The 354,092-nt window shown below is 73.2% G+C and carries 311 protein-coding genes, 2 rRNA genes, 5 pseudogenes and 2 riboswitches; of the genes and pseudogenes, 162 read left to right on the top strand and 156 right to left on the bottom strand.

The features are described from left to right. The 12 genes from AQJ58_RS31425 to AQJ58_RS31370 all read left to right on the top strand — a co-directional run. Positions 1-117, top strand: a 23S ribosomal RNA gene (locus tag AQJ58_RS31425); the annotation flags it as partial. Between the two features lie 86 nt (positions 118-203). Beyond that, positions 204-320: ribosomal RNA gene (rrf, locus tag AQJ58_RS31420) — 5S ribosomal RNA — on the top strand. A 110-nt stretch (positions 321-430) separates the two neighbouring features. Beyond that, on the top strand, positions 431-1,039 hold the full coding sequence (locus AQJ58_RS31415) for a cardiolipin synthase ClsA (RefSeq protein WP_067256261.1): 609 nt from the start codon (positions 431-433) through the stop codon (positions 1,037-1,039). 115 nt (positions 1,040-1,154) lie between these two features. Beyond that, a complete protein-coding gene (locus tag AQJ58_RS31410) occupies positions 1,155-3,650 on the top strand; it encodes a mannose-1-phosphate guanyltransferase (RefSeq protein WP_067256259.1) in 2,496 nt (831 codons plus the stop codon). 98 nt (positions 3,651-3,748) lie between these two features. After that, positions 3,749-4,654, top strand: a complete 906-nt coding sequence (locus AQJ58_RS31405; protein ID WP_107122202.1) for a DUF881 domain-containing protein — start codon at positions 3,749-3,751, stop codon at positions 4,652-4,654. Beyond that, positions 4,651-4,983 (top strand): small basic family protein, encoded by a 333-nt coding sequence (locus AQJ58_RS31400; RefSeq protein WP_003988855.1) that lies wholly within the window; start codon positions 4,651-4,653, stop codon positions 4,981-4,983. The genes AQJ58_RS31405 and AQJ58_RS31400 overlap by 4 nt, the downstream gene beginning before the upstream one ends. A 5-nt stretch (positions 4,984-4,988) precedes the next feature. Then, positions 4,989-5,822, top strand: coding sequence for a DUF881 domain-containing protein (locus tag AQJ58_RS31395; RefSeq protein WP_067256256.1), 834 nt, complete (start codon positions 4,989-4,991; stop codon positions 5,820-5,822). Positions 5,823-5,904: 82 nt separating this feature from the next. Continuing rightward, positions 5,905-6,789, top strand: coding sequence for an FHA domain-containing protein (locus AQJ58_RS41755; protein ID WP_079079347.1), 885 nt, complete (start codon positions 5,905-5,907; stop codon positions 6,787-6,789). 42 nt (positions 6,790-6,831) lie between these two features. Beyond that, on the top strand, positions 6,832-7,569 hold the full coding sequence (locus AQJ58_RS31385; RefSeq protein WP_067256253.1) for a transcriptional regulator FtsR: 738 nt from the start codon (positions 6,832-6,834) through the stop codon (positions 7,567-7,569). Positions 7,570-7,653: 84 nt separating this feature from the next. After that, positions 7,654-8,127, top strand: coding sequence for a bifunctional nuclease family protein (locus tag AQJ58_RS31380; RefSeq protein ID WP_067256251.1), 474 nt, complete (start codon positions 7,654-7,656; stop codon positions 8,125-8,127). A gap of 244 nt (positions 8,128-8,371) precedes the next feature. Then, on the top strand, positions 8,372-9,058 hold the full coding sequence (locus tag AQJ58_RS31375) for a MerR family transcriptional regulator (protein ID WP_079079346.1): 687 nt from the start codon (positions 8,372-8,374) through the stop codon (positions 9,056-9,058). Positions 9,059-9,114: 56 nt separating this feature from the next. Continuing rightward, on the top strand, positions 9,115-10,521 hold the full coding sequence (locus AQJ58_RS31370) for a DNA polymerase IV (protein WP_067256248.1): 1,407 nt from the start codon (positions 9,115-9,117) through the stop codon (positions 10,519-10,521). A 1,169-nt stretch (positions 10,522-11,690) separates the two neighbouring features. Here the strand turns inward: AQJ58_RS31370 and AQJ58_RS31365 are convergent. Next, positions 11,691-12,062, bottom strand: coding sequence for a PRC-barrel domain-containing protein (locus AQJ58_RS31365; RefSeq protein ID WP_067256247.1), 372 nt, complete (start codon positions 12,060-12,062; stop codon positions 11,691-11,693). Between the two features lie 112 nt (positions 12,063-12,174). Then, a riboswitch (glycine riboswitch) is annotated at positions 12,175-12,270 on the top strand. 185 nt (positions 12,271-12,455) lie between these two features. On the opposite strand from AQJ58_RS31365, the gene gcvP reads away from it, so the two are divergent. After that, a complete protein-coding gene (gene gcvP, locus AQJ58_RS31360; RefSeq protein ID WP_067256245.1) occupies positions 12,456-15,341 on the top strand; it encodes an aminomethyl-transferring glycine dehydrogenase in 2,886 nt (961 codons plus the stop codon). 52 nt (positions 15,342-15,393) lie between these two features. Here the strand turns inward: gcvP and AQJ58_RS31355 are convergent, their stop codons facing one another. The 6 genes from AQJ58_RS31355 to AQJ58_RS31330 all read right to left on the bottom strand — a co-directional run bounded on the left by AQJ58_RS31355 (position 15,394) and on the right by AQJ58_RS31330 (position 21,774). Next, positions 15,394-15,822 carry a TOBE domain-containing protein gene (locus tag AQJ58_RS31355; RefSeq protein ID WP_067256244.1) on the bottom strand — a complete coding sequence of 143 codons (429 nt, stop codon included), beginning with the start codon at positions 15,820-15,822 and terminating at the stop codon, positions 15,394-15,396. A gap of 28 nt (positions 15,823-15,850) precedes the next feature. Next, positions 15,851-16,936 carry an ABC transporter ATP-binding protein gene (locus AQJ58_RS31350; RefSeq protein WP_067256242.1) on the bottom strand — a complete coding sequence of 362 codons (1,086 nt, stop codon included), beginning with the start codon at positions 16,934-16,936 and terminating at the stop codon, positions 15,851-15,853. Continuing rightward, a complete protein-coding gene (locus AQJ58_RS31345) occupies positions 16,933-17,778 on the bottom strand; it encodes an ABC transporter permease (protein WP_067256240.1) in 846 nt (281 codons plus the stop codon). The genes AQJ58_RS31350 and AQJ58_RS31345 overlap by 4 nt, the downstream gene beginning before the upstream one ends. Continuing rightward, on the bottom strand, positions 17,775-18,605 hold the full coding sequence (gene modA / locus AQJ58_RS31340) for a molybdate ABC transporter substrate-binding protein (protein WP_067256238.1): 831 nt from the start codon (positions 18,603-18,605) through the stop codon (positions 17,775-17,777). The genes AQJ58_RS31345 and modA overlap by 4 nt, the downstream gene beginning before the upstream one ends. A gap of 180 nt (positions 18,606-18,785) precedes the next feature. Further along, a complete protein-coding gene (locus AQJ58_RS31335) occupies positions 18,786-19,181 on the bottom strand; it encodes a TOBE domain-containing protein (RefSeq protein WP_067256237.1) in 396 nt (131 codons plus the stop codon). Positions 19,182-19,821: 640 nt separating this feature from the next. Then, complete coding sequence (locus tag AQJ58_RS31330) at positions 19,822-21,774, bottom strand: APC family permease (protein WP_067256235.1); 1,953 nt, start codon at positions 21,772-21,774, stop codon at positions 19,822-19,824. 325 nt (positions 21,775-22,099) lie between these two features. Here AQJ58_RS31330 and AQJ58_RS31325 point away from each other — a divergent pair, with 325 nt between their 5' ends. Genes AQJ58_RS31325 through AQJ58_RS31310 form a run of 4 tightly spaced genes read left to right on the top strand, consistent with a single transcriptional unit; the run spans position 22,100 to position 26,332 of the window. Beyond that, positions 22,100-23,392 (top strand): extracellular solute-binding protein, encoded by a 1,293-nt coding sequence (locus AQJ58_RS31325; RefSeq protein WP_067256234.1) that lies wholly within the window; start codon positions 22,100-22,102, stop codon positions 23,390-23,392. 4 nt (positions 23,393-23,396) lie between these two features. Further along, complete coding sequence (locus tag AQJ58_RS31320) at positions 23,397-24,392, top strand: carbohydrate ABC transporter permease (RefSeq protein WP_067256232.1); 996 nt, start codon at positions 23,397-23,399, stop codon at positions 24,390-24,392. Next, a complete protein-coding gene (locus AQJ58_RS31315) occupies positions 24,389-25,219 on the top strand; it encodes a carbohydrate ABC transporter permease (protein WP_067256230.1) in 831 nt (276 codons plus the stop codon). The genes AQJ58_RS31320 and AQJ58_RS31315 overlap by 4 nt, the downstream gene beginning before the upstream one ends. Before the next feature lie 42 nt (positions 25,220-25,261). Next, positions 25,262-26,332: an endo-1,4-beta-xylanase gene (locus AQJ58_RS31310; protein WP_067256229.1), complete on the top strand. Its 1,071-nt coding sequence runs from the start codon at positions 25,262-25,264 to the stop codon at positions 26,330-26,332. Positions 26,333-26,351: 19 nt separating this feature from the next. Here AQJ58_RS31310 and AQJ58_RS31305 read toward each other — a convergent pair whose 3' ends face one another. The 3 genes from AQJ58_RS31305 to AQJ58_RS31295 all read right to left on the bottom strand — a co-directional run bounded on the left by AQJ58_RS31305 (position 26,352) and on the right by AQJ58_RS31295 (position 28,796). Next, the gene (locus AQJ58_RS31305) at positions 26,352-27,404 is read right to left on the bottom strand and encodes a LacI family DNA-binding transcriptional regulator (protein ID WP_067256227.1); all 1,053 of its coding nucleotides are present in this window, start codon (positions 27,402-27,404) and stop codon (positions 26,352-26,354) included. A 200-nt stretch (positions 27,405-27,604) separates the two neighbouring features. After that, positions 27,605-27,793 carry a DUF5999 family protein gene (locus AQJ58_RS31300; RefSeq protein ID WP_067256225.1) on the bottom strand — a complete coding sequence of 63 codons (189 nt, stop codon included), beginning with the start codon at positions 27,791-27,793 and terminating at the stop codon, positions 27,605-27,607. Between the two features lie 409 nt (positions 27,794-28,202). Beyond that, complete coding sequence (locus tag AQJ58_RS31295; RefSeq protein WP_067256224.1) at positions 28,203-28,796, bottom strand: hypothetical protein; 594 nt, start codon at positions 28,794-28,796, stop codon at positions 28,203-28,205. Between the two features lie 579 nt (positions 28,797-29,375). Here AQJ58_RS31295 and AQJ58_RS31290 point away from each other — a divergent pair. Beyond that, a complete protein-coding gene (locus AQJ58_RS31290) occupies positions 29,376-30,893 on the top strand; it encodes a glutamate-cysteine ligase family protein (RefSeq protein WP_067256222.1) in 1,518 nt (505 codons plus the stop codon). Positions 30,894-31,065: 172 nt separating this feature from the next. Then, complete coding sequence (locus tag AQJ58_RS31285) at positions 31,066-31,851, top strand: CPBP family intramembrane glutamic endopeptidase (RefSeq protein ID WP_067256221.1); 786 nt, start codon at positions 31,066-31,068, stop codon at positions 31,849-31,851. Positions 31,852-31,863: 12 nt separating this feature from the next. Here the strand turns inward: AQJ58_RS31285 and AQJ58_RS31280 are convergent, their stop codons facing one another. Then, complete coding sequence (locus tag AQJ58_RS31280) at positions 31,864-32,676, bottom strand: PhzF family phenazine biosynthesis protein (protein ID WP_067256220.1); 813 nt, start codon at positions 32,674-32,676, stop codon at positions 31,864-31,866. A gap of 225 nt (positions 32,677-32,901) precedes the next feature. On the opposite strand from AQJ58_RS31280, the gene AQJ58_RS31275 reads away from it, so the two are divergent. The 27 genes from AQJ58_RS31275 (at position 32,902) to AQJ58_RS31145 (ending at position 69,303) form a co-directional block, all read left to right on the top strand. Then, positions 32,902-35,961: a winged helix-turn-helix domain-containing protein gene (locus AQJ58_RS31275; protein ID WP_079079344.1), complete on the top strand. Its 3,060-nt coding sequence runs from the start codon at positions 32,902-32,904 to the stop codon at positions 35,959-35,961. Positions 35,962-36,245: 284 nt separating this feature from the next. Next, positions 36,246-38,048 (top strand): phage tail sheath subtilisin-like domain-containing protein, encoded by a 1,803-nt coding sequence (locus AQJ58_RS31270; RefSeq protein ID WP_067256218.1) that lies wholly within the window; start codon positions 36,246-36,248, stop codon positions 38,046-38,048. A gap of 10 nt (positions 38,049-38,058) precedes the next feature. Next, a complete protein-coding gene (locus tag AQJ58_RS31265) occupies positions 38,059-38,580 on the top strand; it encodes a phage tail protein (RefSeq protein ID WP_067256216.1) in 522 nt (173 codons plus the stop codon). 9 nt (positions 38,581-38,589) lie between these two features. Beyond that, positions 38,590-39,318 carry a hypothetical protein gene (locus AQJ58_RS31260; RefSeq protein WP_067256214.1) on the top strand — a complete coding sequence of 243 codons (729 nt, stop codon included), beginning with the start codon at positions 38,590-38,592 and terminating at the stop codon, positions 39,316-39,318. Next, positions 39,311-40,045: a hypothetical protein gene (locus tag AQJ58_RS43550; protein WP_067256213.1), complete on the top strand. Its 735-nt coding sequence runs from the start codon at positions 39,311-39,313 to the stop codon at positions 40,043-40,045. Before AQJ58_RS31260 ends, AQJ58_RS43550 begins: the two co-directional genes overlap by 8 nt. Then, a complete protein-coding gene (locus tag AQJ58_RS45515; RefSeq protein WP_067256211.1) occupies positions 40,042-41,229 on the top strand; it encodes a Pvc16 family protein in 1,188 nt (395 codons plus the stop codon). The genes AQJ58_RS43550 and AQJ58_RS45515 overlap by 4 nt, the downstream gene beginning before the upstream one ends. Beyond that, the gene (locus tag AQJ58_RS31245; protein ID WP_067256210.1) at positions 41,229-43,187 is read left to right on the top strand and encodes an ATP-binding protein; all 1,959 of its coding nucleotides are present in this window, start codon (positions 41,229-41,231) and stop codon (positions 43,185-43,187) included. The genes AQJ58_RS45515 and AQJ58_RS31245 overlap by 1 nt, the downstream gene beginning before the upstream one ends. Beyond that, positions 43,184-43,426, top strand: coding sequence for a hypothetical protein (locus tag AQJ58_RS31240; RefSeq protein WP_420712194.1), 243 nt, complete (start codon positions 43,184-43,186; stop codon positions 43,424-43,426). Before AQJ58_RS31245 ends, AQJ58_RS31240 begins: the two co-directional genes overlap by 4 nt. Next, complete coding sequence (locus tag AQJ58_RS31235) at positions 43,423-49,641, top strand: eCIS core domain-containing protein (RefSeq protein ID WP_107122199.1); 6,219 nt, start codon at positions 43,423-43,425, stop codon at positions 49,639-49,641. The genes AQJ58_RS31240 and AQJ58_RS31235 overlap by 4 nt, the downstream gene beginning before the upstream one ends. 1 nt (position 49,642) lies before the next feature. Continuing rightward, positions 49,643-50,263: a hypothetical protein gene (locus AQJ58_RS31230; RefSeq protein ID WP_067256204.1), complete on the top strand. Its 621-nt coding sequence runs from the start codon at positions 49,643-49,645 to the stop codon at positions 50,261-50,263. After that, a complete protein-coding gene (locus AQJ58_RS31225; protein WP_067256202.1) occupies positions 50,260-50,901 on the top strand; it encodes a hypothetical protein in 642 nt (213 codons plus the stop codon). Before AQJ58_RS31230 ends, AQJ58_RS31225 begins: the two co-directional genes overlap by 4 nt. A 62-nt stretch (positions 50,902-50,963) precedes the next feature. Beyond that, positions 50,964-51,296, top strand: coding sequence for a LysM peptidoglycan-binding domain-containing protein (locus AQJ58_RS31220; RefSeq protein ID WP_067256200.1), 333 nt, complete (start codon positions 50,964-50,966; stop codon positions 51,294-51,296). A gap of 61 nt (positions 51,297-51,357) precedes the next feature. Then, on the top strand, positions 51,358-52,485 hold the full coding sequence (locus tag AQJ58_RS31215) for a hypothetical protein (RefSeq protein ID WP_067256198.1): 1,128 nt from the start codon (positions 51,358-51,360) through the stop codon (positions 52,483-52,485). 9 nt (positions 52,486-52,494) lie between these two features. Next, the gene (locus AQJ58_RS31210; RefSeq protein ID WP_067256196.1) at positions 52,495-53,007 is read left to right on the top strand and encodes a phage baseplate assembly protein V; all 513 of its coding nucleotides are present in this window, start codon (positions 52,495-52,497) and stop codon (positions 53,005-53,007) included. 2 nt (positions 53,008-53,009) lie between these two features. Further along, positions 53,010-53,339, top strand: coding sequence for a hypothetical protein (locus AQJ58_RS31205; protein WP_067256194.1), 330 nt, complete (start codon positions 53,010-53,012; stop codon positions 53,337-53,339). Positions 53,340-53,343: 4 nt separating this feature from the next. Next, positions 53,344-53,715 carry a GPW/gp25 family protein gene (locus tag AQJ58_RS31200; protein ID WP_067256192.1) on the top strand — a complete coding sequence of 124 codons (372 nt, stop codon included), beginning with the start codon at positions 53,344-53,346 and terminating at the stop codon, positions 53,713-53,715. Then, the gene (locus AQJ58_RS31195; RefSeq protein WP_067256190.1) at positions 53,712-56,732 is read left to right on the top strand and encodes a putative baseplate assembly protein; all 3,021 of its coding nucleotides are present in this window, start codon (positions 53,712-53,714) and stop codon (positions 56,730-56,732) included. Before AQJ58_RS31200 ends, AQJ58_RS31195 begins: the two co-directional genes overlap by 4 nt. A gap of 74 nt (positions 56,733-56,806) precedes the next feature. After that, a complete protein-coding gene (locus AQJ58_RS31190; protein ID WP_107122198.1) occupies positions 56,807-60,520 on the top strand; it encodes a putative baseplate assembly protein in 3,714 nt (1,237 codons plus the stop codon). After that, the gene (locus AQJ58_RS31185; protein WP_067256186.1) at positions 60,517-62,721 is read left to right on the top strand and encodes a hypothetical protein; all 2,205 of its coding nucleotides are present in this window, start codon (positions 60,517-60,519) and stop codon (positions 62,719-62,721) included. The genes AQJ58_RS31190 and AQJ58_RS31185 overlap by 4 nt, the downstream gene beginning before the upstream one ends. A gap of 36 nt (positions 62,722-62,757) precedes the next feature. After that, positions 62,758-64,179 (top strand): DUF6519 domain-containing protein, encoded by a 1,422-nt coding sequence (locus AQJ58_RS31180; protein WP_067256184.1) that lies wholly within the window; start codon positions 62,758-62,760, stop codon positions 64,177-64,179. A 163-nt stretch (positions 64,180-64,342) separates the two neighbouring features. Beyond that, positions 64,343-65,950 carry an MFS transporter gene (locus AQJ58_RS31175; protein WP_067256307.1) on the top strand — a complete coding sequence of 536 codons (1,608 nt, stop codon included), beginning with the start codon at positions 64,343-64,345 and terminating at the stop codon, positions 65,948-65,950. Between the two features lie 19 nt (positions 65,951-65,969). Then, a complete protein-coding gene (locus AQJ58_RS31170; RefSeq protein WP_067256182.1) occupies positions 65,970-66,488 on the top strand; it encodes a hypothetical protein in 519 nt (172 codons plus the stop codon). 126 nt (positions 66,489-66,614) lie between these two features. After that, positions 66,615-66,812 carry a hypothetical protein gene (locus AQJ58_RS31165; protein WP_067256180.1) on the top strand — a complete coding sequence of 66 codons (198 nt, stop codon included), beginning with the start codon at positions 66,615-66,617 and terminating at the stop codon, positions 66,810-66,812. A 16-nt stretch (positions 66,813-66,828) separates the two neighbouring features. After that, the gene (locus tag AQJ58_RS31160; RefSeq protein ID WP_079079343.1) at positions 66,829-67,422 is read left to right on the top strand and encodes an HdeD family acid-resistance protein; all 594 of its coding nucleotides are present in this window, start codon (positions 66,829-66,831) and stop codon (positions 67,420-67,422) included. A gap of 100 nt (positions 67,423-67,522) precedes the next feature. Beyond that, positions 67,523-67,966, top strand: a complete 444-nt coding sequence (locus tag AQJ58_RS31155) for an SHOCT domain-containing protein (protein WP_067256176.1) — start codon at positions 67,523-67,525, stop codon at positions 67,964-67,966. Positions 67,967-68,006: 40 nt separating this feature from the next. Continuing rightward, the gene (locus tag AQJ58_RS31150) at positions 68,007-68,420 is read left to right on the top strand and encodes a DUF7144 family membrane protein (protein WP_067256174.1); all 414 of its coding nucleotides are present in this window, start codon (positions 68,007-68,009) and stop codon (positions 68,418-68,420) included. Between the two features lie 43 nt (positions 68,421-68,463). Beyond that, positions 68,464-69,303: a class II glutamine amidotransferase gene (locus AQJ58_RS31145; RefSeq protein WP_067256173.1), complete on the top strand. Its 840-nt coding sequence runs from the start codon at positions 68,464-68,466 to the stop codon at positions 69,301-69,303. 41 nt (positions 69,304-69,344) lie between these two features. On the opposite strand, the gene AQJ58_RS31140 is transcribed toward AQJ58_RS31145, so the two are convergent. After that, positions 69,345-70,136 (bottom strand): SDR family NAD(P)-dependent oxidoreductase, encoded by a 792-nt coding sequence (locus AQJ58_RS31140; RefSeq protein WP_067256171.1) that lies wholly within the window; start codon positions 70,134-70,136, stop codon positions 69,345-69,347. Positions 70,137-70,231: 95 nt separating this feature from the next. Here AQJ58_RS31140 and AQJ58_RS41750 point away from each other — a divergent pair, with 95 nt between their 5' ends. Then, on the top strand, positions 70,232-70,876 hold the full coding sequence (locus tag AQJ58_RS41750) for a PadR family transcriptional regulator (RefSeq protein ID WP_079079342.1): 645 nt from the start codon (positions 70,232-70,234) through the stop codon (positions 70,874-70,876). A gap of 111 nt (positions 70,877-70,987) precedes the next feature. Here AQJ58_RS41750 and AQJ58_RS31130 read toward each other — a convergent pair whose 3' ends face one another. Next, on the bottom strand, positions 70,988-71,416 hold the full coding sequence (locus tag AQJ58_RS31130) for a type II toxin-antitoxin system Rv0910 family toxin (RefSeq protein WP_067256167.1): 429 nt from the start codon (positions 71,414-71,416) through the stop codon (positions 70,988-70,990). Between the two features lie 236 nt (positions 71,417-71,652). On the opposite strand from AQJ58_RS31130, the gene AQJ58_RS31125 reads away from it, so the two are divergent. After that, positions 71,653-72,234, top strand: a complete 582-nt coding sequence (locus tag AQJ58_RS31125; protein WP_067256165.1) for a Clp protease N-terminal domain-containing protein — start codon at positions 71,653-71,655, stop codon at positions 72,232-72,234. A gap of 25 nt (positions 72,235-72,259) precedes the next feature. Continuing rightward, on the top strand, positions 72,260-73,276 hold the full coding sequence (locus AQJ58_RS31120; protein ID WP_067256164.1) for an EamA family transporter: 1,017 nt from the start codon (positions 72,260-72,262) through the stop codon (positions 73,274-73,276). A 34-nt stretch (positions 73,277-73,310) separates the two neighbouring features. Here the strand turns inward: AQJ58_RS31120 and AQJ58_RS31115 are convergent, their stop codons facing one another. Next, on the bottom strand, positions 73,311-73,994 hold the full coding sequence (locus AQJ58_RS31115; protein ID WP_067256162.1) for a pyridoxamine 5'-phosphate oxidase family protein: 684 nt from the start codon (positions 73,992-73,994) through the stop codon (positions 73,311-73,313). A 36-nt stretch (positions 73,995-74,030) separates the two neighbouring features. Between AQJ58_RS31115 and AQJ58_RS31110 the strand changes: the two genes are divergently transcribed. Then, a complete protein-coding gene (locus AQJ58_RS31110; RefSeq protein WP_067256161.1) occupies positions 74,031-75,362 on the top strand; it encodes an aminotransferase class I/II-fold pyridoxal phosphate-dependent enzyme in 1,332 nt (443 codons plus the stop codon). Positions 75,363-75,410: 48 nt separating this feature from the next. Here AQJ58_RS31110 and AQJ58_RS31105 read toward each other — a convergent pair whose 3' ends face one another. Next, a complete protein-coding gene (locus AQJ58_RS31105; protein ID WP_199844729.1) occupies positions 75,411-76,364 on the bottom strand; it encodes a DMT family transporter in 954 nt (317 codons plus the stop codon). Between the two features lie 74 nt (positions 76,365-76,438). On the opposite strand from AQJ58_RS31105, the gene AQJ58_RS31100 reads away from it, so the two are divergent. Continuing rightward, positions 76,439-77,341 carry a LysR family transcriptional regulator gene (locus AQJ58_RS31100; RefSeq protein ID WP_067256157.1) on the top strand — a complete coding sequence of 301 codons (903 nt, stop codon included), beginning with the start codon at positions 76,439-76,441 and terminating at the stop codon, positions 77,339-77,341. Between the two features lie 13 nt (positions 77,342-77,354). On the opposite strand, the gene AQJ58_RS31095 is transcribed toward AQJ58_RS31100, so the two are convergent. Beyond that, a complete protein-coding gene (locus AQJ58_RS31095; protein WP_067256156.1) occupies positions 77,355-77,822 on the bottom strand; it encodes a pyridoxamine 5'-phosphate oxidase family protein in 468 nt (155 codons plus the stop codon). Positions 77,823-77,931: 109 nt separating this feature from the next. On the opposite strand from AQJ58_RS31095, the gene AQJ58_RS31090 reads away from it, so the two are divergent. Next, positions 77,932-78,579, top strand: a complete 648-nt coding sequence (locus AQJ58_RS31090) for a cysteine hydrolase family protein (RefSeq protein WP_067256154.1) — start codon at positions 77,932-77,934, stop codon at positions 78,577-78,579. Here AQJ58_RS31090 and AQJ58_RS31085 read toward each other — a convergent pair. Continuing rightward, a complete protein-coding gene (locus AQJ58_RS31085; protein ID WP_067256153.1) occupies positions 78,566-79,075 on the bottom strand; it encodes a Rieske (2Fe-2S) protein in 510 nt (169 codons plus the stop codon). The two genes, AQJ58_RS31090 and AQJ58_RS31085, sit on opposite strands and share 14 nt — an antisense overlap. A 194-nt stretch (positions 79,076-79,269) precedes the next feature. Here AQJ58_RS31085 and AQJ58_RS31080 point away from each other — a divergent pair, with 194 nt between their 5' ends. The 7 genes from AQJ58_RS31080 to AQJ58_RS31050 all read left to right on the top strand — a co-directional run bounded on the left by AQJ58_RS31080 (position 79,270) and on the right by AQJ58_RS31050 (position 85,302). Further along, positions 79,270-80,034 (top strand): HipA family kinase, encoded by a 765-nt coding sequence (locus tag AQJ58_RS31080; RefSeq protein ID WP_067256151.1) that lies wholly within the window; start codon positions 79,270-79,272, stop codon positions 80,032-80,034. Beyond that, positions 80,031-80,480 (top strand): DUF3037 domain-containing protein, encoded by a 450-nt coding sequence (locus AQJ58_RS31075; protein ID WP_067256149.1) that lies wholly within the window; start codon positions 80,031-80,033, stop codon positions 80,478-80,480. The genes AQJ58_RS31080 and AQJ58_RS31075 overlap by 4 nt, the downstream gene beginning before the upstream one ends. Positions 80,481-80,606: 126 nt before the next feature. Further along, the gene (gene fabG, locus AQJ58_RS31070; protein WP_067256148.1) at positions 80,607-81,368 is read left to right on the top strand and encodes a 3-oxoacyl-ACP reductase FabG; all 762 of its coding nucleotides are present in this window, start codon (positions 80,607-80,609) and stop codon (positions 81,366-81,368) included. Positions 81,369-81,380: 12 nt separating this feature from the next. Beyond that, positions 81,381-82,136, top strand: a complete 756-nt coding sequence (locus AQJ58_RS31065) for an SDR family oxidoreductase (protein ID WP_067256146.1) — start codon at positions 81,381-81,383, stop codon at positions 82,134-82,136. 200 nt (positions 82,137-82,336) lie between these two features. Further along, entirely contained in the window at positions 82,337-83,917 is a 1,581-nt protein-coding gene (locus tag AQJ58_RS31060; protein WP_067256145.1) for an ABC transporter substrate-binding protein, read from the top strand. A gap of 90 nt (positions 83,918-84,007) precedes the next feature. After that, the gene (ung, locus tag AQJ58_RS31055; protein ID WP_067256143.1) at positions 84,008-84,694 is read left to right on the top strand and encodes a uracil-DNA glycosylase; all 687 of its coding nucleotides are present in this window, start codon (positions 84,008-84,010) and stop codon (positions 84,692-84,694) included. Positions 84,695-84,837: 143 nt separating this feature from the next. After that, entirely contained in the window at positions 84,838-85,302 is a 465-nt protein-coding gene (locus AQJ58_RS31050; protein WP_067256141.1) for a hypothetical protein, read from the top strand. 71 nt (positions 85,303-85,373) lie between these two features. Here the strand turns inward: AQJ58_RS31050 and AQJ58_RS31045 are convergent, their stop codons facing one another. Next, on the bottom strand, positions 85,374-85,859 hold the full coding sequence (locus AQJ58_RS31045; protein WP_234360349.1) for a hypothetical protein: 486 nt from the start codon (positions 85,857-85,859) through the stop codon (positions 85,374-85,376). 386 nt (positions 85,860-86,245) lie between these two features. Here AQJ58_RS31045 and AQJ58_RS31040 point away from each other — a divergent pair, with 386 nt between their 5' ends. Then, complete coding sequence (locus AQJ58_RS31040) at positions 86,246-87,157, top strand: Gfo/Idh/MocA family protein (RefSeq protein ID WP_067256137.1); 912 nt, start codon at positions 86,246-86,248, stop codon at positions 87,155-87,157. Here AQJ58_RS31040 and lnt read toward each other — a convergent pair. From lnt to AQJ58_RS31025, 3 genes are all read right to left on the bottom strand, one after another. Then, positions 87,075-88,727, bottom strand: a complete 1,653-nt coding sequence (lnt, locus tag AQJ58_RS31035) for an apolipoprotein N-acyltransferase (RefSeq protein WP_079079341.1) — start codon at positions 88,725-88,727, stop codon at positions 87,075-87,077. The two genes, AQJ58_RS31040 and lnt, sit on opposite strands and share 83 nt — an antisense overlap. Positions 88,728-88,809: 82 nt before the next feature. Continuing rightward, positions 88,810-89,280: a nuclear transport factor 2 family protein gene (locus AQJ58_RS31030; RefSeq protein ID WP_067256136.1), complete on the bottom strand. Its 471-nt coding sequence runs from the start codon at positions 89,278-89,280 to the stop codon at positions 88,810-88,812. Positions 89,281-89,297: 17 nt separating this feature from the next. Next, entirely contained in the window at positions 89,298-89,855 is a 558-nt protein-coding gene (locus tag AQJ58_RS31025; protein ID WP_067256134.1) for an AAA family ATPase, read from the bottom strand. 152 nt (positions 89,856-90,007) lie between these two features. Between AQJ58_RS31025 and AQJ58_RS31020 the strand changes: the two genes are divergently transcribed. Continuing rightward, entirely contained in the window at positions 90,008-91,165 is a 1,158-nt protein-coding gene (locus tag AQJ58_RS31020; protein WP_067256133.1) for an AI-2E family transporter, read from the top strand. A 34-nt stretch (positions 91,166-91,199) separates the two neighbouring features. Here AQJ58_RS31020 and AQJ58_RS31015 read toward each other — a convergent pair whose 3' ends face one another. Both AQJ58_RS31015 and AQJ58_RS31010 read right to left on the bottom strand, forming a co-directional pair. Then, positions 91,200-91,379 (bottom strand): hypothetical protein, encoded by a 180-nt coding sequence (locus AQJ58_RS31015; RefSeq protein ID WP_067256131.1) that lies wholly within the window; start codon positions 91,377-91,379, stop codon positions 91,200-91,202. 124 nt (positions 91,380-91,503) lie between these two features. Then, positions 91,504-92,379, bottom strand: a complete 876-nt coding sequence (locus AQJ58_RS31010) for an undecaprenyl-diphosphate phosphatase (RefSeq protein ID WP_067256130.1) — start codon at positions 92,377-92,379, stop codon at positions 91,504-91,506. 432 nt (positions 92,380-92,811) lie between these two features. Between AQJ58_RS31010 and AQJ58_RS31005 the strand changes: the two genes are divergently transcribed. From AQJ58_RS31005 to AQJ58_RS30995, 3 genes are read left to right on the top strand one after another with little or no spacing between them, the layout of a single operon-like run. Then, complete coding sequence (locus AQJ58_RS31005) at positions 92,812-93,966, top strand: Gfo/Idh/MocA family protein (RefSeq protein WP_079079356.1); 1,155 nt, start codon at positions 92,812-92,814, stop codon at positions 93,964-93,966. Beyond that, positions 93,963-94,892, top strand: coding sequence for a DUF6807 domain-containing protein (locus AQJ58_RS31000; protein WP_067256126.1), 930 nt, complete (start codon positions 93,963-93,965; stop codon positions 94,890-94,892). Before AQJ58_RS31005 ends, AQJ58_RS31000 begins: the two co-directional genes overlap by 4 nt. Continuing rightward, positions 94,886-95,593 (top strand): cupin domain-containing protein, encoded by a 708-nt coding sequence (locus AQJ58_RS30995; RefSeq protein ID WP_067256124.1) that lies wholly within the window; start codon positions 94,886-94,888, stop codon positions 95,591-95,593. Before AQJ58_RS31000 ends, AQJ58_RS30995 begins: the two co-directional genes overlap by 7 nt. A gap of 301 nt (positions 95,594-95,894) precedes the next feature. On the opposite strand, the gene AQJ58_RS30990 is transcribed toward AQJ58_RS30995, so the two are convergent. Beyond that, positions 95,895-96,683 (bottom strand): TVP38/TMEM64 family protein, encoded by a 789-nt coding sequence (locus tag AQJ58_RS30990; RefSeq protein WP_067256304.1) that lies wholly within the window; start codon positions 96,681-96,683, stop codon positions 95,895-95,897. 49 nt (positions 96,684-96,732) lie between these two features. Between AQJ58_RS30990 and AQJ58_RS30985 the strand changes: the two genes are divergently transcribed. From AQJ58_RS30985 to AQJ58_RS30975, 3 genes are all read left to right on the top strand, one after another. Then, complete coding sequence (locus tag AQJ58_RS30985) at positions 96,733-97,461, top strand: DNA alkylation repair protein (RefSeq protein WP_067256303.1); 729 nt, start codon at positions 96,733-96,735, stop codon at positions 97,459-97,461. A gap of 268 nt (positions 97,462-97,729) precedes the next feature. Then, a complete protein-coding gene (tuf, locus tag AQJ58_RS30980) occupies positions 97,730-98,899 on the top strand; it encodes an elongation factor Tu (RefSeq protein WP_067256122.1) in 1,170 nt (389 codons plus the stop codon). A 108-nt stretch (positions 98,900-99,007) separates the two neighbouring features. Beyond that, on the top strand, positions 99,008-99,799 hold the full coding sequence (locus AQJ58_RS30975; RefSeq protein ID WP_067256301.1) for a spermidine synthase: 792 nt from the start codon (positions 99,008-99,010) through the stop codon (positions 99,797-99,799). Positions 99,800-99,810: 11 nt separating this feature from the next. On the opposite strand, the gene AQJ58_RS30970 is transcribed toward AQJ58_RS30975, so the two are convergent. Together AQJ58_RS30970 and AQJ58_RS30965 are read right to left on the bottom strand one after the other, a co-directional pair. Further along, entirely contained in the window at positions 99,811-101,115 is a 1,305-nt protein-coding gene (locus AQJ58_RS30970) for an MFS transporter (protein WP_067256120.1), read from the bottom strand. An 84-nt stretch (positions 101,116-101,199) separates the two neighbouring features. Beyond that, positions 101,200-102,285 carry a DUF8017 domain-containing protein gene (locus AQJ58_RS30965; protein WP_067256118.1) on the bottom strand — a complete coding sequence of 362 codons (1,086 nt, stop codon included), beginning with the start codon at positions 102,283-102,285 and terminating at the stop codon, positions 101,200-101,202. A 122-nt stretch (positions 102,286-102,407) separates the two neighbouring features. On the opposite strand from AQJ58_RS30965, the gene AQJ58_RS30960 reads away from it, so the two are divergent. Both AQJ58_RS30960 and AQJ58_RS30955 read left to right on the top strand, forming a co-directional pair. Next, positions 102,408-102,845, top strand: a complete 438-nt coding sequence (locus AQJ58_RS30960) for a DUF4442 domain-containing protein (RefSeq protein WP_067256117.1) — start codon at positions 102,408-102,410, stop codon at positions 102,843-102,845. A 461-nt stretch (positions 102,846-103,306) separates the two neighbouring features. Further along, on the top strand, positions 103,307-103,948 hold the full coding sequence (locus AQJ58_RS30955; protein ID WP_067256115.1) for a DedA family protein: 642 nt from the start codon (positions 103,307-103,309) through the stop codon (positions 103,946-103,948). A 60-nt stretch (positions 103,949-104,008) separates the two neighbouring features. On the opposite strand, the gene AQJ58_RS30950 is transcribed toward AQJ58_RS30955, so the two are convergent. Beyond that, the gene (locus tag AQJ58_RS30950; RefSeq protein ID WP_067256113.1) at positions 104,009-104,539 is read right to left on the bottom strand and encodes a gamma carbonic anhydrase family protein; all 531 of its coding nucleotides are present in this window, start codon (positions 104,537-104,539) and stop codon (positions 104,009-104,011) included. Between the two features lie 183 nt (positions 104,540-104,722). Between AQJ58_RS30950 and AQJ58_RS30945 the strand changes: the two genes are divergently transcribed. Then, entirely contained in the window at positions 104,723-105,487 is a 765-nt protein-coding gene (locus AQJ58_RS30945; protein WP_067256111.1) for an acyltransferase, read from the top strand. Position 105,488: 1 nt separating this feature from the next. Here the strand turns inward: AQJ58_RS30945 and AQJ58_RS30940 are convergent, their stop codons facing one another. Beyond that, on the bottom strand, positions 105,489-106,346 hold the full coding sequence (locus AQJ58_RS30940) for an EamA family transporter (RefSeq protein ID WP_067256109.1): 858 nt from the start codon (positions 106,344-106,346) through the stop codon (positions 105,489-105,491). Positions 106,347-106,403: 57 nt separating this feature from the next. Here AQJ58_RS30940 and AQJ58_RS30935 point away from each other — a divergent pair, with 57 nt between their 5' ends. Both AQJ58_RS30935 and AQJ58_RS30930 read left to right on the top strand, forming a co-directional pair. After that, positions 106,404-107,009, top strand: a complete 606-nt coding sequence (locus tag AQJ58_RS30935; RefSeq protein ID WP_079079340.1) for a helix-turn-helix domain-containing protein — start codon at positions 106,404-106,406, stop codon at positions 107,007-107,009. Between the two features lie 43 nt (positions 107,010-107,052). Continuing rightward, on the top strand, positions 107,053-107,607 hold the full coding sequence (locus tag AQJ58_RS30930; RefSeq protein ID WP_067256106.1) for a YbaK/EbsC family protein: 555 nt from the start codon (positions 107,053-107,055) through the stop codon (positions 107,605-107,607). 162 nt (positions 107,608-107,769) lie between these two features. Here AQJ58_RS30930 and AQJ58_RS30925 read toward each other — a convergent pair whose 3' ends face one another. Further along, entirely contained in the window at positions 107,770-108,909 is a 1,140-nt protein-coding gene (locus AQJ58_RS30925) for a cation diffusion facilitator family transporter (protein ID WP_067256104.1), read from the bottom strand. A gap of 62 nt (positions 108,910-108,971) precedes the next feature. On the opposite strand from AQJ58_RS30925, the gene AQJ58_RS30920 reads away from it, so the two are divergent. Beyond that, positions 108,972-109,331: an ArsR/SmtB family transcription factor gene (locus AQJ58_RS30920; protein ID WP_067256102.1), complete on the top strand. Its 360-nt coding sequence runs from the start codon at positions 108,972-108,974 to the stop codon at positions 109,329-109,331. Positions 109,332-109,354: 23 nt separating this feature from the next. Here AQJ58_RS30920 and AQJ58_RS30915 read toward each other — a convergent pair whose 3' ends face one another. Beyond that, positions 109,355-110,566: a 4-hydroxybenzoate 3-monooxygenase gene (locus AQJ58_RS30915; RefSeq protein WP_067256100.1), complete on the bottom strand. Its 1,212-nt coding sequence runs from the start codon at positions 110,564-110,566 to the stop codon at positions 109,355-109,357. 228 nt (positions 110,567-110,794) lie between these two features. Next, complete coding sequence (locus tag AQJ58_RS30910) at positions 110,795-111,202, bottom strand: CoA-binding protein (RefSeq protein ID WP_067256098.1); 408 nt, start codon at positions 111,200-111,202, stop codon at positions 110,795-110,797. A 116-nt stretch (positions 111,203-111,318) separates the two neighbouring features. On the opposite strand from AQJ58_RS30910, the gene AQJ58_RS30905 reads away from it, so the two are divergent. Genes AQJ58_RS30905 through AQJ58_RS30895 form a run of 3 tightly spaced genes read left to right on the top strand, consistent with a single transcriptional unit; the run spans position 111,319 to position 113,230 of the window. Further along, positions 111,319-112,032, top strand: a complete 714-nt coding sequence (locus tag AQJ58_RS30905) for a hypothetical protein (protein ID WP_067256096.1) — start codon at positions 111,319-111,321, stop codon at positions 112,030-112,032. Then, positions 112,029-112,571 carry a SixA phosphatase family protein gene (locus tag AQJ58_RS30900; protein WP_067256094.1) on the top strand — a complete coding sequence of 181 codons (543 nt, stop codon included), beginning with the start codon at positions 112,029-112,031 and terminating at the stop codon, positions 112,569-112,571. The genes AQJ58_RS30905 and AQJ58_RS30900 overlap by 4 nt, the downstream gene beginning before the upstream one ends. Before the next feature lie 32 nt (positions 112,572-112,603). Further along, the gene (locus AQJ58_RS30895; RefSeq protein WP_067256092.1) at positions 112,604-113,230 is read left to right on the top strand and encodes a YigZ family protein; all 627 of its coding nucleotides are present in this window, start codon (positions 112,604-112,606) and stop codon (positions 113,228-113,230) included. A gap of 9 nt (positions 113,231-113,239) precedes the next feature. Here AQJ58_RS30895 and AQJ58_RS30890 read toward each other — a convergent pair whose 3' ends face one another. Further along, positions 113,240-113,980, bottom strand: a complete 741-nt coding sequence (locus AQJ58_RS30890) for a class I SAM-dependent methyltransferase (RefSeq protein ID WP_067256090.1) — start codon at positions 113,978-113,980, stop codon at positions 113,240-113,242. Between the two features lie 198 nt (positions 113,981-114,178). On the opposite strand from AQJ58_RS30890, the gene AQJ58_RS30885 reads away from it, so the two are divergent. The 3 genes from AQJ58_RS30885 to AQJ58_RS30875 all read left to right on the top strand — a co-directional run bounded on the left by AQJ58_RS30885 (position 114,179) and on the right by AQJ58_RS30875 (position 119,009). Next, positions 114,179-115,342: an exonuclease SbcCD subunit D gene (locus AQJ58_RS30885; RefSeq protein WP_067256088.1), complete on the top strand. Its 1,164-nt coding sequence runs from the start codon at positions 114,179-114,181 to the stop codon at positions 115,340-115,342. After that, positions 115,339-118,377 carry an AAA family ATPase gene (locus AQJ58_RS30880; protein ID WP_067256087.1) on the top strand — a complete coding sequence of 1,013 codons (3,039 nt, stop codon included), beginning with the start codon at positions 115,339-115,341 and terminating at the stop codon, positions 118,375-118,377. Before AQJ58_RS30885 ends, AQJ58_RS30880 begins: the two co-directional genes overlap by 4 nt. A 149-nt stretch (positions 118,378-118,526) precedes the next feature. Continuing rightward, complete coding sequence (locus tag AQJ58_RS30875; protein WP_067256085.1) at positions 118,527-119,009, top strand: rhodanese-like domain-containing protein; 483 nt, start codon at positions 118,527-118,529, stop codon at positions 119,007-119,009. A 96-nt stretch (positions 119,010-119,105) separates the two neighbouring features. On the opposite strand, the gene AQJ58_RS30870 is transcribed toward AQJ58_RS30875, so the two are convergent. Next, the gene (locus AQJ58_RS30870; RefSeq protein WP_067256083.1) at positions 119,106-120,809 is read right to left on the bottom strand and encodes a DUF885 domain-containing protein; all 1,704 of its coding nucleotides are present in this window, start codon (positions 120,807-120,809) and stop codon (positions 119,106-119,108) included. Between the two features lie 98 nt (positions 120,810-120,907). After that, on the bottom strand, positions 120,908-121,381 hold the full coding sequence (locus AQJ58_RS30865) for an Lrp/AsnC family transcriptional regulator (RefSeq protein WP_067256081.1): 474 nt from the start codon (positions 121,379-121,381) through the stop codon (positions 120,908-120,910). Positions 121,382-121,441: 60 nt separating this feature from the next. On the opposite strand from AQJ58_RS30865, the gene AQJ58_RS30860 reads away from it, so the two are divergent. Further along, positions 121,442-122,662 (top strand): trans-sulfuration enzyme family protein, encoded by a 1,221-nt coding sequence (locus AQJ58_RS30860; protein ID WP_067256079.1) that lies wholly within the window; start codon positions 121,442-121,444, stop codon positions 122,660-122,662. A gap of 132 nt (positions 122,663-122,794) precedes the next feature. Here AQJ58_RS30860 and AQJ58_RS30855 read toward each other — a convergent pair whose 3' ends face one another. The 4 genes from AQJ58_RS30855 to AQJ58_RS30840 all read right to left on the bottom strand — a co-directional run bounded on the left by AQJ58_RS30855 (position 122,795) and on the right by AQJ58_RS30840 (position 127,811). Beyond that, a complete protein-coding gene (locus tag AQJ58_RS30855) occupies positions 122,795-124,063 on the bottom strand; it encodes a GNAT family N-acetyltransferase (protein ID WP_067256077.1) in 1,269 nt (422 codons plus the stop codon). A gap of 121 nt (positions 124,064-124,184) precedes the next feature. Then, the gene (locus AQJ58_RS30850; protein WP_067256076.1) at positions 124,185-125,771 is read right to left on the bottom strand and encodes an alkaline phosphatase D family protein; all 1,587 of its coding nucleotides are present in this window, start codon (positions 125,769-125,771) and stop codon (positions 124,185-124,187) included. A gap of 466 nt (positions 125,772-126,237) precedes the next feature. Further along, positions 126,238-127,068 carry an alpha/beta fold hydrolase gene (locus tag AQJ58_RS30845; RefSeq protein ID WP_067256074.1) on the bottom strand — a complete coding sequence of 277 codons (831 nt, stop codon included), beginning with the start codon at positions 127,066-127,068 and terminating at the stop codon, positions 126,238-126,240. A 95-nt stretch (positions 127,069-127,163) separates the two neighbouring features. Further along, positions 127,164-127,811 carry an NADPH-dependent F420 reductase gene (locus tag AQJ58_RS30840; protein WP_067256299.1) on the bottom strand — a complete coding sequence of 216 codons (648 nt, stop codon included), beginning with the start codon at positions 127,809-127,811 and terminating at the stop codon, positions 127,164-127,166. A gap of 185 nt (positions 127,812-127,996) precedes the next feature. Between AQJ58_RS30840 and AQJ58_RS30835 the strand changes: the two genes are divergently transcribed. Beyond that, a complete protein-coding gene (locus AQJ58_RS30835) occupies positions 127,997-128,764 on the top strand; it encodes a GntR family transcriptional regulator (protein WP_067256072.1) in 768 nt (255 codons plus the stop codon). Between the two features lie 221 nt (positions 128,765-128,985). Here the strand turns inward: AQJ58_RS30835 and AQJ58_RS30830 are convergent, their stop codons facing one another. From AQJ58_RS30830 to AQJ58_RS30820, 3 genes are all read right to left on the bottom strand, one after another. Then, positions 128,986-130,143: an ROK family transcriptional regulator gene (locus AQJ58_RS30830; protein WP_067256070.1), complete on the bottom strand. Its 1,158-nt coding sequence runs from the start codon at positions 130,141-130,143 to the stop codon at positions 128,986-128,988. A 98-nt stretch (positions 130,144-130,241) separates the two neighbouring features. Next, positions 130,242-130,904, bottom strand: a complete 663-nt coding sequence (locus AQJ58_RS30825) for a response regulator transcription factor (protein WP_067256068.1) — start codon at positions 130,902-130,904, stop codon at positions 130,242-130,244. Between the two features lie 14 nt (positions 130,905-130,918). Then, positions 130,919-132,073 (bottom strand): sensor histidine kinase, encoded by a 1,155-nt coding sequence (locus AQJ58_RS30820; RefSeq protein WP_067256066.1) that lies wholly within the window; start codon positions 132,071-132,073, stop codon positions 130,919-130,921. Positions 132,074-132,182: 109 nt separating this feature from the next. Here AQJ58_RS30820 and AQJ58_RS30815 point away from each other — a divergent pair, with 109 nt between their 5' ends. The 3 genes from AQJ58_RS30815 to AQJ58_RS30805 are packed head-to-tail and all read left to right on the top strand — an operon-like array spanning position 132,183 to position 134,281. Beyond that, positions 132,183-133,115, top strand: a complete 933-nt coding sequence (locus AQJ58_RS30815) for an ATP-binding cassette domain-containing protein (protein ID WP_067256297.1) — start codon at positions 132,183-132,185, stop codon at positions 133,113-133,115. 2 nt (positions 133,116-133,117) lie between these two features. Next, positions 133,118-133,849, top strand: a complete 732-nt coding sequence (locus AQJ58_RS30810) for an ABC transporter permease (RefSeq protein ID WP_067256064.1) — start codon at positions 133,118-133,120, stop codon at positions 133,847-133,849. 57 nt (positions 133,850-133,906) lie between these two features. Next, a complete protein-coding gene (locus AQJ58_RS30805; protein ID WP_067256062.1) occupies positions 133,907-134,281 on the top strand; it encodes a hypothetical protein in 375 nt (124 codons plus the stop codon). Between the two features lie 26 nt (positions 134,282-134,307). Here the strand turns inward: AQJ58_RS30805 and mug are convergent, their stop codons facing one another. The 8 genes from mug to AQJ58_RS30765 form a co-directional block, all read right to left on the bottom strand. Then, on the bottom strand, positions 134,308-134,829 hold the full coding sequence (mug, locus tag AQJ58_RS30800) for a G/U mismatch-specific DNA glycosylase (protein ID WP_234360348.1): 522 nt from the start codon (positions 134,827-134,829) through the stop codon (positions 134,308-134,310). Positions 134,830-134,858: 29 nt separating this feature from the next. Beyond that, on the bottom strand, positions 134,859-136,301 hold the full coding sequence (gene purB, locus AQJ58_RS30795; RefSeq protein ID WP_067256058.1) for an adenylosuccinate lyase: 1,443 nt from the start codon (positions 136,299-136,301) through the stop codon (positions 134,859-134,861). A gap of 73 nt (positions 136,302-136,374) precedes the next feature. After that, positions 136,375-137,202 carry an SGNH/GDSL hydrolase family protein gene (locus tag AQJ58_RS30790; RefSeq protein ID WP_067256056.1) on the bottom strand — a complete coding sequence of 276 codons (828 nt, stop codon included), beginning with the start codon at positions 137,200-137,202 and terminating at the stop codon, positions 136,375-136,377. 81 nt (positions 137,203-137,283) lie between these two features. Next, entirely contained in the window at positions 137,284-138,297 is a 1,014-nt protein-coding gene (locus tag AQJ58_RS30785) for a hemolysin family protein (protein WP_067256055.1), read from the bottom strand. After that, positions 138,294-139,628, bottom strand: a complete 1,335-nt coding sequence (locus AQJ58_RS30780) for a hemolysin family protein (RefSeq protein ID WP_067256053.1) — start codon at positions 139,626-139,628, stop codon at positions 138,294-138,296. Before AQJ58_RS30780 ends, AQJ58_RS30785 begins: the two co-directional genes overlap by 4 nt. Positions 139,629-139,811: 183 nt before the next feature. Further along, positions 139,812-140,249 (bottom strand): GNAT family N-acetyltransferase, encoded by a 438-nt coding sequence (locus AQJ58_RS30775; RefSeq protein ID WP_067256051.1) that lies wholly within the window; start codon positions 140,247-140,249, stop codon positions 139,812-139,814. 434 nt (positions 140,250-140,683) lie between these two features. Then, positions 140,684-143,251, bottom strand: coding sequence for an ABC transporter permease (locus tag AQJ58_RS30770; protein ID WP_067256049.1), 2,568 nt, complete (start codon positions 143,249-143,251; stop codon positions 140,684-140,686). A 4-nt stretch (positions 143,252-143,255) separates the two neighbouring features. Continuing rightward, positions 143,256-144,047, bottom strand: a complete 792-nt coding sequence (locus AQJ58_RS30765; protein WP_067256047.1) for an ABC transporter ATP-binding protein — start codon at positions 144,045-144,047, stop codon at positions 143,256-143,258. A gap of 121 nt (positions 144,048-144,168) precedes the next feature. On the opposite strand from AQJ58_RS30765, the gene AQJ58_RS30760 reads away from it, so the two are divergent. Next, positions 144,169-144,411: a toxin-antitoxin system, antitoxin component gene (locus AQJ58_RS30760; protein WP_067256046.1), complete on the top strand. Its 243-nt coding sequence runs from the start codon at positions 144,169-144,171 to the stop codon at positions 144,409-144,411. A 4-nt stretch (positions 144,412-144,415) separates the two neighbouring features. After that, the gene (locus tag AQJ58_RS30755) at positions 144,416-144,790 is read left to right on the top strand and encodes a fic family toxin-antitoxin system, toxin component (RefSeq protein ID WP_067256044.1); all 375 of its coding nucleotides are present in this window, start codon (positions 144,416-144,418) and stop codon (positions 144,788-144,790) included. A gap of 45 nt (positions 144,791-144,835) precedes the next feature. On the opposite strand, the gene AQJ58_RS30750 is transcribed toward AQJ58_RS30755, so the two are convergent. Then, positions 144,836-145,516, bottom strand: coding sequence for a class I SAM-dependent methyltransferase (locus AQJ58_RS30750; protein ID WP_067256043.1), 681 nt, complete (start codon positions 145,514-145,516; stop codon positions 144,836-144,838). A 111-nt stretch (positions 145,517-145,627) separates the two neighbouring features. After that, a complete protein-coding gene (locus tag AQJ58_RS30745) occupies positions 145,628-146,314 on the bottom strand; it encodes an esterase/lipase family protein (protein ID WP_067256042.1) in 687 nt (228 codons plus the stop codon). Positions 146,315-146,429: 115 nt separating this feature from the next. On the opposite strand from AQJ58_RS30745, the gene AQJ58_RS30740 reads away from it, so the two are divergent. After that, a complete protein-coding gene (locus tag AQJ58_RS30740) occupies positions 146,430-148,604 on the top strand; it encodes a helix-turn-helix transcriptional regulator (RefSeq protein ID WP_079079339.1) in 2,175 nt (724 codons plus the stop codon). Positions 148,605-148,672: 68 nt separating this feature from the next. Here the strand turns inward: AQJ58_RS30740 and bioD are convergent, their stop codons facing one another. The 3 genes from bioD to bioB are packed head-to-tail and all read right to left on the bottom strand — an operon-like array spanning position 148,673 to position 151,891. Then, positions 148,673-149,398, bottom strand: coding sequence for a dethiobiotin synthase (gene bioD / locus AQJ58_RS30735; RefSeq protein ID WP_067256040.1), 726 nt, complete (start codon positions 149,396-149,398; stop codon positions 148,673-148,675). A 2-nt stretch (positions 149,399-149,400) separates the two neighbouring features. Beyond that, a complete protein-coding gene (locus tag AQJ58_RS30730; RefSeq protein WP_067256039.1) occupies positions 149,401-150,690 on the bottom strand; it encodes an adenosylmethionine--8-amino-7-oxononanoate transaminase in 1,290 nt (429 codons plus the stop codon). Beyond that, a complete protein-coding gene (gene bioB, locus AQJ58_RS30725; protein ID WP_067256037.1) occupies positions 150,683-151,891 on the bottom strand; it encodes a biotin synthase BioB in 1,209 nt (402 codons plus the stop codon). The genes AQJ58_RS30730 and bioB overlap by 8 nt, the downstream gene beginning before the upstream one ends. Positions 151,892-152,039: 148 nt before the next feature. Here bioB and AQJ58_RS30720 point away from each other — a divergent pair, with 148 nt between their 5' ends. After that, positions 152,040-153,167 carry an 8-amino-7-oxononanoate synthase gene (locus tag AQJ58_RS30720; RefSeq protein WP_067256035.1) on the top strand — a complete coding sequence of 376 codons (1,128 nt, stop codon included), beginning with the start codon at positions 152,040-152,042 and terminating at the stop codon, positions 153,165-153,167. 48 nt (positions 153,168-153,215) lie between these two features. Here AQJ58_RS30720 and AQJ58_RS30715 read toward each other — a convergent pair whose 3' ends face one another. Together AQJ58_RS30715 and AQJ58_RS30710 are read right to left on the bottom strand one after the other, a co-directional pair. Continuing rightward, positions 153,216-153,461 carry a DUF397 domain-containing protein gene (locus AQJ58_RS30715; protein WP_067256034.1) on the bottom strand — a complete coding sequence of 82 codons (246 nt, stop codon included), beginning with the start codon at positions 153,459-153,461 and terminating at the stop codon, positions 153,216-153,218. 9 nt (positions 153,462-153,470) lie between these two features. After that, positions 153,471-154,331 carry a helix-turn-helix domain-containing protein gene (locus AQJ58_RS30710; RefSeq protein WP_067256032.1) on the bottom strand — a complete coding sequence of 287 codons (861 nt, stop codon included), beginning with the start codon at positions 154,329-154,331 and terminating at the stop codon, positions 153,471-153,473. 212 nt (positions 154,332-154,543) lie between these two features. On the opposite strand from AQJ58_RS30710, the gene AQJ58_RS30705 reads away from it, so the two are divergent. Continuing rightward, positions 154,544-155,026, top strand: coding sequence for an ATP-binding protein (locus tag AQJ58_RS30705; protein WP_067256030.1), 483 nt, complete (start codon positions 154,544-154,546; stop codon positions 155,024-155,026). Between the two features lie 52 nt (positions 155,027-155,078). Here AQJ58_RS30705 and AQJ58_RS30700 read toward each other — a convergent pair whose 3' ends face one another. From AQJ58_RS30700 to AQJ58_RS30690, 3 genes are all read right to left on the bottom strand, one after another. Beyond that, positions 155,079-155,552 carry a C40 family peptidase gene (locus tag AQJ58_RS30700; protein ID WP_067256029.1) on the bottom strand — a complete coding sequence of 158 codons (474 nt, stop codon included), beginning with the start codon at positions 155,550-155,552 and terminating at the stop codon, positions 155,079-155,081. A gap of 3 nt (positions 155,553-155,555) precedes the next feature. Beyond that, a riboswitch (cyclic di-AMP (ydaO/yuaA leader) is annotated at positions 155,556-155,758 on the bottom strand. A 349-nt stretch (positions 155,759-156,107) separates the two neighbouring features. Next, on the bottom strand, positions 156,108-156,413 hold the full coding sequence (locus AQJ58_RS30695) for a hypothetical protein (protein ID WP_067256027.1): 306 nt from the start codon (positions 156,411-156,413) through the stop codon (positions 156,108-156,110). 6 nt (positions 156,414-156,419) lie between these two features. Next, positions 156,420-157,046, bottom strand: coding sequence for an ATP-dependent Clp protease proteolytic subunit (locus AQJ58_RS30690; protein ID WP_067256025.1), 627 nt, complete (start codon positions 157,044-157,046; stop codon positions 156,420-156,422). Positions 157,047-157,118: 72 nt separating this feature from the next. Between AQJ58_RS30690 and AQJ58_RS30685 the strand changes: the two genes are divergently transcribed. Further along, the gene (locus tag AQJ58_RS30685; RefSeq protein WP_067256023.1) at positions 157,119-157,421 is read left to right on the top strand and encodes a type II toxin-antitoxin system Phd/YefM family antitoxin; all 303 of its coding nucleotides are present in this window, start codon (positions 157,119-157,121) and stop codon (positions 157,419-157,421) included. 62 nt (positions 157,422-157,483) lie between these two features. Here AQJ58_RS30685 and AQJ58_RS30680 read toward each other — a convergent pair whose 3' ends face one another. Beyond that, positions 157,484-158,473: a hypothetical protein gene (locus AQJ58_RS30680; RefSeq protein WP_067256022.1), complete on the bottom strand. Its 990-nt coding sequence runs from the start codon at positions 158,471-158,473 to the stop codon at positions 157,484-157,486. 107 nt (positions 158,474-158,580) lie between these two features. Here AQJ58_RS30680 and AQJ58_RS30675 point away from each other — a divergent pair, with 107 nt between their 5' ends. The 8 genes from AQJ58_RS30675 (at position 158,581) to AQJ58_RS30640 (ending at position 165,603) form a co-directional block, all read left to right on the top strand. Beyond that, a complete protein-coding gene (locus AQJ58_RS30675) occupies positions 158,581-159,210 on the top strand; it encodes a TetR/AcrR family transcriptional regulator (protein ID WP_067256020.1) in 630 nt (209 codons plus the stop codon). 131 nt (positions 159,211-159,341) lie between these two features. Then, a complete protein-coding gene (locus AQJ58_RS30670; protein WP_067256018.1) occupies positions 159,342-159,644 on the top strand; it encodes an urease subunit gamma in 303 nt (100 codons plus the stop codon). A gap of 14 nt (positions 159,645-159,658) precedes the next feature. Continuing rightward, the gene (locus AQJ58_RS30665; RefSeq protein ID WP_067256017.1) at positions 159,659-159,970 is read left to right on the top strand and encodes an urease subunit beta; all 312 of its coding nucleotides are present in this window, start codon (positions 159,659-159,661) and stop codon (positions 159,968-159,970) included. After that, a complete protein-coding gene (locus AQJ58_RS30660) occupies positions 159,963-161,684 on the top strand; it encodes an urease subunit alpha (protein WP_067256015.1) in 1,722 nt (573 codons plus the stop codon). Before AQJ58_RS30665 ends, AQJ58_RS30660 begins: the two co-directional genes overlap by 8 nt. Positions 161,685-161,697: 13 nt before the next feature. Continuing rightward, positions 161,698-162,372: an urease accessory protein UreF gene (locus AQJ58_RS30655; RefSeq protein ID WP_067256013.1), complete on the top strand. Its 675-nt coding sequence runs from the start codon at positions 161,698-161,700 to the stop codon at positions 162,370-162,372. A gap of 60 nt (positions 162,373-162,432) precedes the next feature. Continuing rightward, entirely contained in the window at positions 162,433-163,110 is a 678-nt protein-coding gene (gene ureG, locus AQJ58_RS30650) for an urease accessory protein UreG (protein WP_067256011.1), read from the top strand. 1 nt (position 163,111) lies between these two features. Next, positions 163,112-163,870: an urease accessory protein UreD gene (locus tag AQJ58_RS30645; protein WP_067256009.1), complete on the top strand. Its 759-nt coding sequence runs from the start codon at positions 163,112-163,114 to the stop codon at positions 163,868-163,870. A gap of 134 nt (positions 163,871-164,004) precedes the next feature. After that, entirely contained in the window at positions 164,005-165,603 is a 1,599-nt protein-coding gene (locus AQJ58_RS30640; RefSeq protein WP_067256008.1) for an alpha/beta hydrolase, read from the top strand. A gap of 66 nt (positions 165,604-165,669) precedes the next feature. On the opposite strand, the gene AQJ58_RS30635 is transcribed toward AQJ58_RS30640, so the two are convergent. The 6 genes from AQJ58_RS30635 to AQJ58_RS30610 all read right to left on the bottom strand — a co-directional run bounded on the left by AQJ58_RS30635 (position 165,670) and on the right by AQJ58_RS30610 (position 173,119). Then, on the bottom strand, positions 165,670-166,392 hold the full coding sequence (locus tag AQJ58_RS30635; RefSeq protein ID WP_067256006.1) for a lysophospholipid acyltransferase family protein: 723 nt from the start codon (positions 166,390-166,392) through the stop codon (positions 165,670-165,672). Positions 166,393-166,498: 106 nt separating this feature from the next. After that, positions 166,499-167,740: a PP2C family protein-serine/threonine phosphatase gene (locus AQJ58_RS30630; RefSeq protein ID WP_067256296.1), complete on the bottom strand. Its 1,242-nt coding sequence runs from the start codon at positions 167,738-167,740 to the stop codon at positions 166,499-166,501. Positions 167,741-167,854: 114 nt separating this feature from the next. Continuing rightward, positions 167,855-170,335, bottom strand: coding sequence for a SpoIIE family protein phosphatase (locus AQJ58_RS30625; RefSeq protein WP_067256004.1), 2,481 nt, complete (start codon positions 170,333-170,335; stop codon positions 167,855-167,857). Between the two features lie 97 nt (positions 170,336-170,432). Next, a complete protein-coding gene (rocD, locus tag AQJ58_RS30620; protein ID WP_067256003.1) occupies positions 170,433-171,710 on the bottom strand; it encodes an ornithine--oxo-acid transaminase in 1,278 nt (425 codons plus the stop codon). Beyond that, positions 171,707-172,531, bottom strand: a complete 825-nt coding sequence (ddaH, locus tag AQJ58_RS30615; protein ID WP_107122196.1) for a dimethylargininase — start codon at positions 172,529-172,531, stop codon at positions 171,707-171,709. Before ddaH ends, rocD begins: the two co-directional genes overlap by 4 nt. 75 nt (positions 172,532-172,606) lie before the next feature. After that, positions 172,607-173,119: an Lrp/AsnC family transcriptional regulator gene (locus tag AQJ58_RS30610; protein ID WP_067256001.1), complete on the bottom strand. Its 513-nt coding sequence runs from the start codon at positions 173,117-173,119 to the stop codon at positions 172,607-172,609. 78 nt (positions 173,120-173,197) lie between these two features. Between AQJ58_RS30610 and AQJ58_RS30605 the strand changes: the two genes are divergently transcribed. The 4 genes and pseudogenes from AQJ58_RS30605 to AQJ58_RS30590 all read left to right on the top strand — a co-directional run bounded on the left by AQJ58_RS30605 (position 173,198) and on the right by AQJ58_RS30590 (position 177,982). Next, positions 173,198-173,947: a LytR/AlgR family response regulator transcription factor gene (locus tag AQJ58_RS30605; RefSeq protein WP_067255999.1), complete on the top strand. Its 750-nt coding sequence runs from the start codon at positions 173,198-173,200 to the stop codon at positions 173,945-173,947. A gap of 2 nt (positions 173,948-173,949) precedes the next feature. Further along, complete coding sequence (locus tag AQJ58_RS30600; RefSeq protein WP_067255997.1) at positions 173,950-174,309, top strand: hypothetical protein; 360 nt, start codon at positions 173,950-173,952, stop codon at positions 174,307-174,309. An 11-nt stretch (positions 174,310-174,320) separates the two neighbouring features. Beyond that, positions 174,321-176,021 (top strand): annotated as a pseudogene (locus tag AQJ58_RS30595) (cation acetate symporter); the annotation flags it as partial. A gap of 755 nt (positions 176,022-176,776) precedes the next feature. Then, the gene (locus AQJ58_RS30590) at positions 176,777-177,982 is read left to right on the top strand and encodes a sensor histidine kinase (protein ID WP_067255995.1); all 1,206 of its coding nucleotides are present in this window, start codon (positions 176,777-176,779) and stop codon (positions 177,980-177,982) included. On the opposite strand, the gene AQJ58_RS42910 is transcribed toward AQJ58_RS30590, so the two are convergent. The 5 genes from AQJ58_RS42910 to AQJ58_RS30570 form a co-directional block, all read right to left on the bottom strand. After that, complete coding sequence (locus AQJ58_RS42910; protein WP_107122195.1) at positions 177,983-178,153, bottom strand: hypothetical protein; 171 nt, start codon at positions 178,151-178,153, stop codon at positions 177,983-177,985. A gap of 81 nt (positions 178,154-178,234) precedes the next feature. Continuing rightward, the gene (locus AQJ58_RS30585) at positions 178,235-179,185 is read right to left on the bottom strand and encodes a cytochrome c oxidase assembly protein (RefSeq protein ID WP_067255993.1); all 951 of its coding nucleotides are present in this window, start codon (positions 179,183-179,185) and stop codon (positions 178,235-178,237) included. Positions 179,186-179,279: 94 nt separating this feature from the next. Beyond that, a complete protein-coding gene (locus AQJ58_RS30580) occupies positions 179,280-180,305 on the bottom strand; it encodes a 6-phosphofructokinase (protein WP_067255992.1) in 1,026 nt (341 codons plus the stop codon). 189 nt (positions 180,306-180,494) lie between these two features. After that, complete coding sequence (locus AQJ58_RS30575; protein ID WP_067255990.1) at positions 180,495-181,223, bottom strand: type 1 glutamine amidotransferase; 729 nt, start codon at positions 181,221-181,223, stop codon at positions 180,495-180,497. A gap of 20 nt (positions 181,224-181,243) precedes the next feature. Then, complete coding sequence (locus AQJ58_RS30570) at positions 181,244-182,482, bottom strand: MurT ligase domain-containing protein (protein WP_067255988.1); 1,239 nt, start codon at positions 182,480-182,482, stop codon at positions 181,244-181,246. A gap of 155 nt (positions 182,483-182,637) precedes the next feature. Here AQJ58_RS30570 and def point away from each other — a divergent pair, with 155 nt between their 5' ends. Beyond that, entirely contained in the window at positions 182,638-183,174 is a 537-nt protein-coding gene (gene def / locus AQJ58_RS30565; protein ID WP_067255986.1) for a peptide deformylase, read from the top strand. A gap of 52 nt (positions 183,175-183,226) precedes the next feature. Here def and AQJ58_RS30560 read toward each other — a convergent pair whose 3' ends face one another. Then, complete coding sequence (locus AQJ58_RS30560; RefSeq protein ID WP_067255984.1) at positions 183,227-183,871, bottom strand: TetR/AcrR family transcriptional regulator; 645 nt, start codon at positions 183,869-183,871, stop codon at positions 183,227-183,229. Between the two features lie 178 nt (positions 183,872-184,049). On the opposite strand from AQJ58_RS30560, the gene AQJ58_RS30555 reads away from it, so the two are divergent. Further along, entirely contained in the window at positions 184,050-185,276 is a 1,227-nt protein-coding gene (locus AQJ58_RS30555; RefSeq protein ID WP_067255983.1) for an acyl-CoA dehydrogenase family protein, read from the top strand. A gap of 68 nt (positions 185,277-185,344) precedes the next feature. On the opposite strand, the gene AQJ58_RS30550 is transcribed toward AQJ58_RS30555, so the two are convergent. The 4 genes from AQJ58_RS30550 to AQJ58_RS30535 form a co-directional block, all read right to left on the bottom strand. After that, positions 185,345-185,581 (bottom strand): DUF6213 family protein, encoded by a 237-nt coding sequence (locus AQJ58_RS30550; RefSeq protein WP_067255981.1) that lies wholly within the window; start codon positions 185,579-185,581, stop codon positions 185,345-185,347. Between the two features lie 25 nt (positions 185,582-185,606). Further along, entirely contained in the window at positions 185,607-186,992 is a 1,386-nt protein-coding gene (locus AQJ58_RS30545; RefSeq protein ID WP_067255980.1) for an NADP-dependent succinic semialdehyde dehydrogenase, read from the bottom strand. Between the two features lie 69 nt (positions 186,993-187,061). Beyond that, entirely contained in the window at positions 187,062-187,526 is a 465-nt protein-coding gene (locus AQJ58_RS30540) for an NUDIX hydrolase (RefSeq protein ID WP_067255978.1), read from the bottom strand. Beyond that, a complete protein-coding gene (locus AQJ58_RS30535; RefSeq protein WP_067255977.1) occupies positions 187,523-189,061 on the bottom strand; it encodes an ATP-dependent DNA ligase in 1,539 nt (512 codons plus the stop codon). Before AQJ58_RS30535 ends, AQJ58_RS30540 begins: the two co-directional genes overlap by 4 nt. A gap of 276 nt (positions 189,062-189,337) precedes the next feature. On the opposite strand from AQJ58_RS30535, the gene AQJ58_RS30530 reads away from it, so the two are divergent. The 6 genes from AQJ58_RS30530 (at position 189,338) to AQJ58_RS30505 (ending at position 194,632) form a co-directional block, all read left to right on the top strand. Next, a complete protein-coding gene (locus tag AQJ58_RS30530) occupies positions 189,338-189,913 on the top strand; it encodes a helix-turn-helix domain-containing protein (RefSeq protein WP_067255975.1) in 576 nt (191 codons plus the stop codon). 126 nt (positions 189,914-190,039) lie between these two features. Next, a complete protein-coding gene (locus AQJ58_RS30525) occupies positions 190,040-191,017 on the top strand; it encodes an NADPH:quinone oxidoreductase family protein (protein WP_067255973.1) in 978 nt (325 codons plus the stop codon). Then, positions 191,014-192,198: an acyl-CoA dehydrogenase family protein gene (locus AQJ58_RS30520; protein WP_067255972.1), complete on the top strand. Its 1,185-nt coding sequence runs from the start codon at positions 191,014-191,016 to the stop codon at positions 192,196-192,198. The genes AQJ58_RS30525 and AQJ58_RS30520 overlap by 4 nt, the downstream gene beginning before the upstream one ends. Beyond that, on the top strand, positions 192,195-193,286 hold the full coding sequence (locus tag AQJ58_RS30515; RefSeq protein ID WP_067255970.1) for an acyl-CoA dehydrogenase family protein: 1,092 nt from the start codon (positions 192,195-192,197) through the stop codon (positions 193,284-193,286). Before AQJ58_RS30520 ends, AQJ58_RS30515 begins: the two co-directional genes overlap by 4 nt. Positions 193,287-193,466: 180 nt before the next feature. After that, positions 193,467-194,321, top strand: coding sequence for a phosphatidylinositol-specific phospholipase C/glycerophosphodiester phosphodiesterase family protein (locus tag AQJ58_RS30510; RefSeq protein WP_067255968.1), 855 nt, complete (start codon positions 193,467-193,469; stop codon positions 194,319-194,321). Positions 194,322-194,437: 116 nt separating this feature from the next. Continuing rightward, a complete protein-coding gene (locus tag AQJ58_RS30505) occupies positions 194,438-194,632 on the top strand; it encodes a hypothetical protein (RefSeq protein ID WP_055632977.1) in 195 nt (64 codons plus the stop codon). Positions 194,633-194,662: 30 nt separating this feature from the next. Here AQJ58_RS30505 and AQJ58_RS30500 read toward each other — a convergent pair whose 3' ends face one another. After that, complete coding sequence (locus tag AQJ58_RS30500) at positions 194,663-195,892, bottom strand: phosphodiester glycosidase family protein (protein ID WP_079079338.1); 1,230 nt, start codon at positions 195,890-195,892, stop codon at positions 194,663-194,665. Positions 195,893-196,079: 187 nt separating this feature from the next. Continuing rightward, positions 196,080-197,282, bottom strand: a complete 1,203-nt coding sequence (locus AQJ58_RS30495; RefSeq protein ID WP_067255966.1) for a bifunctional class I SAM-dependent methyltransferase/NUDIX hydrolase — start codon at positions 197,280-197,282, stop codon at positions 196,080-196,082. Positions 197,283-197,522: 240 nt separating this feature from the next. Here AQJ58_RS30495 and AQJ58_RS30490 point away from each other — a divergent pair, with 240 nt between their 5' ends. Then, complete coding sequence (locus tag AQJ58_RS30490; RefSeq protein WP_067255964.1) at positions 197,523-198,878, top strand: dihydrolipoyl dehydrogenase family protein; 1,356 nt, start codon at positions 197,523-197,525, stop codon at positions 198,876-198,878. A 10-nt stretch (positions 198,879-198,888) separates the two neighbouring features. Here the strand turns inward: AQJ58_RS30490 and AQJ58_RS30485 are convergent, their stop codons facing one another. Further along, on the bottom strand, positions 198,889-199,338 hold the full coding sequence (locus tag AQJ58_RS30485; RefSeq protein ID WP_079079337.1) for a carboxymuconolactone decarboxylase family protein: 450 nt from the start codon (positions 199,336-199,338) through the stop codon (positions 198,889-198,891). A 37-nt stretch (positions 199,339-199,375) separates the two neighbouring features. Between AQJ58_RS30485 and AQJ58_RS30480 the strand changes: the two genes are divergently transcribed. Next, positions 199,376-200,305 carry a pirin family protein gene (locus AQJ58_RS30480; protein ID WP_067255961.1) on the top strand — a complete coding sequence of 310 codons (930 nt, stop codon included), beginning with the start codon at positions 199,376-199,378 and terminating at the stop codon, positions 200,303-200,305. A 368-nt stretch (positions 200,306-200,673) separates the two neighbouring features. On the opposite strand, the gene AQJ58_RS30475 is transcribed toward AQJ58_RS30480, so the two are convergent. The 7 genes from AQJ58_RS30475 to AQJ58_RS30445 are packed head-to-tail and all read right to left on the bottom strand — an operon-like array spanning position 200,674 to position 207,539. Then, positions 200,674-201,537, bottom strand: a complete 864-nt coding sequence (locus AQJ58_RS30475; protein ID WP_067255959.1) for a bifunctional methylenetetrahydrofolate dehydrogenase/methenyltetrahydrofolate cyclohydrolase — start codon at positions 201,535-201,537, stop codon at positions 200,674-200,676. A 17-nt stretch (positions 201,538-201,554) separates the two neighbouring features. Then, on the bottom strand, positions 201,555-202,409 hold the full coding sequence (purU, locus tag AQJ58_RS30470; protein WP_067256290.1) for a formyltetrahydrofolate deformylase: 855 nt from the start codon (positions 202,407-202,409) through the stop codon (positions 201,555-201,557). A gap of 38 nt (positions 202,410-202,447) precedes the next feature. Next, positions 202,448-203,041 (bottom strand): sarcosine oxidase subunit gamma, encoded by a 594-nt coding sequence (locus AQJ58_RS30465; RefSeq protein ID WP_067255957.1) that lies wholly within the window; start codon positions 203,039-203,041, stop codon positions 202,448-202,450. After that, positions 203,031-205,841 carry a 2Fe-2S iron-sulfur cluster-binding protein gene (locus AQJ58_RS30460; RefSeq protein WP_067255956.1) on the bottom strand — a complete coding sequence of 937 codons (2,811 nt, stop codon included), beginning with the start codon at positions 205,839-205,841 and terminating at the stop codon, positions 203,031-203,033. The genes AQJ58_RS30465 and AQJ58_RS30460 overlap by 11 nt, the downstream gene beginning before the upstream one ends. Continuing rightward, a complete protein-coding gene (locus tag AQJ58_RS30455) occupies positions 205,838-206,119 on the bottom strand; it encodes a sarcosine oxidase subunit delta (protein WP_067255954.1) in 282 nt (93 codons plus the stop codon). The genes AQJ58_RS30460 and AQJ58_RS30455 overlap by 4 nt, the downstream gene beginning before the upstream one ends. Positions 206,120-206,139: 20 nt before the next feature. Further along, entirely contained in the window at positions 206,140-207,360 is a 1,221-nt protein-coding gene (locus tag AQJ58_RS30450; protein WP_067255952.1) for a sarcosine oxidase subunit beta family protein, read from the bottom strand. Beyond that, positions 207,357-207,539: a hypothetical protein gene (locus AQJ58_RS30445; RefSeq protein WP_067255951.1), complete on the bottom strand. Its 183-nt coding sequence runs from the start codon at positions 207,537-207,539 to the stop codon at positions 207,357-207,359. Before AQJ58_RS30445 ends, AQJ58_RS30450 begins: the two co-directional genes overlap by 4 nt. A gap of 130 nt (positions 207,540-207,669) precedes the next feature. On the opposite strand from AQJ58_RS30445, the gene AQJ58_RS30440 reads away from it, so the two are divergent. Next, the gene (locus tag AQJ58_RS30440) at positions 207,670-208,320 is read left to right on the top strand and encodes a GntR family transcriptional regulator (protein WP_067255949.1); all 651 of its coding nucleotides are present in this window, start codon (positions 207,670-207,672) and stop codon (positions 208,318-208,320) included. A gap of 599 nt (positions 208,321-208,919) precedes the next feature. On the opposite strand, the gene AQJ58_RS30435 is transcribed toward AQJ58_RS30440, so the two are convergent. The 13 genes from AQJ58_RS30435 to AQJ58_RS30375 form a co-directional block, all read right to left on the bottom strand. After that, complete coding sequence (locus AQJ58_RS30435; RefSeq protein WP_067255947.1) at positions 208,920-209,564, bottom strand: recombinase family protein; 645 nt, start codon at positions 209,562-209,564, stop codon at positions 208,920-208,922. 146 nt (positions 209,565-209,710) lie between these two features. Continuing rightward, a complete protein-coding gene (locus tag AQJ58_RS30430) occupies positions 209,711-211,264 on the bottom strand; it encodes a hypothetical protein (RefSeq protein WP_067255946.1) in 1,554 nt (517 codons plus the stop codon). A 243-nt stretch (positions 211,265-211,507) separates the two neighbouring features. Further along, the gene (locus AQJ58_RS30425; RefSeq protein WP_067255944.1) at positions 211,508-212,200 is read right to left on the bottom strand and encodes a DinB family protein; all 693 of its coding nucleotides are present in this window, start codon (positions 212,198-212,200) and stop codon (positions 211,508-211,510) included. Between the two features lie 114 nt (positions 212,201-212,314). Beyond that, positions 212,315-212,572, bottom strand: coding sequence for an EF-hand domain-containing protein (locus AQJ58_RS30420; RefSeq protein ID WP_067255942.1), 258 nt, complete (start codon positions 212,570-212,572; stop codon positions 212,315-212,317). 136 nt (positions 212,573-212,708) lie between these two features. Then, entirely contained in the window at positions 212,709-213,734 is a 1,026-nt protein-coding gene (locus AQJ58_RS30415) for a TolB family protein (protein WP_067256288.1), read from the bottom strand. A gap of 68 nt (positions 213,735-213,802) precedes the next feature. After that, positions 213,803-215,089, bottom strand: coding sequence for an MFS transporter (locus tag AQJ58_RS30410; RefSeq protein WP_067255941.1), 1,287 nt, complete (start codon positions 215,087-215,089; stop codon positions 213,803-213,805). 5 nt (positions 215,090-215,094) lie between these two features. Next, positions 215,095-215,985 carry an alkaline phosphatase family protein gene (locus AQJ58_RS30405; protein WP_067255939.1) on the bottom strand — a complete coding sequence of 297 codons (891 nt, stop codon included), beginning with the start codon at positions 215,983-215,985 and terminating at the stop codon, positions 215,095-215,097. Between the two features lie 299 nt (positions 215,986-216,284). Continuing rightward, the gene (locus AQJ58_RS30400; RefSeq protein ID WP_067255937.1) at positions 216,285-216,608 is read right to left on the bottom strand and encodes an antibiotic biosynthesis monooxygenase family protein; all 324 of its coding nucleotides are present in this window, start codon (positions 216,606-216,608) and stop codon (positions 216,285-216,287) included. 45 nt (positions 216,609-216,653) lie between these two features. Beyond that, the gene (locus AQJ58_RS30395; protein ID WP_067255935.1) at positions 216,654-217,559 is read right to left on the bottom strand and encodes a hypothetical protein; all 906 of its coding nucleotides are present in this window, start codon (positions 217,557-217,559) and stop codon (positions 216,654-216,656) included. A gap of 75 nt (positions 217,560-217,634) precedes the next feature. Then, complete coding sequence (locus AQJ58_RS30390; protein ID WP_067255934.1) at positions 217,635-218,288, bottom strand: DUF6629 family protein; 654 nt, start codon at positions 218,286-218,288, stop codon at positions 217,635-217,637. 231 nt (positions 218,289-218,519) lie between these two features. Further along, positions 218,520-219,131 carry a hypothetical protein gene (locus tag AQJ58_RS30385; protein ID WP_067255932.1) on the bottom strand — a complete coding sequence of 204 codons (612 nt, stop codon included), beginning with the start codon at positions 219,129-219,131 and terminating at the stop codon, positions 218,520-218,522. Then, a complete protein-coding gene (locus tag AQJ58_RS30380; RefSeq protein ID WP_067255931.1) occupies positions 219,128-220,591 on the bottom strand; it encodes a sensor histidine kinase in 1,464 nt (487 codons plus the stop codon). The genes AQJ58_RS30385 and AQJ58_RS30380 overlap by 4 nt, the downstream gene beginning before the upstream one ends. A gap of 221 nt (positions 220,592-220,812) precedes the next feature. Then, positions 220,813-221,508, bottom strand: coding sequence for a response regulator transcription factor (locus AQJ58_RS30375; protein ID WP_067255929.1), 696 nt, complete (start codon positions 221,506-221,508; stop codon positions 220,813-220,815). 137 nt (positions 221,509-221,645) lie between these two features. Between AQJ58_RS30375 and AQJ58_RS30370 the strand changes: the two genes are divergently transcribed. Continuing rightward, positions 221,646-222,686 (top strand): DUF3152 domain-containing protein, encoded by a 1,041-nt coding sequence (locus AQJ58_RS30370; protein ID WP_079079333.1) that lies wholly within the window; start codon positions 221,646-221,648, stop codon positions 222,684-222,686. A gap of 157 nt (positions 222,687-222,843) precedes the next feature. Then, complete coding sequence (locus tag AQJ58_RS43545) at positions 222,844-223,005, top strand: hypothetical protein (protein WP_159056352.1); 162 nt, start codon at positions 222,844-222,846, stop codon at positions 223,003-223,005. A 58-nt stretch (positions 223,006-223,063) separates the two neighbouring features. Here the strand turns inward: AQJ58_RS43545 and AQJ58_RS30365 are convergent, their stop codons facing one another. Further along, complete coding sequence (locus tag AQJ58_RS30365) at positions 223,064-224,002, bottom strand: LysR family transcriptional regulator (RefSeq protein WP_067255928.1); 939 nt, start codon at positions 224,000-224,002, stop codon at positions 223,064-223,066. 81 nt (positions 224,003-224,083) lie between these two features. On the opposite strand from AQJ58_RS30365, the gene AQJ58_RS30360 reads away from it, so the two are divergent. Continuing rightward, positions 224,084-225,040 (top strand): DMT family transporter, encoded by a 957-nt coding sequence (locus AQJ58_RS30360; RefSeq protein ID WP_067255926.1) that lies wholly within the window; start codon positions 224,084-224,086, stop codon positions 225,038-225,040. Here the strand turns inward: AQJ58_RS30360 and AQJ58_RS44935 are convergent. The 10 genes from AQJ58_RS44935 to AQJ58_RS30315 all read right to left on the bottom strand — a co-directional run bounded on the left by AQJ58_RS44935 (position 225,027) and on the right by AQJ58_RS30315 (position 234,717). Next, positions 225,027-225,134 carry an RICIN domain-containing protein gene (locus tag AQJ58_RS44935; RefSeq protein ID WP_234360347.1) on the bottom strand — a complete coding sequence of 36 codons (108 nt, stop codon included), beginning with the start codon at positions 225,132-225,134 and terminating at the stop codon, positions 225,027-225,029. The two genes, AQJ58_RS30360 and AQJ58_RS44935, sit on opposite strands and share 14 nt — an antisense overlap. Further along, entirely contained in the window at positions 225,131-226,147 is a 1,017-nt protein-coding gene (locus AQJ58_RS30355) for an aldo/keto reductase (protein WP_067255925.1), read from the bottom strand. Before AQJ58_RS30355 ends, AQJ58_RS44935 begins: the two co-directional genes overlap by 4 nt. 98 nt (positions 226,148-226,245) lie before the next feature. Continuing rightward, positions 226,246-227,007: an SDR family oxidoreductase gene (locus tag AQJ58_RS30350; protein ID WP_067255923.1), complete on the bottom strand. Its 762-nt coding sequence runs from the start codon at positions 227,005-227,007 to the stop codon at positions 226,246-226,248. Continuing rightward, positions 227,004-228,056: a zinc-dependent alcohol dehydrogenase gene (locus AQJ58_RS30345; protein ID WP_067256285.1), complete on the bottom strand. Its 1,053-nt coding sequence runs from the start codon at positions 228,054-228,056 to the stop codon at positions 227,004-227,006. Before AQJ58_RS30345 ends, AQJ58_RS30350 begins: the two co-directional genes overlap by 4 nt. 113 nt (positions 228,057-228,169) lie before the next feature. Then, a complete protein-coding gene (locus tag AQJ58_RS30340; RefSeq protein WP_067255921.1) occupies positions 228,170-229,075 on the bottom strand; it encodes an amidohydrolase family protein in 906 nt (301 codons plus the stop codon). 38 nt (positions 229,076-229,113) lie between these two features. Then, positions 229,114-229,461, bottom strand: a complete 348-nt coding sequence (locus AQJ58_RS30335; protein ID WP_067255919.1) for an L-rhamnose mutarotase — start codon at positions 229,459-229,461, stop codon at positions 229,114-229,116. After that, the gene (locus AQJ58_RS30330) at positions 229,458-231,476 is read right to left on the bottom strand and encodes a DUF8034 domain-containing protein (protein ID WP_067255917.1); all 2,019 of its coding nucleotides are present in this window, start codon (positions 231,474-231,476) and stop codon (positions 229,458-229,460) included. Before AQJ58_RS30330 ends, AQJ58_RS30335 begins: the two co-directional genes overlap by 4 nt. 7 nt (positions 231,477-231,483) lie before the next feature. Further along, positions 231,484-232,338, bottom strand: coding sequence for a carbohydrate ABC transporter permease (locus AQJ58_RS30325; protein ID WP_067256283.1), 855 nt, complete (start codon positions 232,336-232,338; stop codon positions 231,484-231,486). A gap of 103 nt (positions 232,339-232,441) precedes the next feature. Next, the gene (locus tag AQJ58_RS30320; protein ID WP_067255914.1) at positions 232,442-233,356 is read right to left on the bottom strand and encodes a carbohydrate ABC transporter permease; all 915 of its coding nucleotides are present in this window, start codon (positions 233,354-233,356) and stop codon (positions 232,442-232,444) included. After that, entirely contained in the window at positions 233,353-234,717 is a 1,365-nt protein-coding gene (locus AQJ58_RS30315; RefSeq protein WP_067255912.1) for an ABC transporter substrate-binding protein, read from the bottom strand. The genes AQJ58_RS30320 and AQJ58_RS30315 overlap by 4 nt, the downstream gene beginning before the upstream one ends. 304 nt (positions 234,718-235,021) lie before the next feature. Here AQJ58_RS30315 and AQJ58_RS30310 point away from each other — a divergent pair, with 304 nt between their 5' ends. Next, positions 235,022-235,783 carry a FadR/GntR family transcriptional regulator gene (locus AQJ58_RS30310; RefSeq protein ID WP_067255910.1) on the top strand — a complete coding sequence of 254 codons (762 nt, stop codon included), beginning with the start codon at positions 235,022-235,024 and terminating at the stop codon, positions 235,781-235,783. A gap of 84 nt (positions 235,784-235,867) precedes the next feature. Here AQJ58_RS30310 and AQJ58_RS30305 read toward each other — a convergent pair. The 8 genes and pseudogenes from AQJ58_RS30305 to AQJ58_RS30270 form a co-directional block, all read right to left on the bottom strand. Beyond that, a pseudogene (locus AQJ58_RS30305) lies at positions 235,868-236,932 on the bottom strand (arabinofuranosidase catalytic domain-containing protein); the annotation flags it as partial. Between the two features lie 55 nt (positions 236,933-236,987). Beyond that, positions 236,988-237,908, bottom strand: coding sequence for a CE1 family esterase (locus tag AQJ58_RS30300; RefSeq protein WP_067255909.1), 921 nt, complete (start codon positions 237,906-237,908; stop codon positions 236,988-236,990). A gap of 85 nt (positions 237,909-237,993) precedes the next feature. Next, positions 237,994-238,953 (bottom strand): annotated as a pseudogene (locus tag AQJ58_RS30295) (arabinofuranosidase catalytic domain-containing protein); the annotation flags it as partial. 425 nt (positions 238,954-239,378) lie between these two features. Further along, on the bottom strand, positions 239,379-240,431 hold the full coding sequence (locus AQJ58_RS30290; RefSeq protein ID WP_067255907.1) for a phosphotransferase family protein: 1,053 nt from the start codon (positions 240,429-240,431) through the stop codon (positions 239,379-239,381). 82 nt (positions 240,432-240,513) lie between these two features. After that, positions 240,514-241,191, bottom strand: a pseudogene (locus AQJ58_RS30285) (FAD-dependent monooxygenase); the annotation flags it as partial. 64 nt (positions 241,192-241,255) lie between these two features. Beyond that, positions 241,256-242,254, bottom strand: a complete 999-nt coding sequence (meaB, locus tag AQJ58_RS30280; RefSeq protein ID WP_067255905.1) for a methylmalonyl Co-A mutase-associated GTPase MeaB — start codon at positions 242,252-242,254, stop codon at positions 241,256-241,258. Continuing rightward, a complete protein-coding gene (gene scpA / locus AQJ58_RS30275) occupies positions 242,251-244,452 on the bottom strand; it encodes a methylmalonyl-CoA mutase (protein ID WP_067255904.1) in 2,202 nt (733 codons plus the stop codon). Before scpA ends, meaB begins: the two co-directional genes overlap by 4 nt. Further along, on the bottom strand, positions 244,452-246,260 hold the full coding sequence (locus AQJ58_RS30270) for a methylmalonyl-CoA mutase subunit beta (protein ID WP_067255902.1): 1,809 nt from the start codon (positions 246,258-246,260) through the stop codon (positions 244,452-244,454). The genes scpA and AQJ58_RS30270 overlap by 1 nt, the downstream gene beginning before the upstream one ends. 270 nt (positions 246,261-246,530) lie before the next feature. Between AQJ58_RS30270 and AQJ58_RS30265 the strand changes: the two genes are divergently transcribed. Beyond that, positions 246,531-248,006: a hypothetical protein gene (locus AQJ58_RS30265; RefSeq protein WP_067255901.1), complete on the top strand. Its 1,476-nt coding sequence runs from the start codon at positions 246,531-246,533 to the stop codon at positions 248,004-248,006. Between the two features lie 8 nt (positions 248,007-248,014). On the opposite strand, the gene AQJ58_RS30260 is transcribed toward AQJ58_RS30265, so the two are convergent. Then, the gene (locus AQJ58_RS30260) at positions 248,015-248,788 is read right to left on the bottom strand and encodes a polysaccharide deacetylase family protein (protein WP_067255899.1); all 774 of its coding nucleotides are present in this window, start codon (positions 248,786-248,788) and stop codon (positions 248,015-248,017) included. Between the two features lie 365 nt (positions 248,789-249,153). On the opposite strand from AQJ58_RS30260, the gene AQJ58_RS30255 reads away from it, so the two are divergent. Then, the gene (locus AQJ58_RS30255; protein ID WP_079079332.1) at positions 249,154-250,701 is read left to right on the top strand and encodes a multicopper oxidase family protein; all 1,548 of its coding nucleotides are present in this window, start codon (positions 249,154-249,156) and stop codon (positions 250,699-250,701) included. Between the two features lie 79 nt (positions 250,702-250,780). Here AQJ58_RS30255 and glpK read toward each other — a convergent pair whose 3' ends face one another. Further along, positions 250,781-252,298 carry a glycerol kinase GlpK gene (gene glpK / locus AQJ58_RS30250; RefSeq protein ID WP_067255896.1) on the bottom strand — a complete coding sequence of 506 codons (1,518 nt, stop codon included), beginning with the start codon at positions 252,296-252,298 and terminating at the stop codon, positions 250,781-250,783. 28 nt (positions 252,299-252,326) lie between these two features. Further along, on the bottom strand, positions 252,327-253,172 hold the full coding sequence (locus AQJ58_RS30245; protein WP_067255894.1) for an MIP/aquaporin family protein: 846 nt from the start codon (positions 253,170-253,172) through the stop codon (positions 252,327-252,329). A gap of 203 nt (positions 253,173-253,375) precedes the next feature. On the opposite strand from AQJ58_RS30245, the gene AQJ58_RS30240 reads away from it, so the two are divergent. Beyond that, positions 253,376-254,278, top strand: coding sequence for a peptidoglycan-binding domain-containing protein (locus AQJ58_RS30240; RefSeq protein WP_067255892.1), 903 nt, complete (start codon positions 253,376-253,378; stop codon positions 254,276-254,278). Positions 254,279-254,599: 321 nt separating this feature from the next. Here the strand turns inward: AQJ58_RS30240 and AQJ58_RS30235 are convergent, their stop codons facing one another. The 3 genes from AQJ58_RS30235 to dacB all read right to left on the bottom strand — a co-directional run bounded on the left by AQJ58_RS30235 (position 254,600) and on the right by dacB (position 259,293). Further along, the gene (locus AQJ58_RS30235) at positions 254,600-255,901 is read right to left on the bottom strand and encodes a PP2C family protein-serine/threonine phosphatase (RefSeq protein WP_107122194.1); all 1,302 of its coding nucleotides are present in this window, start codon (positions 255,899-255,901) and stop codon (positions 254,600-254,602) included. 206 nt (positions 255,902-256,107) lie between these two features. Further along, on the bottom strand, positions 256,108-257,817 hold the full coding sequence (locus AQJ58_RS30230; protein ID WP_067255889.1) for a SulP family inorganic anion transporter: 1,710 nt from the start codon (positions 257,815-257,817) through the stop codon (positions 256,108-256,110). A 123-nt stretch (positions 257,818-257,940) separates the two neighbouring features. After that, positions 257,941-259,293, bottom strand: a complete 1,353-nt coding sequence (dacB, locus tag AQJ58_RS30225) for a D-alanyl-D-alanine carboxypeptidase/D-alanyl-D-alanine endopeptidase (RefSeq protein WP_420712193.1) — start codon at positions 259,291-259,293, stop codon at positions 257,941-257,943. Positions 259,294-259,493: 200 nt separating this feature from the next. On the opposite strand from dacB, the gene AQJ58_RS30220 reads away from it, so the two are divergent. Further along, positions 259,494-260,153, top strand: a complete 660-nt coding sequence (locus tag AQJ58_RS30220) for a TetR/AcrR family transcriptional regulator (RefSeq protein WP_067256282.1) — start codon at positions 259,494-259,496, stop codon at positions 260,151-260,153. An 8-nt stretch (positions 260,154-260,161) separates the two neighbouring features. Continuing rightward, positions 260,162-261,205, top strand: coding sequence for a threonine aldolase family protein (locus AQJ58_RS30215; protein WP_067255885.1), 1,044 nt, complete (start codon positions 260,162-260,164; stop codon positions 261,203-261,205). A gap of 6 nt (positions 261,206-261,211) precedes the next feature. On the opposite strand, the gene AQJ58_RS30210 is transcribed toward AQJ58_RS30215, so the two are convergent. The 5 genes and pseudogenes from AQJ58_RS30210 to AQJ58_RS30195 form a co-directional block, all read right to left on the bottom strand. Further along, entirely contained in the window at positions 261,212-263,644 is a 2,433-nt protein-coding gene (locus AQJ58_RS30210) for a cellulosome protein (RefSeq protein WP_234360353.1), read from the bottom strand. Between the two features lie 3 nt (positions 263,645-263,647). Then, a pseudogene (locus AQJ58_RS44930) lies at positions 263,648-264,688 on the bottom strand (LacI family DNA-binding transcriptional regulator); the annotation flags it as partial. A gap of 52 nt (positions 264,689-264,740) precedes the next feature. After that, entirely contained in the window at positions 264,741-265,316 is a 576-nt protein-coding gene (locus tag AQJ58_RS30205; RefSeq protein ID WP_067255883.1) for an AMIN-like domain-containing (lipo)protein, read from the bottom strand. Positions 265,317-265,436: 120 nt separating this feature from the next. Next, positions 265,437-267,002, bottom strand: coding sequence for a tetratricopeptide repeat protein (locus AQJ58_RS30200; RefSeq protein ID WP_199844726.1), 1,566 nt, complete (start codon positions 267,000-267,002; stop codon positions 265,437-265,439). Between the two features lie 140 nt (positions 267,003-267,142). Continuing rightward, complete coding sequence (locus tag AQJ58_RS30195) at positions 267,143-269,272, bottom strand: GH92 family glycosyl hydrolase (protein ID WP_234360346.1); 2,130 nt, start codon at positions 269,270-269,272, stop codon at positions 267,143-267,145. 464 nt (positions 269,273-269,736) lie between these two features. On the opposite strand from AQJ58_RS30195, the gene AQJ58_RS30190 reads away from it, so the two are divergent. From AQJ58_RS30190 to AQJ58_RS30175, 4 genes are all read left to right on the top strand, one after another. Further along, positions 269,737-272,562, top strand: a complete 2,826-nt coding sequence (locus tag AQJ58_RS30190; protein WP_067255879.1) for an AfsR/SARP family transcriptional regulator — start codon at positions 269,737-269,739, stop codon at positions 272,560-272,562. Continuing rightward, positions 272,552-274,348, top strand: coding sequence for an AfsR/SARP family transcriptional regulator (locus tag AQJ58_RS30185; RefSeq protein ID WP_234360345.1), 1,797 nt, complete (start codon positions 272,552-272,554; stop codon positions 274,346-274,348). The genes AQJ58_RS30190 and AQJ58_RS30185 overlap by 11 nt, the downstream gene beginning before the upstream one ends. An 82-nt stretch (positions 274,349-274,430) precedes the next feature. After that, positions 274,431-275,312 (top strand): helix-turn-helix domain-containing protein, encoded by an 882-nt coding sequence (locus AQJ58_RS30180; RefSeq protein WP_067255877.1) that lies wholly within the window; start codon positions 274,431-274,433, stop codon positions 275,310-275,312. 97 nt (positions 275,313-275,409) lie between these two features. Continuing rightward, a complete protein-coding gene (locus AQJ58_RS30175; RefSeq protein WP_067255875.1) occupies positions 275,410-276,378 on the top strand; it encodes an alpha/beta hydrolase in 969 nt (322 codons plus the stop codon). A 177-nt stretch (positions 276,379-276,555) separates the two neighbouring features. Here AQJ58_RS30175 and AQJ58_RS30170 read toward each other — a convergent pair whose 3' ends face one another. After that, entirely contained in the window at positions 276,556-277,509 is a 954-nt protein-coding gene (locus AQJ58_RS30170) for a DUF1731 domain-containing protein (protein ID WP_067255873.1), read from the bottom strand. Positions 277,510-277,787: 278 nt separating this feature from the next. Here AQJ58_RS30170 and AQJ58_RS30165 point away from each other — a divergent pair, with 278 nt between their 5' ends. Continuing rightward, positions 277,788-279,842 carry a galactose-binding domain-containing protein gene (locus tag AQJ58_RS30165; RefSeq protein ID WP_067256275.1) on the top strand — a complete coding sequence of 685 codons (2,055 nt, stop codon included), beginning with the start codon at positions 277,788-277,790 and terminating at the stop codon, positions 279,840-279,842. A 22-nt stretch (positions 279,843-279,864) separates the two neighbouring features. Further along, positions 279,865-280,467 (top strand): TetR/AcrR family transcriptional regulator, encoded by a 603-nt coding sequence (locus tag AQJ58_RS30160; RefSeq protein WP_067255871.1) that lies wholly within the window; start codon positions 279,865-279,867, stop codon positions 280,465-280,467. On the opposite strand, the gene AQJ58_RS30155 is transcribed toward AQJ58_RS30160, so the two are convergent. After that, the gene (locus AQJ58_RS30155) at positions 280,454-281,368 is read right to left on the bottom strand and encodes a pyridoxamine 5'-phosphate oxidase family protein (RefSeq protein WP_067255869.1); all 915 of its coding nucleotides are present in this window, start codon (positions 281,366-281,368) and stop codon (positions 280,454-280,456) included. The genes AQJ58_RS30160 and AQJ58_RS30155 overlap by 14 nt on opposite strands. Positions 281,369-281,372: 4 nt before the next feature. After that, positions 281,373-282,065 carry a hemerythrin domain-containing protein gene (locus AQJ58_RS30150; protein WP_234360344.1) on the bottom strand — a complete coding sequence of 231 codons (693 nt, stop codon included), beginning with the start codon at positions 282,063-282,065 and terminating at the stop codon, positions 281,373-281,375. A 148-nt stretch (positions 282,066-282,213) separates the two neighbouring features. On the opposite strand from AQJ58_RS30150, the gene AQJ58_RS30145 reads away from it, so the two are divergent. From AQJ58_RS30145 to AQJ58_RS30125, 5 genes are all read left to right on the top strand, one after another. After that, a complete protein-coding gene (locus AQJ58_RS30145; protein ID WP_067255866.1) occupies positions 282,214-285,654 on the top strand; it encodes an ATP-binding protein in 3,441 nt (1,146 codons plus the stop codon). Between the two features lie 53 nt (positions 285,655-285,707). Next, entirely contained in the window at positions 285,708-286,466 is a 759-nt protein-coding gene (locus AQJ58_RS30140) for an IclR family transcriptional regulator (RefSeq protein ID WP_067255864.1), read from the top strand. A gap of 132 nt (positions 286,467-286,598) precedes the next feature. Further along, the gene (locus AQJ58_RS30135) at positions 286,599-287,747 is read left to right on the top strand and encodes a PP2C family protein-serine/threonine phosphatase (protein ID WP_199844725.1); all 1,149 of its coding nucleotides are present in this window, start codon (positions 286,599-286,601) and stop codon (positions 287,745-287,747) included. A gap of 54 nt (positions 287,748-287,801) precedes the next feature. Further along, positions 287,802-288,581 (top strand): hypothetical protein, encoded by a 780-nt coding sequence (locus tag AQJ58_RS30130; RefSeq protein ID WP_067255862.1) that lies wholly within the window; start codon positions 287,802-287,804, stop codon positions 288,579-288,581. A gap of 223 nt (positions 288,582-288,804) precedes the next feature. After that, positions 288,805-289,989, top strand: a complete 1,185-nt coding sequence (locus AQJ58_RS30125) for a CaiB/BaiF CoA transferase family protein (RefSeq protein WP_067255860.1) — start codon at positions 288,805-288,807, stop codon at positions 289,987-289,989. A gap of 20 nt (positions 289,990-290,009) precedes the next feature. Here the strand turns inward: AQJ58_RS30125 and AQJ58_RS30120 are convergent, their stop codons facing one another. From AQJ58_RS30120 to AQJ58_RS30105, 4 genes are all read right to left on the bottom strand, one after another. After that, entirely contained in the window at positions 290,010-290,729 is a 720-nt protein-coding gene (locus AQJ58_RS30120; protein ID WP_067255858.1) for a gamma-glutamyl-gamma-aminobutyrate hydrolase family protein, read from the bottom strand. After that, positions 290,726-292,216, bottom strand: a complete 1,491-nt coding sequence (locus AQJ58_RS30115; protein ID WP_067255857.1) for an aldehyde dehydrogenase — start codon at positions 292,214-292,216, stop codon at positions 290,726-290,728. The genes AQJ58_RS30120 and AQJ58_RS30115 overlap by 4 nt, the downstream gene beginning before the upstream one ends. Next, complete coding sequence (locus AQJ58_RS30110) at positions 292,216-293,766, bottom strand: APC family permease (RefSeq protein WP_079079330.1); 1,551 nt, start codon at positions 293,764-293,766, stop codon at positions 292,216-292,218. Before AQJ58_RS30110 ends, AQJ58_RS30115 begins: the two co-directional genes overlap by 1 nt. Positions 293,767-293,946: 180 nt before the next feature. Continuing rightward, positions 293,947-294,573, bottom strand: a complete 627-nt coding sequence (locus tag AQJ58_RS30105) for a TetR/AcrR family transcriptional regulator (RefSeq protein ID WP_067255855.1) — start codon at positions 294,571-294,573, stop codon at positions 293,947-293,949. Positions 294,574-294,904: 331 nt separating this feature from the next. Here AQJ58_RS30105 and AQJ58_RS30100 point away from each other — a divergent pair, with 331 nt between their 5' ends. Together AQJ58_RS30100 and AQJ58_RS30095 are read left to right on the top strand one after the other, a co-directional pair. After that, positions 294,905-297,424 carry a protein kinase domain-containing protein gene (locus tag AQJ58_RS30100; RefSeq protein WP_079079329.1) on the top strand — a complete coding sequence of 840 codons (2,520 nt, stop codon included), beginning with the start codon at positions 294,905-294,907 and terminating at the stop codon, positions 297,422-297,424. Between the two features lie 277 nt (positions 297,425-297,701). After that, a complete protein-coding gene (locus AQJ58_RS30095; protein WP_067255852.1) occupies positions 297,702-298,172 on the top strand; it encodes an Lrp/AsnC family transcriptional regulator in 471 nt (156 codons plus the stop codon). Positions 298,173-298,272: 100 nt separating this feature from the next. On the opposite strand, the gene hisC is transcribed toward AQJ58_RS30095, so the two are convergent. Further along, positions 298,273-299,319 (bottom strand): histidinol-phosphate transaminase, encoded by a 1,047-nt coding sequence (gene hisC, locus AQJ58_RS30090; protein ID WP_067255850.1) that lies wholly within the window; start codon positions 299,317-299,319, stop codon positions 298,273-298,275. Between the two features lie 211 nt (positions 299,320-299,530). After that, positions 299,531-300,439: an endonuclease/exonuclease/phosphatase family protein gene (locus AQJ58_RS30085; RefSeq protein ID WP_067255848.1), complete on the bottom strand. Its 909-nt coding sequence runs from the start codon at positions 300,437-300,439 to the stop codon at positions 299,531-299,533. A gap of 153 nt (positions 300,440-300,592) precedes the next feature. On the opposite strand from AQJ58_RS30085, the gene AQJ58_RS30080 reads away from it, so the two are divergent. Together AQJ58_RS30080 and AQJ58_RS30075 are read left to right on the top strand one after the other, a co-directional pair. Then, positions 300,593-303,508 carry an ATP-binding protein gene (locus AQJ58_RS30080; RefSeq protein WP_067255846.1) on the top strand — a complete coding sequence of 972 codons (2,916 nt, stop codon included), beginning with the start codon at positions 300,593-300,595 and terminating at the stop codon, positions 303,506-303,508. Positions 303,509-303,533: 25 nt separating this feature from the next. After that, positions 303,534-304,223: a M24 family metallopeptidase gene (locus tag AQJ58_RS30075; protein ID WP_067255845.1), complete on the top strand. Its 690-nt coding sequence runs from the start codon at positions 303,534-303,536 to the stop codon at positions 304,221-304,223. Here the strand turns inward: AQJ58_RS30075 and AQJ58_RS30070 are convergent. From AQJ58_RS30070 to AQJ58_RS30060, 3 genes are read right to left on the bottom strand one after another with little or no spacing between them, the layout of a single operon-like run. Next, complete coding sequence (locus AQJ58_RS30070; protein WP_067255842.1) at positions 304,213-305,070, bottom strand: PaaX family transcriptional regulator; 858 nt, start codon at positions 305,068-305,070, stop codon at positions 304,213-304,215. The genes AQJ58_RS30075 and AQJ58_RS30070 overlap by 11 nt on opposite strands. Positions 305,071-305,080: 10 nt before the next feature. Continuing rightward, positions 305,081-305,962, bottom strand: coding sequence for a fumarylacetoacetate hydrolase family protein (locus tag AQJ58_RS30065; protein WP_067255840.1), 882 nt, complete (start codon positions 305,960-305,962; stop codon positions 305,081-305,083). After that, a complete protein-coding gene (locus AQJ58_RS30060; RefSeq protein ID WP_067255838.1) occupies positions 305,959-306,411 on the bottom strand; it encodes a RidA family protein in 453 nt (150 codons plus the stop codon). The genes AQJ58_RS30065 and AQJ58_RS30060 overlap by 4 nt, the downstream gene beginning before the upstream one ends. A gap of 139 nt (positions 306,412-306,550) precedes the next feature. On the opposite strand from AQJ58_RS30060, the gene AQJ58_RS30055 reads away from it, so the two are divergent. Genes AQJ58_RS30055 through AQJ58_RS30040 form a run of 4 tightly spaced genes read left to right on the top strand, consistent with a single transcriptional unit; the run spans position 306,551 to position 312,054 of the window. Then, the gene (locus AQJ58_RS30055) at positions 306,551-307,033 is read left to right on the top strand and encodes a cupin domain-containing protein (protein WP_067255836.1); all 483 of its coding nucleotides are present in this window, start codon (positions 306,551-306,553) and stop codon (positions 307,031-307,033) included. Then, entirely contained in the window at positions 307,030-307,938 is a 909-nt protein-coding gene (locus tag AQJ58_RS30050) for an acyl-CoA thioesterase (protein WP_067255834.1), read from the top strand. Before AQJ58_RS30055 ends, AQJ58_RS30050 begins: the two co-directional genes overlap by 4 nt. Positions 307,939-307,984: 46 nt before the next feature. Then, a complete protein-coding gene (locus tag AQJ58_RS30045) occupies positions 307,985-309,661 on the top strand; it encodes an AMP-binding protein (RefSeq protein ID WP_234360343.1) in 1,677 nt (558 codons plus the stop codon). 11 nt (positions 309,662-309,672) lie between these two features. Next, a complete protein-coding gene (locus AQJ58_RS30040; RefSeq protein ID WP_067255832.1) occupies positions 309,673-312,054 on the top strand; it encodes a bifunctional salicylyl-CoA 5-hydroxylase/oxidoreductase in 2,382 nt (793 codons plus the stop codon). Positions 312,055-312,401: 347 nt separating this feature from the next. Here AQJ58_RS30040 and AQJ58_RS30035 read toward each other — a convergent pair whose 3' ends face one another. Beyond that, positions 312,402-313,058, bottom strand: coding sequence for a CBS domain-containing protein (locus AQJ58_RS30035; protein WP_067255831.1), 657 nt, complete (start codon positions 313,056-313,058; stop codon positions 312,402-312,404). 318 nt (positions 313,059-313,376) lie between these two features. Here AQJ58_RS30035 and AQJ58_RS30030 point away from each other — a divergent pair, with 318 nt between their 5' ends. After that, the gene (locus AQJ58_RS30030) at positions 313,377-314,273 is read left to right on the top strand and encodes an amino acid kinase family protein (protein WP_067255828.1); all 897 of its coding nucleotides are present in this window, start codon (positions 313,377-313,379) and stop codon (positions 314,271-314,273) included. 334 nt (positions 314,274-314,607) lie between these two features. On the opposite strand, the gene AQJ58_RS30025 is transcribed toward AQJ58_RS30030, so the two are convergent. After that, positions 314,608-315,258 carry a CBS domain-containing protein gene (locus tag AQJ58_RS30025; RefSeq protein ID WP_067255826.1) on the bottom strand — a complete coding sequence of 217 codons (651 nt, stop codon included), beginning with the start codon at positions 315,256-315,258 and terminating at the stop codon, positions 314,608-314,610. Between the two features lie 174 nt (positions 315,259-315,432). On the opposite strand from AQJ58_RS30025, the gene AQJ58_RS30020 reads away from it, so the two are divergent. Continuing rightward, the gene (locus tag AQJ58_RS30020; RefSeq protein WP_067255824.1) at positions 315,433-317,838 is read left to right on the top strand and encodes a glycoside hydrolase family 65 protein; all 2,406 of its coding nucleotides are present in this window, start codon (positions 315,433-315,435) and stop codon (positions 317,836-317,838) included. Positions 317,839-317,865: 27 nt separating this feature from the next. On the opposite strand, the gene AQJ58_RS30015 is transcribed toward AQJ58_RS30020, so the two are convergent. Continuing rightward, positions 317,866-318,501, bottom strand: a complete 636-nt coding sequence (locus AQJ58_RS30015) for a CBS domain-containing protein (RefSeq protein ID WP_067255821.1) — start codon at positions 318,499-318,501, stop codon at positions 317,866-317,868. 202 nt (positions 318,502-318,703) lie between these two features. On the opposite strand from AQJ58_RS30015, the gene AQJ58_RS30010 reads away from it, so the two are divergent. Further along, positions 318,704-319,219 carry a DUF2231 domain-containing protein gene (locus AQJ58_RS30010; RefSeq protein ID WP_067255819.1) on the top strand — a complete coding sequence of 172 codons (516 nt, stop codon included), beginning with the start codon at positions 318,704-318,706 and terminating at the stop codon, positions 319,217-319,219. 139 nt (positions 319,220-319,358) lie between these two features. Here the strand turns inward: AQJ58_RS30010 and AQJ58_RS30005 are convergent, their stop codons facing one another. Then, on the bottom strand, positions 319,359-320,978 hold the full coding sequence (locus AQJ58_RS30005; protein ID WP_234360342.1) for a bifunctional aminoglycoside phosphotransferase/ATP-binding protein: 1,620 nt from the start codon (positions 320,976-320,978) through the stop codon (positions 319,359-319,361). Beyond that, a complete protein-coding gene (locus AQJ58_RS30000) occupies positions 320,971-321,840 on the bottom strand; it encodes a universal stress protein (protein ID WP_067255817.1) in 870 nt (289 codons plus the stop codon). Before AQJ58_RS30000 ends, AQJ58_RS30005 begins: the two co-directional genes overlap by 8 nt. Before the next feature lie 315 nt (positions 321,841-322,155). Between AQJ58_RS30000 and AQJ58_RS29995 the strand changes: the two genes are divergently transcribed. The 4 genes from AQJ58_RS29995 to AQJ58_RS29980 all read left to right on the top strand — a co-directional run bounded on the left by AQJ58_RS29995 (position 322,156) and on the right by AQJ58_RS29980 (position 325,524). Beyond that, positions 322,156-322,443, top strand: a complete 288-nt coding sequence (locus tag AQJ58_RS29995) for a DUF1876 domain-containing protein (RefSeq protein WP_067255815.1) — start codon at positions 322,156-322,158, stop codon at positions 322,441-322,443. 48 nt (positions 322,444-322,491) lie between these two features. Beyond that, positions 322,492-323,418 carry a pyridoxamine 5'-phosphate oxidase family protein gene (locus AQJ58_RS29990; RefSeq protein WP_067256268.1) on the top strand — a complete coding sequence of 309 codons (927 nt, stop codon included), beginning with the start codon at positions 322,492-322,494 and terminating at the stop codon, positions 323,416-323,418. Positions 323,419-323,441: 23 nt separating this feature from the next. Then, positions 323,442-324,434, top strand: a complete 993-nt coding sequence (locus AQJ58_RS29985; protein ID WP_067255813.1) for an Acg family FMN-binding oxidoreductase — start codon at positions 323,442-323,444, stop codon at positions 324,432-324,434. 64 nt (positions 324,435-324,498) lie between these two features. Beyond that, entirely contained in the window at positions 324,499-325,524 is a 1,026-nt protein-coding gene (locus AQJ58_RS29980; RefSeq protein ID WP_067255811.1) for a 6-phosphofructokinase, read from the top strand. Between the two features lie 206 nt (positions 325,525-325,730). Here the strand turns inward: AQJ58_RS29980 and AQJ58_RS29975 are convergent, their stop codons facing one another. Continuing rightward, positions 325,731-326,951, bottom strand: a complete 1,221-nt coding sequence (locus tag AQJ58_RS29975; protein ID WP_067256266.1) for a metallophosphoesterase — start codon at positions 326,949-326,951, stop codon at positions 325,731-325,733. Positions 326,952-327,192: 241 nt separating this feature from the next. Between AQJ58_RS29975 and AQJ58_RS29970 the strand changes: the two genes are divergently transcribed. The 8 genes from AQJ58_RS29970 to AQJ58_RS29935 all read left to right on the top strand — a co-directional run bounded on the left by AQJ58_RS29970 (position 327,193) and on the right by AQJ58_RS29935 (position 338,472). Beyond that, a complete protein-coding gene (locus tag AQJ58_RS29970) occupies positions 327,193-328,374 on the top strand; it encodes an ROK family protein (RefSeq protein ID WP_067255809.1) in 1,182 nt (393 codons plus the stop codon). Positions 328,375-328,744: 370 nt separating this feature from the next. Next, positions 328,745-330,268: a sugar ABC transporter ATP-binding protein gene (locus tag AQJ58_RS29965; RefSeq protein ID WP_067255807.1), complete on the top strand. Its 1,524-nt coding sequence runs from the start codon at positions 328,745-328,747 to the stop codon at positions 330,266-330,268. Further along, positions 330,265-331,293, top strand: a complete 1,029-nt coding sequence (locus AQJ58_RS29960; RefSeq protein WP_067255806.1) for an ABC transporter permease — start codon at positions 330,265-330,267, stop codon at positions 331,291-331,293. The genes AQJ58_RS29965 and AQJ58_RS29960 overlap by 4 nt, the downstream gene beginning before the upstream one ends. A 66-nt stretch (positions 331,294-331,359) precedes the next feature. Then, positions 331,360-332,406 (top strand): substrate-binding domain-containing protein, encoded by a 1,047-nt coding sequence (locus tag AQJ58_RS29955; RefSeq protein WP_067255804.1) that lies wholly within the window; start codon positions 331,360-331,362, stop codon positions 332,404-332,406. A 94-nt stretch (positions 332,407-332,500) separates the two neighbouring features. Beyond that, complete coding sequence (locus AQJ58_RS29950; RefSeq protein WP_067255802.1) at positions 332,501-333,748, top strand: Gfo/Idh/MocA family protein; 1,248 nt, start codon at positions 332,501-332,503, stop codon at positions 333,746-333,748. Between the two features lie 31 nt (positions 333,749-333,779). Further along, entirely contained in the window at positions 333,780-334,787 is a 1,008-nt protein-coding gene (locus AQJ58_RS29945; RefSeq protein WP_067255801.1) for a sugar phosphate isomerase/epimerase family protein, read from the top strand. 346 nt (positions 334,788-335,133) lie between these two features. Continuing rightward, positions 335,134-336,297 carry a sugar phosphate isomerase/epimerase family protein gene (locus AQJ58_RS29940; protein WP_067255799.1) on the top strand — a complete coding sequence of 388 codons (1,164 nt, stop codon included), beginning with the start codon at positions 335,134-335,136 and terminating at the stop codon, positions 336,295-336,297. A 54-nt stretch (positions 336,298-336,351) separates the two neighbouring features. Next, a complete protein-coding gene (locus tag AQJ58_RS29935) occupies positions 336,352-338,472 on the top strand; it encodes a PQQ-dependent sugar dehydrogenase (protein ID WP_067255797.1) in 2,121 nt (706 codons plus the stop codon). 421 nt (positions 338,473-338,893) lie between these two features. On the opposite strand, the gene AQJ58_RS29930 is transcribed toward AQJ58_RS29935, so the two are convergent. Both AQJ58_RS29930 and AQJ58_RS29925 read right to left on the bottom strand, forming a co-directional pair. Further along, entirely contained in the window at positions 338,894-339,238 is a 345-nt protein-coding gene (locus AQJ58_RS29930; protein WP_067255796.1) for a hypothetical protein, read from the bottom strand. Positions 339,239-339,291: 53 nt separating this feature from the next. Further along, positions 339,292-339,519 carry a DUF6480 family protein gene (locus tag AQJ58_RS29925; RefSeq protein ID WP_067255794.1) on the bottom strand — a complete coding sequence of 76 codons (228 nt, stop codon included), beginning with the start codon at positions 339,517-339,519 and terminating at the stop codon, positions 339,292-339,294. Positions 339,520-339,700: 181 nt separating this feature from the next. On the opposite strand from AQJ58_RS29925, the gene AQJ58_RS29920 reads away from it, so the two are divergent. Further along, positions 339,701-340,888 (top strand): amidohydrolase, encoded by a 1,188-nt coding sequence (locus AQJ58_RS29920; protein ID WP_067255792.1) that lies wholly within the window; start codon positions 339,701-339,703, stop codon positions 340,886-340,888. A gap of 538 nt (positions 340,889-341,426) precedes the next feature. Here the strand turns inward: AQJ58_RS29920 and AQJ58_RS29915 are convergent. Continuing rightward, positions 341,427-342,005, bottom strand: coding sequence for a TetR/AcrR family transcriptional regulator (locus AQJ58_RS29915; RefSeq protein ID WP_067255790.1), 579 nt, complete (start codon positions 342,003-342,005; stop codon positions 341,427-341,429). A gap of 94 nt (positions 342,006-342,099) precedes the next feature. Between AQJ58_RS29915 and AQJ58_RS29910 the strand changes: the two genes are divergently transcribed. Further along, complete coding sequence (locus AQJ58_RS29910; protein WP_067255788.1) at positions 342,100-342,546, top strand: anthrone oxygenase family protein; 447 nt, start codon at positions 342,100-342,102, stop codon at positions 342,544-342,546. A 39-nt stretch (positions 342,547-342,585) separates the two neighbouring features. On the opposite strand, the gene AQJ58_RS29905 is transcribed toward AQJ58_RS29910, so the two are convergent. Beyond that, a complete protein-coding gene (locus tag AQJ58_RS29905; RefSeq protein WP_067255786.1) occupies positions 342,586-343,665 on the bottom strand; it encodes a YihY/virulence factor BrkB family protein in 1,080 nt (359 codons plus the stop codon). A 212-nt stretch (positions 343,666-343,877) separates the two neighbouring features. Here AQJ58_RS29905 and AQJ58_RS29900 point away from each other — a divergent pair, with 212 nt between their 5' ends. Next, positions 343,878-345,389: a cytochrome bc1 complex cytochrome b subunit gene (locus AQJ58_RS29900; RefSeq protein WP_107122192.1), complete on the top strand. Its 1,512-nt coding sequence runs from the start codon at positions 343,878-343,880 to the stop codon at positions 345,387-345,389. Here the strand turns inward: AQJ58_RS29900 and AQJ58_RS29895 are convergent. After that, positions 345,310-345,711: an aa3-type cytochrome oxidase subunit IV gene (locus tag AQJ58_RS29895; RefSeq protein ID WP_067255784.1), complete on the bottom strand. Its 402-nt coding sequence runs from the start codon at positions 345,709-345,711 to the stop codon at positions 345,310-345,312. The genes AQJ58_RS29900 and AQJ58_RS29895 overlap by 80 nt on opposite strands. After that, positions 345,708-347,249, bottom strand: coding sequence for an aa3-type cytochrome oxidase subunit I (locus tag AQJ58_RS29890; protein ID WP_234360352.1), 1,542 nt, complete (start codon positions 347,247-347,249; stop codon positions 345,708-345,710). Before AQJ58_RS29890 ends, AQJ58_RS29895 begins: the two co-directional genes overlap by 4 nt. Positions 347,250-347,468: 219 nt before the next feature. Here AQJ58_RS29890 and AQJ58_RS29885 point away from each other — a divergent pair, with 219 nt between their 5' ends. Further along, positions 347,469-347,864 (top strand): DUF6479 family protein, encoded by a 396-nt coding sequence (locus AQJ58_RS29885; protein ID WP_067255782.1) that lies wholly within the window; start codon positions 347,469-347,471, stop codon positions 347,862-347,864. Between the two features lie 4 nt (positions 347,865-347,868). Here the strand turns inward: AQJ58_RS29885 and AQJ58_RS29880 are convergent, their stop codons facing one another. Next, positions 347,869-348,729 carry a hypothetical protein gene (locus AQJ58_RS29880; protein WP_067255780.1) on the bottom strand — a complete coding sequence of 287 codons (861 nt, stop codon included), beginning with the start codon at positions 348,727-348,729 and terminating at the stop codon, positions 347,869-347,871. A gap of 309 nt (positions 348,730-349,038) precedes the next feature. Beyond that, positions 349,039-349,956: a hypothetical protein gene (locus tag AQJ58_RS29875; protein WP_067256263.1), complete on the bottom strand. Its 918-nt coding sequence runs from the start codon at positions 349,954-349,956 to the stop codon at positions 349,039-349,041. A gap of 1,381 nt (positions 349,957-351,337) precedes the next feature. Here AQJ58_RS29875 and AQJ58_RS29870 point away from each other — a divergent pair. Beyond that, on the top strand, positions 351,338-351,916 hold the full coding sequence (locus tag AQJ58_RS29870; protein ID WP_067255778.1) for a helix-turn-helix transcriptional regulator: 579 nt from the start codon (positions 351,338-351,340) through the stop codon (positions 351,914-351,916). 79 nt (positions 351,917-351,995) lie between these two features. Here the strand turns inward: AQJ58_RS29870 and AQJ58_RS29865 are convergent, their stop codons facing one another. Then, complete coding sequence (locus tag AQJ58_RS29865) at positions 351,996-352,283, bottom strand: hypothetical protein (protein WP_067255776.1); 288 nt, start codon at positions 352,281-352,283, stop codon at positions 351,996-351,998. A gap of 395 nt (positions 352,284-352,678) precedes the next feature. Here AQJ58_RS29865 and AQJ58_RS29860 point away from each other — a divergent pair. Beyond that, positions 352,679-354,092, top strand: a 1,414-nt coding sequence (locus AQJ58_RS29860; protein WP_199844724.1) for a beta-ketoacyl [acyl carrier protein] synthase domain-containing protein, incomplete at its 3' end; no start/stop codon positions are given.

Raw genomic sequence — 354,092 nt, 5'->3', positions numbered from 1 at the left:
GCTCCCACCCACTTGATGGGGTAAGGCTCCCAGTAGACGACTGGGTTGATAGGCCGGATCTGGAAGCACAGTAATGTGTGGAGGTGACCGGTACTAATAGGCCGAGGGCTTGTCCTCAGTTGCTCGCGTCCACTGTGTTGGTTCTGAAACCACGAACAGCCCCACGTTGCCACAACGTGGTGCGGCTGACAGTTTCATAGTGTTTCGGTGGTCATAGCGTGAGGGAAACGCCCGGTTACATTCCGAACCCGGAAGCTAAGCCTCACAGCGCCGATGGTACTGCAGGGGGGACCCTGTGGGAGAGTAGGACACCGCCGAACTCCTTTTAGAGCTCTGGCTCTTGGGCACACGTGGCCCAAGAGCCAGAGCTTTTTTGCGTTGAGGTAGGGTCAGGGGGCATCGTTGGCACGTTTTCTATGGAGGCCCCCGGGTGGAGGTCCAGGAGACCCGCGTCCAGACAGACCGGGTCCTCACCATCCCGAACATCCTGAGCATGGCGCGTCTTCTGGGCGTGCCCCTCTTCCTGTGGCTGATCCTCAGGCCTGAGTTCGGGGGGCCCCAGAGCGACGGCTGGGCGCTCCTGGTGCTGGCTCTCAGCGGCATCAGCGACTACCTGGACGGGAAGCTCGCCCGGCGCTGGAACCAGGTCAGCAGCCTCGGCCGGCTGCTCGATCCCGCCGCGGACCGGCTCTACATTCTCTCGACCCTGGTCGGCCTCACCTGGCGGGAGATTCTGCCCGTCTGGTTGACGGCTGTACTTCTTGCGAGGGAACTGGTCCTGCTGGTGATGGTGGGCATCCTCAGGCGCCACGGTTATCCGCCGCCGCAGGTGAACTACCTGGGCAAGGCCGCCACCTTCAACCTGATGTACGCCTTCCCGTTGCTCCTGCTCAGTGACGGAAGCGGGTGGCTCGCGTCACTCGCTGCTATTTTCGGATGGGCGTTCGCAGGGTGGGGTACAACGCTCTATTGGTGGGCAGGAGTCCTCTACGTGGTGCAGGTCCGCCGCCTCGTTCGTGCGGACGCCATGGCCGGCTGAGCCCGTCGTCGGGCGGGGGCAGTAGTGGCTCGATGGCCCGCTTCGGAAAAGTGCGGGACAATCTTGATGGGTGAAGTCGGCTAGACCGTCGTCTCTTTAGGAGGACGCTTCCGACATGAAGGCCGTCGTGATGGCCGGAGGCGAAGGCACACGCCTTCGCCCGATGACCTCGAGCATGCCCAAGCCGCTCCTGCCGGTGGCCAACCGGCCGATCATGGAGCACGTCCTGAGGCTGCTCAAAAGGCATGGGCTCAACGAGACCGTCGTCACCGTGCAGTTCCTGGCCTCATTGGTCAAGAACTACTTCGGTGACGGAGAAGAGCTCGGAATGGAGCTCAGCTATGCCAATGAGGAGAAGCCACTCGGAACCGCCGGAAGCGTCAAGAACGCAGAGGAGGCGTTGAAGGACGACGCCTTCCTCGTCATCTCCGGCGATGCTCTCACCGACTTCGACCTCACCGAGCTGATCAACTTCCACAAGGAAAAGGGCGCACTGGTCACCGTCTGTCTGACGCGTGTGCCCAATCCGCTGGAATTCGGCATCACCATCGTCGACGAAGAGGGCAAGGTCGAGCGTTTCCTCGAGAAACCGACCTGGGGCCAGGTCTTCTCGGACACGGTGAACACCGGTATCTACGTCATGGAGCCCGAGGTCTTCGACTACGTCGAGGCCGACGTGCCCGTCGACTGGTCCGGTGACGTCTTCCCGCAGCTCATGAAGGAGGGGAAGCCGATCTACGGCTTCATCGCCGAGGGCTACTGGGAGGACGTGGGCACCCATGAGAGCTATGTGAAGGCTCAGGCCGACGTGCTGGAGGGCAAGGTCGACGTCGAACTCGACGGCTTCGAGATCTCCCCCGGAGTGTGGGTGGCGGAAGGTGCCGAAGTGCACCCCGACGCCGAACTGCGCGGTCCGCTGTACATCGGCGACTACGCCAAGGTCGAGGCCGGCGCGGAAATCCGTGAGCACACCGTCGTCGGCTCGAACGTGGTGGTCAAGAGCGGCGCGTTCCTGCACAAGGCCGTCGTGCACGACAACGTGTACGTCGGGCAGCACAGCAATCTGCGCGGCTGTGTCGTCGGAAAGAACACCGACATCATGCGGGCCGCCCGCATCGAGGACGGCGCCGTCATCGGCGACGAATGCCTGATCGGTGAAGAATCGATCGTGCAGGGCAATGTCCGGGTGTATCCGTTCAAGACCATCGAGGCCGGCGCGTTCGTCAACACGTCGGTGATCTGGGAGTCCCGGGGCCAGGCGCATCTCTTCGGCGCCCGCGGGGTGTCGGGCATCCTGAACGTCGAGATCACCCCGGAGCTGGCGGTGCGGCTGGCCGGCGCCTACGCCACGACCTTGAAGAAGGGCTCCACCGTCACCACGGCCCGCGACCACTCCCGGGGCGCCCGGGCGCTGAAGCGGGCGGTGATCTCCGCGTTGCAGGCCAGCGCCATCGACGTACGGGACCTGGAGAACGTACCGCTGCCCGTGGCGCGGCAGCAGACCGCGCGGGGATCGGCCGGCGGGATCATGATCCGGACCTCGCCCGGGGTGCCGGACTCCGTGGACATCATGTTCTTCGACGGGCAGGGTGCCGATCTGTCGCAGGGCAGTCAGCGCAAGCTGGACCGGGTGTTCGCCCGACAGGAGTACCGGCGGGCGTTCCCGGGCGAGATCGGGGACCTGCACTTCCCGGCGAGTGTGTTCGACTCGTACACCGGGTCGCTGCTGCGGAACGTGGACACGACCGGGATCTCGGAGTCCGGGCTGAAGGTCGTGGTCGACGCGTCGAACGGCAGCGCGGGTCTGGTGCTGCCGAGTCTGCTCGGGAAGCTGGGCGTGGACTCGCTGACCATCAATCCCGGTCTGAACGAGGCCAGGCCGACGGAGACCGGCGATCAGCGGCGCTCGGGGCTCGTGCGGCTCGGCGAGATAGTGGCCTCCTCACGTGCGGCGTTCGGGGTGCGGTTCGACCCGGTGGGCGAGCGGCTGTCGCTCGTCGACGAGAAGGGCCGGATCATCGAGGACGACCGGGCCCTGCTGGTGCTGCTCGACCTGGTGGCCGCGGAGCGGCGCAGCGGGCGGGTGGCGCTGCCGGTGACCACGACACGGATCGCCGAGCAGGTCGCGGCGTACCACGGGACGCAGGTCGAGTGGACGACGACGTCGCCCGACGACCTGACCCGGGTCGGCCGGGACGAGACGACGATCTTCGGCGGGGACGGCAAGGGCGGTTTCATCGTCCCCGAGTTCAGCAGTGTCTTCGACGGTACGGCGGCCTTCGTGCGGCTGATCGGGCTGGTGGCGCGGACACAGCTCACCCTCAGCCAGATCGACGCGCGGATTCCGCGGGCGCACGTCCTGAAGCGGGATCTGGCGACCCCGTGGGCCGTCAAGGGGCTGGTGATGCGGCGGGTCGTCGAGGCGGCCGGAGACCGCTTCGTGGACACCACGGACGGCGTGCGGGTGGTCGAGACGGACGGGCGCTGGGTGATGGTCCTGCCCGATCCGGCCGAGGCCGTCACCCATCTGTGGGCGGAGGGGCCCGACGACGCCTCCGCGCAAGCCCTGCTCGACGAGTGGTCGTCGGTCGTGGACAGCGCCGGACGCTGATCCGCGCGGCACACGCGCGTGCCGGACAGGCCTCCGTGAAGGGGCCTGTCCGGTTCGGCGGTGGGGCCATTCGGAGGTAGTGGTCGCGACGTGCGACGATGTGCGGCATGCCGCAGCCGCCCCCCGTTCGGAGCACAACCGCGCGCGTGTCGCGCCCGGACGCCTCCATGTCGCTGCTCACCAACGTCATGGACCACAGCCTCGACGACGGGTATGCCGAAGCCGCCGCCCGCAAGGAGTCCGAGGGCGCCGGTGGTCTGCCGAAGACGCTGCGGGCGAAGCTCGGACTCGCGGGCGGGCTGGTGCTCGCGGCCCTCGTGGTGACCGTCGGGGCGGCCCAGGCGCGGATCTCGGCCCCGGTCGTCGCCAAGGAGCGTGAGGAACTGGTCGACCGCGTCGACGCCGAGACCAAGGCGGCCGACGAGCTGGAGCGGACCGTCGACCGGCTGCGCGACGACGTGAGCGCCCGGCAGCGCGAGGCGCTCAGGCACAGCGGTGGCGGCGGCCAGGCGGATCTGGTGAGCGTGCTGTCGGGGGCCGTGCAGGTGCACGGGCCCGGGATCAAGCTCGTCGTCAACGACGCCAAGGAAGCCAGCACGGGGGGTGACGGTGACCCGCGGGAGACCTCCGGGTTCTCCGACACCGGGCGCGTCCGTGACCGTGACATGCAGAAGGTGGTCAACGGACTGTGGGCGTCGGGAGCCGAGGCCGTCTCGATCAACGGACAGCGGCTGACGGCGCTGTCGGCGATCAGGGCCGCGGGTGACGCGATACTGGTCGACAACAAGCCGCTGGTGCCGCCGTACACGGTGCTCGCGGTGGGGGACGGGAAAAACCTCAGCACCAGGTTCCAGAACAGCGCGGACGGCGTCTATCTGAGCGTGTTGCAGGAGAACTACGGCATCAGGACGGCCCTTTCCGTGCAGGACGACGTCCGGCTGCCCGCCGCACCGAGTGTGATCGTACGTACAGCTGAGCCGAGAACTGAGAAGGGCACATCGTGATCGCCGTACTGGGCCTCGTCGTGGGAGTCGTGGCCGGCCTGTTGGTCCGGCCCGAGGTTCCGGCGGTTGTCGAGCCTTATCTGCCGATCGCCGTCGTGGCGGCGCTGGACGCCGTCTTCGGCGGACTGCGGGCCATGCTCGACGGGATCTTCGACGACAAGGTCTTCGTGGTGTCGTTCCTGTCGAACGTGGTGGTGGCCGCGCTGATCGTCTTCCTGGGGGACAAGTTGGGCGTGGGCGCCCAGCTGTCGACCGGTGTCGTGGTCGTCCTCGGTATCCGGATCTTCTCCAACGCCGCGGCGATCCGCCGGCACGTCTTCCGGGCGTGACGCCGATGAGCAACCAGGACGAGGTGGCCGAGAATCGGCTGCGCAAGGAACTGCCGGAGGAGGTCCCGGCGCCCCCCGCGGCGGTCGAGGAGGAGCGGGAGGTCGCCGAGCCGGTGCTGACCGGCCGGCAGCGGCTGGCGAAGGGGCTGTGGCCGCCGCGTGTCACCCGGGCCCAACTCATCGTCGCCCTGCTGCTGTTCGGGCTCGGCTTCGGTCTGGCCGTCCAGGTCGCCTCCAACAGCGACAGCGGGAACGCCCTGCGCGGCGCGCGCCAGGAGGATCTTGTGCGCATCCTTGATGAACTGGATGACCGCAGTCAGCGTCTTGAGGACGAGAAGCAGGGACTCGAGAAGCAGCAGGCGGAGCTGGAGAACAGCTCCGACCAGGCGGAGGAGGCCCGTAAGCAGACGGTGGAGAAGGAGAAGCAACTCGGCATCCTGGCGGGCACGGTGGCCGCGCAGGGGCCGGGCATCACGATGACGATCGAGGACACGAAGGGGACGGTCGAGGCGGACATGCTGCTCGACGCGATCCAGGAGCTGCGCGCCGCGGGCGCCGAGGCGATCCAGGTCAACGACGTGCGGGTGGTCGCCGGCACCTACCTGACGGATTCGGACGACAGCGTCAGCGTCGACGGGAACAAGATCAACGCGCCGTTTCGTTTCAAGGTCATCGGCAACCCGCAGGACCTGGAGCCGGCGCTGAACATCCCTGGAGGCGTGGTGCAGACTCTTGAGAAGGAGCAGGCCACGGTGACCGTCGAGCGGTCGGACAAGATCGTCGTGGACGCCTTGCGAGCGGCGAAGCAGCCTGACTACGCTCGGTCGTCGACCCGGTGAACCGGGGGTGCATGGGGGCCGTCCGGCAGGGGCATGAGGTTGCGGGGGGTCGACGCACCGATCGGGTGGTGCGTGGTGGAAACTGTCTGGTGGATACGGACGTTGTGAAGGTGTCCGGGTCGGCCGGTGTATTCATTCAGGGTTCGTCCTGCCCCACGGGCGGGTCTGTTTCGGTCAAGGGGAATCGCCCGTGAAGTTGTTTGCGAAGTTGTTCGGCAAGAGCGCGCGAGAGGGCAGCGACAACGCGACTGCCCGTCATCGCGCACAGCCCGACGCAGAGGGCCAGCGGCCGCTGTTCCGGGACCAGGTGTCCGGTCCGGGGGGTGACATTTCCGGAGGCCAGGGCGCGGCGTCTGTTGACCCCGCACAGTCCGGCGGCATAGGTTTCGGCCAACCGTCAACCTCAAGTACGGGTGGAGGGTTTTCTCCCATGTCGGCCCTGGTGTGTACGAGGTGCGGTAACCGCAACGCGGAGAACAGCCGCTTCTGCTCCAACTGCGGCGCGCCGCTGCGTCCCGGTCTGACGCCGGAGCGTGCGTCGGAGACGACCTCCACCATCTCCATCTCCGGTCTCGAGGCCTACGACTCCGAGGCCACCGGGCAGACCCAGCTGCCGGCGCTCTCCCCGGAGGCGCAGGCCGCGGTCGACGCGCTGCCGTCGGGTTCCGCGCTGCTGGTCGTCCGTCGTGGCCCCAACTCGGGCAGCCGCTTCCTGCTGGACGGCGACCTGACGACGGCCGGGCGCCATCCGCAGAGCGACATCTTCCTGGACGACGTGACGGTCTCGCGACGTCACGTGGAGTTCCGTCGCAACCCGGACGGCACCTTCAAGGTCGCGGACGTCGGCAGCCTGAACGGTACGTACGTCAACCGGGAGCGGATCGACGAGGTCCCGCTGTCGAACGGTGACGAGGTGCAGATCGGCAAGTACCGGCTGGTCTTCTACGCGAGCCAGCAGGGTTACTGACCCTCCCCCGGAGCCCATCCGGGGGGAACCAAGGGAAGGTCCATGCTTCAAACACCGAGGGGCGGTGCCGGATCCGGCACCGCCGCCGCGGACGCAGGTGCGATGAGCATCGGCACCGTACTGAACGCGCTGCGGGTCGAGTTTCCCGAGGTCACCATCTCCAAGATCCGTTTCCTGGAGGCGGAGGGGCTGATCGAGCCCCAGCGGACCCCCTCGGGGTACCGCAAGTTCAGCGCGCAGGACGTCGAGCGCCTGGGCCACGTTCTGAGGATGCAGCGCGACCACTATCTGCCGCTCAAGGTGATCCGGGAGCATCTGGACGCCATGGAGCGGGGCGAGGCCGTCGCGTTGCCGACTGTGGGCCGGCAGCGGGACGGAGAAGCCCTTCCGGAGCCCGTGGAGGGGCCCACGGCGGCCCGGATCGGGCGGGCCGAGCTGCTCGCGGCCGCCGGGATCGACGAGGCGGCGCTGGTGGAGTGGGAGTCCTACGGGCTGCTCGTCCCGCTGGAGGACGGGGTCTACGACGCCGAGGCCGCCACCGTGGCCGGGCTCGTCGCCGAGCTGGGGCGGTTCGGGATCGAACCCCGGCACCTGCGGGTGATGAAGGCCGCCGCCGACCGTGAGGCGGGGCTGGTGGACCAGGTGGTCGCCCCGCTGAAGCGGCACCGCAACCCGCAGACCAGGGCGCACGCCGAGGCCCGTACGAAGGAGCTGGCGGGGCTCACGGTCCGGTTGCACGCGGCGCTCGTGCAGACCGCTCTCGGCGTCCGGTTGCCCTGAGCCACCGGTTTTGCCCTGGGCGGATCGGTCACCCGTTCCCGGCCCGACTACCCAAACGTCCCGGGCACGGCCTAGGGTTGCTGTGTGAACGAGCTCGATGTCGTAGGTGTCCGGGTCGAAATGCCCTCCAACCAACCGATCGTGCTGCTGCGTGAAGTGGGAGGCGACCGTTACCTCCCCATCTGGATCGGACCGGGGGAGGCGACGGCGATCGCCTTCGCCCAGCAGGGCATGGCCCCCGCGCGACCGCTGACCCACGATCTGTTCAAGGACGTGCTGGAAGCCGTCGGCCAGGAGCTCATCGAGGTGCGCATCACGGATCTGCGCGAGGGCGTCTTCTACGCGGAGCTGGTGTTCGCCAGCGGCGTCGAGGTGAGCGCGCGCCCGTCCGACGCCATAGCGCTGGCGCTGCGCACCGGGACGCCGATCTTCGGCAGTGACACGGTGCTCGACGACGCGGGCATCGCCATTCCGGACGAGCAGGAGGACGAGGTGGAGAAGTTCCGCGAGTTCCTCGACCAGATCTCGCCCGAGGACTTCGGTTCCAGCAACCAGTAGCCGGAGCGCGGCCTGCGGAGTGAGGAGGGCCGCAGGCCGGCCGCCCTGTTTCCGCCACGTGCCGGCGGCGCGTGCGGGCGTCCTACGGCTCCATCTCCAGGCATTCGGCTAGCCTTTCCCCGCGGTGGGGTGCGGGAAACCACTCCTAGGGTGATTATCACTCGGCGTGGCGAGTGTGGCGATCGTTGACGCACCCCTGGTGACTGCCTACCGTCGAGAAGGCAGGTCAAGGACGGAGGTCGGCGTGAGAAGCAGCGGCGACGGTGCGGCTGGGGGTGCCCCCGGACTCGGCGTCGGGGGAAGCGGTCCGTACCCTCCCCCGAGCTCTCGGCTACGCCCGGGCAGGGGATATCCCCACCAGGGCGGCGCGGCCGAGCACGCGGCTCCGCAGCGACCCGCGGCCGTGCCGAGCAGCGGAGGGGCGGCGTCCATGGCGTCCGAGCAGATCGGCTACCGCGGACCGACGGCCTGTGCGGCCGCCGGCATCACCTACCGGCAACTCGACTACTGGGCCCGCACCGGCCTCGTCGAGCCCAGCGTGCGGCCCGCGTACGGGTCGGGGACGCAGCGGCTCTACAGCTTCCGGGACGTCGTCGTCCTGAAGATCGTCAAGCGGTTCCTCGACACCGGGGTGTCGCTGCAGAACATCCGCACGGCCGTCCAGCATCTGCGGGAGCGCGGCTTCCGTGATCTGGAGCGGATGACGCTGATGAGCGACGGCGCGACGGTCTACGAGTGCAGCTCGCCCGACGAGGTCCACGCACTGCTCCAGGGCGGTCAGGGCATCTTCGGGATCGCCGTCGGTGTGGTCTGGCGGGACGTGGAGGGCGCGCTGTCGCAGTTGCACGGCGAACGGGTCGACACGGGCGAGACGCTCGTCGGGCCCAATCCGGCGGACGAGCTGGCGCGTCGGCGCAACCGGGCGGTCTGAAGCCTTCGCCCTGCGGGGCGGCTGCGTTGTCAGTGGCGTGGTGCAGCATCGGAGATGTGAGAAACGCGCCCACGATCCTGCATCTCGACATGGATGCCTTCTACGCCCAGGCGGAGCAGGCGTCCAAACCGAGCCTGCGGGGGAAAGCCGTGATCGTGGGCGGTCTCGGGCCGCGCGGGGTGGTGGCCACCGCCTCCTACGAGGCCCGGGCCTTCGGGGTGCACTCGGCGATGCCCACGGCCCAGGCGCGCCGGCTGGCCCCGAACGCCGCCTACCTCGTCCCGCGCTTCGCCTTCTACCGGCGGATCAGCGACCAGGTCATGGGGCTGCTGCGGGTGCTGTCGCCGCTCGTGGAGCCGTTGAGCCTGGACGAGGCGTTCGTGGACCTGGAGGCCGGGGGAGCGGCCTGGGACGGCGAGTCGGCCCGGCTGGCCAGCATTCGGCTGCGGGCGGACATCCGGGCGGTCACGGGCCTCACGGGGTCGGTGGGCCTGGCCGCCTCGAAGATGCTCGCGAAGATCGCCTCCGAGCAGGCCAAGCCCGACGGCCTGGTGCTCATCGAGCCAGGGACCGAGCGGGCGCTGCTCGGGCCGATGCCGGTGCGGACGCTGCCCGGGGTCGGTCCGGCGACGGGGGACCACCTGCGCCGGGCCGGGATCACCACGGTCGACGAGCTGGCCGAGGCCGGTGAGGACGAGCTCGTGCGCCTCGTGGGCAAGGCGCACGGGCAGGGGCTGTACGCGATGGCGCTGGCGCGCGACGACCGGCCCGTGGTCGCGGAGCGGGAGGCCAAGTCGGTCTCGGTCGAGGACACCTACGACGTCGACATCCATGAGCGGTTGCGGGTGGAGCTGGAGGTGAAGCGGCTGGCGGACCGCTGCGTGCGCAGACTGCGGGGCTCCGGTCTGTCCGGGCGGACGATCGTGCTGAAGGTGCGCCGCTACGACTTCTCCACGCTGACCCGGTCCGAGACGCTCCGCGGGCCCACGGACGATCCGGCGGTGGTGCGGGAGGCCGCCGGGCGACTGCTGGACTCCGTCGACACCACGGGCGGGGTGCGGCTGCTCGGGGTCGGTGTCACTGGTCTGGCGGACTTCACCCAGGAGGACCTGTTCGCCCAGGCCGCGGGGGAGGAGCCGGGCGACGGGGCCGAGGAGGAGGATCCCGGCGAGTCCGCAGTGCCGCAGGCCGGGCCGGCCGAGCACCGGTGGAGTCCCGGCTGTGACGTGGTCCACGCCGAGCTGGGGCACGGCTGGGTGCAGGGGAGCGGGCTGGGCCGGGTCACGGTGCGCTTCGAGACCCCGGAGTCCGAGCCGGGGCGGGTACGGACCTTCCGGACGGACGATCCGGCCCTGACGGCGGCGGAGCCGTTGCCACTGGTACGGCCGAGACCGGACGAGTACGCCGGGGACCAACGGGAGGGCGGCGACCTCGCGACCGGCGGGGCGCGCGAGGGCGGGTAGGACCACCGGGACGCCGAGTAACCGGGTGCCCTGCGGGCCGGCTGGGACCGTGGGGACGGAGGTGCGGGCGGGAGGTGCGGGCGGGACTGCGAGGCCAACGGGGACGGCGGTGCGTACCGGGATGGCGGCGACGGGTGGCGGCCGCCGGGACAGCGGGGGCCACGGGGAGGTCGGCTACGGCGGGGACGACGAGCACCAAGGGGATGGGTGCCCCCGGCTGGCGGGGCGCACGGGGACGGGTGGGACCGCCCGGGACGGGGAGGACCGGGCGTGGTGGCCCTAGGACGGCGTGGATGGTGGTGCTCAGTGGGACTGCGGGGCCCTCGTGGATTGTGGTGCCCCCGGATAGCCAGGCGCGGGGGCGGTGAGGATCACCAGGAGGGTGGCTGCTGCGGAATGGAGGGTGCACGGGGGCGGCGGTGCATACGGGGACGGGTAGGACCGCCGGAAGAAGGGCAGCCGCTGGGACGGCAGGTGCAGGGGGCGGCGACCATCGGTATGGCAGTGACCGCCGGGATGAAGAGGACCGCAAGGGCCGCGGTGCCCAGCGGGATGGCGGTGCCCACGGGTATGGCTGTGAGCAGGGGATGTCTAACACCAGGAGGTCGGCGGTGCGCACCGGATGGCGGGGCGCACGGGGCGGTGAAGACCGCCGGGTTGGTGGGTGCCGCCGGGGTGGTGGGGCGTATGGGGTCGGGTGCCGCCTGGGATGGCGGGGACCCGAGGGGGGCGGTACTCATCGGGACGCGGCGGACGCGGGAACGGCCGGGAGGGCGAGGCCCCCAACGATGGCGTGAGCCGTCGGGATGGTGCGGCGCGCACTGGGACGGGTGCCCGCTGCGGTGGCGAGGACCTTGAGGGGCGGGGGCCCATCGGGACGCGGTGGGCACGGGGACGGCCGTGGCCGTCGGATGGCGGGCGTACGGGGATGAGTGGGGACCGTCGGGATGGCGGGGCCCTCGAGGAACGGCGGGGGACCGCCGGGAGGGGGCTGGTGCTGAATGGCGGGTGCATGGGGACGGTGGTGCCCGGGATGGCGGCGACCTCGGGGACGGGTGGGGGCGGGGGAGGGGGGTGACCGGGACGGTGAGGACCGTCGTGCCTCTGGGGGGCGGCCGTCCGGGTGGTGAAGGGGAGCGTTCTGGTGCTGTCCCCTGCGGGCGACCAGGTCAGGCTTCGTCTGTGCCTGCCAGGCGGCCGAAGTCGTGGTCCGGGAGGGGTGGGGGAGCGGCGACGTCCAGGCCGTAGTGGTGGTAGAGCTGGAGTTCCTGTTCCGGGGAGAGGTGCCGGCCGACGCCGAAGTCGGGCGCGTCCTTGATCAGGGCCCGGTCGAAGGGGACGTGGAGGGTGCCCTCGACCAGCTCGCTGGGTTCGAGGGGGACGAAGGCGTCCCGGGAGAACAGCCCGGTGCGTATCGCGGCCCACTCGGGCACACCGGTCGCGTCGTCGAGATAGACCTCGTCGACGGTGCCGATCTTGGTGCCGTTGCGGTCGAACGCCTTGCGGCCGATCAGGTTGCGCGGATCGATGTCGGTCTGCACGGGCCCTCCACTTGGTCGCAACTCATCCGTAAGCACTACAAAAGAACACATTGGGACGAGCGGCCACTCGAGCCGTCCTCATGGACCTCGCTGGTAGTCTGGCAACGGCTGCTGACCCCGTGCGGGAGAGTCCTCCGGAGATCACCGGAGGCGCCGAAGGAGCAACTCCTCCCCGGAATCTCTCAGGCACACGTACCGCGCGGACGAGGTCACTCTGGAAAGCAGGACGGAAGTCGACGGCGTCGACGGCCTCCGTCCTCACCGACGGTGAAAGCCGGCTGCCCCGGTGGCGGCCGGTGAAGCTCTCAGGTTGAGATGACAGAGGGGGAGGCCGTCCGGGCACCCGTGCCGTGGTGCCCCTCGAAGGTCGCGTCAGACCAGGAGGCCTCAGACATGACCGCCGATCGCATTCCGCTCACCCGGCTCGAACAGGGCATCCCCTTCGAGCAGCGTCACATAGGGCCCGACCAGGAGGCGCGGGCCAAGATGCTCGCGCACGTCGGCTACGGCTCGCTCGACGAGCTGACCGCCGCCGCCGTCCCGGACGTGATCAAGAACGCCGACGCGCTCGACCTGCCGGGCGCGCGCACCGAGGCCGAGGTCCTGGCCGAGCTGCGCTCGCTGGCCGACCGCAACCAGGTCCTCGGCTCCATGATCGGCCTCGGCTACTACGGCACCTTCACGCCGCCGGTCATCCTGCGCAACGTCATGGAGAACCCGGCCTGGTACACGGCCTACACGCCGTACCAGCCGGAGATCTCGCAGGGCCGGCTGGAGGCGCTGCTGAACTTCCAGACCATGGTCGCCGACCTCACCGGGCTGCCCACCTCCGGTGCCTCGCTGCTCGACGAGGGCACGGCCGCCGCCGAGGCGATGGCCCTGTCCCGGCGCATGGGGAAGAACAAGAAGGGCCTCTTCCTGGTCGACGCCGATGTGCTGCCCCAGACCATCGCCGTGCTGCAGACCCGTGCCGAGCCGACGGACGTGGAGATCGTGGTCGCCGATCTCGCCGAGGGCATCCCCGCCGAGATCGCCGGACGTGAGATCAACGGCGTGCTGCTCCAGTACCCGGGCGCCTCCGGGGCCGTACGCGACATCAAGGCCGTCATCGACCAGGCGCACGGGCTCGGCGCGCTCGTCACCGTCGCCGCCGATCTGCTGGCCCTGACGCTGCTGAGGTCGCCCGGGGAGCTGGGCGCGGACATCGCCGTCGGGACGACCCAGCGCTTCGGTGTGCCCATGGGCTTCGGCGGACCGCACGCCGGATACATGGCGGTCCAGGAGAAATTCGCCCGCAGCCTGCCCGGACGGCTCGTCGGGGTGTCCGTGGACGCGGACGGGCACAAGGCCTACCGGCTCGCGCTCCAGACGCGTGAGCAGCACATCCGCCGGGAGAAGGCCACCAGTAACATCTGCACCGCCCAGGTGCTGCTCGCGGTCATGGCCGGCATGTACGCCGTCTACCACGGGCCCGACGGGCTGCGGACGATCGCCGGGCGCACCCACCGCTATGCCGCGGTCCTCGCCGCGGGCCTCACGGCCGGCGGGGTCGGGGTCGTGCACGGCTCCTACTTCGACACGCTGACCGTGCGGGTGCCGGGCAGGGCCGGCGAGATCGTCGCCGACGCCCGCGGGCGCGGGGTCAACCTGCGCCTCGTCGACGCGGACCACGTCTCGATCGCGTGCGACGAGACCACGGGGCGGGCACAGCTGGCCGCCGTGTGGGCCGCCTTCGGTGTGGACGGGGACGTCGAGGCGCTCGACGCCGCCGCCGGGGACGCGCTGCCCGAGGGGCTGCTGCGCACCGACGCGATCCTCACCCACCCCGTCTTCCACCAGCACCGCTCCGAGACCGCGATGCTGCGCTACCTGCGCCGGCTGGCCGACCGGGACTACGCGCTCGACCGGGGCATGATCCCGCTGGGCTCCTGCACCATGAAGCTCAACGCGACCACCGAGATGGAGCCGGTCACCTGGCCCGAGTTCGGGCAGCTGCACCCCTTCGCGCCCGCCGAGCAGGCCGAGGGCTACCTCACGCTCATCCGGGAGCTGGAGGACCGGCTCGCCGAGGTCACCGGGTACGACAAGGTGTCGCTCCAGCCCAACGCCGGATCCCAGGGCGAGCTGGCGGGGCTGCTGGCGGTACGCGGTTACCACCGGGCGAACGGGGACGAGCAGCGGACGGTGTGTCTCATCCCGTCCTCCGCGCACGGCACGAACGCGGCGAGCGCCGTGATGGCCGGGATGAAGGTCGTCGTCGTGAAGACCGCGGAGGACGGCGAGATCGACGTCGAGGACCTGCGGGCCAAGATCGAACGGCACCGCGACGAACTGGCCGTCCTGATGATCACGTACCCGTCGACGCACGGGGTGTTCGAGGAGCACGTCGCCGACATCTGCGCCCAGGTCCACGAGGCGGGCGGGCAGGTCTACGTCGACGGCGCCAACCTCAACGCGCTCGTCGGGCTGGCCAAGCCGGGCCACTTCGGCGGTGACGTCTCCCACCTGAACCTGCACAAGACCTTCTGCATCCCGCACGGCGGCGGCGGTCCCGGCGTCGGCCCCGTCGCCGTACGGTCGCACCTCGCGCCGTATCTGCCGAACCACCCGCTCCAGCCCGCGGCCGGGCCGGAAACGGGTGTCGGACCGGTCTCGGCCGCGCCCTGGGGCTCCGCGGGCATCCTGCCCATCTCGTGGGCGTACGTGCGGCTCATGGGCGGCGAGGGGCTGAAGCGGGCCACCCAGGTGGCGGTGCTCAGCGCCAACTACATCGCCAAGCGGCTCGAACCGCACTACCCGGTGCTGTACACCGGCCCGGGCGGGCTGGTCGCGCACGAGTGCATCATCGACCTGCGGCCGCTGACCAAGGCGACCGGGGTGAGCGTGGACGACGTGGCGAAGCGGCTGATCGACTACGGCTTCCACGCGCCGACCATGTCGTTCCCGGTGGCGGGGACGCTGATGATCGAGCCGACCGAGTCCGAGGACATCATCGAGCTGGACCGGTTCTGCGAGGCGATGATCGCCATCCGTGCGGAGATCGAGAAGGTGGGCTCGGGGGAGTGGCCGGCGGAGGACAACCCGCTGCGCCAGGCCCCGCACACCGCCGGTGCGCTCGGCGGGGAGTGGGAGCACGCGTACACCCGTGAGGAGGCCGTCTTCCCGGCCGGGGTGTCCGTCGCCGACAAGTACTGGCCGCCGGTGCGCCGGATCGACCAGGCCTTCGGCGACCGGAACCTGGTCTGCTCGTGCCCGCCGCTGGACGCGTACGAGGACTGATCGGCAGGAAGTGCGGGGCCCGTCCGGATGCCGGACGGGCCCTCGCCCGTTCTCAGGCCGTCGCCACCGTCGCCAGGGACACCTCGGTCGCCTTGATCAGGGCGATGACGTCGGAGCCGACAAAGAGCCCGAGGTCGACGGCCGCTTCCTTGGTGATCGCCGCGGTGAGCTCCCCGCCGGCCACGGAGACCTTCACGACGGCCATGACGGTGCCGGTCGTCAGCCCGGTGATGGCGCCGGGGAACTGGTTGCGGATGGAGAGGCCCTCGACTCGGTGGGTGGCCAGGGAGACCTCCGTCGACTTCACCAGCGCGTGGACGGCGGTGCCGGGGGTGAGGCCGAGGTCCTGCACGGCGTCCAGGGTGATGGCCGCCGTGAGGACCTGTCCGCCGTCCAGACGGACCTGGACGGCGGCCATGACCTCGCCGGGGTGGACGGCGGTGACGGTGCCGGGGAGCTGGTTGCGGATGCTCAGGGTCATGGGCACCCACGGTAGGGCCCCGAGCCGTTCATGCCGGGTATGCGTGGGTCTGTGCCGCTTTGACTGTCGCCCAGACCGCTGTGCCCGGGTGCAGGTCCAGCTCCGCGGCGGCGACGGTCGTCAGGTCGGCGGCGAGCGGGAGTTCGCCCGTCAGGGCGGCCCGGATCTGGTCGCCGTGGGTCTCCAGACCCGCGACTTCGCACCGCCAGAGGTTGCGGGCGCTGGAGCCGGTGGGCCGGTCGCGGTGGAGGGTGACCGCGCTCGGCGGGAACGCGACGAACACCGGCCCGGAGAGGGTCTCCGTGGTGGTGACGGCCGGACCGGTGTCCAGGCGCACCGTGTGGCCGTCGGCCCGGCCCCGGTAGAGGTTCAGGCCGACCAGCTGCGCGATGTAGTCGGTGCGCGGACGGCGGGCGATGTCGGCGGGGCCGCCCTCCTGGACGACGCGGCCGTCCTCGACGACGACCAGGCGGTCGGCGAGGACCATGGCGTCCAGCGGGTCGTGCGTGACGAGCACGGCGACCGCCGCGAACTCGGCCAGATGACGGCGGAGCTGGGCCCGCACCTCCAGCCGGGTACGGGCGTCGAGGGCGGCGAGGGGCTCGTCCAGGAGCAGCAGGCGGGGGCGGACGGCGAGGGCGCGGGCCAGGGCGACGCGCTGGGCCTGGCCGCCGGAGAGCCGGCGGGGTTTGGTGCCGGCGTGCGCGGCCAGCCCCATGCGGTCCAGCCACGCGGCGGCCACGGCCCGGGCCTCGGCTCTGCCCGCGCCGTGGCAGCGCGGGCCGAACGCGACATTGTCCAGGGCGCTGAGGTGCGGGAACAGCAGATAGTCCTGGAAGACCACGCCGACCGGGCGGGCCTCGGGCGGGGTGCGCTCCAGAGCCGCGCCGTCCAGGCGGAGGTGCCCGCCGGTGAGCGGGACGAGACCGGCGAGGGCGCGCAGGGCGGTGGTCTTGCCCGCGCCGTTGGGGCCGAGCAGCGCCACGACGTCGCCGGGGGCGGCGGTCAGGGCGACGTCGAGACGGAAGGAGCCGCGGTCGACGACGAGTCGGGCGTCGAGGCCCTCGCCGGGCCGGAGCGCGGGGCCGGCGGTGTCCTTGCCGAGTGTGGTCATGACGCGGTCATCCAGCGGTCGCGCAGCCCGGCGAGGACGGCGATCGACACGGCGAGGAGTACCAGACTCAGGGCGACGGCCGCCTCCGGGTCGCTCTGCAGGGCGAGGTAGACGGCGAGCGGCATGGTCTGGGTGCGCCCCGGGAAGTTGCCCGCGAAGGTGATGGTCGCCCCGAACTCGCCGAGGGCGCGGGCCCAGGCGAGCACGGCGCCGGCCGCGATGCCCGGCGCGATCAGGGGGAGCGTGACCCGGCGGAAGGCGGTGAAGCGGGAGGCGCCGAGGGTGGTGGCGGCCTCCTCGTAGCGCGGGTCGGCCGCCCGGAGCGTGCCCTCGACGCTGATGACGAGGAACGGCAGCGCCACGAACGTCTCGGCGACGACCACGCCGGCCGTGGTGAAGGGCAGGGTGATGCCGAACCAGGAGTCCAGCCACTGACCGATCACGCCGTTGCGGCCGAGGGCCAGCAGCAGCGCCACACCGCCCACCACCGGGGGCAGGACCAGCGGCAGGGTCACCAGGGCGCGGACCAGGCCCCGGCCGGGGAAGTCGGTGCGGGCCAGCAGCCAGGCGAGGGGCACCCCGGTCACCAGGCTCACCGCGGTCGCCGCCGTGGCGCAGACCAGGGACAGCCGCAGGGCCTGCCAGACCTCGGGGCTGGTGAGCTGCTTGGGCAGGGTGTGCCAGGGCGCCCGGACGAGGAGCGCGACCAGCGGCAGGAGCAGGAAGGCCAGGCCGAGCAGGGCGGGGACGAGCAGGGCGAGCGGGACACCCGTGCGGACGCGGGCGGGCCGCGGGCCGCCCTCCGGGGCGTCCGCTGCGGCCTGCTTCGCGGGTGGGGTCACGGCTGCAGGAACCCGGCCTCGGTGAGGACCTTCTGCCCGTCGGCGGAGCGGACCAGCGCGATGAAGGCCTTGGCGGCCTCGGCGTTGGGGGCGTCCTTCAGCAGGGTGATCGGGTAGTCGTTGACAGCGTCGGCGGACTCGGGGAACTCCACACCCTCCACCTTGTCACCCGCGGCGTGCACATCGGTCTTGTAGACGACGGCCGCGTCCGCCTCCTTCAGTTCGACCTTCGTCAGGGCGGCCTTGACGTCCTGCTCGTAGGAGACGGGGGTGAGCTCGAGGCTGCCGGCCGCCAGTGCCTTCTGGGCGGCGGCGCCGCAGGGCACCTCCTTGGCGCACAGCACGACCTTCAGCCCGGACTTGGTGAGGTCCTTGAGGGAGGAGACCTTGTCGGGGTTGCCCGGCAGGGTGGCGATCTCCAGCTGGTTGCGTACGAAGGTGACCGGCGCGGTGGCGTTGTCCTTGGCGTCGGTCACGATCGCCATGGTCTTGGGGCTGGCGGAGGCGAACACATCGGCCGGGGCGCCGCCCGTGATGCTCGCGGCCAGGGTGTCGCTGCCGCCGAAGTTGAAGGTGACCTTCGTGCCCGGGTGCGCCTCCTCGAACTCCTGGCCGAGCGCGGTGAAGCTCTCCTTCAGTGAGGCGGCCGCGAAGACCGTGACCGTGCCGGAGAGCTTGGCGGAGCCGGAGGCGGAGGGCGAGGCGTCCGACTTGGCCGACGTGTCGCCGGAGTCGCCGGAGGAACACGCGCTCAGGGCCAGCAGCGCGGCGACCCCCACGCCGGTCACCTGCGCGGCGCGGCGGGTACGGCGCTCGGTACGGGTCATCACGGTGTACTCCTCGGTCTCGGCGGTCCCTCGAACGGCCCAACATCATGATGATGCCGCATATGCCAGGCAGGTGTCCTCTTGGGGTTCGCATAATCCGGGGTGATCGGGGTGGCGGGTCCGCAGGTGCGTTCGTACGGAGGTGTCGGCCCGCCGCGGCGGGCTCGCTTCCGGCGGGGTTCAGACGCGGTCGATGTGCACGTTCGTGGACTTCACGCGGGCGGTGGCCTCCATGCCGACCTCCAGGCCCAGCTCCTCGACGGCCTCCCGGGTCAGCAGCGAGACCAGCCGGTGCGGGCCGGCCTGGATCTCCACCTGGGCGGCCACGTCGCCGAGCTTGATCGCGGTGACGATGCCGGGGAAGGCGTTGCGCACCGAGGTGTACGGGGCGTCCTCGTCGGTGTTGTCCGTGCGGGCGAGGGAGACCGAGAAGGCGGCCAGGTCCTTGCCGTCGATGAGGCGCCGTCCGCCCTCGTCCCGGTGGGTCGCCACCCGGCCGGCGTCCGCCCAGCGGCGCGCGGTGTCGGGGCTCACGCCGAGCAGCCGTGCCGCCTGTCCGATTGTGTAGCTCTGCATGCGGGTCACGATAGGGCCGCGGTGCTCGCAGAGGGGGCGGAGGGGGCGTACGTCAGCCCGGTGGGGTCGGGAGGTGGGCCGGGTGGGTCCGGGAGGTCGGCCCGGAGGGTCCGGAGTTGGGCTGGTGGGATCCGGGATGTGGGCCGGGAGGGTCCGGGATGTGGGTCGCTGTGGTCCGGGAGGTCGGCCGGGAGGGTCCGGGGGTGGGTCGGTGAGGTCCGGAAGATCGGCGGGTGGGGACCGGAAGAGCAGCTGCTGTGGAGCGGGAGATATCGGCCGAAAGGGACCGGGAGGCCAGTCAGCAGCGGCCGGAAGGTGAGCCGGTGGGGTCTGGGAGGGCGGCCTGTGGGACCGGAAGGTGAGCCGGTGGGGTCTGGGAGGGCGGCCTGTGGGGCCCGGAAGGTGAGCCGGTGGGGTCCGGGAGGGCGGCCTGTGGGGACCGGAAGATGGGCCGGTGGGGTCCGGGAGGCCGGCCTGTAGGGACCGGAAGATGAGCCGGTGGGTCCCGGAGGGCGGCCTGCGGGGACCGGAAGATCAGCCGGTGGGTCCGGAAGATCGGTCGGCAAGGACCGGAAGATGAGCCGGCAGAGACCGGAAGATCAGCCGGTAGGACCGGAGATCAGCCGACAGAGACGAAAGATCAGCCGGTGTGGACCCGGGGGCGGCGTGAGCGGTTTGGTTCGGCCTCGCGCAGGACCTCGCGGGTGACCGGGGCGACCTCGCCCTGGCCGAACAGGAAGAAGCGCAGGAAGTTGGCGAAGGGGTTGCCCTCGGTCCACTCGAAGTAGATGTGCGGGATGCAGCCGGTGCTGTCGCGGGTGTGCAGCAGCAGGGCGGCCAGGGCGTTCGGGATGGAGGAGGACTCCAGGGTCAGCACCCGGTAGCGGTTGTGCAGCACCTCGCCGCGGACCGTCAGGCCCGCCTCGAACTCGGAGGGGTCGAGGACGGTCACCTCGACGAAGACGAAGTCCTCGCCGGGGAGGTCGTTGTCCTCGCGGATCTGCTCGATCTTGTCGCGGTACTCGGCCTTGTCGCGCTGGTCGGGCTCGTTGGCGATGAACCGCAGCTTCCGGCTGGCCATGTCCCGGATGAAACGTTCCGCCATCGGGTCCAGCGTCACGCTCGTCACCCGTAGCTCGAAGGCGCGGGCCAGCCGGGAGAGGAGGGAGACGAGGATGATGCCGGCGATGAAGCAGGCACCGATCTTCACACCGTCCGGGCGCTCGATCACGTTGACGACCGTGGTGTAGAGGAACACCGCGGAGATGACCGCGAAGCCGACGGCCCATCCGCGCTGTGCGGCCTTGTGGGCGGCGATGGTGACGGCGATCGCGGCGGAGCTGATCAGCACCAGGACACCGGTGGCGTAGGCGCCGCCCTGGGCGTCGACGTTGGCGTCGAAGATCCAGGTGACCAGGAAGGCGACCAGGGTGAAGACGATGACCATCGGGCGGACCGCGCGCGCCCAGTGCGGGGCCATGCCGTAGCGCGGCAGGTAGCGGGGCATCAGGTTGAGCAGCCCGGCCATCGCGGAGGCGCCGGCGAACCAGAGGATCGCGATGGTCGAGATGTCGTAGACCGTGCCGAAGGCGTTGCCCAGGTACTCGTGGGCCAGGAAGGCGAGGGCGCGGCCGTTGGCCTGGCCGCCGGGCTCGAACTCCTTCTCCGGGATCAGCAGGGTGGTGATGAAGCTGGTCGCGATCAGGAAGACGCTCATGATGAGGGCGGCGGTGGTGAGCAGCTTCTTGGTGTCCCGGATCCGGCCGGTGGGGGTCTCCTCCGTGTCGCCCGCGTCGCCCTTGACGTGCGGCATGACGGCGACACCGGTCTCGAAGCCGGACAGGCCGAGCGCGAGCTTGGGGAAGACGATCAGGGCCACGCCGACCATCGCGAGGACGTTGCCGTGCTCGGCCGTCAGGGCGTCCGCCCAGTCGGTGACGACATGGCCCGCGGTGGCCACGTGCCAGAAGCCGACGATCACGACCACGACGTTCAGCGCGAGGTAGACGCCGACCAGGGCCACGGCGACCCCGATGGCCTCCAGGAAGCCCTTGAGGAACACCGCGCCGAGCAGGGCGACCAGCGCCAGGGTGATGATCATCTGCTTGTCGTGCAGGGCGCTGTTCAGATGGGGGTTCTCCACCAGGTGGGTGGAGGCGTCGGCGGCCGACAGGGTGATGGTGATCAGGAAGTCGGTGGCGGCGAAGCCCAGCAGGGTCAGCACGAAAAGCTTGCCCTGCCAGAAGGACAGCAGCCGCTCCAGCATCGCGATCGAGCCCTCGCCGTGGGGGCTCTCGTCGGCCACGCGCCGGTAGACCGGCAGTGCGCCGGCGAGGGTGACGATCACCAGCACGATGGTCGCGATGGGTGACAGCAGGCCGGCCGCGAGCGCCGCGATGCCGGGCTGGTAACCCAGGGTCGAGAAGTAGTCGACGCCCGTCAGGCACATCACCCGGTACCAGGGCTGGCCCTTGTGCTGCTGCTCGGTCTCGGCCTGCTGACCCTGCTGCGCATGGCCCTTGCCCATGTCGGAGAGGCCCTCCAGCATCCAGGCGCGCAGGCGACCGGGGGGAGGGTGCTCGGTGGTGGCCATACGCGTGCTCCTGGGTGCGGGTCCGGCGTGGGGTTTCGGCCATCACGCGGACGGCGGGTTCAGCGTAAGCGGAGAGTGACGCGCAGGCCCGCGGATGAGAGGCCGGACGGCGTCAAACTTCCGTTAAGACCTCTTCTTAAGGATCGGTTCCTGGAGCGAATGTTTCGGAGCCCTTCCGGTCGCCGACGGTCATCAGCAAGTGCATAGATGCCAGGATTCCCTGTGTTCAAGGGGTTGCCACCTGTCGGAGGGTGTCTCTAGGGTGCGGCAGCAGCGAAGCTTTCTGGATCTGGTTCGAAACTTTCGATCTACCAAGGAGCGCATGATGGGCGACCCGGCACTGTCCCGCCGCGGCTTCCTGGCGGCCTCCGCCGCAGCCGGTGTGAGCATGACGGCACTGAGCGGCTGCGGCGGCGACTCGGACGGAGGGTCGTCGGGGACGACCACGATCGAATGGTGGAACATCTCCACCACCCAGCCCACCAAGGACGTCTGGGCCGCGCTCGCCAAGCGGTTCGAGGCCCAGAACCCCAAGGTGAAGGTCAAGATCGTCCAGATGGAGAACGACCCCTACAAGTCGAAGATGACCGCGCTGACCGCGTCCGGGAAGCTTCCCGACATCTTCCACACCTGGGGCGGCGGTGTCCTCCGGCAGCAGATCGACGCCGGGCTCGTCGAGGACCTGACCGACCGGAGCAAGGGCTGGGGCGACGGGCTGCTCAACGTCGCCCGCCAGCCGTACCTCTTCGACGACAAGGTGTACGGCATCCCGTTCGACATCGGCATGATCGGCTTCTGGTACAACAAGGCGCTCTTCAAGAAGGCCGGCGTCGCCGCTCCCCCCACCACCTGGAGCGCCTTCCTCGACGCCGTGAAGAAGCTGAAGGCCGCGGGGATCACCCCGCTCGCGCTGGCCGGCAAGGAGAAGTGGCCGGGCATGTACTACTGGGCCTACCTCGCCATGCGCACCGCCGGTATCGACGCCCTGCGCAAGGCGAACGACGCCAAGGACTTCACCGGCGACGGGTTCGTCCAGGCGGGGCAGCACCTCCAGGAGCTCGTCGACCTCCAGCCGTTCCAGAAGGGCTTCCTCGGCGCCGCCTACAGCACCCCCACCGGCCAGGCCGCCACCATGGGCAACGGCAAGGCGGCCATGGAGCTGATGGGCCAGTGGGCGCCGGTGGTCGAGGCCGACTCGGGCAAGGGGATCGGCGCCGACCTCGGCTTCTTCCCGTTCCCCGCCGTCGACGGCGGCCAGGGCGCCATCACCGAGGTCTTCGGCGGCGGCGGCGGACACGCCCTGCGCAAGGGGGCCCCGCAGGCGGCCGTCGACTTCCTGAAGTTCTTCGCCTCGGCCACCACCGACACCGAGCTGGTCAAGAAGACCGGAGTGCTGCCCGTCGTACCGGCCGCCGAGAGCGCCCTCACCGACCCCAACCTGTCCGCCGTACAAGCCCAGTTGAAGGCCGCCACCGGCTTCCAGCTCTATCTCGACCAGGCGTACGCGCCCGCCGTCGGCCAGGAGGTGAACGACAGCGTCGCCGCGCTCATCGCCGGATCCAAGTCCGCCCAGCAGGTCACCGAGTCGATCACCAAGGTCGCCAAGGAAGAGCAGTAGCCGGATGGCCTCGACCTACCTCCCGGACAAGCGCAGCACCCCGGACACCGGCCGGCCGCCGCCCCCGCCCGTAGCAGCCGGCCGGACCCGGCGCCGGGTGCTGCACTGGCTCACCGCCGTCGGCTTCCAGGTGCCCGCCCTGGTGCTGTTCGGCACGCTGGTGCTGCTGCCGATGCTGTTCGCCCTGTACGCCGCGTTCTTCCGGTGGGGCGGCTTCGGCATGCCGGACGACTTCATCGGCGGCGACAACTTCACCCGCCTCTTCCAGGACCCGGTGTTCATCGGCGACCTGTGGCGCTGCCTCGTCCTGGTCGGGCTCTCGCTGCTGCTCCAGCTGCCGTTCGCGCTCGCCCTCGCCGTCGCCCTCAACCAGAAGATCCGCGGGCGGGCCGTCTACCGCATGCTGTTCTTCGCCCCGTACATCCTCTCCGAGGCGATCACCGGCGTGCTGTTCAGCATGATCTTCGCCCCCGGCGACGGACTGGCCGACCATCTGCTGGGCGCGGTCGGCCTGGACGGGCTCGGCGGGCAGTGGTTCGCCGACCCCTCCACCGTGATGGCCACCCTGTTCCTGGTCATGACCTGGAAGTACTTCGGCTTCCACATGATGCTCTACCTGGCCGGACTCCAGTCCATCCCGGCCGAGTTGACGGAGGCCGCGCTGATCGACGGGGCCGGGCCCTGGCAGCGGTTCCGCAGCGTCACCCTGCCGCTGCTCGCGCCCACGCTCCGCATCAGCGTGTTCCTGTCGGTGATCGGCGCCATCCAGCTCTTCGACCTCGTGTGGATCGTCACGGCCGGCGGCCCCGACCACCACTCCGAGACGATGGCCGTGACCATGTTCCAGTACGGCTTCAAGCGCTACCAGGTCGGCTACGCCAGCGCCATCAGCGTGGTCATCTTCGGCATCAGCCTCGTCTTCGCCCTCGCCTACCAGCGGTTCGTACTCCGCCGCGATCTGGAGGGCGCCACCACGACCATGCGAGGAGGCGGCGCATGAGCGTCCGCAGAAGGGGCCGCACCCTTCCCCTGCACGCCGCGCTGGTGGTCGTCGGCGCCGTGATGGCCGTACCGCTGCTGTACGCCGTGCTGTCCGGCTTCAAGTCGACCGACCAGCTCTCCCGCAACCCCTTCGGGCTGCCCGACCCGTGGGTCACCTCCAACTACACCGACATCCTCGCCTCGGGCTCCTTCTGGCAGTTGCTCGGCTCCAGCACGGTGATCGCGGCCGGGACGACGGTGGTGGTGGTCGCGGTGTCCGCGCTCGCCGCGTTCTCCTTCGCGCGGTTCGCCTTCCGCGGCCGCGAGCTGCTGTTCACGCTGTTCACGATGGGGCTGATGTTCCCGTTCGCGGTGGCGGTCCTGCCGCTGTTCCTGCTGCTGCGCTCGATGGACCTGCTGGACAACCCGCTCGGGGTGATCCTGCCGCAGGCCGCCTACGGCGTGCCGATGACGATCGTCATCCTGCGCGGCTTCTTCCGCGAGATACCGGCCGAGCTGGAGGAGGCGGCGACCCTCGACGGCTGCGGACCGCTCGCCTTCTTCTGGCGGATCCTGCTGCCGATGGCCCGGCCCGCGCTCGGCACGGTCTCCGTACTCGCCGTCGTCGCCAGCTGGAACAACTTCCTGCTGCCCCTGCTGGTCTTCAACGAGCCGTCGTGGTGGACGCTCCCGGTCGGTGTGCAGCAGTTCCAGGGCCAGTACTCCTCCGAGTACGCCCGGATCTTCGCCTATCTCGTCCTCGCCATGGTTCCCGCCCTGGCCTTCTACTCCGCCGCCGAGCGCCAGCTCGTCGGCGGTCTCACCGCCGGCGCCACGAAGGGATGAGCCGCGCCTGCCCACGCCCCACCGACCGTGAGGAGTCGCACCATGTCCAGCACCGTCCGCACCCGGCTGAGACTCGCCGGAGCGCTCGCCGCCGTCCTGGTGGCCGCCGGGATCGCCGGCGGGCCCGCCGCCCAGGCCCAGGACAAACCCCGGCCCACCCTCGCGGACCTGGCCGAGCGCCACGGCCGCTACTTCGGCAGCGCCACCGACAACCCCGAACTCACCGACACCGCCTACACCCGGATCCTCGGCAGCGAGTTCGACATGATCACCCCCGGCAACGGTATGAAGTGGTACGCCACCGAGCCTCAGCAGGGCGTCTTCGACTGGACCGCGGGCGACGAGATCGTGAACCTCGCCCGGGCGCACCACCAGAAGGTGCGCGCCCACACCCTCGTCTGGCACAGCCAGCTGCCCGACTGGCTCACCAGCCGGCAGTGGACGGCCGACGAGCTGCGCGCCGTACTGAAGAACCACATCCAGACCGAGGTGCGCCACTACCGGGGCAAGGTCTACGCCTGGGACGTCGTCAACGAGGCGTTCAACGAGGACGGCACCTACCGCGAGACCGTCTTCTACAAGACCCTCGGCCCCGGCTACATCGCCGACGCCCTGCGCTGGGCCCACCAGGCCGACCCCAGGGCCAAGCTGTACCTGAACGACTACAACATCGAGGCCGTCGGCCCGAAGAGCGACGCCTACTACCGGCTGGCCAAGGAGCTGAAGGCCCAGGGCGTCCCGCTGCACGGCATCGGCCTGCAGGCCCATCTCGCGCTCCAGTACGGCTATCCGACCACCCTGGAGGACAACCTCCGCCGCTTCGCCCGCCTCCGCCTCGACACCGCGCTCACCGAGGTCGACGTGCGCATGCTGCTGCCCGCGACCGAGGAGAAGCTCGCCCAGCAGGCCGAGTGGTACCGCGACATGACCGAGGCCTGCCTCGCGGTGCGCCGGTGCGTCGGCATCACGATCTGGGACTACACCGACAAGTACTCCTGGATCCCGGCCTTCTTCCCCGGCGAGGGAGCCGCCCTGCCCTGGGACGAGCAACTCGCGCCGAAACCGGCGTACACCGCGATCCGGCAGGCGCTCCGCCAGGGGGCGAACAACTGAATCCGAATCCGACCAAGCCCTACCAGGGCCGGTCGGAGTTCTTCGGCGGTGCCGTGCTGGAGCGGATCACCAGCTCCGTGCCCAGTTCCACCCGCGGTGAGTCGGGGTGCTCGCCGCGGGCCAGGCGCAGGACCGTGCGGGCGGCCAGCTTGCCCATGTCGGCGAGGGGTTGGCGGACGGTGGTCAGCGGAGGGGCCGACCAGCGGACCTCGGGAAGATCGTCGAAACCGACCACGCTCATGTCCTCCGGGACGCGCAGTCCGCGCCGGCGCAGCGCCTCGATCGCCCCCAGGGCCATCTGGTCGCTCGCCGCGAAGAGCGCGGTCGGCGGTTCGGGGAGGTCGAGCAGGGCCGTGCAGCCGGTGAAGCCCGACTCGGGGTGGAAGTCGCCGGGGACGACGAGGCTTTCGTCGACGGTGACGCCGGCGCCCTCCAGGGCGGCCCGGTAGCCGTCGTGGCGGGCGCGGGAGCACAGCAGCCGGGGCGGCCCCGCGATCAGGCCGATGCGGCGGTGGCCCAGGGCCAGCAGATGCTGGGTGGCGGCGAGGCCGCCGGACCAGTTGGCGGCGCCGATCGTCGGGGTGTCGAGGGCGGGGGAGCCCATCGGGTCGACGATCACCAGCGGGACGCTCAGGATGCGCAACTGCTCGTGCAGCGTGGGTTCCAGGGCCGAGGTGACCATGATGACGCCGTCGGAGGCACGCGCGCGCAGATTGCGCATCCACTCGCGGGCGTCCCCGGAGCGGCCGTGGATCGCCGAGACGACGGTGCCCACCCCGGCCGCGTGGGCGACCTCCTCGACCCCCCGGATGATCTCCACCGCCCACGGGCTGTCGAGGTCGTTGAAGACCAGGTCGAGCAGGGCCGCTCGGGACGCGGAGGGAGCGGCGGGACGTTTGCGGTAGCCGTGCTCGCGCAGCAGTTCCTCGACGCGCGCACGGGTGCCGGGGGAGACGTCGGAGCGGCCGTTGACCACCCGGGAGACGGTCGGCACCGAGACGCCGGCCCGGCGGGCGATCTCCGTGATCGTGACCTTGCCGCGGCCCGCGGATGATGTGCCGTCCGCCGTCATTCCCCCACCTCCGTCGCCTCGTTCCGGGCGCGGTGCCGAAACTTCCAGGAGTCTTCCGGAAAACCTGCGCGTACGAAAGGGAAGGCAGGGACTACGCGGAGTGAGCGCGCCGGACACGCGTCGGGGCCGGTTCGCAACGGCCCGCTGCGGTCCGGCCCCTCGAAGTCCCCGGACGGCCCTCCCGCGCCGTCCGTTGCTGCTCAGGCTGCGGTCATGACCCGGTGCGGGGCGATGACCCGGCCGTCCGGCAGCAGCTCACCGGTGTCCTCGAAGAGGAGGACGCCGTTGCACAGCAGGCTCCAGCCCTGTTCCGGGTGGTGCGCCACGAGCCGGGCGGACTCCCGGTCGGCGGAGGTTGCTGGCGGGCACGGCGGCTGGTGCTGGCACATGGATGGGTTCTTCCGCTCTGGCGTGATGTGTGTGGTGAGTGTGGTCGAGTCTGTCCCGCGGCGTGAAGCGTCGTGTACGTCGTTCATGGCCGCCCCCCGTTGTGATAAGTCGGTCGGAACCCAGTGTTGCCCCACGGACGTCGTTCCGCAGGGATTTCGCGGCACCGCCTCTCACAGGTTCATGACGCATCACCCGCGCGGGCGGTTCATCTCAACCGCACTGTCACTTCGGGTGGTTTCCAGTGGCCGGATAGGGCTAGTCCGGACGGGGACGCGCGGACGAACACCGCGGACGGCGCCGTACCCCGGCGCCGGGGTACGGCGCCGGGGTACGGCGCCGGGGTACGGCGTTGGGGCGGTGCCGGAGTACGGCGTAGGGGTGACTGCGGTCCGCGGGAGCGGTACCGCGTCAGGCGGGCGAGCCCAGCAGGGGCGGCGGGGCCGTCGGGGGCACCCGGAGGGTCAGCACCGGGAGCAACTCGGCGACGCGGTGGGCGCGATGGGCCGCGATGCCGGGCGGTGCCGGCGCCAGCGGCACCAGCAGATCGGTCGCCGCGGGATGACCGGTGGTCCCGTCGGAGTCGGTGTCGCCGTGCAGCCAGAGGGTGAGCATGTAGAGCCCGGGCACCGACAGCAGCCGCGCCTGGTACGGCTGGGTCGCCGACTCGGCCTGCCGCAGGGCGCGTTCGGTGGAGGCGATGTAGGGGCCCTCGAAGAAATGGGAGAACGCCCAGCCGTCCGGGGTGAGCCGGGTCTCGGCCGCTGCCACGGCCCGGTCGCCGCAACGGATCAGGAAGCGCCAGCCGGCCAGTCGCGTCGCGGACACGCCCTCGGGGGTGATCCGGTCCAGGACGTGCAGGGGCAGCGGGAGTTCGGGGGTGGCCTCGTCCTGGGCGGAGCGCAGGGACGGAGTTCGGGCTTCACGGACCGCGGTGGGGGAACCGAGGGCCGTGAGGACGGAGCGGAGGGCGGGCGCGGGAGCCGGAGGGACGTGCAGCGGCATGATGGGTCGCCTCTCATTCACAGGCGGTGGCGCGAGGGCGGGGGCGGACGGCGCTGTCAGCTAGCTCTCGTGAAGGTCGGAGAGGCAGGGGCCGGGGTCTTCGGACAGCCGGGGTGCGCGAGCGGCCCGCCGTCACCTGGACGACAGGCTCCTCCGACCGCGGGGCCACCTTCTCCGCCTTGTGCGAGGAGTTTATACGAAACGTGTTCAGACTGTGTTTCGTCTAGCCGCTTCCGGGACACCCGGCAAGTGTCCATTCGGTCGGCGATACGTGTGAATTATCCCGATTCAGAGCGGTGGGCGCCGCGATGACCTCGGGTTATGCGCACGCAGTGGTCGGCCCATTCTCGTCGGACTTTTTCACGAGTTCCCGAGTTCGAGTTCCGCGAGATAGTGAAAGAGTGGTCTGCCGCTTGCCCCGTGAATGTGCCTCCGGTCAGTCCGGTGCTTCCGGTCAGCGTAGCGGGTGCCGGGAACCGGCGGGGACGTTATCGATCGGTCCGGCTGGGCATCATCACACCTGACCCGGGAGACCGGCGGCCGGACCACCGGCCCGCCCATGGGAGGAGGGACGCTTCGATGGGGGAGAAGGTCGCGGCGGGCGCGTTCGATCTGTCCGACCGGCAGCAGTACCGCGCCAAGCTCCGAAGGTGCCTGACGGGGCTGGAGCGGCTTCTGGCCCAGAAGCGCTTCGACCGGCCGAAGAACCTCATGGGGCTCGAGATCGAGCTGAATCTCGCGGGCGCCGACGGCCTGCCGAAAATGCTGAATGGTGAAGTACTCGAACGGATAGCGAGCCGAGACTTCCAAACAGAACTCGCCATGTTCAACCTGGAAGTCAACATAGCCCCACACCGATTGGGCGGGCGGGTATTCGACCGGCTCGCCGAGGAACTCCGTACGTCACTGGCATATGCCCATCGAAAGGCGGGCGAGGTCGACGCCGGAATCGTGATGATCGGTATTCTCCCGACTCTCGACCGTGACGACCTGGTGTCCACCAATCTTTCCGACGTCGACCGCTACACCCTGCTCAACGACCAGATCGTGGCCGCCCGGGGCGAGGACTTCGCCCTCGACATCGACGGCGTGGAGCACCTGTCGTGCACCTCCAAGTCGATCGTCCCCGAGGCCGCCTGCACCTCGGTGCAACTGCACCTCCAGGTCACCCCGGCCCGCTTCGCCGACGTGTGGAACGCGGCGCAGGCCGTCACCGCCGCGCAGATCGCCGTGGGCGCCAACGCGCCCTTCCTGTTCGGCCGCGAGCTGTGGCGCGAGTCCCGGCCCCCGCTGTTCACCCAGGCCACCGACACCCGGCCGCCCGAGCTCCAGGCACAGGGCGTACGGCCGCGCACCTGGTTCGGGGAGCGGTGGATCAGTTCGGCCTACGAACTGTTCGAGGAGAACCTGCGCTACTTCCCCGCCCTGCTGCCCCTGTGCGACGACGAGGACCCGCTGGAGGTGCTGGAGGCCGGCGGGATCCCCTCGCTGGCCGAACTGGTCCTGCACAACGGGACCGTCTACCGCTGGAACCGGCCCGTGTACGGCATCGCCGACGGCGTCCCGCACCTCAGGGTGGAGAACCGGGTGCTGCCCGCCGGACCCACCGTGACCGACGTGATCGCCAACGCGGCCTTCTACTACGGCCTCGTCCGCGCCCTCGCCGAGGACACGCGGCCGGTGTGGTCCCGGCTGCCGTTCGAGGCGGCCGAGGCGAACTTCGACGCGGCCTGCCGGTACGGCATCGACGCCCGCTTGCAGTGGCCGCGGCGCGGGCGGCTCGGCGGCGTGGGCGAGGTCGACGCGGTCAGTCTCGTACGGGAGGAGCTGCTGCCGCTCGCGGAGGCCGGGCTCGACGCCTGGGGGGTGGAGCCGGCCGACCGGGACCACTACCTCGGGGTCATCGAGGAACGGTGCCGGCGGCGGGCGAACGGGGCCACCTGGCAGGTGGCGACGTTCCGGCGGGCCGTGGACGCGGGGCTTTCGCGGGACGCGGCGCTGGCGGCGATGACGCGGCGCTACGCCGAGTTGATGCATCTGGGGGAACCGGTGCACACGTGGCCCGTGGGATTGCCGGAGGTGGTCGGAGCACGGTGAGGTTCAGGGGCGCGAGGGGGGCGCTCCCGGGTCCGGGGTGGTGGGGACCGGTCGCGTGGTGCCCCACGCCCCTTCAGGTCGGCATGCGCCTCCTCGGCCGTCAGGGGAGGGGCGGTCGCCGTCGCTTTCGTGTCATCGGGCAAGCTGTGGTGTCCCTTGAACGGAAGCGGGTGTGCGGGTGGGTGAGGTGTACGACGAGCGGCCGTCTCGGCGGATCTTCCGGGACGAGACACTGCTCGTGCTGGGGCTGTCACTCGGCGCCAGCGGTGTGTCCGCGCTGATCAGTTTCCTCGGATCGGTCACCAAGCCGGGCGGCCTGAAGGACCAGGCGGCGACGCTCAACGCCTCGGCCGCGCCGGGCCGGCCCTGGCTGGACCTCGCCTGGCAGCTCTTCGGGATCGCCTCGGCGCTGGTCCCGGTGGCGCTCGTCGCTCACCTGCTGGTGCGCGAGGGCCAAAGCGGGCTGCGGACGCTCGGCTTCGACCGCAGCCGGCCCTGGTGGGACCTCGGGCGCGGAGCCGGCGTCGCGGCCGTCATCGGCAGCACCGGTATCGCCTTCTACCTGCTGGCCCGCGGGCTCGGCTTCAACCTCACCGTCGTCCCCGAGGCCCTGCCGGACGTGTGGTGGAAGTTCCCCGTGCTGATCATGTCGGCGCTCCAGAACGCCATCCTCGAAGAGGTCATCGTGGTCGGCTATCTGCTGCGCCGCCTCGGACAGCTCGGCTGGACGCCCGGCACGGCGCTGGTGGCCAGCGCCGTACTGCGCGGGTCGTACCACCTCTACCAGGGCGTCGGCGGGTTCATCGGCAACATGGTGATGGGCGTGGTGTTCGTCCTGCTGTACCGGCGCTGGGGTCGGGTCGGGCCGCTGGTGGCGGCCCATGCGCTGCTCGACATCGGCGCTTTCGTGGGGTACGCGCTGTTGGCCGGGAAGGTGTCCTGGCTGCCCACGGCCTGATCCGCCGGCCGCTCACCAGGCCAGCAGCTCGCCCTCGATGACCGTCACCGCGCGGCCGCTCAGCAGCGTCCGCCCGCCCCGCAGATCGGTGCGCACCCGGCCGGAGCGCGGGGAGGCCTGGAGACCGGTGAGCGCGGTGCGGCCGAGCCGCTCGCTCCAGTACGGGGCCAGCGCCGTGTGGGCGCTGCCGGTGACCGGGTCCTCGTCGATGCCGACGTTCGGGAAGAAGCAGCGGGAGACGAAGTCGTAGCCGAGGGCGGGGTTCTCGGCCCGGGCCGTGGCGATGATGCCGCGCCGGGAGTGGGCGCCGAGCGCCCTGTGGTCCGGCCGCAGGGCGTGCACGCTCCTCTCGTCGGCCAGCTCGACCAGCAGGTCGCCCAGGTGGGGGCCGGTGTCGAGGGCGGTGAGCGGTTCGGCCCCGAGGGCCTCGGCGACCCCGTCCGGCAGGGCGACCTCGGTGAGCGGAGCCGTGGGGAAGTCCAGGGTCACCGATCCGTCCTCGGCCGGGGTCGCGACGAGGACGCCGCTACGGGTGGCGAACCGCACGGGTCCGGTGTGGGCGCCCGTACCGAACAGGACGTGGGCGGTGGCCAGGGTGGCGTGGCCGCACTGGTCGACCTCGACGGCGGGGGTGAACCAGCGCAGCGCCCAGTCCGCCTCGCCGCCCGGCGGGAGGGGGTGCGCGAAGGCCGTCTCGGCGTGGTTGACCTCCAGGGCCACGTTCTGGAGCCGGTCGTCGCCCGGGAAGGCGTCGAGGAGCAGGACCCCGGCCGGGTTCCCGGCGAAGGGACGGTCGGTGAAGGCGTCGACGATTCGAATCCGCATGGCCGTGACGGTAGGGGCTCGGCCGGCCCGCCGACCAAGGCCAATCCATGACGCCTGGACCGGTTCCCCCGGGCTCGCCCGCAGCCACGGTCGTCGGGCCCGGTGCTGCCGCACGCCCGACGGCGCGCAGCTGACCTGCGCTTTCCTCCCGCTGCGGGGGAGCGCGGTCCCTGCGATGCTGGAGGAGGCGAGCGCTACCCACGATCGACACCGGGCGGTGAGCGCATGACAGGGTTCGAGGAAGACGGCGAGGAGCCGAAGGCCCAGGGGGCCGGTTCCCGCGGCGAGGCGGCCCCGGGAACCGACCCGCTGCACGAGCCGGTGCCGGGGGCCGGGTTCGCGGACCCGGCCGTGCCGGGAGCCGGTCTTGAGGAGGCGGCGGAGGGGGTCGTGCCGGGAGCCGGTCTTGCGGAGGTGGCGGAGGGGGTCGTGCCGGGAGCCGGTCTTGAGGAGGCGGCGGAGGGGGTCGTGCCGGGGGCCGGTCTTGAGGAGGCGGCGGAGGGGGTCGTGCCGGGAGCCGGTCTCGCGGAGGCGGCGGAGGGGGCCGTGCCCGCCGACGATCCTTCGGGCGGGACGGCTCCGGCGGCCGATCCGCAGGGTGATCCCTATCTGCGGACACGGTTCGCGATCCCCGCGCGGCCGGCGACGTTCCTGCGCCGCGACCGGCTGCTCGTCCATCTCGACCAGGCCCTGACCACCCCGCTCACCATGGTGAACGGCTCCGCCGGCGCGGGGAAGACCCTGCTCGTCGCCGACTGGGCCGCCGAGCGGGAGCCGTCCGTCGCCTGGTTCACCACCGAGGCCGCCGACCAGGGACCCGGCATGTTCTGGGCGTACCTGCTCCAGGCGCTGCGGGCCGCCGGGGTGCCGCCGCCCTCCGGGGTCGGCAGTCCGGCGGACGCCAGCCGGGTCACCCACACCCTGCTGGCCCGGCTCGCCGCCGACCTCAGCGCCCGCGAGCGGCCCGTCACCCTGGTCCTCGACGAGTACGACCAGGTACGCGACCCCGACATCGCACAGCAGCTGGAGTTCGTCCTGCACCACGCGGGCGGCGGACTGCGCCTGATCCTCGTCACCCGCACGGAACCCCTCCTGCCGCTGCACCGCTACCGCGCCGCCGGACAGCTCACCGAGATCCGCGGCGCCGAGCTGGCCTTCACCCCCGAGGAGACGGCCGAACTCCTCGCGCTGCACGGGCTGAGCCTGCCCCTGCCCGCGGCGGGCGCCCTCGTGGAACGGACCCGGGGCTGGGCCGCCGGCCTGCGCCTGTGCGCCCTCGCCGCCCAGGAGACCCCGGACGCGCAGACGTATCTCAAGGAGTTCGAGGCCGACCGCAGCACCGTCGCCGACTTCCTGCTCGCGGAGGTGCTCAAACAGCAGAGCCCGGAGGTCCAGGACCTGCTGCTGCGGGTCAGCGTCCTCGAACGGCTCTGTCCCGAGCTCGCCAACGCCCTGACCGAGCGGGCCGACTCCGAGCCGATCCTGGCCGAGCTGCACCGGGAGAACGCCTTCGTCGAGGACCTCGGACACGCCTGGTACCGCCTTCACCCCCTGTTCGGGGAGATCCTGCGGGCCCATCTGCGGGTGCGCGCGCCCGGCCTGGAACCGGAGCTCCACCTGCGGGCCGCCCACTGGTTCGGGCGGTCCGGACTGCTCACCGAGACCCTCGGGCACGGGGCGGCCGCGGGCGACTGGGAGTTCACCGCGAGCGCCCTCGTCGACGACCTCGCGATCGGCCAGCTCTTCACCGGCCTGCGCTCCGACGACTTCGTCGAACTGTTCTCCCGCATGGGCCCCGAGGCGGGCAGCCCCGCCACCGAACTAGTCCGGGCGGCCCGGGACCTGTCGCGCTGCGACCTGGAACACGGGCTGGCTCATCTCCGCGCGGCCCGGAGGGGGTTGGCGGAGAAGGAGGCGGCGGACGCCTCGGGGGCGGATGCCGCGCGTACGGCCACGGACGCCGACGCTGCGGAGGCGGGCGGCGCGCCGGGCGCAGCCGGCGCCCCCGACGAGGCCGCCGCCCGGCTCAGCTGCGCCCTGCTGGAGGCCTCCGCCGCCCGGCTGACCGGCTCGCCCGCGCGCGCGGAGGCGGCCGCGGCGGAGGCCGAGAAGGTCCGCGCCCAGGTGCCCGCCCACCTGCTGGACAAGCACCCCGAACTCACCGCGCTGCTGCTGACCCACCTGGGCTCGACCCGGCTGTGGGCCGGACGGTTCGAGGAGGCGAGGGCCGCCCTCACCCCGGCCGCCGACTGCCCCGGCGGCGCCTCGACGGCACTGCTGCGCGAGGACGCCCTCGGCCGGCTGGCCCTCATCGACTGCCTGGACGGCTGGGCCGACCGCGCCGAGCGCCAGGCCCGCGCGGCGATGGCCGAGACCGAACGGTTCGGACTGCCCCGGTCCGCCGGCTCCGGCATCGGGCTGCTCGTCCTGGCCGCGGTGGCCGTCGACCGCAACGAACTGGGCGAGGCACAGGCCCTGCTCGACGCGGCGGCCGAGTCGCACCCCGCGCTGCGGGACCCGGTGCGGGAGGCCGGCCGCGCCCTCGCCACCGCCCGGCTGCAGCTGGCCCGCGGCGACACCCGGGGCGCGCTCGACGCGGTGGAGCCGGCTGTCACCGCCGAGGTCGTCTCGCCCTGGGCGGCGGGGCAGTCGGCGCTGGTCGCCTCCGCCGCGCATCTCGCGGAGGGACGGCCCGAGGCCGCCGTACGCGTGCTGCGCGCGGTGCCGCGGGACCAGGTGGCCTGCGCGGTGGAGGAGGCACGGGCCCGGCTGGCCGCGGGGGAGCCCGGCGAGGCGGTCGAGCTGCTCGACCGGACGCGCCCCGAGGAGCACTGCGGTCCCGCGGTGACCGTCCGGGCCACGCTGGTGCGGGCCCGCGCCGCCGAGCGGACCGGGGATCCCGCCGCCGCGCGCCGTCTGCTCGCCCGGGCCCTGCGCGAGGCGCGGCGCGACCGGCTGCGCCGGCCGTTCCTGGAGACCGGCCCGTGGCTGCGGCCCCTCCTGAGAACCGGCCCCCTCCGGGAGCTGGCCGGCGGGTGGCTCACCCCCGGCGCGCCCCCGCCGCCCGCCGAGGAGGCGCCCGCGGTGGTCGTGGAGGAGCTGAGCGGACGCGAGCGCGATGTGCTGCGACGGCTGGCGATGATGATGTCCACCGAGGAGATCGGGGCCGATCTGTACGTGTCGGTGAACACGGTGAAGACCCACCTCAAGAGCGCCTACCGCAAACTCGGGGTGAACCGCCGCCATGACGCGGTACGCCGGGCCCGCGAACTCGGACTGCTGTGACGGTTCGCCGCGCCGCGCATCCCGGGAAAGATCGCCATCGATTAAAAGTCGGCTTGTCAGGTAGTCGCGTAAATGACCTTGGTTAATCATGGGAATTACCATGAGTGGTTGACCCTGACGCTGTGTGCATGCTCTTATGGAGTCGGTCGATATGCGTCGGCCCAAAATCTCTCGGGGGAGGGGTACGGGGGCAGGGGAACCTCTTTCTGATCGTCGCTTCCATTCGCTTATTCGCGTGCGATTTTTTCATTGCTTCGAGCAGTCTCAAGGGGAATGGGGAGGGTATGGCGACGTCTGTCTCGTATCCCGGGGTGTACATCGAGGAGTTGTCGAGCGGGGTCCGCACGATCACCGCGGTGACCACCTCGGTGACGGCGTTCGTGGGAGCGACCCGGCGGGGACCGATCGACGAGGCGGTGACGATCACCGGCTTCGCCGACTTCGAGCGGCGGTACGGCGGCCTGGACACCAAGAGCCTGCTGAGCTACGCGGTGCAGCAGTTCTTCCTGGCGGGCGGCTCGGTCGCCGTCGTCGTCCGGGTCGCGAAGGGCGCCGAGCCGGCGTCCAGGGACCTCGCGGCCGGCGGCGAGCCGAAGGCGCTGACCGTGACCTCGAGGGACGCCAGCGAGTGGGGCAACGGGCTGCGGGTCGCGATCGACCCGGGCACGACCGACGACACCTTCGGGCTGCGCGTGCTGGACGCCTCCGGCGCGGTGCTGGAGCGCTACCGCAACCTGTCGATGAACGCCGACGCGCCGCGCTTCGTCGAGGCGGTCGTCAACGAGTCGTCGTACATCGACACCAAGGCGACGGGTGACGCGGTGCCCGACTTCTCCGGCACGGTCTCGGCACCGCTCGACCGGCTGCCGGACCTCGTGGGCAAGAAGCTCACCGCGGCCGTCCCGGGCGTTGCACCCGTCGAGATCACGCTCTGCACCGCCGCCGACACCCCGCCCGCGTCGCCGGCCGCGCTCGGCCTTCTGCTGGAGCGGAAACTGCGGGCGGCGTCGCCCGACAAGGCCTTCACCAGGGCGGACGTCGACGTGGCCGGCACCCGGCTGCAGGTCCTGGCCGGCACGGCGGGCGCCACGATGACGCTCACCGGCGAGGTGGCCAACGCGCTCGGACTGACCACGGCCCACCCCACCGCGTACGCGCTGGAGGGCGGCGACGACGGAGAGCCGCCCACCGACGCCGAGTTCCGCGGCAGCGAGGCCGACGGGACGGGCATGCAGGCACTGCGCCAGGAGCCGGACGTCAACCTGCTCTGCCTCCCCGACCTGGCCGGGCCCACCTACGCGGGGGACGCGATCGGCGTGATCGCCACCGCCGTGGAGCTCTGCGAGGACAAGCGGATGCTGCTGATCGTGGACAGCCCGCCGGAGTGGACCGGCATCGAGCAGGCCCGGGCCGGCCTCCCGGCGTACGACGCGGTCCGCAGCGACCACGCGGCCCTGTACTTCCCGCACATCACGATGACCGACCCGCTGACCGGACGGCTGCGCGCGTTCCCCCCGTCGGGAGCGGTCGCCGGGCTGATGGCCAGGACCGATGCCGAGCGCGGTGTGTGGAAGGCGCCGGCCGGCACCGACGTGCGGCTCACCGGGGTGCGCTCGATGAGCGTCAGGATGTCCGACGCCGAGAACGGCCTGCTCAACCCGCTCGGCGTGAACTGCCTGCGCAGCTTCCCGATCGTCGGCCCCGTGGTCTGGGGCGCGCGCACCCTCCTCGGCGCGGACGCGCTCGCCTCGGAATGGAAGTACGTCCCCGTCCGACGGCTGGCGTTCATGATCGAGGAGAGTCTGTACCGCGGCCTGAAATGGGTGGTTTTCGAGCCGAACGACGAGCCGCTGTGGGGCCAGATCCGGCTCAACGTCGGCGCCTTCCTGCACACCCTGTTCACCCAGGGCGCGTTCCAGGGCACCGCATCGCGCGAGGCCTACTTCGTGAAGTGCGACAAGGACACCACGACCCAGGACGACATCAACCGCGGCATCGTCAATGTGATCGTCGGTTTCGCACCGCTGAAACCGGCCGAGTTCGTCGTGGTGAAGATCGAGCAGATGGCCGGCCGGATCGAGGTGTGAGGAATTCGAAATGGCGGAGTTCACTGTCAACGCGCAGCGGTTCGACCCCTACAAGAACTTCAAGTTCCTGGTGCTCTGGGACGGAAAGACCGTCGCCGGGTGCAGCAAGATCAGCCCGTTGAAAAGGACCACCGAGGTGATCAAGCACCGTAATGGCGGCGATCCCAGTTCACCGAGGAAATCCGCCGGCCGGACCGAGTTCGAGGCGATCACGATCGAGCGCGGTGTCACACACGACCCGGAGTTCGACCGCTGGGCGAACAAGGTCTGGATGGTCGGCCAGGGCCTCGGCAGCGAGTCCTCGCTGAAGGACTTCCGCAAGGACATCGTGATCCAGGTCCTCAACGAGGCCGGACAGGTGGCGCTCGCCTACAAGGTCTACCGGGCCTTCCCCTCGGAGTACCAGGTGCTCGGCGAGATGGACGCGAACGCCAACGCGGTCGCCATCCAGCACCTCAAACTCGAGTGCGAGGGCTGGGAGCGGGACCTGGAGGTCACCGAGCCGTCCGAGCCGTCGTACCGGATTCCGTAGGGCCGTGCGGTGGCTGACCCGAGGGAGCTGCTCGCCGCCTGGGAGATCGGGCTCGCGCTGCCCGCCTCCTCGCCCCGGCGGGCGGTGCTCCTGCACGCGCTGGCCCGGCCCGGGCGGGCGGCCGACGACCTGCTCGGCGTCCCCGTCGGGACCCGGGACGCCGACCTGCTCGGCCTGCGCGCCGCGCTGTTCGGCGACGTCCTCTCGGTCCGGACCGGCTGCCCCGCGTGCGGTGCGGACCTGGAGTTCGACGTCGACGCCAGAGGTCTGGCGGCCACCGCGCCCACGGCCGGACCGGAGCCGCTGACCGACGGCGACTGGAGCGTGCGGTTCCGGCTGCCGACGCCCGCCGATCTGCTCGCGGTGGGCGACGGGGCCGCCGAGGACCCACGACGCCGGCTCGCCGCCCGGCTGGTGGTCGAGGCGCGACGCGGTGACCGGGCGGTTCCCGCCGACCGGCTGCCCGAGCGCGTCGTCCACCTGCTCGCCGAGGCGGTGGCGGCGGCGGACCCGGCGGCCGACATCTCGTTCGCCATGGCCTGCCCGGACTGCGGAGGCCAGGTGCGGGCGCAGCTCGACATCGCGACCTACCTGTGGGACGAGCTCGACTCCTGGGCCCGTACGACGCTCGCCGACGTCCACGCGCTGGCCTCCAGCTACGGGTGGACCGAACCCGACGTACTGGCGCTCTCACCGCTGCGCCGCCGCTACTACCTGGAGCTGGCCGGACATGGCTGAGACACGGACACCGGACCTCTTCGACCGGCTGCTCGCCCGCACCGGGGCGGTGCTCCGGCCGGACACCGCGATGACGCTGGCACGGCCGCGGCTCGCGATGCCCTTCGAGCGGCTCCCCGCGGCGCCGCCGACCGAGACCGAGACCGGGATCGAGACCACGATCGACGCGGCCCCCGCCCCGACGCGGCCGGTGCCCGAGACCTCGGCGGCACCCCCGGTGACAGCGGCGGCCGCGGCCGGTCCGCGCGGGACCCCCGCGCCACGACCGTCGGTGCCGGCCCCGATCGAGCGGACCGTGCGGGCGATCGAGACGGTGCGCACCCCGTCGTCGGAGCCGCCCGGCGGCGGGCCGGCGACCGCGCCGGGCGCCCTGCGGAGCGTCGCGGAGCGGCTGGTGCCCCCAGAGGGCGTCTGGGCGCAGCCCGTGCCGCAGCCGGTCTCCCGACGACCCGTCACGGACACCCCGCAACCCGCTCCCCCCGCCCGGCCCGCGGCAGCCGCACGGACCAGGGCCGCGGCCCACGACCCCGTGCCGCGGACCGCCGGCGCCGTCCGGCGGCGCGAGGCGCAGGCCGCACCGGCCGAGCCGTCGGTCCACATCACCATCGGCCGGCTCGAAGTGACGACCGCCGCACCCGAACCGAAGCGCGAACGCACCGGCCGGACCGCACGGCCCGAGCCGGCCGTCGGCCTGGCGGCCTTCCTCGACCGGCGGGAGGCGAGGTGAGCAACTACCTGGCGATCGCCCAGGCCACCGAGGCGCTGCGCGGCCTGCTGGCCCGCTCGGTGCAGTCCGACGTGCCCTACGCCGTCCAGGTCGAGGCGCGCAAACCGCCCGGCGAGCCGGTCACGGAGCCCACCATCACGGTGTTCTGCTACCGGATCACCCCCAACGCCTCCCGGCGCAACGCCGACACCCCCACCCGGGACGGGGCCGGGCGGCTGCGGCGAACCCCCACTGCCGCCTACGACCTGCACTACCTGATCAGCTGCTACGGCAACGAGACCCAGCTCGTGCCGCAGGCGCTGCTCGGCTCGGTGGCCCGCACCCTGCACGAGCAGCCCGCGCTGTCCACGCAGGACCTGGAGACGGCCGCCGGACAGACCTTCCTGGCCGGAGCCGACCTCGCGGCCTCGCCGCAGGCGGTCCGGCTGACCCCCTCGACGATGGATCTCGAGGACCTGTCGAAGCTGTGGTCGACGCTGATCCAGACGCCGTACACGCCGTCGATCGCGTTCGAGGCGTCCCTCCTGCTGCTCGAGAGCCGGCAGACGCCGGCCGCCGGCCGCCCCGTCCGTGAACACCGGGTCCGGGTGGTCGCGGGCCGGCGCCCGGTCGTGGAGGAACTGCGCAGCCGCCCGGCGGGCACGGACGCCGAGCCACGGCCCGGCCCGGTGCCGGTCGGCCACGAGGTGGTGCTCACCGGGCACGACCTGAACGGCGAGAAGGTCGTCGTCGACGTCGGCGGCGAGCCGGTGGACCCGTCCGCCGTGGACGACGGCCGGGTGGTGTTCACCCCGCCCGCCGGCCTGACCGCCGGGATGCACCCGGTACGCGTCCGGCACGCGGTCACGCTCGGCGACGCAGTCCGCACCCTCGATTCGAACGGGATCGCGCTGGCGCGCCAGGCCACCGTGACCGCGTCCCGGGTCACCGCCGGACGGCTCCACGCCACCCTGGACATCGCCGTCGGCGACCGGCAGCGGGTGTCGGTGCTGCTGGACGAGCTGGACGGGCCCGGCAGCCACCGCTTCGACGCGGCGTACCCGCTGCCCGGTCCGCGGGACCCGAGGAGCGTCGAGGTCGCGACGTCGGGCGTCCCCGCCGGCGGCTATCTGCTGCGGGTGCGCATCGACGGCGTCGACACGCGGGTCGGCGAGGACCTGCGCACACCGGCGGTGGTGTTCTGATGCACGACGACGGGCGCGAGGTCGACGCGGCGGTCATGGCCCAGGCCGTGGCCGACGTCCTGGCACGCCTCGACGCGCACGCCCGGACCACCGCCGACGGCGGTGCCCCCGGGCGGCTGCGGCGTCGGTCCCGGCACGCGGCGTCGGACACCGGCGACGGCGGGACCCCGCGGGACCGCCACGACGGGGCGCCGGACGACGCCTCGTACGACGAAGGCGCGCTGGCGACGGTGGTCGACTGCTTCGGGCTGACCCCGTTCGAGCGGGACCTGCTGGTGCTGTGCGCGGCGATGGAGCTGGGGCCGAGGGCGGCGGCGCACTGCGCGGCGGCGGGCGGCCGGGACTTCCCGACCTTCTCGCTGGCCCTCGCGGCGCTGACCGAGCCGCACTGGAGCGCGCTGACCCCGGACGCGCCGCTGCGCCGGTACCGGCTCGTCGAGGTCGCCGAGGAGCCGGTGCTGACCACCGCGCGGCTGCGGATCGACGAGCGGGTGCTGCACTACCTGCTGGGGGTCTCCCAGGTCGAGCCGCGGCTCCAGGGACTGGTCGCCCGCGCCGCCGTCCCCGGCCGCCTGCCGGCGTCGCAGGCACGGCTCGCGGCCGAACTGGCGTCGGCGGTGAGCAGCGACCGGGTGGCGGCGCTCTCCGGCGGCGACCTCCAGACCCGGCGCGAGGTGACCGTCACCGCGGCGCTGGCGGCCGGCTTCGTGACGTTCACCATGTCCGCCGCCGATCTCCCCGCCGAGCCCGCGGACCGCGCGGTGCTGGCCCGGCTCTGGGAGCGCGAGGGCGTGCTGCTGCCCGCCGTGCTGCTGGTCGAGGTCGACGGGGCGGCACAGGCGGCCGCCGCGGAGGCGTTCGTGGCGATGCTGGGCGTGCCGGTGGTGCTGTCCGGTCAGGACCCCCTCACCGCCGCCGCGACCCACCGCGCGCAACTCGTCGTCGAGCCGCTGGAGCAGGCCGAGCAGCGCGAGCTGTGGCGCGCCGAGCTGGACGGCCGCGGCGGTGAGGCCGACGTGGCGGGGCTCGTGGCGCAGTTCAGCCTGCCCGGGCATGTGATCCGGTCCGCCGGCGCGGTGGCGCGCAGGGCGGGCGGCGATGTGGCGGAGGCGGCCTGGCGCGCCGGCCTGGCGCACGCGCGGATCGCGCTCGACGAGCTCGGCCGCCGGGTGGAGCCGCGTGCCGGCTGGGACGACCTGGTGGTGCCGGAGCGGCAGCGCGGGATCCTGCGCGAGATCGTCGCGCACGTCCGGCAGCGCGCCACCGTCTACCAGGACTGGGGGTTCGAGGACGTGCTGCGGCGCGGGCTCGGCGTCACCGCGCTCTTCGCGGGCGGCAGCGGCACCGGCAAGACGCTGGCCGCGGAGGTGGTGGCGGGCGCGCTCGGCCTGGACCTGTTCGTCATCGATCTCTCCCAGGTGGTCAGCAAGTACATCGGCGAGACCGAGAAGAACCTGCGCCGGATCTTCGACGCGGCCGAGCGCGGCGGCGCGGTGCTGCTCTTCGACGAGGCGGACGCGCTCTTCGGCAAGCGCAGCGAGGTGAAGGACTCGCACGACCGGTACGCGAACCTGGAGGTCAGCTATCTGCTGATGCGGATGGAGTCCTACCGCGGCCTGGCGATCCTGACCACGAACCAGAAGAAGGCCCTGGACCACGCGTTCCTGCGGCGGCTGCGGTTCGTGGTGGACTTCCCCTTCCCCGACATGACCGAGCGGGCCGAGATCTGGCGGCGGGTGATCCCGCCCCGGGCGCCGGTCGACGGGGTCGCGGTCGAGCGGCTGGCGCAGCTGACGGTGGCCGGCGGCAGCATCCGGAACATCGCCCTGTCGGCCGCCTTCCTCGCCGCCGACGAGGGCACCGAGCTGCGGATGCGGCATCTGCTCGCCGCCGCGCAGACCGAGTACGCCAAGCTCGAGCGCTCGGTGACCTCCACGGAGGTGGCCGGATGGGTGTGAGCCTGCACGTGGACGAGCTGGTGATCCGTGGCGTCGACGGGGTACGGCGCGCCGACGCCGACCGGATCGCGCGCGCCTTCACCCGGGAGCTCACCCGGCTGCTGACCGAGCGGCCGCCGACCGCCGAGGCCGTCTCGTACGACGTGTTGAGCGGTCTGCGTCCGTTGCCCGCCACCGCCTCGCCGCGTCGCCTCGGCCGTGAGTTGGCTCGGGCCGTGCATCGGGAGCTGGTGCGGTGAGCGCCGTCATGCCGGTGCGGCAGCAGCAGCCCGAGCCGCCGCGCCGCAGGCGCCCGAAGCGGCCCACGCCACTGCGGGAACGAGGGGCCCGGCGCACACCGCCGGCGCCGGACGCGGTGCTGGCGCAGGCCGGCAAACCGCTGGAGCCCGGGGTCGGGCGCGTGATGGAGGAGTGGCTCGGCCATGACTTCGGCGCGGTACGCATCCACAACGACCGGGACGCCGCCGCGCTGGCCGCGCTGGTCGGCGCGGACGCCGTCGCCGTCGGCCAGGACATCTTCTTCGCCGCCGGCAGGTACCGCCCGGAGACCGCCGAGGGGCTGCGGCTGCTCGCGCACGAGCTCCTGCACACCGTGCAACTGCCGGACGCGCCCGGGCGGCTGCGGCTCGGCCGGCAGGACGGCACGCTGAGCCGGCCGCTGGACGGGGTGGAGCGCGAGGCCGAACAGCGGGTGGACCGCGCCCTCGGTGAGCGGGGCACGGCGACCGGCGGTGAGCGGGCGGTGGCGCGGCGGGGCGCGCAGTCGGTGTCGTGGCTGCGGTTCATCAGCGTCGACGTGTCCCAGCTGCGCGCCGAGCAACTGGACCCCGCGGCGCTGGTGGACCGGATCGTCGCCGGTGTGGTGCGTACGCTGCGCGGCGACCCGGCGGACGCGGCGGGGCGGGTGCGGCAGCAGCTCGTACGGCTGGCGCCGCAGCTGCGGTCCGACGTGCTCGACCGGCTGCGGCAGCGGCTGCCGTCGGCCGAATACCTGAGGATCGAGCACCTGGTGCTCGTGGCCGACACGGCCGCGGGCCCGCCCGTGGACACCGCCGTCGTCCCGGAGCCCGTGGTGGAGCCCGCCGAGCGGGAGCGGACCGAGCGGCGCGACCGGGCCGAGCGGACGGCGGGCGACGAGCGCGAGCGTGCGGACCGGGAGCGGGACGGGCGCCAGGAGGAGCGGGACCGGCAGGACGCCGAGCGCGACAAGGGCGCGGCGCTCGACGACCGGGGCGGCAGGGACTCCGCCCCGGAGGACCGGCACAAGCGCGGGGACGACGAGCACCGCGAGGCCACCGAGCGGGACCAGGCCACGGACCAGGGCGAGGCCACCGAACGGGGCAAGCGGCAGGAGGCGGAGGGCGCGGAGGCTGAGGGTGCGGAGGCGGAGGGTGTGGAACAGCCCGCCGCCCCCGGAGACCGCTCGGCTCGGGCGGAGGCAGCGGCGGGAGGTGCGTCCGCCCCGCCGGAGGTGGCCGCGCCCGGGGCCGGGGCGGGCCCGGCCGGCCCGGAGCCGGTCGGTCGGGCACCGGTCGTCGGGGCCCAGGTCGCCACGGCCGCCCCGGCCGACGGCGGAGGCGCCGACCCGGTGCGCGAGGACCGCGCCGAGGAGGTGGCGAACGACCCGCAGGGCCCCCTGGCCCGGCACGGGCTGCTGAAGGAGCGGGGCACACGGGACGAACCGCCCGAGCAGGAGAGGCCGCTGCCCACCGAGGCCGACGCGGAGGCCGAGGTACCGGCACCGGAGGCGGCCGCCGAGCCCGAGTCGCCGCAGCAGGTCGCCGACCGGGCCGAGCAGGCGGCGGGGGCGGACCGGCCGGCGCCGGACCGGGTGCCGAAGACCGACCCGGACCTGTCCGCGGTGCCGACCGTCGACGACGAACTGAACGCCGAGCCGCGGAGCACGCCACCGAAGCCGCGCGCACTGCCGGGCATGCCCGCACCCCCGCCGGTCGAGGCCGAGCCACGGGATCCCGACCGCGCCGAGCAGGCCGAGCGGGCCGCCGAGCCGGAGCTGGAGCGCGCCGACGCGCCGGGCCCGCAGGACGGGGCGGTCGAGGGCGAGGGGGCCGCGGCCGGCACACCGGGGGCGGAGGCCGGGACCGACGTCGACGCCACCGAGCCCGCGGGCCCGCCCGGCGGTTCGGCCGAAGGCACGATGGCCACCACGACCGGTTTCGCGGAGCCCCCCACCGCGACCGCCGACGGTCCGGCCGCCGAACCCGCCACCGCAATCGCCACCGGTCCGGCCGCCGAACCCGCCGGGGCCGGGCCCGCCACGGCCCCGTCCGCCACCGCCGGACCCGCCGCCGAGGAATCCGTCGCTCCGGGCGGGAGGGGCCCGGAGGAACCACTGCCGACGGAACCGATGCCCGGCGACCCCCAGCTGGCGGAGGCCGCCCCCGGCGGCAGCCCGGCGGCGGCGCCCGGACGACCGGCGCCCGGACAACCGGGGCCAGCAGGCACCCCTCCCGGCGCCGGGCCCGAGGGGTCGCTGGAGACCGGCGGCGGCGGATGCGCCGGAGCACCGGCGGCCACGACGGAGGCCGCCGCCCAGGACGGGGGCGGCGGCTGCGGCGGAGGCGGCGCACCGGCCCCGGCCGAGCGGACCCCCCAGGCGCAGCCGCCGCCCGACGTCTCCGGCCAGGAGCCGACGGCCGCGCTCGCGACGGTCTCGTCCCAGCCACCGGCCCGCATGCCGCAGGCACTCGGCGGCGTCGACCGGGCCGTGGACACCACCGTCGGCAAGGAGCACCAGGACATCCGGGACGCCCCGCCGACGCTCGAACGGCCCAGCGGCGCCCCCCGGACCCAGGCCGGGGCCCCGCCGACCGGTGAGCCGGTGTCCACCGCGGTCGAACCGATGACGGAGGTGACCCCGCAGACGCTCGCCCGGCAGCGCGAGGCCGACCCGCCCCCGACCGCGGACACCCCGAACCCCGCGACCCGGGTCCAGGACCCGGTCGTCGTCGCCGGGGGCGGTGAGGAGAAGGCCGGCGAAGCGGAGATCCAGCGGCTCCAGGGCGCGGTCGACGGCGTACCCACCCGGGACGACCGGTTGTACACCACCGTCGGGGCCGCGCCCAGGGTCCGGCTGGAGGGCGGGACCGACCCGGCGCTCGCCGACGAGCAGCACCGGCAGACCGAGGACCGGATCCACCGGACGCACGCGCTCGGCCGGCAGGACGCGGCGGTCGGGCTCGGCGAGTACCGGATCTACCCGGACGCGCCCGGCGAGACACTCACCGCCTCGGTGCCCGGCCGCACGCCCGCCGTCGGCGCCCCCGCCGCGATGGGCGCCCCGGGGACCGGCGCGGCGGACCCGGAGACGGTGTCGGCGGTCGCCCTACAGGAACGCGGCCCGCAGATCCAGGCGGGCTTCGCCGACGGCCGCGGCCGGATGGGCCGGGCCGGGCAGGACCAGCAGAACCAGTCCGACCGGGCGAGTGCGGACCACCGTGCCCAGGTCCGGCAGGCCGTCGCGGAGAACAGCGACCAGCAGGCCGCCGTACGCCAGGAAGCGCGCGAGGACGCGGCCGGCCGGCGCGGTGCGTGGCGTGACGAGCAGGACAGGGCGGTCGAGGACACCACCCGGACCGCGACCGACGCGCACGGCAGGGCCCGCGAGGACACCGCGGCGAGGAAGACCGAGGCCGACGCCGCCGTCGACCGGCGCAGGAACGAGGACAACGACCGGATCGGCAGGGAGCGCAGGGCCGCAGAGGAGAAGGCCCGCAAGGAGCGCGAGGCCAAGAAGCAGGAGTCCTCCGGCTGGTGGGGCTGGGCCAAGTCCAAGGTCAAGGCCGCGTTCGACGCGCTCGTCTCGGTGATCAAGGGTGTCTTCGACCTGGCCGTCAGGGCGATCGACGCCATCAAGGAAGGCTTCAAGAAGGCGGTCGACGGGCTGATCGACCTGGCTGCGAAGGCGATCACCGGCATCATCAAGGGCCTCGCGCACGTGCTCCTTGCCGCGGTGAGCGCGATCGCCACCGTCTTCCCGGGCATTGCGGAGAAGATGCGCAGGGCGATCGTCTCGATGCGCGACGCCGCCGTCGCCCGGGTGCAGCAGCTCGCCGACCGGCTGAAGAAGGCGGTCCACGCGCTCGTCGACGCACTGGCCGACGCGTTGGTCGCGGTCCTGCGGCTGTACGAGAAGGCGCTGCTCGCGGCCGTCGAGGTGGTCCGCGGCGCGGTGACGAAGGCGATCGAGTTCGTCGACTCCGCGCTCCGGCTGCTCGGTGACGCCGCGGCGCTGGTCAAGGACATCGCGCCGGACCCGATCGGCTGGGTCCGCAAGCTCGGCGCCACGGCCCGGGACGGGGTCCGCACCTTCCTCTGGGGCGCGATCAAGAGCGCGGTCAGGGCGTGGTTCGACGAGAAGGTCGAGTCCGTCGTCGGCATCGGCAAGATGCTGTGGAACGTGCTGGTGAAGGGCTGTATGTCGGTCGCGCAGATCGGCAGGATGGCCTGGCGGACGATCGTGCAGTCACTGCCCGCGATGATCGTCTCGCTCGTCGTCGAGAAGCTGATCGCCCTGATCGTCCCGGCCGTCGGCGGCATCCTCGCCATCGCCCAGGGCGTGATGGCGGCCTATCAGAGCGTCAGCAGGGTCATCGCCGCCTTCAGCGCGTTCCTGACCTTCCTGAAGGCCGTGAAGGCCGGTGGCGCGGCGGCGGCGTGCCTGTTCGCGCGGGCCGTGGCGGCCGGGGCGGTGGCGCTGCTGGAGTTCCTCGCGAACTTCCTCATGGCGCGGATCGGGAAGGCGCTGAAGGGCGTCGGCACCCGGCTCAAGGGCATCGCCGAGAAGATCATGAAGGGCCTGGGCCGCGGCGCCCGCGCCGTGCGGAAGACCGCCGGCCGCGGGGTCGACGCCGCCCGGAACGCGCTGCGCCGCGGGGTGGCGGCCGTCAGGCGCGGTGCCGTCGCCACCGCGCAGGCGGTCCGGCGCGGCGTCACCGCGACGGCACGGGCCGTGCGGTCGGGCGCGCGCCGGGTCGGCGCCGCCGCCCGGGGCGGTCTGCGCGCCGCGGCCGGCGGGGTACGACGTGCGGCGGGCGCGGTCGGCCGGGTGGTCGGGCCCGCGCTGAGAACGGTCGGCCGCACGATCCGGCGGCTGGGTGCGGGGCTCGCGCACAGCAGGCTGGGCCGCGCGCTGACGGCGAGCGCCCGCAGGCTGAGGAACCTGGTGGCCAAGGGCAGGGAGAAGTTCCGGGACTGGCGCAGGAAGGTCGCCGACCGACGCGCGCAGAACCGCCGGAACACCCGGAACAAGCCCCAGGAGTCCAAGGAACAGCGGCTCGCCCGGATCACCGGACGGCTGCGGCCGGTGCTGCGGAAACTGGTACGGCGCGGTGTGCGGGAGCACATCCTGCGCGCCGCGCTGATCCCGCTGCGCCCGTGGTACCGCCTCAGGCGCCTCTACCTGACCGGTCGGCCCGTCCGCAACGTCCTCGCCGGTCTCAGCCCGGCCGAACCCTTCCTGCCGCTGGACGAGGTCGGCGAGAACGAACTGCTCCGCATCGTGCGCGAAGAGGTCGACGCCCTGCTCAGGACGCGGCGTTTCAGGGAGATGGCGGACGAGGTGAGGGCCGAGAAGATGGACCCCCGGCAGGTCGATCCCGAGGCCTGGCGGCGGAGCGTGAAGATCGACCCGGCGGTGCCGTCGCGCCTGACGTCCATCACCGCACCGTCCGGCGTGTCGCCCCTCGCGATCGCGCACGGCGTGAACCAGTTGATCTCCGAACGCCGGATCGCCCGAGCGCGGTTGATCACGCTCGGCGGGCGCACACCCGTCGTGATCGCCTCCCTGCGGGTGACCGGGAGCGACCCGGCCGGCCGCTGGAGGCCGATGGCGCAGGGCCCCGCCGGCGTCTGGCGGCCGGTCACCTCGGTCAGCCTCGACTACCCGGGGTTCGCCGCCGCAGCGGCCGCCGACCCGGCCACCACCGTCCAGGCCCTGCAGTATGCGCACGCCGGCAACTTCGACGCGCTCGGGAAACTGCCGGCACAGGCGCAGATCGGGGCAGTCGTCCCCCTGGTCGCGGAGCCGATGCGGGCCCCCTATCCGGGAGTGACGAGTCCGGCGCTGCTGCGGGTCTCGGCGGCGGCCGTCGCCGGACGTCCCGGAGGCATCCCGGCCTCGGAAGCCCTGAAGACGATGCCCTACGCACAGCCCGGATCGGTCGGTGCGTCGGCCGTCATGGCGTACCGCGAACGGAAGGCGGCCGGCGAGGGGGTGCGCCCGCGCGAGCCGTGGCACGTGCGGCGCCCCGGCGGCGAGTCACCGGAGATGCTGCGGACCAGGATCGTCACCATGATGCGCGCCCTGCTGCTGGTCGAGGGGATCGTCATCCCCGAGTCCGGCAGGGAGGAGGCGCAGCAGGCGTTCCTCGGCCATGTGCGCAGGTTGCTGCGCGACCCCGCGATCCAACGGAGGCTGTTCGGTGGTACGTGACATGAGCGGAGAGGGTGTGGAACGGCACGTCCTGAGCCGGCGGATGGTGCTGCGCTCACGCGGTGACGAGCGCAAGGTCCGACGTCTCGTCGACGAACTGCGGATGGTCCCCCTCGGCGAGGAACGGCCGGCTGCCGCGCTGCTCCAGCGGTCCTGGCAGATGTCGCCGGGCGTCTTCTTCCAGGCCCTCACCGACGAGCGGGCCGACGCCACCGCGGTCGTGCTGGTCGGGGACGACCAGGAGCAGGTGGCCCGATTCGCCGAGCTGGTCGAGCGGTTCGTGCAGCCGCTCACCGACGAGGAGTTGCTGGCCGCGATCACGTCCGCGCGGACGGCGACGGAGCGCGCCCGGGCGGTGCTGACGTCCGGACTCGGAGCCCCGTTCGCCTACGACGCCCGGTACTTCGAGCGGATCACCGCCGCGATGTTCGACAAGGACCGTGAGGTCCGCGCGGCGGGTCTGGCGGCCTCGTCGTACGCGTTCTGGCCGCAGTACCTCGAACCGCTCGCGGCGATGGCCGAGTTCGACGAGGACCCGGTACTGCGCGAGGACGCGGGTGTCGCGCTCGAGGCGCGGTACGACGCGCCCGACGTACGGACCGAGGGGGAGGAGGACGGATGACGAGGTACGCGGATCTGCCCAGACCGGTGCAGGCCGGGATCGTGATCGTGGACCCCGAGCGCGGGACGCCGCAGCGGATCGTCGTGCTGCAGTTCAATCCGGATTCGCTGGAGCGCAGCATCGCGCCGCAGGCGGGCGGTGGGGAGCAGCAGGGGGACCGGACCGAGGCGTTGCGGCTCAAGGGGCCGGCGGTCGAGTCGTGGAAGTTCACCGCCGAGTTGGACGCCACCGACCAGCTCACCGTGCCGTCGCCGCTCGGTGTGCACCCGCAGCTGGCGGCCCTGGAGATGCTGATCCAGCCGCCGGCCGCGCAGGTGCGGGCGAACAGCCGGCTGGCCGCGCTGGGCATGCTCGAGATCACGCCCGTCGAGCAGCCGCTGACGCTGTTCGTGTGGGGCCCGCGACGCGTCGTACCGGTGCGGCTGACCGAGCTGTCGGTCACCGAGGAGGCCTTCGACCAGCAGTTGCAGCCGATCCGGGCGACGCTCGCGGTCGGGCTGCGGCTGCTGACGGTCAGCGACCTGCCCGCCGGGCACCGCGGCGCGGAGCTGTATCTGGCGCACCTCGCACAGAAGGAGCGCCTGGCGGGGCAGCTCGCCGCGGGCCGGCTCGCCCAGCTCGGACTGACCGGCATCTGAGACCCGTACGACGACGAACCGTCGCGACACGAACGAGACGAACGAGACGAAGGGGGAAGCGCGTGGCAGGGGTGCTCGACGACATTCCGGCGCCGGACCCGTATCCGCGGACCAGCAGGTACCACGGCATCGGGCAGTCGGTGCACACGACGGCGGACGGGCGTGAGATCCCGTACACACCGCGGCGGATCCTGCCGCCGCCGGAGCGGCTGGCGCAGATCGACGCGCATGTGGTGGCCGAGGGGGACCGCGCCGACAACCTGGCGAACCGGTACCTGGGCGACGCCGAACAGTGGTGGCGGATCGCCGACGCGAACCCCGTCATGGATCCGGCCGACCTGACCCGGACCCCGGGCCGGGTCCTGCGGATCACGCTGCCGGACCGGACCGGCTGACCGGACGACGACCGCACACCGGGTCGCGAGTGGCCGGTGCGCACCGAGAGAGGGGGGAGCGATGGCCGAGGCGCCCGTGCGGTTGTTGCTGATGATGGGACGGCAGATCGCCGTGCCGGCGCCCGAGGCGGTGACCGAGGCGCTGCTGTCGGCGCAGATCACGGTCAGCGCCGGGCAGCGCAGCGGGTTCCAGCTGGCGTTCGACCTGTCCAGGAGCGGTCTGATCGCGCGGACCCTGCTGCCCTCCGGGTTCTTCGACCCGCCGACCCGGGTGGTGCTGACGGCGATCGTGCGGGGAACGCCGACGGTGCTGATGGACGGGATCGTCCTGCGGCACGAGGTCGGGGTGAGCGGGGTGCCGGGGCAGTCGACGCTGACGCTGACCGGCGAGGACCTGACGGTGCTGATGGACCTGGAGGAGCGCGAGGGCGTGCCCTATCCGGCGATGGGTCCTGCGGTCCGGGTGGCGACGATCATCGCGCAGTACGCGCAGTACGGGATCGTGCCGCTGGTCGTCCCCGAGCTGGTGCCGCAGACCCCTCCGCCGACACAGCGGGTGGACTTCCAGAAGGGCACCGACCTCGGGTACCTCAACGAGCTGGCCAAGGCGAACGGATACGTCTTCTACCTCGACCCCGGTCCGGTGCCGGGCGTCAGCAAGGGCTACTGGGGACCCGAGGTGCGGCTGGGCGTCCCGCAGCACGCGCTGACCGTGAACTCCGACCACCTCTCCACCGTGGACCAGATGACGTTCGGGTTCGACGGCTCCGCCCGGGAACAGCCGGTCGCCCGCGTCCAGATCCCCGCCACCAAGGTGGCGCTGCTGCTGCCGGTGCCCGAGGTGAGCGTGCTGCGGCCGCCGCTCGCGGCCCGGCCCGCGCCGGCCCTGAAGAAGAAGGTGATCGCGGACACCGCGAAGAAGGAGCCGGCGCAGGCGGTCGCCGAGGCGCTCGCCAGGGCGGTCGAGTCGTCCGACGCGGTGAGCGGCTCCGGCCAGCTGGACGTCACCCGCTACGGGCAGGTGCTGCGGCCCCGCGAACTGGTCGGGGTGCGCGGGGCGGGGCTGACGTACGACGGCCTCTACTACGTGAAATCCGTGACGCACAACCTGCAGCGCGGCTCGTACACCCAGAACTTCACCCTGGCCCGCGAGGGCCTGGTGTCCCTGACCCCGGCCGTGCTCCCGTGAGGACGACAGATGCCAGAAGCGACGAAGTACCTCGGCAAGTACCGCGGCACCGTGGTCAACAACGTCGACCCGTTGCAGCAGGGCCGGATCCAGGCCACGGTGCCGGACGTGCTCGGCGACACCCCGTGCACGTTCGCGATGCCGTGCCTCCCGGTGGCCGGCCCGCAGACCGGGATGTACGCCGTCCCGGTCCTCGGGGCGGGGGTGTGGATCGAGTTCGAGCAGGGCGACCCCAGCTTCCCGATCTGGACGGGCTGCTGGTTCGGCTCGGTGGCCGAGGTGCCGCCGCCCGCGCTGGCCGGGCCGCCGGGGCAGCCGAACATCCTGCTCCAGACCCGCGGCCAGTACAGCGTCCTCCTGTCCGACCTGCCCGGCGGCCCCGGCATCACCCTGCGCTCACCGGGCGGGGCGGTGATCACGGTCAACGACACCGGGATCCTGATCAGCAACGGCAAGGGCGCCACGATCTCGCTGGTCGGCACCATGGTGGACGTCAACGCCGGTGGACTCACGGTGACCTGACGATGACGAACGTCCTGCACGTGAACGCGACCGTGAGCTGCCCGCACGGCGGGCGGGCGTCGTACCTGCCCGCCGCCCCCCGGGTGAACCTGTCCGGCCTGCCGGCCGCCACGGTGGCCGGCGTCTGGCTGATCGCGGGCTGCCCGTTCACCGTCGGGCCCAAGCCGCAGCCGTGCGTGACGATCCGCTGGGTGACACCGGCGGCGCGGGTGACGGTGGCCGGGGCGCCGGTCGTCACGCAGGCGTCGACCGGGCTGTGCCTGAGCGCGGAGCAGGTCCCGCAGGGGCCGCCGCTGGTGACGGTCGTACAGCAACGAACCAAGGGGGTCTGAGCACGTGACCGAGCGGATCGACATCGACTTCCCGTTCCGGGTGGACAGACGGGGGCGGACGGCCGACGTCGGGTACGACGGCCACATCGCGGACCTGATCGAGCTGGTGCTGTTCACCGGCCCGGGCGAACGCGTGATGCGGCCGGACTTCGGCTGCGGCCTGCTGGACCTGGTCTTCGAGCCGAACAGCCCGGAACTGGCGGCCACCCTGCAACTGGCCGTCCATGCCCAGCTGGAGCGCTGGCTGGGGGACGTGATCCAGATCGACGCGGTGGTGGTCGAGAGCGACGACAGCGTGCTGCGGGTCCGGGTGGCGTACCTCGTCAGGGCGACCGGCGACCGCCGTACCGAGACGTTCGAGGGGAGGGCGCCATGAACACCGGGCACCGGCGCCGGGACGTCCGCGCCGCGCGGCTCGACGGCATCGATGCCGTGGAGGCCCAGGACGACGGGCGCACCCTGGTGGTGACGTTCCTCGGCAAGGCGCCGGAGCGGCTCACCCCGGGCCACATCCGGATCGACGGCGGCCGCAGGGTCACCGGCGTGCACGTCACCGAGGTGACGGTCGAACGCGCGGAGGACGCGGACCTGGACGACCGGGCCGTCGTCGTGGTCGACCGCACCGGCGACACCTCGCCGTACACCCTGTCCGTGGTGGAGCCGGACGCTCAGGGCCGGCCGGGGACCGAGCCGAGGGCCGGGTTCGACCCGCGCTACTCCCGCGCCGACTTCGTCTTCCACCCCCGCTGCCCGGCCCCGTCGGAGCGCCCCTGCGGGTGCGGCACGGCGCCCGCGGCCCGGCCGGCACCGGTGATCGACTACACGGCGCGGGACTACGCCACGCTGCGCCGCCAGCTGCTGGACCGGATGACGCTGGTCGCGCCCACCTGGGTCGAGCGGCATGTGCCGGACCTCGGGACGACCGTGATCGAACTGCTGGCGTACGTCGGTGACCAGCTGGAGTACCAGCTGGACGCGGTGGCGACCGAGGCGTACCTGCACACCGCGCGGCGGCGGACGTCGGTGCGCCGGCACGTCCGGCTGATCGACTACCCGATGCACGACGGGTGCAACGCGCGCGCCGCGGTGACGCTGAGCGTGGACGACGAGGTGACACTGCGGCCGGGCACGTTCCGGTTCGCGGCGATCGACGTCAGCCGGGTGGACCCGGTGGAGCGGCCGGAGCTGGGGGCCGTCCTGACGGAGGCGGCGCTGTCCGCCCTGCCGCCCGCCGTGCGGACCGATGTCTTCGAACCCCTCGCGAGCGGGGAGACCGAGCTGCGGCCGACGCACAACCGGATCCGGTTCCACACCTGGGGCGACGAGGAGTGCTGTCTGCCCAGGGGCGCGACCTCGGCGACGCTCGTCGACGAGGGGCTGTCCCTGGTGCCCGGTGACCTGCTGGTGATCGAGGAGGTGCTCGGCCCGCGCACCGGGGCGGCGGCCGACGCCGACCCGACCCACCGTCAGGTGGTGCGGCTCACGTCGGTGACGCCCGCGTGCGACGCGCTCTACGACCGGGCGGTCGTGGAGGTGACCTGGGCGGACGAGGACGCGCTGGACTTCGCCGCCTGTCTGACTACGACGGGCGGCCCGGCCTGCGAGCGGCTGGCCGACGTGACGGTCGCGCGGGGCAACGTCGTCCTGGTCGACCACGGGCGCGACCTGACGTTCTGCGGCGGGCTCCCGGAGGAGTACGACGTCCCGGCGGAGCCGGCGCCGGCGCTGGTGTGCGACCCCGGCTGCTGTCCCGACCGTCCCGAGCGGGGGCCCGCAGGGGAGGCCGTCGTGGCGCTGATGACGCTGGCCCGGCGCGGGGAGCAGCTCACCGCGGAGCAGGTCACGACCCTGCGCGCGGTGGTCGGCCCGGCGGCGCTGGACCGGTGCGGGCTGGACGACACGGCGCCCGCGGCCGACCAGGCGGCGAGCCTGGACACGCTCCTGGCCCAGCTCACCTACCCCGGCACGGTGGAGCCGTTCCGCCCCGAGCCGGCCGACGGGCCGGTGACGCACCGGACGGCGTACCCGGACCCGGCACGGGTCTCGGCCGCGCAGGCGGACCTGCTCGACGGCATCGCGGCGCGGGCCGGGGCGCGGCTCACCGCGCTGTGGCGCGCGGCCCGGCCGCTGACCGAGCGGGAGATCGCCGAACTGCGGCTCCTGTTCGGTCAGGAGACGCTGGACCGGCTCGGCCTCGCCCACGACGAGGCACGGGCGCTGCGCGATCTGCTCCTGCGCCACGAAGCCCTGCTGGGCGCGAAGATCCGGCGGCTGGCACGGCTGTCCCGCCGGGCACGCGACGGCGAGGTGCTGGGCGACTGGCTGCCGGAGGAACTCGCCCAGACCTGGGGTCCGGCGTACACCGACGGCCTGCGGGCCGACGACCCGCGGCTGGCCGGCCCCGCGTCGGCCGCGCTCAGCCAGGACCCCCGCGCCGCGCTGCCCGCGGTCACCGTCACGGCGCGTACACCCGACGGCACACCGGCGGGCACGTGGACGCCGCGCCGCGACCTGCTGACCGCGACCCCGGACACCAAGGCGTTCGTCGGCGAGACCGAGGAGGACGGCCGGCTGACCCTGCGCTTCGGCGACGGCGTGCAGGGCGCGCCGCTCCCGGCGGGCGGGCGGATCGCGGTCCGCCACCGGGTCGGCAACGGCGTCGGGGGCAATGTCGGGGCCGAGGCGATCGGGCACCTGGTGCTGTGCGACGGCCACGACGACGCCGTCACGCTGGTGCGCAACCCGCTGCCCGCGCGCGGCGGGAGCGAGCCGGAGGCCCTCGACGAGGTGCGACGCCTGGCGCCGCTCCAGCCGCACCGGGTCAGGCTCCGGGCGGTGACCGCGGACGACTACGCCGCGCTGGCCTCGGCGGTGCCGGGGGTACAGCGGGCGGCGGCCGACCTGCGCTGGACCGGCAGCGGCCAGGAGGTGCACGTCGCGGTCGACGCCCTCGGCACCGGGGTCCCGGGCGCGCGGCTGCTGGCCCTGGTCGCGCACACGCTGGACGGCGTACGGCGGATCGGGCACGACGTGGTCGTGCAGCCGGCGACCGCGGTCCCCGTCGACCTGGAGCTGCGGGTGTGTGCCGCCGCCGGCCACCAGCGCGGTCATGTGCGCGACGCGGTGCGGCGGAGGGTGCTGGCCCTGTTCGCGCCGGACGGGGTGACGTTCGGCGATCCGGTGCGGATCAGCCGGGTGGTCGCGGCGGCGGCCGCCGTACCCGGCGTGACGAGCGTGCTGGTGACCCGGCTGCGGAGGCTGTTCGCGCCGGACGCCGGCGAGCTGGACGACGGGCTCCTGCGGATCGGGCCGCTGGAGGTCGCACAGCTGGACGACGACCGCGACCGGCCGGAGAACGGCCGGCTGCACATCGAGATCGGGGGAGGCCGATGACCGGGGGCTGCCGATGCGGCGCCGCAGGCGGGGACTGCTGCACCGGAACGGGGCTGCAGACGCCGTTCAGCCGGGTGAACCCGCCGGGGCTGCCGCAGATCGCGTACCGGACCGGCGACCACCACGCGTTCTGGTCGTCGACGCTGGCGCGGCTGTCCGGCCCGGCCTACCCGGAGCTGCGCGACCTGCTGGTGCGCACCCCGGACGACCCGGCGCTCGCCTGGCTGGACGCGTGGGCGGTGCTGGGCGACCTGCTCGGGTTCCACACCGAGCGGGTGGCGAACGAGGGCTACCTGCGCACCGCGACCCGGGCGGACTCGCTGCTGCTGTTCGGCCGGCTGCTGGGGCACACGCCGCGGCCCGGCGTCGGCGCGGGCGTGTACCTCGCCTACCAGGTGGACCGCGACCGCGCGGTGACGATCCCCGCCGGGTCGCGGGCGCAGAGCGTGCCGGGCACGGGCGAGGAGCCGCAGTCCTTCGAGACCGTCGAGGACCTCGCGGCCCGGTCGGCCTGGAACGACCTGAAGGTGCGGCTGCGGCGGCCCTACCCGGTACGGCTGCGGGCGGACCGCACGATCGACCGGCGCGAGGTGCACCTGGCCGGCGCGGGGGCGCGGCTGCAGACCGGTGACCGGCTGCTGTTCGTGTTCGGCACCGAACCGGGGCGGCAGGCGCTCGACGTGGTGCAGACGAGCACCGTCGACGCGGCCGAGGGGATCACCTCGGTGCTGATGCCGGGCGCGAAACCGCCGACGCTCGCCGCCCTGGAGGACGGGTTCCGGCACAAGGTCGCCGAGCTGGCGGCGGACGACACGTACCGCGACAGCCGGATCGTCCGGCGCTATGTCGACACCGTCCTCGTGCCGCTGCGCGACCGGCTGCCGGCGGAGCCCGCCGTCGGAGCCGTCCCCGGCGGCACCCCCGGCCTCGACGGGGACGGCGGCGACCCGGACGCGATCACCACCCCGACCGGGTTCGCGCGGGCGCTCGACACCGCGCTGCACCTGCTGGAGGAGTCGCTGGCGGCGGCAGCCCCCTACCCGGCGGTGCACGGCTTCCTCGCCGCGCTGCGCACGGACCTGAGCGCGATGCGCGCGCAGGCCGGCCTGCTGGAGCCCGAGCAGGACCGGCCCCCGGCGGACGACGGGAACCCGACCCTGTTCGACCGGCTCGCCCTGGCCCGCTCCGAGGACCCCGCACTGCTCGGACTGGCCGCGCTGCTCGGCTCGCTGCGCAAGCCGCCCACGCCCCAGCCGTCGTCCGCCCGCGCGCTGCGGCTGGACCCGGCGAACGTGTTCGGCACCGGCTCCGACGCCGGTGTCCGCCTGCTGACCGCGCTCGACCCGCGGCTCGCCTCGCTGTACGAGGCCTGGCGCCACGTCCACCTCACCAGGCCGCTGCCGCTCGCCGGACTCCAGGCGATGCGCACGGTGGCGACGCCGTTCGGCGCGACCGCGCCGCAACAGCCGCAGTACGACCGGAACGGGCGGATCGTCGGGTACGTCGACTGGCCGCTGACCGGATCGAAATCGCTCACGCTCACCGTCGAGTACGAGGACGGCAGGCCGAAGACACTCGTCCCCCGGTGGATCGAGTCGGGCAGCCCGGTCGGCGACGCCCAGCCGCTGCCGTTCGACGGTTTCGTCCAGGTGGGGCCGCTGGGCGTCTGGGTCACCACCACGACACCGGCCGGCGCACCGGCCACCGTGACCCTGCAGTGCTGGGGCAACGAGGTCGCGCGCACGGTGACGTTCACCGGACCGAAGCCGGACAGCGGAACACCGCACGGCAGGATCACCGTCGAGGTCGCCCCGGCCTTCGGCACCGACCCGGCGCCGGTCGTCGAGGACCTCCAGCCCGGCGACGAGGAGACCACCACCCACGGCGGCGTCAACGTCGTCCTCGGCCGGGCCGAGCGGACCGACGACCCGGACCGGGCCACGGTCGCGCTGACCACCACCAGCACGGTGTCGGCGAAGGTCCTCGTCCTGGACGCCGTGTACCCGGGCATCGGGCCGCAGAGCTGGGTCGTCGTCGAGCGGCCCGGCGCCGTGCCGTCGCTCCAGCGGCTGATCACCCGCGTCGAGAGCGCCCGGGTGGTCTCCCAGGCCGACTTCGGCATCACCGGCAAGGTCACCGAGCTGACCCTGGCGGACGCGTGGCTCGGCCCCGAGGACACCCAGCTGTCGCAGATCCGCAGGACCACGGTGTACGCGGGCGGCGAGCCGCTCACCGTCGCCACCGAGCCGATCCCCGAGGACGTGGCCGGCACGGTCGTCGAGCTGGCCGAGCTGTACGACGAGCTGGAACCGGGCCGCTGGGTGATCGTGGCCGGCGAGCGCACCGACATCCCGGCCACCCCCGGGGTGCGGGCCGCCGAACTCGCGATGGTCGCCGGTGTCTCCCACGCCGTCGACCCGGCCAGGCCCGGCGAGCCGGTCCACACCACGCTCACCCTCGCCGGACCGCTGGCGTACAGCTACCGCCGTACGACGGTGACGATCCACGGCAACGTCGTACGGGCCGACGCCGGCGCCACCCGGGACGAACCGGTCGGCACCGGCGACGCGGGGCAGGCCGGGCAGAGCTTCACGCTGTTCGCCGCACCGCTGACCTGGCTGCCGGCCGACAACCCGCGCGGCGCCCGCAGCACGCTCCAGGTACGGGTCGACGGGGTGCTGTGGCAGGAGGTGGACAGCCTCGCCGGGCAGCCGCCGACCGCGAAGGTCTACGTCACCGGCACCGGCGAGGACGGCCGCACGACGGTCGGCTTCGGCGACGGTGTGCACGGCGCACGGCTGTCCACCGGCCACGAGAACGTCCGGGCCCGCTACCGGGTGGGGATCGGCGCCGCGGGCAATGTCGCCGCGGGCACCGTGACCACGCCGCTGACCCGCCCGCTGGGCGTCACCGGGGTCACCAACCCGCTGCCGGCCGGCGGCGGGGCCGACCCGGACGGGCTGCGGCAGACCCGGCGGCAGATCCCGCTCGCGGTGGCGGCGCTGGACCGGCTGGTCGGGATCACCGACTACGAGGACTTCACCCGGTCGCGGGCCGGGATCGGCCGGGCCGCGGCCCGGCGGATCTACGCCGGCCGCGAGCTGATGCACGTCACCATCGCGGGCGCCGGGGACATCACCCTGGACGAGGACGGCGAGATCGTCCGCTCGCTGCGCTCCGCGCTCGCCCTGTACGGCGACCCGCAGCTGCCGGTCCGGGTGGACGTGCGCGAGCTGGTGCTGCTGGTGATGTCGGCCGGGCTGAGGATCGCGCCGGACCACTCCTACGACCTGGTGGAGCCGCAGGTACGACGCGCGCTGCTGGAACGGCTCGGGTTCGACCACCGCGAACTGGGCCAGAGCGCGTACCTGTCCGAGGCGATCGCCGCCGCGCAGGCGGTGCCGGGCGTCGAGTACGTCGACGTGGACGTGTTCGCCGGTGTCCCGGGCAGCATGACGCCTGCCGGGCTCCGGGACCTGGCGGCCACGCTGACCACGGCGAACGCCACGGTGCCGGCCCGGCCGGCGGCCCACACGGTCGAGTACCACGACGTACGGGCGCCCGAGGGCGGCGACCCCGCGTCCTACCGCGAGTCGCTGACCTCGGTCGCCGCGCAGGCCGGCATCACGGTCGCCGAGCTGCTGCGGCTGAACCCGGGTCTGCCCCCGGCCGAGCCGCTGCCGGCGGGCAGCCGTGTGGTGGTGTTCGCCGGCGTCCGGCCCGCGCAGCTGGTGCTGCTGTCCCCCGCCGTCCCGACCACGCTGATCCTGAAGGAGGTACGCGGGTGAGCCGCAGGCCGGACCGACTGAGCGAGCTGATCGCGCTGCACATCCGCAAGACCGACGCCGGCCACGGGGCCGCGCTGCGGGCGCTGCTCGCGGTGATCGGCGAACAGGTCGACCTGGTGCAGAGCGACCTGGAGCGGCTGTACGACAACTGGTTCGTGGAGACGGCCGAGAGCTGGGCCGTTCCCTATCTGGGCGATCTGGTGGGCTACCGGCTGCTGCCCGGGCACGAGGAGGCGCTCGCGACGGCGGCCACCGACCGGTTGGTGGCCCGGCTGGCGCCGCGCCGGGACGTCGCCGCGACGGTCGCGTCCCGGCGGCGCAAGGGGACGCTGCCCATGCTGGAGGAGCTGGCGTCGTCGGTGGCGGACTGGCCGTCGCGGGCGGTCGAGTTCCACCGGCTGCTCCTGCGCGACCAGCCGATCAGGCTGTACCCGTCCTCGGACGAGGCGGCGGTGCGGCGGGCCCGGGCGGCGCCGGGGCTGGTCGACGTGCGCGACGACGCGGCCCTGGTGGGGATCGGCGGGCCGTTCGAGACGCAGGGCCGGTTCGCCGAGGCCGCGCGCATCGGCTCGGCCCGGCGGCAGGGCCGGTACCGGCCGGCGAACGTCGGGGCGTACGTGTGGCGGCTGAAGCCGCAGCCGCTGACCCACGCACCGGCGTACTGCATCGACCGGGCGCGCAACCAGTTCACGTTCTCGATCCTCGGCAACGACGTGCCGCTGGCGACCAGGCCGGTGCCCGAGCCCTCCCCGGAGCACCTCGCGGGACGGGAGCACGTGCCGGCGCCGATCACCCGGCGCGAACTGGCCGACCGGCTGCCGGACTTCTACGGCCGGGACAAGAGCTTCGCGATCTGGCGGGACGGGCACCCGGACCCGGTGCCGCAGGGCGACATCGTGGTGGCCGACCTGTCCGGCTGGTTCTACCGGGCGCGGCGCGGCCAGGTGGTGGTCGACCCGGAGCTCGGGCGGATCGTGTTCGGGGCGCGCTCGGCGCCGCGCCGCGGGGTCTGGGTGAGCTACCACTTCCTCCAGCCGTCCGACCTCGGCGGCGGGGAGTACCCGCGGGACGTGACCACGCCGGGTGCGGCGAAGGTGTACCGGGTCGGGCCCCACGAGGAGTTCGAGCGGATCCAGCCGGCCTACGCGGCCTGGCAGCGCGACAACCGCGACGGCGGCCGGCCGGAGGCGGTGATCGAGATCGCGGACTCCGGGGCGTACCAGGAGCAGCTGGAGTTCGTGCTGTCGCCGGGGGACCGGCTGGAGGTGCGCGGCGCGGAGCGCACGCGGCCGGTGCTGCGGCTGCTGGACTGGTACAGCAACCGCCCGGACTCGTTGCAGATCCGGGCGCTCCGCCCGCGCGAGGGCGACGACCGGCCGCCGCCGCGGTTCGTGCTCGACGGGCTGCTGGTCACCGGCCGCGGGGTCAGCGTGACCGGGCCGATGGGCGCGGTCGTCGTACGGCACTCGACGCTGGTGCCCGGATGGTCGCTGGAGCCGCACTGCCGCCCCACCCACCCGGAGGAGCCCAGCCTGGTGCTGGAGAACACCACGGCGTGCGTGGAGATCGCGCACAGCGTCGTCGGGTCGATCCTCGTGGTGAACGACGAGGCCGGGACCGACCCCGTCACGGTGTGCGTCACCGACTCGGTGCTGGACGCGACGGCCGCGGACCGCGAGGCGGTGTCCGCGCCGGACTGCCGCCACGCCCACGCGGAGCTGACGGTACGGCGCTCGACAGTGATCGGCGAGGTCCACGCGCACGCGGTCCGGCTGGGCGAGAACGCGGTCTTCGACGGCCTGATGCACGTGGCGCGGCGGGGGATCGGCTGCCTGCGGTACTGCTACGTGCCGCCGGGCTCGCGCACACCGCCGCGCCACCACTGCCAGCCGGATCTGGTCGCGGAGGACCTGCGGCGGCTCGCCGAGTCCGGTGACGTGGACCCGGCGGACCTGCCCCGGTTGCGCTCGCTGGAGGCCGCGCGGGTGCGGCCGCGGTTCACCGCCGGGTGGTACGGGGCCCCGGCCTACCTCCGGCTCGCGCCGTCCTGCGCGGTGGAGATCGCCCGGGGCGCGGACGACGGCTCCGAGCTGGGGGTGCTGCACGACCTGTTCCAGCCGCAGCGGGAGGACAACCTGCGGGCGCGGCTCGCGGAGTTCTCGCCGGCCGGCCTGGACGCCGGGACCGTCCCGGTCAACTGACACGACGTCACTCGACGATTCGGAGGGAAGGCAAGGATGCACGGCGATTTCTCGCGTCGGACGTACCGGCCGCAGGAGCACTACGTCGCGGTCGTCAGCCAGCAGGGCCGGGTGCTGCTGGACGCCGAGGCCAACGAGCAGGCGGAGCTCGCGCTCGCGGCCGACCGGGCCCTGGCCGCCGACCTGATCGGCCGGCACGGCGGGCCCGGCGACGGATTCCGGATCGAGTACGCCCCCGAGGCCGAGGGCGAGAAGGCCTCGCTCACGATCGCTCCCGGCCGCTACTACGTGGACGGAATCCCGGTCGACGCCACCCGCCCCGAGCCGCTGCCGGCGGTGGAGGAGTGCGGCGGCCGGCCGACCGACGCGGGGCGCGCCCACCCGGACACGGCCGTGAAGGCCGGGGCGAGGACCGCCGACAGCACCGGGAGAGACCCGGCGTGGACGTACTGGGACCAGCCGTACGCCCACCGCGACGCCGAGCGGGACGAGGACGAGCTGCCGTCCGGCCCGTTCCTCGCCTACCTGCGGGTGCGCGACCGGCTGGTGACGGCCGTCCAGGACCCCCTGCTGCGGGAGACCGCGCTCGGCGCCGCGCTGCCCGACACCACGGCGCGGGTCCGGGCCGACTGGGAGGTGCTGCCCCTCCAGCTGGGGGAGGACCAGCGCTGTGACCCCGCGGGAGCGTTCGACGCGTGGGTCGCCGAGCGGCGGGACCGCACCTGCCGGCTCGCCGCGCGCGCCGAGCGGCCGGCGCGGACCGAGAACGATCCCTGCGCGGTCGCGCCGGACGCCCGCTACCGCGGACCGGAGAACCAGCTCTACCGGGTGGAGATCCACCGCGGGGGTGAGGCCGGCGAGGCGTCGTACAAGTGGTCGCGCGAGAACGGCTCGGTGGTGCTGCCGCTGACCGCGGTCGATGACTGGGTCACGCTGGAGGCGCTGGGCCGCGACGACAAGCTCGACCTGGACGTCGGCGACTTCGTCGAGATCGGCGACGACGCCTCCGACGGGCGCGGTGAGATCCACGACCTGCTCCAGGTGGTCGAGATCGACCTGCCCGGGCGGCGGGTGCGCCTGTCCGGGGAACCGGACCCCACGGTCGGCCGGCAGCCGGGGCGCCATCCGTATCTGCGGCGCTGGGACCAGCCGGAGAGCCGTCGTCGCGGCGTGCCCCGGCTGGAGGGCGGCGCGGTCAGGCTGGTCGAGGGCGAGTGGCTCGACCTGGAGGACGGGGTGCAGATCTACTTCGCGCCGTGCGGGCAGTACGTCTCCGGCGACCACTGGACCTTCGCCGCCCGCACCGTCACCGGCGCCGTCGAATGGCCCACGGACGCCGGGGGGCGGCCCCTGCTGGCGCGCCCGGCGGGCGTCGCCTACCACTACGCGCCGCTGGCATGGATCGACGAGGGACAGGCCCAGGACCTGAGGAAGGTCTTCCGGCAGCTCACGGAATGACCCGCCGGAAGGACCCGCCCGGGATGTCCCGCGCAGACTCGCCCGTGACGGGTGAGGCACCCCACGCGCCCCTGAGCTGCGATGGAGGGGCGGCCGGTCGGTCGCGGCCGCCGCCCGGCCCACGCCCACCGGCGTCCCGGGCCGACTCGGCGAGGTGGACACCGTGGCACACTGGCGGGCTCTGATCGTCCTCGGTACGGCCCAGTTCCTGATGGTGCTGGACACGTCCGTCATGAACGTCTCCATCAGCCGGCTGGTCGAGGACTTCGACACCGAGGTGACCGCCATCCAGGCCGTCATCACGCTGTACGCGCTGGTCATGGCGGCCTTCATGATCGTGGGCGGCAGACTCGGGGACATCCTCGGACGGCGCCGGATGTTCCTGTTCGGGCTCGCCGTCTACGCCGTCGGCTCGGCCCTGACCGCCGTCGCCCCCACCGTGTGGGTCCTCGCCCTGGGCTGGTCGGTCATCGAGGGGCTGGGCGCCGCGATGGTGCTGCCCGCCATGGCCGCCCTGGTCGCCGCCTCCTACCAGGGGCGGGACCGGGCCGTCGCGTACGGCGTCATCGGCGGGCTCGCCGGCGCGGGCATCGCCGTCGGACCGCTGCTGGGCGGCTGGGTGACGACGTACCTCACCTGGCGGCTGGTCTTCGCCGGGGAGGTCGTGGTCGTGCTGGCGATCCTCGCCTGCCGGCGGGTGATCGCCGACGTCCCGCAGACCGGGCCCAGGCCGCGGCTGGACGGGATCGGCGCCGCGCTCTCGGCGGTGGGCCTGGCGCTCGGCGTGCTCGGGGTGCTCCAGAGCGGCACCTGGGGCTGGGTGCAGCCGCGCAACCCGCCCTTCACCGTCCTGGGGTTCGCGCCGACCCTCTTCGTGATCGGCCTCGGCGTCGCCGTCCTGGCCGCCTTCGTCCGCTGGGAACGGCACCGGGAGCGGCTCCACACGGACCCCCTGGTCCATCTCGACCTGCTGCGCCGGCCCGCCCTGCGCTCCGGCCTGCTGTGTCTGCTCAGCCAGAACCTCATCCTGCTCGGCCTGTTCTTCGCCATCCCGCTCTACCTCCAGATCGTCCAGGGCTTCGACGCCTTCGAGACGGGACTGCGCCTGCTGCCCGTCTCCGCCACGATGCTCCTGGCGTCCACGCTCGCCGCACGGCTCGGGCGGAAGGTGGGGGCGCGCCTGGTGGTCCGCCTCGCCCTGCTGATCCTGCTCGCCGCCATCGTCTGGCTGCTGGCCACCATCGACCCGGACATCGACGACGTGCAGTTCGGCTGCGCGATGGGGCTGCTCGGCATCGGGATGGGCCTGCTCGCCTCGCAGCTCGGCAACGTCGTGCAGTCCGGCGTGGGCGAGGAGGAGCGCAGCGAGGCGGGCGGGCTGCAGTTCACCGCCCAGAACCTCGGGTCCGCGCTCGGCACGGCACTCATCGGGTCCCTGCTCGTCGGCGCGCTCGCCCAGGCCTTCACCACCCAGGTGGAGAACGACCCCCGGCTGTCCGAGGAGACCGTGCGGCGCACGAGCGTCGCCCTGGAGGCCGGGATCTCCTTCGTGCCGACCGACCAGGTGCGCTCGGCGGCCGAGCAGGCGGGGCTGCCGCCCGCCGAGGTCGACGCGCTGACCGAGTCCTACGCCACGGCCCAGCTCGACGGTCTGAAGGCGGGGATCCTCGCCGCCGGAGGCGTCACCCTGGCCAGTCTTCTCGTCACCTCCCACCTGCCGAGCCGGCCGTCCACCCGTCGTCCGCAGCCGTCGCGCGCCGGCGCGGCCTGACCCGCGAAGGAGCCGGGCCATGTCCGACACCGATCACCTCCGCGCCGGGGAGCCCACCCTCGGGCGGCGCTCCCGCGCCGACTACACGGGGGGCGTCTACGGCTCGATGCTCGCCGCGTCCGTCGTGGTCGGCGCCGGAGCGCTGGGCGACTTCCCCCGACTGCAGCTGGTGGGGCTGCTGGTGCTGACGGGCGTGGCGTTCTGGCTGGCCCATGTGCACGCCCAGATGTTCGGGGAGCGGCTGGTCCGGCGGCGGCCGGGCCGCGCGGTCCTGCTGCACGTGTGCCGGGAGGAGTGGCCCATCGTCGAGGCCGCCGTCCCGCCCGCGGTCGCCGTGGCCGTCAGCCCCCTCCTCGGCCTCGATCTCACGGGCACGCTGTGGCTCGCGCTGACGGTCGCGGCGGCGGGCCAGGTCGGCTGGTCGGTGGCGGCGGCACGACGGGCCGGGGCCGCCTGGCCGCTGGTGGCCGTCACGGCCGCGGTGAACCTGGTGCTGGGCCTGCCGATCATCCTGTTCAAGTTGCTCATCACCCATTGACCGGGAGGTGTTCGGAAGGCATCGCCGCAGATCAGCCGAGTGGCCCGGGTGGCGTCTCACCTCTGGTGGGTGAGGCTCCGCGGCCCGCCGCGACGGACCATCGCAGGGAGACCACTAGGAAGGCTCATGCGCTACGAGATCCGTGTCGACGGACAGATGTCGGAGACGTTGATCAAGGTCTTTCCCGAGCTGGACCACGTCGTGATGTCCGGCCAGACCGTCCTGTTCGGGCACGTCGTCGACGAGGCGCATCTGTACGGCCTGCTGGCCCGCTGCCAGTCCCTCGGACTGCGTGTCCTGGAGATGCGGCAGATGCCGGACTGACCCCGCTGGAGGAGCCATGAGCGTGCCGTCGTCACCCGGCGGGGACCCCGCCGCCGTCCTCTCCGCCCTCGGCCGGTCCTGGACCTGGCTGCTCGGGTCGGCCGTCGCCACGCTCGTCCCGGGCATCCTGGTGCTGGTCTGGCCCGACGAGACCCTGCACGTGCTCGCGGTGCTGATCGGGCTGTACCTGCTCGTGACCGGGCTGTTCCGGTTCGTCGCCGTCTTCGCCCGGGACGACCACGGCGAACGGCTGCCCGGACTCCTGCTGTCCGTGCTGTACGTCCTGGCCGGCGTGCTGTGTCTGCGCAACCCGCTCCAGACCATCGCCGCGCTCTCCCTGATCGTCGGGGTCGTCTGGCTGGTGTCGGGTGTCCTCAGCCTCTACACGGCCCTGGCCGCCCGGGACCTGCCGCACCGCGGCGTCGTCCTGGCCGCGGCCCTGCTCGCCGTCGTGGCGGGCATCGTCGTGCTCGCCCTGCCCACCGAGTCGGCCCGGGCGCTGACCCGGCTGCTCGGGCTGTGGCTGGTGCTGCTGGGCCTCGCCGAGGTCGCGCTCGCCCTCGCCTGGCGGGCGGCTCTGCGCCGGGCAGGTCTCACCCGTTCGGGGTGAGGCGCGGGGCGCCTGCCGTGCGCACGCTGAAGACGCAGTCAACGGCCGACGGGCACCTGCCCGCGAACCATCGGGCGCACGCCCGGAACGGAGGACCGAGATGACCGGGGACACGTACCTCGCCTACGACTATCCGCTGCTCAGCGCCTTCTGGACCATGCTGATCTTCTTCCTGTGGATCATGTGGTTCGTGCTGCTGTTCCGGGTGATCGTGGACATCTTCCGCGACGACGACCTCAGCGGCTGGGCCAAGGCCGGCTGGCTGGTGTTCTGCATCTGCCTGCCCTTCCTGGGCGTGTTCGTCTACGTCGTGGCCCGCGGGAAGAACATGGGCCGCCGGGAGATCGCGCAGGCCCGGGAACAGCAGCAGCAGTTCGACGACTACATCCGGCAGACCGCCAAGGGCTCCGGCGGCCCCACCAGCAGCGTCGACGAACTCGCCAGGCTGTCCGAGATCAAGGCCCGCGGGGACATCACGGACGAGGAGTTCGACCGGGCCAAGCAGCTGGTCCTCAGCGGGCACGGCTCCGCGAGCCGCAACTGAGCCGACGGACGACACCGAAGACACCGAATCGAGGCAGGGCATGACGACCAATCCGACGCGCACGCACGAGACCGGGCGGCACTGGGCCGAGGGTCTGACGGCGTTCGCCGCGGTCACGCTCATGATCGCCGGCGTGCTGGACATCTTCCGCGGGATCATGGGGATCGCCGAGGACGACATCTTCGTCACGACGCGCAGCTACGTCTTCCGCTTCGACGTCACCGGCTGGGGCTGGGTCCATCTGATCCTCGGGGCGGTCGCGGTGATCATCAGCCTGGGGCTGTTCCAGACGGCCCTGTGGGCCCGCGTCGGCGGTGTGGCCATCGCGAGCCTCATCATCATCGCCAACTTCCTCTCCCTGCCGTACTACCCGGTCTGGTCGGTGGTGATGATCGCGTTCTCCGCGTTCGTCATCTGGGCACTGTGCGTCGTACGACCCGACCGGTACGCGTGACCGTCCGCCGCAACGACGACGCCATGACAGGAAGGCTGACGACATGTGCCGATGGCTGGCCTACTCGGGGACCCCGATCCTCCTCGACACGATCCTGTACAAGCCGCAGCACTCGCTGATCGACCAGAGTCTGCACTCCCGGATGGGCGTGGAGACGACCAACGGCGACGGCTTCGGCGTCGGCTGGTACGCGCCCGAGTCGGACGACCAGGTCCCGGCGGTGTTCCGGGACGTCGGACCGGCGTGGAGCAACCGCAATCTGCGGGAGATCGCCAGCCATGTCCGCTCCCCGCTGTTCTTCGCCCACATCCGGGCGACGACCGGTACGGCGGTGCAGCAGACCAACTGCCACCCCTTCCGGCACGGCCGCTGGCTCTGGATGCACAACGGGGCGATCAACGAGTTCCGCCGGATACGCCGTGACCTCGCCCTCGCCGTCGACCCGGAGCTGTTCCTCGACATGGAGGGCTCGACGGACTCCGAGATGATGTTCTACCTGGCCCTCACCTTCGGCCTGGAGAAGGACCCGCCGGCCGCCGTCGAGCGGATGGCGGGGTTCGTGGAGCGGGTCGGTCACGACCACGACGTGGAGTTCCCGCTGCAGATGACGGTCTCCGTCGCCGACGGCGAGCGGGTGTGGGGCTTCCGCTACTCCAGCCAGGGGCAGTCCCGCTCGCTGTTCTACAGCACCGCGGTGGACACCTTGCGCGAGCTCCACCCCGACCTCGCCTTCCTGCGCGAGGTCTCCGACGAGACCCGGCTCGTCGTCTCCGAGCCCCTGGGCGACCTGCCGGGCGCCTGGAACGAGGTGCCGGAGAGCAGTTACGGGCTCGTCGAACCGGGCAACGACCAGATGCACCCGTTCACCCCGCAGGCGGCCTAGCCGCCCCGTTCGCCGGAGAAGGCGGTCGTGGGGCAGGTGCTTCAGTGGACGGAGAAACCGCCGTCGACGAAGAGCGCCTGCCCCGTGACGTAGCCGGAGGCGCGGGAGGCCAGGAACACCGCGGCCCCGGCGAAGTCCTCGGCCAGTCCGTTGCGGCCGACCATGGTGCGGGCGGCCAGTGCGGCCACGCGCTCCGGGTCGGCCGACAGCCGTGTGTTGAGCGGGGTCATGACGAAGCCGGGCACGAGGGTGTTGCAGGTGACGCCGTGCGGCGACCACGCCTCCGCCTGGGAACGGGCCAGTGATTCCAGCGCCCCCTTGGAGACCCCGTACGCGCCGCTCTGGACGAAGGCCCGGTGCGCCTGCTGGGAGGTGAGGTGGATGATCCGCCCGAAGCCCCGCTCGGCCATGCCGGGACCGAATCGCAGGCCCAGCAGGTAGGGCGCCTCCAGGTTCACGGCCATGGTGGCGTCCCACACATCCTCGCCCAGCTCGCCCATCGGCGGCCGCAGGTTGACGCCCGCGCTGTTGACGAGGATGTCGGGCTCGCCGAACACGGCGGCCGCGCTCTCCGCCGCCGCGCGGACCCCGTCGCGGGTGCTCAGATCCGCGCTCACCCAGGCCGCCCGGCCGCCCGCCGCCGTCAGCTCCTCGACCGTGGCGACCAGTTCGGGCTCCCGTCGGGCCACGACCACCACCCGCGCCCCCGCCCCCGCGAGCGCGCCGGCGATGGCGCGTCCGATGCCGGAACTGCCACCCGTCACCACGGCGACCAGGCCGTCCAGCGAGAACAGGTCGGAGAGGTAGGCGTGCGGGCCGCGCTGCGCAGTCATGTCCGCACCCTATCGGTGAAGCCTTGCCAACCGAACTGTTCCGATATATCGTTGACGCATCGCGACAGATCAACGATGGAATGGAGTGATGGGCGATGCGTACCCACGGATTCGAGCGTGGACATGGTCAGGACGGCCCCTGGAGCGGCCCCGGTGGACGGGGTGGCCGACGCGCGGCTTTCGGGCCCTTCGGTCCGGGCGGCCCCGGCTTCGGCCCCGGCGGTCCCGGTTTCGGCCCGGGCGGACCGGGCTTCGGTCCCGGTCCCTGGGGTGGACGAGGGCGCGGCGGGCCCAGGGGGAGGGCGCGGCGCGGTGACGTACGGGCCTCGATCCTGGCCCTGCTCAAGGACCGTCCCATGCACGGTTACGAGATGATCCAGGAGATCGCCGAGCGCAGCGGCGGGGCGTGGAAGCCCAGCCCCGGCTCGGTGTACCCGACCCTCCAGCTCCTGGAGGACGAGGGCTTGATCAGCAGTGAGAGCGAAGGCGGCAAGAAGCTGTTCTCGCTCACCGAGGAGGGCCGTACCGCGGCCGAGGAGGGGCCGGACGCCCCCTGGGAGGAGGCCGCGCGTGGCGTCGACTGGGAGGCGCTCGGCGAGATCCGCCAGGCCGGCTTCGGTCTGATGGAGGCCTTCGGGCAGGTCTGGAAGACCGGCAGCAAGGACCAGCGCGACAAGGCGCTCACGGTCATCAACGAGGCCCGCAAGAAGCTGTACCTGATCCTCGCCGACGAGGACTGACGGCAGTAGTGCGGACGGCGACGCCGCGGCGGTCGTACGACGGTGAGGGCGCCCCGAGGAGTGATCCGCGGGGCGCCCTTCCGTGTCGTACGGCGGCCGCGGCGGGCCGGGTCAGGCCACCAGCCCGCCCAGTTTGCGCAGCGACTCGTTCAGCGCGGCCGTTCCCGAGTCCTTCAGCTTGCCCGCCATCAGCGACACGGCCGCGCCCGTGAACTCGCCGTCGATGCGCACCGTCGTGGCGTCCCCGTCCGGGGTGAGGGTGTAGCGGGTGGCCACGGACACCGCCATCGGGCCCTTGCCGCGGATCACCAGCACCCGCGCCGGCTCCAGCTCCGCGACCGTCCACTCCACCTCGGCGGGGAAGCCCATCAGCTTCATGTTCTCCTGGAAGGTCGCGCCCACCTCGAGGCTCTCGGGGCCGCCGCCGGGGAAGTTGGTGTGCGTCGCGTTCCACTCCCCGTAGGCCGGCCAGTCGGTGAGCTGGGCCCACACCTTCTCGGCCGGTGCCTGGATGCGTGCCTCCGCGCTGACTTCGGCCATGAGACCACCCTCCTCAGGTCGGGCAACTGGACGCTGCGGTGTCACGGAACGTAGCTCCAGGGCCGCGAACATTCAATACTGATGAACCGTCAAGGAGGCGCCCGCCCCTGACGAATGTGGGGCCTGATCTCATCCGTAAGGAGGAGATTGCACCCCTCGGCGTCCGCTCAGCGTGGGACGCGCGGATGCTCCCTTCCGGGGATGACGGGACGGGTCGGGGCTGATGAGGTGGGAAGGTGCAACCCCGTATTCCCCGGCAGTCGACGGATGACCAGGCGACGCACGGGACGGACGACGCCCCGAGACCCGACCACGACGTCGCGGCGGTCCTCGCGGCCGCCCGCCGCCGCGCGGTGCGCGACGGGGACCGCCAGATCGACACCGCCCATCTGCTGCACTCCCTCCTGGAACACGACCCCCGGGTCCGCGCCGCCTTCGGCGACGGGCCCCAGCTCGCCCGGCTGCTCGGCTATCTCGTCCAGCGCAGCATCGGCTACGGCCTGCGCTGGCAGAGCGGTGTCGAGGACTCCGGGGCGCTGCCGGTCGCCCCGGCGGTGGAGGGGTTCTCGCCGCTCGCCGCGGCCGCGCTGGAACAGGCGGGGGCGCGTGGCGGCCGCCGGCACGCGGTCCCGGCTCCCGGCCTCGACCTCCTCACCGCGCTCGTCGCGGACCCGCAGGCGCGGGCCGTCGAGGTCCTCGCCCACGCCGGGGTGGACGTGCTCGACCTGCGCGCCCGCGTCGAGGAGAGCGTGGCGGCAGGGGAGCCGGAGCGGTACGACATGTCGTCCGGTTCCCGAGACAGGTGCCATCGGGGATGACGGTGCTGTCATCGCCTGTCATCATGTGCCGGTGCGCACCTCTGGAACCAGTCAGGGCAGCCGCGGCAAGGGCATCGGGCTCGGGCTGGCGGTCGGGTCGGCGATCGCCTTCGGCGGATCGGGGGTCGCGGCCAAGCCGCTGATCGAGGCGGGTCTCGACCCGCTGCACGTGGTCTGGCTGAGGGTGACCGGCGCCGCCCTGGTCATGCTGCCGCTCGCCGTGCGCCACCGGGCCCTGCTGCGCCGCCGCCCCGCGCTCCTCGCCGGGTTCGGCCTGCTCGCGGTGGCCGGTGTCCAGGCCTTCTACTTCGCCTCGATCTCCCGGATGCCCGTCGCGGTGTCCCTGCTCCTGGAGTATCTGGCGCCCGCCCTGGTGCTGGGCTGGGTGCGGTTCGTGCAGCGGCGGCCGGTGACCCGCGCCGCCGCGCTCGGGGTGGTCCTCGCGGTCGGCGGGCTCACCTGTGTCGTCGAGGTCTGGTCGGGGCTCCGGTTCGACGCCCTCGGGCTGCTGCTCGCGCTGGCCGCCGCCTGCTGCCAGGTCGGCTACTTCGTCCTGGCCGACCAGGGCGGCGACGCGGGCGACGACGCCCCCGACCCGCTCGGCGTGATCGCCTACGGTCTGCTGACCGGCGCCCTGGTGCTCACCCTCGTGGCGCGTCCGTGGAACCTGGACTTCTCCGTGCTCACGGGCTCCGCCGACCTGAACGGCACCCGGGTCCCGGCCTGGCTGCTGCTCGGCTGGATCGTGCTGATCGCCACGGTCGTCGCGTACGTCACCGGCGTGCTCGCGGTACGCCGGCTCTCCCCACAGGTCGCGGGGGTCGTGGCGTGTCTGGAGGCGGTCGTCGCGACGGTGCTGGCCTGGGTCCTGCTGGGTGAGCACCTCTCGGCGCCGCAGCTCGCCGGGGGTGCGATAGTGCTGCTCGGCGCGTACATCGCCCAGTCGTCGGCGCCCGCCAAGGGCTCCCCGCAGCCCGTCGCCGGCGGTGAGCCCGAGCGGGATCAGGCCGCCCGCGAGGCCACGGCCCGACGCGGGCGCTGAGGGCGGGGGAGGGGACTCCGGCGGCGCCGGCGTGTCACCGGGCCGCCAGGTAGTCCGGGACCGGCGTGCCGGGGACCAGGTCGGCCTCCGGGAGCGGGGCGCCGTACCCCTTGCGCAGCGGGAGCACCCCGGCCCAGTGCGGCAGGGCCAGGTCCTCGGGCTCGTCGTTGACCCCGCCGGTGCGGGTCTTGGCGGAGACCTCGTTCAGGTCGAGGCGGATCACCGCGGTCGCCGCCAGTTCCTTCTTGTTCGCCGGCCGGGAGTCGGCGGCGCGGCCCGGGACGACATGGTCGACCAGCGCGTCGAGGGCGGCGCGCTTCTCCTCCGGGTCGGTGACGTCGTACGCCAGGCCGTGCACCACGACCGAGCGGTAGTTGATCGAGTGGTGGAAGGCGGAGCGGGCCAGCACCAGACCGTCCACGTGCGTCACCGTCAGGCACACCGGCAGCCCCGGGTCGGCCTGGCCCGCCATCCGCAGCGGACGCGAACCCGTGGAGCCGTGCACGTACAGGACCTCGCCGACCCGTCCGTACAGCGTCGGCAGGACGACCGGCGCGCCGTCGCGGACGAACCCGAGGTGGCAGACGTACCCCTCGTCGAGTATCGCGTGCACCAGGTCCTTGTCGTAGGCGGCCCGCTCCGCGGAGCGCGTGGGGACCGTGCGGTCGGTCGCGGGGTACGCGGCGGACTGCGGTGCGGGCCGGGGTGTCGCCTGCATGAGCGTTCTCCATTGCACTAGTGCATAATAGGCTTTGTGCTAGGAGAGTATCGGATCCATGGCCGGCGCGCAGCGGACATTTCCGCGAGCATCGAGCGCGCGGTGGGCGAAGGCGCCCTGCCGCCGGGGCAGTCACTGCCGCCGATGAGGGAGCTGGCGGTCACGCTCGGCGTGAACCCGAACACGGTCGCCGCCGCGTACCGCACCCTGCGCGAACGCGGGGTCATCGAGACGCACGGGCGCCGGGGCAGCCGGGTGCGGCCCAAGCCCGCCACCACCGGCCGGGAGCAGGCCCGCCTCGACGTGCCGGACGGCGTCCGCGACCTGGCGGACGGCAACCCCGATCCGGCCCTGCTGCCCCCGCTCGCCCCCGCCTTCGCGGCGGCCGCCGCCCGCGCCGACCGCGAGCCGGTCCTGTACGGCGCCGATCCCGTGGACCCCGGCCTGGCCCGGGCGGCCCGCGCCGCGCTCGACGCCGACGGCGTGCCCGCCGGACCGCTCACCGTGGCCTCCGGCTCGCTGGACGCCGTCGAACGCGTCCTCGCCGCCCACCTCAAGCCGGGCGACCCGGTCGCGGTGGAGGACCCCGGCTGGGGGCGCACCCTCGACCTCGTCCCGGCGCTCGGGCTGCGCACGGTCCCGGTCGGCGTCGACGACGAGGGCCCGCTCCCGGACGGCCTGCGCGCGGCCCTGGAGAGCGGGGCGCGCGCCGTCCTGATCACCGACCGCGCCCAGAACCCCACCGGGGCCTCCGTGACCGCGGCACGCGCGCGTGCGCTGCGGGCGGTCCTCGCGGACCACCCCGGGGTGCTGCTCATCGAGGACGACCACGGACACGGCATCGTCGATCTGCCGCTGTGTCCCCTGGCGGGCGTCACCCGGCACTGGGCCTTCGTGCGCTCGGTCGCCAAGGCCTACGGCCCCGACCTGCGGCTCGCCGTGCTGACCGGCGACGAGGTCACCGTGGACCGGGTCCGGGGACGGCAGCGGCTCGGGCCCGGTTGGGTGAGCCTTCTCGTCCAGCGGGCCGTGGAGCGGCTGTGGGCCGACGGCGCGGTGGACGGCCACGCGGTGGCCGCGGCCTATCGGGGGCGACGGGAGGCGCTGATCGCCGCGCTGGTCGAGAGGGGGGTCGCCGCGCACGGGCGCAGTGGGATGAACGTGTGGGTGCCGGTCCCGGACGAGACCGGGGTGGTGGCGAGGCTGCTGCACGCGGGGTGGGCGGTGTCACCGGGGGCGCGGTTCCGGCTGAGCACCGGGCCGGGCATCCGGATCACCGTGTCGACGCTGGGGGGTGAGGAGGTGGGGCCGCTGGCCGACGCGGTGGCCTCGGCCCTGGGGCCGGTTCCCTCCCGTAGTTACGTTTAGCGCCCTAGGGGGTGCGGGTGCGGTGCGGTGGGACACCGTTGCCCGCGTTCAATGCTTGCCCCTCGCCTGGGTCAGCGCCGCCCCCGCCAGTACGATCACCGCCCCGACCGGCGTCGACCAGCTCAGCGGCTCGCCGAGGAACGCCACCCCCGCCCCCGTCGCGATCACCGGGATGAAGTAGGTGACCATCTGCGCGGTGGTCGGGCCGACCTCCGCCACCAGCCCGTACTGGATCAGCAGGGCCAGACCGGTGCCGAGGGCGCCCAGCGCGGCGATCGCCAGGAGCGGCAGCGGGGCGAGGTGGTCCGGGACGCCGGCGACCAGCGGGGTGACGACCGCGAGCTGGAGGGCGGCGACGCCCAGTTGCGCGCCGGTCATCGACAGGGCCGAGGCCCCTGTCCCGGCCAGGGTGCGGCGGACGTAGATCCAGCCGATCGGGTAGCTCAGCGAGGCCAGCAGGGCCATCGCCGTGCCGCGGGCGTCGAGGCCCTGGAAGCCCTGCCAGGCGCCCAGGACCGTCAGGACCCCGAGGAAGCCCAGGCCGAGCCCCGCCACCCGGACCCGGGTGGGCCGGTCCTCGGACAGGGCGACCAGGGAGAGGGCCATGCCCCACAGGGGCGAGGTGGCGTTGCAGATGCCGGCCAGGGTGGAGGGGATCGTCAGCTCGGAGTAGGCGAAGAGCGAGAACGGCAGGGCGTTCAGCAGGAACGCGGCGACCGTCAGATGCGCCCAGGTGCGGGCTCCGCGCGGCAGCCGCTCCCGTCGCACCGCCATCGCGGCCGCCAGCACCGCCGTCTCGAACACCAGCCGGCCCAGGGTGACCTGGAACGGGGCGTAACCCTGCGTGCCCACCTTGATGAGCAGGAAGCTGAAGCCCCAGATCAGCGAGAGCGCGCCGAACCGCAGTCGCCAGTCCGGGGTGCGGCGGGTGCGGGGGAGCGCGGTGACGTCAGCGGTGAGGTCGGCGCTGGCTGCGGCGGTGGTGTCGGCGGCGGTGGTCATGACGGCAACTGTGCGGTACACAACTTCGTAGCACAATCGAGAATTCGCGAGCGATACCTCGTAGCATTGCTTATATGTTGAACCTGGAGCGCCTGCGGACCCTCGACGCCCTCGCCCGGCACGGCAGCGTCAGTGGCGCCGCCGCGGGCCTGCACATCACGACCTCGGCCGTCTCGCAGCAGCTGGCCAAGCTGGAGCGGGAGGTCGGGCAGCGGCTGCTGGCCAAGCACGGCCGCGGGGTGCGGCTGACCGACGCGGGGCGCCTGCTGGCCGAGCACGCGGCCCGGATCCTGTCCCAGGTGGAGCTGGCCCAGTCCGATCTGGAGGCCCGGCGCGGGCAGGTCGCGGGGGAGCTGCGGATCTCCGCGTTCCCCACCGCCGCGCGCGGACTGTTCCCCGTCGCGCTCGCCGAGCTGCGCAAGGCGCACCCGGCGCTGCGGCTGCGCTCCTGCGAGCTGGAGCCGGAGAACGGCGTGGCGGGGGTCGTGCGCGGCGATCTCGACCTCGCGGTCGTCCTGGACTGGTACAACAAGCCGATGCCCGTGCCGGACGGGCTGGTCAAGGCGCCCGTCCTGGACGACCCCGCCGACGTCGCCATGCCCGCCGGGCACCCCCTCGCGGGCCGGGACGAGGTGGATCTCGCGGAGTTCGCCGGGGACGAGTGGATCACCTGGGGCGAGGGCGAGTTCTGCCACGAATGGCTGATGTTCACCCTGCGCTCGCGCGGCGTCGAACCGATCGTCGGCCACCGGGCCGCCGAGACCCACACCCAACTCGGTCTGGTCGCCGCCGGTCTGGGGGTCTGCATCGTGCCGCTGCTCGGACGCGACCCGGTGCCCGAAGGCGTCGTCCTGGTTCCGCTCAAGCAGCGGGTGCGCCGCCATGTGTACGTCGTCTGGCGGGCGGACGCGGACCGCCGTCCGTCGATCCGGGCGGCGGTCGAGGCCCTCAAGGCGGCCGGTGCCGCAGTGGGTTGAGCGGTGCGGAGGCTTATCCGTCGCCCAGCTTGCGGAAGTCCCAGGAGACGACCTTCTCCGGCCGCAGTCGCACCCACGCGTGCCGCCCGTCGTGCGGCATCGCGTCCAGACCGAAGTTCTTGCGGGCGAACAGCGTCTCCACGGCGTCCAGTTCCGCGCACAGCTCGCCGGTGCGCGGAGCCTCGCCCACGAACTCCACGGCGCCGGACAGCTCGACGCCCCGCAGCGAGTCGTACTCCTCGCCCGTGTCGACCACGATCGCGACCCGCGGATCACGGCACAGCTGCGTCCAGCGCTTGCTGCGCACGACGGAGTACAGCCACAGCGCGCTGCCGTCCCACAGGAACCACAGCGCGCTCACGTGCGGGGCGCCGTCGGCGGACACCGTGGCCACCCGGCAGGTGCGCTGGGTGGTGAGGAACGCGTCCAGCTCTCCCGGCGACATCATGATTCTCCGGCCCCGGCGCTGAGTGACGGTCATCCGGCCCCCTCATCCTTCTTTTCTTGTCACTGCTTCCCGTGTACTGCTTACCAGACGACTTTTCTGACGCTGCGTCAGAAAAGCAAGTATCCCGACACCAGGGGGAGTCGTGCTCTCGTCCGAAGCGCTCCGGGACCTCCTCGACCCCGACTCCACCGTGCTGCTCACGGTGGAATGCCAGCGGGGCGTCGTAGGCCCCGGCGCCGCACTGCCCCAACTCGCCGCCGCCGCACGGGATTCGGGCGCTCTCACCCAGGTGGCCCGGCTGGTCGCCGCCGCGCACGGGAGCGGCGTCCAGGTCGTCCACGCCATCGCCGAGCGCCGCCCCGACGGCCGGGGCGCCAACCGCAACGCACGCCTCTTCCGCGCCGCCGAGCGCCTGCCCGTCCAGCAGCTCACCGGCACCGAGGCCACCCGTGTCGCGCCCCCCATCGAGGTCGCCGGACGGGACCTCGTCGTACGGCGGCTGCACGGGCTCTCGCCGATCCAGGGCACCGACCTCGACGCCCTGCTGCGCAACCTCGGCTGCCGCACCCTGATCGTCACCGGGGTCTCGGCCAACGTGGCGATCCCGAACACCGTCTTCGACGCGGTCAACCGGGGCTACACCGCCGTCGTGCCCTCGGACGCCATCGCGGGGGTGCCTGCCGACTACACCCCCGCCATGATCCGCCACACCCTCGCGCTGGTCGCCACGGTCGCGACCACCGACGAGGTGCTGACGGCCCTTCGGCCCCCGGACGTCAGGCCAGCGTGATCGAGTCGCCGCTGACGCTGATCTTCACCTCGGGCAGCGCCTGCCTCGCCGGACCGCTCTTCACGCTGCCGTCCTCGATCGAGAAGTTGCTGTTGTGGCAGGGGCAGTTGATGACCCCGTCCGCGATGGTCTTCACCGCACAGCCCTGGTGGGTGCACACGGCCGAGAACGCCTTGTACGTGCCCGCCGCCGGCTGGGTGACGACCACCTTCTGCGCGTCGAAGATCTTGCCGCCGCCCTCGGGGATGTCGGCGGTCGCGGCCAGCGCCGCGCCGGCCGCACCGGCCGCGCCGCCGGTGCTCGCGGCCTCACCGGCACCCGTCGAACCCGTCGAACCCGCCGAGCCCGTCGTCCCGCCGGTCGAGGCCGACGAGGAGGAGTCGTCGTCGGACCCTCCGCACGCCGTCAGCGCGACGGAGAGCCCCGCGGCTCCGGCGGCCGCCATGACCGTACGGCGGGCGGGTTGCGACGCGGAGTTGATCGATGCGCTGGTCATGCCGAGGATTTCCTTCCAGAGGGGGGTGGGTGGACCTGTCGAGAGGTACGGCCGGTGGGCGCCGCGTGTTCAGAAGCCCCGCCAAGTCCGGACGGTGCCCGAGATAGTGACCTGTTCGAGATCAGGCCCGCGTAAGCCGGAGCTGTCGCGGAGCTGTCGGACGCCGCCCCGCCGGGCCCCAGTAACCTGGGGCGATGCTCAAGGAAGTCACCGCCACCCGCTACATCACGGCGTTGCGTGAGGGCGGCTCGCTGCCGGGACTCGTCGAGGCCGACGACCTCGGAACGTACGTCATCAAGTTCACCGGTGCCGGACAGGGCCGCAAGACCCTCGTCGCGGAGGTCGTCTGCGGCGAGCTCGCCCGCCGGCTCGGCCTGCGGATGCCCCGGCTCGTGACCCTCGCCCTCGACCCCGTCCTCGGCCTCGGCGAACCCGACCCGCAGGTGCAGGAGCTGCTCCGCTCCAGCGGCGGCACCAACCTCGGCATGGACTTCCTCTCCGGCGCCCTCGGCTACGACCCCCTCGCCTTCCCGGTGAGCCCCGAGGAGGCCGGCGCGATCATCTGGTTCGACGCGCTCGTCAACAACGTCGACCGCTCCTGGCGCAACCCCAACCTGCTGCTGAGGCGGGGCGACCTGTGGCTCATCGACCACGGCGCCACCCTGATCTGGCACCACAACTGGCCCACGGTCGAGACCTCCGCGGCCCGCCCCTACGACGCCTCCGACCACGCCCTGGCCTCCTTCGCGCCCGACATCGCCGGTGCGGCCGAGCGGCTCGCCCCGCTGGTCACCGCCGACCTGCTCGCCGAGGTCACGGCCGAGATCCCCGACGTCTGGCTCGCGGAAGAACCGGGCTTCGACACCCCGGACGACCTCAGAGCGGCCTACGCCCGGCCGCTGCTCGCCCGGGCGGCCGTCATCGCCGACCGCATCACCGGCATCGAGGAGAACAAGTGAGCGAGCGCCACATCCACATGGCCGGCCACGTGACCGAGCGGCACATCACCCGGTCCGGCCAGGGCGGCGACCGGGACGTCTTCGAGTACGCCCTGCTGCGGGTGGTGCCGAGGGTGGAGCGCGGCGAGTGCGTCAACGCGGGCGTGCTGGTCTACTGCCGCGCCCGGGCCTACGTCGGCGCCCGTACCCATCTCGACGAGGCACGGCTGCTCGCCCTGGACCCGGGTGCCGACGTCGCGGGGATCAGGGCCGCGCTGGCGGCCGTCGAGGGCGTGTGCGGCGGCGGCGCGGCCGCCGGGCAGGCGGCCGGCGACGACCCGGGACGGCGGTTCCGCTGGCTGGTCGCCCCGCGCTCGGCGATGGTGCAGCCGGGGCCGGTGCACACCGGACTCACCACCGATCCGGCGGCCGAGACGGAGCGGTTGCTGGACCTCCTGGTGAGGTAATGGATCACACCGGCGCCGTGTGGCGTTGACACCGGGTGCCAGGGCTTCTAGCGTCACGTCTGCCGAAGGTACTAAGCGGTCGCTCACCGCGCGACAGGTTCTCTCAAGGGCGAGGAGACTCAAGGAATGTCCACCACTGAACAGCGGGTTGCCGTAGTCACGGGCGCGGCGCGCGGCATCGGAGCCGCCACCGCCGTACGCCTGGCCGCCGAGGGCCGTGCGGTCGCCGTGATCGACCTCGACGAGGCCGCCTGCAAGGACACCGTGGAGAAGATCACCGCGGCCGGCGGCAAGGCCGTCGCGATCGGCGCCGACGTCTCCGACGAGGCCCAGGTCGAGGCCGCGATCGCCCGTGTCGTGACGGAGCTGGGCGCCCCGACGATCCTCGTCAACAACGCGGGCGTGCTCCGCGACAACCTGTTGTTCAAGATGAGTGCCTCCGACTGGGACACCGTCCTGAACGTGCATCTGCGCGGCTCGTTCCTGATGACCAAGGCCGTCCAGAAGCACATGGTCGACGCCGGCTTCGGCCGGGTCGTCAACCTGTCCTCCTCCTCCGCGCTCGGCAACCGCGGCCAGGCCAACTACTCTGCCGCCAAGGCCGGCCTGCAGGGCTTCACCAAGACCCTCGCCATCGAGCTCGGCAAGTTCGGCATCACGGCCAACGCCGTCGCCCCCGGCTTCATCGCCACCGACATGACCGCCGCGACCGCCGCCCGGGTCGGCATGGGCTTCGAGGAGTTCAAGGCCGCCGCCGCCACCCAGATCCCCGTGGCCCGCGTCGGTGAGCCCGACGACATCGCCAACGCGATCGCCTTCTTCACGAACGAGGCCGCCGGCTTCGTCTCCGGCCAGGTGCTGTACGTCGCCGGCGGACCGCTCGACTAGGGATCAGGAACCATGACCGTGGAACTCTCCGGCAAGGTCGCGCTCGTCACGGGCGCGAGCCGCGGCATCGGCTACGGCGTCGCCGAGGCGCTCGTCGCCCGCGGTGACCGGGTCTGCATCACCGGCCGCAACGAGGACGCGCTGAAGGAGGCCGTCGAGCGGCTCGGCGCCGACCGGGTCATCGGCGTGGCCGGCAAGGCGCACGACCTCGACCACCAGACGGCCGCCGTCGAGGCGACGATGGAGGCCTTCGGCCGCGTCGACTACCTCGTCAACAACGCGGGGACGAACCCGGTGTTCGGGCCGATCGCCGACCTCGACCTGGAGGTGGCGCGCAAGGTCTTCGAGACCAACGTGGTCTCCGCCCTCGGCTTCGCCCAGAAGACCTGGCACGCCTGGCAGAAGGACAACGGCGGCGCGATCGTCAACATCGCCTCCCTCGCGGGTCTGTCGGCCTCGCCCTTCATCGGCGCGTACGGCATCAGCAAGGCCGCGATGATCAACCTGACCCAGCAGCTGGCGCACGAGTTCGCGCCCCGCGTCCGCGTCAACGCGATCGCCCCGGCCGTCGTGAAGACCAAGTTCGCCCAGGCCCTGTACGAGGGCCGGGAGGCGGAGGCGGCCGCCGGCTACCCGCTGGGCCGGCTCGGCGTGCCGTCCGACATCGGCGGCACCGCCGCCTTCCTCACCTCCGAGCAGTCCGACTGGATCACCGGTCAGACGCTCGTCGTCGACGGCGGCATCCTGCTCAACGCCGGTGTGGCCTGAGTCTCATCGCGCACCGCCGCGGGCCCCGGGACCTTGACGGAACCGGGGCCCGTGTCCATTCCCGGACCGGCCCCGGGGGATGACAACGTCGTCACGATTTCTCGCTGATCAATAACGCTTTCCTCCCGCCCGTTGAGCCTTTCCCGGCCTGCGGTATGGTCTGGCCACTCTTGGCATGGCTTTTTACGAGGAGCGTGTGCGTGTTCTACCGGAATCGATCGTTGCAGCATGTGGCGGTGATCGCGTCCATATCCCTGGTGAGCGGATGCGGTCTTCTGGGAGGCGAGAGCTCCAAGGACGCCGGACCGATCGTCGTGGGCACCACCAGCGCTCCCAGCACGCTGGATCCCGCGGCCTCCTGGGACAGTTCCTGGGAGCTGTTCCGCAACGTCTACCAGACGCTGCTGAACTACAACCCCGGTCAGACCACCCCCGAACCCGACGCCGCCGAGAGCTGCGAGTTCACGGACGGCAAGAGCACCGTGTACAGCTGCACGTTGCGCGAGGGCCTGAAGTTCTCCAACGGGCACACGCTGGACGCCAAGGCCGTCAAGTACTCGTTCGACCGGATCAAGAAGATCAACGTCAACGGCGGACCCGCGGGCCTGCTGGAGACGCTCTCCCAGGTGCAGACGAAGGGCGACCGCGAGGTCGTCTTCCGCCTCAGCCAGCCCGACGCCACGTTCCCCCTGGTGCTCACCACGCCCGCGATGTCGATCGTGGACCCCGCGGAGTACCCGGCCACCGCGCTCCGCAAGGAGAGCGGCATCGTCGGCTCCGGACCGTACCGGCTTGAGTCCTACGACGAGGGCAAGCAGGCGGAACTCGTCCGCAACGACTCCTACAAGGGCATAGCGGACCTGAAGAACGACGCCGTCACCATCCGCTACTTCCAGCAGTCGGACCAGCTGGTCAAGGCCCTCAAGAGCAAGGAGATCTCGGTCGTCTACCGCGGTCTCGGCGCCTCCGACATCGTCGACATCGAGACCAACCAGAACGAGGAGGGGCTCCAGCTCGTCGAGAACCCCACCACCGAGATCAGTTACCTGGTGTTCAACCCCAGCGACCCGTGGGCCGCGAAGCCCGCGGTGCGCAAGGCCATCGCCCAGGTCGTCGACCGTTCGGCGCTCGTGCACAACATCTACAAGGACACCGTCGAGCCGCTGTACTCGATGGTCCCGGCCGGACTCACCGGCCACACCACGGGCTTCTTCGACGACTTCGGGAACCCGAGCGTGACCAAGGCCAGGGCGCTCCTCAGGGAAGCGGGGATCACCGAGACCGTCCCGCTGACCCTCTGGTACACCACCGACCGCTACGGCTCCACGACCAAGCCCGCCTTCGAGGAGCTGAAGCGGCAGCTGGAGGCCTCGGGCCTCTTCAAGATCACCCTCAAGAGCCGCCCGTGGAAGACCTACGTCAAGGGCTACCAGGACGGCGAGTACCCCGTCTTCGGGCGCGGTTGGTTCCCCGACTTCAACGACGCCGACAACTTCATCGCGCCGTTCGTGGGCGAGCAGAACGCGCTCGGGACGCCCTACAAGTCCCCCGCCATCACCGACAAGCTGCTGCCGGAGTCGCGCGCGGAGAGCGACCGCGGCGCGGTGAAGCAGCAGATCGAGGACGCACAGAAGATCTTCGTGAACGACGCGCGCCTGCTGCCGCTGTGGCAGGGCAAGCAGTACGTGGCCGCGGACGAGGAGATCTCCGGACTCGAGAAGGTCATCGACCCGGCGACCATGATGACGATGTGGGAGCTGTACCGGAAGACGAGCTGGTAGCGGGCCCGAAGCGCGGTCCGCGGCGCCGTTGTCAGTGGTCGCCTGTAGGTTCTGGGGTGAGTAAGTGACCGCACAACGGAGGACGTTGACGTGACCGACATCGCCATGCTGCCCGAGTCCTGGCGCGGGGTCCTGGGCGACGAGCTTCAGCAGCCCTACTTCAAGGAGCTGACGGAGTTCGTCGAGGAGGAGCGAGCGAAGGGTCCCGTCTACCCTCCGCGCGAGGAGGTGTTCGCCGCGCTCGAGGCGACGCCGTACGACCAGGTGAAGGTCCTCGTCCTCGGCCAGGACCCGTACCACGGCGAGGGCCAGGGCCACGGCCTGTGCTTCTCGGTGCGGCCGGGCGTCAGGATCCCGCCCTCCCTGCGCAACATCTACAAGGAGATGCACGAGGAGCTGGGCACCCCCATCCCGGACAACGGCTATCTGATGCCGTGGGCCCGGCAGGGCGTCCTGCTGCTCAACGCGGTCCTGACGGTCCGCTCCGGCGAGGCGAACTCGCACAAGGGCAAGGGCTGGGAGAAGTTCACGGACGCGGTGATCCGCGCGGTGGCCGACCGGCCCGACCCGGCGGTGTTCGTCCTGTGGGGCAACTACGCGCAGAAGAAGCTGCCGCTGATCGACGAGTCCCGGCACATCGTCGTCAAGGGCGCGCACCCCTCCCCGCTGTCGGCGAAGAAGTTCTTCGGCTCCCGTCCGTTCACGCAGATCGACGCGGCGATCGCGGCGCAGGGCCACACCCCGGTCGACTGGACCATCCCCGACCTGGCCGGCTGAGCCCTGCCGCCGGGCCGGTTCCTCCGTGGACCGGTCCGGTGCCGCCTGACCGGGATCGCCGCCCGCTGCCGTTAGCGTCGTGCCATCGGCGCGGTGCCGTCCCGGGGATGCGGTGTCGTCGCGAGGACGCGAAGGAGGACGCGGTGGCGGAGCGACAGGAACAGACGGCGCCCGACGCCCTGCTGACGCGGATCGGGCAGATCGTCATGCTGCATCACGGAGGAGACCGCGAGGAGGCCCGCCGCAGACTCCTCGAACTCTGGACCGAGCTCGGCGAGGACGGCGATCCGCTGCACCGCTGTACCCTCGCGCACTACCTGGCCGACACCCAGGACGACCCCTTCGACGAACTGGCCTGGGACCTGCGGGCCCTCACCGCGGCCGAGGAGCACGAGGAGTCGCCCGCCGTACGGGCCTTGTACCCCTCGCTCCATCTGAACCTGGCGGCGGACTACGTCCGGCTCGGCCGCGCCGGCGCCGCCCGCACCCATGTACGCAGGGCCCGCGGGGCGGCCGGCGTCCTCGGGGACGACAGCTACGGCGACGGCGTGCGGGCGGCGATCACCAGGATGGAACTCCGCCTGGGAGAGGGCGGAGCGGAGAGCTAGGGCCCCGGGACGGAACCTCCGGTACGGACCCCCGGTACAGCACCTCCAGTACCGGGCCTCCGATACACGGTCTAGCGGTGGCCGCCGTACACCTGGCGGCAGGCCACCGCCTCCGGGCTGTCGCTGCGCCAGCCGCCGTACTTCCTGCCCAGGGCGCACACATCGGTGTTCCGGCGAAGGTCGGCGCCGACGTCCGGGACACCGGCGTGCGGGGGGACGGGCCGGCGTGGGGCCGGGTGCGCCGGGGCGGGGCGCGGCTGCTGGGGGTGGCCGCGGTGCGCCGGAGCGGGTCCGTCCGGGACGGCGGCCGGGGTCGGCCGGTGCCGTTTCCGAAGCGTCGTGGCCGCCCGTTCCCGGGTGTCCGGACCGACCATCTCCAGCGCCTCACGGGCCGGCGCCTGCACGACCTGGGGCTCGGCATCCGCCTTCGGACGGGGCGCCGACGGCCCGGCGGCGGGCGGGCCGGGCACGGGCGGGCGCTGGACGGTGACGCAGCCGGAGAGGGCCGAGAGGGCCATCACCAGGAGCGCCGCGGTTGTCGTCGTCGTTCGCTGCACCCGCGCCACTCTGCTGGTTCCGGCCGTGCGCGGGACATCGGACGGCCGCAGGTTGCCCCACACGGGTGAACACGTCCCCCGCAGGGAGGTCAGGGGCCCACCGGAGGTGACGTCACGCGCCGGTCGCACCGTCGATGCGCTCCAGCGGCGGATCGGCGGGGCGCGCGCACCTGCGTTCCGGGCGGGCTCGGTGCGCCGAGTCGCCGTCCCGGTGCGATCGGCCACGGGGCCGGCTCGCGCCCGAGGCCGGTCGGCGGCCCGGCTCCGCTCCCGGCGGCGCGACCCGTGCCGGTCCCGCGGAAGCTTCGCCGGCCTCGCCGGCCGGCGGCCCCCGCAGCGCCCGTATGCTGCGGGGAGGCACGCGGTTCGAGGTGAGGGAGCGCCCCGTGAAGGTCGGCTGCATCGGACTCGGAGACATCGCGCAGAAGGCGTACCTGCCGGTCCTCGGCGCGCTGCCCGGGATCGAGCTGCACCTGCAGACCCGTACGCCGGCCACGCTCGACCGGATCGCCGACGCCTACCGGCTGCCCGCCGACCGGCGTCACCGCGACCTCGACGCGCTGCTCGCCACCGGCCTCGACGCGGCCTTCGTGCACGCGCCCACCGGCGCCCACCCCGAGATCGTCGCCCGGCTGCTGGAGGCGGGCGTCGCGACGTACGTCGACAAACCGTTGGCGTACCGCCTCACCGACTCCGAACGGCTCGTGGAACTCGCCGAGGAGCGCGGCGTGTCCCTGACCGTCGGCTTCAACCGCCGCTTCGCGCCCGGCTACGTCCAGTGCGCCGACCATCCGCGCGACCTGATCCTCCTGCAGAAGAACCGGGTCGGCCTGCCCGAGGAACCCCGCACGATGATCCTCGACGACTTCATCCACGTCGTCGACACCCTGCGCTTCCTGGCGCCGGCCCCGGTCGACGACGTCACCGTGCGGGCCCGGGTCGAGGACGGGCTGCTGCACCACGTCGTCCTCCAGCTCTCCGGGTACGGCTTCACCGCGCTCGGTGTGATGAACCGGCTCAGCGGCTCCAACGAGGAGATCCTCGAGGTCTCCGGCCAGGACACCAAGCGACAGGTCGTCAACCTCGCCGAGGTGATCGACCACAAGGGCCAGCCGACCGTGCGCCGGCGCGGCGACTGGGTGCCGGTGGCCCGTCAGCGCGGCATGGAGCAGGCGGTGCTGGCCTTCCTGGACGCGGTGCGGGCGGGCAAGGTGCTCAGCGCCCGGGACGCGCTCGCGACCCATGAACTGTGCGAGCGGGTGGTCCGAGCGGTGCGGGAACACCCCGCCGCAGCCTGATCGCCCCCGCCCCCTCCGTCAGCCCCAGCGCCACCAGCACCAGCAGGGCCCCGTGGACCGGCCAGTCGCCGTAGCGGACGTACGGGGTGACGCCGTCGGCGAGCGGGACGTCGTACACGGCCGCGGTGCTCGCCTCCGTGCCCAGCCGGGGGCCGAGGCGCCGCCCGCTCGCGTCGTACACCGCCGAGTCACCGGTCAGCGTGGCGTGCACGAACGACCGGCCGGTCTCCGCGGCGCGCAGCGCGGCCAGCGAGGCGTGCTGCGCGGGCGCCCAGCTGTGCTGGAACGAGGACGTGGAGGACTGCGCGACCAGGAGGTCCGCACCGTCCTCCGCGAGATGCCGGCTCATGTCGGGGAACGCGGTCTCGAAGCAGATCATCGGCCCGATCCGCAGCGCCGGCCCGATGTCCATCACCACCTGCTCGCTGCCGCGCCGCCGGTCCTCGCCTGCCGCCCTGCCGACCGAGGTCGCCCAGCCGAACAGCGAACGCGCCGGTATGTACTCCCCGAACGGCACCAGCCGCATCTTGTCGTACCGGTCACCGGTCGGGCCGTGCGGGCCGACCAGGATCGCACTCTTGTAGATACCGGGCCGGTCCGTGCGGCGCGCGTCGACATTGACGAGGATGTCCGCACCCGTGGCCCGCGACAGCGCCGCCACCCGCGCCGCCAGCTCCGGATGCTCCCCGAGGTCGTACCCGACGCTGCTCTCCCCCCAGACGATCAGGCCGACGTCCTGCCCGATCAGCCGCCGGGTGAGCCGTTCCGCGACGTCGAACCGGCGCTGGGCCCCGTCCACCACGCCCGGCTGGACGACGGCGATCCGGGCCCGTCCCTCGACCTCGGGGCGCGGCGCCCACACCCACGCCGCCGAGGCGGTGGCCGCCGTCGCGACGAGCCCGGCGAGGGCCGGGGTGCGCGAGCCGGGCACGGAGACGATCACCGCGACGGCCACGTTCACCGCCACCACCAGGAAACTCAGCAGCCACACCCCGCCCACCGAGGCGAGCCGCAGTGCCGGCTCCACCTGCCACTGACTGGCGCCGAGCATGCCCCAGGGCCCGCCCAACCCCTGCCAGGACCGCACGAGTTCGACGACCAGCCAGGCGGACGGCAGCACGAGCAGCGCACCGCCGATCCGCCCCCGGCCCGGTGTCCCGGACGCCCCCGGGGCGAGAAAACGACGCACCAGCCAGCCCCAGGGCGCCCACAGGGCACCGAGCAGCGCCGCGATCACGAGCGTGAACACGTTCAGGCTCGGCAGCAGCCAGTGATGCATCGCCAGCATGAAGCCGAACCCCCCGCACCAGCCGTCCCGGGCCGCACGCCGCCCGCTCGGCGCGGAACGGGCGAGCAGCATCCAGGGGACGAGCGCGACGTACGCCCACCACCACAGCGCGGGCGCCGGAAAGGCCGCCACGGGCAACGCCCCTGCCCCGGCGGCGACCGCCGAGCGGCCCCAGGGAGAGGCGAGCAGCCTGGAGGCCGAGGGCGGGGAGGAGCCCCGGGGGGACGTGGCCGGACGGGACGTGGCCGGACGGGAGGTGAGCCAGTGGCCGGACGCGTTCATGCGGCACCTCCTACCCGGTGGTGCCTTCAGTGTGCGCCCCCACGGACGATCTCCGACAGGGCTCTTTCGGGCACGTCCGGCGTCACGGCGTCGGCAGGCGCCGCCACTTCTCCTCGACGACCACCTCACGCAACCGCCAGCCGTCGTGGGTGCGCAGCAGCCCGAAGGAGTACCGCCCCCCGCACACGAAGTCGGGTGCCCCGCCGTGGTCCTCGTTCCCCTGGCCGGCCAACCGCATCGGATTGACGTAGTCGGCGCCGACCCTCGCGGTGTCACCCGCGTCCTGCTCCAGGACCCCGAACCGCACCCGCCGGTTGACGATGAGGTGCTGCCGCATCGAGAACAGCCCCAGACTCTCCGCGAGCCATGCCGCGACGCCGTCCACGTCCCCCTCGATCCCGCCCGCCGAACGGTAGTCCGCCCGTCCGTCCGGCGTGAACAGTTCCCGGTACGCCGCCCAGTCGCCGTCGTCCACGGCCACCGCGTAGGCGGTGACCAGCTCGTCGACGGCCAGCCGGTCCATCACCGTGGCGAGCTCCACACGCTGCGTCATGGGCCGAGTGTTGGGCATCACGGCTGAGGAGCCAAGGGGTGTGGGCGTGCCAGTCGGGCCAGCACCTGGTCGGCCAGGGCGCGTGGGGGCAGCGCGCCGTTCAGGAAGACGGTGTCGGGGGGCAGCGTGTCGGTCGCTGCCATGCACGCCGGGATGCGGTCCTTGGCCCAGCTCCGGATCCGTTCGTCTCGTTCGGGGTCGTCGGGGACCAGGGAGCGGCCCCCGATGCGCTTCTCCAACTCCGGGCGGGGGACGTCCAGGAAGAAGTGGTGGAGTTCGATGCCCGCGTGCCGCAACGCGCCGAAGATCTCGCTCACATAGCCGGGGTCGACCAGCGTCATCGGAACCAGGACCGGGCGGCCGTACTCCTCGACCAGCCCCACCGCCAGGTCGGCGACCTGGCGGCGCCACAGCGGAAGGTCCTGGAAGTCGCCCGTCGGCACGTCCACGATCCTCCGCAGGACGAAGCCGATCATCTCCGGGTCGTAGACCAGTGCCTCGGGCCGGCGCTGCCGTAACTCCTCCACCAGCGTGGTCTTCCCGCTGCCGAACGCGCCGTTCACCCAGACGATCAACGTGATCCTCCCGCCCCGTTGCCTTGCCTTGCCTTGCCTTGCCGCCGCTGCCTTGCTGCCGCGTCGGTAGGCGTACTACAGCACGTGCCGGCGACGGCCGGGCGGTCCGGCCCTGGGCACAGGGGCTCGTGGGCCGGTCATAGGGTGATCTCATGCCTGCCCCGTTGAGTTCCGCGAGAAGCCGTGCCGCGTTGCGCGGATCGGCCCGTGTCTGCGGTGAGTTGCTGCTGGTCCTCGTGATGCTCGCGGTGGCGCTGTGGGTGCTCGGCCGGATGTGGTCGGTCGTGTGGCCGCTCACCGTCGCCCTGTTCCTCACCACCCTGACCTGGCCGCCGACCCGGTTCCTGCGCCGGCGCGGCTGGCGGCCGGCCGCCGCGGCGTCACTGGTGACCGTGCTGTTCCTCCTCGTCGTGCTGGGCATCCTGGCGTTGATCGCCGTTCCGGTCGCCTCGCAGTCCGGTGAACTGACCGACGGTGTCGTCGCCGGGATGCAGAGGGTGCGCGAGTGGGCCGAGGGGCCGCCGCTGAACATCGGTGACGACCAGATCGCCGGCGCCTTCGACGCGGCGGTCGACCGTGTGCAGGGCAGCGTCGGCAGCCTGGTCGGCACGGTCGCCTCCGGCGTGGGCACGGTGGTCGACGGGGTGGTCACCGCCCTGCTGGCGGTCTTCCTGATGTTCTTCTTCCTCAAGGACGGCCCGCGCTTCCTGCCCTGGCTCACCCGCCAGTTGCCCGGCCGGTTCGCCACCGACGTCCCGATCGTCGCCCAGCGCGGCTGGGAAACCCTGGGCGCCTTCGTCCGCTCCCAGGCGCTCGTCGGCGTGCTCGACGCCGTCTTCATCGGCCTGGGGCTGTGGATCCTCGGGGTACCGCTGGTGCTTCCGCTGGCGGTGCTGACGTTCGTCTCGGCGTTCGTGCCGATCGTGGGAGCCCTGTTCGCCGGTTTCGTGGCCGTGCTCATCGCGCTGGTGTCGAACGGCCCGACGGACGCCCTCGCCGTGCTGGGGATCATCGTCGTGGTGCAGCAGCTGGAGGGCAATGTGTTCCAGCCGATGATCCAGAGCCGGGGCCTCGGGCTGCACGCCGCGGTCGTCCTGCTCGCGGTGACACTGGGCGGCAGTCTCGCCGGGATCGTGGGCAGTCTGCTCGCCGTTCCCGTCGCCGCGCTGATCGCGGTGGTCTGGAACCACGTACGGGAGCAACTCGGCCAGTCGCCGCAGGCGGAGGGGGAAGAGGAGGACCTGGAGGAAGGGGCGGACGGGGAAGGCCGGGGGCCCGCGGGGGCGGCCGCTCCCGCGGTGGCGGACTGAGGGCCGGCCGCCTCGCCCGGTCGCCGGCCGGCGCTCAGGCCGCCGTGACCATCTCGCCGCGGATCGCCGCGGCCCACTCCACCACCAACAGCTCGTACTCCTGCCGCTCCTGGGCGGACAGCGAGCCGCCCGTGCGCAGCCACAGCGAGCGGATCCGCTCGTTCACCTCGGAAGCGGACCGCACGGAACCAGGGGCATCAGAATAGGGGGACATGGCTGTCAGCGTAGGGCGAGCAGCTGACAGCGCGCCATGCCCCCGTCGCGGGAACCGTTATGGGCTTGGTCACGGTTGATCGATCAATCGGACGGCTCCGTCCGGGAGTTCGAAGGGCCCCGGCTCAGCCCGCCGACTCCGCCGCGTGCGGGCTGAGCGCGCCGGTCGCGACGAGGGCGATGATCACGACGCCGAGGGCGACGCGGTAGTACACGAACGGCATGAAGGACTTGGTGGAGATGAACTTCATGAACCAGGCGATCACGGCGTACCCGGACGCGAACGCGATGCCCGTGGCGAACAGCGTCGGGCCCCAGGCCACATGGCCGGTCTCCAGCGCGTCCTTCACCTCGAAGGTCCCGGAGGCGAGGACGGCGGGGATGGCCAGCAGGAACGAGTAACGGGCCGCCGCCTCACGCTTGTAGCCCATGAAGAGGCCTCCGCTGATGGTGGCGCCGGAGCGCGAGACGCCCGGGATCAGCGCGCAGGCCTGGCAGAGACCGAAGATCAGACCGTCCCGGACACCCAGGTTCTCCAGCTGCTTGCGCTGCTTGGGCGCGCGGTGCTTCCCGCCCGTCTCGTCACGTGCCGCCAGCCGGTCGGCTATGCCGATGACGATGCCGATCACCACGAGCATGGTCGCGGTGACCCGCAGATCGCGGAACGGGCCCTCGATCTGGTCCTTGAGCGTGAGGCCCAGCACACCGATCGGGATCGAGCCGACGATCACCAGCCAGCCCATCTGGGCGTCGTGGTCCTTGCGCATCGTCTTGTCGAACAGGGACTTCGACCATGCGGCGATGATCCGGCCGATGTCCTTGCGGAAGTAGATCAGCACCGCTGCCTCCGTGCCGATCTGGGTGATCGCCGTGAAGGCGGCGCCGGGGTCCTTCCAGCCCGAGAAGGCCGCGGTGAGCCGCAGGTGCGCGCTGGAGGAGACGGGGAGGAACTCGGTCAGCCCCTGGACGAGTCCGAGGATGAGCGATTCAAACCAAGACATGAGGTTAAGGAGTCCAAGCGCCGATCGGAGCGGGGCGACGGGCGACGGCCGCCCGCGCGCGGTGATCAAGGGTGTGCCAGGGGGAAGCGTAGCGGTCCCGGAAGTCAGCCCCGCCACAGGGGTTTCGCAGGCGCCGGGGAAGGAGCCCGCGCCGGATTCCGGGACCTTCCCCTCCCCCTGCCGCCCGAGCAGCCCCGAAGCACCTCCCCGAGCACGCACAGCCGGCACCCGCGCCGCCGCGCCCACCCACCCTTCCCACCCGGCGCAGTCGTCCCGCGCCGGGAGGCGAGCAGAGCCACGGATGGTTGACCGGCCCCAGGGGTGCCGCATACGTTGCTGCCGAGCGGAAAGCGCTTGCTGAGCGTGCTTGCTGCTCCGTTTGCCGCTCACCGGTCCTTCGGGCCGTACCTCGGAGGAGTGCTGATCACGCCCATGTCCCCCACCACCCCGCTCTCCGGACGTCCGGTCCGGGCCGCCGTCGTCGGGACCGGTGCCATCGGGCGCGGCTCCCATCTCTCCGCTCTCCGGCAGCTCGCCGCGGAGGGCGAGACCGAGGTGGTCGCGGCCGTTGACATCGATGCCGCGGCGGTCGAGGCGTTCTGCGCGGAGGGCGGGGTTCCGCACGCCTACACCGACCTCGGGCGGATGCTCGCCGAGCAGCGCCCCGATCTGGTGACCATCTGCACCCCGCCGACCCTGCACCGCGAGCAGAGCGTGGCCGCGCTGCGCGCCGGTGCCTGGGTGTGGTGCGAGAAGCCGCCGGTGCCGACCCTCGCCGACTACGACGCCGTCCAGGCCGAGGAAGGCGCGGAGCACGGGCCGTACGCCTCGATCGTCTTCCAGCACCGGTTCGGCTCCGGCACCCGGCATGTGAAGCGGCTGCTCGCCGACGGCGCCCTCGGGCGGCCGCTCGTGGCGCACTGCCAGACCACCTGGTACCGCGACACCGCGTACTACGCCGTGCCCTGGCGGGGCCGCTGGCAGACCGAGGGCGGCGGCCCCGCGATGGGACACGGGATCCACCAGATGGATCTCCTGCTCGACATCCTCGGGCCGTGGCGCGAGGTGCGCGCCATGGCCGGCCGGCTCGTCCACGACGTCGAGACCGAGGACGTGTCGACGGCCCTGCTCCGGTTCGACAACGGCGCGCTGGCGACGGTCGTCAACAGCGTCCTGAGCCCCGACGAGGTCAGCCGCATCCGCATCGACTGCGAGCGGGCCACCGTCGAGCTCACCCACCTCTACGGCCACTCCAACGCCGACTGGCGCATCACCCCGGCCCCCGGCGCGAGCGGCGACGAGGTGGCCGCCTGGCAGGACTTCGGCACGGACGTGCCCAGCTCGCACCTGGCGCAGCTGCGGGAACTGGTCGCCAGCATGCGCGCCGGGGAGCGGCCGCGCAGCAGCGGCGCCGACGGGCGGACCAGCCTGGAGCTGATCACCTCGCTGTACAAGTCCGCCTTCACGGACACCACGGTCCGGCGTGGGGAGATCGGCCCCGGCGACCCGTACTACACGGCCCTGCACGGCGGAGCCCCCGGCTGGGCGCCCCGCACGGCCGAGGCGGACGTGGAGGTGCCCGCATGAGCGGCGCCCTGCGCCTCGTCCACGCCCACGGCGACCGGATCACCGTGACCGACCCGGCGACCGGTGTCGAGCTGCTGGCCTACGTCTACCGTCCGGAGGCGGCCTGGGAGGCGCCCCGGCCGTACCTGCACCCGCTGCGCACCCTCGCCGGCGACGTCGTCACCGACTACCGCCCCAACGACCACCGCTGGCACAAGGGTCTGTCGCTGACCGCGTCGCACCTCTCCGGCGCGAACCTGTGGGGCGGCAACTCGTACGTCCACGGGGAGGGGTACGTCGCGATCCCCGAACGGGTGGGCTCGATGGCGCACGCCGGGTTCGACGAGGTCTCCGCCGGCGAGGGACGGGCCGTGATCGCCGAGCGGCTGACCTGGCACCCGCACAGCGGCGAGTTGTGGGCCGAGGAGAGCCGCCGCATCGAGATCCACGACGTGGACCCCGAGTCCGGCTCCTGGGCGCTGACCTGGACGAGCGCGATCACCAACCGGCGCGACGAGCCGCTGCGCTTCGGCAGCCCCACCACCGCGGGACGTGAGCTGGCCGGCTACACCGGCCTGTTCTGGCGCGGACCGCGCGCCTTCCGTGACGGCCGGATCATCGGCCCCGACGGCGAGGGCCCCGGTCTCATGGCCTCGCAGAGCCCCTGGCTCGCCCTCTCCGGCGAGCACGACGGCACCGACGGCCACGCCACGGTCGTCTTCGCGCACGCCCCCGAGAACGACCACGCGGGCGCGCACGGCGCCCACCCCGCGCACTGGTTCGTCCGCAACGAGCCGTTCGCGGGCATCGCCCCGTCCTGGTCCTTCTTCGACGAACTCGAACTCGCCCCGGGCGACACCCTCACCCGCCGCTACCGCGTGGTCGTGGCCGTCGGCGCCTGGGGGCGGGAGGAGATCGCCACGTACCTGGCCACCCACCCGTGGTGACCGCGTACGGCGGGCTGCCCGGCGGCGTCGCGCTCTCGCACCTATGCGTGTACGACTGGCCGGCCGCCGACGGCCTGCGCGGCGGCACTCCCCATCTGCACCTGGCCTGCTCGGAGGCGTACGTCGTCACGGGCGGCCGGGGCGCGGTCCAGACGCTGACCGCGTCCGGGTACGAGGTCACGCCCCTGGCGCCCGGTACCGTCGCCTGGTTCACCCCGGGCACCGTCCACCGGCTCATCGACGAGGGCGGGCTGCGCATCACGGTGCTGATGCAGAACGGCGGCCTCCCGGAGGCCGGCGACGCGGTCCTCACCCTGCCCCCGGAGTACCTGGCCGACCCGCGCGCGTACGCCGCCGCGACCACGATCCCGGCCGACGCCCCCGAGGAGGAGCAGGCCCGGATCGCCCGCGCCCGGCGCGACCTCGCCCTGGAGGGGTACCACGCGCTGCGGGAGGCCCCCGAGGGGCTGGCCGCCTTCCACCGGGCCGCCGCCGCGCTCGTACGGCCCCGGATCGACGCGTGGCGCGCCCGCTGGCGGCGCGGTGCGCTGGCGGCGGCCGAGGCGACGGGGGAGCAGCTCGACCGGCTGGCGCGGGGCGACGCGGGCCACCTCGCCGACGCCGTCGTACGGTCCGAACAGCCCTCCCAGCACGGGAGGTTCGGGATGTGCGGGCGGTTGGACGTGTACCCGCAGGGCTGACGCCACCGGCACCGCCCGCGCCCGGACGGGCGCCGCCGGGGCGCCTGCGCCGGTGTTCACCGCACCCGGGCCGCCGTCGGGCCGGACACCGACCACTCCGGTGCCTGCCACCCGGCGTGCGCCGCCCGCTTCCCCCGGAGCGAGGGGAACGTCACCGCGGGCAAGGACGAAGTGCGAGCGGGCGGACCGGCCGACGCGAGGGTTCCCGAGGTGCGAGCGGGCGGACCGGCCGAAGCGAGGGTTCCCGAGGTGCGAGCGGGCGGACCGGCCGAAGCGAGGATGCCCGATTCGGTGTGACGGCTCACCGGCGACGCAGGTGGTGGCGCTTGCGCCAGGCCATCACCGCGCCCGCCACCGTCGGCAGGGCGATCGAGGCCAGCGCGATCAGGAAGACCGGGGACGTCGGGGCCGAGGCCCGGGCGCCGGCGACGACGTACGCGGCCGTGTTCGGGATCGAGCCCAGCGCGGTCGCGACCAGGTACGGCGTCCAGCGCATCCGGGAGACGGCCGCCGCGTAGTTCACCCCCCAGAACGGCAGCCCCGGGAACAGCCGCGCCCCCAGCATCGACCGCATCCCGTGCCGGCTCAGCTGACCGTCCGCCGCCTTCAGCAGCCGGCCGCGCAGCAGGGGCCGCAGCGCGTCCTGCCCCAGCATCCGGCCGAGGCCGAACGCGAGCCCCGCGCCCAGCACGGTGCCCACCAGAGCCGCGCCGAGCCCGACGGCCGAACCGAACACCGCCCCCGCCGCCAGGTTCAGCAGCGGCCGCGGTACGAACGCCACCGTGCACAGCCCGTACGCCGCCGCGAACACCACGGCGGCCGTCACCCCGCCCACCTGGGGCGGCCAGCCGTCCGCGAGGAGTTTCTGGGGTTCGAACAGCAGCACGCTCGAACCGGCCAGCGCGAGCAGGGCGACGAGCAGCGCGAACCGGGACCAGGGCGACAGCAGCACTCTGCCGAGGCGCGCCAGGGGACGGGCGGGCGCGGGCGCGGTGGCGGTGACGAGGGGCACGGGAACCAGGAGCTCCGTGGCGGCGGCCCGGGGAGTGGCCGCGGCGGTGCCCCCAGAGCGGGTGGTGGCATCGAGCATCCCGCGACAGTAGCCGACGGACATGTGTGATCGCCGTATGGTGCCTCTCATGACCGTCACCGGCCCGGCCACCGACGACGTACCTCGCAGCGCCCTCGCCGACACCCTGCTGGAGCGCCTCACCGCCGTGTACGCGGGCGCGGCCGACCCCGTCCGGGCCGACGCCATGCGGGCCTACATGAAGGACGTGGCCCCCTTCCTGGGCCTGCCCACCCCCGAGCGCCGCGCCCTGTCCCGGACCGTCCTCGCGGGCACACCCCGGCCCACGGAGACCGACTGCACGGCCGTCGCGCTGCGCTGCTGGGCCCTGCCGGAGCGCGAGTACCACTACTTCGCCGTCGACTACCTGCGCCGGCACGCCGGACGCTGCTCGTCGCCCTTCCTCCCCGTCGTCCGCCGGCTGATCACCACGGCCTCCTGGTGGGACACGGTCGACCCGCTCGCCGCACACGTCGTCGGCGCCCTCGTCGCGGCCGACCCCCGGCTCACCGCCACCATGGACGACTGGATCGCCGACGACGACCTCTGGGTCGCCCGCACGGCCCTGCTGCACCAACTCCGCCGCAAGGACCGCACCGACGCCGAACGCCTCTTCGCCTACTGCCTGCGCCAGTCCGGCCACCCGGACTTCTTCATCCGCAAGGCGATCGGCTGGTGCCTGCGCGAGTACGCCAAGACCGACCCGGAGGCCGTCCGCGGCTTCCTCGCCCGCGAGCGCGGCCGCTTCGCCCCACTGACGGTGCGTGAGGCGCTCAGGAACATCGGCGCCGGGGGCTGACTCCCCGCCGCCCGAAAACCATTCGACGCCGAACGAACCATCGGAGAGGATCGGGACCATGTTCCGGTACGCCTTCGTCCTCGTCGCATCCGCCGTCGCGGATGCTCCGAAGGCTGCCGTCCCGCCGCACCCGGCCGCTGTCGACGGCACCCGAAGCTGACCCTCCCCGGATCGTCCGGCGGACCCCGCAGGGGGAGGGTCGGCCGGTTCCCCCCGGGGTCCCCTCTCCCCACGGAGATCTTCCACGCAGACGCTTCGAGGTACCGCCATGTCCAAGACCGTGTACGTACGCACCAAGCCGCATCTCAACATCGGCACCATGGGCCACGTCGACCACGGCAAGACCACCCTGACCGCCGCCATCACCAAGGTCCTCGCCGACCGCGGCACCGGCACCTTCGTGCCCTTCGACCGCATCGACCGCGCCCCCGAGGAGGCCGCCCGCGGCATCACCATCAACATCGCGCACGTCGAGTACGAGACCGACACCCGGCACTACGCGCACGTCGACATGCCGGGCCACGCCGACTACGTCAAGAACATGGTCACCGGCGCCGCACAGCTCGACGGGGCGATCCTCGTCGTCTCCGCGCTCGACGGGATCATGCCGCAGACCGCCGAACACGTGCTGCTCGCCCGGCAGGTGGGCGTCGACCACGTCGTCGTCGCGCTGACGATGGCCGACCGGGCCGACGACGAACTGGCCGAACTCGTCGAGCTGGAGGTCCGCGACCTGCTCACCGCGCACGGCTACGGCGGCGACGCCGTCCCCGTCGTACGGGTGTCGGGGCTGAAGGCCCTGGAGGGCGACCCGCGCTGGACGGCGTCGGTCGACGCGCTGCTCGACGCGGTGGACACGTACGTGCCGATGCCCGAGCGGTACCTGGACGCGCCGTTCCTGCTGTCCGTGGAGAACGTCCTCACCATCACCGGGCGGGGGACCGTCGTCACCGGTGCCGTCGAGCGCGGCACGGTACGCGTGGGCGACCGCGTCGACGTGGTCGGCGCCGGGCTGGAGTCCGTCGTCACCGGCCTGGAGACCTTCGGCAAGCCGATGCGGGAGGCCCAGGCCGGGGACAACGTGGCGCTGTTGCTGCGGGGCGTGCCACGGGACGCCGTACGGCGCGGACACGTGGTGGCGGCGCCGGGCAGCGTCGTGCCGCGACGGCGGTTCTCCGCGCAGGTGTACGTGCTCTCCGCCCGCGAGGGGGGCCGCACGACGGCGATCGCCACCGGCTACCGGCCGCAGTTCTACCTGCGCACGGCGGACGTCGTGGGGGACGTGGACCTGGGGGCGGCGGGGTTCGCGCGCCCGGGGGAGCGGGTCGACGTGACCGTCGAGCTGGGGCGCGAGATGCCGCTGGAGCCGGGGCTGGGGTTCGCGATCCGGGAGGGCGGGCGGACCGTGGGGGCGGGCACGGTGACGGCCGTGCTGTGAGCGGGGGCCGCCCCCCGAGCCCCTTGGGCGGCTCTGCCCACCAGGCACAATGAGCGGGTGGAGTCCCTACCCGTCAGCCGCGCCGTCGACCACGGCACCGCCAAGCTCATGCCCGACGTCGACCGGGAGCGGGCCTGGCTGCTGACGGTCGACGGGGCGCCGCAGTCGTACGTCGATCTCGACGAGCCGGAGCACCTCGAGTTCGAGTACGCGCGCCGCCTCGGGCATGTGCTCGACGTCGTGGCCGAGCCCGGTCAGCCGCTGGACGTGCTGCACCTCGGGGGCGGGGCGCTCACCCTGCCCCGGTACGTGGCCGCCACCCGGCCGGGCTCCCGGCAGGATGTCGTCGAGGCCGACCGGGCGCTGCTGGAGCTGGTCGTCGAGCACCTGCCGCTCCCGGCCGGCTCCGGCGTCGCGCTGCACCCGGCCGACGCCCGCGCCTGGCTGGAGGCGGCGCCCGGGGACTCCGCCGACGTCCTGGTGGCGGACGTGTTCGGCGGTTCCCGGGTCCCCGCGCACCTGACCTCCCTGGCCTACGCCCGGGAGGCCGGCCGGGTGCTGCGGGACGACGGCGTCTACCTCGCCAACCTCGCCGACGCGGCACCCTTCGGCTTCCTCCGCTCCCAACTGGCCACCTTCGCGGCCGTGTTCGAGGAACTCCTGCTCATCGCGGAACCGGCCGTGCTGCGCGGCCGCCGCTTCGGCAACGCGGTCCTCGTCGCCACGCACCACCCCCTCGACGTGACCGCCCTGGCCCGCCGCACCGCCGCGGACGCGTTCCCCGCCCGGGTGGAGCACGGCCCCGGGGTACGGCGGTTCATCGGCGACGCGCGTCCGGTGCGGGACGAGGACGCCGTACCGTCCCCCGAGCCACCGGACGGGGCGTTCGGCATCGGCTGACCGGGCCGGCCTCAGCGCGCCGGACTCCGCTCGCCCTCCGGCGCGCCGTCCACGGCCGCGCTCCCACCCGTCACCGGCCTCGCACCGCGTCGGGTCAGGTTCCGTACGTCCGGCACGCACAGGACCGCGGCCGTGACCACGACGACCAGGGCGGCGCAGCCCCACAGGGCGGCCGTCCGCCCGAAGGCGGCCTCGGCAGGCCCCGCGAGCGCCGTCGCGACCGGAACCATCGCCACCGAACCGAACCAGTCGTAGGCACAGACGCGGGAGAGCTTGTCCTCGGGGATCTCCTGGTGCAGCGAGGTCATCCAGGACACCCCGAACACCTCCACCGTCACCCCGGTGGTGAACATCACCGCGCACAGGGCGCCGATCGGCACCGGTACGGCGAGGGCCGCCGAGGGAAGGGCCAGGGGGAAGACGCAGAGGGTGCCGACCAGGAGGAGGCGGTGGGGTTTCCAGCGGGTCATCAGGAACGCGCCGACCACCGTGCCGGCGCCGAAGCAGCCCAGGGCCAGTCCCCAGGGGCCGGCCCCGCCCAGGTGGTCGCGGGCGACCAGGGGGCCGTAGACCGCGTCCGCCGCGGCCACGACGGCGTTCGCCAGGGAGAACTGCAGGACGATGCCCCACAGCCAGGGCCGGCTCCGGAACTCCTGCCAGCCCTCCCGCAGGTCGGCGACCATCCCGCCGCCCGCCTCGCGCGCGGGAAGGTCCCGTACGTCGAGGAGGGAGCGCAGGCAGCCCGCGAGCGCGAAGGCGGCCGCGTCCGCCGCGAGGACCCAGCCGGGGCCGATCACGGCGACCAGCGCGCCGCCGAGGGCGGCGCCGCCGAGGCCGGCACCCTGCATCGCCATCCGGAACACGGCGAACGCCCGCCCGGCCTGCTCGCCCCGGACGGAGGACAGCAGCATGCCCTCGGCCGCGGGCGAGAAGAACGCCTGGCCGGTGCCGCCCAGCGCGGTCAGCAGCATCATCTGCCAGAGCCGGGGCTCGCCGAGCAGCACCAGGGCCGCGAAGGCGCCCTGCGAGAGACAGTTCAGGGCGTTGGCGGCGACCATCACCCGGTGCCGGGGCACCCGGTCGGCCACCGCGCCGCCGATCAGCAGGAACAGCACCAGCGGCAGGGTGCGGGCGGCGGCCACCAGCCCCACGTCACCGCCGTCGCCGCCCGACTCCAGGACGGCGAACGCGGCGGCGACGAGCGCGCCGTGGCTGCCCAGGTTCGTCACGAACGCGGCAGCGGTCAGCAGGCTGTAATTGCGGCCCGCCCAGGCGGGTTTGCGCAGGCGGCGAGGAGTGTCGGCGGGTGGGGTCACCGGCCGACTATCCCCGCCCGGCCCCCGACGGGCCAAACGGATTAACGGCCCGTCCGATGCGTCCCCGGGTGTCCGGCCGTCGGTTCAGTTCGCCACGGGCTCCCCGTGCCAGCGCACGGTGCTCAGGATCTGCATGACCGTCGCCTTCGGGACCTCGTCCTTGACGCCCTTGGCGCCGAACCAGTTCCACGACACGTAGTCGCCCTTGGAGTTCTTGAAACCGAACGTGATCGCCTTGCCGTCGCTGTCGCACTTGCCCTTCTGGGGGGTGTTCGTCGACTGCGCCCAGGCGTAGCTGCCCTCGATGCCGGAGGCGGTGGTGAACGGCGTCGCCTTCTCGTCGAAGGTGAGGCTCTTCTTGTCCGGTTCGGTGTAGCCGCCGAAGACCCACCACGCCGGAGTGTTGACGGCGATCTCGTCGGTGTTCCTGGCGCCCTCGGCGCCCTTGGTGCCGACCATCGCCAGCGCCGTGTAGTCGGTCTTGCCGTCCTTGTCGCTGTCCGTGCCGCACCACTTGGACTTGTACTCGGCGACCCCCGACATCAGGATCGAGCCGTAGCCGCTGGGCTCCTTCTTGTCCTCCCACTCGAAGCCGCGGCCGACGCCCGGCTTCTCGACCTCCCAGTCGGCCGGCACGTCGAAGGCGAGGCCCCACTTGGGGTTCACCACGACCTTCCAGCCCGAGATCGTCGCCTTCTCCTCCTCGTTGTCACGAGGGTTGTCGTCGGTGCCGGTGCCGGTGCCCGTGCCGGTGGACGTGGCGGCGGACGCGGACGCCGAGGCGCTCTCGCTGCCCTTGGCCGCCTCGCCCTTGCCGTCGTCCTTGGCGCCCAGCACCAGGTAGCCGGTGACAGCGGCGGCCACGACCACGGCCGTGGCGGCGATGACGGCGACCAGCTTCGTGCGGTTTCCGCCGCCGCCACCGCCACCGCCGGGTGCGGGCTGAGGGCCGCCCACGGCCGTCGGGGCACCCCACTGCGGCTGCGGGCCATAGGGGTTGGGCTGCGGAGGGCCGGGCTGCCCCGGCTGCCCGGTCTGCCCCGGCTGCCCGGTCTGCTGATAGCCGGGCTGCTGGTACGGATTCGGCTGCTGGTATCCCGGCTGCTGGTACGGATTGTTCTGCGCCTGCGGGTTCTGCTCTCCCCCGGGCGGCTGGTTTCCTGGCCACATGGCCTGAAACCCTAGTGCCGACCCGGACGCGCCGTGGCCACCGCCCCTGGCCGGGACCCGGCGGGCCGACCCTGGCCAGGTGGGCTACTCGTGGGTAACATCGCGGCATGAGCGCTGACCAGATGTCCATCGGCGAGATGCTCGCCGCCACCGTGCCCATGGCCCGGACCCTCAACCTGGAGTTCGTGGAGACCGGCCGGGACCGGGCCGTGGTCGCCCTGCCGGACCAGGGCGACTTCCACAACCACGTGGGCGGCCCGCACGCCGGTGCGATGTTCACGCTCGGCGAGTCCGCCAGCGGCGCGATCGTGCTGGCCGCGTTCGGGGACCAGCTCTCGCGTGCGGTGCCGCTCGCCGTGCGCGCCGAGATCGCGTACCGGAAGCTCGCGATGGGGGCCGTCACCGCCACCGCGACCCTGGGCCGCCCGGCCGCCGAGGTCGTCGCCGAACTGGACGCGGGGGCGCGTCCCGAGTTCCCGGTGCGGATCGAGATCCGGCGCGCCGACGGCGCGGTCACCGGCGAGATGACTGTCGTGTGGACTCTGCGCCCCAACGGCTGAGCGGCGCGGGCGGGTGACCCGGGCCCGGGGTGCGGCCGTGTCCGGCTCGTGGCGTACGCCGCCGTCTTCCGGTCCTTCCTCGGCTTCCCGCGCCTCCTCGGCTTCCTTGCCGGTCGTGCCGGTCGTGCCGGTCGTGCCGGTCGTGCCGGTCGTGCCGGGCGTGCCCGCCCCGCCGCCCGGCTCCAGGGACGCCATGAACTCCTTCAGCCAGGCGGTGAACGCCGGTCCGAGGTCGGGACGGTCCCAGGCCGGTCGGACCACCGTGCGCAGATAGTCCGCCTTGTCGCCGTGTCGTAGCGGCGGCCGGAGAAGACGACACCGAGTCCGGACCCCTGCTCCCCGGTCCGCGGTGCGGCCCGCTCCGCCACGGGCCCGGTCGCGCCGGGGCCAACCGGTAGGCTTCCCGGCAGCAGGCGATGTTCGAGGAACGTCCGAGGGAATGTCGAAGGGGAGGCCCGCCCGTGCACGTGCAGGAGTGGCTCGACACGGTGCCCGCGGCGGCCGTATACGCCGTGGTCGGCCTGGTCATCGGGCTGGAGAGCCTCGGCATCCCGCTGCCCGGCGAGATCATCCTGGTCTCGGCCGCGCTGCTGTCCTCCCAGCACGGCGGGGTCAACCCGTTCGTCCTCGGGGCGGTCGCCTCCGCCGGTGCGGTGATCGGTGACTCCATCGGCTACGCCATCGGCCGCAAGGGCGGACGTCCGCTGCTGGCCTGGCTGGGCAGGAAGTTCCCGAAGCACTTCGGCGAGGGGCACATCGCCACGGCCGAGCGGTCCTTCGAGAAGTGGGGCATGTGGGCCGTGTTCTTCGGCCGCTTCATCGCCCTGCTGCGGATCTTCGCCGGGCCGCTCGCGGGCGTGCTGCACATGCCGTACTGGAAGTTCCTCATCGCCAACGTGCTGGGCGGGATCATCTGGGCGGGCGGGACCACCGCCGTCATCTACTACGTGGGCGTGGTCGCGGAGTCCTGGCTGAAGAGGTTCTCGTACCTGGGGCTGGTGGCGGCCGTGCTGATCGGGCTGACGTCGTTCCTCGTCATCAGGCGCAAGGCGAAGCGCGCTGCGCGGGAGGCCGAGTTGGAGGCCGTGGGGGCTGCGGAGTAGTCAGGGCGCGGGTTGGTGGGGCTGGTCGCGCCGGTCCCCGCGCCCCCCGGGCCGGCCGGCCTACCCGTGGATCTCGCTGTGTGCCTTGGCCAGGTCCGCGTAGAGGGTGCCGTTGAGCGTGACGCCCTGGCGCTCCTCCTCCGTCAGTTCCCGCTTGACCTTCGCCGGGACGCCCGCGACCAGGGAGCCCGGCGGTACCTCCATCCCCTGGGGGACCAGGGCCTGGGCCGCGACCAGGGAACCCGCGCCGATCACCGCGCCGTTCAGGACCGTCGCGCCCATGCCGATCAGGCAGTCGTCGCCGACGGTCGCGCCGTGGACGACCGCGTTGTGGCCGACGGACACCCGCTCACCGACCGTCACGGGGAAGCCGAGATCCGCGTGCAGGGTCACGTTGTCCTGGATGTTCGCGTCGCGGCGGACGGTGATCCGCTCGACGTCCCCGCGCACGACCGCGCCGTACCAGACGCTCGCCCCCGCCTCCAGCGTCACGTCCCCGATGACCGAGGCCATCGGCGCCACGAACGCCTCCGCGTCGACCTTCGGTTCCCTGCCGCCGATGCCCACGATCAGCGCCTTGTGCGTCGTCACCGTCTCACCGTCTCCTTTACGCCCTCACGGCCTCATGCCTCATGGCCTCATGTCTCATGGCCTGACGGCCTCATGGTCATGGATTCATGCCCGCGTGTCCGTCGTACCGTACGCCAGCCGGTGGGGCGAAGATCACAGGCCCGGGGCCGTATCCCGGCAGCGCGCGCTGAGTACGGTGAGCGGGTGCCGAAGCGCAAGAACACGTTCTCATCCTGGCGGGGCCGCCTCGTGCAGCGCGCCGTCCACGCGGGCTGGGCGTGGGTGCAGCGCAGCGGCTCCGTGACCGCCGAACGCCCCGGCCGGCTGCGCTTCGGCTCGATCGGCCCGGCGACCCGGCTCGCCTTCCCGCTGGGGACGGTCTTCGGCGAACCCTGGATCCACATCGGCTCGCACTGCATAGTCGGCGAGCAGGTCACGCTGACGGCCGGTCTGATGCCCGATCTCGATCTCGGGCCCGACCCGATCCTGCGCATCGGCGACGGTGTCGTCCTCGGCCGCGGCAGCCATGTCATCGCCGACACCACGGTCACCATCGGCAGCGACTGCTACTTCGGACCGTACGTCTACGTGACGTCCACCAACCACTCCTACGACGACCCGCACGAGCCCATCGGCAAGCAGTGGCCGCGCATGGAGCCGGTGCGGATCGGGACCGGCTGCTGGATCGGCACCGGCGCGGTGATCCTGCCGGGGGCGCAGATCGGGCGGAACGTCGTCGTCGCGGCGGGGGCCGTGGTGCGCGGGACCGTGCCCGACCACTCCGTCGTCGCGGGCGCGCCCGCCAAGGTCGTACGACGCTGGACTCCCGTCGAGGGCTGGCAGCCGCCGCTGCGGACGCCCGCGCCCGTCCCGATCCCGGACGGGGTCACCTCGGACCAGCTGGTCGCGCTGGCCGAACTGGACGAGGAGACCGTGGAGCGGCTCGCGCGGCTGGAGCCCGGGAGCTGACTCAGCCGGTCGCCAGCAGCAGCGTGCCGAGCAGGGCCAGCCCCGCGCCGGCCGCCTGGACCGGGCGCAGCCGCTCGCGCAGGAAGCCGCGGGCGGCGAGGGCCGTGACCACGGGGTAGAGCGAGGCGAGGACGGCGGCGACCGTGACCGGGCCGTGCTGGGCGGCGACCGCGTAGGTGCCGTTGGCGGCGACGTCGGCGAGCCCGACGAACCCGTACGCCGGCAGCGCGGAGAGCCGCAGTCCGCCCTCGGGGAGCGCGGGGGCGCCGCGCCGGACGGCGGCGTACAGGGCGACCCCGCCCGCCGCCACATTGGTCAGGCGTTGCACGAACAGGCCGAGGAACAGGCCGGTGGGGCTCGTCGACGCCTCGGTGATCAGCACGAACACCGTGCCGAAGCCGAGCGCCGCGACCAGGGTGAGCAGGACGGCCCGCCGCTGCACCGGCGCGCCGCGCAGCTGCGGGCCGCCCGCCAGGACCACACCCAGTACGGCGACCGCGATGCCCGAGACCTGGAGGAGGCCGGGGCGCTCGCCGAGGAACAGGCCGACCGAGACGGGGACGGCCACGCCCAGGGTGGCCAGGGGGGAGACCACGCCCATCGGGCCGAGGGCCAGGGCCTGGTAGAAGGAGAGCAGGGCCACCGGGCCCACCAGCCCGGCGGCGACCGCGAACCACAGCCGGGGGCCGGCCTCGCTCCAGCCGCCGGTGGCGAGCACGATCACGCCGAGGACGACGGTCGCGAGGGACTGGGACACCATGACGACCGTGAGCGCGGGGGCCCGGCGGGTCAGCAGCCCGCCGCCGAAGTCGGCCAGGCCCCACAGCAGGCTGGTGGCCAGGGCGAAGAGTGCGGTCACGGTGCCTCGCAGTACAGTTCGATGGACCATCGGGTACATCCACGGTAGTGCAATACAATGAACTTAGTCATCCAGAATATTGGACGGAATGTGGCGGATCTCGACCTGCTGACCCAGTCCCTGGCGCGCAACGTCAAGCACTGGCGCGCGGTGCGCGGCTTCACCCTGGACGTGCTCGCGGCCCGCGCGGGGGTCAGCCGGGGCATGCTCATCCAGATCGAGCAGGCCCGCACCAACCCGAGCATCGGGACGGTCGTCAAGATCGGGGACGCGCTCGGCGTCAGCGTCACCACCCTGCTCGACTACGCGCAGGGACCGCAGGTGCGGGTCGTCCCGGCCGACCAGGTCGTGCGGCTGTGGCACACCGAGGCCGGCAGCTACAGCAGACTCCTCGCCGGCGCCGAGGCGCCCGGCCCGCTGGAGATGTGGGAGTGGAAGCTGATGCCGGGCGAGAGCAGCTCCTCGGATCCGCACCCGGCGGGCACGTTCGAGATCATCCATGTCGTCGCGGGCGAGCTGACGCTCACCGTCGAGGGCGAGGACTACCGTGTCCCGGCCGGTGCGAGCGTCACCTTCGAGGCCAACGCCCCGCACAGCTACGGCAATTCGGGTGAGGTCCCGGCCGAGTGGGTGCTGGCCGTCTCGGTCCCGCCCGTGCGCTGAGACGCCGGCACCCGAGCCGGACGGATCTTGTTAGCGTGCGGGCATGCGCGCACCCATCGGAGACTTCGACGCCGCCACCCCTGCCCCCGACTGCCTCGACGAGCTGACCATCCCGGTCGCCGACGCCGTACGCCACTGGGGCGGCAGCGTGCCCGCCGGCCAGATCCTCTACGTCGACACCGACCCGGAGTGGGCCGACACGGCGGTCTTCGTCGAGCACTACGGCCGGGACCTGCTGGAGAAGTCCGCGAACTGCGTCGTCGTCGCCGGCAGGCGCGGCGGGGACACCACCCTCGCCGCGTGTGTCGTGCTGTCCACCACCCGCGTCGACGTCAACGGCGTGGTCCGCCGTCAGCTGGGCGCCCGCAAGGCGTCCTTCGCGGCGATGGACACGGCGGTGGGCGAGACCGGCATGGAGTACGGCGGGATCACCCCGATCGGTCTCCCCGCCGCCTGGCCGGTCCTGGTGGACTCGGCCGTGGTCGACCTGCCCTGGGTCCTGGTGGGCAGCGGACGCCGACGCGGCAAGCTCCTCGTCCCGGGCAAGGCGTTCGCCGAGTTGCCGGGCGCGGTGGTGCTGGACGGGCTCGGGGTCTGAGGGTCCGGGGCGCGGGGGTGCTGGGCCGACTCGGGGTCTGACCGTCCCGCGCGCGGTGGTGCCGGAGCGGATTCGGCTGTCTGGACCGTCCCGCGTGCGGTGGTGCGGTGGTGCGGGCGGGCTCGGGGGCCTGACTGTCCCGCGCGTGGGCCGGCGGTGTTCTCAGGCAGTCGTGTGGTGGGCGAGGGGCAGATGGGGATCGGTCTCGCCCGGCAGCGGGGCCGGGTCCGCGTGGACCAGGGCCGCAGTGAGCCGGGGGACGGCGTGCAGCAGCGCGTGCTCCGCGTGCACGGCGATCGCGTGCGCCCGGCGTACGGTCGCCTCGCCGTCCACGACGACCGCGACCTCGGCGCGCAGCCGGTGCCCGATCCAGCGCAGCCGCAACTCGCCCACCCCGCGCACCCCGTCGACCTCCAGCAGGGCCCGCTCGGCCCGGTCGACCAGTGCCGGGTCGACCGCGTCCAGCACCCGCCGGAACACTTCCCGCGCCGCGTCCCGCAGCACCAGCGCGATCGCCGCCGTGATCGCCAGCCCCACCACCGGGTCGGCGAGCTGCCAGCCCAGCGCCGAACCGCCCGCGCCGAGCAGCACGGCCAGTGAGGTGAAGCCGTCCGTGCGGGCGTGCAGCCCGTCCGCCACGAGCGCCGCCGAGCCGATCGAGCGGCCGACCCGGATGCGGTACCGGGCCACCCACTCGTTGCCCGCGAAACCGGCCAGCGCCGCCAGCGCGACCGCGCCGACGTGCTCGACCGGCCGGGGGTCCAGCAGCCGCTCGACCGCCGTCCACCCGGCGAAGGCCGCCGACGCGGCGATGGTCAGCACGATCGCGAGGCCCGCCAGGTCCTCCGCGCGCCCGTAGCCGTAGGTGAAGCGGCGGGTGGCCGCCCGCCGGCCCACCACGAACGCGATGCCCAGCGGTACGGCGGTCAGCGCGTCCGCCGCGTTGTGCACCGTGTCGCCGAGCAGGGCCACCGAGCCCGAGAGCACCACCACGACCGCCTGGACGGCCGCCGTGACGCCCAGCACCGCCAGCGAGACCCACAGCGCGCGCAGGCCCCGGGCCGAGGACTCCAGGGCCGCGTCGAGCTTGTCGGCGCTCTCGTGGGAGTGCGGGGTGAGGAGATGGGAGAGCCGGTGCCGCAGGGAGGACGCCGCGGAGGAGCGGTGGTGTGGATGCTCGTGCGCATGTCCGTGATGCTGTCCGTGGCCGTGGCCGTGGCCGTGGCCGTGGCCGTGGCCGTGCCCGTGACCGTGCCCGTCCTCGTGCCCATGCCCGTGCCCGTGGTCGTGCCGCTCGCTCACGTCGGTCCCTTCCGCTCGCGCCGGGGTGGACGCGCGTCCACCCCCGCCGCCATTATGTGCGTATGAGCGCACGCATGCACCTATCACCTGCGCACCATGCGCATCCGCGCACCCCCGGCGAGGAGCAGCTCGCGCTCGCCGCCGAGCTGCTGGCCCTGCTCGGCGACCGCACCCGGCTCACCCTGCTGCACGCGCTGACCTCGGGCGAGGCCGATGTGACCACGCTGACGGAGGTGTGCGGGGCCGCCCGGCCGGCCGTCAGCCAGCATCTGGCCCGACTGCGGCTGGCCGGGCTCGTGCACACCCGCAAGGAGGGCCGCCGGGTGGTCTACTCCCTCTCCGACGGCCATCTGCGCCGGCTGGTGGCCGAGGCCCTGAACGTGGCCGACCACCGGCTCGGGGACACCCCGGTGCACGACTGATCCGCGCCGGAGTGCCCGCCCGGTCAGTAGTGCTCGGCCGTCCCGAGGTACTGCTCGGCGAAGGCCGCGGCCGCCACCGGTGAGGTGAAGAGGCGGCGCAGCCGGGCGAAGGTCGTGCCCGCGCGGAAGGGATCCTTGGCGGCCGTCCCGTGGTACACCTCCGACAGCCACTGCGAGAACTCCTGGTAGTCCCACACCCGCCGCAGACACGCCTCCGAGTAGCCGTCCAGGCCCTCGCCGCCGCCGCCGTCGAGATACGCCACCAGCGCGTCGCCGAGCAGGAACGCGTCGTGCAGGGCGAGGTTCATGCCCTTCGCGGCGATCGGCGCGACCACATGGGCCGCGTCACCGGCCAGGAAGAGCCGCCCGTAGGTCATCGGCTCGACCACGTAGTCATGCAGGGCGAGCACCCGTTTCTCGGTCAGCGGGCCCTCGGTGAGCGCCTGCGCGCCGGCGCCGCCCGCGAGCCGGACGTGCAGCTCGGACCAGATCCGGTCGTCGGGCCAGTTCTCCGGGTCGTCGCCGGCCGGGCACTGGAGGTAGTAGCGGGTCATCTCGGGGCTGCGGGCCATGTGCCCGGCGAACCCGTTCTCGTGCACGCCGAACAGCACGCAGTCGGAGGACGGCGGCGCCTCGGCGAGCAGCGCCAGCCAGGCGACGCCGTAGTCGTGCCGCGCGGTCCGGGCGTGCCCCGGCGGCATCGCGGCTCTGCTGACCCCGCGCGCTCCGTCGGCGCCGACCACGAACTCGCAGGCGAGCATGCGTCGTTCACCGCTGTCCCCGCAGGTGTACGACACGGAGGGGTGCCCGCCGTCCAGGTCGCGCAACTCGACGTCGCGCACCGAGAACCGGGCGTCCCCGCCCCGTACGTCCACGTACTCCCGGACCAGGTCGGTCACCAGCAACGGCTGCGGGTACACCCAGTGATGACGACCGGTCAGATCACCGTAGGGGAAACGGTACCGCTCGCCGCCGAAGCGGAACTCGCAGGCGGTGTGGCGCTGGGCGCGCGCCAGCAGGAAGTCGGCCAGGCCCCGTCGCCGCAGTTCGTTGACGGCCCACTCCTCGATGACGCCGGCCCGGGGCCGCTGCTCGATGAACGCACGGCTCTCCGTCTCCAGGACGACGCAGTCGACGGACGCGGCCCGCAGGATGTTCCCGACCGTGAGGCCGGCGGGACCCGCGCCGACGATGACGACCCGAGTGCGCTGGAACGAGGGGGAGTTGGTGGTCACCCGGCCATTATCGACCGGGCCGCTGCCGGGACCTCCCGGGCGCAGCGGCGACCCGCGTTGCCCGTTGCAGCCGTGCGGGCGTCGGTGCTGCGGGCCGCCGCGCGACAGCGGTTGCAGGAAGGGGTGTGGCGTGGCACAGGTGCGGGCCGCCGCGGATCGCCTTCGGGGCCTACGAGCGCCCGGCGTGCCCGGGAAGCCCGGCGGACCCGGCCCCGCCCGGTCGGGGCGTCAGCCCAGGCGCGGAATCTCGATCGCGGGGCAGCGGTCCATCACCATCTCCAGACCCGCCGCGCGCGTCCGCTCGTACGCCGCCTCGTCGACGACGCCGAGCTGGAACCACACCGCCTTCGCGCCCTTGGCGGCCGCCTCGTCCGCGACGGCACCGGCGAGGTCGCTGTTGACGAACACGTCCACGACGTCCACCTCGAAGGGGATGTCCGCGAGGGAGGCGTAGCCCTGCTCGCCGTGCACCGTCTCCGCCTTGGGATGGACCGGCACGACCCGCTTGCCGTAACGCTTCAGCACCTCCGCGACGCCGTACGCCGCGCGCCGCTGGTTCGTCGACAGCCCCACCACCGCCCAGGTGTCACCGAGCCCGGTGAGAATCTTCCGGATCGTCGCCTCGTCGCCGTACACCGTCGGCCTCCCGTGGGGTCGCGCACCATACCTGTCCGTCAGTCCAACGCGCCACGCGTACCCCTGATTCCGGCTCCCTGCCTGCGAACCCCCGACCGTCCCCCTAGGCTCGCCTCGTGCTGCGCATCATCGACGCCCGAACCGGCGAAGCCGTCGTCGCCGCCCCCGTCCGCCGTGGTCTGACCCGCGTACAGGCGCATGCCTCCCGGTACGGCGCGGGATCGCTGCGGGTCCTGCTCGTCGCCGACGTGCTGGTGCGGGCGCTGGAACTCGGCGGGACGCCCGTGTGGGCCCTGTTCACCGGTGGGAGCGAGGAGGCCGAGCTGCGGTCCGGCGCCGCCGCGCTCGGCATGCATCCCTTCGAGGACGGCCAGGGCCTGGGCGCCGGGGTGGGGGAGGCGCAGATCCTGCACGTGGTGGCGGAGGGCGGCCCGGAGCCCGACGGCGTGCGGATCGCCGTGGCCGGGGTCGAGGGCGCGGTCCCGGACGATCCCGCCGCGCTGCGCCTCGCCCTGCTGTCCCGGCCCCGCACCGACCCCGTCCGGCTGGATGCGGCTGTGCTGGGCGAGGCCGGCGGGACCCTCGTACGCTGGCGGAGAGCCGTCGCCGACTGGGCGAGGCAGCCTTCGCGGCCCGTCCCGGACGAGGTGCGCGGACGGCTCCGTACCGCCTGGGAGGACGACCTGGACGTACCGGAGGTGCTGGCGGTGCTGCGGTGGGTGGAGGACGCCGGGCCGGAGCTGCCGTACGGCGCCCGTTTCGAGACGTTCGCCTACGCCGACCGCCTCCTCGGCCTCGATCTCACCCGCGATCTGGGAGCCCCCTCATGAGCGCACAGGACGGAGCACCGCGCAGGCTGGTGGTGCTGCGGCACGCCAAGTCGGACTGGCCGGACGGCGTCCCCGACCACGAGCGGCCCCTCGCGGCCCGCGGCCGCCGCGACGCCCCCGCCGCGGGCCGCGCCCTCGCCGGGGCCGGCTGCGTGCCCGACCTCGCGCTGGTCTCCACCGCCGTACGCGCGCGCCAGACCTGGCAGCTCGCCTCCGCGGAGCTGGACGCCCCGCCCCCGGTCCGCCACGACCCGCGCCTGTACGCGGCCGACGTGCCGGAGCTGCTGGACGTGGTTCGGGAGACCCCCGCGGGGATCGGGACGCTGCTGCTCGTCGCCCACAACCCGGGGCTGGAGGAGCTGGTCCTGGAGCTCGCCGGGGACGACGTCGACCACGCGCTGGACGAGGTACGGCTGAAGTTCCCCACCTCGGCGATCGCCGTGCTGGCCTGGCACGGAGCCGACTGGCGAGCCCTGCGCCCCGGCACCGCCCTGCTGACCTCGATGCTCGTGCCCCGGGGGTGGAAGAAGGCCGGCTGAGCGCGGGCCCGGCCGGCGCATAGGGTGGCCGGATGCAGGACGAGTACCGCACGGTGGCCCGGGAGGGCGTGCACGAGACCGAGGTCAACCGCTCGCGCTTCCTGTGCGCCCTCGCCCCCGCGGCGACCGAGCAGGAGGCCCAGGCGTTCATCGCGTCCGTGCGCAAGGAGCACGCCGACGCCACCCACAACTGCTGGGCCTACGTGATCGGCGCGGATGCCGCCGTCCAGAAGGCCAGTGACGACGGTGAACCGGGCGGCACCGCGGGGGTCCCGATGCTCCAGATGCTGCTGCGTCGGGACATGCGGTACGTCGTCGCCGTCGTCACCCGCTACTACGGCGGCGTCAAGCTTGGTGCCGGCGGACTGATCCGCGCCTACGGCGGCGCGGTGGGCGAGGCCCTCGACACGCTCGGCACTCTCACCCGCCGCCGTTTCCGCCTCGCCACCGTCACCGTCGACCACCAGCGCGCCGGCAAGGTCCAGAACGATCTGCGGGCCACCGGCCGCGCGGTCCGGGACGTCCGCTACGGCGAGGCGGTCACCCTCGAGATCGGCCTCCCGGACGCCGACGTGGACGCCTTCCGCGCCTGGCTCGCGGACGCCACGGCCGGGACGGCACTGCTGGAGCTGGGCGGCGAGGCGTACGGGGACGCCTGACGGGGCGGCCTACTCCGGCAGCCGGTACACCGACACGTGGGACCGCGACTCGGCGGTGAACTCGGCCCCCGACCAGTCCGCGTGCCGGCTCTCCCGCTCGAACCCGGCCAGCTCGGCCATGAGGTCGAGCTCGGCGGGCCAGACGTAGCGGTGCGGGGAGCGCTCCAGCCGGGCCTCGCGGCCCTCCTCGCCGAACCGGAAGTGGTGCGAGACGACGTGCTGGCGCAGGACGTCGTAGGTGTCCAGACCGATGTACCCGGGCTCGGAGCGCCAGACCGTCGCCGGTGTCCCCGGCGGCAGCTTGCGCAGCTCCGGCACCCACAGCTCGATCACGAACCGTCCGCCGGGCGCCAGGTGCCGGGCGGCGTTGCGGAAGCAGGCGACCTGCTCGGCCTGGGTGAGCAGATTGGAGATCGTGTTGAAGACCAGGTAGACGAGGGTGTACGTGCCCGGCGCCCGGGTGGTCGCCATGTCGCCGACCACCACGGGGATCGCTTTTTCGTCCGCCTTTGTCCTCAGTTGCCCGATCATCGGGCGGGACAGCTCGATGCCGGTCACCGGTACGCCGCGGCCGGCGAGCGGTACGGCCACCCGCCCGGTGCCGATCGCGAACTCCAGCGCCGCCCCGCCGTCCGCGAGCGCGGCCAGCCGGTCCACGGTCGGCCCGAGCACCTCGGGCGCGAACATCCCGGTACCGGGGGTGTCGTAACGTCGGGCGGTGTCCGCGTCCCAGATCTGCTCCTGATCCATTCCGTCAACGGTCGCCGGGGGGACGGGAGTTGTCCAACGGTTTTGCCGTCGGTGCCACCGTGAATCATGCGGAAACGGTCCGACTTGGGCGAGTCGTTGTCGTATGCGGGCAAAAGGTGCCGTCGGTGAGGGGGCGGGTGCCCAAGGCGTTAGCGTGGTCGGTGTTCACGGTCGGTCTCTGTACGTCGGAGCGGTTTCTTGAGATTGCTGCACACGTCCGACTGGCACCTCGGCCGGTCGTTCCACCGCGTGAACATGCTTCCGGCCCAGTCCGCGTTCATCTCCCGACTCGTGGCGACCGTGCGCGAGCGCGAGGTCGACGCGGTGCTCGTGTCGGGGGACGTGTACGACCGCGCGGTGCCGCCGCTCGCCGCGGTCGAGCTGTTCGACGAGGCCCTGCACCGGCTCGCGGACCTCGGGGTGCCGACCGTGATGATCTCCGGCAACCACGACTCGGCCCGCCGGCTCGGCGTCGGGGCCGCGCTGATCGGCCGGGCGGGCGTCCATCTGCGCACCGACCCGTCGGCCGCCGGTACCCCCGTGGTGCTCGCCGACGCCCACGGCGACGTCGCCTTCTACGGCCTGCCCTATCTCGAACCCGCCCTGGTGAAAGAGGAGTTCGGGGTGGAGAGAGCGGGGCACGAGAGCGTGCTCGCCGCCGCCATGGACCGGGTCCGCGCCGACCTCGCGACGCGTGCGCCCGGCACCCGGTCCGTCGTCCTCGCCCATGCCTTCGTCACCGGCGGCGAACCCAGCGACAGCGAACGGGACATCACCGTCGGCGGCGTTGCCTCCGTGCCCGCCGGTGTCTTCGACGGCGTCGACTACGTGGCACTCGGGCATCTGCACGGCTCCCAGACCCTCACGGAGCGCGTCCGCTATTCCGGCTCCCCCCTGCCGTACTCCTTCTCCGAGGCCGACCACCGCAAGACGATGTGGCTGGTCGACCTCGACGCGTCCGGTGCCCTCACCGCCGAGCGGATCGACTGCCCGGTGCCGCGCGCCCTGGCCCGGATCTCCGGCACCCTCGAGGAGTTGCTCGCCGACCCCGCGCTCGCGCGGCACGAGGAGGCATGGGTGGAGGCGACGCTCACCGACGCCGTCCGCCCCGCCGAGCCCATGGCCCGGCTCACCGAGCGGTTCCCGCACACCCTCAGCCTGGTCTTCGCCCCCGAGCGGGGCCCGGACGACCCGGACGCGTCCTACGCCCGCCGCCTCGCCGGCCGCAGCGACCAGGAGATCGCCGAGGACTTCGTCGCCCATGTGCGCGGCGCCGGGCCCGACGCCCGGGAACGGGGTGTGCTGCGGGACGCCTTCGACGCGGTCCGCACGGACGACGTGGTGCGGGAGGTGGCCCGGTGAGGCTGCACCGGCTCGACCTGACCGCCTTCGGGCCCTTCGGCGACGCCCAGAGCGTCGACTTCGACGACCTGTCCGCCGCCGGGCTCTTCCTGCTGCACGGGCCGACCGGCGCGGGCAAGACCTCCGTCCTCGACGCCGTCTGCTACGCGCTCTACGGCTCCGTCCCGGGCGCCCGCCAGGCCGTCCAGGGCCAGGGACTGACCCTGCGCAGCGACCACGCCGCCCCCGGCACCCGCACCGAGGTCACCCTCGAACTCACCGTGTCCGGACGCCGCTTGGAGATCACCCGGCAGCCGCCCCATGAGCGCCCCAAGAAGCGCGGCACCGGTACGACCGTCGAGAAGGCCCAGACCTGGCTGCGCGAGTACGACCCCGTCGGCGCCGTCTGGAAGGACCTCAGCCGTTCCCACCAGGAGATCGGCGAGGAGATCACCCAGCTGCTCGGCATGAGCCGGGAGCAGTTCTGCCAGGTCGTGCTGCTGCCCCAGGGCGACTTCGCGCGTTTCCTGCGCGCCGACGCCGAGGCGCGCGGGCGGCTGCTGGGCCGGCTCTTCGACACCCGGCGGTTCGCCGACGTGGAGAAGCGGCTCGCCGAGCGGCGCCGGGAGGCGGAGGCACGGGTACGCGAGGGCGACGCCGAACTGGTCGCCGACGCCCACCGGATGCAGCAGGCCGCCGGGGGAGCCATGGAGCTGCCGGAGCTCCAGCCGGGCGAGCCGGGTCTCGCCGAGGCGGTCACCGCCGCCGCCGCGGTGGCCCGCAGCACCGCCCGCGAGCAGCTGACCATCGCGCACTGCCGTCTGGCCGCCGCCGAGTCCGCCCAGGCGGGCGCCGAGCGCGCCCTGACGGACGTACGCGAACTGCACCGGTTGCAGAGCCGGTCCGCCGAGGCGCGGGAACGGGCCGCGCGGCTGGAGGAGCGCGCCGGCGCGCACCGCGAGGACCGGGCCCGCATGGAGCGCGGCCGCAAGGCCGAGGCGGTCGCGCCCGCGCTGGAGCTGCGGGAGACCGCCGAGTCGGACCACCACCGGGCCGCCCGGGCGGAGGCCCGCGCGCGTGCGCTGGTGCGCGACGCCGTCGACGCCGGACGTCCCGGAGGGCTCGCGGACGCGGGCGGTGCCGGACTCGCCGCCGCCGCCCGGCGCGCGGCCGAGGAGCTGGGCGGTCTGGAGTCGGCCCGCCGCGCCGAGCGACGGCTCACGGAACTCCTCGCGGAGCGCGCGGAGTTGGACCGTCAGGAGCGGTCCGACACGGATGTCCTCCAGGAGGCGGAGGCCTGGCTGGCCGACTGGGAGGAGACCCGGACCGGCCTGCTGGGCGCCGTGGAGTTCGCCCAGGAGGCCGCCACCCGGGCCGAACGGCTCGCGGTGCAGCGCGAACCCGCACGCCGGCGTCTCGCCGCCGCCCGCCGACGCGACCGGCTCGCGGGGGAGACCGACGAGGCGCACCGCCAGGTGCTGGCCCTGACCGAGCTGGCCCAGCAGGCGCGCGCCACCTGGCTGGAGGTCAAGGAGCGGCGGCTGAACGGCATCGCAGCCGAACTCGCCGCACGGCTCAGCGCGGGCGAGCCGTGCGCGGTCTGCGGGGCCGTCGACCATCCGGCACCCGCGCGCAAGGACGCCGGACACGTCGGCCGGGAGACCGAGGACCGCGCGCTGGCCGCGGTCCAGTCGGCCGACGGCGAGCGCGCCGAAGCCGAAGAGCGCCGGGGGCTGCTCCAGCGGGAGCTGGCCGCGGCCGAGGGCGAGGCCGGTGACGCGCCCACCGCGCAACGTGTCTCTGAGGCAGATGAGTTGGAGCAGGAGTACGCCCGGGCCCGGGACGGCGCCTCGGCCCTGCACGCCGCCCAGGAGCGACTGCGGCAGGCCGACCGGGAACGCGACCGGAGGGTCTCCGCGCAGCAGGAGGCCGCCGTCCGCGCCGCCGCACGGGTCGCGCGACGGGACGCTCTCGACAGTGAACGCGGCTTGCTGGAGGCCGAGTTGACGCAGGCGCGGGGCGCGGCCGGTACCGTGGCCGCCCGTGCCGCCGAGCTGGAGCGCCGGGTCGCGCTGCTCACCGAGGCGGCGGACGCGGCGCGGTCCGCCGAGGACACCGCCCAGCGGCTCAAGGACGCCGACGCCCGGCTCGCCGACGCCGCGTTCCGGGCCGGATTCGACACCCCGCAGGCCGCCGCCGACGCCCTGCTCGACGCCGGCGCCCACCGCGAGCTGCAACGGCGCCTGGACGCCTGGCAGTCCGAGGAGGCCGCGGTCCGCGCGGTCCTCGCGGAGACCGACACGGCGGCCGCCGCCCAGCGGCCGCCCGCCGACCTCGCCTGCGCGCAAGGCACGGCGGCCGCCGCCGCCCGGCGGCTGCGCGACGCCGCCTCCGCGCGCGACGCGGCGGCCCGGCGCTGCGCGGAACTGGACCGCCTCTCGGCCCGCTCGGCCGAGGGGGTGCGCCGGCTCGCGCCGCTGCGCGAGGAGTACGACCGGGTGGCCCGCATGGCCGGCCTGACCGCGGGCACCTCGGCCGACAACGAGCGCAAGATGCGCCTGGAGGCGTACGTCCTCGCGGCCCGTCTGGAACAGGTGGCCGCCGCCGCGACCGCCCGGCTGCGGCAGATGTCCGCCGGGCGCTACACCCTCGTCCACTCCGACGACCGGGCCGGACGCGGCCGCAGCGGGCTCGGACTGCATGTCGTCGACGCCTGGACCGGCCGGGAGCGGGACACCGCCACGCTCTCCGGCGGCGAGACCTTCTTCGCCTCGCTCGCCCTCGCGCTCGGCCTCGCCGACGTGGTGACCGACGAGGCGGGCGGGGTCCGGCTGGACACCCTCTTCATCGACGAGGGCTTCGGCAGCCTCGACGACCAGACCCTCGACGAGGTCCTCGACGTCCTGGACTCGCTGCGGGAACGCGACCGCAGCGTCGGCATCGTCAGCCATGTCGCCGACCTGCGCCGACGCGTCCACGCCCAGCTGGAGGTCGTCAAGGGGAGGTCCGGTTCGCAGGTGCGGCAGCGGGGCCGCGCCGTCCCGCCCGGCCGCTGACCCCCCGTCCGGGGAATACCCGGTCATGCCCCCGGAAGGAGGGGGATTCCCCGGCGGTGCGGCAGGCGCGCCGGGGAACGCCCCTTCAAGAAGGTGATCACCGGCCGTAGATTTCCCTTCATCGGATCCCCCGCAGAGAGGCCCCCGCGATGACCGCCACGACCAGCCCCGTCAACCCCGTCCTGCGTGTCGCCCCCGCCGCCCCGGCCGAGGCCGCCGCCCACTTCCGGGCGAGCCTCGTCTTCCACGCCGACGTCTCCGACGTGGCCGCCGTCCTCGCCGCCGGGGGCGACCCCGGGTTCGTCGTCCTGGACTCCCGCTCCACGCAGGCCTGGGACCAGGGCCACATCCCCGGCGCCGTCCACCTGCCCACCGCCCTCATCCCCGAACAGGCCGAGCGACTCCTCGACCGGAACGTGCCCGTGGTGACGTACTGCTGGGGCCCCGGCTGCAACGGCGCCACCCGCGCCGCCCTCGCGCTCGCCGAACTCGGCTACCTGGTCAAGGAGATGCTCGGCGGCTTCGAGTACTGGGTGCGCGAGGGCTTCGCGTACGAGACCTGGGAGGGCCGCGAGCGCCACGCCGCCGACCGGCTCACGGCCCCCGCCGACGCGGAGAACTGCGGCTGCTGACCGCCGCCCTCACGCAGTCGCCTGTCGTTCGGCGGCTTCACGTACACGGGGCGGGGCGCGGCACGCACAGGGCGGGGTCGCGGCCGCGCCGGCCCGTCAGAGCCGCGCCAGCTCGTCCACCAGGTCGTCGAGCCCCAGCGATCCCTGCGAAAGGGCCGCCATGTGCCAGGACTTGAGGTCGAAGGCGTCCCCCCGGCGCTCGCGCGCCCGCTCGCGGCCCAGCAGCCAGGCCCGCTCCCCGAGCTTGTAGCCGATCGCCTGGCCGGGGATCGTCAGATAGCGGGTCAGCTCGCTCTCCACGAAGTCCGCCGGCCGGCTGCTGTGCGCCCCGAAGAACTCCTCCGCCAGCCCGGGGGTCCAGCGCTCGCCCGGGTGGAACGGCGAGTCCGCCGGGATCTCCAGCTCCAGATGCATGCCGATGTCCACGATGACCCGCACCGCCCGCATCATCTGCGCGTCCAGATAGCCGAGCCGGTGCTCCGGATCGGTGAGGAAGCCCAGTTCGTCCATCAGCCGCTCCGCGTACAGCGCCCAGCCCTCGGCGTTGGCGCTGACCATGCCGACGACGGCCTGGTACCGGGAGAGGTTACCGGCGACGTGCGCCCACTGCGCCAGCTGGAGGTGGTGGCCCGGCACACCCTCGTGGTACCAGGTGGAGACCAGGTCGTACACCGGGAAGCGGGTCTGGCCCATCGTCGGCAGCCAGGTGCGGCCCGGCCGGGAGAAGTCCTCCGACGGGGGCGTGTAGTACGGGGCGGCGGCGCTGCCCGCCGGGGCGATCCGGGACTCCACCCGCCGTACCCGCTCGGCGAGTTCGAAGTGGGTGCCGTCCAGCGCCTCGATCGCCTGGTCCATCAGGCCCTGGAGCCAGTCGCGGACCTCGTCGAGGCCCTCGATGTGCGTGCCGTGCTCGTCCAGGTGCGCGAGGGCAACCCACGGGGTCGCCGCACCCGGCAGGATGCGCTCGGCCTCCTTCTTCATCTCGCCGAGCAGCCGGTGGTACTCCGCCCAGCCGTACGCGTACGCCTCGTCCAGGTCCAGGTCGGTGCCGTTGTAGTAGCGCGACCAGCGGGCGTACCGCTCCCGGCCCACCGTGTCCGGCGCCCCCTCGACGGCCGGCGCGTACACGTCGCGCATCCAGTCCCGCAGCTCCACGACCGCCGCCGTCGCGGTCCCGGCCGCCTCCCGGAGTTCCGCGCGCAGCGCCTCCGGCAGCGACTCGGTCCCCGTGGCCGCGAACTCCTCGAACCAGCCGCGGCCGGCGCCGTCCGTGTCCGACCACTCGGTGAGCTGGCCGACGAAGACGGCCGTCGGGCGCGGCGCACCGTACAGTTTGCGTTCTAGGCCGAGCGCCAGGGACTCGCGGTAGCCGCCGAGCGCCGCCGGTACGGCCCGCAGCCGCTCGGCGATCGCCGCCCAGTCCTCCTCGGTGTTCGTGGGCGTCACGGTGAACACCTCCCGCACATGGTGCGCGGGCATGCCCAGGTTGCCGACCGCGCGCAGCCCCTCCTCGGCCTCGTGCACGGCGAGTTCCGCGGTCAGGCGCTCGCGCAGCAGGCGCGCGCACCGGCGCTCGATGTCACTGTCCGCGCCCGGTCGCCGCTCCGCCTCGTCGAGCCGGGCCAGCGTGTCCCGGGCCAGTCGCGCCCGCGCCTCCAGTCCCGCGGGCGAGAAGTCGGGCAGACGGCTCGAACTCTCCGCCACGCCGAGAAAGGTGCCGGTGACCGGGTCGAGGGCGATGAGGTCGTCGACGTAGGCGTCGGCGACCGCACGGGGAAGAGGGTGGTTGGTCTGTGACATGCACACCATCCTCATACGGAGGGAAGCGCACGTCACGGCGTTTGAGCTGATGGCGTAGGACGGTGCAGAGGGGTTTGAGCCGGGCTCCGCCCACCCCGCTAGCCCGGCGGCAGCAGCGGCCCGCAGTCCCACTGCTGGAAGATCAGCCGGGTCTCGACCCGCGCCACCTCCCGCCGGGCCGTGAACTCGTCCAGGACGAGCCGCTGGAGATCCGCCATGTCGGCGACCGCCACATGCACCAGGTAGTCGTCGGGACCGGTCAGATGGAAGACGGTCAGCGCCTCCGGCAGCGCCCGGATCCGCTCCACGAACGGCCCCACCAGCTCCCGCCGATGCGGCCTGACCTGCACCGACAGCAGCGCCTGGAGCCCGCGCCCCATCTTGGCCGGATCCAGCCGGAGCTGGTGCCCGAGGATCACGCCCGAGCGGCGCAGCCGCGTCACGCGGTCCAGACACGTCGACGGCGCCACCCCGACCTGTGCCGCGAGATCGCGATAGGTGGTCCGGGCGTCGTTCTGCAGCAACCGCAGCAGATGCAGGTCCACCGGGTCCAGTACGACAGATTCGGCCATCGGTCGAACGTAGCACGGTGTTCGATTCCGGTGTCCCGTGCGTTGTTCACTCTGCGGTCCATGGACTCAGCCGCAGCGAGCACGCACGCATCCCCCGAGATACGACGGTCCGCAGCACCCCGCGCCCTGGCCACCGAGGCCGTGCACGCCGGGCGGGACGACCTGGCCCGGCAGGGCCTGCACGCCCCGCCGATCGACCTGTCCACCACGTACCCCTCCTACGACAGCCGCGCCGAGGCGGCCCGGATCGACGCGTTCGCCGCGACCGGCGCCGAGCCCGAGGGCCCGCCGGTCTACGGACGGCTCGGCAATCCGACCGTCGCCCGCTTCGAGACCGCCCTCGCCCGGCTGGAGGGCACCGCGAGCGCGGTCGCCTTTGCCAGCGGGATGGCCGCCCTGAGCGCGGTCCTGCTCGCCCGTGCCTCCCTGGGCCTGCGGCACGTCGTCGCCGTACGCCCCCTGTACGGCTGCAGCGACCACCTCCTGACCGCCGGACTCCTCGGCTCGGAGGTCACCTGGACCGACCCGGCCGGGATCACGGACGCGCTGCGGCCCGACACCGGACTGGTCATGGTCGAGTCGCCGGCCAACCCCACCCTCGCGGAGGTCGATCTGCGGGCCGTCGCGCACGCCTGCGGCTCCGTCCCGCTGCTCGCCGACAACACCTTCGCCACTCCGGTGCTCCAGCGTCCGGCGGAACACGGCGCCCGGCTCGTCCTGCACAGCGCCACCAAGTACCTCGGCGGACACGGGGACGTCCTCGGCGGCGTGGTCGCCTGCGACGAGGAGTTCGGGGGGCTGCTGCGGCAGATCCGCTTCGCCACCGGAGGCGTCCTGCACCCGCTGGCGGGCTACCTCCTGCTGCGCGGACTGGCGACCCTCCCGGTCCGGGTCCGGGCGGCCTCCGCGACCGCCGCCGAACTGGCCCGCCGCCTGGCCGCCGACCCGCGCGTCGCCCGCGTCCACTATCCGCGCATCGGTGGCGCGATGATCGCCTTCGAGGTCCACGGCGATCCGCACGAGGTGATCGCGGGCGTCCGTCTGGTCACCCCCGCGGTGAGCCTCGGCAGCGTCGACACCCTCATCCAGCACCCGGCGTCCATCAGCCACCGCATCGTCGACGCGGACGACCGCCGCGGCGCCGGGGTGAGCGACCGCCTGCTGCGGCTGTCGGTGGGTCTGGAGGACCCGGAGGACCTGTGGACCGACCTGGACGAGGCACTGGGGGACGCCCCGCTGCGGACGCCGGGTGCCAGGACGGTCTCCGCCGTCTCTTCCTGACGGGCCGTCCGCCGGCCGGGAGCGGGCGAGGACCGTGCGGACGGCCGCGAGGCCGTCCCGGCGGACCCGTGGGCGGTGCGGGGCGTGCACACCCCGCACCGCTCGACCGGGAACCCGCCCGCCGAGGGCCTGCTAGCCGAGGGCTCGCCGGGAACCGGCCTCTCCGCGCTCCCCGGCCACGCCCACGGCGTCGAGCCGAGCCGTGATCACCAGGGTCCCCTCCTCGATCTGGTAGTCCAGGGGCAGCCCGAGCCCCCGCATCGCGGCGACCATCCCGGTGTTGGAGGACTGCGTCACGGCGTACACGCTCGCGCACCCCGCCTCGACGGCCATCGCCACCAGCCGTTCGAGCAGCTCGCGCCCGACCCCGCGCCGCTGCCACTGGTCCTCCACGAGCAGCGCGACCTCGGTCTCGTCCCCGTCCCACAGCAGGTGCCCCAGCCCGACGATCCGCCCGGACGGCGTCCACACCGCGAGGGTCCGGCCGAACCGCGGGCTGAGCAGGTGGTTGAGGTAGCGGTCGGCGTCGCCCACCGGCCCGTGGTACCGCAGGGCGAGCGTGCGCGGCGAGCACCGCTCGTGCATGGCCCGCGCCGCCTCCAGATCGCCGGTGTCGGCCCGCCGCACGGTGATGTCGTTGCCCTCGGGCAGGGTCAGCACGTCCTGGCTGCGCGGGATCCGCGGACCGAGCCGGGCGTCCAGCTCGACCAGGGCCCGCGCCCGGGCGAACTCGGTCGGGGTGAACGGCAGATACGGCCGTTCGACGCTGATCACTCCGCCTTCCGGCGCCCGCAGGCGCATCACGGTGTCCTCCAGCACCCCTTCGACGGGCACGTGGGCCGGGCCCCGGCCCCCGCCGACGGGTGCGGCGGGCAGCGAGCGGATCGTGCACCGGCCGAGGAGCTGCCTCAGCGCGAGCGGCAGTTCGGCCGCGTCGAGCGCGGTGCGGGTGGCCAGCCCCAGGAGCCGGGTCGGCACGTCCACCAGATCATGGGCGTCGGCCCGCTCGATCCAGGTGCCCGAGCCGCCCGCCTCGGCGACGGCACCGGTGATGTCGGTGGAGGCCAGCGCCGCCGGGGCGCGCAGCAGGAACTCGTCGACGGTGTCCTCGCCCAGGGGATGCGTCTGGAGACTGAGGATGTCGACCCGGTGCCCCGCCAGCGCGGCGCAGAGCGCGGCGAGGGAACCCGGCGCGTCCTTCACCGTGGTCCGCATCCGCCACAGGGTGCCCTCCCCGCCGACGGTGCCGGGCCCGGCCTGTTCCTCCGGGGAGGACGGCCGGGCACCGGTATCGCTCGTGGGCGGCGGGTCCTCGTGGCGCCGTGCCCTCCATGGGGCCTTGAGGAACGCGGAGAGCGCGGCGACGGCGGCGACGGTGGCGTCAGACAGGTGTCGATTCATGCAGCCACTGTGGAGGAACGGTGTTGCGTGATCACGAACGGCTTGTGACTGTCGGGTAAAGGCCACTCCTGCCCGTTTTGTTGATTTTTCTAGTAATTCCTCTACGGCCACTGCGCCGCCGTCACTGCCCCACGCGCCCCGGCTGGAGCACCTGGGTGAACAGCACCGTGCCGTCCTGCTCGCGCAGCCGGACCGTCAGCTCCCCGCTGTCGCCGTCGATGTCGACCTCGCCGAAGAACTGGTAACCCCCGGCCGGCGACACGTTGGACGCGGTCGGCGCCTTCACGAACACCCGCTCCGGGCCGAAGGTGCCGTCGAGCGCGTTGGCCGGGAAGGCGCCCGCGTTGAGCGGGCCGGAGACGAACTCCCAGAACGGCTCGAAGTCGGTGAACGCGGCCCGCGACGGCTGGTAGTGCTGGGCCGAGGTGTGGTGCACGTCGGCGGTCAGCCACACCGTGCCGGTGATCCTGCGGTGCTTGACGAACCGCAGCAGCTCGGCGATCTGCAGCTCACGGCCGAGCGGGGCCCCCGGGTCGCCCTGCGCCACGGCCTCGATGTTCGCCCTGCCCTCCGTGGTGTCCGGCACCACCAGGCCGAGCGGCATGTCGGCGGCGATCACCTTCCACACCGCGCGCGAACGCGACAGCTCCCGCTTGAGCCACTCCAGCTGCTCCCGGCCGAGGATGCCCTGCGGGTCCACCGCCTGGTCGTCGGGCGAGTTGGCGTTGCGGTACGTCCGCATGTCCAGCACGAACACGTCGAGCAGCGGACCGTGCCGCAGCACGCGGTGCACCCGGCCCTCCTCACGGCCCGGCCGCAGCGTCGAGACGGGGAAGTACTCGCTGAACGCCCGGCGGGCGCGCGCCGCGAGGACGTCGACGCTCTTCTCCGTGTAGCGGGTGTCGGAGGCGGCGATCACCTCGCCCGGGTACCAGTTGTTGCGGACCTCGTGGTCGTCCCACTGGATGACCGACGGCACCTGGGCGTTGAACCGGCGCAGGTTCTCGTCCAGCAGGTTGTAGCGGAAGTTGCCGCGGAACTCGCCGAGGGACTCGGCGACCTTGGACTTCTCCTCGGTGACGAGGTTGCGCCAGAGGGAGCCGTCGGGCAGCGCCTGGGTCGCGGTGATCGGGCCGTCGGCGTAGATGTTGTCGCCGCTGCACAGGAAGAAGTCGGGGTCGAGCTTGGCCATGGCGTCGTAGATGCGGTAGCCGCCGAGGTCGGGGTTGATGCCCCAGCCCTGGCCGGCCAGGTCCCCCGACCACAGGAAGCGCACCCCGCGGCGGCGGCCGGCGGGCACCGTGCGGAAGGTGCCGGTGACCGGCTCGCCGGTACGGCGGGGGTCGTCCGGGTCGGCCAGCAGCACGCGGTAGTGGATCTGCTCGCCCGCGGGCAGGCCGTGCAGCCGGGTCGTGCCGGTGAAGTCGGTGCCGGCGCCGAGCAGGGGGCCGTGCCACCGCCGCGCGTGCCGGAACGACTCGGTGGCGGCCGTCTCGACGATCATCCGCGCCGGACGGTCCGAGCGCACCCACACCAGACCGGAGTCACAGGTCACGTCCCCCGTCTGCACGCCCCAGTCGGCCCGCGGCCGTCCGGACAGGGCCAGCGCCGGTGCGGCGCCGGCCGCGACGGGCAGGGTCAGGGCCGCGGACGCGGCGAGCGAGCCGCGCAGGACACTGCGGCGCCCGGGCAGGTGCAGGTGTGACATGGGAGGGCCTCCAGGGACGGGATCCGGCCGGTGTGCACCGCCACAACTACTGGGACACCGCAGCGCACACGCAAACCCCAAGTGAACAACTCCCGGCACACGGAAGGGCGTCACGCCACCGCCGCGCCCACGGGTGGGTGAGGAGGGGCGGGGATGCGCGAGGCGTGAGGGCGGCTCAGGTCGGGTGGTCCTCCGTCACGTGGGTGGGGTGGTCCTCCGTCGCGCGGGTCGTGCGGTCCTCCGCGTCCCGCGGGGTGACCCTCCCCGCCGCTCCCGGCCGGTCGGCACCCCCGCCGCCCGTCTACGAGCCCGGCCCGGCTCGTCGGATGTCCGTTGCTGTGCCCGGCCCGCCTCCGCGCCCGTCCACAGGCCTGGACCGCCATGGACCGCCATGGACCGCCCTGGACCCGCCCTGAACCGCCATGGACCGCCCTGGACCGAGCCGTTCCCCCGGGCCGGCCCCGGCTCAGCTGCTCGCGTCCAGGATGACCCGGGCCACCAGGGCCGGGTCGTCGTTCATCGGGCAGTGGCCGCAGCCGGGCAGGCGGACCAGGCGGGCGGCGGGGATGATCTGCTTCGCGCGGACGCCCTGGCGCCGCACGAGCAGCCAGTCGCGGGTGCCCCAGCCGACGGTGACCGGGATACCGGGGATGTCGTCGGTGAACTGCACGGTGGTGCCCGCCCGCAGGGTCTGGTCGAAGCCGGTGGCCTGGGCCAGCGCGAGCGTCTCGGCCACCACGGCCTCGGGCGCACGCCGACCGGGACGGGCGTAGATGGTGCTGGTCAGCGCCGTGCGTCCGGCCGCCGTACGGGAGAGCCGCTCGACCAGCGGCAGCGGCAGCCGACGGGAGATGTGCCGCATGGTGAGCAGGACGCCGAACGCGTACCGCCGCTCGGCCTGAGACCAGAACCCGGCGGGGGACAGCGCGGTGACGGACCGTACGAGCTTCTCGCGGCCGAGTTCCAGGGCGAGCAGGCCGCCGAGCGAGTTGCCCGCGACGTGCGGCCGTTCGAGTTCCAGCGCCTCGCAGAAGGCGGCGAACACGGCGGTCGTGGTCGGCAGGTCGTAGGCGAGCCCGTCCGGCAGCGCGGGGGAGACCCCGAAGCCCGGCAGGTCGACGGCGATGACGTCGCGCTCGGTGGCCAGGAGGTCCACCACCGGGTCCCAGGCCTGCCGGTGATGGCCGATCCCGTGCAGCAGCAGCAGCGGTTCGCCGCGGCCCGTCCGTTCGTAGGAGATGGAGACCGGCTGCGGTCCGACCGGCGTGGTGACCGGGAAGGAGACGGTGGCGGGCATGGGGGAGCTCCTCGTCTGGACGGACCGGCGAACGTCATAGACAGCTTGTCAGCAATTGCTACCGACGGGTAGGTCTCAGGGGTGCCGTGACCCGTTCAACGGGAGGTGTGCAGTTCGAGATTGAAGTCCGCGTGCCCGAAGTGCCGCATGAGGTTCAGCCACAGCGGCAGCCACATCTCCACACTGCGCGCCGCCTGGATGCCGCCCAGGTCGAGCACCCGGTCCGCCGGCCACCCGAACTCCCCGAGCAACTGGGTGACCTGGGCCTTCGCCTCCGCGTCCGCCCCGCACACAAAGATCTGATGCCGCCCCGGCACCCGCCCGGGATCGACCATCACCTCGCAGTTCACCGTGTTCAGCGACTTCACCACGCGCGCGTCCGGGAACGCCCGCTGGATCTGCTCGCCCACGCTGTCCGACTCCACCGGCGACAACCGCACCTCGCCGCCCTCGAACGACAGCGGGTTGGAGACGTCCAGGACGACCTTGCCCGCGAGGTTCTCCGCCCCGGCCGCCTCCAGCGCGGCGAGCGCCACCTGCCCCGCCACCGCGTTCACGACCACGTCGGCGCCCGCGGCGGCCTCGGCGAACGTGCCGGCGGCGGCGCCCGTGCTCGCGGCCCACTCCCGGCCGACCGGGTTGTCCTGCGTACGCGAACCCAGGGTCACCTCGTGGCCCAGTGCCACCAGCTTCCCGCCGAGCGTACGACCGACCTGCCCCGTGCCCAGCACCCCGTACCGCATGGAGACCTCCCGTTTCCCGATCATTGCCGACTCGGTCATTGTGGGCCGGGAGCCCGGATTCCGCCCACAGGATTGGTCTTGACCAGGGATGGGGGCCGCCCTATGGTCGCAGAGAAGTACAACAACCTTTAATAAACAAGGGCGCGAAATACGCCAGCCGGACCACGGCGATTGCGGAGGACAGGGTGGGGACCACGCAACTGGAATCGGTGCCGGAGCCGAAGTACTGGCAGCTCAAGACCGTGCTCAGCGAGGCGCTCGACTCCGAGTTCTCCGTCGGCGAGATCCTGCCGAACGAGCGCGAACTGGCCGCCCGCTTCGGTGTCGCCCGTGCGACGCTGCGCCAGGCCCTGGAGCAGCTCGAACTCGAAGGCCGGCTCCAGCGCCGCCGCGGCGTAGGCACGACCGTCGCGCCGCCCCGGATGGGGGTCGCCGTCGGGTCGGAGCGCCAGGGCTGGCCGGACAGCGCGGACGAAGCCTGGAGCTGCGTCGACTGCGCCCTCGCGGTCCCGCCCGCCGCCGTCGCCACCACCCTGGAGACCCCGCGCGACCAGGCCGTGCACGTGGTGCGCCGCTCGCGCGTCTCCCGGGGCCAGCCGGTCGCCGCCGAACTGCTCTACGTCCCGGCCGCCTCTCTGCCCGACCTGAGCGCGATCGACACCCCGTCCGAGGCGGCCCGCGCGCGGGCGGTGCTGCGCGAACTGCAGCACCTGGACCTCCAGGGCCAGGACCGCTCCGTGGAGCTGGGCTCGGCCCGCGCCGACGACGCCAAGGAGCTCGACCGGCTGCCCGGCGCCCCCGTCCTCGTCGTCACCACCCGCTTCTTCGCGGGAGGCCGTACCGCCGCCCTGTCCGTCGCCACGTATCGCGCTGACACGTGTCGCCTGACGTTCGGCGCCTCGGGCGGCGTGGAGATCCACCACGGCCCGCAACCGGAGCGCCGGGCCTCCTGACGCCCGCGCCCCGCGCCCCGGAGCCCGCTCCGGGGCGCGTCGCGTTCCCCGGCTGACGTCCCGTCACGGAGGCAGCGGTCCGGCACGCAGGGACTACGTCCCGGACGGGTGCGTCCCGGATGGGTACGTCACGAGCGGGTGCGTCCCGGATGGGTGTGGCAGGGACAGATACGTCACGGAGAGATACGTCACGGACAGGCACGTCCCGGAAGCCGGCGCCCTCACCTGCGGGCCGTCACCGTCCCCTCCACGGCGAACAGTTGCTCCTCGACATGGTCCAGCGCCAGCCGCAGCGCCCCCGTCGCCACCGCCGCCTCGCCCAGGATCGACAGCGCCACCCGGGGCGGCCGCAGGCAGTAGCGCGCCAACTCCCGCCGCAGCGGCTCCAGTACGCCGTCGATCCCGGCCGCCCAGCCGCCGACGACGACCAGCTCCGGATCGAGGGCGAGCACCAGCGCCGCCACGTCGTGGACGAGCCGCTGGATGAACCGGTCCACGGCCGCCCGCGCCTGCTCCTCGCCCTCACGGGCCCGGGCGAACACCTTGGCCACCGCCTGCTCGTCCAGCGGGTGCAGCGGCTCGCCCGTCGTGGACAGCAGGGTCTCCGGCGTCACCTCACGCCCCAGCAGGTGCAGTGCCCCGATCTCCCCGGCCGCCCCGCCGTACCCCCGGTGCAGCCGCCCGCCGATCAGCGACCCGGCGCCCGGGCTCAGCCCGGCCAGCACGAACACCACGTCGTCGGACTCGGTGGCCGACCCCTTCCAGTGCTCGGCCACGGCAGCCGCGTTGGCGTCGTTCTCCACCAGCACCGGGCACTTGAAGGAACGGCTCAGCCGGTCGCCCAGCCGCAGTCCCGTCCACTCGGGCAGCGCCGTACCCAGCCGCACCGTCCCGTCCGCCTCGACGATCCCGGGGGTGGCGACCCCGACCGCCCGCAGGGAGTCCCGTGGCACACCCGCCCGGCGCAGCAGTTCGGCGACCGCGGCCCGCAGCCGCTCCAGCCGCTCGTCCGCGGACGCCGCCTCGTCGACGTCCTTGGCCTGCGAACCCAGCAGCCGTCCGTCCAGGTCGGCGAGCAGCGCCGCCACCCGGTGCGGGCCGATCTCCAGGCCCAGCAGATGCCCGGCCTCCGCGCGGAAGCGGAACCGCCGTGCCGGCCGTCCCTGCCGCCGGGCGACACTCTCGTCGGCCGCCGTCTCCACGACGAGTCCCGCCCCGATGAGATCCTCGACGACTCCCTCGACGGTCGGCCGGGACAGCCCGGTCACCCGGGTGATCTCCGTGAGCGTCGCGCAGTCCGCGGCACGCAGCGCGTGCAGCACCACCGCGGAGTTGATCCTGCGCAACAGCGAGGGATCCCCGCCGGTCAGCCGCCCCACCGTCCGTCCTCCAGCTCGTGCGCGTGTTGGGCGGATCGTACTCGGCGGGGACGAGCCGGGCGAGTGCGGAATCCGTACCGATGCCGTCGCACACCGTCTCAACCGGGTGTCACGAAGCCCGACTCGTACGCCGTGATCACCGCCTGGACGCGGTCCCGCACCCCCAGCTTCGCCAGCACCGCGCTCACGTGCGACTTCACCGTCTCGGTGCCCACCACCAGCTGCCCGGCGATCTCCGCGTTCGACAGGCCGCGCGTCATCAGCCGCAGCACCTCGGCCTCCCGCTCGGTCAGCCGGGCCCGCTCCAGGGTGTCGCGGGCCGCGCGGTCGCCGCCCGCCTCGCCGTACTCGGCGGCCAGCCGCCGCACCGACGCCGGGAACAGCAGCGACTCACCCTCGGCGACCAGCCGCACGGCGTGCACGATCTCGGCGGGCCGGGCCCGCTTCAGCAGGAACCCGGCCGCGCCCGCCCGCAGCGCCTCGTACACGTACTCGTCGTTCTCGAAGGTCGTCACGACCAGGATCTTCGGCGGCCCGTCCACCGTCCGCAGCAGCGCCCGGGTGGCCTCGATGCCGTCCAGCAGCGGCATCCGGACGTCCATGGCGACCACGTCCGGCCGCAGCCGCCGCACCAGCGGGATCACCGCGGCCCCGTCCGCCGCCTCGCCCACGACCTCGATGTCGCCCTGCGCCTCCAGGACGGCCCGCAGACCGGCACGGACCAGGGGTTCGTCGTCGACGAGGAGTACGGTCACCGGCATCCGGCCAGCGTAGATCAGCGCAGCGGCAGCTCCGCACGCACCTCCCAGTCGCCCCCGTCCGGCCCGGTCCAGGCGTGGCCCCCGAGCAGGGCCGCCCGCTCACGGATCCCGCGCAGCCCGCTGCCCCGCCCGGGGCCCGGTATGCCGGTCGGCAGCGGATTGCGCACCTGAAGACGCAGGGTGTCCGTCGCGACGCCCACCCGGACCCGCACCGGGACGGCGCCCGCGTGCCGCAGCACATTGGTCAGCGCCTCCTGGAGGATCCGGTAGCCCTCCCGGGACACCGGCCCCGGCACGGTGTCCAGCGGGCCGCTCAGCTCGGCGTCGACCGTCGCCCCGGACACCCGCGCGGACTCCAGGAGCCGGCCGGCCTCGGCGAGCGTGGGTCTGCCGCCCACCGGACGCCCGGCCTCGCGCAGCACCCCGAGCACCCGCTCCAGGTCCGCCAGCGCCGATCGCCCCGTGTCCTCGATCGCCGCCAGCGCCCGGCGGGTGAACTCCGCGTCGTCGGCCGCCCGCGCAGCGCCCGCCTGCACCACCGCCACCGTCAGCGCGTGCCCGATGGAGTCGTGCAGCTCCCGTGCGATCCGGGTGCGCTCCAGCAACTGCTCGGTCCGCTCCTCCAGGGCGGCGAGCCGCTCGGTGGCGGAGGGGCCGAGCAGGGCCCGGCCGGCCGCGGTGACCACCCGGCCGAGGCCGACCACCACGCCGTACAGCACGACGAGGGGCAGGGGAGCGAGGAGCGACCAGGCCCAGTGGCCGGGCGCGTCCCGCACGAGCGGCAGGTCGCCGCCCGGATGTCCGAGGGCGGCGCGGATCAGTTCGTAGCAGAGGACGGGCAGCCAGACGCACGCCGCCGTCGTCACCGCGCCCAGCAGCAGGCGCACTTCGAGCCACACCACCGTGCGCAGCCGGTCGCGCCAGGTCGCGGACGGGGCCACCGAGAGACCGGAGCCGGCCTCGCCCGGCAGGAGCAGCAGCCTGGCCTGGACGCCCTCGCCCCTGCGCACCCCCGGGATCAGCCCGACCGGGACGAGGAGCAGCGCGGGCATCCACGGCCGGGACGGGTCGATGAACATCCAGACGCTCACGACCAGCATCGGCACCCACAGGTGCAGCAGTCGTGTGTACGTCGTCCCCCGCAGCAGCGGGCGCAGTGCGCGGCCCATGCGCACAGCCTGCCAGGCCCTACTGACAACGGGCCTCCCCCGGGCGGGGGAGACGCTCTCCCCGCCCGGGGGAGGCCCGGCACCCCGGCCGGCGGCCAGAGTCGTGGTCATGACCAGCATCGACGTCCACGACCTCACCAAGGAGTACGGCACGCGGCGCGCCGTCGACCGCCTCACCTTCCGGGTCCTGCCCGGCCGGGTGACGGGCTTCCTCGGCCCCAACGGCGCCGGCAAGTCCACCACGCTGCGCCTCGTCCTCGGCCTCGACCGGGCGACCTCCGGGACCGCCACCGTCGGCGGCCGCCCCTACGTCACCCTCACCGACCCCTTGCGCCGGGTCGGCGCCCTGCTCGACGCCCAGGCGGCGCACGGCTCCCGCACCGGCCGCGACCACCTCCTCGCGCTCGCCGCGAGCAACCGCGTCCCCGCCCGCCGGGTGGACGAGGTCCTGGCGGAGACCGGCCTCGCCCCGGCCGCCCGCCGACGGGTGCGGACGTACTCGCTGGGCATGCGCCAGCGCCTCGGCATCGCCGCCGCCCTGCTCGGCGACCCCGACGTCGTCCTGCTCGACGAGCCGTCCAACGGCCTCGACCCCGAGGGCATCGTCTGGATCCGCGGACTGCTGCGCGCCCTGGCCGCCGAGGGCCGCACGGTGCTGGTCTCCAGCCACCTGATGAACGAGACCGCGTCCTTCGCCGACCACCTCGTCGTCCTCGGCCGGGGCCGACTCCTGGCCGACACCCCGATGCGGGAATTCATCGACGCACGCGTGCGCCCCCGCGTCCGCATCCGTACGACGGACCCCACCGCCCTGCGGACCGCACTGGCCCGGCACGGCCACGAGGCCGTGCAGCACCCGGAAGGCCACTGGACCGTGTCCCACACGCGGGTGGACGACATCGGCCCGCTGCTCTCCGCGGCCGGGATCCCCCTGCTCGAACTGACCACGGAGGAAGGCACGCTGGAGCAGGCCTACCTCGACCTCACCGCCGGCGACGCGGAGTTCGCCGCGGCCCTGCCCCGTCGGCACCAGGAGGCCTGACCATGACCCTGTCGGACTTCACTCCCGTACTCCACTCCGAGTGGATCAAGATCCGTACGTTGCGGTCGCAGACGGGTGCCCTGTGCGCGGTCCTGCTCGCCACGGTGGTGTTCTCGGCGCTCGCCGGCGCCGACACCGAGGGCTCGGCCTCCGATCCCCTCTTCTCCGCGTTCTTCGGCGTGAGCTTCGGTCAGATCGCGGCGGTCGCCTTCGCCGCGACGGCCGTGTCCGCCGAGTTCCAGGGCGGCGCGCTGCGGGTGTCGCTGGCCGCCGTACCGCGGCGGGGCCGCTGGTTCGCCGCCAAACTGACGGCGGTCGCGCTGCCGGTCCTGGCCGTCGGCCTGCTCACGGGAGCGACGACCCTGGCGGTGGGCGGCGCGCTGCGGGGCGACCGGGCGGACGCCCCGGGCGCGGCCGAGGGCCTGCGCGCGGTGGCCGGCTGCGCTCTCTACCTGATGCTGATGGCCCTGCTGGCCGCCGGACTGACGACGGTCCTGCGCAGCGGAACGGGGGCGCTCGGCATCCTGGTCCCGTTCCTCCTCGTCGTGTCCTTCGTCGTCGGTGACCTGTCCGGCAACGCCGCCGACTTCCTGCCCGACCGGGCCGGCCAGGTGGCGCTCCACAGCAGCTGGGACGGCATCCTCGGGCCTGGAGAGGGGCTCGCGGTGACGGCGCTGTGGGCGGCGGCCGCGGTCCTTGCGGGTGCCTGGCGGCTGCGGCGCCGGGACGCGTGAGCGGAGTGCGGGACTGACGGGCCACCAATTGTCAGTGGTCGCCGCTTTACTGGACCGATGGACATCGAGAGGTTGCTCGCCGGACCCGGCGACCGCACCGCCGCCTTAGCGACCAGCCATGGTCTCAGGGCGGCGGACGCCGCGGTGCGGGTCGCGGAGGCGGTGCGGTTCCACGAGCAGAGGGAGGACCTGGCCGGGGAACTGACGCGCAGCTGGGGCGAGCCGGAGCACCTGGGCCTCCAGACGGTCCGGCTGCGGACCGCGGCCGAGGAGATACCCGAGCCCTGGGCCGGCCTCAGCCTGCGCGTCGCCGACGTGTACCTGTGGCAGACCGCGGACCACGGCCGCTGGCTAGCCCTGGGCGTCGCCGACCTCGATCAGGACGACGAGATAGAGCTCCTTCTCGTCGTCACCGAGACCGACCCGCCCTGATCACCGCTCAGCGCCCGGACCACCGCTCAGTCCTGCGCCGCCACCCGCAGCCGGGCGAACTCCTGCGCCATCGTCGCCGCCGTCCAGTGGGCGTTGAGTCCGCTGGGGTTCGGCAGCACCCATACCCGTGTCCGCCCGATCACCCGCTCCTGCGGCCCCACCGCGGCCTTCCGGTCCTCGAAGGCGGCCCGGTAGGCGGTCACCCCGACCACCGCCAGCCAGCGGGGCGCCAGCCGGGTCACCTTCTCCGTCAGCAGCCGCCCGCCCTCGCGGTACTCCTCGGCGCTCAGCTCGTCGGCCCGCGCGGTCGCCCGCGCCACCACGTTCGTGATCCCGAGACCGTACGTGAGCAGCTCCGCCTGCTCCGCCGGCCTCAGCAGCCTCGGCGTGAACCCGGACAGGTGCAGCACCGGCCAGAAGCGGTTGCCCGGACGGGCGAAGTGGTGACCGGTCGCGGCGGTCATCAGCCCCGGGTTGATCCCGCAGAACAGCACGCGCAGACCGCCCGCGACGACGTCCGGTACGAGACGGTCGCGGGCGGCCTCCAACTCCGCCTGGGTGAAGCGGGGCGAGGGTGTCAGAGGATCGCCCCGGGGGTGTAACCGGCCGCCTCGGGACGCTGCTTCACGATCTCCTCGATCCGGCCGACGACCACGCCGACCTGCGCCGCCGCCGCGCCCGTGAAGGACAGCTTGTCGGACATCAGCGCGTCCAGCGCGGCGCGGTCGAGCGGAAGGCGCTCGTCGGCGGCCAGCTTGTCCAGCAGCTCGTTGCGCTCGGCGCCCTGCTCGCGCATCGCGAGGGCGGAGGCGACGGCGTTCTCCTTGATCGCCTCGTGCGCGAGCTCACGGCCCACGCCCGCGCGCACCGCGCCCATCAGCACCTTGGTGGTGGCGAGGAACGGCAGGTAGCGGTCCAGCTCCCGGGCCACGACCGCGGGGAAGGCGCCGAACTCGTCCAGCACCGTCAGGAACGTCTCCAGCAGACCGTCCAGCGCGAAGAACGCGTCCGGCAGGGCCACCCGGCGCACCACCGAGCAGGACACGTCGCCCTCGTTCCACTGGTCGCCCGCCAGCTCACCGGTCATCGACGCGTAACCGCGCAGGATGACCATCAGGCCGTTGACGCGCTCGCAGGAGCGGGTGTTCATCTTGTGCGGCATCGCCGAGGAGCCGACCTGGCCGGGTTTGAAGCCCTCGGTCACCAGCTCGTGGCCCGCCATCAGCCGGATCGTCTTCGCGAGCGAGGACGGCGCGGCGGCGAGCTGCACCAGCGTGGTCACGACCTCGTAGTCCAGCGAGCGCGGGTAGACCTGGCCCACCGAGGTGAAGGCCTGCGAGAAGCCCAGGTGACCGGCGATCCGGTCCTCCAGCTCGGCGAGCTTGCCCGCGTCACCGCCCAGCAGGTCCAGCATGTCCTGCGCCGTCCCGACCGGGCCCTTGATCCCGCGCAGCGGGTAGCGGCCGAGCAGTTCCTCGACGCGGCCGTACGCCACGAGCAGCTCGTCGGCGGCCGTCGCGAAGCGCTTGCCGAGGGTGGTGGCCTGCGCGGCCACGTTGTGCGAGCGGCCGGCCATGACCAGCTCGCCGTACTCGCCGGCCAGCTTGCCCAGGCGCGCCAGCACCGCGACCGCGCGGTCGCGGATCAGCTCCAGCGACAGACGGATCTGGAGCTGCTCGACGTTCTCCGTGAGGTCGCGGGACGTCATGCCCTTGTGGACCTGCTCGTGCCCGGCGAGGTCGTTGAACTCCTCGATCCGGGCCTTCACGTCGTGCCGCGTGACCTTCTCGCGGTCGGCGATGGAGGCCAGGTCGACGGTGTCGAGGACACGCTCGTAGTCGGCGATCGCCGCGTCCGGCACCTCGATCCCGAGGTCCTTCTGGGCGCGCAGCACGGCGAGCCAGAGCTGACGCTCCAGCTTCACCTTCTGCTCGGGCGACCAGAGCGTGGCGAGCTCGGCGGAGGCGTACCGTCCGGCGAGGACGTTCGGGATGCGGGGCTTGGCGGGCGCAGAAGTCACGTGTACGGATTCTACTGGCGATTCGTGCAGGCCAGCGCCACGGTCCCGTTCGGCGGATCCTACGAGACGGGCGTCACGCGAGGTGTCGTCGGGCGCGGACCGGGGGCCGGCCGGGGTTTTCCTGGGCGGACCCCTCGTACGGCAGCAGCTCGGGGCGCTTCGCCGGGCGGCCGTCGCCGGAGGAGCGGCCGGTCAGGCGGCGGCCGATCCACGGGATCAGGTGCTGCCTGGCGAACCGGGCGTCGGCGGCCCGGCGGGCGGCCCAGCCGGGCGGCACCGTCGCGGGGACCGGGGTGCGCCACTCCGTGTCCTCGGCGGGGTAGCCGAGCGTCTGCCAGACCGCCTCGGCGACCCGGCGGTGGCCCTCGGGCGCCAGGTGCAGCCGGTCGACGTCCCACAGCCGCGGGTCGGAGAGCGAGGGGGCGCCGTACAGGTCCACGACCAGCGCGCCGTGCCGCTCGGCGAGGCCGTCGACACAGTCGAACAGCTCCTCCATGCGCGGCCGGAACCGCTCAAGGACGGGACCCTGGCGCCCGGGACTGCGCATCAGCACCAGCTGCTTGCAGGCCGGGGCGAGCCGTTCCACCGCCTCCGTGAGCAGCCCCTTGACCATACCCATGTCGCACTTGGGGCGCAGGGTGTCATTCAGGCCGCCGACCAGGGTGATCACATCGGCGTCCATCGCGGCCGCCACGCCCACCTGCTCCTGGACGATCTGCCCGATCAGCTTGCCGCGCACCGCCAGGTTGGCGTACCGGAAGCCCGGGGTGCGGGCCGCCATCCGGCCCGCCAGGAGGTCTGCCCAGCCCCGGTAGGAGCCGTCGGGCAGCAGGTCCGACATGCCCTCGGTGAAGGAGTCGCCGACCGCGACCAGGCTGGTGTGTGTGGGGTTCGTCTGCATGGCGACACAGATGGTAGCCCGAGGCCCATACCCGGCAGTCGGTCACCCCTGCCCGGACCGCGGTCGCGGGCCCCGCCCGTCTCACGCGGTCTGGCCGAACAGCTCGCGCAGCACGTCCTCCATCGTCACCAGCCCGGCCGGCCGGCCGTCCGCGCCGAGCACGGCCGCCAGATGCGTACGGCTGCCGCGCATCGCGGTCAGGACGTCGTCCAGGGGCGTCGTCTCCCGCACGCGCGCGATGGGCCGCATGTCCCGCAGCCGGAACGGCTCGTTCCGGGGCGAGGCGTCCAGCGCGTCCTTCACATGCAGGTAGCCGATGATCCGGCGCCCCTCGTCCACCACCGGGAACCGGGAGAACCCCGACTCGGCGGCCAGCGCCTCCAGCTCCTCCGGGGTGACGCCCACGCGTGCGTGGACGACCCGCTCCAGCGGCAGGACGACATCGCGCACCGGACGGCGGCCCAGCTCCAGGGCGTCGTGCAGACGCTCCTGCGCACGGTCGTCGATGAGGCCCGCCGCGCCCGCGTCCTTGACGATCTGGGCCAGCTGGGCGTCCGAGAAGGCCGCCGCGACCTCGTCCTTGGTCTCGATCCGCAGCAGCTTCAGCAGGGCGTTGGCGAACGCGTTGATCGCGAAGATCACCGGGCGCAGCGCCCGCGACAGCGTGACCAGCGGCGGGCCGAGCAGCAGCGCGCTGCGCACCGGCTCGGCGAGCGCGATGTTCTTCGGGACCATCTCGCCGAGCAGCATGTGCAGATACGTGGCCAGTACCAGCGCGATCACGAAGGACACGGCGTGTCCGGCGCCCTCGGGCACGCCGATCGCGTGGAACACCGGCTCCAGCAGGTGCGCGATCGCCGGTTCGGCGACCACACCGAGGATCAGCGTGCACAGGGTGATGCCGAGCTGTGCCGCGGCCATCAGCGCGGACACGTGCTGGAGGCCCCACAGCACGCTCCTGGCGCGCCGGTCGCCCTGTTCGGCGTACGGCTCGATCTGCGCGCGCCGGACGGAGATCAGCGCGAACTCCGCGCCGACGAAGAAGGCGTTCACGACCAGGGTCGCCAGGGCGATCAGCAGCTGTACGGCGGTCACTGGTCCGCTCCTTCCACGGGGGTCTCGGCGAGCGGGGCGTGCAGCAGGACGCGGGCGGCGCGGCGGCCGGACGCGTCGACCACGTCCATGCGCCAGCCGGCGACCTCCACACCGTCACCGACGGCCGGTATCCGGCCCAGCTCGGTGGCGACGAGGCCGGCGAGCGTCTCGTACGGCCCCTCGGGGGCGTGCAGGCCCACCCGTGCGAGCTGGTCCATCCGGGCGGCGCCGTCGGCCGAGTACAGCGCCCGGCCGTCGTCGTCGGTGCCCGCGGGGGCCAGGTCGGGCGTCTCGTGCGGGTCGTGCTCGTCGCGGACCTCGCCCACGACCTCCTCGACGATGTCCTCCAGGGTCGCCACGCCCGCCGTGCCGCCGTACTCGTCGATGACCACGGCCATCGTCCGCTTGCCGGACAGCCGGTCCAGCAGCCGGTCCACGGTCAGTGACTCGGGGACCAGCAGCGGCTCGCGCATGATCTCCGAGACGGGGACGTGCAGTCGCCGCCCGGCGGGGATCGCCAGGGCGTCCTTGATGTGCACGGTCCCGACGACGGCGTCCAGGCCGCCGCGGTGGACGGGGAAGCGGGACAGGCCCGTGGCCCGGGTCGCGTTCGCCACGTCCTCGCAGGTCGCCAGGGCGTCCAGGGAGATGACCTGGACCCGCGGGGTCATCACGTTCTCCGCGGTCAGGTCGGCCAGGTTCAGGGTGCGCACGAACAGTTCGGCGGTGTCCGCCTCCAACGCGCCCTCGCGCGCCGAGTGGCGGGCCAGGGCGGCCAGCTCCTGGGGGCCGCGCGCGGCGGCCAGTTCCTCGGTGGGCTCCACGCCGAGGCGGCGTACGACGTGGTTCGCGGTGTTGTTGAGATGGGAGATGAAGGGCCGGAAGGCGGAGCTGAACCAGCGCTGCCCGTTGCCCACGGTCTTGGCCACGGGCAGCGGCGAGGAGATGGCCCAGTTCTTCGGCACCAGCTCGCCGACGACCATCAGGAAGACCGTCGACAGCGCCGTCCCCAGGACGAGCGCCAGTGAACTCGCCGTCGCGTCCGACAGGCCCGCCGACTGCAGCGGACCCGCGATCAGCGCGGCGATCGACGGCTCGGCGAGCATGCCGACGACCAGGTTGGTCACGGTGATGCCGAGCTGTGCGCCGGAGAGCTGGAAGGTGAGGTTCCGTACGGCTTTGAGCGCGCCCGAGGCGCCGCGCTCACCGCGCTCCGCCGCCCGTTCCAGCTCGCTGCGCTCGACCGTGGTCAGCGAGAACTCGGCGGCCACGAAGGCACCGCAGGCGAGGGACAGCAGGATCGCCACCAGCAGCAGGAGCACTTCCGTCATCGGTTCACCTCCGTCCCATGGTCCGGCAGGGCAGGGAGGATCGCGCGATGTCGCGCACGGCTACGGGGAGGCTCGCCCATGGGCGGACACTCACACCTTTCGGGAAGTCGCAGGGGACCGCACGCTGTCGTACGGTCCCCCAATGGTAAAGGATCAGCAAAGTCCCCCGGACGGGGGTGACGGTCAGGGAGCCGGCCGGTCGGCGAACGGCTTCACCCAGCGCCGCCACTTCTCCTCCGGCGCGTACCCCGCCGCGCGCCACGCATGGTGCGCCGTCGCGTTCCGGTTGAGCACCATCGCGTCCCCGCGCCGCCCGCCGAGCCGTACGAACCGTTCCTCGGCGGCGGCGAGCAGCGCCGAGCCGATGCCCTGACGGCGCCGCTGCGGATGCACCGCCAGCCGGTACAGGTGGCACCGCCAGCCGTCGAACCCGGCGATCACCGTGCCCACCAGCTCGGCGTTCTGCTCGGCCAGCAGCAGCGCCTCGGGGTCCCGGGCGACCAGCCGCTGCACGCCGGCGTGGTCGTCGCTGATGCTCGTCCCCTCGGCGGCGGCCTTCCAGAAGGCCAGAACGGTGTCCAGATCGTCGGGCGTCGCGGCCCGTATGCGCAGCTCAGACATGCGGCGATCCCACCACGGGCATGCGGGGCGGGTGCGGAATTCCACGATCCGGACGGGCACGGGAACGGCGTGCGAGCCGGTCGAGGCTCGACGGTCTCCGCGACCGCGCTCCCGGCCCGACGCCGGAGAGCCACGCCGCGTGTCAGCGGCCGGACGGACCACGCGACCCCGCCCCGGCTGCCCGGCCACTCCGTGACCGACCAGCAGGACTTCCGGCAGCTGCCCGCCCTTGCCGCCGCCCCGCCCACCGCCGCCGCCTTCCCCCGGAGCAGGACGCGACCCGGGGCACCTGCGGACCGGGCACACCGCCGCCGACCTCCGCGCGGCTCTGCGGGGGGCGCGCCCGCCCCGGCAGGATCGGGCGCACTCCCCGAGTGGAGCCGCTCGGGGAGTGCGCCCGAGCGCCGCCCCCCGCCGGCACCGGTGCCGGGGTCCTAGTCGTGGGCGATGGCCGCCAGTACGTTCATGCGGGAGGCCCGCAGGGCGGGCAGCAGGGCGGCCACCACGCCGACCACCGCCGAGCCGATGACGACCGCGACGATCGTGCCCCAGGGGACGGCGAGGGCCTTCATGCCCTGGAGGGCGAGGACCTGCTGGATGCAGACGCCCCACACCAGGCCCAGCGCCAGCCCGAGGACCGCCCCGAAGACCGCGATCACCACCGACTCGAGCCGGATCATGCGCCGTAGCTGACGCCGCCCGAGTCCGATCGCGCGCAGCAGTCCGATCTCCCGGGTGCGCTCCACCACCGACAGCGCGAGGGTGTTGACCACGCCGAGCACCGCGATGACGATCGCGAGGCCGAGGAGGGCGTACACGAGGTAGAGCAGGACGGCGATCTGGTCGTGGACCAGCTTCTTGTAGTCGGCCTGGTCGCGTACCTGGACCTGCGGATACGCGTCGAGCGTCTTCTCCAGGCGGGGCCGCAGCTGCTCCGCGCCGGTGCCGGGCGCCGCGTTCACGTACAGCGCGGAGTCCTGGCCGTCGGGCACGTACTTCTGGACGGTCCCCATCCCGAGGAACAGCCCGCCCTCCATGCCGAAGCCCTCGGAGGTGTCCTGGTCGGTGAGCGCGCCCACCTTCAGCGAGGTCGTGCGGTTGCCGGGGAACTCCACCGGGAGCACGCTGCCCAGCTTCACCCCGTGGTCCTCGGCGAAGTTCACGTCCATGCCGATCGCGCCGTCCGCCAGCGCCGCCGCCGAGTCGCCCCGGGCATAGGTGACATGGGCGACGTCGTCGAGCCGGTCGTCGTATCCGGAGGCCGTCGTCTCGACCCGCTTGCCGTCCGGCAGCCGTACGGCGAGGGGCGCGAACCGCTGCCGTACGACGAGGCCGACGCCGTCGGTCGCGCGGACCGCGTCCGTCACCTCGCGGGAGAAGGGGGTGAAGTTGGCGTTCTGGATCACGTAGTCCGCGCCGAGCGTCTTGTCGATCTGCTGGTCGAAGGACTTCGACATCGAGGCGCTCGCCACCGACATGCCGCCGACCAGGGCCAGGCCCACCATCAGCGCGGCGGCGGTGGCGCCCGTGCGGCGCGGGTTGCGCAGCGCGTTGCGCTGGCTCATCCGCCCGACCGGGCCGAACAGGGCGGGGAAGGCGCCGCCCAGGACCCGGATCACCGGCCGGACCAGCAGCGGTCCCGCGATCACCGTGGCGATCAGCGTCAGGACCACCCCGAGGCCCAGGAGGGAGGCCGCCGACGCCGTCTTCGAGGCGGTCGCACACCCCAGCAGCGCCGCCGCGCCCAGTGCCCCGACGACCGCGCCGACGATCGCGCGCACCCTCAGCGGCCGGCCCACCCCGGCGATGTCGGCGTCCGAGAGGGCCGCCATGGGCGAGACCGTGGCGGCGCGCCGCGCCGGGAGGTAGGCGGCCACGAAGGTGACGCCCACGCCGACGACGTACGCCGCCACCGGGGTCCCCCAGCCGACGACCATCTCCGTGGTCTTCAGGTTCATGCCGAAGGCGCTCATCAGCCGGATCAGCCCGGCCGCCAGACCGATACCGGCGGCGAGGCCCAGGGTGGAGCCCACGAGCCCGAGCAGCACCGCCTCCGTCAGCACCGAGCGCCGTACCTGACGGCGGTCGGCACCGAGCGCGCGCAGCAGCCCCAGCTCACGGGTGCGCTGGGCGATCAGCATCGAGAACGTGTTGACGATCAGGAAGACACCGACCAGGACGGCGATGCCGGCGAACCCGAGCATCACGTACTTGATCACGTCGAGGAAGCCGCCGAGCGACGCGGCCGAGGACTTGGCCTGCTCGTCGGCGGTCTTCACGTCGTACGGCCCGGAGCCCAGCGCGGCCGAGACGCGGTCCTTGAGCACGGCGTCGGAGACGCCGGACGCCGCGTCGACCGAGATGCTGGTCGCCTTGTCCGCCGCACCCAGCAGCTCGGTCGCGGCCACTTTCGGGTCGAGGAAGACCAGGGCCGCGCCCGGGTTGGTGGTGGTGAAGGTGGCGATGCCGACGATCTCGACGTCGAAGGAGCCCGGCTGGGCCATCACGGTGAGCGTGTCGCCGATCTTCACGTGCTTCTTGTCGGCGGTGTCGGCGTCCAGCATGGCCTGCCCGGCGCCCTGCGGGGCGTGGCCGGAGGTCAGCTTCACGGGGCTGCGGTGGGTGACGTACCAGTCGGTGGCGATGGTGGGGGCGCCGGTGGTGGGGCCGACGGACTGGTGGTCGCTGTCGACCACGGTGATGTTCTCGACGCTGACGTCCGCGTGCGCCGAGGCGACCCCGTCGACCCGTGCGACCCGGCCGGCGAGCGCGGCCGGGACCGTCTGCACCGCGCCGCTCGGCACGTTGGAGTTCAGGTCGTCCTTCGGCTCCACGGTCACGTCCGCCGCCGTGGAGGCGAACAGCCGGTCGAAGGTGCGGGTCACCGTGTCCGAGAAGATCAGGCTGCCCGCGACGAACGCCACGGACAGCACGACGGCGAGGGCCGACAGCAGCAGCCGTCCCTTGTGCGCCAGGAAACTTCTGAGGGTCGCCTTCAGCACCGGGTCAGCCCTCCTCGGACGCGCCGTCCGCGACGGACGCGCGGCCGACGTCGAACCGCTTCATCCGTTCGAGCACCGCATCGGCCGTAGGCCGCTCCATCTCGTCCACTATCCGGCCGTCCGCCAGGAAGAGGACCAGGTCGGAGTGGGCGGCGGCGCTCGGGTCATGGGTGACCATGACGACCGTCTGGCCGAGCTCGTCCACCGCCTGGCGCAGGAACGCGAGCACCTCCAGACCGGCCCGCGAGTCCAGGTTGCCGGTCGGTTCGTCCGCGAAGATCAGCTCGGGCCGGGAGACCAGGGCCCGGGCGCAGGCCACGCGTTGCTGCTGGCCGCCGGAGAGCTGGGACGGCCGGTGCTTCAGGCGCTCCCGCAGCCCGAGCGTGTCGACGACCTGGTCCAGCCACTTCTCGTCGGGCTTGCGGCCCGCGATGTCCATGGGCAGCGTGATGTTCTCGGCCGCGTTCAGCGTCGGGATCAGGTTGAACGACTGGAACATGAACCCGATCCGGTCCCGCCGGAGCCGGGTCAGCTCGCGCTCCTTCAGCCCGGTGATCTCCGTGTCGCCGAGCCAGACCTGACCGGCCGAGACGGTGTCGAGTCCGGCCAGGCAGTGCATCAGCGTGGACTTCCCGGACCCCGAGGGCCCCATGACCGCGGTGAAGCGGCCCCGCGCGATGTTCACGTCCACGGAGTCCAGGGCCAGCACGGTCGTCTCGCCTGAGCCGTACGCCTTGGTCAGACCGTGGGCCCGGGCCGCGATCCCGTCGGGGGTGGACAAGGCCGCTGTGGACAAGACTGCCTCCTCGCTCGCGTCGACGTGCCGAGACTAGTGTGACCCGGCGCACACTCGGTATCTCTTTTCGCGTCCGGCGCGCCCTTGCCGGCGCTAGCACACCCGCGCTAGCGTCGAAGGTATGGCGAAGACCCAGCTGAACGTACGCGTCGACGAGGGCACGGCCCAGGCCGCCCGCGAGCGCGCCACGGCGCGCGGCATGAGCGTCAACCGCTATATCGAGGAGCTGGTCAGACAGGACGCCGGCGAGGTGGGCCACACCTTCGTGGAGGCCGCTGCCGACTTCATGAAGCAGTACGAGAACGTCTTCGCCGAGGAATTCGGCGCGGACCGCGAGGGCACCGTGCCGGAAGGCCGCCGCTGATCCCTTGAGCGATCTCCGTATCGATCTCGCCTGGCTCCTCATGCTCGCCGAGCAGCAGACCCCGGGCGACCCCCAGGTCACCGACTGGGGCGCCCTGATCGCCGCCGTGGCACGCCACCAGGCCGAGATATTCGACGTCCCCGTGTACACCGACCCGCCGGCCCGCGCCGCCGCGCTGCTCCAACTCCTCATCCACGTCCCCGCCCTGGAGCGCTCCAACGCGCTGTTCGCCTGCGCGGTCGCCTACGCCTACCTCGTCGCCAGCGGTCTGAAGGTGGCCACCTCGCCCGAACAGGTGCGGGATCTGGCCCGCCTGGTCAAGACGGGGGACGCGTCGGTCGCCGACATCGCGCGGGAACTGCGCGAGTGGAGCCTGTGAGCCGGGGGTGTCGCGCACCGTCGCAGGCCCGTGCCCAGGCGGGCCCTAGGCGGCGGGCCTGCGGGCCGTGCCGAGCACGGCGTAGGAGAAGGGGAACCTCGGGCCCTTCTCCGGCAGCAACAGCCGCCGGTACGGGCCGAGTTCGAAACCGGCTTCGCGCAGCGCGCCGATCGCGTCCCGGGTCAGATGGCAGCCGCCCGCGAGCGAGGGCCAGACCGTGCGGTCCAGGGCACGCTGGGTGGCCCGCATCGCCCGGCCGCCGCCGGGGCCGTGTTCGAGGAACCGCAGTTCGCCGCCGGGCCGCAGCACGCGCCGCAGCTCGGCCAGTGCGCGGGGCACGTCCCGCACGCTGCACAGCACCAGCGAGACCACCGCCGCGTCGAACGCCTCGCTCTTGACCGGCAGCGCCTCCGCCACCCCGGGCACCACGTCCACCGGCACCCCGGCGCGCAGCGCCGCCTCCCGCGCCAGGGTCCGCATCCGGCGCTCCGGTTCGATCGCGACGACCTCCGAGACGGCGGACGGACAGTGCGCGAAGTTCAGGCCGCTGCCCGCGCCGATCTCGATGACCCGGCCGGAGAGCCCGGCGAGCAGCCGGCCCCGCACCCCGGCGAGGCCGGCCCTGGACTCCGCCGCCGAACCGAGCGCGGCGTAGCAACGGGCGAACAGCGGATGGTGCACGGGGTCACCGGGCACCCGGCCGGAGTTGGCGGACCGCAGGGGCATGACGACCTCCCGGGCAGGACGGGCCTACCCGGATTCTCCCCCGCGGGGAGCCGCCGCACCCCCGCCGTCCCGCCCGCGCGCACCACCGCACGCGCGTGCGTCCCCGCGGGGTCACCGGATGAAGTCGCGCACCTGCTGGTAGACGCCGTAGTCGTTGTTCATGGCGTCGTGCGAGATGCACCCGACGCCGACGTTGGTGGCCCCGCTCAGCAGCGCCGAGGAGTCCGGGTCGATGGCCGCGTCGCAGTTCGACCAGTACGTCCCGTAGGTCACGCTGCCCGGCGTCTCGTCACCGGCGTTGAGCGCGGTGAGGAACGAGCTGCCGGTGACCATCTCGGCGCACGAGGTGTACAGCCAGCTGCACAGGGCGGCCACCGACGTACCGTGGTTGACGCCCGCGACAGAGACGAAGTCGTCGACGTAGGACGTGCCGCCGAGGTTCTTGAGGTAGTAGCGGGCGCTGAGGGCGCCCATCGAGTGGACCACCAGGTCGACCTTGCTCGCGCCGGTTCTCGCCAGCACGTTCTTGATCTCGGTGGCCAGTTGGTTGGCCGTGGTGACGTTCGACTGGGACCAGCTGTACGTCCACGCGTCCAGTTCGGCGGACGTGTAGCCGTCGGCCTTGAAGTCGGCGACCCAGTCGTTCCAGCTGCTCGACGAGCTGCTGATGCCGTGCACGAAGACGACGGGGTCGTGGGTCGCCGCCCGGGCGGAGGGGGCGGAGAACGAGAGCGACAGAAGGAGCGAAGAGGCCACGGCCGCGAGGACCGTGGCGATGCGACGCCTGGAGCGCTGCATGATGCCTCCTGAAACGGGTGGGGTCGCCAGGAGTGTCCGGTCGGGTCTACGCGCGCCGCATCGGTGAAATCGCCGGTCTTTACTGTTCAAGTAACCCGCCAGTAACGTCAATTGCGTGGTGACTCCTGTAAACCCCCCACGTCTCGACGGCACTTCGCCACCGCCGCCCCCCGCCCCGGCGCCGCGGCCGCGCCCCGTCACATCCCTCCCCGACGGGGTCCGGGAGCGCGTGCTGCGTCTGGTGTACGGCGATCCGCGCGCCGCCGCCGAACTCGCCGCGCGGCTCACCGACCGCCAGGCGGCCGGCCTCGACCCCCTGCCCACCGACCCCGCCGACCTCGCCCCCGGGCTGCTGCACGGCTACCGCCGGGAGATCCGCGCCCTGCCCGAGGACACCCGGCTGCTGCTCCTCCTGGCCGCCGCCGACCAGTACCCGGTCGCCACCCACGCCTTCCTGCGTGCCGTGGCCGCCGCCCGCCTCGACACCCGCCCGCTGGAGGCCGCCGAGAGCGCCGGCATCGCCTACGCCACGGCGGGCGGGGTCGGCTTCCGCGACGCCTGGACGCGGATCGCCGCCTATGAGACGGCCACCCCCGGCGACCGTCGCGACGCCCACCGGCTGCTCGCCCGCGTCCTGCACGACGACACCGAACTGCCCCGCCGCTCCTGGCACCGGGGCGCCGCCGCGCTGGGCCCCAGCGGACGGCTGGCGGCGGAGCTGACGGCCGCCGCCGACCGGGCCCGCCGGGCCGCCGACCCCGCTCTCGCCGCCGCCCTCACCGAACGCGCCGCCGCGCTCGGCACCGACCCCCGCGCCCAGTCCCGTCTCCTCGCCCGCGCGGCGGCCGACGCCTGGCACGCCGGGGACGCCGACCGCGCCCGCACCCTCGCCGCCCGCACCCACGCCGACGCCCTCACCGGCGTCCTCGCGCTGCGCACCGGCCAGGCGGGGGAGGCGTTCGACGCCCTGATCGCCGGGGCCACCCTGGGCACCGCACCCGTCCCGCTCCTCGCCCGCGCCACCGAGGCCGCCATCTACACCGGTGACCTGCGCCGATGTACGGAAGCCGTGGTCACCGCGCGACGGCTCGGCGTCCGGCCGCCCGGCGTGCTCCCGGCCCTCGCCGCAGCGGCCGACGGACGGTACGAGGACGCCCGCGACCTGCTGGAGGCGACCGCCGGGCGGTGCGGACCGGGCGGCGACCCCAGTCGGCTCCTGCACGCAGGCATCGCCGCCCTCCTGCTCGGCGACCACACCCGCGCCGCCACCGCCACCGTCCGCGCGGCCGCCGCCGCCCGCGCCCGGGGCCTGACCGCGCTCGTCTCCCAGGCGATGGAGTTCCGCGCCTACGCAGACTTCTGGACGGGCCGCCCGCGCGCCGCCGAGGCCGCCGCGCTGGACGCCCTGCGGCAGTCGTACGCCACCGGACAGGACAACGGGGCCTGTCATCTCCAGGCCGCCCTCGCGATGTTCGCCGCCCTCACCGGCGACGCCGACCTGTGCCGTGAGCGAGCCGCCGCGGCCCGCTCCTACGCCCTCGCCCACGGCCTGGGTCTGCCGGCCGCCCTCGCCCAGTGGGCGCTCGCCTTCCTCGACCTCGGCTGCGGACGCTACGGCGCCGCCGCCGCCCGGCTGCGCGCCCTCGCCGCGTCGGGCCCGGGCCACGGCCACCGGGCCGTCCGCCATCTGGCCACCCCGCACTACGTCGAGGCCGCCGCCCGCGTGGGCGACACCCGGATCGCCCGCGCGGCCCACGCCGACTACGACCGCTGGGCCCGCGCCGTCCGCAGCCCCGACGACCTCGCGCTCAGCGCCCGCTGCCGGGCCCTGCTCACCCCCGGCGCGGAAGCCCTCGACCACTACCGCGTGGCCCTCGAACTGCACGCCGAGGGCACCCGCGCCTTCGAACGCGCCCGCACGGAACTGCTCTTCGGCAGCGCCCTGCGCCGGCTGCGGCGCCGCGCGGAGGCCCGGGACCGGCTGCACAGCGCCCGCGAGGCCTTCGACTCCTTCGGCGCGCCGCACTGTGCGGAGGCCGCGCGTGCGGAGTTGCGTGCCCTCGGGGCGCCGGCCGGCCCGGCGCGGGGTGCCGAGCCGCCGACCGTCCGGCTGACCGCCCAGCAGCTCATGGTGGCGCGGATGGCTGCGGAGGGTGCCACGAACCGGGAGATCGCCGGGCGGCTCGCGCTCAGTCCCCGGACCATTGATCACCATCTGCGGGGGGTCTTCACGCGGCTGGGGATTCGGTCCCGGATCGAGTTGGTGCGGTTGCTGTCGGAGGTCGAATGAGTGTGCGGGTGGGTGGGGGCTGGTCGCGCCCACGCGGCGGAGCCGCACGGTGATACAGCCCCGCGCCCCTATCGGGCCGCCGCCAGTGCCCCTTCTCGGAAAGCTGATGCCTCCCATGTCCCGTCCAGACGTGCCGCCAGCCAGCCCGGGGCCGCCGTGCGGAAGTCGGCCGGTGACAGGGTGCCCACGCCCATCGGCAGAGCACCCAGCAGCGGTGCCCCGGCCACGTCCGGCAGGTCCGTGACGTTGCAGCGCATCGCCAGGTCCGGGGCGTCGGGCCAGCCGCCGATCACCACGCCCAGGAGTTCCACGCCCCGAGCGCGCAGTTCACGGGCCGTCAGTTCCGTCGTGTTCAGGGTGCCCAGGCCCGCGGAGGCCACCACCAGGACCGGGGCCCGCAGCGCCTCGGCCACGTCGGCCAGGGTGCCGCCCGCCTCGTCGAAGCGGACGAGCAGCCCGCCCGCCCCCTCGACCAGCACCAGATCGTGCTCCGCGGCCAGCTTCTGCGCTGCCTCCACCACGTCGTACGGCCGCACCGGGGGCCGTCCCGCCCGCCGGGCCGCCGTCGCCGGGGCGAGCGGCTCGGGATAGCGGGCGCACTCGGCCGTCGTGACCGGTCCCGCGAGCCGGGCGACCTCGTCGGCGTCGCCGCGCTCGCCCGGGCGTACACCCGTCTGCGCGGCCTTGAGGACGGCCACCGTGCGGCCCGCCGCGAGCGCGGAGGCGGCGACGGCCGCCGTCGTGACGGTCTTGCCGACCTCCGTGCCCGTCCCCGTGATCACCAGGATCGGCATGTTCATCCCTCCCGCGCGGCGGCGCACACCGCGCGCGCGATCCGTGCCAGGTCCGCGTCGCCGGTGACGTACGGCGGCATCGTGTAGACCAGGTCGCGGAACGGCCGCAGCCAGACACCCTCCCGCACGGCCGCCGCGGTGGCGGCCCTCATGTCCACCGGGTGGTCCAGCTGAACGACCCCGATGGCGCCGAGGACGCGGACGTCCCGCACCCCGGGCAGCCCGGCGGCCTCCGCCAGCCCGTCCCCGAGGCCCGACTCGATCCGCTTGACCTCCGCGAGCCAGTCCTGCCCGAGGAGCAGCCCGATCGAGGCACAGGCGACGGACGCGGCGAGCGGATTGCCCATGAACGTCGGGCCGTGGGCCAGCACCGGCACCTCGCCCCGGGAGATCCCGTCGGCCACCCGGGAGGTGCACAGCGTCGCCGCCAGGGTCAGGTAACCGCCGGTCAGCGCCTTGCCCACGCACATCACGTCCGGGGTCACCGCCGCGTGGTCCGCCGCGAACAGCGCCCCCGTGCGCCCGAACCCGGTCGCGATCTCGTCGAACACCAGCAGCACGTCGTGCGCGTCGCACGCCTCCCGCAGCACCCGCAGATACGCGGGGGAGTGGAAGCGCATGCCGCCCGCGCCCTGCACCACCGGCTCGACGATCACCGCGGCCAGTTCGTCCGCGTGTTCCTCGATCGCGGCGCGCAGCTGATCGGCGTACGCCTCCTCGTACTCCACGGGCGGCGCGTCCACGAAGACCTGGCGGGGCAGCACCCCGGTCCACAGCTCGTGCATCCCGCCCTCGGGGTCGCACACCGACATCGGCTGCCAGGTGTCACCGTGGTAGCCGCCGCGCCAGGTCAGCAGGCGCCGCTTGGCGGGGCGGCCGAGTGAACGCCAGTACTGCAGGCACATCTTCACCGCGACCTCGACCGACACCGAACCGGAGTCGGCGAGGAAGACGTGTTCGAGGCCGTCGGGAGACATGTCGACCAGGAGCTTCGCCAGCCGGACGGCGGGCTCGTGGGTGAGCCCGCCGAACATGACGTGGCTCATCCGGCCGAGCTGCTCGCGCGCCGCCTCGTTGAGCACCGGGTGGTTGTAGCCGTGGATCGCCGACCACCACGACGACATGCCGTCGACCAGCTCGCCCGAGCCGTCCGCGAGGCGCAGCCGCACCCCGCTCGCCGACTCCACGACGAGCGGGTCCACCCGGCCGGGCATCGGACCGTACGGGTGCCAGACGTGCCGCCGGTCCAGGTCCAGCAGCTCGGCGACGGGCAGTGCGGGCAGCTCAGGCATTGGGCGCGAGGTCGGTACCGGCGCCCCGGCGGCGCACGGTGACCAGGTCCGTACGGGGCTCGGCGGCCGGGACGGCGGCAGCGGCCGTACCGCACACCGAGCCGCCCTCGTGCGAGCCGCAGCCGGAACCGCAGCCCGCCTCAGCGGAGGAACCGCAGCCGGCCTCCGCGTGCGAGCCGCAGCCGCCGCCGGCCGCCGCCCGGTGCTCGGGCAGGGTGACCTCGCCCGCGCCCTCCACCTCGAAGCCGGCGTCCGCGATCATCTCCAGGTCGGCCTTGCCGGCCTGGCCCTCGGTGGTGAGGTAGTCGCCGAGGAAGATCGAGTTCGCCAGGTGCAGCGCGAGCGGCTGCTGGGTGCGCAGATGGACCTCGCGGCCGCCCGCGATCCGCACCTCGACGTCCGGGCAGACGAACCGGACCATCGCCAGGATCCGCAGACAGCGCTGCGGGGTGAGGTTCCACTCCTTGGCCAGCGGGGTGCCCTCGACCGGAATGAGGAAGTTGACCGGCACCGAGTCCGGGTCCAGCGCGCGCAGCGAGAAGACCACGTCGACCAGGTCCTCGTCGCTCTCGCCCATGCCGGCGATCAGCCCGGAGCAGGCGGACAGACCCGCCGCGTGCGCCTTGGAGACGGTGTCCACCCGGTCGGCGTACGTGTGGGTGGTGGTGATGTCCCCGTACGTTGCCTCGGAGGTGTTGAGGTTGTGGTTGTAGGCGTCCGCGCCCGCCTCGCGCAGCCGCTCGGCCTGGCCGTCGGAGAGCAGCCCCAGACAGGCGCACACCTCGACGCCCTCGTTCTGGTCCTTGATCGCCTTGATGGTCTCGGAGACCCGGTCCACGTCACGGTCGGTCGGACCGCGCCCGGACGCCACCAGGCAGACCCGCTTGGCCCCGCCCGCGAGCCCGGCCGCGGCGGCCTTGGAGGCCTCGTCGGGCTTGAGCCAGGTGTACTTCAGGATGCCGGTCCGGGAGCCGAGGCGCTGGGAGCAGTACGAGCAGTCCTCGGGGCACAGGCCCGACTTGAGGTTGACCAGGTAGTTGAGTTTCACCCGCCGGCCGAACCAGTGCCGGCGCACCTTCCCGGCCGCGGCCACCACGTCCAGCACGTCGTCGTCGGAAGTGGCGAGGACGGCCAGCGCCTCCTCGCGGGTCGGCAGCTCGCGCCGAAGCCCCTTGTCCACCAGCGTGTTCAGCAGGTCCATGAGAGCCGATCCTGTCCTACGGGACCGCTCCGGGCCAAGGTAGGGATCGCACAACACACCCGGATCGACGTGTGGGTATTGCCACACCGTGGGTAGCGGTCCGTGACGCTAGGGTCTGTCCGCTACCTACAAAAGCCCCGGAGGAGCCATGGCGTTCGGCTGGATCGACGAACAGGCGCGGGCGCGCCGCCGGGCCGGACTGGTCCGGACGTTGCGGCCCCGTCCGGCCGACTCGCCGCTGCTCGATCTCGCGAGCAACGACTACCTGGGCCTGTCCCGGCACCCGGAGGTCACCGAGGGCGCCGCGGCGGCCGCGCGCACCTGGGGCGGCGGATCGACCGGCTCCCGGCTGGTCACCGGTACCACCGAGCTGCACACCGAGCTGGAGCGGGAGCTGGCGGAGTTCTGCGGCTTCGAGGCGGCGCTCGTCTTCTCCTCCGGGTACGCCGCGAACCTCGCCGCGGTGACCGCGCTGGCCCCGCACGGCTCGCTGATCGTCTCCGACGCGGGCAACCACGCCTCGCTGATCGACGGCTGCCGGCTGGCCCGGGGCACCACCCAGGTGGTGGCGCACGCGGACCCCGACGCCGTCCACAAGGCGCTCGGCACCCACGACGGCCCGGCGGTGGCCGTCTCCGACACGGTCTTCTCGGTCGACGGCGACGCGGCCCCGCTGGCCGGACTCGCGGCCGTCTGCCGGGAGCACGGCGCCGGGCTGGTGGTGGACGACGCGCACGGCCTCGGCGTGCTCGGCAACGGCGGGCGGGGCGCCCCGGACGCGGTCGGGCTGGCCGGCGCCGAGGACGTGGTCGTCACGGTGACGCTGTCGAAGTCCCTCGGCAGCCAGGGCGGGGCCGTGCTGGGGCCCGCGCGGGTGATCGACCACCTGGTCAACTCGGCCCGCACCTTCATCTTCGACACGGGCCTCGCCCCCGCGGCGGCGGGCGCCGCCCTCGCGGCGCTCCGGCTGCTGCGCCGGGAGCCCGAGCGGGCGCCGCGCGCGCGTGCGGTGGCTGCGGAACTGCACGGGCGGCTGACGGCCGCGGGCCTGGAAGCGGTGCGTCCGGACGCCGCGGTCGTCTCCGTGCGTGCGCCCTCCCCGGAGGAGGCCGTGCGGTGGGCGGCGGACTGCCGGTCGGCGGGCCTCGCCGTGGGCTGCTTCCGCCCTCCCTCCGTGCCCGACGGCGTCTCACGTCTGAGGCTGACCGCCCGCGCCGACCTCTCCGGGGCCGAGCTGGATCGCGCTGTACGGGTCATCGGGGAGACACGACCATGAGTCGGCGTGACACGGCCGTGGGGCACCCCTGCTGACGGATGACGGTGATCAGTGGAGCGCGGCGGTGAAACCCGTCCAGCTCTCGGGGGAGAAGAGCAGGGCGGGACCCTCCGGATCCTTGGAATCGCGTACGGCGAGCAGCCCGGCGAAGGGCCCGCGGGCCGGCCGGGCCGTCTCCACGCAGTTGTTCGCCCCCGTGCTGTAGCTGCTGCGCAGCCACCGCACCTGGGGGAGAGCGTGGGGGTCGGTGCTGCTGGGTACCGTCCGAGGTACGTTCCGAGGCAGAGCAGTCATGGTGCCTCCCTACGCGCCGTCAGCTGTCGCGGCGATGTATTCCAGTGATTCCCCGGGCGAAAGGGCATGTGCCCGAAGGGCGTTGAAGGCCTCGGTGTAGGCCTCGAGGTCTTCTTTCCGTTCGAGGTAGAGGCTACTCGTCAAGTGGTCGAGAACGACCACATCCAGATCGGGGGCGCTCGAAAAGGAAAGGATAACGAAAGGCCCGGTGACCCCGATATGGGCACCGGCCGCGAACGGCAGTACCTGCAAACGCACTTGGGGAAGTCGCGCCGCCTCCATCAGCCGGACGAGCTGGTGCTTCATCACCTCCGGGCCGCCCACCTCCCGCCGCAGCACCGCCTCGTCCAGCACCGCGCTCAGCCGGAGCGGGGATTGTCTGCGCAGCACGTCCTGGCGGGCCAGCCGTACCTCCACCAGCGTGTCCAGCTGGTCCTCGTCGGCGCCCTCCACCGCCGCCCGGGTCACCGCGCGGGCGTACTCGGCCGTCTGGAGCAGTCCGGGGACCACCGTCGTCTCCAGCGTGCGCATCGCGCCGGCCTGCGACTCCAGGCTGATGAAGTCCCGGTAGGCGGCCGGCAGCACCCCGCGGTAGGCGTGCCACCAGTGGTCACGGCCGCCGCTCTCCTCCGACCCGGCCAACGCCGTCATCAGCTCCCGCAACTGCGGATCGGTCACGCCGTAGACGTCGAGAAGTAACCGCACATCGGCCGGTTTCGTACCGCTGGTGCCGGTCTCGATCCGGCTCACCTTCGACTGGTGCCAGCCGACGAGCCGGGCCGTCTCGCCGCTCGTGAGCCCCGCCCGGGCGCGCAGACTGCGCAGTTCGGCGCCCAGCTTCCGGCGGCGCACCGCGGGACCGTGTTGCATGGGTCCTCCTTACTCCTCATGGGCCGCCCGAAAACGCTCTGCCGTGGCAGAGTTCACCGCATCGGGCGACAGATATATGCATATCTTGGTGGATCGCCACCCGTGACGGGCGTGCTGATGGCAGTCTGGCGAAGTAGCACCAGTCCGGGACCGTAATCGAACCATCCGCAGCGTGTCGGACTCCGGTCCCCTGGGAAAGGGACGAGGTCGCCATGGCAGACCATCTGGAAGCATCCGTCACTCTGCCGAGCGAAGCCGCCTCGGTCTCCACGGCCCGCGGCTTCGTGGCCGGCACGCTCGACGCATGGGGACTGCCGGCGGACACGGAGGCGGCCGACGCCATCCGGCTGATCGTCTCCGAACTCGCCACCAACGCGGTGCAGCACACCTTCGGCCAGTCCCCCACCTTCACGGTGGACCTGGTGCTCGTCCGCGACGAGCGACTGTGCATCGGCGTCACCGACAGCCACCCGCGTTTCCCCAGACGACTGCCGGCCGCCGTCCAGCAGGACAACGGCCGAGGCATGGTGATCATTCGCTGGCTGACCGCCGAACGGGGCGGCAGGCTCAGGGTGCGCCCCACCCGGGAGGGCGGCAAGACGATCACGGTCGAGCTGCCGTGGACCGTCCCGACGGCGGAGCCGGTGGCGGGCGCCGCGGCGGTGGTGCTGCCGGGCGAGCTCCCGGGGCGGTGAAGGCGCGTCAGGGGAGCCGACGCCACCCCGGGAAGCGGTACTCGGACAGGCCCTAGCGGACCCGGCCGTACCAGACGCTCTTGGTCCAGATCTTCTCCAGCTTGACCCAGCTGCCGGTCTTCGGCGAGTGCCAGATCTTGCCGTGCCCGGCGTAGATCCCGACGTGGTACACGTTCGACCCCGAGTGGAAGAACACCAGGTCTCCGGCCTTGCGGCTGGAGGCCGAGATGTGGCGCGTCTTGTTGTACTGCTGCGCAGCCGTGCGCGGCAGGGTCTTGCCCGCCTTCTTGAACGAGTACATCGTGAGACCTGAGCAGTCGAACCTCCTGGGTCCGGCCGCCCCGTACTTGTACGGTGCACCCTTCTTGGACGCCGCGACCTGAAGCGCCTTCGCCGCCGGCGTGGCGGCCGCCGCGTCGGCGGCCACCCCGGGGATCACGATCGAGCCGCCCACGGCGGCGATGGCGAACGCCGAGGCCGTACCGGCCCGGGCCATGAGCGACGGGACACGATTGAGCGCAGTCATGCGCAACCCTTCGTCAACCGCCTGTGAAGGATGACCTGTCGGATTCGGGCTGACAAAGGTGCCCGGCCGCTCACGCGGCTTCACCCCAAGAGCGGCTCGGCGCGGTCATGGCGTGACCGTTCCGGCTACCCGTCGTGCTTGGGTCCTCCACTCCTGCCGATGCACTCCTGTCGACGGGTCAATCCGGGCAGCGGCAGGACTCGGCGTCCGCCCGGACCGCCCCGCCGCTTGTGGCGGGGACTTGTCGTCAGACACGGATCTTGACTCACCGTTGACCGAAATACCCAATGGAAGCGGCTATTTGTGGGGTTACTCACCATTCACCTGTTCGGGTGAACACCCTGATGGGTTATCAGGTGTCAAGACCGCGAAAGGCCTCCCGACCTGCGCCGCTACCCCTTGCGGTGCCTCGTGAAACGGCGCCTTCGGTGCAGTGCGCTCGTCCGCAAGAGGAGCCGCCGCTACGCCGAACAGGGGTAACCCGACTGGTCCGTTTCACGTCCGGCCCGGACGTCGCGGTCACCACGGCGACGCTCGAGGCCGGACGGGCGTGCGTCAACCGTCGGAGAGCGGGGGAAGCGTGACGCGCGCGGTACGGCGCTCCCCGTCCAGGACGCGCAGCGCCCGCGCGAGCGTCGGCGCGTGCAGCTCGCTCTCGCCCCGCTGGTGCATCAGCGTCAGCGCGTCGCGCAGCTCCGCCGCCCGCGCCACCAGCGCCTGGGCGGCCCGCAGGCCCCGGTAGGTGTCCCCGTCGTGCGCGGGATTGATCCGCCCGAGCAGATCCACCACGTCCAGATAACGGTCGATCAGCTCACCCTCGGCGCGGGTGAGCGCCGGCAGGGGCGGCAGGTCGGGAACCATCCCGGCTCACCTCGCCCCGACGGCGTCGCGCCGGCTGGGGACGACCCCGTCCACCAGCCCGTACGCCTGCGCCTGAGGTGCGGTCAGGATCAGGTCCCGCTCGATGTCCTCGGTCACCTGTTCGGGTCGGCGTCCGGTGTGCCGTACGAGCATCTCCTCCAGCAGGTCCCGGGTGCGCGCGAGCTCCCGCGCCTGGATCGCCAGGTCGTCGGCCCGGCCCTCGACGGGCTCGGGCAGCGCGGGCTGCCGGATCACCACCTTGGCGCCCGGCAGCGCGAACCGCTTGCCCGGTGCGCCCGCCGCCAGCAGCACCGCCGCCGAGGAGCCGGCCTGGCCCAGGCAGGTCGTCGACACGTCACAGGTGATGTACCGGACGGTGTCGTAGATCGCGGTCATCGCGCTGAACGAGCCGCCGGGGGAGTTGATGTACAGCGCGATGTCCCGGTCCGGGTCCTTGTGCTCCAGGTACATGAGCTGGGCCATCACGTCGTTCGCCGCGATGTCGTCGATCGGGGTGCCGAGGAGGACGATCCGCTCCTCCAGCAGCTTCGCGTACGGATCCATCGTGCGGTGCCCCTGGCCGCTGCGTTCCGTGAACTCGGGCAGGACGTAACGGGCGGACGGTCGGGTCATCGGGAACCCCTCCTCGGCGTCTGGCGCATCTGTAAGAAATGTACAGGACGTACGTGACGTTAGAATGGGGTCATGGCCTACGAGATTCCGGTGACGCAAGCCAGGGCTGAACTCGCCGATCTGATCAACCGGGTGGTGTACGGCGGCGAGCGCGTCGTCGTGACGCGGCACGGCAAGCCCCTGGTCGCCCTCGTCTCCGCCGCCGACCTGGAGCGACTCGACGAACTGGACCGGCCCGCAGGGGAGCAGGTGATCAGCTCGGTCGCCGCCGTGCACGAGGTGGGTTCCGCCCCCCGCGAACGGCACCGGTTCGGGATCGCCGCGGAGCACCGGGGCGGCGCCGCCGCGGAACACCGGGGCCCGAACCCGTCGTAGGCACGCCGAAGGCCGCGCACCCCGGGGTGCGCGGCCTTCGGCGGGGCGGAGGGGCCGGCCGGTCAGGCGGCGAGTGCGGGCTCCCGCTGCTCGGCGGCCGGTCCGGCCGGGCTCCCGTGTGCCTTCAGCCGGGCACCCAACAGGACCGCGCCGAGACCGAAGGCGGCCCACCACGCCAGGGTGAGGGCGGGGCCGGTCGCCGCCGCCCCGTCGAAGAACGACACCGAGCGCAGCAGGGTGGTGCCCGCGCCCGGCGGCAGCCACTGGCCGATCGTCCCGGCTGGCTCGGGCAGCATCCGCGGGGCCGAGGCCGCCCCGGAGAACGGATTGCCGAGGAACATCACCGGGAACGCCACGGCCCCGATGCCCGCCGGGCCGATCAGGGCCGCGCAGCCGGCCACCGCGGCGGCCACGGCGAGCGTCGACAGCCCGAACACCGACGCCTCCGCCCACCAGTCGCCGCCGAGCACGCCCAGCCAGCTGTCCGCCAGGGCTGCCGCGACCAGTCCGACCAGGGCGGCCGAACCCACCAGTGCGAGCACCGCGCGGACCCCGCGCAGCCCCAGGAGCGTCACCCCCGCGCCCGCGGCGATCCCGGCCAGCGCCAGCGGCAGCACGCTCGCGCTCAGGGCGGCGCCGCGCGGGTCGGTCGACGGGGCCGGTGCGACGTCCACCGTCCGCACCGGGGTGCCCTCGGCGGCGGCCGGCCCTGCCACCGCCTGGGTGAGCAGCTGGGCCACCACCGGGCTCGCGGCGGAGGCGGTCAGCAGTTCGGGACCCCGGGCGGTGACGACCACCGCGCCGTATACGGTCCGGTCCTCGACGGCGTCGCGGGCGGCGGCCTCGTCCCGGTAGTGGTGGATCTCGAACGCGCCCTCGTGCCGGGCGAGTTCCTTCTCCACCTGAGCGGTCGCGGCGGCCGGGCCCGCCACGCCGAGGGGCAGGTCACGGGGTGCCGTGCGGGCGGCGGGCCAGGCGAAGGCCCACAGTGCGACGGCGGCGAGGGTCGGGACGAGCAGGACGACGGCGATCAGACGCCGGGAGGCGGACATGGCTTCCCCTCAGGACTAAAAAGAAGGATCGTTCGTTTTACGTGTGTCCCACCGTGCGCCCCCTCTCGTCGCTTGTCAAGAAGGAATGTTCGTTTTACTTTGGCGGCATGGCACGCGTATCCCAGGCCCACCTCGACGCCCGCCGCCGGCAGATCCTCGACGGCGCCGCCGTCTGCTTCGCCCGCAACGGCTTCCACGCCACCTCCATGCAGGACGTGCTGAAGGAGGTCGACCTGTCGGCCGGGGCGGTCTACCGCTACTTCAGCGGCAAGGAGGAGCTGATCGCCGCGATCGTCTCCGAGGTGCTCGGCCAGGTCCGCGCCTCCTTCGAGGAGGCGACCCGGACCGACCCCCCGCCGTCCCCCGACGTCCTGGTCGGCGAGGTTCTCGGCCGCACCCTGGCCGCCAAGGCGTCCCTGACCGTCGACGGAAAGCCGGCCTTCCCCCGGCTCGTCGTCCAGGTCTGGACGGAGACCCAGCGCAACGACGAGCTCTCCGCCGTACTGAGCGAGGGCTACGGCACGGTCCGCGCGGCCTGGGTGCGGATCGTCGAGGCGTACCAGGCCGCCGGGACGATGCGCGCGGACGTGGACCCCGACCACGTGGCCCGCACCATGATCGCGTCCGTCATGGGCTTCATCACCCAGCAGTCGCTGTTCGGACCGGCACCCGTGGAGGTGCTCGGCGACGGGCTGCGCGCCCTCATGAGTGTGCCGGAGCCGACACCGGGCCCCTGAGCGGATCACAGCTGGGTTAACGTGCTCGAAACGCGCCCCAACTAGCCTGCCCCTCCACGCCACCAGGGCTTTTCCTCGTGGCTGCGGCAACCGGGCCCCGCACGGCCCGGAGCGAGGATGTGAGGTGGGACGTGCAACTGACCCCGCACGAGCAGGAGAGGCTGCTGATCCATGTCGCGGCCGACGTCGCCGAGAAACGCCGGGCCCGCGGACTCAGGCTCAACCACCCCGAGGCCGTCGCCCTCATCACCGCGCACATCCTCGAAGGCGCGCGGGACGGACGTACCGTCGCCGAGCTGATGGCCTCCGGACGCAAGCTGCTCACCCGGGACGACGTCATGGAGGGCATCCCCGAGATGATCCACGACGTCCAGGTGGAGGCCACCTTCCCCGACGGCACCAAGCTCGTCACCGTCCACGACCCGATCGTCTGACGGGGGAGGCCGCCATGATTCCCGGAGAGATCCTCTTCGCCGAGGACCCGATCGTCTGCAACGAGGGCCGTGAGGTCACCCGGCTCACCGTGCTCAACGCCGCCGACCGGCCCGTCCAGGTCGGATCCCACTACCACTTCGCCGAGGCCAACCCCGGGCTGGACTTCGACCGCGCCGCCGCCCGCGGACTGCGGCTGAACGTCGCCGCCGGCACCGCCGTGCGCTTCGAACCCGGCATCCCCGTCGAGGTGGAACTCGTCCCGCTCGCCGGTGCCCGGGTGGTGCCCGGACTGCGCGGGGAGACCGGAGGTGCCCTCGATGCCTGAGATCTCGCGTGCCGCCTACGCCGACCTGTTCGGCCCGACCACCGGCGACCGCATCCGCCTCGCCGACACCGATCTGCTGATCGAGATCGAGGAGGACCGCTCCGGCGGCCCCGGGCTCGCCGGTGACGAGGCGGTCTTCGGCGGCGGCAAGGTCATCCGGGAGTCCATGGGCCAGTCGCGTGCTACGCGCGCAGACGGCACCCCCGACACCGTCATCACCGGCGCCGTCGTCGTCGACCACTGGGGGATCGTCAAGGCCGACGTCGGCATCCGCGACGGACGGATCACCGCCCTCGGCAAGGCGGGCAACCCCGACACGATGGACGGCGTCCACCCCGACCTGGTGCTCGGCCCGGAGACCGAGGTCATCGCGGGCAACGGACGCATCCTCACGGCCGGCGCGGTCGACGCGCACGTCCACTTCATCTGTCCGCAGATCGCCGACGAGGCGCTGTCGGCCGGCGTGACCACCCTGGTGGGCGGCGGCACCGGACCCGCCGAGGGCTCCAAGGCCACCACCGTGACCCCGGGGCCCTGGCACCTCGCCCGCATGTTGGAGGCGATGGAGCAGTACCCGCTCAACATCGGCTTCCTCGGCAAGGGCAACACCGTCTCGCAGGAGGCGATGCTCTCCCAGATCCGGGGCGGCGCGCTGGGCCTGAAGCTGCACGAGGACTGGGGCTCGACCCCGGCCGTCATCGACGCCTCGCTGAGCGTCGCGGAGCGCACCGGCATCCAGGTCGCCATCCACACGGACACCCTGAACGAGGCCGGGTTCGTGGGCGACACGCTCGCCGCGATCGCGGGGCGGGGCATCCACGCCTACCACACCGAGGGCGCGGGCGGCGGACACGCCCCCGACATCATGACGGTGGTCTCCGAGCCGCACGTCCTGCCCAGCTCCACCAACCCGACCCGCCCGTACACGGTGAACACCGCCGAGGAACACCTCGACATGCTCATGGTGTGCCACCACCTCAACCCGGCGGTCCCCGAGGACCTCGCCTTCGCCGAGTCCCGGATCCGGCCGTCCACCATCGGCGCCGAGGACATACTCCACGACCTCGGCGCCATCTCGATCATCTCCTCCGACGCCCAGGCCATGGGCCGGGTCGGCGAGGTGATCCTGCGGACCTGGCAGACGGCGCATGTCATGAAGCGCCGCCGGGGCGCCCTGCCCGGCGACGGCCGCGCCGACAACCATCGCGTACGGCGCTATGTCGCCAAGTACACGATCAACCCGGCGCTCGCGCAGGGGCTGGCCCGGGAGATCGGGTCCGTCGAGCCGGGCAAGCTCGCCGACCTGGTCCTGTGGGAGCCGGCGTTCTTCGGCGTCAAACCGCACCTCGTCCTCAAGGGGGGCCAGATCGCCTACGCCCAGATGGGCGACGCGAACGCGTCCATCCCGACCCCGCAGCCGATCCTGCCGCGCCCGATGTACGGGGCGATCGGCCGCGCCCCCGCCTCGAACTCCTTCAACTTCGTGGCACCGCTCGCGATCGAGGACGGGCTGCCGGAGCGGCTCCAGCTCGGCAAGAGGTTCGTCGCCATCGAGTCGACCCGGGGGGTCACCAAGGCGGACATGCGGGAGAACGACGCCCGGCCGCGCGTCCAGGTCGACCCCGACAGCTTCGCCGTGCACATCGACGGCGAACTGGTCGAGGCGACCCCGGCGGCCGAGCTGCCCATGGCCCAGCGCTACTTCCTCTTCTGATGGGCGGCCTCTGATGGGCAGGGCAGCGCTGCTCGTCCTGGCCGACGGCCGCTTCCCCGCCGGAGGGCACGCGCACTCCGGCGGGGCGGAGGAGGCGGTCAAGGCGGGCCGGATCACCGGCGCGGCGGACCTGGAGGCCTTCTGCCGCGGCCGACTGCACACGACGGGACTCGTCGCCGCCGCCCTCGCCGCCGCCGCGGCGGCCGGGGCGGACCCCGTCGCACTGGACGCGGCGGCGGACGCCCGCACCCCGTCCCCGGCGCTGCGGCTCGCCGCGCGCAGGCTGGGCCGCCAGCTGATGCGGGCCGCCCGCGCCACCTGGCCGGGCCCCGAACTGGACACTCTGGCAGCGGAGTTCCCCAAGGGAGCCCACCAGCCGGTGGTGCTGGGACTGACCGCGCGCGCGGCCGGACTGGGACCCGAGGACGCGGCGTACTGCGCTGCGTACGAGAGCGTGAGCGGTCCGGCGACGGCCGTCGTACGGCTCCTCGGCCTGGACCCGTTCGAGGCGACGGCGGTCCTGGCCCGGCTGGCGCCGGAGCTGGACCGGGTCGTCGACCGGGCGACGGCGGCGGGAGCCGCCGCGACGACCGCAGGCCCCGACATCCTGCCGGCGGCATCCGCGCCCCTGCTGGAGATCGGCGCGCAGGCACACGCGGCCTGGCCGGTGCGCCTGTTCGCCTCCTAGACCCGCCCGCCCCGTCCGGGGCCGCCGCCCCCGGACCCCCGCACAGACAAGGAGCCGCCCATGCATCTCGACCACTCCCACCCCGGCCCCGCCGCCGTGAGCGCCGACGCCCGTCGGCCCGACGGGGCCCGGCGGGCCCTCAGGATCGGGCTCGGCGGGCCCGTCGGATCGGGCAAGACCGCCACGGTCGCCGCGCTCTGCCGGGCGCTGCGCGACGAGCTGTCCCTCGCCGTCGTCACCAACGACATCTACACCCGCGAGGACGCGGAGTTCCTGCTGCGGGAGGCCGTGCTGCCGCCCGAGCGGATCGCGGCCGTGGAGACGGGTGCCTGCCCGCACACCGCGATCCGTGACGACATCTCCGCCAACCTCGAGGCCGTGGAGGACCTGGAGGACGCCGTCGGCCCGCTGGACCTCGTGCTCGTCGAGTCCGGAGGGGACAACCTCACCGCCACCTTCTCCAAGGGACTCGTCGACGCGCAGATCTTCGTCATCGACGTCGCGGGCGGCGACGACATCCCGAGGAAGGGCGGCCCCGGCGTCACCACCGCCGACCTGCTGGTCGTCAACAAGACCGACCTCGCCCCGTATGTCGGCTCCGACCTCGCCCGGATGGCCGCCGACGCCAAGGCGCAGCGCGCCGAACTGCCCGTGGTGTTCCAGTCGCTCCGCGCCGGGAGCGGGGTGGCGGACGTCGCCGCCTGGGTACGGGCACAGCTCGGCGCCTGGACGGCGTGAGGTGGGCGGAGTACGCGCCCTCGCCCGGATCGCGGCGACGGCCGACGGACGCGGCGGAACCGCCCTGCCCGTCCTGGAGAGCGACGGTCCGCTCGCCCTGCGCCGGACCCGGGGCGCCGCCGACGAGGCCCGGGTCCTGCTCGTGGGCGCGATGAGCGGCCCCCTCGGCGGGGACCGCTTCACGGTCGAGGCCGAGGTCGCGAGCGGGGCCCGGCTGAGCGTGGGCTCGGCCGCGGCCACCATCGCCCTGCCCGGCCAGATCAAGGACGCCGCCCACTACGACGTGGGGCTCGACGTCGCCGAAGGGGGCGAACTGCACTGGCTGCCGGAGCCGTTGATCTCCGCGCGCGGCAGCGACCTGTACGTCACCACCCGTGCCGACCTCGCGCCCGGCGCCCGACTCGTCCTGCGCGAGGAGCAGGTCCTCGGCCGGGCGGGGGAGGAGCCCGGGCGGCTCACCAGCCGGCTCGTCGTCCGGGTCGGCGGCCGGGCCGTCCTCGACCAGGAACTCGCCTGCGGACCCGGCGCCCCGGGCGGCTGGGACGGCCCCGCCGTCCTCGCCGGACATCGCGCCGTCGGTCAACTGATCGTCGTGAGGCCGGAGTTCGCCACGTATCCTGTCGGCCCACAGAACCTCGGCGAGCACGCCGCCCTGGTGCCGCTCGCCGGGCCCGCCGCGCTGGTGAGCGCCGTCGCACCGGACGGCCTGCGGCTGCGGCGGGCGCTGGACGAGGCCCTGGCCCTGCTCCAGCTCCGCTGAGCGGGGCTTTCCTCTCCGGTTATCGGATTGGCAAAGAAGGTCAATCACACCTTTTCCCCGGCACCTCACAGCCGCAAGGATCCCCATACCGCCGTATCGCTGTACCGCCATAACAAGGTAGGGGAGAAGCCCACTTGAGGGACATACGACCGAACAGCAGGACCGCAGCGCTCGGTTCGGCCGGCGCGCTCGTCGCCGCCACGCTGATGGCCACCGCGGTCGCGGCGCCGACCGCGAGCGCGGCCGGCGCCCGTTCGGGACAGGACAGGGAACAGCGGGGTGCGGCGATCGCCGCGGAGCGCGCCGCCGAGGCCGGCATCGACTGGCAGGACTGCCCGGCCGACTGGGGCCTGGAGAAGCCGATCCAGTGCGGCTGGGTCAGCGTGCCGCTCGACTACGCGCGTCCCCACGGCAAGCAGATCAAGATCGCCGTCGACCGCATCGGCAACACCGGCACCCCCCAGGAGCGCCAGGGCGCCCTGGTCTACAACCCGGGCGGCCCCGGCGGCTCCGGCATGCGCTTCCCGCGCCGCGTCGTCACCAAGAACGCGATCTGGGCGAACGCGGCCAAGGCCTACGACTTCGTCGGCTTCGACCCGCGCGGCGTCGGCCACTCCGCGCCCATCTCCTGCGTCGACCCGCAGGAGTTCGTCAAGGCGCCCAAGGCCGACCCGGTCCCGGACAACGAGGCCGACAAGCTCGCCCAGATCAAGCTCGCCAAGGAGTACGCCGACGGCTGCTACGAGCGCAGCGGCGAGATGCTGCCGTACATGACCACGCCGAACACCGTGCGCGACCTGGACGTCATCCGCGCCGCCCTAGGCGAGAAGAAGCTCAACTACCTGGGCGTCTCCTACGGCACCTACATCGGCGCCGTCTACGGCACCCTCTTCCCGGGCCACGTCCGCCGCATGGTGGTCGACAGCGTGGTCAACCCCTCCCGCGAGAAGATCTGGTACGAGGCCAACCTCGACCAGGACGTCGCCTTCGAGGGCCGCTGGAAGGACTGGCAGGACTGGGTCGCCGCCAACGACGCGACCTTCCACCTCGGCACCACCCGCGCCGCCGTCCAGGCCAAGTGGCTGGAGCTGCGCGCCACCGCCAAGAAGCACCCCATCGGCGGACTGGTCGGCCCGGCCGAGCTGATCTCCTTCTTCCAGGGCGCCCCGTACTACGACTCCTCGTGGGTCCCGGTGGCGACGGCCTTCAGCAAGTACTTCGCCGGGGACACCCAGGCCCTCGTCGACGCCGCCGCCCCGGACCTGACCGACACGGCCGGCAACATCACCTCGGAGAACGGCAACGCGGTCTACACCGCCGTCGAGTGCGCCGACGCCAAGTGGCCCACCAGCTGGCGCAAGTGGAACGCCGACAACACCCGGCTCAACAAGGACTACCCGTTCCTGACCTGGTCCAACGCCTGGATGAACCTGCCGTGCGCCTACTGGTCGACCAAGCAGCAGAAGCCGGTCGAGGTCCAGACCAACAAGGGTCTGCCGGGCGTCCTGATCGTGCAGTCCGAGCGGGACGCGGCCACCCCGTACGACGGTGCCGTCTCCCTGCACAAGCGGTTCGAGGGCTCCCGTCTGATCACCGAGAAGAACGCCGGCTCCCACGGTGTGACGGGCCTCGTCAACCCCTGCATCAACTCCCGGGTGGACAGCTACCTGCTCACCGGGAAGCTGGACGCCGAGGACGTGACCTGCACCCCGCACGCCACGCCGAAGCCGTAGCCACCCGCTGACAGTGAGGGGCGGCCGGAACACCTCCGGCCGCCCCTTCACGTCTTGGGCCCCGCGTCAGCTCAGCGGTATCCGGGGGAACTTGCGCTGCTTCTCCGTCGCCGCGGCCTCCTGCGCCTTCACCACCGCCGCGTACTCGTCGACGTACTCCTGCTGCGACAGCTTCAGGATCGCGTACATGATCTCGTCGGTGATCGCCCGCAGGATCGCCTTCTCGTTCTCCATGCCGGCATAGCGGGAGAAGTCCAGCGGCTTGCCGAAGCGGATCACCACCGGGTGGAGATTGGGGACGATCTTGCCGGGCGGCTGCGCCTCGAAGGTGCCGATCATCGCGCACGGGATCACCGGCACCCCGGCCCTCAGCGCCATCACCGCGACCCCGACCTTGCCCTTGTACAGACGTCCGTCGTGCGAACGGGTGCCCTCCGGGTAGATGCCCAGCAACTCGTCCTTGCCGAGCACCCCGAGGCCCTCGCGGATCGCCGCCTGCCCGGCCTCCTTGCCCGAACGGTCCACCGGGATCTGGCCCGCGCTGCGGAAGAAGTAGGCCGTGAGTCTGCCCTTGATGCCCGGCCCGGTGAAGTACTCCGCCTTCGCGAGGAAGGTGATGCGCCGCTTGAGGACCGCCGGCATCAGGAAGTGGTCGGAGAAGGACAGGTGGTTGCCGGCGACGATCGCCGCCCCCGACTCCGGCACGTGCTCCAGGCCCTCGATGCGCGGGCGGAAGGCCAGCTTCAACAACGGGCCCAGCAAGACGTACTTGAGCACGTAGTAGAACAAGGGGTAGCTCCTCACTCCGGTGGATCCGCGACGATCGGCCGCGGCACCAGGTTCCTGCCGCCGGTGGCCGCTCAGCAAGTCCGCGGCGCGGGTTGTCGCGGGCCCCTCACAGCCGTACGACGACCAGGGCCGTGTCGTCGGTCGCGCCGCCCGGCGGGAGCAGTTCGAGCAGGACGGAGTCGGCGAGGGCCTCCGGGTCCGCGTCCCGGTGCCGGGCCAGGGCCTCGGCGAGCCGCCGCAGACCGGTGTCGATGTCCTCCTGCCGCCGCTCCACCAGCCCGTCCGTGTACAGCACGAGGGTGGCCCCGTGGTCGTAGGCGGCGCACTCCTGGGGCCGCGGCATCGGCGTCGGGCGGGCGTCCAGCGGCGGGTCGGTGGCCCGGTCGAGGAACTCCACCCGGCCGCCGGGGTGGACCAGCGCCGGCGGGGGATGGCCGGCGCTGCTGTAGGTGATGGTGTGCCGGTCGAAGTCGATGAACGTGGTGACCGCGGTCGCCGACTCGGCGCCGTCCACGACGTGCGCGTACCGGCCCAGCACATTGAGCGCCTCGGCGGGACCCTCCGCGACCCGGGAGGCGGCGCTGAGCGCGCTGCGCAGCTGGCCCATCACCCCCGCGGCCTCCAGACCGTGCCCCACGACGTCCCCGACCGACACGCCGATCCGGTTGCCGCCGACCAGGTCGACCAGGTCGTACCAGTCCCCGCACACGTTCAGCGAGCCGACCGCCGGGCGGTAGCGCACCGCCGCGTGATGGTGGCCGACCTGACGACGGGCGGGCAGCATCGCCTCCTGCAGCGCGAGGGCCACCTCGCGTTCCCGGGCGTGCGACTGCCGCAGCCGCTCGTTGACCTCCTGCAGCTCGCGGGCGCGGGTGTACAGCTCGGCCTCCAGGACCCTTGTCCGGCTCCCGGGACCTCCCGCGCTCCGTGATCCACGGGCCCGGATCAGCTCGGTCACCTCCTCCACACGGTGCACCAGGAGCACCACGGAACCGTCGGGGCCGAGCACGGGCGCGTTGACCGGGCTCCAGTACCGCTCGTCCCACTCCCCGGGCCGCTCGGGGTCCTGCACGTCGTAGCGCTGGAGGGCCATCGCGTCGCGCTCGCCGGTGGCCAGCACCCGGCGCAGCGAGGCCTCCAGGTTGCGGACCCCGCTCGCGCCCGGGTCGTTGGGGTTGTCCGGGAACACCTCGAAGAGATGGCGGCCGACCATCTGCTCGCGTCGTCGGCCCGCCACGCGCAGGAACTCCTCGTTGACGTCCGCGTACACCAGGTCGGGCGTCAGCAGCGCCACCATGCCGGGCAGGCACTGGAACACCGCCGCGTAGTCGATCGCCGTGTCGTTCATGCCCGCGCCCCATCCGCCGGTGTCACGGTATGCCGGTACGCCGGTCCGCACCATGTCGGCATTCACCCGGTTGGGGTAATTTTCGCACGAGGTGTGACGTACGGGGTCCGTGCGTCACACGCCCGGGTCGGTGAGCGACTGCTCGGCCCAGATGATCTTCCCCTCGCCGAGGAAACGGGTGCCCCAGCGCTCGGTGACCTGGGAGACCAGCAGCAGCCCGCGGCCGCCCTCGTCCGTGGTGCGCGGATGGCGCAGATGCGGGGCGGTGGCGCCGCCGTCGAAGACCTCGCAGACCAGCGAGCGCTCCCGGATCAGCCGCAGCCGGATCGGGCCGACGGCGTACCGGATGGCGTTGGTGACCAGCTCGCTCACGACCAGCTCGGTGGTGAACGACAGCTCGGGCAGCCCCCACTCCGCCAGCCGCCGGCTCGCGGTCCTGCGTGCCTCGGCGACCGCGGCCGGGTCGGCGGGCAGCTCCCAGTCGGCGACCCGGTCGGGGGACAGTCTGCGGGTACGGGCCATCAGCAGGGCCACGTCGTCGTACGGACGCGCCGGGACGAGCGCCTCGATCACGGCCCGGCACGTCAGGTCCAGGCCGGGCGACCGCCGCTCCAGGGCCCGCCGCAGCCGGGTGCGGCCGGTGTCCAGCGCCCACTCCGAGCCCTGGGCCAGCAGGCCGTCGGTGTGCAGCGCGAGGGTGCTGCCCTCGGGCAGGGTCAGCTGCGCCGACTCGAACGGCGGTCCGCCCAGGCCCAGCGCGGACCCCTGCGGCAGGTCCACGAAGGTGACCTCCCCGTCGGGCAGCACGACCGCCGGGGCGGGATGCCCGGCGGCGGCCATCGTGCACCGGCCGTCCACGGGGTCGTACACGACGTACACGCACCCCGCCCCCTGCGCCTGGGTGCCCGCGTCCAGCCCCTCCTCGCGGGCCATGCGCGCCACCAGGTCGTCCAGATGGGCGAGGACCTCCTCCGGCGGCAGATCCAGGGCCGCGAGGGTGCGTACGGCGGTGCGTACGCGTCCCATGGCGGCGGCGGCGTCGATGCCGTGCCCGGGCACCTCGCCCACCACCAGCGCCACCCGCGCCGCGCACAGCGGGATCAGGTCGTACCAGTCGCCGCCGAGGCCGGTCAGCTCGTCGGCGGGCCGGTAGCAGGCGGCCACCTCGACCGCGTCCTGCTCGGGCAGCCGGTGGGGGAGCAGATTGCGCTGGAGCACCAGGGCCGCGTCGCGTTCCCGTGTGTACCGGCGGGCGTTGTCCACGCACACCGCGGCCCGCGAGACCAGGTCCTCCGCCAGCGCCAGGTCATCGGCGTCGAAGGGCTCCCGCGGCCCGCGCCGCAGGAACATGGTCACCCCGAGCGTGGCGCCCCGGGCCCGCACCGGGACGATCAGCACGCTCACCGGCTCACCCGGGACGGGCACGACGGGCAGGTTCCGCAGCCACGGCTCCGCCGCCACGTCGAGCCGCTCCCCCCGCCAGGGCCGCCCGGTGAGGAGACAGCGCACGGGGGGCGAGTCGGCGGGGTGGCCGACGGCGCCGACGGGGGCCGAGGGGAGGGCGCCCGGTGGCGGGGCGGCCTCGGGCGAGGGCGCTGTCCCGGGCGGCGGGGCCGTGTCGAGAGGGGAGACCGGTTCGGTGACGCGAACGCCCGCGCGGTGCAGCGGCACCGGGCCGGTGGGGTCCAAGAGGGGTTCCGCGCCGTGCAGGACCGGGGCCGGCAGGTCCACGGCGACCGCGTCGGCGAAGCCCGGGACGGCCGCGTCGGCCAGTTCCTGGGCGGTGCGGGCGATGTCCAGGCTGCTGCCGATCGAGCGGCCCGCACGGTCCAGCAGCGCGAGCCGCTGCCGGGCGCGGTGGCGGTCGGTGATGTCGACGACCGTGTAGTAGACGCCCACCGGATTGCCGTGGTCGTCCTCCAACCGGGTGAACGACAGCACCTGCGCCGTCTCCCGGTGCGGCGCGGTCCGCAGATGCCCGACGTGCTCGAAGCCGACGACGGTCGCGCCGTCGGCCAGCACCCGCCGCATCTGCGCCTCCGCCGCCTCGGCGTCCAGCCCCGGCTGGACGTCCCCGAGCCGCAGCCCCAGCCGCTCCTCGGGCCGGCCGCCGCCGAACCGGGCGAGCGCGTCGTTGGACCACACGAACCGCAGATCGGTGTCCACGATGGCGATGCCGATCGGCGAGTCGGACACCATCTGCTCCAGGACCGAGCGGCTCATCGTCCAGCCGGGGGCGTCCCCCATCTCGCTCAGCAGGACGAGCCTGCGGTCGGCGCCGCCCGGCTCGTCCGCACAGGTGATCCGGGCCATCACCGGCACCGGCCGGCCGTCCCCGCGCCGGGCGGACAGCAGCCCGCTCCAGCCGCCGTCCCGCCGGCACCGGTCGAGAATCTCCGCCACCCGGCCGGCGTCCCCGGGTGTCAGCAGCCCGGCCAGGTCCCGGCCCACCGCGTCCGCCGCCGTGTAGCCCAGCAGGCGTGCGGCCTCCCTGGTCCAACTCGTCACCACGCCCCGGCCGTCGAGCAGCAGGGGCGCGGCGTCCGCCACGTCGAACCGCCGGCGGGCAACGCCGTCCTCGTCGTGTGTGCCCACGGTCGACCTCTCTGTCGCTGAGAGTGGTCTACCACCTCCTGACCCAATCTTCACCCTGCCCGCACGACAGCGACCGGGCCACCCGGGAGCCGGCGGCTCAGGCCCCCCGCGTCAGCACCCGCTCCAACGCCGCCAGCGCCGACCCCAGTTCCTCGGCCGTGATCGTCAGCGGCGGCGCCAGCCGGACGGTGGAGCCATGGGTGTCCTTGACCAGCACCCCCTCCCGCATCAGCCGCTCGCTGACCTCACGGCCGCTGCCGAGGGCCGGGTCGATGTCGACGCCCGCCCACAGACCCCGGGACCGGAAACCGACGACGCCCTTGCCGACCAGAGCGGTCAGACCGTCCCGCAGCACGGCCCCCAGCTCCGTCGCCCGCCGCTGGAACTCACCCGTCTCCAGCAGGTCCACCACCGCCGTGCCGACCGCCGCCGCCAGCGGATTGCCGCCGAACGTCGAGCCGTGCTCGCCCGGCCGCAGCACCGACAGCACCTCGCGCCGCCCCACCACCGCCGACACCGGTACGATCCCCCCGCCGAGCGCCTTGCCGAGCAGCACGACGTCGGGGACGACCCCCTCGTGCTCCACCGCGAGGGTCCGGCCGGTGCGGCCCAACCCGGACTGGATCTCGTCCGCGACGAACAGGCAGTTCGCCCGCCGGGTCAGCTCCCGCACCCCGGCCAGATAGCCGTCGTCGGGGACGACCACGCCCGCCTCGCCCTGGATCGGCTCGATCAGCACCGCGGCCGTCGTCTCGTCGACCGCCGCCTGCAGCGCCGCCAGGTCGTTGTACGGCACGATCCGGAAGCCCGGGGCGAACGGGCCGAAGCCCGTCCGTGCCGTCTCGTCGGTCGAGAAGCTCACGATCGTCGTCGTACGGCCGTGGAAGTTCTCCGCCGCCACCACGATCGTCGCCCGGTCGGCGGGAACGCCCTTCACCTCGTAGGCCCACTTGCGGGCCACCTTGATGCCGCTCTCCACCGCCTCCGCGCCGGTGTTCATCGGCAGCACCATGTCCAGGCCGGTCAACTGAGCCAGCCGCTCGGCGAATCCGGCGAGCCGGTCGTTGTGGAAGGCGCGGGAGGTGAGGGTGAGCCGGTCGAGCTGGCGGTGCGCCGCCTCGATCAACCGCGGGTGCCGGTGACCGAAGTTGAGGGCCGAGTACCCGGCCAGCATGTCGAGGTAGCGGCGGCCCTCGACGTCCTCCACCCAGGTGCCCTCCGCACGCGCGACGACCACGGGCAGCGGATGGTAGTTGTGCGCGAGGACCGGTTCCTCGGCGCGGATCAGCTCGGCGGAGGACCGCGCGGGGGCGGTCTCGGACACGACGGCGGCAGCCGCCTCGGGCGAGCGCGCGGGAACGACGGGTGCGGTCATGAGCGGATCTCCTGAGTGCAGCACTTGATGCCACCGCCGGCCTTCTGGAACTCCGACAGGTCGACGGGGACGGGGACGTAGCCGCGCTCGGTCAGCCGGGCGGCGAGGGCCTCGGCCCGGGGCGCGATGAACACATGGCGGCCGTCGGAGACCGAGTTCAGACCGAACGCCATCGCGTCGTCACGCGTCGCGAGCACCGCGTCCGGGTAGAGCCGGGCCAGCACCTCACGGCTGCCCGGCGAGAACGCCTCGGGGTAGTAGGAGATGTTGTCGTCGTCCAGCACGAACAGTGCCGTGTCCAGGTGGTAGAAGTGCGGGTCCACCAGCGTCAGGCTGATCACCGGGTGACCGAAGAACTCCTGCACCTCGCGGTGCGCCTCACGCGTCGTGCGGAACCCGGTGCCGGCCAGCACGTACCGGCCGGTCCACACCAGGTCGCCCTCGCCCTCGCAGACGTGCTCGGGGCGGTGCACCTCGTAGCCGGCGGTCTTGAACCAGCTGTCGTAGAGGGCGGACTCGGGACGCCGCTCCGGCGCGTGGAACAGCGAGCCGAAGACCCGGCCGGCCACGACGACCGCGGAGTTCGCGGCGAACACCATGTCCGGCAGTCCGGGCGCCGGATCCACGGTGTCGACGGTGTGCCCGTGGGAGCGGTAGGCGCGGATCAGCGTCTGCCACTGCTCCTGGGCGAGGTCCACGTCCACGGGTGTGTCGGGACGCATCCAGGGATTGATCGCGTACCGCACGGCGAAGTGTCTGGGTTCACAGACGAGAAAGCGCCGGGCGCTCGGCCTGCGGCCGGTCGTCACACTGTCGGGCATGTCCCCAAGGTAAGAACCGACAGCGGAGCGCTACAAGGAACGAACGCTGCGTGTTCACGCAGGAATGCTGCGTGTTCAGGCCGGTCCGCGCACGTTCCCTGCGTCGTCCGGGGCCACCTGGGTGGCTCCCGCCTCCGGACTGTCCGGCAGCAGGTGCGACAGCACCATCACGCTGATCGTCTTGCGGATGAACGGCTCCACCCGGATCCGCTCCAGCACCTCCTCGAAGTGCTCCACGTCCCGCGCCCGCACGTGCAGCAGGGCGTCCGCCCCGCCCGTCACCGTCATCGCCGCCGTGATCTCCGGATGGTTGCGCACCACCTCCGCGAGCCGCCGCGGTGGGGCCGCGCCCTCGCAGTACACCTCCACGTACGCCTCCGTGCGCCAGCCGAGCGCCGCCGGCTTCACCGTGGCCGTGAACCCTGTGATCACCCCGGTGTCCCGCAACCGGTCCACCCGGCGTTTCACGGCCGTAGCCGACAGGCCGACCGCCGAGCCGATCTCCGCGAAACTCGTCCGGGCGTTCGCCATCAGAGCGGTGACGATCTTCCGGTCGAGATCGTCGAAAGGGGCAGTGCCGCTGTTCATGCGGGCACTGTATCCAGCGGAAACGTCCACACCCCGGCACATGTCCAGCCGTGCCGATCGCCCCTACACTCCACGTTCATGCTGCGCGCCCTCGCCGTCGACGACGAACGCCCCTCGCTCGAGGAACTGCTGTACCTGCTCAACGCCGATCCCCGCATCGGCAGCGTGGAGGGCGCCGGCGACGCGACCGAGGCGCTCCGCCGCATCAACCGTGCCCTGGAGTCCGGACCGCACGGCCCCGAGGCCATCGACGTCGTCTTCCTCGACATCCAGATGCCCGGCCTCGACGGCCTCGACCTGGCCCGGCTCCTGACCGGCTTCGCCCGCCCGCCGCTGGTCGTGTTCGTCACCGCCCACGAGGACTTCGCCGTCCAGGCCTTCGACCTCAAGGCCGTCGACTACGTCCTCAAGCCCGTCCGCAAGGAACGCCTCGCCGAGGCCGTACGCCGGGCCGCGGAACTGCGCGGCACCGCGCCCCGCATCCCCGTCCACGAGCCCGACCCCGACCACATACCCGTCGAGCTCGGCGGGGTGACCCGGTTCGTCGCCGTGGACGACATCACCCATGCCGAGGCCCACGGCGACTACGCCCGGCTGCACACCGACCGCGGCAACCACCTCGTCCGCATCCCCCTGTCCACCCTGGAGGAACGCTGGCGCGCCCGCGGATTCGTCCGCATCCACCGCCGCCACCTCGTCGCCCTGCGCCACATAGGCGAACTCCGCCTGGACGCCGGCTCGGTCAGCGTCCTGGTCGGCAGCGAGGAACTCCAGGTCAGCCGCCGCCACGCCCGCGAACTGCGGGACCTGCTGATGAGGAGGCCGTGACCATGCCGCAGGACCCCGCCGAGCGGCGCGTCGTCGTCAGCGGCCCGCCCCGCCGCACCGGCCGCGCCTCGGGCTACTACCGCCCCCGTACCGAGATCGACGAGCAGACCACCCTCGGCCACACCTACGTCCGCTCCCTCATGCGCTCCCAACTGCGCGCCGCCCTCGTGGTGTTCGCCGTCCTCGCCCTCCTCGTCGGCCCGCTGCCGCTGCTCTTCGCGGCGATGCCCGACGCCCACCGCCTCGCCTGGGCGGTCCTCGGCTTCTGCCTCTACCTCCCGCTCGTGCTGCTGGCCCGCTGGTACGTCCGCCGCGCCGAACGCAACGAACGGGACTTCGTCCGGCTGGTCGAAGACCGGTAGGGGCCGCACCGATGAACTCGGCGTACGCCGTGCCCGCCGTCGCCCTGGTGGTGGTCGCGACCGTCCTGGTCGGCGCCTTCGGACTCAGGATCTCCCGCACCACCTCGGACTTCTACGTCGCCTCGCGCACCGTCGGCCCCCGCCTCAACGCGGCCGCCATCAGCGGCGAGTACCTCTCCGCCGCCTCCTTCCTCGGCATCGCGGGCCTGGTCCTGGTCCAGGGCCCCGACATGCTCTGGTACCCCGTCGGCTACACCGCCGGCTACCTCGTCCTGCTGCTGTTCGTCGCCGCCCCGCTGCGCCGCTCCGGCGCCTACACGCTGCCCGACTTCGCCGAGGCCCGGCTCGCCTCCCCCACCGTCCGCCGGGTCGCGGGCACGCTCGTCGTCGGCGTCGGCTGGCTGTACCTGCTGCCGCAGCTCCAGGGGGCCGGCCTGACACTGACGGTCCTCACCGGTGCGCCGGACTCCCTCGGCGGACTGATCGTCGCGGTCGTCGTCGCCGCGACCGTCGCCGCGGGCGGGATGCGCAGCATCACCTTCGTGCAGGCCTTCCAGTACTGGCTCAAGCTCACCGCCCTGCTCGTCCCCGCCCTCTTCCTGGTGCTCGCCTGGCAGGGCGACGGCACGGCCCGGCACGCCTTCGCGGAACCCGCCGCCTTCCGGGAGCAGCGCACCGTCCGCGTCGACGACACCCTCGACCTGCGGCTCGACCGTCCGCTGACCGTGACGGCCGACGGCACGGTCGACGGCCGCCGGCACGAGAACACCGCGCTGCGCCTGGCCGCCGGCACCCACCGCATCGAACGGGGCACCCGCCTCACCTTCGCCGAGGGCAGCCCCGTCCCCACCGCCGAGCGCGGCAGCACCGGCGGCATGTCCACCTCCCTCGCCGCGGGCCGCCAGGAACGTCCGCTGTACGCCACGTACGGCCTGATCCTCGCCACCTTCCTCGGCACGATGGGCCTGCCGCACGTCGTCGTCCGCTTCTACACCAGCCCGCACGGGGTCGCCGCCCGCCGCACCACGGTCGCCGTCCTCGCCCTGATCGGCGTCTTCTACCTGCTTCCGCCCCTGTACGGCGCCCTCGCCCGCCTGTACACCCCCGAGCTGGCCCTCACCGGCGACGCCGACGCGGCCGTCCTACTGCTGCCGGACCGGATGATCGGCGGCGTCGGCGGCGACCTGCTCGGCGCGCTGGTCGCCGGGGGCGCCTTCGCCGCGTTCCTCTCCACGGCGTCCGGGCTCACCATGGCGGTCGCGGGCGTCCTCACCCAGGACGTGCTGCCGACCCGCGGGGTACGGCACTTCCGGCTCGGCACCGCGCTCGCCATGGCCGTACCGCTCGCCGCGAGCCTGCTGGTGGGCGGGCTGCCGGTGGCCGACGCGGTGGGTCTCGCGTTCGCGGTGTCGGCGTCCTCCTTCTGCCCCCTGCTCGTCCTCGGCATCTGGTGGCGCCGGCTGACCCCGCCCGGGGCGGTCGCCGGGATGGTCGTCGGCGGCGGATCGGCGTTCCTCGCGGTCGCCGTCACCATGGCCGGCCTGCCGGCCACCGGCGGGCTGCACGCGCTCCTCGCCTGGCCGGCGCTGTGGTCGGTGCCGCTGGGCTTCCTCACGATGATCCTGGTCTCCCTGACCACCCCGACCCGCGTCCCCCCTGGCACGGCAGCGATCCTGGCCCGCTTCCACCTCCCGGAGGAACTCGGCTCGGAGGAACGCGGGAGAGCGGAACCGGGGAGCGGGGAGGAGCGGTGGGTCCCGGCGGAGCGGCTCGAAGCCGATGCCGATACCGCCCAGCCCCTCGCCCCCGCGTCGGCGGAGCGCCGGGTGCCGCAGGATCCGGGCACCGGAGACGAGCAGGGAACGTCGGAGGAGCACCGGATGCCCGAACAACGCAGGCTCCCGCAGGAGCACAAGGCGCCCACGGGGCGGACGGCCCCCGTCGTTGAGCGCAGGCCCCCCATACAGGGGCGGACGGCGCCCACGGGGCGGACTGCGTGGGACGAGCGGACGACGCCCGGGGAGCGGACGGCCCCCGAGGTGGAGCGCAGGACCTCTATGCCGGGACGGACGGCGCCCACGGGGCGGACTGCGCGCGACGAGCGGACGGCCCCCGGGGAGCGGACTGCGCGCGACGCGCGGACCGCGCCTGCGGAGCGCATGGCCGCAGCGCAGCGCACGGCCCCCGACGAGCCCACGGCCTTCGCGGAGCGCACGGCCCCCGCCGAGCGGGCCGCCCCCGACGAGCGGACCGCCTTCGCGGAGCGCACGGCCGCCGCGCAGCAGACGGCCCTCGACGAGCGCACGGCCTTCGCGGAGCGCACGGCCGCCGACGAGCGCACGGCCTTCGCGGAGCGCACGGCCCCCGCCGAGGGGACCGCGCCCGACGAGCGCACCGCCCCCCACGAGCGCACGGCCCCCGCCGAGCGGACCGCCCCCGCGGAGTCCGTCGTGCCCGAGGGCACCGCGTGAGTGGGTTTCTGGCCGGGGTGTTCATCGCCATCCTCCCCTTCCTCGCGCTCGGCTTCTGGCTGGGGCGTCGTACCGCGCGTCCCGACCGTCAGGCCGGCCTCGGCACGCCCGTCGAGCACGCCACCTTCCAGACCCTGCACACCGCCTCGCTCGCCGCACCCCCGCTCCGGGCGGGGCTGACCGAGGAGACGGCCCGCAAGTCCGCCCGCAGACTGCGCACCCTGCTCGGCACGGACGCCCTCTGCCTCACCGACCGCGAGCGGGTCCTCGCCTGGGACGGCGTGGGCGCCCACCACCGCACCGAGATCATGGAACGCCTCGCCGCCCCCCTGGACAGCGGCCGCGGCGAGGCCTTCCGGCTCACCTGCGACCACGCCGACTGCCCGGTCCGCTGGGCCGTGGTCGCCCCCCTCACCGTCGACGACCGTGTGCACGGCGCCCTCGTCACCTGCGCGCCCCGCGAGTCGGCGGTCCTGGTCCGCGCCGCGGGCGAGGTGGCCCGCTGGGTCAGTGTCCAGCTGGAACTCGCCGATCTCGACCAGTCCCGTACGAAGCTCATCGAGGCGGAGATCAAGGCCCTGCGCGCGCAGATCTCCCCGCACTTCGTCTTCAACTCGCTCGCCGTGATCGCGTCCTTCGTCCGCACCGACCCCGAACGCGCCCGCGAGCTGCTCCTGGAGTTCGCCGACTTCACCCGCTACTCGTTCCGCCGGCACGGCGACTTCACCACCCTCGCCGACGAGCTCCACGCCATCGACCACTACCTCGCCCTGGTCCGCGCGCGCTTCGGCGACCGCCTCGCCGTCACCCTCCAGATCGCCCCGGAGGTCCTCCCCGTCGCCCTGCCCTTCCTCTGTCTCCAGCCGCTGGTGGAGAACGCCGTCAAGCACGGCCTGGAGGGCAAGACGGACAAGTGCCACATCCAGATCACCGCCCAGGACGCCGGAGCCGAGGCCCTGGTCGTGATCGAGGACGACGGCGCCGGCATGGACCCGGTCCTGCTGCGCCGCATCCTGGCCGGCGAGGTCAGCCCCTCCGGCGGCATCGGCCTGTCCAACGTGGACGACCGGCTGCGCCAGGTGTACGGCGACGACTACGGCCTCGTCATCGAGACGGCCGTCGGGGCGGGCATGAAGATCACCGCCCGGCTGCCGAAGTACCAGCCGGGCGTCCACTCGGCGGCCCGTCTCGGGCCGGGCTGATCAGCCGGTCTTCAGCACGATCATCGCCAGCGTGATCAGACCGAGCACGACCCAGCCGAACCACAGCCAGCCGTTGCTGCCGAGCGCCACCGTGTAGGCGGTCACCGCGACCAGCGCGCCGACGGTGAGCACCCCCATCGTCCTCGTGGAACTGTCCGTGGAACCTGCCATCGCGACACCCTCCTCAGGGCCGCCCGCCACCGGGCGCGTCCCCCTCCATGGTGCCCCGCCGCACCGCGGACCGCGTCCCCCTCAGCGTCCCCGGGTGTTCAGCGAGGCGAGATAGGCGTTGTACGCCTCCAGCTCCTTGTCGCCGTCCCGGTCGGCGGCGCGGTCCTTGCGCTTGGCCTGCCGCTGCTCGGAGCCGTACCACTGGAACAGCAGCGCGATCAGCACCAGCACGGACGGGATCTCACTGAACGCCCACGCGATGCCGCCCGCGGCGCTCTGGTCGGACAGCGCGTCGATGCCGAGCGAGGCGGGCGTCTCGCGGAACGTGTCGACCATCGGCTCGGACGCCATCATCAGAGCGATCCCGAAGAACGCGTGGAACGGCATCCCGGCGAACAGCTCCAGCATCCGCATCAGATGCCCGGGGCGGTGCGGCCCCGGGTCCACCCCGATGATCGGCCAGAAGAACACCACGCCCACCGCGAGGAAGTGCACCATCATCGCGATGTGCCCGACCTTCGAGCCCATCAGGAAGTCGAAGAGGGGGCTGAAGTACAGCGCGTACAGCGAGGCGATGAACAGCGGGATGGTGAACGCCGGATGCGTGATGATCCGCATGTACCGGCTGTGCAGCAGCATCAGCAGCAGCTCCCGCGGCCCCTTGCGCCCCCCGCCGGCCGCCGGCAGCGCCCGCAGCGCCAGCGTCATCGGCGCCCCCAGCAGGATCAGGATCGGCGACAGCATGCTGATGACCATGTGCTGCACCATGTGCACGCTGAACATGACCATCCCGTAGTCGTTCAGCCGGGTGCACATCACCAGCATGATCGTGAGGACGCCGACGACGAACGACACGGTCCGCCCGGCCGACCAGGCGTCCCCCCGCCGCCGCAGCCGCACCACACCCCACCCGTACAGCCCCAGCCCGGCCAGACAGGCCACCAGGAAGAAGGGGTCCGCCGACCACTGAAGCCCCCGCCCCAGCGTGAACGGCAGTAGATCCGTATGCATGCCGTGCCCGCTGTGATCCATGGTGGGCGGCTCCTGATTCGTGGGGGGTTGTACGTTTCCTGCCGCCCCAAGACTAGAACCGCCCCCGGCGATCACTGTCACCGGGGGCGGAAGGCTAGAGCACCGTCTCCGCCTCGGCGTACCGCTGCGCGGGGACGGTCTTGAGCGTCTCCACGGCCTCCGCCAGCGACACCATCACGATGTCCGTCCCGCGCAGGGCCGTCATCTTCCCGAACTCCCCCCGGTGCGCCGCCTCCACCGCGTGCCACCCGAACCGGGTCGCCAGCACCCGGTCGTACGCGGTCGGCGTACCACCGCGCTGCACATGTCCGAGGATCACCGGACGGGCCTCCTTGCCGAGCCGGTCCTCCAGCTCGATGGAGAGCTGACGGGCGATCCCGGCGAACCGCTCGTGCCCGTAGATGTCCTTGCCGCCCTCGTCGAAGTCCATGGTCCCGGCGCGGGGCTTGGCGCCCTCCGCGGCGACGACGATCGCGAACCGCTTCCCCGCCTCGAACCGGGCGCCGACCCGCCGCGCCAGCTCCTCGATGTCGAAGGGCCGCTCCGGTACGACGATGGCGTGGGCGCCCGCCGCCATGCCGGACTGAAGCGCTATCCAGCCGGTGTGCCGCCCCATGACCTCGACGACCAGCACCCGCTGGTGGGACTCGGCGGTCGTCTTCAGCCGGTCGAGCGCCTCGGTCGCCACGCCGACGGCCGTGTCGAAGCCGAAGGTGACGTCGGTGACGGCGATGTCGTTGTCGATGGTCTTCGGCACGCCGACGACCGGCAGTCCGGCGTCGGACATCAGCCGGGCCGCCTTGAGGGTGCCCTCACCGCCGATCGGGATGATCGCGTCGAGCCCGAGCTCCTGGACGTGGCCCTTCGCCCGCTCCACGCCGTCCCGCAGATGGGAGGGCTGGACCCGGGAGGAGCCGAGGATCGTGCCGCCGCGGGCCAGGATGCCCGCCACCGCGTCCAGGTCGAGCTTGAGGTAGTCGCACTCCAGGAGGCCCTTCCAGCCGTCCCGGAAGCCGATGACCTCGTCGCCGTGGTCGGCGACGGCGCGGTGCACGACGGACCGGATGACGGCGTTCAGGCCGGGGCAGTCGCCGCCGGACGTGAGGACACCAATGCGCATAGCCCGAAAAACCTTCTCCACGAGGGCCGGATCCGGACCCCTTCGTCCGGCTCGATCCCCGCCACCCTAGCGGCAGGAAGGGGCGGTGCCGAAGCACGCGTCCGCCTGCTGGACGTACCTGCTCACCTGTGCGGACGCACCGTCAGACGGGCTGCTGACGGTGGTCCGAAAAGCAGGTGAACGGACACCTCACGCGGGCTGCTGCGCCGATGCGATGCGCTCGTTGCGCAGCGCCTCGTACCACCGGTCGTCGGTCGGCGGCAGCGCGTTCACGTCGAGCGCCAGCTTCAGCAGCAGGTCCGCGATGAGCGGGTTGCGGGCGAGCACCGGTCCGTGCATGTACGTACCGAACACGGTGTCGTTGTACGCCCCCTCCGTCCCGTCGCCGGTGCCGTTGCCCTTGCCGAGCTGGACGCGGGCGAACGGGCGGGCGGTCGGGCCGAGGTGGGTGACGCCCTGGTGGTTCTCGAAGCCGGTCAGGGCCGGCAGCCCGAGCCGGGGGTCGATGTCGGCGAGCACGTCGCCGACGCACCGCTCGCCCTCGCCGCGCACCGTGGTGACGTCGAGGAGGCCGAGCCCCGGCTGGCGCTGGCCGACGTCGTTGACGAACTCGTGCCCGAGGATCTGGTACCCGGCGCAGACCGCGAACACGATCGCGCCGTTGTTCACCGCCTGGAACAGGTGCCCGTCGCGCAGCAGCCGCTCCGCCGCGAGCCGCTGGGGCCGGTCCTCGCCGCCGCCGATGAGGTAGATGTCGCCGGAGGTGGGGATCGGCTGGTCGCTGCGCACGTCGAGGCGGGCCACGTCGAGGCCGCGCTGGCGGGCGCGGCGCTCCACGACCAGGACGTTGCCCTGGTCGCCGTAGGTGCTCAGCAGGTCCGGGTAGACCCAGACGATCCGCAGTTGGTTGTCGCTCATGAACTGGTCGTCCTTCGTGGTCAGTTGCCGACGCGGCGGCGCAGGTCCTGGAACGCGGTGTAGTTCGCGATGACCTCGATCCGGCCCGGCGGGCACTGCTGCACGGCCTGGTCGACGCTGTCGCACACCTGGAAGTGCTGGTTCGCCACCTCGAGACGCACCGCGAGGTCCAGCTTGCGGTCACCGATGACGAAGATCGGGTGGCCGGTCAGCCGCGTGTAGTCGACGTCCCAGAGCCAGGAGGTGTCGGTGCCGTCCGCGCCGCGCGCGTTCACCGAGAGGATCACCGGCGCGGGTGCAGGATCGATCAGGCTGAACGTCTCGAGCCAGCCCGCGGGGTTCTTGGCGAGCAGCAGCCTGAGGTCACGGCCCTGGAACTGGACGACGTCGTAGCGTCCGGCGACGGCCTGCACCTGGTACATGCGCTCCAGCGCGACCTGCGGCGGCACGCCGAACACGGCGGCGACGGCGGCCGAGGAGGCGGCGTTGGCCTTGTTGGCCCGTCCGGGGAGCTGGAGGTGGATGGGCCAGGCGGAGCCGTGCGGGTCGAGGACGTGGTCCCCGGACAACGCCCAGCTCGGCTGCGGCCGGCGGAACCCGCACTCGCCGCAGAACCAGTCGTCACCGGGGCGCTGCATGACGCCGCCGCAGGACGGGCACGACCAGGCGTCGTCCTTCCACATCTGCCCCGCGGCCACCCACACCACGTTGGGGGAGGAGGACGCGGCCCACACCACCAGCGGGTCGTCGGCGTTGGCGACGACGACGGCCTTGGAGCCGGCGAGCCCCTCGCGCCAGTTCTCCGCGAGCATCCGGGTCTCGGCGGCGCGGTCCAGCTGGTCGCGGGAGAGGTTCAGCAGGGCGATGCACTTCGGGGCGGTGTCCCGGGCGACGCCGGCCAGGTACTTCTCGTCGACCTCGATGACGCCGTACTTGGAGTCCGAGCCGCCCGCGAGCGCCGAGGTGATGCCGGCCGGCATGTTGGCGCCGAGCGCGTTGGACACGACCGGCCCCGCGGCCCGCAGGGCCTCGGCGATGAGCCGGGTCGTGGTGGTCTTGCCGTTGGTCGCCGACACCAGGATGACGTCCAGGTTCTGGGCGAGCCGGGCGAGGAGATCGGGGTCGAGCTTGAGTGCCACCCGGCCACCGATCACCGATCCGCTGCCGCGTCCGGCCGCGCGCGATGCCGCAGCGACCGCCTTGCCCGCGGTCACGGCGATCTTGGCCCGCGGCGTGAGCGGGTCCGAGTTGCCTGCCATCAGTTCTCGATCCTCCTTGCGTACGCGCCGCGCCTCTGCCGTACGGCAACGTGGTAGGGGGTCAGCCTATCGAGATCCCTTCACAGGCCCGAATCGCGGCATCACCTCCACCCGCACGGCATGCGCGTGTCAGAAGGGACCGTACCCTTGCCGCCATGCGACAAGGCTCCATCCGGGGCGCGCACGGACGCGTCCGGCCCCTCACGCTCCTCGGCGATCCCGTCCTGGCACAGCCGTGCCGGGAGGTCACCGACTTCGGTCCCGGACTCGCCGGACTGGTCGAGGACATGTTCGCCACGATGTACGCCGCCGAGGGCGTCGGCCTCGCCGCCAACCAGGTCGGCGAAGCCCTGCGGGTCTTCGTCTACGACTGCCCGGACGACGACGACGTCCGCCATCTGGGCCATGTCGTGAACCCGCGGCTGGTGGAGGCGGACGGGATCGTCCTGCGCGGCCCGGAGGGCTGTCTGTCCCTGCCGGGCCTGGAGGCGGGCACGGAGCGGTACGACCACGCGGTCGTCGAGGGCCTGACCGTGACCGGCGAGCCGGTCACGGTCCACGGCACGGGATTCTTCGCCCGCTGCCTCCAGCACGAGTGCGACCACCTGGAGGGCATGGTGTACGCCGACCGGGTGGAGGGCTGGCGCAGGCGCAGACTGATGCGCCAGGTCGGCTGGGCCTCCTGGAGCTAGGGCGGAGGGCTCCCGCGGGTTCCCTCGGGCTCCCGCCCCGGGGGGGCGCGGGTCAGAACCCGGGCCCGCCGATTCTGTCCCCCGCGGCGGCGAGACGCCCCCACAGCAGGTCCGCCAGGCTCCGTACCAGCTCCGCCCGGGAACACGGCCGTTCCCCCAGCCACCAGTCCCCGGCCGCGTGCATCATCCCCACGATCCCGTGCCCCCACACGCGGGCCAGCCGCTGGCTCTCCGGCCCGAGATCCAGCCGGTCCTCGATCACCTGGGCCAGCTCCTCGCCCATCCTGCGCAGCAGCGGCGCGCTGTGCTTGCCCACGTCGAACCCCTGGTCCGCGCCCTGTCCGCCTTCGGAGGGGTGCATCAGGAACCGGTACACCTGGGGTCGTGCCTCGATGGCGGCGAGGTAGGTGTCGAGGGTCGCCTCCACCCGCTCCCGCCGCTCGGCGGGCGCGTCCAGGGCGGCCCGCAGTGAGTCCAGCAGGGCGTCCGTGTGCCGCTTCGCCAGCGCCGCGTACAGTCCGCCCTTGTCGCCGAAGTGCCGGTAGAGGATCGGCTTGGTGATGCCGGCCTCCGCCGCGATCGCGTTCATCGACGCCTGCGGCCCGTCCCGGAGCACCACCCGGTCCGCGGCCTCCAGCAACTCGCGCCGTCGGCGGTCGGCCGACTTCTGCTGTTCCGTCCGCTGCGTGGTGTCCATGTGCTCTCCCCACCCGTGCTGTTTCGGTGCCGCCTGCGCAAACTAACACCCGACAGCAGCCTGACAGCGAACGGGCTTGGGGGCTCCTTGGCCGTCGTCAGGAGTTGACTTTCCCTACCCATGAGTAACAGACTCGGGGTTACCGCTAGTAACACGTACGCCCGCCGCTGGAGGGGACATGGCCGAGTTCACCATGGAGCTCAACGACGAACAGAAGGAGGTCCGGGACTGGCTGCACGGTTTCGCCGCAGACGTGATCCGTCCCGCGGCCGCCGAATGGGACGAGCGTGAGGAGACTCCCTGGCCGGTCATCCAGGAGGCCGCCAAGGTCGGCATCTACTCCCTCGACTTCTACGCGCAGCAGTACTTCGACCCCACCGGCCTCGGCATCCCGATGGCCATGGAGGAGCTGTTCTGGGGCGACGCGGGCATCGCCCTGTCGATCGTGGGCACGGGTCTGGCCGCCGTGGGAGTCCTCGCGAACGGCACCGAGGAACAGATCGGCACCTGGATCCCCCAGATGTACGGCGACGCGAGCGACGTCAAGGTCGCCGCCTTCTGCTCCTCCGAGCCCGACGCCGGCTCCGACGTCGCCTCGATGCGGACGCGTGCCGTCTACGACGAGGCCAAGGACGAGTGGGTGATCAACGGCACGAAGACCTGGGCGACCAACGGCGGCATCGCCAACGTCCATGTCGTGGTCGCCGTCGTCGACCCCGACCTGGGCTCCAAGGGCCACGCCTCCTTCATCGTCCCGGCGGGTACGCCCGGCCTCGCCCAGGGCCAGAAGTTCAAGAAGCACGGCATCCGCGCCTCGCACACCGCCGAGGTCGTCCTCGACGGCGTGCGCGTTCCCGGTTCCTGCCTGCTCGGCGGCAAGGAGAAGCTGGACGAGCGGCTCGCGCGGGCCCGGGAGCGGGCGAAGGCGGGCGGCGAGCGGGTGAAGAACGCGGCGATGGCCACGTTCGAGGCCTCGCGCCCGGCGGTCGGTGCGATGGCGGTGGGCACCGCTCGTGCCGCGTACGAGGTGGCCCTGGAGTACGCCATGACCCGGGAGCAGTTCGGGCGGCCGATCATCGACAACCAGGGCGTGGCGTTCCAGCTCGCCGACATGCGGACGCAGATCGACGCGGCGCGGCTGCTGGTGTGGCGGGCCTCCTGGATGGCGATCAACGGCAAGCCGTTCACCGCGGCCGAGGGCTCGATGTCGAAGCTGTTCGCGAGTGAGACGGCGAAGAAGGTCACGGCGCAGGCCGTGCAGATCCTCGGCGGCAACGGGTACACCCGTGAGTACCCGGTCGAGCGGATGCATCGCGATGCCGCGATCTACACCATCTTCGAGGGGACGAGCGAGATCCAGCGGCTGGTGATCGCCAGGACGCTCTCGGGGATGGCCATCCGGTAGTACGCGGTCCGCGGGCGCGTGGGGGGCTTGTCACGACGCACCCGCACCCGGCAAGGAGACCGGAACTCCTACGGCGTCGAACCGCTGCTGTGCGCGATGCACGCCACGTCGATCCGGTCCGCCAGCTTGGCCAGTTCGATCGTCAGCGCGGCCACCGTGTCCTCGTCGAGATCCTCCGCCCCCGCCTCGACGAGGTGCAGCCACCTCCCGCCCAGCGTGCGGAGCAGTCTGCTCACCTCGGCGGCGGCCACCTGGAGGGTCCCGCGGTCGTCGACGATCAGGGGCAGGGTCACTTCGCGGTTCACACCCGGGATCGTAACCGCGCCGCGCTCAGGCCCCGTGCCAAACCGTGGTGATGTTGCAGAACTCGCGGATTCCGTGCCCGGACAGCTCACGTCCGTACCCGGACCGCTTCACCCCGCCGAACGGGAACGCCGGATGGGAGGCGGTCATCCCGTTCACGAACACACCGCCGGCCTCCAGATCCCGGGCGAACCGGTCCACCTCGGCCTCGTCCTGCGTCCATACGTTCGAACTCAGGCCGAACGGCGAGTCGTTGGCGAGGAGTACCGCCTCGTCCAGGTCGGCCACCCGGTACAGCGTCGCGACCGGGCCGAACGCCTCCTCGCGGTGGATGCGCATCTCGCGGGTGAGGCCCGTCAGGACCGTCGGCGGGTAGTACCAGCCGGGCCCGTCGGGGCGTTCGCCACCGCACAGCACCCCGGCGCCGGCCCGCCGCGCGTCGTCGACCAGCTCCTCCAGGTCGGCCCGGCCCTGTTCGCTCGCCAGCGGACCGACGTCGGTGTCCTCCTCCAGCGGGTCGCCGACCTTCAGCGCCTTCATCCCTTCGGTGAAGCGCTCCGCGAACGCGTCGTACACGTCCGAGTGGACGATGAACCGCTTGGCGGCGATGCAGGACTGACCGTTGTTCTGCACCCGGGCCGTCACCGCGACCCGCGCGGCCCGGTCGAGGTCGGCGGAGGGCATGACGACGAACGGGTCGCTGCCGCCCAGCTCCAGGACCGTCTTCTTGACCATCGCCCCGGAAGTGGCGGCGACGGCCCGGCCCGCCGGTTCGCTGCCGGTGAGGGTCGCGGCCTTCACCCGTTCGTCGCGCAGGATCTCGTCCACCGCGCCGGAGCCGATCAGCAGGGTCTGGAAGCAGCCCTCGGTGAAGCCCGCGCGGTGGAAGAGGTCCTCCAGGTACAGCGCGGTCTGCGGGACGTTGGAGGCGTGCTTGAGCAGGCCCACGTTCCCCGCCATCAGCGCGGGCGCCGCGAACCGGACGACCTGCCACAGCGGGAAGTTCCACGGCATCACGGCGAGCACCGGCCCCAGCGGCCGGTAGCGGACCAGGGCCCGGGTGCCGCCGGAGTCCGCCACGTCCGCCTCGTCCGGCCGCTCGTCCGCGAGCAGCCCCTCCGCCCGCTCGGCGTACCAGCGCATCGCCTTGGCGCACTTCGCGGCCTCGGCGCGCGCCTGCCGGATCGGCTTGCCCATCTCGGTGGTCATCACCCGCGCGATGTCCCGCTGGTCCTCCTCCAGCAGGTTCGCCGCCTGGAGCAGCAGCCGTGAGCGGTCGGTGAAGCTGCTCAGCCGGTACGTGCGGAACGTGGCCTCGGCGAGCTGGAGCCGGCGTTCCAGCTCCTCCTCGCCCATGGCTTCGTACGTCTTGAGCGTCTCGCCGTCCGCCGGGTTCACCGTCGCGATGGGCATGACCGACCTCCTGGAGAGCTGCCTGCTTCGACCTTCCCGCGCCGCACCGGAGCGCGCAACGCGTGCACGTCAGGGCGAGTGCCCCGGCAGGCGGTCGAGGAACGCGGCCTGGGCCGGCACGATCAGTTCGCGGGCGCGTGCCACGGTGTACCAGGCCACCCGGTCCAGCTCAGGGAACTCCTCGATCCGTCCGGAGTGCGGCGGCCACTCCATGGTGAAGGTGCCCGGCACGGCCGTCGCCGGATCCAGGTCCGCCTCGATCGCCCAGACCGTGACGATCTTGCCGTTGGTCTGCCGGACCTCCCCGAGGTCGATCGCCTCGCCGTCGGGCGGCTCCAGCCCCAGCTCCTCGCGGAACTCGCGGCGGGCCGCGTCCCAGGCGGGCTCGTCGGGCTCGTACTCGCCCTTGGGGACCGACCAGGCCCCGGCGTCCTTCCTGGCGAAGTAGGGGCCGCCCATGTGGCCCAGCAGCACCTCGGTGCCGTCCGCGCCCTGCCGGAACAGCAACAGGCCCGCACTGCGCTTCTGGGTCACGGGTGCACCTCCGGGTGGGCGGCGAGCAGGGTCTCCACGGTATCGGCGTCCGAGGGCCGTTTGTCCTCGCGGTAGCGGACCACGCGGGCGAAGCGCAGGGTGACGCCGGCCGGGTAGCGGGTGGAGCGCTGGAGGCCGTCGTAGGCGATCTCGACGACGAGTTCGGGGCGTACGGTCACCACCCGGCCGTCGTCCCGCACGGCGAGTCGCCGCAGGCGTTCCGTCTGCCAGTCGAGCATCGCGTCGGTCATGCCCTTGAAGGTCTTGCCGAGCATGGCGAAGCCGCCGTCGGCGGTGCGGGCGCCGAGGTGGAGGTTGGAGAGCCTGCCGGTGCGGCGGCCGTGGCCCCACTCGGCGGCCAGGACCACCAGGTCGAGGGTGTGCACGGGCTTGACCTTCAGCCAGGACGCCCCGCGCCGGCCGGCGCTGTAGGGGGCGTCGAGGGACTTCACGACCACGCCCTCGTGACCGCGTCCGAGGGTCCGTGCCAGGAACTCCTCGGCGGCCGGGAGGTCCCGGGGACCGTCCACCACCGTCCGCCGCACCCGCATCGGTTCCGGCACCAGCAGGGCCAGCTCCGTGTGCCGTTCGGCGAAGGGCAGGTCCAGCAGGTCCCGGTCGGCCACGGACAGCGCGTCGAAGAAGACCGGGGAGACGGGGACGGACCGGGCGGCCGCCGCCACGTCCACCCGGGAACCGACCCGCCCGGCCGTCTCCTGGAAGGAGCGGGGCCGGCCGTCCTCGTCGAAGGCGATGACCTCGCCGTCCAGGATGAACCGCTCCCCGGTCAACTCCTTTACCGCCGCCGTCACTTCGGGGAGCCGGTCGGTGATGTCGTCCAGGGTGCGGGTGTAGAGGCGCACGTCCGCGCCGTCCCGGTGCACCTGGACCCGGATGCCGTCCAGCTTCTCCTCCACCGCGCAGCCGCCGAGCTTGCCGACCGCCTCGGCCACGGAGGACGCGGAGTGCGCCAGCATCGGCAGGACCGGACGGCCGACGGTCAGCCGGAACGCCTCCAGCGCGGCGGGCCCGTCCCGGAGCAGGTGCTCGGCGACCGTCTGGAGGGACCCCGCGAGCATCACGGCCCGCCGGACGTCCGCCGGCGGCGCCCCGGTCGCCTGCGCCAGGCCCTCCACCGCCACCGCGTCCAGGGCGCCCTGGCGGACCTCGCCGGTGATCAGCCCGAGCAGGAACCGCTGCTCGTCCGCCGTGGCCGCGCCCATCAACGCGCCGACCAGCCGCAGGCGTTCGGTCTGGGAGCCGGGGCCGGAGACCTTGGCCAGCTCGCCGAGCAGCGCGTCGACCTCACCCACGGTCAGCGCCGGGGCCCCGGCGGGCTCGATGGGCCGGCTCAGCACCTTCCAGCCCACGCCGAGGCGGCCCTGCGGCAGCCGCCCGGCCAGGTAAGGGATGACGATCGGGACGTCGTCCGCCTCCGTCTCCCGGAAGAGCTCCGCGAGCAGAGCGATCTTGCGGGAGCGCGCCGAGGTGGCCGCGACCTCCCGGGACACAGCGGCGAGCCGGGTCAGCAGCATGCAGCCATGGTGCAACGCCCGTGCCGGGACGACACCCCGGCCGTGTCCAGGTCCGCGAGGAGCGGCTCGCCGCGTTCACGCGCCGCAGGGCGTTTCCCTCAGCGAGGCAGGAAGAACGTCACGTCCTTGGACCACGGGGTGACCATCAGCGCCTGGTGCGCGCTCAGCGCGCTCAGCGCGCCCATCGGGCTCGCGGGCGAGCACCCCGAACGCCCGGACGGTGACCCGGACCGTGCGGGATTGACAAAGCCATTTGCCGAACCTGCAATGAGCGGTATGAGTGCCGAAGACGTTCTCGCGGAAGTGGGCCCCCGGCTGCGCCGGATCCGTAAGGAGCGGGAGGTGACCCTGGCGGCGCTGTCCGAGGCGACCGGCATCTCGGTCAGCACCCTGTCCCGGCTGGAGTCGGGGCTGCGCAGGCCCAGCCTGGAGCTGCTGCTGCCGATCGCCCAGGCCCACCGGGTGCCGCTCGACGAGCTGGTCGGCGCGCCCCCGGTGACCGACCCCCGGGTGCGGGCGAGGCCACTGGTCCGGCACGGGCGCACCTTCTGGCCGCTGACCCGGCAGCCCGGCGGCCTCCAGGCGTTCAAGGTGCTGGTGCCGGTGGGCGTCGAGGAGCCGGAGCCGCGCACCCACGAGGGCTACGAGTGGCTGTACGTGCTGTCCGGACGGCTGCGGATGGTGATCGGGGAGCACGACGTGGTGCTGGCCGCGGGGGAGGCCGCCGAGTTCGACACGCGTGTGCCGCACTGGTTCGGGTCGACGGGGGAGGGGCCGGTGGAGTTCCTCAGCCTGTTCGGTCCGCAGGGCGAGCGGATGCACGTACGGGCGCGGCCCCGCGGGAAGACGTGACGGCGTCGCCGCCCGCGACCCGGTGGAGTCTCGGAGCACGGTGTTACCGCGGACACGGTTCCCTCGGCGGCAAGCGACCGCTTAGTATGCGATGGACCCCGACGAAGCAGTCTGTGGAGGCACCGCATGCAGGCATGGCAAGTGCACGAGAACGGTGAGCCGAGCGAGGTGATGCGGCTCCACGAGGTGGAGCGGCCCACGCCCGGTGACGGCCAGGTGCTGCTCAAGGTGCGTGCCGCCAACATCAACTTCCCCGATGTGCTGATGTGCCGGGGCCAGTACCAGGTGCGCCCGCCGCTGCCGTTCACCCCGGGCGTGGAGATCTGCGGCGAGACCGAGGACGGCCGCCGGGTGATCGCCAACCCCGCCCTGCCGTACGGCGGTTTCGCCGAGTACGCCGTCGCGGACGCCGCCGCCCTGCTGTCCGCGCCGGACGCGCTCGACGACGCCGAGGCCGCCGCCCTGCACATCGGCTACCAGACCGGCTGGTTCGGACTGCACCGCCGGGCCGGGCTCGAAGCCGGCGAGACCCTGCTCGTCCACGCTGCCGCAGGAGGGGTCGGCAGCGCGGCCGTGCAGCTCGGCAAGGCGGCCGGCGCGACCGTCATCGGTGTCGTGGGCGGCGCCGACAAGGCCGCCGTCGCCCGTGAGCTGGGCTGTGACGTGGTCGTCGACCGGCGCGCCGAGGACGTCGTCGCCGCGGTGAAGGAGGCCACCGGCGGTCGTGGCGCCGACGTGATCTACGACCCGGTCGGCGGCGACGCCTACACCCAGTCCACCAAGGTCGTCGCCTTCGAGGGCCGGATCGTGGTCGTCGGCTTCGCGAGCGGCACGATCCCCAGCCCGGGCCTCAACCACGCCCTGGTGAAGAACTACTCGATCCTCGGTCTCCACTGGGGCCTGTACAACACCAGGAACCCGAAGCTGGTCCAGCACTGCCACGAGCAGCTCACCGACCTCGCCGCCCGGGGCGCGCTCAAGCCGCTGGTGAGCGAGCGCGTGCCGCTGGCCGGGGCGGCCGCCGCCGTGCAGCGGGTCGGCGACGGCGTCACCACCGGCCGGGTCACCGTCGTCCCGGCCCTGGAGAACGGAGCCGCGGCATGACCGACGCAGCCGAACTCACGCGCCGCACCGCCGAGTTGCTGGCCGCGCACCCGCCCGCCGACACCGACCGCCTCGACTTCCTCAAGGCCCGCTTCGACGCGGGGCTGGCCTGGGTGCACTACCCGGAGGGCCTCGGCGGTCTCGGTGTCCCGCGCTCGCTCCAGAGCGTCGTCGACACCGCCCTGGAGGCGGCCGGCGCCCCCGACAACGACGCGCGCCGCAACGGCATCGGCCTCGGCATGGCCGCCCCGACCATCCTCAAGTACGGCACGGAGGAGCAGAAGCAGCGCTATCTGCGGCCGCTGTGGATCGGCGAGGAGGTGTGGTGCCAGCTGTTCAGCGAGCCGGGCGCCGGCTCCGACCTCGCCGCGCTCGGCACCCGGGCCGTCCGGCAGGACGACGGGGACTGGGTGGTCAACGGGCAGAAGGTGTGGACCTCCGGGGCGCACAACGCCCGCTGGGCCATCCTCATCGCCCGCACCGACCCGGACGTGCCCAAGCACGCCGGCATCACCTACTTCATCTGCGACATGACCGACCCCGGCGTCGACGTCCGCCCGCTGCGGCAGATCACCGGCGAGGCCGAGTTCAACGAGGTCTTCCTTACCGACGTCCGCATCCCCGACTCCCGCCGCCTCGGCGGGATCGGCGACGGCTGGCGTGTCGCGCAGACCACCCTCAACAACGAGCGCGTCGCCATCGGCGGCATGCGCCTGCCCCGTGAGGGCGGCATGATCGGCCCGGTCGCCAGGACCTGGCGCGAGCGCCCGGCGCTGCGCACCCATGACCTCCACCAGCGGCTGCTCACGCTGTGGGTGGAGTCCGAGGTCGCCCGCCTCACCGCCGAGCGGCTGCGCCAGCAGCTCGTCGCCGGACAGCCCGGCCCCGAGGGCGCCGGCATGAAGCTCGCCTTCGCCCGCCTCAACCAGGAGATCAGCGGCCTCGAGGTCGAACTCCGGGGCGAGGAAGGCCTGCTGTACGACGACTGGACCATGCGCCGCCCGGAACTGGTGGACTTCACCGGACGGGACGCCGGATACCGCTACCTGCGCTCCAAGGGCAACAGCATCGAGGGCGGGACCAGCGAGGTCCTGCTGAACATCGTCGCCGAGCGCGTCCTGGGCCTGCCCGCCGAGCCGCGCACCGACAAGGACGTCGCGTGGAAGGACCTCGCCCGATGAGCGCACAGCCGGATCTTCTCTACTCCGAGGAGGAAGAGGCACTGCGGTCGGCGGTACGCGACCTGCTGGCCGACCACTGCGACGCCCCCGGTGTCATCGCCCGCACGGAGTCGGACGCCCCGCACGACCTGGCGGCCTGGAAGGCGCTCGCCGACGGGATGGGCCTCGCGGGCCTGCTGATCCCCGAGGAACTGGGCGGCCAGGGCGCCACCCACCGCGAAGTCGCCGTCGTCCTGGAGGAGCTGGGCCGCGCCGTCGCCCCCGTGCCCTATCTGACCAGTGCCGTGGTCGCCACCGAGGCGCTGCTCGCCTGCGGAGACGAGGAGCTGCTCGGCCGGCTGGCGTCCGGTCGGACGATCGGCGCGCTGGCGGTCGGGCTGCACCTCGCCCCCGGCGCCGCCTTCACCGCCGTCCGCGTCGAAGAGGGCGCCCTGCACGGGGAGGTGACCGGTGTCGCGGACGCGACGGCCGCCGATGTGCTGCTGGTGCCGGCCGCGGACGGCGGCCTGTACGCCGTCTCCGCCACCGACACCGGCACGGTGACCGTCACCCCGCAGATCGCCTTCGACCTGACCCGTCCCCTCGCCACCGTCACCCTCACCGGTGCCCCCGGCCGCCGCGTCGGCGATGCCGGACCCGCTGTGCGCCGCGCGCTGCGCGCCGGTGCCGGACTGCTTGCCTCCGAGCAACTGGGCCTGTCCGACTGGCTGTTGACCGAGACCGTGCGCTACCTCAAGGAGCGCAAGCAGTTCAACCGGCCCGTCGGCGGCTTCCAGGCGCTCAAGCACCGGCTCGCCGGGCTGTGGCTGGAGGTCGTCAACCTCCGGGCCGCCGCCCGCGGGGCCGCCGACGCCCTCGCGACCGGTGAGGACGTCGACCTCACCGTGGCGGTCGCCCAGGCCTACGCGGCGGGCGTCGCCGTACACACCGCCGAGGAGGCGCTGCAACTGCACGCCGGGATCGGCATGACCTGGGAACACCCGATCCACCTGTACCTCAAGCGGGCCAAGTCCGACGCGATCGCCTACGGCACGGCAGGCGCCCACCGGACCGCCGTGGCCGAACTGGTCGATCTCCAGGCCCCCTGACTCCCTCGCCGTCCCCGCGGTGAAGCCCGCCCCACCTGGGGCGGGCTTTTCCGTGCGGCGGGGCGGAAGGAGTGAACGGACCACGGCGGTCCGGCCAACTCCTGGCAGGCACAGGTTCCTTGGGGGCCGCACGGCTCCATACTCCCTGTGGTCCCAACCCGCCCCACAGGGAGGAACACCATGCCTCACGTCGCCCGCCGCAGAGTGCTCACCGGTCTCGCCGCGACCACCGCCGCGGTCCTCGCGCCGCCCGCCGGCAGCGCGTTCGCCGACGGCCGGCACCACGGACCCCGCCCGCTGTGGCGCGCCCACGCCCACAACGACTACGAGCACCCCCGCCCCCTCTTCGACGCGCTCGACCACCGCTTCGGCAGCGTCGAGGCCGACATCTTCCTCGTCGACGGCGAACTCCTCATCGCCCACTCGGTGGACGAACTCGACCCCACGCGCACCCTCGAAGGCCTCTACCTCGCCCCGCTCGCCGCCCGCGTCAAGGCCAACCACGGTTCCGTGTACCGGGGACACCGGCAGCCGCTGCAGCTGCTCATCGACATCAAGACCGAGGGATCCTCCACCTACCTCGCCCTCGACGCACTGCTCAAGCGCTACCGGCACCTGTTCACCACGTACTCCCGCGGCACGGTGCGGCGCGGCCCCGTCACGGCGGTCGTCTCCGGCGACCGGGCCGCCCGCATCCCCATGGCGGCCCAGACCGTCCGCCGCGCCTTCTACGACGGCAGGCTCATCGACCTCGGCACCAGCGAGGCCTCCTTCGCCTCCCTGATCAGCGACAACTGGACCCTCAACTTCACCTGGTCGGGCGCCGGCGCCTTCCCCGAGGCGGAGCGGACCCGGCTGCGCGCGATCGTGGACACCGCCCACGCCCGCGGACAGCAGGTCCGCTTCTGGGCCACGCCCGACCTGGCCGGACCCGAGCGCGACGCCCTGTGGACCGAGCTCCTCGCGGCCGGCGTCGACTACCTCAACACCGACGACCTGGCCGGTCTGGAGGCCTTCCTCGACGCACACCGGTAGCCCGGGGCGCGGACACCACCCGTTCGGACGACAGGCCAGCCGCCCGGACGAACCCTCCGTTACGCCACACTTGCGGCCGAACGCCGCGAAAGCGGACGTGATGGAGGAGGTTGACGATGGCCATTTCCATTTCCGTGGTGCTGTTGCTCTTGATCCTTGCGGTCGTCTTCATGCGCAACAGCGGACTGAAGATCTCGCACGCCCTGACCTGTCTGCTGCTCGGCTTCTTCCTGGCCGGCACCAGCATGGCGCCCACCATCCACAGCGGCCTCACGGCGACGGCCGACCTCGTCGGCAGCCTTCGCCCGTGAGGCCGCTCGGGACCCGGTGGGGGACCGGCCCTACCCGGTGAACACCCCGATGCCGTTGGCCACCGACCGCTCCACCCCGTCCGACGGATGGTTGCGGACGCCGACCCTGGTCGAGCCCGTCGGACGGGACACCAGGGTCGAGGAGCCGCCGCCGTCCAGTCCGAAGCCCTCGGTGGCCCCGAGGTCCCTCAGGGCGGCGGCGACCTCGGCGATCGTCAGGCCCCTGCGGTAGGCGCTCCCGCCGTCGAGGGCGAGCAGGAACACCCGCCGGCCGCCGTCACCGATGCCCACCGCCGTCCGCACGGCCGAGGTGTGCGTGTCCAGCCCCGCCAGCGGCTGTCCGCCCGTCAGCAGCGGCTGCCCGCCGATGGCGAAGCGGTACGCCGTCCGCGAGCCCGACGTGAGCCCGTAGCGCACCGTCACCCGGTCGCCCACCTTCAGCACCTTCAGCTGCTGCGCACCCGCCTCCCGGCCGACGAGGACCGTGGTGCCCGCCGCGACCGCCCCGCTGCCGGGCGCCGTGGAGACCGCCACCACCCGGTCGTCGCGGACCGTCACCTCGTAGGTGCGCGTACTGCACGGCGCGCCCCGGCTGGTGTCGGTGCCACAGGTGGCCCGTCGGCGCGAGGCGCTGCCCCAGTCCGGGGTGAACGCGCCGACGGAGTTCTCCGGCAGCGCGTACTGGTTGAGCCCGGCCAGCCTGAGCTGCCCCGGCGCCGCGGTCACGGTGCCGTCGAGCGTCAGCGTGTCCAGCCGGGCCCGGCCGTCCGCACCGACCCCGAGGACCGCCCGGGTGCTGGTGCCCCGCGGCAGCGCGGGCCCGAACCGCTGGCCGTTCGGCACCGCCGCCTTCAGCTCCCTGCCGTCCGCGATCGCCGGGCCCACGCTCGCCCCCGTCACCGGCACGCCGGGGTGCTGGGTCTCGGAGACGTTGAAGAAGTCGCCGTTGACCCCGGCGACGGCCCCCTGGGTGTCGGCCATCGCGGAGACGGACGCGCGGGAGGCGACCTTCCCCGGGTACAGCAGGCCCAGCCGCACCCGGCTGTCGGCCAGGTCCACGTCGAGCACATGGACACGCGCGACTCCGGCGGAGGCCGACACGTCGTACTGACGGTAGGTCACGCCCGGCGCCACGGGGGTCCAGCTCGCGGCACCGGCCGGCGCGGCCCCCGCGAGGACCGCGCCGGCCAGTGTGCCGAGTGCGGTGAGCAGGGTCGCCGCCGTACGGCGTGACCTGGACCGGTTATGACGTCTTGTCATGAAATCCCCTGACTGGATGGGGCCGCAACCTTCTCACGGGCCAGGGGACCGACCGCCAGAAGGCAAGCGGGCGGCACCACGAGAACGGGTGACAGAACCACGAATCCGGGTGTCTTCCCACGGCATTCGGGCGTGCCGTCGTGCGGTTCGTGCTAGGGCGATGGTGGTGGCGTACGACCGGGACCGGTCAGCCCACGGGCGGGGGAGCGGCCACGGGGGCCGCGTAGGGCGTGAAACGGGCCGGGGCGTGGTCGATCGGCAGGTCCGGGCGCCAGGCGGTCAGGGACTGGGCGCTGCACTCGAACAGGGACGGCGGCAGCCGGTCCAGCGGATACCAGCGCCAGTCGCCGACGCTCTCGCCCGGCTGGTCGGCCGCGTCGCCCGTCCACCGCTCGACCACGGCGCCGACCGTCATCCGCACCACGTCCCCGACCCGGTCCAGGCTGGTGCCGAGGAGCCGTACGTCCGCCGGGTCCGCGCGCAGCCCGGTCTCCTCGCGCAGCTCCCGCACGACCGTCTCCTCCAGGGACTCCCCGGGCTCCACCGTCCCGCCGGGCAGCTCCCAGGTGCCCCGGCGGTGACGGCCGAGCAGCAGTCCCCGGGGACCGTGCAGGATGGCCCCCACGCCGAGGGCCGCGTGCGCCACGGGCGGGTGCGCGGTGCGGGGGCGGGCGGAGATCCGCAGCGGGCGGCGGGCCCGGAACACCCGGTAGGAGGCGCGGTTGACGGCCGGGTCGGGGGCGGCGACCGTCTCCACCCGCTCGACGCGCAGACCGTGACCGGTGAGCAGGTCCTCCCACACGTCGGTGCCGAGCACCCACATCCGCACCGTCGCCTCGCCGCCGCCCGCGAACCGCAGGACCTCCGGCCGGGCGGCGAACTCCGAACCCGGCCCCCGCCCGGCCGAGTTGGTGTGCAGCACGCTGAAGCACAGCGTCCCGCCGGGCTTCAGAGCGGTGGCCAGCGCGGGCAGCAGCCGGCGGGGATCGACGTACGGCACGGCGTTGACGGCGTAGATCACGTCGTACGGCGCGCAGTCCCGCAGATGGGCGACGGCGTCCGACTGGACCAGGCGCAGACCGGGCAGGGAGCCGTACCGGGCGCGGGCCCGTTCGATCTGGCCCGGCGCGAGGTCCACCGCGTCCACCTCCGCGCCGTACGCGCGCACCAGCCGGGCGGCGTGCCGGCCCGTGCCGCAGCCGAGGTCCAGCACCCGCCGCCCCGTCAGCTCCCCGAGGAACGACTCGTCCGGTCCGGCGCCCGGGAAGCCCCAGTCGATCCGCTCCGCCTCCGCCAGGACGGTGCCGCGCCGCAGATGGTGGACCGCGTACGCCTGCCAGGCCGCGGCGTTGACCGGCTCGGGTCCGGGGGGCGTGACGGGTTCGGGCATCGGCGGGCCTCCGGGGGGCGACGGTCGACGGACCCGGCGATTCTTACCGGGCCGGGCGGCCGGCAATCACCCGGTGTCCTCGGGCGGCTCCGGGGGCGCGGCGTGCGCGCAGAGGTCGGCGCCCGTGCACCCAGGGACACGAGCGGTGCCCCGGCGGGCCCTAGCGTCGGGGTGCGGCGGGCCGGGCGGTCGGACGTGCGGCCGTACGCGCGAGGGCGCGGGCACGGGAAGGGCAGGGGCATGGACGAGCGGGTGGACGTGGTCGTCGTGGGTCTGGGGCCGGGCGGCGAGCATGTCGCGGGCACCCTGGCCGAGGCGGGGCTCGACGTCGTGGGCGTCGAGGCGGAGCTGGTGGGCGGGGAGTGCCCGTACTGGGGCTGTGTGCCCAGCAAGATGATGATCCGGGCCGCGAACCTGGTCGCCGAGGCGTGCCGGGCGCCCGCGCTGGCGGGCCCGGCGAGCGTGACGCCCGACTGGCCGAGGGTCTCCGACCGCATCCGGCGCGAGGCCACCGACGACTGGAACGACCAGGTCGCGGCCGAACGGCTGGAGGGCAAGGGCGGCCGGCTGGTCCGGGGCACCGGACGCCTCGCAGGGGAGCGCCGGGTGACCGTCGGGGACCGCACCTTCGGGGCCCGCCGGGGGGTGGTGCTCGCCACCGGCGGACGTCCCCGGATCCCGTCCGTGCCGGGGCTTTCCGGGACCCCGTACTGGACCAACCGCGACGCGGTGGCCGCCGCGGAGCTGCCCGCGTCGATGATCGTGCTGGGCGGCGGCGCGGTGGGCGTCGAAGTGGCCCAGGTCTTCGCCCGGTTCGGCTGCCGGGTCACGGTGCTGGAGGGGCGCGAGCGGCTGCTGGCGCACGAGGAGCCGGAGGCGGGGGAGCTGGCGGCGACGGCGCTGCGGGCGGATGGCGTGACGGTCCTGACCGGGGTGAGGGCCCGTCAGGTCACCTACGGACAGACCGGGTTCGTCGTGCGGGTCGCGGACGAGGAGCTGCGCGCCGAGCGTCTGCTGGTGGCGGCGGGCCGGTATGCCGATCTCGGGGGCATCGGCGTGGAGACGGTCGGGCTCGACCCCGCGGCCGCGGCGGTCCCGACGGACGGACGGATGCGGGCGGCGGACGGCCTGTGGGCGGTCGGCGACCTCACCGGGCGCGGGTCCTTCACCCATGTCGCCATGTACCAGGCGCAGATCGCGGTCCGCGACATCCTCGGCGAGCCGGGCCCCGAGGCCGACTACCGCGCCCTGCCCCGGGTCACCTTCACCGATCCCGAGATCGCGGCCGTGGGCCTCACCGAGCGCCAGGCCCGCGAGCGGGGACTGCGGGTGCGTACGTCGTCGGTCCCGCTCTCCGCCTCGACCCGCGGCTGGATCCACGGACCGGGCGGCGAGGGCTTCCTCAAACTCGTCGAGGACACCGACCGGGGCGTCCTGGTCGGCGCGACCTCGGCCGGCCCCGCGGGCGGCGAGCTGCTGTACGGCCTGAACGTCGCCGTGCACGCGGAGGTCCCGGTGGAGCGGTTGCGGCACATGATCTACACGTACCCGACGTTCCACCGCGCCGTGGAACCGGCGCTCGCGGGGCTGCGTTGACCGGACGGGGTCAGCGCACGGGGTGCTTGCTGAGGATGGACACCCGGTTGAAGGCGTTGATGGTGACGGCGACCCAGACGACCGCGGAGATCTGGTCGTCGGTGAGCACCTCCCGGGCCTCGGCGTACGCCGCCTCCTGGGCAGCGGCGTCGGTGGGGTGGGTGGTCGCCTCGGCGAGCGCCAGGGCCGCGCGCTCCAGCGGGGAGAACAGCGCGGTGTCCCGCCAGGCGGCGAGCACACCGAGCCGCCTGGTCTCCACGCCGGCCCGCACGGCGGCCTTGGTGTGCACGTCCAGGCAGAACGCACAGCCGTTGAGCTGCGAGACCCGCAGATTGACGAGCTCCACGACGGTCCGGTCCAGGCCCGCGTCGGCGGCGGTCGCCCGTACGGCCTCGGAGGTCTGCACCAGAGCGTGATAGGCCTTGGGGCTCTGCTTGTCTATGAAGATCCGACCGGTCATAGTTGAATATCTAACCATCCATGAAGGGGGCCCAGTGATGAGCGAGCCGAGCACGGTGGAGGTTCTCACGCCGCGTGACGTACCGCTGGGCGGACCCCGGGCCATGACCGTCCGCCGTACGCTCCCGCAATTCCGGCGCAGCCTGATCGGCGCCTGGTGCTTCGCCGACCACTACGGCCCCGACGACGTCGCCGCGACCGGCGGCATGGACGTCGCCCCCCATCCGCACACCGGGCTCCAGACCGTCAGCTGGCTGTTCAGCGGTGAGATCGAACACCGCGACAGCCTCGGCAGCCACGCCTTCGTCCGCCCCGGCGAACTCAACCTCATGACCGGCGGCCACGGCATCGCGCACACCGAGGTCTCCACCCCGCGCACCACGGTCCTGCACGGCGTCCAGCTCTGGGTGGCCCTCCCGGACGCCCACCGCGACGCCCCCCGCGACTTCCAGCACCACGCACCGCAGCCGGTCCGCCTCCCCGGCGCCACCCTGCGGGTCTTCCTCGGCACCCTCGCCGGGGCCACCTCACCGGTGCGCACCTTTACGCCCCTCCTGGGGGCGGAGCTGCTCCTCGACCCGGGAGCGGACCTCACCCTCCCCGTCGACCCCGCCTTCGAACACGGCCTCCTCGTCGACACCGGCACGGTCCGCTTCGCCGGCACCCCGCTCAAGCCCGCCGAACTGGGCTGCGCCGACCCCGGCCCCGACCACCTCACCCTGACCAACGACTCCGACACCACCCCGGCCCGTGTGATCCTCCTGGGCGGCCCGCCGTTCGAGGAGGAGATCATCATGTGGTGGAACTTCGTCTGCCGCACCCACGACGAGGTCGCCCGGGCCCGCGCGGACTGGATGGCGGAACTGGGCGGGCCCCGGTTCGGCGAGGTCGAGGGGTATGAGGGGGCACCACTGCCGGCGCCGGAGCTGCCCACGGTCGCGCTCAAACCGCGGCGGAGGGTCGGCTGATTCCCCCCAGGAGGTGACCGGCCACCCCCTGCCCGGACGGATCGCCGGCGACGGCGCCCCGACGCGCGCCGCCCACCGCCCGAGGCGGCTGCCCGAGGCCCGAGGCCCGACGCGCGCCGCCCCAGGCGGCTGCCTGACGCCCGACGCGCGCCGCCCCAGGCGGCTGCCTGACGCCCGACGCGCGCCGCGCGCCGCCCGACGCGGCTACCCGAGGCCCGAGGCCCGACGCGCGCCGCCCGACGCGGCCGCCCGACGCGCGCCGCCCGACGCGCGCCGCCCGACGCGCGCCGCCCGACGCGGCTGCCCGAGGCCCGACGCGCGCCCCAGGCGGCTGCCCGACACCCGACGCGCGCCGCCCGACGATGGCCTCACGCGCCCGCCCCCACCCCCCGTTCCGCCGCCTCGACGATGTTCGTGAGCAGCATGGCGCGGGTCATCGGGCCCACGCCGCCGACCGGCTTGGTCAGGGTGCCGGCCACTCGGTCGACGTCGGGGTGGACGTCGCCGAGGATGCCCTCCACGGTGCGGGTGAGACCGACGGACAGGACCGTCGCGCCGGGTTTGATCCAGTCGGGCCGGACGAGGTGCGCGACCCCGGCCGCGGCCACGACGACGTCCGCCTCCCGGGCGTGCGCGGCCACGTCGCGGGTCGCCTCGTGACAGAGGGTCACGGTGGCGTGTTCCGTGCGCCGGGTGAGCATCAGCCCGAGCGGCCGGCCCACGGTCACGCCACAGCCGATCACGCAGAACTGGGCGCCGGTGATGGGGACATGGTGCCGCCGCAGCAGGTCCAGGATGCCCCGGGGCGTGCACGGCAGGGGCGCGGGGACGCCCAGGACGAGGCGGCCGAGGTTCGTCGGGTGGAGACCGTCGGCGTCCTTGTCGGGGTCGACGAGCTCCAGCACGGCGTGCATGTCGAGGGTGCCGGGCAGGGGCAGCTGCACGATGAAACCCGTGCACGCAGGATCCGCGTTCAGCCGCAGGACGGCGGCCTCGACGTCGGCCTGCGTGGCGGAGGCCGGCAGGTCGACCCGCAGCGAGGCGATGCCGACCTCGGCACAGTCCCGGTGCTTGCCGCCCACGTAGGAGTGGCTGGCGGGGTCGTCGCCGACGAGGATCGTGCCCAGTCCGGGGACGATACCGCGCTCCCGCAGGGCGGCGACGCGGCCGGTGAGTTCACGCTTGATGTCCGCGGCGGCTGCGGAGCCGGAGAGAACGGTCGCGGTGGCCATGATGGACGCCTTCCGTGTCAGCTGAAGATGACCGTGCGGTTGCCGTGCAGCAGGATGCGGTTCTGGCAGTGCCAGTTGACCGCCCGGGCCAGCGCGAGCCGCTCGGCGTCCCGGCCGACCAGCACGAGCTGGTCCGCGGAGAGCCGGTGGTCGACGCGGATCACCTCCTGCTCGATGATGGGCCCCTCGTCCAGGTCCGCCGTGACGTAGTGGGCCGTGGCGCCGACGTGCTTCACCCCGCGCCGGTACGCCTGGTGGTAGGGCTTGGCGCCCACGAAGCTCGGCAGGAACGAGTGGTGGATGTTGATCGCCCGGCCTTCGAGGGCCTTGCACAGGTCGTCCGAGAGGATCTGCATGTAGCGGGCCAGCACCACCAGGTCGACGGCGTGCGCCTGAACGAGCTCCAGCAGCCGGGCCTCCGCCTGCTGCTTGGTCGCGGCGGTGACTGGGATGTGCTCGAAGGGGATGCCGGCCGCATCCGCCATGGGCAACAGATCGGGGTGGTTGGAGACGACGAGGGCGATGTCGGCGTCGAGCGTGCCGCTCCTGGAGCGGTAGAGCAGATCCGCCAGGCAGTGGTCGAACTTCGACACCATCACCAGGACACGGGACCTCGCCGTGGCGTCCCGCAGCTCCCACCGCATCCCGTAGGTGTCCGCGATCGCCCCGAACGCGTCCCTCAGCCCGTCGAGGGTGACCGCCCGGTCGGTGCTGGTGAAGCCGGTGCGCAGGAAGACCCGGCCGTGTTCGGGGTCGTCGAACTGCTGGTGCTCGGTGATGTCGCAGCTGTGCCGGACGAGGAAGCTCGTCACGGCGTTCACGATGCCGGGGCGCTCGGGGCAGCTCAGGGTCAGGACGAACGGGGTGCTCATGGCTGTCTTCTCCTTGTACGTGTCCGGGACGCCGGGGGTCATCCCGTCCCTCCGCCGTACTCCGTGGCCGCGTCGACCAGCCACGCCGCGGCGTACGGGGCGAACGAGGACCGGACCAGCAGCCACACGGCGGCGGCGGCCTCCGCCCGGACGACCAGCGTGATGCCGGTCTGGGCGAGCAGGGTGGTGTAGCAGGCGCCGACGGGCGCCACCCGGCGGTCCAGGTCGAGGGCGCAGCCCTGCGCCAGGATCTCGCGGGTGAGGGCGCCCCTCAGGGACAGCACCGTGCGCTGCGCGGAGACGTCGGTGACGGTGGCGAACTCCTCGCCGATCGCCGACCTCAGCCGTCCGGCCAGCTCCTCACCGGTGTCCGCCGGAGCGACCAGCAGCCATTCGTCGGGGCCCATCCACAGGGCCTTCACCTCACCCGACATCTCGGCGCGCGAGGCCGGTGGCAGCCGGACGCCGAGCACCGACTCGACCGCCTTCGCCGCGGGACTGTCCACCGTCGCCCGCAGGGTGAGCTGGGTGAGGTACGGCAGCTCCCGGACCTGGAAGCCGTCGGGGAGCCGGCCGAACGCCTCCTGCCAGTCGGCGAGCGGGCTGAAACGGGCGGGGGCGTCAACCGTCACGGCGGGTTCCCTCCTTGTCGTAGAGCACGGGCTCGGTCACGGTCACCGCGACGGTGCGGCCGTCCAGCGGGACGTAGAGGGTCTCGCCGACCCGCTGGGTGCCGCCGCGCAGCAGCGCGAGGGCGAAGGTGCGGCCCAGGGCGTCGCTGCGGTAGCTGGAGGTGACGTGCCCGAGCATCGGCACCGGCGGCGCGGGCACCGTCTCGGTACCGATGATCTGGGCGCCCTCCGGCAGCAGCGTGCGTTCGTCGACGGGCAGCAGCCCAACCAGTTGCTTGCGGTCGGCGCGCCGGTTCTCGGCCCGGTCGAAGGAGCGCTTCCCGACGAAGTCGTCCTTCTTCCCGGACACCACCCAGGACATGCCGAGGTCCTGCGGGGTGATCGTGCCGTCGGTGTCCTGCCCGATGATCGGGTACGCCTTCTCCGCGCGCAGCACGTGCATGGTCTCCGTGCCGTACGGCGTGATCCCGAAGGGCCCGCCCGCCGTGTACAGGGCCTCCCACACCGTGCGCGCGTACCAGGCCGGGACGTTGATCTCGTAGGCGAGTTCACCGGAGAAGCTGATCCGCGCCACCCGGGCGGGCACGCCCGCCACGACGGTGTCCTGCCAGGTCATGAACCCGAACGCGTCGTTGCCGACGTCGAGGGCCGGCGCCACCAGGGCCAGGACGTCGCGAGAGCGCGGCCCGACCAGCGGGATCGTCGCCCAGTGCTCGGTGACGGAGGTGAGGTGGACCCGCAGGCCGGGCCACTCCGTCTGAAGCCACTCCTCCATCCAGTCCAGCACCCTGGCGGCGTTGCCGGTGGTCGTCGTGACCAGGAACTCCTGCTCGGCCAGGCGCAGGACGGTTCCGTCGTCGAGCGCCATGCCGTCGACCCCGCACATCACGCCGTAGCGGACCCGGCCGACCTTCAGCGAGCTCATCACGTTGGTGTAGAGCCGGTCCAGCAGTTCGCCGGAGTCCGGGCCCTGGACGCTGATCTTGCCGAGGGTGGAGCCGTCCATCATGCCGACGCCCGCACGGGTCGCCCGGCACTCCCGCAGCACGGCCTCCTCGAGGGTCTCCCCGCCGACGGGGTAGTACCACGGCCGCTTCCACTGGCCGACGTTCTCGAAGAGCGCCCCGTGCTCGACGTGCCACCCGTGCAGGGCCGTCACCCGGACCGGGTCGAACAGCTCGCCGCGGTTGCGTCCGGCGAACGCGGCGAACGCCACCGGCAGCGTGGGAGGCCGGAGCCGCGGGGTGCCCAGCTCGGCGATGTCCACGCCCAGGGCCTCGGCGACGATGCCGGAGGTGAGGACGCCCGAGGTACGGCCCTGGTCGTGGGCGGTCCCGATGGTGGTATACCGCTTGACGTGCTCCACCGAGGTCAGGCCCGCCCCGGTGGCCCGCAGGACGTCCGCGACGGTCCCGTCGCGCTGGAGGTCGACGAATTGCAGGGAGTCCTCCTCGGCGCTCGGTACCCGCCAGAGCACCGCGCCCGGTGCGTCCGCGGGCGCCTCGGCGACGGCCGGCAGCGCCACCCGCGGGGCGCTCCGGCCGAGCGCCGACAGCGCCTGCCGGGCCGCCTCCACGCCGTCCGCCAGGGCTCCGGCCAGGCCGGGGACCCCGCTCGCGGCACCCGCCGTACGCACCGTGTCCAGGGCGGCGGCCGGGACGAAGGCGCCCAGCTCGCCGTCGTAGCGGAGCCGTCCCCCGGACTGGCTGAACAGGGCCACCGCCGGGTTCCAGCCGCCCGAGACCAGCAGCAGGTCGCAGCCGAGGTGTTCGGGGCCGAGGCGGACCCCCTCGATGCGCTCGGTGCCGCTGGTCCCGGTCACCACCTGCCCGGCCCGCACCTCGATGCCCCGCGCGGCACACGCCTCGCGCCAGTGGGCCGGCACCTCACGCCGTACGTCGACCAGGGTGTGGACGCGGGCGCCGGCGTCGGCGAGTTCGACCGCCGCGCGGTAGGCGCTGTCGTTCGTGGTGAACACGGCGATCTCACGGCCCGGCAGCACGCCGAAGCGGTTGAGGTAGGTCCGGGCGGACGCGGCGAGCATGATGCCGGGGCGGTCGTTGTCGTCGAACGCGATCGGCCGCTCGTAGGCGCCGGTGGCGAACACGGCCTGCCGCGCCCGGACGCGCCAGACGCGCTGCCGGGAGACATGGGCGGGCGCGGCCGCGCCGAGGTGGTCCGTGCGCTTCTCCAGGGCGAGGACGAGACCGTCGTCGTAGGAGCCGATGGCGGTGGTCCGCCGGAGCAGCCGGACGTCGGGCAGCGACGCGAGTTCGTCCGTGACCTCGGTGACCCAGCCGTCCAGGCCGTCCCGGCCGCCGAGCAACGAGCCGCCGGGGCGGGGGAGTTCATCGACCACGACGACGCGCACGCCGGACCGGGCGGCGGTCAGGGCGGCGGACAGACCGGCCGGACCGGCGCCGACGACCAGGACGTCGCAGTGGGCGTGCACGGTGTCGTACCGGGCCGGGTCGGGCCGGCTGCTCAGCCGGCCCTGTCCGCTCAGCCCCCGGGCGACGAGCCCGTCGTAGAGCTCCACGGTGGTGGCCGTGAGCATCGGCTCGGGGAAGGGGGCCTCGATCTGCACCAGCGCGTTGGGCTCCTCGACCCCGGCGGTCATGATGCCGCGGGGCCGGCCGTAGGTGATGCCGGTCGCCACGTGGTGGACGCCGTTGGCCAGCAGTGCCGAGGCGAGGGTGTCGCCCGGGTGGCCGGTGTACGCGGTTCCGTCGAAGGTGAACGACAGGGTCGTGCCGCGGTCCACGGTGCCGGAGCCGTCGATACGGTACGGGTTGCTCATGAGCCGGCCTCCTGACCGTCGGCGTCGGGCCGGGGGGCCGCGAGGAACCGGTGGGTGGCGGTGTCGCGCAGGGCGTTGAACCAGCGGCGGCATCCCGCGGCGTGGATCCACCGCTCCGCGAACGGGCCCTTGGGGTTGTCGCGGAAGAAGACGTACTGGGCCCACTGCTCGTCGTCGAGGTCGGCGGGGGCCGCGGGGTAGGGGACGTGCGCCTGTCCGCCGTAGTGGAACTCGGCTTCCTCGCGCGCGCCGCACCAGGGGCAGGCGATGAGTTGCATCGGAGTCTCCGGGAGAGGGATCAGTGGGCCACGGCGGCCGCGCCGTGCTCGTCGACCAGCGCGCCGGTGACGAACCTGGACAGGGCGAAGGGCGCGTTGTACGGGTGGGGTTCACCGGTGGCGATGGTGTGGGCGTAGCACCAGCCGACGCCGGGAGTGGCCTTGAACCCGCCCGTCCCCCAGCCGCAGTTGAGGTACAGGTCCGCGACCGGGGTGAGCCCGACGATGGGGGAGGCGTCCGGGGTGGTGTCGACGATGCCGGCCCAGGTGCGCAGCATGTGGGCGCGGGCGAACACCGGGAACAGCTCCAGGGCGGCGGCCATCTGGCGTTCGATGATGTGGAACGCGCCGCGCTGGCCGTAGCCGTTGTAGCTGTCGATGCCGGCGCCCATGACCAGCTCGCCCTTGTGCGCCTGGGAGACGTACACATGGACGGCGTTGGACATCACGACCGTCGGGTGCACCGGCTCCAGCAGCTCGGACACGAGCGCCTGTAGCGGGTGGCTCTGCAACGGCAGTCGCAGGCCGACCATCTCGGCGAGCACGGAGGTGTGTCCCGCGCCGGCGAGCGCCACCTTGCCGGCGGCGATGTCGCCGCGCGTGGTCCGTACGCCCGTCACCCGGCCGTCCGTCACGTCGATGCCCGTGACCTCGCAGTTCTGGATGAGGTCGATGCCGTACGCGTCGGCCCGCCGGGCGAAGCCCCAGGCGACGTAGTCGTGCTTGGCGATGCCGGCGCGCGGCTGGTACGTGGCGCCGAGCACCGGATACCGCACGTCCGGGTCGATGTTGACGATGGGACAGACCTCGGCGACCTCGTCCGGCTCCAGCCACTCGGCGTCGATGCCGTTGAGCCGGTTGGCGTACACCCGGCGCTTGCTGTCCCGGATGTCCTGGAGGGTGTGCGCGAGGTTCAGCACCCCGCGCTGGCTGAACAGAATGGGGTAGTCGAGGTCCTCCTCCAGCGTCTCCCACAGCTTCAGGGAGTGCTCGTAGATGCCGGAGCTCTCGTCCCACAGGTAGTTGGAGCGGATGATGGTGGTGTTGCGGGCCATGTTCCCGCCGGCCAGCCATCCCTTCTCCAGGACCGCGACATTGGTGATCCCGTGGTTCTTGGCCAGGTAGTAGGCCGTCGCCAGGCCGTGCCCGCCGCCACCGACGATCACCACGTCGTACGACCGCTTGGGGTCGGGGTTGCGCCAGAGGAAGTCCGGGTGGTCCGGAAGCGGCGTGCCGGTCATGCCGCGGCTCCGTTCAGCTCGGGGTGCAGGGGGAACGCGGCGGCGAGCCTCGCCACCCGGCCGCGCAGCGCACCGGCCCGTTCGGCGGAGAGTCCCGTCGAATGCTCGCGCTCCAGCTCCGCGTCGACCGCGGCGGCGACCTCCGGGTCGAACAGGGTCAGCGGCTGGGAGAAGCTCATGCGGGCCCCTTGGAAGACTAGGCGCGTACGTCTGATATATCAGTTGTAGGCGTATTGCAGGTCAGTCGTCAAGGAGTCGTCGGGTAGTCTGGCGGCCCAGGAGCAGCAGAGTGGGCGAGGAGGGCGCGCCATGTCGGTCGTGGTGGCGGAGGAGGGGCTCACCCTGGCCGAGCGGGCCTACAGGGCCCTGTGCGACAGCCTGGTGACGCTCCAGATCGCGCCCGGGACGCCCATCAACGACGAGCAGGTGGCGGCGGAGTTGGGGGTCGGACGCACACCGGTGCGCGAGGCGCTGAAGCGTCTGGAGGCGGACCGGCTCGTGGTCTCCTACCCGCGGCGCGGCACGTTCGCCTCCGAGGTCCAGATCACCGACCTCGGCCATCTCACCGAGGTGCGCCTCCGGCTGGAGCCGCTGGCCGCCGACTGCGCCGCGCGCCGGGCCGGCGCGGGCGACCGGGCCGTACTGAGCAGGCTCCTTCAGGAGCTCGACGCGGCCGCCGGACGGGAGGTCGGCGAACTCCTCGCGCTGGACCTCCGGTTGCACCGGGCGCTGTACACCGCCACGGGCAACCCCTTCCTCCAGGACACGCTCGTGCGCTACGACAACCTGGCCACGCGCATCTGGTGCCTGTTCCTCGACCGTCTGCCCGGACTGGCCGGCCATGTGGGCGAGCACGGTCCGCTCGTCCGCGCGGTCCTGGCGGGCGACGGGGACCGCGCCGCGGCCCTGGCCGCCGAGCACGTGGAGCACTTCGAGAGCGCGATCCGCTCCCTGCTCTGAGCGTCTCTAGAACTCTGTGTGTGCCTGTGGGTTTCAGGCTTTTCGGGCGCGGCGTGGTCGTCTGCTGCCGTCGTGGGGTCCGAACCTCGGGGTGAGGGGGTGGACTTCGGTGGCGTGCAGGTGGTGGAAGCCGGTCCGCTCGGCGGCGCGGGTGCGTCGTCGACAGGTTCTGCGTGAGAGCCGCACCCGGCCGGATTGAAGAAGGTCTTCTTCGGTTCGGTGGGGTGCGGGTACTCCATGACCTGACGCCGGCCTGAATGCTGCTGGTGTCGTGGTGTCATGCCCCGCCGGACGCTGGACTGCCCCCGTGGTGGGGGTGGTGGCGGGGACCGTACGCGCGTCGGGCATACGGCGGGAAGTTTTCTGGCCCGGGCCTGCGGCGGTGCGTCGGGCAGCTCGGTGCCGGGGGTCGGTGGGCCTGCTGGGGGTGGGGCGCCCCTTGTCCGGGGTGGTCCTGGGCCCGCGTGGCCGGGGCGGGGCGCTCTCCGCGTGGCGCTGGCGGCGCAGGCGGCGGGTGGTCCTCTTCGGACGACCCGACCCGCTCACCGCTGCTCTCGAGCACACCACGGAAGGCACTACACGTCGCCGTCGCCACCAGCCTAGCCACGATCTTCACCCGCAACTCCGGCTCCGGCTCCGGCTGCGGCTGCGGCTGCGGCTGCGGCTCCGGCTCCGAGGGCAGGCTGGTCCATGCGGCCCCCGGCTTCGGCCAGAAGCCGCCGCCGCGCCTCACGCGAGCGCATCCCGTACATGCGACCGGCGAAGGTGGCCACCAGCGACATGAAATCGTCCAGCAACTCCTCCATCGCCCCGGCCGCTCCCTTGGAATGCAACACCTCGACCGTAACGCGGTGATGGGCCAGAACCTGGATCAACCAGCCCGCACCGAAGCGGGCCAACCGGTCAACGTGAGTGATCCGCACATGGGTGAACTCCCCCTTCGCGGCCCGTTTCACCAGCCGGTCAAGCCCCGGCCGTGACTCCCGCAGCCCCGAAGCACGGTCCTTGAAGACCGCGACCGTCGCCCCCGAAGCCGACGCCCGCAGTTCGGCTTCCTGCGCGGCCGGCGAAGACTCCTGCCCACTGGTGCCCGAAACCCTCACATACAGAGCCTCACGCCGCCCGGCCGTATCCGGACAGCCGGTCAGAGCGTCCAACGGCTCGGTGCGGAAGCGCCGTTCACGCCCCACCCACACCACCGGAACCCTGCCCTCGTTCGCCTGGCGGATCACCCACAGATCCACACACCCTCTGCTATGCAGCATCCACAAGGATCCCTAAGCGAAACCCGCAACAGTCAGAGACCCTGGTCGGGCGGCGGGACGTGGGAGGCGGGGGCAGGGAGGCCGGCGTCGGGTGTGGGGTGTCGGGGGAGTGCGGCGCGGCCTGCCTACCCGGCCTGATCCGTTCGGTCCGCCCGGGGGAGGGGGCAGGTCAGGGGCAGGACGCGTTCGGTGAGCCGACCGGTCAGATGGGTGTCGGTGAGCGTGGCCTCGGCGAGCCAGGCCGCTGCCGTGAGCTGCTCCAGCAGGTGCGGCAACTCGCCGGCGTCCACCGGGACCGCGGCCGTGAGCGAACTCAGGGCGATGCCCGGCTCGTCGGCGCCGAGGCGGCCCGAGCCGTCGGCGTGGGTGGCCAGCGTCAGCGCCAGCAGGCGGGTGGCCGCGCCGGCTTGGGCCTTGCGGAGCTTCTTGTCCGAGACGACCCGCTGGGCCCACCCGCTCAGCCTGGGCCGTGTCTTCCTGCCGAACGCGAACGGTCCGGAGCCGTCCTCGCGCGGCGCCAGGGAGGGGACGGTGACCGCGACGGGGTTCTCCGGCCGGGAGGCGAGCAGGTCCTCGGCGGTGCCGGGGACGACCAGCCATCCGCAGTCGATCAGCCGCTCGACCAGGTCCTGCGGATCCGTCAGGTTCAGCGCGGTGACGTCCTGGCCGACGACATTGCCGGTCCCCGCGTGCGCGGTGCGCAGGGTCAGCATCAGGGCGAGCAGCCGGGCGTCCGGCCCCGGCAGCGGGCTGTGCCCGGCCACGTGCGCGAGGACGGACCGTACGTGCCCCCACTGAGCCGGCACGTTCAGCACACGGCTGACGGCCGGCCCCTCGGCGTCCGTGCCGAAACCCCCGCGCTGGAGGTGCTGGGAACGGGCCGCGGCGGCGGCCTGCTCGGCGCGCAGCGCCTCCCGCCGCAGCGCCCTGTCCCCGCTCACCTCGGCCCAGGTGGTGAAGGCGCGCGCCTTGCGTTCATGGAGGTCCGCGAGGAGCGCCAGATCGGGTTCGGCCTGCTTCTGGTACGCGCGGAACAGGTCGCCCAGTGCGGCGAGTTCGTCCCGCAGGGCGGTGGGCCGCAGATCGTGCGGGACGATCCGCTGGGCGATCTTCCCGTGCGGGCGGGTGCGCGGCGCGGGCGAGGAGCGGGGCGCCGGCACCCCGCGCGCACCGGCCGGGGGCGGGGAGGTGTCGGAGAACCGGGGCGCCCCGGCCGGCGCGGCCACCGGGCGGTCGGCCGCCGACCCGGCCGGGAGCGGGGCGGCGGTGACGACCTTCGCGCCGGGGGTCGCGGCCGCGCAGCGCGCGCAGCACTCGATCGCCTGCCACCAGCGGCCCTGCCGGTCGACGACCACGGCCAGGACGACCGCACCGCCGCACCGCCAGGGCTGGCCGCCCGGCTGCCGGTCGGCGGGAGAGATGTGCGTACGGCAGCTGTCGGCCCGGCACGCGCAGTACGCCCCGGCCCGAGGCTCCGCGACCGCCCGCAGATGGGACTTGAGGTGTTCGACCGCGGCCGCACGGCCGGCGGCGGCGGACGGCAGTCGCTGCTCGGCGCAGGCAGGGCGGCTGCACGAGACGCGTACCGCCGCGCTGCCACGACCGGCGGGGTCCAGTCGCACCGTCCACCGGCGCCCCAGTACCCGCTCGTCCGGCTCGCTCGCCGTGGCCTCCGTCATCCTCGCCCGTTTCCTTTCCCTCTTGCCGTTCCTTCACTGTGCGTATCCGCGCCACCGCACAGGGCGAGGCGAGGCAGCGGGGCTACCGTACGCGGCAGACGACACCGTGACCTGAGAACTCGCCGGACGCCCGGACGTTGCGGGTCGGGGCGGGTGAACGGCAGTTCGAGTACGGGGGGTGTGGGGGCAAGGCGTCCGGCGAGCGGTGTCGCAGGAGGCGCGGGCCGGGAACGCCGCGTGCCGTCAGGCCCGGTGCTGCCAGAGGTCGCGCAGCAGGGCGATCTCGGACATGTGGTGGATGAACTCCAGGTTGCCGCCCCAGAGCACGTCCACGAACGGATCGTCGGGGTCGGAGCCGTAGGGATACTGGGAGAAGCCGACGGTGTCGAGCTGTTCGTCGGTGACGTTGGCGACGGCCTCGCGCCAGCGGTCGACCGAGGCCCAGAACCCTTCGAGGGCGAGGGAGGCGTCGGGGGTGAAGTCGACCATCAGCTTCGGATCCCGGCGCCGTTCGCCGAAGGCCCACTCCCAGCCGCCCGCGAAGCCGTAGTGGAGGTGCCCCAGCCGCCAGGCGATCGTGGTGACCGGCGTCCGGTCGGGCAGCACCGGGCCGGTGTGGGCGAGGACCTCCTCGACCCGCCGCACGCTCACGCTCCAGTCCTCCGCGATCTTGGCCACGGACATCCCGTCCGCGGCCTGCCGGGCCACCTCGGCGTACTCGCTCGGCGGGATGTCCGGGGCGCCCTGGTCCAGCACCCAGTCGCCCGGCCCGAACGCACGGGGGGTCCTCGCCTCCCCGCGGCGCCGGATCGACCAGCAGTCCGCCGCCGGCTCCCAGAGGTACTCCTCGTCCCCCAGCCCCGCCAGCCGTACCTGGGCCCTCTGCCTGGCACAGTCGAACTGGTCGAGCAGCAGGCCCAGTCGGTCGGTCCCCATGCGTGCCCCTCTCGCGGTCGCCGCCTCTTCGTCTTGTCCCCGCGGAGGCTAGTGGCCGTCGCCCGCGGGGCGCGACGCATTTGGGGCGGGCGGCGGGCGCCGCAGGCCCGGGGTTCAGTTCCAGCCGAAGCGCCGGTCGACGACCGCCGCGAACTCCTCCGGCGTCAGCACCGCGTCCCCGTTCTGGTCGGCCGCGTCGAACAGGGCGGAGGAGGCGTCGGCGTCCCCCAGGCCGTGGAACGGCAGCACCCCCGACGCGGCGAGCGACGGGCCCCTGGTCCGCAGGGCGGTGATCACCTCCGCCCTGGTCAGGGTCCCGTCCTGATCGAGGTCGAGCGCCTCGAACAGCCTTCGGGCCTTGTCACTCGTCACGTCGCCCTCGTTCCTCCGGATCGGCCGCCGGGTCCACCCCGTGCACAGGGGAAAACGCCCGTTACGCCCCTCCGGTTCCACCAGGCTCATGCCAAGCACGCGGGCTCGTGCCAAGAACGCGGCCTCACGGGCACGGTCACCTCAGGTAGGCCGGGGCGACGGCGGAGTCCATCAGCCGGCGGGCCGTGCCGCCGCCGTCGGCGGACACGGTCCACAGATCGGAGCCGTAGTCGCCGGGGAGGGCGTAGACGAGCGTGTGGTCGTCAGCCCACAGCGCCTGGTCGTCGAGGGTGCGGGTCTCGGCCGTCGGGCTCTCCTTCAGGGTCCGCAGATCGAGCACGTACAGCCGCCAGGGCGCGTCGGGCGAGGCCCCCTTCACCCGCTTCTTGTACGCGATCCGGGTCCCGTCGGGCGACAGCGAAGGGCATTCGACGTTGGCGTGCAGGGTGGTGAGGGTGCGGGCCGTGACGTCGCCCCGGACGAGATAGGTCTTCCCGCCCGTCGCCAGGGTGGCGTAGAAGCGGCGGTCGTCGGCGAAGGTGACACCCCAGACGTTGGTGTCGGCCGCGTGGTGGGCGTGCCCGTCCTTGACGACGCGGAAGGTCTCCAGATTGTCGTCGACCGTCCAGGTGCGGGTGTCGACGATCGCCGTGCGGGTGGAGAAGTCCGTACCGGCGTACGAGTCCCCGCTCACGAAGACCGTCCAGGCGACCAGGTGCCCCGAGGGGGAGACCCGGGCCCGCGTCGGGATGCCCGGCACCGCGAAGTGGCGCAGCTCGTGCAGGCGCGCGTCGAGCACCACTGCCCGGTAGGTGTCCCGCAGTGCCCCGTGCACGGCCTGGAGACAGATGCCGGTGCCCGCCGCCGCGTGGAAGCGCAGGCACTTGACGCCCGACACGGTGCGCGGTCCCCCCGGATCGTCGGCGGGCACGCTGGCGATCTCGTCGCGGTGCGGCCCCCAGGCCAGGTTGCGCACCAGCAGCCGGCGGCCGGAGGCGGGCCGCAGCGAGACACTGCCGGCCCGCACGGCCGGTCCGTCGGCCTGCTGCTGGTCCCGCATGCCCGACCGGTGCGCCGCGTACAGCACCGCCCCGGTCCCCACGCTCCCCAGCAGTAGGACGGCCACCAGCAGGATCACCAGCCGCCGGCCGGTCCCGGTCATGCCGGTGCGGGGGGTGTCGGTCCCGCTCGTGCCGTTCCGGCCTCCGGTCCGGGGTGTGCCGGCGCCGGTCATACGGACACCGCCTCGTCCGGTGCGCGGACGGCGGAGGGGCGCAGGACGTACCCGGCGGCCAGCGCGCTGAGGGCCAGGGCGCAGGCCGTGGCCGCGAGCGCGGTCCGCCCGCCCCACAGGCTCCAGGCCGCGCCGAAGGCCAGCGAGCAGGTGAACCGGGCCAGCGCCTGACCGGTGCCGACCAGGGCCTGCCCGGCGCCCTGGTGCCGGTCCGGGACGGCACCGGCGGTGGCGGCGGCGAGGACCCCGTCGGTGGCGGCGTAGAAGGTGCCGTGCAGGACGAGGACCGCCGACACCGCCGGGACGCCGTGCCACGGGGAGAGCACCAGGGCGTACCCGAGCAGCAGGGCCCCGTGCCCGGCGAGGAAGAGCCGGCGGCGGCCGGTCCGGTCGGCGAGCGCCCCGAGCGGGACGGCGAGCAGCAGGAAGACGGCGGCGGTGCCCAGCGGCAGCAGCGGGAACAGATCGGCGGGCAGCCCTCCCTCGCGCTGGAGCAGCAGATACAGGAAGGAGTCGCTGACCGTCGTCAGGCCCAGCAGCGCCGCGCACACGGTCAGCCGCCGCAGGGCCGGGCGCCGCAGCAGCGCCAACGCCTCCCGCAGCGTCGGCCGGGCCGTCTCGGGAGGCCGTACGGCCCCCGCGGGGGTGATGCGGGCGGGTACGAACAGCACCAGCACCAGCACTCCGAGCACGGCCACGCAGCCGCTCACGGCGAAGACCGCGTCGTAGCCGTCGACGGTGGCCCGCAGCACGGCGAAGGCGACGAGCGGGCCGAGCAGCGCGCCGGTGGTGTCCATCGCCCGGTGCACCCCGAAGGCGCGTCCCCGGCGCTCGGGCTCGGTGGCCAGCGAGATCATTGCGTCCCGGGGCGCGGTGCGCAGCCCCTTGCCGGTGCGGTCGGCCGCGAGCACGCCGCTGATCACCGGCAGGGTGTGGGCGACCAGCAGCAGCGGCTTGCACAGGGCCGACAGACCGTAGCCGAGGCCCGCGACCGCCTTGTGCCGGTGGCCCCCTCGGTCGGCGAGATGGCCGCCCGCCAGCCGTACGAGCGCCCCGACGCCGTTGTTGATGCCGTCGAGGAGTCCGAAGCCGAGCGGCGACAGACCGAGGCCCGCGACGACGTAGAGCGGCAGGACGGCGGTGACCATCTCGGAGGAGACGTCCGTGATCAGGCTGACGGCGCCGAGGGCCAGCACGGTGGAGGGCACGGCGGCCGGCCGCCGCCCGGGACGGATGTCCTGGGCGACGGCCGGCGCGGTGCCGCGGGAGTCCGCGAGGTACACCGGCGTCAGTTCCAGATGCCGGTGATGTCGGAGGCCGAGGCGGCGTTGCCGGCGTGCGCGGACAGGCCGGCCAGGTCCTCGATCGTGCGCAGCACGTTGTAGTGGTTGTAGGTGGTGGCGCTGGAGCTGCCAGCCGTGACGTGCTCCCCGTAGAACAGGGTGGGGATGCGGTTGCCGGAGAGCTTGTTGTCCTCGTCGAAGGTCACGGCGAGGACGCTGTTGTGGGTCTTGGCCCAGGTGGCGTAGGCGCCCAGGTTGTTCTGGATCCAGGTGTCGCCGGTGGAGACCGAGCAGTCGTGCATGTCGCTGCACAGGTTCGGCACGACGAAGGACACCTTCGGCAGGGTCGTGTAGTCGGTCGGGAACTGCGCGAAGGTCTTCGCGGTGCTGGTCGGCACGTTGGAGAACCCGAACCAGGGGTTGTGCTTCTGCGCGTACCTGCCGCTGCTGCAGGTCGTCGAACCCTGGCTCGGCAGCGACTCGTTGTAGCTCGCCCAGGTCGTGCCCGCGGCGATCAGCTCGGAGGCCAGGTTGGGGGCGGAGATCGAACCGACGGAGACACAACTGTCGTCGGTGCGGCCCTGGTTGGAGCCCGAGAAGAGCATGTAGTAGTTGGGCTCGCTGGGATGGGTCAGACCGTAGGACTGGGTGAGGTTCGCCCCGCCCGCCTTGATCGTGTTGTTGAGGTAGGGGGCGCTGGAGCTGCCGATGACCTGCGAGTAGGCGTGGTTCTCCAGCACCACGACCACCACGTGGTCAGGGGTCGGGAGCCCCGTGGCCTGGGCGGTGGTGGCCGTGGTGGCCCAGACACCGATCGAGGCGGCGGTGAGGGCGACGGCGCCGGCGAGTGCGGCGAGGGGGCGTCGGTTGCGCTGGGAAGCCTTGACGGCGGCCATGACTGTCCTCCGGGACAGAAGCGACGGACGTTCGGGGAGCGGCGCCGCACACCCTAGGAGCCCCGGGCCTGCCCCGCGTGAAGGCCAGGCGAACGGCGGACCCCGGCAGGCAAAGGTCGGGTCAGTCACAGGTAATGCACAGGAAAATCAAGGGGGGCGGGGCTGCGTCGCGAAGGAGTGCCCGACCTTTTCAGCCTACGCTCCGGGGTCCCGGCGGCCCGGCAGCCGCACGAGGGGGCCCCACCCGGTGGGTCCGGTGGGCGGACGGCGGCATCCCGTCCGCCCACCGGCGCGACCGGCTACGCCTCCTTCGGGGCCGCCTGCTGCACCACCTCGAAGGACCACAGGGTCGCGGCCGAGGCGGCGGGCCTGGCCTGCTCGCCCTCGGCGCCGCCCCGGTGCGCGGACTTCATCGGACCTTCCATCCACGCCTGGAACGACTCCTCGTCCCGCCAGCGCGTGTAGACGAGGTAGGTGTCGGTGCCCTCGACCGGGCGGAGCAGCTCGAACCACTCGAACCCGTCGGAGTTCTCCACGGCGTGCGCCCGCGCCGCGAACCGCTTCTCGAGGGTCTCCCGCTGCTCGGCCGGGACCGTCAGTACGTTGATCTTGACTACGCTCATGCCCCCATCCTGCCCTCCGGCACCACCGGGGGAGCGGACCACCCCCTACTCGGGGCCGTCCCCGGGAGCCGGTTCCAGCCGCTGCGCCTCCCGGGCGGCCCGCCGGGCCTCCCGCTCCGCACGGGCCAGCGCGTCGCCGGCCGCGCGGGACCGTTCCTCGGCCCGCCGCTCCTCCTCGGCCGCCGACCGGAGCGTCTCCCGGGCCCGCCGCAGCGCCTCTTCCGCGTCCTCCGCCTCCCGCCGGGCCCGCCCGTGGTGCTCCCGAGCCCTGCCTACGGCCGCCTCGGCGGCGGTGTGCTCCGCGCGCCGCTCGTCCCGTTCCCGCGCGGCGGTGTCGGCCGCCGCACGGGAACGGGAGAGGCGTTCCCGGCGCCGTCGGGCGAGGTCGTCCCTGCGAGGAGGGGACGGCGGACCGCGCCGCACCGGGCGCGCCGGTGCGGCCCCCGCCGGGAAGCCCGACGGCGGGACCAGGGCGTTGTCCAGGCGGCCCGTGGCCCACCGGTCCGCCGCGTCGGCGTCGGCGAGCACGGCCTGGAGGGTGGCGGTGACCTCGCTCAGCACGGCGGCCGACAGCCGCTGCCCGGCGTCGAGCGCGAGGTCGGCCGTCCGGCGGGTCAGCGCGACGACGATCCTGCGGCGCTGGTCGGACAGCTCCCTCACCGCGCCCGGATCCAGGTCCCGATGGGCCCTGCGCAGTGCCTGGCCCAGCTCCAGGAACCGCTGGCTCTCCTCCGGCCGAGACCGCAGCAGCAGATTCGCGGCCCAGGCGGCGAGGGTGGGCCGACGGGCCCCGTGGATCCGGCGGGCGTCCTCCGCCCGGCCCGCCGTCCGGGCTGCCATCGCCAGCTCCTCACGGCGCGCCACGAAACCGGACGGCGGGGTGGTGTACAGGGCGTCGAGCACCGCCTCCACGTCCTCCGTCCCGTCCCCGCGCCCGCGCTCACCCACCATGCCGCCCAGCCTCCACCGGGCTACGCGCCCGCGCACGCCGGGACCGGGTCAGTCCTCCGTCGGGCGCGCGCCGGCTCAGGCGGCTCGGTGGAGCGGTGTCCCGGTGGGCGGGGGCCGGGTGCGTGCCCAGCCGAGCAGCATCACCGAGCACACGGCCGCCAGGGCGCACCAGGTCGAGACGAACTCCAGCCGCCAGAGCGCCCAGCACACCGACGCCCCGACGGCGACGAGCACGCCGAGCAGGGTCAGCCGCCGGTCGCCGGACAGCAGCAGGGAGCCCACGGTGGCCAGCAGGTAGCCCGCGACGAGGACCGGGGGATGGGGGAGTCCGAAGGTGTAGCCGAGGGTCCGGCCGTGGATCTCGGCCGTCATCGGGCCGGTGGCCAGCCCGTACGCGAGGGCCGCGGCGGTCGCGGCTCCCACCGCGAGCGGCACGGCCAGCCGGGGACGGGCGGCCGGCGCGCCCGGGCCCGTGGCCGCGCACCACACCGCGGCGGGCACCCACACCGCCAGCAGCGGCAGCGCGATGACGGCCCAGACGACGGTGGCGGCCCCGCCGCCCCCGCCCCGGTGCCGGACGACCGCCTCGACGATCTGGTGCGCCCCGAGCAGCAGCGGCAGCGCGGCGAGCGGCAGATCGCGCCGCGCGCGCACCCGCGCCACGGCGGCCACCCCGACGGCCGTGACACCGGCGCCCGCCACGAGATCGGCCGTCGCGCTCCAGCACATCAGGCCACCATAGGGCCGGACTTCGGGGTCCGTCCGCCGGGCCACGCGGCGCCGTGCCCCGCCTCAGCCGGTTCCCGCGCGGTCCGTCCGAAACGACGCGCGGGTTCCGACGCACCGGGCGCAGGGCCGCGGCCGCCCGGTCGGCCCAGGCGCGCGCCGCCCCGGCCGAGGCCGACGGCCACCTCACCCTGACCAGCCCCGCGTCGTACGCCGACGGGGAGATGGCGCGGCCTACGGATCGGGGCAGTCCTCGTCGGTCCCCTCGGCGTGCCGGCCTCCGGCCGTGGTCACGGTCACCGTCACCGGCTCCGTGTCCCGCAGGACGAGGCGGCGGGCCCGGCCCGCCGTGCAGATCAGCTGCCGCTGCGCCAGAGGGGAGAGCTCCGTCGCCACGTCCTTCGGCAGGACGACCGAGACCCTGCGGCCGTCCGTCGTGGCCCGTACGGGCTCCTTGGCCGACTCGGACGCCGAGGGGACCGGCGCCGCGGTCGGCTCGCCCGCCTCGGCGAGGTCGTCCCGGGTCTGCGAGGAGTCGTCGGTCGGGAGGAAGGAGTCCGGCCCCGACGACCAGGCCACCTGCGTGGTCACCCCGCGGGACCGCTCCACCACGTCCGGGCCCTCCAGCATCTGCTCGATGGCGACGGCGGCGTCCCCGGCCTCCGGGACCGCACGGCGCACGGCGAACAGCGCGCCGTCCTGGACGAAGTACAGCGGGGTCGTCGCGGTGATCCCGCTCGCCGGACCGCCCGCCTCGACCACCCCTGTCTCGGGGATGCCGCAGGAGCAGAGCGCGAGCACCGCGCCGACGATCAGCAGCGCCGCACGGCAGGCACGTCCCGTCACTGCTTCTCCCACGCCGACTCGTCCCGCCGCAGCGGGAGTTCCACGGTGAAGACGGCACCGCCGCCCGGACGGTTGGCCGCGCGGACGGTGCCGCCGTGCATCCGAACATTCTCCTCGGTGATCGCCAGGCCCAGCCCGCTGCCCTCGGTACGGGTGCGCGCCGTGTCGGACTTGTAGAAGCGGTCGAAGACGTACGGCAGCACCTCCTCGGGGATGCCCGGCCCGCTGTCGGCCACCTCCAGGACAGCGTGCCGCAGGGTGGCGTGCGGCCCGCCCTCCGACAGCGTCAGCAGAACCGGCCGGCCGCCGTGCCGCAGGGCGTTGCCGACCAGGTTGGCCACCACCACGTCCAGCCGGCGCGGATCGACCCGGCCGCGCAGTTCGTCGGGTCCGGGCAGCCGGGTCTCGACCGCGTCCGACCAGCCCCGGGAGGCGAGGGTGCGCCTGACCGACTCGGCGAGGTCGACCTCGTCCAGGTGCAGGACCGCCGCTCCCGCGTCGAAGCGGGAGATCTCCATCAGGTCCTCCACCAGCCGGGCCAGCTTCACGGTCTCCTCGCTGATCAGCCGTACCGCGGTCGCCGTGTCCGGATCGAGGTGGGCGGCCTCCTCGTCCAGTACGTCGGTGACCGCCGACATCGCGGCCAGCGGGGTGCGCAGCTCGTGCGAGACGTCCGAGGCGAAACGGCGGGCCCGCGCCTCCATGCCGCGCAGTTCGGCGACGGACTGCTCCAGCGCCGCCGCGGTCTCGTTGAACGTGTGGGACAGATCGGCGAGTTCGTCGGAGCCGTTGACGTCCAGCCGGGTGTCGAGCCGGCCCTCGGCGATGCTGCGGGTCGCCCGGCGCAGCGCCCGCACCGGACGCAGCACGCCGCGCGCCGCGAACAGGGCGAGCAGCACGGCCACCCCGAGCGCCGACGCGGTCGCCCGCTCGATGGCCGTGACCAGCGCGTCGACGGACCGCTGTTCGTCGGTCTGGGGCACGGTCAGGAACACCCGGATGCCGGTCGGTGTCAGGGCCCCCTCGGCGGAGGCGAAGACGACCGACATGCCGACGACGAGGGAGGTGCGTTCCCCGCTGCGCACCCGCTGGAACACCGTGGCCGTGCTGGAGCCGACGGCCTCGCGCACGGCGGGCGTCACCTCGTCGAAGCGGTAGCCCTGCACGGAGGGCGCGCTCAGCCCCTCGTACGTCACGAGGACGCGCCAGGTGCCGGAGGGTTCGGCGAGTGCCACGTTGGCCGCGAACTGCCGGAGCATGTCCTCGGTCGGCGGGTAGGCGACTCCGGTGGAGAGCCGGCTGACCTGGGTGCGCAGCTGCCGGATGACGGTGTCCTGGCTCTGCTGGAGCATCCCGTTGCGCGCCTCGCGGAAGGTCAGCGCACCCGTCGTGGTGGTGGCCAGTGCGGCGACCAGCCCGAACGCCACGACCAGCCGGACCCGCAGCCCGCGCAGGACCACCCGGGACGGCGCGCGTGACCCTTTGACCGGCGTGCTCGCCTCGTGCTGCGGAGTGGCCGGTCGCGGCCCCGAGCCTTTCCCCGACCCTTTCGCCGCGTCATGCACCCCGGCTTGCACCCCGGCTTGCACGCTGTCACGCCCCGCGGCTTGCGTCCCGTCATGCACGCCGTCGTGCACCGCGTGTTGCGTCCCGCCGTGCACCGCGTCGTTCACCGCGCGTCTCACCGCGACGCGAACCGGTAGCCGAAACCGCGGACCGTCTGGATGTAGCGCGGTTCGCGCGGCGGGTCGCCCATCTTGGCGCGCAGCCGTTTGACGCAGGCGTCCACCAGCCGGGCGTCGCCGTGGTAGCTGTGCTCCCAGACCGCCTCCAGCAGCTGCTGCCGGCTGAACACCTGGCCCGGGGAGGCGGACAGGGTCAGCAGCAGCCGCAGCTCGGAGGGGGCGAGCTGGACCGGGGCGCCCCGCACGGTGACGGACAGACCGGCCCGGTCGACGGTCAGCTCCCCGTAGGTGTAGATCTTCGGCAGCCCGCCGTCGCCCGGGGCCGCTCCGCCCGTCCGGCGCAGCACGGCCCGGATGCGTGCGTCCAGCACCCTGGCCTGCACCGGCTTGACGACGTAGTCGTCCGCGCCCGCCTCCAGACCGACAACGATGTCTACGTCATCACCGCGCGCGGTCGCCATGATGATCGGCAGGGTCTGGTCGACGGCACGGACGGCACGGCACACGTCCAGGCCGCTCATCCCGGGCAGCATCAGATCGAGGACGACGACGTCGGGCCGGAAGGACCGCAGCCGGTCCATGCCCTCCTCCCCGGTCGGGACGGCGGCGACCTCATGGTTCTGGCGGCGCAGCCCCAGCGCGACCCCTTCCCGCACGGCGGGGTCGTCTTCGATCAGCAGAACACGTGGCATGGGCTCAGTATCGGGACAGCCGCAGCCCGCGCGGGGCACTGTTACCGGATGATCACATAGACCGGATGATCACCCGTTACGATTCCGTTATTGTCTGACCCGGACCTGAACACATCAACTTCACAGTCTGGCTGACCATGAGCGAGCACAAAGCACAGTCCTCCACCGCCGGCCGCCGCCGCGCTCCCGCGCACGCCGCGGGGCGGCGCCGCGGGAAGGGCCCGCTGTGGGGCGGGCTCGCCGCGACGGCCGCCCTCGGGGTCGCCGGTTTCGCCGCCGTGGGCTGGGCGCTGCCGGCCGGCAGGGACGTCCTGGCGGGGGTGGGAAGCGCCGGTCGCGCCGAGCCCGGAGCCGCGGAGTCCGGCGCCTCGGAATCCGGTGCATCCGGGGCCGGTGCCTCCGGGGCGGGTGCCGGCGGGTCCGGCGCCGTCGGATCGGGTGCCCGTGGCTCGGGCGCCGGTGGGGCGGACACGTCCGAGCCCGGGGTCTCCGACTCGGCAGGGCCGGCGCCCGGCCGTACCGCCCCGAGCCCCGGCGCGTCCGCCTCCGGCTCGTCCGGTGCGGTATCCGGGAGCCCCTCGCCGAGCCCCTCCGGGACCACCGTCCCCCTCCCGGCCACCGGTCCCGGAACCTTCGTCACCGCCGCCGGCGGCAGCGCCCCGGCCGGCAAGGGGAAGAAGCCCCTCCGCTACCGGGTCGAGGTCGAGACGGGGCTGCGGCTCTCCACCGCGGACGTGGCACGGCAGGTGGACGCCGTGCTGGCCGACCCGCGCGGCTGGACCGCCGACGGCGCCGTCGCCTTCCAGCGGGTCTCCGGTGGGAGCGCCGACTTCGTCGTCAAGGTGGCCACCCCCGGCACCGTCGACAAGGTCTGTCTGGAGGGCGGGCTGGACACCCACGGCGACTTCAACTGCAATGTCTTCGACAAGGTCATGGTCAACCTGGAGCGCTGGGAACTGGCCACCCCCGTCTACGCCCGGGACGTCCCGTCCTACCGGGCGCTGATCATCAACCACGAGGTCGGCCACTACCTCGGCCACGGCCATGTCGGCTGCCCCGGCGCGGGGAAGCCGGCCCCCGCGATGATGCAGCAGATCAAGGGCATGAACGGCTGCGTCCCCAATGTCTGGCCCTACGGCGACGACGGCAGGCAGATCACCGGCCCCGCCGTGCCCTGACCCGCCCCGAGCAGTGGGTCCAGGTGGACGCTTCGGGCGGGCCGCGGCCCACGATGGCGGACGTCGCCGCGAAGGCGGGGGTCTCGCGGGCGCTGATCTCGGTCGAGCCCCGAATTCGCGATGCCGTCGACCGGTTCCCGGCGTTGTGGTCGCTGGAGTGGACGAGCTTGACGTTGCCGCGGCGGCCTGGGCGCCCTTGCGGATCAGGTCCCACAACGTGTCGCCGGGGGAGGCGTGGGTGACCATGGCGACGGTCATCCGGGGCGTGTCGGCCCTGCCCGCCGAGGCTCCGTCCGCGCTCTCCCGGGCGGCCCGGTGATGTCTGGGCATGTCCCTCGCACCTCGCTGCATGACTACGGAGGCGTCCGCCGGTGATGTCAACGTCGACGGGCTCGGATTCCCGGGGCCGGATCGCCGCCTCGGTCCCGTACCTCCTCCGCCGCTCGCCGCAGAGCGGCGAGAACCGTGCGCACGGCTCGGCGGGCCGCGCGTTCGGGGCGGTGCAGTACGTCGACGTGGCGGGCGGCGTGGATACCGCTGAGCGGGCGCAGGACCACCGCCGGGTGCGGGCGGGAGGTCCAGCGCGGCATCAGGGCGATGCCGCCGCCCGCGGCCACCACCTCCGCCACCACCGCGATCTCGTTGACGCGATGGACGATCTCCACCCTGCGGCCGGCCGCTGCGGAGACGGCCTCGACGGTGGCCATCAGCGGAAAGCCGTCGTGCACGGTGATCCAGGGCTGGTCGGCGACCTCCTCGGGCGTCAGCACCGGTTTCGCGGCCAGCGGATGGTCGGCGGGCAGGGCGATGTCCAGGGGTTCCCGCAGCAGCGGGGTGGCCGTCGCGGTCGGCGGCCAGGGCGGCGCGTGATCGAGCCGGTGGGCGAGGACGAGGTCGTAGTGGCGGGTCAGCGGCGGGAAGTCGTCCTGCGCCACATCCGCGTCGTGCAGGCGGACGCGCGGCGACCCCGGTGTGCCGAGGCCGCGCAGCAGGAGCGGGAAGAAGGCGGCGGCCCCGCTGTGGAAGGCCGCCACCGACACCGCGCCGTCGGGCCGTTCCACGAACTCGTCCACGGCATGGCGCGCCCGGGCGAGCGCCGTCTCCACCCCGATCGCCGCGTCGGCCAGGGCCTGACCGGCGGCCGTGAGGACCAGCCGGCGGCCGTCCCGCTCGGTGAGCGGCACCGGAATCGACCGCTGGAGCAGCCGCAGCTGCTGCGAGATCGCCGACGGCGTCACCCGCATCGCCTCGGCGGCCGCGGTGACGCTGCCCAGTTCGCCCAGCTCCCGCAGCACCCGCAGCTGCCTCTCGTCCATGCCGTGAGTGTAGCGTCGCTTAAGCATTGGTTGAGCAACTCGTCGTTTACTTCAAAATGCAGGTCCGCCAGGGTGGAGGTCATGCCAGCCACCCGCCGCACCGATGTGGTGCTGCTGGCCGTCGCCGTCGTCTGGGGTTCCAGCTATCTCTCGGCGAAGACGGCCACGGCCACCACCCCCGTCCTCCTCGTCCTTTTCCTGCGCTACGCCCTCTCCGCCGCCGCCTGCGTCGCCGTGGTCACCGCCCTGCGCGCGAGGTCCGGCCCGCCGACCAGGGACGAGGTGGCGCGCGGCGCCCTGCTCGGGGTCACCCAGGCCGCCGTCCTCGTCGTGGAGACGTACGGCGTCGCCCGCACGAGCGCCGCCAACGCGGGCCTGATCATCAGCCTCACCCTCGTCCTCACCCCGGTGCTGGACCGCGCCGGACGTCCGGCCGGACCGCCGCCGGCGTTCTTCCTCGCGGCCGGCGTCTGCGTCGCGGGCGTGGGCCTGCTCGTCTCGGGCACCGGTCTGCGTACCCCCGGCGCCGGTGATCTGCTGATGCTCGGGGCGGCGGTGGTCCGGGCCGGCCATGTGGTGCTCGTCGGACGGCTCACCGCGGGCCGGGCGATACGACCCCTGCACCTGACGACCGTGCAGGTGGTCGTCGGCACGGTCCTGTTCCTGCCCTTCACAGCGACCGGTCTGCCGCAGGTGGCCCGCATCGACGCCGCCACCTGGGCCCAGCTCGCCTATCTGGCCCTGTTCTGCGGTCTGTTCGCCTTCCTGGCGCAGACCTGGGCCGTGCAGCGCACCTCGGCGACGCGCGCGAGTCTGCTGCTGGGCACCGAGCCGGTGTGGGCCCTGCTGGTCGGCATCGCCTTCGGCGGTGAACACCTCACCGCGCTCTCCGCCCTCGGCGCCGCGCTGATCGTCGCGGGCACGTACGGGGGCCAGGCCGTCGAACGCCGCACACGCGCGCCCCGCCTGACCGGCCCCCCGGGTGCGGAGGGCCGGCCGACGGCGCTGCCCGGCCCCGCGCGCATCAGTCGACGCTGACGACCTTCCACAGCCGGCTGTCGGCGCCGGTGTCCGGCGTCTGCACGAGCCGGGTGCCGCCGGAGGGCACGTCGAGCACTCTGCCGCTGTTCACGTTCGAGTTCCGAGCACGCGGTCGTCCTGGCTCGTGGTGGGCACGTCGGCCCTGATCAGGCCCTGCGCGCGCAGCTCGTCCCAGAGGCCGTCGGGGACCCGCCGGGCGTGCAGTTCGACGTTGCGCCGGACCTGTTCCGCGGTGCGCATGCCCAGGGTGACGTTGACGACGGCGGGGTGTGTCCGAGGGAAGGCGATGGCGGCGGCGGGCAGGGTGGTGCCGTACCGCTCGCAGACCTCGGCGATGGCCAGGGCCCGCTGCACCAGGTCCGTCGGCGCGTCCCGGTAGTCGTACTTCATGCCCTCGGCGGGCCGGTCCTCGGAGAGCAGGCCGGAGTTGAAGACGCCGACCGCGACGACGCCCTTGCCGCATTCCTGCGCGGCGGGCAGGACGTCGTCGAGGGCGGACTGGTCGAGCAGGGTGTAGCGGCCGGCCAGCATCACCACGTCGGCGGCGCTCTCGCGCAGGAAGCGGGCGAGCATGGCGGACTGGTTCATGCCGGCGCCGATCGCCCCGATCACGCCCTGGTCGCGGAGTTCCGCCAGGGCCGGCATGGCCTCGTCGGCGGCCTGGCGCCAGTGGTCGTCGGGGTCGTGGAGGTAGACCACGTCGAGGCGGTCCAGGCCGGTGCGCTCCAGCGTCTCGTCGAGGGAGCGCAGGATGCCGTCACGGCTGAAGTCCCATTGGCGGCGCAGGTCGTCGCGTACGACGAACCCCTGGTCGTCGACGCCCTGCGGATGTTCGTTGGGGACGAGCAGGCGGCCCGCCTTGGAGGAGACGACGTACTGCTCGCGGGGCCGGTCGCGCAGGGCGGCGCCGAGCCGGCGTTCGGAGAGGCCGAGGCCGTAGTGGGGCGCGGTGTCGAAGTAGCGGATGCCGGCGCTCCAGGCGGTGTCGACGGCGGCCGCCGCGGCCGCGGGGGCGGTCACCCGGTACAGGTTGCCGATCACCGAGGCGCCGAAGCCGAGTTCGGTGACCTCGACGGGGGTGTGAGGGATCTTGTGGCGGCGCATGAGGGGCTCCTGTCAGGGACGTTAGGCGTCGGACGCGGGCCGTGGCGCCTGCGAGGAGCGCTTCGACCTCGGCGAGGTGGCCATGAGGACATCGCCGGTCACCGGCCGAGCCATCCGCCGTCGACCGGGAGGACGGTGCCGTGGACGTAGGCGGCCGCGTCCGAGGCCAGGAACACGGTGGCGCCCGCGAGGTCGTCGGCGCTGCCCCAGCGCGCGGCCGGGATGCGGTCCAGGATCGCCTTGCTGCGCACCGGGTCGTCCCGGAGGGCCTGGGTGTTGTCGGTGGCGATGTAGCCGGGCGCGATGGCGTTGACGTTGACGCCGTGCGGCGCCCACTCGTTGGCGAGCGCCTTGGTGAGACCGGCGATGCCGTGCTTGGCGGCGGTGTAGCCGGGGACGGTGATGCCGCCCTGGAAGCTGAGGAGGGAGGCGGTGAAGATGACCTTCCCCCTGCCGCGCGCCACCATCGCCGCGCCGACCGCCCGGGCCAGCGCGAACTGGGCGCTCAGATTGACCTGGAGGACCAGGTCCCAGTCGGCGTCGGTGTGTTCGACAGCGGGGGCCCGGCGGATGGTGCCCGCGTTGTTGACCAGGATGTCCACCGGACGCTCGCGCCCGGCCAGGTCCGCGCCCAGGTTCCGTACGGCCTCGGGGTCGGCGAAGTCGGCGCGGATCGCCTCGAAGGTGCGGCCGGTGGCGGTGACGTCCTTCTCGACTGCGCTGCCGGACTCCTCCAGCGAGGCGCTCACCCCGATGACGTCCGCCCCGGCCTGGGCGAGTGCGCGGGCCATGGCCCGGCCGATCCCGCGCCGGGCGCCGGTGACGACGGCGAGTTTCCCGGTGAGGTCGAAGGCGGTCATACGGCGGCTCCCTGGGCGTCGTCGGTGTCGTCGGTGCAGTCCACGAGGATCTTCATCACGTCGCCGCCGCCCTCCAGGGCCTCGAAGGCGGCGGGCGCTTCGGTGAGCGGCACGACCTTGCTGATCAGCCGCTCGGCCGGGATGGTCCCGTCGGCGACCAGGGCGACCGCCTTCTCGAAGTCGGAGCGGTCGTACAACCGGGCCCCGACGAGCGTGAGTTCGCGCCAGAAGAAGCGGTGCAGGTTCACCTCCCGCGGCCGGGAGTGGATGGCCACCAGGCACAGCCGGCCGCGCACGCCGAGCACGTCGACCGCCGTGTCCACGCCGCCCGCGGCGCCGGACACCTCGAAGGCGACGTCCGCTCCCGCGTCGCCGGTCCACTCCCGGACCAGCTCGGGCAGGTCCTCGGCGGCCGGGTCCCACGCGGTCAGTCCCCACTCCTCGGCGAGCAGCCGCCGGTGGGTGCTCAGCTCGACCACCCGGACGTCCGCGCCCGCGGCCCGGGCCACCAGGGCGATCAGGACGCCGACCGGGCCGCCGCCGACCACGACGACCCGCTCGCCCTCGCGCACCCCGGCCCGGCCCACGTCGTGCACCGCGACCGCGGTGGGTTCGACGAGGGCCGCCCGGTGCAGGGGGAGGGAGTCGGGCAGCCGTATCAGAGTCGAGGCGGGCACGGTCCAGCGCTGCTGCATCGCGCCGGGGGAGTCGATGCCGATGAAGTCCAGGTGCTGGCAGACGTGTTGGTGGCCCGCGCGGCAGGCCGGGCAGGTGCCGTCCCAGCGCAGCGGCATCACGGTGACCGCGTCGCCGGGCCGCCAGTCCTCGACGTCCGGGCCGACGCGGGTGACGCGTCCGGACATCTCGTGCCCGAGGACGGCCGGTGCGGTGACCCGGGCGTCCATGTCCCCGTGGAAGATGTGCAGGTCGGTACCGCAGATCCCGACGTAGGCGGGGGCCAGCTCCACCTCGCCGGGACCCGGTGGTGTGCTGGGGACCGGAGCGGTGTCGAGGGTGCGGGCGGACAGATAGCGGGCTGCGAGTGTCACGGGGTGGGGTCCCTTCGGCGCGGACCGGAGCCCGCCCATGCCGGGCCTCGGCATGCGCGGCGGTGTGTCCGGCGTGGGTTCGGCGAGATGTGCGGGGCGGCAAGGTGGCGGGGTCAGGACGTCCGGGCCGCGGCGTCGGCCTGCCCCGCGACGGGGTCTAGGCCGTAGAACGCGGTGGCGGTGCCGGAGAGGAGCGCGTGGACATCGCTCTCGCCCCACCCGGTGAGGAGTTCGTCCACGGTGGCGGCCCACCGGTTCCAGCCGCCCGCCAGGTTGGCGACCGGCCAGTCCGAGCCGAACATCAGCCGCTCGGGACCGAAGGCGGAGACCAGCACGTCCCAGACGGGACGGAGGTCGGCGGTGGTCCAGCGGGTGTGGTCGGCTTCGGTGATCAGCCCCGAGACCTTGCAGACCACGTGCGGATGTACGGCCAGCCGCCGGATCCGGTTCTCCCACCCGTCGATGTCGCGGCGGGCGATGTCCGGCTTGCCCGCGTGGTCGAGCACCTGGGGCAGGTCGGGGAAGCGTTCCGCGAGCCGGATCGCCTGGTCGAGCTGGTGGTCGCGGACGAGTACGTCGTAGCGCAGTCCGCGGTCCCCGGCCGCTCTCAACCCGCGTTCCACATCGGGGCGTTGCAGCCAGTTCGGGTCCGTCTCGCCTTGGGCGAGGTGCCGCAGGGAGCGCAGGTACCCGCCGCCCGGCCCGGCGAGCAGCCGGTCGAGCACGTCACCGATGGCCGGTGACGTCAGGTCGGCCCACCCGACCACGGCCAGGATCAGCGGCTCCTGCTCCGCGAGGGCGAGCAGATCCTCGGTCTCCGGTACGTCCGGGATGCACTGCACGACCACCGTGCCGTGCAGCCGCCGGCCCGCGATCGGGTGGGTGGCGGTGGAGCGCAGGTCATCGGGGGTGAAGGTGCGGCGGATGGACGCCACGTCCGGGTCGTCGAGCCAGGGTTGCGGGCGCTGGGCGAGGTCCCACAGGTGGTGGTGGGCGTCGATCAGCACGGGTGCGTTCACGGGGTGGTCCAAGTCGGGTCGGGCTGGTACGGGCCGGGTCAGGCGGTGGCGTCGTCGCCGGGCGGGCTCAGGTGCCAGATCTCGGGGAGCTCGCTCCACTGGCGGTCCTCGCCCCTGTCGGGGAAGGGTTCCTGGCACGGGTCGGTGAGCTTCCACCAGCGCCGGGTCTCGGGGTCGGCCTCGATGGACGCCATGTCCGCGTCGAAGTCGTCGCCGATGTACTCCATGTAGGCGAACAGCACGTCACCGTGGAGGAAGATGCTGTAGTTGCGGATGTTCGCCCGGAGCAGCGCGGCCTCGACGCCGGGCCACACGGCCGAGTGGAGCCGGAGGTACTCCTCGCGGTGTTCGGGGCGGAGCCTGATGGTCTGGGCGATGCGCTTCACGCCGAGTCCCCTGTCGTGTCGTTGGAGTCGGTCCGCTCGGCCGTGCTGTCGAACGGGGTGCGGTAGCTGGGTGTGCGGGAGCGCAGCCCGAGCCGCAGGGTGAGCCGGATGCGCGTGGAGGCGGGCAGACGAACCGTCAGGAATGAGCTGTCGCAGGGCACTTCGGCTTCTACGACCTCCGGCTCGGTGTGGCCGTAGTCGTACATGTCGCCGATCCAGCTGTCGTCCTGGCAGGTGGTGTACCGGACGCCGGTGATGGTGTGTTCGGCGAACGCGCCGGCCTGGACGATCACCGTGCGGTCGGTCTCGGGGGCCAGGTTGACCAGCTCGACGGTGGTCGCCTCGGGGTCGATGGAGGTGACGAGGGCGGCGACATCCGCCGGCAGACCGGCCCGGCGGGCTTCGGCGTCGTGGTAGCGCAGCCGCGCCTGCTGAAGACCGCCCTGGTACAGCACCTGCGGGCCGCCCCAGGTCAGCTGCACCAGGGCCTCGGTGACGACCGGGTTGCACAGCTGCCAGACGTGGATGTCGGCCTCGGGCACGTCCAGGTGGCGGTAGCGGTCGATGCGCCGCAGCCGGTGGCGGACCTGGGCCTGAGCCATGGCGAGGATCCGCTCCGGGTAGCCGGGGTCGTCACCGGCGAGGAAGGCGAACCACGCCTTCTCGTGCCCGGAGTCCTCCTTGGACCGGAACGGCCGCACCGTGCGCCAGTCGATGCCGTCCGCCTCGCGCAGCCCCTCCAGCCGGGCCCGGTCGGACTCGGAGGAGGTGTGGTGCCACAGGGCCACCGGCACGGGGGGTGTGGCCGGGTTGTAGTCGAACCAGCCGGAGTCGTTGTGGCGGAACGGCAGGTGGAGCGTGGGTGTGTGCCGGTCCGGACCGAGTTCCACCGCCCACTTGGAGGGCAGGCTGGAGTCGGCCTCCGTGTGGGGCATGACCTTGCCGCGCTCGATGAGGGTGTCGAGCGAGGTCGCGACCATGGAGAGGTAGTCGTCGTCGCCGGTGACCGTGGCCGCCGCGAGCGCCGCCACACAGGCCGCGTGGCCGAGGCTGTGCCAGCCGTGCGGCCAGGACCAGCCGTAGTGGCCGCCGTACCAGCGGCCCTCCAGCAGGCTGCCGACCTCGCCGTCCGGGCCCACGTTGTCCGGGATCAGACCGCCGTTCGCCTCGGTGCGTGCGCGCCAGGCGCCGACGTACTCGACGATCCAGTCGTGGTAGCGCTCCTCGCCGGACAGGATCCAGGCGTTGAGGACGAGTCCGGCCGCGGCGAGGTTGACCGCGGTGTCGCCGACGCCCATCCGGTCCCGCATCTGGTCGCCCAGCCGCGGGTCCGCCGACAGGGGGAAGGGGCCGTCCGCGGCCTCGGGGAGCCAGTCGAGGGGGAATCCGTAGGTCTCCGCCTCCTTCGGCAGCCACGGGTACACGTCGCCGTCGAAGAGGCCGGTGCGCTCGGGGTCGCTGCCGTTGTGCGGGCGGGTGATGATGCGCTGCTCGGGGTCGTAGTTGCCCTTGGCCGGGTCGACGTACAGCTCGGCGAAGCGCAGGGCGCGCTCACGCCACCGGTCGGGGGCGGCCATGCACAGGAAGTAGAGCAGCAGCAGGCTCTCGCCCTGGTGGAACCAGTCGTAGCCGCGCTCGAACTCGTCGCGCAGCATGTCCAGTTCGGTCAGCTGCCTGGTGACGCCCTCCCAGTGCTTCTCGCTGGCGGGCAGGAGGTCGTCGGCGCCGCCGAGGAGGTACAGCTGGGGCCAGTTGAAGAACACTTCGTAGAAGTCGTCCACACCGTCGCGGGTGGTCAGCGGGCCGGTGTAGTTCAGGCGTCCGTCGGGGCCGGTGAAGTCGCGGGCGAAGCGGCGCCAGGCGTGGTCGAGCAGGTCGAACAGCGCGCGCTGGGCGACGGCCCAGCCGGGGGGTTCGAGCAGCGGGACCGTGGCGTGGACGTCGGGTGAAGGGGCGGGGCGGTCGGCCGCCGGGCTGTCGTCGCCGGAGGCGTCGGGGTGAGGGCTGAAGGGCATGAAGCTGTCACTCCTTGGTGGCGCCGGCGAGCATTCCGCTGACCAGGAAGCGCTGGGCGAACAGGAACACGACGAGGACCGGTGTGATGGCGACCAGCGTCGCCAGTGCCAGTTGCGGGCGTTGGATCGCGAGGTCGCCGACGGCCGGGTTGAACGACGGCACATTGCTGAGCAGGCTTCCCACACCCACCTGGATCGGCATCTGATCGCTCTCGGGGAGCATCACGTACGGCAGGAAGTAGTTCGTCCAGTTGGCGACGAAGCTGAAGAAGCCGACCAGCGCGATGACGGGGGTCGCCAGCGGCAGGGCGACATGACGGAAGACCCCGAACTCGGAGCAGCCGTCCATCCGGGCCGCGGCGAGGAGGTCCCGGGGCACGGCGGTGGTGAAGTAGATGTACGTCAGGTACACGCCGAACGGGTAGAACGAGTACGGCAGGATGATCGACCACATCGTGCCGATCAGGTGCACCGCGTTGAGCTCCAGGAACAGCGGCACCACCAGCGTGGCGTTCGGCATCAGCATCACGACCAGGGTCGCGACCAGCAGCGCGTGCCGGCCGCGGAACTCGGTCATCGCCAGCGCGTACCCGGCCGGAACGGCCAGGCAGAGCGTGATGACCAGCGAGATCGCGGCGTAGACGGCGGAGTTGCCCAGCCACATCAGGATGGCGTCGTCCTGGAAGGCCGTGAGCGCGTGCCAGTTGGCCGTGAGCGCGTGCCAGGACCCGAAGGACAGCGGGTGGCCGTGGACCAGCTGCTGGTCGGTCTTGGTCGCCGCGAGCAGCAGCCACAGCACCGGCAGCACGAAGAACACCACGAACACGGTGAGCACCGAGCCCGCAAGGAGCCGTGACGCCAGGTGCCGCGGTGGCCGGCGGCGCTGCCGTGGGTCGCCGTACCGGGCTTCCACGTGCCGATCCCGTTTCGTGCGCGGAGGGGCGGCAGCAGGGGTGGACCGTGTGTCAGTCGGCATCGAAGAACCCCGATCGTGCGACGAAGACACCGGCGACCGACACGCTGACGACCAGGAGTTCCACCGAGACCGCGGCGGCGCCGTTGATGTTGTTCATCTGGAAGGCGAAGTCGTACGTCAACTGGTTGAGCGAGTAGTCGCGGCCGGCCACGCCCGTGCTGGCGAGGGAGAGCAGCTGCGGCTCGACGAAGAGCTGGGCGCCGCCCGCGAAGGCCAGGATCACCATGTAGACGATCCACTTGCGGAGCAGGGGGATCTGCACCCGCCAGGCGGTCTGCCAGCCGTTCGCGCCGTCGATGCGCGCGGCCTCCATGACGTCCTTGGGGATGTTGTTGAGCGCGCCGTACATGACGACGATCCAGCCGCCCGCGCCGGTCCAGAACGCGATGATCGTGAACAGCAGCGCCAGATTGCCGGGGGCGATGACCTCGCCGAAGGTGCGGAAGCCCAGCGTCTCCAGCAGGGAGCTGACGGGGCTGACGGTCGGGTCCAGCATGAACAGCCACACCAGGACGCTCGCGGCGCCGGCGAGGGCCCCGGGAATGTAGTAGAGGAAGCGCAGCGCCTGACTGAGCGGCCCGGAGGCCAGCTTGTGCAGGAGCAGCGCCAGGAGCACCACGAACACCACGAGGGACAGGAGCCAGAAGACCAGGTACAGGGCCACATGGCCCAGGGAGTCGACGAAGCGGAAGTCCTGTGCCGTGGTGACGAAGTTGGAGAGCCCGGTGAAGGCGCCTCCCGCGTCCGTGAACGCGAAGTAGATCGCGTAACAGGTCGGGAGGACGCCGAACGCGATCAGCAGCAGTACGTAGCCGGCGACGAATGCCACGCCGGCCCGGCTCTGCCGGGCGGTGCCGCGAGGGCGCCCCCGGACGGAGCCGGCCGATGAGTGCGTGACGGTCACTGCGAGACCTTGTATCCGTCGGCCTGGGCGTACTTGACGATCGAGTCCTGCCAGGCGGGCAGCAGCGACTCGATGGTCTTGCCCTGCGTCATGCCGGGCTTGACGGTGGCGGCCCAGATGGCCTCCTGGCTGAACTGGCCCGAGCCCCAGCCGTTCCAGACCTGGGAGGAGGCTGCCTTGAGGGCGCTGAGGTCACTGGCGTAGTAGCCGGAGGCGTTCTGCCCCGTCAGCCAGGTCTGGGCGGCCGGCGCGTACGCGGGGAAGCCCGGCGCCTTCTCGCCCTGGTAGGCGTTGTCGGTGGTGACCCACTTCAGGAAGTCGGTGGCGGCCTTGATGTGGGTGGAGTGCTGGGACAGCAGCCAGGTGCCGCCGCCGACGTTGCCGGTGGACGGCGCGGTGTCGCCCTGCCACTGCGGGATGGGCGCGGCCGCGATCTGCTGGGCCGGGGTCTTGAAGGTTCCCTCGAACAGCGCGCCGCCGTACCAGGCCGGGCCGGGCATGAGCAGGACCTTGTCGGCCTGGTTCTTGCCGAAGTCGGTGCTGAAGACCCCGCTGATCGACATCGACTTGTTCTTGATCAGCGTGTCCATCAGCTTGGCCATCTTGGTGCAGGCCTCGCTGGTGGTGTTCACCGACACGGCCTTGGGGCCGGTGATGTGGTTGGCGCCGCACTTGCTCGCCCACAGGTAGATCTCGGGGGTGAAGGAGTCGCCGGCGTCGCCCACCAGGTAGCCGGGGTGCTCCTTGGCGACCTTCTCGCCGAGCGTCTGGTACTCCTCCCAGGTCGTCGGGACCGTGTAGCCGAACTTCTTCAGCAGCGGCGCGTTGTACCAGAGCACCGCCTGGGAGAGGTCGTTGCGCAGGCAGTAGACGGTGCCGTTCACGGTGCAGACGTCGTTGGCGCCGGTGGCGAAGTCGGCCAGGGTCGACTCGGGGATCAGGCCCTTGTTCAGCGGCGCCGCGAAGCCCGCGTCGACCGCCCAGGAGGCCTCGTTGTTCTGGGAGCTGAAGACGACGTCCGGCCAGCCCTTGCCGGTGCGGTTGAACAACTGCACCTTGGTCTGGAGGTAGTTGGAGCCGTTGGCGTCACCGTCGTAGCTGACGATGTCCAGCTTCACGTCCGGGTGCTGCTGCTGGTACAGCTTCGCGGCGTCCATGCGGGTCGCGTCCACCCAGACGGTCAACGCCCCGTCCTTCTGCGGCGCCTGGGCGAAACCGTCCTTGTTGGTCTTGCCGGCGGCGGCGCCGCCGGCACAGGCGGTCACCGTGAGCAGCACGGTGGCGGCACAGCCGGCAAGCAACGCGGCCCTTCTGCGGCTGGTCCCTGTCTCCCGGTCGGCCGAAGGCTTGTAGACGGACATGTGCGACTCCACTGGGTTTGCGTGAGGCTGACGGCTCTGTCGGTACCGCTGCGGTAGAAATTAGCCGCCATATCGAAGGCTGAGTCAAGGGGTATGTACGGCTTTTCGGGGGTGCGGCATGCCTGTTCAGGTGACGACACAAGTCGCGGAATAGGGCAAATAGTCGCTAAGTTCACAATCCTCATGCGCACTCTTCCCGGCGATCTCCAAAAATGAGTACGACTTATTGATGGGCTGGGGTACGATGAGCCCGGCTCCAGGGCCGATCGGTCACCCTCGTCGCAGTCATCCGGAGGCAGCACCTATGAACGACACGCCCGCCGTGGCAGCAGTGGCGAACGGTGCGGACGAGCGACGCGACTACCGGCCCGGGTACGAGGTCGTGGCGGAGCGGATCCTCGAGTTCATCGCCGAGACCCGTCTGGTCCCCGGCGACCGGATGCCCACGGAGAACGACCTGGCCCAGCAGTTGGACACCAGTCGAGCGGTGGTCCGGGAAGCCGTGAAGATCCTGTCGGCGCTCGGCCGGGTCCGGGCGCACAAGGGGCGGGGACTGTTCGTCGCGGACGACGACGGCATGCTGGTGTCCAGCCGCTGGGGCGGCTTCTTCCGGCCCGTGGACCTCGACCACGTGCTCATGCTGTTCGAGTTCCGCAGGGTTCAGGAGATGGCCGCCGCGAGCTTCGCGGCCACCCGGGCCACGCCCGCCGAACTGCGCGCCATCGAGGTCGCCATGCAGCAGTGCCGGTACGGGTACACGCACGCGGAGGTCGACGTCTTCAACCGGGCGGACGACGACTTCCACGCCGCCGTGGCCGCGGCCTCGCACAACACGTTCCTCGGCAGCGCGGTGCGTGACGCCCGCAGGCTGCAGCGCCGGTCCAGCGCGATCGGCATCCACGACACCTTCAACGAGGGCACCGCGGCCGCGGTCGAGGAGCACGAGGCGATCTACCGCGCCATTCGTGACGGCCGGCCCGACGAGGCGGCCGAGGCCACGGCCGTACACCTCGACCGGACGCTGGAGGACTACCGGCGGGAGATCCAGCGGCGCCTGTTCGGCTGACCGCCGCCGTCCGGGACCACGACGAACGGGGACCGCGGCTCGCTCCCGAGCGGGCCGCGGTCGCGGGGGTGGGTGCTACCTGCCGTAGCCGGCCGCGGTGATGTTGGCCTGTACGGCGTTCTCGGTCGCGTCGGAGGGGTAGCCGGAGGTCATGACGCCTTCGTAGAAGGTGCCCGCGGCGCCGTGGCTGTTGTCACCGCCGATGCCGAGGATGATGGCGCCCTCCTTCCTCATGGGGTTGTAACCGGCGACGTTGGGGCGGACGCCGTTGTAGAAGGTGGACAGGGACCCGCTCTGGGCGTTGCCGCCGCGGATGGCCCACTTGTTGGGGCCGCCCTTGACGACGGCGGTCAGGTAGCGGTGGCTGATGGAGGGGTCGCCCGGGTTGTAGCGCTGGTTGACGCCGGAGAACAGGCCGTTCTCCAGGTCGGCCATGATCCAGGGACCGTTGCCACTGCCGTAGCCCCAGACCTTGATGTTGCCGAAGTAGATGGCCTCCATGGTGCCGTTGCCGTTGTCCCGGCTGTTGGTCTCGGCGTTGCCGTAGTCGAAGCAGCAGCCGCCGTTGTAGTGCGTGCCGTCGAGGACGGCGTACATGCCCTCCGCCTGGTCGCCCTTGGCGACGCCGTTGGTGCTGTTGTTGCGGTAGCCGGTGCCGGGGGCGACGAAGACGCCGTAGGCCTTGTGGCCGGCGACCGTGATCGGTGCCGCGGTGGCGCTCGCGAGGTTGTCGTAGCCGCCCGCGGCCGGCCCGGAGAAGCCGCCGGGGGGCGCCTGGGTGAGACGGTTGCCCCGCCCCGACTGGTCGTAGATGACCGTGATGAGGCAGGAGGTGTTGGCGCAGAAGGAGTCCTGGGCGGCCGCGTTGGCGACGCCTCCCGCGTTCAGGACGCCGATGTCGCGGGTGGCGTTGTCCGAGGCGCGGCGCACCTGGTACAGCGGGCCGTTGTAGGACGAGTACAGGGCGCGGGTGGTGCTGTGGGCGGCCACGCAGGGGGTGCCGCCTGCGGCGTAGAGGTCGCAGGGCAGCGATCCGGCGGCGTGGGAGGCGGGGGCGGTGCCGGTGAGGATTCCGGTGGTCAGCGCGGCGGCCGCGCCCGTGGCGAGCAGCGCGTGGCGCACGGACCGGGCCCGTGGTCGTGTGGACATGGGTGAACTCCTGTGACGGTGGCGGGTGTCGCCCGGCCGAAGCCGGAGGGGGGCCTCAGAACTGGGTGAAGAACTTCCAGACCTCGGCCGGCACCCAGGTCCTCGAGCCGCTGTCGCCGCCCGCGCCGTCCTGGGGCGCGGCGATGTGGCCCTCGTCGAACGCGGCCCACACGACGGGGTGCCCGGCCGAGCAACCGGTGTACGCGGTGACGCGGTGCGTCCGGCTGCCCTGTGCGGGTTCGGGCGGGTTCTGCGCCGCGCAGCCGTTGTTGCGCACGAACCTGTCACGCAGGGTGCGTCCACCGGAGATACCGAGGACCGAGTCGCGGATGCCGTGCACGCCGAGGTAGGCGACGGGCTGGGTGCCGCCGGCGCAGCCGCTGAGCAGTCCGCCGGACTGGACCGCGACCGCGCGGAAGACCGTGGGCCTGGCACAGGCCAGTGCGTAGGTCATGGCGGCGCCGTAGCTGAAGCCGAGGGAGAAGCGCCGGGTGGTGTCGACGCACAGGGCGTTGTCGATCTGGTTGAGCACGGCGTCGGTGAGCGCCACGTCCTCACCGCCGGAGTTGGCCCAGCCGTTGTTCAGGCCCTGGGGTGCGACGAAGATGGTGCTGTTGTTCGCCAGCCGCTGCAACCCGTAGTACGCCCAGGTGCCGTTCTCCACGGTGCGGCCCGTCGCCACGTCGTTGGCGGTGCCGCCGAGCCAGTGGAAGCCCAGGACCAGCCGGTAGGCATGGTTGCGGTCGTAGTTGTCCGGCACCTTCAGGATGTAGCTGCGGCTCTTGCCGTTGACTTGCAGGGTGTAGGTGCCACTGGCCAGTCCTGGGGCCCTGCCGCACCCGGCTGTCGCCGCGGCCGTGTCGACGGCCGCCGGGGTGGTGCCCCGGCCGCCGGTGACCGGGGCCGCGGCCGCGGTGGTCGCGACCAGGGCGAGAACCGCCGCGATCACGGTGGGCCATAACTTGGCTTTCTGCATGACAACACTCCTTCGATCGGTCAATGGGGCGAGGGCGGGCAGTCGTGGGGGCTGAGCGGTGGCTCAGCGGTGGCTCAGCGGTGGCTCAGCGGTATCCGGCCGCGGTGATGTTGGCCTGTACGGCGTTGTCCGTCGCGTCGGAGGGGTAGCCGGCGGTGATGGCGCCCTCGTAGAAGGTGCCGATGCTGAGGTTGGTGTTGCCGTTGCAGCAGTCGCCGCCGCTGCCGAGGATGATGGCGCCCTGTTTCTTCATGGGGCTGTAGCCGCCGGGCAGTGAACCCGCGTACAGCGTGGTCAGACCGCCGGACTGGGCGTCGCCGCCCTTGATCGCGAACCGGGAGGTCCCGTTGTTCTTGAGCATCGCGGTGACGAACTTGTTCGTATAGGCGCGCTGGTTGGGGTTCCAGGAGGTGCTGCCGCCGGGGTACAGGCCCCACTCGAGGTCGGCCTGCACCCAGGGGCCGGTTCCGGAACAGCCGCCGAACCAGCACGACTTGCTGAAGTTGATGGCGTCCATCGCGCCGGGGCCGTCCGCCCTGCGGGTGGTCTCGCTGTTGCCGTAGTCGAAGCAGCAGCCGCTGTTGACGTGCGTGCCGCTGGTGACCATGTACATCCCCTCGGGAGCGCTGCCGGTGGGCACGCCCGTCGAGTGGCCGTCGCGCCAATAGCTGTTCCCGGCGTTGATGTAGAGGGAGTAGGCCTTCCTGCCGCCGACCGTGAGCGACTCGCTCGTCGCCTTCGCCGGCGTATCGGAGCCGCCGACCCCGCCCGGTCCCTGGTAGCCCAGGTGGTTGCCGTGCCCTGACTGGTCGTAGACCCAGGTGACGACGCAGGTCGTGCCCGCGCAGAAGGAGTCCTGGGCGGCCGCGTCCGCCGGGCCGCCGGCCACGGTGACGCCGATGTTCCTGGTGGCGTTGTCGGACGCGCGCCTGACCTGGTAGAGGGGGCCGCTGTACGCGCCGTACAGGGCGCGCACGGTGCTGTGCGCGGCGATGCAGGCGGTGCCGCCCGAGGCGTACAGGTCACAGGGGCCCGAGCCGGCGGCGGAGGCCGGAACCGGTGAGATCAGGAGGGCCAGCAGGGCGGCGCACAGCGCCGTCAGACAGGCCGCCGCCCTCGTCGCCGCGTGGAGGACGAGCCTGCGGGCGGGCCGGGGGAGGAGCCTGCGCACGGGGCGAAAGGGGCCGGACGGACTGGGGTCGGACGGACTCGGGTCAGGTGGACATGGGCATGACAGTGCTGGAGGCATGGCGAACTCCAGGGGGATGCGGCGGCTGGTCACGCTCGTCGGCGCGGGGTGCATGGGGACGCACGTCCGAAATGCCGAACGCGACTCGGAGTTTCGGACACTTTGGATGATAGGAATGCCATGACAATCGTCAATGCTTGTCACAGGTTTTTGTCTGGCGGGTTGACGAATTCGAGCCGCCGGCCGAGGAGGCCTGCGACGCCCCCCGGAGGTGTCCCTCCCTACGCCTTCTCGCCAGGCCGTGCCTGACCGGCCGCCCGCTCGCCTGCCCCGAGCGCGCGCAGGGCCGCCACGCGTTCGGCCAGATAGGTCCGGCACCAGGCGAGGTGGTCGCTGTCCTCGTAGCCGCGCGGGCCGCACTCCACCACCACCAGCAGCCCCAGATAGAGCCCGTAGAGCGCCAGACGGTGCCGGAGGGCGGGGGTGAAGTCGAGCCGGCCCCCGGCCTCCCGGTACCCGGCGACGAGATCGCTGTCCGGACCCACGTCCCCGCCGAGCTCCAGGGAGACCAGCTCGGCGGCGGGATCGCCCCAGAAGGCCCGCTCGTGGTCGATGAGACCGGTGATCCGGGGATTGGGACCCACGGCTCCCGCCGCGTCCAAGGCGCTGACGAAGATGTTCCCCGGCCACAGGTCGAAGTGGACCAGACACGGCCGGGTGACCTCGTCCAGGGCGGCCCCGCCCGCCGCCACCAGGGACCTGATCTCCGCGTGCGACGCGCCGAGTTCGGCCCGCCAGAGTCCGGCGTCCGCCAGCAGCGCCTCCACCATGGCGGTGAACGCCGTCCGCCAGTCGGGGGCGGACAGCCCCGACTCGGACGCCGGGTAGCCGAACCGGCCGTCCTCGGCGACCAGGGTGTGCAACCGGGCGGTGATCCGGCCGAGTTCGCGTCGCAGCGCGCTCTGGGCCGCGGAGGGCAGCAGGTCGGCCACCTTGTCCCACGGCGTCCCCTCCAGCACGGACACCGCGAGGAACTCCTCGCCCGCGTACAGCAGGTCGGGGGTGGGCACCCCGGCACCGGCCGGGGACGCGAGCCGCCGGTACATCGCCGCCTCGGTCGCCATGATGCCCCGCTCGTAGCGCAGGACGGGTGTGCCGACGGGCGGCGCCAGCTTCACCACCGCCGCCCGGCCGTCGTCGAACCGCACCCGGTAGGCGGTGTTGAACCAGCCGTCGGTCAGCTCCGCCTCCAGCCGGCACCCGACCCCCGTCGCCTCGCGCATGAGGGCGTCCAACTCCGCGGCGGACAGACGGCGTTTGGTCAGGCTCTGCATGCAGCGGCTCTCTTCCGGGCGTCGGCACGACGTGCTGGGAGCGCTCACATTCTGCGCGGTGCCCCGATCGGTGGTCCAGTGCTCATCCGCCCGGGGAGCCGAACCAAGCGGCCAACTTCCCGGCCAGATCCCCCTGGTCCTCGCCGACCCACACCACATGGCCGTCCGGCCGCAGCAGCACCGCGGGCACGTCCAGCTCCTCGCTGACGTCGACGACATGGTCGACCCGGTCCGCCCAGCCCGCCACCGAGAGCCGGCCGGTGCCGTCGAGCAGCAGCCCGCGCCCGCCGCGCATCAGCGGGTACAGACGCCCCCGCTCCTTCAGCGCCACGTCCCGCAGCCGCCGGCCGAGCAGCTCGTGGCCCTCGCCGACGTCGTAGCGGACCTCGACCGCGGTGATCATCCCGGTCACGTACCGGTTCACCTCCTCGATGTCCATCAGCCGGGAGAACAGCTCCCGCAGCGCGGTCGGCCCCGGTTCCGTCCCCAGGAGTGTGATCGCCGCCCGGGTGTTGTCCAGCACGCGGGCGCCCACCGGATGGCGCTCGGTGTGGTAACTGTCCAGCAGCCCTTCCGGGGCCCAGCCGGCGATCTCGGCGGCCGGCTTCCAGCCCAGGTCGAACGCGTCCTGGACGCCCAGATTCAGCCCCTGCCCGCCGGTCGGCGGGTGGATGTGGGCCGCGTCGCCGGCCAGCAGCACCCGCCCCACCCGGTAGTGCCCGGCCTGCCGGGTGGCGTCGCCGAACCGGGACAGCCAGCGCGTCTGCTATAGGTTGAGAGTGGCGAGGAGCGGACGCTCCTTGCCCTTTTCCCTGTGGACGGGCTCAGTCCCGGGCCGGCGCCTGAACCGGCCCGCCGAACGCCCCGAGGATCCGCTCGGCCGCCAGTGTGGCCGTCAACTCGCCCTCCCGCACCTGCTGTTCGAGCGTCGGCGCCAGGGCCCGTACCGCCGGATCGGCGTGCAGCCGCCCCAGGAGTTCGTCGCGGACCATGCTCCAGGTCCAGCCGACCTGCTGGTCCCGGCGCTTGGCGGTGAGCCGGCCGGTCGAGTCCAGCAGGGTGCGGTGCTGTTCGAGACGTTCCCAGACGGTGTCCAGACCGGTGGACTCCCGGGCGCTGCAACTGAGCACCGGCGGCGTCCAGAACGGGTCGGCGCCGTGCATCAGCCGCAGGGCGCCGGTGAGTTCGCGGGCCGCGGCCTTCGCGTCGCGTTCGTGCGGGCCGTCGGCCTTGTTGACGGCGATCACGTCCGCCAGCTCCAGGACGCCCTTCTTGATGCCCTGGAGCTGGTCGCCGGTGCGGGCGAGGGTGAGCAGCAGGAAGGAGTCGACCATGTCGGCCACGGCGGTCTCGGACTGGCCGACGCCGACCGTCTCCACCAGGATCACGTCGTAGCCGGCCGCCTCCATCACGACCATCGACTCCCGGGTCGCCTTGGCGACCCCGCCGAGGGTGCCCGCGCTGGGGGAGGGCCGGACGAAGGCCGCCGGGTCGACCGCGAGGCGCTCCATCCGGGTCTTGTCACCCAGGATGGAGCCGCCCGTCCGGGTCGAGGAAGGGTCGACGGCCAGTACCGCCACCCGGTGGCCCAGCGAGGTCAGCAGCGTGCCGAAGGCGTCGATGAACGTCGACTTGCCGACCCCCGGCACCCCGCTGATCCCGATCCGCCGCGCCCGGCCGCTGTGCGGCAGCAGCGCGGTCAGCAACTCCTGGGCCAGCGCCCGGTGCTGGGGCCGGGTGGACTCGACGAGGGTGATGGCGCGGGCGATCAGCGCCCGCTTCCCGTCGAGCACACCCTTGGCATACGCGTCGACATCGATCACAGCTCGTGCCCGAGGTCGGCACCCAGCCTCGCCACCAGGTCGTGCGCCGCGTCCGGGATGACCGTGCCCGGCGGGAAGACGGCCGCCGCGCCCATGTCGAGGAGCGTCGGCACGTCCTGCGGCGGGATGACCCCGCCCACCACGATCACGATGTCCTCGCGCCCCTCCTCGGTGAGCGCCTCACGCAGCGCCGGGACGAGGGTGAGGTGCCCGGCGGCCAGGGACGACACCCCGACGATGTGCACGTCCGCCTCGACCGCCTGCCGGGCCACCTCGGCCGGGGTCTGGAACAGCGGGCCGACGTCGACGTCGAAGCCGAGGTCGGCGAACGCGGTGGCGATCACCTTCTGGCCGCGGTCGTGGCCGTCCTGGCCCATCTTGGCGACCAGGATGCGCGGACGGCGGCCCTCGGCCTCCGCGAACGCGTCCACCAGGGCGCGGGTGCGCTCCACGGACGGGGACTCGCCTGCTTCGTTGCGGTACACGCCGGAGATCGTACGGATCTGGCTCGCGTGCCGCCCGTACACCTTCTCCAGGGCGTCGGAGATCTCCCCGACGGTCGCCTTCGCGCGCGCCGCGTCCACGGCCAGCTCCAGCAGGTTGCCCTCGCCGCCGGCGGCCCGCGTCAGCGCGTCCAGCGCGTCCTGGCAGGCCCGCTCGTCCCGCTCCGCGCGCAGCCGGCGCAGCTTCTCGACCTGCTGGGCGCGCACCGAGGAGTTGTCGACCTTGAGGACCTCGATCGCCTCGTCGTTTTCCACGCGGTACTTGTTGACACCGATGACGGGCTGCCGGCCGGAGTCGATCCGGGCCTGGGTGCGGGCCGCGGCCTCCTCGATGCGCAGCTTGGGGATGCCGGCGTCGATCGCCTTGGCCATGCCGCCCGCCGCCTCCACCTCCTGGATGTGCTGCCAGGCCCGGCGGGCGAGGTCGTACGTCAGCCGCTCCACGTAGGCGCTGCCGCCCCAGGGGTCGATCACCCGGGTGGTGCCGGACTCCTGCTGGATCAGCAGCTGGGTGTTGCGGGCGATGCGCGCCGAGAAGTCGGTGGGCAGCGCGAGCGCCTCGTCGAGGGCGTTGGTGTGCAGCGACTGGGTGTGCCCCTGGGTCGCCGCCATCGCCTCCACACAGGTCCGCGTGACGTTGTTGAAGACGTCCTGCGCGGTCAGCGACCAGCCCGAGGTCTGCGAATGGGTGCGCAGCGACAGCGACTTGGTGTTCTGGGGGTCGAACTGCTTGACCAGCTTCGCCCACAGCAGGCGCGCCGCCCGCAGCTTGGCGACCTCCATGAAGAAGTTCATCCCGATCGCCCAGAAGAACGACAGCCGGGGCGCGAACGCGTCCACGTCCAGGCCCGCCTCCCGGCCCGCCCGGATGTACTCCACACCGTCCGCGAGCGTGTACGCCAGCTCCAGGTCCGCCGTCGCACCGGCCTCCTGGATGTGGTAGCCGGAGATGGAGATGGAGTTGTAGCGGGGCATCCGCTGCGAGGTGTACGCGAAGATGTCGGAGATGATCCGCATCGACGGCTTCGGCGGATAGATGTAGGTGTTGCGGACCATGAACTCCTTGAGGATGTCGTTCTGGATGGTCCCGGCCAGCTTCTCCGGCGGCACACCCTGCTCCTCCGCCGCCACGATGTACAGCGCCAGCACCGGCAGCACCGCGCCGTTCATCGTCATCGACACGGTCATCCTGTCGAGCGGGATGCCGTCGAAGAGCTGCCGCATGTCGTAGATCGAGTCGATCGCCACGCCCGCCATGCCGACGTCACCGGTCACCCGCGGGTGGTCGCTGTCGTAGCCGCGGTGCGTCGGCAGGTCGAAGGCGACCGACAGGCCCTTCTGGCCGGCCGCGAGGTTGCGGCGGTAGAAGGCGTTGGACTCCTCGGCGGTGGAGAAGCCCGCGTACTGACGGATCGTCCAGGGCTGGTTGACGTACATCGTCGGGTACGGGCCGCGCAGGTACGGGGCGATGCCCGGGTGGGTGCCCAGGAAGTCCAGGCCCTCCAGGTCCTGCCCGGTGTACAGCGGCTTGACCGCGATGCCCTCCGGGGTCTCCCAGAGCAGGTCGTCCCCGCCGGCCGCCTTCTTCACGGCCGTACGCCACTCGTCGGCGCCGCCGTCGGCGGCCGGGGTCCCCAGCTCGATCCCGGAGAAGTCGGGGACGGAGGGGCCGGAGGGGCCGGAAGGGGCGGTCATCAGGACACTCCCATGCGGTCGAGGGTGGCGGACAGGACGGCGACCGCGTCACAGCCCGCGAAGACGTACGCGTCGACATCCGGGTACTCCCCGGGACGCCCGGCGAGGAACACCCGCGTGGCACCCGCGGCCTTCAACCGCCCGGCCACGGAACCCGCCTGCTCCTCGTACAGCGCGTCACTGGAGCACAGACAGGCCTCCGTGGCCCCGCTCTCCTCGAACGTGCCCTCCGTGACCGGCTCGATGCCGCCGGCCTGGAAGAGGTTGGCGGCGAAGGTCAGTCGCGCGGTGTGCGCCGCGGCCGGGCCGAGCGCCGCCAGGAACACGCGCGGCCGGGACCCGGTCGCGGCGAGGTGGGCGTCCGAACGGGCCCGCAGCTCCTCGAACGCCTCGTCGCGGCGCACCCGCGGCAGCCCGCCGGAGCGGGGCGCGGGGGCGCTCTCCCGCACGACCGGCTTCTCGGCCAGGAACGGGAACTCGCTGACCCCCGTGACCGGTTCACGGCGCTTGGCGAGCCGCTTGGAGCGCTCCGCCCAGGTCGTCGCCAGGTCGGTACGGATCCGGCCCGAGCGCAGCACGGCCGCCTGGCCGCCGTCGCGCTCGATCGTGCGGAAGAACTCCCAGCCCGCCCGAGCGAGTTCGTCCGTGAGCCGCTCCACGTACCAGGAGCCGCCGGCCGGGTCGATCACCCGGGCGAGGTGCGACTCCTCGATGAGGATCGTCGAGGTGTTGCGGGCGATCCGGCGCGCGAACGCGTCCGGCAGCCCGGCCGCGTCGTCGAACGGCAGCACGGTCACCGCGTCGGCCCCGCCCGCGCCGGCGGCCAGGGTGGCGACGGTCGCGCGCAGCATGTTCACCCACGGATCGCGGCGCGACATCATCACCGGCGAGGTCACCACGTGCTGGACCTGGGCGCCCGCGGCGGGCGCCCCGCACACCTCGGCCACCCGGGCCCACAGCCGGCGCGCGGCCCGCAGCTTGGCGATCGTCAGGAACTGGTCGGCGGTCGCCGCGTAGCGGAACTCCAGCTGGGCGCAGGCCCGTTCGACGCTCAGCCCGGCCTCGGTCAGCGCGCGCAGATAGGCGACACCCGTCGCCAGTGACGCACCCAGCTCCTGGGCGGCCGAGCCGCCCGCCTCGTGGTACGGCAGCGCGTCCACCGTCAGCGCCCGCAGGCCCGGGTACTCCTCGGCGCACAGCCGCGCCAGTCCGGCGGCCGGCCCGAAGTCCGTGGCCCGCCCGGTGCGGGCCTCGTGCCCGAGCGGGTCGGCGCCCAGACCGCCGCGCACCGCGTCCTTGCCGACGCCGCGCTCCGCGTACAGCCGCAGCAGCTCCCGCGCGGCCGGCTCCACGTCGGCGCCGGCGTCCAGGACGACCGGCGCCAGGTCGAGGTAGACGCCCTCCAGGAGCGGGGCGAGCGACGGCACCGGGATGCCCGCCTCGCCGACGACCAGCCACAGGGACGTGACGCCGTTCTCCAGGTCCGTGAGCACCGCACCGTTGTCGGCCACCTCGTGCCGCTGCCGTACGTCCCACCCCCCGAGCGTGTTCCCCTCCGGCCGGCCGGACCGTACGAAGGGGGCGAATCCGGGGAAACCCGGCTCGGGCGCGGTGTCGTGCGCGGTGTACAGAGGACGGGTGCGCAGCCCGTCCTCGAGCGCGGTGGACAGGGCTTCCTCGGCCTGAGCACCCTCGACGTCCTTGCCCGACTTGCGCAGCACGCCCGCGACGAGGCGCTGCCACTGCTCGTGGGTGGAGTCAGGGAACTCGGCGGCCAGCTCAAGCCCGTCGTCAGGCAGGACCGTCATGCTCGGATGGTAGGCCAGAGGGACAAAGGGGCAGCAGAGGGCGCGGCTGTGACCTTGCCCTCGCCGAGAATGTGACCTCGTTCACCGGCCCCGCGCCGCACCCGAAACAGCAGGTCAGACGCCGCGTATCGGTGAAATCACTAGTTCTTCCCGGCACGCTCCGGCCGCCTTGCCCCGAGCGCGGCTGCGGGCGCCCGCCGGACGCCGCCGTTGGGCCGTTCGGCCCGCCCCGCAGGCCCGTCCGCCACCCGGCTGGAACGGTGGTGAGCCGTGAGTGACAGCCCGCGGACCACCCTGACCGGCGCGCGAAGGACCGGCTCCCCGGCGCACGACCGCTCCGGGTGGTCGTCGCGCGGGGACGCCGGCCTCCTGGCCGTGGCCGCAGCGTTCACCCTGGCCCAACTCCTGCTCGTACGGCCGGGGATGGGGCTCGGCTGGGACGAGTCGGTCTATGTCAGCCAGGTCTCCCCGCACGCCCCGGCCGCGTTCTTCAGCGCCCCGCGCGCCCGTGGCGTCCCGCTGCTGGTGGCGCCGGTCGCGGCCTGGTCGTCGTCCGTCGTGCTGCTGAGGACCTATCTGGCCGTCCTGTCGGGGCTGGGGCTGCTGCTGGCCCTGCGCGCCTGGCGCGGTCTCTTCCCCGCCCGGGTGCTCACGACCGCCGGCGCGCTGTTCGCCACCCTGTGGGTGACGCTGTTCTACGGCCCGCAGGCCATGCCCAACTACTGGGTCGCCGTCGGCGCCCTGGCCGCCACCGGCTGCGTCCTGCGCCCCCGTTCCCGGACCGCGCTGTGGGGGCTGGCGCTGAGCGCCGCGCTCATGGCCTGGATGCGCCCCGCGGACGCGGTCTGGGCGACTCTGCCCCTGCTCGTCCTCCTGGTGGGGGTACGGCGGTGGCGGCGCCCGGCGCCGCTGCTGGCACTGGTCGGCGGGCTCGTCCTCGGGGCCGCCGAGTGGGTGATCGAGGCGTACCTGTCCTACGGCGGACCCGCCCGGCGCCTGTCCGACGCCTCCCGCATCCAGGGCGGCCTCGGCTGGAACCCCGCCGTCGCGGACCAGGCGCGCGCCCTGGCGGGACGTACGCTGTGCCGGCCGTGCACCGGGGACCTGCCCGCCCTCGTGCTCACCCTGTGGTGGTGGACCCTGCCGCTGCTCGCCGCCGGTGCGGCCGTCGTCGCCGTCCGCGCCCGGCGCCCGGCCCGCACCCTGGTACCGCTGGCCTGCGCCGCCTCGGCGGCCTTCCCCTACCTCTTCCTGATCGGCTACGCGGCCCCCCGGTTCCTGCTGCCCGCCTACGCGCTGCTCGCCGTGCCGGTGGCCGATCTCCTGGTGCACGCCGTCCGGGCGCCGGGCCGGGTCCGGCGGCGGCTGACGGCCGCTTTGGTGACGCTCGCTCTGGCCGCGCATCTGAGCGCGCAGTTCGTGGTGCTGGCCCACACCGTGCGGCGCACCACCGCCGCCCACCGCGAGTGGGCCCGCACCGCGGCCGCGCTGCACCGCCTGGGCGTCACTCCGCCCTGTCTGCTCACCGGACACGACTACGTCCCGCTCGCCTACTACACGGGCTGCGCGTCCGCCGCCACCGGTGGCCACGACGCCAACACCACCGCGGCGGCCATCGGCCGCGCCGCCCGGAGCCGGTCCGTCGCGGCCCTCGTCCCCCCGGGCGGGACGCCGCCCGCCTACGCCCGCTCCTGGACCCCGGCCCGGGCCGGCGCCCTGCTGGCCTACCTCGCGCCGGGCCCGTGAGTCGGCCCTCAGCGCACCGGGAAGCCGAAGGAGTAGCCCTGCTCCTTCAGCCACGGCAGGATCCGGCGCAGCGCCTCGACGGTCTGGGAGCGGTCGCCGCCCGCGTCGTGGAAGAGGATCGTCGGACCGTTGGGCAGCTCCCGCTCCACGGTGGTGACGATCGCGTCGGCTCCGGGGCGCTCGAAGTCCTTGGAGTCGACGTTCCAGCCCAGCGGGCGCATGCCGCGGGAGGCGGCGAGCCCCCGGCTGTACGGGGTGAAGGCGCCGCCGGGCGCCCGGTAGTACATCGGCCGGACGCCTCCGGACGCCTTGGTGATCATCCGCTCGGCGTCGAGTATCTGCTGCGACTGGTAGGCCTCGGACTTCTTGTCCATGGCCGTGTCGTGCGACACCGAGTGGTCGCACAGCCGGTGCCCGGCCGCGACCACCTCCTTCACCAGGTCCGGGTGGGCCTCGGCCTGCGTGCCCACCATGCAGAAGGTCGCCTTCACCCCGTACTGCTCCAGCACGTCGAGGACCTGCGGGGTCCAGGCGGGGTCGGGGCCGTCGTCGATGGTGATGTTGACCCCCCGCGCCCCCTTGTCCGAGGCGTGCGCGATGGTCACGTCCACCGGCTTGACCGCCCCGCCCGGCTTGGCGGAGCTCTCCGCCCGGGAGGACCCGGCACCGGCGGCCCCGGCCTGGGCGGTCCACACCGAGGCGCCGGCGGCCAGCATCGTCACACCGAGCGCCGCCCCGACCACCTTGCCGTACCAGCCCCGCCCGTTGCCGTGCCGCGCCATGTCCGCCCACTTTCCCGCAGTTGCCCGTCGACCGTCGGTCGCCTTCCGACCACCTGGCAGGACGAGGAACCAGGGCTGCGGGATCCCTTCGTTACGGACCACGGACAATTCCGGGGAGGTTTTCGGACAACCCGGAGACCGGCGCACGCGGGTCCGGGCGGAAGGGGCGGAACGAGCGGAACGAGCGGAACGGGCACGGTGGCCCGGCGGCCGGAGCCCCCAAGGCGCCCGATCGGTCCGTCCGAACGGCCGCGCCACCCGTGCGCCGAGGACTACTCCCCGTACACTATGATCACACTCCGTGATGAAAGGGGTGTGGTGTGTCCGAATCGATGGTCTGACCGCTGCCGTCCTGGAGGCGATTCATGGCATCTGTGCCGCGTCGTGGAGTACTGAAGGGCCTGCCGCTCGCGGCCGGGGCGGTCATCGCGGGGAGGGCCACCGGCGCACACGCCGGCGCGCCCGCGGCGGCGCGCGCGGCCGACGCGGCCCCCTTCCCGCAGCCCGCGATCCGGACCGTCCGGCCCCGCCCGCGCCGGCTGGAGACCCGGCTGACGGTCGGGTTCACCGAGCAGCGGCTGCCCGGCGTCGGCACCGTCCTGACCCGCACCTACGACGGCTCCCTGCCCGGGCCGACCCTGCGGGTGCGCCCCGGGGACTCCCTGCACCTCACGCACGTCAACGCGCTCCCGCCGAACCCCGCGGCGGCCCACCACGACCTCGGCATGAACGTCCCGCACGGCTTCAACACCTTCAACCTGCATCTGCACGGCATGCACGTCGCCCCCACCGGCGACGCGGACAACGTCTTCCGCTCCTTCGAGCCCGCCGCCTCCGGGAAGGCCGCCACCAGCTGGAGCAGTGTCGTCGACATCCCCCTCAACCACCCGGCCGGCACCTTCTGGTACCACCCGCACCACCACGGATCCACCGCGACCCAGCTGCTGAACGGCCTGGCCGGGGTGATCATCGTGGAGGGCGACATCGACGCGGTGCCCGAGGTCGCGGCGGCCAAGGACCTCGTCGTCTGCATCAACGAGCTGAAGGTGTCCGGCGGCAAGGTGCCCGACCTGACCTCGGACACCACCTACGACGGCATCCCCTCGACCTTCCTGGTCAACGGCGCGGCCAACCCCACCCTGACCATCGCCCCGGGCGAGGTCCAGCGCTGGCGGATCGTCAACGCCGGGGCGCTCACCACCCTCTACCTGACCCTGGAGGGCCAGCAGACGCAGCAGATCGCCGCCGACGGCATCACGTTCACCAAGCCGGTCCCCGTCACCGACCTCCAGCTCCCGGTCGGCGGCCGGGCCGATCTGCTGGTCCGCGGCGGCGACCCCGGCACCTACCGGCTCACCGCGGGCGGGGTGTCCCAGCCGCTGATGACCCTCAAGGTCACCGGTACCCCCCGCTCGATGGCCCTGCCCACCCGGCTGCCCGGCCGGCCCACCACCCTGCCCGAACCCACCCGCAGGCGCTCACTGATCTTCCGCAGCTACGAGAACGTCTTCTCCGGGGACTTCCGCAACGCCTACCGCATCCTGGGCGACGGCGAGACCCCGCCCGGCGACCCCCGGGCCGCGCGGACCGACCCCCAGTGGGGCCGCTTCCGGCCCGACTACGTCAACCACCGGGTGCGCCTCGGACAGGTCGAGGAGTGGACCGTCACCAACGACTCCCACCGCCACGCCCACCACCCCCTCCACCTCCACACCAACCACTTCCTCGTCACCCGGGTCAACGGCCGCCCGCTGGCCACCCCCGTCTGGCACGACACCGTGGGCCTCCCGCCGCACGGCTCGCTCACCATCCGGCTGCGCGCCGAGGACTTCACCGGCCGCTCGATGGTGCACTGCCACCAGTCCCAGCACGAGGACGAGGGCATGATGCAGATCATCGAGTACGTGCGCTGACGCCACGAGGGCGGCCCCCGGCCGAGGTGACCGGGAGCCGCCGTGGAGACGACAGCCGCGGGGGCTGCCCGGCGGGGCGCTACTCGACCTTGACCCAGTCGAGCGTGCGCTCCACCGCCCGCTTCCAGCCCGCGTAGCCCTCCGCGCGCTGGTCCTCCGACCACTGCGGCTCCCAGCGCTTGGACTCCTGCCAGTGGGTGCGCAGTTCGTCCTGGCTCTGCCAGAAGCCGGTGGCGAGGCCCGCCGCGTAGGCGGCGCCGAGCGCGGTGGTCTCGGCGACCACCGGACGGCTCACGGGCACGCCGAGCACATCGGCCTGGATCTGCATGCACAGGTCGTTCCCGGTGATCCCGCCGTCCACCTTCAGGACGTCGAGATGGACCCCGGAGTCCTGCTCCATGGCCTCGACGACGTCGCGGCTCTGGTAGCAGATGGCCTCCAGGGTCGCCCGGGCCAGGTGCTCGTTGGTGTTGTAACGGGCGAGCCCGACGATCGCGCCGCGGGCGTCGGAACGCCAGTACGGGGCGAACAGACCGGAGAACGCCGGGACGAAGTAGCAGCCGCCGTTGTCCTCGACGCCGCGGGCCAGCGTCTCGCTCTCGGGCGCGCTGCTGATGATCTTCAACTGGTCGCGCAGCCACTGCACCGCGGACCCGGTCACCGCGATGGAGCCCTCCAGGGCGTAGATCGCCGGGCTGTCCTGGAACTGGTACGCCACCGTGGTGAGCAGTCCGTTCTGCGAACGCACCAGCTCGGTACCGGTGTTGAGCACCAGGAAGTTGCCGGTGCCGTAGGTGTTCTTCGCCTCGCCCGGCGCGTAGCAGACCTGGCCGACGGTGGCCGCCTGCTGGTCGCCGAGCACACCGGCGATGGGGATGGCCTCGCGCAGCGGGCGGGAGGTCCGGGTGGTCCCGAACGCCTCCGCGTGCGAGGAGGGGTTGATCTTCGGCAGCATGGACCGGGGGATGCTGAAGAACCCGAGCAGTTCGTCGTCCCAGTCGAGGGTCTCGAGGTCCATCAGCATCGTGCGGCTGGCGTTGGTCACGTCGGTGGCGTGGATGCCGCCGTCGGGACCGCCGGTCAGGTTCCACAGGACCCAGGCGTCGGTGTTGCCGAAGATGGCGTTGCCCTGTTCGGCCGCCTCACGGACGCCGTCGACGTTCTCCAGGATCCACTGGATCTTGCCGCCGGAGAAGTACGTCGCCGGCGGCAGCCCCGCCTTGCGGCGGATGACGTCGCCCTTGCCCTCACGATCCAGGGCGGCGGCGATGGAGTCGGTGCGGGTGTCCTGCCAGACGATGGCGTTGTAGTACGGCCGCCCGTTGCGCGGGTCCCACACCACGGTGGTCTCGCGCTGGTTGGTGATGCCGATCGCGGCCAGGTCGGTCGGGGACAGGTTGCCGTGTCGCAGGGCGTTCTGGATCACGGAGTTGGTGCGCTCCCAGATCTCCACCGGGTCGTGCTCGACCCATCCCGCCTTGGGAAGGATCTGTTCGTGCTCCAGCTGGTGCTTCGCCACCTCGTTGCCGCTGTGGTCGAAGATCATGAAACGGGAACTGGTGGTGCCTTGGTCCACCGCTCCCACGAAGTCCGCCATGGGGATGCCGCCTCTTTTGTCGGGGGTGTCATTCCTCGGGAGCCGGAATACGACCGGGAGGCTCGGGCTCCGCCGTGGGCAGGAACCGGCCGACGAAGAACTTGTACAGGAACGCGCCGAGCAGACCGCCGATCAGCGGACCGATGATCGGCACCCAGAAGTACAAGTTGCCGTATTGATCTCTCCAGGCCGTGCCGTACCCCGTGATGAAACTCGCGAGTCTGGGGCCGAAGTCACGTGCCGGGTTGATCGCGTAGCCCGCGTTGGTGCCCCACGCCATGCCGATGGCCACGACGATCAGGCCGACGATGAAGGGGGCCAGGTTCGCCTGGGGCGGGTTGTTCAGCAGGTCGGTGACGGCCAGGACCAGCAGCAGCAGAATGGCGGTGCCGATGATCTGGTCCCGGAACGCCCCCCACTCGTGGACCGGCAGATTGGGATTGCCGTTGGCGGGGAGCGTGGAGAACACGCCCTGCGACTTGATGGTGTGGCCGGGGTCGTACTTCCCGAGTGCTTCGGTGTAGTTCCAGCGCACGATGAGTGCCGCGACGAAGGCGCCGAGGAACTGGGCCACGACGTAGGGTCCCACCTTCTTCCAGGGGAAACCCTTGAACGTCGCCAGGGCGACCGTCACCGCGGGGTTGAGATGGGCGCCGCTCAGCCGGCCGGCGACGTAGACGCCCAGGGTGACGCCCAGGCCCCAGGCCCAGGCGATGCTGTCGTGGTTTCCCAGTCCGCCGGGCGGTGTCGTCAGTCCTCCGCCGGCCACGACCTGGGCCACCACGCCGCAGCCGAAGAGGATGAGAACCATGGTTCCGGCGAATTCGGCCGACACCTCGCCGACCAGTGCCGATCTTTTCAGCCGCTCAGCCATAGCAGCTCGATTCCTGCCGGCCTCAGGACCGGCCGTAGATTGCCCCGAGTCCTCACGAGATCAGAATAGGACGATCAACCCCTTACCGCACATACAGAATATTTATCTCTGGTGGCCCGGGTGGCTGTTTCCCGGCGGTCCGGCGGGGATTCGGTGCAGAACGTTTGGTTGAATTCTGTAATTCGCAGGGAGAGGAACGGCGCGTGAGTGAACCGACTGGTCTGGTCTGCCCCGAATGCGGTGTGCCCAGGGCGGCGGACGGCAGTCCGGCCTGTTCCTGTGCCCGCCGCGCGGCCGACGCCCACCTGGAGAACCGGGCGGCGGAGACGGCGGCCGCCGAGGACTTCGACCCCCTGCGGATACGTCCCTTCGCCGAACCGGCGGTCGCGGAGGAGGGGGCCGGGGACTTAGCCGGGCCGATCACCACGGCCGCTGTCACCGCCGTGCCGGAGCCGGTCGCGCAGAACACCGGGAGGACGGCGGAGGCCGAGGAGAGCGGAGCGCCGCAAGCGTCCGCGGAGCGCTGGCGACCCCGGCGGCTCGTGCAGCTCAGCGGGGTCGGGGCGGCCGCCGCGGTGCTGGTGACGGGCGGCGCGGTCGCCGCCCTGTTCACCTACCAGAGCCCCGCCCGCCAGGACGCGGGACCCGACGACGTCCGGGTGAGCGTCCCGGCCGGAGCCGCCGGGACCGGTACGGTCACCACCCCACCGTCCGCCACGGCGTCCCCCACGCGGACGTCCACGAGCCCGACCGCGTCGCCGAGCGAGACCCCCTCCGAGAGCGCCACCGCCCCCACCGGGTCCGCCGAGCCGTCGGCGTCCCCGACCGCCACCGGCGCCACCTCCACCGCCGCCCCCGCGCCCAGCACCTCCGGCGGCCAGGCCCCCGTGCTCCGGCCCGGTGACAGCGGACCCGAGGTCACCGAACTCCAGCGGCGTCTGGCCCGGGTGGGTTTCTACGGCGGCGACGCCGACGGCCGGTACGGCAGCGAGGTCGAGAGCGCCGTCCGCCGCTACCAACTCGCCCGGCTCCTCCTCATGGAGGAGTCGGGCGTCTACGGGCAGACGACCAGGGCCGTCCTGGAGTCCGAGACCTCGCAGCCCTGAGCCGCCCTACCCGCCCGAGGACGCGGGCAGCGGCCCGGGGAGTACGGTTCATGCCGCAGCCGCAGCCGCAGCCGCAGCCGCCGCCCGCCGAGGAGCGCGGCTCCGTCGCCGGGGTGTCCGCGACGGCGGCCGGGGCGGAGACGGTGGGCAGACCTGCGCCGAGCAACAGGGGGCACCGCCGCCGTCGCCCGGATCACGCCCTGCCGCCCGGACACGGAACCCCCTGGACCGAGGAGCGGAACCGACCGGAAGCGATCGGCCTCGGGTATGCTCAACAGGCGGTGATGAACACGTCAAGATGGTCGACAGCTCGGCCGGGAATCAACGCGCGGCCGGGGTGAGTTCGGCCAGCAGCAGGGTGCGGTCGTCGGTGCCGGGCGCGCCCGAGGGCAGCCGCAGGAGCCGCTCGCACAGGTCGGGCAGCCTGTCGGGGTCACCGGCGTCGGCCCCGGCGACCGCCTCGTCCAGCGCCCGTGCCAGCCGTCCGATCTCCTGGTCTATGTCGGCCTCCCGCGACTCCACCAGACCGTCGCTGTAGAGCGCGAGCAGGGCCGGTTCCGGCACGGTCAGCACCGTCGGTTCATAACTGCCCGAGCCGAGACCGAGCGGCAGGCCCGCCGCGGTCAGCGCCACCGGGGAGGTGCGCCCGTCGGGGCCGCGCAGCAGCGGCGGGGGATGGCCCGCCCCGACCAGGGAGCAGGTCCGCTCCCGTGCGTCCCACTCGGCGTACACACAGGTCGCGAACGAGGCCCCGGGCGTCTCGCTGGCGAGCGCGTCGAGCCGGCGGATGCCCTCCTCCGCCGGGATGTCCAGACCCGCCAGCGTGCGCAGGGCCGTCCGCAGCTGGATCATCGCCACGGCCGACTCCGGACCGTGCCCCATGGCGTCCCCGACGATCAGACCCACCCGGTCGCCCGGCCGCCGCAGTACGTCGTACCAGTCGCCGCCGACCACACTGCCCCTCCCGGCGGGCAGACAGCCGTGCGCTATCCGGCACCCCTCCAGCTTCTGCGCCGGCCCCGGCGGCAGACTGTCCCGGATCGCGAAGGCCATACGGCGCTCCCGCTCGTAGCGCCGCGCGTTGTCCAGGGCCACACAGGCGCGGGCGGACAGCGCCTCCACGGCGGCCACGTCCACGGGCCGGAACGGCGCCCGCCCCGCACCGCGTGTGCAGGTCATGAAGCCGATCGGGACGCCCCGCAGCCGCAGCGGGACGACCAGGAAGGACCCCACCCGCAGCAGATCGCCGCGGCGCGCCTCGCCGTCCCCGGCGGCCGTCAGCCGCTCGGCCGTGTACGGGTCCACCCGCTCCAGCACCTGCGCGTGCCCGGCCGTCAGGGCCTGCGCGTACGGCGTGTCGCGCGGGAAGGACACCATCTCCCCGACCGGCAGCGCCCGCTCCCAGTCCTCGGCGGCCCCGGGCCCCACGCGCAGCGCCAGCCGTCGCGCCTCGACGAGTGGGGCGTCCGAGGCCGGCGGCGCGTCCTCCTCGCGCCGCCAGCGCTCCAGGACGTACAGGGAGGCCGCGTCGCAGAATCCGGGTGTCAGCGCGTGCACGACATGGCTGCCGGTCAGCCGCAGATCGAGTTCCGAGCCGATGACGTCGGCCGCGGGCGAGAACACCGACCGGCGGGGCGAGGGCAGGGGGTCGAAGGAGTCGGAGCCGCGGCTGTGCGGGTCGTTCCGCAGGGTCGTGCCTTTCGGGTGGGGCGGCCGCGTGGCGGGGACAACGGATCACCACGCGTAGTCGGCCACTATATGATGAAGCGTCAAGTCCGGAAGCCCCATGGGAAGTTGACCCTGGCCGGGGGGCCGTGTTCCGGCCGAGGTCAGGACGGCTCCGCCCGATCGGTCCGCCACTGCCGGTAGGCGGCCACCGCGGTGGGCAGCGTCGGGAAGATCAGCTCCTCGCCGACGGACCGCGTCAGACCGTACGCGTCCAGGTCGCCCCGCAGGTCCTGCTTCACCCGCGCCAGCGCGAACACCACGCCACGCCGGACGAGTTCACGGCGCAGCTCGTCGACCGCGTCCAGCGCGGTGATGTCCACCTCCACATTGGCCTCGGTGTTCAGCACGAACCACCGCACCGGCTCCCGCTGCCCGTCCACCGCGGCCAGCGCCCGGTGCCGGAAGTTCTCCGCGTTGGCGAAGAACAGCGGCGAGTCGTACCGGTACACCAGCAGCCCCGGGATCGTGGTGGCCTGCGGATAGTCGTCCACGTCGTGCATCCCGGCGAGACCGGGCACCAGCCCCTCCACCGCGTCGTGCGGACGGGCCACCCGGGTCAGCAGCTCCGCGACCGACAGGCCGACGGCGACCAGCACGCCGTACAGGATGTCCAGAACCAGCACACCGGCCAGACAGCCGAGGGCGAGCAGCAGTTCACGGCGGCGGAAGGAGGCCAGCCGGCGGAAGCCCGCCAGGTCGATCATGCGCAGCGCGGCATAGACCACGAGCGCGCCGAGCACCGCGGACGGGGTGTCGGCCAGCAGCGGCCCCATGAAGAGCAGCACCGCGAGCACCACCGCCCCCGCGCACAGCGAGTACGCCTGGCTGCGGGCGCCGGCCGAGGAGGCGAGCGCCGTGCGGCTCGCGCTGCTGCTCACCGGGAAACCGTGCAGCACGCCCGCGCCCAGGTTGGCCGTGCCCAGCGCCAGGAACTCCTGGTCGGCGTCGAGCTCCGGGCCCTCCGCCCCGGGGTCGGCGAAGGCGCGGGCGGTGAGCACGAAGTCGGTGTACGCCACCAGCAGCACGCCCACCGCGGGCAGGACGAGCCGCGGCAGGTCCGCCAGGTCGGGGAAGGACAGGCTCGGCAGGCCCGAGGGGATCTCGCCGATCACCTTCAGGCCGTAGCGCCCGTCCAGGTCGAACAGGGCCACCGCCGAGGTGGACAGGACCACCGCCAGCAGCGGTCCCGGAAGCCTCGGGAACCAGCGGGCCACGGCGAGCAGCAGGGCGAGGACGCCGACCGAGAACAGCAGGGTGGCGAGGTGGAGGTCCGCGAGGTGCGTCAGGAACGACCACACCTGCGGGAAGAACTTCGACCCCGATGTCTTCACGCCGGTCAGCTTGGGCAGCTGGTCCACGATCATGATCAGTGCCACGCCCGCCAGATAGCCGATCAGGACCGGCCGGGACAGCAGGTCCGCGACGAAGCCCAGCCGCAGCGCCCACGCGGCGAGGCACAGCAGGCCCACGGTGACGGCCAGCGCGGCCGCCAGCACGGCGTAGCGCCCGGGATCACCGGCGGCCAGCGGGGCCACCACCGTGGCCGTCATCAGCGCGGTCGTCGACTCCGGGCCGACCGACAGCAGCCGCGAGGAGCCGAACAGCGCGTACAGGCCGAGCGCGGGCAGGATCGCCCACAGCCCGGCCACCGGCGGCAGCCCGGCCACGCCCGCGTACGCCATCACCTGCGGCACCAGATACGCCGCGACCGTCACCCCGGCGAGCAGGTCGCCGCGCAGCCACGCACGGCGGTATCCGGCCAGGACCGCGAGCCCGGGCAGCGGGCGCAACCTCGACGGGGCGTGCGACATGGCTCTCCTCCTGCGGACGCCTTCGAGTACCCCCGGGTGGGGTGCTCGCGACAGCATCGCAGGGCGTCGCCGCCGGGACGGGCGGCGACTCCCGCCTGCCGCCGCCCGTCGCCACGCGGGGTCTTAGGCCCAGCAGCCGTTCACGGTCGCGGCGAGGCCGTCCATGGCGTCCTTGATGTCGCTCGGGTTGGCGGTGGAGCCGTTCTCGATGAAGGAGAACACCTTCCACTTGCCGTCCTTGCCCTGGGTGAGGCCGCTCAGCGCGATCGCCCCGGTCAGGGTGCCGGTCTTGGCGTGCACCTTGCCGACGGCGCAGCGGGAGTTCACGTCGTCGAAGCGGCCCCACTCCGGGCCGAGGGTGCTGCCGGCCTCGCCGGAGACGGGCAGGCCGTCCAGGACGGAGCCCAGGGTGTGCGTGTAGCGGTCCTGCGTCAGCAGCTCGAGGATCTCCGCGAGGGTGGCCGCGGGGATGCGGTCGGCGCGGGAGAGGCCGCTGCCGTCGTACATCTCGAAGCCGGTGAGGGACACGCCGTACCGCTCGCTCAGCACCTGGCGCACCACCGCGGTGCCGTCCTCGAAGGTGGCCGCCCGGCCCGCGCCGAGGGCGGTCATCCGCAGCAGCGTCTCGGCGATGTTGTTGTCGCTCTTCTTGAGCATCGTGTGGACGATGTCCGACAGCGGCGCCGAGGTGTGCCGGGCCACCGGCACGTCGTGTGCGCTCGCGGTCGCTCGGGTGACGGTCCCGTCGACGGTGACGCCGAGTGCGGCGAGCTGCCGGGCGAAGGCCTGCCCGGCGTCCAGGGAGGTGTCGTCCACGCCCTGCCCGTCGACGACGAGCGCCCGCACCGGGGCGACCGAGTCGGGGTAGTAGCCGGTGTTCCAGCCGTTGGCCAGGCTCGGCTCGGGGAAGAGGCTGTCGTCCACGGCGACCTTCACGGAGGTCAGGCCCGCCGCCTTGAGCCCGGCCACCGCCGTCTTCGCCAGCTCGGCGAGGTCGGCGCCGGTCAGGGTGCGGTCGCCGCCGCCGACGAGGGTCAGCCTGCCGTCGCCGTAGACGACGTTCGTGGTGAAGCGGTGGTCCGGGCCGAGGATCGTGAGGGCGCCGGTCGCCGTGGCGAGCTTGACGTTGGAGGCGGGCATCAGCGCGGTGGCGCCGTTGTGGTCCCAGAGGGTGGCGTCCGACTCGGCGTCCAGGACCACACCGCTGACGTTGGAGCCCAGGCGGGTGTCGACGACACGGGTCCGCAGGTTGGTGACCATCTGCTGGTCGTCGGCGTCCAGCGTGGCGGTCTTGGCCGTGGTCCCGGTGTCCTTGCCGGCCGCGAAGGCCGAGGGTCCCGACAGTGCCGCCGAGGCGACCGGCACGGCCAGGGCGAGCACGAGCGCCCGCCGCATCCCCGTCCCGTGCTCCCGGGGCTTGCGGTGTCGGCGTCGGCCGCCGGGCTCGAAGAGGTCGGCGGAGGTCTGCGTGGTCATGTCACTCATGCAGGTGCAGGTCTTTCTTGTGGGGGCCCTGTGCAGCGAACTCCGGCGCACACTACCCGAATTGATCGTCCGTTCGGGTGGCAGACGCGGGTCTGCCGCCGGGTGTGTCCGCCCGTGCGCCGGTGCACAGTCGCCCGCGGGCCGGTGCGGCGCCCTCGCCTTTCGATACGCTGTACCGTACAGTGACCCGCATGCCTCGCCGCACCCCCGCCCTGGACCGGGCGACACCGGACCGGATCGCCGAGACCGCCCTCCTCCTGATGGACGAGGACGGCCCCGAGGCACTCACGTTCCGCGCCCTCGCCGCGCGGCTCGACATCTCGCTGGCCTCCCTCCAGCGCCGCTGCACCGATCTGTCCGGGCTGCTCGACCTCTGCCTGGACCACCTCGCCGCCCGCCTGCCCGAGCCCGCGCCCGGCGGGGACTGGGCGCGGGCCACCGAGGCCCGGTTCACCGCCCTGTACCGGCTGCTGGTGGCCCACCCCGGGCTGCTCGTCCTGCGCGGCTCCCGCCCCTGGCTCGGTGCGAACCTGCTGGCCCGGCTGGTCGAGCCGCAGCTCGCCGACAGCCTCGCCGCCGGAATGACCGCCGAGGAGGCGATCACCGCCTACCGCGGGATGTACCTGCTGACCCTCGGCAGCGCGAGCTTCGTCGACCACCGGGACCCCCGCTCCGCCCGCGCCCTCACCCGCGGCGCGCTCGCCGCCCTCGACCCCGAGGCGTTCCCGGCGCTGACGGGTCATCTGGCCGAGACCGTGCGCGCGGTGACCGGACACGACGTCTACTACGGCGCACTGCGCCGGCTGATCAGGGCCGCCGACCCGGCCCAGGCCGCCAACGACACCCCTTGAGGACCTCCATGACCACTCCCGCACGCATCTTCAGCAGCGACAACACCGCCGGCGCCTCCCCGGAGATCGTCGAGGCGGTGACCCGGGCCGCCGCCGGCCAGGCCCGGCCCTACGGCGCGGACGACCTCACCGCCGGGGTCCGGCGCCGGCTGGGGGAGATATTCGAGCGCGAGGTCGACCTGCTGCTCGTCTCCTCCGGTACCGCCGCCAACGCCCTTTCCCTCGCCGCGCTCACCCCGCCCTGGGGCAGCGTGCTCTGCCACCGCGACAGCCACGTCAACAACGACGAGTGCGGGGCGCCCGAGTTCTACACCGCGGGCGCGAAGCTGGTCCCGCTCGGCGGCGAGGACGCCAAGATCGACCCCGCGGAACTGCGGGCGGCCGTCCGGCACAAGGCGGGAGACGTGCACAGCGTGGAGCCCTCGGTGGTGAGCCTGACCCAGGCCACCGAGACCGGCGCCGTCTACACACCCGACGAGATCGGGGCCCTGGGCTCGCTCGCCCGGGAGGCCGGGCTGCGGCTGCACCTGGACGGGGCCCGGTTCGCCGGGGCGGTCGCCGCGCTCGGCCGCACCCCCGCCGAGCTGACCTGGCGGGCGGGCGTGGACCTGCTGTCGTTCGGCGCGACGAAGAACGGCACGATGACCGCCGACGCCATCGTCGTCTTCGACCGCTCCCTCACCCCCGAACTCTCCTTCCGCGCCAAGCGCGCCGGCCAGCTGGCTGCCAAGATGCGTTTTCAGGCGGCCCAGTTGGACGCCTATCTCGCCGACGGCCTGTGGCTGCGCAACGCGGCCCGCGCCAACGCCATGGCGGCCCGCCTCCAGGACGGGCTGAAGGCACTGCCCGAGGTGGGCCTGCTCGGCGTCGCGGACGCCAACATCGTCTTCTGCCGGCTGTCCGCGCGGATCACCGAGGGGCTCCTCGGCGAGGGGTACGTCTTCTACCACGACCGCTGGGAGCCGGGGGTGGCCCGCTTCGTCACGTCCTTCGCGACGACGGAGGCGGACGTGGACGGCCTGCTGGAGGCGGTCCGCCGGTACGCGGGCTGACCGGCCTCAGCCCACGACCCGGGCCACGTCGATCCGGGCGATGTCCGGGGCCGGCCCGGCCGCGCCCGTGATCGTCACCGTGTTCGCGCCCGCCGCCAGGTCGACGGGGACGGCCAGCGTCCAGAAGTCGTCCCCGCTCCAGGTGTTCTTGAAGGCCGCCCGCAGCGGGGCGCCGTCGCCGACCGAGAGGTGCGCCGTCCGCGAGACGATGTCCGTGTTGTAGGAGTGGCCGTTGTCGCGCCGGTCGTCGTGGGCGTAGTGCACGACCAGCAGATGACGGCCCGGCCGGGACACCTCCACCGGGAACCGGGCCGTCCCGCCAGGGTCGCCGCCCAGCCCGGTGAGACGCAGACCGCCCGGCGCGTGGGCGCAGCCGACGACCCGGGCCCCGTCCGCGAGGACGGCGGTGCCGGCACCGAGGACCAGGACACCGTCCGCGGAGCCGTCGCCGGAGACCTCCAGGGCACGCAGGGCGGCCCGCCCCGCCGTGGCGGTGACGCGGTTGTTGCCGGCCGCGAGGTACAGCCGCAGCGGCTGCCCGGGCGTAGCCGTCACCGTCGTGCCGTGCAGGGTGAGCTCCACCTGGGCCGAGGCGCGGGTGACGAGCGTGAAGTAGCCGTCGCGCGGGGCGTACACGTCGAAGACCGCCGCGTCGCCCGCGCCGAGCACGAGCGCGCCGGTGCCGGTCCCGGCCGACGAGGAGTAGTCGTACGACGGCGCACCGGCGGTCTCCGCCAGCGTCGCCTCGTACGCGGTGCACGGCGGACCCGTGCGTGCGGTCAGGTCCAGGCGGTCGAGGGTCACCTCGCCCTCGCCCGCGGCGAGCGTGAGGACGTGGGTCCCCGCCGTCAGCTCCACCCGGAGTTCCTTGCGGCCGCCGTGGGCCGCGTTCTGCGTGGTCGGGTAGGTCACCGTGACCGGCGCGCCGCCGTCGACCGACAGCCACTGGGTGGCGGGGCCGCCGGACCCGTTGCCGTACAGGACGGCCAGGTCGTAGCCGCCGTCGGCGGGGACCGTCACCGTGAAGTCCACCCGGCCGGCGGGGGAGACCAGCCCCTCGACGTTGCGGTTCCCGGAGGCCGCGTAGCCGCCCGCGTCGTCCACCGTGCCGTGGGTGCGGACCCGGCCGCCGGTGACGGCCGCCTCCTCGGCCTCGTACGACGCCGACCAGGGGACGTCGGCGGGGGCCGGGGTGCCCCGGCCGGCCGGGGTGAGGACGATCCGGTAGGCGGACATCCGGCGCAGACCGCGCACCGGCACGGTCACCGAGCCGTCGTCGGCCACCCGCACCCTGGTCCGCGCGAGCACCCGAGGCGCCGGGTGCGGCCCCTCGTACCCGGACCAGCAGGCCTCGGCCACGGTCGCGACGACCGTACGGCCGAAGACCGCCCGCGGCACGTTCCGTACGACGACCTCGGCGTCCCCCGTCGAGCCGCCGAGCAGGACCTGGGCCTGGCGGCGACCGGTGTCCAGGGAGGCGAGAGCCTGGAGGGTGTCGACGGTGTGCGGCTCGGGCGGGGTCACCCGCACGGTGTCGCCGGTCAGTCCCGCGTACCAGCGGAAGAACCACCAGCCGCCGTTCGGGATGTTCATGCGCACCACGGTGCCGCTGAGGTTGCCTGCGGCGTCCCAGTAGGCCTGCTGGGCGTAGACCTTGTTCCGCTCGAACATGGCGACCCACTGCACCAGCTGTCCCGGCACCGACAGGTCGCGCCGGTTGCCGTACTCGTCGATGGTGACGGGCAGCGGCGGGACGCCCGACTCCCGCTCGATCGCCCGGTATCCGTCGTAATGCTCCTGGAAGTCCCGCAGCGAGGAGGGGTCCAGCTCGTGCCAGGTCACCACCTGCGGCAGCACGTCCTCGCGCCGCGCGAAGGCGAGGAAGTCGGTCAGCAGACGAGCGTGGTACGCGGCTTCGTTGGGCCCGGCGATCCGCGCCCCCGGGTGGAGCTCCCGGATGCGCCGGTACACGGTCCGCCAGTCCCGCAGGAACCGGTCCCGGCCCGCCGCGTACTCCGCCGGATCGGCGGCGTCGAGGCCGTACCAGATCTGGTCGGGTTCGTTGAACGGGACGTAGACGAACCGGTCCCGGTCCGGGCGGCCCGCGATCTCCCGGACGATCTTCTCCACCCGGGCCAGGTGGTCGTCGATGCCCAGGTCCTCGTACGGCCACTGCGCGTAGTCGTCCTGGAGCAGCACCTGGATCTCGCCGCCGCCGTTGCGGAAGAAGGACTCCGCGACGGTGAGCGCGTCGCCGTTGGGGTGCTGGGCGCCGCCCTCCGGTTTCTGCGAGATGCCGGTGATCCCGAGGGGGGCGAGCACGGCGTCGGCGGGGACCCCGTCGTCGCTCAGCCCGTACAGTGCGCCGTTCGCCCCGTGCAGCACCGGGCCCTCCGACGCGGCCAGGTCGACGCTCAGACGGCGCCGGACGGCGGCCAGTCCGGGCGGGGGCCCCGAGCTCTCCCGGACCACGAGCCGCGGCTCGTGGACGGGGTACGGGTGCGGCGGCACCGGCTCCTCGGGCGCCGTCTCCTCCAGCGCCGCGTGCAGCCGGGCGAACGCCGCCCGCCCCAGACCGGCGAAGTCCAGCCGAACGGTGGTCAGTTGCGGCGTCAGGAAGGCGGCGTGCGGGGCGTCGTCGAACCCGGCCACGCTGACCTCGCCGGGCACCGCCCGGCCGCTCTCGTGCAGGGCGCGCAGCACCCCCAGCGCCAGGTCGTCGTTGCCGCACAGGACCGCCGTGACGGCCGGGTCCCGGGCCAGCCGGAGGCCCGCCGCATGCCCGGCCTCCGGCCCCCACCCCACGTCCAGCGGACGGGGCCGCGGTGCCCCCGCGTCCCGGAGCGCCTGCCGCCAGCCGCTGGTGCGCGGACCGGTGCGGTGGGCGCCGGAGGGGAGCGCGACGTAGTGGACGGTCTCATGGCCGAGGGAGAGCAGGTGCCGGGTCGCGTCGTAGGCCGCGCGGCGGTCGTCGGTCCACACCCAGGGCCGGCCGTCGCGGGGCGGACGCGCGGGCGTCTCGACCACCGCGACGAACGGCACTCCGGGTGGGAGGCAGTCCAGCGCCCGCACCCCGGCGGGGTCGTAGGCGATCACGATCAGCCCGCCGCCGTTGTCCGCCGCCCGCCGCACCTCGGCGGCCACGGCGGCCTCCTCCGCGGACTCCAGGACCGCGATCCCGACGGAGTAGGAGGCGGCGCGGGCGGCCTCCTCGACGCCGCGCAGCACGGAGGCGTACCCGTAGTGGGTGGTGTTCGAGGCCAGCACGGTGACCGCTCTGCGCCGCCCGCTGGCCAGGGCGAACGCGGTGGGGTTGCGCCGGAAGCCCAGCGTCTCGACGGCGGCGAGCACCCGCTCACGGGTGTCCGGGCTCACCCGTGGATGATCGTTGATCACCCGGGAGACCGTCTGGTACGAGACTCCGGCGGCGGTGGCGACATCCCGGATGCTGGCGGGCCGCCCGGTGTGACCGGTCACATGCATGAGCGGATTGTTACCGGTCACATCGGGGCCGTCAAGAGCGCCCGGGCCCTGGCTACCAGGTGTGCGCGACGTCCACCACGAGATGGCCGTCGCGCTGGAGCACCCGGAAGGGCAGCCGGGCCCGCACGCCGAGGCCGAACTGGGTCTGCCCCTCGAAGCTGCCGCCGAAGCGGGTGTCGCGGAAGGTGCGGTAGCCGGTGAGGTTCACACCCGGCAGGCGCCGCCCGGTCCGGCCGGAGTAGGTGGCCGCACCGGTGTCCGGGTCGTAGGCGGGCGCCCGCACGACGATCTCCAGGATGGCGCCGCCGCGCACCGGGATGACCTCGCCCGACGGGTCTCCGATGAGCCGGTTGACGTAGCGCACGGAGTACCCGAGCTGGGCGGCCGTGGCGTCCGGGACATCGACGACGAACCGGTCGTAGCAGGCGTGGCGGCCGGTCCTGACGTTGGTGATGTATTCGCCCGAGGTGCTGCCCGACCTCGTCTTGCCGAGGCTGCTCCAGCCGGTCGGGCAGGCGGCCGCCGCCAGGGGAGCGGCGGCCGGGGCGGCCACGGCCGGAACCGCGGCCGCGCCCAGTGTCGCGGTCAGCAGGAGCGCGGTCGCCCAGACGGTCTTGCTTCGTACCATCTTGTTCCCCCAGGGGTGTGAGTGTCTGGTATCAGGGGAGACAGCCAGGTTGGCCCGATGGTTGCACGCGCTTGACCCGGAAGTGGGGAGATTCCGCTTTCCGTGCCACGACTCTCCGCGCTACGACAGGCGGGTGGTGGTGTAGGCGCACTCCGTGTAGATGTACCCGGGCTCCAGCTTGGCCGTGTCCGAGGCCGGTGAGGCGAGGCTGTCGCCGTTCGGCTTGTGCACGAAGTACGTGGTGCCGGCCGGCAGGCTGATCGTGTGCTCGGGGTAGTTCTTGTTCGCGTTGCAGGGCTTGAAGCCGATCGAGAGCGTGTCGGCGAAGGTGTACGCCCGGCAGCTGCCGCAGCCCTTGAGCTTGAAGCTGCCGGTCACCGGCCCCGTGTACATGACCGTGATGTCGTCGGGGCTGTCGTTCTGGACGGTCACCGAGATGCTGCCGCCGGAACGGGTCGTGGGCAGCTTCTTGCCGGCCGCCGGCACGGTCTGGGCGACCTCGGCGGCGATGGCGATCTTCTTCGCCAGCGCCGCGTTCTTGGCGCTCTTGTGGCTGGAGGCGTACTCCTCCATGGTCGTCTGCGCCTTGTCGAAGTCCCCGTCCCGGTACTGGTCGACGCCGCAGTTGTACGCGCCGGTGTCGGCGCTGCTGGAAGCCCGGTCGGCGTCCTTGGCCAGCGCGCCGGTGACGGCGCCGTCCTCGGCCGAGATGGTCTGGATCTGGTCGCTGAGGGTCTTGAGCTGCTCGACCGCCGTGCACGGGTCGCTGCCGCTCAGCCCCTTGACCTTCGCCGAGACCGCCGAGCCCACGGCAGGCTCGGCCTTGGCGGCCTGCGCCGAGTCGGGGAACGTGGTGAGCAGCTCGCCGAACTGCGAGGCCCAGGTGGCCTGCCCGCTGGTGAGGCCGGCCGAGGCGCACTCGTAGAGCGAGGTCGCCAGCCGGTCGTCGGGCCAGGTCTTGAGGTCGCTCAGGTCGGTCTCGGGCATCTTCTTCGGAACCGACCGCAGATAGTCGAGCGGGGCGATCGCCTCGCAGTAGTCGCCCTTCTCGTAGACGGCTCCGACGGTCGCGTAGTACGTCTTCATCCGGGCCGGCACCTTCGCGGCCGCCCGCGAGTGCGGGTGGTCGGCGCTCAGGTTCTCGTAGACCTCCAGCGCCTCGCGGTAGTCGGACTGCGCCGAGGAGAACGGCCGCTCGCCGGCCGCCTCCACCTGCCGGTCGGCCCGGTCCAGCCGGTCGAGGAGCATCTGCTGCGTCGCCTCGTCCCGCGCCCCGTCGTACGCCACGACACCGCCGGCCGGCGCGACCAGCAGCACCAGTCCGAGGGCGAGCGCCAGCGGCGCGGACGGCGGCCAGGCGAGCCGGGTCCGCAGGCCCACGACGGCACCGTGCGCCGCCGCCGCGACGAGGAACAGGACGTACAGCACCAGCGCGAGGACCGGCACCCCGTCCGGGTCGGCCGGCAGCGCCACGAACAGCAGGACGGCGGTCGCGGCCAGACACGCCAGCATCGGCACCCAGCGGCGCACCAGCGCGTAACCGAGGCCGAGGCCGCTGAGGTTGAGCACCGCCACGGCCACGGCCCGCACCCCGTCCGCCGGCGCGGGCGGCGGTGCCACCGGCATCGGCGGCACCGGCGGCATGGCGAATCCCTGGTCGTATCTGCCGTACTGGTCCCCGGACATGGCGGCCTCCCCCGTCGACTGCGCGCGTGTAGCTCTGATTTGTCAGTCTATCGGGGGAGGAAGAGGCACCGACAGGCCGTTTCCGGGTTCAGCGGTGCGTGGACGGGGTGCTGGGCTCCGGCCGGAGCGCGGCGCCCGGCTCACGGGGCCGAGAGTCCGAAGGTCAGCACACCGCCCTTCGCGGGGAAGGAGTCGGGCAGCCAACGGGGGTCCGTGGGACGCCCGTCGAGACGGACCTCGCGGACGCGGGAGTGGGTGTCCGAGGCCTGCGGGGCGACGACGGTGATGGTCACGCCGTTGCCCCGGCGGATCTGGGTGAGCGGGAAGAGCGGGCTGGCCAGCGCGAGTTGGGAACTGCCCGGGACCTGGGGGTACATACCGAGGGCGGCCCAGACGGCCCAGGAGGACATGGCGCCGAGGTCGTCGTTGCCGACCAGCCCGTCGGGGCCGTCCCCGAACAGCGTGGTGAGGATCGCCCGCACCGTGTCCTGGGTGCGCTCGGGCCGCCCCAGGTAGTCGTAGGCCCAGGGCGTGTTGAAGGACGGCTCGTTGCCGAGGTAGGCGTACGGCCGGTCGGCGCCCGCGTTGTACTCGGTGAAGAAGGTGTCGAGGCGGGCGGCCGCGGCAGCCTCGCCGCCCATCGCCGCGAACAGGCCGGGCAGGTCGTGCGGCACCATCCAGGTGTACTGGGCCGCGTTGCCCTCGACGTAGTCCCGGCGCTGCGTCGGCTTGAACGCCGGCCAGCTGCCGTCGGCGCGGCGGGGCTGGAGGTAGCGGCTGTCGGGGTGGAGCAGGTTGCGCCAGTTGCCCGAGGCGCGCTCCAGCGTCCCCCGGGTCTCCGTGTCGCCGAGCCGGCCGGCCAGCCGGGCGAGGGCGGCGTCGGACACCGCGTACTCCAGGGTGGTGGCCGCCGCGCCCCAGACGCCCGTCGTCCCGGCGGGGATGTAGCCGAGCGTGTCGTAGGAGGTGTGTCCAGGGCGCTGCCGGTCGTCCTGGCGGCCGGCGACGGCCGTGCGCAGCAGTTCGCCGGCCTCGAAGTCGGTGCCGCCGAAGGCGTGGACGGAGGCCGCCATCGCTGGCAGCGGGTCGCCGACCATCACCCCGGTGCCGCCGTTGGCGAGCGTCCAGCGGTCGAAGTAGCCGCCCTGGCGGCCCTGTTCCAGGATGGACTGGGCGACGTCCGAGGCCTCGCGCGGCGCGAGGAGCGCCAGCAGCTGGATCTGTGAGCGGTACACGTCCCAGCCGGAGAAGTTCGCGTACTGCACATGCCCGGGCCGGGTGCGGTGGACCAGGCCGTCGAAGCCCCGGTAGCGGCCGTCGGCGTCGCTGAAGGCGCCCGGGTGGAGCAGGGAGTGGTACAGCGCCGTGTAGAACATCCGGCGCCGCGGCTCGCTGCCGCCGGCCACGGTGATCCGGCCGAGCCAGCCGTTCCACTCCCGGCGTGCGGCCCGCCGTACCTCCTCCGGCGAGCGGCCGCGCTGCTCGGCGAGCGTGTTGCGGCGGGCGGCGTCCTCGTCGACGAAGGAGATGCCGACCCGTACGGTCACCTCGCGGGTGCCGGGCGCGAACGACACGTACGCCCCGGACGTCCGCCCGTCCAGCGGCTCGCTGTGCGCGAAGGGCCGGTCGAACTCCGCGTGGAAGTAGAGGCGGTAGCGCACGGACGTACCGCAGAAGCCGCCGCTGTCGGTGAAGCCGGACAGGGTCCGGGTGCCGACGGTGACCTCGCCGGTGGCCTTGTTCCAGGCACGCCCGGCGTCCACGGTCAGGCCGGCCGGCTCCCGGGCGTCCGCCGGGAAGGTCAGCCGGGCGACACCGGACCGGCGGGTGGCGGCGATCTCGGTGCGGATCCCGTTGTCGAAGTCGACCCGGTAACTGCCGGGCGCCGCCCGCTCGGCGGCATGGGAGAACGTCGCGTACCGCGCCTCCGGGTCGCTCGCGGGCCGGCCCGTCAGCGGCATGAACGGTACGTTCCCGTAGTCGCCGCAGCCGGCGCCGGACAGGTGGGTGAGGCTGAAGCCGCGGATGCGGTCGTCGCTGTAGGCGTAGCCGCCGAACTGGCGGGTGACCGTGTCCGGGCTCCACTGGATGCCGCCCAGCGGTGCCGAGGCACCGGGGAAGGTGTTCCCGCCGCCGCCTCCGTGGCCCCAGTCCACCCCGCCCGGCGCCGTGCCGACGAAGGGGTTGACGTAGCGGGCCGGGTCGGCGAGGGACGGCAGAGTCGTGACACCGGCCCGCGCGGGCGGGGCCAGCAGCACGACCGCCGCCACGGCGGCCCCCAGGGCGTGTTTCGAAAGTCGCGTCTGCCCGGCGGCGTCTGGCACGCACTCCCCCAGAGGGGGGACCCCCAGCCGCGTTGTCGGGATCACCCCGATACCACCAGTACGGGGGCGACCCTCCGCCTTGTGATCGCACGCACCGGACGCCGCCGGGCCTGCCCCTCGGGCAGACGACGCTACGTTCGCAACACGCCCCAGAGGTGACGGACGCAATGAGATCTCCTTGCTCGCGGGAGGCCGGCCGAGCGCACGGCAGGGGAGACGCCCACTGTCACCGCGCCGGGCGCGCGCACCGAGGCGCCGTGCCGGACGACACCCGGAAGTCAGGCACACGGCGCAGTCCCGGCCGACCGCGCCCCCGGTGAACAGGGCAGACGTCCGGTTCGTAACTCTGGGTGACCCCGTTGCTGACGTAAGGTCGGAGCGGGGGCAGGACCGGAAGGGGAGGGGATCGCGTGCCGCCGGAGCCGGTGCGGTTCATGGTGCTGGGCGCCCTGCGGGTGCACCGGGGCGAGACGGAGCTGGACGTCGGCGGGCCGCAGGAGCGCGCCTTCCTGGCACTGCTGCTGGCCAGAGCCGGACAGCCGGTCGCCCTGAGCGAGATCGTGGACGTGCTGTGGGGCGCGGAACCGCCGCGCAGCGCGGTCAACGTCGTCCGGCGGCACGTGGGTTCGCTGCGCCGCCTGCTGGAACCCGATCTTCCCGCCCGCGCCGAGGGCAGCCGGCTGCTCCGGGACGCCGGCGGCTACCGGCTCGTCACCGGCGGTGACCAGGCCGACCTTCCGCGGTTCCGCGCGCTGCGCGAGACCGCCCGGCACAGCACGGACACCGCACCCGCCCGGGCCGCCGAACTCCTCATCGAGGCGCTGCGGTTGTGGCACGGTCCGATCGGCGACGGCATCCCCGCGCCCGCCCACAGCCACCCCGTGTTCGACGCGATCGAGCGGGAACGGCTCGCGGCCGCCCGCGAGCTGGCCGACGCGGCCCTGCGCGCCGGACGGCCGGAGCGGGCCCTGCCGCCGCTGCGCGGGGCCGCCGCTGACCATCCGCTCGACGAACCCGTCCACGCGGGCCTCCTCCGGCTGCTCGCCGCGGCCGGTCACCGCACCGAGGCCCGCACCGTCTACGAGACCGTGCGGGCCCGGCTCGCCGAGGACCTGGGGATCGACCCGGGCCCCGAACTCAGGGACGCCCACGCCGCCCTGCCCGGCGAACCCGCCGCGACCGGCGCCCTCCCGCACGTCGTCCCGTCACAACTTCCGTACGACCTGCCCCTGTTCACCGGGCGGCAGGCCGAACTGGACCAGGTGCTCGCCCTGTTCGACACGGAACAACCCCGCCCGGGGACCGTGGTGATCGGCGCCGTCGGCGGCATGGCGGGCGTCGGCAAGACCACCCTCGCCGTGCACTGGGCGCACCGGATCGCCGACCGGTTCCCCGACGGGCAGCTCTATGTGAACCTGCGCGGCTTCGACCCGTCCGGCGCGGTCATGGAACCGGGCGAGGCCGTCCGCGGATTCCTCGACGCCCTCGGCGTGCCCCCCGAACGCGTCCCGCACACAACGGCCGCGCAGAGCGCGCTCTACCGCAGCACCCTCGCGGGACGGCGGGTCCTCGTCGTGCTCGACAACGCCCGCGACACGGAGCACGTGACACCGCTGCTGCCCGGCTCGCCCGGCTGTCTCACGCTCGTCACCAGCCGCGACGAACTGCCCGGCCTGGCCGCCGCGCACGGAGCCCGCTCCCTGGTCCTGCACCCCTTCGACGAGGACCGGACCCGCGCCTTCCTCGTCCGCCGGCTCGGCGCGGCACGGGTGGCCGCCGAGCCGCGCGCCGCCGACGAGATCGGCGCCCTGTGCGCCGGGCTGCCCCTCGCCCTCGCCTGCGTCGCCGCCCGCGCCGCCGCCCACCCCCACTTCCGGCTCGCCGACATCGCCGGCGAACTGCGCGAGGCCCACGGCAGCCTCGACGCCTTCGCCCGCGCCGACGCCTCCGTAGACGTGGGCACGGTCTTCTCCTGGTCCACGGACGCCGTGTCCCCCGACGCGGCCCGCCTCTTCCGGCTCCTGGCCCTGCACCCCGGCCCCGACCTCACCCTCCCGGCCGCGACCGCCCTCGCGGGCCTCCCGGAGCGCCGCACCCGCCGTCTGCTCGCCGAACTGACCGGCCTGCACCTCGTCACCGAGCACAGCCCCGGCCGCCACTCCCTCCACGACCTGCTGCGCGCCCACGCCGGCGAACTCCTCGACGCGCACGAGACCGACACCGAGCGGGAGGCGGCCCTCGACCGGCTCCACCACCACTATCTGCACACCGCGCACACCGCCGACCGCCTCCTCGCCCCCACCTCCGACCCCCTGACCCCACCGCCCGCACCCGAGGGCGCCCGGCCCGAACCGCTCGCCGACGACCACCACGCCCTGGCCTGGCTCACCGCCGAACACGCCGTCCTGCTCGCCGTCGTCACCACCGCCGCCGCCTCCGGCCGGCCCGCGCGCGCACGCCTCGCCTGCCACCTCGCCTGGTCGCTGGAGCCGTTCTTCGACCGGCGCGGCCACTGGCACGACGCGCTCGGCGCACAGCGCACCGCGCTCGACACCGCCCGGCTGCTCGACGACCCCGTCCTCCTCGCCCGCGGCCTGCGCGGACTGGCCCGCATCGAGGGCCGCCTCGGCCTGCACACCCGCGCCGTCCCCCGCCTCGAACAGGCCCTCGACCTCTTCACCGGACTGGGCGACGACACCGGCCGCGCCCACACCCACCGCAGCCTCGGCTGGGAGTGCGACCAGCGGGGCGACCTGCCCGGCGCCCTGCGCCACAACCAGCGCGCCCTCGCCCTGTTCCGCGCCCTCGGCGACCGCGCGGCCCAGGCCAGCGTCCTGAACTCGGTCGGCTGGTACCACGCCCAGCTCGGCGCGTACCACGAGGCGCTGACGCACTGCCACGAAGCCCTGGACATGCTCCAGGACCTCGGCGACCGCTACGGCCAGGCCGTCACCTGGGACAGCATCGCCTACGCCCACCACCACCTCGGCCGCCACCCGCACGCCCTCCTCGGCTACCGCAACGCCCTCGCCCTGCTGCGGGACCTCGGCGTGCCGTACCTGGAGGCCGACATCCTCACCCGCGCCGGGGACACCCACCTCGCCCTGGGCGACGAAGGGTCGGCGCACGAGGCGTGGACGCGCGCCCTGGCCCTGCTCCGGGAGCTCGGCCACCCCGACGCGGACGCGGTCGAGACGCGGTTGAGGGGCCGGGAGGGACGGGCCGGTGCCTGCTGAACCGATCCGGTTCCAGGTCCTCGGGCCCGTCCGGGTCCGGCGCGGCGCACAGGAACTCGACCTCGGCTTCCCCCAGCAGCGCGCCCTGCTCGCCCTGCTCCTGCTGCACACCGGCCGCACCGTGCCGACCGGTGAGATCCTCGACGCCCTGTGGCCCGGACGGCCGCCCGCCAGCGCCCCGAACGTCGTACGCCGCTACGCCGCCGCCCTGCGCCGCCTCCTGGAACCCGGACTGCCGCCCCGCGCCCCCGGCAGCCGTCTGCTGCGCCGCACCGGCGGCTACCTCCTCGCCGCGGAGCCGGACGAGGTCGACCTGCTGCGGTTCCGGGAACTCACCCGGCAGGGCAAGCGGGCCGCGGCCACCGGACGGGCCGCGACGGCGGCCCACCGCCTCGTCCGGGCGCTTCAGGAGTGGCGCGGACCGCTGGCGATGGGCATCCCCGAACGCGTCCGCGCCCACGTCCACTTCACGGCCGTCCACCGTGAACTCCTCGACACCGCACGCCTCGCGGCCGACGCCGCCCTGCTGTCCGGCCATGCCGACCAGGTCCTGCCCGTCCTGCGCGAGGCCGCCGCGCGCGAACCCCTCGACGAGCCCCTGCACGCCCGTCTCGTCCTCGCCCTCGCCGCCTGCGGCCTCCAGGCGGAGGCGCTCGGCACGTACGACGGCATCCGCCGCCGTCTCCTCACCGACCTCTCCCTCACCCCCGGCCCGGAACTGACGGCCGCCCACACCCGCGTCCTGCGCCAGGAGGTGCGCCGCTCGGGAACCGCGGGCCACGGCGGACCGCCGGGCGGCACCGCGCCGCCCTCCCGCACGGACCTCTTCGTGGGGCGGGAGGACGAGTCGGCGCGGCTGACGGAGCTGGCACGGGGCTCGGGCGTGCTGCTCGTCGGCGGGATGCCCGGGGTGGGCAAGAGCGCCCTCGCCGCGCGCTGGGCGCACCGGGCGGCGGCCCGGTACCCGGACGGCCGGCTGGAGGTGGACCTGCGCGGATCCGACCCCGGCCGAGCGGCACTCGAACCGGGCGACGCGCTGGGGGAGTTGCTGACCGCCCTCGGGGTGACCGGCCGGCGCATGCCCGACGGCGTCGCCGCCCGGAGCGGGCTGTACCGCACGCTGCTGGCGGAGCGCCGCGCCCTCGTCGTGCTCGACGACGCCCTCGGCACCGAGCAGCTGCGCCCGCTGCTGGCCGCCGCACCGGGCTGTCTCACCCTCGTCACCAGCCGCAACGCGCTGCCCGGGCTGGTCGCCGCGGGTGCCCGCCCGCTCCGGCTCGAACCGCCCTCCGACGCGGACGCCCACGCGATCCTCGCCCGCCGGGCCGGCCCCGCGCGGACCGCCGCCGAACCGACGGCCGCCGCCGAGATCGTCGCCCACTGCGACCGGCTGCCGCTGGCCCTCGCGGTCGTCGCCGACCGGCTCGCCGGCCACCCGCACCTCTCCCTCGCCGCCGTCGCCGCCGAACTGCGCGCCGCGCACGGCGGCCTGGCCGCCCTGTCCGCCCTGCGCCCCGTCCTCCTCGCCTCCTACCACCGGCTGCCGGACGACGGCGCGCGGCTCTTCCGGGCGCTGTCCCGGCACCCCGCACCCCCCATCACCCCGGCGACGGCCGCGACCCTGACCGGAGCGCCGCCCCGCACGACCCGCCGCCTGCTCGGCCTCCTCGCCGAGGCCCACCTCCTCGCCGAGCCCGCGCCGGGCCGCTACACCCTGCACGGCCTGCTGCGCGCCCTGGCCGCCGAACTCACCCGGACCGCGGAGGCCGACGCGCCGGGCCGGTAGCCGTGCCGGTGACACGGCCCGCACCGTGCCCGCAGCCCACTGTCACTCTTTTTGCACATCCGCCGACCTACCGTCCGGGCGCGTGACCACCATCTTCACCGTCCGTACGCCCCTGGGCGTCGAGATCCTCACCCGGGAACACGGCGAGGAGCCTCGCAGGCCCCTGCCCGCCGAGGACCGCCCGCACCCCGCGCACCGGCTCCGCGCCCGGACCACCGGCGAGTACCTCTTCGTGGGCCTGCGCGGCGGCACGGCGGAGCCCGCTCCCGAGCCCCTCACCCTCCCCCTCACCCCCGGGGACATCTGCTTCTACGACGTCCGCCACGCCCCCGTCCTGGACTTCCCCGAGCGGTTCCGGGCCACGGTGTACCTCGTGCCGGCCGATCTGCTGGGGCTCACCGAGGCCGAGGCCGCGCGGATCACCCGTACGCCCGTCGCCCGTGCCTCGCGCCTGGGCACGCTGCTCTCCCCGCTCCTGTCCGACCTCGCCCGCGCGGCGGCCGAGGCACGCCCCCCGGTCGGCGAGATGCTCGCCTGGAACGCCGTGAACCTCCTGTCCACCCTCGCCGTCGAGCAGCTCGGCGCGCGCACCCCCGATCCGGCGTCACCCCGTTCGCCGGTGCTCACCCGCATCCTGGAGTACGTCGAACTGCACCTGACCGAACCGGAGTTGTCACCGGAGGCGATCGCCCGCGCGCACCACGTCTCCGTGCGCTACCTGCACAAGCTGTTCAAGGACGAGGGCACCTCGGTGGGCCGCTGGATCCTGCGCCGCCGACTCGACGAATGCCGGCGCGACCTGATGCGCCACGGCCGCGGCAGTCGTACCATCGCGGCGGTGGCCGCCCGCTGGGGCTTTCTGAGCGCCACCCACTTCAGCCGGGTCTTCCGCGCCGCCTACGGCATGTCCCCCAGCGAATGGCGCGACACCGCGGGCCGCGCCGACCGTCGCCGTGCGCTGTGAGGACACCGCCGGTGCGCTCGTCGGCAACGTACGGCGCCCCGGCGGTCCTAGCGTCCGTGAGGAGAGCAACGCACATCCAGACACAGCAGGAGATGCCATGTCCGACGTCGTAGAGCCGGTCGTGCCGGTGCTCGAATCCGAGGCGGCGGCCTTCGCCGAGGCGACCGCGAACCCGCCCTACCTCTTCGAACTGCCCCCGGCGGAGGGCCGCAAGGCGGTCGACGAGGTGCAGTCGGGTGACATCGTCCTGCCGGAGGTGGACGAGGAGTGGGTCACCGTCGAGGGTGGTCCGACGCGGAGCGTGCGGGTGCGGATCGTGCGTCCGGCCGGTGCCGAGGGGGTGCTGCCGGTCGTCCTCTACATCCATGGTGCGGGGTGGGTGTTCGGCAACGCGCACACGCATGACCGGCTGGTGCGTGAGCTGGCGGTCGGTGCCGGGGCCGCCGTGGTCTTCCCCGAGTACGACCTGTCGCCCGAGGTGCGCTACCCCGTCGCCATCGAGCAGAACTTCGCGGTGGCGCGGTGGGTGGTTCAGGAGGGTGCCTCGAAGGGGCTGGACGCCTCGCGGATGGCGGTGGCGGGGGACTCGGTGGGCGGGAACATGAGCGCGGCGCTGACGCTCATGGCGAAGGAGCGCGGTGGTGTCCCGCTGGTGCAGCAGGTGTTGTTCTACCCGGTGACCGACGCGTCCTTCGACACCGCGTCGTACCACCAGTTCGCCGAGGGCTACTTCCTGCGGCGGGACGGGATGCAGTGGTTCTGGGACCAGTACACGGCCGACGAGGGGGAGCGGGCGCAGATCACGGCGTCTCCGCTGCGGGCCACCGTCGAGCAGTTGCGGGGGCTTCCCCCGGCGCTGGTGATCACGGGTGAGGCGGATGTCCTGCGGGACGAGGGCGAGGCCTACGCGAACAAGCTGCGCCAGGCCGGTGTGCCCGTCACCGCGGTCCGCTACCAGGGCATCATCCACGACTTCGTGATGCTCAACGCCCTGCGTTCGACCCGCGCCGCCGAGGCGGCCATCACCCTCGCCGTGGGCACCCTGCGCGAGGCCCTGCACGACTGACCCGAGGAGACGTCAACGCGTCCACCACCCCCGCCGATGCCACCAGCCGGGCCTCCGTCGCCTCCGTCGCCGCCCGGATCGACGGCCCTGTCGTGTGAACTCCTGGGCCCCTTCCCGCTGTCCCCGCCCGGCCGGGGTCGGGGAAGCGGTCCGGGCTTCGGTCGCCGGGTGACCCGGTCACGGCGTGGGCGGGCGGTGCCGGCGACGCCGTACGAGATCCTCGGCGGCCCCCGGCCAGTGCGGGTGCTCGAAGGTGAAGCCCGCGGCGAGCAGCCGCCCTGGGGCGACCCGCCGGCTCTTCAGGAGCAGTTCGGTGTCCGAGCGCAGGGCGAGGGCGCCCAGCTCCGCCATCCACTTCGTCGCCGGGAGCCCCACCGGGACGCCCCATGCGGAGCGCAGCGCCCGCATGAACGCGCGCTGCGGCAGCGGCGCGGGCGCGGCGAGGTTCACCGGTCCGGCGAGGTCGTCGCGCGCGACGAGGAACTCCACGGCGCGTACGAAGTCCCGGTCGTGGATCCACGACACGTACTGGGCGCCGCCCGCCACCGGTCCGCCCAGACCCAGCCGGGCCAGCCAGGACATGACGTCGAACACCCCGCCCCGGTCGGGGCTCATCACCATCGCGGAGCGCAGCGCCACCTTGCGGGTGTGCGGGGTGGCGGCCGTCTCCAGTTCGCGTTCCCAGGCGGTGGCGATGCCGACGCTGTAGGCCCAGTAGCCCGGCACGCCGGTCTCGTGACCGCCGATCACCCCGGTGTCCTCGTCGTGGGCAGCGTCGAAGCGGTGGGTGTAGATCGTGGCGGTGCTCATCTGGAGCCAGACCTTCGGCGGCCGGGCGGCGGCGGCGATCGCCTCGCCCACGACCCGCGCGGAGTCCACCCGGGAATCCATCATGGCCTTGAGGTTCTCCGGGGTGTAGCGGCAACTGACGCTGCGACCGGCCAGGTTGAGCACGACGTCACTGCCGTCGATCTCCTCGGACCAGGCCCCCGGGGTCCGCCCGTCCCACGGGACCTCGCCCGGCCCGGACGGCCGCCGGCTCAGCACGACGACCTCGTGCCCGCCCGCCGTCAGGGCCCGGCGCACCACGTTTCCCACTTGCCCGGTCCCCCCGGGCACCACGAACTTCACGAGCAGGCTCCCCTCACCGTATGTCAGGGAGCCTACTCTGTTTTGAACGCGTTCAAAAGCGCGTCCGATTGTTCAACTGTTGTCCATCGGTACGGAGTTCCTCTCCGGCACCACTTCTCCCCGCTCATCAGGTCAAGCGTCCCGGACTATTGACTCGCAACGGCGGACTCCGCATTCTCGACCCACTATCTTGCGTCGGTCATGACAACCCCAAGGGCGATCAAAGCGCCCTCTCGTCGACCGCGCGACCCGTCGACCGAGGGACGTGGGCTGTGACCATGACCGGACGCCCGTACCGCAGACGCCGCGACGTCACCGTCGTCTCGCTGCTCCTTCTCGTGCTCGCCTCGATCCTCGGCCCCGTGCAGAGTTCGGCGGCCGGGACCGACTGGTGGACGCCCGCCTCCCGGCCGTCCCCGGACTCCGGGATCAACGTGACCGGCGAGCCCTTCACCGGCACCGACTCCGCCGGGAAGGTGCGCGGGTTCGTCGACGCGCACAACCACCTGTTCTCCAACGAGGCCTTCGGCGGCCGGCTCATCTGCGGCAAGGTGTTCTCCGAGTCCGGGGTCGCCGACGCGCTCAAGGACTGTCCCGAGCACTACCCCGACGGCACCCTCGCGCTCTTCGACTACATCACCCACGGCGGTGACGGGAAGCACGACCCGGCCGGCTGGCCGACCTTCGCGGACTGGCCGGCGTACGACTCCATGACCCACCAGGCGAACTACTACGCCTGGGTGGAGCGCGCCTGGCGCGGCGGGCAGCGGGTGCTGGTCAACGACCTGGTCACCAACGGCATGATCTGCTCCGTCTACCCCTTCAAGGACCGCAGCTGCGACGAGATGACCTCGATCCGGCTCCAGGCGAAGCTGACCTACGACCTCCAGGCCTACATCGACACGATGTACGGCGGCACCGGCAAGGGCTGGTTCCGCATCGTCACCGACAGCCAGCAGGCGCGTCAGGTCATCAAGGCGGGCAAGCTGGCCGTGATCCTCGGCGTCGAGACCTCCGAGCCGTTCGGCTGCAAGCAGATCTTCGACATCGCCCAGTGCAGCAAGGCCGACATCGACAAGGGTCTCGACGAGCTGTACTCCCTCGGCGTGCGCAGCATGTTCCTCTGCCACAAGTTCGACAACGCGCTGTGCGGCGTCCGCTTCGACGAGGGCGGCCTGGGCACCGCCATCAACGTCGGGCAGTTCCTGTCGACCGGCACCTTCTGGCAGACCGAGAAGTGCACCACCGCGATGCACGACAACCCCATCGGCACCGCCGCCTCCGCCGCCGAGGCCGACCTGCCGGCGGGCACCGAGGTCCCCGAGTACGACAAGAACGCCCAGTGCAACACCCGCGGACTCACCTCCCTCGGCGAGTACGCCGTACGCGGGATGATGAAGCGCAAGATGATGCTCGAGATCGACCACATGAGCGTCAAGGCCGCCGGCCAGGCACTGGACATCTTCGAGGCCGCCGGCTACCCGGGCGCCCTCTCCTCGCACAGCTGGATGGACCTCAACTGGACCGAGCGGGTCTACTCCCTCGGTGGTTTCGTCGCCCAGTACATGCACGGCTCCACCGCCTTCGTCGCCGAGGCCAGGCGTACCGAGGCGCTGCGCGACAAGTACGGCGTCGGCTACGGCTTCGGCACCGACTTCAACGGCATCGGCGACCACCCCGCCCCGCGCGGCGCCGCCGTCGCGAACAAGGTGACGTACCCCTTCAAGAGCGTCGACGGCGGCTCGGTCATCGACAAGCAGACCACCGGCTCCCGCACCTTCGACTTCAACACCGACGGCGCGGCCCACGTCGGCATGATCCCCGACTGGATCGAGGACATCCGCAAGGTCGGCGGACAGGACGTGGTCGACGACCTCTTCCGCGGCGCCGAGTCCTACCTCGACACCTGGGGCGCCACCGAGCAGCACCAGGCCGCCGTCAACCTGGCCAAGGGACAGCCGGCCACGGCCAGTTCGTCCGAGTCCAACCCGTTCACCAGCTACCAGCCGGGCCGGGCCGCGGACGGCGACGACTCCACCCGCTGGGCCAGCGACTGGAGCGACGACCAGTCCTGGCAGGTCGACCTCGGCTCCACCCACCTGGTCTCCCGCGTCACCCTGGCCTGGGAGCGCGCCTACGGTAAGTCGTACCGCATCGAGCTCTCCACGGACGGCACCACCTGGACGACCGCCTGGTCCACCACCTCCGGCGACGGAGGCCTGGACACGGCCACGTTCACCGGCACCCCCGCCCGCTACGTCCGGGTCCACGGGCTGGACCGCGGCACCGACTGGGGATACTCGCTGTACGAGGTGGGCGTGCACAGCGCCTGACGGACGACAACGGGGGACCGGCATGGCACGGATGCCGTCGGCGCAGCGGCGCAGACAGCTGACGGAAGCGGCGATCAGGGCGATGGCCCGGGACGGCGTCCCCAGGACGACCACCCGGTCCATCGCCGCCGAGGCCGGGGTGTCGCTCAGCGTCTTCCACTACTGCTTCGACTCCAAGCAGGCCCTCGTCGAGTCGGTCATCACGACGCTCACCGCCCACTCGGTGAGCGTCGTGAAGGAGGCGCTCTCGCCCAGGGCCACCCTCGGGGAGACGGTCCGGGCCGGGTTCCAGGCGTACTGGGACCACGTCCGCGCCCACCCCGACGAGCACATGCTGACCTACGAACTCACCCAGTACGCCCTGCGCGAGCCCGGCTTCGCCCACCTGGCCCGCCGGCAGTACGAGCTCTACGAGGAGGCCTACGCCGAGCTCATCGGGGAGCTGTGCCGGGGCATGGACCTCGAACTCGGCGTCCCCGTACCGGTCCTGGCCCGCTACCTGGCCGCGATGACCGACGGGCTGACCCTCAACTACCTGGTCCTCGGCGAGGCGGCCGCCGGGACGGACGTCCTCGACATGGTCACCGCCCATGTCGCCGGGCTGGTGCGGGTCAGCGGCCCTTGACCTGCGCCACCAGTGCCTTGAACGCCGCCCACTGGACGGGCGGTTGCGCCAGTCCGCGCCGCTGAAGGTAGCGGGCCGTGGCCCGCCGCGTGTGGCCCAGCACCTTGAACGCGTCGGTGGGCCGCCCCGACCCCATCGGCTCCACCACCCGCTCCGGCACCAGCAGCCAGGACCCTCCCGATCTCCTCAACTCGCCCCGCACCAGGGCGTTCTGCATATGGTTGATCTTCTCGTCGTGCCGGTGCACCAGCAGCGAGGCCGGACCGGGGGCGGCGGCGCAGTCCGCGGGCACCGCCACGGCGAAACCGCCGTCCGCCGGAACCGGCCGGGTCCGCGCCAGCACCGGCGCCCCCGAGGCGTCCCGCGCGGCCAGCACCGTGCTCGCGTACCGGGCGAGCCGGTCGGCCCCCGGCAGACCGCCGGGCACCGGCGAGCCCACCGGCGGCGGCACGAACGGCTCCCGTACGACCACCTGGTGCGGCGTCACCGTGATCAGCAGCCGCAGGTAGTACCAGGCCATCGTCCGGCGCAACGGCACCGACAGGTACGCGCGGCTGTGCGGCTGCCGCTCGAAGAGCATCCGCCAGTAGTCCTCGGCGCCCTGCGGCCCCGTCCTGATCTCGTCCGGGCACTCGGCCCGGCCCCCGACGAACAGCTCCACAGGGGCGTCGAGACCGCTGCCGGTCGGATCGGAGAACAACAGCGCCACCCGCCCGTCACGGCGGATGTTCAGCGCCTTCTGCGCGAACGCCAGGGACGTGGACAGCAGCAGCGTCCCGTCCGGGCGCCGGCGGACCGCCGTCGGCCAGACCAGCGGTGTGCCGTCCTTGGCGAGCGTGACGAACTCGCAGGTGCGGTAGGCGTCCAGGACGTCGAGCGGGGCGGAGTCGAGTACGGCCATGTCCCTACCGCCCTTCCAGCGGACCGCGCAGCGTGCGGACGGCGGCGGCGTACTGGCGCCTGCCGACCGCCGCCCACAGCAGCCGGCCGAGCAGCGGGGCCTTGCCGAGGAAGAAGCGCCGCTCCTGCGGCGTCGCCTCCTCCAGCAGCGCGCCGAGGGCGATGAACAGCTTGTTCCTCGGTATCCGCTCCAGACCCCGCGTGCCGACCAGATCCCACTCGGCGACCGACAGATGCTCCGCGACCAGCGGGAGCACCGACCTCTCCTCGTCGTCGAGGTGCTCCAGCAGCACGATCCGGTGCGCGTCCAGCGCCAGGGCCAGTTCCTCGCCCGCGATGCGGTCGGCCGCCCGCTCCCAGACCGGCGCCCACTCGGCGACCGCCCCCAGGGTGGCGTCGATGCGCCGGTGCTGCTCCTCCATCCGGTCGACGAGCGCGCCGTCCCGGGCGGCCCGGGCGTGCAGCAAGGGCCAGACCAACTCGTCCTCCAGCGCGTGATGGTGGTGCAGGCCGTCCACGTACTCGCGCAGATGCCCGGCGACCCGCGCCGCGCGGACCGTGCCGCCGTCCGGCACCGCGCGCACCAGCCGGGGCAGCAGCGCCGACTCACGGCGGAAGACACGGTGGACCACGACCATCTCGTGGGTGTACGGCCGCTCGGCCCGGGGAAGTTCGTCAGTCGTACTGCTGGGGGACACGCTCGGGGCTCCAACGCTCGGGTACCGGCAACGGCTTCCCAGGCTCCCGCCGCCGCTTGGCATCCGCTTGGCCCCCGCTTGGCGTCCGCTCGGCGCGTTTATCGTCTGTTGACGGGACCGAGCCACGGCTGGGGTAGATTCCCGCGGCGTGCTGCGTATTCGAGTCCTGGGTTCGCTGGGTGCCGAAGTCGGAGGCGCACCGGCCGGGTTGGGCGCGCCCCGGCAACGGGCCGTGCTGGCGCTGCTGACCGCGGCCCGGGGCAGCGTCGTACCGGTGGACCGCCTGACCGACGCCCTGTGGCGCGGCGAACCGCCCGCCAAGGCCACCGTGTCCCTGCACACCTACATCTCCCACCTGCGGCGCGCCCTGGAGCCCGCACGGCCGCCCCGCACCCCGGCCACCGTCCTGGTCACCGCCCCGCCCGGTTACGCCCTGCGGCTGCCCCAGGACGCCGTGGACGCCTGGCACTTCGAGGTTCAGGTGGGCCGGGCCCGCCGGGCGCCGGCCGAGGAGGCGCGCGCCCTGCTCGCCGAGGCCCTCGGCTGGTGGCAGGGCCCCGCCTACGCCGAGCACGCGGACGAGAGCTGGGCCGCGCCGGAGGCCGCGCGATTGACGGAGATGCGCACCGAGGCCCGCGAACTGGCCGCCGCGGCCGATCTGCGCACCGGCCGGGCCCCGGAGACGGTTCCGGCGGCCGAAGTCCTGGTCCGTGAGAACCCGTTGCGCGAGGAGGGCTGGCGGCTGCTCGCCCTCGCCCACTGGGCCCTGGGCCGCCAGGCCGACGCCCTCACCACCCTGCGTCGCGCGTCCCGCGTCCTGCGCGAGGAACTGGGCTGCGATCCGGGCCCGGCCCTCACGGAACTCGAACGGGCCGTCCTCGGCCGGCGACTGGACCTCCTCCACGAGGCCGTCCCACCGCCGATGACACCGCCCGCGCCGGATGCGGCGCAGCCCGGCCCCCCGGCGGTGCGACGGCCACCGGCCGCCCCCGTTCCCGCCCCGGCCCTCCCCGCCCCCACCACCCCCCTCCCCTCGCCCGCCTCCCCGGCCCTCCGTCCCGGAAGCGCCCCCTTCGTCGGGCGGGTCCAGGAGCTGGGCGCGCTGGAAGCCGCCGCGGGAAGTGCCCGGTACGGGGGAGGGGTGGTGCTGGTGAGCGGGGAGGCCGGGGCCGGGAAGTCGGCGTTGCTGGAGCGGTTCGTCGGCGGGCTGCGGGCCGAGGGGTGGGCGGTGGTCGTCGGGCGGTGCCCCGAGTACGAGGGCGCGCCGCCCGCCTGGGCCTGGGTGGAGGCGCTGGGCGCGCTGGCCCGGGACCTGCCCCCGGCCCGGCCCGCCGAACTCGACGTACTGCTGCGCGAGCCGGCCCGCACCGCCGCCGCGACCCGCGACGAGGCGACCGCCGGACGCTTCCGCATGCACCGCGCGTTCGCCGCCTGGCTGCGCGCGGCCGCCGGCGCCGCCCCGCTCGCCGTCGTCCTCGAGGACCTGCACCGCGCCGACGGCGAGACCCTCGCCCTGCTGGAGGCCGCGGCCGCCGTCACCGGCGTGCCCCTGCTGACCGTCGCCAGCTACCGCCCCGCCGAGGTGCGCGAGCACCTGGTCAAGACCCTCGCCCAGCTCGCCCCCGGAGCCCCGCACCGGATCGTGCTGCGCGGGCTGCCCCCGGCGGACGTCGCCACCGTGGTCCACGCCGTCTGCGGCGAACCCGTCGACGCGCGGACCGTGGCCGCCCTCGCCGAGCGCACCGGCGGCAACCCCTTCTACGTCCTGGAGAGCGCCCGGCTGCTCGCCGGCGAGGGCGCCCTGGTCGCCGTGTCCGAGGTGCCGCAGGGCGTCCGGGACGTGCTGCGCCGACGGCTGGCCCTGCTGCCCGAGGGCGCCCGCGCCGCCGTACGGCTCACCGCGGCCGTCGGCCTGGAGGCCGAGGTGGCGCTGCTGCTCGACGCGGCCGACGCCGACGAGGACGCGGTGCTGGAGGGGCTCGACGCCGCCCTCGCCGCCGACCTGCTCACCGAGCCGGGACCCGGTCGGGTGCGGTTCGTGCACGCGCTGGTCCGCGACACCGTCTACACCGACCTGTCCGGGGTCCGGCGCGCCCGGCTGCACGGCCGCATCGCCCGCGTCCTGCGCCGCCACCGCCCCGACGACCTGGCCGCCCTCGCCCACCACTTCGCCCGCTCCGGCAGCCCCGCCGACGCGCCCCTCGCCGTCGACTACGCCCTGCGCGCCGCCGAGGTCGCCGAGCGGCGCTACGCCCACGACATCGCCGTCGACCTGCTCCAGCAGGCGATCGACGTGCACACCACCGCCGTGCACGAGCCGCACGGGCGGCTCGAACGCACCGTCGGACTGCTCGTGCGGCTGCTCGGGGCGCAGATCCGGGCCGGTTCCACGGAGGCGGCCCGGCGCACCCGGCAGCGCGCCGTCGAGCTGGCCGAACAGGCCGACCGGGGCGACCTGGTCGCGGCGGTCTACGGCGCCTGGACCGAGCCCTCCGGCTGGCGCAGCAGGCTGGAGGGCCCGTACGACCGCACCTCGCTGGCCCGGCTGGAGCGGCTCGCGGCCGATCCCGGTCTGGACGACGCGACCCGGGGCCGCGTGCTGCACGTCCTGGTCGACGCGGTGGCCGCCGAGGACCCGCCCCGGGCCCTGGACGCGGCCCGCACCCAGCTCCGACTCGCCCGCCAGGGAGACGATCCCCGGCTCCTCGCCGCCGCGCTGATGACCTCCGCGCGGCTGCTGCCGAACGAGCTCCAGGGCACCGCCCGCGGTCCGCTCGTCGCCGAGCTGCGCGAGCTGGCCCGCGCCCACGACCTGCCCGCCTACCGCTGGATCTGCGAGCACCTCGACGGCATGACCGCCGCCACCCTCAACGATCCCGACACGCTCCGCCGCCGTACCGCCGACGGGCTGGCGCTGGCCCGCCGCTACGGAATGCTCTGGGCGCAGGGCCTGGGCGCCGCGGCCTCGGCCATGCTGGCGACCGTCGCCGGGCGCTTCGACGCCGCCGAGGCCGGGTACGCCGAGGCCGACGGTCTGCTCCAGCGGGTCGGCGCGCACCACGCCACGGGACTGCGCACCCTCGGCCTGATCACCGTCCGGTGCGCTCAGGGCCGGTTCACCGAGGTGGAACGGATGATCCGCTCGGTGTACGACTTCGCGGGCCCCTCGGTGGGGGTGCTGCTCGCCTTGGTCCTGACCCGCCTCGGCAGACCCGACGAGGCGGCCGAGGCGCGCTTCCCCGCGGAACCGGTGGCCGACCAGCTCTACGGCATCGAGCTCGACTTCCGCTCCCAGCTCGCCGTCCTGCGGGCCGACCACGCCACGGCGGCCGCGCTGATCGAACGGATGCTGCCCATCCGGGGCCAGCTCGCGGGCGCGGCCGGCACGGCCTACGCGAGCCGCCCCCTCGCCCACGCCCTCGGCGATCTCCACCGGCTGCTCGGTGAGGACCGGTCGGCCGCCGGACACTACGCCCTCGCGGCCCGTACCGCCGAGGCCTGGCGCTCCCCCCATCTCGCCGCGGACGCCCGCCGGGCGGCGGCCGACCTGGAGGCGGCCCGCGCGGCACGGCCCACCGTCGTGCCGTAAGGACGCGGGGCGCACCCCTTGCCTGGCGCCCGCCCCCGGCGCACGCTGGTCCTATGGCGGGGCAGGACGGGCCCACGCTCATCACGTCCGTCCAGCGGGCCTTCCGGCTGCTGGAGGCGGTGAGCGCCCACGAGAACGGCGCGCCGGCGAAACAGCTGGCGCGGGAGACGGGCCTGCCCCTGGCCACCGCCTACCACCTGCTGCGCACCCTGGTCCACGACGGCTACGTGCGCAAACTGGAGGACGGCGGCTTCGTCCTCGGCGACCGGCTGCGCACGCTGCACACCTCCGGCCGGGGCCAGGCCCTCCTCAGCCGGGTCCGGCCCACCCTCGCCGCGCTGCGGGACGAGCTCGCGACCGCCGCCTACCTCACCTTCTACGAGGAGGGCGAGATCCGCGTCGCCGAGATCGTCGACGGCCCCCGCACCCCCCGCGTCGACCTCTGGGTGGGGTTCGAGGACGCCGGACACGCGACGGCGCTCGGCAAGTCCGTGCTGCGGGAGATGGACGAGGAGGCCCGCAACGACTACCTCTCCCGCCACCACCTCGCCGATCTCACCCCACGGACGATCACCAGCACGCCGGAGCTGCTGCGGCAGCTCGACGCCTCACCCGTGGCCCCGGCGGTCACGGACCTGGAGGAGTACGCCCTCGGCACGGTCTGCGTCGCCGTCCCCGTCTACAGCGGGGACGTCCTCGGCTCGCTCGGCGTGTCCCTGCCGGTCGACCGGCAGCCGCGGCTCCGGGAGATCCGCGACCGGCTGATCCCCACGGCGAACCGCGTGACCAGGGGCCTGTCGCTCACTATCTGAAATCCCGCACCTTGTGGCACGGGAGCCGAACCCGTTTTCCTGTATCAAACGGACATTCCACCCGCCGGCCCCGGACGCCGACCGCCGACGCCGACTACAGACGCCGACTACAGACGAGGACTGCGGACCCCCATGAACCAGGCCCGACACCGTGGCACCGGCCACGGGCCGACGCACCTGTTCAGGCCCGTCGTGGCGGGACCCGTCCTGCCCGTGCTGATCGTTCTCGGTGTGATCCTGGTCGACCTCGCCGGCGGAGCCGGGCTGACCTGGCTGCCCCTGCTCGCGGTCGGCCCCGCGCTGGCCGCCACCACCAACGGCCCGCGCGGTGTCCTGTACGTCGGTCTGCTCGCCGGTGTGCTCGGCGCGGTGCTCGGCGTCCGCAACGCCGTCCCGGCCCGGGAACTCGTCGCCGTCCTGTCCGCCCTCGCGGCCGTCACCCTGGCGAGCGGGCTGGCCAGTGCCCTGCGCGGGCGCCGGGAGCGCGTCCTCGCGGCCGTCCGCTCGGTCGCGGAGGCCGCCCAGCACGCCCTGCTGCTGCCCGTGCCGGAGACCGTCGGTCCGTTCCAGGTGGCCGTCCGCTACAGCGCGGCCGCCGCCGAGGCCCGGATCGGCGGGGACCTCTACGCCCTGGTGCCCACGCCGTACGGGGTCCGGCTGCTCGTCGGCGACGTGCGCGGCAAGGGACTGCCGGCCGTCGGGACGGCCGCGCTGGTGCTCGGCGTCTTCCGCGAGGCCGCCCACGACGAACCCGACCTCCTCGCCGTCGTCGACCGGATCGAGCGCAGCCTCGCGCGCAACCTCGGCCCCGACGACTTCGTGACCGCCGTGGTCGCCGGCCACCCGCGCGACGGCGAACTGGAAGTGGTGAACTGCGGACACGCCCCGCCGCTGCTGGTCGGCGCCGCCGGGACCGTCACCCCGGTCGAGCCCACGCACCCCGCACCGCCCCTGGGCCTGCGCGCCCTCGCCGGCGAGAGCCCCGCCCTCCAGGTGCTCCCCTTCGACGACGGCGACCAACTGCTGCTCTACACCGACGGGGTGACCGAGGCCCGCGACCACGGGCGGGAGTTCTATCCGCTCGTCGACGGACTGGGCCGCCATGTCACGGACGAGCCCGCCCGCACCCTCGACGCCCTCCAGGACGAACTGCTCGCGCACGTGGGCGGCAAGCTGCACGACGACGCGGCGCTGCTGCTCATCCGCAAACCGGCCGCCGACGCTCCGGTTCTTCCCCAACCCGCTTGCGGGGGACTGGTGTTGGGCGACCGGCCGGGGTGACCAGCAGGGGGCCCTGCTGTGTGACCGCTGTGACGGGTGCTGCACACTGAGCGCATGATACGCATGAGGAAGTTCGCAGCCGCGTTGCTGGCCACGACGGCCATGCTGCTTGCGACACCCCCCACCGCCTCGGCCACCCCCGCCTCCCACCGCCCCCTCTTCCGGGAGACCTTCGACCGCCTCCCGCTCGGCCCGGTCACCGCCGGTCACGGCTGGACCTCCGACACCTCCCACGGCTCGCTCACCGTCGAGCCCGGTGCCGACGGCCACGGCCGCCAACTGCGGCTGCACACCGAGGGCAACGGCCGCGCCTTCCTCGTCCTGGACGACCTCGCCCCCGCCGGCAACAGCTTCTGGGCCAGACTGCGGCTGCGCGTGGACGCCTTCCCCGTCGCCCCCGCCTGGGCCCACTGGACCCTCGCGGAGGCCTCCGGCTCCGACACCCCCACCCTCGTACGCCCCCTCGGCGGCCAGTACTTCCCCGATGAGAAGGCCAACTTCTGGGGAGTCGGCTCCGACCTCGGACCGACCGGCGACTGGACCGCCTGGAAGACCTCCGCCCCGGCCGCCGCCGGCCGGTGGAGCTGCGTGGAATTCCACCTCGACGCCACCGACAACCGCGTCACCGTCTACCTGGACGGCGTGGAGAAGCCCGAGCTGACCGTCTCGACCAAGGAGCACGGCGGCACGGCCGGCGACTTCGTCTTCCCCACCTTCGACCGGCTCAAGCTGGGCTGGCAGCTCTACCAGGCCGACCCCACGCCCACGTCGTACGACCTCCGCATGGACGACGTGGCGGTCGGCACCCGGCGCGTCGGCGGCTGCGCCGCTTGAGCCGCGGCCTCACGCGCTCGCCCCACACCCTCACCCGCACCGTCGCGCCGTTCCTCACGGGCCTGGCGCGTCCGGCCCGCCAGGGCTGAGCGACCGGGCCGCCGGACCCCACCCGTACGGGTCCGGCGGCCCGGCCCGCAGCACCGGAACCGTCACCGCCCGCCCTGACCGGTCATGATGTCGGATGCCGTCGGAAGCATCGAAGAAGCCCGGAGGTCAGCGCATGACGGAGCCGTCCGAAGCCCCACTGCCGCTCGCCGGCATCACCGTCGTCAGTGTCGAACAGGCCGTCGCCGCCCCCTACGCCACCCGTCAGCTGGCCGACCTCGGTGCCCGGGTGATCAAGGTGGAGCGCCCCGGCGGCGGAGACTTCGCCCGCCGCTACGACACGACCGTGCACGGTGAGTCCAGCTATTTCGTCTGGCTCAACCGCTCCAAGGAATCCCTGACCCTCGACCTGAAGACCGAGGACGGCCGGGAGGTGCTGGAGCGACTGCTGGCGCGGGCCGATGTGTTCGTCCAGAACCTGGCCCCCGGCGCGGCCGCCCGGATGGGCCTCGGGGCGCAGGAGCTGCGTGCCCGCTTCCCCTCACTGATCCCGTGCGCCGTCACGGGCTACGGCTCCGACGGCCCCTGGGCCGACCGCAAGGCGTACGACCTGCTGGTGCAGTGCCAGACCGGTCTGGTCTCGCTCACCGGCGGCCCCGCGGAACCCGCCCGGGTGGGCATCTCCGTCGCCGACATCGCCGCCGGCATGTACGCCTACTCGGGCATCCTCACCGCCCTGTTCACCCGGGCCACCACGGGGGTCGCCCGGGCCGTCGAGGTCTCGCTGTTCGAGGCACTGGCCGAGTGGATGGGCCAGCCCGCCCTCTACACCCGCTTCGGCGGCACCCAGCCCCCGCGCGTCGGCACCCAGCACGCCACCATCGCCCCCTACGGCGCCTACACGGCCGCCGACGGCAAGGACGTCCTGTTCTCCGTCCAGAACGAACGCGAATGGGCCGCCCTGTGCGAGCGGTTCCTCGGGGATCCCGCTCTCGCCGACGACCCGCGCTTCGCCACCGGTCCCGCCCGGGTCGCCCACCGCGACGAACTGAACGCGATCGTCGCCGCCCGGTTCGCCGCGTCGGACAGCGACGAGGTGCGGGACCTGCTGGACGCGGCAGGCATCGCCAACGCCGACGTCAACGACGTCCACGCCTTCCTCGCCCACCCCGTGCTCGCCGAACGGGACCGCTGGCGGCAGGTGACGCTCCCCGGCGGAGCCGGGATTCCCTCCCTCGTCCCGCCCGTGGACCTGGCCGGGGTGGTCCCCCGGATGGACGCGGTCCCCGCCGCGGGCGAGCACACCGACGCCATCCTGGCCGAACTCGGCCTCCCCCCGGCCGGCAGCGGCACCGAGTGAGCACCCTGCACGGCCCGGCGCTAACGCGAGGGTGCGCAGGCCCGTACCAGCGCGTCGAAGAGGCCCTGTTGGGCCGGGTCCGCGTGGGCGGTGTCCTCGGGGTGCCACTGCACGGCCGTGAACCACCCCGGGGCGTCCGGGAGTTCGAGACCCTCCACGGTGCCGTCGGCGGCCCGCGCCGTGACCGTGAGTCCCGCACCGGTGCGGTCCACCCGCTGGTGGTGGTAGCAGGACACCTCGGCCTTCTCCGCGCCGAGCGCCCGTTCCAGGAGGGTGCCGCGCCGGACCGGCACCGGGTGCACGCGGTGCCGGTGCTCACGCCCGGGGCCGCCCATGTCCTGCTCCAGGGTGCCGCCGAGGGCGACGTTCACGACCTGGAGGCCACGGCAGATCGCCAGCAGCGGCAGCCCCAGGTCGAGGGCGTGCCGGGCGAGCGCGAGGTCGAAGTCGTCCTGGGCGGCGTCGACGTCGTAGACACCGGCGTGGACGTCGGTGGCGCCGTAGCGGTGCGGGGCGAGGTCACCGCCGCCGGGGAGGAGTACGCCGTCGAAGCGGGCGAGGCGGCCGGGCAGCTCCCCTGGGGCGGGGTGCAGGCTCACCGGTTCGCCGCCCGCCCGCCAGACGGCCTCGATCAGGGCGCGGGCGTTGACCTCCGCGGCGTACCGCAGGGCGGAGGTCGTCGCGCTGAAGCGGGCGGGGATCGCGACCAGCGGTCGTACGGGGCTGCTCGTACGGCTCACAGCTGGATCCAGGTGGTCTTCAGTTCGGTGTACTTCTCCATCGCGTGGACGGACTTGTCGCGGCCGTTGCCCGACTGCTTCACGCCGCCGAACGGGACCGTCAGATCGCCCTCCTCGTAGCAGTTGACCCAGACCGTCCCGGCCCTCAGGGCGCGGGAGACCCGGTGGGCGGTGGACAGATCCGAGGTCCACAGGCCGGCGGCGAGACCGTACTCGGTGGCGTTGGCCAGCCGGACCGCCTCGTCCAGGTCGTCGAACGCGAGGACCGACAGGACGGGCCCGAAGATCTCCTCCCGGGCCAGCCGCATCCCCGGGTCGACCCGGTCGAAGACGGTGGGCCGCAGGAAGCTCCCGCCGCTTTCGCCCAGCGTCCGCCCGCCGCCCACGCGCAGCCGCGCGCCCTCGTCGAGGCCGGTGCCGATGTGGCCGAGGACCCGCTCCAGATGGGCCTCGCCGACCAGGGCACCCATCTCGGTCGCCGGGTCCAGCGGATCGCCGACCCGCAGCTCCCGGGCCCGGGTCACGATCGCCTCGGTGACGCGTTCGGCGACGGAGGAGTGCACCAGGAGCCGGGACGGGGCGGTGCACATCTCGCCCTGGTTGAAGAAGATGCCCCAGGCGGCGGTGGCGGCTGCCTTCTCCAGGTCGGGTGCGTCGGGCAGGACGATGTTCGGCGACTTGCCGCCCAGCTCCAGCCAGACCCGCTTGAGATTGGAGTCGGCGGCGTACCGCAGGAAGTGCCGCCCGACGGCGGTGGAGCCGGTGAAGGCCAGCACGTCCACGTCCGGGTGCAGCCCGAGCGCCCGGCCGGCCACCGGACCGTCACCGGTCACCACGTTCAGCACGCCCGGCGGCAGTCCCGCCTCGGTGGCGATCCGGCCGAGCAGCAGCGCCGACAGCGGTGCGTTCTCGGAGGGCTTCAGCACGACGGTGCAGCCCGCGGCCAGCGCCGGGGCGACCTTCCAGCTCGCCAGGGTCAGCGGGAAGTTCCACGGCACCACGGCTCCGACGACCCCGGCCGGTTCCCGGGTGACGAGGGCCAGGGCGTCCGGCGCGGTGTGCGGCGACGCGTCGGTGAGTTTGTCGGCGAGCTGCCCGTACCAGCGGAAGGTGCCGATCGCGGCGCGCAGTTCGATTTCGTACGCGTCGCTGATCGGTTTGCCCATCTCCAGGCTGACGGTCAGCGCCAGCTCGGTGCGGTGCGCTTCGAGCAGGTCGGCGACGCGCAGCAGGATCCGGCCGCGGTCGGCGGGCGCGAGGCGCGGCCAGGGGCCGGAGTCGAAGGCGCGGCGGGCGGCGGCCACGGCCAGGTCCACCTCGGCCTGCCGGGCGTCCGCGACCTCGGCCAGGACCTGGCCGTCGCGGGGCGAGACGACGGTGAACGTGGACCCGCCGCCCGGCTCCTCCCGCCCGTCGACGTGGTGCCGGGTGGGCGGGTTCAGGTCCTTGGCGCGGCGCAGCAGCTCGTCGTGGGCGAGGGCCGGCATCAGCGGTTCTCCTCCTGGTCGTCGGAACCGGGTGCGGGTGCGGGTGGGGTCGCGGGCGCGGTGGCGGGTGCGGTGGCGGGTGGGGTCGCAGGTGCGGGCGGCGCGACGGGCGGCCGGCGGGTCAGCCGGGCCACGACCACGCCCAGGGCGAGCACGGCAGGGACGGTGAGCTGGAGCCAGAGGGCGGTGGCCGAGTCGCCGCCGATGAGCGTGGTGAAGTTCTGGACGATCAGCCAGATCGTCCCGGCGATGCCGAGCGCGCCCAGTACGGGGGCGATCACGGTGTTCCAGAGCCGGGTGTCGGCACCCGAGCGGCGGAAGAAGACGATCACGGCGACGGAGGTCAGGAAGTACAGCAGCATCGCGGCCAGCACGGCGACCCCGCTGAACCAGGAGAAGAGCGTCAGCACCGGATCCTTGCCGAGGACCGCGAACGGCATCACCAGCGCCACCGCGATCACCGTCTGGACGAGGCCGGCCGCCCAGGGGGAGTGGCGCCGGTTGAGCGCGGTCAGCCGGTGCGGCAGCAGACCTTCGCGGCCCAGCGAGAACAGGTAGCGGTTGGCGGAGTTGTGGAAGGCGAGGATGCCCGCGAACAGCGAGGTCGCCAGCAGGACGGGCAGCACGTCGCCGACCCAGGACCCGAACAGCGCGGTGATGGGGGCGAAGACGAAGGAGGTGGCGTCACCCGAGGCCAGCGCCTTGCCCGCCTCGTCGGTGACCCGGGAGGCGCCGTGCGCGGAGACCAGCATCCACGAGGTGAAGGCGAAGAAACCGGTGACGACGGCGACCGAGAGATAGGTGGCGCGCGGGACGGTCCTCCTCGGCTCCCGCGCCTCCTCGCCGTAGATGGCGGTGGCCTCGAAACCGAACATCGACGCCACGGCGAACATCAGCGCCACGCCGGGGGCGCCCTGGAGCGCGGCGTGCGCGGAGAAGCTGTCGCCGATGCCGAGTCCCTCGGGGCCGCCGCCCCGGAACAGGGTGACCAGCGCGAAGGCGATCAGGATGCTGAACTCGGCGAGGACGAACACGGCGAGCACCTTGGCGCCCATCTCGATGCCGCGGGCGCCGAGGAACTGCACGATCACCATGGTCACCAGCGTCCACACCCACCAGTCGACGTGGACGCCGCCGTAGTGGTCGACCAGAGCGCTCACCGTGGCGCCGTAGAGCCCGTACATCGCGGCCTGGACGGCGCAGTAGGCGAAGAGGGCCACACCGGCGCTGCCGGAGCCGGTCGAGCGCCCGAGGCCCTTGCCGATGTAGGTGTAGAAGGCGCCGGCGTCCACGACGTGGCGGCCCATGGCGACGAAGCCGATGGAGAAGAGCAGGACCACGACACCGGCCGCGAGGTACGCCGCGGGGGCGCCGGCCCCGTTGCCGATGGCGATGGCGATGGGGACCGCGCCGGCGATGCCGGTCAGCGGTGCCTGGGCGGAGAGGACGAAGAACAGGATGCCCAGGACGCCGAGCGAGTCGGGCTTGAGCCTGCCTGCGGTGGAGGAATCGTGCGCGGAGTGCGGGGCGACCGCCGTCTGACTGTCCACTCGGATGCACCTGTCGGGGACGGGGAGGGATGGGAGTTCGTTTTGGGTCAAACGAGTTGCCTCATCGTGGGCGGGAACTATCCGTTTGGCAAGGGGGTGCGGTGGGTTTTTTCCGGCCCGAGACGCGCGAAAGCCCCGGACGTCGGACGTCCGGGGCCGCCAGAAGCGCAGGTCGGAGGGTTACGGGTGGGTGTCGTCGGCGGTGTCGCCGTCCGCGTCGAGCAAGCGCAGCAGGGAGCGCAGCTCCTCCACGGCGGAGTCCGTGACCTCGGGCTCCCCCAGGATCAGCTGGTGCAGGACGAGCCCGTCGAGCGCGGCGAAGACCAGCCGGGTCAGCGCCCGGCCCGCGCCGGCCGGCAGCATCCGGCCCAGCTCGCGCTGGGTGGCGTCGAAGTACTGGTCGTAGAGGGCGCGCAGCGGGGGCAGCAGCTCCGGCCTGCGGCGCGACTCCAGCAGCAGCTCGTACTGGAACGCCTGGGTGTCCGGGTCCGCCGCGACCATCTCCGACAGGCCGGTCGAGAAGTCCGCGACCCTGCCGGTGCCCGGTTCCAGGGAACTGGTGCTCAGCGAGGTGCGGATCGTGTGGGCCAGGGCCTCCTCGATCAGCGCGTCGCGCGAGCCGAAGTGGTGGACGACGAGACCGTGGGTGACACCGGCCTCCTGCGCGACGGCCCGGTAGGTCAGCCTGCGCAGTCCGCCCCGCGCCACCACGCGTACGGCGGCGTTCAGCAGGGCCTCGCGGCCCTCGCCGTACTGGAGCCGCTTGCGCGACGTCCGGCTTTCGGGGTCCGCGGTGGAGTCGGTCATGCGGCGACCCTATCGTGGGCCGGGGAGGTGACCTTCAACACATCCGACCTCTGTGCCGGAGCAAGTGGCTTCATTCTGCACTTGTTGCTCATCGCGCACTGTTCCCGCAGCACGGGCACGTGTCACCCCATCTCTGACGTTGCGTCATATTGCTTTCGAGAAGCGGAGGACGGGGCTCGTTCCGGCCGCCGACCGGGCGGCGGCAGGCGCGACGAAGTCGTCCCGTGCGCCTGTCCTGCCTCTAGTCTTGGGCACAGACCCCCCACAGGGCCTTCCCCCGCAGCGTGGGCGGGACCCCCGCCCGCCACCACGAGAACAGGCGGCCGAGGGCATGAGATCACTGCGCCCAGAAGACCCCCAGCAGCTAGGTCCCTACCGCCTCCTGGCGCGGCTGGGGGCAGGCGGCATGGGCCGGGTCTACCTGGCGCGGTCCGCGGACGGCCGCACCGTCGCGGTCAAGGTCATCCGTCCCGAGATGGCCGAGGACAGCAACTTCCGCATCCGCTTCCGCCGCGAGGTGGCCGCCGCCGCGGCGGTCGGCGGTGTCTACACGGCACCGGTGCTCGACGCCGCGCCGGACGCCGAGACGCCCTGGCTCGCCACCGCCTACGTGGCCGGCCCCACCCTCGCCGAGGCGGTCGCCGAACACGGGCCGCTGCCGGTGGAGACGGTCCTCGCCCTGGGCGCCGGGATCGCCGAGGCGCTGACCGCGGTGCACGCCGAGGGGCTGGTGCACCGCGACCTCAAACCGTCCAACGTGATGCTGGCCGCCGACGGCCCGCGCGTCATCGACTTCGGGATCGTCCGCGCCCGGGACGGCTACGAACTCACCGGCGACGGCTCCCTGTTCGGCTCGCTCGACTACATGTGCCCCGAGCAGGCCACCGGGGAGCAGATGGGGCCGGAGGGGGACGTCTTCTGTCTCGGCTCGGTGCTCGCGTTCGCCGCGTCCGGCCACGCGCCCTTCGGCGGGGCCGCCGGAGCCGCGCTGCTCTACCAGGTGGTGCACGGCTCGGCCGATCTGACCCAGGTGCCCGAGCCGCTCGACAAGATCATCAGCCTCTGTCACGCCAAGGACCCGGCCCTGCGGATCGACCCCGACCGGCTCTCCGCCGCCTGCGCGCCCGGCGGCACCGAACAGGTGCTGACCGAGGGGTGGCTGCCCGGGCCGGTGCTCGACATGATCGCCGCCCGCCGGGCGGCCGCGGCGCTGGCGGAGCGCCGGGCGACCGCGACGGACCTCGTCCGGGGCGAGGGCGCGCCCGACGGCGGGCGGACCGCCGCGGAACCGGCGGCCCCCGCCGACGCGGCGGAGCCGCGGTCCGCCACCCCCGGCCGGCCCGGATCGGCGTACGCGACGGTGGGCTGGCCGGCGTACGACACCGCCCTCGCCGGTGAGCACGGCGGCGCGGCCGCCGGTAGCCGCCCCGGCGGGAGCGGCCCCGCCAGGACCGGCGGCGCGGGCGAGCCGGACGAGGGGGCCTACCGCGCGGACGGTGCCGGAGCCCTCGCCGCCGAGCCGCGGGAGGCGGAACGCCACGGCCCCGGACGGCGACCGCAGGAGCGGACGGCCCGGACGACGGACCTCGACCCGGTACGGGCCGGCGCACCCGGAGGGGCGGACGACCCTGTGCCGGAACGTTCCGCCACCCCCACCCCGCACCGCGCCCGCACCACCCGCCCCCGGGTCTCCCGGCGCACCCTCCTCACCGCGGCGGCGACGGCAGGCACCGCGCTCATCGCGGGCGCGGCCGTCCTGGCGGCGCGCCGAAGGCCGGGCAGACCTCAGGTGCGCCCGGCCGGCCCGGCCCCCGAACCCGCCTGGGTCTTCCGGGGCGGCCCGCTGCTCCAGGCCCCGGCCGTCTTCCACGACGGCACGGCCCTGCTCAAGACGCGCCCCGGCACGATGGTCTGCCTCGACGTGACGAACGGCGCCCAACCCCGCTGGGTCTACCAGGGCATCAGCCTCTCGCCCACGCCCGTCATGCTGGCCTACGACGCCGCGGTCGCGCTCGGCGCGACCGGGGCCACCCTGATCGGCGTCGACCCGGCCACCGGGACCGAGAAGTTCACCCTCGACTTCGGCGAGGACTACCAGTTCGACCAACTGCTGGGCAGCTACGACAACTACTCCGTCTCGGTCCTCGGCGCCAGCCTGCAACGCCGGTCGGGAGCGCGGGGCGTGGCGACCTCCACCAGCACGGTCTTCGGCGTCGACCTGCGCACCCGCCAAGCCCTCGTCATCCCCATCGACCCCGAGGACGTCGGCGTCCCCCTGCACCCCGTCATCACCTCCGACTACTTCGTCTACGCCGACGGACTGCGCAACGTCGCGGCCCGCGACACCCACGACGACGGCACCCTGCGCTGGCGGCACCAGGTCGGCTCCGACCTCAGGCCCTGGCTGGCGGTGCTCGGCCGGACCGTGTTCGCCATCGGCTCCGACTTCATCGCCCTGGACCTCACCAGCGGAAGGGTCCGCTGGCAGGCCAAGGCCGAGCGCGGCATGTTCGCCTCCCTCGGGGCGGGCGGCAACACGGTCTACGCCACCGGCACCGACCCGTACGGCGTCCACGCCTTCAACGCGGCGAACGGCACCCGGCGCTGGTTCTGCGAGACGCCCCGCCTCAACGTCGACAGCCCGATCGCGGTCGGCGCGCACGCCGTCTACGTCCCCGCGTACGAGAACAAGGACGGCTTCTACGCCATCGACACCGCCTCCGGCCGGCTGCTGTGGAACTTCACCGACGGCCGCGACACCGGCGTCAACGACTGGCAGCTCTCCTGCGACGGGAACGGACACCTCGTGGCCCAGCACTTCGACCGGGCCTACGGCCTGCCCGTCACCTGACCGGCGCGCAGGCCCCGGCCCCGTGAGCCTGTCGCCGTCCCCCTGGTCGCCCTCCTCGACACCCCCGGCACGCCGTGCCGGGTGACCGTCCTGCGGCTCCTGCACGCCGTCACCGTCGGTGATCCGCCCTCTCTGGACACTTTCTCTGGACACTTGACAGAAGAAGGGTGGACATCGCGGAATTAGTGTTCCATAGCTCGGCCGAACCGGCGATGAACTGCCGGATCGAAGCGTCTGGGAGGGCAATGTGTCCGAGAGAACCTCACCGTCGGTGTCGATGGCCGGACGAACTGCCGTCCCGCTCGACGACATCGACCGGCAGATCCTGAGCCGTCTCCTCGAGGACGGCCGTATCTCGGTCCGCGCGCTCGCCGAACAGGTGCACATCTCCCGGGCCAACGCCTACACCCGGATCGGCCGGCTCGTCGCCGAGGACGTCATCGCCGGCTTCACCGCGCAGCTCAACCCCCAGCGGGCCGGCCTCGGCACCAGCGCCTACGTCACGATGAGCATCGAGCAGAACGCCTGGCGGGACATCTCCCGCGCCCTGCGCGCGATCCCCTTCGTCGAGCATGTCGCCCTGGTCACGGGCGACTTCGACGCCCTGATGCTGGTGCGCGCACCCGACAACCTGACCCTGCGCCAGGTGGTCCTGGAGAGCGTCCACGCGGTGCCCGGCGTGCGCTCCACCCGCACCTGGCTGGTCTTCGACGAGGTGCGCGGACGCGGCGCCACCTGGACCGACTGACCCGCGCGGGGGTCATACGTCGACCAGCTCGACGGCGCCTCCCAGGCGGGCCGGCGCGGCACCGGACGGCGCGGGCCGGCGCGAGCGCACCACGCGGCCGTCAGTCCCTCCAGCTCGCCGCGAGCGTGAGCAGGGCGTCGTTCTCCTCCGGCAGCCCGATCGTCACCCGCACGCCCTCGCCGGGGAACGGGCGGACCATGACCTTCCCGTCCGCGCAGTGCCGGGCGAAGTCCGCGCTGTCCGCGCCGAGCGGCAGCCACATGAAGTTGGCCTCGGAGGGGGGCACGTCGTGGCCGAGCTCCCGCAGCCGCCCGGCGACCCGGCCCCGTTCGGCGACGGTGAGGGCGGCCCGCCGGGCGACCTCGTCCCTCTCGCCGAGCGCCACCACGGCCGCCCGCTGGGCGAGATCGCCGACGCTGAACGGCACCTGCGTCCGCCGCACGTGCGCGGCGATCCCGGGCGGCGCGACGCAGTAGCCGACGCGCAGGCCCGCCAGGCCGTACGCCTTCGAGAAGGTCCGCAGCACCGCCACGTTCGGCCGGTCGCCGAGCAGCGCGAGACCGTCGGGGACCCGGGCCGGATCGGCGTACTCCCGGTAGGCCTCGTCGACCACGATCAGCACGTCCCGCGGCACCCGGTCCGCGAACGCGGTCAGCTCCCGCGCGCCGACCGCCGTGGAGGTCGGGTTGTTCGGGTTGCACACGAACACCAGCCGGGTCCGGTCGGTGATCGCCGCCGCCATCGCGTCGAGGTCCAGTGCCTCCTCCCGCAGCGGCACCCGTACCGCCGTACCGCCGGCGACCGCCGTGAGGATCGGGTACGCCTCGAACGACCGCCAGCCGAAGACCACCTCGTCCCCCGGATTCACGACCGTGTGCAGCAACTGCCCGCAGACCTCCGAGGACCCCGCGCCCACCGCGATCCGGTCCGGCTCCACCCCGTGGTGCGCGGCCAGCGCCTCGATCAGCGAGGAGGCGTGCAGATCCGGGTAGCGCGACACACCGCCGGCGGACTCCGCCAGGGCCGCCGCCACCCCGGGCAGCAGCCCGTGCGGGGATTCGTTGCTGGCCAGCACCACGGCCCCGGGCAGTTTGCGGCCCGGGACGTAGGAGGGCAGCCGGGACAAAGACGCACGCACACGCACCATGCTCGACTCGCTTCCGCAGCGGGGCCCGGGGCCTGGCCGCCGGGCATGTGACACGCACAGCGTGATGAGCGGAGGACACTCGCTCAACTGTTTGGCGAATTCCGCTACGTATCGTCGAAAACGGGGCGGGAGAGCGGCAGACCGTCTCCCGGGGAGCCCGCCGGGACGTGGGCGACGAGACGGACGGCGAGCCCGTCGCCGCGTGGGTTCCTCATCCGCCGGGCCGGACCGCCAGCACCGCGACCACCGCCCGGTGGTCCGTGCCCGGGAGCGTCCGTTCACCGACCGAGATCCCCGTCAGGCCCGGGCCGTGCAGCACATGGTCGAGCTGGACCAGCGGCGGCAGCGGCGCCCGGTCGGTGGGCCACGTGCGGGCCCAGCCCCGGCCCAGCTCCGCGTGGGTGTCCGTGAGCCCCGCCGCGAGCAGGGAGCGCATCGGCGCGTGGTCCAGGGAAGCGTTGAAGTCGCCCAGGAGGACGGTGTCCGGGCCGCTGCCCCGGGCGACGGAGGTGAGCGCCGTGAAGTCCCGTGTCCAGCGGCCGGGGCCGCCGAGCGGGTAGTACGTGTGGACGGCCACCAGCCGGACCGATCGTCCGCCCACGGTGACCTCCGCGGCGGTCTGCGGCCAGGCGGTGCCGGCGTCCAGCGGCTCGCCACGGGTCAGCGGCAGCCGCGAGTAGAGCGAGGAGTCGTTCTCGGGGTGCAGCTCCTGATGGGGCAGCAGCCGGCCCACCCCCGCCTCGGCGAACGCCGCGACCCCGGCGCGGGTCAGCTCCTGCACGGCCAGGACGTCGATCCGCTCGTCGCGCACCAGCCGCAGCACCGCCCGCGGATCCACCCCGCCGACATGCGCGTTGAGCGTCGCCACCCGCAACTCGGCCGCCCCGGCCGGGACATGCCGCCCATCCGGCAGGAAACGGGGCACCAGCACGGCGACCTGTGCGGCCGCCAGCAGCGCCACCACGGCCACCGTCCAGCGGGAGCGCAGGGCGGGCACGGCGACCACGGCCACCAGCAGCAGGACGCTCAGGGCGGCGCCGTACGGGAAGAGCACCACGGGAACCGCCCACACCGATCCCGCGTCCAGTCCCGTCAGTCGCACCACGAGCAGGGCGAACATCCACCGTCCTCCACTTTCGGGGCGCCCGGCGGCGATCACCGGGCTCGGGAGCAGGGACGACGGCGGTGGCCCGAACGGTTGCCGGACCCGGGCGCAGGCCTCTTGGGCATGATGGCCGCAAGCGGTACGACACGGACGGACGGAGATGAACCGGTGCCGGAGCGGGACGAGACGGCGACACGGCTGGTCGGCAGGACCGAGGAACTCGCGCGCCTCGACGGGGTGCTCGGCGGTCTCGGCCGGGACGGTGTCCCCACCGTGGTCGACATCTGCGCGGACGCCGGCCTGGGCAAGAGCCGCCTGCTGGGCGAACTCGGCACGCGGGCACGGCGACGCGGACTGACGGTGCTGCGAGGGGCGGCCACCGAGTTCGAACGGCACACGCCGTTCCAGCCGTTCACCGACGCCTTCGCCGACGCCGATCCCGCCTTCCTCGCCTCCGGCGCCGTACCCGAGGCGGCGGCCCCGGTGCTGTACGGGGTGCGTCAGGCGCCGGCGCCGGGCGAGGGCCGCGACCGCTTCGGTCTCCACCGCGCCGTGGCGGAGGTGCTGGGCGCCCTCGCGGAACAGGGCGGAGTGGTGCTGGCGCTGGACGACCTGCACTGGGCGGACCCGGCCTCCCTGGAACTCCTCGACCAGCTCGTCCGGCACCCGGTGCGCGGGCGCGTGGCGCTGGTCCTCGCCCGCCGGGAACGGCAGACCCCGCCCCCGCTCGCCGCCGCCCTGGCCCGGGGCGTGGACCGGGGGGCCGTGCTCCGGGTGCCGTTGGGGCCGGTGCCCGAGCGGGAGTGGACCGAGACGCACGCCCCCGACCTGCCGCCGCAGGACGCGCGGCGGGTCTACGCGGCCGGTGAGGGCAATCCCCTCTACCTGCGGTGCCTGCTGCACGCCCACCGGCAGGGAGGGCCCCTGCCCCCGGCCCAAGGGGTCACCCCCTCCGAGGTCCCGGACGGACTGGCGGCGCTGCTCCTGGAGGAACTGGCGGCCCTGAGCGAGGAGGAGCGCCGCACGGTCGAGGCGGTGGCGGTCCTGGGCGAGCAGGCCACCCCTGCCCTGCTGCGGCTGCTGACCGGGAACCCCACGGCGCCGGAGCTCCAGAGGCGTACCGGCGCGGCGGTGCGCCGGGATCTGCTGCGCACGCAGCCCGACGGCCGCTGGACGCTGCGCCATCCGCTGCTGCGCGCCCTGGTCTACGAGAACGTTCCCGCGCCGCGCCGCGCCGAACTCCACCGCGCCGTCGCCGAGGAGCTGGCCCGCACCGGTGCCCGCGCCGCCGAACGCGCCCACCACGTCGAGCGGTCGCTGACGGGCTGGAACCCGGTGTCGGCGGCCGTGCTCACCGAGGCGGCCGCCGGATACGCCCACACCGCGCCCGCGACCGCCGCCCATCTGCTGGACGTCGTCCTGTGGCTGATGCCGGACACACCCGGCCACTCGGCGCGGCGCGGCGAGCTGACGCTGGCCCGTGCCAGGGCGCTCGCGGTCGGCGGTGCCCTGCGCGAGAGCCGCGACCTGCTCCACACGCTGATCAGCCGCTGCGGGCCCGACGACGCCGCACTGCGCGGGGACGCGACGGCGCTGTGCGCCATGATGGAACGGCACCTGGGGCACTGCCCGGAGGCGACCGCCCTGCTCCGGCGGGAGCTGACCCGCGAGCCCGGCCCCGGCCCCCGTCAGGCGGTCTCCCTGGGCCTCGCCCTCGGCATGGCCGCCCTGAACACCGTCAGCTACCCGGCCGTCCGCGACGACCTCGCCCGCACGCTCGCGCTGGCCCGCTCCCACGACGACCCGACGGGCGAACTGGGCGCGCTGGCGCTGGCCGCGCTGGGCGAGGCGTACTCCGGCGACACGGCGGCGGCGACCCGGTCGGCCCGGGCCGCCGCCGACCTCGCCGACGCGCTGACCGACCCCGACCTGACCGAACTCTGCGAGGCGCTGGTCTGGCTGGCCTGGGCGGAGGCCCTCCTCGAACGCCACGCCGACGCCGAACGCCACACCGACCGGGGAGTCGACCTCGCCCGGCGCACCGGTCAGGTCCATGTCCTGCCCCACCTGCTCACCGCCCGGGCCTTCCTCCAGCTGACCACCTGCCGGCTGCCCAGCGCCCTCGCCGCGGCCGAGGAGGCGGAGTCCGTCGCCCGCGCCGTGGCCAGCGGCGACCTGCTCGCCCTCACCCTGAGCTTCAAGGCGCTGATCCTCCTGCTGCGGCGCCCGCTGGGCGACCCCCAGGCCCTCGCGACGGCCGAGGAGGCCGTGGCCGCCGCCGGCACCAGCCGCCACTGGTGGGCCGCGCTGGCCGGCTGCGTCCTCGGCCACATCGCCCTGGTCGGCGGCGACCCGCACCGCGCGCAGGACGCCATCCTGCGCGCCGGCGGCCCCGACCTGCACGGCCTGCAACCCTCCACCCTCCCCGGCCAGCTCGAGACCCTCGTCGCCACCGCCCTCGCCACCGGCGACCCGGCACAGGCCGAGCGCTGGGCCGACCGGGCCGCCGAGGAGGCCGACCGCATCGGACTGAACGGCCAGCGCGGAGCGGCCCTGCGGGCCCGGGCCGCCCTCGCCCAGCACCACGGCGACCCCGCCACCGCCGCCCGCCTCCTGGAGGAGGCCGCCGGGGCCTACGCCCCTTCCGGCGCCGTCCTCTGGGAGGCGTACTCCCTGCTGCTGGCCTCCGCCCAGGCCCAGGCCACGGGCGACCTCCCGCACGCCACCGCGCTGTGGGAACGGGCCCACCGCCTCGCCGACACCGGCGGCGCCGGCCTCCTGACCGACCTCGCCGCGCTGGTCCGCCCCCGCACCGAGGAACGCCCGCCCGTCCCCACCGAACTCGACCGGCTCACCGCACGCGAACGGCAGATCGCCGCACTCGTCGCCGAGGGGCTGGGCAACCAGGCCATCGCCACCAAGCTGTTCCTCAGCCGCCGTACCGTCGAGACCCACCTGTCGGCGATCTACCGCAAGACCTCGATACCGTCCCGCTCGGCCCTGGCCGGCCTGATGGCCCGCGCGGGACTCGACCGGCAGCCGTGGCCGGGGGCTCCGCCCCTGGCGGGAGCGTACGAGGCGTGATCCTCCCGCTTGTACCCTCCCGGGTATGACCGATGACGAAGCCACCCGCGCCGCCCGGCTGTCGGACGCCCAGGCGAAGGCCGTGCGGCTCTTCGCGGAGATCGAGGAGCGCGCCCTCGTCGCGCCGGGGCAGGGGGAGCGGGCGGTCAGCGACCGCGTCCGTGACCTGGCGAACGAGCTGTTCGGCACCACCCGGCACTGGCACAAGCGGATCGTGCGCTCGGGCCCCCACACCCTGCTGCCGTACAAGGAGAACCCGCCGGACCGGCTGATCGGCGCGGACGACATCGTGTTCGCCGACTTCGGGCCGATCTTCGAGGAGTACGAGGCCGACTTCGGCCGGACCTTCGTCCTGGGCGACGACCCGGTCAAGCACCGGCTGCGCGACGACCTGGCGAAGGTCTTCGCCGCCGGCCGCCGCTTCTTCGAGAGCGACCCCGGTATCACCGGCAAGCGGCTGTACGCCGAGGTGGAGCGGCTGGCCGCCGAGGCGGGCTGGGAGCTGGGCGGCTGGCACGCCGGGCATCTGGTCGGAGAGTTCCCGCACGAGTGGATCGACGGCGCGGACGTCGAGTCGTACATCACCCCCGCCAACGACACCCCGCTGCGGCGCACCGACAAGGCGGGCCGCCGCTGCCACTGGATCCTGGAGATCCACCTCGTCGACCGCGGGCGCGGGTTCGGCGGGTTCTACGAGGAACTGCTCACGCTCTGACCAGCGCGGCGGCGTGCGCCGCGGCAGCGGGCCGCAGCAGGGCGTCGAGCCGCTCGAACAGCTCGGCGGCGGCCACCCCCTTCCACTGCGGCGGCAGCAGGTCGAGGGGCAGGCCGGGGTCGCGGTAGGGCAGCCGCCGCCACTCGGTGAGCATCGGCACATAGGACCGGAACGCCTCCAGGGGCTCCGGCGCGCGCTCCGGCGCCGCGTCGCGGACGGGGCCGTACCGGCGCAGGAAGTCCGCGTAGAGCCCGGTGAGTTCGTCGAGGTCCCACCAGGAGCGGATCTTCTCGCGCGGGTCCCCGAAGGCGACGTGGTCACCGGTGAACAGGTCGGCGTACGCGGACAGCTCGCGGCGTTCCAGGGTGCGCCGTGTCTCGGCCGCCAGGTTCCCGGGCGCGACCCACACGCCCGAGGCCGCCGTGCCGAAGCCGAGCCGGGTCAGGACCGTGCGCAGCTCGTGCCGCTTCTCGCGCTCGGACTCGGGCACGGAGAACACCACGAGCACCCAGCCGTCCTCCCGCACGGCCCGGGTCCGCCGGAAGATGCGCACGTCGCCCTCGGCGAGCGTCTGGAGGGTCGCCTCGGCCGGCGCGTACCCGGCGACGCCGTCCCGCCGCTCGGCGCGCAGCACCTCGCGGCGCTTCATCCGCGAGACGGAGGACCGTACCGCCCGGCCCTCCACGCCGAGGTCGGCCATCAGGGCGATCAGGGACGCGACCGACATCCAGGCGTGCCCCTCGCGGGCGTAGAGACCGAACAGCGTGAGGATCAGCGGGGCGTGGCGCACCTCGCGCTCGCCCGCCGGGGCGCTCGCCGGGATCGTCTGCGTCGTCCGCGCGGTCATTCCCCGCACCTTATGTCAGCCGGGTCCGGGTCACGGTGTTGCGCAGTTCGCCGAGGCCACTCACCCGGGTGACGACGGTGTCGCCGTCGCCCAGGAAGATCTGGGGTTCGCGTGCGCTGCCGATGCCGCTGGGGGTGCCGGTGAGGACGACGTCCCCGGCGCGCAGGGTCATGCCGCGGCTCAGTTCGGCGATGATCCGGGGGACGGGGAAGGCCATGTGGCCGCTGGTCGCGTCCTGCAGGAGGCGGCCGTCGACCTCGCACTGCACCCGCAGGGAGCCGAGGTCGTCGATCTCGTCGGCGGTGGTGAGCCAGGGGCCCAGCGGCATGGTGGCGTCGATGCTCTTGCCCTTGAGCCACTGGCCGCCGTGGGCCCGCTGGAGGTCGCGCTGGGAGACGTCGTTGGCGACCAGGTAGCCGAAGACGTGGTCCAGTGCCTTCTCCTCGGGGATGGAGCGGCCGTCGCGGCCGATGACGAGGGCGATCTCCGCCTCGTAGTCCCACTGCGCGGAGAGGGCGGGGTCGTAGGCGATGGGGTCGTACGGCCCGATGACGGTGTCGGGGCCCTTGGTGAAGAAGGTCGGGTGCTCGGGCAGGCTCACCGGGTCCTGGCCCCCGCGCTTCCCGCGGGACTCCTCGAAGTGGTCGAGGTAGTTCCAGCCGGTGCACAGGATGTCGCGGCGGAAGCGGTGCAGCGGTGCCTCCAGCCGGATGTCCGACAGCGGCAGCGACGGGCCGCCCGCGGCACGGGCCGCGTCCAGGGCCTCGGGGCCGCCGCGCACGAGGTCGTCCACCGTGCCGATCTCCGGCGGCAGCAGGGTGACCGTCCGCTCGGGCAGGTGCACGGCGCCGGCTCGCCGCGTGCCGTCCAGGGTGAAGGAGGCGAGTCTCATGCGGGCCCCTGCGGCCGCGGGGCGACGAGCCGGTCGTCCGGGATGACGAGCCGGTCGTCCGGGATCACGGCGACCCCGAGGATCTCGATCACCGCCTCGGGCTGCCACAGCGCCGTGCAGCCGATACCGGCCATCGCTGGGTAGACCGGCCCGGCGAGCTCGCGCCAGACCTCGCCGATCTCCTTGCCGTGCGCCTGGTAGTCGGGGATGTCGGTGAGGTACAGCGTCACGCTGACCAGGTCCGCGGGCTCACCGCCCGCCGCCCGCAGGGTGGTGAGCAGATTGCCGAACGCCTGCCGGAACTGCGCCACGACGCCGCCCGGAACGATCTTCATCTCGGCGTCCAGGGCGGTCTGGCCGCCCAGGTACAGCGTGTTCCCGGCCAGCGTGCCGTGCGAGTAGCCGCTGGGCCGGGGGAGGGAGTCCGGGTTCACGGGGACGGGGGGCATGGGGCCTCCGGAGCGCGTCGGTGCTGACTGGGGCTGGCAGGGCTGACTGGAGCGTGTATTGACTTTAATTGACGACAGTGAAAAATACGAGACATCGGAATCCCGGACCCGACCGCCCCGACCGAACGGAGCCCGCGCCATGGAGCCCGACCTCAGCAAGTACCGGCTGGAGGGCGACAACTCGATGTACCGCCTGCCCAGCGGCATCGTCGCCCCCGTCGTCACCCGCGGCGGACTGGAGAGCGCGAACACCGCCGACTCGGGTGGCGCCGTGCGGGTCTCCGGCGTGAGCATCCAGCACACCCCCGCCACCCGCCTGTGGTTCGGAAAGGTCAGCAACGAGCCGGGCTACCGCTCCGTCTCCCACCACCACGGCGAGGCCGAGACCGGGGGATACGTGCTGTCCGGCCGGGCGCGGATCTACTTCGGCGAGAAGTTCGAGGACTACGTCGACATGGAGGAGGGCGACTGGGTCTTCGTGCCGCCCTTCATGCCGCACGTCGAGTGCAACCTCTCCCGCACCAAGCCCCTGACCTGGATGACGACCCGCACCCCGGAGAACATCGTCGTCAACCTGCCCGACGTCGCCGACGCCGCACTGCGCGACTGGCTGGACCGATGACCGGCCCGGCGCCGACCTCGGCCGTCTTCACCGCCGCCCTCACCCTGAAGCCCGCCGAGCCCGAGCACTTCGACCTGGCCTTCACCGCCGTCACCCAGCCCTGCCCCTGGCCCAAGGCCTACGGCGGCGACCTGGTCGCCCAGGCGGCCGCCGCCGCCATGCGGTCGGTCACCGACGGCAAGTCCCTGCACTCCATGCACAGTTACTTCCTGCGTCCGGCCGACATCGGCGCCGAGGTCCGCTACGAGGTGGAGGTGCTGCGCGACGGCCGCGGCTACAGCACCCGCCAGGTGCGCGGCTACCAGAACGGCAAGCCCCTCTACGTCTGCCTCGCCAACTTCGCGGCGGGCGAGGCGGGTGCGGCCTTCCACGCCACCCTCGCCGAGGACGCGGAGGTACCCGGCCCCGAGGGCCTGCCCACCTCGGCCGAGTACCTCGCCCGGCACGCCGACGCGCCCCTGACCGAGGACGTCCGGAGCTACTGGTCCGGTGGCCGCGGCTTCGACATGCGGCACGTCCCGGGCCCGGTCTACCTCACCGTCGAAGGAGACCGCCTGCCGCACCAGGCGGTGTGGATCAAGCCGTACGACCCGCTCCGCCCCGTCGACGGACTCACCGACGCCGGCCGGGACCTCGCCGCGCTGGCGTACGTCTGCGACTACACCATCCTCGAACCCGTCCTGCGGGTTCTCGACCTGCCCTGGTCCCGTCCCGGCCTGGTCACCGCGAGCCTCGACCACGCCATGTGGTTCCACCGCCCCGCCCCGATGGGCGACTGGCTCCTCTACGTCCAGGAGGCGGCCGCGGCCGACGCGGGCCGCGGACTCGGCACCGGCCGCTTCTTCACCCGCGACCGCCGCCACCTGGCCACCGTCGCCCAGGAGGGCATGATCCGCCCCGCCTGACCCGCCCCGCCCCGCTCCGGGCGGGATCCCGGAAGGAACACGTCCGTTGACCCCTGCCTTACCACCCCCGATACCCCTCGGTCTCGCACCCTCGGCACACGTCGACACCTTCACCCGCGACCATCTGCCGCCCCCGCACCAGTGGCCGGCGATCGAGTTCACCACCCCCGAACTGGCCTACCCGGACCGCCTCAACGCGGCGACCGAGCTGATCGACGCGCCCGTCGCCCGGTACGGCCCCGACCGCCCGGCCCTGCGCACCCCGGCCGGGGAGCTGTGGACGTACGGCGACCTGCGCACCCGCGCCAACCAGGTCGCCCAGGTCCTCACCGAGGACCTCGGCCTGACCCCCGGCGGGCGCGTCCTGCTGCGCTCGCCCAACACCCCCTGGACGGTGGCCTGCTGGCTCGCCGTCCTCAAGGCCGGCGGAGTCGTCGTCACCACCATGGCCGCCCTGCGCGTCCGCGAACTCACCCCGGTCGCCGAACGCACCCGGCCCTGCATCGCCCTGGTCGACCACCGCTGCGCCGAGGACGTCCACACCCTGCGCGAGACCGTGCTGCCCTCGCTGACCGTCGTGGAGTACGGCGGCACCGGCCCCGAGGACCTCCTCGCCCGGGCCGCCGCCAAGTCCGGCGAGTTCACCGCCGTGGACACGGCCGCCGACGACGTGGCGCTGCTCGGCCCCACGTCCGGATCCACCGGCGTACCCAAGATCACCATGCACTTCCACCGGGACATCCTGTCCATCGACAACACCTTCGGCCGCCACACCCTCGGCCTGGTCCCCGACGACCTGGTCGCCTGCACCGCGCCGCTCGCCTTCACCTTCGGCCTCGGCATGCTGGTCGTCTTCCCGCTGCGGGCCGGGGCCTGCGCCCTGCTCACCGAGTCCGCCACCCCGCTCCAGCTCGCCCACCTCGTGCGTGAGCACGGCGTCACCGTCCTCGCGACCGCACCCACCGCCTACCGGGCCATCCTGCGCGAGGGAGCGGAGGACAGCCTGCGTGCCCTGCGCATCGGCCTCTCGGCGGGCGAGCACATCCCCCGCTCCACCTGGGACGACCTGCACCGCCGCATCGGTCTGAAGGTCGTCGACGGCATCGGTGCCACCGAACTGCTGCACATCTTCATCTCCGCCGCCGGAGACGACATCCGTCCCGGCGCCACCGGCCGCCCCGTCCCCGGCTACCGGGCCGCCGTCCTCGACGTGGACGGCACGGAACTCGGCCCCGGCGAACCCGGCAGACTCGGTGTCATAGGCCCCGTCGGCTGCCGCTACCTCGACGACGAACGCCAGCGGGACTACGTCCTGGACGGCTGGAACATCACCGGGGACGTCTTCCACCGGGACGAGGACGGCTACTTCCACTACCACGCCCGCAGCGACAGCATGATCGTCTCCTCCGGCTACAACATCGGCGGCCCCGAGGTGGAGGCCGCCATCGACACCCACCCCGACGTCGTCGAATCGGCGGTCGTGGGCCGGCCCGACGCCGAACGCGGCTCGGTCGTCTGCGCGTTCGTCGTCCTGCGGGACGGCGTCAAGGGCGACGAGAACAAGGCCAAGGAGATCCAGGACCACGTCAAACGCGTCCTCGCTCCCTACAAGTACCCGCGTGACGTGCGCTTCCACGGCGCCCTGCCGCGCAACACCAGCGGAAAACTCCAGCGGTTCGCACTCCGCAGGATCGTCGAGGCCGAAGCGGCCGGCGAGCAGTGAGAGGAACTCCCTTGAAAATCGCGATCATCGGCGGTGGCCCGGGAGGTCTCTACCTCGCGGCCCTGATGAAACAGCTCGACCCCGCCCACGACATCACCGTCTGGGAACGCAACGCCCCCGACGACACCTTCGGCTTCGGCGTCGTCTTCTCCGACGAGACCCTCGGCGGCATCGAGAACGCCGACACCGACATCGCCGAGGCCATGTCCCGCCGCTTCGCCCGCTGGACCGACATCGACATCCACCTCCAGGGCGAGACCCACACCGTCGGAGGCCAGGGCTTCGCCGCCATGAGCCGCAAGGACCTCCTGCACCTCCTCCAGGAACGCTGCCGCGCCCTCGGCGTCACCCTGCACTTCTCCACCCCCGCCCCCGACACCGACCGCCTGCGCGCCGCGTACGACCTGGTGGTGGGCGCCGACGGCGTCAACTCCGCCGTACGGACCGCCCACGCGGACGTCTTCCGGCCCACCCTGGACCGTCGCCCCAACAAATACATGTGGCTCGGCACGGACCGGGTCTTCGAGGCCTTCCAGTTCTTCGTCGACCAGACGCCGTGGGGCGTCATGCAGGTCCACGGCTACCCCTATTCCGCCACGGGCTCCACCTTCATCGTCGAGATGCACGAGGACGTCTGGCGGCGGGCCGGCTTCGACGCCGGCGAGGACGTCGTCCTCCCGCCGGGCGCCTCCGACGAAGCGGCGGTGGCCCGACTGCGGGAGCTGTTCGCCGACGCCCTGGACGGCCACCGGGTGTTCGCCAACAACTCCAAGTGGCTGAACTTCACCACCGTGCGCAACGAACGCTGGCACCACGGCAATCTGGTCCTCATCGGCGACGCCGCCCACACCGCGCACTTCTCCATCGGCTCGGGCACCAAACTCGCCATGGAGGACGCCCTCGCCCTCGCCGCCTGTCTGCACGAACACCCCGACACCGAGGCCGCGTTGACGGCGTACGAGGCCGAGCGCCGCCCCGTCGTGGAGTCCACCCAGCGGGCCGCGCAGGCTTCCCTGGAGTGGTTCGAGAACATCGGCATGTACGTCCACCAGGAGCCCACCCAGTTCTGCTTCAACCTCCTCACCCGCTCCCGCCGCATCACCTACGACAACCTGCGCACCCGCGACGCGGAGTTCGCCGACCGGGTGGACACCGCCTTCGCCCGCGCCCAGGGGCTCGACGGCACCGCCCCGGCGATGTTCCAGCCGTACCGGATCGGGCAGCTGGAGCTGAAGAACCGGGTCGTCGTCTCCCCGATGGACATGTACTCCGCCGTGGACGGCGTGCCCGGCGACTTCCACCTCGTCCACCTCGGATCCAAGGCCATGGGCGGCGCCGGACTGGTGATGACCGAGATGGTCTGCGTCTCGCCCGAGGGCCGCATCACCCCCGGCTGCACCGGCCTGTGGAACGACGAACAGCGCGCGTCCTGGGCGCGGATCGTGTCGTACGTCCACGAGCACAGCACCGCCCGCATCGGCCTCCAGCTCGGCCACTCCGGCCGCAAGGGCTCGACCCGGCTGATGTGGGAGGGTATGGACGCCCCGCTGCCCGAGGGCAACTGGGAGACGGTCGGCCCGTCCCCGGTGCCGTACGGCGAGGGCTCCCCGGTGCCGCGCCGGCTCACCCGCGCCGACCTGGACCGGATCGTCGCGGACTTCGTCGCGGCCGCCCGCCGGGGCGCCGAGGCCGGCTTCGACCTGCTCGAACTCCACTGCGCCCACGGCTATCTGCTGTCCTCGTTCCTCTCTCCGGTCGCCAACCGCCGCACCGACGAGTACGGCGGACCGCTGGAGAACCGGCTGCGTTTCCCCCTGGAGGTCTTCGACGCCGTGCGCGCCGCCTGGCCGGCCGGACGCCCCGTGATCGTGCGTATCTCCGCCAGCGACTGGGTGCCCGACGGCAACACCGAGCACGACGCCGTGGAGATCGCCCGCGCCTTCGTCGCGCACGGCGCGGACGCCATCGACGTCTCCTCCGGCCAGGTCACCAAGGACGAGCGGCCCGCCTTCGGCCGCTCCTACCAGACCCCGTTCGCCGACCGCATCCGGCAGGAGGTCGCCGCCGCCACCGGCACGGCCGTCATCGCGGTCGGCGCCATCGCCTCCTACGACGACGTCAACTCGATCCTGCTCGCGGGCCGCGCCGACCTGTGCGCCGTGGGACGCACCCATCTGTACGACCCGCACTGGACCCTGCACGCGGCGGCCGAGCAGGAGTACCGGGGGCCGGGCGCCGACTGGCCGCAGCCGTTCGCGGCGGGCCGCCGCAAACCGCCGTCCGCGCGCACCGACGCCGTGCGCCCCCGGCTGTCGCTGCTCCGCTCCGACCCCGTCGGCCAGGGTGTCCACCTGCGCTGGATCCCCTCGCGCGCTCCGGCCCCGGTGTCCTGAGCCGGATCGGGCGCCGTGCGCCGCGTGGACCCGCCCGGGCCGGCCGCCTTGCCGACGGCGATGCCGCCGGTGAGGTGGCCGAGGCCGTTCACCTGGGCGCTGCCCGCCGTGTACGCGGCGAGGCCGGCGCCGAGATCGAGACGCTGCCCGCACAGGAGCACGGGGGCTCCCTCGGGGGCGTCGGGGTGCCCCGGTTGGCCGCGCATCCCGGCGGAACGGCCGGATCGAGCGGGACGCCGACGGCGGTCGGACCTGGATGCTCCATCCGACCGGGATGCTCCAGAGGTCGGCGACCTCGGTACCGGGACCGGTCCCGGCCGTGCCGCACCATCCGGGACGCGCCCGCGTCACCCCGGTCCACCCCCGCCCGGGAGGTCGAACTCCACGTCCACGACGCCCTCGACGGCGCGGATCAGCCGCGCCGCCACCGGGACGAGTGCGGTGTCCCGCACCCGGCCGCCGAGCCTCACCACGCCGTCCCGCACGGCCACCCGCACGCTGGAGCCGGGCAGGGGGAACAGGTAGGCCACGACCTCGCGCCGTACCTCCTCGGCGATCTCCTCGTCGGGGCGGAGGAAGACCATGAGGAGGTCGGCACGGCTGACGACCCCCTGGAGCACGCCCGCCGCGTCGACCACGGGAAGCCGCTTGACCTTCGCCCGGGCCATGGTCGCCGCGGCCTGGGCCAGGGTGGCGTCCGCGTGGACGGTGAGCGCCGGGGAGGTCATCAGCTCCTGCGCCGTCACCGCACCGGCCTTGGCCAGGTCCGTCAGGCGCCGCAGCTGGGTGTTCCGGTCCGGGTCGGTGTCGCGGAACTCCTCCTTGGGCAGCAGATCCGCCTCCGAGACCACGCCGACGACACGGCCCTCGCCCTCGACCACGGGCAGGGCGCTGACCCTCCGGTCCCGCATCGTCCGCACGATGTCCTTGAACGCCGTCCCGCGGCCGACGCAGGCGACCGTGCGGGTCATGACGTCGCTGACGATGTGCGGGGTGCCGTGCATGGACACTCCTTCGTGGTTCGTCCGGCGGCCGGGGCGGCCGGGCCGTTCGACGGTGCCGGGAACGGCCTGTTCCAGCGGCCGGTTCCAGCGTGGGCCCCGGCCTCCGCCCCGCCCAGGGGCCGTCCGGTCCCCGGCCGGGGCCGCTCGGCACGTCGGCGCACCGGCCGGACCGGGACCATCGGGCCCCCCGCGGGACCTGTGGCCACTGCCCGGGAGCGGCCTGGCGCGCGACGATCGGATCGTCACCGGCCGGACCGAGAGCCCGCCGCACCGCACCCCCTCGACGCCGTGCCCGCCGCCCCCTGGAGGACCGAAGCCATGCGTATCGTCGTCGCCCTCGGCGGCAACGCCCTGCTGCACCGCGGCGAACGCCCCGAAGCCGCGGTGCAGCAGGCGAACATCGACCGGGTGGCCACCGCCCTGGCCGCCCTCGCCCATGACCACGAACTCGTCCTCACCCACGGCAACGGCCCCCAGCTCGGCCTGCTCGCCGGGGAGAGCGCCGCCGACCCCGCGCTCAGCGCCCCCTACCCGCTCGCTCTGCTCGGCGCCCAGACGCAAGGCATGATCGGCTCCCTGCTGGCCCGCACCCTGCACGACGCCCTGCCCGGCCGCCCCGTCGCCACCCTGGTCACCCACACCCTCGTCCGCGCCGACGATCCGGCGTTCGCACGGCCCACCGAACCCGTCGGCCGGACCGGCCCCCGGGAGACGGCCGGCGCCCGGGAGACGGCCGGCGCCCGGCGCCGGGTGGTCCCCTCGCCGCGGCCGGAACGGGTCCTGGAGACCGGCATCGTCCACCAGCTGCTCGACAGCGGCACCCTGGTGATCTGCGCGGGCGGCGGAGGCGTACCCGTCACCGCCGCCCCGGACACCGGAGCCCTGACGGCGGTGGAGGCCGTCGTCGACAAGGACCTCACGGCGGCCCTGCTCGCCGAGGACCTGAAGGCCGACTTCCTGCTCGTCCTCACCGACGTCCCGTGCGTGTACGAGGAGTACGGGACACCGGGGCAGCGGCCGATCCTCGACGCGACCCCCGCCGAGCTGCGCCGCGCAGGGTTCCCGGCGGGGTCCATGGGGCCCAAGGCCGAGGCCGCCGCCCGGTTCGTGGAGCGGACCGGCGGGCTCGCCGCGATCGGGGCCCTCGACGCGGCGTACGAGATCGTGCACGGCCGGTCGGGCACCCTGGTCCGCCCGGACCTCACGGCCGGCTGACGGCCGTACGCCACGGGCCCGGGCGCTGTCCGGGACTCCTTCCGGCGCTCACGGCGGACGAGCGTCGACGCGCAGGGCACGCACCGAGGAGGGGAACGCGATGACCGCGACCGTGACAGCCCCCGAACGCGTCACCCCGGCCGCCCGGCGAGGCCTCGCCGGGACACGCCGGCGCGAGCTGATCGCGTGCGCCACGTCATCCAGGCCGAGGGCGACGCGTCGTTCCTGACCGGCCCGACGCCGGACCGGAACCTCGTCGACCGGGTCCGCGACCGGTTCCGGCGGCACGGCCCGCGCGCGGTGTGAGCCCGCCGGGCCCCGTGGCCGGCCGCCGCTACCGGTGTCCCGGCGCAGGCCCCGCCGGTCCCCACGCCGGGCCGGACGGCCGCGAAGGGCCCGTGGGCGCAGGTCTGCTGACGACGCCGACCACGCCGTCGACCCGGTACGCCGGCCCGATCGCGGCCGCCAGCTCCGCGCCGTGCTCCCCGGGGGCGCGCAGCGTGACCACGCCGTCCCGGACCGACACGGTCACCTCGAGGGCGGTCCGGCCGAGGACGCGGGGCAGTACGTCGTCGAGGACCTCCCGGCGGATCTCGTCGTCGGTCCGCAGGAACACCCGCAGCAGGTCACGCCGGGTGGCGATGCCGACCAGCCGGTCCTCCTCGTCCACCACCGGCAGCCGCTCGACACCGCGCCGCTCCATCACACGTGCCGCGTCGGCGATCCGCTGCTCCGGGTGCACGGTGATCGCGGGCGTCGACATCAACTCCCGGGCCGTGACGGCGCGGCCGTCCGGGGACCGGCCCGCCTGATGGCGGATCAGGTCCGTCCCGGAGATCACCCCGACGACCTTGTCGTCCCCGTCCACGACGGGCATCCCGCTGATCCGGTGCCGGTCCAGCAGCCGTACGACGTCCTTGAACGGGGTCCCCCGGCGGGCCCGGACGACCTCACGGGTCATCACCTCACCCACGATGCGGGCCATGCGTCCCACCTCCTCCTCGTCCGCTCCAGCCTGCGGCCGCCGCGGACCGAAGGGCAGGTGCTGTCGGTCCCCTCCTCGGGGCCGGTCGGTCCTCGGACGGCCGCCCGAACCGGACAGCGGGCGCGCGGGGGCCCAGACTGGAGTTCTGGCGCGCACGGGGCAGGAGGTGAGCCGGTGACGGGCTGGACCTGGGAGTACGACGGCTACGACCCGCAGGCCGAGTCCCTGCGCGAGGCGCTGTGCACGCTGGGCAACGGTTACCTGGCCACCCGTGGGGCGCTGCCGGAGTGCGACGCGGACGCGGTGCACTACCCCGGAACCTACGTGGCCGGCTGCTACGACCGGCTGACGACGGAAGTGGCGGGGCGCCGGGTCGAGAACGAGGACATGGTCAACGTCCCGAACTGGCTGCCGCTCCGCTTCCGCCTCGCGGGGCAGTCCTGGCTCACCCCGGAAACGGCCGAGGTGCGGGACCACCGGCAGGTGCTGCACCTGGCCTCGGGACTGCTGGAGCGCCGGACGCGGTACCGGATCGGCGAGGACCGGTCCCTGGTGGTGCGCCAGCAGCGGCTCGTCCACATGGCCGACCCCCATCTGGCGGCCCTGCGCACGGAGTTCACCGCCGAGGACTTCGCCGGGGACCTGGAGGTGGAGGCCACGCTGGACGGCGGTGTCACCAACGCCGGGGTGGCGCGCTACCGGGACCTGGGCGGCCGCCACCTCACCCGGCCGCACACCGGATCCGCCGGGCCGGACACGGTGTGGCTGCGCTGCCGCACCCGCACCTCCGACGTCCGCATCGGCATCGCGGCGCGGCTGACCGCCGACGCGCGGATCACCGCCCGGCACGACAGGACACGGGTGCACCAGACGGTGCGGCTACCGCTGCTGCCCGGTCGTACGGTCCGCGTCGACAAGACCGTCGCCCTGCACACCTCCCGCGACCCCGCGATCAGCGATCCGCCGGCCGCCGCGGTCGACCGGGTGACGGCGGCGCCGCCCTTCGACGCGCTGCGCGAGACACAGCTGACGGCCTGGGCCCAGCTGTGGCGGCGGGCCGAGCTGGAGGTGCCCGGCGAGGCGGGGCGCGTCCTGCGGCTGCACCTCTTCCACGTCCTGCAGACCCTCTCCCCGCACACGGCCGACCTCGACGTCGGAGTTCCCGCCCGGGGCCTGCACGGCGAGGCCTACCGCGGCCATGTCTTCTGGGACGAACTCTTCGTGCTGCCGTACCTCGACCTGCACTTCCCGGAGGTCTCCCGGGCCCTGCTCCGCTACCGGCACCGCCGCCTGGACCGGGCCGTGGCCGCCGCCCGCGCCGCCGGACGGCGGGGCGCGCTGTACCCGTGGCAGAGCGGCAGCGACGGCCGGGAGGAGTCCCAGGAACTGCACCTCAACCCCCGCTCCGGGCGCTGGCTGCCGGATCACTCACGGCTCCAGCACCACGTCGGCTCGGCGGTCGCGTACAACGTGTGGCGGTACTGCGAGGCCAGCGGGGACACGGAGTTCCTGCACACGAAGGGCGCCGAGATGCTGTTGCAGATCGCCCGCTTCTGGGCCGACTCGGCGACCTGGGACGAAGGAGTGGGCCGCCACCGCCTCCGGGGCGTGATGGGCCCCGACGAGTACCACGACGCCTACCCCGGTGCACGGCAGCCCGGTCTCGACGACAACGCGTACACCAACGTCACCGCCGCCTGGGTGCTCACCCGCGCCCTGGAGGTGCTGCGGACCCTGCCCGAACCCCGACGGCGTGAACTCGCCGAGCGCACCGGCCTGGACGAGGGCGAGCTCGAACAGTGGGAGGACGTGTCGCGCACCCTTCATGTGCCCTTCCACGCCGGTGTCATCAGCCAGTTCGAGGGGTACGGCGACCTCGCCGAACTCGACTGGGAGGGCTACCGGCGCCGGTACGGCGACATCCGGCGCCTGGACCGGATCCTGGAGGCGGAGGGCGACACCGTCAACCGCTACCAGGCGTCCAAACAGGCCGACGTCCTGATGCTCGGCTACCTCTTCTCGCCGCACGAACTCCGCGCCCTCTTCGCACGGCTGGGGCACCGGCTGGACGAGGACACCTGGCGACGGACGGTCGACCACTACCTGCTGCGCACCAGCCACGGCTCCACCCTCAGCGGTCTGGTCCACGGCTGGGTCCTGGCCCGGGCCCGGCGGGCGGAGGCATGGACGTACTGCCAGGAAGCGCTGCTCGGCGATGTCGCCGACGTCCAGGGCGGCACCACCGGCGAGGGCATCCACCTGGGCGCCATGGCCGGCACCCTCGACCTGGTCCAGCGCGGACTGACCGGCCTCGAGACCCGCGCCGGTGCCCTGTGGCTCGACCCGGTGCCGCTGCCGGAGCTCTCGTCCTACGGCTTCTCCCTCCGCTACCGGGGGCACTGGGGCGTCCGGCTGCGCCTGAGCCGCGGCCGGCTGGAGATGACGGTGCCGCCCTCCGACCGCTCCCCGATCGACCTCCGGCTGCCGGGTCGCGCGGTCCGCGTACGGCCGGGGGAGACCCGCGAGATCACCCTGCCGGACCTGCCGGACCTGCCGGACCTGCCGGGCCTCGCGGACTGACGGCACGGACCGGGCGCCGCGGGGCGCTCACGTGGCCAGTCCGGCGCGTCGCGGTGTCCCGGGCTCCGGCAGGGCGGAGTCGGTGTCGTCCACCCGGTGGCGCAGTTCCGCGGAGACGTCGACGACACCGTCCACGTCCTGGCACAGGCGTACCACGACCGGCACGAGCGACCGCCGCTCGACCGTGCCCTTCAGCGACACCCGGCCGTCGACGACGCGGACGGTGACCGCGCCGGGGGCGACGCCGAGGGTGCGGAGCAGCACCTCCCCGGAAATCTCCTCCCGGATGGCGCTGTCGCCCCGCAGGAAGACCCGCAGCAGATCGGCCCGGCTGACCAGGCCGACCAGTCGGTCGGCCTCGTCGACCACCGGCAGCCGTTTGACGTGGTGCCGCTCCATGACCTGGGCCGCCTCCACCGCCGTCCACTGCGGCCTGGCCGTCACGGCGGGGCTGTGCATCAGTCCTCCGGCGGTCGGGCCCGCCTCGTTGCGCAGCAGATCCGCCTCGGAGACCACCCCGACGGCGTGTTCGTCGTCGTCCACGACCGGTACGGCGGTGATGTCGTGCTCGGCGAGCAGCTTGGCGATCTCCTTGAAGCCGGTGTCCCGGCGCACGCTGACGACCGGTGTGGTCATGAGGTCGCCCACCATCCGGTGCCCCATGGTTCCCGCCTCCTCGTGTCGTGTGCGGCCCCCTCCTCCCCCCACTCTCCGCCTGACCGGCCCTCGCCGCATGGGCCGATCGGCCCCAACCGGCCCTTCTCGCCCGTCCCGGCCCCTTCTCAGAAGAAGCTGAGAAGTTCCTGTGCCAGGCTGGCGCGCCCGATCCGCACGGTGAGTGCCCGATCCCCCGGAGGAATTGCCGATGAGCCTGGTCAACGGCCTGCCCGCACACATACTGCTCGTGCATGTCGTCGTCGTCCTCGTTCCCCTGACTGCGCTGGCGCTCGTCGTCTGCGCGATACGGCCCGGGGCGGCGCGGCGCATGGGTGTCGTGCTGCCCGCGCTCGCCCTGGTCACGCTCGTGAGCGTGCCGCTCACCACGCAGGCAGGGGAGTGGCTGGAGCGACACGTCGACGGCAACGCCCTGGTGCGCCGGCACGCCGAGCTGGGCGATGGCCTGCTCCCCTGGGTGGGCGGCCTGTTCGTCCTGGCCGCCGCCGTCTGGTGGGCCTCCGGCCGCGCCGCCGCGTCCGGGCCCGCAGCCTCGGGCGGTGCCCGCCGCCCCGGCACCCCGCTGCGGGTGGCGGCCGCGGTGCTGTCCCTCGTGGTGGCCGCGGGAGCCGTCGTGGACGTCTACCGCATCGGTGACTCGGGTGCGAAGGCGGCGTGGCACGACGGCTTCTCCAAGACGGCGTCGGGCGGCGGGGACGACGACTGAACCCGCTCCTGCGATCCGCGCCCGTCCGGTCCGGCTAGGGGCTGTCCGGCGGATCAAGTCGCAGGAAAGCAGCGGTGACTCATCGGCCCAGGTGGGCGTGCCAGACCCCGCGTCTGCGGCATGATCCGCCGGACAGCCCCTAGTCCGGTTCCATGTACGGGCGGCGGAAGACGGGGGCCTGGCCCGGGCCCCACGGGCGTACGGCCGCCAGTGCCCGGGCGACGGCGGACTCCAGTGGTCCGCCGGTGTCGACGGCCACGGCCTCGGGCCACGGGGGTTCCGTGGCGGCCATGGCGGCGGCGACCTCGATCCCCGCGTCGGACATGCCCGGTGCGCGGGTGCTCAGCCGGGCCGCCGAGACCTCGCCGGGGACCCGGCAGTGCAGGGCCACCAGGTCGGCGTCGGTGCGCTCGGCCAGGTGCCGGGCCGCCGTGCGCTGCTCCGCGGCGGACCAGCTGGCGTCCAGGACGACGGACTCGCCGGACGACAGCAGGGCGGCCGCCCGGTCGAGCAGGGTGGAGTAGGTCCTGGCCGTCCACTCCGGCGTGTACAGCCCCTCGCCGTAGGCGGCCGCGGCCGGCCGCTCCGGCGGGATGCCCGCGAGTTCCTTGCGCAGACGGTCGCTGCTGAGGAGCGTGGCCTCCAGCCGGCCGGCGAGCGCACCGGAGAGGGTGGACTTCCCGCTGCCCGGCAGTCCGCCGACGAGGGTGAGTCCCACGGCGGCGGTGCGCAGGTGACGCAGGGTCGTCGAGATCAGCCGTCGCGCCGCCGGCTCCGCGCCCGGCGCCCCCTGGCCCGCCTGGATGAGCGACACCTTGGCGCGGACGAACGCGCGGTAGGCGACGTAGTGGTGCCACAGGGACGGGGGCGCGGGGTCGCCGGAGTACTCGCTGTACCGGGCGAGGAAGGAGGCCGCCGCCTCCGGGGCGCCGAGCTGCTCCAGGTCCATGGCGAGGAAGGCGGCGTCGTCCAGGCCGTCGACGTAGCGCAGACGGTCGTCGAACTCCAGGCAGTCCAGGACGCGGGGGCCGTCGTCGAGGCAGAAGACGTCCTCGGCGAGCAGATCGCCGTGGCCGTCCACCACCCGCCGCTGGGCGATGCGGGAGGCGAAGAGCCGCTCCCGGCCGGCGAGGTAGCGGCGCACCAGCCGCTCGACCTCGGGCACGCCGTCGGGCACGCCGTCGGGCAGGGAGCCGTCGTCGGCCGACGCGTGGATCTGCGCGAAGCTCGCCTCCCACCGGCCCGCCAGCGCGTCCCGGGTGCCCTGTTCGTCCACGTCCCGGCCGCGGGGCGCCTCGGCGTGCCAGGTGGCGAGCCGACGGGCCACGGCCCGCAGGTCGTCGTCGAGCGGCACGCCGGCGCGGACGAGCCGGGAGAGGCGTCGGTCCGCCGGCATCCGGCGCATCACCACGAGGGGTTCCCCGTGCCCGTCCCCCTCCCGGTCTCCGTCCCCGGTCTCGTCGCCCTCGTCCCCCTCGTCCCCCTCGACCTCGTCCCCCTCGCCCTCGGGACACGTGACCTCGCCGAGGCCCAGGTACACGTCCGGAGCGAAACGGCGGTTGAGAGCCACCTCGCGTGCGCAGGCCGCCCGGCGGGCGGCCCGCGAGCCGTAGTCCAGAAACCCCAGGTCCACCGGCTTCTTCACCTTGTAGGCGCGGTCGCCGACGAAGAACACGATCGCGGAGTGCGTCTCGCACACCTCCGCGCGGGGCGGCGGACCCGCCGCGCCGGCCGAGGCCGGGTGACCGCGCTCAGTCATGAGGGACGACGGCCACCGGGCAGCGCCCGTGATGGAGGGCGGCGTGCGCGACGGGCCCGAGGTGCGGTGTCCCGCCGCGGCGGTGCGCCCGCCTTCCGACGACCAGCAGCGCGGCACCTTCGGCGGCCTTCAGGACGGCCTTGGCCGGGCTCGTCAGACGGACGCTGTCGACCACCTCCACCTGCGGGTACTTCTCGTGCCAGGGGCGGAGCGCCCGGCCCAGCTCCTTGCGCGCCTTCTTCGTGATCTCCTCGGTGACGGTGTGGTCCGCACCCCAGGGCATCCGCGCGTGGAGCGGCACGCTGTGGCCGTGGACGGCCAGCAGGGGCACTTTCCGGGCCGCGGCGGAGTGGAACGCGAAGTCGAGCAACTCGTCACCGGGCGTGCGCAGTCCGAGCGCCACGACCACGCGGCCCGGGGAACCGGAGGCCGGCTGCTCCGCCCGCTCGGCGCGGACCAGGACGACGGGCCGCCCGGCCCGCGCCACGACCGGCATGCTGACGTCGCCCATGATGTAGCTCTCGACGGTCTCCAGCCCCCGGGAGCCGAGCACCACCATCTCGGACTCCGCGGCGGCCCGGACGAGGGCCACCTGGGCATCCTCGGGCACCAGGGTGCCGAGCACGGTCAGCCCCGGGTGGTGCGCCTGGAGTTCGGCCTGGGCGGTGTGGACGAGACGTTTCGCCCAGTAGTTCTGGTCGACTTCGGGGGCGGCGACGCGGGCCGGTTCCGGCGCCAGCAGCGGCCATGCGTGCAGCAGGCGCAGCGCGAGTCCCCGTTTCTCGGCCTCGTCGGCGGCCCAGCGGGCGGCGGCGAGGCTCTCGGGTGAGCCGTCCAGGCCCACGGTGACGACGGGTTGCATGGCGCGGCCTCCGTCTCTCCCCTTTCGAGGAATACCCCATTCCCCTGTGCCGCGCATGTGGACGCCTCGGGGACGGGGGCGGGGCCGGACGCCGGTTCACGAGGGACCTTCGGCCCTGTGACCGGAGCCCGCCGGTGTCGGAGGGTGGAGGGGAGCGGGGGCCGTCGGCACCCGCGCCGTGGTGCCGGCCGGTGCCTGCCGATGCCGGCCGACGCGCCGTACCCGTACTCCGCGTACAAAATGGTGGAGGCGCGACGGGTGGCTCACGCGCACACGGCTCATGCGTCGCGGTCCGTACCGATGAGGAGGATGGCGATGTCGCACACGGCGGAATGGAAGGCCCGTCTCCACATCTTCGAGGACGACGAGGGAACGACGAAGGCCCATCTCGTGCTGGACACCGGCACCACGGCGCTCACCGGTCACGGCACCGCGCACTGCCATCCGGCGGACCGGGACGTGCCGGAGATCGGCGACGAGTTGGCGGCGGGCCGGGCGATGAACGATCTCGCCCGCAAACTGCTGCAGGCCGCCGAGCGGGACATCGAAGGGGTGGGCACACCGCGGCCGGGCACGCAGCAGGCCGCCGGCCGGCTCCTGTGAGGCGGGCCGCCGAACCATCCCGACGGATCAGAAGGAGAGGTGGTCACCATGCGGGCTCACGTCGGCGACCAGCTCGTCATCGAGAGCACGACGTCGGGCACCGCCCGGCGCGACGGAGAGATCGTCGGACTCCGCCATGAGGACGGCACACCGCCGTACGACGTGCGCTGGTCTGACACGGACGAGGTGACGCTCGTGTTCCCCGGTCCCGACGCGCACGTCCACCATCTGGAGCCCCACCCGGAGCCCTATCAGGAGCCCCATCCGGAGCCCCGTTCGGAGCTCGGCCCGGAGGCCGTCCCCGCGCGGGCCGCGTCGGCCGGCGCGGCCGATCCGGGCGACCTCGGCCGACGCGTGGCCGCCGAACGCCGCAGACAAGGGCTCAGCCTCGAGGAGACGGCCCGCCGCGCCCGGATGTCGCCCGGCTACCTGTCGTACCTGGAGGAGCACCCCGCCGATCCGAGTGTGGCGGCCCTCATCCGGCTCGCCGACGCGCTGGGCACCACCGTCGCCGCGCTGCGCGGCGGCGGAACCGGACTGCCACCCGGCCAGGGGCACGCGCTGCTGCACCCCCGCCTCCAGGATCTCGACGAGGGCGAATGCCGTTCCCTGCTGTCCACCCACGGCGTGGGACGCGTCGCGGTGACCTCGTCCGACGGCCGCCCGGCGGTCGTACCGGTCAACTACGAGGTCGTCGGCGACACCATCGCCTTCCGGACCGCCCCGGACTCGCTGCCCGCGGCGGCCGTCGGCACCGAGGTCGCCTTCGAGGTCGACCACGTGGACGACGCACTGAGCCAAGGGTGGAGCGTGCTCGCCGTCGGCCACGCGAGCGTCGTCACGCGGCCGGAGGAGGTGCGCGGCCTCACCGAGCACGCCCACACCCCGCCCTGGGCGGGCGGTGGACGCGCGATGTGGGTGTCCATCCGCCCCACGAGCCTCACCGGCCGCAGGATCACCGCAGAAGAGCAGTAGGCGCCCCGCGACGGAGGTTCCCCGTGAGCCGGCAAGCACTCTCCGACGACCGGGTGACGGCCCTGGTCCATGACGCGGCCGCCGCACCGTCCATGCACAACGCGCAGCCCTGGCGCTTCCGCTATCTCCGGCACAGCCGCACCTTCGAGCTGCGCGCGGACTTCGAGCGCACCATGCCGCACGCCGACCCCGACACCCGGGCCCTGCATCTCGGCTGCGCCGCCGCCCTGCTGAACCTGAGGGTGGCGGTCGCCCACGAGGGCCTGCGCCCCGAGACCGTGCTGCTGCCCGACCTCGCCGACCGGGCCCTCCTCGCGCGTGTGCGGCCGACCGACGGCGGCGAGGGAGAACGGGACCTCGGCGCGCTGCATCCGGCGATCCACCGGCGGCACACCAGCCGCCACCCGTTCGAGGAGAGGGAGATCCCGGACGCCGTACGGGAGGCTCTCGTCGCCGCCGCGCGCGCCGAGGGCGCGACGCTGACGTTCCCCACCGGATGGCATCTGCGGCAGGTGCTGGAGCTCTTCCGTGAGGCGGAGGCCCGCAACCGCACCGACCGCGGCAGCGACCAGGACCTGATCCGGTGGACCCGCGGCGACGCGGTGTCGGTGGGCAGCGCGGGCGAGGGCGTCCCGCGCTGGGCCTACGGGCCGCGCATGCGCGGCGGCCGGGCCCCCATGCGGGACTTCGCCGGGTCCCGGCCGACGGCCGGACGGGAGGCCGCAGACTTCGAACAGAGCCCGCAACTGGCCCTCGTCAGCACGGTCCACGACCGCCGCGAGGACTGGCTCCGCGCCGGCCAGGCCATGGAACGCGTCCTGCTCCTGGCCACCCTGCACGGCCTGTCCGCCTCCTTCGCCACCCAGCCCCTCGAATGGACGGACCTGCGCTGGCCCCTGCGCGACCCGGCGACCGGAACGGGCCCCACCCAGGTCGTGCTGCGCCTCGGCTACGGCCCCCGGGGCCCCGCCACCCCACGCCGGGACGTCTCGCGGGTACTCGACATACGGCCCTGAATACGGCCCTGACGTACGCCGGGGCCGTATTCCACCGAGGACGAAGCGGCGAAGGGAGGACGCCATGAGGGTCGGGGTGCTGACCGGCGGCGGGGACTGTCCCGGTCTCAACGCCGTCATCCGCAGCGTCGTGCGCAAGGGCGTCCAGGAGTACGGGTTCGATTTCGTCGGTCTGCGCGACGGCTGGCTGGGCGCGATCCAGGGCAAGGTGGTGCCGCTGGACGTCTCCGTCGTGCGGGGGATCCTCCCGCGCGGCGGGACCATCCTCGGTTCCTCCCGCACGAACCCCTTCGCGCACGAGGACGGGGTGCGGCGCGTCCAGGACACCCTCGCCGCGCACGGGATCGACGCGCTCGTGGTGATCGGCGGCGAGGACACGCTGGGTGCCGCCGCCCGACTCGGCCGACAGGGGATCCGGCTGGTCGGCGTGCCGAAGACGATCGACAACGACGTGGTCGGCACCGACTACACCTTCGGCTTCGACACGGCCGTCGGGATCGCGACCGAGGCCATCGACCGCCTCCACACCACCGCCGAGTCGCACATGCGCACCCTGGTGGTGGAGGTGATGGGGCGGCACTCCGGCTGGATCGCCCTGCACGCCGGGGTCGCGGGCGGCGCCAACGTCATCCTCATCCCGGAGCGGCCGTTCGACATCGACCAGGTGTGTGCCTGGGTGCGGAGCCGCTTCAGGATCAACTACGCGCCGATCGTGGTCGTCGCCGAGGGGGCCGTGCCCGAGGAGGGGCGGGAGATCCTCAAGGACCGGTCCCTGGACGAGTACGGCCATGTGCGGCTGTCGGGCGTCGGTGAGTGGCTGGCGCGGGAGATCTCGCGGCGCACGGGCACGGATGCCCGTACGACGGTCCTCGGCCATGTCCAGCGCGGTGGCACCCCGAGCGCCTTCGACCGGTGGCTGGCCACCCGCTTCGGGCTGCACGCCGTGGACGCGGTCCGGGAAGGGGACTTCGGCACGATGGTGGCCCTGCGCGGCACGCGGATCGTCCGCACCGCGCTGCCGGAGCCCGGGGCGCAGAACAAGACGGTGGATCTGTCGCTGTACGAGGAGTTCGGGGTGTTCTTCGGCTGATCCCCGGCCGCCGCCGGCCGGGAGGCCCGGGTGCCGAGCGGGTCGGCTCCGTCACCGGAGGTGGTCGGCGCCGCGGACGGACCGGGGCGGCTTCCTGCCGCGCGCCGCCGGGGCGACGACCGGGCACCGCTCACCGGCGGCGGGCAGCGGCCCCGTACCGCCCCCCACGGTGTGAGCGTGCACGTCGGTCTCCGGCCCGCCCGCCCTCACGGCGAGGCGGGCGGCTGCGGGGAGCGGAGGACGAGGAGGGTGATCTCGCTCGGGGCGAGGACACGGAACGGCGGGCCCCAGAAGCCGGTGCCGCGGCTGGTGTAGAGGAGGGTGCGGGCGCCGTGCCGGCTGAGTCCCGCGAGGGCGGGCTGGTCGAGGCGGACCAGGTGGTGGAAGGGCCAGATCTGGCCGCCGTGGGTGTGGCCGGAGAGCTGGAGGTCGATGCCGGCGGCCGCCGCCCGGTCGACGAACGCGGGCTGGTGGGCGAGGAGCAGGACGGGCAGGTCGGGATCGGCGCCGTCGAGGGCTCCGGCGAGGTGGGCACGGTGGCCCGCCAGTCCGGAGGACTCGGCGGTGACGTCGTCCACCCCGGCGACCACGAGGGTGTCGCCTCCGCGTTCGAGCAGCAGATGGCGGTTGCGCAGTGGCTCCCAGCCCAGCTCGTCCATCAGGTCGACCCAGCCCTGGGCCTCGCTGTAGTACTCGTGGTTGCCGGTGACGTAGACCCGGGCCCGGGTCGCCCGCACGGTGGCGAGGGGGGCGGCCTGGGCGCGGCGGCGTTCGGCCGTGCCGTCCGCGATGTCGCCGGTGTGGCAGACCAGGTCGGCCTCCAGCGTGTTCACCGTCTCGCACACCCGCGCCGACCAGCGGGCGCGGTCGAGGGGGCCGTAGTGGGTGTCGGTGATGAGGACGACGCGCAGGCCGTCCAGTCCCGCACCCAGCCGGGGGAGCGGCACGTCGATCCGGCGCACCCGGGGGACGCGGCGGGCCTCGGCGTGACCCCAGGCGAGCAGGACGGCGGTGACGCCGAGGACGGCCCACGTGACGATCCGGGCCCGGTCCTGGCTCCCGCCGACACCGGCCACGGTCAGGGCGAGCCGCAGCAGGACGCCGAGCAGCGCGGACCAGGTGAACAGGATCCAGCTGGTGCCCAGCAGGGTGTCCCCGACGATCGCGGCCCGGTCCTGCTGGCGCCGGCCGTGGCCGCGCACCATCGCGAGCGGCATTCCGACGAGCCCGAGGGCGAACACGGCGGTGCCGGCCGTCGTGACGGGCAGCGGCCAGTGCTGGCCGCCGTACAGGAGCACCCCGCAGGGCACGACCCACAGCAGGACGGGGGCGACGAGGGGGAGGTAGCGGATCAGGCGGTGCAGTCGGCTCCGCCGCGCCGAAGGCGCTTCGCCCTCGGCGGGCCGGGTCTCGCTGGTGTCGGTCACGCTGTACCCCCTGGCCGGGCTGCCGTCCCCCGCACTGTATCCGGTCACTCCTGACCCGCCGACTTTGTCCTGCGTCGGGAAAAAGTAGGACCCTACTGCCGCGTAACTACTTCACAGCCTGGAAAATGGTTGTTACGTTCCTCTCCGACGGTCCGACGGTCCGACGGTCCGACGGTCCGACGGTCCGACGGTCCGGCGGCCGACGGCACAGGTGCCGGAGAGGGGAGGGATCGTGAGACGGATGACCGCTCGACCCGAGAACGCGCATCAGGCACGGCTGCTCCGTCTCCTGCGTGACAACGGGTCCCACTCCCGTGCCCGGATGGGTGATCTGGTCGACCTGTCCCGTTCCAAGCTGGCGGTCGAGGTGGACCGGCTGCTGGAGACGGGGCTGGTGGTCGCGGACGGGCTGGCCCCGTCCCGGGGCGGCCGGCGTTCGCACAACATCCGCCTGGCGCCGACCCTGCGGTTCCTCGGTGTCGACATCGGTGCCACCTCGGTCGATGTCGCCGTGACCAACGCGGAGTTGGAGGTCCTGGGGCATCTGAACCAGCCCATGGACGTCCGTGAGGGTCCGGTGGCGGTCTTCGAGCAAGTGCTGTCGATGGCCGCCAAGCTCAGGGCCTCCGGTCTCGCGGAGGGCTTCGACGGCGCCGGGATCGGCGTCCCGGGGCCGGTCCGCTTCCCCGAGGGCGTACCGGTCGCGCCACCGATCATGCCGGGCTGGGACGGCTTCCCGGTCCGGGAGGCACTCAGCCAGGAACTCGGCTGCCCGGTCATGGTCGACAACGACGTGAACCTGATGGCGATGGGGGAGCAGCACGCGGGCGTCGCGCGCTCCGTGGGCGACTTCCTCTGCGTCAAGATCGGTACCGGCATCGGCTGCGGCATCGTCGTCGGCGGCGAGGTCTACCGTGGCACGACGGGCAGCGCCGGCGACATCGGCCATATCCGGGTGGAGCCGGAAGGCCGCATGTGCGCGTGCGGCAACCGCGGCTGCCTGGAAGCCCACTTCAGCGGCGCCGCGCTGGCCGTCGACGCGGAGCACGCCGCGCGCGAGGGCCGGTCGGCGCAGTTCGCCGCCCGGCTGGAGACGGCCGGGCATCTGACGGCCGAGGACGTGTCGGCCGCGGCGGCGGCGGGGGACCCGGTGGCCCTCGAACTGATCCGGGAGGGCGGGAAGCGCCTGGGACAGGTCATCGCCGGGCTCGTCAGTTTCTTCAACCCGGGGCTGGTGGTGATCGGCGGCGGTGTGACCGGGCTCGGACACACGTTGCTGGCCAGCGTCCGGACCCAGGTGTACCGGCAGTCCCTGCCGCTGGCCACCCGTAATCTGCCGATCGTGCTGGGCGAGTTGGGACCGGCCGCCGGAGTCATCGGCGCGGCCCGGCTCATCAGCGACCACGTCTTCTCACCGGCCTGACCTCTGTCCGCACCCGGGGGCGACGGAACATCCCCGCCCAGCAGCAGCCGCCGTAAGCCGTAAGCCGTAAGCCGCCATCGCCGTGACCGCCGTACGACCCCTCGGCGGCCGGCTCCCACCACCGCGTGCACGGCCGCCGGGCCCGCACGCCCGCCGCCCTGCCCCGCCCGGCTCCCTCCCGACCTCTCCTCACCCGTACGCCCCGGAGCGCCCGCGCCGCCAGGGGCTCTCCGGAGCCGCCCGGCCACCCGAACCGCCGTGCTCGCCCTGACCGCTCACGGCGCTGACCGCTCACGGCGCTGACCGCGCAGAGCCCTGTCCGCTCACAGCCCTGTCCGCTCACGGCCCGCATCCGCCGAGGGGATTCCACATGGCACCACAACCACCCCTGCTCACCATGTCCGGCATCACCAAGTCCTTCCCCGGCGTGCGCGCCCTGGACGGTGTGGACCTCGAGGTCCGGGCCGGCGAAGTCCACTGCCTCCTCGGCCAGAACGGGGCCGGCAAGTCCACCCTGATCAAAGTGCTCGCCGGAGCCCACCAGCCCGACGGCGGGGAGATCACCTGGCAGGGCGCACCCGTGACCCTCGGGTCTCCGAGCGCCGCCATGCGGCTCGGCATCGCCACCATCTACCAGGAACTCGATCTGATCGAGGGGCTGTCCGTCGCGGAGAACGTCTTCCTCGGGCACGAACCCACCTCCGCCGGATTCGTGGTGCGCGGCTCCGCCGCCCGCACGGCGACCGCCGCGCTGCTGCGACGCCTCGGGCACGCGGAGATCGATCCCGCGCGGCTCGTCGGCGAACTGTCCGCGGCGCAGCAGCAGATCGTCTCGATGGCCCGCGCGCTCTCCCACGACGTCCGGCTGATCGTGATGGACGAGCCGTCGGCGGCGCTCGACCCCGAGGAGGTGGACAACCTCTTCAGGATCGTGGGCGATCTGACGGCCGACGGGGTCGCCGTCATCTACATCTCCCACCGTCTGGAGGAGATCCGGCGCATCGGTGAGCGGGTCACGGTCCTCAAGGAGGGCCGGTCGGTCGCGGGCGGACTGCCCGCCGAGTCGACGCCGACCGAGGAGGTCGTGGCGCTCATGACCGGGCGGAAGGTGGAGTACGTCTTCCCCGATCGCCCCGAGGCCGGGTTCGCGGCCGGCAGACAACCGGTGCTGAGGGTCGAAGGGCTCACCCGGCGCGGGGAGTTCGCGCCCCTCGACCTGGAGCTGCGGCCCGGTGAGATCGTCGGACTGGCCGGGCTCGTCGGGTCCGGGCGCAGCGAGATCCTGGAGACGGTCTACGGCGCCCGCAGGCCCGACGGCGGCCGGGTCCTCGTCGACGGCACCCCGCTGCGCCCCGGCAGTGTCCGCGCCGCCGTCCGCGCGGGCATCGGCCTCGCGCCCGAGGAACGCAAGGCGCAGGCGCTCCTGATGCTGGAGTCCGTCAGCAGCAACGTCTCCGTCTCCAGCCTGTCCCGGTTCGCCCGCGCGGGCTGGCTCGACCGGCGCTCCGAGCGGGCCGCGGCACACCGGGCGGTCCGGGAACTGTCCCTGCGGCCCGACGATCCCGATGCCGCGGTCAGGACCCTGTCCGGCGGCAACCAGCAGAAGGCGGTCCTCGCCCGCTGGCTGCTGCGGGGCTGCCGGGTGCTGCTGCTGGACGAGCCGACCAGGGGTGTCGACGTCGGCGCCCGGGCGGAGCTCTACGCGGTGATCCGCCGACTGGCCGACGAGGGCCTGGCCGTACTCCTCGTGTCCAGCGAGGTGCCCGAGGTGCTGGGTCTCGCCGACCGCGTGCTGGTCCTGCGGGAAGGCAGCGTCGTGCACACGGCGGACGCCCGCGAGCTCGACGAGCACCGTGTACTCGATCTTGTGATGGAAGGGAGCCCGACGCCATGACGCAGCCGGCCACCGCGGGGCAGCAGGAAGCGGCCACGTCCGCCGCCAAGTCCACCGGAAACCCAGCGAGTTCGCGTCGCCCCGGACTGCGGTGGGATGTGCGCAGCCTGTCCCTGCTCGGGGTCCTCGCCGTCCTCATCGCGGTCGGCGGGATCACCGCGCCGGACGCGTTCCTGGCGACCAGCAACCTGCAGCTCGTCCTCACCCAGGCGTCGGTGATCGGCGTCGTGACCGTCGGTATGACGTTCGTCATCACGAGCGGCGGCATCGACCTGTCGGTCGGCGCGATCGTGGCGCTCGCCTCCGTGTGGGCGACGACCGTGGCCACCCAGGAGTTCGGCTTCGCGGGCGTCCTCTTCACCGCGGTCGTCGTCGGGGTGGGCTGTGGTCTCGTGAACGGTCTGCTGATCGCCTACGGCAGGATGGTGCCGTTCATCGCGACGCTGGCCATGCTCGCCTCCGCCCGGGGGCTGGCCCTGCAGATCACGGACGGCAGCACCCAGATCGTGACCGTCGCCTCCGTGCTCGATCTCGGGGCCAGGGACTCCTACGTGCTCGGTGTCCCGCCCCTGGTCCTGATCTTCACCGCGGTCACCGTCATCGGCTGGCTGCTGCTCAACCGCACCACCTTCGGGCGGCGCACCGTCGCGGTCGGCGGCAACGCGGAGGCGGCCCGCCTCGCCGGCATCGACGTACGCCGTCAGCGTCTGTACCTGTACCTGCTGTCCGGACTGTGCTGCGGCATCGCCGCGTTCATGCTGATCGTGCTCGCCGGCTCGGGCCAGAACACCAACGGCAACCTCTACGAGCTGGACGCCATCGCCGCGGCCATCATCGGCGGCACCCTGCTCAGCGGCGGACGCGGCACGATCCTCGGCTCCGTCCTCGGTGTCCTGGTCTTCACCACGATCACCAACATCTTCGCCCTGAACAACCTGGAGACCGCTGTCCAGCAGATCGCCAAGGGCGCCATCATCGTCGCCGCCGTCCTGGTCCAGCGCCGCTCCGCGCCCGGCGACGCCTGACGCCGCCCGCCCGGCCCCCGCCCCCAACCCTCACCGCGCACCACCCAGTCGAAGGGTCGATCCGCCATGGCAAGAATCCCCTCCACCAGCCGCAGAGGACTGCTGTTCGGCACCGCGGCGGTGTCCGCCGGTGCGCTGCTGACGGCCTGCACCAGCAATGAGCCCGCCAAGCAGGAACAGGCCGCGGACAACACCCCGGTCGCGGACGACAAGCCCGGCAAGGCCGTCACCATCGGCTTCGCCGGCCCCCAGGCCGACCACGGCTGGCTCAACGCCATCAACGACAACGCCAAGTCCCGTGCCGGGAAGTACTCCGACGTCACGCTGGAGATCACCGAGGGCTCCAACGACATCGCCCAGCAGATCGGACAGATCCAGACCCTGATCAACAAGAAGGTCGACGTCCTGGTGATCCTGCCGGCCGACGGCAAGGCCCTCACCCAGGTGGGCCTCCAGGCGATGAGGGCCGGCATCCCCGTCGTCAACCTGGACCGCGTCTTCGCCTCCCCCCAGGCGTACCGCTGCTGGATCGGCGGCGACAACTACGGCATGGGGCTCAACGCCGGCCACTTCATCGGTGAACGGCTCAAGGACAAGCCGAACGCCAAGGTCGTCGAGCTGGCCGGGCTCGACAACCTCGAACTGACCCAGCAGCGCACCAAGGGCTTCGACGAAGCCCTGAAGAACTACCCCAACATCAAGAAGGTGGCCCGCCAGGCGGCCGACTTCACGGTCGAGTCCGGCCAGGCCAAGATGGCGCAACTGCTCCAGGCCCAGTCGCAGTTCGACGCGCTGTGGAACCACGACGACGACCAGGGCGTGGGCGCGCTGCGCGCCATCGACCAGGCCGGCCGCGACGACTTCCTGATGGTCGGCGGCGCGGGGGCCAAGTCCGCGATGGACGCCATCAAGGCCGACAACGGCGTGCTCAAGGCGACCGTCCTGTACCCGCCGACGATGGCCGCCTCCGCCATCGACCTCGCCCGGGCGCTCGCCCAGGGCAAGGGCGTCGGCGGCCTCGCCGAGTTCGAGATCCCCTCCTCGCTGACGCTCTACTCGGCCGTGGTCACCAAGGACAACGTCGACCAGTACCTGCCGACCGGCTTCATCTGACCGGTCCGGGCCGCGGGCCGCGACCACGAAGACGAGCCACGAGCCACGAGTCACGAGCCACGAGGCACTGACACTCCGACATGGAGGAATCCGTATGGAACACAGGGACGGTCGGACCGCACCGCCGGCACTCGGTGTGGGCATGGTCGGCTACGCGTTCATGGGAGCCGCCCACTCACAGGGCTGGCGCACCGTCGGGCACGTGTTCGACCTGCCGCTGCGGCCGGTCCTGGCCGCGATCGCCGGCCGCGACGCGCACGCGGTGCGGGCGGCGGCCGACAAGCACGGCTGGGCCGCGGCGGAGACCGACTGGCGCGCCCTCGTGGCTCGCGACGACGTGCACCTCGTCGACATCTGCACACCGGGCGACAGCCACGCGGAGATCGCGATCGCGGCGCTGGCGGCGGGCAAGCACGTGCTGTGCGAGAAGCCGCTGGCCAACTCCGTCGCCGAGGCGGAGGCCATGGTCGCCGCCGCCGACGCGGCCCGCGCACGCGGACAGGTGGCCATGGTGGGCTTCAACTACCGGCGGGTTCCCGCCCTCACCTACGCCCACCGGCTCATCGCCGAGGGCAGGCTCGGCGCGGTGCGCCATGTGCGGGTCAGCTACCTCCAGGACTGGCTGGTGGACCCCGACTTCCCGCTGACCTGGCGGCTCCAGCGGGAGCACGCGGGGTCGGGGGCGCTCGGCGACCTCGGCGCGCACATCGTCGACCTCGCGCAGTACCTGACCGGTGAGCTGCTGGTCGGCGTCTCCGCGCAGCTCGAGACCTTCGTCAGGGAACGCCCCCGCCTCGACGGCGCCTCCTCCGCACCGACCGGACTCAACGCTCCCGCCGCTCCCACCACTTCCGGCGACACCCGGCCGGCGCGCGGTCCGGTGACGGTGGACGACGCGGCCGTCTTCACCGGCCGGCTCGCCTCGGGGGCGCTCGCCACGTTCGAGGCGACCCGGATGGCCCCAGGCCGCAAGAACGCCCTCCACCTGGAGGTGAACGGGGAGTTGGGGTCGCTCGCCTTCGACCTGGAGCGGCTCAACGAGCTGTCCTTCCTCGACCACCGGGAGCCGGCCGCCACGGCGGGGTTCCGCAGGATCGTCGTCACCGAGGCGGAGCACCCGTACCTGGAGGGCTGGTGGCCGCCGGGCCACGCGCTCGGCTACGAGCACACCTTCGCCCACCAGGCCCGCGACCTGGTCGAGGCCGTCGCGTCCGGCACCGACCCCGTGCCGACGTTCGCCGACGGACTCCAGGTGCAGCGGGTGCTCGCCGCGGTGGAGGAGAGCGCCCAGAAGAACTCCGTCTACACCCCCGTCCAGGCCGTCGAGGCCGTAGTCCGCTAGCACACCGGCAGGAACCCCGTTGGGAGGCACCATGCCACGCCCGTTCACCCTGTTCACCGGCCAGTGGGCCGATCTGCCCCTGGAGGAGGTCTGCCGACTGGCCGCCGAATTCGGCTACGACGGCCTCGAACTCGCCTGCTGGGGCGACCACTTCGAGGTCGACAAAGCCCTGGCCGATCCCGCCTACCTGGCAGGCCGGCACGCCCTGTTGGACAAGTACGGCCTGCGCTGCTGGGCGATCTCCCACCACCTCGTCGGCCAGGCCGTCTGCGACCACCCCATCGACGAACGGCACCAGGGCATCCTGCCCGCCCGGATCTGGGGGGACGGGGAGCCGGAGGGCGTACGGCGGCGGGCCGCGGCCGAGATCAAGGACACGGTACGGGCCGCGGCCGCCTTCGGCGTCGACACCGTCGTCGGATTCACCGGATCGTCGATCTGGCATCTGGTGGCGATGTTCCCCCCGGTGCCCGAGCGGATGATCGAGCGCGGCTACGAGGACTTCGCGGAGCGCTGGAACCCGATCCTGGACGTGTGCGACGCCGAGGGCGTCCGCTTCGCCCACGAGGTCCACCCGAGCGAGATCGCCTACGACTACTGGACCACCGCACGTGCCTTGGAGGCGGTGGACAACCGGCCCGCCTTCGGGCTCAACTTCGACCCCAGCCACTTCGTCTGGCAGGACCTGGACCCGGTCGGCTTCCTCTACGACTTCCGGGACCGGATCTACCACGTCGACTGCAAGGAGGCCCGCAAGCGCCTGGACGGGCGCAACGGGCGGCTCGGCTCCCATCTGCCCTGGGGCGACCCGCGGCGCGGCTGGGACTTCGTCTCCGCCGGACACGGTGACGTGCCCTGGGAGGACGTGTTCCGGATGCTGCGCTCGATCGGTTACGACGGTCCGGTCTCCGTGGAGTGGGAGGACGCCGGCATGGACCGCCTCGTCGGCGCCCCGCGCGCCCTCGCCCACCTGAAGCGCTTCGACTTCGACCCGCCCGCGGCGTCCTTCGACGCCGCCTTCGGAGGCGGCGGGAACTAGGCCGCGCCGCAGCCGAGTCACCCCGACGCCGCGCGCCGTCGGGGTGGTCCCCACGAACGAGGCTACGGTCCCCCTCGTGCACAGCCGCCACCCCGTTCGAGACCGGCGGCGCATTCCCCCACCGGCGGCCCTCTCGCCGCCCACCCCCACGCGGTGACCGCGCCCACCACGGAACATCCCTCCCGGGCAGCGCCCGAAGCCGCCCTCGTGCCGGCGGCGCGGGAGCTGCCGTGCGCACGCGCCCCCGTCCGCCCCGAGGTCCCTGCTCCTGCGGCTCGCCGGCCTCGTCCGGGGCGGCGGCCGTTCCCCCACCCGCACCACCGTCACGACGAAAGAGAGAACCCCTGTGACCGCTTTCAACGACGAAACCGTCACCGGCGACGCCCTGCGCCGCACGCTCGGCCTGAGCCGCCGCCGTTTCCTCGGCACCTGCACCGCCGCCTCCGCCGCGGCGATCGCCGCCCCGGTCTTCGGCGCCGCGCCCGCGCTGGCGCACGACACGGCCAAGGCCGCCGGCGGTGACCGGGACCGTTCCGCCCTGGTCCCGCCGCACAAGCGCGGCATCATCCTCTACACCGTCCGTGACGCGGTCGGCCGCGACCCGCTCGCCTCCGACCTGCCCTCCGGTTTCCGCGAGGTCTTCCGGCAGCTGTCGCACTTCGGCTACCGCCAGGTGGAGTTCGCGGGCTACGGCCAGCACGCCAACGCACCCGGCGGCGCCGATCTCGGCACCGTCAAGGGCGCGCGGCTGCTGCGCTCCTGGCTCGACGCGTACGGGCTGCGGGCACAGGGCAGCCACGGCTACATCCCGCCGTCCTGGCCGCTGACGCCGACCGACCTGGACACCTTCAAGCGCTGGCTGGAGATCGCCAACATCCTCGGCATGGAGCACATGGGCACCGGCGCCGACCCCACCACCACCCCCTACCGGGCCGACTGGGACGTCGCCGCCGAGAAGTGGAACACCCTGGGCGCCCTCGCCCGCCGCGAGGGCGTCAAGCTCTACACCCACAACCACGACAGCGCCTACGACTTCCTGCTCGACGGCGGCCCGCTCGACGCCCAGGGCCGGCCGACCCGCAGCTCCGGCATCCGGAAGCTGGAGTACTTCCTGACCATGACGGACCGCAGGAACGTCTACCTGGAGCTGGACGTCTTCTGGGCCCACGTGGCCCAGTACAAGTTCCACACGTACACCGCCCACGACGGCTCGGCGCGCGAGCGCGTCTTCGACCCGGCCGCACTCGTGGTCCGCAACACCCACCGCTTCCCGCTCTTCCACGCCAAGGACGGCGTCGTCAACCCCCAGAGCGGGCTCGGCTACGACATGGTGCCGTTCGGCACGGGCGACATCGACTACCGGAGGTTCTTCACCCGGGTGGGCGCGAAGAACCACCACAACCCGATGGTCGAGCAGGACAACGCGCCGAGCACGAGCACACCCGGCCAGTCCCTGGAGTTCGCCCGGGTCGGCTACGACAACCTCGCCGCCCTGCGCGCCCGCCACTGACCGGACGTCACCCGCCTCCGTCACCGCTCCACCCGCAGACCGAAGGAGTTCTGAGTGCGCAACAGACGGATCGCCACCCTCGCGGGAGCGGCTGCGTTGGCCGGAGCCGTCGCGCTCCTGCCGCTCCCCGCAGCGCAGGCCGCCCCACCGGCTCCCGTGCCGCCGGCCGCGTCGGACTTCCAGAAGGTGACCCTCAACGACCGCCCGGGTGAGCCCATGGCCCTCGCCGTCCTGCCCGACCGGCGGGTGCTGCACACGGCGCGCACCGGAGAGGTCCGGATCCACGACCCCCGAAGCGGTGTCAACTTCCTCGCCGCCGACATGAAGAAGAGCCCCGCCGGGCTCTACCAGCACGACGAGGAAGGCGTGCAGGGCATCGCCGTCGACCCCGGCTTCGCCAAGAACCACTGGGTCTACCTCTACTACTCGCCCCGCCTCGACACGCCCGTGGACGACCCGGCCACCGCGGGCGTCAACGAGGGGGACGCGCCGCAGTTCGGCACGGCCGAGGACTTCGCCGCCTACCGGGGGGTCACCCGGCTGTCGCGGTTCAAGCTCGTGGGCAACACGCTCGCCTTCGCCACCGAGCAGAAGATCCTCGACGTACCGGCCGACCGCGGCATCTGCTGCCATGTCGGCGGCAAGATCGACTTCGACGGCAAGGGCAACCTGTTCCTGTCGACCGGTGACGACACCAACCCGTTCGCCTCCGACGGCTACGCCCCGCTCGACGACCGCCCCGGCCGCAACCCGGCCTACGACGCGCGGCGCACCGCGGGCAACACCGCCGACCTGCGCGGCAAGGTCCTGCGCGTCAAGGTCAGGAGCGACGGCGGATACGTCGTCCCGAAGGGCAACCTCTTCGCGCCGGGCACACCCGGCACCCGACCCGAGATCTACGCCATGGGCCTGCGCAACCCGTTCCGCTTCGCCGTGGACGACCGGACCGGCGACCTGTACGTCGGCGACTACTCGCCCGACGCCAACAGCGGCAACCCCGACCGCGGCCCCGCCGGCCAGGGCCGCTGGATGGTCGTCGACCGCCCCGCCAACTACGGCTGGCCGTTCTGCGTGACCCGCGGCCTGCCGTACCAGGACTACGACTTCGCCACCCAGCGGTCGAGCGGCGCGTTCGACTGCGCGAGGCCGGTCAACGACTCGCGCCACAACACGGGCCGCAGCGTGCTGCCCCCGGTCACCGACGCGCAGATCGTCTACGGCTACGGCGCCTCCGACACCTTCCCCGAACTCGGCACGGGCGGCATCGGCCCCATGGGCGGCCCGGCCTACCACTACGACCGGCGCAACACGGCCGAGAACCGCTGGCCCCGGTACTACGACGGCAAGCCGCTCTTCTACGAGTGGACCCGCGACCAGATGAAGGCCGTCACCCTCGGCCGAGGGAACGAGGTGCGCAGGATCGAGGACGCGATTCCCTCGATCAGGACCGACGGCCCGATCGACGCCGAGTTCGGCCCGGACGGCGCGCTGTACGTCCTCGAATACGGCACCGGGTACTTCGCGGAGCTGCCGGAGGCCCAGCTCTCCCGCATCGACTTCACCCGGGGCAACCGCACCCCCGAGCCCCAGGTCGCCGCGGACGTGCTCAACGGCACCGGCCCGCTGACGGTCCGGTTGTCCAGCGCCGGCACGAAGGACGCCGACGGGGACGCCCTCCGCTACGCCTGGGACTTCGACGCCGACGGCACCGTGGACTCCAGGGAGGCGAACCCGACCCACACCTTCACCAGCAACGCCGTCTTCGACTCCACCCTGAAGGTCACCGACAGCACCGGACGCTCGGCTTCCGCGTCCGTTCCGATCGTGGTGGGCAACAAGGCGCCGGTCGTCTCGCTCACCACCGACCCGGCCCCCCACGGCGGCACGCCGTTCCACTGGGGCGACACCGTCACCTGGCAGGTCTACGTCACCGACGACCAGCCGGTGGACTGCGCGAAGGTCACGGTCTCGTTCATCCTCGGCCACGACTCGCACGGCCACCCGCTGTCGACGAGCAACGGCTGCTCCGGATCGTTCCAGACCTTCCTGGACGGCGGGCACTCCGGTGCGGACAACCTGAAGGCGGTCTTCAACGCCGCCTACCAGGACTCGCCCCCGGACGGCCTGCCGTCCCTCTCGGGCAGCGCCGAGGTCGCACTGACCCCGGCGCACTGACGACGACGCCGGTCGATCACCGGCGATAGCGGTCGTACCGAGTTGCCTGGAGCGCGAACACCGCCTCCAGGCAACCGCCTTCAGCCCCGGTGTCGCCCTGCTCGCGACGGTCTCCGTAGCCCTCGTGGTCGTCGCCCGGTTCACCTCCGCCCGTGGCGTTTGCCGAGGTGGCCGAGCGGACACTCGGAGACGCATCGGCGAGGCCGCCCGCATGCTGGGCGACTACGTCGACGAACACCACCTGCGCCTCACCGAGACCGCCTACGCCCTGGTCACCCGCACCATGGCACCGGCTGCCGTCGTCGAGGCCCAGCCGTGGGCCTGAGCGACTACCTCGACGACGGTCTGCCACCGCGGAGCCCGGGGGCGCTCCGCACAGCCGGGCGAGCTGCTGGCGGCGGGCGGCCAGATGGTCATGGTCCTAGCCCTGGCGGTGTCCGGACCGTGACTCCTTCGGGTCGACCCCGGTCTCCGCGTCGGCGTGCTTGGAGCCGCCCGGACGCCCGGAGCGTCCTCGGGCGCCCTGGGACCGGTGGCCCTTCTGGCCCCCCTCGGCGTGTTCCTCGCCGCGGGTGCTGTCGCTCTCCACCGTGTCGCCGGGTACCGGCCGGGTCTCTTCCTCGGACCGCTTCCGGCCCGGTCCCTTGTCGCCGCCGTATTCGGCGGTCCGGAAGGAGCGGTGGGCGCTCGGGTTGTCCTGCTGGTGCGTCTCGTCCACGTCGGAGGCCCAGCCGTGGTCTCCGGTGCCGCGTGGCTTCTTCGTCATGGGTCGACCTGCCTGTTCATCGGGGGAACTTTCCTTCGTACGTCCGTCCGGCGTCACACGATCAGCATCACCACCATGCCGATCAGTCCGACCGCGACCAGCGCCACCACGATCATGATCAGGACGATCGGCATCGGCCCCCAGCCGGTGCGCAGTTCGGGGGGTTCCGGATGGGAGATGCCGAATCTGCCTCCTTCGGCGGGCGGGGTCTCACCCGGTGGCACCCCGCCGCCTGGTTCGAGTCCGGACGTCCGCCCGGGCTCGGGGTCGGGAGTCGTCATGGTGCACGCTCCTTTCTCGCTGCTCCGAGTACCCCCGCTCGGGCGTGCCCCACAAAGGGCGGCCGCACATCGGGGACGGGTCCGGCCCGGCGGAGGTTCCCGCCCGCCCCCGGGGGGAACCCGTGCCGGTGAGCCCCGCCCGCACCGGCCTCCGTACCGGCTCCGACGCGCAGGAGACGAGATGCCCACCCCGCTGCCGGCCCCGTACCGCCAGGTCCGCGATGAGACCGCCCGGCGCGCGGAGGCGCTGTGGGAGGTGGCGTGTGCGCTGCACGAGGACCCCGAGACCGCCTTCGCGGAGCATCGCGCGGCGGCCCTGCTCACCGGCGAGCTGGAACGCGCCGGATTCCGGGTGCGGCGGAACGTGGCGGGCCTGCCGACGGCGTTCACCGCGCGTTCGGGCCAGGGGCCGCCGACCGTTGCCCTGCTGCTGGAGTACGACGCCCTGCCCGGCCTCGGACATGCCTGCGGGCACAACCTGGTCGCCGCCGCCGGGCTCGGGGCCGCGCTGGTCGCGGACGCCGTGCGGGGAGCGGCCGACGGCGGTTGCGTGCTGGCCGTGGGCACCCCGGCCGAGGAGGGCGGGGGCGGCAAGGCGCTGGAGGCGGACGCCGGGGTCTTCGACGAGGTCGACGCCGCGCTGATGTTCCACCCCGGCGTCCACGACTGGGTGCGGGCGCCGCTGACCGCGCAGGAGCAGTACCGGGTCGCCTTCCGGGGCCAAGCCGCCCATCCCACCGGGAACCCGGCCGAGGGCGTCGACGCCCTCGCCGCCCTGATCGAGCTGTTCAACGTCCTGTCCGCGCTCGGCAGGCGGCTGCCGGAGGGTTCCCATGTGCAGGGGATCGTCACGCACGGCGGAACGGCGACCAACATCGTCCCCGACCGTGCCGAGGGCCGCTTCGGCCTGCGGGCGGCGACCACCGCGGCCCTGGACGGCCTCGCGGCCCAGCTCGGCGTCTGCGCGGAGGGGGTCGCCCGGGCGACCGGCACGTCCTTCGAAGTGGAGCGGGCGAGTGTCCGCTACGAGCACTTCCGGGACAACCGCGTGCTCTCCGAGCGCTTCGCCGGTCACCTGAGCGGAGCGGGCATCACGCTCTCCGAGCCGACCCCCGGTGTCCACCTCGGTTCCTCGGACATCGGCAACGTCAGCGGCCGGGTGCCCGCCATCCACCCCTTCGTCGCGATCATGGAAGCCGACGGCAGCGACCACACCCCGCGGTTCGCCACGGCAGCCGCCTCCGAACGGGCCCGGCACGTCCTGTCGGCGGTCGTGGAGGCGCTGGCCTGCACGGCACTCGACGTCCTGCGGGACCCGCACCTGCGGACGCGCGCGGCGGACGAGCACCGGACGGCCGCCGCCGACTGACCGACCGCGCGCCGGACGAGACCGGCAGCCGTGATCCGTGGCGGTCAGCGCGTTCCGGGTACCCGTGCGAGGCCGCCGGCCGCGCGCCCACCACGGCACCTCGGCCCCGGACCCGGCCCCGACTACCTGGGGGGCGACGAGCGCGGCCGCGACCGGGCCGACGGCCCCGGCCGGACGAGGGCCGACAACCTGCACGGCGTCGCCCGGGCGCCGGGTGAACGACCGCCGACGCCACCGTGACCCGAGCGAAGCGCCCCACGGCGCTCGGCTGACGGCGGATGTCCGCCAGGTGGACGGCCGCGGACGTCATTCCCAGCCGGCGGGCCGCCTCCTCGACCAGCTGCGGCAGCTGCTGGGGGGAGGCGGTGTGCGAGCGCTCCAGAAGCAAGCCCAGCGCGGCCCCCAGTTCGTCCGCCATCAGTCACCGGCCCTTTCCCCGACGCGGCCCCTTCTTTCTCCTTTCGAGTCTGGGGCCGTTGCGCCCGGCGCGCTGCCTCGCGGGGACGGTGCGCGACGGGACGGTGGGAGGCAGGGCGGGTCAGAGCACGGCGAGGCGCTCCACCAGCAGGTGCACCCGCTGCTCGGTGAGCTCGGGCGGGAGCCGTCCCGCCCGGGTCAGGGTCGCGATCCCGTGCAGGGACGCCCAGAACACCTCGGTGAACAGCCCCGGGTGGACGCCCTCCCCGGCGACCTCACCGAGGCACTCCAGCAGGGCGGCGAAGGCGTCCTTGAGCGGTTCCGGGGTGTCCTCGCGCGCGTACGCCAGCCCGCCGTCGAGCTGGAACAGGGCGTCGTAGACCGCCGGATTGCGCTCGGCGTAGTCGAGGTAGGCGCGGGCGAGGGCGGCGACCCGCTCGCGCGCACCGTCCGCGGCGGCGGTCGAGGCCCGCAGCGCGACGGCCAGCTCGGCGGCGCCTTCGAGGGCGACGGCGCCGATGATCTCCCGTTTGCCGCGGAAGTGGCTGTAGAGGACGGGCTGGCTGTACTCGATGCGCTCGGCCAGGCGGCGCGTGGTCACCGCGTCCCAGCCCTGCTGCTCGGCGAGTTCGCGGGCCGTCGTCACGATGAGCCGCTCGCGGGTCGCCCGCTCGCGCTCCTTGCGTTCCTTTACCGACATGCTCCGATCCTAGCACCGCTAGACAACTGAGCGGCAGCAGCGCTAGCGTTGCCTCACCGGATAGCGCTGCTAGATTCCTTGCTTGGAGGCCGTCATGCTCAGCGCACTTGAGGTGTTCACCATCGTGGTCGTCGGCGTGATGGTGGGGGTCGAGGTCTGCGTCGCCTTCGTCATGAACCGGATCCTCGACGCACTTCCCGGCGACGCCGGTCAGCTCGGCCACGCCCACGGAGGCCGGATGCTCGGCGCCCTCATGCCGTTCTGGTACATCGGCTCGCTCGTCCTCGTCGCCGTCTGGGCCGTCGCCGGACGGGGCGACGGCGGTACCGGCCCGGTCGTCGCCGCCGCCGCGCTGCTGCTCCTCAGCGTGATCATGTCGATCCTGCTGCTCGTCCCGATCAACAACCGCAACCGGACGTGGACCCCGGAGAACCGGCCCGCGGACTGGAAGGAGCAGCTGAACCGCTGGCAGCGCTGGCACTACGTCCGCGTCGCCGTCATCGTCGGCGCCTTCGCCCTGCTCGCCGCCGCCCTCACCTGACAGGGCGGCGGCTCGCGGCAGACGGGGAGACCGGTGACCTCACCGGTCTCCGCCGGCTCCCCGGGCCTCTCGGCGCGGGTCGGCTTCCGGGGTGCCGAGGCGGCGGTCGTCCTCCTCGTCCCACGCCCGGGTGTCGCGCGGCTCGACGTACGGCTCCTCGTCGGCCGGGTGGCCCCCGGCCACGGCGCGTTGCCGCGCCAGCTCCGCGTCGAACTCCAGGCCCAGCAGGATCGCGAGATTGGTGATCCACAGCCACACCAGGAAGATGACCACGCCCGCGAGAGTGCCGTACGTCTTGTTGTACGAGCCGAAGTTCGCCACGTACAGCGCGAACCCGGCGGACGCGGCCATCCAGATCAGCAGGGCCAGGAAGCTGCCCGGCGTGACCCAGCGGAAACCGCGGACGCGCGCGTTGGGAGTGGCCCAGTACAGGACGGCGATCATCACGGTCACCAGCAGCACCAGCACCGGCCACTTCGCGTACGACCACACGGTCAGCCCCGTGTCACCGACCCCGAGCGCCGTGCCCGCCTGCCGGGCGAGGCTCCCGGTGAACACCACGATCAACGCGCTGATCACCGCCATCACCATCAGGACGACGGTCACGCCGACCCGTACGGGCAGCACCTTCCACACCGGTCGCCCTTCGGGGATGTCGTAGACCGCGTTGGCGCTGCGGATGAACGCGGCGACATAGCCCGACGCCGACCACACCGCGAGCAGCAGACCCACGACGGCCATGAGCGAGCCCAGCCCGCCCCTGCCCTGCATCTGCTGCACCGCGCTCCGCAGGATGTCCTGGGCCGCGCCCGGCGCGAGCTTCTGAATGTTGTCCAGGACCGCCCGGGTGGCGGACTGCCCGACGATCCCCAGCAGCGAGACCAGTGCCAGCAGCGCCGGGAACAGCGCCAGGATCGAGTAGTAGGTCAGCGCCGCGGCCCGGTCGGCCAGCTCGTCCCTCTTGAATTCCTTCAGTGTGCCCCTGAGCACCGCTGTCCAGGAGCGCTTGGGCAGGTCCGTCGGCTTCCCCGGGGCCTGCCGCTCCTCGCGCCCGCCCGTCCTGTCGGCGGCCGGGGCGTGCACGTCGTGGCGTCTGTGAGGCTTCAGCGTTCGTACCATTCCCGACGGGTATCCGGCCCGCCACCAGCTATGCACATATATGCCATATCGGACTTTTAGGGTCGGCGGTCCCCTGCGGCCCCGGCGGTCCCTGCGCCGATCGGGTGCGCTCCTGCCTGCCGCCGGGTGTTTCCCGCCCCCGGGGTGCTCGCCGCGCGCGGCTCGGGCAAGGGATGGGGCCTGACGTGTGTGCCGGAGAGAGGAGTGCCGCCATGGCTGGTGGGCGACGCCGGGGGGAGCGGCTGGCGGACGCGGCGGACGCGCGACTGCCGGTGAACGACGGCGCGGGGCCGCTGCTGCGCAAGGCGTTCCCCGACCACTGGTCGTTCCTGCTGGGCGAACTGGCCCTGTACAGCCTGATCGTGCTGGTGCTGACCGGCGTGTGGCTGACCTTCTTCTTCGAGCCCGGGATGCGGGAGGTGGTGTACACCGGCTCCTACGCGCCGCTGCGCGGGGTACGGATGTCGGAGGCGTTCGCGTCCACGATCGACATCAGCTTCGCCGTGCGGGGCGGGCTGCTGATCCGGCAGCTGCACCACTGGGCCGCGCTGGTGTTCGTCGCCGCGATCGGGGTCCATCTGCTGCGGGTCTTCTTCACCGGCGCCTTCCGCAGGCCGCGCGAGGCGAACTGGCTCATCGGCGTCACGCTCCTCGTGCTCGCCCTGGCCGAGGGCTTCGCCGGCTACTCCCTCCCGGACGACCTGCTCTCCGGCACCGGGCTGCGGATCGCCCAGGGCATCATGCTGTCCCTCCCGGTGGTGGGGACGTACGTCGCGCTGTTCGCGTTCGGCTCGCAGTACCCGGGGCACGACCTCGTCCCACGGCTGTACGGCCTGCACATCCTGCTGTTGCCCGGGGCGCTGCTCGGGCTGGTCACCGTGCATCTGGTCCTCGTCTTCTTCCTCAAGCACACCCAGTGGCGCGCCCCGGGCCGCACGAACGCGAACGCCGTCGGAAACCCGATGTACCCGCAGTTCACGGCATCCTCCGGCGGACTGTCCCTGGCCGTCTTCGGGCTGCTGGCCGCTCTCGCCGGCGTCGCGCAGGTCAATCCGGTGTGGCAGTACGGCCCGTACCGCCCGGACATCGTGTCGACCGGTTCGCAACCGGACTGGTACGTCGGCTTCCTCGAAGGCGCGTTGCGGCTCGTGCCGCCGTGGGAGACGACCGTCGCGGGGCACACCGTCATGTGGAACGTCCTGCTCCCGGCCGTCGTCCTGCCCGGACTGTTCTTCGGCGTGCTCTACGCCTACCCCTTCGTCGAGCAGCGCCTCACCGGGGAGGGCAGCCACGAACAGCACCTGTGCGACCGGCCCCGCGAGCGCCCGGTGCGCACCGGCCTGGGCGTCGCGGGGATCACCTTCTACGGCGTGCTGGTGCTGGCAGGCGGCAACGACGTCGTCGCGGCGACGTTCCGCGTCTCGGTGAACGCCCTCACCTGGATCCTCCGGATCGCCCTGGTCCTGGGCCCCGTCGTCGCGTTCTTCGTCACCCGCGCGCTGTGTCACGCCCTGCTGCGCGCCGAACGGGCACGGCTCGCCGAGGGCGAGGAGACCGGTGAGGTGCGCCAGACCCTGGCGGGAGGCTACGAGGGCGGCCACCGCCCGGTGACCTCCTTCCGGCCGGGCGCACCACGCGTGCCGCTCAGCCCTCCCTCTCGCCCCGGTGGACGTACTGGAACACCATCCCCAGAACGCCGCGCGCCAGAATCCCGAAACCGATGAGGAACAGCCACAGCCCGAAGACCACCCCGGTCGCCGCGAGGGCGAAGCCCAGCGCGGTGACCACGGGCCAGCCGCTGTGCGGCGGGAAGAAGTCCAGCGGCCCCACCCGGTCGGCGACCTCGGCGTCGGTACGGTCCTGGGCGCGGGCGCCGTGCCGGACGTACTGCACGGAGCAGTAGAACGACACGAGGGCGCCCATGCAGAACGCCACCACGAGCGCGGCCGTACCCGCCGGGTCCCAGTGGGACCAGAAACCGTAGAACATCGCGGCGCCGCCGAAGAAGACGGCCACGCCCCCGAACAGCATCGCCTCCGCCTTCACCGGGCGTCCTCCCGCCCCGAGACGCCGGGGTGGCGCAGATCGAACGCCGGTGACTCCGAGCGGATCCTGGGCAGTGCCACGAAGTTGTGCCGGGGCGGCGGGCAGGAGGTCGTCCATTCCAGGGAGCGCCCGTAGCCCCAGGGGTCGTCCTCCGTCACGCGCCGCCCGTGGCGCGCCGTGCGCCAGACGTTGTAGAGGAACGGCAGGGTGGACACGCCGAGCAGGAACGCACCCGCCGTCGACAGGGTGTTGAGCAGGGTGAAGCCGTCGGAGGGCAGGTAGTCGGCGTACCGGCGCGGCATCCCCTCCTCGCCCAGCCAGTGCTGCACGAGGAACGTCAGCTGGAAGCCGGGGAAGAGCAGCCAGAAGTGCAGTGTGCCCAGTCGTTCGTCGAGCATCCTGCCGGTGAACTTGGGCCACCAGAAGTAGAAGCCGGCGAACATCGCGAAGACCACCGTGCCGAACAGGACGTAGTGCAGATGGGCGACGACGAAGTACGAGTCGGTGAGGTGGAAGTCGAGGGGCGGGGACGCGACGAGCACTCCGCTCAGCCCGCCCAGCAGGAACGTCACGAGGAAGCCCGCCGACCACAGCATCGGCGTCTCGAAGGAGAGCGAACCGCGCATCATCGTGCCGGTCCAGGCGAAGAACTTGATGCCCGTCGGCACGGCGATGAGGAACGACATGACCGAGAAGAACGGCAGCAGGACCGCACCCGTCGCGAACATGTGGTGCGCCCACACCACCGCCGACAGCATGGTGATCGTGGTGGTCGCCCCGATCATCGGCAGATAGCCGAACAGGGGCTTGCGGGAGAACACCGGGAGGATCTCGGAGATGATGCCGAAGAACGGCAGGGCGACGATGTAGACCTCCGGGTGCCCGAAGAACCAGAACAGGTGCTGCCACAGGAGGGCGCCGCCGTTGGCGGCGTCGAAGACGTGCGAGCCGAACGTGCGGTCGGACTCCAGGGCCAGCAGCGCGGCGGTCAGCACGGGGAAGGACGGCAGCACCAGGATCGACGTGAACAGCACGTTCCAGGTGAACATCGGCATCCGGAACATCGTCATCGCCGGGGCCCGCAGGCACAGGATGGTGGCGATGAAGTTGACCGCGCCGAGCGTGGTCGACACACCGGTGACCACCAGGCCCATCACCCACAGATCGGCCCCGGCCCCGGGGGAGTGGTACGCGCTGTTGAGCGGGGCGTAGGCGAACCAGCCGAACGCGGCCGCGCCGCCCGGTGTCACGAACCCGGAGACGACCATCAGGCCGCCGAAGAGGTACATCCAGTACGACAGCGCGTTGAGCCGCGGGAACGCCACATCGGGAGCCCCGATCTGCAACGGCATCACGGCGTTCGTGAACCCCGCGAACATCGGCGTCGCGAAGAGCAGCATCATGATCGTGCCGTGGATGGTGACGAACTCGTCGTAGGTCTGCTCGCTCAGGAACTGCAGCCCCGGCCGGGCCAGTTCGGCCCGCATGCCGAGGGCGAGCAGACCGGCGAGGAGGAAGAACGCGAACGCCGTCACCATGTACAGGTTGCCGATCACCTTGTGATCGGTGGTCGAGGTCCAGCGGAGCAGCCGTCGGCCCAGGGGGAGCGTGACGTCGCCGGGCGTGCGGGCCCCGCCTGCGGCGATGCGTGGGGGTGACACCTCGGTCATGGTCCGACGCTACCGGTGACCTCCGTATATGCCGGGATCGCCACGCCTTGCGGGTATGCACTCCTCGGGGGTGGGTACTCGGCGCCGATGAACACGACACACGGACCGGCTACGGCGTTCGAGGCGGCCGAGCGGACGGCCGCGGCCGGATCGGCGGCGGGGATCCTCCTGATCGTCGTCTGCGGCGTACTCGTCACGGCCGCCCTGGTGTGGGCGGTCCGCTTCGGCACCAGGGTGCGGGCCCGGGAGCAGTCTCCGGGGCGCGCGGCGACGCGTCCCGGGCCGCGGCGGCCCACTCGGCAGCCGGTGGACCAGGAACGGCTGCAGCGGCGCGAGCCCGGCGAGGTGCCCCGGGCCGGCCCCGGCGACCGCCCCCTCACACCGCACGAACTCGGCAACGCGCCCGACCGGCCGAGCGAGAGCCAGGAACGCCCTCGCTGGCGCCCCGGCTCGGGCGGCTCATTCGGCAGCGGCGGCCACTGACCGCCTACTTGACGTCGATGAAGTCGCTGGACGCCGTCGAGGCGGCGGTCGTGGCGGTGCCGGCGAAGGTGTAGCGGTAGTAACCGTCGACGGTGGCCTTGGTCGTGGTCCTCAGGGTGCCGGTGCTGCTCGTCCTGACCGTCTTCAGGGTGGTGTAGGTGCTGCTGCCCTTCTTGCGGAACTGCAGCTTCACGGGCTGGGACGCGTAACCCGCGTACTTCCCCGTCGACCAGTTCGCGCGGGCGAGCTTGCCCGTGATCGTGATGGTCCTGCCCTTCCTGACCGGCTCGGGCGTGGCGTCGGCGGTCAGGGTGGCGGACTTCTTGATCGCGGCGGTGGCGACGTCGTCGTCGTAACTGGCGTTCGCGTACAGGTCCCAGGCGCCCAGGAACAGCTTCCAGGTCCCCGCGACGCCGTTGTTCTTCATGTCGGTGGCGGGGCGGATGGGGAAAACGGCCTTGCACGTGTAGACGCCCTGGGTTGCCGACTCCGTGCACCTGGGGTCGTCGTCCGTCCCCAGGCCACCGGTGATGCCGTCCGTGGTCGAGCTGTCGGTGCCCTGCCACAGGAAGGCCTCGGTGAGGGCGACGCCGCTCTGGTCGGTGGCGGTGTAGGTGACGACGACGGTCTTCGTGCCGGTGGTGCCGAGCACGATGTCCTTGCCGCCGTTGACGACCGCGTGGGAGAACTTGGTGTTGCCCAACGCGTCGTACGGCCGAACGGTCCCGGAGGCGCCGGAGGCGAAGGAGCTGAACTTCGTCGACGCGCCCGTGCGCTCCGAGGCCTGAGCGGCCACCGGAAGAGCGAGCGCGGACAGGACGACGGCACCGGAGACGACGGCGGCGGCCGTGACGCGTATACGCATGATCCCCCCACAAGAACCTGAGAGGCCCGCCGAAGTCGTCCTCCGGTCGGGCCTGTTGATCTCCGCATCATAGGAACCGGGTGCGTAAAGAGTGGAGATCGTTGGGGCAATGGGTGGGCAAGGCCCTTTGGCTCCGGCAGCCGGGACAGCTGCGCGCCGGGCGCCCGGCGCCGGGTCGAGGGCGGGCGACGGAACGGGTCAGCATGGCACCAGCCAGCACCTTGCCGCCAGGGGCGCGGCCGCGGTGATGCGGGCGCGCCCCTGACAGCCGCACGCGTCAGGGTGCGGTGGCGTTGCCCGCGACCTCCGTCACGAGCGGCGCGCCCGGCGGGCCGTGAACAGCGCCGCGCCGCCGAGGGCGATCACCGCGGCGGCGGTGCCGGCGATGAGGCCGACCGGCGCGCTGGAGCCGGTCTCGGCCAGGGGCGGGGTGCTGTGGCTGGGAGAGGGCTTCGGGCCGGGGGGCGGCGGGGACTGCATCGGCGGGACGTCCGGCGTGGTCGGCGGGGTGCTGGAGGAGACGGGGGTGGTGGGCGTGGCGGGCGGCGTCGTCTCCTCGGCGGGCGGCTGGCTCGCCGGGGGTGAGCTCGGGGTGGTGGGCGTCGGCTCGACGGGCGTCGGAGGCGGCGAGGTGGGCTTGTCGGTGCAGGGCTTGTCGCCCCCGTTCCACGCGGCGATGAGGTGGTACGGGGTGACGATGTTGCCGGGCTGGTACGGGGCGGGACCGTGACCGTCGCCCGTCTTGCCGTCGTACAGGACGTCGTCGCCGTAGAGGTCGATCTGCCCGTAGCAGTCGGGGGTCTCGACCGAGAGCTTCTGCCAGGTCCGCTTGGTGTCGTCGGTGCCGCCGATGTCGGCCGAGGTGAGGTACACCGTGGCGTGGTCGACGAGGGTCTGGTGGCCGGAGGTGTACCAGTTGGATCCCTCGGTGGTGTACTCGGCCAGCGAGACCGGGTACGTGCAGCCGTCGCCGACGTTCTGCCCGGGGGCGAGGCGCACCTCGACGGTGCCCGGGACGGAGGTCCACTGGTGGAAGCCGCCCTGGGAGGTCCAGTCGGCGTCGACCGGCTTTCCGTCGCCGTCGACGAGGCGGTACTGCACGGTGGCCGACTGGCAGCTGCCTCCGGGCGTGGCGCTCGCCGAGGTCGCTCCGAGCACCGGCGCGGCGGCGAGGAGGGCGGTCGTGGCGAGCGCGGCCGCGGTTCTGGAACGTGAGGAGTGCGTCAAGATCTGCCTCTGGGGGATGAGGATGGGGGAGGTCGGTGCGCGCGAGTCGTCGAGACGCACGGAGACCGGGAGTCAGCGGCGGAGACACTCGCGTCACAGGGCTCACTCAGGACGCAGTGAGTGATCGAGATTGTCGCCAGTTCACATAACTTCCGTCAAACTTTCGGGAGTTCCCTACAAAGTGTAGGAAATACGGGTGATCCGGTCCCGACCGTTCCGAGACCCATGTTCTCGTGGGCGCGGGGTTCCGGTGGACGCCGACCCCCTCTGTCTACGCGGCAGCGACGAACTCACCTGACACCCAATGGTGTTGAGGAACGTGAGCAGCCCGCCCTGGACCACATCGCCTTCCCGTCCGCACCTTTGAAGACGTCGACCAGGCGGAGCGGTTCTTCACGGAACTCGTCCGCCGCCGCCCTCGCGCGGTCCCCGGTCGGCCCGCTCGGCCACGAGTGCGTGGGCGCGGTCGTGGAGGTCGGCCCCGACCGCACGGGGATGAAGGCGAGCGCCGGGGCGACCACTCGGTCGCCCTGCTTGTCCGGTGCCCGTGCGGCCCGCCTCGCTGCCGCACCGGCCTCCTCGGCGGACCGCCAGCCGTATTGAAGAAAGCCGACGGGTGCCGCGCTTCCCCCGATATTCGCGCGGGTTATCCCGGCTGTGAGGTTTTCCGCCGCCCCGCAGTCGGAACGAAATGGGAGGCATCCCCGGGGCGGTACTTCTTCGCTTCCCGGAATGGCCGTGGGGCGGAGCCGAGGCCGCGTCCGCCGTCCCCTCGGGCGCACGCGGGTTCCCTCGTCTCACCGTGGTCAAACCATGACCGCCATGTCGTTATCGGAACGTGACATAGAGGGGTCGGCGGGCGGCGAGGGGGCCGTTGCCGCATGTGGGTGCTCGCGTTACGGTTGTCCGATCTTCGGGTGAAAGCGCAGACGGGAGAGTTGCGCCTGTCGCTCCCGGCCCCCTCCCGGACACATCCCAGCCACGCCGGCGAAACACTGGCTCCGCATGTGTGTACCGCGCCGCGCTGTGCATGTGTGACCGTACCGAACCAGCCCACCGAACAAAGCTACGCGCGATGACCGAACCCGCCGTACGGGGGCACCGCAGTATTTCCCCGCCGGCCCCGACCGTCGTTGACTCCCCGCACACGGCCCACCTACTGTCGCCGACAGCGGTGCAGAAAAAGAATGGGAATATTCGTCGCAGCGGCTTTCTTCTCTGCCTTCCGCTGACGAAGCAATAGTTCCGCGTTGACGTTCAGGAGAGGAATTTCATGCTCCCCTACGCCGACAGGTCGGCAATGGTCAGTGGCCTTCCCGAAGCATCGCGCCATGCTCGCCGTGGAGACCGGCGGCCAAGCGCCCCGCCGCACGTCACCTGCATGGCCAGTCTGGACGCCGGCCTCAAGATAGAAGCGGCCAACGCCGACTTCTTCCGTCATGTGGCCCGGCCGTCCACGGAGATCTGTGGACGCAGCATCTACGATGTCCTGCATCCGAGCGCCCGAAACATCCTGCCCAAGCACTTCACCCACCTCTCGAACGGCCACGGCAGCCGATTCGTCGAGCGAGTGGTCGCCATGCGAGGGCACGACCGCGTCTTCTCCGCGGAGATCACCGGTATAGCCGTCAAGGGGGAGGGCGACGACCTGTCAGGTGTCGTCGTCCTGATGAGCCCCGAGGACGAGCCGGCCGAGGCGGCGGAGCGCCCCGCCAAGCCGACACCGGTGCTCACCGCCCTGGACGCCCGCATCCTGGAGGGCGTGGCCACCGGCGCCTCGACCATCCAACTGGCCTCGCGCCTCTACCTCAGCCGACAGGGGGTGGAGTACCACGTCGGCCTGATGCTGCGCCGGTTCAAGGCCCCCAACCGTGCCGCGCTCGTCTCCCGCGCCTACTCGATGGGTGTCCTCACGGTCGGCAGTTGGCCGCCCCGTGCCGTGGCCGAATACGTGAAGTGACCCCTCGGCACCCTGTGCCGCCACCGGACTCCCCAGGCCCACCGGGGAGTCCGGCCCTTTTCACGGCGGGCCCGCGCGGTCAGCGACGGTGACCGCCGATCCCCTCGTCGTCGGCGTCCTGCCACGGCACATGGTGGTACGGGCCGTCGCTGATCCGTACGACCTCCCGGCCACGCCTGCTCCCGCACAGCGCCGACGTGCGGACACCGGCACCCGAGACGTCCTCCATGTCCAGCTGGAAGCGGTCGAGATCGTTCATCAGCCTCCGGACGTACGGCGAGTCACCGTCGGCCAGCCGCAGCGACTCCAGGCTGCAACGCAGCTCCACCAGGGCACCGCGCAGATGGGCGAGTTCCACGTTCGTCATGGCTCTTCCTCCGTCTCTTCCGGACCGGCAAAAACGCCGTCACGCGCACCGACCCGAGACCCGGACACATCACCGCCGCACCCCCGGGGCGGTGTCGCCTCATTCAGAGGGGAGAACCCCGACGAGCGCAACACCTCGCACAGTGCCCCGGGCCATGTCTGGGCGTTTCCCGAAACACACCGCCCCCGGAGCAGCCTCCGCACCCGCTGAACCGGCACGAATCTAGGGGCCGCCCTAGTCCATGCGCCCCTAGCGTGAGTAGCCCGGCGGTCCGCGATCCGCTGCCCGACCCCTGGAGGGCCGGTGCGGGCCGCCGACTACGCCGTGCGCCGTATGCATGCCGTACCCGACGTCTGCGGTCCACACGAGCTGGGCCAACAAGCTGGTGGAGTGGAATGAGCGAGTCAGAACGCACACGGTACGGGCTCAACGCCGCCCCCCAGCGGGCCATCGCCGTCGTCGGCCTGGCCTGCCGCCTGCCCGGTGCGCCCGACCCCGACGGCTTGTGGCGCCTGCTGCGCGACGGTGACAGCGCCGTACGCCCGGCACCCACCGATCGCCCGCGGCTCGCCGCCGCCTCCACCCGGGGCGGGTCCGAGGACGGTGTACCCCGCTGGGGCGGATTCCTCGACGAGGTCGACCGCTTCGACGCCGGCTTCTTCGGTGTCTCGCCACGCGAGGCGGACGCCATGGACCCCCAGCAGCGCCTTGTGCTCGAACTCGCCTGGGAAGCCCTGGAGGACGCCCGCATCCTGCCCGAACGCCTCCGCTCCACCAGCGCGGGCGTGTTCATCGGGGCCGCCCACGACGACTACGCCACCCTGCTCCACGCGCTCGGACCGGAAGCGGTCACCCACCAGTCCTTCACCGGCACGCACCGTGCCCTCGTGGCCAACAGGCTCTCCTACCTGCTCGGCCTGCGCGGCCCCAGCCTCACCCTCGACTCGGCGCAGTCGTCCTCGCTCGTAGCCGTCCACCTCGCCTGCGAAAGCCTGCGCAGCGGCGACAGCGACATCGCCCTCGTGGGTGGCGTGAACCTGCACCTCGCCCCCGAGAGCGACCTCTACCCGCACCGCTTCGGCGCCCTCTCGCCCGACGGCCGCTGCTACACCTTCGACGCCCGCGCCAACGGGTTCGTGCGCGGCGAGGGCGGCGCCCTCGTCGTCCTGAAGCCGCTCGACCGGGCCCTCGCCGACGGCGACCCCGTCCGCGCCGTCATCCGTGGCAGCGCCGTCAACAACGACGGCGGTGGTGACACGCTCACCGCTCCCGACCCGCGCGCCCAGGAAGACGTGATCCGCCGAGCCCTGCACAACGCCGGGACGGCCCCGTACGACATCCAGTACGTCGAGCTCCACGGAACCGGGACACCGGTCGGCGACCCGGTCGAGGCCGCCGCCCTCGGCGCGGCCCTGGGCGAGGGGAGGCCCTCCGACGAGCCCCTGCGCGTGGGCTCCGTCAAGACCAACGTGGGCCACCTCGAAGGCGCGGCCGGCATCGCCGGCCTCCTCAAGACGGTCCTGGCGCTCCAGCACCGCGAACTCCCGCCCAGCCTCAACTACCGGACCCCCAACCCCGACATCCCTCTCGACGCCTTCCGGCTCCGCGTTCAGGACACCAAGTCCCCCTGGCCGCGCCCCGAAGCGCCCCTGATCGCCGGGGTGAGCGCCTTCGGCATGGGCGGGACGAATGCGCATGTGGTGTTGGAGGAGGCTCCGGTTGTGCCGGAGGCCGGGTCCGGCCGTGCGGGTGCGGGTACGTCACCGGTGTTGGTGGCTGGTGGTGTGGTGCCGTGGGTGGTGTCGGGCC

This window comes from Streptomyces sp. DSM 15324, assembly GCF_001514285.1.
Lineage (GTDB): Bacteria > Actinomycetota > Actinomycetes > Streptomycetales > Streptomycetaceae > Streptomyces.
The sequence above is the reverse complement of the archived record's forward strand: the minus strand, read 5'-3'. Positions and strand labels throughout refer to the sequence as shown.

Coding starts and splice junctions, on each gene's coding strand:
- AQJ58_RS31410 (WP_067256259.1), top strand. CDS start 1,155: ATGAAGGCCGTCGTGATGGCCGGAGGCGAAGGCACACGCCTTCGCCCG.
- AQJ58_RS31405 (WP_107122202.1), top strand. CDS start 3,749: ATGTGCGGCATGCCGCAGCCGCCCCCCGTTCGGAGCACAACCGCGCGC.
- AQJ58_RS31395 (WP_067256256.1), top strand. CDS start 4,989: ATGAGCAACCAGGACGAGGTGGCCGAGAATCGGCTGCGCAAGGAACTG.
- AQJ58_RS31385 (WP_067256253.1), top strand. CDS start 6,832: ATGCTTCAAACACCGAGGGGCGGTGCCGGATCCGGCACCGCCGCCGCG.
- gcvP (WP_067256245.1), top strand. CDS start 12,456: ATGACCGCCGATCGCATTCCGCTCACCCGGCTCGAACAGGGCATCCCC.
- AQJ58_RS31355 (WP_067256244.1), bottom strand. CDS start 15,822: ATGACCCTGAGCATCCGCAACCAGCTCCCCGGCACCGTCACCGCCGTC.
- AQJ58_RS31350 (WP_067256242.1), bottom strand. CDS start 16,936: ATGACCACACTCGGCAAGGACACCGCCGGCCCCGCGCTCCGGCCCGGC.
- modA (WP_067256238.1), bottom strand. CDS start 18,605: ATGACCCGTACCGAGCGCCGTACCCGCCGCGCCGCGCAGGTGACCGGC.
- AQJ58_RS31335 (WP_067256237.1), bottom strand. CDS start 19,181: ATGCAGAGCTACACAATCGGACAGGCGGCACGGCTGCTCGGCGTGAGC.
- AQJ58_RS31330 (WP_067256235.1), bottom strand. CDS start 21,774: ATGGCCACCACCGAGCACCCTCCCCCCGGTCGCCTGCGCGCCTGGATG.
- AQJ58_RS31325 (WP_067256234.1), top strand. CDS start 22,100: ATGGGCGACCCGGCACTGTCCCGCCGCGGCTTCCTGGCGGCCTCCGCC.
- AQJ58_RS31320 (WP_067256232.1), top strand. CDS start 23,397: ATGGCCTCGACCTACCTCCCGGACAAGCGCAGCACCCCGGACACCGGC.
- AQJ58_RS31315 (WP_067256230.1), top strand. CDS start 24,389: ATGAGCGTCCGCAGAAGGGGCCGCACCCTTCCCCTGCACGCCGCGCTG.
- AQJ58_RS31310 (WP_067256229.1), top strand. CDS start 25,262: ATGTCCAGCACCGTCCGCACCCGGCTGAGACTCGCCGGAGCGCTCGCC.
- AQJ58_RS31305 (WP_067256227.1), bottom strand. CDS start 27,404: ATGACGGCGGACGGCACATCATCCGCGGGCCGCGGCAAGGTCACGATC.
- AQJ58_RS31300 (WP_067256225.1), bottom strand. CDS start 27,793: ATGTGCCAGCACCAGCCGCCGTGCCCGCCAGCAACCTCCGCCGACCGG.
- AQJ58_RS31295 (WP_067256224.1), bottom strand. CDS start 28,796: ATGCCGCTGCACGTCCCTCCGGCTCCCGCGCCCGCCCTCCGCTCCGTC.
- AQJ58_RS31290 (WP_067256222.1), top strand. CDS start 29,376: ATGGGGGAGAAGGTCGCGGCGGGCGCGTTCGATCTGTCCGACCGGCAG.
- AQJ58_RS31280 (WP_067256220.1), bottom strand. CDS start 32,676: ATGCGGATTCGAATCGTCGACGCCTTCACCGACCGTCCCTTCGCCGGG.
- AQJ58_RS31275 (WP_079079344.1), top strand. CDS start 32,902: ATGACAGGGTTCGAGGAAGACGGCGAGGAGCCGAAGGCCCAGGGGGCC.
- AQJ58_RS31270 (WP_067256218.1), top strand. CDS start 36,246: ATGGCGACGTCTGTCTCGTATCCCGGGGTGTACATCGAGGAGTTGTCG.
- AQJ58_RS31265 (WP_067256216.1), top strand. CDS start 38,059: ATGGCGGAGTTCACTGTCAACGCGCAGCGGTTCGACCCCTACAAGAAC.
- AQJ58_RS43550 (WP_067256213.1), top strand. CDS start 39,311: ATGGCTGAGACACGGACACCGGACCTCTTCGACCGGCTGCTCGCCCGC.
- AQJ58_RS31245 (WP_067256210.1), top strand. CDS start 41,229: ATGCACGACGACGGGCGCGAGGTCGACGCGGCGGTCATGGCCCAGGCC.
- AQJ58_RS31230 (WP_067256204.1), top strand. CDS start 49,643: ATGAGCGGAGAGGGTGTGGAACGGCACGTCCTGAGCCGGCGGATGGTG.
- AQJ58_RS31225 (WP_067256202.1), top strand. CDS start 50,260: ATGACGAGGTACGCGGATCTGCCCAGACCGGTGCAGGCCGGGATCGTG.
- AQJ58_RS31215 (WP_067256198.1), top strand. CDS start 51,358: ATGGCCGAGGCGCCCGTGCGGTTGTTGCTGATGATGGGACGGCAGATC.
- AQJ58_RS31210 (WP_067256196.1), top strand. CDS start 52,495: ATGCCAGAAGCGACGAAGTACCTCGGCAAGTACCGCGGCACCGTGGTC.
- AQJ58_RS31205 (WP_067256194.1), top strand. CDS start 53,010: ATGACGAACGTCCTGCACGTGAACGCGACCGTGAGCTGCCCGCACGGC.
- AQJ58_RS31195 (WP_067256190.1), top strand. CDS start 53,712: ATGAACACCGGGCACCGGCGCCGGGACGTCCGCGCCGCGCGGCTCGAC.
- AQJ58_RS31180 (WP_067256184.1), top strand. CDS start 62,758: ATGCACGGCGATTTCTCGCGTCGGACGTACCGGCCGCAGGAGCACTAC.
- AQJ58_RS31170 (WP_067256182.1), top strand. CDS start 65,970: ATGTCCGACACCGATCACCTCCGCGCCGGGGAGCCCACCCTCGGGCGG.
- AQJ58_RS31165 (WP_067256180.1), top strand. CDS start 66,615: ATGCGCTACGAGATCCGTGTCGACGGACAGATGTCGGAGACGTTGATC.
- AQJ58_RS31160 (WP_079079343.1), top strand. CDS start 66,829: ATGAGCGTGCCGTCGTCACCCGGCGGGGACCCCGCCGCCGTCCTCTCC.
- AQJ58_RS31155 (WP_067256176.1), top strand. CDS start 67,523: ATGACCGGGGACACGTACCTCGCCTACGACTATCCGCTGCTCAGCGCC.
- AQJ58_RS31150 (WP_067256174.1), top strand. CDS start 68,007: ATGACGACCAATCCGACGCGCACGCACGAGACCGGGCGGCACTGGGCC.
- AQJ58_RS31145 (WP_067256173.1), top strand. CDS start 68,464: ATGTGCCGATGGCTGGCCTACTCGGGGACCCCGATCCTCCTCGACACG.
- AQJ58_RS31140 (WP_067256171.1), bottom strand. CDS start 70,136: ATGACTGCGCAGCGCGGCCCGCACGCCTACCTCTCCGACCTGTTCTCG.
- AQJ58_RS41750 (WP_079079342.1), top strand. CDS start 70,232: ATGCGTACCCACGGATTCGAGCGTGGACATGGTCAGGACGGCCCCTGG.
- AQJ58_RS31130 (WP_067256167.1), bottom strand. CDS start 71,416: ATGGCCGAAGTCAGCGCGGAGGCACGCATCCAGGCACCGGCCGAGAAG.
- AQJ58_RS31115 (WP_067256162.1), bottom strand. CDS start 73,994: ATGCAGGCGACACCCCGGCCCGCACCGCAGTCCGCCGCGTACCCCGCG.
- AQJ58_RS31105 (WP_199844729.1), bottom strand. CDS start 76,364: ATGACCACCGCCGCCGACACCACCGCCGCAGCCAGCGCCGACCTCACC.
- AQJ58_RS31100 (WP_067256157.1), top strand. CDS start 76,439: ATGTTGAACCTGGAGCGCCTGCGGACCCTCGACGCCCTCGCCCGGCAC.
- AQJ58_RS31095 (WP_067256156.1), bottom strand. CDS start 77,822: ATGACCGTCACTCAGCGCCGGGGCCGGAGAATCATGATGTCGCCGGGA.
- AQJ58_RS31085 (WP_067256153.1), bottom strand. CDS start 79,075: ATGACCAGCGCATCGATCAACTCCGCGTCGCAACCCGCCCGCCGTACG.
- AQJ58_RS31080 (WP_067256151.1), top strand. CDS start 79,270: ATGCTCAAGGAAGTCACCGCCACCCGCTACATCACGGCGTTGCGTGAG.
- fabG (WP_067256148.1), top strand. CDS start 80,607: ATGTCCACCACTGAACAGCGGGTTGCCGTAGTCACGGGCGCGGCGCGC.
- AQJ58_RS31065 (WP_067256146.1), top strand. CDS start 81,381: ATGACCGTGGAACTCTCCGGCAAGGTCGCGCTCGTCACGGGCGCGAGC.
- lnt (WP_079079341.1), bottom strand. CDS start 88,727: ATGAACGCGTCCGGCCACTGGCTCACCTCCCGTCCGGCCACGTCCCGT.
- AQJ58_RS31030 (WP_067256136.1), bottom strand. CDS start 89,280: ATGACGCAGCGTGTGGAGCTCGCCACGGTGATGGACCGGCTGGCCGTC.
- AQJ58_RS31020 (WP_067256133.1), top strand. CDS start 90,008: ATGCCTGCCCCGTTGAGTTCCGCGAGAAGCCGTGCCGCGTTGCGCGGA.
- AQJ58_RS31015 (WP_067256131.1), bottom strand. CDS start 91,379: ATGTCCCCCTATTCTGATGCCCCTGGTTCCGTGCGGTCCGCTTCCGAG.
- AQJ58_RS31010 (WP_067256130.1), bottom strand. CDS start 92,379: ATGTCTTGGTTTGAATCGCTCATCCTCGGACTCGTCCAGGGGCTGACC.
- AQJ58_RS31005 (WP_079079356.1), top strand. CDS start 92,812: ATGTCCCCCACCACCCCGCTCTCCGGACGTCCGGTCCGGGCCGCCGTC.
- AQJ58_RS31000 (WP_067256126.1), top strand. CDS start 93,963: ATGAGCGGCGCCCTGCGCCTCGTCCACGCCCACGGCGACCGGATCACC.
- AQJ58_RS30990 (WP_067256304.1), bottom strand. CDS start 96,683: ATGCTCGATGCCACCACCCGCTCTGGGGGCACCGCCGCGGCCACTCCC.
- AQJ58_RS30985 (WP_067256303.1), top strand. CDS start 96,733: ATGACCGTCACCGGCCCGGCCACCGACGACGTACCTCGCAGCGCCCTC.
- tuf (WP_067256122.1), top strand. CDS start 97,730: ATGTCCAAGACCGTGTACGTACGCACCAAGCCGCATCTCAACATCGGC.
- AQJ58_RS30975 (WP_067256301.1), top strand. CDS start 99,008: ATGCCCGACGTCGACCGGGAGCGGGCCTGGCTGCTGACGGTCGACGGG.
- AQJ58_RS30965 (WP_067256118.1), bottom strand. CDS start 102,285: ATGTGGCCAGGAAACCAGCCGCCCGGGGGAGAGCAGAACCCGCAGGCG.
- AQJ58_RS30960 (WP_067256117.1), top strand. CDS start 102,408: ATGTCCATCGGCGAGATGCTCGCCGCCACCGTGCCCATGGCCCGGACC.
- AQJ58_RS30935 (WP_079079340.1), top strand. CDS start 106,404: ATGAACTTAGTCATCCAGAATATTGGACGGAATGTGGCGGATCTCGAC.
- AQJ58_RS30930 (WP_067256106.1), top strand. CDS start 107,053: ATGCGCGCACCCATCGGAGACTTCGACGCCGCCACCCCTGCCCCCGAC.
- AQJ58_RS30920 (WP_067256102.1), top strand. CDS start 108,972: ATGAGCGCACGCATGCACCTATCACCTGCGCACCATGCGCATCCGCGC.
- AQJ58_RS30900 (WP_067256094.1), top strand. CDS start 112,029: ATGAGCGCACAGGACGGAGCACCGCGCAGGCTGGTGGTGCTGCGGCAC.
- AQJ58_RS30895 (WP_067256092.1), top strand. CDS start 112,604: ATGCAGGACGAGTACCGCACGGTGGCCCGGGAGGGCGTGCACGAGACC.
- AQJ58_RS30890 (WP_067256090.1), bottom strand. CDS start 113,980: ATGGATCAGGAGCAGATCTGGGACGCGGACACCGCCCGACGTTACGAC.
- AQJ58_RS30875 (WP_067256085.1), top strand. CDS start 118,527: ATGACCGCCACGACCAGCCCCGTCAACCCCGTCCTGCGTGTCGCCCCC.
- AQJ58_RS30870 (WP_067256083.1), bottom strand. CDS start 120,809: ATGTCACAGACCAACCACCCTCTTCCCCGTGCGGTCGCCGACGCCTAC.
- AQJ58_RS30865 (WP_067256081.1), bottom strand. CDS start 121,381: ATGGCCGAATCTGTCGTACTGGACCCGGTGGACCTGCATCTGCTGCGG.
- AQJ58_RS30860 (WP_067256079.1), top strand. CDS start 121,442: ATGGACTCAGCCGCAGCGAGCACGCACGCATCCCCCGAGATACGACGG.
- AQJ58_RS30855 (WP_067256077.1), bottom strand. CDS start 124,063: ATGAATCGACACCTGTCTGACGCCACCGTCGCCGCCGTCGCCGCGCTC.
- AQJ58_RS30850 (WP_067256076.1), bottom strand. CDS start 125,771: ATGTCACACCTGCACCTGCCCGGGCGCCGCAGTGTCCTGCGCGGCTCG.
- AQJ58_RS30845 (WP_067256074.1), bottom strand. CDS start 127,068: ATGCCCGCCACCGTCTCCTTCCCGGTCACCACGCCGGTCGGACCGCAG.
- AQJ58_RS30840 (WP_067256299.1), bottom strand. CDS start 127,811: ATGCGGTACGGGGTGCTGGGCACGGGGCAGGTCGGTCGTACGCTCGGC.
- AQJ58_RS30825 (WP_067256068.1), bottom strand. CDS start 130,904: ATGCCGGTGACCGTACTCCTCGTCGACGACGAACCCCTGGTCCGTGCC.
- AQJ58_RS30820 (WP_067256066.1), bottom strand. CDS start 132,073: ATGGGCCGCGCACTGCGCCCGCTGCTGCGGGGGACGACGTACACACGA.
- AQJ58_RS30815 (WP_067256297.1), top strand. CDS start 132,183: ATGACCAGCATCGACGTCCACGACCTCACCAAGGAGTACGGCACGCGG.
- AQJ58_RS30810 (WP_067256064.1), top strand. CDS start 133,118: ATGACCCTGTCGGACTTCACTCCCGTACTCCACTCCGAGTGGATCAAG.
- AQJ58_RS30805 (WP_067256062.1), top strand. CDS start 133,907: ATGGACATCGAGAGGTTGCTCGCCGGACCCGGCGACCGCACCGCCGCC.
- AQJ58_RS30790 (WP_067256056.1), bottom strand. CDS start 137,202: ATGCAGACGAACCCCACACACACCAGCCTGGTCGCGGTCGGCGACTCC.
- AQJ58_RS30780 (WP_067256053.1), bottom strand. CDS start 139,628: ATGACGGAAGTGCTCCTGCTGCTGGTGGCGATCCTGCTGTCCCTCGCC.
- AQJ58_RS30775 (WP_067256051.1), bottom strand. CDS start 140,249: ATGTCTGAGCTGCGCATACGGGCCGCGACGCCCGACGATCTGGACACC.
- AQJ58_RS30760 (WP_067256046.1), top strand. CDS start 144,169: ATGGCGAAGACCCAGCTGAACGTACGCGTCGACGAGGGCACGGCCCAG.
- AQJ58_RS30750 (WP_067256043.1), bottom strand. CDS start 145,516: ATGCCCCTGCGGTCCGCCAACTCCGGCCGGGTGCCCGGTGACCCCGTG.
- AQJ58_RS30745 (WP_067256042.1), bottom strand. CDS start 146,314: ATGCAGCGCTCCAGGCGTCGCATCGCCACGGTCCTCGCGGCCGTGGCC.
- bioD (WP_067256040.1), bottom strand. CDS start 149,398: ATGCCGATCCTGGTGATCACGGGGACGGGCACGGAGGTCGGCAAGACC.
- AQJ58_RS30730 (WP_067256039.1), bottom strand. CDS start 150,690: ATGCCTGAGCTGCCCGCACTGCCCGTCGCCGAGCTGCTGGACCTGGAC.
- bioB (WP_067256037.1), bottom strand. CDS start 151,891: ATGGACCTGCTGAACACGCTGGTGGACAAGGGGCTTCGGCGCGAGCTG.
- AQJ58_RS30720 (WP_067256035.1), top strand. CDS start 152,040: ATGGCGTTCGGCTGGATCGACGAACAGGCGCGGGCGCGCCGCCGGGCC.
- AQJ58_RS30715 (WP_067256034.1), bottom strand. CDS start 153,461: ATGACTGCTCTGCCTCGGAACGTACCTCGGACGGTACCCAGCAGCACC.
- AQJ58_RS30710 (WP_067256032.1), bottom strand. CDS start 154,331: ATGCAACACGGTCCCGCGGTGCGCCGCCGGAAGCTGGGCGCCGAACTG.
- AQJ58_RS30705 (WP_067256030.1), top strand. CDS start 154,544: ATGGCAGACCATCTGGAAGCATCCGTCACTCTGCCGAGCGAAGCCGCC.
- AQJ58_RS30700 (WP_067256029.1), bottom strand. CDS start 155,552: ATGACTGCGCTCAATCGTGTCCCGTCGCTCATGGCCCGGGCCGGTACG.
- AQJ58_RS30695 (WP_067256027.1), bottom strand. CDS start 156,413: ATGGTTCCCGACCTGCCGCCCCTGCCGGCGCTCACCCGCGCCGAGGGT.
- AQJ58_RS30690 (WP_067256025.1), bottom strand. CDS start 157,046: ATGACCCGACCGTCCGCCCGTTACGTCCTGCCCGAGTTCACGGAACGC.
- AQJ58_RS30685 (WP_067256023.1), top strand. CDS start 157,119: ATGGCCTACGAGATTCCGGTGACGCAAGCCAGGGCTGAACTCGCCGAT.
- AQJ58_RS30680 (WP_067256022.1), bottom strand. CDS start 158,473: ATGTCCGCCTCCCGGCGTCTGATCGCCGTCGTCCTGCTCGTCCCGACC.
- AQJ58_RS30675 (WP_067256020.1), top strand. CDS start 158,581: ATGGCACGCGTATCCCAGGCCCACCTCGACGCCCGCCGCCGGCAGATC.
- AQJ58_RS30665 (WP_067256017.1), top strand. CDS start 159,659: ATGATTCCCGGAGAGATCCTCTTCGCCGAGGACCCGATCGTCTGCAAC.
- AQJ58_RS30660 (WP_067256015.1), top strand. CDS start 159,963: ATGCCTGAGATCTCGCGTGCCGCCTACGCCGACCTGTTCGGCCCGACC.
- AQJ58_RS30655 (WP_067256013.1), top strand. CDS start 161,698: ATGGGCAGGGCAGCGCTGCTCGTCCTGGCCGACGGCCGCTTCCCCGCC.
- ureG (WP_067256011.1), top strand. CDS start 162,433: ATGCATCTCGACCACTCCCACCCCGGCCCCGCCGCCGTGAGCGCCGAC.
- AQJ58_RS30630 (WP_067256296.1), bottom strand. CDS start 167,740: ATGAACGACACGGCGATCGACTACGCGGCGGTGTTCCAGTGCCTGCCC.
- rocD (WP_067256003.1), bottom strand. CDS start 171,710: ATGACCGCACCCGTCGTTCCCGCGCGCTCGCCCGAGGCGGCTGCCGCC.
- ddaH (WP_107122196.1), bottom strand. CDS start 172,531: ATGCCCGACAGTGTGACGACCGGCCGCAGGCCGAGCGCCCGGCGCTTT.
- AQJ58_RS30610 (WP_067256001.1), bottom strand. CDS start 173,119: ATGAACAGCGGCACTGCCCCTTTCGACGATCTCGACCGGAAGATCGTC.
- AQJ58_RS30605 (WP_067255999.1), top strand. CDS start 173,198: ATGCTGCGCGCCCTCGCCGTCGACGACGAACGCCCCTCGCTCGAGGAA.
- AQJ58_RS30600 (WP_067255997.1), top strand. CDS start 173,950: ATGCCGCAGGACCCCGCCGAGCGGCGCGTCGTCGTCAGCGGCCCGCCC.
- AQJ58_RS42910 (WP_107122195.1), bottom strand. CDS start 178,153: ATGGCAGGTTCCACGGACAGTTCCACGAGGACGATGGGGGTGCTCACC.
- AQJ58_RS30585 (WP_067255993.1), bottom strand. CDS start 179,185: ATGGATCACAGCGGGCACGGCATGCATACGGATCTACTGCCGTTCACG.
- AQJ58_RS30580 (WP_067255992.1), bottom strand. CDS start 180,305: ATGCGCATTGGTGTCCTCACGTCCGGCGGCGACTGCCCCGGCCTGAAC.
- AQJ58_RS30575 (WP_067255990.1), bottom strand. CDS start 181,223: ATGAGCGACAACCAACTGCGGATCGTCTGGGTCTACCCGGACCTGCTG.
- AQJ58_RS30570 (WP_067255988.1), bottom strand. CDS start 182,482: ATGGCAGGCAACTCGGACCCGCTCACGCCGCGGGCCAAGATCGCCGTG.
- def (WP_067255986.1), top strand. CDS start 182,638: ATGCGACAAGGCTCCATCCGGGGCGCGCACGGACGCGTCCGGCCCCTC.
- AQJ58_RS30560 (WP_067255984.1), bottom strand. CDS start 183,871: ATGGACACCACGCAGCGGACGGAACAGCAGAAGTCGGCCGACCGCCGA.
- AQJ58_RS30555 (WP_067255983.1), top strand. CDS start 184,050: ATGGCCGAGTTCACCATGGAGCTCAACGACGAACAGAAGGAGGTCCGG.
- AQJ58_RS30545 (WP_067255980.1), bottom strand. CDS start 186,992: ATGCCCATCGCGACGGTGAACCCGGCGGACGGCGAGACGCTCAAGACG.
- AQJ58_RS30535 (WP_067255977.1), bottom strand. CDS start 189,061: ATGCTGCTGACCCGGCTCGCCGCTGTGTCCCGGGAGGTCGCGGCCACC.
- AQJ58_RS30530 (WP_067255975.1), top strand. CDS start 189,338: ATGAGTGCCGAAGACGTTCTCGCGGAAGTGGGCCCCCGGCTGCGCCGG.
- AQJ58_RS30525 (WP_067255973.1), top strand. CDS start 190,040: ATGCAGGCATGGCAAGTGCACGAGAACGGTGAGCCGAGCGAGGTGATG.
- AQJ58_RS30520 (WP_067255972.1), top strand. CDS start 191,014: ATGACCGACGCAGCCGAACTCACGCGCCGCACCGCCGAGTTGCTGGCC.
- AQJ58_RS30515 (WP_067255970.1), top strand. CDS start 192,195: ATGAGCGCACAGCCGGATCTTCTCTACTCCGAGGAGGAAGAGGCACTG.
- AQJ58_RS30510 (WP_067255968.1), top strand. CDS start 193,467: ATGCCTCACGTCGCCCGCCGCAGAGTGCTCACCGGTCTCGCCGCGACC.
- AQJ58_RS30505 (WP_055632977.1), top strand. CDS start 194,438: ATGGCCATTTCCATTTCCGTGGTGCTGTTGCTCTTGATCCTTGCGGTC.
- AQJ58_RS30500 (WP_079079338.1), bottom strand. CDS start 195,892: ATGACAAGACGTCATAACCGGTCCAGGTCACGCCGTACGGCGGCGACC.
- AQJ58_RS30495 (WP_067255966.1), bottom strand. CDS start 197,282: ATGCCCGAACCCGTCACGCCCCCCGGACCCGAGCCGGTCAACGCCGCG.
- AQJ58_RS30490 (WP_067255964.1), top strand. CDS start 197,523: ATGGACGAGCGGGTGGACGTGGTCGTCGTGGGTCTGGGGCCGGGCGGC.
- AQJ58_RS30485 (WP_079079337.1), bottom strand. CDS start 199,338: ATGACCGGTCGGATCTTCATAGACAAGCAGAGCCCCAAGGCCTATCAC.
- AQJ58_RS30480 (WP_067255961.1), top strand. CDS start 199,376: ATGAGCGAGCCGAGCACGGTGGAGGTTCTCACGCCGCGTGACGTACCG.
- AQJ58_RS30475 (WP_067255959.1), bottom strand. CDS start 201,537: ATGGCCACCGCGACCGTTCTCTCCGGCTCCGCAGCCGCCGCGGACATC.
- purU (WP_067256290.1), bottom strand. CDS start 202,409: ATGAGCACCCCGTTCGTCCTGACCCTGAGCTGCCCCGAGCGCCCCGGC.
- AQJ58_RS30460 (WP_067255956.1), bottom strand. CDS start 205,841: ATGAGCAACCCGTACCGTATCGACGGCTCCGGCACCGTGGACCGCGGC.
- AQJ58_RS30455 (WP_067255954.1), bottom strand. CDS start 206,119: ATGCAACTCATCGCCTGCCCCTGGTGCGGCGCGCGCGAGGAAGCCGAG.
- AQJ58_RS30450 (WP_067255952.1), bottom strand. CDS start 207,360: ATGACCGGCACGCCGCTTCCGGACCACCCGGACTTCCTCTGGCGCAAC.
- AQJ58_RS30445 (WP_067255951.1), bottom strand. CDS start 207,539: ATGAGCTTCTCCCAGCCGCTGACCCTGTTCGACCCGGAGGTCGCCGCC.
- AQJ58_RS30440 (WP_067255949.1), top strand. CDS start 207,670: ATGTCGGTCGTGGTGGCGGAGGAGGGGCTCACCCTGGCCGAGCGGGCC.
- AQJ58_RS30430 (WP_067255946.1), bottom strand. CDS start 211,264: ATGACGGAGGCCACGGCGAGCGAGCCGGACGAGCGGGTACTGGGGCGC.
- AQJ58_RS30425 (WP_067255944.1), bottom strand. CDS start 212,200: ATGGGGACCGACCGACTGGGCCTGCTGCTCGACCAGTTCGACTGTGCC.
- AQJ58_RS30415 (WP_067256288.1), bottom strand. CDS start 213,734: ATGACCGGGACCGGCCGGCGGCTGGTGATCCTGCTGGTGGCCGTCCTA.
- AQJ58_RS30405 (WP_067255939.1), bottom strand. CDS start 215,985: ATGGCCGCCGTCAAGGCTTCCCAGCGCAACCGACGCCCCCTCGCCGCA.
- AQJ58_RS30400 (WP_067255937.1), bottom strand. CDS start 216,608: ATGAGCGTAGTCAAGATCAACGTACTGACGGTCCCGGCCGAGCAGCGG.
- AQJ58_RS30395 (WP_067255935.1), bottom strand. CDS start 217,559: ATGGTGGGTGAGCGCGGGCGCGGGGACGGGACGGAGGACGTGGAGGCG.
- AQJ58_RS30390 (WP_067255934.1), bottom strand. CDS start 218,288: ATGTGCTGGAGCGCGACGGCCGATCTCGTGGCGGGCGCCGGTGTCACG.
- AQJ58_RS30375 (WP_067255929.1), bottom strand. CDS start 221,508: ATGCCACGTGTTCTGCTGATCGAAGACGACCCCGCCGTGCGGGAAGGG.
- AQJ58_RS30370 (WP_079079333.1), top strand. CDS start 221,646: ATGAGCGAGCACAAAGCACAGTCCTCCACCGCCGGCCGCCGCCGCGCT.
- AQJ58_RS30365 (WP_067255928.1), bottom strand. CDS start 224,002: ATGGACGAGAGGCAGCTGCGGGTGCTGCGGGAGCTGGGCGAACTGGGC.
- AQJ58_RS30360 (WP_067255926.1), top strand. CDS start 224,084: ATGCCAGCCACCCGCCGCACCGATGTGGTGCTGCTGGCCGTCGCCGTC.
- AQJ58_RS30355 (WP_067255925.1), bottom strand. CDS start 226,147: ATGCGCCGCCACAAGATCCCTCACACCCCCGTCGAGGTCACCGAACTC.
- AQJ58_RS30350 (WP_067255923.1), bottom strand. CDS start 227,007: ATGACCGCCTTCGACCTCACCGGGAAACTCGCCGTCGTCACCGGCGCC.
- AQJ58_RS30330 (WP_067255917.1), bottom strand. CDS start 231,476: ATGCCCTTCAGCCCTCACCCCGACGCCTCCGGCGACGACAGCCCGGCG.
- AQJ58_RS30315 (WP_067255912.1), bottom strand. CDS start 234,717: ATGTCCGTCTACAAGCCTTCGGCCGACCGGGAGACAGGGACCAGCCGC.
- AQJ58_RS30310 (WP_067255910.1), top strand. CDS start 235,022: ATGAACGACACGCCCGCCGTGGCAGCAGTGGCGAACGGTGCGGACGAG.
- AQJ58_RS30300 (WP_067255909.1), bottom strand. CDS start 237,908: ATGCAGAAAGCCAAGTTATGGCCCACCGTGATCGCGGCGGTTCTCGCC.
- AQJ58_RS30290 (WP_067255907.1), bottom strand. CDS start 240,431: ATGCAGAGCCTGACCAAACGCCGTCTGTCCGCCGCGGAGTTGGACGCC.
- scpA (WP_067255904.1), bottom strand. CDS start 244,452: ATGACCGCCCCTTCCGGCCCCTCCGGCCCCTCCGTCCCCGACTTCTCC.
- AQJ58_RS30270 (WP_067255902.1), bottom strand. CDS start 246,260: ATGACGGTCCTGCCTGACGACGGGCTTGAGCTGGCCGCCGAGTTCCCT.
- AQJ58_RS30260 (WP_067255899.1), bottom strand. CDS start 248,788: ATGGCGCGGCACGGCAACGGGCGGGGCTGGTACGGCAAGGTGGTCGGG.
- AQJ58_RS30255 (WP_079079332.1), top strand. CDS start 249,154: ATGGCATCTGTGCCGCGTCGTGGAGTACTGAAGGGCCTGCCGCTCGCG.
- glpK (WP_067255896.1), bottom strand. CDS start 252,298: ATGGCGGACTTCGTGGGAGCGGTGGACCAAGGCACCACCAGTTCCCGT.
- AQJ58_RS30245 (WP_067255894.1), bottom strand. CDS start 253,172: ATGGCTGAGCGGCTGAAAAGATCGGCACTGGTCGGCGAGGTGTCGGCC.
- AQJ58_RS30230 (WP_067255889.1), bottom strand. CDS start 257,817: ATGTCGCACGCCCCGTCGAGGTTGCGCCCGCTGCCCGGGCTCGCGGTC.
- dacB (WP_420712193.1), bottom strand. CDS start 259,293: ATGACCACGCAGACCTCCGCCGACCTCTTCGAGCCCGGCGGCCGACGC.
- AQJ58_RS30220 (WP_067256282.1), top strand. CDS start 259,494: ATGCCTCGCCGCACCCCCGCCCTGGACCGGGCGACACCGGACCGGATC.
- AQJ58_RS30215 (WP_067255885.1), top strand. CDS start 260,162: ATGACCACTCCCGCACGCATCTTCAGCAGCGACAACACCGCCGGCGCC.
- AQJ58_RS30205 (WP_067255883.1), bottom strand. CDS start 265,316: ATGGTACGAAGCAAGACCGTCTGGGCGACCGCGCTCCTGCTGACCGCG.
- AQJ58_RS30200 (WP_199844726.1), bottom strand. CDS start 267,002: ATGTCCGGGGACCAGTACGGCAGATACGACCAGGGATTCGCCATGCCG.
- AQJ58_RS30175 (WP_067255875.1), top strand. CDS start 275,410: ATGTCCGACGTCGTAGAGCCGGTCGTGCCGGTGCTCGAATCCGAGGCG.
- AQJ58_RS30165 (WP_067256275.1), top strand. CDS start 277,788: ATGACCGGACGCCCGTACCGCAGACGCCGCGACGTCACCGTCGTCTCG.
- AQJ58_RS30160 (WP_067255871.1), top strand. CDS start 279,865: ATGGCACGGATGCCGTCGGCGCAGCGGCGCAGACAGCTGACGGAAGCG.
- AQJ58_RS30155 (WP_067255869.1), bottom strand. CDS start 281,368: ATGGCCGTACTCGACTCCGCCCCGCTCGACGTCCTGGACGCCTACCGC.
- AQJ58_RS30140 (WP_067255864.1), top strand. CDS start 285,708: ATGGCGGGGCAGGACGGGCCCACGCTCATCACGTCCGTCCAGCGGGCC.
- AQJ58_RS30135 (WP_199844725.1), top strand. CDS start 286,599: ATGAACCAGGCCCGACACCGTGGCACCGGCCACGGGCCGACGCACCTG.
- AQJ58_RS30130 (WP_067255862.1), top strand. CDS start 287,802: ATGATACGCATGAGGAAGTTCGCAGCCGCGTTGCTGGCCACGACGGCC.
- AQJ58_RS30125 (WP_067255860.1), top strand. CDS start 288,805: ATGACGGAGCCGTCCGAAGCCCCACTGCCGCTCGCCGGCATCACCGTC.
- AQJ58_RS30115 (WP_067255857.1), bottom strand. CDS start 292,216: ATGCCGGCCCTCGCCCACGACGAGCTGCTGCGCCGCGCCAAGGACCTG.
- AQJ58_RS30105 (WP_067255855.1), bottom strand. CDS start 294,573: ATGACCGACTCCACCGCGGACCCCGAAAGCCGGACGTCGCGCAAGCGG.
- AQJ58_RS30100 (WP_079079329.1), top strand. CDS start 294,905: ATGAGATCACTGCGCCCAGAAGACCCCCAGCAGCTAGGTCCCTACCGC.
- AQJ58_RS30095 (WP_067255852.1), top strand. CDS start 297,702: ATGGCCGGACGAACTGCCGTCCCGCTCGACGACATCGACCGGCAGATC.
- hisC (WP_067255850.1), bottom strand. CDS start 299,319: ATGGTGCGTGTGCGTGCGTCTTTGTCCCGGCTGCCCTCCTACGTCCCG.
- AQJ58_RS30085 (WP_067255848.1), bottom strand. CDS start 300,439: ATGTTCGCCCTGCTCGTGGTGCGACTGACGGGACTGGACGCGGGATCG.
- AQJ58_RS30075 (WP_067255845.1), top strand. CDS start 303,534: ATGACCGATGACGAAGCCACCCGCGCCGCCCGGCTGTCGGACGCCCAG.
- AQJ58_RS30070 (WP_067255842.1), bottom strand. CDS start 305,070: ATGACCGCGCGGACGACGCAGACGATCCCGGCGAGCGCCCCGGCGGGC.
- AQJ58_RS30065 (WP_067255840.1), bottom strand. CDS start 305,962: ATGAGACTCGCCTCCTTCACCCTGGACGGCACGCGGCGAGCCGGCGCC.
- AQJ58_RS30060 (WP_067255838.1), bottom strand. CDS start 306,411: ATGCCCCCCGTCCCCGTGAACCCGGACTCCCTCCCCCGGCCCAGCGGC.
- AQJ58_RS30055 (WP_067255836.1), top strand. CDS start 306,551: ATGGAGCCCGACCTCAGCAAGTACCGGCTGGAGGGCGACAACTCGATG.
- AQJ58_RS30050 (WP_067255834.1), top strand. CDS start 307,030: ATGACCGGCCCGGCGCCGACCTCGGCCGTCTTCACCGCCGCCCTCACC.
- AQJ58_RS30035 (WP_067255831.1), bottom strand. CDS start 313,058: ATGCACGGCACCCCGCACATCGTCAGCGACGTCATGACCCGCACGGTC.
- AQJ58_RS30030 (WP_067255828.1), top strand. CDS start 313,377: ATGCGTATCGTCGTCGCCCTCGGCGGCAACGCCCTGCTGCACCGCGGC.
- AQJ58_RS30025 (WP_067255826.1), bottom strand. CDS start 315,258: ATGGCCCGCATCGTGGGTGAGGTGATGACCCGTGAGGTCGTCCGGGCC.
- AQJ58_RS30015 (WP_067255821.1), bottom strand. CDS start 318,501: ATGGGGCACCGGATGGTGGGCGACCTCATGACCACACCGGTCGTCAGC.
- AQJ58_RS30010 (WP_067255819.1), top strand. CDS start 318,704: ATGAGCCTGGTCAACGGCCTGCCCGCACACATACTGCTCGTGCATGTC.
- AQJ58_RS30005 (WP_234360342.1), bottom strand. CDS start 320,978: ATGACTGAGCGCGGTCACCCGGCCTCGGCCGGCGCGGCGGGTCCGCCG.
- AQJ58_RS30000 (WP_067255817.1), bottom strand. CDS start 321,840: ATGCAACCCGTCGTCACCGTGGGCCTGGACGGCTCACCCGAGAGCCTC.
- AQJ58_RS29995 (WP_067255815.1), top strand. CDS start 322,156: ATGTCGCACACGGCGGAATGGAAGGCCCGTCTCCACATCTTCGAGGAC.
- AQJ58_RS29990 (WP_067256268.1), top strand. CDS start 322,492: ATGCGGGCTCACGTCGGCGACCAGCTCGTCATCGAGAGCACGACGTCG.
- AQJ58_RS29980 (WP_067255811.1), top strand. CDS start 324,499: ATGAGGGTCGGGGTGCTGACCGGCGGCGGGGACTGTCCCGGTCTCAAC.
- AQJ58_RS29970 (WP_067255809.1), top strand. CDS start 327,193: ATGACCGCTCGACCCGAGAACGCGCATCAGGCACGGCTGCTCCGTCTC.
- AQJ58_RS29965 (WP_067255807.1), top strand. CDS start 328,745: ATGGCACCACAACCACCCCTGCTCACCATGTCCGGCATCACCAAGTCC.
- AQJ58_RS29960 (WP_067255806.1), top strand. CDS start 330,265: ATGACGCAGCCGGCCACCGCGGGGCAGCAGGAAGCGGCCACGTCCGCC.
- AQJ58_RS29955 (WP_067255804.1), top strand. CDS start 331,360: ATGGCAAGAATCCCCTCCACCAGCCGCAGAGGACTGCTGTTCGGCACC.
- AQJ58_RS29950 (WP_067255802.1), top strand. CDS start 332,501: ATGGAACACAGGGACGGTCGGACCGCACCGCCGGCACTCGGTGTGGGC.
- AQJ58_RS29945 (WP_067255801.1), top strand. CDS start 333,780: ATGCCACGCCCGTTCACCCTGTTCACCGGCCAGTGGGCCGATCTGCCC.
- AQJ58_RS29930 (WP_067255796.1), bottom strand. CDS start 339,238: ATGACGAAGAAGCCACGCGGCACCGGAGACCACGGCTGGGCCTCCGAC.
- AQJ58_RS29925 (WP_067255794.1), bottom strand. CDS start 339,519: ATGACGACTCCCGACCCCGAGCCCGGGCGGACGTCCGGACTCGAACCA.
- AQJ58_RS29920 (WP_067255792.1), top strand. CDS start 339,701: ATGCCCACCCCGCTGCCGGCCCCGTACCGCCAGGTCCGCGATGAGACC.
- AQJ58_RS29915 (WP_067255790.1), bottom strand. CDS start 342,005: ATGTCGGTAAAGGAACGCAAGGAGCGCGAGCGGGCGACCCGCGAGCGG.
- AQJ58_RS29910 (WP_067255788.1), top strand. CDS start 342,100: ATGCTCAGCGCACTTGAGGTGTTCACCATCGTGGTCGTCGGCGTGATG.
- AQJ58_RS29905 (WP_067255786.1), bottom strand. CDS start 343,665: ATGGTACGAACGCTGAAGCCTCACAGACGCCACGACGTGCACGCCCCG.
- AQJ58_RS29900 (WP_107122192.1), top strand. CDS start 343,878: ATGGCTGGTGGGCGACGCCGGGGGGAGCGGCTGGCGGACGCGGCGGAC.
- AQJ58_RS29890 (WP_234360352.1), bottom strand. CDS start 347,249: ATGGTGACGGCGTTCGCGTTCTTCCTCCTCGCCGGTCTGCTCGCCCTC.
- AQJ58_RS29885 (WP_067255782.1), top strand. CDS start 347,469: ATGAACACGACACACGGACCGGCTACGGCGTTCGAGGCGGCCGAGCGG.
- AQJ58_RS29880 (WP_067255780.1), bottom strand. CDS start 348,729: ATGCGTATACGCGTCACGGCCGCCGCCGTCGTCTCCGGTGCCGTCGTC.
- AQJ58_RS29870 (WP_067255778.1), top strand. CDS start 351,338: ATGGCCAGTCTGGACGCCGGCCTCAAGATAGAAGCGGCCAACGCCGAC.
- AQJ58_RS29865 (WP_067255776.1), bottom strand. CDS start 352,283: ATGACGAACGTGGAACTCGCCCATCTGCGCGGTGCCCTGGTGGAGCTG.